We start from the raw sequence: 461373 nt of genomic DNA, 5'->3' as shown, positions 1-461373 counted from the left end.
CGATATATTTCGGCAGCGGGTCGGGATTGTCAGGCTGCTTGATATCGATGACGTCGTGTTCGCCGAGCTTCGGCAGAGCGAGACCAAGCGAGGCAATGTCGATCGTCAGGCCCGGGTCTTCCGGGGATGGCAGGACCATCGGCCAGTAGGCTGTCGACAGCGACAGGTGGATGCGATGCCCCTTACGGAAACGATAGCCGCAGGCATCCAGCGTCAGCGTCACCGTGGTGGGCTCACCCTTCTGCAGGGGTTTCGGTTCGGCATTGCCGTCGCGATGGGCAAGATTGAGCACGCCGAAGGAGACACGCGTCGCTGTGCCGTCCGGATGCACGTCGACAAGCCGTGCGCAGAGATTGGCGATCTCCGCATCACAGCGCAGCGAGAGGGTGATGACCGGACGCCCGAGATAGTCATGATCGACGGTCAGCGGCGCAGTCTGGAACGTCAGCGAGCCGGCATCGTCACTTCGCTGATCGATCGCCATTTCGGCGTCCGGCTTCAGCGTGAACCATTCGCCGGAAGCCGTGCCGGTGTCGAGCGGCGAGCGCAGATAGACGGGATGCTCCGGCGCATGCGGGATCGGCATGCCTTCCATCAGCGCGCCGAATTGTTCGACATAGAAGCATTGCATCTCCGGCTGTTGCCATTCGCGCTTGGCGATCCAGAAGCCCGGATCGAAATCGCGGCGCGGTGCCGGCTTGATGGCGTCGAGAATATAGGCGCGCACCGGTGGGATGCTCTCCGCGCCATTCTGCTCTCCGCGCAGCCAGCGGTTCCACCAGGTGATCGCCTCGCCGTGAAAATCGGTGCGCGGCTTCGGCCAGGCAAAATGCGGATATTTATGCACCCACGGACCGATGAGCGCCTTCGCCTTGTCGCCAAGGCCTTCGACCGCCTTGAGCGGCGTGTTGCGATAGCCATCCGCCCAGCCGGCAATGACGAGGGAAGGCACATCGAATTCGGCGAAATTCTCGCAGATCGAGCCATGCCGCCAATAGTCGTCACGACGCTGGTGCTGCAGCCATTCCTCCATGAAGAAAGGCTCGTTCTCCAGTCGCTCCAGCCACATCTCCTTCCAGCGGTCGCCGACGATCTCGGGATCGGGCGAGCGGGACTGATATGCGAGCATGGTAGCGGCCCATGAAAGCTGCGCCGAGAGATGGCAGCCGTCCTTGTAGTGGATGTCGTCGTTATAGCGATCGACCGTGGAGGCGATCGATATGACAGCCTTCAGCGCCGGCGGCTTCAGGGCCGCGACCTGCAGGCAATTGAAGCCGCCCCATGAGATGCCCATCATGCCGACGGAGCCATTCGACCAGGGCTGTGCGGCGATCCAGGCGATCAGCTCGCAGGCATTAGCAAGCTCGAGCTCGGTATATTCGCCATCGATGATGCCGTCAGATTCGCCGGAGCCTCTTATGTCGACACGCACGCCGGCAATGCCGGCAGCTGCGAAGACCGGGTAGGTCGATTCATCCCGAGGGCTCGTTCCGTCCCGTTTGCGATAGGGCAGGAACTCGAAGACGGCGGGAACGGGATCGCTCTCCGCATTGTCCGGCATCCAGATGCGCGCTGCCAGCTGCGTGCCGTCCTTGAGGGTGATCCATTGGTTTTCGATGGTGGTAAAGCTGCGCTCAGCCATGATCATTTATCCCGAAGACGTTTAAGCATCAAACCATACACGGCTGCCGATGTAGCCGTTGGACATATCATTGCCGATGTCATCGACATATCCCTTCACCGTCTTCGAGGCGGCCATGATGTAATCGTTGAAGACCGGCAGGATCAGGCCTCCGTCATCTCGCACCATCAGAGCCAGTTGCCGATAAAGCGCTTTGCGTTTTGTCTCATCGAGTTCCGACCTTGCCTGCAGCACCATCTTGTCGAAGTCGGGGCGCTTGAAACGCGTGTCGTTCCACTCGGCGGTCGATAGATAGGAGGTGGAATAGCGCGAATCCTGTGTCGGACGGCCGCCCCAGAAAGAGGCACAGAAAGGCTGCTTGTTCCAGACGTTGGTCCAGTAGCCGTCTTCCGGTTCGCGCTTTACATCAAGTGTGATGCCGGCCTTGCGTGCACTGTCCTGGAACAGGATCGCCGCATCCACGGCGCCCGGAAAGGCTGCATCGGATGTGAGCAACTGAATTGGGCGATCGAGGCCCGATTTCTTGAAGTGGAAGGCGGCTTTGTCGGGATCATAGGGACGCTGCTCGATGTCGGTCGGCGCCAGGGCGTAGTTGGAATTGACCGGATAGTCATTGCCGATCGTTCCGTAGCCGCCCAGCACCTTATCCAGGATCGACTGTCGGTCGATGGCATATTTCAGCGCAAGCCGAAGATCGCTGTTGTCGAAAGGCGCCGTGTCGCAGTGCATCAGAAAGGAATAGAAACCCTTGCCGGCATTTCGGACAATATCGACATTCGGTGCTCGCTTCAGCATCGGGACCGTCTTCGGATCGACATTGTTGACGAAATGAACCTGACCGGAGGCAAGGGCGGCGATGCGAGCGGTGTTATCGTTGATGACGAGTATTTCCACGCTGTCGACAAAGCCGCGGTCGGAGCGCCAATCCTTCGAATTCTTCTCAAAGCTGGCGCGAACGCCGGGTTCGAAGCTTTTCAAAACGTAAGGGCCGGTGCCGACAGCTGCCGCTGGCTTTTCAACGCCACCCTTCGGCTGGATGATCAGGTGGTAGTCGGTCAGAAGGAGAGGCAGGTCCGCATTGCCCTCCGAGAGCGTCAGGACAAGGTCACCAGCCTTTTCCTCAATGCCGGTGATAGAGGCCATCAGCCCGAGAGCGCCCGACTGAGAATTTTTGTCCGCATGCCGCTTCAGAGTCGCGATGATGTCGGCGACGGTCATCTTGCTGCCGTCGTGAAACTGCACATCGTCCCGGATCTTGAAAGTCCAGACGGATGCGTCCGCCGATGGCGTCCAGGATGATGCCAGTGACGGCAAGGGCGCGCCGGTCTTGGGATCGGACTCGACAAGCGTATCGCCCCAGAGCCGACCAATGACGAACAACACGGATGCGCTGTAAGTCGCCGGATCGAGTGCGTCGCTGGTGGCACCACCCTTGAGGCCGAGCTTCAGATGGCCACCACGTTTTGTTTCCTGAGCGCGAGCGTCACGCGGCATCAAGAAGCCTGAGGTGAGGCCCGGCAAAGCGCCGAGGGCGACGGCACCGCCGAGAAAGCGACGGCGGCCGATTTTCAGATCCGAAAGTTGATCTTTTTGATGCGTCATTGCAGTTCCCTTTTTTCAATTTTGTAAGAGGGAACGTAGAGGTCGGCCACGCTCACGCAATTTCGCGACTTGACGCATTTTTACGCGAGTTTACGCTAGCGTAATCAAGACGGAGCTACCGATGCCTCACCTGGTCGAAAACCTGAAGATTGCATGTGCCACGCAGCGTTCCATTTCGCATGTATGCCGTGCAATTGATATCAATCGGCAGCAGTTCAATCGATACATCAACGGCGAAACGAGGCCGTCTGCGCATAACCTGGCGCGTATTGCCGCCTATTTTGATCTCGATGCAGCGGATTTCCTTCTCGCTCCCAAGCTTTTTCGCGTGCGGCTTCGCGGCCCGTCCGTCGGGCTCAATGAAGGTTCCGAACTTTTCAAGGCGTTTCCGGGAAATCTTCATGCCTTGAGGCGCCATATCGGCTATTTCCAGACCTATCATCGTTCGCCGTCTTGGCCGGGCATGGTCGTATGTTCGTGCAGTCGCCTTAGCGAGCAGGGTGGGTTGGTGCGCGTCAAGTCAATGGAGCGGCTTCGGGATCCTGGAAACGGCATCCAACAGTTTTCAAAATATGTGGGTTTGGCGGCGTTCTACAGGAACCGAATCTTCATTACGGAGCGTGTTATCGGTCCGAATTCCATGTTGTCGCAGACGATCCTCCTGCCATTCGACGAGCACCAGCGGGTTTATTTGCGCGGAACGACCATGGGCGTCTCCTGGCGAAAGGAAAACCTCCCCTATGCTTCACGGATGATCTGGCGGCATGTCGGCGTCGAGCCTGATCTGCGCGAACTTCTGTCGCGCTGCGGGCCGCTGCCGCTATCGTCACGGCAGCTGCCGCCGACGGTACGCTCGTTCCTCGCGGACCCATCCGCCGAAGTATATGCGGTGCCGACAGAGTATTGACGACACCGATTATCGAAACGAGGCCCTCGATCCGGACCAGCATTTGAGCTCCGAATGAAATCAGCGCACGCCTGATGCGCTGAGTCTTCTATCGGCATGAAAGCGAGCAGATACTGAACCACCGAGCCTTGAGATGCCGAGCCATCAATTTCCGGCGCTCTCCATCTTCCGCGTCGTCAGCACGCGCTCCAGCCAGCCGATCTCCATTTCCGGGACCGATTTCAAAAGCAGATCCGTGTAGTCATCGAAAGGCGGGGACAGCACCTTCGATTTTGGCCCGAAGCGCACGAGCTTGCCGCGATGCATGACCGCGACGCTGTCTGCGATGGCACGGACGATGGCAATGTCATGGGTGATGAAGATATAGGAGAGCTGGGCCTCCGCCTGCAGCCGCATAAGCAGCTTCAGGATGCCTTCGGCGACGAGCGGATCGAGCGCCGAGGTGGGCTCGTCGCAGAGGATGAGCTCCGGCTTGGCGGCAAGCGCCCGGGCGATGGCGACACGCTGCTTCTGGCCGCCCGAAAGCTCGGCCGGATAACGGTCGATGAAGCCGTTGCTCATCTCGATCTGCTCGAGCAGTTCCTTCACCCGCGCCGTCTTCGCCACGCCGCGCAGGCCATAATAAAAGGAGAGGGGACGGCCGATGATATCGCGCACGGTCTGGCGCGGGTTCATGGCGGTATCGGCCATCTGGTAGATCAGCTGGATACGCCGCAGCTCGTCACGCGAGCGGTTTTTCAGCGCAGGCGTCAGCGGTTTGCCGTCGAAGGAAATTCCGCCGTCGGTGGGCGGCAGCAAGCCGGTAATGACGCGGGCAAGCGTCGACTTGCCGGAACCGGATTCTCCGACGATCGCCAGTGTTTGGCCTTTCGGCACATGGAGAGAGACGTCGTGCAACACCTTGAAGCCATTCGAGTATTGCGCACTGACATTTTCGACCTTCAGAAGCGTGTCGGACTGATCTTTCGCCTCTTCGCGCGCCGTCTGGCGGACATTGACAAGCGCGCGGGTATAGTCTTCCCGCGGTGCCTCGATGATCTGCTGGACAGTGCCGTATTCGACCGTCTTGCCATAGCGCAGCACCATGATGTCGTCGGAGATCTGCGCGACGACGGCAAGGTCGTGGGTGATGTAGAGCGCCGCCGTATGCGTTTCCTCTATGGCATGCTTGATCGCTGCCAGCACATCGATCTGCGTCGTCACGTCGAGCGCTGTCGTCGGCTCGTCGAAGACGATCAGCTCCGGGTTGGAACAGAGCGCCATCGCCGTCATGGCGCGCTGAAGCTGGCCGCCTGAGACCTGATGCGGGAAACGGTCGCCGAAGGTCTCCGGATTGGGCAGGCCAAGCACTTGGAACAGGTAGAGTGCGCGCTTCTTCGCTTCGTCCTTCGTCATCAGTCCATGCTTGACGGAGGCTTCGATCACCTGTTCGCCGAGCTTGTGGGCGGGGTTGAAGGCAGCCGCAGCCGACTGCGCGACGTAGCAGACGCGGGCGCCGCGGATCTTGCGGATGCCCGATTTCCCCAAGGGGAGAATATCAACGCCGTCGAGCAGTACTTGGCCGCCGGTGATCTCGGCGCCGCCACGGCCATAGGCGAGTGCCGAAAGGCCGATGGTGGATTTGCCGGCGCCGGACTCGCCGATCAGGCCGAGCACCTTGCCCTTTTTCAGGTCGAAGGAGACGCGGTCGACGATGGTAACGCGCTTCGGCGGCTCGCCGGGTGGGTAGCTGGTTGCTTCGATCTTGAGATCGCGAACGGAAAGTAGCTCAGGCATCGCCACGCCCTCCCTTGAGGCTGGAGGTGCGCTTCAAGAGCCAGTCGACCACCAGATTGACACAGACTGCCAGCGCCGCAATCGCGGAGCCCGGCACGAGAGCGGCGGAAATGCCGAAGATGATGCCGTCCTTGTTATCTTTGACCATGCCGCCCCAGTCGGCCGACGGCGGCTGGATGCCGAGCCCGAGGAAGGAGAGCGTCGACAGGAAGAGGATCGAAAAGGCAAAGCGCAGGCCGAATTCCGCCAGCAAGGGCGAAAGCGTGTTCGGCAGGATCTCGCGGAAGATGATCCAGATCTTGCCTTCGCCGCGCAGCTTGGCAGCTTCGACGAATTCCATCACCGCCACATCCAGCGCCACGGCGCGGCCGAGGCGATAGACGCGGGTGGAATCGAGGATCGCCATGACCAGGATGAGCACGATCAGGTTCTGCGGCAGCACCGCCAGCACCACGAGCGCGAAGATCAGCGTCGGGATCGACATCATCAGATCGTTGAACCGCGAGAAGACCGCGTCGATCAATCCGCGCGAAACAGCGGCGGTGAAGCTAAGGATAATGCCGAGCGAGAACGAGATGATCGTTGCGGCGAGCGCTACGAACAGCGTTGTGCGGGCGCCATAGATCAGCCGCGAGAGGATGTCGCGACCGAGATTGTCGAGGCCGAAGAAATACTGCGCGTCGGCCACCTGCCAGACATTGCCGACGACTTCTGTCTCGCCATAAGGCGCGATCCAGGGAGCGAAGATGGCACAGATGAAGGCGAGCAGGATGCCTGCCATGCCGACCCAGGCGGTGATGGGGATGTCTCTCAATCTCATCGCGGATGCCTCAGTCGTGGGTTGGCAACGATCGCCAGGATATCGGCGATCATGTTGAGCAGGATGTAGACGGCGGCGAAGATCAGCCCGCAGGCCTGAACCACCGGCATGTCGCGAACGGTGACTGCATCGACCATGTACTGGCCCATGCCGGGATAGACGAAGACCACCTCGACCACGACGACGCCGACGATGAGATAGGCAAGGTTCAGTGCGACGACGTTGATGATCGGCGCCAGCGCATTGGGGGCGGCATGCTTGACGATCGAACGGAAGGCGCTGAGACCCTTCAGTTCCGCCGTTTCCATATAGGCTGACGACATCACCGAGAGGATCGCGGCCCGCGTCATACGCATCATGTGGGCGAGAACGACGAGGACTAGCGTCGCCGTCGGCAATGCGATGGCCTTCAGCCGATCGAGGAAATCCATGCCGTCATAGACGGTCGCGGGAAAGGTCGCGATTCCGAATTTCACACCGAAAAACAGAATGAGCAGATAGCCGATGAAGAACTCCGGCAACGAAATCGCCGCCAGCGAGATCACGTTGATGATCTTGTCGGGCAATCGATTTCGGAAATGCACGGCCAGCATGCCGAGCCCAACGGCGAGCGGCACGGAAATCAACGCCGCGAAGGCGGCCAGGAAGAGCGAATTGCCGAGACGCTTGCCGATCTGCTCGCTGACGGAATTTTTGCTGGCCCAGGAGGTGCCAAAATCGCCATGAACGGCGTTGCCGAGCCATTCGACATAGCGTGTCGTGATCGGCCGGTTGAGACCGAGATCGGCGCGGATGTTGGCGACCGCCTGTGGCGTCGCCGACTGGCCGAGATAGGTCGTCGCGAAATCGCCCGGCAAAGCTTCAAGGCCGCCGAAGATCAGGATCGAGACGGCAAAAAGCAGGACGAGGCTGAGCACGCAGCGCTCGACGATAAGGGACAATAGCGGGAAACGCTGTTTGAACCTCAAGCCGGGCAGCACCGTGCTGGGTGGTGGATTGGACATGATGGGTGCCTCGCGCAGAAACGTCAGGAGGACCGCGGAGGGGTTCCGCGATCCCGGTTCCGTTAGAGATGAGGGCGTTTCCGCCCAGCTTCGAGCATCAGGCGTCCAGCCAGACGCGGGTCGCGACGTAGCCGTTCGACATATCGTTGCCGATATCGTGGACGTAGCCCTTCACCTGCTTGGTGGAGGCGTTCACGAAGTCGTTGAACATCGGCAGGATAACGCCGCCTTCGTCGCGCACCATCATCGCCATGGAGCGATACATCTCCTTGCGCTTGGTCTCGTCCAGTTCCGAGCGGGCTTGCAGAAGAAGCTTGTCGAAGTCCGGGCGCAGGAAGCGGGTGTCGTTCCAGTCGGCGGTCGAGATATAGGCGGTGGAATACATCTGGTCCTGTGTCGGGCGGCCGCCCCAATAGGAGGTGGAGAAGGGCTGGACGTTCCAGACATTGGTCCAGTAGCCGTCGCCCGGCTCGCGCTTGACCTCGATGTTGATACCGGCCTTCTTGCAGCTTTCCTGGTAAAGGACAGCGGCGTCGACGGCGCCCGGGAAGGCGACTTCCGAGGTACGCAGCAGGACGGAGCCGCTGTGGCCGGACTTCTTGTAGTGGAAGGAAGCCTTGGCGGGATCGTAAGCGCGCTGCTCGATGCCTTCCGGGAAGAGAGCGTAAGTGCTGTTGATCGGGAAGTCGTTGCCGACCTTGCCGTAGCCGCCAAGGATCTTCTTGACCATGGTCTCGCGGTCCATGGCGTATTTCAGCGCCAGACGCAGGTCGTTATTGTCGAACGGCGCCGTGTTGCAATGCATGATGAACACGTAATGCCCGCGGCCGGCGGTCGCCAGGATTTCGACATTCGGCGCGCGCTTCAGCAGGTCGACGGTCTTCGGGTCGACGCGGTTGATGTAATGCACCTGGCCCGACGACAGCGCGGCGATACGTGCCGTCGCATCGTTCATGCCAATGATTTCGATAGAGTCGACATAGCCGCGATCCTTGCGCCAGTCGTCCTTGTTCTTCTCCAGTGTGGCGCGCACGCCGGCCTCAAAGGTGACGAGCTTGTAGGGGCCGGTGCCGATCGAGGCGAAGGGGTCGTCGTTGCCGCCGTTCGGCTGGATGACGAGATGATAGTCAGTCAGGAGCAACGGCATGTCGGCGTTGCCTTCGGTCAGCGTCAGGACGAGGTTGTCGCCATCGGCCTTGATTTCCTTGATCGACTTCATGACGCCGAGGGCGCCCGATTCCGACTTGCTGTCGGTATGGCGCTTCAGGGTAGCGACGACGTCGTCGATCGTCAGGTCCTTGCCATTGTGGAATTTCACGCCCTTGCGGATCTTGAAGGTCCAGGTGACGGCGTCCTTCGATGGCTCCCAGGATTCGGCAAGCGACGGCACGGCGGCGCCGGTGAGCGGGTCGGATTCGACCAGCATGTCGCCCCAGCAACGGCCGATACAGAACATGAACTGCGACAGGAATTTTGCCGGATCCTTGCTGTCGGTGGCGGCACCGCCTTCAAGGCCGAGTTTCAGATGGCCGCCATGCTTCGGCTCTGCCGCCATCGCGCTTTCGGTGAAAAGCGCGTCGGCAAGGGCCAATGTCATGCCGGCTGCCATGGCGCGTCCCATGAATTCGCGGCGGCTGAGCCCACCCGAGGTCACGCGGCTTGCGAGGTGTTTCGTATAATCGCTCATTCCCCAGTTCCTTCTTTTTGATGTGTTGATAGAATTCTCGGGCTGGGCTTCGAGAAGCGGTTTCCTCTTCCGCTTGAAGCTTGGTTGCCCGCGATCATGCAGGAAAATCACACGGTTGCTACCGTTTTCTCATTTTCCTTTCCAGATTGGGGCTCGCTTTTCCGCGAAAGCCCTTGCGCCTTCCAACTGGTCCTCGCTCGAATAGAGGGCATCGACGGTCGCAAACTGCCTTTTGGTGATTTTGTTCATGGCAGTTTGAAAGGTCGTTCCCTCGGCTTCGCGGACGATTTCCTTGATGGCGGCGTAGACGAGCGGCGGGCCGCTTTCTAAAAGGCGGGCGAGCTCCCATGCCCGATCCATCAACTTGTCCGCAGCGACGATCTCGTTGACGAAGCCCCAGCGATGCGCCTCGACGACATCGAGCCAGCGGCCGGTCAGGAGCATGTCCATTGCAATGTGATAGGGGATGCGCTTCGGCAATTTGATTGATGCGGCATCCGCGACCGTTCCCGAGCGGATTTCCGGAAGGGCGAAGGTTGCGTGTTCGACGGCGATGATCAGGTCGGTGGAAAGGGCGATCTCCAGACCGCCGCCGAAACAGATGCCATTGACGGCGCAGATCACCGGCTTGTTGAGATCGCGAAGTTCCTGCAGGCCGCCGAAACCGCCGACGCCATAGTCACCATCGACCGCATCGCCGGCAGCGGCGGCCTTCAAATCCCAACCGGCCGAAAAGAATTTTTCGCCCGCACCGGATATGATCGCCACGCGCAGTTCGGGGTCGTCGCGAAAGTCGCGGAAGATTACGCCCATCTCACGGCTGGTCGCAAGGTCGATGGCGTTCGCCTTCGGCCGGTCGATAATGACCTCCAGAATACCGTTGTCGCGTCGAACACGAATGGGGCTGTGCAACTTCCGCTACCTCCTTCGCCGGATGAGGGCGTCTGCGGCAACGACGCCACGATTGCCTGGCAAAACCATCAACGGATTAATGTCTAGTTCTTCGAGCCGCGCGGCGTGTTTTACGACATATTCTGCCGTTGATACGACGGCATCGACAACTAAATCGAGGTTGCCTCTCGCGCCGCCGCGATACCCTTCGATCAGTTTTCTGACTTTCAGTCGTGAAATGGCCTCCAGAACGTCCATTCTCGTCACTGGAAGAGCCAAAATGACGGAATCTTCAAGCAATTCAACCAGGATTCCCCCCGCACCGACCGTCAAAGCCAGTCCGAGGGCGGGGTCACGCACGGCTCCGACGATCAGCTCGACGACGGGACGTTCAATCATCCGCTCGATCAGGTAACCGGAGGCGACATGCGCCATTCCGTGAGCAGCGTTTCGTACAGCCTCCATATCCCTAAGGTTGAGAACGACAGCGCCGGCCTCCGACTTATGTTCGACGCCCAACGCTTTCAGGGCGACGGGAAAGCCGAGGCGTTCTGCCTGTTCTGCGGCCTCACCCGGACTGGCTGCTGTCGCTCCGACGGGAACGGTAAGTCCAAAGGCGGCTAGCTCCGCCTTGGCGACCGCCTCGTTCAAGGTTTCGATCTCGCCTCCGGCCAAGGCAGCATCGAGCAGTGGCAGCGGTGGCGGAGCGCGCCATGCCGCCTCGATCCGGCTCGCAATTTCGGCCGCTGCAATGGTTTCGCTGATGCCGCAAAGGGGCACGATGCCGTCTTCGATCAGCTGCAAGGCAACGGTTTCGGGCATGTTTTCCGGTAGTGTCGCGAGAACCCCGGCGCGGGCACCAGTCTGTTTCGCGGCCGCAGAGATGGCGGCAACCGTCGTCATCCAGTCCGCGCCATCGCAGCGATCGTTCCGCGGGAAATCGAGGACAATGAGATTGAGCGCGTAGCCGCCTTCGAACATGGCGGTGAAGGCTTCCGTCTGACGATCGAGATCGCCCCAGACGAAGGTGTGATAGTCGAGCGGATTCGAGAGGGTGACCATCTCGCCGAGGCTGCGCCGCAAGGCGGGCAGTTGCTCCGGCTTCAGGGCGCGGAAATCCACGGCCCGGCCGGTGGCGGCATCGGCCATCAGCGAAGCCTCGCCGCCGGAGCAGCTCATGGACGAGATCGCATTGCTTGTCAGTGGGCCGGTGACATGCAGTAGCTTCAGCGTTTCGATCATTTCCGGCAGCGTAGCGACGCGGCCGATGCCGAGACGGGCGAGAACCGCATCGGCGACGGCGTCGCTGCCGGCAAGCGAGGCCGTATGGGAAACGGCGGCGCGCTGTGCCTGTTCGGACTTGCCGACTTTCAGCGCGACAACGGGCTTGCGCAATTCACCGGCGCGCGTGGCAAGTTTTTGCAGGGCCTGGACGCTGCCGAAGCCTTCGATGTGCAGGCCGATCGCCGTGACGCGCGGGTCCTCGAGGACGGCGAGAGCCAAATCCGATAGTCCGATCTGTGCCTGATTGCCGGCCGTCATCAGATAGGCGAGCGGCAGGCCGCGCTGTTGCATGCTGAGATTGATGGCGATGTTGGAGGATTGCGTGAGAATGGCGACGCCGCTTTCCACACGTACCATTCCATGCTGGTCGGGCCAGAGCAGGGCGCCGTCCAGCCCATTGATCACGCCATAGCAGTTCGGCCCGACAATCGGCGTGTCACCGGCCGCGTTGACCAAGGCTTCCTGCAGCTTGATACCATCAGCCAGTTCGGCAACTGCTTCGCTGAAGCCCGAGGCATAGCAGACGGCACCACCGGCGCCTCTGGCGGAAAGCGCGCGGACGATATCGACGGTCAGCAGCCGGTTGACGCCGACGAAGGCGGCATCCGGGGCTAACGGCAGTTCTTCCACCGATCGATAGCAACGGCGGCCGAGCACGCTTTCCAGCGTCGGGTGCACCGGCCAGATGTCGCCGGAAAATCCCATCCGGTCGCATTGTTCGATGACCCGGCGCGCCTCGCGACCACCGAAGACGGCGATTGTTTGCGGTCTGATCAGGCGGTCGAGCGAGCGCTGTGTCATCCGGTCAGGCCCCGAATGGCCGCAGCAGATCGCGGCTGATGATATGCCGCTGGATTTCCGAGGTTCCGTCCCAGATGCGCTCGACGCGCGCATCGCGCCAGAAGCGGGCAAGCGGCAGATCGTCCATCAGTCCCATGCCGCCGAAGATCTGGATCGCTTCGTCGGTGACGCGGGCCAGCATTTCCGAGGCATAAAGTTTGGCCGAGGCAACCTCGCGATTGGCGGAAAGGCCCGCGTCGAGTCGCCAGGCGGCAGACAACGTCAACAGGTCGGCGGCGTCGATCTCGGTGATCATTTCGGCAAGCTTGAATGATACGCCCTGATTAGCGCCGATCGGCCGGCCGAACTGCTTGCGCTCCGCCGCATAGGGCAGGGCCAGATCGAAGACACGACGAGCCCGTCCGACGCAGGTGGCCGCGACCGTCAGGCGCGTGCCGTACAACCATTCATTGGCGATATCGAAGCCGCGATGCACGTCGCCGAGCACTTGGGATTTGGGAAGGCGGCAATCCGTGAAATTCAGAACGGAGTTGTGGTAGCCGCGATGGGATAGTGATTCATAGCCTTTGAGGATCTCGAAGCCTGGCGTGCCGCGATCGACCAGAAAGGCCGTGATCTTCTTCTTGATGCCCTTCGGCGTCTCTTCCTCGCCGGTGGCCGCAAAGACAATAACGAAATCAGCGACATCGGCGTGCGAGATGAAGTGCTTGGTGCCGTTGAGAACGAAATCGCTGCCATCCTGCCGCGCAGCACATTTCATGCCGCGCATGTCCGAGCCGGCATCGGGCTCGGTAATGGCCAGCGCGTCGACCTTTTCGCCGCGCACGGCCGGCAGCAGATATTTCTCGCGCTGCTCGCCTTCGCAGGCCATCAGAATTCCGGAGGGGCGGCCGAAGAAGACGGTCAGCGCCATCGAACCGCGGCCGAGTTCGCGCTCGACGAGGGTAAAGGTAGTGTGGTCGAGCCCTGCGCCGCCGACCTCTTCGGGAAAATTGCAGGCATAGAAGCCGAGATCGATGCATTTGCGCCGGATTTCCTCTCCGAGCTCCGGCGGCACGATGCCGGTGCGATCAACCTCGTTCTCATGCGGATAGATTTCCGTCTCGACGAAGTCACGGACTGTCTTGACGATCATTTCCTGTTCTTCGTTGAGCCCGAAATTCATTTTCGCTTCCTCCTAGCGCTTTTGTCCGACATGGCGCCCAATACCGTCCGGCAGGGGCAGTTTCGCATGCGCCTCGGCGATCAGCCTTATTTTGCTCAGCACCTCCTCCGGCGCGGGAGCGGCTTTGCCTGCCTTGGCATCGACATGCAGCAGCATGTGTTCGGCGGTGGCAACAACGTCGCCCGTCGCCGTGTCGTGGACCGTGTGGAACAGATGCAGCCGCTTCTCATCGGCGGACAGGAGCTGGCAGGTCGAATGGATTGCCTGGCCGAGCTTGGCTTCGCCGATGTGACGGATATGGGTTTCGACCGTGTAGTAGCTGTGGCCACGCTCGACATAGTCAAAGTCGACGCCGATGAGGCGCAGCAGCGCATCGGAGGTATCGCCGAACACCTGCAGATAGCGATGCTCAGTCATGTGGCCGTTGTAGTCGACCCAGGCGGGGCTGACCTTGGTTTCGATGAGACGCAGCGGTCTTGCGAGGTCGTAGAGTTTTCTTTCGCCCCCGCCGGTTGCCCAAAGATTTTGCTCGAAATCCTTGAGGAGCTTGCCGGCGCCCCAGCCCTTGCCGCCATGGCTGCCCTTCAATGTCTGGAGGATGCCAACGAGATTTTCATCGCGAATACGCTCCAGTTCACGGATCGACAGGCCGGCGGCCTGCTCGTCTGACTGCTGGCCGATCTTTTCGACCAGCGCGTCGTCGAGGTCGACGACATCCATCAGCTTCGTCCAGTTCCATTGCAGTGCCGGGCCGAACTGCGCCAGGAAGTGCCGCATACCCGCTTCGCCGCCGGCGATACGGTAGGTCTGGAATAGGCCCATTTGCGCCCATCGCAGGCCGAAGGAATAGCGGATGACATCATCCAGCGTTTCGACGGTGCAGATGTCGTCCTTGATCAGCCATAGCGCCTCGCGCCACAGGGCTTCCAGCAGACGATCGCCGACGAAAGCTTCGATCTCCTTGGCGATATGGACGCCCTTCATGCCGATCGGCGGCAGCCGGTCCATGGCCGCCTGGATTGTTTCCTTCGATGTCTTCTCTCCGCCGACGATTTCGACCAGCGGCAGCAGATAGACCGGATTATAGGGATGGGCCACGAAGAGGCGTTCGGGATGACGCATGTCGCGCTGTAGATCGGTCGGCAAGAGGCCGGAGGTGGAGGAGCCGATCAGCGCGTCGGGCCTTGCCGCCGTGTCGATCTGCGTCAGCACCTTGCGCTTGAGGTCAAGCCGCTCGGGAACGCTCTCCTGGATCCAGTCTGCGCCGGCGACGGCTTCTTCCAGCGTCTCGCGGAAGGTGAGCTTGCCGCGGGCGGGAAGCGGCGCGCCGGTCAGCATCGCATAGGCGTTTTCGGCATTCGCCAGCACTTCCCCGACGATGCGTGTCGCTTCGGGATGCGGGTCGAAGACATCGACATCGATGCCGGCCAAAAGAAAGCGGGCGATCCATCCGCCGCCGATGACGCCGCCGCCGATACAGGCTGCCTTGTTGATCTTGGTCATTTCGGCCTCAGCGCTTCGTCAGTTTCAGTTTCTTGCGGACATCTTCAGGGCCGATGATGCGCGCGCCCATGCCTTCGATGACCTGCACAGCCTTTTCGACGAGCTGGGCATTGGTCGCAAGTAGGCCCTTTCCGGCATAAAGATTGTCTTCAAGGCCAACGCGGACATTGCCACCGGCAAGGACGGCAGCGGCCGGATAGGCCATGGCATTGCGACCGATGGAAAAGGCCGAGAAGGTCCAGCTCGATGGAACGTTATTGACCATCGCCATAAAGGTGTTGAGGTCATCGGGCGCCCCCCAGGGGATGCCCATGCAGAGCTGGATGAGGACCGGATCCTCAATAAGACCCTCCTCGGCAAGCTGTTTGGCAAACCAGAGATGACCGGTATCGAAGGCTTCGATTTCGGGGCGGACACCGAGATCGGTCATTTTCTTCGCCATGGCCCGCAACATCGAGGGCGTGTTGGTCATCACATAGTCGCCGAGACTAAAGTTCATCGTGCCGCAATCGAGCGTGCAGATTTCCGGCAGGCATTCGGCGACATGGCTGACGCGCTCCGTTGCGCCAGCCATGTCGGTGCCCCTGGCGTTCAACGGCAGGGGGCTTTCTACATCCCCGAAGATCAGATCGCCGCCCATGCCGGCGGTCAGGTTGAGCACCACATCGACATCGGCCGAACGGATGCGGTCGGTCACTTCCCTGTAGAGATCGTTGCGGCGGCTGGCCGCACCTGTCTCGGGATCGCGGACATGGCAATGGACGACGGCGGCGCCGGCTTTGGCGGCATCGATCGCGGATTCCGCGATCTGCTTGGGAGTGATCGGAACGTGGCTGGATTTCGAAACGGTGTCGCCGGAACCGGTGACGGCGCAGGTGATGAAGACATCGCGGTTCATCGCAAGAGGCATTTTTGTTCTCCCTCGTATTGAGGGCATTACGCTGCAAGCGATGGCTTCATGCTTTGCATTTTCAGAAGCAAACGATACATTATCAGAAACACGAGAAATGCCCATGTTCACGCCATCCGATACGCCGCTCGACATCGACCTGCTGATCCTGCCGGAAACGAACCTGATCCTGATCGCCTCGGTGATCGAACCCTTGCGCGGTGCTAACCGCATCTCCGGCAGCGAACTCTATCGCTGGCGGCTGTTTACGTTGGGCGGTTCGCCGGTCGAGACGACCAGCCTCATCCCGATACCGGCATCGGGCAGCTTCCGGCCGTCAAGCGACACTGCGCCGCTCTTTGTGCTGGCGAGCTACAATTGGCGGCGCAGCGCCACGCAGGCGCTGAAGATGCAATTGTCGCAGACGGCACGTTATCGCTCGATGATCGCCGGCATTGAGTCCGGTAGTTGGCTGCTGGCCGAGGCGAGCCTTCTCGACAATGTGTCGGCGGCTGTCCATTGGGAGGATTCGGAGGATTTCGCGCTGGCCTATCCGCAGGTGCGCGCCGTCAAGGACCGTTTCGTCATCGACGGCAAGCGCATCACCACGGCCGGCTCGATGCCGACGATCGACCTGATGCTGGAAATCATCAGGCGGCGGCAAGGCTATTCGCTGGCGCTCGAAGTCAGCCGCCTTTTCATCTACGAGCCATCGAGCGTCTATGGCGCGGTTGAGCTTTCGCCGTCGACCGCCGGCTTGCGTCTGCGCGATCCGCGCGTCGCCCAGGCCGTGCGGCTGATGGAGGATAATATCGAGCAGCCGCTGGTCCTGACGCGCCTGGCGCGGCGCATCGGGGTTAGCGCCCGTCATCTCCAGGCTCTGTTTCAGGACGACTTCGGCGCGCCGCCGCATGTGCATTACCTGGCTCTCCGGCTCAACGCGGCGCGGCGCAAGGTGATCGAGACGAAGGAGTCGTTTGCGGAGATCGCCGCGGCGACCGGCTTCAATTCGGCTTCGGCCTTTTCCCGCAGCTATCGTGCCAGTTTCTCGGAAAGTCCGTCGGGTACGCGGCGGCGCTTGCGCGGGCGCTCTACGGCTGCAATAGCGCCGACATAGGCTGGAAAGCTTCGCGCACCATCTCCGCCAGCTCCCGGATCGCCTCGCTCGAATGATAGGGGTTGCGGCGAAGCACGACGCGAGAGGAATCGACCGGCGGAAATCCATCGTCGCTGGTCAGTTCCCGGCAGCCATGCGGAATGTTGCTTCGCGAGAGCGTCGTGACGGCAAGGCCGGCGGAAACGGCATTCTTCAGGCCGGAACTTGTATCGGCGACGAAGGCGATGCGGTAGCGCCGCCCCTGCTGCTCCAAGGACCGCAAGGCAAAGTCACGGCACCACGTCGAGTCGCGATAGATCGCGATGGGCAGCGGCACCGCCTCGTGCAGCCGGTGCACCAGCGATGTCACCCAGACCGTCGGGTCGATGCAGAGCACCTCGCCGGTGGTCTGATCGCTCCAGTCGAAGACGACGGCGAGATCGAGCTCGTCCTTCTCCAGAGCGGCGAGATTGTGTTTAGTATAGTCGCAGGTAACGGTGACTTCGACGGCAGGGTGCCGAATAGCGAAGGCAGCAAGCGCTGCCGGTAGCACGGTCTGGCTGTATTCCTCCGGAATGCCGATCCGGACGGGGCCGTCCAGTGGCTTGGTGCGGATGGTGGCTGCCGCCTCGGTCAGCAGGTCGATCACGCGTTGTGCATAGGGAAGCAACTGATTGCCGGCCCGGGTCAGTGCAACGCCACGCGCGCTTCTGTCGAACAATGCTTTACCAACGATTTCCTCAAGGCGCTTGATCTGCGCACTGACGGCCGATTGCGTGCGGCCGATACGCTGGGCGGCAGCGGAAAAATTCGACGTCTCGGTGATGACGAGAAACGTCCGGAGCAAATCGCTTTCGATGGGTTCGCGCATGATGGCTCACAAATTTTTCTGATGGCTGCTATCTCTACTATTCGTTTGTCTGATGTCAAATATCGGCGCAGACAGGGTCACCAATTCAGGTGCTGCATTTCCGAGATTCGATAGATGACCATTCAGATTCCTGCCCGAACCTTCTCCTCAAGCGAGTATGAGAAGGGTATCGTTCTTGTGGCCGTGGCAACGCTTGCGTGGAGCTGCAGCGGCATCTATGCGCGGCTTCTGACGACCGACATATGGACGGCGATCGCTTGGCGGTCGCTGTTTGGCGGCATATTCTTGCTGATCCCGAGCTTCTTCCTTGAGGGCGGGTTTTCGCGGCGCCAATGGAGTTCGATCTTTCATCCCGCCGGATTGGCGATGATTGCCTGCCAGACCATCAGTCAGGCCTGCTTTATCGGTGCGCTCTACATGACCACGGTCGCAAACGTGACCATGATCTATGCAACGGCGCCGTTCATCGCCGCCTTTCTCAGCTGGACGATGCTGAAGGAGCGGGTGGCGAAGCGGACGTTGATTGCCGGCGGCGTCTGTCTCGTCGGGGTGGCGGTTATCGTCGCTTCCTCGATTGGGGGCGGCACCGGCGTCGGCGATCTCCTGGCACTCGGCATGACGGTCACCTTCGCTCTCATCATCGTCATCCCACGCATCGACCGTAGCGTGCCGATCCTGCCGTCCAGCGTCGTGAGCGGGTTCCTCACATTCGTGCTCTTCCTGCCCTTCGCTTCGACGGCCTCGCTCGATGCTTATAATTGGCTGCTGCTGGCTGCCTTTGGAGCGACGAATTTCGCGCTCGCGTTCGTCCTTTTCCTTTTCGGGTCAAGGCGAATGCCGGCGGCCGATGCGGCTCTCGTCGGCTCGATGGAGATCGTGCTTACCCCCTTCTGGGTCTGGCTCTTCTTTTCCGAGAGGCCGCCGATGGCAACGTTCATGGGCGGTGCGATCATCCTTGCGACGATCGTGTGGCATACCGCCGTCGATCTTCGGCATGCCCGCGGTGTCCGCGCGCAGGACTAGAACGTCGTAACTGTCCGTTTCTGGTTCCGAGACGATGACAGGCTTTCGCCTCAAGTCGCAGTCGATCGTGGTGCCGCCACCGAGCCGCGCTGGATCAGGCTCGTCTTGATCATCGTGCGCTCCACTGGCAGCTCTTTGCCGTTCAGCCGCGAAATGAGCCTTTCGGCTGCCTTTTTCCCCATCTCATAAACCGGCTGATCGACGACGGTGATCGGCGGAGCGGTAACTGTGGTCCAGTCCGCATCGAGGAAGGAAATCATCGATATGTCCCTGGGGATGGAAAGGTTCAGGGACTGTAGAGAACGGAATACCCTGAGCCCGACGAGGCTATCGGACGCCACCAAAGCCGTCGACGGATTTTTTTCCGCAAGCAAGCGCTTCACGACGGCATCTGTCCGCAGCTGATCGGTGGCGCCAAGCCGGACGTAGTGCTCCGGGTTCTTCAACCCGGCGTCGATCTGTGCGCTCAAGAAGCCCTCCACGCGCTCGCGCACGGCGGAGTTGGATATCTGCCGGCTGTCCGTGAACGGATCAACTCCGGTGTCCATGGCGGATATATAGGCGATGCGGCGATGTCCTGCCTCCAGCAGATAGCGCGTTGCGTTCATGGCGGCGTCGCGGTCGTCGCCGGTCACGGAGTCGACCCCAAGCTCCGGAATGCTTCTATCGAACAGGACGAGCGGAACGCCGACGCGGCGAATATCCTGCAGATGCTCCATCCGGTCGCATCTGGCCGGCGTGACGATCAGGCCGTCGACGCGCTTGCCGATAAGCAGGTCTACCGCCGATTTCTCGGCATCGAGTTCTTCGCCTGAATTGGCGATGATGACGTTGAAGCCCGCCACGCGCGCAGCGTCACTGAGGCCCCGGACCGCGAGGCTGAAGAAAGCGTTCTCGATATCGCCGACGATGACACCGATGATGCCGGATTTCCCCGTCGTCATGCTGCGTGCGAGTTCGTTCGGTCGGTATTCCAGTTCTGTTGCCGCAGCCATTACTTGAGCGCGAACCTTGTCGCTGACCACGCCATAGCCGCCGAGAACACGGGCCGCCGTGGCCTTCGAAACCTTGGCCGCTTTTGCGACGTCGGCGACGGTGACGGAACGTTTGACAGGGCTAAGGTTTTCCATAGGGCGAGGGTTACAAGAGTTGTTGACGGAAGGTCAATCTCAAGTTAACAAATATCCATTGAGACCGGTCTCTTTGTAAGAGATACCGGTCTCTTGTGCAAATCCTTCCTTCGGCGATACGCGACGAAGGAGCGGATGGTCACGCATAAAAATGCCGATAAGAGCACCCTTCAGAGCGGAGAATGAACATGAGCAAATCTGGCATATTCGCAGCCGCCATCGCTCCCTTGCGAGCTGGCGTCCTGGCCTATCTTCTTGCAGCCGGCATCGGGTCCGCATCCGCAGCCGACAATCCCTATAATCTGATCGATCCGCAGACCATCAGCGTCGGCACGATGGGCGATGCAAAGCCCTACACCTTTGCTACCGCCGACGGCCAATTCACCGGCTTCGATATCGAACTCTTCCTGAATGTCGTATCGCGCATGGGTTTTGCGAAGGACAAGGTGACCTTCACCGGTCAGGAATTCTCGGCCTTGATGCCGTCCGTCGCCAATGAGCGCTTCGACGTGGCGGTCGCCGCAATCGGAACGACCGAGGCACGCAAGAAGACGGTCGACTTCTCCGACGGTTATCTCGCCGGCTATCTCTCCGTCCTGACGCCGGAAGCGAGCATCAAGGATGCCGATACGCTGAAGGGCAAGCGCCTCGGCGTGGTGCAGGGCACCTTGCAGGAAATCTACGCCACCAAGAATTTTGCTGGAGCCGATCTCGTAAAATTCCCCGACAATAATTCGGCGGTGGCAGCGCTCAACAATGGCACGATCGATGCTCATTTCCTCGACTACGAAGCGGCCAAGCAATATGGCGAGCGTTATCCGTCGCTGAAGATTGCGGTCAATATTCCGTCCTTCGATGCGCCGGCTGGTTTCGTGATCAGAAAGGGCAATGATGCCTTCCGCACCGCGCTGAACAAAGCGCTTCATGAGGCGATGCAGGACGGCACCTGGAAGACGCTTTATGAGAAGTGGTTTCCGGGCTCGCCAATGCCGGACCAATATCTACCCAAGAAGTGAAGCTTCGAGCCGCCCGCGCTTGCCGGGCGGCTCCTTCATGGCATTGCTGATGTTTATCCGAACGGATGCGTCGGTATGGCCCGCAAGAATTCATGGGGAATGGAATGGATTGGCTTGAAAATCTCCGCCGCAGCTTCCTGGACTGGGATGCTATGGCGGAAGTGCTGCCGAGCATGATCACCGTCGGCCTGAAGAACACGCTGATCCTGGCTGCCGCCTCGACGGTGCTCGGCGTCATCATCGGGATGGTGCTGGCCGTCATGGGCATCTCGCAGTCACGCTGGCTGCGCCTGCCGGCGCGGATCTACACCGATATTTTCCGGGGCCTCCCGGCCATCGTGACGATCCTGATCATCGGTCAGGGCTTTGCCCGTATCGGCCGCGAACTGTTCGGGCCCTCGCCATTTCCGCTCGGCATCATCGCGCTCAGCCTGATCGCTGGCGCCTATATCGGCGAAATCTTCCGTTCCGGCATCCAAAGCGTTGAACGCGGCCAGATGGAGGCCTGTCGCGCGCTCAGCATGAGCTACGGGCAGGGGATGCGGCTGATCGTTATCCCGCAAGGCGTACGGCGTGTTCTGCCGGCACTCGTTAATCAGTTCATCGGCAACGTGAAGGATTCGAGTCTCGTCTATTTCCTGGGACTGCTCGCGTCCGAGCGCGAGATCTTCCGCGTCGGCCAGGATCAGGCCGTGGTGACGGGCAACCTGTCGCCATTGCTGCTGGCCGGTGTGTTCTATCTCCTCATTACCGTGCCGCTCACCCATTTCGTCAACTACATCGATGCGCGGCTGCGGCTTGGAAGACAGGGGCGGGGTTCCGGCGCTGCCAGCGGTCTCGTCGAGGTCGGAGAATTACGAGCTGCTTCCAGCACGGCCGTTGGCAACGAACCACGCTTCAAGGCAGGGGCGCTCAGGGTCCGCGATCTCAGCATGGCCTATGGTGATCTCGATGTGCTGAAGGGTGTCGATCTCGATATCGCGCCAGGCACGGTGACCTGTATCATCGGCCCATCGGGTTCGGGTAAGTCGACGCTCCTGCGTTGCCTGAACCGGCTGGTCGAGCCGAAGCGTGGCGACATCCTGCTCGATGGCGAAAGCATTCTGGCGATGAAGCCGGAGAGCCTGCGTCGTCGCGTCGGCATGGTGTTCCAGCACTTCAATCTGTTTCCGGACCATACCGCGCTCGAAAACGTCATGCTGTCGTTGACGAAGATCAAGAAGATGCCGAGGAGCGAGGCGCGTGGGATTGCTGAAGCACGCCTTACCGAGGTTGGTCTCGCTGAACGCAAGGATCATCGCCCGGCTGGCCTGTCGGGTGGACAACAGCAGCGCGTTGCGATTGCCCGTGCTCTGGCAATGGATCCAGAGGTCATCCTGTTCGATGAGGTGACGAGCGCGCTCGATCCCGAGTTGGTCAAGGGCGTTCTCGACCTGATGGCAAACCTTGGCCGCCAGGGCATGACGATGGCTGTCGTGACCCACGAGATGGGGTTTGCCCGCAGGGTTGCCGATCAGGTCGTGTTCATGGACGAAGGCCGCATCATTGAAGCGGGTTCGCCGCAGCAAATTTTCGACAATCCGCAAAGTGAGCGGTTGAAGCGTTTCCTCGCGGAAGTTCTTTGATGCCGCTCGACCATTACGGATTTTCACAACCAGACAACGTCAATAGATAAGGTTATCCAACATGCATGCTTCCACTCAGCCTTCGAAGGTCATCGTCGTTGGCGGCGGGATTTTCGGAGTTTCGACCGCACTTCATCTCGCGCGGCTCGGCGTTCGCACGGTGATCATCAATGACGGCCCGCTGGCGAACGGCGCCTCTGGCCGGTCGCTCGCCTGGCTCAATTCAGCGCGCAAGCGCTCAAACGCCTATCATCGGCTGCGCATGGCCGGCATCGACCGCTATCGGACACTCGCCGCCAAATATCCGGATGCGCGGTGGCTGCGTTTCGATGGCGGGCTGACCTGGGATGCGGATGGCCGGGGCAATGAGATCGGGGAAGTTTTCGAATACGAACGCAACCTCGGCTATCACGCTCTGCTGCTCGCCCCGTCGAAGGTTGCGGAGACGACGCCGGGCGTCGATGCCAGCATGGTGACGCCGCAGGGTGCCAAGTTCAATCCGGGCGAGGGTTGGGTCGATCTGCCGTCGCTGATCGGTGTTCTCGCCGAAGAGTTCAAGGCGCGGGGTGGTGAGATCGTTACCGACGCCGGACGCGCGACTGTCAATGTCGAAGAGGGCCGTGCTCGCGGTGTGACGACATCGAACGGTATTCGTTGGGATGCCGACGCTGTGTTGCTAGCGGCCGGTGGAGCCGTTCCCGCAACCGTCGCTGAGGCTGGTCAGCACATTGCCGACGGAACGCCGATTGCGCTTCTTGTCAGAACAAAGCCGATCAAGCATCCATTGAAAGCGGTCCTGAACACACCACGCGTCGCCATTCGGCCGACGCCTGATGGTGGCTTTGCACTTGATTCCGCTTGGTCCGAGGAGGAAGTGGGCGTGAATGCGGACGGGAGCTACGAGATCAAGCCTTCCACGGTCGAAGGCCTGCTTCGCGAGGCGTCGAAAGTGCTCGAGGGCAATCCGACGCTCGAACTGGCGGACTATGGCGTCGGACCGAAGCCCATTCCCGGCGACGGCGACCCGGTGTTCGGAGAATTGCAGTCCATCCCCGGCTACTTCGTCGCCTTTAGTCACAGCGGCGCCACGCTCGGCTTGATCGCCGGTGAACTGCTTGCCGATGAGATCGCCACAGGAAAGCGCCATCCGCTGCTGGCCAATTTCCGGCCAGAGCGTTTTTCCAAGTAGCTCGCACAGGGCGTTCAGGCCCCCTGCTGTTTCGGCGGGGGGCTTTGCTCAGTGGATCGAGCCGAGTAGCACGGGGCTTGAGGCGAGGTTGTCGACGAGCACCGTCATTGCATAGCAGGCGACAAGCAATTGAGCCGAAAAGGTCAGCACCGGCCTCCAGTCCTTGGCGGCCGGTGATCGATTGTAAGGCAAGGCGGAGCCGTTCCCGGTTTCAAGGGGGATGATCTCGAAGGTCTTTGCTCCGAACGCCAGCAAGCAGAGAATGTTGAAAATGATGAACTGTCGCGCGCCCGCGCCGATGGTGCAAAACATCGCGTTGCAGCCAAGACAGCTGGCCCAAAGATAGACGCGCCCCTGCTTGCCGAGATAGCGCCTGACACTTGTCAGCCCATTCAGCAATTGTTCCGGATCGCCTGATCCTGCATTGCGGGGTTGTTTCACATCCGGTCTCCTTGCCCGAATCCGGGCGGATACAAGGAAACCAGTTTTCGCCTGCCACATGTGTTGCATTGTATTGCGGCGTGTTTTTTTAGTTTGCTGCGGGTGCACTGCGGCGGCGGATAGTCAAGCGATCCGAGCGCATCTGCAACCCTCGCCACATGAGCGATCCCGTCGCAACAAATTGTAACAACATATAACACTGCATTACATCGGAATCGCTATGGTAAGTCCGTATTCGAATATGAGGTCGCAAATGCTAGCTGAGTCCCTGCCATCCGATCGTCCGACGGACGTGCTGATCTGTCTCGACAATCCGCAGGCCGCCACGAGTATCGGGTCGGTCCTGTCGGCGCGCGGCCTCTCGGTTGCGGCAATCTCGATGTCGGGAATGCAGAGCGAGTTCGAGCCGAATGGCTGCCGGGTGGTGATAACGCATACGGCGATGATCGGACGAGTGCGGAACCGATTGAAGCTGCCGATCGTCAATGTCGAGGCTTTCATCTTCGAGCGTCAGGACGGTTCTGATGCCAGCTCGCCAAAGCAGTTTGACGGCGCCGCCTTCGTGAAGCGTGTTCTGACGGTGATGAGCGACGCCGAAAGACGCGCACCACGCTAATGCGTACCGGGCGTGAGAATCTGGGGGCATCCGAAGGCATTTCCGGTCAACCTCTTACGGAACTGCGAAATGCCCTGGTCTGGTTTCTGGAAGCCTCCATCGCCGTGGTCTTCGGCCTGTCGGGGTTTTTGAAGATATCGAAACCGATCGAATATCTCGGCAGTCTGGGTATGGATTCCGTGACGGTTCTTCCCGAATGGGCCGTTCGTATCGTGGGCACCGTCGAATTGCTGTCGGCAAGCGCCTTGTTGGTGCCGGCCATGCTTGGCGTGCTTGTCAGCCTCGCACCATCTGCCATCATCGTCCTTCTGGCCGTTGAAGGTTTTGCCATCATCCTTGAACTTGCGGTTGTTCACGGCGATTACGCGCTGACCATGAATATCGCCCTGCTCGGCTGTCTGGCGGTTGTCGCCTGGCACCGTCTCCAAGCCATCCGATAATGGCTTGGGTTTTTACAAGCGCTGCTGGGTGACCTTGTCGAAGAAGTGAACATTCGACGATTTGAAGGAAAGCTGCACCTTCTGGTTTGGCGCCAGCTCGGCGCGCTCCCGCATGACCCATGTCAGTTCCTTGCCCTCGACATCCAGCGCCACATGCGTCTCGGACCCCGTGGGCTCGATGACAGTAACGGTTGCCGGCACGCCGCAGTCGGCCGCAAAGGAGATGTCTTCGGGTCGAATGCCGATGAGGACATCCTTGCCCTCCGCCTGAGCCGGCGCATCGAGGAGTTCGACCGGCGTGCCGCTCGGCAACAACAGGGTCGGCTTTGGGCCGCCGGTTAGCCTGCCTTCGAGGAAATTCATCGCGGGGGAACCGAGGAAGCCGGCGACGAAGACATTTCGAGGCCGGTCGTAAAGCTCGAGCGGTGTTCCGATCTGCTCGACTTTGCCGCCCTGCAACACCACGATCTTGTCGGCCATCGTCATCGCCTCGATCTGGTCATGGGTGACATAGACGATGGTCGTTTTCAGCCGCTGATGCAGCGCCTTGATCTCGGCCCGCATCTTGACGCGCAATTTTGCGTCGAGATTGGACAGCGGTTCATCGAAAAGGAAGACCTTCGGATCGCGCACGATAGCGCGGCCCATGGCGACGCGCTGGCGCTGGCCGCCGGAAAGCTGTGCGGGCTTGCGGCCGAGCAATGGCTGAAGCCCGAGGATCTGCGCGGCCTCGCCGACCTTCCGTTCGATCTCGGGACGCTTCGCGCCGGCAAGCTCCAGCGCAAAGCCCATGTTCTGGGCGACGGTCATCTGCGGATAGAGCGCATAGTTCTGGAAGACCATCGCGATGTCGCGATCCTTCGGCTGCAGATTGTTGACGACGCGCCCGCCGATCGAGATCTCGCCGCCGGTGATTTCCTCCAGCCCCGCGATCATCCGCAGAAGCGTCGACTTGCCGCAGCCGGACGGCCCGACGAGAATGACGAATTCGCCGTCCGATATGTCGACATCGACGCCATGGATGATATCCACCGCTCCATAGGACTTCTTGACGTTCTTGATGGTCAGTCCGGACATGAAATTCCTCCCTGTGAGGCCCGATCAGTTCTTTTTACGGATGCGAAGGGCCTGGTATGGCTTGCCCGGCAATTCGATGCCAAAGGCGGCGTCCGGCTGGCCGCCGCGCACGATCGCACCGTGCCGTGTGGGGTGCGGGATCGGAGCGTCCACCTTCCTTGCGGGGGTAATGGTCATCTCCCAGGTATCGATGATGTCGACGTCGTAGTCGGTGCCATCCTTGGGCAGACCCGTCGACCAGATGACGGGCTGGTGTTCGCCGAGATAGATGTAGCTGAGATCACCGTCGCGGGCGCCGGAAACGCGCGTCCAGGGCCACTCGCCGGCTCCTGCCATCGGCTCTAAGCCGTTGACGACGTCCTGCTCCAGCAGCTCGCGCAGAAAGCCGATGCGCTTCCATGCCTCGCCGCGCAGTTCGCCACCCTTGGCCCACCAGATGAGGTCTTCCGGATGCGAATAGGTCTCCCCATGCCCGGCATAGCCGCCGCGAACCATGGTGATCCAGAAGCGATGCACTAGTTCCTGCGCGGTCAGATTGCCCCAGGACTGGATGATATTGCCTTCATATTCCGGCTCGTCATTGACGACAGGCTTGCCATAGGCATCGCGCCATTCCTGCGTCCGCTTGACGTCCCAGTTCTGGATGCAGGTATGCGTGACCCAGGGCTTGCGATGATCGAAGTTCATCGTCTGCTCGCCATTGTGGATCGATTTCAGATGGCCGTAGGGATCGTTCTCCTCGAGGATATGGAAATAGCGGTCCCATTGCGCCATCGGCTTGGTGTCGAGGAGGAAGTCATATTCGTTGGCGAGCGCCCACCAGACGTTCCGATAGGCGGCAAGCCGTGCCGCGAGATATTCGACATAGCGGAAGTCCTGCTCGGCCGACATGTCGGCATAGCCCCAACGGTCATAGGGATGGAACATGATGATATCGGCTTCGATGCCAAGCGCGCAAAGGGCCGCAACCTGCTTTTCGAAATGCTGGAAGAGGACCGGGTTCGGACGGTCGACGTCCTCCTTGCCGTCTGCTCCCTTCTCGAAGCAGGGATAAAGCGGTTCGTTGACATTATAAGGGTAGTCCTTCGGAAACACCCCCATGCGGATCTTGTTGAAGCGTGCGTTCTTTAGCGTCTCGAGCGTTTGCGCCTGCATCTCCAGCGGCTGATGCGTCCAGGCATAGCAAGTCGTCCCGAAGGAGAGGAATGGCCTGCCGTCGGCATAGGCGAAATGGAATTTGTTGCGCACGCGCACCGGCCCGTGATTGCCCTCGGACGGCTTGGTGGCGACGAGCGAGCCGGACTTGCCGTCAAGTTCCACGGTCTTGGAACGCGTCCTGAAGGACCATTCGCCTTCGTTGTCGGGCATGAAGCGAACGCGATAGATGCCGTCGCCATCGTAAAAGCCAGGCACGCGGACCTCGCGGCTGTTCTGGCTGAAAACGGCATCGAATGCCACGTCGAGATAGGGATTGCCGCCCGAAGGGCCGTTGAAGGCTGCCTCGAAGACGCCCCATTTTTCGACGGTTGCATTGGACATGATATTCTCCTCGAAAGACTTTGGAATTAGGGGCTCAGCCTTTGACGGCGCCAGAAGTGAGGCCGGAGACGAAGTATCGCTGGAAGATGAGGTAGACGAGCGTTGCCGGCAGCACGGTCATGACGATCGCGGCATTGAGCTGACCGTAATCGTTGGAAAACTGCCCCTGGAAGGACATCAGCCCCAGCGGCAGCGTCCACATATGCTGATCCTGGAGCAACACGAGCGCCATGGCGAACTCGTTCCAGGTGGAGACGAAATCCAGGATCAGGAGTGCGGCGAGCACCGGCAGGCAGACCGGCAGAAAGATCCGGCGAAAGATGGTGAAATGGCTCGCACCATCGATCAGGGCGGCTTCGGAGAGTTCCTTCGGAATCCCCTTGAAGAAGCCGTGCAGGATGAAGACCTGGTACGGCACGCCGAAGGCGATATAGGGCAGGATGATGCCGGGATAGGTGTCGATCAGCCCCAGCGAATTGACGAGCGTAAACAGCGGCGCCAGCATGACCTGAAACGGGATCATCGTGCCGAAGACGACGAGAAGCAGCAATGCCTTGCCGGTCTTCAAGGGGATCTTGGCGAGCGCATAGGCCGCCATCGCCGAAAGCGCCAGCCCCAACGGAACCTTGATGACCGTGATGATGGCGCTGTTGAAGAATGCGTTGGCGAAGTTTCCGCGGCTCCAGGCGTTGCTATAATTCTCGAGGGCCAGATGGACGGGCGGCATGAAGGCGCCAGTGCTGGTAACATCGGCCTTCGTCTTCAGTGATGTGAAGACGATGAACACGAAGGGCGCGACCCAGATCAGTGCGACGACGATAAGTGCGATCCAGAGCCGGATCAGGATCGGATCCCGCCTTGGTTTTCCGACGGTGGCCGTATCGAAGGTGATGGCTATGGATTCGGGTGACGTCGCGGTCATTGCTCGGCCTCCTCATGCTTCTGCGTCCACCGCAGGTAGGGGACGACAATGGCGATGGTGATCAGCAGCAGGACGACCGAGATTGCCGCGCCACGGCCGAAATCGAAGATCTGCATCGCCTGAGTGAAGGCCCAGAGCGCCAGCATTTGCGTGGATTGCGCCGGTCCGCCGCCGGTGAGGCCGTAGACGATGTCGAAGGCCTTGAGCGACGAAATGATCGACAGCACGAGTACGATCGTGATGGTCGTGCGAAGGGCAGGGAAGGTGACGTGTTTGAAGACGGCCCAGCGTCCCGCGCCGTCGATGCGAGCGGCTTCGACCAGAGACTGCGAAACATTCTGCAGACCGGCCAGGAAGAGAACCATGGAAAAGCCGACCGACTGCCAGAGATAGGCGACGAAGACCGAATAAAGCGCGATGTTTCTATCGCCAAGCCAGTCCTTTATCCAGGTCTGGAGGCCCATGGATGTCAGTATCTCACTGAAGAGGCCGAAGAACGGATCGTACATCCATTTCCACATCGTCGCGACGGCGATGGGGGCGATGATGACCGGAAGGTAGAAAATGGCGCGGAACGTGTTGCGGCCGAAGAGCTTCTGATTGAGGCTCAATGCCAGGAGCAGCCCCACCATTGGCGGGAACACCAAACACATGATGGTCCAGATGACCGTATTCTTGAAGGCGACCCAGAAGACGGGATCGCGCGTAAAGATGTATTGATAGTTCGCAAGGCCGACAAAGGGGCGCTGAGGATCGAGCCCGTTCCACTTCTGGAAGCTCAATATCGCGACATTGACCATCGGATACAGCGCGAAGATCGCGTAGATCGCCATCGCCGGGGCGAGCAACAGGAATGCCTGCACGCGGGGATCATGTGTTCGGTTTCGCAATGACATTCTCATCTGCTCCGGGCGACAGGCGGCTAGCGCGTGGGCTTTTGGGGCTCGGGCAATAGCCGGCCCCGATGGATGATCGGGACCGGTCAGCGTCCTGGGAGGACTTAGGTCCGGCCTGCGATGAAGGTCTGCAGCTGCTTGGCGGCATCCGCCGGTTCAATGTTTCCGGACGCAACGTCATTGATCACGCGGAAATATTCGGTCGTAACATCAAGCGGAAACGCCTGGTCGCCGTTCATGTAGACCTTGCCGTAGGTCTTGAAGATTTCCAGCCATTTGGCTTCAAGCGGCTTCTGGTCGGTGTATTGGACGTTCTTGTTGACCGAGATCGAGCTGATCTGCCCGACCAGATCCTGCTGGACCTTGGTCGACAGGAAATAATCCAGGAATTTCGCAGCAAGATCAGGATCTTTGCTCTTGGTGCTCACGTAGTTGTATTCGGCAAAGCCGTAGAGGCGGTTGGTGTTCGTCGGGAACGGGAAGATCCCGTAGTCGTCGAGGTTTGCGCCGCTGCCGCTCAGCTGGCCGACAAGCCAATCCCCTTCCAGCATCATTGCCGCGCGGCCCGCAACGAACAGGCTGTAGGATTGCTGATTGCTGATCCCCATGAAGGGCTGAAGCGTGTAGTTCTTGGTCCACTTTGCGAACTCGGTGAAGGCATCCGTCGCGCAAGGCTCTTTCGTCCAGTCAAGCTTCATCGCCATCAGCGCGTCGTGCTTGTCGGCGCCGCATTTGGTCTCAAGGATGACGTCCATCAACCGCATGACGTGCCAATTGACGGAGCCGCCAAAGGTGAAGGCCGGAATTCCGGCAGTCTTCAGCTTTTCGGCATCCGCAAGCAGATCCTCGTAGGTTTTCGGCTCCTCGGTGATCCCGGCCTGCTGGAACAGTTTCTTGTTGTAGTAAACGGCCTCACCCTTGAAGGTGAAGGGGACGCCATGCTTGCCGCCCGAATAAAGGTCGGCGAAGGCGGCCGCCGAGGGGAGGAGTTCATCGCTCCATTTGTATTGCGTGTAATATTTGTCCAGCGGCAGCGACAGGCCGGCTTTGACATATTCGCCACCGAGACCAAGCCCGGCCCAGCTGAAATAGATATCGGGACCCTTGCTGGAACCCGCCGCCACGCGAAGAGCGGTCTTGTGTTCATCAACACCACGCTGAACGATTTCGATATGCGTTCCCGGGTTTGCGGCCTCGAAATCGGTCGCCACCTTCTTCAGCGCAGTATTGGCGCCGCCATTATCGAAATTGAGCGTCCACAGCGTCAGGTCCTGCGCTTTCGCACCGGTTGCCGCCAGGGCAGCCGCAGCAATCGCGACCGCGCCAAAACCTCTCGCATATTTGGAGTTGATCCGCATTTTTCCGTCCTCCTCTGAAGAATGCTGAGGGCGGTTTTGTCAAATCACCAGATACATGTCAACTGGTATGATGAGCTCATCATCATTGAGGTGAGAAGAAGGCGTGGAAGCATGCGACGACGACGGCTGCCGAGGCGGCGCCAGGATCGATGTGACCCAAAGCGCGCTCGCCAAGCCTAGAGGAGCGCCCCTTCGTGGCGATCATATCCTTCGTTGCGTCCATGCCGGTTTGCGCCGCGACCAGCGCTGCGGAAAAGCATTCTTCGAGCGGCATTCCCTGGTCCCGCGCAGCCTGGCAGGCGGCGGCAGCCGGTGCCCAAGCGTCGATCATGGTCTTCTCACCGACTTCGGCCTTGCCGCGATCTTGGATCCCCTTGGCAATCGCCGCGAACGCACCGACCATATCGTCGTCGGTGAGCGACGGCTTGCCTTTGACCGAGGCACCGGCGCGCATCAGGCCGGTCGCGTAGAGCGGACCTGAGGAGGCGCCGACCGCATTCAGGAAAGCCTTGGCTGCCGTGTTGAAGACGAGGGTGGGATCGGCCGTTGCCGGATCGAGTTCGGCCGTCGCCTTGGCGGCTGCCGAAAAGCCCAGCTCCATGGCGATGCCGTGATCGGCATCGCCGATCACGCCGTCAAGCTCGCAAAGCCGGTCCCTTTCGCGCGTCATCGCCTCCGCGATGAGAGCGATGAGAGATTTCAGATCGTCGGCCGTGATCGTCGTCATCAGAGCGCCTCGCCGGAACGGAACATCGCGCAATCGCAGGGGTGATCGATCAGCCGCTGCAATTCATCGTCCAGATGCATCAGCGTGATGGAGGCGCCGGCCATTTCCAGCGACGTGCAGTAGTTGCCCACCAGCGACAGGTGGATCTCCACGCCCAGCGCATCGAGCGTCATCTTGACCTTGCGCATGATGATGTAGAGTTCCATCAGCGGCGTTGAGCCGAGCGAATTGATGAGCACGGCCACGCGGTCACCCCGCTTCGGCTTCATCTCGCCGAGGATCCTGTCGAGCAGTTCTGTGGTCACGTCATCGGCTGGCTTGAGCGGACCGCGGGCAACGCCGGGCTCACCGTGAATGCCCATGCCGATCTCCATCTCGTCGTCGCCGAGCTGGAAGTTCGGCTTCAGCGTCTGCGGTAGAGAGCAGGGCGAGAGCGCGACGCCCATCGTGTAGGTGCGGTCATTCGCCCATCGCGCGACCCGCTCCACTTCGTCCAGGCTGTACATCAGATCGCAGGCAGCACCGGCGGCCTTGAAGACAAAGACGTTGCCGGCGACGCCGCGTCGGCGGTCTCGCTGGTCGATGGGGGCGGAGGCGACGTCGTCGGTCGTCAATACGGTGCGGACCTCGATATCATCCATGGTGAGCATCTCGGCAGCCATGTCGAAATTCATGACATCGCCGGCATAATTGCCATAGGCGAACAGGACGCCTGCACCATTGTTGACGGCCTTGGCGCATTCGATGATCGGGTCCGGCGGCGGCGAGGCAAAGACATTTCCGACTGCCGCCGCATCCGCGAGCCCCTTGCCGACGAACCCCAGGAAGCTCGGCTCATGTCCGGAACCACCGCCGATGACCAAGCCGACCTTGCCCGCGCGCGGGCCATGCTTTGCCACGATCGACCGCGGCGATCCGTCAATGGCGCGAAGGTGGTTGGGATGGGCGGCCAGTACGCCGGCCAGCATTTCGTCCACGGCGGCCGCGCCGTCATTGATAAGCTTCTTCGTCTTCACGCCAGTCCTCCCGGTCATTGCGATTCTGAAGACTAAGATGCGCGTCTCGCGAGCTAGGTCAATCCGCCAAAGCGATCGAACCGACGGCATAGGGTTCAAGAGTGAGAACCCCGTTCGCAAATTCATCGGCTTGGCCCAAGGTGCCGAGTTCGATCTTCTGCGAGGCGGGTGTCACGTTCACCAACAGCAATTGCGGTGCCTTGTGCGCTGGCACGGCGATAAAAGCGATGACAGAAGCTGGATTGGATGAGACGCATTCACGCCATGGACTGCTGGCGAGACGGGTCAGCATGGCGACCGTGTTGAAGATCGGGCGTTTGCCACCGTCTAGGGACGGCTCGCCTTCACCGGCGATCACGCCGAATGGTCCCGTCAGCGCCGAAAGCGTCAGGCATTCCAAGCCGGCGTCAAGCATCTTGGCGGTATAGCCGAGCGCGAATGCTTCGGCGAAACGGCCATTATGCCGGGGATCCGTATTGGCCATCGCAATCCGGCGTCCATCGGGATTATCCATCGTGCGGCTGCCATAGGGGTTTTGCCGCATCGGAATGGTGGAGGGACCGATGCGATAGGGCTTGTCGCCGTAGATTGCGCGAACGGAGCGGGTGATGAACGGCAGCGCTTCCAGCGTCTGCATGACGCTGAGATCGTCGGCGGCATGCACGATCGGGTTTGTGCAGTGGGTAATGAAGTCGAGCTGTTCGGGCGGAACGCGCTTGCGGTTGAGTTCGGTGAAATAGCTCAGCATGCCGCCGCCGAGGCGCATGCCCGGGAAAGCGGCGCGGGCCGCTGCATAGACCTCGTCAAGCGGCGGGCATTCAGGCCATTGGCTGCCGGGAGGGGTCGATTGTTGATCCACTGAGGGGGAGATGACAATCGCGTCCGGTCTAAAGCCGGCTGCCTGCATCCAGGCGGCAATCTCCATCGTCTCCGCGAGCGGCGATTGCTTGCACGGCAGGGCTATTTCCAGCGTCGACGTTCCGTCATTGAGTTCGGCAGTAGCGTCGAACGCTCTGAACGCATCCGCGCCATGGCCGGCGTTCGGATCGAAGTGAAAAAGCAGTTCCTGTGGCCCGATCTCCGCTAGAATATCGCGAGCCTCAAGTGTCGCCAGGGCCTCCTCGGGGGTGATTACAAGGCCGATCGCCGGCATTGTCCCGCTCTTCGTCCCCTCCGTGATCGTGATGACTTGGCTGCTCAGCGAGCCGGATGCTGGAGCGTTCAGTGCCTCCCTCTTGTCGTCAACACTGAGAACGACCCTTTGCCGCACAGATTGGCCCGCCGGGATTTGATAGGGCCAGGGCAAAGCGAGAGGACGCACATAAGTCTTGTAGGAGGCATCCGACCAGTTGCGCTGGTCTTCCATCTCGAAGGTGTCGCCTTCCATCCGGCATTCCGCTGCGACGTGCGGCATGACGCTATGCGTGATCGCGCGCATATCCTTGAAGGGCTGCCATGGTTCAATGAGATCGGGAAAATGGGTATCTTCGCGATGGCCGTCGACATGTTCCACCGAGACCATTGTGCCGGCAACGCCGACAATCGGATGGAGGATGCAGAAGCCGCAGCGATTGGTCTCGAAGCCGGTTTCGGATACCGCTTCCGCATCGAAGATCACGGTGCCTCCGGCGTCAGCGGAGATCTGCACGCGGATTTCAAGCGTTGTGCCGTCTGGTCCGGCGCAATGCGCGACGTAACCAACGGAAAACGCATCATTGCCCTGATTGATCTTCAGGTCCGATATTTGGGGAGCATAAGTGCCCCAATCGCGGTCGCGCACCAGATAGGAGACGCCGCGCAGCACTTCGGTTCCGTCATAGGTGATCGTGCGGAGATTGCCGTCCTTGAAATCAATTGCGAGCTGGCCAGCCGTAAGTCGCACCGGCGGAGCCTCGGTTTCATGCGTGCCATAAAGCTCAAAAGGGTCGATCTCAGTCGTCATTACAACATCGCTCCGATGTCGACAGTCCTCCCATTGGCGGCGCTCTCATAGGCGGCTTCGACAAGGGCGAAGGTCTTCAGATTATCCGCGCCCGATGTCGAGGTTTCACCACCGGACGAGAGACGGTCTGTCCAGTGCTGCTGGATGGCCAGCACGCTTTCCTGGATGTTGTGCCATGGGCGGGATGCCCAGGAGAGCAACTGCGGCGAGGCATCGGAGATAGTCATGCCGTTCGGGCCGGTCACCTCGAGACGATAGCCTTGTGAGAGCCGGATGGTTCCTTGCGTCCCGTCGATGTCGATCAGTGTCTCGGGGAAGGGCTCCGTTCCGAGCTTGGTCGCATAGCTGACGTCGACGATCGATGTCGCGCCGTTCTGGTGGTCGAGCAGGATAGTTGCGACATCCTCCCCCTTGATCTTCGGATTGACCCGTTTGGTGCGCGCGGTGAGCGTCGCAACGTCGCCGAGAATGAAGCGGGCGATGTCGAGTGTGTGGATGCCGAGATCCTCGATGATGAAGCGCTCGCCTTCGGCAAGATAGGGCTGGCCGGAGAAGACATCGAAGCCGGAGCGGAAGGAGAATCGGCCCCAGAAGGGTTCACCGATGGCGCCCGATTCCAAAACGGCCTTTACGGCCTGTATCGGTGTCTGCCAGCGGAAATTCTCATGCACCATCAGGGGGATGTCGGCGTTTTCGCAAGTACGGACCATGGCCTTGGCATCGCTCAAGGACTTTGCAAACGGCTTCTGGCAGATGGCCGGGACTTTGTGGGCCGCCGCCATTTCCACCAATGCACGATGGCTCTGCACGGTCGTCGCGATATCGACGAAATCGAAGCCGCCGTCGGCAAAGAGAGCCGCCGCATCGCCGTAACGGCGCTCAATGCCGAACTGATCGCCGACCAGCTTCAGGCGCTTCGGGTCACGATCGCAGATTGCGGCAATCCCAGCGCCTTTGACGTCTTTCCACGCATGCATCTGGTTGACCGCAAAGAAACCGCAGCCGATGAGCGCGCCCTTGAGTTCCGTCATGTTCAGCCTGCCTTTGCCATTTGCATGAGCGTCACGCGCTGTTGCAGACGGCGCTGCGCCTGGTCGACGACCACGGCGATGATGATGACCAGCCCCTTGATGACCATCTGCCAGAAGGACGAGACGCCCATCATCACCAGGCCATCGGAGAGGATACCGATGACGAAGGCGCCAATGATCGTACCGCCGATCGTTCCGCGTCCGCCCGACATCGAGGTGCCGCCGAGGACGGCCGCTGCGATGGCGTTGAGCTCGAAGCTCTCGCCGGTCGCCGGGTGTGCGGCCATCAACTCCGACGAAATGATGATGCCGACGATGGCCGCGCAGAGGCCCGAGAACATATAGACGAAGATCTTCACAACATCGACGCGGATACCCGACATGCGTGCCGCGCGCTCATTGCCGCCGACGGCGAAGATGTGGCGGCCGATCGGCGTCGAGCGGGAGACATAGGCGGCGATCAGCGCGAGAAAGATGAGGATCCAGATGGAAACGGGAAGGCCGAGCAGCCTGCCGGCGCCGAAGACGTCGAAGCCGGTCGTGTCGAATTCCGGCCTGCCGACCAGGTTCGGAAAGGTCTGGCCGTCCGAGGACAACAGCGCGAGGCCGCGAGCAACGTAGAGCGTTCCGAGCGTTGCGATGAAGGGCGCGACGTTGAGCTTGGTGATGAGCAGTCCGTTGATGAGCCCGATCAGCAGCCCGACGGCGAGGGTGATCAGGATGATCTCGTATATGTTGAAATAGACGGTGTATCCGATCGGCAATGCGACGCCGTTGAGAATGAGGGCACCCGCCACCATACCGCATAGGCCGACGATGGAGCCGACCGAGAGGTCGATGCCGCCGGTGATGATGACGAAGGTCATGCCCATCGCCAGGAAGGCGTTGAGCGCGACGTGCTTCGACATCAGGATCATGTTTGCCGTCGATGTGAAGTTCGGCGCGAAGATGGCGAAGAAGATGATGACGGCAAAGAGCGCGATGAAGGTTCTAAGCTTCATCAGCGTCAGCAGTGCAGAGCCGTTCGAGCGTTTGGCCGCAAAAGAAGTGGAAGTATCTGCCGTCATGACGCGAGTTCCCTTGTATGTCCGTGTCCCTTGGCCGACGCGGCGATGATGGCTTCTTCCGTGGCTTCGTTCCTGTCGAAGACTGCGACCAGCTTGCCGTTGCTCAAGACGGCGATGCGGTCGGAAAGCGCCATGACCTCTTCAAGGTCCGAGGTTGAAAACAGGATTGCCAGACCCTTGCCGGCAAGCCTGCGCATGGTGCGGAAGACATCGGCCTTGGCGCCGACGTCGATGCCCCGGCTCGGCTCGTCCATCAGAAGAACCTTGGGGTCGGTCATCAGCGCCTTGCCGATGACGACTTTCTGCTGGTTGCCGCCGGACATCGATGTCACCTCGAAATCCGGGTTGGGCGCCTTGATGGAGAGATCACGGATCATGTCGTGCGTGGCCTGCTTTTCGGCGCCGGCATCAATGTGAAAGAAGCGGGCAAAGCGCCCAAGGCTTGCGAGCGTCAGGTTGCTGGCGATGGACAGCACCTGCACCAGCCCCTCTCGCTGCCGGTCCTCCGGTATCAGCGCCAGGCCGCGCCGGATCCGCCGGGTGGTGTCGCGTTCGCGAACCTCCACGCCGTCGATGAAGATCTTGCCGGTCGAATGCATATGCCGGCCCATCACGCATTCGAAGAATTCGCTGCGGCCGGCCCCCATCAAGCCGTAGATGCCGAGAATCTCGCCGGCGCGAACGGAGAGCGAGACATGGTCGACGGCAAGGCCGCCGGTCGAGCGCGGCAGGCTGATCTCTTCTGCGCGGAAGGCTTCCTTGCCGATCGCGTGCCCACCGTCCTTGGCAAAGTCCTTGGCGTCCGATCCGATCATCGACCGGACGATCCATTTCGTATCGATATCGCGAACCATCGCCTGGCCAGTGATCTGCCCGTCGCGCAGCACGGTGATGTAATCGCCGATCCGCATCAGCTCTTCCAGCCGGTGCGAGATGTAGACGATGGCGACACCTTGCGCCTTCAGCTCGGCGATCACCTTGAACAGAATGTCCACTTCCGCCGCAGACAACGCAGATGTCGGCTCGTCCATGATCAGGATGCGGGCGTTGAGCGAGATCGCCTTTGCGATTTCGACAAGCTGCTGCTGTCCGATCGGCAGATCCTCGATCATGGTCTCGGCATTGATGCCCGCGTCCAACCTCTTCAGGAATTCATTGGCCTTGGTAATTTGCGCCTTGTGGTCGATGCCGAAGATGCCGCGCTTGATTTCGCGCGTCGCAAAAATGTTTTCGGCAACCGACATGTTGGCGAACAGGTTGAGCTCCTGGAAAATCATGCCGATGCCGCGTGCTTGTGCGGCCGCCGGGCTGTCGAAATGAACGGCTTCGCCTTTGAGGACGATGCGGCCGAGGGTGGGACGCTCGACGCCGGCGATGATCTTCATCAGCGTCGATTTGCCGGCGCCGTTTTCACCGACGAGCACGTTGACCGCGCCGCGCCGCAGCTCGAGATTGGCGCGCTTGACCGCGACGATGCCCGAATAGACCTTCGATACGTCTTCCAGGCGAAGGATGATGTCGTCCTCTGTCGTGTCGCTCATGCTCATTGCCCCAACGCCAGCGCCGAGGGGGTAATCAGAGGAAGCTGGCCGGATGCGGGCAGCGGATAAGCACCGGTCACCGTTACCGTCTTGCCCACGAGGCCATCGCGTGGCAAGGCTGCGAGGAAGGACGTATTTGCCTTCTCGTTGAACGCCTTGCCGAACTGCGCCCATTCGATCTGGTTTCTGAATTCGTTGAAGTCGAGGAAACCCAGCGCGTCGCGTAAGGCTGTGCCGCGGATGGCAGGGCCGATCTGCACTTTTGCGTCCGCCTTGCCGTCGCCATCCACATCGACGTCGAGGGTCCCGGCGCGAGAGGCCGTATCTGCGGCGACGATCTTGCCGCTGAGCTTGACCGCATAGGTCCAGGGCGATGAAGTCTGCTTGCGAGGATTTCCATATTTTGCGCCGGCTTCGTCCGGATTGGATGCGACTGCCTGCAGCACCGTCTTGAAGTCGCCCGCGCGCTTCTCAAGGTCGGGAAGCACTTGCGACTGCCAGATCGCGTCGACCTTGGTCGCGGGATCGAAAGCGGTCTTTGCCGCCTCCGCCGCCTTTTCCTCGGCCGTCGGTGTTTTAATGATCTTGCAGCCAGGCAGCGCTGCGACCAGCATGACGGCCACGACCGCGCCTCTGATCCTCAACATGCAATGCACCTCTATCTCACAGGAAACATATCCGGAGAGCGTGGGTTTTCCACGCTCTCCGCGGTGCTCGGTCCGCCATCAGTTCTTCAGCGCGAAGGTCTCAAGCTTGTCGGCATTATCAGCATTGATGAGGACGCAATCCATCAATTGCTTCTCGTCCTTTGGCACGGTCTTGTTCTTGATGTAGGCGTCTGCCTGCTGGACCGCGATCTGGGCCTGGGCATAGGCCGGCTGCATCACCGTGGCCTTGATGCCACCGGCCTTGATCGAGTCGCGCACATCGTTGGAGCCGTCGAAACCGACGACGATCACGTCCTTGCGGCCGGCAGCCTGAAGGGCAGCGATTGCGCCCATCGCCATGGTGTCGTTGCCGGAAATCACGCCCTTAATATCCGGGTTTGCCTGCAGGATGGTTTCCATCTTCGCATAGGCTTCGGTCTGGCTCCAGTTCGCCGATTGCTTGGCGACCAGCTTCAGATCCGGATAGTCGTCGATGACGTCGTGATAGCCCTGCGAGCGGATACCGGCATTGGTATCGGCTTCGCGACCGACGAGCTCGGCATAATTGCCCTTCTCGCCCATCAGCTTGACGAATTCCTGCGCGCCGAGCTGAGCGCCCTGGTAGTTGTTGGAAACGATCTGCGCGACGGCGATACCGGTGACGTTGATTTCGCGGTCGATGAGGAAGGAGGGGATGCCGGCATCCTTGGCCTTCTTGATGGCGGCAACCGTGGCATCGGCGCCGGCATTGTCGAGAATGATCGCCTTGGCACCACGGCCGATGGCCGTGTCGATCACTTCGGACTGCTTGTTGGCATCATCGTCATGCGACATGACGAGCGTGTCGTAACCCAGCTCCTTCGCCTTGGCTTCGGCGCCGACGGCTTCGGCCTTGAAGAACGGGTTGTCGTGCGCGGGGGTGATGATGGCGATCAGATCCGCCGAGAAGGCAGGTGCGGCCGTGCCCAGGGCAAGAACGCTTGCAAAGGCCGCAAGTGTCAGTCTGCGTGTCAGTTTCATGGTTTCCTCCCAGTTATGAAACAAGCCCTGTTCCCAGCAGGGCAGAAAGGGGAGGGCAAGCCCTCCCCAGGATCTCCTCAGGTAATGCGCTGGATGCTGGCTGCGATTTCCTTCGGTTCGAAAACATTCTTCCAATCGTCGCGCATCAGCGCGGGAATGCCGAATTCGATCGCCTTGTTGCAAGCGTCCGAAAACACGCCATCGACTTCCTTGAAGATGACGGCGCCGAGAACGTTCATGTGGCCGAGCAGGAAGTCGCGGGCGGCGTCTTCCGGAACGCCACGCGCAACGCATTCGTCCATGGCTTGGCGCATCACGACCAGCAGCGACGCGCAGACGGTTTCCGACAGGCCCGGCTCAAGCATCGCCATCTGCTCGACGGTGACCCGGTGCGACCGCATGACCGGCGCCCAGATGACCTTGGCGATCTCCTCGCCGAGCGCATAGGCGCTTTCCGGTCCCTGCATCAGTGCCGAAACGATATGCTGCTTGGCGAACAGACCACCGAAGTGATCCTTCTTCGCCTGCATGTCGGTTTCGTCATTAAAAATAGGCGGATGGCAGGGATGGGTAACAAAATAGGTGAGCTCATCGCGCTTCGGCAGATGGCCTGCGAAGGGGGCGGCCGCGTCGAGCGCAACGACCATCGTTCCCGGCTTCAGCTTGTCGACGATGCCGGCCGCCACCTTGCCGATGGCAGTGTCCGGAACCGCAAGAATAACGACTTCGGCGCCGTTGAGTGCCTCATCCACCGGCACGCAGGACAGATCGAGATCGTTCTTCAACCGCGCCTTGCCGGCGTCGCTGACCTCGACATGACGGACATCGAAGCGTGAACCTTTCAGGTTCTTGGCAAGCCGATATCCCATTTTTCCGCCAGCGCCGAAAAGAGCAATTACAGTCATGTTTTCTACCTCGTCCATTTTCAAATCGTGGTATCGTAAGTGGTATGATGAGTCAATGATCATCCCAATCGGTGGGCGGCGATATCCAGTGTTTTGCTAGGCTTTTCGTCCGTCTCGAATTTGGGAGAAATAATCGTCGGTACCGACCTGCCCGCCCTTCAGCGCGATCTGCAACCCGTTGGTCGGCGTATAGCCGCCATGGGCAAGGCAAAGCGGTGACCCCGGCGTTTGCGGCAGGGGGAGCAGCGTCGTCAGTGCCTCCACGCGCAGCTCCTTCAATGCGTGGCTCGACGTGTCGCCGCCGGCGATGACCGCACGAGGAAGCCTTTCTTCCTCGACGATACGGCGCAGGATGATTCCGAGAGCCTGTCCGAGCCGATGTCGGGCACCAGGAACGCGGTCGATATCGCCGCCACGATCGGCCGAGGGGCCGAGCGCCGTATGCAGGATGACGCTGCGGCCCGCCTTCAGGCTGGCGATGCCGGCGTTGGTCGCATCTTCGATCGCGCGATCGGCGCTTTCGCCAACCAGCGCCAGGGGATCGACATCAACGCCGTCAAAACCATCGGCCGTCGCTTGGCGGATCTGCCGTTCGGTTGTCGGGGAAACGCTGCCGGATACCACAGCGAGGCGTCCGACCTTTCCCGGCAAGGCAAATTCGGCCCGTTCGTCGATCAGACCTTTGTCGCGCCATGCGCCGAGCAGCGCATATTCCACGCCGGAGGAGCCGGCGATGAAGAAGCCGTTATTGGTCTTCAGGCGCCAAAGCTGCTTGCCCACCGCCGCCTGTGTTTCCGGACTGTCGACATCCATGAGCAGGATGCCTTCGGCCCCGGCGAGTGCGTCAAGCTGCTGGTCAGCACTATCAGCCGATAGCGTCACCAGATCGGCAAGGCTGACGGGCAGGGATGTCTGTTTGCGGAGGTGTAGCGCCAGATCAGCTTCATCCATCGGCGTGACCGGATGGCGGCTCATCACCGGATGGCGGTCGATGCGGAACACCTGGCCCTGATAGGCGGCAAAGAGATGGCCGAAGGCAGTGTAACGCTTGAGCTGCGGCGCGCCCACCGCGACCGGCACGAAGGACTGGGCAAACAGCTCTTTGCCGATCTCGATCGCCTTGCCGATATTGCCGATCCGCGGGCTGGAATCGAAGGTGGAGCAGACCTTGTAATGGCATATCGCTGCCCCGAGGCCCTTCAGCCACTCGAATGTCGGCACGAGATACTGCTGCATCCATTCCGGGGTCTCGCTGCGGCTTGTTCCGGCAATGCCGATCGCCCGGCATTCCTTGAAGCGATCCAGCATCTCCGCGCTGGGAATGCCCAGGAAGAGCACGGTCGGAACGCCATTCGATGCCAAGGCTTCCATTACGTCGGTGGAGCCGGTGAAATCGTCGCCGTAATAGCTGAGAAGAAGATCGTCCATCGCCACTATGCGCCCTTACCGTCGCTGAATTTTGCGATTGAAGCGGCAAGCTCCGGATGGTCCTTGGCATAGTTTGCAAGCGGGATATCGGCGACTGCCGCCTCCCAAGCCTGCTGGACCGCGCGAACACCGGCGGCCGGCCCGGAGGGATGGCTGACGATACCGCCGCCGCAAAGATAGAGCAGATCCGTGGTCCTGCCGGTCCGTTGATAGGTTTCCGGCGCCTGACCGCCCCACTGGCCGGAGCCGGCGACGGGAAGGGGGCAATCGGATGGATCGAACAACGGCGTGCTGACAGCCTTGAAGGATTCGATGAAGCTTTCGTCCGGTTCCCAGTATTTGACGCGGATGCCGTTGATCTGGAACTGATCGACGCCGAGCAGCCGCCAGAATTGCTGGTAAACCTTGAAGTCCATGCCGGCGCCAGGGTCGCGCGTCAGCACGTCCCAGCCGTTGCGATGGGCGTGCAGGACCAGGCCAGAGCGCTTGCGAAGGAAGCTCATGCCGCCGAAGCCGATGGAGTTGATGTTGACGACGGCGCAATTGCCGCCGGCCTCCAGCACGAGATCATGGTTGCGCATCATCTCATCCGGATCGGCATGCGAAATGCCGAAGGCATACATGACCTTCTTGCCGGTCTTCTGCTCATGATCGAGGATTCTCGGCATGATCGCCGCGACACGCTCCTTGAGGGGCGAATAGGCGGGGCTCATGAGCTTTTCGTCGTCCTTGATGAAGTCGACGCCGGAGTTGATGAGTTCGCCGACCAGTTCGGCCGTCTCGACGGGGCGAAGACCCAGCGCTGGCTTGACGATCGTGCCGATGATCGGGCGTCCCTCGACCCCGGTCAGGCGCTTGCTGCCGGCAACACCGAATTGCGGGCCGGGATGCGCGCCGCGAAAGGCGTTGGGCAGCTTCATGTCGACGATGCGGATGCCGGTCATGCCCTTGATCGAAAAGACGCCACCGATGGCGATCGTCATCAGCGCCGAGAGATCGGTCCCGATCGCATCGAGCGGAAAGGCGATGTCGACGTCGGCACGACGAAGCGGGCCATGGCCCTCGGCGACTTCCGGCCAGGTCGGCCGCTTCGCATCCTCAAGCTGGCGGATGCCCAGAACCCTTGCCGCCACCCGCGACTTCAGCTCTTCCGTCTCGCCGGGAACCGGCACGAAAGTGCCCGTCGACTGGTCGCTGGCGATCTTGTCGGCCATGGCCTCGATGCTGCCCGGCGTTTCGATGCGATAGGTGATGGTTATGCTCATGAAGTGCCGGCTGCTCCTCTCGCCAACGATTTTGTCGTGGCGTCAACTTGTGATCTGGTATAATGAGTATTCCAACTTGTGCAACGATTTTTTTGTTTAGGAGCGGTCAACCGTTCTGAACGGGCTTCCTCGACTCCATTTGACACGGCATAAGGGAGGAAAGCTTTGAGCCAGCGAGATGTCATGAGCCAACCAATCGAACAGATCGTCCGTCGGAAGCTGTCTGACGAGGTATTCGACCGGCTAGAGCGGTTGATTACATCGGGAGAACTCAAGCCCGGCGATGAAATGCCATCCGAGCGGGTGCTGATGGAACGCTTCGGCGTCGGTCGCCCAGCGATCCGCGAGGCGATGCAGTCTCTCGCCAATATGGGATTGGTGAACATCTCGCATGGTGAACGGGCGAAGGTGCTTCAGCTCACCGCGAAATCGATTTTCCGGCAGGTGGATCTGACCGCGAAGATCATGCTGTCACAGTCTTCGGACTCTCTCGAGCACCTGAAAAGTGCGCGTATATTCTTCGAACGCGGCATGGCCCGTGAGGCCGCGCAGCGCGCGACCGAAAAAGACATCGCCGATCTCGGAGATATCATCGAACGGCAGCGCCAGTCCCTAGGGCGTGCCGAGGAGTTTATTTCGGCCGACATGCAGTTTCACACGCGCATCGCGCAGATTTCCGGAAACCCGATCTTCGCTGCCGTCAGCGAGGCAATGCTGGCCTGGCTCAAGACCTATCATACGGATCTGCTCATCTGGACGGGCAAGGAAAAGTTCACGCTCGCCGAACATGAAGAGATACTGGAACAGCTTTCCGTCCATGATGCCGATGGCGCCGAAGCGGCCGTGATGAAGCACCTGGAAAGGTCGCGGGCGCTCTACAGCAAATAGCGGATGCTTCTTCCCTTCGCGTTGCGCCCTGTCCGACGCTCGTTTTTCAGCGCCGGTTCATTTTCATATCATACCTCGTGAGTCCGGCTGCCCCAGCCTGTCCAAATTCGTCTGCAATTTGGCGGCTGCCCAGACATCGGAGAAAGAGGTGCGTGATGGTTAAATTCATTCATCGGAACATGGCGCTCGTCGTGGCGCCGATCATGACGGCAATTGCCATAGTATCGTACAATGTGCTGAACCTTTTGGTGCGGCATCACCACACAGCTAGGCACGACGTCTACCACGTTGTCGGCGCGCTCCTTGTCTTCGGCGCCTTCTATGGCGTGATTCGTTACATGCAGGCTTTGCCTGACGAAGACGAATAGAATTCAAAAGATCACCGGAGTGCGGCCTCATCACGAACGGATATATATTGCGCCGTTCAGGCCGCACGGTTCGAACGAATAACCGAGGATGTTGATACGTGGCTGATGTTTGTACGCAGGGTGTGGATACGGGGTTCGTTGCCCTGGGTTATGCCAAAATCGCACTGCTTGGCGTGGTGCAAGGTCTGACCGAGCTACTGCCGGTTTCCTCCACTGCCCACATGCGGCTTGTGCCGGCTCTGCTCGGTTGGCAGGATCCGGGTTCGGCATTCTCGGCGGCGATGCAGCTTGCAGCACTCGCCGCGATTATCTCCTATTTCTGGAGTGACGTTCGCTATGTCGCTTTCGGATCGGTCGATGCGATCCGACAGAGGGATTGGCGGTCGCCCGCGATACGGCTCGCGATTGCTATTGTCATCGCGACGATCCCGATCGGCATCGCCGGCTTGCTGTTATCGTCGTCCCTGAATGCCTGCGGTACCTCCCTTCGCAGCCTCTGGGTCATCGGCATCGCCTGCCTCGTCATGGGTCTCCTTTTGGCGGCGGCCGAACTTTACAGCCGGCACAGGAAAGACATGGAGCAAATGACCTTGCTCGATGCGCTGTTTGTCGGCATCACACAGGTCGGCGCCCTTATCCCCGGCGTATCGCGGTCCGGCTCGACGCTGACCGGAGCGTTGTTTCTCGGCTTGAAGCGCGACGAGGCCGCCCGATTCTCCTTTCTGCTCGGACTGCCGGCGATCGCCTTGGCCGGACTGAAAGAGCTGTTGACGCTTTATAAGGCGCATATTCCGATGGAGGCATGGTCGGTGCTGATCGTCGGGCTGATCGTCGGCTGTATCTCGTCCTTCGTGGCGATCTGGGGCCTGATGCGCTTCCTGGAGCGGTTCTCCACCTGGCCCTTCGTGATCTATCGCGTCGTGCTGGGCGTCGTCATTCTCTTTGGCGTGTTCGCCTTGGGCTGGAGCTAATCGGTCTTTTTGCGCTATTCGACCGGTTCGCCGCCTGCTATGTGGCCCAGCAGTCAAGACATAGCGACGGGAGCAAGACGATGGATGTAAGAGACAGCAACGGAACAGTGCTCGCCGACGGCGACAACGTAACCCTGATCAAGGATCTGAAGGTCAAGGGGACATCCGTAACTCTGAAGCGCGGGACGCTGATCAAGGGCATCCGGTTGACCGGTAACGAAGACGAGATCGAATGCCGGGCTGAAAAAATTAAGGATCTGGTTCTCAGAACCGAGTTTCTGAAGAAGGCCTGATGTGGTGGCATTGTCATTTTCGTAAAAATGGCAATGACTTGCAGATGACGGCTACAGCAAAACTTTCATGAAAATGCCGGCTTGCAGCCGGCATTTTTTTTTGACGTTATCCGAAGACCAGCCCGCCATCTACAATGAGGTTCTGACCGGTCACCGCCCGCGCCCAGGGGCTTGCGAAGAAGAGGACGGCGTCCGCCGCTTCTTCCGGTGTCGTCACGCGACGAAGCGGCGTGTTTGCGGCAATGAGATCGAACACGGCTTCCGGCGTGGCGCTGCTGGCATCCGTGGTGCGGAGCAGGCCACCGGACACCATGTTGACCGTTATCCCCTGCGGCCCGAGTTCCGCGGCCGCCGTTCGCGTTAGCGAGAGCAGAGCGGCCTTGGCGGCCGTGTAATCATGGTAGGGCACGACCGGATTCTGAAAGAGGTTCGTGCCGATGGTCACGATCCGACCGAAGCCGGCTTTTGCCATCGAGGGCTGTGCCGCCTGAATGAGATTGAGCGCACCTAGCAGGGCAGTGTCGAGTTGCACGGCGATTGCCTTCCAGCTCAGCTCATCCAATTTCGGGCGGGCATCGCCGTTGAAGCTGAAATCGGCAAGCGCATTATGCACGATCGTCGTGGGTGCTCCGAAATGCGCCGTGACCTCCTCAACGAGCCTTTCTGTTTCGTCCTGGCTGCGGATATCGGCCTGGAACGCTTGGGCATGGTCCCCGAGCCGGGCGGCCAGCGCCTCGGCAGGCTCGCGGCTGGCGCGATAATTGATGGCGACCTTCGCACCTTCGCGGACAAAGGCGCCCGCGATCGCCGCGCCGAAGCCACGGCCGGCACCGGAGGCGATGACGATTTGCTGGTTAAGAGGCAGGCTCATTTCGGTTGTCCTTCTGTGGCTGGCCATAGCGCGTGAAAATGCTGAACCGGCCCATGGCCGCTACCGACGGAAAGCGTTCCGGCTGCGGCAACCGCGCCGGCGAGATAATGCTTGGCGGTGGCGACGGCTTCCGCCAGCGTCGCGCCCTTGGCGATTTCGGCGGCGAGGGCACTGGACAGGGTGCAGCCGGTCCCATGCGTGTTCTTGGTCGGCACGCGGCTGGCTTCGAACCAGATAAGGCCCTCTGGGCTGGCAAGCACGTCGGGGCTCTCATCACTATCAAGGTGACCGCCCTTGATCAGGACAGCCAATGGTCCGAGTTTCGCCAATGCTTGTGCCTGCCGCGCCATCGTCTCGCGATTTTCGGCGACTGGTTCGTGCAGAAGGGCTGCTGCCTCCGGTAGGTTGGGCGTCAGCAGCGTGGCGAGCGGTAGAAGCCGTCTAGTCAGGACATCAACGGCGTCAGCTGCGAGCAGCGCGGCACCGCCCTTGGCGATCATCACCGGATCGAGGACGATCGGAATGTCTCGATGTGGGGCGAGCGCGTCGGCGACGGCCTCGGCGATGGCTGCATTTGCGATCATGCCGATCTTGATGGCGTCGACACGGACATCGGCAAAGATCGCCTCGGTCTGATCGGCAACGAATTGCGGCGGGACGGGGTGGACGCCGGAAACACCTTGCGTGTTCTGTGCCGTCAGCGCAGTCAGCGCCGCCATTCCATAGACGCCGCGCGCTGAAAACGCTTTCAGGTCAGCCTGGATGCCGGCGCCGCCGGATGGGTCGGAGCCGGCGATGGAGAGTACGTTTCGGATCATGATCTCGCTTCTCTGATGGTTTTGGCGATCTCGGCTGCTGCAGTCCGTGGGTCCGGCGTGCCGCATATGGCCGAAACGACGGCGATACCATCGGCACCGGCCAAGAGGGCCTCGGCTGCATGTTCGGCTTTCAAGCCGCCAATCGCAACCGATGGAACGGGGCAGAGATCGATCATACGGGCAAGGCCGGCGAAGCCGATCGGTCGTTTGTGGTCAGGCTTCGTCGGTGTCGCGAAAACTGGGCCGATCCCGGCGTAGTCAACGACGGCAGGGTCAATGGCGGCAGCAAGTGTTTCGGTCTCCACCGAGAGGCCGAGGATCATGTCGGGACCGATCAGTCGGCGAGCAGTGAGGGCATCCATGTCATCCTGGCCGATATGCAATCCGTCGGCCCCGATCGCGATTGCTGCTTCGACATCGTCGTTGACGATAAGGCGTGCGCTCGTGTCCGCCAGCGCCTGCTTCAGCGCCAGACCGGTTTCGATCATGCTTGCGGTCGAGGCATGCTTGTCGCGCAGCTGCACGATGGTGGCGCCGCCAGCGACAGCAGCGCGTGTGGTTTCCACCATGCCGATACCGGCGCAGAGCACAGGATCGAGGACTAGGTAAAGGGAGAGATCGAAGTGCTTCATAGCGAGATGACCCTTGCTTCGCTGTCGATCGCCTTTTCATCGAGCGCGGCCAGCGCATCGAGGAAGCGCCATGAAAACGAACCGGGTCCGTCGACTTGACGGCCTGCCCGTTCGCCTGCCACGGCGAAAGCGGCCAGCGCCGCGACCGTCGCATCGAGCGGATGATCCGGTCTTGTCGCCGCGAAGGCGCCGACGAGGCAGGTGAGAGAGCAACCGAGCGCGGTCACCTGCGGCATGAGCGGCGAGCCACCCTCTATGCGGCTGGCTTTGTTTCCGTCGGTGACGAAATCCGTGGCGCCGGTGACCGCAACGATCGTGCGATGCTTTTGGGCAAGCTGGACGGCGGCTTCCTCTGCCAGTTCGACCGGATCGCGGCTATCGACGCCCTGGCCACGACTGGTGCCTCCGGCAAGCGCAATGATTTCCGAGGCATTGCCGCGGATTATCGTCGGCTGCAGTTCCAGCAACTGCGCGACCGATCGGCGCCTGAAGGATGTGGCGTAATGTGCCACGGGGTCCAGAACCCAGGGCTTGCCCGCCTTGTTTGCCGCCTGTGCCGCTGATGTCATGCCGGCCAGCCAGCCTGTGGAAAGCGTGCCGATATTGATCGTCAACGCGCCGGAGATCGCGGCGAACTCGCCGGCCTCCTCCTCGGCATGCACCATGGCGGGCGATGCGCCGGCGGCGAGCATCACATTGGCGGCGATGTTCATTGCGACGAAGTTGGTGATGCATTGTACCAGCGGCGGGTTTGCCCGCATTGCGGTCAACAGGCTGCCTGGAGTGGTGGTCGGGTTTTGCATAACGCGCCTTTCGGGCGGGGCGAGACGCAAAGGGGAGGCGACGCAACATGCCGAGACCCCGAGCGACTCCCTCCGCCAGCATGATCTGGTTCAGGTTCAAAGGGTGCTTCTCAGCCCGTCATCGACGGACGCCCCTGTCTCTCAATCGGTATCTTTTTCGCAGAGAAAGATTGTCCTGTCATCAGCAAATCGCAGATCGATCCGCGGTCGAGGGGAGGCGGAGCGGACGGACCGTCTGTCGTATGCTGTATGACCCATGCGTCATTCGCATGGGTGCACTGAAGTCTTGTCTATACAATCAACGAGGGTTTCGCACTATATCTCTCTCATCGAAGCGGATGGAGCGCCAAGCACGGCAGCTCAGCTTCGAATACCCTAGGAAAGGGGATCATCATGAACGTAGCACGCTCTTTTAATAACTGGCTCAAGTATCGTCAGACGGTCGCCGAACTGGGCCGTATGTCCACGCGCGAACTGCATGACCTCGGCATCGGCCGCAGCGAAATCCGCAACGTCGCCCGTGCGGCCGTTGTTCGCTAACAGCGTAAAACGCTGATCTACAGTCAAAATTCTGCTGGCGCCTGCTTCTTCCCGAGCGGGCGCTTTTGTTTTGCGTGCATGCCAGGCGAAACTCGACCTTTCGGTTGAGGGATCTGTCGCCCAGAAGCCTCCTGCTTTTCGCATAACGCATAGCTGCCCTGCAAATAAATGCCTATGAAGTAAGCAGGTCTAGTGTATAGTCATATTTATCGAAGCGATGCACCTCCTCCCGCGTCCCTTCGATGATGCAGGCGCTCTTATCCTCCTCCCAAGGTCGCCTGCGGGAACAGCAGCACTCCTCCTCCCAGCTGCTGTTCGGTTCTTTTCGAAAAGCCTGCCGCACCTCCTCCCGCGGCAGGCTTTTTCGTTTTGGGCTGAGGCGAATTCCTCTAGCGGCCCGGCTGCGAAGCCAGTCAGGTCCTCACGCGCAATTCCTGACGCCAATGTGATCCTGCCCTCTCGTAAAAATTGATCGTGCCCCCTATGTGCGTAATGGAGAACGCGCTAGATCGGTCGATACATCGCAATTGTATCCGCCGAAAATCAGGAGTTTGAGCATGACCGATTCTGCCGAATACACGCCGCCGAAGATCTGGGTCTGGAACAAGGCGAACGGAGGCCAATTCGCCAACATCAACCGTCCGATCGCCGGACCGACGCATGAGAAGGAATTGCCGGTCGGCCGCCATCCCCTCCAGCTCTATTCGCTGGGAACGCCGAACGGCGTGAAGGTCACGATCATGCTCGAGGAGCTGCTGGCTCTCGGCCATAGCGGCGCTGAATACGACGCCTGGCTGATCAAGATCGGCGAAGGTGATCAGTTCGGAAGCGGTTTCGTCGATGTCAATCCGAACTCCAAGATCCCGGCGCTGCTGGATCGCAGCGGCCCGACCCCGATCCGGGTCTTCGAATCCGGCTCGATCCTGACCTATCTCGCTGAGAAGTTCGGCGCCTTCCTGCCGACCGAGCAACCGGCTCGCGCCGAATGCCTGTCCTGGCTGTTCTGGCAGATGGGAAGCGCCCCATATCTCGGCGGCGGTTTCGGCCATTTCTATGCCTATGCGCCGACAAAGATCGAATATGCGATCGACCGCTTCGCCATGGAGGTGAAGCGCGAGCTTGACGTGCTCGATCGCCGTCTCGCCGAAAGCGAATATCTTGGAGGTAAGGACTATACGATTGCCGATATCGCCGTTTGGCCCTGGTATGGTGCTCTTGCGAAGGGTTGGCAGTATGGTGCGGCTGAGTTCCTTCAGGTGCAGGATTATAAGAACGTCCAACGCTGGGCTGAGCAGATCTTCGCACGGCCGGCCGTGAAGCGTGGGCGCAAGGTCAATCGCCTGCACGGCGATCCCGCCGACCAATTGCATGAGCGCCATGACGCCAGCGATTTCGACACCAAGACCCAGGACAAGCTTACGGCCGCCGGCTAAGCAACCTGCCAAATCGTCGTTGAGCCCGTCGCCACCATGGCGGCGGGTTTTTCATATCTGCGATTGCCTGGACCTATCCGATCGGCACGTCAGCCTCGCTCCATCTTGCTTGGCCTAATGTCTCATAGACATCGATGCGCGCATTCGAAGTGCGTCGATAAAGGACAGCAACAGGAATGCCGCGCATGCAAAAGAGCTTTGACGACCGTGTCTCTGGCCTCACTTCGAGCAGCCAGTTGGATAACGATTGTGACACGCTCCTTGCTTGCCTAGTTTCCGGCGGAGACGAAAGGCTGGATTGCGAACCGGTGACGGGCCTCAACATGTATGGCCACGGTCCATCGCCTCGGCCGCTCGACCTTGCCTTCGGCTCCTCCACCGCATCGACCATTTCTACGCCCGCCTTCGCGGCAGTCGGTGCCTATCATTCGAAACTTCTGCGGGAGATGGAAACGCATCCCGCCGCTGACATCTACGCGCAGGAGATCGCGAAGGTCCGGACGGAACTGCTGCACCTGCTCGGCCTTGATGGCAGCTCGGAGCAAGTGGATGCTGTCGTGGCGACATCGGGCACCGATCTCCATCTTTTCGTCGCCGCGCTGCTGGCGCGCGAGGATGACCGGACATTGATGACCATAACGCTGATGGGCAACGAGACCGGGAGCGGGGTCATGGCCGCCGCTGCCGGCCGGCACTTCATGAGCCGCGTCAGCAGCGATCGCCCCGTTGCCAAGGGCGAGGAGCTCAGCCCCGGACAGATGACGCGCAATACCGCAATCGCGGTGCGGAACGCCGATGGTACCTTGCGCAGCGACGAAGAAATCGAGAGCGAGCTGAGGGGGCTGATCGAACTCGCCCGCGCCGCCGGTCTCAGATGCCTTCTGATCGTGACGGACGTCTCCAAGACCAGCTTGCTGGCGCCGAGCCTCGTGACGGTTTTCCGCCTGAAGGCGCGTTTCGGCGCCATGCTCGACATCATGATCGATGCCTGCCAGTTCCGCGTTTCCGCCGCAACGATCCGCGCCTATCTCGCCCATGACTTCCTGGTGGCGCTGACGGGGTCGAAGTTCCTGGCCGGGCCGATCTTCAGCGGGGCGCTATTGTGCCCGCCGCGATTGTCGGCTCGCCTGAAGCTGCAGGCTTTGCCGGCAGCGCTTGCCGATTATTGCGCGCGAGCGGATTGGCCGGAGGACTGGGCGGCGGCGGATGGGTTGCCGCATCGCGCCAATTTCGGGCTCCTATTGCGATGGAAGGCGGCTCTGTTTGAGCTGGAACGTTTCCTTAAATTGCCCGAAGAAAAGGTAACCGCTGTCCTGTCCGCTTTTGCCGGGGCAGTGCAGCATCGGCTGGAGCGCGACAACGCCTTCGAACCGCTCGATACGCGCGCCATAGATCGAAAACGCTTGGGGGACCGTCCCCGCGGATCGCGTTGGGACGAAATCCCGTCGATCTTTTCATTCTACCTCAGGAATCCCTATCACGGAGGCCTCCTGCCGGCGGCGGAGACCGCTGCAGTTTATAAGGAACTGGCAATCGAAAAGGGTGGCCTTGCGCCGGTGCGTCTTGGGCAGCCGGTTCGCTGCGCCGATTTCGGCGATATGCCGGCGAGTGCCTTGAGAATCTGCCTGAGCGCGCCGTTGATCGTGCAGGCATGCGAGAGCGCGCAGGCGCTGGAAGGCCTGGTTGAGCAAGCCATGGCAGTGCTGGACCGCACGGCCTTCGTGGCGGCGCAATTGGCACCCCAAACAGACGCAATTCGCGCGTCGGGCGCTTAAGCGGCTGCCCTTTGTTCGTCTCTTGCCGTCATCCAGACCTCGCGCGCCGCATCGGCATTCATCACAGCGATGGCTATGCCGACAATAAGATCCGGCCAGGCGGAATGCCACAGGAACGCCGTCACGATACCGGCCGCGACGATAGCGATATTGGCAAGTGCATCATTGCGGGCAGATAGAAAGGCAGCGCGGGTCAAGCTGCCGCTATGGTCGCGAAAGCGAACCAGCATCATGGCGCAGGAGAGATTAACAACCAGCGCTCCAAAGCCTGTCAGGGACAACGGCAGCGGCTCCGGGGCCACCGGAACCATGAATTTATGCCAGGCGGTCCAGATGGTTGCCAGTCCGGGGATGAGCAAGATCCCCGCCAGCGCCATGCCGACACGGGCACGATTGCGTATGCTCCAGCTGAGCGCCATCAGGATCAGAAGACTGACTGAGGCGTCTTCAAGGAAATCGATGCTGTCGGCGAAAAGCGATACCGAGCCGATGGATAGGGCTACGGCAAATTCGACACCGAAATAGCCAAGATTCAACAGCGCAACACGTTTGACCGCGTTGCGGAGACCAATGTCCGTCATATCTCCTCTATTCTCCTCACCGCCCGGCCGGCAAGAACAGCCGGGCGTCCCTTACGTCTATCTAATGCCCGATATCCGCATGAACAGATGGGCATGTCGAAGATTATTGCCGGCTATCTTTTAGTCTGGTGTTGCTAGTCCTCGCCATCAAAACCCGCAAATTCGCTACGGACAATGCCATGGCGCTGAAGCTTGTCGTAAAAGGTCTTGCGCGGGATGCCGAGCGCCTCGATCGTCCGGCGGACATCGCCGCCATTTTGGGCAAGCGTTTCGCGGATCAGGTCCGCCTCATAGCGCTCGACGCGGGCGGGCAGGGGCAACACTGTGTCGGTGGAAGGGGTTTCGCCCGGCTTCGAGCCTGCCGCAGATTCCAGGCCCAGGACGAAACGTTCGGCGAAGTGCGACAGCTCGCGAACATTGCCCGGCCAGTCATGGTGCTGCAAGTGGCGGCGAATGGCGGTGGACATGGTCGGCACGTCGCGCTTGAAGCGGCTGGCGGCACGCTCCGCGAAGTAGCCGAAGAGAAGCGGAATATCGTCACGCCGGTCGCGCAGCGGCGGGATGGAGATGGTGACGACGTTGAGGCGGTAATAAAGGTCCTCGCGAAAATCGCCGCGCTGGCGCGGATCGCCAAGATCGACCTTGGCGGCCGCCACGACACGAAGGTCGACGGGGCGTACCTCGTTGGTGCCGAGCGGCGTGACTTCCCGCATTTCCAGCACACGCAGCAGCTGCACCTGCACAGCGGGCGGCATGCTCTCGATTTCGTCGAGAAACAGCGTGCCGGCGCTTGCATGTTCGATGCGGCCGATGCGCTTCTTCTGCGCGCCGGTGAAAGCGCCGGGCTCGTGGCCGAAGAGCTCGCTTTCGATGACGGTTTCCGGCAGGGCGCCGCAATTGAGCGCGACAAAATTGCCCTTTGCCCGCCGGCTCCAGCGATGCAGCAGGCTTGCGACCACTTCCTTGCCGCTGCCGGTTTCGCCGGTCACCAGCACGTCGACGTCGGTATCGGCGATCTGCCGCAATGTGTGGCGCAGCCGCTCCATCGCCGCCGTCTGGCCGATCAGCGGCAGATCGCCTTGCGCCTGCTCAGCGGCAATGCGCAGCGCACGGTTTTCCAGAACGAGCCGGCGCTTTTCGGCCGCGCGCCGTACGCTTTGCACCAGCCGGTCGGTGGCGAAGGGTTTGGCGATGAAGTCATAGGCGCCGTCCTGGATCGCCTTCACCGCCATCGGGATATCGCCGTGACCGGTGACCAGGATGACCGGAAGATCCGCGTCCCGCGCCTTGACGTGATCGAACAGCTGCTGCCCATCCATCTGTGGCATGCAGATGTCGGAAACGACGACGCCGGGGAAATCCGCTTCCAATGCACCGAGCGCATCCGCCGCAGCCGAAAAGGCGGAGACAGAAAAGCCGGCGAGTTCAAGCGTCTGCTTCGTCGCCTTCAACAGATCCTTGTCGTCGTCGATGAGAAAGACCGGGGATGCGTCGTTCATGAACTTGCCTTGCGCAGATGAATGATGAAACGGGTGCCGCTCCCACTGCTTTCAACCTCGATGCGACCGCCATAGTCGGTGACGATGTCCTTGGAGATGACGAGGCCAAGGCCAAGGCCCTGTTCTTTCGAGGTGTTGAACGGCGTGAACAGTGAATCAAGGATCGCTGAGGGAATGCCGGGGCCATTGTCGGAGACCGTGACCTCGACGCCATCGGCTGTTTCCCGGGCAGAGACCTCGACCCTGGGCCGGTCTCGCCCTTCCAGCGCTTCAAGCGCGTTCTGAAAGAGGTTGATCAGAACCTGCTCGAGCCGGATGCGCGTGCCGACGACGGTAAGACCAGCCGGAGGGAGGTCGATCTCCAGAGCGTCGAGCCGGCCGGCAAAGCGGCTTCTGAGCAGGACCACGGCACCTTCGATAACGCTTCTGAGTTCCACCGGTTTCGGCGCGCTCCGCCCCTTGCGGGCAAATGCCTTCAGCTCCTCGGTGATCGTGCCGATCCGCTCGGTGAGGGCTGCGATGGAGGTCAGGTTTTCCTTTACCGGCGCGATCTGCTTTCGATCCAGGAAAATATGGGCATTGTCCGCATAGGCGCGGATGGTGGCGACCGGCTGGTTGATCTCGTGGGCGACGCCGGCGGCGACCTGGCCGAGAATGGCGAGACGGTTGGCCTGCACGAGTTCCTGCTGCACGATCTGCAGCTTGGTTTCCGTTGTCCGATGATCGGAAATTTCCGCCTCCAGACGGTCTCGCGCTTGGCTCAGATCTTCCGTGCGCTCCAGCACGCGCCGTTCCAGCTCTTCGCGCGCCACTCTTCCGACCGCGATCTGCATTGCCGAGACGTGACGGCGCCTTAGCAGAAAGGCGGCGATCGCCAGGATCGGCACCAGCACGGTCAACGCCAGGAAGCGCGTCTCTCGGACGGCGGATGCAATCGCCTGATCCGTCGGGATGAGATAGTCCAGCCTCCAGGGCGTTGAGGGGACCGGTATCGTCAGCCGCAGATATTCCGCGGCACTGCTGCCCGGCAGGACTGCGCGGACGATCGAAGCCTCTGGGCCAATGGGTTCCGGGCGGGAAATCGGCAGGGGTGCCAGGGGGGCGCCGCCGAACTGGAGGCTCTTGCGAATGGCGGCGAGACTGTCGGGCGGCAGCGGCGACGTCGTCATGAACCGCCAGGAGGGAATGCTGGTGATCAGCACGACGCCATGTTCGTCGGTGACATAGGCCGGGCGGACGGCTTCGCGCCAATCTTCTTCGAGTTGGTCGAACTCCATCTTGACGACCACGACGCCCAACGCCGCACCCTCTTCGCCGACGCGACGGGATATATAGAGGCCGGGGCGATTGCTGACTGTGCCGAGCGCGAAATGTTCGGCCGTCCCCGTCTCCATCGCCCGGCGGAAGTAGTCACGGAAGGAATAGTCGTTTCCGACGAAGCTCAGCGGCTCGCGCCAGTTGCTCGAAGCAATCGCTATGCCGTCCTTGCCGGTGACATAAAGCACCGCGGCACTGGTGCCGGACACGAGGGTTTCCAGTTTGCGGTCAAGCGTGATGACGGCGTCGTCCTTGCCACTCGCGAGCGCATCGCGCACCTGCTGATCTTCCGCCAGGAGAAGCGGCAGGGCGCGTGGCCGTTCGAGCACCGCGCGCAACAGCGCGACCTTCAGATTGGCATCGGTGTGGCCCTGGCCCTGCAGTGCCTCGATCGCGGTCATACGACCGTAGAAGCTTGCGCCGTAGAGGGCAGCCGCAATGACGGCTGCGCAGAACACCACAAAGACCATCCAGACACGACGGGAACGTCTTCCGAGTTGTTCCGGCGTTGAAAATCGTTCCGTGGTTGGTCGCTGTAACATCCGCATATTGTGCATGATTTCGCGCGCCCTGCAAATCATCTTGTGCGGATTTTCGCACATTTCCGAAAGTTCGTATGGAGTTGCCCAGGAAAAGCCATCTTTAAATCAAGGCGTTGCCCAGTTTCCTGCCATTTGGCACGCTCGTTGCTACTGAATACGAAACAGTCGGAGGCTGTTGAGTTTTAGTCTTTGCCCGGAGGGCCGAGGGATCGGTTGGGCACAACGGAGGACATCATGATTGCTCCCATCGCTGCCGACGCCGAAACGCGCGTCAAACTACCCTTCTACCGGCACCTCTACGTGCAGGTTCTCACTGCCATCGCCGCCGGCATCCTGCTCGGCCATTACTATCCGCAGCTTGGCACGTCGCTGCAGCCGCTCGGCGACGCTTTCATCAAGCTGGTCCGCATGGTCATCGCGCCGGTTATCTTCCTGACGGTGACGACCGGTATCGCCGGCATGTCGGACCTGAAGAAATTCGGTCGCGTCGTCGGCAAGGCGTTTATCTACTTCCTGACCTTCTCGACGCTGGCGCTGATCGTCGGTCTCATCGTCTCGAACGTCGTGCAGCCGGGCGCCGGCATGCACATCAATCCGGCAACGCTGGACACGAAGGCGGTCAGTAACTATGCCGCGCAGGCGCATGACGCCTCGGTTGTCGGCTTCCTGATGAACATCATTCCGGACACCATCGTCGGCGCCTTCGCCAAGGGCGATATTCTCCAGGTGCTGTTCTTCTCGGTGGTCTTCGGCATCGCACTTGGCGCCGTCGGCGACCGCGGTCGCCCGGTTGTTGACTTCCTGCAGGCGTTGACCACCCCGATCTTCCGCATGGTCTCGATCCTGATGAAGTTCGCACCGATCGGTGCCTTCGGCGCCATGGCCTTCACCATCGGCAAATACGGTATCGGCACGATCGCCAACCTGGCGTTCCTGATCGGCACCTTCTATCTGACGTCCATCTTCTTCGTGCTCGTCGTCCTCGGCGCCGTCGCCCGCTACAACGGCTTCTCGATCCTGGCGCTGATCCGCTATATCAAGGAAGAGCTGCTGCTGGTCCTCGGCACCTCGTCTTCGGAAGCCGCACTGCCCGGCCTGATGAACAAGATGGAACGTGCCGGCTGCAAGCGTTCCGTCGTCGGCCTCGTCACTCCGACGGGTTATTCCTTCAACCTCGACGGCACCAACATCTACATGACGCTGGCGGCTCTCTTCATCGCCCAGGCGACTGATACGTCGCTGTCCTTCGGCGATCAAATCCTCTTGCTGCTCGTGGCCATGTTGAGCTCCAAGGGTGCTGCTGGCATCACGGGCGCCGGCTTCATCACACTGGCCGCAACGCTCGCCGTCGTGCCTTCGGTTCCGATTGCCGGCATGGCGCTGATCCTCGGCATCGACCGCTTCATGTCGGAATGCCGCGCGCTCACCAACTTCGTCGGCAACGCTGTTGCCACTATCGTTGTTGCACGCTGGGAAAACGAACTCGACCAGACGAAGTTCGCGGCCGCCATGGCCGGGAAATTGACCGGAGATCTCGAGACGCCTGCACTGCAGGCCGCTGAATAACGGCATCGTCGACAATCTGCGAAAACGCGAAACGGCCTCCCATCGGGAGGCCGTTTCAGTTTCGGGATATGCCGTCATCTGCTCGCCGGGAGGACGACGAGTTCGAGATGTGATTGCAAATATCCGCAATAAGGCCGGAACCGATCGCCCCTTCATCTGTTGTGGTAGCAGGCCCTTGGGAGAGGGCGCTGCGATCAGCAGGGAAGCGGCCGCCGCCCGATGCTGATCCCGTCAACGACCAGAACACGGCGTCCGATGATGGAGGAACCGATGAAAGTCCGTGACGCGATGACGCACGATGTACGCATCACCAACCTTGATGAGACGATTCTGAGCGCCGCGCAGACGATGGCGGATCTCGATGCCGGCGTTCTGCCGGTTGCCGATCATGATCGTTTGGTCGGCATGATCACCGATCGCGACATCGCCATCCGTGGCATTGCCATGGGCATGGGTCCGGATGCGAAGGTCCGCGATGTGATGACGTCAGACGTCAAATATTGCTTCGACGATCAGGAGATCGACGACGTCTGCCGCAACATGGGCGATATTCAGGTGCGCCGCCTGCCGGTGCTGGATCACAACAAGCGGCTGGTCGGTATCCTTTCGCTTGGCGATATAGCCGTGGCCCACAAGAACGGTTTCGCCGCCGAGGCCTTAAGCGGCATTTCGCGCCGTGGCGGGGAACATAGTCAGACGGCGTGAACGAGGCGCATGTTCCGGTTGTTCGACAACCGCTCATGTGCAGACGTCATTGTCCGATGAATAGGCAGATCGCCGGGCGCGGCTTATGCGGCCCGGCGATAAGATCATCACGAGCCTGTTCCGAACTCGTACTTTCCCAATTTGCACGCGCGCAATCGCCGCATGAATCTGCTTGCTCGTCAGCCGGCCTGCGCTCGCCCGTTCATTGCCAGTCTGAGCGGGATACGTGTGGCGGCCACCGCCGGCAATGCGCCGCCGATGGCACCGATAATCAAGGACAGCCAGACCGCCTTAATCACCAGCGGAAGAGACAGCACCAGCTGAAATCCGATCTGTGTGCGGTCGGGGCTCACGGTCGACGCCGTCCAGCCGTTGAGGACGAGATAGGAAAAGCCGACGCCGGCCAGGCAGCCGAGGCAGGTCAGAGCCATCGCCTCGATCCATGTACCGGCAAAGGCCGCCCGCCGGCTGAAGCCGATGGCTCGGACCGTGGCGATCTCGGTGCTGCGATCCGACACGGAACTGAACATGGTCGTCATGGCGCCAACCACGGCGCCGGCAGCCATGGTGATCGCCAGCGGCCAGCCGAGGAGAAGGATCAGCTTCGACGTCCGTTCGGCAAGTCCCGCGAAATAATCCTGTTCCGATCGCAGCGTCAGCCCGATCTGCGGCGTAGCGGCAGCCATGAATTGCAGGGCCGGCAGCGCCTCCGGTGTGGTCAGTTTGATTCTGACGCTCTGGATCAGGTTTGGTCGGTTAAACAGCGTCCGCACCACGCCGATATCCGCCAGCATCTCGGATTCGAAGACGGAGCCGCCAGCATCGAAGATACCGACGATGGTCCATTTCGATGTGCCGAACGTCAGCTGTTCGCCGATCTCCAGCCCCTTGTAATCAAGGCTCAGCCGGCGACCGACGACGATTTCGCTGGCGCCTGGATTGAACATCCGGCCGCGAGTGATCCTGACATTCGGACGCACGCTGAGGCCGAAGGGACCAATGCCGCGTAGCGACAGCGTAGAAAGCAGTTCGTCGGTCTTTTCCGGAACTTCTACCGGCACGACCATTTCGGGCGACAAGACGGAAGCGCCGGCCGCGTCGACAGCGATGCCGGTGATACCATCGAGATAATGAAGCTGGGAGGGTTCGATCCGGCTGCCGAGTTCCGTCCCGGCTCCCTTGCCAAGGGCAATGGCGATGTCCTTGGAACCAGCTTGTAGCAGCGATGTCTGGAAGCCGTTCGACATCGCCAGAAAGCCGAGCAGAACCGTGACGACCATCGCCACGGAAAATATCAGCGACAGGGAAATCCATATCCGGCGGCGGAGGGACTTCAGATTGGATAGGGTGAGGGCCAGGGATTGGCGGACAATCGTGCTCATGGTCTCATCTTTCTCTCAAAGCGGCACTGGGCGGCACGCGCATGGCGTTGAAGGCTGGCGCGACGCCGGTTGCCAGCGCCAGCAAGGCGGCGAGGACGATCGCCTCGGCAATGATCGAAGGCGTGAGCGTCAGGTCCGGCACGATGGTGCGCAGCGGTTCTCGCAGCAGCAGGATGGCGGTAAAGGCAAGGCCGAGAGCAAGGCCGAGTCCCGTGGCAAACAGGGCAGATGTCTCTGCCAGAACATTGCCGAGAGCGAAGAGCCGGGAGAAGCCGAGGACCTTCAGTACGCCGATTTCCTTCGTCCGCTCGCGGATGGCGAAGAACATGGTATTGGCGACGATCATCTGGATGGTGATGAAGGCGACGCCAACCACCAGACGGACGATGGTTGCGATATCGGCGAATTGCGCGATGAAGGCCTTCATGAACTCTGCCTCCGTGCGTGTCCGGGTCTCGTAGGCGGAATTGGCAAAGAGGGTGTCGACCGACTTGATGACGTCATCGGTGCGAACATCCTTCTTCGGCACAATGCCGAAACCGGTCACGGTGTCGCGGTCCATGCCGCGCTCCGCATTGATGTAGTCGTATCGCGCCATCACGAAATGCGTGTCGGCGGATTTCTTGCCGTCCAATATGCCGACGATCTCGAATTGGAAGTCCGAGTTGCCATCGGTCTTGACGAAACTCGACGTGTTCAGCGTGATCGTCTGCCCGAGCATCCAGCCCTCCTGGGAAGCAATGCTGCGGCCGACAATGGCACCGTTGCGAACCTCTCCGAAACGGGCAAGGGCGTCCGTGGGAATATCGTATTGATCACCGATGAAGGTGGCGAAGCTTAACGGCTCCACCGCCGTCAGGCCCAGGAAATTCGCCGGTGTCCGGTAGGTCGCGCGACTGCGCGCCATGTAGGTCGCTCCGGCAATATCGGGCAGCACATGGATCTTGTCGTAATAGCTGATCGGCAAGGGCAGGGTATCGCCGACCTTGTTGGTCACAATCAGCCGCTCCGAATCCACCGCTCCGCCGAGAAAGCCATGTTCGAAGCTGGTCAGGACGAGATAGATGAAGAAGGCGATCGCGATGCTTGTGATCAGAAGCAGGCTGCGCGTTGGTTTGCGTGCCATGGTGCGGCGAAGGAGAGTGAAGCGGTTCATGGTGCTCACGCGGCCTCCCGTTCGACGAACTGGCCCTTGTCCAGGCGCAGCACGCGCTTGGCGGAGCGTGCTGCCATATCGTCGTGCGTAACCATGACGATGGTCTTGCCGAGCTCCGCATTGAGGATGCGCAGCATGGCGAGCACCTCTTCGGCGGAAGAACGATCGAGATCGCCTGTCGGCTCGTCGCAGAGCAACAGCTTTGGATCGCTCGCCAGCGCCCTGGCAATCCCCACGCGTTGCTGCTGGCCACCCGAAAGCTCCGACGGCAGATGCTTGCGCCGGTCGGTAAGACCGACGAGCGACAGGATCGTCTCGACGCGCTCCCGACGCTGCCGCGCGGTTAGGCTGGTCAGCAGTAGTGGAAGCTCGATATTCTGCTCTGCCGTCAGCATCGGCATCAGATTGTAAAACTGGAACACGAAGCCGACATTGGCGCCGCGCCATTTGGTGAGCGCGCTTTCGCTCATTCGGCTGATGCGGGCGTGTCCGAAATTGATGTCGCCGTCATCGGGGCGGTCGATGCCGCCGATGAGGTTCAGAAGCGTCGACTTGCCGGAGCCGGAAGGGCCGACGATCGCGACGAAATCGCCGGCGCCGATGGTCATGGTCAGATCCGAAAAGATCGTCACGGCGTTCTTGCCGATCCGGTAGTCCTTGCGCACATTGTCGATCACAATCCCGTCGTCTGGCGCAGATGTGCTGTTGTCCATCTCAAAATCCTCTTTCATTTGTGTTTGCTTGAAGTTCCGGAGCATCCAGGGTGACCTTCGCCGCCATGTTCGGCAGTACGCGCGCGGGCGGCGTCAGGAATTCCAGCCGGGCGGTCACCGTGCCCTTCTGCAACGACGCTGCCGGCACGATTGTCCGCACCCGCATTTTGAACGTTCGGTCGGGAAAAGCGTCGAGAACCGCGACAGCCGTCTGGCCGGGCTCTATGCGTGCTGCATTGGACTGGGCAATATCGACGTCGATGGTGAGCGAGTTTGGGTCGAGAAGGATTGCGATCCCGTCTCGCGGCCCACCGCCATCCGTGCCGGAGGCGACAATATCACCAAGGCCGGCCAGCCGGGTGACGATCACGCCATCGAATGGAGCGACAATCCGGTGGAGCACCAGGTTTCTGTCCTGTTTCTCTACCTGTAGTCGAGCGGTTTCCGCTGCCTGCCGCGCCACATCGAGGTCGCTGGTCAATTGCACGACGGAGAGGCTGTCTTCATCAAGGCTGCTCAGCGCCTTGACACCGCGCTCGACAAGCAATTTGGTGCGCTCCAGGGTCCTGCGCGCCTGCGCCAGCGAGACCTCGACCCGGTGTACCGCCGCATCCGCACTTGCGGCTTGGGATCTGGCGATCCTCAACTCGATCTCGTCCGTTGTCGTATCCAGCCGCACAATAATTTGCCCGGCGGCAAAGTGGTCGCCGATATCCAGCGGCAGTTCGGCGACCTTGCCGCTGATTTCCGGTCGCAAGGTAATCATCTTTTCGGCGACGACATAGCCGGAGCCGATCACGGATTGAGGTGGCGGCGTTTGCGGCAATCGAGCGGGCAGCTTGTCTTGCACTATCGCGTCAGTTTCGTTTGTCGGCTGGGAGATGGCTTCCGCTACCGGATGTCTCCACAAACTCTCTGCAAGCGGAAGCGATATGTAAGCCGCTGCCGCGAGCGCTGTGGCCAAGCCGGTTAGAGCCACGCCACGCATTGGGAATCGACGGCTCGCGGCTGCATCAGCGGGCGGTGTTCCTTCGCGTTCGATCGACAGCGATCGAAGTCGGTTCGCGATATTCGCTTCTGCATTCATTAGGGGTCTCCAGACGTTGACGGCATGATTTTCCGCCGCCGGCACGTCTGGTGCGACCTCGATCGCGATTTAGGACGTTGCAGAACGCGATCTAGATCGCCGGAAGCTGCGAGTCAGGCCATAGTGGCGACAAATATTCTTACCCCGGGGAAGGGTCTTATGCTGTTCGTGCCGCTACCGTTCGTCGTTGCTCTCCTGCTGCTTCTGCTGTTTCTGGCGGTGGTGCGGCGGGACGACGAGCTTGCTGCGAACCGGCCCTTTCTCCTCCTGCTATTGCTCTGTGCCGTGCAATCGGTTCTGGTCGGACTGCGCTTGGGCTACGGCCTGCAGTGGGTCGGCTATCTGGCGATGGTGCTCCCAACGGTTATGCCGCCGCTGGTTTATGCCGGCGTGCGCAGGCTGGGTGTGGATAGTCCCAGAAGCGGACCTGTCCTCCTGGGATTCTACAGTTTTCCCGCTGTCATTATCGCCGTGCTGGCCATTCTCCGGCCTGAGGCCATCGATATCGCGATGATCCTCATTCAAATCGCCTATGCCTTGGCCTTGCTCTGGCTTGTCCGGCCGGGTCCCGACGCGCTGCGTCTGGCGTCATTCGAGGCGGCACGGCCGGCCCATCGCGCACTTGTCTTTGCCGCCACTGCTTTGTGTTTCTCGGCCCTGATCGACGCGCTGGTACTGTTTGATTTCGGGTGGACCCATGGCGCGCATGTCGGTCTGATCGTCAGCATCGCCAATCTTGTCGGCCTGCTTGTTCTCGGCGCCGCGGCAGCCGCCGCCAGCCGGAATTCCACGGACGCCGAGATGGTGGAAATCCTGCCAATATCGGATGCCGCCGAAGACAAAGACACTGTCGACCGGGTTCATGCGTTGATGCAGGAGAAGAAGCTTTACCGCGACGCCAATCTCAATCTCGAACGGTTGGCCCGCAAGGCCGGGATACCGTCGCGCCGCATCTCGGGGGCCATCAACCGGACCACGGCAAAGAATGTCTCGCAATATGTCAACGACTACCGGATTGCCGAAGCCTGCCGGCTACTGGCCGAGACGGATCAATCAGTGACCGAAATCATGCTTGAAGCCGGTTTCCAGACCAAATCGAATTTCAATCGCGAGTTTCGCCGGGTCACCGACATGACGCCCGTCGCCTGGCGCGAGAAATGTGCCTATTCTGCAAATCCGGCCTAACGCGACGGCGCTTAAGGTTTCGCCCTGTATCCAAGGCTGCGACTGATATCGTCGGCCGTTTTCCGCAGCATCGATAGAAGCGCCTCGTGCCGCTCGAAGTAGCGGCTGGTCAGCGTGCCCAGATTGAGCGCGGCGACGACATTGCCGGTGGCGTCGAAAACGGGCATGGCAATGCCGGTCGAACCTGTGACGAATTCCTGGTCGTTGATCGCGTATCCATCCTGCCGCACTTTTATGAGAATATTGCGGATCTCCTGCACGTTGGTGATCGTATAGGGCGTGTAGGACAGGAACTGAACGCGGGAGAGATAATCTTCCAACGTCTGCTGCGGCGCGTGGGCGAGAAGGACGCGGCCCATAGCCGTGCAATAGGCGACGATGGCCGCGTCCAGGTTGACGTCATAGCGTATGGGTTGGCGGCTCACGCTTTTTGCCAGTCGGCGGATGTCGCAATGAGCGTTCATGGCGCTGAGCAGCACGGTCTCGCCGGATTCGTCCCGCAGGCGCTCCATGAACGGCATGGCCTTGACCACCAGCGGCTCTTCGTGGCGACGGAAGGGGAAACCATGCCGGCCTGCCTCGATCAGCATGTAGCGCCCGGCGGAATCCTGTACGAGATGACCGCGCGCGGCGAGGGTTTGGAGCAACCCATGCGCGCTGCTTTTCGGCAAGGTCAGATCCCGGACAATCTGCGACAAGGCAACGGCTTCCCGCCGCCCCGCCATATATTCAAGAATATCGAGGACACGTCCGGCGCTCTTCACTTCCGAGTTCATATATGTGAACGACCTTCCCGTTGTTGGCCTAGCGATCGGCCTGTAACAGTTGTGCCGAGAAAAGCGACAACCGGCAAGGCGGGTGTGACGATGAGCGGGACGCAAAAGCAGGCGGAGATTGCCGAACCCTGGCTCTGGCCGGACGAAACCTGGCGGAGCCGCGTCGACAAGGTGCGCGCCGGGCGGTCGTTGCGGCCCGCCAAGTGGAAGAATGGCGCCCGCATGGCGGTCGCCTTGTCCTTCGACGCCGACCATGAGACGTTTGAATTGCGCAATGGCGGTGTTTCGATCGGCCGGATGAGCCAGGGGCAGTATGGGCCTCGTTCGGGCATGCCGCGCATTCTCAAGCTGCTGGAGAAATACGCCGTCCCGGCCTCGGTCTTCATGCCGGCGGTGTCGGCGATGATCAATGCTGATGAAGCGCGCGCTGTCGTAGCCTCGGGCCATGAACTTGGCATGCATAGTTGGATACACGAATTCAACTCGCGCCTGGACGAGGCGAGCGAGCGCGACCTTGCCCTGCGCGCCGCCGATGTGCTGGAGCGCATTTCCGGTGTTCGACCGGTCGGCATGCGAACTGCTTCCTGGGATTTCAGTCCGCACACGCTGAAGATCGCCCGCGAGATGAAGCTGCTTTACGATTCATCGCTGATGGCGGACGACGAGCCCTATGAGCTGCTCGAAGACGGAGAGCCGACGGGCATCGTCGAAATCCCCGTGGAGTGGATCCGCGATGACGCTCCCTATGTAGCGATGGACCGCATGACCGGCGCGCGGCCCTATGGCGGCCCGTCGATGGTTCTCGATATTTTCCAACGCGAGCTCGAGGTGGCCTATGAGGAGGGTGGGCTTTTCCAGCTTACGCTTCATCCTCATCACATCGGCCATCGCTCGCGTATCTTCATTCTGGAAGAGATCATTCGCCAGGCGCAGGCCAAGAGGGACGTATGGTTTGCCACCCATGCGGAGCTTGCTGCCTATTGCGCTTCCGAAGCCGGCCTGAAGACATTGCACCAATAAATAATGAGCGTCCGGCGGGGCGCAACGGCGTTTTTGAATTTCAAAGGGGGTAGTAGACTATGCATTTCAAGTTCTTATCCGCAGCGGCCCTTGCCGTGAGCCTTCTGGCGTCGGCAGCCTATGCGCAATCGGCCAAGGATACGCTGACGATCGACCTGCCGAATGATGCGGCCACGCTCGATCCGCATCTTCAATGGGACACGGACAGCTATAGCGTCTATCGCAATATCTTCGACAATCTCATCACCCGCGATACAGCCGGCGCGATCGTGCCGCAGATCGCGACGTCCTGGAAATATCTCGACGACAAGACCCTCGAATTCCAGATCCGCGATGATGTGACCTTCCAGGATGGCAGCAAGCTGACTGCCGACGATGTTGCCTATAGCGTCAACCGTATCATCGATCCGGCTCTGAAGAGCCCGCAATTGTCGCAGTTCAACCAGATCATCAAGGCCGAGGCCACCAGTCCGACCGTGGTGAAGATGATGACGAAGTCGCCCTATCCTGCGCTGATTGCCCAACTCGTCAAACTGTCGATCGTGCCGAAGGCCTATGTCGAGAAGGTGGGCGCCCAGGAGTTCAATCTGAAGCCGATGGGCAGCGGTCCTTACAGGCTGGTGCAGTGGCAGAAGGGCGTACAGACCGAGCTTCAAGCGAACGACCATTACTGGCGCGCAAAGCCGCCCTTCGAACATGTTGTCTTCCGCGCCGTGCCCGACGTCTCCACCCGCATCGCCGACCTGAAGACCGGTAAGGCCGATCTCGTTCGCGATCTTCCGTCCGATCAGGCGATTGCGCTGAAGAGCGGCGAGGAGGTGCAGGTGCTCTCGGTTCCGACCGAGCGCGTCGGCTATATCTATATCAACGCCCAGGCTGGCGCGACGCAGGATGTCCGCGTGCGCCAGGCGATCGCCTACGCCATCGATAGGCAGACCTTGGTCGATGCGCTATTGCAGGGCTTCGGCTCCCCGGTCAACGTCGTCGGCGCCAAACCGATCTTTGGTTACACCGAGAGGGTCGAAGGCTACCCCTTCGATCCGGACAAAGCGCGCGCCTTGATAAAGGACGCGGGCGCGGAAGGGGCGAAAATCGAGTTTCTGACCTCGCCCTCCTATGATCGTTCGATGGTGGAAGCCATCCAGCAGATGCTGAATGATGTGGGTCTCGATACGACGATCACCTCGCTCGATCAGGCGACCTTCCTGAAACGTCGTCAGGGCGATGCCAGGGACGCCGGCAGCATGGCTTTCGGTCGTTGGTCCTGCGCCTGCCAGGATGCCGACGGCATCATCTTTCCGCTGTTTCGCACCGGCAGCAGTTGGGCGAAATACAGCAACCCGCAGTTCGACGGTCTCGTCGACGATGCCAGGTCGACGCTCGACAACGACAAGCGGCTGGAGGACTATCGGAAGGCCTATGAAATCCTGAAGCAGGATGTGCCGGGCATCGGGCTCTACCAGGGCGATGCCGTCTATGGCGCCAGCAAGAAGCTCAAGTGGCAGCCGAGCCCCAACGAAGCCATGTTCGTCATGGACATGAGTTGGCAGCACTAGACCGGGCAGATTGTGGATTTGGCCGGTGACTGGGGCCTGCCTTTCTGTATCAATAGGTTAGACGTGTCCGGCGATTCTGATCCGCCGGACACCATATCCTCCCGCCTTTGCCCTTTGTTCGGATGGCTTTCATGACCCTTGCTATTTCCCCCGATGATATCGACCAAGCCGCACTGCTTTCTGAATTGCGGCGCTGGGTGGAGATCGAAACCCATACGCCGGATGCTGATGCCGTGAACCGGCTGGCCGATCGCGTCGAGGCGATAGCCAAGCAAGCCGGTCTCGTGGCCGAGCGGACGCCTGGAACGATGGGCTTCGGCGATATTCTGGCGGTGCGTTCGCCTCGTCCCGCTGGCAGCAACCAGAAGAGCGTGCTCATCCTTGCTCATCTGGATACGGTTCATGCAGCCGGCACGATCAAGAACCAGCTGCCCTGGCGACAGGAGGGCGATCGTCTCTATGGACCGGGCATCTACGATATGAAGTCCGGTGCCCTGATGGCGCTGGAGGCAATGAAGATTGCGGTCCGCCATGGCCCCGGCCCGAAGCTTCCCGTCGATCTGCTGTTCATGCCAGATGAGGAGATGGGCAGCCTTAGTTCTCGCGCGTTGATCGAGGCCTATAGTCGCAATGCCGGCTATGCTCTGGTGGTCGAGCCTGCCCGTGATGGCGGCAAGATTGTCGTCGCGCGCAAGGGTGTGGCCATGTACGACATCGTCGTTCGCGGCCGCGCCTCTCATGCCGGCACCCGTCCGCAGGATGGCCGTAGCGCCGTCCGCGCGGCCGCACGGCTGGTGCTCGAACTCGAATCCCTTAACGACCCCGCACGCGGCGTCACGGTGACCGTCGGCACCATTCACGGCGGAACCGGACGCAACACCGTGCCGGCAGAATGCCAGATGCAGGTCGACGTGCGTGTGCCCGACGAAGGGACAGCTACGGAAATCCTCGGCAGGATCGAGGCCCTGAAGCCGGTCGACCCGGATATCGCGCTCGAAATCAGTGGCGGTCTCAACAGGCCGCCATTCCCGCAATCCGAAGGCGGCAAGCGGCTTTTCGCTCATACAGCGGGGATTGCCGCCGAACTCGGAATCACGCTGGAAGGCGTCAGCACCGGCGGCGGTTCGGACGGCAATTTCACCGCGGCCCTCGGCGTCGCCACGCTTGACGGGTTAGGCGCGGACGGCGCCGGTGCCCATACGTTCGACGAGTACATCTTCGTCAGCAGCGTCGCGCCGAGGACGGCCTTGCTTGCCAATCTCATGCTGACGCTTGACGGCAAGGAATGATGCCGGACGGCGGGTGAGGTTTGCTTTGCCAGCAGGAGCCGTCATTGCTGACCAGGCGAAGCCTGATGGAGTGAGGAAGCGGGCGTCCGCGACCCGCCCGTCAAACCCAGGATCACGGGTCGAAACGGCTGACCTCGATCCCCATGCCGACGGGCAGCAGCACGCTCGTAATTCCCGCCTTGGCGCGGACGGCTTGGCCATAGGCTTGCACATCCTCGTTTCCGGGGCGGATCATATTGTCGGCGATGATGATAGCGCCCGGGTTGAGCTTGGGGTAGAAAGCCTCCAGGCAGGGCACGTAGAGATCCTTCCAGAGATCGACCAGCACGAGATCCACGCCGATCGTCAGCTCGGAGATCATCTGCACGGCGTCACCGACCTTGAAGTCGATATGGTCGGCAAGTCCGGCCTTCGTCGCCCTGTCGCGGGCATAGGCCGACTTGTAGTCATGCAATTCCATCGTGATCAGCCGGCCGCCGGTCGCACGGGCGGCTTCCGCTAGCCAGATGCCGGAATAGCCGAAGGAAGTGCCGAGCTCGAGAATGTTCGGCGTCTTCAAGCTCTTGGCGACGATGTTGAGCAGACGGCCGGTTTCCGGCCCGACTGCGCGCATCCGGCGATCCTGGCCGCCATCGCGGCCGCCCGGCGGCATGTCGCGCGGCTTGCTCTGCTCTTCCCGGATGAGCTCGTGATATTCATCGAGCACTGCCAAGATTCTGTCGTCCATATCCGATCCTCTATCCAACTGCGGACTTGTGGCGCGCACGATAGGAGCGAATTTTGCGGTCGTCGAGGCTGCCGGGCCGAGTGCGTGGCTTGTGTCACTCTAACGTGATCGGGCATCCCTGGGCGAAAATCCGTGTTGCCGTTTGAAGGCGGTCGCGAAGTTCGCCGGGCTGGTATAGCCGGCGAGGTAAGCGGCTTGGGCAATCGTCACCCCTTCATTCTCAAGCGCTGTCCTTGCCTGTTCGAGTTTCAGCTTCCGTATGTAGTGGAAGACAGTCGTGCGGTGTGCCGTATGAAATAGTCGCTGCAACGTATTGACGCTGACGCCGATTTCGGTCGCCAGCTCCTCGACGGATGGAGCAACACGGCTATTGTTCAGCAATTCCTCGGCGCGGCGGAGGCGCTTATTCTCGGCGGCGCTCAGTCTTGCGCTGTGTGCGGGCGGGGGCGTGCCTGCCAGCAGCGAAAAGGCTTCGGCGACGATGCCAAGCGTGCGGCTCTCCATGTATAGGCGCGCCAGATAGGGTTCGAAGCCAGACGGCTTGATCGCCTGCGTGGCCAATGCCACCAGCGACGCGCTCGGGCTCCAGGATCGTGCCGCAAGCCGTGTCGCGGTGAAGCGCTTCAGGCCCTGCGCGCTTGCATCCGCAAAGACATCGCCCGACTCCAGCCATTCCGGGAATATCTTGATCGTCAGCTTACGCACGCGGTCCCCAACGGCCGCGCGGCGGCGGAAGAGTTCCCGTTCCTGCTGGTGGAACAGTGTGGCTGACGGGATCCAGCGGTCGGAATTTTCAGCCCGATGCGGCATCGGAATGTCCTGGTCGCCGATGCTGGCGCTCACACCGCCCTGGAAGAACAGCTTGACCCCCAGGTGTGGCGCAGATTCGGCTTCCGTATGGAGATCGCAGAGGTTGGTCACATCGGAATAATGGACCGTAAGACCGCTTCTCACGGTCGTCTTGCTGAACGTGCCGCGCAAGACCGTGTCGTCCGCGCCGATATTGGAGTTGAGCAGGCGGAAGGTGCAATCTTCCCTCTGCATTTGACCGAAGAATTCGTGTGCTTTGACCAGAGAACTCATTCGGCAACTATTCCTATCGCGTGTCGCTGGCGAGGTGCAATTGCGCAAACAAGAATGGCGTTTTCTCAAACAAGTTCGCAATGGCCTTCCGCTCGCAAACGCGTATAACGCCAAAACATGAGAAATTCCATCATATTTTAGTCGACGAGCCGCTCGATCACGGTAGGCACCGACACAAAAATTAGCACCCGGTGCGATCAAGGGGGAAGAATGCTTTATAGGCAGGCCTTTACAGGATTATTGGCGGGAACGGCGAGCCTGCTTGCGACGACGGCGATCGTGGTGGCTGACGATCAGACCCCGACAACCCTGGAAAAAATCACGATCACCTCCAATGGCATGCAGGACAAGGGACCGGTTGCCAAGCGCGCCCGTGCCGGCACCAAGACCGATACGCCCATTGTGGAAACACCGCAGTCGGTATCGGTCGTGACAAGCGATCAGATCAAGAAGCAGGGCTCCACCAGCGTTTCTTCTGCGCTACGCTACGAGCCCGGCATCACCACCGGTTCGCGGCCGGGCGAACGCTTTGATAGCATCTACATCCGAGGTTTCGGCGGTTTCGGCGCGAACGCCAACTACATCCATTACTGGAACGGATTGAAGCTGCCGACCGGCATCAACTACAACATACCCTCCGTGGATCCGTTTTTCATCGATCGTATCGAAATCACACGCGGCCCGGCCTCCGTCCTCTATGGCGCCGGCAATCCCGGTGGCTTGGTCAATCTTGTCAGTAAGAAGCCGGAGGCAGAAGCAAGCCACGACGTATTCACGCGCTTCGGCAACAATGGGCGTGCCGAGACCGGTTTCGATTTCACCGGCCCGTTCGATGAAGAAGGACAGCTCCTCTATCGCCTGACCGGCGTCGGTCGTCTTTATGATCTCGGCGTCGACAACTCCGACAGCCAACGCGTCGCGATCGCCCCTTCCGTCACCTGGTCACCGGATGCCGATACGACATTGACGGTGAACGCGAGCTATACGCGTGACCCGAATGCCGCCATCTCCAACTGGCTGCCTGCCGTCGGGACCCTGCAGAAAAACCCGAATGGCCAGTTTTCGAGCAGCTTTTTCAGCGGCAATCCGAACTACAATTCCTTCTCGCGCAAGCAAGCCACGGCGGGCTATGTTCGAACACCATTTGGACGACGTCTGGACGGTGCGGCAGAATTTGCGGTTCATGCACAGCAGTACCGATTTCAAGGGCTACTCCGTGACGGGATGGGCCTCCGCCTCAAGCTGCGGTGGCGTATCCTATCTATGCCTCGGCCGGCGAGCGACACACTACATCGAGCAGTTCAATGCCCTTCAGGTGGACAATCAAGCCGAGGCCGATTTCAACACGGGTCAGCTCGAACACAAGCTGCTGATGGGGCTGGACTACCAGCAGGTCGATGCCACCTCGACCTACGGCAACGGCTCGGTCAGCTATATCAACTATCTCCACCCATCCTACGAAAGCTCAACGAATGTGGCCTTGACCGGGCGTCAGAACCAGGTGCGCCATCAGACGGGTGTTTATGTTCAGGATCAGATGAAGCTGGACAATTGGGCATTCGTCCTCGCCGGTCGTCACGACTGGTCATCGATCGACAGCACGACGACGACCCTCTCTTCGGGTTCGTCCACCAGTTACAGCACGCAGGATAGCGCCTTCACTTGGAAGGCAGGGCTTCTCTACCAATTCGACAATGGCGTCGCGCCCTATGCAAGTTACAGCACGTCCTTCGATCCGAACATGGGCACTGGCTATGGTGGCAAGACCTTCAAGCCGACGACGGGTCAGCAATATGAAGTCGGCGTGAAGTATCAGCCGACAAATTACGACGCGTTTTTCACCGTCGCTCTCTACAATCTTACGCAGCAGAATGTCCTGACGACTGACACGGAGCACACAAGCACGAACACGACGGTGACCGGCTGCAGCTCATCCACCTGCCAGACGCAGGCCGGCGAGGTTCGTTCGCGGGGCGTCGAGCTCGGCGCCAAATTCGCGATTACCGACAATTTCAGCATGAACGCCGCCTATACCTTTGCCGATGTCGAAGTGACCGAGAGCACGGTGGCCAGCACGGTTGGGAAGACACCGGTCGGGGCGCCCAGACACATGGTAAGCCTCTGGGGCGACTATACTTTGGACTCCGAGCAATTTGCGGGGCTCGGTTTTGGAGCAGGCGTCCGCTACATGGGCTCGACCTATGGTGATGCCACCAACACGAAGGCCATGAAGGTGCCAGACTATACGCTCGTCGATGCCGCTATCCACTACGACTTCGGCGCCCGCAATCCCAAGCTCAAGGGTCTCGACTTGGCCGTCAACGCCACAAACCTGTTCAACAAGAAATATGTCGCGGCCTGCGCATCGGAAACCCAATGCTTCCTCGGAACGGGCCGGACAATCATGGCGACCGTGTCCTACAAATGGTGACGATGGGCGCGGAACGTAGGGATCGGACATGCGATACGTAACGGACACCCGGAAACGGCTATATGCTCTCGAATGCGGCAAGCGCCGGACGACGCATCCTGTCGCACTTAAGCTGATTGCCGTGATCGCAGCGCTCCTGATCGCCTTGATGATGCCGGCGCTCGCTCGCGCCGACATCATTCTCAGCGATCTCAGGGGCAGGACGGTTACGCTGGCAAAGCCGGCGAGCCGCGTGCTGGTGGATGACGGCCGTTCGATCCTGGCGCTTTCATTTCTCACCGATGATCCGGTCAGCCTCATCGCGGCCTGGCCGCACGATATCGACCGCTTTGGGCGCGAGCTCTATGCCGCCTATCGGCAGAGGTTTCCGGCAATCGACACTCTACCGAAATCGACGAGCAGCGCCCAGGACATGGTCGCTGAGCAGGTCATCGCCGCAAAACCCGATCTCGTGGTGTTGTCTCTCTATTCGCATCCCGCCGAGTGGCAGCTTGAACAGCTCCGCCAAGTCGGAATTCCGGTTATTTTCATCGATTTCGTCGCCGATCCCTTCGCCAATTCAGACCGAAGCCTCGAAGTTTTGGGGAAGGCCATCGGCCACGAGGCGGAGGCCGACAGAGTTATCGCCTTCCGCAAACAGCAGAAGGCTCTGATTGCCGAGCGGATCGCCAAAGAGGATCCGTCCGAGAGGCCCTTAGTCTTCATGGAGACGCATGCCTCGACGCAAGAGGCGTGTTGCAATTCGCCGGGCACCGGCAATGTCGGCAAATTCATCGACTTTGTGGGTGCGCGCAATATCGGCGATATCCTCGCCGGCAAGCCGTTCGGGCAGATCAGCCTCGAATATGCGCTTGCCTCGAAGCCCGACATCTATATCGCCAGCGGCGGTGAATATATGGAAAAGCGTGGTGGGCTTCTGATCGGTCCACATTACAGCGCAGAAGAAACGCGAGATGCAATGGCACGGCTTCTCGCCCGCCCGGGCTTTGCCGCCATCCCTGCCGTCGCGACAGGAGCAGTGCACGGCCTGTCGCAGCAAATCTTCAACTCGCCTCTCGATGTGCTGGCGCTGGAGCTCATCGCCAAGTGGACCCAGCCGAAGCTGTTTGAGGATCTCGACGTCGAGGCGACGCGGCGGACGCTGAATGGCTTCATGGCCGTACCGCTTACAGGGGTCTACTGGACCGACTGACGGGCGGAGCACATCACGATGACCGATATACATATAGACGGAGGCGCGGCGCTACATGCGTGACAAAGCCATAGGGAAGACGCTACTGAGCTCTCAAATGCGCAGCAGCATGCCGCGGGACATTGCGGGCATGTCGCCTCAGCAGCCGCTCGTCATGCCGGGCTGCGGACGGTTTACGCTGCGCTCGTCGGAAACGGATCTGGATTACGAGATCTTCGTCTATGTGCCGGAGGCCGAGCCGCCAGCTTCGGGCTTTCCGGTCATCTATGTTCTCGACGCCAATTCGGATTTTATCACCGTTGCCGAGACGGTACGCCGCGTCTCTCGCCGCCCGAAGGTGACCGGCATCGCTCCTGCGATCGTGGTCGGGATCGGTTATCCCAATACGAACGGATACAACATCGACCGCCGCCACCTGGACTTTACACGCGGTCCCGCGGATACAAGCGTATTTCCCGACAAGGCAGGGGACGGCTGTGGCGGGCAGGCGGCCTATATCCGCTTCCTTGGCAATCAATTGCTGCCTTATATCCAATCATGGCTTGGCAGCGATCCGGACAGTCGCATTCTGCTCGGCCATTCGCTTGCCGGTTATTTCGTGCTTGATTTGCTGGCCCAGCATCCGGACATGTTCAGCGGCTATGTCAGCTTCAGTCCCTCGGTCTGGTGGGACCGGCCAGGCTTGTCGCGAGCTTTGGCGGCGGTGTGTCCCATCACGCGGCCGATCCGCCTCTATACGGCGGTCGGACGCTGGGAGCAGGAGCTTGCGCGCTGGCAAGCCAGGGAGAGTTTCAGCGATCAATATCACCGGATTCGCAAGGTTCGCCGCATGATCGACAATGCGCGCGAGATCTCGTGCGAGGTCGGCGCGAGCTATGGGGAGAAGGCGACCGTTCAGTTCGAACTCGGCGATGACGAGGACCATGCGACGGTCGTCACGGCGTTGCTCTGCCGAGCGCTACGCTTCATGGGCGCTGGATTTTCTGCCTGACACGAATCTCGTAGATCCGCGTTCAGATGTTTCTAAGTGACCGATCAGATCGCTCCGTCGACGATCACCATGGGGCTGCCACGGGAACATGTCTCGACGCGGGCATCGATCTTGTAGATATCGCGCAGCATCCCGGTAGTGATGACGTCGGGTGTCGCGCCGCTGGCCGCCATCTTGCCGTGCGCGATGACGATGGTGTTTTCGCAGTAGCGGAGCGCGTGGTTGAGGTCGTGGAGCGCGATCAGGACGATCATGCCGTCTCGCTTGGCGAGATCGGTAATGAAGCTCAGCACCTCGATCTGCCGGTGAAGGTCGAGTGCCGATGTCGGTTCGTCCATCAACAGGATTTCGGGGCGGCGAATAAGCGCTTGTGCCAGCGAAACGAGCTGGCGCTGGCCGCCGGAAAGCTCCCCGAGGCCGCGAAACGCCAGATTTTCGATATGCAACGCCTTCAGGATGGCATCGATTTCGGCCAGTTCGTCGTCGGCAACCCGCCAGCCGCTGCCTTGCTTTGCCGAAAGCAGGACCGACTCGTAGACGGTGAGGACCGCATTGGCGCCTGTGTCCTGCGGCATGTAGCAGATCGAGCGTGGTCCTCGCGCCGTATCGGAGAGTTCGACCAGCCCCGGCCCCTTGATCAGGCCGGCGATCCGCTTGAACAGAGTCGACTTGCCGGCGGCGTTCGGGCCGATGATCGCCGTGACGCTGCCGCCCTTGAGGTCGCTGAGGGTGACATCGGACAGCACTTTTACCTTGCCGTAAGAGGCGCCGACCTGATCGAGTGCCAAACCTACCATGAACGCCTCCTGCTGCCGAAAATCAGGATGAAGAAGAAGGGAACGCCCACCAGCGCGGTGATCACCCCGATCGGCAGGATCGCGCCGGGAATGATGATCTTGCTGAGGACGGAGGTTGCCGACAGGAGAAGAGCGCCGCAGACGACCGATGCGGGCAGGAAGAAGCGCTGGTCCTCGCCGACGATCATGCGCGCCATATGCGGCCCGACGAGACCGACGAAGCCGATCGTGCCGACGAAGGATACCGGGATGGCGGCGAGCAGGCTGACGAGCATCATCGTCCGCAGGCGCAGCGCCCGCACGTTGACACCCATGCTCGCGGCCTTGTCGTCGCCGAGGCGAAGCGCCGTCAGTGCCCATGCGTCCCGCATGAACAACGGCAGGATGACGACTAGCATGCCGGCGATGATCGCAACCTTGGGCCAGGTTGCCTTGGTGAAGCTACCCATTGTCCAGAACACGATTGCCGAAAGCGCCTGTTCGGATGCCAGATATTCGAGCAGCGACAGAGCAGCATTAAAGGTGAAGACCAGGGCGATGCCGAGCAGGACGATGGTCTCGACGCTGACGCCGCGCATGGTCGAGGCAAAGTGGATGAACATTGCTGCCGCCATCGCCATGATGAAGGCATTGATCGGCACCATGTAGGCGACCGCGCCGGGATAGAGCGCGACGCCACCAACAAGGGCGAGGGCCGCGCCGAAGCTTGCCGCCGCCGAAATTCCGAGCGTGAACGGGCTTGCCAGCGGATTGGCGAGGATCGTCTGCATCTCCGCGCCGGAAACCGATAGAGAGGCGCCGACGACGACCGCCATCAGCGCGATCGGCATGCGGATATCCCAGATGACGACGCGCAATTGAATAGCTGCATTGGCAGGATCGAAGATCGCGGAGAGAACCTGCTGCAGGGTATAGTTGGCCGGCCCAAGCGCCATGTCGAGCGCTATGCTCATACAGAGCGCGACGCCGAGAAGCGCCAGGATGATCAGGCGGCGGAAGACCCGGAAGCGATATTGCTCGCCTCCGGTCACAGTGGCTTGAAGCGTCCCAACGGACATGGCGGCTTGTCCTTCGGCAAAATGCGAGAGGCCGGTTTAAGTTCGAAGATCGACCGTAAGCCGGCACCAGGCTCGAGCCATCGCTCGACGAAAACTGAGACCCTCTATGCTTTTATGAGGAAAGCAGTCAAGTTCAATTTGGCAACGAGCAGGCGAAGGGTCAGAAATCAGCAACCTTGCCCCAAACCGAGCCGTTCAACCGGTCCGGATAGTAGGGTTTCGGATCGACGATCGGCTCTGCGCCCGTGACGAGATCAGCGACGAGATGGCCAGCTCCGGGACCGATCCCGAATCCGTGGCCGCTGAAGCCTGCCGCCAGAATCAGTCCCGGTAGGGTTGATATCTCACCGATCGCCGGAACGCCGTCGGGTGTGCTGTCGATGAAGCCGGCCCATGCCGCGGACACCGGCGTGTGGGCAAGTGCTGGAAGCAATGCTCGCGCACGCTCCAGCGTCTGATCGATCTGCGCACGATCCGGGCGGGGGTCGAGAATGCGGTTGCGCTCCATCGGCGTCGGCCGATCGAGCCGCCAGCGCGACAGGGTTTCATGGCCGCCCTTCATACCTTCCAATCCTCCGGGAGCGAGGCTGCGTCGGCGCTTGATGAACATCGGCACGAAATGGCGCGCGAAGCGGAGCTGCTGCAGGGTCGGATCGACGCGGGCACGGCCGCTGATGGCGAGCGTATAGCCGCCATCCCTCCGGCGCGTGGCGGAGACTGCGGCGGTGTGCAGTGCCGCCGGCAAGCCTTCGGCACCGGGGCCGACGGAGAGGATCGAGGAGCGGATCGCGGCTTGCGGGAAGCGGATGCCGAGCTGCCGGCAAAAGGACGATGCCCAGGCGCCGCCGGCCATGACAACCGTTCGAGTGCGGATCGTGCCGGCCTCGGTGACGACGCCGCTGACATGGCCGCCTTCGACCTCGAGACCGCGCGCCGCACACATCTGATGGACACTCCCGCCGAGCGCCAGGATGGCGCGGGCAACCACCGGGGCTGCCCGGGACGGATCGGCGGTGCCGTCGGTTGGCGAAAAGACCCCGCCCTTCCATTGCCGACCGGTCGCCACCCCGAATTCGCTCGCCTTTTTGCTGTCGAGCATGTGGGTGGTGACGCCGACGCCGTGGGCAAATTCGCCCCAGCGCGCCCAGCCGGCGAGCTCAGCGTCGTCATTGCTCAGATAGAGCAGACCGCAGCGCCGAAAGCCGGTATCCTCGCCGCTATCCTTGCCGAAATCCTCCCAAAGAGACAGGCTCTTGGTGGAGATCGGCAGTTCGCGGGCATCCCTGTTCTGCTGCCGGCACCATCCCCAGTTCCGACTGGACTGCTCGGCACCGATCCGGCCTTTTTCGATAAGGGCGACCTTCAGGCCGCGCCGCGCAAGATAATAGGCGGTAAAGACGCCGACGATGCCGCCGCCGATCACCACCGCATCCGCCTCATTAGGGATAACAGGCGTGGTTTCGATGTGCAGAAGGGGCGCGGGCATAGCTTTCTCCGGGTTTCAGACACGTATTCTAGCCGAGCTTTCGCCACGCAAATGCTGCAGATCGCCGCCAGACAGCATTTCCTTTGGTGGCGCCTGTCTATCACGAATGCTTGTGCTAAGATCCGGATTCTACGAGGTTATATAGGCACAAACGGGGTTGATTCCGCTTGCTAACCGAGGCTTTCCGCCTAAAATGACGAAAGATTATTCCGTATGGCGGCGTGCCGCTGCCGATAAGAGGGGAGCACGCCGATGAAGCTCGACCGGATCGACATCAAGATTCTCTACGAATTGCAGAAGAACGGCCGCATCACCAATGTCGAGCTGGCCGAACTCGTCAATCTCTCGCCCAGCCCCTGCCTGATGCGGGTGAAGAAGCTGCAATCGGAAGGCTATATCGTCGGCTACTCGGCGCAAATCAACATCGCCAAGCTCGGGCAGACGCTGACCGTCTTCACCGAAGTCACGCTCAAGAACCACCGCCAGATCGATTTCGCCCGCTTCCTCGCGGCGGTCGAGAAGGTGGATTCGGTCGTGGAATGCCATCTGGTCTCCGGCGGCTACGACTATCTGGTGAAGTTCGTGACTGCCGGCATTGCCGAATACCAGACGACAATGGAGCGGCTGATCGACATGGAGATCGGCATCGACAAGTATTTCAGCTTCGTCGTGCTGAAATCGCCGATCGTCAAGGCGCATATGCCACTGACCAGCCTGTTTCCAGTCTGACGTTTTTCCTGATTGCAATGTGCGAAACGCCTGTCAGCGTTTCGCGAAAGCCCGCATCAGTTCGGGATCTTGCTCCAGCCCGTCCAGCCAGCCGGTGTTAAGCTTCGGCACGGAGGAGAAGAGCAGCTTGGAATAGGGATGCTTGGCCCCACCGGCGAGATCGGCGGATGCAAGCTGCTCGATCTTCTCGCCGGCATACATGACGATGATCTCGTCGCAGATCGCCTGCACCGTCGAAAGGTCATGGCTGATGAAGACATAGGAGAGGCTAAGCTCGCGCTGCAATTCCTTGAGAAGGTCGATGATGGCAGCGGCAACGACTGTGTCGAGGGCCGAGGTGATTTCGTCGCACAGAATGAGCTTCGGCTCGGCCGCGAGTGCGCGGGCAAGGTTGATGCGCTGCTTTTGGCCACCGGACAGTTCCGGCGGACGCCGGTGCTTGATGGCTCTCGGCAGGTGAACCATGTCGAGGAGCTGGTCGATACGAGCCTCGCGCTGCTTGCCGCCGATATTGCGATAGAAGGAGAGTGGCCGGCCGAGGATATCGCCGATCGACTTGGCCGGATTGAGTGCGGTATCGGCGAATTGGAAGACGATCTGCAGCTTGCGCAGTTCTTCGCGCTGGCGCTGCTTGGCGTCAGCTGCGAGCTGCTTGCCGTCGAAGATGATATCGCCGGAAACCGGCGGCAGGATCCCCGCAATGGCGCGCGCAAGCGTCGATTTTCCACAGCCGGACTCGCCGATGACGCCGAGATTGCGGCCCGCCTCGAGCTTGAGGCTCACCGATTTGAGCGCCGTTGCCAGAGGCAGGCCGTCGGGCTGAATCTGCCCGTAGCCCGCAACGATGTTCGTGACCTCCAAAAGAGCGGGCGTCTTTTGTGGATCGGTCGGCGCGGGGGAGGCGTAGAGCTTGGGTTCGAAAGCGCCGAGCAATTGGCGGGTATAGGGATGGGCGGGGGCAGAAAGGATCTGCTCGGTCTTGCCGATTTCCTGGATCTCTCCGCCCTTCAGCACGACGATCCGGTCGGCGACCTGCGCAACGACGGCGAGGTCGTGGGAGACGTAAACGCCGGCGATGCCGCCCTTCTTCATCACCGATTTGAAGGCCCGGAGAACCTCGATCTGCGTCGTCACGTCGAGCGCCGTCGTCGGCTCGTCGAAAATCACCAGCTTCGGATCGCCGATCAGCGCCATTGCTGCTGAAAGGCGCTGCAGCTGACCGCCGGACACCTGATGCGGGTAGCGCGAACCGATCGTCTCCGGGTTCGGCAGGCTCAATGCCTTGAAGAGCTCGACAGCGCGCGCCTTTGCTTCCTCGGCCGGCATGAGATCGTGGATGCGGGTGATTTCGATCACCTGCTCCATGATGGTCTGCGCCGGGTTGAAGGCGGCAGCGGCACTCTGCGGGATATAGGCGACTTCGGTACCGCGAATGCGGGCTCTCGCCTTTTCCGGCAGGCTTGCCATGTCCTTGCCGGCGAGCAGGACCTCGCCGCCGCTGATCCGGCATCCCGGCCGCGCGTGACCCATCAGGGTGAGCGCGATCGTCGTCTTGCCCGAGCCGCTTTCGCCGATCAGGGCAACGATCTGGCCTTCTTCGATATCGAAGCTGACGCCACGGATGATCTCGACCAGGCGACCGGAATCGGTCTTGGCCTCGACCTTCAGGTCACGAATTTCAACGAGCTTGGCCATCAATTGCTCCGGTCTCGGATTTTCTGGGGCAGGTTGTCGATCAGCAGATTGACGCTGATCGTCAGGCTGGCGATCGCAATGCTTGGGAAGATCACCGCCGGTGCGCCAAAGGGCAGGCCGCCGATATTTTCGCGCACCAGAGCGCCCCAATCCGCGTTCGGAGGCTGCACGCCGAGGCCGAGAAAGGAGAGGCCCGACAGAAGCAGCACGATGAAGACGAAGCGCAAGCCCAGGTCCGCCATCACAGGCCCGAGGATATTGGGCAGGATCTCGGAGCGGATGAGGTAAAGCGCGCCTTCGCCGCGAGCGCGGGCGACCGTGATGAAATCCATCGTATTGATGTTGACGGCGAGCGCACGCGAGAAGCGGTAGGCACCCGGCGTATAGATGACGGCAAGCGTCATGATCAGTACCGGGATCGATGAGCCGACGCCGGCCACAACCACGAGGCCGAACAGCTTGCTGGGAATCGAGTTCAGCGCATCGAGAAAGCGACTGAGTGCGCTGTCGAACCAACCGCCTGTCACCGCCGCGATCATGCCGAGCGCGACGCCGGTGAAACAGGAGATGTAGACGGCGGCAAGCGAGATGCCGACGGTATAGCGTGCGCCCATCAGGATGCGGGAGAAAATGTCCCGGCCGAGATAGTCGGTCCCCAGCCAGAACTTCGCTGAGATTGGCCCGAAGTAGTCGAAGTCGACGATATCGCCGATCGGGTAGGGGATCAGCAGCGGCGCGAAGATGGCGATCAGTGCCCAGGCGAGGATGACGCCAAGGCCGATCATGCCGACGATGTTGAAGCGGAAGCCGAGCTTGCGGGGAGTGAACGCGGTAAGGGCCATGGTCAGCGCAACCTCGGATTGGACATGATGGCGATGATGTCGGCGATGGTGATCAGAAGCAGATAGACCAGACAGAAGATCATCGCGCAGGTCTGGATCAGCGGCAGATCGCGGGTGGCGACGGCATCCACCATCAGCTTGGCGATGCCTGGATAGTTGAAGATGGTTTCGACGATGATCACGCCGCCGAGCAGGTAGGAAAGCGAGAGTGCTACCGCGTTGACGATCGGGCCAAGCGCATTCGGCAGCGCATGCTTCAGCACCATGCGTCGGCGCGAAGCACCTTTGAGCAGGGCCATTTCCACATAGGGCGTGTTCAGCGTCTCGATCACGGCCGCGCGGGTCATGCGGATCATCTGTGCCGAGATCACGAAGCTCAGCGTGATGACCGGCATCGCGAAGACGCGCAGCATCTGCGAGAAGGAGTGGATCTCATTGGCGAAGGCAAGTGCCGGCAACCATTTGAGATAGACGGCGAAAATCAGCACCGCCGAGGTGGCTACCATGAATTCGGGTACGGAGATGACGCCGATCGAGACCACCGTGACGATGCGGTCGTAGAGCGAGCCGCGCAGCATGGCCGCGGTAATGCCGAGCGTGAGCGCGATCGGAACCGAAAACAGCGCAGTTGCGGCCGCAAGCTTCAGCGAGTTTCCGAGCCGGGAACCGATCAGGTCAGCGATCGGCATGTTGTTGGCATAGGAAATACCGAGATCCCCGGTGGCAAGGCCGGCGAGCCAGCGCAAGAAACGCAGGATTGCCGGGTCGTTGAGGTGCATCGCGGCGCGCAGGCCCGCGACCGCCTCGGGCGTCGCTGCCTGACCCAGTAGGATCTGAGCGATGTCGCCCGGCAGCATTTCGGTCGCTGCAAACACCGTGAAGGACACGATGAGAAGCGTGATCAGGGCCACGATCACACGGCCGAACACGAGAGAAAGAATGTGGCGGTTCATATCAGATCCCCTTCGCGAGAACGAATGCGCCGAGCATACGGCAATGTACCCGACAAGTGGCGCCGAAACACCACCGGTCGGGTACGAAGGCAGGGATCAAGCATCAAGCCAGACATATTCCGCGAAGGCATAGCCCATCATGCCGCCGAGCGGGTTGGCTTCCAAGCCGTGCAGCTTCGAGGAGATCGCGTCGACGTTGGAGATATAGGCCGGGATGGCAGTGCCGGCATCTTCAGCGATCATCGTCTGCATGTCGCCGTAGATTGCCTTGCGCTTGGCCTGGTCGAGCGAACCGCGCGCTTCCAGCATCATGCTGTCGAACTTCGCGGACTTGAACTGGCTTTCGTTCCAGGGAGCGTCGGAAGAATAGAGCAGCGAGAAGAGAATGTCCGGCGTCGGACGCGGGTTGATATTGCCGAAATGCATCGGCGCCTTCAGCCAGTAGTTCGACCAGTAGCCGTCGGACGGCACACGCTGGACATCGAACTTCATGCCGATTTCAGCGCCGGCCTGCTGGAGCACCATTGCCATGTCGATGGAAGAGCCTGCCGCTTCCGACGCCACCACCGGAATGGACTGGCCGAGAAGACCCGATTTCTGGAAGTGGAACTTGGCCTTTTCCGGATCGAAAGGTTTCGGCTTCAGATCGGCATTGTGGTAGATGCTGGCCGGTGGCACAGGCTGGTCGTTGCCGATTTCGGCAAGGCCGCGCAATGCCGATTTCTGGATGATCTCGCGGTTCAGCAGATACTTGACGCCGGTCACGAAGTCCTTGCTGCTGCCCGGGTTCATGTCGAGACGCATGTTGAGGTCGGTGTAGTTGCCGGAGGTGGTCTTCGACATTGCCACGCCCGGCTGGCCGTCCAGAAGTCGCATGGAGCGCGGGTTGACGGCGGCGGCGAGATGGATGTCGCCGGATAGCAGTGCGTTGACGCGCGCAGAATCGTCCGCGATCGCGAAGAACTCGAAGGAGTCGAGGTGAGGGCCACCCTGCTTCCAGTAGTTCTTGTTCTTGGTGGCGAGAGAGCGAACGCCTGGTTCGAAGACTTCGCAGACGAAGGCGCCCGTGCCGTTGGCTTTGCTGAAATCCGTCGTGCCGTCGGCAAGGATCATGAAATGATGCATGGCCAGGATCGTCGGGAGGTCGGCGTTCGGATTGGCAAGGGTGATCTCCACGGTCAGCGGATCGACAGCCTTGATGCCGGTCATCTGCTTGGCGATCGCATTGACCTTCGAGCCGACGGCCGGGTCGAGATGGCGGTTCAGCGAATAGACGACGTCGGCCGAGGAAAGGCTCTTTCCGTTATGGAAGGTCACGCCCTTGCGCAGTTTCACAGTCCAGACCTTGGCATCGGTGCTTTCGATGCTTTCGGCGAGTTCCATTTGTGTGACGCCGGCCGTGTCGAGGAAGGAGAGGCGATTGTAGAAGGCACAGCAGCGGACGTAGTCCGTCGACAGCGACGCCTTGGCCGGATCGAGCGTGTCGGCGGTCGACGACGACCAACCGGCCGCCTTCAGCGCGCCGCCGGAGACCGGGGTGGCCGCAAAAGCTGACGAGGCACGTCCGAAGATCGCGCCGCCTGCAACGGCTGCGACACCGCCGGCGAGCAGCATTTGCAGGAGATCGCGGCGGGTCGCGCCACGGCGAATGGCATTCTCGACCATGGCATCGTCTGCGCTGGTCCAATTCGTGATCTTGTCGTTCATTGCGTTCCCCTTGTTGTTAAGGTCGATTTGGCGTCCCGTCTTTTCCTGCGGGATCAATTCCGGGTATCACTGCGTCAGGCGGCCTTCACTGCCTCCACTGCATCCGCAAGCCCTGCCATGGAGGTGAAATGGTAGTCGGGCTTGGTGAACTCCTTCGGCTCGATCGTGCCGCCATAGCCGTTCTGGGCGTGGCGCCGCTGGATCCAGCAATTGGTCATGCCGAGTTGCCGCGAGATGCCGATATCGTGATACTGGCTCTGGGCGACATGCAGGATGTCGTCCTTCGAAGCGCCTTCCTTGCCGACAAAGGCAAAGACCTGTTCGAAGAAGGCCGGATCGGGCTTTTCCGTGCCGGTATCGTCAGCGGTGAATGCGGCATAAAACGGGTTGCCGAGTTCCCTGGAGAAATGTTCGAAGGCCCAGCGGCGTGCGTTCGTCATGGCGATCAGCTTATAGCGCTTCGATAGACGCTTGAGGGCTTCGGCGCTATCGGGAAAGCCTTTCCAATCCCGGCAGGAATCGCGCAGGCGTTCGCCATATTTCTGCTCTGCCGGCAGGCCGAGCTTCGGCGCGATAGCAAGATAGACGCGAAGCAGATCGTCGGGAAACAGTCCGGCGTCGCCGGAGTAGCGTTCAGCGCGATAAAGTGCGAGCGCTTCTTCTCCGTCCACGGAGACGCCCTTTTCCGCTGCGATTGCGGCGAGGCAGTCTTTGATGCCGCCTTCAAAGTCGATCAGCGTCCCGACGACGTCGAAGGTGAAATATTTGAAATCCGCTAAGCTCTTAACCAAGTGTCTGTCCTCGATGGAATGCGACCAATTCTGGTCGCCTCGGCTGAATGCAGAAGAATATGCTGTTCCCATACTGCCGAGGATTTTCTTGTATCTCCCGAAAACCTAGGCTTTTCGGGCTTTGGGTACCTTCAGCCATTTCAGTTTCGCAGTTAAGGCTCGCCGGATTCTCTGAATGGGAGAGCTGTGGCGGCACAAAATTGCGAATATGGCGGCAAAGCGGTATTTCGCTCATCCCACCCATCGGCCGATGCGAAGCGTGCTGGCCGATGGCGAAATGTTCCGCGTGCGCTCAGACGAGGGCCGCGCGAACATCAGGATCTTCGAGCGTCTGGTCGAGCGTCTTGGCGGTGCGCTCAACGATTGCGTCGATCTCGGCCTCTGTGCAGCAGAGCGGCGGCGCATAGCCGAGAACACCATTGCCGAAGGCGCGGATCACGAGCCCATTGTTCCAGGCGCGATCGAAGATCCGTCGCGAGGGGTCGGCCGCTGCGGGCAGGGGCGTCTTGCGCTCCTTGTCGACCACCAGTTCGATCGCGGCAAGCATGCCGCGCCCGCGCACGTCACCGACCAGCGGATGCGAGGAGAGCGATTGAAGGCCGGCCATCAGCCGCGCACCCGCCTTGACACCGTTTTCCAAGAGGCCGTTCTCATAAAGGCGCAGCACCTCGAGGCCGACCGCGGCACTGACAGGATGGGCGGAATAGGTGTAGCCGTGGCCGATTGCGGCCGCGCCGGCACCGTCGGCGATTGTCTGGTAGACCTTCTCCGACAGGAAGACAGCGCCCATCGGCACGTAGCCGGAGGTCAGGCCCTTGGCGGTCGTCATCAGGTCGGGGACGATACCTTCGTCCGAGCAGGCGAACAGCGGGCCGGTGCGCCCGAAACCGGTGATGACTTCGTCGGCGACGAACAGAATATCGAGTTCGGTACAGACATCGCGCATCGCCTTCATCCAGCCGGCCGGCGGAACCAGCACGCCCCCTGAGCCCTGGATCGGCTCCACATAGAAAGCGGCCACGCGCTCGACGCCGATTTCCTCGACCTTGGCGCGCAGCGCCTTGACCGAAGCGGCGATGATCGCCTGCGGATCGGTGCCAACAGGGTTGCGATAGGCGTAGTGCGTCGGAATCTTATGCTGCCAGTCGAGCGGCATGCCGAAGCCGGCGTGGAAGACGGGAAGCGCCGTCAGGCCCGCGCCGACGGTGGACGAGCCGTGGTACCCCTGTTCGAGTGAGATGAACTGGTCCTTCGTCGGCTTGCCCAGCGAGTGATAGTAGTAGCGGATGAAGCGGACCGTGCTGTCGACAGCGTCGGAGCCGCCAAGCGTGAAGTAGACGTGGTTGAGATCGCCGGGCGTCCGCTCGGCAAGTTCGGCCGCAAGCCGGATGGCCGGTTCGGAGCCAAGGCTGAAATAGCCGGTGGCATAGGGCAGTTCGCGCATCTGGCGGGCTGCGGCTTCGACGATGCTTTCATGGCCATATCCGGCATTGACGCACCAGAGACCGGCAAAGCCGTCGAGCATCTGGTGGCCCGACGCATCGGTGACGGTTGCGCCTTTGGCGGATTTCAGCACGCGGACGCCGGCCTGCTCATGGCCGCGATAGGAGGCGACCGGGTGAACGAGGTGGGCGCGGTCGAGTTCGACGAGGGAATTGCTCAGCATGATATCTCTCTTCAGCCTAAAGCCTGGCTGGCCAGGGCAAATGTGTGAACGCTTGGAACGGGTGATGAAGCGGACGAGGGTGTCCGGCGCATCGAAATGCCGCCGCCGACATGGGTAAGGCCGTGCTCAGTCAGGAACGAAGCAAGGCCGGTTTCGACCCCGGTATCGACGCGCATGAAGACACCGGGCCGGGCCGCGAACAGGAAGCGGAGGAGGTCTTCCGCAGCCTGGGCAGTCTCCGCGATCACCGGACCGCAGAGCTCGCCGCGACCGAAAGGCCGCCAGGCAGCATAACCGTGAATCACTCCCGATTCGCGCAGAACTGCCAGTCGGCCCGCCCGAAATAAGCTCTGGATGAGCCCACTGCGATCCGCAGGATAGGCGACGCGATCGAGAGCTACGACCTCATCGAGATCGGCCCCAGTCGCCCATTCGACCGTCTCCGGTGCGGTGCAGGCGGCAAGCATTCCCTGGTGCTGGACGATTGTGCCTGTCTTCCGGAAGCCGAGGCTCTCGTAAAGCGGCAGACCGTCGGCGGTCGCCACCAGCCGGCATTCGCGCTCGCCGACGATATCGAGAGCCGCCTGCATGATGCGCCGGCCAATGCCGCGTCCACGCATCGATTCATCGACGATCACCATGTTGATCGTCGCAATCTCGTCGCCATAGGGGGTGGCGAAGATCGTCCCGACGACTTTTTCGTTCTCGATAGCCACGAGGCCGTTGCTGAGCTCCAGCAGCATCTGCCATTCCTCCAAACGGTGCGGCCAGCCGGCTTGGCGTGACAGTGCCAGCGCCGATTGAAGGTGAGAGTGGTCGAGGGGGCGAAGGTCGATCGCGGTTGCCTGCACAGGCTGTGTCTCCCGTTCGTTGCTTTCCTTTTTGATAGACCCGCAATGGAAGAAGATCGTCCCGACGAAAGCATTCCGGCAATATCTTTCACCGTTCGCCGGCATGCCCGCCGCATCTTATGCTGGTCATTTAAGCCGATGGGGTGCTTTTGAGCCTCTTATTGCCCGGTTATCGGCAATACCGGAGGGTCAGGTGCGCAACTCTCTGCCAAAGCGGAGCGCGGATACAAAACATTCTGCTTCGCGGCGGCGCAAATGCGGTGAACCGATGGAGAAAGGCTGCCTATGATGTCTTCATATCATCAAGCGCCTGCGCGGCACCCTGCAAGGATCCAAGACATGACGACGTTCCGGCCGAAATACATCACCTTCGATTGCTACGGCACTCTGACGAATTTCCAGATGGCCGAGGCCGCCCAGAAGATTTACGGCGAACAGCTCGACCAGCCACGCATGGCCCAGTTCATCAAGAATTTCGCTGCCTACCGGCTCGACGAGATTCTCGGAGACTGGAAACCCTATAATGAAGTGCTTCACAACGCCGTCGAACGCACCTGCCGCAAGAATGGCGTCACCTTCCGCGACGAGGATGCCCGCTCCATCTATGAGACAGTGCCGAGCTGGGGACCGCATGCCGACGTTCCGGCCGGACTTGCCAAGGTCGCCAAGGAAATTCCGCTGGTGATCCTCTCGAACGCGATGAACGAGCAGATCATGCACAATGTCGAAAAGCTCGGCGCACCGTTCCATGCCGTCTTTACCGCGCAGCAGGCTAATGCCTACAAGCCGCGCTTCAAGGCGTTCGAATATATGTTCGACATGCTGGGCTGCAATCCGGAAGACGTGATGCATTGCTCCTCGTCCTTCCGCTACGACCTGATGTCGGCCTACGATCTCGGCATCAAGCACAAGGTCTGGGTCAACCGCGGTCACGAGCCCGCCAACCCCTACTATGAATATACCGAGATCAAGGATATCTCCGGCCTGCCCGGCGTTGTCGGGCTCTGACGAGGAGGCCGTCATGCAATTCAAGTCCTACTGGCACGACACCGCCCCGCGCTTCGAGAAGCAGAGCACGGCGCCGCTTGAAGGTCACTACGACGTCGCGGTGATCGGCGGCGGCTTTACCGGGTTGGGGGCAGCACTCCAGCTCGCCAAGGCTGGCGCGAAGGTGGTCGTGCTGGAGGCAGGCACGGTCGGTTCCGGCGCGTCCGGCCGCAATGGCGGCCATCTCAACAACGGCCTCGCCCACAGCTTCATCTCCGCCAAGGCCGAGCTCGGAGTCGAGCGCGCGAAGGCGCTTTATCGCGCCTTTGACGATGCCGTCGATACGGTCGAGCGGATCGTTACCGAGGAGGCGATCGACTGCAATTTCCGCCGTGCTGGAAAGCTGAAGCTCGCATCCAAGCCGGCGCATTTCGAGGGGATCGCCAAGAATTTCGAAGCGGTCAATCGCGAAATTGATCCGGATACCGCGCTGCTGACGGCTGATGATCTTAAAAGGGAAGTCGGATCTACCGCGTTTCACGGGGCGATGCTCTCCAAGAAGAGTGCCATGATGCATATGGGGCGCTATGTGGTCGGCCTTGCCGAGGCTGCGGTTCGTCATGGGGCCACGATCTTCGAGAACGCCGCTGTGACCGACAGGAAGGTCAATGGCGGCCGGCATGAATTGACGACCGCCCGCGGCAAGGTTTCGGCCGATAACGTCTTCCTGGCGACGGGCGCCTATACTCCCAGCGTTTTCAGCTATTTCCGCCGACGTATCATCTCCGTTGGCAGCTTCATCATCGCCACGCGTCCACTGACCGAGGCTGAGGTCGCCGCCACCATGCCCGGCAACCGCACCTGCGTCACCTCGCTCAATATCGGCAATTATTTCCGGCTTGCGCCGGACAATCGTCTGATATTCGGCGGCCGGGCACGCTTTTCCGCGACGTCGGATCAGCGCTCTGACGGCAAGAGTGGCGAAATCCTGCGAGCCGGCCTTGCCGAGATCTTTCCGCATCTGGCCAAAGTCGAGATCGATTATTGCTGGGGCGGTCTGGTCGACATGACCAAGGACCGTTTCCCACGCGCCGGTCATGTCGATGGGTTGTGGTACGCGATGGGCTACTCCGGCCACGGCGCGCAGATGGCAACGCATATGGGCATGATGATAGCCGATGCCATCCTGGGCAAGACGGATCGCAATCCGCTCAAGGATCTCGCCTGGCCTGCCGTCCCGGGCCATTTCGGCAAGCCCTGGTTCCTGCCGCTGGTCGGCGCCTATTACAAGACGCTCGACCGATTCCAATAGCCGGGGATTTTCAGAATCACGCCTTTGCTGGGATGCGGGCAATGATCTTGATTTCGAAGTCGAAGCCGGCGAGCCAGTTTACGCCGATCGCGGTCCAGTTCGGATAAGGAGGCTCACTGAAAACCGTCTGTTTCACGGCCATGATTGTCGGAAACTGGTTTTCTGGATCGGTGTGAAATGTCGTTACATCAACGATATCATCAAGCGTGCAGCCCGCCGCATCCAGCGTTGCTTTGAGGTTTTCGAAGGCCAACCGGACCTGGTGTTCGAAATCGGGTTCGGGCGTCCCATCGGAACGACTGCCGACTTGCCCCGACACGAACAGAAGATCACCGGACCGAATAGCGGCGGAATACCCATGTTCCTCGTAAAGGGCATGCTGGTTGGCGGGGAAGATTGCTTCGCGTTTGGTCATTCCTGATCTTTCTTCATCGACGTTGACGGCCGACAGACAAGCGCAGCGAGAACTGTGAGCTTCACAGGCTGCTGCATCATCTGATATACGGTGCGTATGTGAAATAACCATATACGGCTCGTATGTCAAATTGATATACGCGGCGTATATGAAATTGAGGGCAAGATGGCCAAACGACGTGTTGAGACGATGGAGGAGAACCGTGCCAAACTGATCGCGGCCGCACGAAAGGCCTTCGCCGAAAAAGGATATTCGGCCGCCTCGATGGACGAGTTGACCGCCGAAGTCGGTCTGACACGGGGCGCGCTCTACCATAATTTCGGTGACAAGCGCGGGCTTCTGGCGGCGGTTGTCGATCAGATCGACTCGGAAATGGCGTCGCGCGCCCAAGAGATCGGCGTTCTCGCGGGCGATGATTGGAAGGGGCTGCTTGCCGAAGGGGCGGCCTATATCGAGATGGCGCTTGTTCCGGAGGTCCAACGCATTGTTCTGCTCGACGGACCTGCCGTGTTGGGGGATCCGTCAAAATGGCCCAGTCAAAGCAGCTGTCTTCAAGCAACCAAGCAGACAGTGGAGCGTCTTATCGCTCAGGAGACCCTCAAGCCGGTTGACGCTGAGGCCGCCGCCCGGCTTCTCAGTGGCGCTGCGCTCAATGCCGCTCTCTGGGTCGCTGCCAGCGATGATCCGCAGCATGTACTGCCTAGGGCTGTCGAGACCTTCCAAGCCTTAGCTTCGGGTCTTCTTATGAAGGCGTGAACTTCTGCTGGCAAAGAAGTTGCTACGATGTCCGTTCTGCAAGTCAGTTTAGGGCGCGGCTTCCGCCGCCGCCCTTTTTTGCTGATATGTCAGGCAAGCCCGCCAATGTGGAAGGTCTTCATCTCGAGATATTCCTCGATGCCGTATTGCGAGCCTTCGCGTCCAAGTCCGGATTGCTTAACGCCACCGAACGGGGCGACTTCGGTGGAAATGGCGCCGGTGTTGAGGCCAACCATGCCGAATTCCAGTGCTTCGCCGACCGCCCAGGAGCGCTTGAGGCTTTCGGTGTAAAAATAGGCGGCCAATCCGAACGGCGTGCCGTTGGCGATCGCAATCGCCTCGTCGTCGGTCTTGAAGCGGAAGAGCGGTGCGACCGGTCCGAAGGTCTCTTCGCTGGCAAGCAGCATGTCGGTGGTTGCGCCCGAGAGCACGACCGGGGCGGCATATTGACGGCCTTCCGGCAGGTTTGAAGCCTTGGCGATGATCGTCGCGCCCTTTTCGACGGCGTCGCTGACGTGGCGCTCAATCTTGTCGATGGCGGCCGCGTTGATCATCGGACCGATATCGACGCCAGCCTGCGTGCCCGGGCCGACCTTCATGGCTGAAACGCGAGCCGCAAGCTTGTCGGCAAAGGCGTCATAGACGCCGTCCTGCACCAGGATGCGGTTGGAGCAGACGCAGGTCTGGCCGCCATTGCGGAATTTGGAGGCAATGGCGCCTTCGACGGCGAGATCGAGATCCGCATCATCGAAAACGATAAAGGGTGCGTTGCCGCCGAGTTCGAGGCTCAGCCGCTTGATGCTATCGGCCGCGCCGCGCATGAGGAGCGCGCCGACGCGGGTCGAGCCGGTGAACGAGATCTTGCGCACCGTTTCGTTGTGCATCAACTCGTTGCCGATTTCGGTAGGCATGCCGGTGACGATGTTGATGACGCCGGCCGGAATGCCGGCGCGTTCGGCCAGAACGCCAAGCGCCAGCGCCGAATAGGGCGTGAAGTCGGAGGGCTTGATGACAACGGTACAGCCGGCGGCCAGTGCCGGCGCCACCTTGCGGGTGATCATCGCATTCGGGAAGTTCCAGGGCGTGATGATGCCGCAGACGCCGACCGGTTGCTTGAGGACGACGATGCGCCGGTCGCGGGTCGGCGAGGGGATAGTCGTGCCGTTGATGCGGCGTGCTTCCTCGGCGAACCACTTGACGAAGGAAGCGCCGTAGCGAATTTCGCCACATGCTTCGGCGAGCGGCTTGCCCTGCTCGGTCGTCAGGATCAAGCCGAGATCGTCGCAATTCTCGATCATCAGATCGAACCAGGCTTCGAGCAGCAAGGCGCGCTCGGCATGGGTCTTTTCGCGCCAGGCCGGGAAGGCGGCATTGGCGGCGTCGATGGCGGCGCGGGTTTCAGCTCCGTCCATATCGGGAACGGTGCCCATCACGGCCTGCGAGGCAGGATCGATAACGTCGACAGTCTTGCCGGAGGCGGCGTCGCGCCAGCTTCCATCGATCAGGCCTTGCTGGCGAAACAGGCTCTTGTCCTTGAGGTCCATTAGTGTCGCTTCCTTGTCGTTCAGGCGAGTGCGTTCAGCACAGCATAGGTGATTGCGTCGGTCTTGTCCTTGCCGGGAACCGTGCCGATACCGGCCTCTGTCACAGCGGAGATGGCATGCATGATCTCGGCCGAGGCTGCCTTTTCACCGAGATGATCGAGCATCATCGCGGCCGACCAGATCGCGGCGATCGGATTGGCGATGCCGAGATGAGCGATATCGGGGGCGGAGCCGTGCACCGGCTCGAACATCGACGGCGCGCTGCGGTCAGGGTTGAGGTTGGCGGAAGCCGCGAAGCCGAGGCCGCCCTGGATCGCGGCGCCAAGGTCGGTCAGGATATCGCCGAACAGATTGGAGGCGACGATGACGTCGAGGCTTTCCGGCGCCATCACCATGCGCGCCGCCATGGCGTCGATATGGTAGTTCGTGACGCTGACATCGGGATATTCGGCAGCCAGCCGCGCGGTCATCTCGTCCCAGAACACCATGGAATATTTCTGCGCATTCGACTTGGTGACGGAAGCGAGCTTTCCGCGCCGCGCGCGGGCCTGCTCGAAACCGAAACGCAGGATGCGCTCGACGCCCACCCTGGTGAAGATCGAGGTCTCGACGGCGACTTCGTTGGCCGTTCCCTGATGCACGCGCCCGCCGGCGCCGGAATATTCGCCCTCGGTGTTCTCGCGAATGCAGACGATGTCGAAATCGCGGGCCTTCAGCGGTCCTTCTACGCCCGGCAACAGACGATGTGGCCGGATATTGGCATATTGCTCGAAGGCCTTGCGGATCGGCAGCAGCAGGCCGTGCAGGGAGACGGAATCGGGGACTTCGGCTGGCCAGCCGACGGCGCCGAGCAGGATGGCGTCGAAACCGCGCAACGTCGCAATGCCATCGGCCGGCATCATCACGCCGGTTTCCTTGTAATAGGCGCAGGACCATGGGAAGCTGGTTGGCTGAAGCCCGAAGCCCGCCTTGGCCGCTACTTTCTCCAAGACTTGCCATGCGGCGGCTATGACGTCCGTGCCAATGCCGTCTCCGGGGATGAGCGCAATTTTATAGGTCTTCATGTCAGGTCCTCAAATGTTGATCAGCACGGACTTGCTGCGACGATTGGCGAGATAGGCGTCGCGGCCGAGGTCCTTGCCGATGCCGGAGTTCTTATAGCCGCCGGTCGGCAGAATATGATCGCGCGAACGGCCGTAGCGGTTGACCCAGATGGTTCCCGCCTGGAGCTGGCGTGTGACGCGAACGGCGCGAGAAAGATCGCGCGTGAACAGCCCTGCCGCAAGCCCATAGGTCGGATGATCGGCAAGCAAAAGCGCTTCCTCTTCTGTCTCGAAGGTCTGCAATGTCAGGACTGGCCCGAAAATCTCCTCAGTGACGGCGGGCGAAGTCTGGTCGACGCCGGCAAGCAGCGTCGGGGCATAGAAATAGCCCTGATGGTCCAGCCGCGAGCCGCCGGTCAGGCACTCCGCTCCGGCGTCGATGGCAGCCTGCACAAGACTGTCGATCCGCCCGATCTGGCGCTCCGAAATGATCGGCGAATATTGGCTGCTCTCGTCCCAGGTTGGGCCGGGCTTGATATTGCGCATATGTGTCAGGATCGCTTTCGCCAGAGGCTCGGCAATCGAGCGCTCAGCAATTAGGCGCGAGCCCGCGACGCAGGCTTGCCCGGCATTGGAGAGAATGTTGCGAGCAATCGCCTCGGCGGCCAGATCGAGATCGGCATCGGCGAAGACGACCTGCGGGCTCTTGCCACCCAATTCCAGCGTCATCGGCTTTACGCCGGTGCGGGCGATATTCTCCATGATCGCCGACCCGGCGCCGGTGGAGCCGGTGAAGCTGATCTTGCCGATGCCGGGATGGCCGGTGATCGCGGCACCCGTCGTCGGGCCGTCGCCGAGGACGATGTTGATCAGGCCGGCGGGAATGCCGGCGCGCACCGACAGCTCCGCCATATAAAGCGTCGAGAATGGCGTCATCTCGGAAGGTTTGAGCACGATGGCGTTGCCGGCTGCCAGAGCAGGACCGATCTTCCAGCCCGCCATGGAAATCGGGAAGTTCCAGGGTGTGATCGCGCCGACGACGCCATAGGGTTCGGTCATGATCATGCCGAGGCTGTTGCCGTCGGTCGGCACCAGATCGCTGCCCTCTTTGTCGGCGAATTCGGCAAAGAAGCGGATCTGCTCGGCGGTGATCGCGACGTCGCCGGCGATGAGTTGGCCGATCGGGCGGGTCGAGGACACCGCCTCCAGGCGCGCGAGTTTCACCAATTCCTCTTCCATGAGGTCGGCCCACCGCACCAGGGCCTTGGTCCGCTCGCGCGGCCGAAGGGTCGCCCAGCCGCTCGTCTTCAGCGCCTTGCTTGCCGCTGCGACGGCCTGGTCAACGATATCCTTTCCGGCGATAGGACAATCGGCAAAGACCGCTCCGTCCGAAGGGCGACGCATGGCCATTTCGCCGCGTGCCTCCACATAGCGGCCATCGATGAAGTGTCCGCTTGGAAGTTCGAGCGAATCTGGGTCGAAACTGAGGGTCATGGCTGTTCCTTGCCGCAGGGTCACTCAAGTCTATCGGCTGCGTCCTGGCAGTTTCCATCGAGTCCTTGCAATGTCGCGATGGAATATCCCGTTTGCCCTTGGCGTTTCAGTGCAAGATTCGGCGCCTCGAAGACCGGAAGGTCCGCGAGGCTCGTCATCAGCTCACCGTTACGTAGATCTTGCGAACAGTCTCTATCGTCCGCCATACGCCCTTGTAGCCCGGCTTCATGACGAAGCTGTCGCCTGCGCGATAGGTTACCGGTGCGCAGCCTTCCTCGGTCAATTCGATGACGCCCTGAAGGATATGGCAGAATTCGAAGGTCTCACCTTTGATAGAATGGTTCTCGCCCGGGGTCGCTTCCCAGACGCCCGTATTGATCATCCCGTCGCGGGCGCTGTCCTGGGCCCAGGTCTTGAAGGATGGATCTCCCGAAATCAGCCGCTCCGGCAGGGCCTTGGACTGCTTGGGCTCGAAGGACGGCGTGGGATCGATGGTTTTCAGCAGGGACATGGGATTCCTTTCGCGATGATGATCAGTAGCCGCGGCTGCGGTCGACGAGACCGATCGGGTCAAGTCCGGCCTCGTGGCGGCGAATATTGGTGATGACTGTCTGTGCCGCCGTTTCCGGCTGGGTGGCGCTGGCAATATGAGGTGTCAGGATGATCCTGGGGTGGCGCCAGAGTGCATGTTCGGCCGGCAGCGGTTCCGGGTCGGTGACATCCAGCACCGCACCGCTGAGATGGCCACTGTCGAGCGCATCGATAAGCGCTGTCGCGTCGAGTTGCTGGCCGCGGCCGGCATGCACGAGGCCAGCGCCTTGCGGCAAGGCCCTGAACAGATCGGCATTCAGGATGCTGCGTGTTTCCGACGTCAATGGCAGGAGGCAGACGAGAATATCGACCGCCGCCAGAAATTCCGGCAGCTGGTCTATGCCGTTATGGCAGGTAACGCCCTCGACAATACGCGGCGAGCGGCTCCATCCGGAAAGCGGAAAGCCAAATGGGCGCAAGCGATCGAGGACGGCAAGGCCGAGATTGCCGAGGCCGAGCACGCCGACGCGACGATCGGGTGCCTGGCGGACCGGCCGAACGGTCCATTTCTCTGTCCGTTGCTGCTCGATATAACCTGGCAGGTCGCGATGCAGCGCGAGCACGCCGAGCGTCACATATTCCTGCATCATTCTGGCAATGCCGTCCTCCACCATGCGGACGAGCCTCACTGTCTCAGGCAGCGTGGCAAGCGGGAATTGGTCGACACCTGCGCCGATCGAGAACAGGATTTCGAGGTTGCGATAGCGGGCGAGATCGGCCGGCGCCGTCCAGGTGATCAGATATTTGACCGTTTCCGGGTCGACGCTGGCGGCATCGGCGATGAAGGGGAGGGAGGGCAGTTCACGCGCAAAGGCGGCTGCGAAGATCTTCGCCCGTTCCGCATCGGAATTGAATAGAAAAGCCATGGATTCTCTCGCGCTTGCTCTTGGTATTCTGCCGCCTTTGCAGCCGCAGGATATGTCGAAGTGGGGCTGATCGACCGCATGTCGATCCGATTTTCTCTGGTTATTGGATGAGGCGATCCCCCAGCGCCTCGATCATCTTAACGCAGGCGGACAACTCGTCGTCCTCGATAAATTCATTGGCTTTGTGAGCTCGCCCGATATCGCCCGGACCGCAGATGATCGCGTCCATTCCGGCGGCCTGATAGAGGCCCGCTTCCGTGCCGTAGCTGACGGCGGCAAGCGGTGTCTGCCCTGTCAACTCCTCCATCAGCAGCGCAAGCGGAGCATCGGCGGCAAGGGAAAGCGCCGGATAGCTGCTCATGGCCTCCCAACGCGCTGCAAAGCCGCGTTCCTTCAGAGCCTCTAGGCGCTTTTCAATGCTTGTAAGCAGTCCTGCCGGATCGACACCCGCGATGGCGCGGGCTTCCAGCTCGATCGCGCAATGTTCGGGAATGACGTTGAGGGCTTGCCCGCCCTGGATGGTACCGATCTGCAGAGAGGAATAGGGTGGCTCGAAGTTGTTGTCGAACGGTCCCCTTGCAAGGCGCTCGGCTGCCCTGACTGCTTCGTCCAGAATATCCGCCATCGCGTGGATGGCGTTCAGCCCGAGGTCTGGGCGCGACGAATGACCGCCACGGCCGCCAAGCTCGATTTTCACGGCAGCCTTTCCCTTATGGGCGCGAATGGCGCGCAGCCCGCTTGGCTCGCCGATGATGCATCCTTCCGGTGTCGCGCAGAGATCGGGAAGCCGCACGATCAGATGCCGGACACCGCGGCACCCGGCCTCCTCGTCGTAGGAGAAGGCAAGATGCAGCGGCTTGGCAAGCGGTCGCCCGGTGATGCTTGGCAGTGCGGCGAGCGCACAGGCAAGAAAGCCCTTCATGTCGCTCGTGCCGCGACCTACAAGCTGCGTGCCATCGCGCCGCAAGTGGAAAGGATCGCTTTCCCATCCCGGTTCGTTCGCTGCGACGACATCCATGTGGCCGGAGAGCAGGTAGCCGGGACGATCGGCTGGGCCGATGGTGGCGAAGAGATTGGAGCGGTCGCCTTCCGGTCCGGGCAAGACGGTGACCTTTGCGCCGGCTTGATCGAGATAATCGGCGATCCAGGCGACGATCTCATGGTTGGGCGTACCGACCACGGACGGAAATCCGATGAGTCTCTCGAGTATCTGCTCCACGGTCATCGTAATCATCACAGCATTCCCGGCTTTCCAAGATCGGTTCCGTCGATCATGCGTTCATAGCGAAAGGGCGTCGGATCGACCGAGGGCGTTTCACCGCGAATGAGATCGGCGGCGAGCATGCCAGCCCCGGGCCCGATTCCGAAACCGTGACCGCTATAGCCCGCCGAAACGAACAGGCCGGGCTGCGATGCGACCGAGGAAATTACCGGTATGGCATCTGGCGTGGAATCCACGATGCCACCCCAGCTTTGCGCCGGGCGAATGCCAGCAAGCGCCGGATAGGTCGCCACCAGCCGGTCGATGCCGCGCTTGACGAGATGGGCGTCCGGCCGCGGATCGAGTATGCGGATTCGTTCGAAGGGCGAGATACCATCCGCCTTCCAGCGGGCGATCGCTTCCGGACCTTCGAAAAACGAACGTCCGAAAGCATACGTAAGGCCCTTTCGCCTGATCTGAAAGGTACGCCAGAATTCGCGAGCCTGCAGCAGGCCGTAGGGTGTGATCTGCAACTGGCCGAGACCGCTCAGGCCGACAGTATAGCCGCCATCGAGCCGGCGGCGCATCGTTACCTCCTCCATCGCAATACCGCCTTCCGTGACGGCTGGCGCAGCGGTGGTGTAGAACGAGGTGGATTTGACGCTTGCCTGCAGGAAGCGGATGCCATGATGCCGGAGGAACATGCCGCTCCAGGCGCCGCCGGCAACGAGGACGGCCGAGGTGCGGATACTGCCCTTTTCCGTGACGACGCCGCTGATGCGCCCGGCTTCCGTTTCCAGCTCGCGAGCGGCGCAATTCTGGAGAATGACGACGCCAAGCCGCTGGGCGGCGCGTGCCAAGGCAGGTACCGCAAGCTCCGGTTCGGCTCGCCCATCGGTTGGGGAATAGACGCCACCATTCCAGCGACGGCTGTTACCGGGAAGCATCTTGGCGCATTCGCTTCCCGTCAGCATCCGCGTGTCGACGCCGAAGCCCCTGGCGATGACACCCCATCGCTCCCAGGTGTCGATGCTGGCCTTCTGTGTTGAAGCATAGATGAGACCCGTACGGCGAAAGCCTGTCTCTTCACCGAGCTCCGAATTGAGGTTTTCCCACCGACGCAGGGCAAGCTGCGCGAGCGGCAGCTCTCTCGGATCGCGGTTTTGCTGACGGCACCAGCCCCAGTTACGGCTCGATTGTTCGCCGGCAATCACGCCCTTTTCGATGAGGACGACCGACGTACCACGTCTGGCAAGCTCATAGGCCGCCGCGACGCCGGCCATGCCGCCGCCAAGCACGACGACATCGGCCGAGTTCGGAAGGTCGTGATTGCTGGCGACGCGGCCGACGGGAGGAGACATCGATGAATCTCTGGAGCAATTGGGAGGAGTGTATTCTCGGGAGAAGGAAACTTTCCTAAGAATAAGGCAGGGCCTGTCTCCTGTCTGCCGAAAGCTTGGCGGCTTTGGTGGAATCTTCTGATTTTACCGGGATTTCAAGTGCATTCTGTTGCGCGGCCGCCGCTACAACCGAAGAGGGGCATCATTGCCTGAGGAAATTCAAAAGCCTATTCATCCAAACGCCCGGCAGGCGTTCGGGCTCATCGGAGAACGCGGTTGGCGGGAGGGGAGACAGTCATGGCGAAATCCAGCTCGATCCAACTGGATTCCTTCGAATTGACCATCGGTGAGATCAAGGACGCCGATCTCGATGCGCTGCACGCACTGTCCCTCTCAGTCGGCTGGCCGCATCGCGCCAAGGACTGGCAGATCGTTCTCGACATGGGACGGGGTATCGTAGCGCGTGATGCCATCGGCCGAGTGCTCGGCTCGGCCATGTGGTTCGATTTCGCACCCGATTTTACCACATTCGGCATGGTGATCACGTCACCGAGATTGCAGACGCTGGGAACCGGCCGCTGGATGATGGAACATATCATCGCCGAGACAGGTTCGCGGGCGCTCGGCCTCAGTGCGACCCGCTCCGCCAAGCGGCTCTACGACTCGTTCGGATTTCGCACCGAGGGGATTGTCTATCAATGCAACGGCGAGGCGGTCGCTCCGCCCGCGGAGCCCTTGCCATCCGGCACACTGCTGCGATCGGTCGATGAAACCGACCTTGCCGAAATCGCGGCTTTGGACCTGGCGGCCTATGGCGCGGATCGCACGCCCATTCTCGAGCGCCTTCTGAGCGTCTCGAAGGGCGTGGCGCTCGTCCGGAGTGGCCGAATAATCGCCTTTTCTCTGTGTCGCCGTTTCGGACGCGGTCATGTGATCGGCCCCGTCGTGGCGGCAAGCGACGAGGAGGCGATCGCCGTAACCAGGCCGCATGTCGTGGATCATGCCGGCAGCTTCCTGCGAATTGACACTCGGCAGCAGACCGGCGCCTTTCCACGTTTCATCATGCAATCGGGACTGCCGATCTACGATACCGTGACCAGCATGTCGCTGCGGCGCTCCTGGCTGCGCGGTGACGGCGCTCCGCCCGGCGACGGGTTGCCGCTGACCTATGGTTTGGCCAGCCAGGCGCTCGGATAACAATTGCGCGCTGGAGCCTTGGTACAGGAAAATCCTCCCCGGTTCGAACGAACTCCTCTTCGGCGCGTTGAATGGGGTGCGAATGCCCAAGGAGGAAACCTCATGAAAAACTTTGCTCTCATCGTCGCAGCTGCCTCGCTGGCTCTCGGTGTCCCCATCGCCGATGCCCAAACGATGCATCGGTCACACAAGCAAGCCCATAAGGAGCAGGCAGCCGCCGGGCCGAAAGAACGTCTCGGCACGTTATCCTGCCAGATTGCAGGGGGTGTCGGAATGGTGATCGGCTCCAACAAATCGGTCGACTGCCTGTTCAAACGGCGATCTGGACCGGCTGAACGCTATGTCGGATCCATCGGCAAGCTCGGCCTCGATATCGGCATTACGGGCAAGTCTTATCTGAGCTGGGTGGTTTACAGCACCCAGGCGACTCGTGCCGGAGAGGGCGCTTTGGCCGGCAGTTATGTCGGTGCGTCGGCAGGCGCCTCAGTCGGTCTTGGTCTCGGCGCGAATGCGCTTGTCGGCGGAAGTTCGAAAAACTTCGGTCTGCAGCCGTTGAGCGGCGAAGCGGGAACGGGGCTTAACGTTGCCGCCGGCGTATCGAGGCTGCAATTGCGGACCGCCACGAGATAAGGTCGGTAAATCCCCTTCGCCGCGCGCCATGGGAGTGCGTGCGGCGAAGGCAAGGAGGGCGGAATGGCCGCCGTCTCGGCATGCCGATGAATCGGAAAATCAGGCCCTCGAACCAGGTGAATTATCCCGACAAACTTCGGCACTTGTTTGCTAAGGATCTATGACTATATTGGCCGGGCGCTCGATCGTGTCTGTTTAGGTCGAGATTGCTCATGGCTGCATAGCTGCCTTCACCCGGCAATTTGGCTTGCCGGTGGACTTTGGAAGGAGAAATTCATGTCCATTACTCCCAGCAACCTCAATAGTTCGAAAGCTTCCGTGGTTCCCCATTCTGAAATCGGCACCGCCGTCAGGCGTTCCCGCGAGGCCATCGGCTATACGATCGCCGATCTCTCAGAGACCTGTGGCCTTACCCAAGACGAGATTTCCGAGATCGAGCTTGGTGCTGATGCAGATCCGGCAAAACTTCGGCGGCTCGCGGCTGCATTGCAGGTTGCGCCATCGACCTTTCTGGTCATGTGAAAACGGGGCGCACCCATTCGGGTGCGCCACCCCCCGATCGTTCAACGATCGTCTTTGATACCGTTCCGAGCTTTTAAAGCGTCCCCATATGCTTCGAGCGTCCATAGTCGATGGTCGAAGGCAGGGTCAGATAGCATTTCCCCGCCGCGTCAGTTCCGACTTCATATGATCGAGAAGATTGCCGATCATCTGTTTGAGTTCATCCGCTGCCATGCTTTCGGGATAGGAGATGGCGACGCCGATGATCTCGCCGCTTTCGGGATCGCGCAACGCGATGCCCTGAGAAGAGACGCCGTGCTGTGTTTCGTTGGAGGCGGAAGAACGCCCTGTCGTTCGGATTCTCTGTATGCGTTCCAGAAGGGCGTCATGGTCGAGTGGACTGTTCGGCGAAACGAAGGGCAGGGGATCCGGTACACGGTGGCGCCACTCCCGGTCGCTCAGCAATGCCAGCATGGCGCGACCGCTTGATGTCGCGTGCAACGGCACACGGTGGCCAGGCACCGCCGCGATCGCTAGAGGGCTGGAGCCGCGAACGATCCTGAGAGCAACCATCTGTGTGCCGTCGAATACGGAGATGTACCCCGTGTGCCCGCCAATTCTGCAAATGTCTTCCAGCCGCTTTTGGACGGTTTCCAGGAAGTTGTGATTGGAGCGGCAGATCTGTCCAAGTTCGAAGAGCCGGAGGCCGGGAGAATAGAGCCTGCGTGTCGGTTCGAACTCCAGGATTCCGCTCTCGCGTAAGCTGCGCATGACACGGGAGATCGTTGCCTTCGGGCGTCCAACTCTCCGCGTCAGTTCGGCCTGCGTCATTGCCGGTTCTTCCAGCGAGAAGCAAGCCAGAATAGAGACCGCATCCTCAAGGGAACTCATTTCAATACTCTTCAACGGCGTTAATTTATAGTTCCACTATTGGAACTCGATGTCAAATATGAGACTGGCGCTGGACTTCACAACCAGAAACACGTATAAATATGACAATCTGGAGATAAGCCTAACAATTCGGCACATACCAATCGATGACTTTTATTGGTATTATGTCTGTCAAGAAATGCCGGCTGGCCCTAATTGGGCCATGGGAATTGTTTTAGTGCGACTGGACTTATTACGAAGCACTGTATCGCGGCTGTGCAGGTCCGCTAGCAAGGCGGGTTTGATACGCAATTGTTAGGAAATATTGGCATGTGGCAGAATAATAAGAGCCTTCGCGCCGACATCGATCACGGCGGCACTTTTACAGATTCCATCCCAGTCGACATCTCCCAATCCGCAGCCCATATGCAACTATGTCTGGCGACAACAAAGGACCCCTTGCTTGGTGGCTCCGGAGAGTTTGTCGAGGACGTAAGAATTACAACCTCCGGCCGTAGTGACGTTGCTCGTGATACGGGGAGTGAACGAAAGATAGAGAAGATCGGCCGGGTTACCGCCAAACGTTTTCGAGAAATGCTCGAAAACGGCAACGATCCGGCAAATGCCAGTCTTCCAGGTTTTGCGCCAGTCCAAATTGAGATCCGCAGCAGTGGCGGATATTATGTCGTAGATACCGTCGGAAAAGCCGTCGAATATCTCACAGACCACTGGCACGATCTTAAGGGGGAAGCCTTCGAAGCGGCGCTTCAGGCCTGCATCGATGGGATCAATCATCGGGTTTCGCCGGAAGAGGTCCGCCAAGCCTTTATCAAGGCCGTCAACGAGGCAGGCATTCGCATCATCCTCTGACATTTCGGAATTCCGCCGGTCCCTGACGGGTCGCGCAGATAGCCAATGCCGTCACATTCACCAGTCGCCCGATATGCATCTGCGCAAGTATGGCGTGGGCACAGTCGTCTTTACTGGAGGTGGAGGTCCGACCATCGCTCCGAGCCATTAGCCGGACCTCCCGCCATCGCAATTTGGCGGTTGCGACAGCGGTCCAGATGTGTACCGCTTATGGCGGACAGTCCATGCGGGAAACGACAGCAAAAGTCTGATTGCGCACGGTGGATCAAATCCGTGCCGGGATGAAAGGTCGGATGCGCGCGGCCGGCACCGAGGAACAGCTTATCCGTCTTATCCGATATCCCGTCGAGCCGGGCTTATGCGATTGCCGATCTGTATCGACATTCGCGCCACGGACCGGCTTTTCGGTCGGATCATCCGCAAACGGAAAAACCGTGAAGTTCAGCGAGCTTGTTCGTTGGAAGGTGCGGCTGGCTGAGTGAGCGAGGGGAGGCTCAACGACCCAATTGAGTGGTCCGCCCCGTTGAGCCTCCAGCTGCCACGAATCTCAATCTGCAGCAGCAAGACAAACCTGACGATTGCTGCAAAACCGGTCTATTTGAAAAGCGACAGAACGAGCCCAATGACGCCAGTACTTGGGGTCAGGACAAGAGCAGTTCAGAATCCTGCGCTAAGTTCGGACGAGTTGTGAACATCGTACGGCCCGGAAGAATCTTCCGGCAGTTCGCAAAGGGCTGTCCGGCCCTGTACTCCTCACCATGGCAGGTATGCCAGTTCGTCGGAACGTCGGAATCGCATCTCCTCGGCTACGAGGTACGCGAACAAGGGGCCATGAAAGCCCTCTATCGTGAAACGAAATACGTCACCGCCGTTGTTGTCGAAGAAGCGCTTGCGCGTATCGTCCGGGAGTGTCTCGGGCGAGGACCTAGAGAAGACCTCCGAGCCGGTATCGGACTTCCAGCTGATCGGACAGTCGATGAAGCCCACACCAATGAACTCGATCTGCAGCTGATAGCCGTAACTCATGTCCAGCGTGCCCCTGACCACCGCATGGGTTTCATCGAGGCTCACGAGATAAAAGTCCATCCACGGGTGTTCCATAATGGCCGCGTTCAACGCCTGCTCACCAGTTTCGTATTGGGCCTTGTCATCAGGAAGGTTCATTCAGCACTCGGCGATGGTCAGCAGTAAAGCTATCACGAAAGGCAGGGGTTTTTACGGACATCAAGTGGTTCTCAGACCCATCTGCTTGGCAAGTTGCGGATGATCGTCGCGGACCCGCATGATGGTCTGCCGACTGGTCGCAAATTTTCTGTACTCGGGCTTATAACTGCAGGCAACCGATCTGGTGATGAATTCTGTGTCGGTCGAAGACCTAAGCCTGCTTTGTGTTGCGAGGACACCGCTTGGCGGCCCTTCAGAATCGGCAACGTCATATCAGCGATATCGCATCTGCGAAGGACGTCGCGCGTCGTCAGCTCTAAACCGATGGTCTGCGATATTTTTCAATACGGATTACGACATGCTTATACACGTAAAGCTTCCATATTGGAAATATATATGAGTACCTTCGTATTTACACATATAATCAAGTCTATATTATGGCTGCGACGTCAACTTGCTGAAGTTGCATGTTATTCCTGAAATTGCCTGAGGAGAATCTAGAATGCATAAGGTGCTTGGATCTGCTGCTTTCCTTTTCGCGTTTGGTATGGCGAGTGCGGCTTACACCGCGGACCTCTCGGTCTCAACCCCGCCAGCCGCACCGATAGAGCAGCCGGTATTTACCTGGACAGGCTTCTATGTCGGCTTGAATGGCGGCGGCGCTTTCGGTGGCGATGACAAATTCGGTTTGCACTCCGGCGATACGTTTCTTGGCAAATTCGGCAAGTTCGAAGGCTCCGGTTTCTTCGGTGGCGGCCAGATCGGCTACAATTATCAAGTGGATCCGAACTGGGTGATCGGTCTCGAAGCCGATTTCCAGGGCGCCAATATTCATGACTCGGTTACCAACGATGGAGCGCATGGCTCCTCGAAAATCAATTGGTTCGGCACGCTCCGTCCGCGTGTCGGCTATGCCTATGACAACACCTTGTTCTACGGCACCGGCGGTCTTGCCTATGGGCATATCGACTACAAGGGATCGCTGGATGGCGTCGGCAGCTTCAGCGAAGACAAAACCAAAGCCGGTTGGGTACTCGGCGCCGGCGTGGAACACGCCTTCACGGATAATGTGACCGCGAAGCTGGAGTACCAGTATGTGGACTTTGGAAGCTTTACAGCGGGGGGAGACGCTCTTTCAAGCAAAGCAACTGCCGACTTCCACAGCATTCGCGTGGGGGTGAATTACAAGTTCTGACAAGTGGCTCGTCTTAGTATCAGAGAGAGGACAGTAACATGGCTTTGATTAACATTGGTCTACTCAATAACGGTACAACTACCATTGACAGCAGTAATGCTGGCACCAGTGCTGACACAATTTCGCTGGGACTTGTCTCCAACGGCACGGTGATTGTCGATGGCGTCGATGTTACCATCAGTAACATTGTTGGCGGAGGTATACTCTCCAACACGGTGGTTCAGGCCATCAACGGTGCAAATGTAACGTTTACCGGTGGTCTTGCGGGGGTAGGGGCCGGCTCGACCTTTGTATACCAGCCCGGAGCGAACTCCAGCATCGAAGTCCAAACAGGCTTGCTCAATGTCGGTCTGCTGAACGGCGTTACCGTCGACTTCGCCAATGCCAACGGCACCGGTACCTTCATTTATAATAGCGGCGGCATCAATTTGAACCTTTCGACGCCGCCGAATGTCATCAATGTTCAGACCGGTGACAAGATCGAGGTCGTCGGAACGACCGCTGTCTCGCAATCGGGCAACACGATCACCTTCACGACGCCGGGCCTCCTGGGTATCCCTACCACAGTCGCTTCTTACACGATCCCCGCTGGTGTTACATACACCTACGACGACGCGTCGGATACGCTGACCTTCACAAGCTGCTTCCTGCGCGGCACTCTCATCAGAACGCCGGAAGGAGACTTGCCGGTCGAGGATCTGCGGGTCGGCGACTTGGTGGTCACCCATAAGGGCGTGGCGGAAATCAGGTGGGTTGGTCGTCGCAGGCTTGATCCGAAGGCAATCGACAAGCCGCGCGATACGCTGCCGGTCCGCATGAAGGCAGGCTCGATCGCGGAGAATGTTCCGGAACGTGACCTGCTGATTTCTCCGGATCATTGCATGTTCATGGAGGAGTCGCTCATTCCGGCGAAGTTCCTCGTTAACGGAACGACGATCACCCAGGAAACGGTGCTTGAGCCGTTCGAATATTACCACATCGAGTTGGAGCAACACAGCATCATCCTCGCGGAAGGCGCACAGACCGAGACCTATCTCGATCTCGGCGGGCGTTTGTCCTTCCTTGAGCCTGGCGTTCTGCGGTTCGGCTCGTATGCCGGTACACGGAACTGGAACGACTGGTGCTATCCGCCGGTCTACGCCGGTGCGGTGCTCGAAAAAGCCCGTCACGTCCTCAGCACCCGTGCGCAGGAACTGGGTTACGTCGTCGAAGACGCCAAGGCTTCCTAAGCCGATTGAACCACAGGGCGGACGGCTTCGGCCGTCCGCCTCAAAAAAGAACCGGGAGGCGGTGGTTCCAGTATTCAATCCTTCGTCTGTAACGAAGCCTTGTTAGTACGGCATCCCGCCTGTTTCCTTTGTAGCAGGGGCTTGGGAGTGGTGAATGCGTTATGAAGGTGTCGTGTCGCCCTATTCGCTCGATGCTGGGGGCATCGACGAAAAATCGTTGATTGAAAAATTTTCCGGCAAAACCGTTTTTTTTGACGGTGTGTTCAAGGGCGACTATAGCCTTGCGATCGTCAATCGCCATCTGGCCCGCGCGCTAATCGATCTCGGTGTCAATCTCATATGCCATACGGCTGAAGAGGATTGGCAGACCGACGCCCGCCTCGTTGCCGCGCCGGATATCATGCGCCACATGCGCGAGGATTATCCAGCCAACGAGCGCTTCGACATTCATCTCAGAAACACATGGCCGCCGAAGACCCACGACATGATCGGGCAGGTCAATGCCTATGTCGGATTTGCGTGGGAAGAGCTTGAATTTCCACAATATCTGGTAGACAGGTTCAATCAGGATCTCGATCTCATCATGGTGACCGCGAACTTTGTTCGCGACGCCTTCCAGCGCTCCGGCGTGACAATTCCGATCGAGGTCATCGGCAATGGCTGTGATCATGCATCGATCCCCAGCGGCAATACGATCTCGCCCTTGCCGGAAAACGGGCGCAAACGGATCCTCCATGTCTCTTCCTGCTTCCCGCGCAAGGGCATCGATGTCCTGATCGACGCATATCTGCGCAGCTTCCGGTCAGACGATGCGGTGGAGCTGGTGATCAAGACCTTTCCAAACCCGGACAGCATATTGGCGTCGGTGCTGGCGGAAAAACGCGGGCAGCTTTCCGACGCGCCTCCGATCGTCGTCGTCGACCAATATTATGACGATGAACAGCTTCTAGCTCTTTATCGCTCCGCCGCCATGGTGGTGGCGCCCAGCCGCGGCGAGGGTTTCGCTCTACCCCTGGCCGAAGCCATGCGGCTCGATGTGCCGGTGGTGACGACAGCTTACAGCGGGCAACTCGACTTTTGCCGTTCCGACACCGCCTGGCTGGTCGATTACCATATGTCGGCGTCCCGAGCTCATGTGGCAGGCTCCTTCAGCCTTTGGGCCGAACCGTCCGTGGAACATCTGGGCGTACAGATGCGTGCGGTGCTGGATCACCCCGGCGAGGCCCGGGCCCGCAGCGAACAGGCACAAAAGCTGCTCGCAGCGCATTTCACCTGGCATGCCGTGGCGCGCCGTGTCCTTGCCGCCTTGGCCAGGCCGCCCCGTGTCGCTGCCGAAGCCAAGCTCGATTGGACCATCGATCTGATCTCCTCATGGGAGCAGCAGTGCGGCATTGCCACCTATTCACAGCACCTCTATTCGCAACCTGCCTTTTCGGAGAAGATTGATCATATCTTTGCCCGGCGGATCATGAACGACGCTTTGCCGGAGCAATCGCCGGAAGAGACGGATGCGGCATCGCAAAGCCTGTCTCGGCTCTGGGGTTACGACCTCGCCTCGCTAAAGCGTTTTGCCGCCAGACTCGAACACGGACGGGCGGATGTGCTGTGGATGCAGCATCATCCGGGTCATTTCTCCACGCCCGACATGGAAATGCTTGCCCAAGTACTGCCGTCAACAAGACATCGGTTGCGGGCCCTCACGATGCACAGCGTGAAGGAGGCTCTTCGTGGCGGCCCGTTGCGATGGACGAAAGCCTTCGATGTCGTTTTCGTGCACTCGGCGGAAGACGCAGCAACCCTGTCGGCGGCCGGACATTCGAATGCGATCGTCATTCCGCATGGCGTCCTTGTCGAACCGGAGAATGCGCCCAAGCCTGATCCATCGCAATTCACCATCGGCTCTTTCGGCTTTTTGATGCCGCACAAGAATATCGATCGTCTCGTGCTCGCTTTCGCGGAGGCTCGAACCTACGATCCAAGATTACGGCTGAAACTCCTGAACTGCATGGTTCTGAATGATGAGTCGCGCGCCGCGCGGGCCGCCATCGAGAACCTGATCGAATATCTGGATCTGTCGGAACATGTAACCGCGCGCTTCGATTTCGTGCCCGAGGAGGAGTTGCGTCGCGAACTTATGACCTGCGACCTGCTTTCCTTCCTTTACGGTCACTCGACGGAGACGGCGACAGGGGCCGCGCGCATTGCAATGAGCGTGAATCGCCCGCTGCTATGTTCCCGCTCGCCGGTTCTGCGCGACATGTGGCCGATCAGCCATGTGGTCAAAAGCACGGAAATCGAATGCATTGCCGAGGCGCTCCTCAGTCTCGCCCAAAACCCGCTATTGCTGAAAATGCACGATAACGAACGCATTCAGGCGGCTCATTGGTATTCCTATCCGCGCACTGCTGCGCGGCACGTCATAGCGATCGAACAAATGTTAGGGGGCAATATTGACCGTCGCCGAGTTGCATAGAAAACAGCCCGTGGATGTCGTTCCGAAGGACATATTCACCTTGCCGGCAGAATCCTTTGTCGATGCCTGGGCAGCGGCATTGGATCTGACGGAGATCGATCTGACTCAGGATGACAGGCTCGCCCTGGCAAACGCCATTCGCGGTGGAACCAACCGGTTGCGCGTCGTCGACGCGATCAAGGCGCGACGCCCCATCCCGCAGGCGCTCAGCGAACGATCCGGCGTTCAAGCGATCCGGCGTGAGCCGGACCACTATGCCATCCTGGAAAACTTCACCCGCTTCGCACCGGGCGACGATCCGACGTTCCTCCGCTATGCTTTCTCGCGGATTTGCGGCCGCGATCCGACATCGGCAGAACGACTTGGACTGGAGTTCGACCTTAGACGCGACGTGACTACCCGGACAGCGGTCGTGAAGAAGATCGTTGCCATTGCGCGCCGGGATGGTCAGACGGCTTTCTGGGACACCCTGCTGCCCGGAAGCGAAAGCGAGGTTCAAGCAGACTCCGATCCGTCCAATGCCCGCGTCTCACCGGCGAGTCTGCTCGTCGATATGGAGGGCCAAGCCACGGCTGTCTTTGTGCGCGAAGTCGAGAATGTCGGCTGGATGATTGCCCCCGACCATCTGTGCCAACCACTGCAGATCAACGAAGGGAACTGGAAAGTTCAGCCCGGTTGGCTGCTGACTGGCCCCAAGCGCAGTTTTGCAGAGGGAACCTGGCTGCTCGATCTCGACCTGATCCAGCCGCCGAACGCCAGGCTGGATGTTGAAATCGTCGCAAACTCGGGCCTGGACTTTCTTCAAAGCATAACATTGACCGGCTCGTTTTCTGGAACCTTGTGCATCGCCATCCGGCGCGACCATCGCTTCGTCGAATTGCGCATACGCGTCCATGAGCGCAGCCCGGAAGATTCCTGGCTGCGTCCTCGCAACATTTCCATGCGGCAGGTACCATGAGACGAGAGCTTCGCATCGCATCCACATTTCTGCGCGCCGGCCACGCGGCAGATGACAAGGCAGAGGCCGGGACATCAGTCAATCCATTGGCGGAGGCTGATATCGCCCGCGACCGGCACGACTGGGCAAACGCGGCATTCCACTATCACGAGGCGCTGCAGCGGAACCCGACGCGGATAGACCTATTCGTTCAGCTCGGCCATGCCTACAAGGAACTCGGGGACTTTGATGCTGCACTGGAAGCCTATCGCCGATTCCTCGACAAGGAGCCGCACGATGCCGACATTCATCTGCAGCTCGGCCATCTCCACAACCGGATGAACGATCCGGAAACGGCGCTCGAATGGTATAGTCGCGCGAGCGCCCTGGCTCCAAATGATCCCGAAATCGCGCGGCATGTCGATACGGCAGGTCTGCGACTGTCTCGTTCCGGTATAGAGCGCAGACGCCAGAAGGCTCTGGATCTTGTGCAATCGGGGCAATGGCAGCAGGCGCGCGAGCAGTTGCGGAGCCTGGTCACGGTCGACGGGGAGGTCGATCTGATCGCCGTCTATGCGAATGTGACCAAGGAGGCCGGTGATTTCGAGCACGCGCTACAGCTTTATGAAGCGTATCGCGAGTATGCGAAGACCAACCAGCCGACCGCGCTAAGCGACGTCGAGATCCAGCTCGGGCACCTCAACAAGGCCAAGCGTGACATAGGCGCTGCCTTGCAACACTATATTCGTGCTCGTGATGCCGAATTTCGCCTGTATGGTCACGTTGCCCCCAATTCCATCTGCGAGCGCGAAATCCGTTCGTGCATGGGAGAAATCTATACCTGCTTCTGGCAGGCGGACTGACATGGCCGGCCTCGGCCGGCCATGTTGCATCATGCTCAGCCGCTGTCGTGATCCCGGATCGCGGTCAGCAGGAGCCAGCCGAGCAAGTAGGCGAGGCTTGTGGTCAGGAACACGATCAGAATGTTCTTGAGGGCCAGCGGCAACTCGGCCTCATCAGGCAGATGCGGCGGGACCACCACTTCCAGATAGAGTTGCTGTCGGCGCGCGTCGGCTCTTGCCGCTTCGAGTGCATCGAGAGCTGTGACCATGGCCTTGTTGGCGAATTCCCGCATCAGGACCAGGCTCTCATAATCCGCGATTTTAGGAGCAAGGGAGCTATCATTGCCGACCATCTTGCCGCGCTCTGTTTCGATCTGTTTTTCGAGCGCTGCGATCTGGCTCGTCACGAACGGCACAGCGTTGCTGTCCGGCGCTGTCTTGCGCATCTCGGCGAGGCGGGCTCGCGCGTTGGCCAACTGGACGGAGAGTTGACCGATGAGTTCGACCATGGAGGTGGAGCTGGCATTCGGGTCGATCATCAGCTCCTTGTTGCGGAAGATCGTGATGTTTTTCTGCGCGTCGATAACCTGCTGCTCCGCCTCCTTCACTTCATTATCGGCGAAGCGGACGGCGTCACCCCGCGCACGATCGTTCATGCGCAGCAGCAGCTTGCCGCCAAGCGCGAGCAGAGTGTTGTTCAAGTCGTAGGCGTCGTGCGCGTGAAAGGCGGTGGTGCGCAACACCGTAATGCCGGTCGTATCATTGTGGATGACTTCGACGCGATCCGAGTAATACTGATAGAGTTCCTCCTCACTATTGTTCTCCCAGAAGCGTGGATAACGCATCAGCCAGTCGGCCTGCGGACTTCCGAAGATTGCGCGCACGGGCATTTCCTGCCCAAGTTCTTTCAGGGCTTCGCGCGAGCGTATGTATTCCTGAACGGAGAAAGTGTCGTCCTGCGAGCGTGTTATGCCGCTGTTCTGCAGCAGGTTGCCGAAGGCGCTGGAGGATGGCGGTGCAGCCATACGCACGACAAACGAAGCTTCCGACACGAAGATCGGCGCCGCAAAGAAGGCGTAGTAGACGCTGACGGCCAGCGTGGGAATGAGGACGACAAGCAGGAATATATACTGCCGCTTGGACCTCTTTCGACGTTTGCTGGCTTTCGCCGGCCTGAAAGCCGGAGACGGAGCCCTGTAATCGAATGGCTGCGGGCGTTGCTTCTCGTCAGGCAGCTTGTCCTTAGCCTCGGAGGTTATGAGAACCATGGCAGCACCTTTCCAATTGATTGTTTGCGGACATATCGAGACATCCGCGCGTCACGTACCGTAATTGTCCAAAGCTGACGCAAAGAACATTGAGCGGGGAGCCTTCGCCGGTATCGTGGGACGACCCATCGACAACGCATGGGCGAGGAAAAGGAGACGCCCGCATGGACCCGACATATGGTGAAGCTCACAGTCGCGGGCAGTTCATCAGAGGATTGAAAATTCAGGCCCGTGTTCTCGGCGCCATGATCATGCGTGAAGTGGTGTCCCGCTACGGTCGCGAAAACATCGGCTTTCTCTGGCTGATGCTGGAACCGATGATCCTCACGGGTGGTGTGATGATCATGTGGACGCTCTTGAGGCACGAGGCGCATGGACTTGCGGTCGTCGCCTTCGTTCTCAGCGGCTACATGCCGTTGACCCTCTGGCGTCATGTGACGGGTCATGCCGTCTCGTGTCTGCGCCAGAACCTGCCATTGATGTATCACCGCCAGATCCGCCTGCCGGATGCCCTTCTTTCCAGGGGGCTTCTGGAAATCGCGGGCACAACGACGGCGCTGGTCGTTGTCTATACCGTGGTTCGGCTGGCTGGGTTCATGCCACCCTACGAGAACCTCGGATTGCTCCTGGCGGGTTGGCTGTTCATGGCGTGGTTTGCATTTGCCGTCGGGTTGATTTTCGCTGCCGCATCGGAAAGATTCGAGTTCGTGGAAAAGTTCGTCCAGCCGATGCAATATCTTACGCTGCCGATTTCCGGCATGTTTTTCATGGTCGCCTGGCTGCCGAGTGGGGTGCAGAAGCTTGCACTCTATGTTCCGCTCGTCCATTGCTTCGAGATGTTTCGCGCCGGCGTGTTCGGCGATACCGTGAAATCCTTTTATGATGTCGGCTACATTTTCAAATGCTGCCTGTTCACCACCGCCGTTGGCCTCTTTCTCGTCAACTGGGCGCGCCATCATGTGAAGTTCGAATAGAACGTCGTTGGTCACATGCCCGATGGCTTCACTGCTTGGCATAGTATTTTACCTGGTTCTGGAACTCGAACGAACGTAGCAGCGTGTCTCGCAGCTCCTTGCGATTGGCGAGGGCGTAGTGATTGAGGAAGGTCAGGGCCGATTCCGGCTCACGCCCCAGGATCCAGCGAAAAGCTGCGACGACGTCGTGCGATTCGATAGGCTCGACAAAATGGCTGGGAGCGGGGCTTTGGATTTTCGCAAACAGGTAGGGCAGTGCGCCGTGCAGGATATCGAGACCGAACCTTTGCAGGTCCGGCTTCGATAAGGCGGTTTTGGAGAAGGCGTCCATCAAACCGGAATAGTTGGTGAGCGTCGACACCAGGTCGCACGAACGCCCCAGCCCGCTAAAGCCACCATTGGCGTGATAGATTTCAGCTGTCTCCATCCAGACTTCCGCCGCGTAATGCATCGGCGCTGGTCCATAAAGCGCGGCGTCGTCGGAGTAGAGCGGGACCGGCGGCGTCAGGACGCGGCTGTTCTTGATCCGCGCCAGGCAGAAGTCGATCAGCATGCGGCAGATCGGATAACGCATCTGCCACCGGCAGAAATCCGTCATGTAGGTGTTGCTGTCGGTCAGTGTCCCGCGGTAGTCGGCCGTGGGCGGGACGTCGAGAAAGATGACCTCCGTCTCCGGCAGTTCGGCGGTCAGGAAGTCGCAGAATTTCTGCATTGCGCCGGTCACGAGCGTCCAGAATTCACGACTGCCAAAAGGCATGATCTTGAAAAGGCTGAACGCTTCGAGTTGTTGATGAGGGCCGGCTTCGAGCAGTTCGTAGGGAACTGTCAGAACGCTATTTTTGTAACGCATGATCGAGGCCCGCGATGCGCGGGAAAAATCCACGATAAGCGTTTGCGGAGCGGCCTCCTTCAGCCTGTCGCGAAAGCCCTTCTTTGCCTCGTACAGCAGCTTCTTCTTGATTTGCTCAGGCCATTCCTCAATGCCCTTGATGCTGGCTTTCCTGTCATCCATGAAGCTGGCAACGTTTATTCCGTAGCAGAAGAAACCAAGCCTGCTTTCCGGAAAGGCATATTTTACAAATTCCTCGCTGGGACATGAGCCATAATAGGCGATGACGCTCATGCGATTGACCCGTTCATTGTATTTCCCCCATATCAAGCACCGACGATCCGGCATCCCCGACGAACCCGGACGCGGCAGCTGGTTAGAGCGCAGCCTCCTTTACGCGGCTTCGCTTGGCCTTCGGCTTCATCGCCTTCACTGAATTGTCAGCCGTCCTAGGCTCTGTCGGCACTCCTGGTTTCACAGCCAGGTCCACGCCGAAAGGCAGAAGGCGTTCACGCACCTGGTCCATACGATCCTCGTGAATGGCCAGAATATTCCCCACCTTGCCGATCGAGAACTCCAGGTCGAGTTCAGTGGCTGTCTCTACCTGCGTCACCTGCTCCCGGGCACTGCTCCAGATGCTGTAGCCCAGTTCAGACAGGCGCCGGTGAATCGAGCCCGGCGTTGTTTTCGACAAGACTGCGAGCATGTCGCGATTGATCTCCATCAACAGCGTCGGCTTATGCGCGGTGAGCGTGCGTTTTGCGCCATCGAGGAAAAGGCCTTCGGCTCCCTCGATGTCCACTTTCATAGCGTCTGGTCGCATACCGCCGATCACCCGGTCGAGCGTCTCCACTTCGACCGACCGGTTGGTTTTCGCGGTGTCGCTGTCGGCAACCAACCTCGTCGCACCGGCGTTACTTGTATCCTCGGCATTGCTGAGCCGCATTTCTCCCGGCCCGTCGGCAAGAGCCTGCTGACGGACGCTGACTCGGTCGGCGAATCCATTCTCCCGGATAGAGCGATTGAAGAGCTCCCACAGCTTCGGCAGCGGCTCGAAGGCAAGTATTTTGCCTCTGAACCCCGGGCGTGCGGCCACGGAGAGCGAATAATAACCGACATTGCCGCCGACATCGACGAAGTGTCCATCATCTGGCACGATCGCCTTGATCAGGTCGACGTCGAATTTCTCATACTCGCCGCTCATGATCCCGAAGGAAATATGGTACTGCCGGAGGTCGAGATACAATTTGAAATTGTACTTCGTCTCGAAGAGCACGAAGATCGATTTCGGAATGAAATTGTTGAAAAGCAACTCGCCATGCCGATGGTGAAACTCGCCCGAGGACAAAAAGCGTTTGCGATGCTCCTCCAGCGGAATATCGGTGAGCTGTAGGAGATTTTTGGCTATGGCATCCCTTTCGTCTTCGTTGAGCGGACGACCGAGGATGAATTTGTAGCAGTTTTCAATATCGTAGTAGCTGGTCACAGTGCTGGCCCTTCCTCCTGCTGGCGACGTGAAAATGTCCCGTTCCTTTTTGATGCGGCTATCGCCCCTTGCTGAATTCATCTTGATGTTCATGACAACGCTCCAAATGACATCGCGGGCGAACGCTGCGGCGCGCGCTGTGCGGAATAGCGGCGCGCCGCGACGTCACTTTCGATGAGGGTTTCTAGGTCGGCGAAATGCATATCCCATCGATTCGCGGCGCTTGCTCTCGTCCGGCGCAGCGGCGAGGCTGCGATCGCATCCACCGCCGCGCGCCAATTGAGACCGTCGAGCGGGTTCAGGAAGATCGCCTCGTCGATGCCGGCGGCCTCGCGATGCGATGCAATATTGGAAGCGATGACCGGTGTGCGCAGTGCCAGCGCTTCGGTGATCGGCATGCCGTATCCTTCCGCGAAGGATGGCGCGAGTAGCGCGGCGGCGCCGGAAACGAGCCGTGCCAATGCGGCGTCTTCCAGTCCCGGCACCTCGATCACGAGGCCTGGCAAGGCAGGGCAACGTTCGAGCATTGCGAGGATGTGGCTGTTCTCCCACCCTCTTTTCCCAACGATCACCAGGCGCGGCGCTTTGGGACCGTCGCGCTCGGCAAGGTACTGCCAGAGGCTGAGCAACAACATATGGTTCTTGCGCGGTTCGATTGTTCCAAGCGTGACGAAATAGGGATTTTGAGGGCGCTCGATATCTTGCGGCGGCTTCAGGAAGCACTGTTCGACGCCCGGCGGCAGAACGGCGATCGAGGGCAATTTCCGATTGCTTTCCTGAGCATAGGTGCGTAGCGCGCGGGCAGTGACCTGTGAGTTGCAGAGGACGAGCGCGGCATGCTGCAATACCGTGTCCATCCTGCGGCGATGCCGTTCCGGTTCTTCTGGCCGGACAAACTCAGGATGGGACAAGGGAATGAGGTCATGCACATAGAATATGCCATTGCGGCCCGTTTCCCTGAGCCAGGAAAAAGCGGAGGTTCGCTCGAGGCGACTGTGGGAGACATGCATGAATGAGGCGTCGCGGGGCACCGGCAGGCCATGGGAGAAATGGGTGGTGACCATGCGCGCAAGCTTGCGCAATTTGCGGGAAGGGGCGTCGATCCCCTTCGGCGCAGTCGCCGGTTGCCAGGAAATCTTGCCGTCGATCGCGGCGAAGATTTTCTCCAAAAGAGCAGTCTGGGAGGATGAGAGCTCGGTGGTGGCCCAGCGGTCGTTGAGGGTGGAGATCAGGCTATCCGCCCGCCCGGCTCCAACGGATATTGCCCCATGATAACCGGTTTCGATGAATGATGGTGCCTGCGAAAGCTGGATGTCATTCGATGGCGCAGCTTGTTTGCGGCGCTCGTTAAGCCAGAGCGCATAGTGGAGTTCGTAACGATCAATACCGGTCGGCGTCGGGCAATGCGCCCGCTCAATGAGCCGGGAAATATCCATGACGACAGATTTCATCGCAGCCTTCTTACTCCGGATATGTGGATCATATGGGCCAGCCATCGGCGCCTTGAGGGGTCAGGCGCGGTGCCCTGGCGGGCGCGGTACAATTCGGCAATGACATCTTCCACCTCGCAAGGCAGGTCGGCGATATTCGACCAATAGTGCGGGTAGAGGATAAGCGTACCGGCCACGAGCGCATCGAGGCTCAAGGTCCGCTTGCGTCGAAGCGAGACGACGGCATCGTTGGTCAGACCCCAGCCGGCGTAGAAAGGCAGGCCGTAGCACCATACCGACCGTTCCCGCAGAAGCGCTTCGAAGCCGATCTGCGAAGTCGCGGCATGGACTTCAGCGGCCGCGTGCAGCAGGCCGTTCAGATCGACATTGCCGACGACCAGGTCGGCGATGTCGTGCGGCGGCCGGCTTCGGCCCGGATGCATGAACGGTTCAGCGAGGAGATCCGGATGCTGTTTGTAAACGATGAATGCATCGGGGCGTGCGCGCCGGACGGCTCTCAGAAGCTCGGTATCGGAATCATGGCTTGCCATGCCGAGCTGCAGCGAGGCGTCGTTCGGTACCTGTCCGGCCACGAGAACGATAGATCGTCCCTTGGCTTGCTCCCGGTAGTCGGGGGAGGGCTGCGCCGGTAAGTTATACTTGGTGATCCCTGTCGAAACGATGGCGCAACGAAGCCTTCTCGCGCGCTCGAGGAGAGCGTTGTCGAAGTCCGCGGTGCTCAGAATGGTTTCGAGCCTGCTCGGCTTGGACGCATCGAAATAAATGCCCTCGGCATCGAAGCAGAGCGAGGAGGGCGGGACGAGCGATGTTCCGAGCCCGGCGGAGCGGATAAAGCCGTCTTCCACCCGAATAATCGGCCGCCGTCTTCCCTGCGTCCATAAGGTGCTTTCCTCAGGCGGAGCGCTGTTGCCCCACAATACGATCTTGTCCGCCGCCTGGATCTGGGCAACCGTAGGCCGGTTCGTGAACTGCACCTGCGACGATGGGCTCGTCAGGTAACGGCGCAGGACCGAGCGCTTATGCAGCGCGAAATTGAGGCAGAGATAGCGACCGGACAGCGAAGACGCGCGCCGGCGCCATTCCAGCAGCCGCTCGACAGCGTGTTCTGCTTGGACTGGCTGGCGCGTTACCGGGTCGACATACAGACTATATTGAAGAAGCATCGCATGGGCGAGCTCGTCGATACCGACGCGGCGGGTCCGGCGGGCACGCGCAGCGGTCGCGACAATGCTGTCGGCACGGTCCTGTGTCAGGCCCCATCCGGCATAGGCCGGCATGCCGAATGTTACGACGGTCATGCCGCGCAGCAGCGCATCCAGACCGAGCTGGCTGGAGACCGTCCAGACTTCATCGACGATATCAAGGATCGAATGGGGAGAAATGGCGCTGTCGATGAGCTGGATACGGCTATCTCGCGTATGCGACGCCAGATAGCCGCGCGCACGGCCGGCCACGACATCGGGGTGGCTCTTGACGATGATGTCCGCGTTGCTCTCGGCGCGCGCGGCATTCCACATCCTCAGGAATGTTTTGGCATCGGCACCTGAGCCGGCGATGGAACGGTCACCGACGACCTGGTCCACCAGCAGGATGCGCTTGCGGCGCGTGGGCCGCAGCGAGATGTTCCCTTCGGGCAGATGGTTGTATTTGGAAAGCCGCTCATGGACGATCCATTCACGCAGTTTTTTTGCCCGTGCCAGATCGGTGCCGGGCGTCCCGTTCTGCAGCAATGTCTCCAGCCGGGACGCCGTGTGAGCCGAGAAATGAATGCCAAGATCATCCGCGATCAGGGAGACCGAGGGGGCTCCAGCCTTGCCGAGACCCACGGAGCGCAGGAAGCCGTCTTCCAAGGTCCAGTAGGGAAGCTTGCGCATGTGCGCGTAGCGGCGGGCGATGCGTGCAAGCGGCTTGTCGCCCCAGCCAACCACGCCGTCGGCTGTTCCTCTCGCAAGTTCGATCGGCTGAAGCGATGCGCCGAGCGTGGAGCCGATCAACGGGAAACGCCAGCGCGTTGGAAGGAAGGCGAGAAGTCGCGCATCCGTCGGCGGCAGCCAGAACGCACGCTCGTTCTGTTCCGCCCGCGCCGGCCGCTCCTCATTGGGAAAAAGTGTGTAATCTGAAAACATCCGCAATCTCCCGATCCCACATCACGTTCCGCTGCGACCGCCGAAATCCGGCTGTTCCAGCAGAGTTATGTTGTCCGGGTGCAGGAAAGCGACCGTCTTCGCGCCGGCAGCGGACGGAAGCTGCGCGCGAATGCGCTGTACGACGCGTTCGGCGGTATCTTCGATATAGGTGCGGAGATAGAAGCTGCCGTTGATGAGGCTTTGACGATACATGTGGCGTACGAATTGCTGCACACGCTCCTTTTGTGGAGCGATCGGGTTTTGCCAGAAGTCGTCTATGGCCGCAGCAGATAGCGCATCATTCCTGGGCAGGCTCGCAAGCCCTTCGGCGCCATAGAAGGTATCGCCGAGGGCGAGAAGCGGCTTTCCGTGGTTGAGCGCGAGAAGACCGGACGTGCTGTTGACGGTGATGAGGCCGAGAGAATGGCGGATGAGTAGGCCGATCGATCCGTCGTCGAGCACCTGCACGCGGTCCTCGCATTTGCAGAGCATGGCCAGTTGCTTCACGAAGGGCCGATAGCTCTTGTGTCCGCGGTCCATGGGATGAATCTTGAAGACCAGTTGATGCGCCGGGTCCGCGCGGCGGGCGAAGGATCTGATCGTCTCGGTGATCAGCCGTTCCATCGTCCATCCACGGCCATGGCTGAGAAGCTGTTGATCGTCATGGACCTGCAGTGCGACGACGAAGTAACGGCCTTCCTGGTTCTCGATCAGATCGACCGTCAGATTGTTGTTCCTGGGGTAGTAGCGCAGTTTGCGATAGAAATTGCGCGTCCAAAGGATCACTTCCGACAATATCGCCCGGTTGCGGTGATGCTCATTGCCAAAAAAGAATGGAGCACCCAGCGCCTTCACCACATAATAGGCGATCCCCTCCATCGCCATCGACCGGAATAGGTTGCCGCGCATCATTTCCGCCGGCTCCAAAGGTGTTTCCGCATCGCCTGCCGGGGGCGCGTCGATGCGTAGTGGCGATCGGGCATTGTTGCCGCCCCACTCGCAGGAAATGAAATGGGGGCGGGCATAGCCCTCTTCGAAACAAAGCACAGGCACGCCCAGCTGCTTCGCGACATCAATGGCCGTCCGGTGGTACGGGCGGCAGTCGCCGAAGAGCACAATGACCAGCGGCGCGTCTCTTTTGATGAAGGCCGTCAGCCAATTCGCCCAGGCATCGGTCGTGCCGCAGAAGTTCACGGCGCCTTTACCGTGGGAAAACAGCCAGTCGCCGCCGTTGAAATTGACCTTCAGCGTATCGTAGCCGCCGGCGGCGAGAGCCCTGGCCAAAGTGTTGAAGAACGGGCCTACCGGCCCCTGCAGGAGGAGAACGATGGACTTCGATGCGGACGTGTTGCCCGTGGGCGATCGGGAGTGATTGATCGCTCTGAAGTTCATGTGATCGCGCAGGTTTACGAAATTGCTGCCGCGATCAGAGACTCCTCCGAACTTTCCCATTCCGAATTCCTTGAACAGCAATGAAGGATCAGCGGCTAAGTGGCTGACATTTATTGCTGCGACATTTTACCCACGCCATACGGATCACGCCGCCAAAGTATTAATTGCGACAGGACGCCATCTATTTGAAATTATAAAGAGAAAATCTCTATTGATCGCGAAATATATTTGACTTTAAAAGGATATATGGGAACCTATCGCCAAAATTCGCGTCTCTTTCCGTATTGTACAGGCGAGAGACATGATGATTTGGCATGAGCGAGATGGGAGGCTTTCTGACGTCTTGAAGATGACCCCGGAAAACTACAGATATCCCCCCATTATTCTCCGTGAGAGAGATTTGACGGCCCTCATATGACGCGCATTGAGAACAACAGGGAGTTCGCCGATTTCGTAACGCTGGTAACCGTGCGCTCGTCCGCCACGGCTTCCGGCGGAAATGTGAGTTGGTGGAGCGCACGCGCACGCTGGCTACGATCGCATCTGCTGCTGCTTTTTATGCTGGTGATCCCCGGAATGCTCGGCGCGATCTACTACGCCTTCATCAGTGCGGAGCAGTATGTTTCCGAGACGCAGTTCGTGGTTCGCAGTCCCAACCGGAACGCGGCGGGCCTGCTCAGCGGCTTCCTGCAAAGCACGGGCTTCGTGCGGGCGCAGGACGACAGTTATATTGTCAGCGAGTTCATGATGTCGCGTGCGGCTGTGGACGAGCTCGCCACAAAGAACGGTTTGAAGGATATCATGTCCCGCCCCGAGGCGGACTTCCTCAACCGGTATCCGTTGCCATGGACCGTGGCGAATAATGAGGAGCTGTTTCAGCACTACAAGAATTTCGTCAAGGTCGATACCAACAGCAGCAGCGGCGTGACAACACTGGAGGTATATGCCTTCCGGGCAGAAGACTCCTTTAGTCTCGCCAATGCCCTGCTTCAGCATGCCGAAGAGCTCATCAACCAACTTAACGACCGCGCGCGAGGGGATGCCATCCGCTACGCGCAGGTCGAGCTGACCGACAGCGAGGGCAGGCTACAATCCACGCAAAAGAACCTGACGGATTTCCGTAACCGCGAAACGCTCATCGATCCGACCAAGCAGTCGGCGGCCGCGCTCGACTTGATTGCGCGGCTTTCGGACGATGTTGCCGATAGCAAGGCTCGACTGGCGGCTCTTGACGATCAGGCGCCCCAGAGCCCGCAAGGAGATGCATTGCGGGCGCGGGTGACCGCGATGGAGCGCCAGGTCAGCGACGAACGGGCGCGGGTCGTGGGTAGCGACAGTTCGATGGCGCCGCGCATCGCGCAGTACGAGCAACTTCTTCTGGAAAGGGAAATGGCGGCCAAGATGTTGGCTTCAGCGACCACCTCGCTGGAAAATGCCAAGATCGATGCGCAACGTCAGCAGCTTTATCTTGAGCGCATTTCCAATCCGAACCTGCCTGATCATCCCCTCTATCCTAAGCGCATCAAGTCGTTTCTGATGTTCCTGGCGATATGCGGCGCCTTCTACATGATCGTGCAGTTCTTTGTCTCCCAAGTTCTGGAACACGCGGCATCGGAATGAACAACATCCCCACCAGCCTCGCAGAGTTTACCGCACCGAAGGAGCCGCCGCAGAACGATGCTTCGGCGCTGCCGGAAGGGATCGTCGGCGTGTTCGACATCGTCAAGGAATACGAGGTTCATGGTCGCATGCGGCGCGTGCTTGATGGTATCAATTTCAAGATCTCGCGCGGGGAGAAGATCGCTGTCCTCGGCCACAACGGCGCCGGTAAATCCACCCTTGTGCGTCTGATCGCCGGGATAGAGGAACCTACCTCGGGCAAGATCGTGCGCAGCATGTCCATGTCCTGGCCCATCGCGCTCAGCGGCGGCTTCGGCGGATCGATGACGGGCTACGACTGCATGCGGTTTCTGTCGCGCGTCTATGACAAGCCTTTCGATGAAATCCGCGACATGGTGGAGGATTTCAGCGACCTCGGCAAATATCTGCGCATGCCGCTCAAGACCTATTCGTCCGGCATGCGCGCGCGACTGGCCTTCGGCATGTCGCTTGCCATCGACTTTGACTGCTATCTCATCGACGAGGTGATGGCGGTCGGCGACAAACGGTTTCAGACCCGTTCTTTCGAGGAACTTTTCGTCAAGCGGAAGGACCGCTCGATGATCGTCGTCGGCCATAACTTAAATGTGATCGCCGATATCTGCACCTCTGCACTGGTCCTGAAGAATGGTCGCGGCCGCGTTTTCGACGATGTCGAGTATGCTTTCCGTATCTATTCGACACTCTGATCGAATCACGATCAGGGATCACCGGTCTCGAACTTCCGAATTCTGCGCGCAAATCGTTTCAAAATGACACAGTATTCTTAGGCGATGGCCGTTTAGCCGTCTCCGATTGAAGCTTGCCATACAGGTGCATTTGAGATGGTGCATGGTCTGTCACGAATTTAGTCAAGTAAATTATACTAAATTAGCAAAATTGAAATTAATTCATTTTATAAGTGGTTGCTCATGATGACCGCTCTTGCAAGGAGCGAATCTATCGATGCTTTTACCCCTTTCGGCGGGCAACTGTTCTCGCCCGGATTTGACCTTGCATTTTAGCGATTCATTCTGCAACCTGTGACGGTTATTCGCAATATGAGCAAATACTTCAGTGGTCGTTTTTTGTCCGATGTCGTCTTAACGAAAAGTTCACGTCCTGCGGGAGAAGCCCAACGGCGCGAATGTGTATAACATTGTCATTATCTGTACTGTTCGGAAGAAATCTACTATGCTAATTTAACAGCGCTTAATGTAATTTAAGCTGAATGATTATGCCGTGTTAGGACGATTGAAGGAGTGCGCCTATGGTCTCACCCTTAAATGGAATCCGCGAAATCTGGCCTAAGTGAAAATCGAGTGCTTGCAATTGTTGGGATGCAACTTTAGATTTTGAGTAGGGTGGCAGATGACTATGTTGGGAAGAGTTGTCGAGCAATGCGTGGGCACCTTTGAGGTGTATTCTCGTGATGCGATTGTTCGCAATCTCGATGTTTTAGAGCCGAACTGGAAATGGACTGTGCCGTCGGATCCCGGCGGAGATTATTCCTTCAAGTTCAGCAAGCAGCCCCTCCAATCAGCGTCTATCATCAGCGCTGAGCATTCGGGCAGCCTAGAGGGGGTTGCCAAGCATGACATGCCTCGCGTCAGCATTGTCTTCGTCCTCGCGGGGGAGGTAGAGGCGCATGACAGGCGAACACGCAGGTCCGTGCGTATTTCCGCTAATAATGTCGCAAGTATCAGCGACCGGATGGGCAAGCGCCTGGAGATCAAGCCGAGGAGCTCCTGGCTGATGTTCCAGGTTCCGGAAGCCGTGCTGCGTCAGCATTTCGAGGAACTCACCGGCAGGCCCTATGTGCAGGAATTTGTTCTGTCTTCGGTCAGTTTTCGTCAGGGAGGGGCACAGGGATTGTATCAGACCCTGAGGCAGGCTGAGAAGGATCTCATGTCAGCCCGTCCGGCGGAAAGGGTCATGCTCGCCAAAGCTTATAACGAACTGGTGCTGGTCAAGCTTTTCGCAAAGCTGCCGCACAACCTGTCCGATGCATTCACCCGCGGGGCTTTGGAAACGGCGCCCCGTCAGCTTCTGAGGGCGGAAGCGTTCATGCGTGACAATTTGCACAATTCGATCATGCTGGAGGACCTCGCCAATGCCGCCAGCTGCAGCCCACGCGCGCTCCAGCGAATGTTCCGAACCTACCGGGGCGACACTCCGATGGGGATATTGTGCAATTACCGGCTTGCCGCCGCCCATGGCGCTATTAAAGGTGGTCATGCCGAGAGTATAACTGATCTTGCAATGAGTCTTCAGTTCTCGAATCCGGGCCGCTTTTCTGTCCTATACAAGCATGCGTATGGTTTCAGCCCTTCGTCGATCCTCCGTTTTACCCGGGAACGGAGTGACGAGGCCGGGATGGCATGATGCGCGTGCAGGTTAGGATAAGTCACAACTGTCTCTCTGCCGCTCGGGATTGGTAATGCAACTAAAAATTGGGATTTTCTGTGTTCTTGCCTGCCTTTTGACGGGTTGTGCGTTACCTGATTCTGGTCCGAAGACCTCACGGATATTGGAAGAAGCGGCCGGGCGAGCCTCGCCACCGTTTGCCTTGGTCGATGTCAATTCGCAGTCACTGATAAGAAATGTGGAACGCCCGCGCCTGAGCCTTGCTGCCAGATTTGGCGAGGGACCGCGCGATCCCGGCTTGCGCATCGCTGTGGGAGACGTGATTTCGGTCAATCTCTGGGAGGCGCCGCCCGGCAGCCTGTTCGGCACGGCTGCCAGCAGCACTGGCCAGCAACAGGCTTCCGGCAGCTCGGTGACCATTCCGCCCCAGGTGGTAAGCAGCGACCGGACTATCGGTATTCCCTATGTGGGCCGCATCAATGCTGCCGGACGCACGCCGGCGCAAGTCGAGAGCATGGTGGTAGCGGCGCTCGCCGGTAAGGCGGTGCAACCACAGGCGCTGGTGACAGTGCAGCAAAGCACGGCCAATACCGTGACCGTTACCGGTGAAGTTGCCGGCGGTGCGCGCGTAACACTATCGCCGGCGGGAGACCGCATACTGGATGTGATTGCCGCTGCGGGCGGATTGCGCGCTGGGGTCAGCGAGAGCGTGGTCTATTTGACGAGAAGGGGAGCAACCATGGCTCTCCCCTTCGAGACGATCGTCCAGTCGCCGCGAGAGAACATACGGCTGCGCCCGGAGGACGTGGTGACGGTGGTGCGTGAACCGAGGACCTTTACGATTCTTGGCGCGACCGGACAAAATGGGGAAGTGCCTTTCAGTTCGCAGCGCGTCACCATGGCAAATGCCGTGGCGCGCGCAGGCGGGCTGCAGGACAATCGAGCTGACGTGACGGGCGTATTCCTGCTCCGCTACGAACCACTTGATGTCGCGCGCAGGGTCGTTCCGCCGAATAATCCGCTTCTGCGCAGAGGGACCGCAGTTCCGATCGTCTACAGGTTCAATCTGAAGAACGCGGCGACGTTGCTGGCAATGCAGAGTTTCGAAATCCAGCCGCGTGACATCGTTTACGTGTCCAACGCGAGCTCGGTCGATGTGCAGAAGTTCATGGGCTTGTTCCAGGGCCTTACTTCACAGGCACTATCCGCCACATCCGTCGGCATATCCGCGGCAGCGGCGAATTGATGAATATCTCGTAATTCTAGTTTGCGTTTGAAGGGTATCGAGATGCGTGTACGAGCAGAATGGGGCCATCACCATGATGTCAGGCTTACGGACTGCTCTGCGTACCGGCTGGTCACGGAGAGTTGACATGAGTACGTCACCGCTGCTTCACCTTCACGAACTCATGGCGTTTGATCGGCGCCAGGCCGAGACAGCCATCCTGCAGCGTGTGACCAGCACCTATCTCGGTGACCACACGGCTCTGGTGCGCGTTCTCGGGCGCTACAAGCTTTATGTGGACACGCGCGACAGAGGCTTCGGCTCCCACATTCTGCTCGATGGTTTTTGGGAAATCTGGCTTACGCTCTTCTGTGCCCGCAACGTCAAACCCGGCATGACCGTCGTCGATGTCGGTGCGAATTTTGGATATTATTCCGTGCTTCTGGCCGAACTTGTCGGCGAGGAGGGCCAGCTTATAGCTGTCGAGCCCAATCCCCATGCGGCGGATTTCCTGAACCGTAGCGTCGACCTCAATGGCCTGTCCAGGCGAACGAAGATCGAGACTGCCGCTCTCGGCAATGTCAACGACGAATGGGCGCCGCTTTATATTCCCCGAAGCGAGCCGAAGAATGCATTGATCGTTTCCGATCGCTTTGTTCCGAACGCTGAAAGCGGCGCAGTGGTCCAGGTTCCAGTCACGACGCTGGATCGGCTTTGTGCCGCTTCCGCCCGGATCGATTTCATCAAGATCGATGCCGAGGGAGCGGAGGAGGCCATATTCGAGGGAATGAGCGAGACGATCGCTCGCCACAAGCCGATCATCGTCGTCGAATTCAACGCCGGGCGCTATGTCGACGCGGGCGGCTTTCTTGACCAATTGACCGCGGTCTACGGATCGCTCCGACGTCTCGATTTCAGCGGCGAAGCCGTGTTGGTCACGCGTGAGCAGCTTTTGACCGAGTATGGGGGCGACGATTCGCTTCTCGTCCTTTCCCGCGACAAGCCGACCTGAGGCCGCTGTCCAAATAGGCAATGATGGTGGGAGAGGTAAGAGTGGGTCAGACGATTCTTTACGACGGTCTCAACCTTTCACTCAAGAAAGGCACAGGTGTCGCCACCTATACCCGAAGCCTGATGTCCACGGCGCAGGCCCTCGGCTACAAGACCGGCGTCGTCCATGGCATTCAGGGAAATATTCCGCGCGATCCAATGTTGCGCGAAGTCATCCTGTTCGATGACAGCAGCGAGCGCCCGACAGGGCCACTTTTCACTGCCCGACGCTGGCTGCGACGGCGCATTGCCGCTCCGTTCGGCGTGAAGCCCGTACCCATTCCTCTGAACGGCACGGTCATCCTGAAGTCGCTTCAGGCACAACTTGGCGATTCCGGATTGCTCTACGCCTCGAACGACCTGTTCAATCTCGCACGTCATCATTTCAAGCGCTATGGCAACAATCTCGCCTTGAGCTTCGAGCAGCAGCCGGATCTGCTGCATTGTACCTATCCAATGCCGATTGCCGCGAAGAAAGCGTTGAATGTCTATACGATCCACGATCTCGTGCCGTTGCGGCTGCCTTATCTGACCGAGGACGACAAACGCTATCACTACAGGATGCTGCGGTCACTGGTGAAGCGGGCCGATCATATCATCACGGTTTCCGAGACATCCCGAGACGACATCATCAAAGTGCTGGGTGTAGACGAAAAGCGCGTCAGCAATACCTACCAGGCCGTCCAAGTGCCGGATGCGCTTCGCGCGAAGCCTGACGACGTGGTGGCCGACGAGATCGCCGGCATCTTCCATCTGGACTGGAAGGGATACTTCCTGTTTTTCGGCGCGTTCGAACCGAAGAAGAATATTGCGCGCCTGATTGAAGCTTACCTCGCCAGCAAGACGGATCTGCCGCTGATCATCGTCGGCGCCCCTGGCTGGAAAGGTGATGCAACGCAAGAGCTGATCGACGACGAGCGTTTTCGTTTCTTTCGGCGCGCCGATGATCGGATCATACCGCAGCGCCAGATCCAGCGCTTCGATTTCGTCTCCTATCCTTTGCTCATCAGCCTGATCAGGGGGGCGCGAGCGGTGCTTTTCCCCTCGCTTTACGAGGGCTTCGGATTGCCGGTGCTTGAATCCATGCAGTTGGGAACCCCGGTGCTCAGTTCGACGGAAGGATCCATTCCCGAGATTGCCGGCAAGGCCGCTTTGCTCGTCGACCCGTACAATACAGATGACATGCGCAAGGCCATATCCAGCCTCGCACAGGACGACGGACTTTGCTCGCATTTCGCCGAGGTTGGTCCGAAGCAGGCTGCTCGTTTTTCCGCGGACCGATACAATCAGCGGGTGGGCGAACTCTATGACACTCTCTTCCATGGATAGATCGGGGAGGATGCTTACATGACGATCCTCTTTGCTTTTGGCATGCCAGGTGTGATGTCATCCTGGGGCGCTGCAGCGCTTCATGCGATGGCGCGCGAGGCATATGGCGACTATGCGGTCATTTCGACCGATAAGGTCGAGGATCTCAGGCAGCATGTGCAGAATCGGACGAAGGCACATGCCGTCCTTGTGTCTCAGTTTCCCGAGGCGAAGCTGTCGGAACTGATCCTGCGCGTAAATCTGCCCTATATACTGTTCCTCGAAAATCCGGTTGACGCCGTTTCCTATCTCGCGCGCTCCACCGAACAACGGGATCTCGGGCTGGTCAGGGCCGTCTCGGCAAGCCTTGCCTGCCTCGAACCTATCGCGCACGCTCCCACGGCGCTTATCATGCGCCGGAACGATGTTGTCGGGCGAAGCGGTATCGACATGCTGCTGAAAAGAATAGACGAACATTTCAGCATCGATCTCACCGCCAATCAGATTGCCAATGCCTTGCTGCACCTTGGCATGACGGCGCCTGGTAAAAAATTGCTGGTAACACCACCGAAGTTGGAGGAAGCAGCGGCGACGGTTATTGCCGGCTATGCACCACCGCAGAAAGACGGATCCGAACTCAGCGAACCTCTGCAACAGGCGATCGAGAAGGTTCTCCTTCCGCTGGAGATCGGGCATGGCGATATTTCCGGGCAGCCTATTTCCTGGCCGCGAGAGACGTTCTTTTCCGGCGACAGACCTAACGAGAGCATCGAGGATTCGATCGATCTCACCGGCGGTGCACGCTGCATCATCTACGGCCCTTACTTTCATCTGCCTCCCGGCCGCTGGGACGCCAAGCTGGCCTTCAATATCGATGAGGACTGCTATGGTCAGATCTTCACCATAGAGGTCCATTCCGGGGAAACGCTCGGCAAGCTTCGGGTTTGTCCGGAAGGGACAGGGTCATTTGAGACGACCATGCACGTCGACATCGTCGAGCCGCAAATCCCCATTGAAATCCGGTTCATGATGGACAGCGGCGCCATCGAGGGTCGCCTTTCCGGCTGGACCGTTGAATGGCAGCGCGCAGCATAGCTTATTTGCACCCGGCGCCACCCCGTTCCATTGCCCAACATTTCCCTCAACGATATTTTTGTAAACCAATGTTTCCTGCAGGATTTTTTGCGCGTCTTGCCTGTGAAAAGTCTTCTTTTGAATGGGAGTTGGTATAAAACTTAGCAAAAAATGGAACTGTGCCCATGACACTGACTACCGCGCCTGATGTCCTTATCGTCGACGACGACCACGAGATTCGCGCGCTCCTCAGCCGCTATCTCGAGGAGCAGGGTTTCCGCGTCTCGACGGCAAGCGATTTGCGCGGCTGCAACGACGCTCTCAACCGGCGTGCCCCGGATCTGCTGGTGCTTGATGTCATGCTGCCCGATGGATCAGGCCTCGATCTTTGCCGCGACCTCAGAAACCGCCGCCCCCGCGTGCCCGTCATTCTCCTGACTGCCTTGAAAGAGGATATCGATCGCATCCTTGGGCTTGAGATCGGTGCCGACGACTATCTCGGCAAGCCATTCAATCCACGAGAGCTGGCAGCGCGCATTCGGGCCGTTCTTCGCCGGGTGAACGAGGACTTGACCCCGGAGCCGGAGCAGCGGCGTTATCAGTTCGCCGATATGACCCTGGACCCGCAGCTTCGTCGTGTCACCAGGGACAACGGCGAGGTCATTGGACTGACGGGCGCCGAATTCGATCTGCTCAAGGCCTTTCTCGAACGATCCGGCCGGCTGTTGTCGCGTGACCAGTTGCTGGACCTGACGCAGGGACGCGATCGCGATCCAGCGGATCGCTCGATCGACGTCCTGATGAGCCGGTTGCGCCGCAAGCTGGGCGAGACGGCAGAAGATCCGGTCTTCAGAACGATCCGGAATAGCGGATACCAGCTCGTCGTTCCGGTAACCGCCGTCAAGGGCGATCCATGAAATCCCTTGGTGCTCGTCTGGCGCTTCTTCTGCTGACGGCCATTGTATTGGTTGTCATTACCTCCTCCTTTGTCGCAAGCTTGGTGATGCGGGGGCCGCGTCCGGACATGACGATGGAACCGGTAGCACACCAGCTGTCGATCCTTGCGACATTTGCGGAGAACGATCGGAGCGCTGCGGTCTCTTCCGGTCTGGTGATTGCCGCCCTTCCGGCGGACGGGCCTCGCGATGAGCACCTTTCCAGAGTCCTTATGGAGGCGCTAAGTCGCATAGCGACAGCGCGATACGCAACCATAACACGTCAGATGCGTGGGGAGACGACTGCATCGATCAAGCTTTCCGATGGTAATTGGATGATGATGCCGATGCCGGAATTCGGGCCACCGCCCGACGGTTGGACGATACTGGTGGGATGGCTCGGCCTGATCATCACAGGAAGCGTGCTGGTATCCATTTTCGCCGCCTCGAAGATCATGAAGCCGCTGCGCCTGCTGGAGCGAGCCGTGGCTGAGATGGGTCCGGATGGAACGTTGCCGCACGTGCCGGAAACCGGCCCAGGAGAAATCCGGGTTACCGCACAGGCTCTGAACGGACTATCGGCACGCGTGAAGGCAGCGACGGAAAGCCGGATGCGGCTGGTTGCGGCCGCCGGACATGATCTTAGAACCCCTATGACAAGGATGCGGTTGCGCGCTGAATTCATCAAGGATGATGAAGACCGGCGCAAATGGCTCTCTGATCTGGAAGAACTCGATACGATCGCTGACAGCGCCATTGGACTGGTTCGCGAGGAAATCTCCAGCGACGGCCTGCAATGCGTGAGACTCGATACGATCGTCGGGGATATTGTCGAGGAACTTGCCGCGATCGGCATGAATATCGAGAGCGGAGAACTGCAGCCAGCGTCGATCTCCGCAGGCGTCCTGGCACTCACCAGGGCTTTGCGCAATCTCCTCATCAACGCTGCCACGCATGGCGAATCGGCAGTCGTCACGGTCGCTCATTTTGGTGACAGGGCTATCGTCAGAATCCTCGATACCGGCCCCGGCATTCCCGAAGAGCGCTTGAACCAGGTGTTCGAACCTTTCTTCCGCATCGATATTGCGCGGCAAAGATCCTTTCCGGGGGCGGGTCTCGGAATGGCCATCGCCAAGGAGATCATCTCCAGGTTCGAAGGCGATATCGTCGTGCGCAATCGGCATCCTCGGGGTCTGGAGCAGTTGATTACTTTCAAGACTCCCAACCAGACCACCAGCGGCAGGCTTGTATCCTGACGGGTTAGTGGTTGCTGGAATTCCAACACGCCACGGTCGGCGAGGGCGCAGGAGCTGCCGCTATGGCGGAATCTCGACCATAATTTAGCGGTGCGACAAATAATATGCTTGCCAGACCTATGAAAAACTGGCTGATTGCGACCGACGAATAACTTCGTTTGGCTTATTAAATAAAGGCCCGCAGAAGGGCAATGTCGGGACAATAAATTTCCCGAAAACTCCTTGTTTCAGCAATGTTCAGAAATGTTGTTGCCGCCGGTTCATGTAGAATTGGTGCTGGTCGTAAGCTTTGCTCGAGCAAGCTTTTGACCGCCCCCGCATACCGGCTTCGCCATGACGCCCCCCAACACGGATGGCGAAGCCGGATTACCCTCAAGTCTCTACTGGTCGTTTCGACAACGTCAGTCTCTTGATAGCGCCGCGACCGGATCGAGCCTGGAAGCATTGCGCGCCGGCAGATAGCCGAAGGTGAGGCCGATCATGCATGAGCATGTGAAGGCAAGCACGATGGAACTTACCGAATAGACCAGCGTGAAATTGGAGCCGAGCCGGTTGAAGGCAAAGCCGAAGCCAAGTGCTACGGCGATACCGAGCCCGCCGCCCAGCAGGCAGACGAGGACAGCCTCGATCAGGAACTGCTGCAAGATGTCCTGCCGCCGCGCGCCGACCGCCATGCGAACCCCGATCTCCGCGATACGCTCGGAGACCGAGACCAGCATGATGTTCATGACGCCGATGCCGCCGACGAGCAGCGAAATGACCGCAATCGCGGAGACCAGCAGGGTCATCGTCCGGATCGTGCTGGTGATCGCCTGGCGGATATCGTCGGTGTTGAGAATGAAGAAGTCCCGGGCCTTGTGACGGTGCTCCAGGAATTGCGTTACCGCCGCTTCGGCGGTCGCACTTTCGGTGTCGTCGCTGACGCGCACGGTAATGCTGCGCAACGACATGTCGCCGAGAAACCGAGCTTGCACGCTGGTATAGGGAAGATAGACCGAGAGATTGTCGCTGGAGCCAAACCCGCCTTGCTGGGAGGCGATGACGCCGATGACCCGCACGGGCACCTTGGCGATGAAGATCGTCTGTCCTAAGGGATCGAGACCTTTGTCTTCAAAGAGTGTCGTGGCCGTATTCTGGTCGATGACAGCATCCTGCGCCATTCGCTGTACACTGTCGTTGTCGAACAGGCGACCGGTGACCAGCTTCGAACCCTTGACCGAGAAATAGGCGTCGCCGACGCCATTGATCAGCGCATTGGCCTCCGTCGAACCAAAACGCACGGTGCTGCTGGTCGAGACCGTCGGCGTGACGGCGGCGACATAGGTGAGCTTGGCCAAGGCATCGGCATCGCTGACCATCAAGGTCTTGATGCGCCCGGAGCGCATGTCCCCGAAGCTCTTGCCGGGAAAGATTTCCAGCGTGTTGGTGCCAAGATTATTGATGTTCGACAATACCTTGCGCTGGGATCCTTCACCAAGCGCGATAACGCAGACCACCGAGGCAATGCCGATGATGATGCCGAGCATGGTGAGAAACGTGCGCAGCCGATGGGCTTTCAGCGCAAGCACCGCCATGAGGAAGGCTTCGGTCAGGCGGCCGCCCAGCTCGCGCCAGCCGGCCTTGCCTGCAACGGTTTTGGCAGAGGAGTTGCGACCGCGCAGGCTCTCGCCGGCCGAGCGCCTATCTGCAACGATCTCACCGTCGGAGATTTCGATAATACGATCTGCGCGGGCGGCAACCGTCATGTCATGGGTGACGATGATGACCGTATGGCCTTCGGCATGCAGCTCGGCAAGGATACGCAGCACTTCTTCGCCGCTCTCCCGATCGAGCGCGCCGGTCGGCTCGTCGGCCAGAATGACCTGGCCATTGTTCATCAGGGCGCGTGCAATGGAAACACGCTGCTGCTGGCCGCCGGAAAGCTGACCCGGTCGATGTCCGGACCTTTCGGCCATGCCGAGGCGCTGAAGAAGAGCAGTTGCGCGCTCGCTGCGCGCATGGCCGGGTTGTCCAGCATAGATCGCCGGCACCTCGACATTGCCAAGCGCCGTCAGCTCGGAGAGCAGATGATAGCGTTGGAAGATGAAGCCAAAGTGTTCGCGGCGTAGCTGTGATAGTGCATCGCTGTCGAGCAGATGGGTTTCGGAACCGGCGATGGCATAGGTGCCGTTGGTCGGGCGGTCGAGCAGGCCGATGATGTTCATCAGCGTCGACTTGCCGGAGCCGGAGGGGCCGACGATGGCAACCATCTCGCCTTCGGCAATCGACAGATCGACGTCCTTCAGCACGGCGATGGTGCGATCGCCGGACTGATATTCGCGGCGGACGCCTTTCAGTTCTATGAGAGGAGAGGACACGGCTTAGAACCCCATCGGCGGCGGGCCGCCACCCACGCTGCTTTTCGTTACCGTCGCACTTGCCTCGCCGATCACGACGCGATCGCCCTCGGAAAGACCGGATAGAACCTCGGCGGTGACATTGTTGTTGAGCCCGATGATGACCGTCCTGGCTATCTGCTTGCCATCGGCGCCAACGACCAGCACGCCATAGGAGCCGTCGGCAGTCTTCGCGCCGAGCGCCGAGGATGGAATGGTCAGTGCATCCTTGGCCGCACCAAGCACGATATGAACTTCGGCAGACATATAGGTGCGGAAATGATTGTCCTGGTTCGGCACGGCGAAGACGCCGTTGTAATAGATCGCGGAGGACGAGGAAGACGACGTCGAACTGCTGCTAGAGGAGGAGGTGGTGGTGCTGGAAGACGTGACGCTGCTGTCGCTGGTGATCGATTCAGGTGCAGGCTCGATCGATTGCAACACGGCATCGTAGCGGGTGGCGGGATCGCCGAGGATGGTGAAGTAGACCGGCTGGCCCACCTTGACCTTGACGACGTCGGCTTCCGAAATCTCGGTGCGGACGATCATCGTGTCGAGTTCGCCGAGAATGACGATCGTCGGTGCCGATTGGGCCGCATTGACCGTCTGGCCCTGCTGGTTGACGATGGCAAGCACGGTGCCGTCCATCGGCGCGGTGATCCGGGTGTAGGATAGATTGGCCCGAGCCGTCTCCACCGCAACTTCCGCCGCAATGATCTGCGCGTCGAGGGCCGCGATCTGGGCGGTGATCTTCTTGACGCTGGCTGTCGCCGTATCGAGGTCGGCCTTGGAGCCGGCCTGGCTGCGAAAAATGGTCTGCTGCCGCGTCAGCGTCAGTTGCGCATTTTCGAGATCGGCTTCGCTTTCTTGGCGCTGCGCCTTGACGTTGGCAAGCGAGGCCTGTGCGGTTTTCAGGTCATTGCTTTGCGTGGTGGAGTCGATCTGGGCAATCAACGTGTCCTTCTGGACCTTGTCGCCAAGTTTGACATTGAGTGCAGTGATCCGTCCGGAGACCTGCGCGCCGACAGCGACGAGCTTGATCGGCTTGAACGTACCCGATGCGAGCACCGCTTCCTCGACATTGCCGCGGATAACCGGTGCCGTGATGGCGGATGAGGTCTGCTCGGGGAAGATAGCATCACGAAACAGAAATGCGCCGGCGCAGAGCAGCAACGCCGTTGCCGCCAGAACCAGGCCAGGACGTCGAAACCGCTTGTTTCGCGACGGGCTCGTCGGCGTGGCACGCAGCACGGTTTCGCGCGGTTGCTCCGGTTCGGTTCGTATCGGGATCCGGTTTGGGGAATTCAGCATGTCATCATCTGCTTGCGGTCAAGTTGGGAGTTGTCGATCCGGCGGATCCATTCTCCGGGGAGGTACTGGTTATCTCCGGTAGGAGATAGCCCCGCACGAATTGGTCCGAGGACGCCGGGCGGGGCGTCCTCGGACCTGTCGACCCTTTGCGGAGGGCCGCTCCTTCCATCCGACAAGGATCTGATAACCGCGTCCGGCTGGGGGCGATCCTTGGCGGATGGAGGGGGAGATGGATCGATTTGATCGAGATCTGTTTTCGTCCTAGTGGAAGCCGTGGGGGCCAGGTTCCAGCGACCGTTCAGCATCCTCGAGCTTGGCGAATTGGTCCGGGGTCAGAACGTTGTGAAGCGCCGTTGCCTTGTCCTTCAGCACACGCGCCTTGGCGGCGCGATCCAGCGCGCGATCGGCAGCCTGTTCGCCAAACAGTTCGTTCGACTTCCCGGCGCCACTATCGGCATTTGCCGGCTTTGCGCCGTCAACCGGCGGCGGCCCCATCGGCTCATGTCTCGGCGGAGCGAAGAAATCCGTCAGAGCGCTGGTGTAATCCCTCCAGGCATCCAGCTGGGCGGAATGGATGCCGATCAGTGTCTCCAGCGCCGACAGCTTGGCTGCCAGCTCAAGCGCAGGGTCGGGCCGATGAAAGTCGCCGGGCATTCCATGCGGTGGCGGGAAGGGCATGCCTTTCCCGAATGCCATCATGTGCTCATCCATCTCGGGACCACCGCAAGGGCCAGGGCACGGCGGCCCTTGCGGGGCCATGGCTTCCGGCATGGGATGCGTCATCTCGGTACCGGGGAGGGCCTGGTCAGTGGGCGTGATTGCGGGTTCTGCGGCAAGAACAGTGGTGCTCATGCCGCCGATGGCGGTCATCAATACAGTCGCGACGATACGCAGTTGCCTCATAATCAGTGCCTTTAGTCAGGTTCAATTCACTGGAGCTAATCTAGTGAGGCTAGATGAATGCAATGCGTCTCTATATTTCTGAATGTTTCTACGGACGGGGACTATTGCGAACAAAGTTTGCAGGGAGCCCTCCTGCCACAATTGATTACAAATTTTTTCCGGAGCTCACTCGCGCTACTCAAGCCTCCGCCACAGTGATCATCGGGAACCCTCAAATGATTCCCGACAAGAAAATGTTGCTGGAGGCGGCAGGAGCACGAAACAGGCTTGAACATCACCGCCGATGCGGACGAAGATCGGCTGAAAAGCCTACCGGCAGTAGACAGAGATAACGATCATTAAACCGGGGTACTGAAATGACATTCGATGAGGAAAAGCTCAGCGCGCTGCGCAAGAAGTATGGCGACAACCACGGCGGCGAACTGTTCGACGCCAAGTTCCGCAAGGTCGCAGACAAGATCTTTTCGAAAAGCGGAACCCGGCTTGCTCCCTATGCGGGCGTCCCGACCTTCCTTTCGGCGCCTTACATGCCGGTCGATGCTGAAAATCCCGACTTCGGTAACCTGCAGGTGGCGATCCTGGGCGTACCGATGGACCTCGGTGTCACCAACCGGCCCGGCTCGCGCTTCGGACCGCGCGCGCTGCGCACGATCGAGCGTATCGGTCCCTATAATCACGTCCTCGGCTGCGCGCCCGTTTTCGATCTCCGTGCCGCCGATATCGGCGACGTTCCGTTCCAGAGCCGCTATCGCCTTGAACTCAGCCATGACGATATCGAAAAGCGCGTCAATCAGATCGTTGATGCGGGCGTGATCCCGCTTTCCGTCGGCGGGGATCATTCCATCACCCATCCGATCATGAAAGCCGTCGGCAAGAAGACGCCGGTCGGCATGATCCATATCGATGCCCATTGCGACACCGGCGGATCGTTCGACCAGACGAAATTCCATCATGGCGGCCCTTTCAGAAACGCGGTTCTCGACGGCGTGCTCGATCCGACACGGACGATCCAGATCGGGATCAGAGGCTCAGCGGAATATCTTTGGGAATTCTCCTACGAGTCCGGTATGACGGTCATCCATGCCGAGGAAGTGACCGGCCTCGGCATCCCGGCGATCATCGAGAAGGCGAAGTCTATCGTCGGCGACGGGCCGACCTATCTCTCCTTCGACGTCGACAGCCTCGATCCGAGCTTTGCGCCCGGCACGGGAACGCCCGAGATCGGTGGGCTCACGACCCGCGAAGTGCTGGAGCTCATTCGCGGCTTGAAGGGAATCAATCTCGTCGGCGGGGATGTTGTCGAAGTGGCACCGCAATACGATGCGACGACCAACACCGCCCATGCCGGCGCGCAAGTGCTATTCGAGATTCTGAGCCTGATGGTCTTCAGCCCTTCGGTGAGATAGGGCAGGCGGCCGATCGTTTCATGTCGAGCGGAGTAACGACGTGGCAGCGGGAGAAATTCCGCTGCTTATTCTATTCGCGCTTCCCGACAAAGCGGTTGAGAAGGCGATCGTTATCGGTGTAGCAATCGGTTTCAAAAGGATCGTCGATATGCCCGCCGCAGAACCCAATTCGCTCATTGCCCGTCTCTCCCCACCACCGATTCCTTCCGTCGTTGCCTGGAGCCGCGAATATTCCGGCGGTAGGGGACCATTGATTGACCTGTCGCAAGCCGTGCCTGGATATCCCGCGCATCCCGAGATGTTGCGACTCCTCGGCGAAGCCGCCTCGTCGCAGGCGATGACCGGATATGGGCCGATCGAGGGAGAAGCAGTGCTGCGGGATGCCTACGCCCGGCATGTGAGCGAGGTTTATCGCGCACCGATCCAGGCGGAAAATGTCCACATTACCTCCGGCTGCAATCAGGCGTTCATGTCCACGGCGATCGCGCTTGCCGGGGCTGGGGATACCGTGGCGCTGACGAACCCCTTCTATTTCAATCACGAGACGACCCTGGCAATGCTCGGCATCAAGCGCGCATTGGTAGAGTGCGACGCGACGAACGGCTTCCTTCCGGATATCGGCTCGGCAGAACAGGCGCTTGCCGCCGGCGCACGCGTGCTAGCGGTCGTCACGCCAAACAATCCGACCGGGGCCGTCTATCCGTCGGCGTTGCTGCGCGAGCTTTTCCTGCTCTGCCGGAAATACGGCGCATGGCTGATCATCGACGAAACCTATCGTGACTTCCTTGCCGAGGGTTACGGACCGCCGCATGCGCTTCTGTCTGAACCAGGCTGGGAAGACACGCTCGTCTTGCTCTACAGCTTCTCGAAATCCTTCTGCATTCCGGGCCATAGGCTTGGCGCGGTCACGGCGGGGCCGAAGCTTCTCGCCGAAATCACCAAGGTTATGGACAACATGCAGATCTGCGCGCCGCGTTCCGCGCAGCATGCCGTGGCTGCGGCGCTACCCATACTCGCCGACTGGCGGGCCGGCAACCGGCTGGAGATCGCGCGCCGCGCTGATGCGCTGAAGAGCACGATGTCGGAACTGCCCGGCTGGGACATCGCTGCGATCGGCGCCTATTTCGCCTTCATCCATCATCCTTTCGCCGACCAGTTGTCCACGACGGTCGCCGAAAGGCTGGCAAAACAGGCGGGTATCATCTCGATCCCCGGAAGCTATTTTGGCGAAGGGCAGGAGCGCTATCTGCGCCTTGCCTTTGCCAATGCCGATGTGGCCTCGATCGGTCTGTTGGGCGAACGCCTGCGGTGATGCAGGCTACGTCTTCACAAACCGGTTGACAGGCATCGAGAGCCCGAGATTTTCGCGAAGGGTCGAGCCCTCATATTCCTCGCGGAAAAGCCCGCGCCGGCGCAGTTCCGGCAGGACGAGCGTCACGAAGTCGTCAAGGCTCGCCGGCAAGGTCGGGAACATCAGGATGAAGCCGTCTGCGGCGCGCGTCTCAAACCATTCCTCCATGAAGTCGGCGATCTGCGTCGGCGTGCCGGTAATGCCGTTGCCCGTATGCTTTTCCGCATAGTGGCGGATGAGCTCACCGACCGTATGGCCGCTTTTGACGAAATCAACGAGCTCATCGAAGAGCGCCCGGGAACCTTTCGGTGCGTCCGGCAGCCGGTCCATCGGAAAGGGCTGGTCCAGCGGCACGCCGCGTAGATCCGCCTCGAGGAATTCGGACAGCATCAACCGGCCGACATCCGGGTGCATCTTGTCGATCAGATAGTTGACCTTCGCTTGCGCCTCGGCCTCAGTCTCGCCGACATTGATGACGACGCCCGGCATGATTTTCAGGTCGTCCGGATCGCGCCCATAGGCCGGCATGCGCTTTTTCACATTGTCGTAGAAGGCGCGGTTGCGATCGATGTTGGAGGCGAGGCTGAAGACAATCTCGGCGGTGCGGGCCGCCATGTCCATGCCGGGCTCCGATCCGCCGGCTTGGGCGATGATCGGACGGCCTTGCGGCGAGCGGGCGATGTTGAGCGGGCCACGCACCTGGAAATGCTTGCCCTTGTGGTTCAGCGTGTGATGCTTCGTCTTGTCGTAATAAATACCGTTTTCCCGGTCGAGAAGCAGCGCGCCCTCCTCGAAACTATCCCAGAGGCCGAAGACGACGTCGACGAATTCATTGCCGCGCTCATAGCGCAGCGCATGCGGATCCAGTCCTTCGCGGTTGAAGTTATAGCCGGTCTCATCATGATCGGAGGTCACTACGTTCCAGCACGCGCGGCCGCCGCTGAGGTGATCGATCGAAGCGAAGAGGCGGGCGACGTTGTAGGGCTCGTAGTAGCTCGTCGAGACGGTGGCGACGAGACCAAGATTCTGGGTGGTGACCGACAGCGCCGAAAGCAGCGAAAGCGGTTCGAAGCGGTTCATCTTCGTTGGAATGCGCGCAAGGGCATCAGGATCGCCAACGGCTGCGGCCGGCGAATCTGCCATGAATATGAAGTCGAATTTCGCTGCCTCCGAGCGCTCAGCGACATTAAGAAGATGGCGGAAGTCATTGGCGCCGTTGACATCGCTCTCCGGATGAAGCCAGGACGCCGGGTGAAAACCGAACGTATAAACAAAGGTGCCGAGCTTCATCTTGTCGGTGCGCGCCATGAAATGCTTCCAATCTCGATCGTTGATGCCTGCGCAAATTATCGCCACGCTCGTTTTTTCATCAATATCGCTGAAGCTATCTTTCGTTTTAGTTTTTCTAAAATGTTACGACGGGGCGGAGATCCGCGCCTGCTGGCGGGACATGGCGACGACCCAGTCGCGAAACGCCCCACCATAGGGTTTTTGAAGGGCTGATCTGTCCCAGGCAAGGAAATAGCTTTCGCGCAGCGGGATCCTGATGTCGACGGGAACGACGAGGGTCTGGGCTTCCAGTTCATCGGCGATCATCGACATCTGCGCGAGAACGACACCCCGCTTGTTGACGGCGGCGTCTATTGCGCTGCTCGACAGGGTGAAGGACAGTCCGGGTGCCGTTTCCTTGAGCGATACGCCCACTTTCGCGGCGAATTCCGACCAACTAGGGTAGGGCGTAAAATGCCGCTCCCATTCGACGTGCAGCAACGGATGCGAGAGAAGCTCGGAAACCGAGGGCTCCTGACCCTGTATCAGTGCCGGCGAGCAGGCGGGGACAACCCAATCACGGAACAGTTCGGCATAATGTTCGTGCTGCAGCACGTCCGACCCGTAGCTGATGCGGAAGTCGATCTCGTCGAAGCCCATGCGGGGCTCCTTGTCGCGACCGATGATCCTGACATGTGCGTCCGGATGAAGAGCCTGCCAATCGAAAATCCGCCGGCCGATCCATTTATTGACCACGGAAGACAGCGCGCTGAGCACCAGCGCATTCTCGTTGCGTGCCCGCTCCAGCTTTTGTTCGGCGATGGCGAATTGTTCGAAGCCCTTCGATATCTCCTGATGGTAGAGCCTGCCCCATAGGGTCAGTTCGGCAGTGCGGCCGTTGCGTTCTAAAAGCGTGACGCCGAGAAAGCTTTCGATCTTGCGGACCTGCTGGCTGATCGCGCCGGGGGAGACCTTCAATTCCAGGGCCGCGGCCGTGACGCTGCCACAGCGTCCCACAGCTTCGAAGGCCTGAAGTCCCTTGAGCGGAATGGTCTTGAAGGGGCGTTTGTCGGTCACGTCGCGCTTCTCCGGACCATGTGGTCAGACGCGTTCTTCTCGGCGGGCTGAAAGTCGCCGGCGAATTGAAAGCGGTCGCCGGGATGCGTGATCTCGACATAGGTGACGGTACCGCCATTCTGCCATGTCTGGCGGATGAGTGTGAGACAGGCCTCGCCGCGTTCGGTCTCAAGCAGCCGCGCTGTCGCCGCATCAGCCGAAACCGCGCGAATAATATGCCTGGCCTTCGACCAGGGAACCTGCTCCAGCAACCATTTGGCCGGCGGCACGGAGGCAAAGGTCTCGTCTCTCGCAAGCGGCACCGCATCGAGCATGATGATCCGCCGTTCGATGGCATTTGGCTTGCCGTCGACCAGATGCAGGCATTGAAGTCGCAGGATTTCCGCACCCGCCGGCTCGCGCAATAGCACGGCGTCGGAGGCATCCAGCCTCTCAACTCTGCGCATCAGCATGCGATAGTCGTGTTCATACCCGGCAAGCTCCGCTTCGGTGCTGATGTCCTGGATATCCATCACCGTGCGGTCGATCTGCTGCGCGGCGACGAAGGAGCCGGCCTTGCGCCGACGCACGATCATGCCGCGCTCGGCCAGGGCCGACAGAGCCTTGTTGACCGTCATCCGCGAGCATCGATATTCCGCAGCCAGTTCGTGCTCGACGGGGATGCGCTGGCCGGGTTGCCAGTCGCCGCTCATGATCCTCGTCTCGATATCCCGGTAGATTCTCTGATGAATTGAGACCAACACTTAACCTCGATCCAGCGACGTGCTCAAATCCGGAAGCCAGCATCCGCCGTCTCCAACCTGGCCGTCCGGCACAATTTTTGCGTTCCCTGAGTTTTACATTGACAGTGTAGGCCTGCCTATATCTATTTGTATAGACAAAAGCGGGTCATAGAAGCCCGTTCGGCGGGAATACGCTGGGGAACTTGAACTCTTCCGCTGGAAGGGCAAAAAACTGGAGAGAAGACCATGAAGAGAAATTCATTGCTCAAGGGGCTGGTCGGCGCCGCGTTCCTGTTCGGGGCGACCCTTTCCGCACATGCGGCCGACACGCTCGCAGCCGTCAAGGCGGCCGGCACTCTGAAGGTGGGGACCGAAACGGCGTTCGCGCCATTCGACTTTATCGATGCCGGCGAGCATGCCGGATTGAACGTCGACCTCTTCGCCGAGATCGGCAAGGAACTCGGCGTGAAGATCGAGTGGGTGGCGCTTCCCTGGGACGGCGTTTTCCCCGCTCTCGAGGCCGGCAAGTTTGATATCGTCGCGGGTCCTGCGACCATCACCAAGAAGCGCATGGAGCGCTATCGCTTCACGCCGCCGATCGCCGAAGCCACCATCGCTATCCTGAAGAAGGCCGGCGACACGACGATCAACAAGCCGGAAGATATTGCCGGCAAGAAGATCGGCGTCGGCAAGGCGACCTCGCAGCTCGACCAGCTGAAGGAGTTCTCCGATACGCTGCCGACAAAGGCGGAGATCCGTGAATATCCGGCCTTCACGGAATCCTACGCCGATCTCGCTGCCGGCCGCATCGCCGGCGTCGCCAACTCGCTGCCGAACATCGCTTTCGTTGCCAAGCAGCGGGAAGGCACGTTCGAAGTTGTGCTGCCACCTTTCGGCAAAAAGTCCTATTTCGGCTTCATCGGCCTGAAGGATGCCGACCACGCACCGTTGATGGACGCGGTCGACGCAGCACTCCTGAAGATCAAGGCAGATGGTCGCATGGCTACGCTGCAAAAGAAGTGGTTCGGTGCGAGCTTCGACACGCCGGATTCGATCAAAGACCCGGCATTCTGATAGGCCTGTCAGCAATCGATCATGCCTCGGGGTTTGCCGGGGCATGATCCGCGACTATCAAGTGGACGACATCCGAACATATGTCCTTCAAACTCTTTGAATTGCTGCTGCAGGCGTCGATCTACACGGTGACGATCAGCGTCGTGTCGATCCTGATCGGCTTTGCGATCGCGATCCTGCTGTCGGGAATGCTCCTGTCGCAGCGGCGCCACCTTATGCTGCCTGCCCAGATTTTCATCAGCTTTTTCCGAGGCGTGCCGCTGCTCGTGCAACTGCTGCTGATCTATAATCTGCTGCCGGTCATCGGCATCAATGTGCCGAGCATCGTGGCGGCCATTATCGGCCTGTCGCTTTGCACGGCGGCCTATCAGGCGGAGAACCTGCGCGGCGGCTTCGCCAGCGTTCCCACCGGCCTGGTCGAATCCGCTGAGATGGTCGGCCTTTCGCCCAGACAGATCTTCCGTCGCATCAAGGTTCCGATCGCCCTGCGTCTGACCTTTCCGGCTCTCGTCAATGAAGCGATCCTCATTCTCAAGGCGTCTTCTCTGGTCTCGGTCGTCGGCATCGTCGAATTGACGCGCATGGCGCAGGACCTTGCCGGCAGCACCTTCCTGCCGCTGCAACTCTTTGCTTCCGCCGGTCTCATCTATCTGGCGATCAACTGGATCGTCGCGCTTGCCGGTAGCCTGATCGAGCGCCGTCTTCCGGGAGTGCCGCGATGAGCTTCGACATCAATGTCCTCCTCGACCAATGGCCGGCGATCGTCAGCGGTGCCGGCGTCACGATCATGATCTGGATCCTCGGCACGATCGCCGCCGCCATCATCGGCTTTCTGGTGGCTGTGGGACGGCAATATGGCGGGTTGTTGCTCGACAAGACGCTCGGCTTCGTCGTCGCGATCCTGCGTGGCACGCCCTTCCTGATCCAGATATTCCTGGTTTACTATGGCGGTCCCTTCGTCGGCCTGTCGCTCGATCCGCTGCCGGCCGGGCTGATCGGCATCTCGATCTATGGCGCCGCCTATTTCAGCGAAATCTTCCGTTCCGGTTTCCAGGCTGTGCCCCGGGGGCATATCGAGGCCGGCGAATGCGTTGGCCTCACCCAGGGCCAGATCGTCCGGCGCATCCTGCTGCCCGAAATGACCATGCTGGTGCTGCCGCCATCGCTCAACATGGCAATCATCCTGATGAAGGAAACGGCGGTGTTGTCGATCATCACCGTGCCGGAACTGACGGCGACGCTGAGCGCCATCGGATCGCAGCAATATGCCTTCGTCGAGGCGCTCTCCATGCTCGCGCTCTTCTACTGGGTGCTCGTCGAACTCACCGGTTGGCTTGGCAATCTCGCCGAAACGAAACTCTCCAGATTCAGGTTTTTCAACGCATGAGCGTCCCCGCAATCGCAGTCAAGAATCTCGTCAAGAAGTTCGGGGACTCCACCGTCCTGCACGGAATCGATGTCGAGATCGCGCAAGGCCAAGTCTCTTGCCTGATCGGCCCGTCCGGTTCCGGCAAGAGCACGCTTCTGCGCTGCATGGCCTTTCTCGAGGAGGCGACCCGCGGCACGATTGCGATCAATGGCGAGGTGCTCGGCTTCACCGAAAACGCTCAAGGCGTGCGCGAGCGCATTTCGGCCGCCACCAACAGGTCGATCCGCGCGCAGATCGGCATGGTCTTCCAGCAGTTCAATCTCTGGCCGCATATGACGGCGCTCGGCAATGTCAGCGAGGCGTTAAAGACGGTGCACAAGATGAGCCGCAAGGCTGCCGAGGACGTGGCCATGGCGCAGCTCGTCAAGGTTGGGCTGGAAGCACGGGCAGGGCACTATCCCTCGCAGCTTTCCGGCGGACAGCAGCAACGTGTTGCTATTGCGCGTGCGCTGGCGCTGAAACCGAAGATCATGCTGTTCGACGAGCCGACCTCGTCGCTCGACCCGGAGCTGACGGGTGAAGTGCTGAACGTTATGCGTGATCTGGCGGCCGAGGGGATGACCATGGTGGTCGTCTCCCACGAGATCGGCTTTGCCGCGACCGTGGGCCAGCAGATCATCTTTCTCGATCACGGCAAGGTGCTGTTTACCGGCGAACCGAAAGAGGTTTTCAAAAAGCCGAGAAATCCGCGTCTCGAACAATTCCTGGACACCTATCTCGACCGCGGAGCATCGATGCTTCTTTAGGCACGCGGCTCGCCCTGCGCGCTGGCTTCCAGCTATGGAGACACGCCTCTCTGCCGGCCTTCTTCGCTCGACGAGGGCTGAAGCCGTTGCGGATGTCTCCTGGGCAAGGATGGGCCTCCGCCACGCGACGCCGAAGGACAGCGCTCCAACTCAGTTGCAAGAAGCGCCACGGCCTCTGCCAGCGCCTTCTCCGCCTCGGTAAACGGCAGCGCCAAGCCTTCCTCCCTTGCCTGGCTATATATTTCGGCCGAGGCGAGGACGCGCTCGGCAAGGTATAGGCATTCGGGCGTCGGTTCGACAAGCTTCAAGGCGAGCCGGAGGTTAAAGGCAACCTGAAGGACGAAGGCCGAGGCTGAAAAGTCCGCGACGGCGCCGGGCGGTTTCGCGTGATCGAGATACGTCTTCCAATACCTGTTCATTTTGGAGCCTTCCGCGAGACAGCCGTCCTGCAATGCCATCCGGCGCCCTGGATGCTCAGCATCGTTCTCCTGACCATCGCGCCTAAGGCGGATGGATCGCTCATGGTGTTCATGACAAATTGCCCCGTTTCCATCCGCGAAAAGGCGTGATGACGGACGTTCATCCGTATCATCCGTTATCCGGCTCATCCGCTACCCTGTGGTAGTAGTAACCGGGCGGCAGACGCTCTTTCAATCTTGGTCTTCGCCATCGGGGCTTCAGTCGAGTTGATATTAGGACCTTAGTCTGACGGCGGATGGGGCGAAGGTCCCGATAGGGCTTGCAAAAAGCCCGACATTAGCGTTTTAGCACGGACCAGTGTTGACGCTTGCGTCGCAGAAGCGATCTGATGTCGTTGTGGAGACACTGTCTCAAACACAATGGCTGGCGAATCTCTCCCGGCTCTTTAGTTCATGCATCCGAAAGCCTGTGAAAAGCCCATGTCTTTACGCGGAAAGTCGATCTCTGTTTCTCTCTGCACTCTGTTTGCGCTGGTGCTTGCCGCAACTCCCTATCGCGTCGAGATTCACGGATCATCGGTAGGGCTTGTTGTACAAACCGCCGACGCTAAAGGCGGGGGGAATGGCAATGGAGGAGGCAACGGCGGCGGCAACGGTAATGGCGGCGGCAATAGCGGGAACGGCGGCGGAAATGGGGGCAGCAATGGCAATGGCAATAGTAATGGGAACGGGAACGGTAGTGGCAAAAGCTCCAGCGGAAAAAGTGCCAAGCAAAGCCAGGACAACACCGATGCTGCGACCAGTTCAGACGATGCGCCGATGGAGGTTGAGCACACCGACGGCATGAGTGAATCCATCCAGAACGGACGCTATGTCATGAAGGATTCAAAAGGGCGCACCATCATCAATCGTAGCGCGACGACGGGCGACCAGAAGCGACTGAAATCCTTCCTGCACTAGACGCAGGATCCGATTGATCTGTCGCGGCAGCTTTGAACTCCAGGGCCGTCATTCGATAACGGATTCGTGGCGGTCCGCAATGGAAGCGGTCACTGATCAGTCAACCAACGAAATGCACGATGCAGGAAATCCCGACCACCGTCGGTGATCGGCTCTCCATGGGCCATCAGCACGTTCACGACTGGCCAATCCAGGATACGCCTGATCGAGGCGCGCGCGGTGGGCCGATCTGTAAAAGCAATGCGAAACTTCCGAGGCACAGACGGTTCAGCCGCTACCATCAAATCCAGTCTTGCGACGATTGCCCGCCAGCCCTTGAACCATTCAGGCTGAAAATGCTGAATGAGATCGGTGAAGAGCACTGTGGCACTCTTGCGGTGAAAAAAGACCGCCTCGGTTGTGATCAGGCTGCCCCGCATCACGACCAGATCGATGTCTTCGGCCCAATCCGCAATCGGGGCATCGCCAAGATCGCCGTCAAATTTAAGATCCTTACGCTTTTGCCGCAGACCCGGTGGGGCATAGGCCTTGGCATTTGGATAGGCCTGCTGCCAATCGCCAACGAAGAGATGGTGAAGCGAATTGGGGGCGATCAGGTAGCGCACGTCGCCCAAGCTCTCCACTTCTGCTCGAAGGTCCTCCGTGACAGCCGTCGGCGACCATAGGAAGAGGCCACCATCGGACAATCTGATAATCGCCATGCGCGTGGGGTAGTGAAAGCCAGCGGCGGCCGTGACGGTTGGACCGTCCGCAATCCATATCTCGGGGCCGAATTCTTGAAGAGCGCCTGCCATGTCACACAAGCCTGGTCTTGATTTTAGCCGTTTCTTTCCAGTGCATCGCGAAACACCATCGCTGCTTCCGTGCGGTTTGCAACGCCCAGCTTCGTGAAGATCTGGGTCATATGATGCTTCACCGTCTTCTCGTGGAGATCGAGCTTGAGACCGATCTGTTTGTTGCTCAAGCCGGTTGCGACAAGCTGAAGCACTTCGCTTTCCCGGTCCGTCAGTTCGCGGATAAGATCCGCCTTCGCCGGCGCAGCGCCCTGGCCGGAGATCAGGCGGGCGGAAAGGGTCGGCGCAACATAGGTTTCACCTGAAGCCACGGTGCGGAGAATCTCGGCCAGCGTTCTCGATCCGACACCCTTGAGCACATATCCCTTCGCACCGCTTCTCAGCGCCGTCGTTACATCGTCACTTGCTTCGGAGACAGTCAGCATCACGATTTTCTGGTCTGGCACATGCTCGAGGATCAGCGGGATCGCTTCCAGTCCGCCGCCGGGCATGGAGATATCCATCAACAGAACATCCGGGCGCGATTCTGCAACTATGCGAACGGCGTCGTCTTTCGTGCTGCCTTCGCCCACGATCGAAAAACCGCCGATCTCGACGAGGCTGCGAACGACGCCTTCACGAAACAGCGGATGATCGTCGATGACCGCCAGGCTGATTGCTGTCGTCATGTCTGTTCCATTTCCATCGCGCTGAGCGACATCCGAACGATGGTTCCATCCTTGGAGGAACTGAGCTCGAAGACGCCACCAACACTTTCTACTCTTTCCCTGAGGCCCGCCAAACCGAGGCTGCTCTCAGGAATACGTGCCGGATCGAAACCTGGCCCATCATCTGATACCGCAATCGTGACGTGTTTGCCATCGGTACTCTGGTCAACCTGCTGCGCTGCGCCGTCGCCGTGACGATAACCATTGTTCAGCGCTTCCTGGACGAAGCGATATATGCAGATCTTGGCGGAGGTCGATAGTTCCTGCGCGGTGTCGGAAAAGGACAGGCCGACCACGGTTCCCGTTCGCTGCTCGTGGGCGCGAACCGCGCGTTGCAGCAGCTCCGGGAGGTTCGCCGCCTCGATCTGCGGCAGGACGAGCCCACTGCAGATGCTTCTGATCTCCGCCATGGCGTCGTCGAGGCTCGATTTGATTGCGGCAAGCGACAGCTCCCGTTCTCGCACCGGCGCCGCCGGATTTGCCAAGGCCTCACTGTCGAGTCTTAACGATGCATATGCGACGAGCTGCGCGGGGCCGTCATGCAGATCAGCGCCGATGCGCCTGAGGTAGCTTTCGTTGAGGGCGGCAGCGCGTTGCGAGGCTCTTTGAACGCGGGTGCGCAGGATCTCGTTCTGCTGCAGAAGAGCCGACAATTCGCCGATACGTGCATTGAGTGCGCCGCGCTGGCTTTCGATCGTTCGGCTGCCACGAAGGACGATCATCGAGAGGATAAGAAAGAAGGCGAGGGTGAACACGCCGACGGCCAGCCAGCTTCGGAAGCGTGCCTGGTTCAAGCTGCGCTGAAAATCATACGCTACTTCGTGGAATTCCGAGACCGCGACGACATCGCCCGACCAGGGCTGGAGGACCGGATTGTAAATCTCCAGGAGCGGCTTGCCGCTCTCGCGCTCTGCAACGCTTTCGACGCCGTCGAGCTGATTGAACTGCGCCATCATCGTGCCGGAAAATGCCGCCTTCAGATCATCGCTCAGCGGGAACTGCTTTCCCATCAGGTTCTTGTCATTGGAGTAGAGAACAGTGCCGTCGCTGCGCCAGAGGCGAAAGGACATCAGGCGGCTGCCAAGCGCGCCTTCGCCGAGCGTCTCATCCAATGCACGCGTTACCGTATCGTCCAGCATCTTGGTTGTCTGCATGTCCGGCAGAAGCGGCGCGATGACGCTGTCGACATAAAGAGCAGTACTGGCGGCAGAGTTGCGCGTGACGGCATCTTCGATGAGGCTGGTGACGACGGCACCGACGACAAGCATGGCGCAGGCGGCAACGAGGCCTCCGATCAGCAGGAATTGTCGTGCCAGGGATTGGGAGTTCCAGCCGGCGATCAAGCGAACCGGCGACAGCAGTGATTTGAGGTTTGTCTGCATGTCTGGCTACTTTCAGCGATGATCATTCAAATGCCGGCAGATCTCAGGATTGATGTAAATTCCCATCGATCGTGCCCCTGGACTTTCGGCCATCGGTAATCAGGCTAAGGTCTGATCCCCTGAGGCATAGGTCCGTTCCCCGTGGAAACTTCTATTTCCAGCAATATTATGACGAGCAGCATGATTGCTCATCCCGCGTGGCAGTTGCAACGCGTGACGGAAGCATAATCTGGAATAAGAGGAATATGCAGATGAAATTCAGTTCAGCCTTTGGAACGACTGTTGTTGCCTTGGCATTGGCTGTCGCTCCGGTAACCAGCGGCGGCTTCGGTTTTGCAAACATGGCCTACGCCAAGGGCGGCAACGGCAATGGAGGAGGCAATGGCGGTGGCAATGGAAATGGCGGAAGTCACGGCAGCAGCAATTCCAGCGATGGAAAATCCAGCGCGGCACAATCGGACGATAGTGATGGAAGCGTCGGGAGCCTGAAACATGCGACACATTCCTCAAAGTCCGCGGCTACAAACAGGAAACTCGAAAAGACGAGCTCCACGAAAGTGAAGACGGCGGCGGCGGGGCTTGGCAGCCTCAATTCCCTGAAGCGGAATTATCATGCCTATATGAATTCGAAGGATCCGAAGATGGCGGCCATCAGGGCCTATGTCATGGATTATGCCGAGTTCGAGCTTAAGAACGGCACCAATGCCGTGCCGACCGACCCGGCGCTTGGTGACGAGGCGTTGCGCTCGGCTTTGGCGCAGGCGTCGAAGACAGGTGTCGTGACCGACAAGACGCTGGCGGAAGCCAAGAGTATCCTGGGTGTTGGCCCTGCTGTCGGGAAAATAGATCAGGTGCGCGACGCGCTGGAGCAATCCACAGCCACAACGACATCTGCGAACTGAACGTCTTTATGGAAAAGCAGAGCCGGCAATCGCTGATCCGCGATTGCCGGCTTTTCTGTATCAGGCGGCCTGGCGCACCTTGGAGGGGCGGGTGGCGGCGGCCCTTTCGACCATGGCGGTGACTTCGGCGCGGCGGGCGCCGGACAGCGGCAGACGCGGCATGCGGACACGCTCGGAGCCACGGCCCATGATCTGCTCGGCAAGCTTGATCGACTGCACGAGGTCATGCTCGGCATCGAGATGCAGAAGCGGCATAAACCAGCGATAGATCTTGCGGGCCTCCTCCCAATCGCCACGTTCAGCGGCGGCGACGAGCTGCACCGATTCCTGCGGGAAGGCGCTGGTCAGACCGGAGACCCAACCCTTGGCGCCAAGCATCAGACCTTCGAGCGCGACATCGTCGAGACCGGCGAAAATATCGAAACGATCACCGAAGGCATTGATGAGATCGGTGAAGCGACGTGGATCCGGCGCACTTTCCTTGACGGCCTTGATGTTCGGCACATCGGCGAGCGCCTGCAGCACGTCGGCGCCGATATTGACGCGGTAGGCCGGCGGGTTGTTGTAGAGCATGATCGGCAGCGAGGTCGCTTCGGCGACCGTGCGGAAATGCGCGATCAGCTCCTCCGGCTTCGGCACATAGACCATGGCCGGCAGGAGCATCAGGCCATCCGCGCCAAGTTTCTCGGCATCACGGGCATAGGCGACGGCGCGACGCGTATCGAGCTCGGAGACGCCGGTGACGACGGGAATGCGGCCGTTGACCACCTCGACGGCGGCCTTCAGGATCGTGCGCTTTTCCTCAGGGTCGAGCGAGTTGTTCTCGCCGCAAGTACCCATGACGATCAGCCCGTTGACACCGTCATTGACCAGCGCATCCTGAACGCCCTGCGTGGCCGGGAGGTCCACGGACAAATCTTCCTTGAACTGTGTCGTTACGGCGGGAAATACGCCCTTCCATCCAGTCGTCATCGCTTGATCCTCATTAAAAGCTGATGGCGTTATATACAAACTGTCGACAAAGCTCAAGAAGGGGGCTAGAAAAGTTTCGGGAAGGGCAGGCGGTCTTGCAGAGAACTGCCAAAACGACATACGAAGATGTGGGTCGCGAGGGACATCCGAATGCAGAATGATGCGGAAAATGTGCGCGTGCGCGGATCGGGCACGCAAAGCGTCTATGCCGCGCTGCGCCGGGAAATCCTGTCTATGGCGCTCGAACCCGGTAGCCCGCTTGACGAGGTGCGACTGTCGGAGCGCTTCAAGATGTCGAGAACGCCGATCCGCGAGGCGCTGTTGCGACTTGTTGCCGAGGGGCTGGTCACGACCCTACCAAACAGGAACACGATCGTGGCGACGATCGATTTCGCCAGCCTGCCCACCTATTTCGAGGCCCTGACGCTGATGTATCGCGTCACCACGCGGGGCGCAACCCAGCGGCGGGATGCCGGGATCATGAAGACCATCCGCGCCCATCAGCAGGATTTCGCCGACGCCGTCCTTGCTCGCGATGCCTATGCGATGATCGAAGCGAACCGCGAGTTCCACGTCGCGATCGCCGAGCTTGCCGGCAATGCCTACTACACGACGTTTTTCGCCCGCCTGCTCGACGAAGGCCGGCGCATCCTTCGCCTCTATTATTCGACATTCGATGATCGCCTGCCGCGCCAGTATGTCGATGAGCATGAGGAGATGATCGCCGCGATCGAAGCGGGTGATGTCGACCGTGCCGATCGGCTAGCGATCGATCACGCTGCGCAGATTGTTCGGCAGATCCAGGACTATGTTGCCCGCAACTTGGACCGGCCGGTGGCGATCCCGTTGTCCTGAAACCTCGCGACGAAAAAACTCTCATCTCCGCCTCTCGATCGAATGGATTGGAAAACCGCATGTCCTGGCAGCATCCCGTACCCCGTATAACTCAGGACGAGAGGCAGCTTCGTCTCTCGAAACTCCGCCAGTCCATCGAGGCCGAGGGCTTGTCCGGCGTGCTGCTCGGGCCGACCGAGAGCCTGCGCTATTTCACGGGGCTGGTCTGGCATCTGAGCGAACGGTTTCTCGGCGCGCTCGTTACCCCGACGGAGCTTTACTACATCGTTCCGGGCTTTGAGCGCAGCCGCGTCGAGACGCTCCCGCATCTGCCCGGAGATATCCTGGTCTGGCAGGAGGAGGAAAGCAGCGTCGCCCTGATCGCTCGCCTTGTCGGCGGCTCCGGCAAGCTTGCTCTCGACGATGATCTGCCGCTTTTCTTCTACCACGCGCTGGCGGCAGAAATCGGCGTTGAAAGGCTGACGGATGGTGGGCGGCTGACCCGCGATCTCCGGCGAATCAAATCGCCGGCGGAAATCGCGCTCATTCAATATGCGATGGACCTGACGCTCGATGTCCACAAGCAGGCACATGCGCTTATGAAGCCCGGGATAAAGGCGTCCGAGGTGGTGGATTTCATCGACCGGCGGCATCGCGATGCCGGGGCCGATGGCGGCTCGACCTTCTGCATCGTTTCCTTCGGTGCGGCGACGTCGCTTCCGCATGGGGCGGATGGCGACCAAACCCTTGCCGATGGCGACGTCATTCTGGTGGACACCGGTTGCCGGCTCGACGGCTACCATTCGGATATCACCCGAACCTACACCCTGGAGCGCGGCCACAAGGAATTCGAGCAGGCTTGGGCGATCGAACGCGAGGCACAACAGGCCGTCTTCGACGCGGCCAAGTTAGGAGCTGCATGCTCGAGCCTTGATGACGCGGCTCGCGCGGTGCTTGCCAAGCATTCTCTCGGCCCGGACTATCGCTTGCCGGGATTGCCGCACCGCGCCGGCCATGGGCTCGGCCTCGAAATCCATGAAGAGCCCTATATCGTCCGTGGCAATGTGACACCGCTTGCCGCCGGCATGGTTTTCTCCAACGAGCCGATGATCGTCTTTCCGGAAAAATTCGGTATCCGGCTGGAGGACCACATCTACATGACAGAAGATGGCGCGCGCTGGTTCACCAAGCCGGCGAAAGGGCCGACTGAACCCTTTGCCGATTAAGAAAAGCCGTCATTGCGGGCGCGCTGAGCAAGGTAACCCCTAGCTCAGACCGCCCGTTTGCCGTCTTCGTCGAACACATGCAGATGCTGCGCCGGGAACGATACGTTCACTTGCGGACCCGCGCTCAGCGCCTCGCGATTGAGCGTGAAGACCTTGAATGGCAGGCCATGCAGCGACAGGTGCAGGATGATGCCGAAGCCGGTTGGTTCGATCAGCTCCACATCGGCGCTGAGATCGGTACCATCCGTTGACAGAACCACATGCTCGGGCCGAATTCCAACCGTCGCCTTGGCGCCGGCGGGCAGGTTCAGCGGTGCCGGTAGCGGGACAATGGTTCCGTCCTTCAGCTTCATGCCGCCGGTTTCATAGGTCGCGTCGAGGAAATTCATCCCCGGCGAGCCGATGAAGCCGGCAACGAAGAGGTTGGCGGGGCGGTCGTAAAGTTCGAGCGGACTGCCGACTTGCTGCACCACCCCGCCATGCATGGCGACGATCCGGTCCGCCAGCGTCATTGCCTCGATCTGGTCGTGCGTCACGTAGATCGAGGTTGCTTTCAGGTCGCCATGCAATTTCTTGATTTCAGCGCGCATTTGTTCACGCAGGCGCGCGTCGAGGTTCGACAGGGGCTCGTCGAAGAGGAAGGCCTTCGGCTGGCGAACGATGGCGCGGCCCATGGCAACGCGCTGACGCTGGCCACCCGAAAGCGCTTTCGGGCGACGCTCGAGCAACGGGTCGAGGCCGAGCTTCGATGCGGCGGCTGCGACGATGCTCACAATCTTGTCTTTCGCGACTTTCCGAAGCTTGAGGCTGTAGCTCATATTGCCGGCGACATTCATGTGCGGATAGAGCGCGTAGGACTGGAACACCATGGCGATGTCGCGGTCCTTCGGATGCAGTTCGTTGACGCGCTTGCCTGCGATGCGAACCTCGCCGCCACTGATGTCCTCGAGACCGGCGATCATCCGGAGCAGCGTTGACTTGCCGCAGCCCGACGGCCCGACGAGAACGACGAATTCGCCATCCTTGATCTGGAGATCGATGTCGTGCAGCACCTGCACATGGCCATAGGCTTTTCTGACGTTTTGAATATCGATCGATGCCATTTGACTAACCCTTGACCGCGCCGGCCGTCAGGCCCTGCACGAGATAACGCTGAATAAGCAGGAAGAAGAGGCAGGCCGGAATGAGCGCCATGACGCCCGCCGCCATCATCTGTCCGAAATCCACGGAGAATTTCGAAACGAAGGTGAGAAGCCCGACGGGGAAAGTCGCGGCCTGATTGCCGTTGATGAGCATCAGGGCGAACAGTAGCTCGCTCCAGGCCGCCGTGAAGACGAAACCGAGCGTCGCGGCGATGCCGGGCAGCGTCAGCGGCAGGATGATCTGCCGGAACGCCGTGAACTGTGTCGCGCCGTCGATCATCGCCGCCTCTTCCAGATCCTTCGGAATGCCGTCGAAGAAGGACTGCATCAGGAAGGTGGCGAAGGGCACGTTGAACGCCGTGTAGACGATAACGAGGCCGGTCAGGCTGTTGGTCAGATGCAGCGGCGTCAGGATCTTGAAGATCGGTGCCACCAACATGACCAGCGGGAACATCTGCGTCAGCAGCATCAGCGCCACGATCCAGTATTTGGCGCGGAAATTGAAGCGCGAGAGAGCATAGCCGGAGAGCGATGCGCAAATCGTCACGGCAATCGCAGTCGATCCGGAGACGATCAGGCTGTTCTTGAAGAATGTCGGAAAGTCGCTGTGTTGCAGCACGAAAGCATAGTGCTCCCATGTCGTGCGCGACGGCCACATGCGGACACCTTCCGTATAAAGCAGGTCGTTCGGCGTGAGGGAGACCTTGAACAGCCAGAAGAGCGGGAAGAGCGCAAAGACGACGTAGCAGAGGATCGCCAGGCGATGCGCGATGGTGGGGAGGATGGATCGTCTCATGGCTCAATCCTTGTTCAGCAGGGTCTGCCGCAGCAGGATGATCAGCATGGAATAGGCAAGCAGCAGCACGAGCAGCACCAGCGCGATGGCCGAGGCATAGCCGAAATCCAGTCGTTTGAAGGCCTGGGTGAAGATGTAGCTCGCAACGATCTGAGTACGATCGGCTGGTCCGCCCCCGGTCATGACGACGATCAGATCGGCGAAGTTCGAGACCCAGACTGTGCGTAGCAACACCGTGATGGCGATGGTTGGAGCGAGGAAAGGAAGCGTGATCGAACCGAAACGCTGGAACCAGCCGGCGCCGTCGATGGAAGCTGCCTCATAGAGATCGCGCGGGATCGCCTGGAGGGCAGCCAGCAGCGTGATCGCAAAGAAGGGAATGCCCCACCAGACATTGGCGACGATCGGTCCCCACATCGCATATTGCGGATCGGAGAGGATGTTGCGGGGCTCGCTCATCAAGCCGAGATCGAAGAGCCAATGGGGGATTGGCCCGATCACCGGATTGAACAGCCAGGCCCAGTTGAGGCCGGCCAGGAAGGATGGGACCGCCCAGGGCAGAAACACCAAAGCCTGCACCAGTGCCCGGCCGAAAAACGGCTTATCCAACAGCAGCGCCAGGATCAGCCCGAAGACGAATTGCAGGAGAACCGAGGCGCCGGTCCACCAGAGCGTATTCTTCAGCGCGCCATAAAAGGCGGCATCTTTCGAGAGATCGCGAAAATGCTCCAGGCCGATAAAGCCGCCGGAAAAGGGGTTGAGCAGCTGGATATCGCGAAATGCATAGGAAATGCCGATCGTCAGCGGCACCAGCATGACGGCGATAATGAGGATGAGGGCAGGGGCGCTGTAAAGATAAGGCTCCGCGGCATCGGCAAGACGCTTCAGCCACGGCCTGCGGTCGCGACGCCTGTCGGCGGTCATGGTCATAAATCAGTTCCCATTCGCGGCGTTCGGGCGCCGTCTGTGTCGTGTGCGAAAAAACGGCGGCGGATTGCTCCGCCGCCGGGGATGGTCTTACTTCTTGGCGAGGAACTTCTGCTGCGCCTTGGTCAGGTAGTCGGCCCATTGATCGGCCAGATCCTTCGCGGAGATATCGCCGATCAGTGCCTGCTGCGATGTCTTGATGGCGAGCGAATCCTTGAAGAAGGCGAATTCCTCGAGATAGGTCGGCATGACGGTCGGCACCGTGTTCTTGTCAGCCAGTTCCTCGAACCAGCCCTTGAACTGATCGGTCGCATAGAAGGGATCCTTCTCGGCCGATGTATAGGCCGGCAGGGCGCCGATCTTCTTGTTCCATTCGAGGTTGCCCTCCTTGCCTTCAAGTGTTGCTATCAATTTCCAGGACAAATCTTTGTTCTGACTGGTAGAAAACATCGACCAACCGGCATAACCGATGGTCGGGAAGGACTTGCCGTCCGGTCCCTTCGGGAGTGGCATGACGCCGAAATCGTCCTTGCTCATGCGCTCGGCGATCGCGATCAAGGCATCTGGATCCTGGTCGAGGAAGGCGCAGGTGCCGGAATAGAAGCCGGCGACGACTTCGTTGAAGCCCCAGTTGACGCTATCCTTCGGCGCCAATCCCTTCTTGTAGAGATCGACCATCCATTCGATGCCCTTCGCCCAGCCGGCGCTGTTCATCGTGGAGGTGCCATCGGCGGTGAAATACTTGTTGTCGCCGGCCATGGAGGCGGCGAAGATCATCCAGCCGTTCAGGCCGCCCGGGCCGCCGCGCATGCAGTAGCCGTATTTTCCGGGGAGCTTGGCGACCGCCTCGGATGCCTTGACGAACTCGTCCATCGTCTTTGGTGGTTCGCTGACGCCGGCTTCCTTCAGCAGTTTCTTGTTGTAGAACATGGCGCGAAGATAGAAGCCGTAGGGCAGCATATAGGCCGTGTTCTTCACGTCGCGGCCAAGCTCGAGGGCACGCGGCGTCAGTTCTTTCGTGTTGTCCCACTTGGCGAGGTAAGGCTCGAGGCTTTCGAGCATGCCGTTATTGCCATAGAGCGACAGCCAGGTATCCGGCATTTCCATCACATCCGGCGTATCGCCGGCCGAGACCATGGTCGCGAACTTCTGGAACGCTTCGTTCCAGGGCAGCGAGATGATGTCGACCTTCGTGCCCGGATTGGCCGCCTCGAACTTGCCGACGATCGACTTCAGTGTCTCGGTGCGTTCAGGGCTGGTGATGACTTCGACGAGTTTGAGCGTCGTATCGGCAAAGGCCGTTCCGGCCATCATTGCGGTAAAGAGTGCTGCTGTTATCAGTCTTTTCATGCTCGGTTCCCCCTTTTTAGGTTTTTCTCTGAAGGTTGCAGGTTTTACGAGGCAGCGGCGATCGCTTGCTCGATATCTCTCCACAGCGCCTCGGTTCCCTCGAGACCGACATGGAGACGTACGGACCTCGGGTTGATACCAAAGGTGTGCGCGGAATTCGGTTGTGCCTTTTGCTGAAGCACGACTTCGCCCGGTACGATCAGGCTTTCGTGCCCACCCCAGCTCACGCCCAGTTTGAAGAGCTTGAGATTGTCGGCAAAGGCCCTGACATCGACGCCTTCGCGGAAGATGAAGGAGAAGAGGCCGGAGGTGCCGTTGAGGCCGGCGGGGAGGCGGTTGGCAAGGCCCGGATGGCAGACCTGCTCGACGGCATCGAGCTCCTGCAATCGTCGGGCGATCGTGATGGCGGCGGCTTCATGGGCCTGCATGCGGATCGGCAAGGTGCGCAGGCCGCGGATCAACAGCCAGGCATCGAAAGGCGACAGCTTGCCGCCGAGATAGGGATAGGCTTCGGCCTTGAGCCGCGCGATCATCTCCTTGGAGCCGGCAACTACGCCAGCGACGACATCGCTATGGCCGCCCAGATATTTGGAAGCGGAGTGGATGACGAGATCGACGCCGAGCGTCAGCGGCCGCTGGAAATAGGGTGTGGCCCAGCTGTTGTCGATCATCGAGACGACGCCGTGCCGCTTGGCGAGCGCTGCGAGCGCGCCGACGTCATGGGCTTCCATCACCCAGCTTGTCGGGCTTTCCATATAAAAGACCTTGGCGCCCGGAAGCGCCTTGGCGACGGCTTCGTCGTCGCGACCGTCCACATAGGTCACCTCTACCTTCATCCGCTTGAGGATGGTGCCGAAGAGGCGGAAGGCGTCGGGGTAGATATGCTTGACCGCGACAATCCGGTCGCCCGGTTCGACGAAGCTCAATACGGCCGAAGAAATCGCGGCCATTCCGCTCGCAAAGCCGAGCGCATCCTCGCCGCCTTCAAGTTTCGCCAGCATTTCCTCGAACATACGCACGGTCGGATTGAGGCCGCGCGTATAGATCGGCCGTACCTTCTCGCCACGATAGCAGGAGATCATCTCGTCGTAGCTGGAAAAGGTGAAAAGCGATGTCTGGAAGATCGGCGGCACCACAGCCTCGGCAAAATTGCCGTCGTCATGAGCGGTAATCAGAGAAGCGAGTTCGAACGGCTCTAGCCCGTCAGTCATTTGGACATTTCCTTGATGTCTTCCTCGACGACGTCGAGAATTTTCAGTGTTTCGGCGCGTGCCGCCTCGGGATCCTGGGCGACGATCGCGTTGAACAGCGTGCGGTGAAAGGGGAAGGACCGGCGGGCAAAATCCTGCCGGTCGAAGGGATGCGTCCAGAAGCGCTCGAAGGTTCCGCGCATCTGTTCGAGAAGCTGCTTGAACAACGGATTGTGGCTGGCGTCATAGACGGCAAGATGAAACGCAAGATCTTCCGGGCCGGAAGTGCCCTTGGCGATATGGACGCGCTCCATCTCGTTGAGTTTCTCCTCAATGATAGCGATATCCGCGGTTGAGCGCTTCCTGGCGGCGACCATTCCGGCCTCGCATTCAATGCCGCGACGAACCTCAAGGGTCTGCAGCAGGACATCACGCAGATGCGTGGTGTCAAGCGACAGGGGCATATGGATCGTTGCCTTGGAAACAGGCTTCAGCAGATAGGTGCCGCTGCCTTTGCGGGTTTCCATCACGCCCAAAGCCTGGAAATGCGTAAGTACCTCACGGATCGTCGAGCGACCCACCGAGAGAGCGGCCATCAATTCACGCTCGGTCGGCAACCGTTGGCCCGCCTGAAGCTCCGACGACTCGATGAAGTCGGACAGCGCGTCGATCACTTGCTGCGTCCGATCGATCGAGGGGAGTGGTGTGAGCATCGCCTTGGTCATCATGACGGCTAAATTGGTCTGACATCTGCTATCAGGTCAATCTCTTTTCCTGTCCATCACCCTCTTTTTTAGGGGTGTTTCGATCAAAGCGATGACGTCAGCTCTCTTCAAGAGCGGGAAAAGCACTGATAGAAGGAGGCTGACTTGAGTCCCGGATTGGAAAAGAATGGCTGCGCGAGATCGATATTCACGAAAGCTGGAATGCTCGAAGTGCGGCCATGCTGGCTTCGCGGAAGTTTCCGAAAGCGATGATCGCTCTGGATCCAGCCGGGATTTTAGGATCGACGAGATGCCGCGCGGCTTTTCCACGGAACGGCCATCGGCCGATCCGCGCAAGCACATGATTCGTTGCGGCTGCGGAACGGTATTCCGCTTCGAGCAGAATACCGTCTATGCGCCCGGCGGCGAACCCCGGCGATAAAGCAGGGAACGAGCCGCGTTTCGGCTAGCGCAATTTTCATAAAAGAAAAAAGGCCCCGCGGAAGCGAGGCCAAGCTTATGCCGCTCCGGGGAAATCGGAAGCAGCGCGGCGTGATGTAGCGCTGCTGTTCCGTGGCGACTAGGTCATATTACGTCATATCGGTACGGCTGACAGAAAAAGGACGCCAGGGAGGCGGTTTTTTCGAAATCGACACTTTTTTTCGCAGACGCAGTCATCTCTAACAGGCGAAGAGAGCTGATCGCCTCGCCTTTTCCGGCAAGGTTTGAGTGTGACAACAAACATGATATCTCTCTTATAAAGTGCATCCATGTTCAGCTAGCGTTCATTTAGCGGAAGGCAAATAGGTAATGGCCGCAACGCCTTGCGGCTGGTTGAGGCTCGACTACTGATAACGCTCACGAGGCCGGTGGTCGGGCCTCTCACGTTCCAAAAGAACATGGATACTCGCATGCGGCTCTTTTACGCTTTGATGGACTGGATATTGAGGCGGCGCCGGGAGCGGACGGATCGTGAGGCGATTCAGTATTCCGCCGATGACCCCTGGGTCATCCAGCAGATCGAGAAATTTGAGCGGGAACTGAAAAAATAAAGCGCCGTCTGCCGATCACTTATGGTGTCGAAAAGCCGATTCGCTTCCGGGGCTGAGGACAGGCTATCATGACGCCTGGGCCACTCTGATGGCGAAAAACCTTACCGAGGACGCGCAATGCTGACACGCCGATCGATGCTGGCAGGAATGAGTGCCGCAGCATTCTCCCGCAAGGTGCAGGCCGCCCCCGTTGCCGCTACGCTTCCGCTTTGGCCGGCAAAGCCACCTGGCAGTGGCGGCCCATCCGATCCGATGACCATTAATGCCTGGGGTGCGATCACCAACATCGCGATACCGTCGATTACCGTCTATACGCCGGCACATCCCAACGGTGATGCCATGCTCGTTGCGGCGGGTGGCGGTTACAAGCGGATTGAAGAGGGCCAGGAAGCGCTTCCGGCGGCCTCATGGCTGAACGATCGCGGTATAACGGCTTTCGTTTTGCGGTATCGGCTTCCGGGGGAAGGGTGGACCAACGGTCCACTCGCCCCGCTGCAGGATGCCCAGCGCGCCATCCGCCTCATTCGAGCCAATGTGAAGAGCTTTCGCATCGATCCGAAACGGCTGGGTGTGCTCGGCTTCTCGGCGGGAGGTCACCTGCTCGGTCTTGCTTCGGCGCGTTCGGCCTTTGCCTCCTATCCTGCCATGGACACGATCGATGCGCTTTCGGCGCGTCCGGATTTCGCGGCGTTGATCTATCCGGTGATCACGCTGCGGCCGCCTTATGATCACACGTCGACCCGGCGCATCTTTGTCGGCGATCACCCCAGCCCCGAGATGAGCGCCATGTGGTCGGTCGACACATATGTCGGCAGCGATTGCCCGCCTATGTTTCTCGTTCAGGCTGAGAATGATCCGATTTCCAATCCGGCCAACACGCTGATCATGCAGGCCGCCTGCGAACGGGCCGGTGTTCCTGTCGAACTGGATCGTCTCGCGAGCGGCGGGCATGGGTTCGCCATGGGTAAGAAAGGCATGCCTTCCGGTGAATGGCCCGACCTCTTTGCGACCTGGCTGCACAAGACTGTCCGAACCTAGCGGGCGAACGGCTACTCCTCAGTCCGCTGGACGAAGCAGCTGTGCCCTTGGGCGGCTGAACGTTTGTCGGCCGCTCTTCCATCCGGCGATCGGAAGGCGGATTTCGCGGATGGCGGAAAGCGGATCGGCGGCGTCGAGTATGACGATGTCGGCCGGCGCTCCCGTTTGGAGAGCATAGTCGCGCCGCATGAGGCGGGCGGCATTGGTGGTCACCATGTCGAATGCAGTGGCGATGTCTTCATCGCGGGAAAGCTGCGCCGCATTGGCAAAGAGATTGGCGATCCGGCCAAGCGAGGCATCGCCATAAGGCGTAAACGGATTGAGCACGTTATTGGTCGCGGCCGTAACCGTGACGCCATGTGTGGCGAGGAGCAGAGCAGGGGCTATGCCGCGCGGCACGAGATGATCCCGATCGCGACCGAGCAGGAACATGTCAGTCGCCGGCAGCACAGTAACGGCAATACCGGCGTCGGCCAGCCGCACGGCGACCTCGACGACTTCCTGCTTCGGCATGGCGGAAAGCTTGGTGGCGTGGCCGATAGAAACATGCCTGCCATAGCCGCGCCGCTGCGTCTCGGCGATGACGGCCGGAATGGCCGAGTTCGCCGGATTGAGATCGAAATCGAGATGGAAATCGACGTCGACGCCATGGCGCTCGGCGAGATCGAAAATCCAGCGGATGTGCGCCTGAGGCTCGGGATCGGTATAGGGGCAGCCACCGATCAGGTCGGCGCCGTCACCAAGCGCTTTGTCCAGCATCGAGGCTGTCTCAGGTTCGTTGGTCAAACCCTCCTGCGCGAAGACACAGATTTGGATATCGAGAGCCCAGCGATAATCATGCCTGATTTGCCGCATCGCCTCGAACGATCGGAAGCCGGCACGCGGATCGACCTCCACGAACGTCCGCATCGCCGTCGTGCCGTTGACAATGGCGCTCTCCACCACGCGCGCGGCTCGGGCATAGACATCTTCAACCGTGAAGGCCGACTTCGCCTTCGCCGTTTCGCGCACGGCCTCTTCCAGCGTGCCTTCGCAGATCAGGCAGCGGTCGAGAATACATGCCTTGTCGAGATGGATATGGCTGTCGATGAAGCCGCCGAATGCAAAGCAGCCGCACATATCCTGACGCGGCGCATCGGAAACCAGACCGGTTTCGAGCGCGGCGACCCTGCCATCCTTGATGCCGATATCGTGCGGCTGATCGCGGCCGGCGATACGCACGTTCGAAATGACCAGATCAAGCATTATGACGCCTTTTCAATAGACCATAAGAAAATCCGAATGCAATATCTGATGTAAATCACGCCCGAATGACGGCACCGTTCCTGGCGACGAGCCGGCCGGCCTTATAGACCGAACGCTCCCTAGGAATTGCGACGACCGCTTCGGGTACATGCTCCGCCTTCAGCGTCACAAAATCCGCCTTCGCGCCGATCTTCAATCCATAGCCGTCGAGACGCAACGCCTTCGCGCCGCTATCGGTGACGACATCGAAGGCGGCCTTCAATTCGTCGTCGGTATAGAAGCCCGAGCGATAGCCGATCATCATCGCACGACCCAACATATCGCCATCGCCATAGGGCCACCAGGAATCGCGGATATTATCGCTGCCGCTGAAGACTGTGACGCCCGCCGTGCGAAGCAAGGCGACCGGCGGGAAAGCATGGTTGCCAGGCGCGTTGGTCATGATGGAAACGCCGCTGGCTGCGATCGTTTCGGCGGCACGCTTGACGGCTTCTACCGGGAGATCGCCGAGCCCGTAGGCGTGACTGATGGCGACATGTCCCTGCATGGAAAGGGCGCGCGTGCGAGAACATATCTGCTCGATGGTGAAAAGGCCGAGCGTGCCGCCGTCGTGAAGGTGGATATCAACATCGACGCCATGCTTTTCGGCGACGCCGAAGACGACGTTTAGATGTCCCTCGACATCACGGTCGAAGCTGGCCGGGTCCAGGCCGCCGACGAGATCGGCGCCCATGGAAATGGCTTCGTCCATCAGTTGCGGAGTGCCCGAGCTCTTCAGGATGCCGCTCTGGGGGAAGGCGACGAGCTGGATATCGATATAGTCGCGATAGTCCTCGCGGACGGCGAGAACGGTTCCCAGCGATTTCAGCCCGACCGATCCGTCGACCATGACATGGCTGCGCATCTGCGTGCTGCCATTGGCGATGCAGAGATCCAGCTGATTGCGGGCACGCTCATCCATGGGGGCGGCCTGCGCCATATTCTGCGCCTGGAATGCGACGCGTTCATGCACATCAAAGCCGTTGGTGCAGGGCTTGTGCGGTATCCAGGCATCGCCGAAAAAGCTGGTGTCGAGGTGGATGTGACCTTCGACGAAGCCGGGTACCACGAGTGCGCCGCCGAGATCGACGCTCTCGGCAAGCGGGGCTTCAGCACTTGAGGGGTCGATCGAAATGATGCGTCCGCCTGACACGCCGATATCCTTGAGAGAGCCATCAGCGAGCTTTGCGCGGGTGAAAAGGGTTTCGATCGGGCTCAAATCTATCTCCGTTGGATGTAATGAGGAGGAAGCCCCGAGACAGCCGTTGCGCCGGTCTATTGCTCGAAGGCTTCTCTCAGGCCGACGCTCTTGCGCTCGCGCAGATCGAGATCGGCTTCGATATGGGAAATATGGTGAAGCATGAGATGGCACGCCGTCTCGATATCCTTGCGCTCGATGGCGGCGATGACATCGCCATGTTCCGCATGACCGCAGCTCGACACGCTAGACTGGCCATAAAGCGCGATCACCAGGGATGAGCGGGCGACCAATTCTTCCATGAAACGCTGCATAATCAGATTGCCGGAGATAGAGGCGAGCATGAGATGGAAATCGCCAGAGGCCTTGATTTCGGCGCGGCGCGCGGACTGACCGCGCTCCGCCATCAGCCGGCCCTCTTCGAGCAGAAGCTGCTTTAGGTGCTGGATCTGCGGGGGCGTAATCCTCGCCGCCGCTTCCTTGAGAATGCCCGGCTCCACCAGACGGCGAGCAGCGAAGATCTGCCGGGCTTCCTCGGGCGAGGGATAGGCAACGAATGCGCCACGATTCTTCTCGACGCTGACAAGCCCCTCGTAGGATAGGGCCTGCAGAGCGGCGCGCGCCAGCGTGCGGCTAACATTGAACAGATTGCCGACGTCGCTCTCGGAGAGTTTCGTGCCTGGGGAAAGCCTGCGCTCGACGATCGCCTCGCGAATGGCATCGCGGATCTGCTGGGCGCCGGTTTCTGTGGAATCGCTGGTCGTCTGGAGCGCGTCGGCTGTGGAGTTCATAAGAGCGGATACCTGATAATCGACGGAATGATATCCGCGTTCGCCGCAAAAGTTAAACGGAATTTGTAACAAAAGGAAAGCATAATCGTATACGATCTAGTGCACATATTGCAGACGAAAGCCTATTTCATGTGCAAACATATGTTTGTCTTATATAAGGAACCTCGTTCGCGCTGCGCTGAAACTCCATGATTCACAATAGCTTAGTGCAGCGCAACAGACTTGGCACGCCAGATGCATCGTCCTTCCCAAACAGAAGGAGATACGATGTCGAAAGCGGCAGAGATCGATATAGCGTCCGTTTCGAAGGTCTATGGCACGACGACCGCCGTCCACGCCATCAGCCTGAAGATACCGGCTGGCTCCTATTGCTGCTTTCTCGGCCCCTCCGGCTGCGGCAAGACCTCCACGCTTCGCATGATCGCGGGTCATGAAAGCATTTCGTCGGGCGATATCCGGCTCGGAAATGTCGTCGTCACCGATTTTCCACCGGCCAAGCGCGGCACGGCAATGATGTTCCAGTCCTATGCGCTCTTTCCGCATCTCGACCTCATCGACAACGTCGCCTTCAGCCTGAAGATGAAGGGCGTGGATAAGGACGAGCGTCGGGCAAAGGCGCTCGAGATGCTGAAGCTGATGCAGATGGAGGCTTACGCTACGCGACGACCGGCGCAGCTTTCTGGCGGGCAGCAGCAGCGCGTGGCGCTCGCCCGCGCGCTGATCACCGATCCCGAGGCGTTGTTGCTCGACGAGCCGCTGTCGGCGCTCGATCCATTCCTGAAAATCCGCATGCGCGCCGAGTTGAAGAAGCTGCAAAAGACGCTCGGCATCACTTTCGTGCACGTCACGCACAGTCAGGAAGAAGCGATGGCCCTCGCCGATATCATGGTGATCATGAACGACGGCAAGATCGAGCAGGCGGCGTCACCACGCGAAGTCTTCGAGCGTCCGGCAACCGCCTTCGTCGCCCGCTTCATGGGCGATCATAACGTGCTCTCGGGCCGGGTGACGTCCAGCGAGGACGGTGTACTGACATTGACCGCGCCGGAGGGCCAGAGCTTTTCCGTGCGCGGCACCGGCAGGGACGTGGGCGAGCTTATCGATATCGGCATTCGCACCGATCGCGTCCGGCTGGCGTCTGGCTCCGACAAGGGCGTCGGCTTGAACGGTGTCGTTTCCAATATCGAATATCGCGGCGCCTCGGTGAAGATCACCGTCATTGGTGCGGGCAGCGACGACTTTACCGTCATCGCAAGCGACGGCGATTATTTCTCCAAACCCGTATCGGTCGGCGATGCGGTGTCTTTGAGTTGGGCCTTGGAGGACGCGGTCCTCCTCGGTCGTGTTTCCGCATGAATTCCAAGCATCACAAAAAGGGGAACTGACATGACGACTGAGAAGAAGACAACCAAGGCAGCAAAGGGCATCTCCCGCCGCTCGCTGCTGAAGACCGGCGCAGCAGCAGCCGGCGCCATCGCCGGCTCCGGCCTGATCACCGGCTTTCCGACCGTTTGGGCGCAGACGAAGATCACGCTCCGCCAGTTCGGCACCGGCGTTTCGAACATCAATGCCATCGCCGAGAAGTGCAAGGCCGATCTCGGCATCACGCTGGAGATGACGGCGACCGATTCCGACGCCGCCGCCCAGCGCGCCGTCACCCAGCCGAACAGCTACGACATCGCCGACATCGAATACTGGATCGCCAAGAAGGTGTTCCCGGCCGGCGTGCTGCAGCCGATGGACGTCAAGAAGCTGAAATATTACGACAAGATCGTGCCGCTGTTCATCAACGGCAAGCTGAAGTCCGACAGCGTCATTGCCCAGGGAACGGCGCCGCATACGGTCGGCTTCGTCGAAGCGCAGGGTTCGAAGAAATTCGCCAAGGAGCCGACGCAGTGGATGACGATGGTTCCGACCATCTACAATGCCGACACGCTCGGCATTCGTCCCGATCTTACCGGTCGCCCGATCACCAGCTGGGCCGACATTCTCGATCCGGCCTTCAAGGGCAAGACTGCGATCCTCAACATCCCGTCGATCGGCATCATGGATGCCGCGATGATCATGGAAGCCGCAGGCAAGATCAAATATGCCAACAAGGGCAACATGACGAAGGCGGAAATCGACAAGACGATCGACTTCCTGATCAAGACCAAGGGCGAGGGCCAGTTCCGCGCCTTCTGGAAGTCCTTCGACGAAAGCGTCAACCTGATGGCGTCGGGCGAAGTCGTCATCCAGTCGATGTGGTCGCCGGCCGTTGCCGCCGTCCGCTCGAAGGGCATCGCCTGCACCTTCCAGCCGCTCAAGGAAGGCTATCGCGCCTGGGGCGGTGGTCTCGGGCTCGCCGCGCACCTCAAGGGCGCAGAACTCGACGCCGCCTATGAATATATCAACTGGTACACCTCCGGCTGGGTCGGCGGCTATCTCAACCGCCAGGGCTACTATTCCGCCTGCATGGAAACCGCCAAGGGCTTCATGTCGGCCGACGAATGGGGCTACTGGATCGAAGGCAAGCCGGCGCAGGGCGATATCCTGTCTCCGGAAGGCAAGGTCATGGAGAAGGCCGGCGCCGTTCGCGACGGTGGCTCCTTCGAAGCCCGTATGGGTGCGGTCGCTTGCTGGAACTCGGTGATGGACGAAGACCGCTACATGGTCCGTCGCTGGAACGAGTTCATCGCTGCCTAATCGGTATCGCCTCTGCCCATCAAATCCTCTCCCCGCGCAGGCGGGGGGAGGAAGCCGCTAACGGAGAAACCGGACCATGGCGACGATCGCTTCATCAGAAACGGACCAGGCAACAGCAAAACCAAGGCGCAGCTTTCGCGTGCCCCTGGGGCTCGTTTCCTATCTCCAGGCGGCGCCGCTGTTTCTGATCCTCGGCTTCTTTTTCCTTCTGCCGATCGCGATGATCGGTGTCGTCAGCTTCTGGGACTATGATTTCGCCAGCCTCTATCCCGCCTTCCTGACCACGAACTATACCGACACGCTGGGTTCATGGGTTACCTGGAAAACCTATCTCAACACATTGAAATTCACTGTCATTGTTTGGTCTCTGACCCTGTTCATCGGCTTCTGGGTCGCCTATTTCCTCGCCTTCCATATTCGCCGCACGTCGACGCAGATGATTCTCTTTCTCGTCTGCACCGTGCCGTTCATGACATCGAACATCATCCGCATGATCTCCTGGATCCCGGTGCTCGGACGCAACGGTCTCGTCAATTCGACGCTGATTGAGATAGGGCTCATTCCAAAACCGATCGAATGGCTGCTCTACTCCGATTTCGCCGTCGTTCTGGCGATGGTGCATCTCTATACGCTGTTCATGGTGACGCCGATCTTCAATACGCTGATGCGTATCGACCGCTCACTGTTCGAAGCGGCGCGCGATGCCGGCGCCAACGGCTGGCAGGTTCTGTGGAATGTAGTGATCCCGCTTGCCAAGCCCGGCATGGCGATTGGCTCGATCTTTGTCGTTACCCTGGTCATGGCGGATTTCTCCACCGTGCAGGTCATGTCCGGCGGCCAGAGCGCCTCCATCGCGCTGATGATGAAAAACCAGATGTCGCTGCTGCAATATCCGGCAGCGGCCGCCAATGCCGTCGTGCTCCTGATCGTCGTCCTTATGATGGTCGCGGCCATCCTGCGCGTCGTCGATATCCGTAAGGAGCTTTGAGATGAACCACGAAAAGCGCACCTTCGAATTCTACGTTCTGGCGATCTTTTTCATTGTCTTCGTGCTGTTTCTCTATGGCCCGCTTTCAGCGATCGTCATCCTCTCCTTCCAGGGGCCTGACGGCGGCCTGACCTTCCCGTTGAATGGCGTCTCCTTGCATTGGTTCGCCAACCTGTTCGAGAAACAGGCAGTCGGCGATTTCGGCGCCTCGTTCCAGCGGTCCTTTATCCTGGGCCTGATGGTCATGGTCGTTACCGTCGTCGTCTCGCTGCTGGCGGGCCTGGCCTTTCGCCGCCGCTTCCGCGGATCGTCGCTGCTGTTTTACGCGACTGTCGCCAGTCTCGTAGTGCCGTCCATCATCATTTCCCTCGGCATCGGCGTCGTCTTCCAACAAGGTGGCTTGCCTCCGGCCTGGTATTCCTCGGCCTTCGGCGCGCATCTGACCTGGACGCTGCCCTTCGGCGTGCTGATCATGTTCGCCGTCTTCAACCGTTTCTCACCGGCTTACGAGGAGGCAGCGCGCGATCTGGGCGCGAGTTCGTGGCAGACCTTTCGCCACGTCGTGCTGCCGATGATCGCGCCGAGCCTGATCGGTGTCGGCCTGTTCGGCTTTACGCTGTCTTATGACGAATTCGCGCGCACCCTGATGACCTCAGGCACCTACAACACGCTTCCCCTGGAAATCTACGGAATGACGACCAACGTCACCACGCCTGTGCTCTATGCGCTGGGAACGGTGACGACACTCTTCTCCTTCACTATCATTCTCGTCGCGCTCGGTATCATGACCATGCTCGGTCGCCGGCAGGCCAAGAAAAGCTGAGAACATGCGCTTATTGCTGATCAATCCAAACACCACCACGTCGATGACGGAAAAGGCGGCCGTCGCCGCACGCGCTGTCGCTGCAACCGGCACGGAGATCATCGCCGCGACATCGCGCATGGGACCGCCTTCCATCGAGGGATATTATGACGGGGCTCTTGCCGTTCCTGGCTTGCTCAGCGAACTCAAGGAACAACGCGCGTCGGGTTACGACGCGGCGATCATTTCCTGTTTCGACGATACCGGCCTCGAGGCGGCGCGTGCCTTTTCGGATGTGCCGGTTCTTGGGCTCTGCGAATCCGCCGTCGTGACGGCCGGTTTCCTGGCGCAGCGCTTTACGATCGTCACGACGCTGGAGCGCTCCCGCGTGCTGATCGACAATCTCGTCCGACACTATGGCATGGGTGGACGGGCGAAGGTCAGGGCCTCCGATATCGCGGTACTGGAGCTCGAGGATGGCGCGCCAGAAGCAATCGGCAAATTGCGGGCCGAGATCGAGCGAGCGCTTGACGAAGACGGGGCGGAGGCGATCGTGCTCGGCTGTGCCGGCATGGCCGACCTTACCCGCGAGCTGCAGGAAATATACGGTGTGCCCGTGATCGACGGCGTCGCGGCGGCGGTCAAGCAGGCCGAGGCGCTGGTCTCGCTGGGCCTTACAACCAGCAAACGCAGCTCCTACGCGGCGCCACTGCCCAAATCCTTTACCGGTACGATGAGCGATTTCTCGCCCGTTTGATCCCTATTTGACACGGCAGCACCTCACTCCTGTCGACGCACCACGCCGACCCTCGCGAGCACCTCGCTGGGGATCGCGTAACGTTGGATAAGATCACGACCATTTTTCAGCCCGCAGATTTCACGCTGGATGAAAAAGGACCAGACGGCATCGGCAGCTTTGTTCACAAGGCTTTCGCGCTCTGTTGCACTGTGACGTGCCGCGCTCCATGCCTGCAATTCCGCCAGCGCGGTTTCCACCTTTAGCCCGTGGCGCCCAAGGGAACTGGCGCGCTCGGCCATGAGTTCATATTCGAGAACGTTGAAACCGCTATCGGTTGAATGAAACTGCCTGAGAGATTGCGGTGGGCGAACGCTCATCGGATTTATCCTCAGCCTTACCGGGCCGGCGTACCAACGATCTGAAAATATCCCCAGGCGGCGGCAAACACCGCAAGCACGACAATGACGACGAGCAGTTTGCGCAGCCCGGGACGCGGTGCCTTGGGCGGCGGTTTCGGCTTTCGAAACTTGATGACGTTGTCGTTCATGTGTCCTCGGCTATCGAATATCTTCCACTGCCTAGTTCACCCGAATCCTTCCGGGGATCAAGAGAGTTTCGCGTCATTTCGGCACAGGACATCGCGGAACCGGGATACGCTTTTGCTGGCAATCCAACACGGATCGAGCATGCCGCCGATTGGCGACTTCTGAGCGAGATGCTCACGCCGAGCGTGCATGCATGCTTTGCAACTTATTTCCTCACTTGGCCGCGCGAAGAGAACGTCGTTTCTTATAATATATGCAGTCTACGTATTTTATAGACTATTGAAGCGGTGCCGCGGCACCGGTGCGATAATCGGATGACCCCACATGTCCTATCTCTTGAGCCTTCTCGACAAAAGCCCCATCGAAGCCGGTAAGAATGCCACGGATGCGCTGCGGGCAACCGCCAAGCTGGCCATCCGCGCTGAGGAGCTTGGCTATCACCGTTTCTGGGTGGCCGAGCATCATAATATGGCGAACCTGGCGAGTTCCGCGCCCGAGGCACTGATTGCCTATCTGCTTGCCAAAACATCGAAAATCCGCATCGGCTCCGGTGGCGTGATGCTGCAGCATTACAGCGCTTACAAGGTGGCGGAGACCTTCAATCTCCTGTCGTCGCTGGCCCCCGGCCGCGTCGACCTCGGCGTCGGCAAGGCGCCGGGCGGTTTTCCACTCTCGACGCGAGCTTTGCAGATAGCGGTCGATCCCCAGCGCAAACCGAGCTTTGCCGACCAGCTTACCGACATCAACACCTATCTTTCGGCGGAACCCCAGGCGAATGCCGCCATCGCCACGCCGCTTCCCTCGATTGCGCCCGATCGCTTTTTGCTGGGCGCTTCCGTTGAAAGTGCCGAACTGGCGGCAGCGAAGGGCTGGGAGCTGGTCTTCGCCGGCCATCTGAACGGGGACCCTGAGAACCTGCGTAAGACCTTTGAAGCCTATGAGAAGGCAAGCGGTGGCAAGAGCCCGATCCTGGCGCTGGCGGCCTTTGCCGCTGAGAGCGAGGAGCAGGCGCGCGAGCGTGTCGGCGATCTGCGCATCGTCAAGCTTTTCCTTCCGAACGGCCAGACCGTCAATGTCGGCAACGAGGAGCAGGCGGCCGAATTCGCCCGCCAGGCCGGCGTCAGCGACTACAGAACCGAAGAGAAGGTGCCGAGCGTGCTGCACGGCACGGCTCAACAGATCCGCAAGGAGCTTGACGAGCTTCACCGCCGCTACGGCGTCAAGGAATTCATTCTCGACACCCCGGCGCTACCGGCCGCCGAGCGTCTTGCCTCTATCGAGCTGCTCGCCAAGGAGCGGCTATCGCTCGCCGCCTGACATTCGCTTTGAAAAGGACTGATCCCATGGCTCAGAAACACGTCACATTCGGCATCATGCTGCAGGGTCCCGGCGGCCATATGAACGCCTGGAAGCATCCGAGCGGACCGGCCGACGCCAGCATCAATTTCGACTTCTTCGTCAAGACGGCGCGCAAGGCGGAGGAGGCGGGCATCGCCTTCGCCTTCGTTGCCGACGGCCTCTATATCAATGAGCAATCGATCCCGCATTTCCTCAATCGCTTCGAACCGATCACGATCCTGTCGGCGCTGGCCGCCTCGACCTCGAAGATCGGGTTGGTCGGCACGCTGTCGACCTCCTACAGCGATCCCTTCACCGTCGCCCGGCAATTTGCCTCGATCGACCTGATCAGCGGCGGCAGGGCCGGCTGGAATGCGGTGACGTCGCCGCTTGAAGGGTCCGGCCGCAACTACAGCCGCGAGCATCCCGAGCACGAACTGCGCTACGAGATCGCCGAGGAATATATCGACGCGATCAAGGGGCTCTGGGACTCCTGGGATGATGACGCCTTTGTCCGCGACCGCGAGACCGGCGTTTATGCCGACAAGACCAAGATGCATCGCCTCGATCATAAGGGCCGCTTCTTCCGCATCGAAGGGCCGCTGAATATCGGCCGCTCCAAACAGGGCCAGCCGGTCGTCTTCCAGGCGGGGGCCTCGGATTCGGGCATCCGGCTTGCCGGCAAGCATGCCGACGCTGTCTTCACCAATGGCGGGCCGATCGAGGATGCGCAGGTCTTCTATCGCCAGCTCAAGGACAGCGTGATCGCACAGGGCCGCAGTGCGGCGGAAGTCGGCATCTATCCGGGGATCGGGCCGATCGTCGGCGCGACGAAGGAGGAGGCGGAAGCGAAATATCAGGCGATCCGCAATCTCGTCACCATCGAGGAGGCGCTGCTCTATCTCGGTCGCTTCTTCGATCATCACGATTTCAGCGCCTATCCGCTGGATGAGCCGTTCCCCGATCTTGGCGATATCGGCCGCAATAATTTCCGCGCCACTACTGATCGCATCAAGAAGACCGCGCGGGAGAAGGGACTGACGCTGCGCCAGGTCGCACTCGATTCCGCAACGCCGCGCACGGCCTTCATCGGCACGGCGGAGCATATTGCCGATGAGATCATCCGCTGGGTGGATCAGGATGCCGCCGATGGCTTCATCCTCGGCTTCCCCGTGATCGCCGAAGGCTTTGACGACTTCGCCAAGCATGTCCTGCCGATCCTCACCGAACGCGATTACTTCGACCCGGTACTGAAGGGCTCGACGCTGCGAGATCATCTCGGGCTGCCCTATCGCGAAAGCCGCTATGCGGGCGCGAAGGACGAAGCCGAACAGGGAAGGGCGATCCGTGCCTGAGGCGCGGACGATCAAGCCATGAACGTCATTTCCCAGCATCATCGACCGGCGGACGACATCGAAAAGGGGATCGCCTCCTTCATCGACGAGATCATCGAGCTTCGCCATGATCTGCACCGCTATCCGGAGCTTGCCTTCCAGGAACTACGGACCAGCAAGATCGTCGCCTCTCTCCTTTCCTCCTGGGGTTATGAGGTGACGACTGGTGTCGGCGGCACCGGCGTCGTCGCTACCCTTCGGGGCGGCGACGGCGAAAAGCGCATCGGTATCCGGGCGGATATGGACGCCCTGCCGATCGAGGAGGCGACGGATCTTCCCTATGCCAGCGACAACCCCGGTGTCATGCATGCCTGCGGCCATGACGGGCATACGTCGATCCTGCTGGCTGCGGCGCGCTATCTCGCCGAGACCTGCCGTTTCTCCGGCGTGCTAACGCTGATCTTCCAGCCGGCCGAAGAGATCGGTGCCGGTGCTCGGAAGATGATCGCCGACGGGCTTTTCGAACGGTTTCCGGTCGATGCAGTCTTCGGCCTGCACAATTGGCCGGGCGTACCCACAGGGCAATTCGGTTTCGTCGCCGGCCCGGCTATGGCCTCGGTCGACCAGGCGGTGATCCGCATTATCGGCAAGGGCGGCCATGGGGCCGAACCGCACAAGTCGGTCGATCCGATCTTGGCGTCGGCTTCCTTCATCACGGCGTTGCAAAGCGTCGTGTCGCGCAATGTCGATCCCCAGGATATGGCGGTCGCCACCGTCGGTTCGATCCATGCCGGCTCCGCCTCGAACGTCATCCCGGAAAGCGTCGAGCTGAAGCTGACCATGCGCGCCTTCAGCGAGACGGTTCGCCAGCAATTGCAACAGCGTATTCCCGCACTCGCCCGCGCCCAGGCCGAAAGCTTTGGCGCACAGGCGGACGTGCATTATCGCCTCGGCTTTCCGGCCCTCATCAACCATCGAGATAAGACGGATTTCGCTCGCGCGGTCGCACTGGAGGCCTTCGGTGAGGCGCAGGTCGCCAAGGATTTCCGGCCGCGTACCGCAAGCGAGGATTTCGCCTTCATGCTGCTGGAGCAACCGGGCAGCTACCTCTTCGTCGGTAACGGCGACAGCGCTCCTCTGCACAGCGCCCACTACAATTTCGACGACACGATCATAGCGCCCGCCGCCCGCTACTGGGTGCGGCTGGTCGAGACCTTTCTTTCATAGTGACCACAACAGGACGGCTGATGAGATGAGTGACAGCTTTCTCTACACGACCCCTCTCGACCCGCGCGCCAAGCCGCTGATCGACGAGCTGATCCACGAATATGACAGCCGCTACGGCAACTATTTCAGTGCCGAGGGCGCGGCGGCCGAACTCAATCGCTATCCGCCCGAGTATTTTGCACCACCGGACGGCAATTTCCTGCTTCTCATCCGCGACGGCGAAACCATCGGCGGCGGTGCGTTCAAGCGCTACGACGAGCGCACTGCCGAATTCAAGCGCATCTGGACCCGTCACGATCTGCGCCGGCAGGGGTTGGCACGCAAGGTTCTTGTCGAGCTGGAATCACAGGCGGCCCGCCAGGGCTATTCCCGCATCTATCTCACCACCGGCTTTCGCCAGCCGGAGGCCGTCGGTCTCTACCTTGGCTACGGCTACACCGCGCTGTTCGATCAGACCGTCGATCCGGAAATCCACAAGACGCTGCCCTTCGAAAAGGATGTCAGCCATCTGATTGAGCCGGAGCTGCGGGTGGCCGGTGGCAACAGGTGAAAGCGGCAACAGACCGATAATCCATAAAAGGGAAATATCATGGCACTGACGACAGATTTCGCCGGGATCGATCCCGGTAGCCGGATCGCCGATCAAAAGCAGGATCATTCCCGCTACCGGATCGTGCCGGCGCGTCATCCCGCCCGGCTGGCGGGCACCGTTTTCGCCGCTGTCGTCATCGCCGCCGTACTCTATTCCACCTTCACCAATCCGCGCTGGGGTTGGGGCGTCTTTGCCGAATGGTTCTTCGCCGAACCCGTTCTCGTCGGCCTCGGCAGAACGCTGCTTCTGACCGTACTGGCCGCCATTTCCGGCTCGATCCTCGGTACGGCGCTGGCGCTTGCCCGCGTTTCCAAGTCGCCGCTGCTGTCTGGTCTCTCCTGGGGCTATATCTGGCTGTTGCGCTCGATCCCGATGATCGTGCTGTTGCTGGTGCTGAACAATCTCGGCTATCTCTACGAGACCATCAAGATCGGCATCCCCTTCACGGACACGGTCTTTATCGACTATCCGACAGTGCAGCTGTTGACGCCCTTCGCCGCCGCCTTTCTGGGACTGACGCTCAATCAGTCGGCCTTCTTTGCCGAGATCGTGCGTGGTGGCATCCTCTCGGTCGATCAGGGGCAGTTGGAGGCGGCGTCCGCCCTTGGCCTGTCGCGCCGCCGCCAGGCCTTCCGTATCGTCTTGCCGCAGGCCATGCGCTCGATCCTGCCGACCGGCTTCAACGAGATCATCGGACTAGCGAAGAGCACGTCCATGGTCTACGTGCTCGCACTGCCGGAACTGTTCTATACGGTCCAGGTCATTTATCGCCGCAACCTCGAAGTCATCCCGCTGCTGATGGTAGCGACCGTCTGGTATCTGATCATCATGACGGTGCTGTCGATCGCGCAGTACTATATCGAGCGCTATTTCTCCAAGGGTGCCGTGCGCAACCCGACGCCGCTCCCGTTCCAGGCCTTCTTCACCAGCTTCCGGCGCCCTCTGCCATTGCTTGGGGCAACGACAGATGTCGTGCGCAAAACCGGCTTCAGCGATGTAGCAAGCCTCAGGGCGTCCGGCGGTGCCGTGCGTATTCACGGCATTTCGAAGAGTTTCGGCGCTCTGAAGGTGCTCGACAATGTCGAACTCAATCTTCCGTCCGGCAGCGTCACCGCCATCCTCGGCCCCTCCGGCTCCGGCAAGTCGACCTTGCTGCGCGCCATCAATCATCTGGAGCGAGTCGACAGCGGCTTCATCTCGATCGACGGCGATTTTATCGGCTATCGGCAGAAGGGCGACACGCTCTATGAGCTGAAGGAGAAGGACATTCTCAAAAGCCGCGCCGATATCGGCATGGTCTTTCAGAGCTTCAATCTCTTCCCGCATCTGACGGTGCTGGAAAACCTCATCGAGGCTCCAATCCAGGTGCGCGGTATCAGCCGCGAGGAAGCCGTGCAACTGGCGCAGGAACTGCTCGCCCGCGTCGGTCTCAGCGACAAGATCAACGCCTATCCGCGCCAATTGTCCGGCGGCCAGCAACAGCGTGTCGCCATCGCCCGCGCACTGGCGCTGCGCCCCAAGGTGCTGCTCTTCGACGAACCGACCTCGGCGCTCGATCCGGAACTGGTCGGCGAAGTGCTCGACGTCATCAAGGAACTCGCCCGTACCGGCACGACGCTCGTCATCGTCACCCATGAGGTCGGTTTTGCCCGCGAGGTTGCTGACACGGTGGTCTTCATCGAAGGCGGCCACATTCTCGAGGTCGGCCCACCATCCAGAATCTTCAATGACGCCGAACATCCGCGCACGCGCGAGTTCCTGGCAAAAGTTCTCTAGCGAAAACCGGCCCCACTTCGCGAAAGGAAGAAAGCATGCGCAACCACAACCCTAGAATGAAAAGAAGGTAAGCTACATGACTGTCTTCAAGAAAACGACATCCCTGGTGGCCGGCGTGATTGCCGTGGCCGTGTTCGGGCTCAGCTCCGCCTATGCAGCGGAAAAGTTCAATCTCAGCCCTGATACGTCAAATCGGATTCGTGCCGAAAAAGACGAAGCTGCGATCAAGGCGATCGCGCCGGACTTCAAATTCGTCAACCCTGGCAAGTTCACGGTGGCGATCAACCCCTGGGATCCGCCGGTCGCAACCTATGCCACCGACGCCAAGACGGTGGTCGGTACCGATCCCGAGATCGCACAGCTGCTCGCGGATTCGCTCGGCCTGCAGCTGGACCTTGTATCAGTTGCCTGGGAGGATTGGCCGCTGGGTGTCTCCTCCGGCAAATATGATGCCGTCGTCAGCAATGTGACCGTCACCGAGGAGCGCAAGCAGAAGTTCGATTTCTCCACCTATCGCAAGGATGTGCTCGGCTTCTACGTCAAGGCCGACAGCAAGATCACCGCGATCAAGGAGCCGAAGGATGTCGCCGGCCTCAAGGTCATTACCGGCGCCGGCACGAACCAGGAGAAGATCATCCTGGAGTGGGACCGCGAGAATGTCGCTGCTGGCCTGAAGCCGGTCGAGGTGCAGTATTACGACGACCGCGCCGCCGCCGATCTGGCGATCCAGTCGGGCCGCGCCGACGTCGAGTTCAACCCGAACGCCACGCTCGCCTATAGCGCCTCCATCAAGGGCAACACCAAGCTGGTCGGTACTCTCAGCGGCGGCTGGCCGCTGACGGCCGAGATCGCGGTCACGACGCGCAAGGGCGCTGGTCTTGCGGATGCGGTCACCATCGCGCTCAACGACCTGATCAAGGACGGCAAATACGGTGAGGTGCTGAAGCGCTGGAGCCTCACTTCAGAGGCCATCGACAAGTCGCGAACCAATCCGCCCGGCCTGCCGAAGAGCGGTTCGTAATCAGTTCGGAAGTGACAGACGGCCGGCTCCGCGAAAGCGTGAGCCGGCCTTCATGAAGATAGAATATGGAGACTATTATGACAGGCATACCGGCCATCCGGGCATGTTCATTCGTTTTGATGATGACGGCGCTGACGTCTTTCGGCACGGCCCGCGCCGATGATCTGAGTTTCGACCTGAGCCCGGAGCAGCCGGGCCGCATTCATGTCGAGCGGGACGAAAAAGCCATCGCCGCCATCCCGAAAGGTTTCACGTTCGTGACGCCCGGCACGCTCACGGTTGCCGTCGCGCCAGGCGGCCCGCCGCTTGCCACCTACGCGACAGACGCCAGGACCGTGGTTGGTGCCGATCCGGACATCGCCACTGTCATCGCCGACAGCCTCGGGCTGAAGCTGGAACTGGTGCCGGTTGCCTGGATCGATTGGCCGCTAGGCCTCACCTCAGGCAAATATGATGCCGTGATCTCCAATGTCGGCGTCACCGAGCAGCGCAAGGAGAAATTCGATTTCTCCACCTATCGCCAGGGCCTGCACGGCATTTACGTCAAGTCGGACAGCAAGATCGGCTCGATCAAGGAGCCGAAGGATGCGGCGGGCCTCAAGTTCATCGTCGGTGCCGGCACCAATCAGGAACGCATCCTGCTAGAATGGAGCAAAGAGAATGTCGCCGCAGGGCTGAAGCCGCTGGAGCTGCAATATTATGACGACGATGCTGCGAGCTTGCTGGCACTGGCGTCCGGTCGCGCCGATGTGATCGTCCAGCCGCATGCGCAGCTCGTCTACATCGCCGCGCGCGACAAGAACATCAGGAGCGTCGGCACACTGAGCGCCGGCTGGCCGGATCGTTCCGATGTCGCTGTGACCACGCGCAAGGGGAGTGGCCTGGCCGACGCCTTGACCGTCGCCACCAACGACCTGATCGCCAACGGCACCTACGGCAAGGTCCTCGACCAATGGCATCTGGCGGAGGAAGCCCTCCCGAAGTCGGAAACCAATCCGCCCGGCCTGCCGAAATATTGATCGCCAGAACGCGTAAATGGGAGTGATGACATGAGCGGCCGCAAGATCTCAATCAACCATATCGGCTTCCTGACCCCTGGAAACTATCCCGACGACGATCCGCTGGCGGGATTGGAACAGACGCTGCAGCAACTGCGATATGGCGAGGAGCTGGGCTTTGACAGCGCCTGGGTCCGGCAGCGGCATCTGGAGCCCGGCATTTCGTCGGGTAGTGCCTTCCTAGCGGCTGCAACCCAGCGAACCAGCCGCATCCAGCTGGGCACGGCGGTGATCCCGATCGGCTATGAAAGCCCTTACCGGCTGGCCGAGGACCTCGCCACCGTCGATGTCCTGTCGCGCGGGCGGTTGAACATTGGCGTCAGCGCCGGCCGGCCGCTGCATGCCGACCTAATCGCGCCGCTGGTCTTCGACGGTGACTGGGAGAGCAATGATTTCTCCCATGATCGCGTCTTGCGCTTTGCCGACAATCTGCGCGGCGCGCCTCTCGGCGACGAGCAGACCTTCATCAAGACGCCCTTCGGCCCGATCCGGCCGCGCCTGCAGCCCTATGCCAAGGGGCTGATCGATCGGATCTGGTATGGCGGTGGATCGCAGCGCTCGGCCGAATGGGCCGGGCGCAACGGCTTCAACCTATTGACCGGCAATGTGATCACAGGCGAGGGAACCGACGACTTCCTCGTTGCTCAGTCCCGGTTGATCGAGACTTATCGTGCCGCCGCCGGAAGCCGGGGTCGTGTCGCGCTAGGGCGCGTCATCGTGCCGTTCGACAGTGCCGATGCCGCCACCCGTCGCCGGTATCAGGACTATGCCGCCGGCCGCCATGAGCGGACGCTGACGCCACAAGGCGAGCGGCGCACCCTGTTTGCCCGAGATATCATCGGTACCTCGGAGGAAATCTTGGAGCAGCTTTTCGCCGATCCTGTCTTACCCAAGGTCAGCGAGCTGCGGCTGGAACTGCCTTATGAGTTCGAGCACGAGCAATACCGCCAGATCCTCCATGACTTCGTCACGCGGATTGCGCCGGAGCTAGGCTGGTCAGGCGCGGGCTCGACTGCATCCGGCAAAGACGAAAAACGCTACGCCTGAGCCCGACGCCCGGTTGATCGGTGTCCATTCATGGCGTTTTGAGGCCATTGCCATTCAAAAGCCACAAAGCTGCCAAGTCTGGCAACAGTACAGACAAGTTCAGACTTCGTCTTCGCCACCCGTCGGGCAGCACGTCCGTGACAACAGCTTCTCCATGTTGAGGAGCTGTGCTTCCCGAAACGGGTTTTTCCAAGGACCTGAATGAGAAGGTTCGCCGCGACCAAAGCAGAATTGCGAGGTTCAATGCGATGCACTCCATCCCAGACCGTGCTTCCGTTTCCATCATCATCTCGAACTACAATTACGCACGCTTCCTTCGCCGCGCTGTCGGCAGCGCGTTGGAGCAGGACTACGACAATGTGGAGGTCATCGTCGTCGACGATGCCTCTACCGATAACTCCGCCGAGGTCATTGCTTCCTACGGATCAAGCATCAAGGCGTGCCTGAAAGAAGCCAATGGCGGGCACGGCGGCGCGTTCAATACCGGTTTTGCCGCAAGTAGCGGTGAGATCGTCCTCTTTCTTGACGCCGACGATTATCTCTACCCGAATGCGGTGTCCGAAATCGTCAATGCTTGGGAAGACGACACAGTCCAGGTGCAATTCCGATTGCACCTCGTCGACGAGGACCAACAGGTCAAAGATATCTTTCCGCCTTCCGAGCTGCCGTTCGATTCCGGCGACGTCACCTCGAAACTGTTGCAGAGAGGACGTTACCAGACCACCGTCACCAGCGGCCTCGCTTTCAAGCGCACGGTTTTGGAAGCGGTCATGCCGGTTCCGGAAACAGATTTCCGACAGGGCGCCGATGGTTATCTCGTCACGGTGGCGCCTCTCCATGGAAAGGTAACGTCGATCGAGACCTGTCTCGGCGCCTACCGCATTCATGGCGCCAATCATTCGGTCTTCGCGGAGAAGCTCGGCCAACGCGCACGCTGGCGCATGGAGCATGATTTTCACCGTATGGACGCCTTGTCCGATCAGGCCGCCGAAGTCGGCCTGACAGTGCCGCAGGACGTCAACCTCCATGATCCCGTCCATCTGGAAGAGCGTCTGGCGTCGCTCTGCATGGATAGCTCGAAGCATCCGATGACCAGCGATTCCAGATTTACCCTCGGCACCGCCGGCGCCGTGGCCAGTATGGAAATGAATGCATCCCTACGCCGCCGCGCGGTGCTCGCGGCGTGGTTTCTGTCCGTCGGCGTCCTTCCCCGGCGCATGGCGAAAGCAGTGCTGTCGTGGAAGCTCGTCGCCTCGTCGAGGCCCGCCTTCCTGCTGCGCATTTCGAAGACCATCCGCCATGCGGTTGGGTAGGCCAAGAGATAGCGGTGCGGTTGCGCCGCTATCTCGCCACGGCCCTTGCGATCCGCTCCTCGTTCAAGTTCCGATAGCAGGCGCCCGGATGCGGCGCCTGCAGCCGTGGCCCCTTGCCGCCCAGCTTTTCCCGCAGCGTTCCCTGGCGATAGTCGGTCTTGTAGACGCCGCGCTTCTGCAGCTCCGGCACGAGCAGGTTGACGGCATCCTCAAAGCTTTCCGGCGTCACGGCATAGGCGAGGTTGAAGCCATCCACATCTGTATCCTCGACCCATTCCTGCAGAAGATCAGCGACCGTTTCCGGCGAGCCGACGAAGACCGGGCCGAAGCCACCGATACCAACCCAGTCCGCCATTTCGCGCACGGTCCAGACCTTGTCAGGATCGATGGTGGTGAAGGTTTCGACGGCTGATTGCACGGCGTTGGTATAGCGGTGCCTCAGCGGTTCGTCGGGCGCGAACTGGCCGAAATCGATGCCTGTCCAGCCGGAAATCAGCGTCTGCGCGCCTTCATAGGAGACATATTTGCGATATTCGTCGAACTTCTTTTTTGCCTCCGCATCCGTCTCGCCGAGGATGACGGTCTGTAGGTTAAAGGCGAGGATTTCGCGCGGATTGCGGCCTACCCGTTCCGCCGCCTCGCGGACATTGGCGACGTAGCGCTTCAACACTGGCTTCGACGGTGCGGCAACGAAGATGCATTCGGCATGTGCGCCGGCGAAATCCTTGCCGCGGCTTGAGGCACCGGCCTGGTAGAGGACAGGCGTGCGCTGCGGCGACGGCTCGCTCAGATGAATGCCCGGCACGGTGAATTGCCTGCCGACATGATGGATCGGATGAACCTTTTCCGGATGGGTGAAGATACCAGCCTCGCGGTCGCGCACCACGGCATCGTCCTCCCAGCTTCCTTCCCAGAGCTTGTAGCAGACCTCGAGATATTCCTCGGCAAGGTCGTAGCGATCGTCATGCTTCGTTTGCGCCGCCTGGCCGACATTCAGCGCGCCGCTGTTCAAATAGGAGGTGACGATATTCCAGCCGACGCGGCCTTTGGTCAGATGGTCGAGCGTCGAGATGCGGCGGGCGAAAGTATAGGGATGCTCGAAAGAGAGCGATGCCGTCAGCCCGAAGCCGAGATGCTCTGTGACATAGGCCATGGTGGGAATGAGCTGCAGCGGATCGTTGACCGGCACCTGCGCCGAATGGCGAAGAGCTGCATCGACATTGCCATTCAGCACGTCGTAGACCCCGAGCACGTCAGCGATGAACAGGCCGTCGAACTTGCCGCGCTCCAGCGTCTTGGCGAGGTGGACCCAGTAATCCAGATCCTTGTACTTCCACGACTGATCGCGCGGATGCCGCCAGAGGCCGGGGGACTGGTGACCGACACAGTTCATGTCAAAGGCGTTCAGCCTGATTTCGCGGCTCATTTTCTGCTCCTTGTGGGGTCGGAGGTAGGGCGGGATGTCAGGGATTGGCGCGGCCGAGGCCGTAGGTCAGGGCGAGCGCTCCGACGAGCACGGCGCCCTTGACAAAATCCTGGGTGTAATAGGGGGCGTTCAGCATGGTCAGTCCGTTGAGCAACACGCCGACGAAGACTGCCCCGACGAGCGTGCCGAGCACGTTTGGCCGGCGCAGGCCCAACACAGCAAAGCCGATCAGCGAGGCGGCGACAGCATCCATCAGCAGCGAACCGCCGGAGGAGACATCGCCGCGGCCAACACGCGCGGCAATGACGATACCGCCGAGCGAGGCGAGCGTGCCGGATATAACATAGGCCAGCGTCTTCAGCCGCGTCGTGGAGGCACCCGCCAGCCGCGTCGCCACCTCGTTGCCGCCGGTGGCGAAAAGCAGGCGGCCGATACGGGTCCGCTCGGTCAGCACGAAGAGGACCAGGGCAACCAGGATCATCAGCACGACGGAAACCGGCACGACGCCGAACAGGCTATAGCGGCCGATCAGCAGGAAGCTTGGATCATAGCTGCCGGCGGCCTTGGAACCGTTGGGCAAGATCAGCCCGGAGGAGATCGAGCGTCCGGCGGTCGGGATCAGCTGCAGGCCGGAGAGCAGGAACATCATCGACAGCGTCGCCAGCAGGTCCGGCACTCTCAGTCGGACAATGATGAAGGCGTTGATCAGGCCGATCGCGGCACCGAAGGACAGCACCAGTGGCACGGTGGCGTAGACATCAAGTTGCCAGACAATCATCGCGTAGCTTGCGGCCATGACGCTCGAGGCGGCGACTGCGCCAATTGAGAGATCGAACCCGCCGACGGCAAGCGTCACGGTGACGCCGGCGCCAAGGATGGCGACGACGGAGACCGCTTGCAGGATGCTCATGAGATTGTTGAGGTTGATGAAGGCGGGCTGGGCGGCCGTGAAGCCGATGATAAGTGCCGCGAGCAGGATGAAGACCGCCCCGGAGCGCAGGACGGCGCTGATGTTGGCAAGCCAGTCGATTATCGGATTGACGGCGGCTGCCGTCTCGGCCCGTTCCGCCGGCTGCGGGAAGCTGTCATTGTCAACGGATGTCATGCGGGGATGTCCTCAAGGGTGTCTGGGGTCGTAGCGCTGGCGACAGGGCTCAGGCTATGCCGGTCGATCACGAGAATGCGGTCGGCCACCTCGTAGGCCTCCTCCGGGTCCGAGGTGGCAATCAGCGTGGCGCGATCGCTGCGGCTGCGTATGGCTTGGATGATGTCATGCCGGGCGCCGACATCGACGCCCTGAAAGGGTTCGTCGAGCAGCAGAAGCCGGCTTTGTTCGGGCTCCCAACGCGCCAGCACCACCTTCTGCTGGTTGCCGCCCGAGAGCGTCCAGACGGAGGCGAGGGGACCCGGAGCCTTGATCCGCAAACGGTCGATCGCCTTTTCCGCCTCCTGCCGCTCGCGATTGCCGAAGAGGAAACCATTCGGGTACCAGCGGCTGAGATGCGGCAGGCTGATGGTAGCGGCGACCGAATTGCCGGGCCAGGCGACTGGCATCAGCGAAGAGCGGTGCCGGTCTTCAGCGGCCATGGCGACACCGGCGGCAATTGCCTGTGCCGGATTTCTCGGCCGATAGGGCTTACCGTCCAAGTGCATGTCGCCCCCGACGAGCGGGTTGAGGCCGAAGATCGCGGAGAGCAGGCGGCTCTTTCCCGCGCCGAGCACGCCGGTAATGGCGACGACTTCCCCTTCGCGAAGCGAGAGATCGAATGGGATGGCGTTCGGCACCAGCCGTGCATTGCGCATGTCGAAGACCGGCTTGCCACCGATATCGCGCGCACCTGGTCGTGCCGACTCCAGCTTGCGGCCGATCATCGTCTCGATGGCGGCCGGGAAATCGATCGGGCGCGTGAAGGAGCCGACAACGCGCCCGCCGCGCATGACCAGCGCGCGATCCGCGATCGCATCCAGATCTGCCGTACGATGGGAGATATAGAGGATCGCCAGCCCCTGGCTTTTCAACCGCAGGAGAATATCGAACAGACGGCGGCTTTCCTGCCCCGACAGGCTTGCTGTGGGTTCGTCGAGGATCAGCAAGTCCGCCTGATCGGCAAGTGCACGCGCAACCGCCACCAATTGCCGGTCTGCCGCCGGCAGATCGCCGAAGTCCCGATCGAGCGGCAGGGAAAAGCCCGCGACATCCAATATGGCTTGTGCCTCTGTGCGGATGCCCGCGCGCGAAACGAAGAACGGTATCCGGCGATCCGCGTAGCGCGGCAGCAGCAATGCGTCCGCGACCGTCAAACCAGGAGCGCCGACAAGGTCGGTCGACTGATGGACGGTGACGACTCCGGCTTTGGTCGCTTCAGCCGGGGTCGCCGGCGCGAAACTATGCCCCTTGAACCTGATATTGCCGTCGTCGGCGGCCAGCGAGCCAGCCAGAATCTTCACCAGCGTCGATTTGCCGGCGCCGTTTGCGCCCATCAAGGCGACGATCTCACCCCGCTCGATAGACAGCGTCGCATCGGCAAGCGCACGCGTCGAACCAAAGTTGCGCGTCAGATTTTCGACTTGGAGCAGGGGCATGCAGTCTTTTCCGGTTTCACCCGATAATGCCCCGGGGCGCCGCCGAACTTCCAGGCACGCCATTTCCGGGACAAAGCCGGAGATGGAACAAAGAATCTCCGGAAGCGGCAAAATTCAGATCATTTACTCTACTAAAAACATAGAGATTATTTCTAATAGATTGACGCGTCGCCGGGAACCCGTTGCCCATCAGACGACGCTCTCGATTGACTAAAAGGAACGCGACGATGAAATCTCTCGTACGGCTCGCACTGTCGGCTGCCGTCATTCCATTCGTCTTCTTGCAGCCGGCCCATGCCGATGGCATTGCGGGCGCACCGGCCCCCTTCGACAAGGGCGGCGTCAAGCTGGCGCTGATCAGCTACATCTCCGCCGGCGATTTCTTCCAGGCCTATCAGGCAGGCGCTGAAGCGCAGGCCAAGGCGCTCGGCATCGATCTTCGCGTATTCCCCGGTCGCCAGGACGCAGCCGAACAGCGCGAGCAGATCCTGCAGGCCGTCAATCTCGGCGTCAGCGGCATCGTCATCGATCACGGTCTGCCGGAATCGCTGGGTGACGTCGTGCAGCAGGCGCTCGACAAGGGCATCAAGGTCGTCGCTTTCGACGTCAATCTCAACAATCCGAAGATCCCCCAGGTCGAGCAGAGCGACCATGAACTGGCGCAACAGGCGCTCGACCAGGTGGTGAAGGACAACGGCAAGAGCTTTGCCGCCGGTTACGTCTATGTCGCGGGCTTCGCCCCGCTCGATCGCCGCAACGAAGTCTGGGACAAGTTCAAGGCCGCCAATCCCGGCGTCGTCGAAAAGGCGCGCTTCGGCAATGTCAGCGACACGACCGCCACCAGCACCGCCGATCAGGCCAAGGCGGTCTTGACCGCCAATCCGGATATCAAGGTGGTGTTCGCGCCCTATGACGAATTCGCTCGCGGTGTGAAACTCGCAGCCGGCGACCTTGGCATCTCCGACAAGATCAAGATCTATTCCGCCGACGTCTCAACGGCCGATATCCAGGAGATCGTCGAGCCGGGAAGCCCCTGGGTCGCGACGGCCGCCACCAATCCCGCCGTCGTCGGCGCGGTTTCCATCCGTGCGGCGGCGCTGCAGATCGCCGAACAGGACGTTCCGCACCAGATCACCGTCAAGCCGACGCTTCTGACCCAGGAGAGCCTGCGTGCAGCCGGCGTCAAGACTATCGAGGATCTGGCAGCCAAGATCCCAGCGTTCAGCACCAGCGACGCGGTAACGGCAAGCTGGATTCCAGCCAAGCTGTTCTGAACAGGCAACAGGACTTATGCGGCGGGCCATTTTGGGGCACGCCGCATCATCACTTCAAGCGATCGATGGATCGGGAGTTCGGACATGAGCAAATCCAATGTCGTCTTCGCCGCCAGCCATGGCACCGGACGGGACGCACTATTTTCAACCGCGACGGAGATTTCCGCCGATTTCGCCAAGCGTGCGGCCGAACTCGATCGCGAAGGGTTGCCGCCGCTGAAGGAGATCATTCGGCTCAAGAACTCCGGCCTCCTCAACGCGCTGCATGCGCCGCAGATCGGCGGTGGTGGTTTGAACTGGGTCGATGCGTTGAAGCTGGTGCGTATCATCTCGCGTGGCGAGAGCTCGCTCGGTCAGCTTCTCGGCTACCACTTCGTCAATAGCCAATATATCTATTGGGCGCTCGACGATGCCGCACGCGCCCATGCGCTCGGTGCCGAGACGGTGGCAAAGAACTACTATTGGGGTGCCGCCGTCAATCCGCGCGATCCGGGCCTGGAGCTTACGCGGCGCGGCAGCGCCTACGTACTCAACGGCCGCAAATCCTTCTCTACGGCCGCCCATGTCTCCGACTACATCAACGCCAACGCCGCGCTGGATGGCAAGGTCGCCAGCTTCGCCGTACCGACCAACCGGCCGGGCTACGTCGCCAATGACGATTGGGACAATATCGGCCAACGGCTCTCCGACAGCGGCACCGTCGAGTTCCGCGATTTCCCGGTCTACGAGGAAGATTTCATCGCGCCGCCCTCCGAACCGGATGCACCACCACCGGTGCTTTCTACTTTCAACACTCCGCTGATCCAGCTCGTCTTCGTCAACTTCTACCTCGGCACGGCCGAAGGTGCGCTCGAAGCCGCGCTCGACTATGTGCGAACGACAACGCGGCCCTGGGTTACGTCCGGTGTCGAGAAGGCTTCCGATGACCCCTATATTCTTGAGCGTGTCGGAGAGTTCACCGCTGCATTGAAAGCCTCGGCAGCCCTTGCCGACAGCGCTGCCGAAGCCGTCCAGGCCGCCCTTTCGCGGGGCAAGGATGTTACGGCGCGGGAACGTGGTGAAGCGGCGGCGGAAGCCTATGCGGCAAAGGTGCACGCCACCAATGTTTCGCTCGACATCACCTCGCGCGTCTTTGAGCTGACCGGCGCTCGCTCCACCGCGTCGAGCTACCGGTTCGACCGCTTCTGGCGCAACGTCCGCACGCACACGCTGCACGATCCGGTGTTCTACAAGGCCAAGGAAGTTGGTGAATTCGTCTTGAACGGCAAGATCCCGACCGTCAGCCTTTATAGCTGATCAGCATCCTCCCAAGATGCATGAAGAAAGGCCCATTCCGGTTTCCGGAACGGGCCTTTTCGTTGAGATCTTACAGCGCGCCGTTTTTCGGCGGCGTCACGTCGTTCAGATAATAGTTGCCGACGACATGATATTTCCAGCGCACGGGATCGTGCAGCGTGTGGGTGCGCGCATTGCGCCAATGGCGGTCCAGATTGAGCCCAACGCGGACGGACGACGTACCGGCCAGTTCGAACAGCGTGTTCGACGCCTCCAGCGCGATCTCAGTCGTCAACACCTTGGCCGCCGCAACAGCAAGCGTCGCCGCGACCACATTCGTTTCGCTTGGGTCGATCTGGGCGATATCGACCTTCCGTCCGGCGCGTTCGACGACAGCCGTGGCCGCCTCGAGACGAATGGCGATCTGCCCGACCTTCGCGATGGTCAGTGGATCGTCGGAGGCACGCTCGACGCCGCTATTCATCCAGGGGCGGGCATTTGTCTTCACGAACGCGACCGTCTCCGCAAAGGCGGCCCGGGCGATGCCGAGATCGACACCGGCATGGATGATCTGCCCGACGGAGCCGATCGTTGTAGGGCGTTCGAAACCCTTTTGATGGGAAACGACCGCGTCCGCCCGCACATAGACATTGTTGAGGATGGTGGTGCCGCTTCCGGTCGTTCGCTGGCCGAACCCGTCCCAATCGTCGACGATCTCGATACCCTCGGTGCCGCGTGGCACGAAGGACATGGTCAGTCGCTCCTCATCGTCCAGCGCGAACACCGTGATCCAATCCGCGAAAATGACGCCGGTGGAATAATATTTGCGGCCGTTAATCCGATAACCGAGCCCCTCACGAGTAATGAGCGTATTGTAGTGACCGACAGTCTTGGTGCCCTTTTCCGACAGCGCATTGCCGAACCGGTCGCCCGCCAATGCCCGGCCAAAGAAGAACCGCTTCTGCTCTTCGCTGCCGTCGTTTCGCAAGGCTTCCAGAATGTAGAAATGGTTCTGTGGTATCTGTCCGATCGAACCATCGGCCTCAGCGAGAATGGCGGTCACCTCGGCCAGGACCGCGTTGGAGACATCAAGCCCGCCATATTCGGAGGGAACGGTGATCGAGAGCAGGCCCGATTGCGAGAGCGCGTCGAGTTCGGCATGCGGCAGCAGCCGGTCGATATCGCGGCTGGAGGCAGATTCAGCGAATTGCTTCGCCAGCACGCGCGCCGTCGCGATTGCCTCTTCCTCGCTCGCCAGTCGGACTGCCACCGGGCGAATTCGATCCGTCTGTTGCACCGCTAGATCCATCTGAGCTCTCCTAATTTCAGCGGCTTATGGGTGCAGGATGTCGGCGCCGAAGATAAGGGCGTAAATTCTATAGATATACTGCATTATGAAAAGTTTTTCGGCCGGCAGCGCCGGGAGTCATCTGCACGCATTGACGGCGGTGGATTGCTGAAAAATGGCTCGTAGCCGTGGCAGCTGGAGAGCAACGACGTTTGCTCTCCACTTCCGATTCAAGGCAGCCGATAGGCGATGACATAGTCGCCGGGCTTGGTGCCGACCGAACCATGGCCACCAGCCACCATGAGGACATATTGCTTGTCGCCAGCCGTGTAGGTCATCGGCGTCGACTGGCCGCCCGCCGGCAGGCGGGCTTCCCAGAGCTGCCGCCCGGTCGTGACGTCATAGGCGCGCAGATAGTTGTCGACCGCAGCACCCAGGAACGCGACGCCACCCTTGGTGACGATCGGGCCGCCGATGCCGGGCACACCGACCTTGAAGGGCAGGGGCAGCGGCGTCATGTCATGCACCGTGCCGTTCTTGTGCTTGTAGGCGATCTTGCCGGTCGTGAGATCGGCGCCGGCGACATAGCCCCATGGCGGCGCCTGGCAGGGGATGCCGAGCGGTCCGAGGAACGGCCCCATAAAGACCCCGTATGGCGCGCCATCGTTTCGGTTCAGGCCCTGTTCGCTGCCTTTCTGATCCTGGCCTCTCGGCGGGATATCCGCGCGGGGGACGAGCCTCGAGGTGAAGGCGAGATAGGTCGGCATGCCGAACATGATCTGGCGCTCGGGATCGACGGCGACGCTGCCCCAGTTGAAGGTCCCGAAATTGCCGGGGTAGATGATCGAGCCTTCAAGCGACGGCGGCGTATAGCGGCCCTCATACTTGTACCGATGGAAGGCGATGCGGCAGGCAAGCTGATCGAACAGCGAGACCCCCCACATGTCCTTTTCCTGCAGCGGAGGCGGTGAGAAGGTTAGGTCCGAGATGGGTTGCGTCGGCGCCGTGTGATCCTCGGGAATAGCACCGCCGGGAGCCGGGATCTCCTTGAACGGAATGAGCGGCTCGCCGGTGCGCCGGTCAAGCACATAGATGTCGCCCTGCTTGGTCGAGGCGACAAGCGCCGGCACGACGGACCCGTCGGATTTCTTCATGTCGAAGAGCACGGGCTGGGCCGGCACGTCCATGTCCCAAAGATCGTGGTGTACGAACTGCTGCACCCATTTGAGCTGGCCGGTGTTGATATCAAGCGCTACCACGGAAGAGGAGAAGCGCTCGACATTGGCGCTGCGGCCCATGCCGAGCTGGTCGGGAACCTGGTTGCCGAGCGGGATATAGATCAAGCCCAGCGTCTCATCGACGCTCGATACCGACCAGCTGTTCGGCGAATTGGTAGTGTATGTCTGCCCAACCGGCAAGGGCGTGGTCTGATCCGGATTGCCGGAGTCCCAGTTCCAGACAAGCGCACCGGTCTTGATATCGAAGGCACGGATAACACCGGATTGTTCCTGGGTGGAGTAATTGTCGTTGACCGCCCCGCCGACGATGATCTTGCCCGCCACGGCGACGGGCGGCGAGGTTGAGTAGTAATAGCCGGCAGGGTTATATTTCATCCCGGTTTCGAGATGGAGCACACCCTGATCGGCAAAACTCGTGCAGACCTTGCCGTTGGCCGCGTCGAGCGCGATCAACCGCGCATCGGAGGTCGGCAGATAGACGCGCTCGGCGCAGGGTGCACCGGCGGCGGCTGCCTGATCGTGATAGTAGGTGACACCACGGCATGTCTGATGCTGGCGGTCCGGGTTCATTCCGGAATTGGAGTCGAACCGCCATTTCTCCTTGCCGCTGACCGCATCGAGAGCGATCGCCAGATTGTGCGGCGTGCACAGGTAGAGCGTATCGCCCACCTTGAGTGGTGTCACCTGATAGGTCGTCTCGCCGATATCATCAGGACGCTTCACGTCACCGGTCTGATATCGCCAGACCTCTTGGAGATTGGCGACATTCTGGACATTGATCTGGTCGAGCGGCGAATAGCGCTGGCCATAAGGCGTGCGGCCATATTGATGCCATTCGCCATTCGGCACATCGCCGCCCATCGGCGCGCTGGCCGCAACAGCTGTCGGAAGATCGCCGGAAAGATCGTGCGGATCGGTGGTCATCGAGTAGCCGGCAACGATGATTGCCACGAGCAACGGCAGGCCAAGCGGCCAGGGACTGGCGGCATATTGCACGCCGTCGAGGCTGCGGAAGCCGAGCGGGCGCCGTATCCACGGCGTCAGCAACCAAAGGCCGATCAGGATGATCAGGCCGCCGCGCGGCCCGAGCTGCCACCAATCAAAACCGACCTCCCAGATCGCCCAGCCAAGTGCCGCGAGTACGAAGATCGCATAGAGCCAAAGGGCGGCCGCCTTGCGTAGGAACAGCAATATCGCAGTCGCAAGAAGTGCCAGGCCAGCAAGGACATAAAAGAAACTGCCGCCAAGCAGGACGAGCCATAGCCCGCCGCCGCCGAGCGCCAGCCCGATAAGCGCCAGAACGAACGATGTGATTCCAATGGCCATGATCTACTCCAGTCTATTCGCCGAATTGACAGTGATTGATCGAGGATAAGCGGCAACGATTGGCCACGATCCTTGTTGGGGTCAGATGCCCGATGGCGCCGAAATTGGGGAAAGGAATGATTCGGGTGTGATGGCCCTCAGTGATTTCGTAGCGATCCATAGAGTCCCCCAAAACGAAATCGACTTTTCATCGTTGCAATGGCAGAAATGTTCCATTCCAGCGAGCATTTCAAGCGCGATGAGACGCAATCGAATTTATTAACGGACGTCGTTAATTTTTTAACAACTTTTGCGAATACTAATGGAAGCCGACGCAGGATCAAGGGGTTCTGCGTCACCGCTGGAGGAAACGCGATGAATTTGAAGATCGTCACCGCTCAGTCGGAAGTGGAAACCGATGATACCGGAACCTATCCGGACGGTCTGGTGGAGCAAAGTCGAGTCGACCTGTCCTTGAGCCGAGAACTGCAGCACCAAAGGTCCCACGAGCGTGACTACGGCGCCGGCAAACGAATCGCTCCGCTTCCGGTCGGCCTGGTATAAAAGGCTACGCGGGGAAACCCGCACGCATGAGCGCGGGCGAGGATCTTTCGTCATATGTACAGCGGCGTCATCTCGCGCCAAGCGCCCGCCCGATGGGCGCGTCCACCCCAGATATGCAGGTGATGATCGATCCGTTTGTCGGCCAGAAGCCGGCTGAGATGGCGATTGTTGTCGAGAAAAGGATCGGCGTCGCCAATGACCAGCACGATGTCGATCTCACGAAGCCTCTGCAGCCGCCGTTCGCAGGTAAGGCCCGGTAGAAAATGCGTCGGAGTGTGGAAATAGACCGTGTCGTCATAATAGCCGTCGAACAGATCTCCAAAGGATTCAACCTTCATCGTCAGATCATAGCGACCTGAAAAGGCGACGAGCTTGCGGAAGAGGTGAGGGTGCCGGAAAACGAGGCTTGCAGCCTGGAATGCGCCGAGGCTGCAGCCGTGCACGATAATGCAGTCATGGGGGTTTTTCTCCGCCATCAGCGGTAGAACTTCGTTCAGGATATAATCCTCGAAGGCGGCATGGCGGCGAATGCGTTCGGATGGGTGGTGCTGCAATCCGTAAAAACTCTCGGTCGCCAGACCCTCTATACAATAGAGTTGCAGCTCTCCGGCTTCCAATTTGCCGGCCAGGCTAGCGACAATGCCCAGCTGTTCATACTCCCAGAACCGTCCATCCCGCGTCGGAAACATCAGCACCTTGGCCCCGGCATGACCGAACACCAGCAACTCCATGTCTCGATGCAGTCGCTGGCTGTGCCAGCGCAGATATTCGCGGTTCATGGCACCTCGAAAAATCGTCTGACCTTTTCGTTGAGTAGTATATTTTGTTCCATGCAACCAGGATAGTCGAAATGGCCGGCGTCGAGGATGAATATTTCATTAAATTTCGGCGACGCGTTTGCTACAGCGAACTGGCATGGCGGCGCCACCGCCGGATCGAAAAGGGCGGGAGCAATGAGCATCGGCACCTTGATGCGGGCCGCCGCGCTTGCCGCATCGAACAGGCGCAAGCTCTCAAGCATGCTTCCGTGCTCTTTTTGGTAGGCCTGGACGGAATCGGCGCTGCCAACTGTCGGCAAACTCAGCCATAGTGACCGGTTCCCGAAGGTCGGCACCACCAGGTGTCCGCGATCGATCCGGGCATCGAAGGGGATCGCCAGAGCCCCGATGCCGCCGCCGAAGCTGATGCCGCTATAACCGATATGCCCTTCGAGCCACGGATAGAGATCGACAAGCGTCGAGACGGCGATCCACAGATCATCGACGCAGCCACCGATGATATAGCGATCGGGCTTGCCGATATCGTAGAGCACATGACCAGCCGCATCCGACGGAATTGGCGAACGGGCGCTGCGGGACAGACCGCGACAGCAAGGAAACAATATCGCCGTCTCTTTCACCGGCAGGTCCAAGTCGGGCAGATCCCTCCCGCCATAGCCATGGCCGACGACAAGGCCGCGCCGTACCTGTCCTTCACGAGGAAGCAGCAGCCAGCCGCCGATCGGAAACGAACCGGTCGACAAATAGGTGATGTCGAAAACATGCCAATCAGGATGATGCGTCTTGCTGCGGCGAAGCTTCGACTGCGGGTCGACGGCGATCGCACGTTGATATCGCTCCTTCCAGAAATCATCGAAGCCCGGCGGTGCGTCCGGTGGCTTGATGGCGAGGAGCTGTTCAAGCTCCATGCCGTAGGTGGGATCGAAGACAAAAGGGTGGCTTGTCGGAACGCTCATATGCCGGTTGTCTCGTGAAAGGGCGGGCGGCGCAAGACCGGAGTAGCGCTCTACGCGGCCGACGTCGTGCCCAGCGCCTCCGTGCTTCCCGTCGTGCCGCCAGATGTCTCGAAGTCGAAGAACTTCTGCGTGACGAGAGCCGCCGCTCCCCGAGCCCATGAATTGTCCTCCCAGTCCGGAAGCAGAGGCGGCGACGCGCGAAAGGTATGAGCGGCCAGGGTTGATCTCAACGGCTCGAAAAACGCCTCGCCGAACGATACGGCTTCGCCGCCGACGACGATCACTTCCGGGTCGGTGACATTGACAAGGTTTGCCAAGGCTTTTCCAATCCCGATACCCGCTTCTCTGAGGATATCGCCAACGGCTGCCTCTCCCTCTTCAACTGCATTAAGCATTTCCGGCAAACCATCGCTATTGCTACGATTTGTCGTCTCTCGCCAAGTCCGCAGCATCGAGGTCTGGGAATGATAGGCCATGAGACAACCGCGCTTGCCGCATTCGCAAAGACGGCCGTTTTCCTCATGCAGCGTATGCCCGAACTTGCCGGCGGCGCCATTGGCGCCACGATAGAGCTTGCCCTCGATGATCAGTGCGCAGCTGATGCCGACGCCGATGGCGAGTACTGCCATGTTGCGATGCTGCCGCCCGACGCCGAAGAGCTGTTGAGCGATTGCATAGGCGTTCGTGTCATCCTCCAGCCAGACAGGCACCTTGACCTTCTGCGCCAATATCGAGGCGAGGGGAACGTTATTCCAGTTGAAGCGATGGCTGCGCACGCAGGTCGCCTGGTCATTGTCGATGACGCCGGGCATGGAAATTCCAATGCCGGCGAGCTGTGCATTCGGCCGGGCGGCATATTGCACGAGCAAGGGAACCGCCGCGGCAAGTGTCTTGGCGACGTTTTCCGGATCGTGATCCGCAAGCGTCAGCCGCATGGATGCGAGGGGGCTGGTGGCGAGGTCGGTGACAACGCACTCCACGGAACCAACCATCAGTTTAAAGCCGATCGCCAAACCATTGGTATAATTGATTTCTACAGGAATCGGGCGGCGCCCCGAGAACCCCGCCACGGCCTTGCCTTCGGTCACATGACCTTCCTCGATCAGGTCCGCGATGACGAAGGTAACGGCGGCCGGGCTGAGGCCGGTAATCGTCGCGATCTCGGCACGGCTCTTTGGTCCCTCCTGCCTCAGCAGGTTGAGAATAAGCCGCCGGTTCATGGCGCGCGAGGTACTCTGGTCGCCTTTCAGCTTCACGATTTCTCTTTCTTAATTTTGTAAATTAATTATTGCGTCTGTTTCAGACTTATGCATAACTTCACCCGTCGATCAACATCCAGCCGTGTGCAAGCACGAAGAAGTCTGAATTAAGGGACTCACAGCTTCACGAACCCAAATATCCGGGCAGCACATTCGCTGCCTCGGCGGGTTTATTGCGGCCATGCGTCCGGAGGCAAACGGAAAACGCTCGGAGGGCGTCCCGCTGGCTCATCGGCTGAGGGTGGAGACAGGCGTTAAAACGGGAGGAATTCAAATGACTTTCAATTTGCTTGGAAAGCCGTCGAGTCGGCGTACCTTTTTGAAGGGGGCAGGGGCGGTTTCCGCCACTGCACTCGCGGGTTTTCCGATGCCGGCGATTGCGCAGGCACAGGACATCAATATCATTTCCGACGAGAGCAACGCCGATGGCTTGGCGATTCTGCGCAAGATCGGCGATGACTTCGGCAAGCAGGCCGGCGTCAAGGTCGTCATCAACAATATGGACCATGAGGCCCATAAGACCGCGATCCGCAATTATCTCGTCGCCGGCGCGCCGGATGTCTGCTTCTGGTTTTCCGGAAACCGCATGCGCGCTTTCGTCAAGCGTGGCCTTTTCGATGACATCTCCGATCTCTTCGAAAAAGAGAAATACAAGGACGTCCTTGGCGCGACGGCAGGCTCCGTCACCGTCGACGGCAAGCAATATGGCCTGCCGACCGGAGGAACCCTCTGGGGCATGTTCTATCGCAAGGATGTCTTTGCCCAACTCGGCGCTACGGCGCCGGCGAACTGGGACGATTTCCTGGCCTTCGGCACCAAGTGCAAGAGCGCGAACCTGACTCCCATCGCCATGGGTACCAAGGAATTATGGCCGGCGGCCGGATGGTTCGACCAGATGAACCTGCGCATCAACGGCCTCGACAAGCACATGGCGCTGATGAACGGCGAGATGAGCTATCTCGATCCGGCGCTGAAGCCGGTCTTCGATCAGTGGGAAACACTCATCAAGCAGGGCTTCTTCACGCCGGACAATACCTCCTTCGGCTGGCAGGAGGCGGGTGCGCTTCTGGCGCAGAAGAAGGCGGGGATGATGAACCTCGGCGCCTTCGTCCGTTATGCCTTCCCGAAAGAGGATCTCGACCAGCTCGCTTTCGCGCCATTCCCGTCGATCGACCCGAAGGTCGGCCGTTTTGAGGAATTTTCGCTGAATTCGGTCCATATCCCGGCGAATGCGAAGAACAAGCAGGGTGCCCGCGAGTTTCTGGCTTACTTCTACCGCCCGGAAAATCTCGGCCCCTATCTGGAGCCCGGTGGCAATATCCCGCCGCGCAACGACCTGCCGCCGAGCAAGGATCCGCTGGTCAACGCCGCCGTCGACGTACTGAAGACGCTACAGGGCACGTCGCAATATTACGACCGCGACAGCGATCCCGACATGGCGCAGGCCGGCCTCGTCGGCTTCCAGGAGTTCATGGCGAAGCCCGAACGGCGCAACGCCATCCTGCAGCGGCTCGAGGGTACGCGCAAGCGTATCTACAAGCTCTAGCTTTCCTCCCAGCGACCGAGAGGCGGGGCCGCGGCTCCGCCTCCCCATATCGATAGAGGATAAAATGATGACCTTTTGGCGCTACCATCGCTGGTGGCTCACCCCGGCTTTGCTGATTTTACCGGCCGCTATTCTCTTTTCCGTCGTGATCCTGTGGTCGGCGGTCGAGAGCGTCTGGATCAGCCTGCACGAATGGGATGGCTTCAGCCCGATGGTCTGGATCGGCCTCGGCAATTACGTCGAGCTGTTCAACGATCCACAATTCTACGTTTCCCTGAAGAACAACGTCATCTGGCTGGTCATGTTCATGGCAGCACCACCCTTGGGGCTGGCGATCGCCCTGCTGGTCAACCAGAAAATCCGCGGCATGCGGCTGATGAAATCTCTGTTCTTCATCCCGCTGGTGCTTGCCTCGGTCGCCGTCGGCGTCGTTTTCACCTGGGTCTACACGCCGCAACTGGGGCTGCTCGCCCTGATCTTCGGTTTCTTCGGCGCGACCGCACCGGCGCTGCTCTCCAATGAGCATCTAGTGACCTTTGCCATCGTCATCGCCGCCCTCTGGCCGCAGATCGCCTTCTGCATGGTTCTCTACCTAGCCGGGCTCAATAACCTCAGCGAGGAGCTGATCGGCGCGGGCAGGGTAGATGGGGCGAGGGGCTGGAACATGTTGCGCCATATCGTTCTGCCGCAACTGACACAGGTCACCTTCATCGCCATTGCCGTAACCGTCGTGGGTGCACTCCGATCCTTCGACATGGTGTCGGTCATGACTCAGGGCGGGCCGTTCGGCTCCTCCGAGGTGCTTGCCTATCAGATGTTCGAGCAGTCGATCTTCTCCTACCGCTTCGGCTATGGCGCGGCGATCGCCTCGGTTCTGTTCGTGATCATGGCGGTGTTCATCGTCTGGTACCTCACGCGGATCATCCGCATCGAAGAAAGAGGGGCCTGATGTATCCGCGCCCGATCCCCGAAGACGCCATCTGGCAGCGTCGCTTCTATTTCACCGCCGTTCTCGCCATCCTGATCCTGTGGCTATGCCCACTGTTTGCCGTCATCCTCACGTCGTTCCGGTCTACGCAGGATGTGATGGGTGGGAACCTCTGGGGCTGGCCGACGCAGTTCGGCCTGATCGACAACTATACCTCCGTCTTCACCCAGACGCCGATGGCGCGCTATTTCCTCAACAGCCTGATGATCACCATACCCTCCGTCATCGGGGTGCTGGTCATGAGCACACTCGCCGGCTTCGTTCTGGCGCGCTACCGCTTTCGCGGCAATATGCTGGTCTTCGCGCTCTTCGTCGGCGGCAATTTCCTGCCCTATCAGATCATGATGATACCGGTGCGCGACCTGATGGTGCGGATCGGTCTCTATGACACACCGGCGGCGCTGATTATCTTCCATATCGCCTTCCAGACCGGCTTTGCGACGCTATTCATGCGCAACTTCATCGCAGCCCTGCCGGATGAATTGTTCCAGGCGGCAAGGGCAGAGGGAGCATCGCCGTTCCAGACGCTCGTGCATGTGGTGATCCCGCTGGTTCGTCCGGCACTGGCCGCGCTCGCGATCCTGATCTTCACCTTCGTCTGGAACGACTATTTCTGGGCCGTGGTGCTGACGGTGAGCGATACGGTCAAGCCGGTGACTGCCGGGCTTGCCAATCTGCGCGGCGAATGGGTATCCGCCTGGAACCTGATCTCGGCCGGCACGATCATCGTCGCCGTGCCGCCCGTCATCATGTTCTTCCTGATGCAGCGGCACTTCATCGCCGGGCTCACCATGGGGGCGGTGAAAGGATGATGACCTTATCCGATTTGATCACCAATCCCGCCCTTTGTGCCAATCCTTCCTTTGCGAGCCGAAAAGCATGACCAGTCTCGAACTTCGACACGTCAACAAGAATTACGGCGCCTATCATGCCTTGCGCGGTATCGATCTTTCCGTAGAACAGGGCGAGTTCATCGTCATGGTCGGGCCGTCCGGCTGCGGCAAATCCACGCTGCTGAAGTCGATCGCCGGTCTTGAAACCATCTCCTCGGGCCAGATCATGATCAATGGTCGCGATGTCAGCACGGCGGAGCCGGGGGATCGCGGCATCGCCATGGTGTTCCAGTCCTACGCGCTCTATCCGCATATGACTGTCGCCGAAAACATGGGTTTCGGCCTGCGCATGGCCAAACGGCCAAAGGCGGAGATCGATGCGGCGGTGGCGCGTGCCGCCAAGATCCTGCGGATCACCGATCAGCTTGACAAACGCCCGAAGCAGCTTTCCGGCGGCCAGCGCCAGCGCGTCGCCATCGGCCGCGCCATTACTCGCTCGCCGGAGGTCTTCCTGTTCGATGAACCGTTGTCGAACCTCGATGCCGCACTACGCACCCAGATGCGCGTCGAGCTGAGCGGCCTGCATGCCGAACTCGGCGCGACGATGGTCTATGTCACGCACGACCAGGTCGAGGCGATGACGATGGCGAGCCGGATCGTGGTTCTCAATCGCGGCATCATCGAGCAGGTCGGGTCGCCGCTGGAGCTCTACCGCAACCCGGACAATCTCTTCGTGGCCGGTTTTCTCGGCGCGCCGCGAATGAACTTCTTTCCTGTGACCGTCGATCAGGTTTCCGGAAGCAGCGTCACCGTTTCCGCCCCGGGCCTTGCTCCGATCACGGTGGAACTGGCAGCCGGCGCCTCGGTCCAGAAGGGAACGACCCTTACCCTCGGCATCCGGCCGGAAAACATCGCCGTTTCCGACGTTACATCCGCAGGTGCCGCGATCTCGGGCCAGGTTCGGCTTGTCGAGCATCTCGGACGAGAGACCATCCTCTATGTCGATGCCGGAGAGCTGCAATGCGTTAGCTCCGAAAGCGGCACCGGCAACATCACCGTGCAAATCGGCCATGTCACCGGCGTTGCCGCCGACGCGCCGATCAGCCTCCGCATCGATCCGCGCGAGGTCTATCTGTTTTCCGCCAATGACGAGCGGACCATCACGGTCCGCAAGCCAATTCTCGACAAATGATCCTTCAGGAGCCTGATACCGTGTCAGTCAATACCAGCACCAAAGACCTTTCCGTATGGCGCACCATCAAGACCGACAGGTTTCTCGTCGGCACGCCGCATTATCCGGAACATGTCGATGAAAGCTATTGGGAGCGCGATGCCGAGCGCATGGCCGAAGCCGGCTTCAATGTCGTCCGTCTCGGCGAGTTCGCCTGGCATATCTTCGAGCCGAAGCTCGGAACCTTCGATTTCGATCTCTTCGATCGCGCCATCGCGGTCCTTGCGCGCCACGGCATCAGCACCATCATGTGCACGCCGACCGCAACACCGCCACGCTGGCTGACGGCGGCCCATCCGGAAGTCCTTCGCGTCGATGGCAACGGCCGGACGATGAGCCATGGCTCGCGCCAGCATGCCGATACGGCAAGCCCTGTCTTCCGCGAGCACAGCAAGCGCATCACCAAGGCAATGGCCGAGCACTATCGCGACAACCCTGATGTCATCGGCTGGCAGACGGACAACGAACTCAACACCAGCATGCCGGAATCCTTTTCTGCCGCCACGCTGAAGGAATTCCAAGCCTATCTCGCCGACAAATACGGCACGATCGACAAGCTCAATTTCGCCTGGGGCGGCGATTTCTGGGCGACTGCTTATGATGATTTCGGCCAGGTGGTTCTTCCCATCGATTTCGGACCGACTTTCCCGAGCCCGGGGCATCTGCAGGATTACCACCGCTTCCTGGCTTTCTCGACGGCGCGTTTCCAGCACGATCAGGTGGAAATCCTGCGTGCAACCAAGGCCGATTGGTTCATCTTCCACAATCTTGGCGGCCTGCGCGATATCGACTTTCGCGGCCAGTTCTCCACCGACCTCGATTTCGTCGGCTACGATATTTATCCGATGCTCTATGACGAGTTTCAGCGCATCGGCAACCACGCCAAGGTGCAGGCCCTGCATCTCGACATCTGCCGCGGCTTTTCGGGCAACTACATCATCCCGGAACAACAATCCGGCTTCGGCAGCCAGCCCGGCTTCTGCACGCTGACACCGGAGCCCGGTGAGATGCGCCGCATGGCGATGTCCTCGGTTGCGCGCGGCGCCGATGGCCTGATGTTCTTTCGCTGGCGGCCGGCGCATTTCGGTGCTGAAATCTACTGGATGGGCATCATCGACCATGACGACGTGCCGCGTCACCGCTATGACGAGGCAAAGCGCTTCGCCACCGAGATGACGGCACTGAAGGACAAGCTCCTCGGCACCCATGTCCGCATGGACGTCGGCATTGCCGGTTCCGACTTCGACAATCAGGAGGCACACAAGACCTACTCGATCGGCCTGCCGAGTCCGCAGGACGACGCCGTGCTGTTGCACCAATATTGCTACGATCGCGGTATCGCCTGCGGCTTCATCCATCCGGAAGACGATCTTTCGCGGTTGAAGCTGCTCTATGTTCCGCATTGGGTAATGTGGAAGGATGGCTGGACCGAGCGGCTGGAAGCATTTGCGCGGGGTGGGGGCACTGTGATTATCGGCGCGCGCACCGGCACGCGCGATGAAAACAACCACGTCATCCGCGAAGCGGCGCCGGGTTCGTCGCTGACGCGACTGACCGGCGTCACCGTCGAGGATTTCGGCCGGCTGGCAGCACCCGGCGCCAATGGTCTTTTCGATGTTATGTCGCGCTCAGGCGGGCTGATGATCCCGCCCAATCGTCCGGCCGAATCCCATCGCCGCGTTCGCCGTTTCACCATCGGCAACCGCGAGCTGGAAGGCGCTCATTTCTATGAGAACCTGGCGGTCGCCGACGATGTCGAGGTGGTGGCGACCTGGTCGAACCGCTATGCCGAAGGCGTGCCGATGGCAACGTCGCGCAAGGTCGGCAAGGGCAGGGTGCTCTATCTCGGCACGTACCTGACCGCCGATCTGACGGCAGCGCTGGCCGACCGCACCTTCACGGATGCAGGCGTCGAACCGCTGATCGCCGATCTGCCGGATGGCGTCGAAGTGACGATGCGCCAGAACGATGAAAGGCATCTTCTGTTCGTCCAGAACTACACAGACCAGCACGCGGAACTGACCAACGTCCCGCACGGCGTCAATCTCCTCGACGGCGGCAAATCGGTGTCCGGAGCATTGTTGCTCGAAGCCTATGGCTGCGCGATCGTCGAGTTGGGGTGACGATCAACCGGAACGAGGCGATCGGCTGTATTATGGAGCCTGCCGATCGCCTCGTATTAACGTCGCTTTTCAGCTATCGGCAAAGGCCTTCAGTGCGTCGCCGGCCAGCCGGTAGCGTATCCATTCGTCCTGCGGCTCTGCGCCAATCGAACGATAGACGCGGATGGCCGGCTCGTTCCAGTCGAGCACGCTCCATTCGAACCGGCCGCAGCCTTTCTCGACCGCGAGCTTCGCCAGATATTTCAACAGCGCCTTGCCGGCGCCCGATCCGCGCTTCTGTGGGGTGACGTAAAGATCCTCGAGATAGAGACCATTGCGGGCAAGCCAGGTGGAATAGGTGTAGAACCAGACCGCGAAACCCACCGGTTCGCCATCGATCTCGCAAATGACCGCATGGGTGACGGATTGCGGGCCGAACAAGGATTGCTCTATGGAAGCCGTCGTCGCCTCGACCTCGTGAGCCGCCTTTTCATATTCCGCCAGTTCGCGAATAAATCGCAGGATGAGTTCTGAATCGGATAGCTGCGCCGGGCGTATCGTTATCGTCATTTTCGTTCATCTGTCGCTTCGGCATTTGCCTTGCGCATGGCGCAGTCGGCAAGTGCGCAGTTCATGACTATAGCGGATTGCGTGTAAGGGTTACGATCGATGAAGGCAAGCTATGCCGGTAGCGTCGCGACGAGATTTCGGCAGAGAATTCCTCGCAGTCGAATGTCAAATATTCCTTCAGATTCACCCGGTTGAGTAATCCGTACCGCGCCATATACTTAACTGGAAAGAGCGGTTGGAAATCGCCCCATTCGCTTCAAAAGCCGAATGATCACAAGGGAAACATCGAGAGGGAAAGTCCCATATGCTGCCTCCGCAATCCGTTTTGAGAAGCAACCCATGAAAATACCCGCGCAATATGAGGAACTTGACCTTCTCCGATACGATAGCCGATGCAGAGGGGAAGTTAGGACCGCCAACCAAAGTCGGCCGGTATGATATCCATGCCTGGGAACTGCCTGATTTCAAATTGACCATACACTGGAAGAGCCCGAACAGCATTCGGGTGATTTCGTACTGGATGAAACAAAGGGACTGATGGAGTGGTGCTCCCTTCGGCGAAAATAGAAGGGACGTGATATGACACAGCGTGGGTACGCGCGTCGCCAAAGTTCTCGAAGCCGTCGATTGAAAACCATAGGAAGCCCGAATGAATTCAGTGCGTCGTGGCGTTCTCGCATTTTTGGGCGGTCTTATCCTGGGAAAGCCATCTCTTGGTAGAGCGTCGAGCAAACAGCCGGCCTTTACCGCGTCCCGTTCCAGCTACACGCCGCGCCATGTGCTTTGCTTTCTCGGCAAGGAGAATGGCCTTGCAGCGCTCCAGCAGAGTGCACGCGCCGCTATCGACCTGTTTGCCGATGACTTTACCGTGGACAAAGAATTTTCGCAGGACGAGCCGGATGATCGGATGGAGCGATCCTTCAATGTCTGCTGGGATCGCGTTGATCCCAACGCCTATCAGGAGATGGATGAAGACGCGGTCGCCGGGCACGGGTCGGTGCTCTACGTGCTTGGTCCGTCCATGACGGCGGACATAGCCGTAACCACATCCGCAAAAGCCTTGATGTTTGTGCAATACATGCTCGATCATGGTGCGATCGCCGCAAAGGGCGAGAGTGCGGGCGTCGCTCATGGAGTGCGGCGATGGAAGGAGCTTTTCGAACAGGCGCGCGACGCGGCAGCATCGCATGATTTGCTGATACTTGCGAGAACTTGCCGTCTCGCCCTTGCGCGCCGCCCCATCGGCGATGATGCTGAGGGGATGGCAAGCGTCGGGTTTCATCTGGTCGGATTGCCTGATGTGCTGGTCACCTTTGCCCGAAAAGATAATCACCAGCCGTCCACCAATGCCGAACAACTCAAGATCGCGGCCCTGATTGATGACATCGCCGATGAAATGACACGGGAAGGCGTTGAGACAGCCTTGGCGGATCGTAAGGCCACTCTAGCGGACGACACCCGGTACGAAGAGGATGGATACAAATTCAATCCGTTTGGAGTGACGAGCATTCAAGAGAAAAAGCTTTGACGAAGAAATTGTTGAAACTCGCTCTCGTCCTGATGGTTACGGTCATCGGCGCTTCCTTTCTTGTTCCGAACTACCCTGATGCTCCCGTGGAAACGAACGAACCTGTCGTTGCGCTCAACGTCAGCAGTTCGGGTGAACGCCTGCTCCTGCGGACACTTGTTCACGATTACGATTTTCTAATGCCGCCAAACCGTTTGAACGAGCTGTCGTCGACACGATATGATCAGCTCAGCTCGCTCGGTGGAACGAGAGCCTATCTCGGCACGATAAGGGTGCAGTCGACGGGCATGGCAACGAGCAAGATCAGCATCATGCTCGGCGGCTATGATTCCAGTCTGAGCGAAACAAAGAAAGGCGTCTTGCCTGACGATCTCAGAGCTGACCTGGCAGCGCTTGGCTTCGTGCCTTCCAATGGAAATGTCGCCGGCGATTTCGACACGCCGCTTTACATGGTCTGGAGCACCGAATTGTCAGGGCGGCAATACCCCGTAAACAGTCGCGAGGCGTATACCGGAATAGATCTGACGGCACCAACGGCATCTGAAGTCTTGGTCACCTCTGACGATCAGCCGGCATTGGAACGGAACCGCCGGCTCAATGCCATGTTGCGACCGTTGACGGCTCTGAGAGAGGGGATGGAGACCGCAGCTCTCGTGCTTTTCATGATCGTCATCGGAGCAAATCCTACGCCCGGCGGTTAAGGTTGCCGGGATCGTGTTGGGGCTAGCTCAATGAGTGTGTGGAGGATAGCTTCGTCAGTGCTGACCGAATAACAACCTGTATGCACCGAGACCTCTGGGGATTTGGATATGATCTGGCTGGATGTGGCACCTGAACAACCAATGGACGCCACACTCATAAAAAATGCGCTGGCTGCGGTGCTGCGTGTGGACACAAGCGCCATCGAAGTGGTGAACGACCTGTCACAGGCGCAAGACAAGGCGGTATTATGCGTCATCCATGAAGGCGACGGATCCGACTTCTCTCAGGTCGTCTCGATCTACGTGACGGAAGAGCTGACACCACCAAGCCTACTGGAGCGCGGCTCACAGATCGCCAAGTTCGTCCAGACGGCGGTGCTGTTGCCTAACGATGAAAGTGCAAATCCCTATTCATTCGTACTTGCATCTCCCTCAGGCTCGCTGGTCAATGTTCTGGTGGATGCAGACCAGCTCGATCAACACGACCGCTATGTGATCGTGGCCTATGACGGAGCTCCGGGATGTGCTGAAGGAGGCAACACTTGATGCAGCCTCTGACAAAGCCCGATGCGATCCGGATTCAATTCGAAGCAGGAATTGTGAGATCACGCGACGATCTTTTCGCGGCCTGCTCCAATGAGGAGGAGCGCTTCGACTGCTTCGCCCGCCTTTGCGGGTATCGGGCCGGAGAAAGTCAGCGCCGACAAGGCGACAAAGTGGCCTTCAATGGTGCGCCGCAGCCGAACCGGCTTGGGCAATCAAGCTGCCGGTCGTGCAATGCCCCGGAATTTGATCGTTCGGCCCGATAAAACGAACCTCCAGATAGAGATGCAACCGCGCCTGCAAACGCTCGAGCAGCCTCTTGCAGGCGGAAGCATTGACATCGTCCTCTCCGGTCAATCTGCCCACCAGACGCATGAACCAGCTGTCATAGGCCTGTACATACAGGAACCACCGGGGCGGGCTTGCCGTATCCGGCGGCGTGTCGCGGCAAAGCCATATGGCGCGCGCATGCTGGAAAAGCGGCTGAAGCGTGCCTTGCAGCAAGGCGAGTTCGGACGCATCCATCCCGTGGGGGAAAAGACCTTTGGATACCGATTGACCTACATCTTCGCCAGCCCACAATTGATCGGCGATCTGTCGATGGTGCTCCGCCGCTGGCTTGTCGCCCAGCCGCAGGTAGAGTTCGCAAAGATGGCGATGAGCCTGATATTCGGAAGAGGAGGAGTTCTGGCTGATGCGATGCCATATGGAAATCGCGCTTTGGATATCGCCGCTTTGCTGTAGATCACCGGCTTTAAGCTGAAGAAGTGCCGGATCTTCGGGGGAATGCTGCAATCCTTGTGCGACGGCCTCGGCGCGAAGCGTGCCTGCCGGATCAAATGTCTCTGCCAGTCGCGCCAATTCCAACCAGTCCTGCTCGTCAAACACCTGCTGTTCGCGACGCTGCAGGAGATTTGAGAATTCGCGCTGTTGATGCGCTCGCCACTCCTTTGCATCCCGCCAGCCTTGTTCCGCGGTTTCGCGCCAATCGGCATCAAGCTGCGCGGCGATACCAGAGGCTTCCGCCCCCAGCCAATCTGCGGCCGCCGAAGTCTCGTCGAGGTGCCAGGGCAGATGATCGGGAAGCGGGTCTGCCGGATCAAATCCTGTTGCCGCGATGCGCTCGAAAAAGACAGGATGCGTGCTGTGACTATCTGGCTCCTGGCAGAGGCTTTCGTGCAGCCAGACGGCTGCCTGCGCGCCGTCGCGCGGATGACTGTTCGCTGGTTCCGTCAAAAGCTGCGTAAATGGCCGCGTCCGAGCGATGTCATCACTACCCGCTAGCGCAAATATATCCGGCCAAAACCGGGTAGACATAGCTCTTTGCCGCAATGCCAGGGCGGCTTCTGCGTCGAATGCGATATCGTTGCCGCAAACCGCAATCGCCTGCGCATCGGCAACCATCTCGCAACGGCGTGAAAACTCCAGTGTCTCGCGCATCATGCGGGGCACGTACCAGGAGAGAAATAGTCTGAGCGGCGCGGTGATCAGACGATGATTGCGCTCATGCAAGTCGCCAAGCGCCGCCCAGCGTTGACGCGTCACATAGGCCCAACGCGCAAAATGGCCATGCTGCCGGGAAATATGCGCGTATTCATGCGCGATGACGACTGCGGCTTGCTTTCTTGTCAGCAAGGCAAGAAGCGGCAAGCCAAGCACCAGAATATGCTTCGGCTGACCGGCACGGGACCCTGTCTGATAGATGGAGGCATTGAGCTCGGCGTTGATATAGACGGCCGTGAAGGCGGGCGCATCGCAGACAAGCCGCAATCGTTCAAGCTCGCCAGCCAGAGCGGGAACCTTGCCGAGATCCAGCGATATGCCATTCGATACCGGTGGCGCCGGCACTGCCGCATAGGCACGCAGAACCATCAGCCCGTAAAACACCCATGACAACGACGGCAAGGCAAGAAGCACCAGCAGAAGCCGCGAAGGCAGCCACAATGCAAGCAGGAGAGGGGACAGGACCAGCACGGCTCCGCAGACGAGCAAAGATACATCGCCAAAGGCGAGCCAGATCAAGGCTCGCCATCTGCCTTCTTGCGGTGATGGAAGGGGAGTGGCCATGGTGACGCTTATTTTGGCGGGAGATGCTCGCTTGAAAGTTTCTTGCCGAGGAAGAAGGCTTTCAACGCTCGGCCTGCCATTTGCATTCCCGTCGATCCGTAGACCTGCGTTTCCATCCATTCCATTGTCGAATGGTCGGGAAAAAGTTCCTTGTAACGGTCGAACCACTGCATGGCGACAAACTCGCTTTTGGGAACACCGTCGCCGTATTTATATGCCAGGACGACCTGGCCATAGGCCTCACCGGCAATGTGGTCGTCATGGTGGGTAACAAGGGATTTCATCGCTGCGACGGCCTGCTCCTTTTCCTCCGTAGTTCCGTGACGCCGCTCGACGCTTGCGACCCTGATCATTGCCATTTCCACGCCGCCATGCATCGCCCCGACATAAAAATTGCGGACGCGTTCGAAATTTTCCCGGGCCGTCAGATCAATATCGTCAACATTTTCAAGGCGCCATGCATAATTGTGCAGCGCGACCGCTTCACCGTCCTCGACGGCGAGCTCGAGCCAGTGATCGGCTTCCTCGCCGTCAAGCAACTCCGGATCGGTATCAGGCCGGATCCCTCTTGTGATGTCGTACATGCTTGCTGCGGCGGAGTAGACGCGTCGCTCGGCAAATGCGCGGGTAAGATAGGTCGCCTCCTTTTGAAACCCTCCGTCCCACATCATCCGGCAAGCATGCATCGGCGAAAATTCATCCGGTTCATAGAGCGGCTCGAGCTGCGCTGCCCGGTCGATCAGCCGTGTGGCAATCGCCGGATCGGCCTTGATCCCCCACATGCCGAACTGCCACGCGAATGCTGCGACAGTGAGCATCGTTGGTTCATCAAAACGGCGAACGGCGGTTTGCAGGACGCTGGCATAGGCACCCTCATGATCCTCGAAATGCTTGATCAGCATCACATTGGTGAAGTCGCGAAACGGGCCATCAATGGCAGGGTAGGTTCCGGGCGGCTTGCAATAGCGAACGGATTCGACATGTCGCTGATGCGCGAGTTCCCCATCGGCGAGCGAGTAGTTGGTAAAATTGGCGTACTTGCCGAGTGAAATGAACCGCAAGCGATCGGAGAGATCCCGGGCCAGCCAGTTCTTGAAAATCTTCTGTCTGGCCGCGATCTCGCGAGCGTCGCCCGGTTGCGGATATTCAGGGAGCGTCAATGCATCCTGAATTCCCGGCCAACGGACGGAATTGCGTTCCTGTTCGCTCAGTGCGGAACACAAAGGACCTGTGGCGAATTTTTCGACCTCTCCATCACGACCACCCCATCTGGGGCTCAGGTACTGCGCGTAATCAACCAGGATCTCCGGCCATCGCGGTCTGAGAGAAAGGCAGTAGCGCAGCCAGTAAAAGCCGGAGTTCTCGAGATCATCCTCTTTCGCGGGCGGAAGAGAGGAGGGAAGCCTCGCCGTTACAACGCCGGGCGGCTCTAATCGATGTCTGGCAAGCTGAGCACATGCCGCCTCATAAAGGTCCGGCTCAAACTCCTCGCGCTGCATGGTTTTTTCAGCAGGCAAGCCACGGAACAACGCATCGACGAAGTCTGGCTGACCTAGATACTGGCTGATCTGCATCATCGTTTCCCCGGCAAGCGCCGGTCGCTCCGAGAGCGCCATCGCCTTCAGCAAATGCTCGGCTGCGGTTACGCAAGCCATGTGGGCGGCGACCCATTGGTCCTCACCAACCTCGGATGCCCAGGCTGCCGTGCGGATGTCGCAGGCCCGGCGAAAATAATAGTGACCGAGAATTTGCCTTGCATGATAGGAGCCTGGATAGGCTTGGATCCAGCCATTCAGCAATTCAAGCCTGAGGGCCGCGTCGACGCTGGCATTGTCAAAAAGGCCGGAGCTGGTTGCGAGGAACGTGTAGCGGTCATCGGGCAAATCACCAGGCTGCCACCACGCCGCTTCGAGCGCTGCCATGATGTGCTCGACCTCGTCGAAACGCCGCTCAAGCGTCGCCTTTCGCAGGTCTTCCTGCTGGCGCAGCCGAGCCCATTCAGGACCATCCAACGGCAGGGGAGGCGAGCTTGTGATTGTCTGCATGCGTGGCTCCTCAACATGTTTAGCGGACCATGATCGTCATGGTAGATCGTTGCCTGGGACGAAGCCGGGCCGCCGCGCGTCCGATGTGTAACGTGAATGCGTCGCCAATTTCAACCACTGGCCGTACTATCCAAAGGCGACGCCGAGCAACACCGTCCCGTCGTGCGATGTCAAATCGTTCACGCTGGATGGCCAAGGCCAGGTGAATGGCCTAGATACATCGTTGAAATCGGATGACATTGATCGCGGGTGTATGGAAATAGATACTCGAATTATCATCCTGATCGCAGCGACCTTGCTTGGCAGTTCCGCTGTGGCGCAGGACCGGCAGATCACTGACCTGAAAATCGTGGCCTTTCGCTCCGAGGCTCCCGATCGGTGCCGCAAGTCCGATGTCGCCTTAACTGCTGCGAAGGCCCGGGCGTTCTTCAAGCGCGCAAAACAGATCGACGCTAGAATCCTGCACGACGATTATGATCTTGCGCCCTGTTACATGGAAGGAACGCTAAAATGGGGTGGGGAAATGTGTGACTGGAAGATCCGGGCAGGTGCCACAGGCCATGTTCAATGCAGCAAGCAGGAAATCTACTTCGCTTGCGAGGCCTGCGGCGATCTGTTCGATCAAAAATAACGCTTTTTGCTCCACGCGGCTCATCATCCGGGAGCAAGTTTAACTCCGTGGGAACCCTTAAATGGGGCGACCCGAAATCGCGGGTGTGCCTCCGAGACCATGAAAGGGGCAGATCGGCGGATGCGTTCTTCGCTCTACTTGTTCTTCAGAAGCCAGATCTTACCGGCCATGGTTATAGCGTACGCGTCCTTTCCGGCATCATCGTCGACGTGGAGACGTTCAAGAAAGCCGGGCTCTCTCAATTCTTCCAATGTCTTGTCGCTGATGAATTTGATTTTCTGCGGCCGTTCTTTCCAACGGTCGGTTTTTGCATAGGTCACGGTTGCGTTCTGGTGCGTCCACTTCTTCGCCGACTGCGGATAAAGATCTCCTTGCTGCGCAAGTTTCAGTCCTGCGATCTGTGACGGTGTTAGTTCAATCATTGGCGCGAAAAATCTCCATCGCTGTTTCTATCGAGCGCACTTAACACAAAAGACGGTCGAGTGTTTCGCAAAAACACTTGTTTCCGGAGAATCTCTGCCAAGTGTGGCATGGCCGTTTTCTAGGGAGGGGATCAACCTCCGTCCTATTTGCAAGATCAGGACGTTTCAACTTAGCTGCCACATATGTGAAGTTACATAAGGTTTATTATGGAACCATAACTGGCATCCTTGGTCACGATCGCCCCGTATCAGAATCAAATGGGCAAAGATCGGATATCATTCGCGTACATTGCCTGATCAGCTGCGTTTCACGGGCATCCGTATTGTTTTAGCCCATCGCGGCTCCAACGGAAGCGAAGCCCACTTCGCGATCATTCTCCATTTGTTATCTATATGCAAACATTATAATATTATGTGCATTAAAAATTCGCGCACCCGTGAGATAGTCGGGGTCGCACCTTTGCATGATATTCCGGGTAAAAATTCTGCATCATATGAGGAGACGCCATTGCTTTGGTACGATAGCCGCGCAAAGCATTTACGCTTGAAATTTTCAAAATGGGATCTGCTCAAGGGCAAAGATGTCGGCACGCAGGCTCTTGAAATCACCGATGCAAAGAGCTTGCAGGATGCTATCGTCGGTCAAGTCGTCCTTCCCGGCGACCCTGACTATAACAAGGCCCGAATGCTGTCCAATCCAAGGTTCTCGGCCTTTCCAGCAATCATTGTCTATTGTGAGGTCGAGTCAGATGTATCGACCTGCCTGCTTTGGGCTCGCCAGCGGCATTTGCCCGTCGTTGTCCGTTCTGGCGGGCATAGCACTGGCGGATTTTCGGCCCAGGACGGATTTCTGATCGATGTAAGCAGGCTCAACGACGTTGTTGTTGATCCCTTGTCCCGAACAAGCTGGGCCGGCCCAGGAACCGATTTCCGCAAGTTCAATGCCAAGATCGAGGCATTTGATTTGCATACGCCAGGAGGTGCCTGCCCTGACGTATGCATTGGCGGCTATATGCAGGGCGGCGGCTATGGCTTTACCGCGCGCATATTCGGAATGAACTGCGACCAGGTGGAAGCCGTGCGTGTCATGCTGGCGGACGGCCGAATGGTTTACGCGGATGCCACGCAGAACCGGGATTTATTCTGGGCCATTCGCGGTGGAACAGGAAGCAATTTCGGCGTTTTGCTCGGGGTAAAATATCGCCTTTATGAGGGTAAGGATTTTTCGGGGTTCTCGGTATGCTGGTCCATCTCGTCCGATGACGGCGCGCAATACGCAGCTCAGGCGCTGGCATGGCTGCAAAAGAACTTCATGCGCGAAAACGCACCTGCCGACTTAGGTTACCAAATGATTTGGGCCTTCGAAGGCCCCGAAACGGGTGGTAAGCAGCCTTATCTGCTGATGCGTGGCATGTATCGTGGATCCAAGGAGGATCTGGCGAAGATCCTCGAGCCTGTTCTGGGTCTGCCGGGGGCAAGCCTCCAAGCCCTCTATGACCGCCAGCCTTATTCGGCGCTCAACAAGACGCTCTTGAGCAAGCCGTATGACGTGCCGGACTTTCCGCCAGATATGACGCCCATGCCGCCACCGGAAGCGAAGCTCAGCCGCTATCTATCGAGAGAGCTCGGTTCGGAGGATTGGCTCAAGCTCATCCAGTATTTTCTGCACAGCCCAAGCCCTTACACGACCGTCGCCATGGAGATCTATGGAGGCGCGATCGAGCGCTTTGGTACATCGGGCAACGCTTTTATTCACCGCCATGTCTATTGCGACCTTTTCTTTGATGTCTTCTGGCTGAACGCCCGCGAACAAAAAGTCATGGGAGGGTACATCGAGGGATGGCGCGCACTGATCGAGCCATATTGGAGCGGTTTTGTCTACCAAAACTATCCAAGTCCAGTCGATCCAGATTTCGGCGCACACTACTGGGGCGATCTCTATCCCCTCTTGCGTGGCATCAAGACCAAATATGATCCGGCCGATGTCTTTTCTTATCCTCAAAGTATCAAGCTGCTCGAAGAGCCGGAGCAAATCGTCAGCTCTCTTGGAATGGACGACCCGATTGTCTACGAGATGCCATGGTGAACCGGAAGCGAGAAAGTGGCAATTTTTCAACGATTAATGCCTGGCTCGCGAACATAGATCTGGGACACTACGCCCAATGCTTCGAAGCGGCTAATATCGACCTGGAGATATTGGCTCATTTGAATGAGTCGGATCTCAAGGAGATTGGGGTTTACTCACTTGGTCACAGGCGAAAAATCCTCACGCACCTTTCTGAGCGCGTAAGTCACAACCCAGCCAATCCTCGGGCCGAGCTGCGATATATAACAGTATTGTTTTGTGATCTGGTGGGTTCTACCCAATGGGCAGAGCTTCTGGGCGCAGAAGCGTTTTGGGATTTGCTGGCGAGCTATTATGCTGCTGTAAGGGAGGCCGTCATACCGCTCGGTGGATATGTTGCGCAATACCACGGTGATGGGGTCCTAGTATATTTCGGCTACCCCAACACTTTGGAAGACGCAGCCTTGCGCGGCGTACTCGGCGCTTCCCACGCGGTAGAACAAGTGGATAAGCTCCCAAATACCGCCGGAATCCGTCTAGCGGCAAGAGCGGGTGTCACGAGCGGGCCTGTCTTGATGGACGGATTGAGCGAGGCCGGGCACCAGGGCGAGATTGGGCAAGCCTTCGGCGCGACCGTCAATATGGCCGCGCGGCTTCAGTCTGTGGCACAGCCCGGGAAAGTAGTTGTATCAGAATCGACCGCTGCGCTTGTGAAACACCACGTTCAACTGCATCCGCTCGGAATCCACTCATTGAAGGGTGTGGAAAAACCATGCGCCGTCTTCGAAATACGCGGCGAGCAGACAGGCGATCTCGCAGTAGCAGTAACGGCTCAACAGGTTCGCGCTCCCTTTGTTGGGCGGACCGAAGAAATAGCCAGCCTTTCACACATCTGGCTGCAGGTCGAAAGCGGAGCCTTCGAAAGGGTCCTGCTAACCGGTGAACCGGGCATCGGAAAATCCCGTTTGGCATCGCATTTTATGAATTCGCTCGAGAATCGCGGCCTTACCGTACGGCGGATTTTTTTCCAACCTCATAGTCGGGATATTCCTTTCCATGCGTTTGTGGACGCGTTGAAACTGGAGGCTCATCAACACGAGCCTGGAGCCGCCAGTCTTCTCGAGCTGCTCAAAACGATTGGTAGTGGCAGTCAGATGGAACGGCGCGAGAGGCGAGCAGAGTTCATCGATGCTTTGGTGAGCCATTTTTCCGACGGCAAGCCTCCGCGGATTATCTGGTGCGATGACATACATTGGGCGGACCTGTCGAGCGCGGAAGTGATTTCCAGGTTAGTGAAGGTGCGATCGAAAGGTGTCCTGATCGTCATCAGCGGGCGTCATTGGCCGATCGGTATGGAGCAAGGTGCCGAACTCCGGGAGGGGTTCACCGTATTCCAGCTGGAACCACTGGCAACGAACGAAACGAAGCAGATTATCGCGCATCTGATGTCGAACATCGACGCAGACCGAACGCTTTTTGAAATGTTGGCCGACCGGTCGGAGGGGGTGCCGTTGTTTGCGGAAGAACTGGCGCTGGGTGTCCGCGAGAGCACTGACTCCGGCCAGAGAATGGATCCGCTCAAGGGCATTCCGTCGAGCCTGCAGCAGAGTTTACAGGCACGTATCGGCCGCCTTACCGTCGCCAACCAACTTATGCGGTTGCAATCCTGCTTTGGGCGCAGGGTTTCTCTGTCACTCCTCAGAAGCCTATGGCTCTCCGAGGAACAGATTGAAGTTGCGTTGGAAGAAATAACCTCCGCCGGCCTTGCCGAACTACAACTAGCCCAAGGGAGCGAGCAGGAAAACATGCTCGTTTGCCGCCATCAACTTATCTTGGAATGCGCCTACGAAATGATCCTGAAACGGGATCGGATCGCCATGCATGGCAGGATTGCTGATGTACTTGAACAGCGTGTAGTGGATGGCATTGCCGTCCCTCCCCTCATGCGTGCCGAGCACTCTGAGCGAGCTGAGCGTTTGCGAGAGGCCGCAGATCTTTATGCGCAGGCAGGCCATCTTGCCTCGGCGCAGTCCGCGGATGCCGAGGCTGTCTCCCTCTATAGTAGAGCCCTGACGCTGGCACATCGCTTGGAAAACACAAGCGCCGAATGGAACCTCCAATTCGAGGCGGATACTTTGCTCGCTCTCTATCCCGCCTTGGTTGGCGTCAATGGCTACGTGGCTGCAAACGCGGATGTGACGACGCGCCTCGAAGAGCTTATCCCACGTCTTGGGGGGCCTGAGCGCCTCCTCTCCTCCTTTTTCCTTCGTTGGCTCGAGATGCTGGCACAAGGCGACATCGACACGGCGCACGGCTTTACCTTCGGTGTAGCCGGTGCTTTCGGCCCAGAGGGCGAGAGCTCACATGAACTAATGATCCACCGAATGCTGGGATCGACCCATATGTTTCGTGGTGAGCTTGAAGCGGCCAAAATCCATCTTCACAGCTTTCTCAACAAATACAGGCCGGAGGAGCATCTCGATGCGCTGCGTCGTTTCGGTGCGACGGACAACTATGTTACTGTCTTGTGCTGCATCGCCGCTATAGCGGCTTTCGATGATGACAACGACTATGCCCAGCAGGCGCGGCGTCGCGCTATCGCCGCAGCCGACGCTAGCCGCCACGTCCATACACTATGCCATACTCTGTGCTTTGGAGCCGCTCTACCCACTGGGCTACGGGGAGAATGGGAAGAACTCGCTGTTCTACATGACAGATTGTCGACAATTGCCCAGGAACGACAACTGGTCTTTTGGCAATGTTTCGCACGTATGATTGAGGGTATTCTCATCGCGTCACGCGGTGATGCGGCTGGTGGCCTCTTGATCTTTAACAAAGGGCACGATGATCTACAGGCCCGAGGATTTCAGTTTATGTGCCCGACATTCCGCCTTGTTTTGGCTTTTGCCTGCAACGGCGCCCTTCCCGAGGATGAGTTGGCGAAACTGAAGGTACAGCTGGAAGCCGGCGAGCGCTGGGGGCTACCCCTGCTATCAGCATTGAAGGCTAGAATGGAGTCCACACCTAGTAGGCTTGAGTAACTTTAAAGGTGCCATCAGCATTATAGGTGACGTTACATGTCGTGTATCCCGTCGTAAAATCACACTTCGCGGCTGTCGCAATCACTTTACTGTAGGTGTCGTAAGTCATTGCACTCCCCACTGAATACTGCGCTGCGGTAATATAATAGATCTGCAACACACCAATCTGCACGTTGACGTTAGGCGGTGCCGAGATAAAACTCGAAAGGATGACAGATCCATCCTCATTGATAATTGAGTTGCCGACGGTATAGGACGGAACAGGCGGGGTATATGGTGGTACGCTAATGCAGAAAGCGCCGGATGGCACACCCGCATTGAAAATGGCAGGCGTCAGCCCGACCGGGTCTACCAGCATATTGGTATAATTGTTGACGTTGCCGCCGTTTTTAGGCGTGAGCGTTACCTTCTGGACTGACGATGTTTGCGATTTTGCCAATGCCGCCAGCGACGGCGCGAGCAACGTAGTGTCCATTGCGATCTTACCGGTTTTCGACGGCATGATTTCCTGGGCGCCTGCGTAGATCTGTTGGTCCAAAGGAATAGACAAGGTTGTACCAGCTTCGCTGTACCGCCGTAGGAATTGGCAATCAAGGCAGCTGGAAAAGACCGCGGCTGCGCCGCTGAACGTTGAAACGACCTGGACCAACGAAAAATAGTTGTCTTGCGAGCCATCATTTTTAATGATTATTTTAAATGCCTGCGCCATTGTTGCGTCCAATCAGACCTTGACGTGAGAAGTTCGGATTTTCTATTGCGTCTTTCCCTTAATTAAGCTTGCGGCATCAATATTGAAAGCGACGAGACCGGGCGCGTTTGAAATGCTCTTGCGTCCCGCTCGCGGGTAATCCTGGCGAAAGCCTCGTCAGGATTATTGTCAACAGCCGAGCAACCTATTCTCTTTCCGAGAAACGGAAGCCATAATCGGGGCTAAGGGGAAGGCAGATGTCCGGCCGGTGGAGGTGGCCATGGTTCGGAAACCATGGCCACCTCCAGTCGATGCGGTCAAATGCTACCTTTAAACACTGGGCATACTCTCAGCCGTCTCCAGACCAGCCTTTTGGGGCGTAAGTTCATCTCCTGGCGCGACCCATAGGCATTGGAGAGTTCCACCACCATTCATATTCTGAACGTATGTTGCATTGCCGTTCGCGGGATAAGAGTCCGTGTATCCTACTGGAGTATTAACATTTGGCCAGTAGTTGACGCCAACTATCGTCAGATTGTAGGTCGCTGCATTTGGACCCCGATTGTATATGTGCAAAGTTCCGGGCACTTGTCCCAGCCCATATATTTGTCCATCTGGTGGTATATTGACAACTGTCATTTTTAGCTCCTGTTGTTGAACATTGTACTCATCATTTGCGGGAAGAGACGAAACCCAAGCAGGGCTTGGCAACCGATATTCCCGCGTGAAATTGATTGGCTCCGGGCGTAGGCTCATTGATGATCAGGATAGCCCTTCGCTCTCATGGACATTTGCCATGTTTGCTTGGTCACCACCCTACCGTTGAATCCTCAATGACGAAGCAATCCGGATATCCGACACTGCGGTCTGGACCCGAAGCCCGTCCCAGGAGCCAATCGCTTTAGCTCATGGTGACGGTCCAGCTTCCGTCCGAATTATAGGCGACGTTCGCGACCGAGTAGCCTCCGGTGAAATCGCATAGAGCCGACTGCCCCGACGATTGGGTGAAGTTCATGTTCACGCCCGCTGTATAGGTGCCGGTGCCGACATAGAATTTCAGAACCGGTTGGCAATCGATATTCTGCTGTGGCTGGGCAAGAACGAAGTTCGACAGGATAACTTGGCCGTTCGCCTTCACGGCTGAGCCTGCATAAAACTGCTGCGCCGGCGGCTGGTAGAGACCGGTCGCGATACGGAATGCACCCTGCTGCACGCCGGAGGTAGGACTTGCCGGCGTCAGACTAAGCGGCACCGGAGCCATGATCGTCGAATTGTTGGCAGAGCCGTTGATCGGCGTTAGATCAATAGGCTGAATGGCAGAGGCAAAACCATTGAGCTGGCCGGGAATAGGCACTGCGTTGTTGGTTTGCTGAACGCCGGCGTAATATTGGACATTCGACTGGAATGTCAGCGACGATCCGCTACTCGACGGGGCAAGGAGTTGACTGAAAAGGCTGTTGGAGTAGACAGTTGCACCGCCGGTATAGACTGCCGGCTGCTGGAAAAAGAAGAAGGAGTTGTTGACCGCTTGATTGTTGACAACGTTGATGGTCAGAAGAGTTGACATGACGGATTTCCTCGCTTTTCTGTTGAGGGCTAACTGTCTTTCGCGAGGGAGAGATGAGCGATCCTCCCCCTGAAGACAGCCTCACGGTAGAGATCGCGACCTCTTCACGATGTGCGAAATGCCACAGACCAAACGGGAGATCATGGCACTGAAAACGCAGGGGCACCGCACGATGGATTCACGCGATAGATTCAATTGTGTTGAAATCTTTCATCGTCCGCCGAAGCCAATGATCGGCACGATGATTAACCCTGCAATGCTTTGTCGAGGGTTTGCTGGAGACGGTTCCGATCCTGCAACGAGATTGCCCCGCGATGACGGGTAATCAGCCCGAGCCGTGTGAGGCTGTTGAGTTCTCGTGTGACTGCCTCTCTGTGACTTCCTATTCGGGCAGCAAGTTCGGCATGGGTTGGCGGAGGCGAGATGATATATGATTCCGTGGCGCCGCTCACTGATCGCGAGAGGCGCAGTAATTCTGCCAAGAGCCTGTGCTTCATGCTGAGTGCTGAGGTTTCGTTGACGCGGTCTGTCAACGAACGAATGAGGGCAGCAAGCGAGACGAGTACCTGCCTGCCGACCTCCGGATACTGTTGAATTGCCTGCCAGAACACGTGAGCCGGCATCTGTGCAACAATAGAATCAGTGAGGCAGCGGATGTGGGCGGAGCGGGGACGATTGTCGATGGCGGCAATTTCTCCAAAATATTCGCCGGCGCGAATATCGCGCATGATAGTCTCTTGTCCGGCTATGCAAACGCTGGCGCGAAGTTGTCCCCGGACAACAAGAAAGAGATCGTTGCCCTCATCTTGGTCATCTATAATCGCCTCATTGGCGCGGTAGCGCCGCCATCTGCACTGGCATTCAAGCGCCCGCCGAGCTTGCTTGTCCAGAGCTTTGAATAAAGTGATTTCGGCGAAGCCAAGAGGATAGACGTCCATCGCTGACCCTGTCGCTGCAATCCTGATAACTCTCGTTGCGGCTATACACGCTTCACATCACCACCGTGCGGCCGGTCCAGTTTGGACCACTCGTATCCGTGTCTTTTCATAAGTTTCCGTCGGGACCGACCACGATAGAATTCTCCGGAGGCCCGAATACGGAAGGCAGTCAATTAATTAGAATAACAAAATATTTAAAGCTTATCGCCAGTAGGTTGTCAAATGGTATCGTACTTAAGCGTCACCAGACAAAAGCGGATGACGGGTTTCTGCGGTCTGTCATGCCCGGGCGATTTTAACCCATAGGTCCATTGCAGCGGCGCGCAGCTCGCGATAATGGCTGGAGGGGCGATGTCACGTTGTTCGCTTAATCCCCGTCAAGGTGTTTGTCGATGAACTTACGCAGTTGCGCCGGTCACGGCTTTCCAATGCGCCATTGCGCGGATGCGATGAATGTGGATGGCGAGGGCTGAGCGTTTCTGGTGCGCCGGGACGAAAAGATTTCTGATTGCTGAAAAGATCGATACGAAGCGTTGCAAGCCGCCGACTGATCGAAATCTCAGCGTCATCCGTTCTCGTTTTCGAAATGGTACGTGAGAATTCTCCGCCCGGTTGTTGAGCCCCTTATGAGATCGATGTTCGACATCTGGCATGACTTCCCGCTTTGCCGCGCCGTATAAACGCAGTTTGTCGGTGACGATGCGCTTCGGCACGAGACCTTGCTTCCTTAGCAGCCTGATCAGCAATCGCTTGGCCGCCTTGGTATCGCGGCGAGCCTGGACGATCTCGTCGAGAACGTAGCCGTCCTGATCGACGGCGCGCCAAAGCCAATGTTTTCGGCCACCGATGGAAATCAGGAGGCGAGTGGCGCGGGGGAGTTCCACCCCCACGCTCTCTTAGAACCGGACGTGATACTCTCGCATCATCCGGCTCCCATTGTTCGACCGTATCCATGAAGCAGAGGCCAATGGGCGAACAGCCGAGGTTGGCGCTGCGCGATGCGCAAAAGCCAATGCCGGGATCGCCGTTTATGCCTACGCAAGGACTTGTACTTTCCCGATGCCCATCGAGCCAAGTATCGCTCGACACTCCAAAGCGTAGGTTGGAGAGCTGAAGGACAGAACCGACCATAGTAATTGATCCAGCCGCGGATGTACGAGTTGAACATCCGTGCCAGATCATCGAGAGCTTTGTCACTGCGAAGGTGCAAGGACCAACTACGGATCGTGCCCCGTATCGCCTTGAGCGCCGTCGGACTGGCCGCAGGACCGAATGAAACACCCATGCCCCCGGCCTTCTTACTCACAAGTCTCGGCCGGAAAGTGTAGCCGAGAAAGTCGAACTTGTAGACCGGATGAGTACCTCGCCGACTTTCATCCCTGCAGTAGACGATTTTAGTCTTGTCAGGATGAAGCGTCAGCCCACAGTCAGTAAAACGCGCGTCCAGAGCGTTCTGAAGCGCCATCGCCTGATCCTCGCTCCGACAATGACAGATCGCGTCGTCAGCATACCGTTCAAACGGAATGTCCGGGAAATTCCGACACATCCACATGTCAAACGCGTAGTGAAGAAACAGGCTTGCCAAGAGGGGGCTGATCACCCCGCCCTGTGGCGTTCCTCGTTCTCTGGCGACGAGATTTCCGTCCGGCATCTGCACTGGCGCTTTCAGCCATCGTTCAATGTATAAAAGCACCCACGGGCAATCGGTGTGCTTGCGCACAGCCCGCATCAGCAGGTCCGGTTCAATGCTATCAAAGAAAGCCTTGATATCGAGATCAAGAACCCAGTTGTAACGCCAGCATCGCTGCCGTGCCACGCTGATCGCATCAAGTGCCGATTTGCCGGGCCGATACCCATAGGAATCCGGATGGAATTCAGGCTCCACCACCGGTTCCAGATGGCGTTTGACCACCATCTGCGCAACGCGATCGGCGACCGTAGGTATGCCCAGCGGGCGCGTCTTCCCATCGCTCTTGGGTATGTCGACCCGCCGCACCGGCGGCGGAAAGTAGCTGCCCGACGCCAGCCGATTCCAGAGCTTGTACAGGTTGTTCCTAAGATCAGCCTCGAAGTCCGCAATCGTCTGGCCATCTATACCAGCCGCTCCTTGGTTGGCTCTAACCCTCTTATATGCTTCCCACACCTCCCTTTTCGGGATCGTATACGGCTTTGCTCTATCCACGAGGATCCTCCCGTCGCCGGTTGTCCACGCTCCAGAGCTGAACAACGCAACCCCTTCGCTCCAGCCCCATTACAGGACCTTCAGCACTACTACGGGCTGCTCCGCCCCTGTGCCCCGCTTCGGTAATCTCACCCTCGCAGGGACCGCCTGCTTGGGTTTCTCCCTTAACATCGGAGCGACAGGTTCCCGCGTTCCACACGAAAGCCTGGTGAAGAGTCACGCCGCCTTCATGCCGGATGCCGTCTGGGCAGAAATCAGGTCGCCCCCCAGACTCGTCCCGGGCTAACGAATTCCTCCCGGTTTCGACATCATCTTGCACTTTTCGACACGTCATCAGCGGTTCGCTTGCGCTCGTCTCTCTGAACCTTACCTGACGGACTAACATCCGCCTTTTCTGCAACGCTCACCACCACGGCTCTTTACCGTCGCAGCTTGCAGTGGTTTGAAACCTACCCCTGACGGTCGGCTTCGAGGGACCTACCCTCATCTTTCGTGCAGCTCGGCTCCCACACTGCTGCGGGTGCCTCGCCGCACACCCTCGTCCAAATGCCACACATGGTTCCCGCTGGGCTTCTTGCGGTGAAGGCGACACGCATAATCCGGGCCGAACTTCTTTCCCCAGCAGCGGATCGTTTCATAGGAGACGGCAATGCCGCGCTCCAGCAACAATTCCTCGACAAGGCGCAGGCTCAGCGGAAACCGAAAGTAGAGCCAGACCGCGTGGGCGATGATCTGGGGTGGGAAGCGATGGCGCTTGTAGCTGACTGGCGAAGTGTTCATGCACGCGCGTCTATCGCAGCCGCTCCTCACAAGGAATTACCGTGACATCGCCGGAGGCATTGTTCGCTGCGAATTCACAGTTGCAAAAGGCCGAGCAACAGCGCGGCCGATTGGTCACCCGTGGTTCGAGGCCACAAATGGATAGTCGGTATAGCCTTCGGCGCCGCCGCCGTAGATGGTGGTCGGGTTCACCTCTGCCAGCGGAACGGCTGTCTTCAGCCGCTTCACGAGATCCGGATTGGCGATAAATGGCCGGCCGAACGAAAAGAGATCAGCCTCGCCCTTCGTAAAGCGCGACGTCGCGAGTTCCAGGTTGTAGCCGTTGTTGGCAATGTAGGTGTTAGCGAATTTGGCCCTAAGCTCTGCGTAATTGAAGACAGCAGCCTCATGCGGCCCACCTCGCCCACCTTCGACGACATGGAGATAGGCAATACCAATCTCGCCCAATTTCTCGGCGATGTAGTTGAATTGCGCCTGCGGATCGGTCGAGGTGACACTGTTGATCGGCGAAATCCGGACCCCCGTCCGCTGCGCGCCGACCTCCGCGGCCACGGCGGCAGCGACTTCCAATATCATCCGTGCGCGACCTTCGACGGAGCCACCATAGGCGTCGGTGCGGGTGTTGGAGCCATCCTTGACAAACTGATCCAGCAGATAGCCGTTGGCGCCATGGACTTCGACACCATCAAAGCCCGCGGCAATCGCGTTGGCGGCGGCGCGACGGAAATCGGCGATGGTGGCCTGGATCTCATCCCGTTTGAGCGCGCGAGGTTCGGACACATCGACGAAGGCATTGTTCACGAAAACCTTAGTGTCAGCCTTGAGGGCGGAGGGCGCGACCGGGGCTTGCGCATTCGGCTGCAGATCGACATGCGAAACACGACCTACATGCCAAAGCTGCAGAAAGATGTGCCCGCCTTTGGCATGCACCGCGTCGGTCACTTTCCGCCACCCGTCGATCTGAGCTTGCGTATAAATGCCCGGCGTATCCTGATAACCCTGCCCTTCCTGCGAAATCTGCGCCCCTTCGGATATGATCAGGCCAGCAGTCGCGCGCTGAGAATAGTATTCCACCGCGAGTTCGCTCGCCACAAAGCCAGCGCCAGCTCTGTTGCGGGTCAAAGGAGCCATGACGATACGGTTCGCCAGCGTCAGGGCGCCGAGTGTGTAGGGTTCGAAGAGTGTGTTGTCAGTCATTTCGTTTCTTTTCTTTCGTCCGGATTTCGGGGTTCTCTGTCACGCCTCGGAGTTTCGCGCCGAAGCTCGGCACAGGCCGGCCAGCCTTTGCGGCGCGGCCTGTGCCGGCGACGGCGCGTTTCTGCGGGAGGCGCTAGGCGGCGGAGCGATAACGCTCTGCTGCGTGGACCTGTGCAAAGCCCGGGAGCATCACCTGACGTGCGGCCTGATAGGCATCCCATTGGGCGGCATCGTGAAGCGGCGGGATGGTGACGGGTTCGCGCTTGTCGAAGCCTGCCAGGGCGGCGTCCACGAGTTCACCCACTTCCATCACGCCCGGAAGCGTGTTGACGTCGATGCCGACAAGCTCCCAGAGCTCCGTCCGCGTCGCAGCCGGCAGCACTGCCTGCACGTAGATCCCCTTGGGGCCGAGTTCGAGGCTGAGCCCCTGCGAGAGAAACGTCACGAACGCCTTGGTGGCGCCATAGACGGACATTCCAAATTCCGGGGCAAGCCCGACGACCGAGGAGACGTTGATGATCGCACCCGAGCCCGCCTCGATGAACCGCGGTGTGACGGCACTGGTGAGACGGGCAACCGCCGTCACATTGAGCGCAATCAATTGGGTGATATCATTCGTAGCCTGATTGGGGAATGCCCCTTCCAGGCTCGCACCGGCATTGTTGACGAGAATTCCGATCTGACGATCGTCGCTCAGACGCGTTTCCACCGCCGCTAGTTCATCGGAATTGGTGACATCGGCCGGCAGAATGTCGATTGTTACGCCGGTTTCCTCGCGAAGTCGCGCCGAGAGAGCCTCCAGTCTTGCCTTATTGCGCGCAACCAGTACGAGATTGTGCCCACGCCGGGCGAAACGTTCTGCATATGTCGCTCCAATACCCGAGGACGCGCCGGTGATAAGGACGGTGGGAGTGTCAGCCATTGTCTTGTTCTCTTTCGAATGAGTGTTATATAATTATGATGATGAACCTAATTACGACTTTAAAGTGATGGCTATCATAAAAAAGTCAATGGCAGCGATGGAGAAATCTCGAAATGAAAATCAGTCGCGAACAGATGGCCGAAAATCGCCAAAGGATCCTGGAGGTCGCAAGCCGGCTGTTTCGGGAGAAAGGATTTGAGGCAGTCGGCGTTGCCGAAGTCATGAAGGCTGCGGGACTGACGCATGGCAGCTTCTACGGTCATTTCAGCTCGAAGGACGACCTGATCGTCCAGGCGCTTGCGCACGCGCTTGGCCAGCGCAATGGAGCGACACTTCCTCTAGGCGCCTACATGGAGGAGTATCTTTCGCCGCGCCATTGCGACAACAGGGCCGGTGGCTGCCCGATTTCCGGACTTGCCGCCGACACGCTGCGCCAGACCCCGGAGGCCCGTGCGGCGGTGACGGATGGCGTGCGGGCACAGCTCGACTGGATGAGCGAGAAGTTCGAAGGGCCGGCCGAAGCCGACCGCCGCCGTCGGGCAATAGCAAGCTGGTCGGCGATGGTCGGGGCAACGATCCTGGCGCGGGCTGTGGTCGATCCCGCCTTGTCGAAGGAGATATTGACGGAGACGCTCGCCTGGATCGATGACGAACACGACCGACCTGCTTCCACACTTTCAGAATCTCACTGAGGAACAGTGGCGGCTGGTTTCTGCGTCTCGCCGCCCCGCAGGGCTGTCATGGCCGGTTTCGAAATCATCAGCGTCGGCGTGCACGCGCGAGCAGGCATCCCCTTCGAACGCGGCACTGCCGTTTCTTATGAGACGGAACATCACACCAGGCTTGTGGTCACCGCAGCAAGCACAATATACCGCCCGACCTTCGCGACGGTTACCAATAACAGGAATGTCGGTAGCGGCTCTCGCAGAACGCCCGCGGCAACTGTGATCGGATCACCAACGATCGGCAGCCAACTTGCCAGCAACGACCATCGTCCATAGCGTCGATACCAAATCTGCGCCCGGTCCATCGCCTGTTCGCTAACAGGAAACCATCGCCGCGAGCGGAAACGTTCCATGCCGCGACCGAATATCCAGTTGAGCAACGAGCCGAGGACATTGCCGACGCTTGCGACGGCCACGAGTACCGGGACTGCATATTCTCCCGTCAGGAGCAAGCCGACCAAGGCAGCCTCGGACTGCATCGGCAGAATGGTGGCCGCTGCGAAGGCAGCCATGAACAATCCAAGATAGATAGCAAGCTCGGCCATCGGTCAAAGATGCGCGATGATTGTGTTGAATTCGTTGGTCCAACGATGTCGATCTTTCGGAAACATACCGATAGCTTTCCCTATACGACGACCACGGCAGTCTCGGTGCAACACATGCTTGATAGGTGTATGATAGTAGCGACCGACAAGGCCGAGCAAGTGCTTGTGTGACAATTAACAAGCTTTGAGATTGCCCTTCGCCTTGCAAGAATGGCCAATCGCCGACGATCGGTCAGCGCTTTCTCATCCGCAGCCACTTCATCGCGTAGTAGGTCGGGACCATGCAGAGGCCTGCGATTGCGATGCAGTGGATAAAGAATCCCGCCACAGACTCCTCGAAATTCCACCAGTCCAGAGTGACCTGCATTGCGAGCTTGGTGCCGAGGCCCAGCTCGAACGAACTCCAGACTCCATGAATGGCGATGACAATGGCGATCGCCCGAAGCACCAAGCTTCGCGCCGCGCTCAGGTTGGAGATGCCGAACAGATTGCGTGCCACGCTCATGATCATCGGCCAACGCAGGCCCAGATGGATAGAAATGATGACCAGAGCCCAGTAGGCGGCAAGTGTATGGATCTGACGAACCGTGAATCCGCCATAGGGTGACATGGCGGGTGACAAGGTGTTGGAGATCAGCACACTGGTCACCAGCAGCACCAGCATGGCGACGAGCAGCAGCGCGGTGATCACGATATTGATCAAGCCCCTCGCCTCGCGCCCTCCTCTGGGGATCGTGCCGTACCAGCGCCTGTTGAAAACGTTGTGCACGATCACCAGCAGAAACATGGCGGTGCCGACGATTTCATGGACGGTGTTGCCCAGCCACCAGTAGGAAAGGCCGATCAGCAGCAGGCCAGCGGCTATGACGTCGAACGCCAGCCGCAGGAGAAATACGGAATTCAAGGCGTTGGCCCTCAACCTATTCGACCAGCGTGCCGTTGAACCTGGGAATGCGATAACCGGTATAAAGATAATCGCTGTCTGCTTGTCCTTGATGGCAGGACTGGCAGCGGGCGGTATTCTCGCTCATGTTGACCGTCTTGTCGGGCCAGAACCACTGGAATTGCCAATCGCCAGTGCGGCGACGTTCGTCGTAATCGGCGCCCCAACCGCTGCCCTTTTCCATGACGAAATATCGGTAGAGCTTGCCATCCCGATAATCGACGAGCACGAAATGCGTGCCGCTCGGGATCGGCTGTCCCTTTTTGACGGCCTCCATCGCTTCGGGTGTGGTCATGATGTGCTCGGTCACGTTGCCGCGCCGGACGGTCGTGTAGTGCACCAGCTGGTCGAGGTTTTCGGGGAATTTCACGCGGTTGGTTTCCGCGTCCACCTGCCATCCGACAAGCGACACAACGCCGGCGACCATGGCGATCTTAAAGAACCGGTCTGTAAATATCCTCATGAGGAACCTCATCCAAGCTTATGAATAAATTGAAAAACGTGTGGATCCAACCTAGCGCTGATACTGCTTGTCCGAAACCTGTTCCATCCAGTCCACCGACTTGCCATCAAGCGCTTCAGCAATCGCGATATGGGTCATGCCGGTGATGGCGGTGGCGCCATGCCAATGCTTGACATCAGGCGGAATCCAGACGACGTCGCCGGGTCTGATGTCCTGGATGGGACCGCCCCAATGCTGTACCAGGCCGACCCCAGCCGTGACGATCAGCGTCTGGCCAAGCGGGTGCGAGTGCCAGGCGCTACGCGCACCCGGCTCGAACGTCACGATCCCGCCGCCAATCCGCGCTGGCACCTCTCGCTGAAACCGGGAATCGACACGCACTGAGCCGGTGAAATTGTCCGCGGGTCCTGAGGTGAAGGGTTGCGAACCGGCGCGGGTGACGACGACCGCCCGCTCAGGCTCGCCCAGAGCCGCCGAAGCAAGGAGGATTAGCGAGAAGATAGTCAGCACAATTGCCTTCATTTGAATTCCTTTGTTCCGGTGCAAAAACGTCGACCCCGACGGCGGATCAATCGAGGTTCTTCTCGTCGAGGAACTTCGACACCTGATCCGCAATCTCGACGTTGTTCAGGTCCGAAAAGGGAAAGTGCGTGTTGCCCTTGATGCCGATCTCCGGCAGGTGCACTACTGTCACATCGCCGCCATGCTTGCTGACCGCATCCCGCCATAGCCGGGCCATCTGAAGTCGGGCACGCCAGCTATCCTGCGCCGGCAGGTCCACCGGGTGATCGGGAATATTGTCGCCGTAGAAGACGAGGATCGGGATCCGCGTCAGCGCCATAAACTGCTCCATCGGGACCGTCGCACCTTGAACTGTGTCAAAGGCGCTCGGGATCGGAGCGGGCACCTCGCCTTCGGGGAAAACGAAGCTGCTGCCGGGCTCGAAGGAGACGATCGCCTTGACATTCTGATTCTTGATGGCCGCGAGCCAGCCGGGGCCGCCGCCTTGCGAATGGGTGAAGAGGATCCCAGGACCGATCCGGTTGAAGAGCGCCGAGACACCGTCGGAAGTCACGTTCATGTCGAACGGCCCGGTATTGGGCGTCATCGATCGGAAAAACTGGTTGAGCGTCTCCGGGCTGCGGTCGAACTGGACGCCCTCAAAATAGTTCGGCCAGAGGCCGACGCGGAACTGGTTGAACCAGAGCTGCTCGTCCGGTGTCGGCTTGATTGTCGTCTCGACCATGCTGCGGCCCGCATCACCCCGACGCGGCTGATCAATCAGGTAGGTGGAGAAATGCCGGCGCAGAAAGATGGTCTGGAAGCCCTCGCGACCATCGGCCGTTGTCTCCCATGTCTTGGAGAACTGGCCGGCACCATGCCACATGACGATCGGAAACTTCCGTGGATTAACCGGGACCTGATAAAAGGCGTAGAGATGATCGCCGTGATAGGTCTGCCCCGCAGGTTCCAGCGGCTTCCGCGCATCGAAAGTGCCGGGGGCCATTGCAACCCTCCCCCCGACCGCAAAGCTGCCCTGCTCCTGAATGACGAGAGGCTCGGGCTTGCTCGCCTGCTGAGCCATTGCCGTAGGCGATATCAGGATGCCGGCTGACATCAATAATGGTGCGAATAGATACTTACAGGCGCTCACAGTCGGGTCCTTCTATCAAATCAAGACGACCCCAACGCTAGACACAATGTCACTTTTTGATTAGACAGCTAAGTCTGATAGGCTCTAGAAGTTGAGCTAATCAATCCGCGACTTGCCCATGGCGTTTCTTCGCAATTGGTGGCTGCTATTTTTCATGTGACGTTCCCAGAACCGGATAGCGTCCGCGATCCATCCTTCGGCGCTGGTGCCGATGCCGGGTCCAAAGCCGTGACCAAGACCCTTGTATTTATGATACTCGACCTCAGCACCGGCTTGGCGCAGGGCCGCAATGCGTCTTTTCATGAGGGATGGAGGCGCAATTCTGTCTTGCTCGCCAACGACACCAAAGGTGGGAGGCTCCGTGGACGAATGGTCTGAATGGCCAGTGTAAGCCGTCACGACCGCCGATGGTCTGGGAAGGTCGTCGGCCCCGAAAGCGGCGCCGCCATGCGAACCGATCGCCGCCGCCATCCGTGCTCCGGCCGAACTGCCCCACAGGGAATAGTCCCTGATGCCGACACCGAGAGCGCCGGCATTCTTGAAGATGTAGGAGATGGCCCCCGCAAGGTCCTCGGTCGCGACTCTGGCGCCATATCCGGCCCGATATCTCAGCACAAAGACATTGTATCCGCGGCTGCTGATCTCCGAGGCATAAGGAAAGCCCTCGTGAACCGAACCAACATAGGCAAACCCGCCGCCAGGAGAGACAACGGCGAAGGGCGCCCCCGGCTTGCCACGAAAGAAGAACAAGCTAGTGTTCTCTTTGGTTGGATCTTCCCGTTTCTGCGCCTCAGTGTAAAAATCGTAGAATATCGTTTCGCCCTTATTCACGTCATCAATCATGCGATTGAGCGCGGAGACGACATTCATGGGATCCACATGACTGTGATAGGGCAGAAGCGAGCCGATATCGCCAAGGCGCATCGTCTCGTCGTAGGCACGATTGTCCCACGGCAACAGCAATCGACCGAAACCCGCAAATGCCGGAGTGCCCAGCATGTCGGCTATCCGGCTGTCAGGGCGCAAATGTGCGGATGCTCTTTCGTTTGAGTGACGCTCCACATGCATGGCGGCGTCTCCATTGGATTGCGTACCGCGGCTCTCGTCAGCTTCGATAGAAGCTGACGAGAGCAACATCGACAGAGCCATGCAGGCAGAGTGCAGCCCGGAGGTGCCCATTTGCCATCAACCTTTACCGACCAGTCATCTTCAGCGCGGCCTCGGGAAGACGCTCGCCCTGAACTTCGATCTTCGACACCGCCATGTTGATCTCGGCGAGATCGTCCGTGCTCAGTTCGAGATCGACCGCTCCAAGGTTCTCCTCAAGGCGATGCAGCTTGGTGGTGCCGGGGATCGGCACGATCCAGGGCTTTTGGGCGAGCAGCCAGGCAAGCGCGACCTGCGCCGGCGTTGCGCCCTTGCGTTCGCCGACGGCTCTGACGAGATCGACCAGGGCGAAGTTCGCCTTGCGGGCCTCGGGTGAAAAGCGGGGCACATTGTTGCGGAAATCGGTCGGATCGAACTTGGTGTTCTCGTCAATCTTGCCGGTCAGGAAGCCGGCACCCAACGGGCTGAATGGCACAAAGCCAATGCCGAACTCCTCGAGCACCGGCAAAAGCTCCACCTCCGGCCCGCGCCAGAACAGCGAATATTCGCTCTGAACCGCCGTGATCGACTGGACGGCGTGCGCCCGGCGGATCGTCTGGACGCCCGCTTCGGAAAGACCGAAATGCTTGACCTTGCCCGCGGAAATCAGATCCTTGACGGCGCCAGCCACATCCTCGATCGGCACCTGTGGATCGACGCGATGCTGGTATAGGAGATCGATGCGATCGGTCCGCAAGCGCTTGAGGCAGGCATCGACAGCGGCCTTGATATGCTCAGGCTGGCTGTTGGTACCCCCACGGCGCTCGCCGGTTTCCAGGTCGATATCGAAGCCGAATTTGGTGGCGATAACCACCTTGTCGCGGATCGGGGCGAGCGCGTCACCGACAAGCTCCTCGTTGGCGAAGGGGCCATAGGATTCGGCGGTGTCGAAGAGCGTCACGCCACGATCATGGGCGGCCCGGATGAGCTTGATCATCTCGGCCTTGTCGGCCGGCGGTCCGTAGAGGGCGCTCATGCTCATGCAGCCGAGGCCGAGAGCGGATACTTCGAGATTTCCAATCTGTCTCTTTTTCATCGTCGTTCTCCTTGATGTCTGAAGGCGCTACCCATCAGCAACAACCATGCGCCGCAACGCCATTCGTTTCGTCATTTTGCGGATTGGCCTGAATTTAACGTGTCTGGTGCCATGCGATTAGATGTTATAATCTGCATGTTCCTATAAGATGGACTAATCAATGCCGCATGAAAACTTCAACGATCTCGCTGCTTTCGCCACCGTTGCAAAGGAGCGTAGCTTCACAAAGGCGGCAGCAAAGCTTGGGGTTTCGCAATCCGCCCTGAGCCAGACCATCAAAGCATTGGAGGAGCGGCTTGGGCTCCGCCTGCTCACGCGTACGACGCGCAGCGTGGCTCCAACCGACGCCGGTGAACGCCTGCTGCAAACTGTCGCGCCGAGGTTCGATGAAATAGAAGCAGAGCTCGCGGCGTTGAGTGAGTTGCGCGAGAAGCCGGCCGGCACAATACGCATCACGGCTGGCGAGCACCCGACCATCTCCGTGCTTCAGCCCGTTCTCAAGCGGTTTCTGCCGAACTATCCCGACATCAACGTCGAGATCATCGTCGACTACGGCCTGACCGACATTGTCGCCGAAGGCTTTGATGCCGGCGTCCGCATGGGCGAACAGGTGGCAAAGGACATGATCGCGGTGTGCATCGGTCCCGAGATGCGGATGGCGGTCGTCGGATCACCGGCCTATTTCGAGAAGCGGCCTGCTCCGCAAACGCCACAGGACCTCACCGCGCATAGCTGCATCAATATGCGGCTTCCGACCTATGGCGGGCTCTTTCCCTGGGGTCTCGAGAAGGACGGACGAGAGGTGAAGGTGCGTGGCGAAGGGCAGCTCGTCTTCAACAACCTCGGTATGAGGCTGCATTCGGCCCTGGACGGGCTGGGGGTGGCCTACATGCCGGAAGATCAGGTGCTCCCCTACGTTGCTGAGGGGCGACTTACCCGGGTTCTTGAGGACTGGTGTCCCTATTTTCCCGGCTATCACCTTTACTATCCGAGCCGGAGGCACTCTTCACCTGCCCTGACCTTGCTTGTCGACATCCTCCGCTATCGTGGGTAGCTGACGCAAACAAAGGCTCTCACCGACCGGGGCGGTGGTCGCACTATTCTCGATTATTCTCGGCCTTGGCCAGTCAGTGCGGTCTTTCGGCCAACAGCGCCCAGAAGGCGAGGAACGTTGTCTCGACCGATCTCATCGCGTGTTTGATTCCGGGCTCATTATAAAACGACCCGCCGATACCGGGAGAAAACCAGTCCCCCTCCCCTTGCTGGAACTCCCCCTTAGACAAGACGAGGTAGACTTCCTCGGGCGCGTGATCGTGATCCGGATAACGCACATGGGGCACCATTAAAGTGACGCCAATCCATAGGTCGCTTCGCTCCTCCAGTCCGCCAGGACCGATGATCATTGCGTTGGCGTGGCCATCGGCAAAATTTGGGCTTTCCGTACCGTCACGCTTGGTCCGCTGGCGCCATTCAAGGTTCGACTCGATCCCCTTGAAACATTCGACCAACCGCCGAAGCGCAGGTTCTGAAGTATCGATGGAAAGCGCCTCGTCAAGGTTTTTGCAGACAGGGAGACGGCGCCCCGGCCCTTCCCGTCCAAGGCCTGGGTGCTTGAGGAGCGTAAAAATCTGGGGGATGGAGCGGCGGGCCTCCGGTGCCTTGGCGAATTGGTCGAACGCCGCAAATGCCGCATCCACGAAAAATTGCAGGTTCTCGCTGCGTTCGATCATATCATTGCCTCCAGAAACGTGGACCGACGAACCGGTCCGCCCTCACCATCAAATGTCTTTCGCGATACGCAGCCCGTCATAGATGGCGGCATGCGTGTTTCGCGCGGCGACGGCATCGCCGATGCGGAATAACTGGAATTTTCCATTGGTATTGCGAACCACAGACTGAGGCCGGCCATCTAGAAGCTCGTCGTGCGAGATTTCGCCAAGGTTGCTCGAAAGAGGCTTCAGTTCGAAATAGAGTTCATCAAGCGGGATGGTCCCGTGATTGATGACGATCTGATCAAAGCTGCGCTGCTTGGAAACCCCGCCGTAATCGCTGCCGACATGGGCCACCAGCTGGTTGCCGCTCTTCTCGACCGCTTCCAGCCGGTAGGTGACGGTGAAGGTCACATCCTGCTTCTGTAAGGAGCGCATATACGGCACCAGGTTCATCGCCATGACTTCCGGAGCAAAGGAGCGATCCGGCGTCATGATCTCGACCTTCGCGCCGGCTTTGGCGAGAAATTCCGCGGCCTGAAGACCGGCATGATCGCCGGCGTCGTCGAAGACCAGGACATTGCTTCCCGGCTTCACGTCGCCTGAGATGATGTCCCAGGAGGAAACGACGAATTCGTCGCCCTTCGACAGCACCTCGGTATGCGGCAGGCCGCCGGTGGCGACAATGACGACGTCAGCATTTTCGGCCGCAATCGTTTCGGCATCCGCCCAGGTATTGAAGCGAAAGACGACGCCATGCTTTTCGCATTGGCTCATCCGCCAATCGATGATGCCGATCATTTCGCGGCGGCGCTCGCTCTGAGCCGTCAACCGGATCTGCCCGCCAGCGTTGTTGGCGGCCTCCAATACGACGACCTCATGGCCGCGCTCGGCGGAAACGCGAGCGGCCTCCAGACCTGCCGGACCGGCGCCCACGATGACGACCTTCTTGCGAATCTCAGCCTTCGCAATGACATGCGGCATGGTCTCTTCGCGACCGGTCGCCGCATTATGAATGCAGAACGCCAGACCGCCCTGGTAGATGCGGTCAAGACAGTAGTTGGCGCCGACGCAGGGGCGGATGTCGTCTTCCCGCTTTTCCATGATCTTTCGGATAATATGCGGGTCCGTCATATGGGCGCGGGTCATGCCGACCATGTCGACCTTGCCCGCCGCGATGGCATGACGGGCCGTTGCCACATCCTGGATCTTGGCGGCATGGAAGGTTGGGAAATTCGTTGCCGCGCGGATTTCACCGGCGAAATCGAGATGCGGAGCGCTGGCCATGCCCTGGATCGGAATGACATCGGTCAGGCCGGGATCCGTATCGATATGGCCGCGAATGACGTTCAGGTAGTCGATCAGGCCGCTTTCCTTCAGGCGCCTAGAGATTTCGATGCCTTCGGCCTTATCCGTTCCGCCGGGAAGACATTCGTCGGCGGTGTAGCGAACACCGAGAATGAAATCGTCCCCTACCCGTTTTCGTATCGCCGAGAAGACGTCGAGACAGAAACGCATACGGTTTTCGAGCGAGCCGCCATAGGGGCCGTCGAGCTCGTTGGTGACCGGAGACATGAACTGATCGATCAGGTGGCCATAGGCTTCCAGTTCCACACCGTCCATGCCGCCCGCCTTCATCCGCTCCGCCGCATCGGCAAAGTCCTTGATGATGCGCTCGATGTCCCAATCCTCCAATTTTTTCGGGAAGGCACGGTGCGCTGCCTCGCGATGATGGGAGGGCGCCAGAACAGGAAGCCAGTCGCCCTTGTCCCAGCGCGTACGCCGGCCGAGGTGGGTGAGCTGGATCATGATCGCGGCGCCCTGTTCGTGGACGGCATCCGTCATTTCCCTGATCCACGGAACGATCTCGTCCTTGTAGGCAAGGAGGTTGTTGAAGACCGGAGGACTGTCTCGCGAGACTGCAGCCGATCCCGCTGTCATCGTCAGCGCCACGCCGCCCTTTGCCCGCTCGACGGTGTAGGCGCGATAACGTCCCTTCGGCATGCCGTCCTCCGGATAGGCCGGCTCGTGGGAGGTCACGATAATGCGGTTCCGCAGGGTCAGATGCTTGAGTTTATAGGGCTGAAGGAGGGGATCGTTCGACATGGCCATGCTCCGGAATAAAAAACGCCGGAGCCGACGCTAGGTGCAATGTACACATGTGTCAACGACGAAAACAGATACGTCATTCCTATAGACACTTCTGTACATTCGCGTTGTGCGACCGCTGACAATTTGTTACGAAGTCAGCTATGGATCAGACGTTGAACGACACCGGTTGGCGAGGATCGCAGGAAGGGTGGCTTGAGGCCGCCTACCACTCCATGCTCGATTCCGGCATAGATTCGGTAAAAATCCTCCCTCTCGCGAAAAAGCTCAATCTCTCACGAACAAGCTTCTACTGGTTCTTCAAGGATCGCGAGGAACTACTGGCCGCGCTCGTTACGCGGTGGCGCGACAAGAATACCGGCGGTATCGTCAAGCAGACGGAGGCCTATGCGGAATCGCTGGCCGAGGCGATGCTCAATGTCTTCGATTGCTGGCTCAACAACGAGCTGTTTGATGCGAAATTCGAATTTGCAGTCCGCAGCTGGGCGCTGCAATCAGGCGAAATCCTCGAACAGGTCCGCGAGGCCGATCAGACCCGCATCGAAGCCCTGAAGCGCATGTTCATTCGCTTCGGCAACTCCGAGATCAACGCCGATGTGAGGGCGCGAACGACCTACCTAGTGCAGATCGGCTATATCTCCATGCAGACGCAGGAGGACCTCGCCGTCCGCATGAAGCGGATTCACGAATATATCGCGATTTTCACCGGTCAGGAGCCGCAGCAGAGGGAGCTCGATCGCTTCTTTTCCCGGCACGGCTATAGGCCTGACTAGAAGGGGCGCAGATATGGTCGGCTCCTTGGGAATTGGCATAATTGGCGGTGGCGGCTGGCTTGGCGGAGCCATCGCCGGCTCGCTTCTAGATGCGGGCCTGGTTGAGCCGCACAGGCTCTCGCTCTCCTATCGCATAGAGCAGCCGCAACGTTTTGCAGATGCTTTCTGGACGACCGACAGCCAAGCCCTTGCCGACCGATCGGATGTGATCATTCTCTCCGTCCGGCCGGCCGACTGGAGTGGCCTGACGGTCGACGTCCGGGGTAAGCTCGTCATCTCCGTCATGGCGGGTATCCGCCTGGGCGCGCTGTCCGACCGGCACAATACGGGCCGCGTGATCCGTTCTCTTCCGAACGCCGGCGCCGAAGTCGGCAAATCCTATACGCCCTGGATCGCCTCAAATGAGGTCGGTGACGATGACCGCGCCACCGTCCGAGCCATCTTCGACACATGCGGATCGCAGGACGAGGTCACAAGCGAGGCGGATATCGATTATCTGACCGGCCTTTCCGGGTCCGGGCCTGCCTTTCCCGCCTTGCTGGCATCAGCGATGATGCGCGACGCGATTGCCTATGGGTTGTCCGAAAAGATCGCCCGGCGGGCGGTCACGACGGTGCTGGCAGGCGCCGGCCGTCTGATCGAGCACCGCGAGGACTGTCCCGACGACATTGTTAAAGCCTTTCTCGACTACCGTGGCACCACCGCGGCGGCCATTGAAGGCATGCGTGCCGCAGGATTCGACGCTTCCGTCGCGAACGGGCTATCGGCAGCATTCAAGAAATCGGTAAGTATGGGAGATGCTTCCTGACAACCGTTGAGTGGGTGTTCTGCGGCGCCCCACTCAGTTCTAAGGGCCGCACAATAAAGGGAACGAGAATGAAAAAATTGCTTGCGTCCACAATCTTGATATCCGGCCTCCTCGGAGGAGCTTCCTTTGCCAGCGCCGCCGAATGCGGCAGCGTCACTATCGCCAGCATGAATTGGCAGAGCGCCGAGGTCCTTTCCAATCTCGACAAGATCATTCTGAACGAAGGTTACGGCTGCCAGGCAGAGATCACTGTCGGCGACACCGTTCCGACAATCACCTCCATGGCGGAAAAGGGTCAGCCGGACATCGCGCCGGAAGCATGGGTCGACCTGCTCCCAGACGTCGTGAAGAAGGGAACGGAAGAAGGCAAGATCGTTGCGGTCGGCTCCCCACTACCGGACGGCGGCAATCAGGGCTGGTGGATCCCGAAGTACCTCGCGGACGCCCATCCCGACATCAAGACCATCCCCGACCTCCTGAAGCATCCGGAGCTCTTCCCGGATCCCGAAGATCCGTCAAAGGGTGCTATCTTCAACGGCCCTCAAGGTTGGGGCGGAACTGTCGTCACCTCGCAGCTCTATAAAGCCTTCGGCGCGGAAAAAGCCGGCTTCACGCTGGTGGACACAGGGTCGGCCGCCGGTCTCGACGGCTCCATCGCCAAGGCTTATGAAAGCAAAAAGGCATGGGTAGGCTACTACTGGGCGCCCACCGCTCTGCTCGGCAAGTATCCCATGGTGAAGCTGGAGGCAGGCGTTCCTGCTGACGCCGCGGAGTGGAAGCGCTGCAACACGGTTGCCGATTGCCCGGACCCGAAGCCGAATGCATGGCCGATCGACAAGATCGTGACCCTCACGGCCAAGCCCTTTTCTGAAAAGGCCGGCCCCGAAGTCATGGACTACCTCGCGAAGCGCTCCTGGAGTAACGAGACCGTCAACAAGCTGATGGCCTGGATGACCGACAATCAGGCAAGCGGCGAAGATGGTGCCAAGCACTTCCTGAAGGAAAACAAGGACGTATGGACGAAATGGGTTTCGCCAGAAGCAGCCAAGAAGATCGAAGCTGCCCTGTAAACTCCTATCCTGCGGTGCGCGAAAGCGCACCGCCTCTCAGCAGCCGACAAAATCAAAAAGACTTGAGCCACGGCTTCTTGCACGAAGAAGGGGAACCGAATGGAATGGTTTTATAAATTTCCTCACATGGACGATGACGCGCTGCGGAATCTAAAGAAGGCGATAGACGACGGTTTCCGCGGCTTCACACGCGCTTATGGCGACACGATCGAAAGCCTGTTTTCACCGCTGCAACGCTTTCTCATCGCCGCCGATCGCTTCATGACGCAGACGCCGTGGCCAATCATTACTCTCATCATTCTTGTGATCGCCTGGTTTGCGACCCGCAGCCTGAAGATCGTATTCAGCTGTCTCGTCATTCTGCTGCTGATCGGCTATTTCGACATGTGGGACGACACCATGCGGACGGTCTCGATGATCTTCGTCTGCACCATCCTGTCGATTGCCATCGGCATTCCGATCGGAATCCTGATGGCACGCTCCAACACGGTTCAAAGGATCATCAATCCTATCCTCGACGTGATGCAGACCATGCCGAGCTTCGTTTACTTGATCCCGGTCGTCATGCTGCTCGGGATCGGCAAGGTCCCGGGCCTGATCGCCGTCGTCATCTATGCCATCCCGCCCATGATCAGATTGACCGACCTCGGCATCCGGCTTGTCGACAAGGACGTGCTGGAGGCCGCGGACGCATTTGGAACCTCGAACGCTCAAAAGCTCTTCAAGGTCCAGCTGCCGCTCGCGCTACCAACCATCATGGCCGGCATCAACCAGACCATCATGATGGCCCTTGCCATGGTCGTCGTCGCCTCGATGATCGGCGTGCAGGGCCTCGGCCAGCCCGTCCTGAAGGCGATCGCCAACCAGTACTTCACCTTGGGAATGTTCAACGGCCTTGCCATCGTCGGCATCGCCGTCATCTTCGACCGAGTCAGCCAAGCCTATGGCAAGAGGCTCCAGAAGCATCGGGAGATCGTCCATGGCTGATCAACATTTCGGCGGGATCAAGATCCGCCACCTGTACAAGATTTTCGGCCCTAACCCAATGGCTCACGTCGATGCCGTTCAGAAAGGGCTGACGAAAGCCGAGCTGAACGAAAAGCATGGCCATGTGCTCGGTCTGAGAGACATCAATATCGAGATCTCGTCCGGCTGCATCCAGGTCATCATGGGTCTTTCCGGTTCGGGCAAGTCCACCCTCATCCGGCACATCAACCGGCTGATCGACCCGACCGCCGGCGAGGTGCTGGTGGACGGCGTGGATGTCGTCAGGATGAACGAAGCCGAGCTTCGCACCTTTCGCCGCCATCAGACGGCGATGGTCTTCCAGAAATTTGCGCTGCTGCCGCATCGCAACGTCCTCGATAACACGATGTTCGGCCTCGAAGTCCAGGGTATCGAACGCTCAAAGGCTCGCGATGTTGCCATGCGCTGGCTGGAACGGGTTGGATTACGGGGCTTTGAGCAGAAATATCCCAACCAGCTTTCCGGCGGCATGCAGCAGCGTGTCGGCCTGGCGCGCGCCCTTTCCAACGACGCTCCGGTCTTGCTGATGGACGAGGCCTTCTCGGCGCTCGATCCGCTGATCCGCATGGATATGCAGACGGTTCTCCTCGACATCCAGAAGGAGATAAAGAAAACCATCGTCTTCATTACCCATGACCTCGACGAAGCGCTTCGCCTGGGTGACCAGATCGCCATTCTGCGCGATGGCGAAATCATTCAGCAAGGCACCAATCAGGACATCGTCCTGCACCCTGCCGACGAATACGTCGCTAACTTCGTCAAGGAGGTCAATCGCGGGCGTGTTGTCCATGTCGAGGCTGTCATGCGGCCTTTGCGGGCTGGCATGGCTTCGACTGGAACTACGATCGCCGCCGGCTCAACCGTCGAAGAAGCCATGCGATTGCTGACTTCGGCGCCGGATGGCGATGTCGTCGTGACCTCGGCTGCAGGAGACCCGGTGGGGCTGGTCAATTTGCGCGAGCTCGCTGGCGCAATGGTCAATTCGCACACCTCGGCTCCGCACGCGACCGCAGCGCAATAAACCGGCTGTACGCGCAAGCCAAGCGTACGCCTTCCCTTCGGCGGGAGAAGACCAGCGCTCTGGTCATCGAGCGTCGAGTGTACGGGGCGGAAAATCTGTGCCGGCTCGCCGCCGAGCCGTGAGTCGTTTCAGAGATCCGCCGCCCGGCGCGCGACGGACGGCACCTTTTGTGACCGGATTATGGACATCGTTGAGCTGATCGTCAGGGCTATTGTGGCGAAAATGGCCGCGACTACTGTGATTTTTCACCCCAAGCCGAAACCTGAGACTGCATCTGCCTTGGGAAAAGCTTGCTTACTTGTAGCCGCCCGAGTGTATGCGCTATAAGGTTGACGCGCGCGCTAAATGGCCGTGGAAGTTAAGAGGAAGTGTTATGCCGACTGGTACTGTTAAGTTTTTCAATGAAGACAAGGGATTTGGCTTCATTACCCCCGAAAATGGTGGAACGGATGTGTTCGTTCATGTTTCCGCTCTGCAGCGGGGCGGTTCGCTCAGAGAAGGTGAGAAGGTAAGCTACGAACTGGGCCAAGATCGCAAGACTGGCAAGTCGAAGGCCGAGAATGTCAGCGTGCTCTGATCACACGTATTAAATGATCGACCACGGATTTAGCCTGTTTCACTATTGGAACAGGCTAAATCCGACCTGGGTGCAAACCATCCTTCAGGGCAAAACTACCCTGACGGGCAAATTGGGTTTTGCTCGTCAACGGATCATCATTGTCATAAGGCGGCACCGGGGGAAAAGTGCTGCTGTTCGCTTCTTGGTTTGCTTCGTTGCAGGCGTCAACCAGTACTCGGTCTACGGGAAATCACATTTTCAATCTTACGTATATTGCGTCGACAACGTTGCCATTCAGCAACATATTCGGCGTGTGGGATGCAGGGGCTTGTGGTTCGAACACAGAAAGGTGGTTTGGCCTGCTTCCCCGGAACTCCTACCTGGGGCTCAGGGCCGCAACGCGATCGAGAGCGGCCGAGAAGCCCTGCAGCGACACCGGAAAGCTCAGTGGCTTGTCCGCATCAGCGATAACCTTGAGATTCAGGCGCGAGCCGGTCCGCAGCTTTGTGACTGTCGCCGCATCGATTGGAAGCAAGGCTATGCATCCTGTCGGCAAGCACGTGCGGAAGCGCACCGGCTTCAAAGGCGGCTGATCATCGACATTCGGCGTCACGCCTGAGTCGAGGACGATGCCGAACGGGAGGAGAAGCGTTGCGACGGCGCTGCCATCGGGACGCATCTGCATCTCGACGGCCAGCAGCCGTTGACCATTCTGCTGGGTCTGATCCTGGGAAAGCGCGCATGCCGGCGCCTTGTTGCGCTGGCCGCACGCAACCCGCCAGTCCTGATAAGTCTCCTGCAGGGTGGTTGCGCCGTTTGGCAGAGCGGACTGGGCAACGGCCGCGGGAGCAAGGCCGAACGCGATGCTCGAACAAAGAAGAGCAACCTTCGCACGAGACATGCGGGCAATTATCTTATTAAGAGAAATCAATATCGAGATGGACAAAGGGATACGTCTTTCCATTTAGAGGAGGACAGATCTTCGGTTGTGCCGCAAGATGCTGACAAACGGGAAATCGAGGTCCGCGATGACCGCCAGAAGCTTGGCCCCTATGGCTTCCGTCCTGGCGGTCCAAAAGATTATGAGCCGGTCACGTACACACCCACTCACGGACCTTGCATTGTGTCCCCGAAAGCTCGCATGCCTTGAGGGCAAGGTCTTCGGCTTCGCGGCGCGTCGGTGCCGAATTAGCGCCCCACGGCGTCACGCGCTTGTTTTCTTCCTTGCTGATGGCGAGCGCGCCGCAATGATTGTAGGGAAAACCGGTGTTATCGTCGTCATCCCAATGCCGGTGATTGCGGAAGACGGTAACCACGGTGCATTTGCTGCCCCCGTCCCGCTCGCAATGCTTGAGCGCGATATCCATTGCTTCCTGCCGCTTGTCGGCACCCCAGAAGAAACCGTGCTTTTCATCAGGCGTGGAATAGGCGATCGCCGCCCAGATGCCGCGCTCTTCCTGAGGCGGAGGAACCGGCGCCTCCTCGGCCGTAAAGAGATCAGCCGCACCCAGCTGTCCCGCGGAGACAAACAACATGCCGATTGCAGCGATGACGAATCTCGATCTCATTTTGCGTTCCCTTGTTTTCCTGCTGCCGAGGCCACGGAAATGACGACGCAGCCGTTTCCGGTTGGCAGAAGCATCGCGTCGCCTCCATCATTGGCCAGTTCGTAGACGCCGACCTGCCCGAGAGTATTGACGAGCTTGCTTCCGTTCGGAAACTTGGCCGAAATATCAGGGCAAGAGGCGGTAAACGGTGCGACACGAACCATTGAGCCCTCGCAGCCGGATGCGACGGGTGCCGCGAATACGACGCCGGCCGCCGGGCCGCTATAGCCTTGCGTGGCATAATTCATGCCCACAAGTGCCTGTACTGCATGCTTGTCGGCTGCCTTGTTGTTCCACACCGACTGGACGTTATATTGGGTGCCGCTCGTCAGCAGCTCTCCGAGAACCGGAAAGACGGTGGAGCAGGATTGCAGGCCTGCCTGCTTGGTATGCTGCAGAAACGGTGTATCTGCCAGCGCCGGGTTGGCGTCATTCGTCGCGGCAATTGCCGGCTGCGATATGAGGTCCCCGACAACATGGTATCGCACGGCGGCGTAGCCGGCAGCACCGACAACGGCAATTGCCAGCAACGAAAGAACCGTCGTTTTCCACCAGTTTCGCTTCGGCTTTGCCTGGTCGTCGTCGGCGCTCTGAACAGCAATGCCGCCCTGGCTCCGGGACATGATTCGATCATGGATTGATTGCTGGTTCATGGAAAATCTATCCGTCACTTGATCGCCTTAACGGCGGTGGAAAGGCCCTTGAGGGGTGCGGTTACGCTGATCGTCTGCCCATCCATCGTCGGATAGGAGATTGTGGGTGCCGAGCTTTTTGAAATCTGTTCACGCAGGATGGGACCCACCGGCAACATGCCGACGCAAACCGTCTTGCTGCATCCGTCGAGCCGAACCTGTATCGGTTCCTTCCGCCCCTCGAACCTCAGCGAGATCCGGCCATCGCTCTTGGCAACCGGCGCCGTGCGCAGGATCATATAGGGATCGCCCCCTTTTGTGGCCGCAAGCGACCAACTGAAAGCAACCTGTCCTGCCCCATTCTCGATAATCTGGGTAGCGTTGCAAACCCGCTGGCGAACCTTCAGGTTTTCGTCGCAGATCAGCGTCCAGTTTTCAAACGGACGAATGATCCTCTGGTAATCGCCAAGTTTCAGCTCCGAAGGCACGATGACTTCGGAGGGTTTTATTCGATAGTTGGAAGAGGCTACTTCCTGTCCGGCCGCATGCGGACCGGACAGGAGCAGGCAAGCCATGAAAACCGCGGTGCGGGAAAGCGCTCCCTTGAACATGGCTGGCTCAATTCAGAGTGAAGCTGAGACCGGCGCCGATACCCACCTGCCCACCGGCTGCCGTACCCGACAAGTTCCCGCGAACCCGGCCGTTTTCGCTGGTGTAGCCGGCGCCGAAGGCCAGAGCGCCCTCGCCCCGCCACAGGCCACCGCCGACCGACACGCTGAGCTTGCCGGGGCGATCGTCGTAACGAAGCGATGCCGCAGCAAGCCCGATTGCGGCCGCCTGTCTCGCCTCCGACCGTACGTCGCCAATCTCCCGGTTCAATTGACCGAATTTCTGGTCCGTATAGTTGTTAGCCGCAGTCAAGCCACCGGCAACAGCCGTGTCCGTGTAGGAGTTGGCCTGGGTGATACTGTCGCCCAATTGAGCGACATTGACGGCATCGGTGGGGGCTACACCCTTGCCGACATTGGAGATGACCACCGGCGCGTTGACGTCGCCGCCCTGCAGGGTGATGCTGTTCTTCTTGCTGCCGTCGGAATTGAGATCATACGTGACGGCGTTTTTGGTGATGGTCCCAACGCCGGTCTGCAGATCATTGATCGCCGAATTAGTCGCGTTGAGCTGCGATCCGTTGATCGCGTCGGTGCTATCGGCGGAAATACGGCCGGCGGCGACGTTCGTAATGGTCCTTTCCGCCCCCTGAGAGCCTACACTCACGGTTCCGACGGGCGCGGTGCCGGCAAAATCATAGGTCTTGCCCTGAATGACCGTGCTGGAGGTGCCAACAGCCGCCTGTGTTACGGAACCGGAGCCCAATGCCACATCATTGGCATTGTTGGCCTGCGCGCCCTGACCGAGAGCAACGCCACCCTGCCCAGCAGCCGTGGCTCCATGACCGGCAGCCAGGCTGTCCGTGCCGCTGGCAACACTTTCCGGACCAATCGCAACACTGTTGGCGCCCGAAGCTGCGGAATCCGCCAGTGTCGAGTTGGCGTGGAAATACTTGATGCCGCCGCCACTGGTGATGTTGGTCAGCGTGTTGTCGACCGCGCCGAAGGCATCATAGACCGTCGAATAATTGTTGCCCTGAATGTTGTAGGTGGGACCGGTGATTGATCCATCCGGGTTTACCGTCGTGTTGCCACCGATCAGGCTGGTAATGTTGGTGCCGAGACCCTTAAGCTGGCTGACATTGACGGCATCGGTGTCCGCCGACCCTGCCGCGAGATTGGTCAGCTTGCGTTCCGATCCGGCCGAGCCGATCGACACTTCGCCGACCGAGGTTTGCGGGCTCGTAAGGGCAAAACCAGTATAGTTCGTCTGCGCCCCCACAGAGGTTATGGATTGCGCGCCAAGCGCAACGCTATTGATGTTGTTGCTTTGCGCACCCGCGCCGAGCGCCACCGATTGGATGCCCGCCGCCGTCGAGTTCGTGCCGATTGCAACGCCGTCCGCCAGCATGACATGGGCATTCTGACCGATGGCCGTGCCGCCAGGTGCAACCTGATCGACGATCGCACCGTTGCCGATACCGATGCCATTGTCGCCGTTGACCACCGTTGTTGGGCCAACTGCCACCGACTCGGCGCCAACGGCAAGAGAATCGCCGGCGGCAGAGTTGGCGTGGAAGTATTTGCTCGGCGTCGCCGCAACCGACGCAATGGCGCCCTGCAGCTGGCGAACCGTGACGGCATCCTGAGCGCTGGTGCCGTCGGCAACATTGGTGATTTGCCGGTAAGACGTGTCCGAGCCGACCGATACCGCGCCCAGCAACGTTTTATCGGTCGTATTGTATTGAATGAAGTTCGTCGGACCGGCCGCGATCTGGCCGGTGGCCGGCGCCAGGGCACGGTCGGAGATCGAGCCGGAACCAAGCGCTACGCCGCCATCGATGGTGGCCTGGCTTTCTCTTCCAAGCGCGAGCGAACTGTCGGCGACCGCGGTTGCGTTATATCCGACCGCGGTAGAACCGATACCTTGAGCGGAGGAGTCGCTGACGGCAAGCGTCCGGTCATTGGTCCGCACATACCGGATGCCATCACCATTGGCGTCGGTATAGGTCGTCGACGTGTCGCCGGCGATGTTGCTGATCGTATTGCCGAGATTGCTGATGTCTGTCGTGTTCTGCGTGACCTGGCTTCCGAGACTGTCGACCGCCTGGTTCGTGGCAAAGAGCTGCGAGCCGTTGATCGCATCCGTCGAGGACCCGTTGATCCGCCCCGCCGCAACGTTGGTGATGGTACGCTCGGCGCCGACCGCACCGATGCTGACCGTCGAGGCCGGCGTCGTGCCGGCGAAGTTGTAGGTCGTGCCGTTGACCACGGCACTCGCCGTGCCGACGGCGACATCGGTGACACTGCCCGAGCCGAGCGCCACGGCGCCTGCATTGCTGGCGGTGGCGTTGGGGCCTAACGCCACCGCATCCGCGGCGCTGGCATTCGCTTGTTTGCCGAGTGCGGTCGCTTGCGCGTCGGTAGCAAACGCGTTCTGGCCGATCGCGGTGCTGGACAAGCCTGTTGCGTTGGCATTCGGTCCGACGGCGGTGCCGTAGTCGCCCGAGGCCTTGGATATGTAGCCGAACGCCGTTCCGTTGAGGCCAGATGCAACCGCGCCGTTGCCGATGGCCGAGGCGGCGGAGCCGGAGGCGCTCGCATTTGTGCCGGCCGCGATGGCGCTCGCCCCGGCCGCGGTTGCGACGGGTCCGATCGCGATCGAATCCGTCCCCGTTGCCGACGAGTCCACCAGCGTCGAGTTGGCATGGAAATACTTGATGCCAGCGCCAGCGCTGATGTTGGCGATGTCGGTGGTGTTCTGGGTGACCTGCTGGTTGGTCGCAAAGAGCTGCGAGCCGTTGACGGCATCCGTCGAACCATTGTTAAGCCGACCTGCCGCGACATTCGTAATGGTGCGCTCGGCACCCGCCGCACCGACGCTCACCGTCGAGGTCGGAGTGGTGCCGGCAAAATTGTAGGTGGTGCCACCGATAACAGCGCTCGGCGTCCCTACGGCTGTCACGGTTGTCGAGCCGGAACCCAGCGCCACGTCGCCGGAACTCGCCGTCGCCGTTGCACCATTACCCAAGGCCACATTGCCGACGAAACCACTTGTCCCTGCGGTGGAACCGTTACCGAGCGCCACGGAACCCTGGCCGATCGCCTTGTTGTTGTTACCGATAGCAACCGCGCCGCTCGCCTGGTTGGCGGCGGTGGCAGTCGCCGTGCCATCGCTATTGGCGATATTGTTGGCGCCGCCGGTGAAGGCGCCGGTGCCGCTGGCATAGCTCGGATCGCCGATGGCGACCGCACCGTCGCCGTAGGCGGTGTTGCCCGCGCCGATCGCGACAGCCTTGCCACCGGTTGCGGTCGCGGTCGTGCCGATGGCAACGGCGTCGGCAGAATCAGCCTTGGCGTTGTTGCCCACGGCGATCGCCGATTCGGCACTGGCTACGGTGCCGATGCCGAGTGCGGTGCTGCCGGCCCCGCTGGCGTTGGCGCTAACGCCGGCAGCGAGAGAATTGTCTCCTGTCGCCTGCGTCCCAGATCCATACGAAGAGGCGTTTGTTCCGCTGGCGACAGCTTGGCGTCCAGTGGCAGTGGAATTGTCGCCACTGGCGTTGGCACCGGCGCCCGTGGCAACCGATAGAACACCGCCGGCATTTGCATTGTTGCCGAGAGCGACGCCGGAGGTCGCGGTGTTGGCAACGATTGCGCCCGATCCTATCGCCACAGCACCACCGGCAGCAAGCGTCTGTGCCTGATTGCCTAAGGCAACACCAAAGGCTCCCGACGCTACCGTGCTGGGGCCGGCGGCGAGCGAGTTAACGCCCGATGCGGCTGCTGACTTTCCGATGGCAATGGCGCCCGTGCCCGTCGCCTGGCTTTGGCGGCCGATCGCGGTGGCATCGACTTGAGAGGCCAATACGTCCGTGCCGATGGCGATGGCGCTCTCTTGAAGGGCGCCCATTCCCGCAACAGTTCGGTTGCCAAGATTGATGGAGTTGATCGCGGTCGAGGTCGCCTGGAAACCGATGGCGATGGCATTCTGGTTGCTTGCGGTAGCGCTATTACCTTGGGCAATCGAATCCAGCCCGGACGCTGTCGCCCCAAACCCGAGCGCGGTGGCGCGCAGCCCGGTCGCCCGGGTAACATAGCCGATCGCTGTCGACTCTGTTCCGTCGGCACGCGCGTTCAAGCCAAAGGCGGACGCACCTGCGGCTGCGACCGAGTTGACGCCAATTGAGCTTGCTGCGTCTCCAGTGGCCTGGGCGTTCCCGCCGATGGCGAGAGCGTTGGTGCCGGTCGCGCCCGCGAAAACACCAATGCCTATGGCATTGAGGCCATTGACACCCATCGAATAGCCGATGGCGATCGAAGCAGCGCCCGTTGCACTGTTAGAGGTGCCCAACGCTACGCTGTTCGTGCCATTCGCTTGGGCACCGTTACCGATGGCGACGGCGTTGCCAGCGGACGCCGTGCCGCCGCCCGCAGCATACTGCGCCATCGCCGGGCTGGCGATGCCGCCGAATGCGATCGCACCCAGCGCCACCGCCCCGCCGAATCCCAGCGACCCGAGCCCCAACCCCTTACGCTTCGTGCCAAGCGTGCGGTGCGCCAGGCGCAATACCGCCATCAGCCGCCGACGAAGCGAACGACTGTCGCTTCTCCCCGAAATCCAATTTCCGACAAAACCGGCATGAGACTTAGACTGCAGACGTTCCCCAACGCACTTCATCATGCTGCTTTCTCCTCGCTGTTGTCTGAACGACCGAGCGCGCTTGTGTCCGCTTCGGCGGCTGTGTCGTCGTTGAAATTATGTAGTTCCAGAAGCGTGTGCCCCATCCTGACGGCTTGGCTTTCTATCTGCTCACGCGCGCTCAAGACCCATGACTCCGTCGGTTCCGGAACCGCATGCAATGCTGCATCCGCCCGATCGGGGGGAAGTTTCATCGCCACCAACGCGCGGCAGATATCGAAATGAAGGGCCGGCTCCCGCTCGGCATAGGCCGGAGAGGTTAATCCGAAGACGAGGCAGGCAAATAGATGATCAAACTCCGCGCCGGTGAGGCGGCTGGCGTATTGCCGTTGCAAGGCAGTCCAAGCTACCTCGACTTTCGGAGCAAAGATTTCAAAACCAGAGAATTGAGTGTCCATAGCGCACCGAATGGTTACGGTGACGAGGATGGCTTCATTCGCGGCGGCGGTATTTTAGAAAATTACGGACTATTTTTAGAAAATTACGGTTTTTTGCTTAGCCAGCGACAAGTGTATCAGCTTTGCCACACTGACTTCAGGCAGCTAATATTTCAATGATATGGCGAGGGTAGCACCAGCCTCAACTCTCGAATCGGATGGAATAGCGTTGCCGTCACGCGTGGCCCTCCCTGGGCAGGCGTTTTCGGCGACAAGTCTGGAAAATCGGCCCTTGGCCGGATCTGTTCGAGGCTCTAGCGCTGAAGCTCGTGACGATTATCCCATAAATCGCAGCTCTGTCGGCGTCTTTCCCCTGTATCTCTTCATCGTGGTGGCCAAATGGCTTTGATCCGCAAATCCGGTCATATAGGCGATTTCGGCAATCGCGATCTCGCCGTCGATCAGCAGCTTTTCGGCGAAGTCCAGGCGCAGGTTGATGAGATAACGATGCGGTGGCATGCCGAATGTCCTGGCGAACCGCAAGATGAAATGGTTCGGTGAAATACCGGCGACCGCCGCGAGCTCGGCGACATGTACCTTTTGGGTAAAATGCTCGCGAAGGTACTCTTCCACGCGTCGAGCGCTTTTCGCGGAGAGCCCACCCTTGGGCAATGGGAGCTGTTTCATGGGGCTTGCGTAGGTACGAAGCAGATGAACACCGAATAGGGTAACCAACGAATCGAGATAGAGTTCATTCGGAGTTGCCTTCCCAGTTAACTCGACGGAAATCCTCCGGGCCATATCGAGGGCGCGGAGGTCGACGGTGCCGAAAGCGGGCGGCTGAAGCTCCACGTTGGCGAGATCGAGCTCCTGAAGAGCCAATTCGGACAACGTTTCCGGAGGTATCGCTACGACGAGATTTTTTCTGGTTTCCGTCCAGGCAAGACTACTGTCCACGCCGGCGGGATTAACGGCGATGCAGCCAACCGGTGCATCATATTCCGTGATCCTGTCGCTGCCGAGCGAGGCTCTCAACTTCTGTGTGGGGTTCAACACAATTCCAACGGCATGCTCCCTGGCCAGGAACGTCTGCGACCCAGGACTGCGGATGGAGTGTATCACGCTTCCGCGCGCGGTGGCCTTTCTCGGGCCAGCGCTTTGAGGAATTATATCGAAGACATATCGATCTGTCCGCCCGGGATCGACGGCGCGGTAGCCGCCTCGTTCCCGAGCCACTTCCGAATCATTCATTCTGTACCGCCCCGCCGAACGAAATACTGCATGCACGAACAAACAGGTAGAATCTCAATCAAAGATTGAAATCCCTTGTTTTCCCAACCCTGTTTACGCAACGCCGCCCGCAAAGTCGGCGTATCGCGCGAATTGCAAATAGGGCAAAACATTCAGTTGTGAAGGAGGAATCGTGCGCAAGGCGAAAGAAAGAAATAACCGATGCAATCAAACGACAGTAGCGTTCTTCATCGATAAGCGCCGAGGCCTCTGGGGCGAATCGGTCGATTTCTGGTCGCTCATCATATTGGTGGCCAAGCTGTCGACCCCACTGCACGCAACCACACTTTATAGTAGTTATTTCTGCAATAAATACAGCGCAAAGAGACGTATCGCGAACATGCCGGACGGCGCTATTTGTTACAGATCTCCGCGACGTTTCTCATACAGATCCCATGCGAGATCCACCAGCGCCAGAAGAACATCCTTCTGATTCCATCCAGCTACAACCGCCGACTCGACCATCTCTTGGACGACAGGCAGCAATTGGCGCTGGCACTCGCTCGAGATGTCGGCAGCGGCATCACCCGCTGGAGGCTCAGTGAAGTTGAACTCGACCATTAGTACTCCTGTGTGATCAATATATATCCGTTATGATATTCCTAATATAAAATTAATCGAGAATGAAACACAGATTCTTCTCAGGACAATGCCAAATCACGCCAACTCTATGCTTCACTGCGCCCGCGCAGGTCAGGGTGGCTTTGTTCGAGACTTGGTACTTAATGGAGCGACCTATTCTAAATACTATACATTGCAATATGCCTATTCGATAATCTAAGCATCCATGAGCTCGACATTGATCAGGATGGCGACATATAAGGCGCGACCCGCATTGGCGTTATACGTGCTCGAAAGCGACTATGCACCAAGACTGACGCACAGGAAGTCAGCCCTAATCGCCTTTAAAAATGTCGGCTTCAAGATCACCCCATTTCAGACCAGAGCATCAGCTACGAGCAGCCATCACAAGGAACGTGGCGGATTGCAGCGACTTCAGACAAGCAGATACATGCTATTGCGCTCAATCCGAATAGCTATGCCGACGCCGGCCGTCTCGGCGACGACGGTTCGCTCCATATGTACGCCTGGGATTGCGTGGCCGGTATTGCCTCGTGGAAAAGGCCGGCGGCTGGCATCACCTTTTCCCATCAAAGATGAAGAAAGGTCTTCTCGCAGATCATTCGCCGCTCATGCGTAGCGGACTTCCACGCCTAGTTTTTCCACGCGATTACGGATGCTGTGCGGCATGTTGCTGTCCGTGATGATCAGATCGACCCGCGATACGGAAAAGGCCTTGGATGAGGCCCCGATATCCCATTTGCTGGAATCCGCCACGAGAACCACGCGGCGGGCCATGCGAACCAGATTGCGCTTGGTGCGGGCAATATCCTCCGAAACATCGACGACGTCGAAGGACTGGTCGATCGCGTGGGCGCTGACGAAGGCCTGATGCGCGACGAGGCCGCCGAGCGCCTTGTCGGAATCCGAGACGATCGTGCTGACGGTGCTCGGAAAGACCCGGCCGCCGATCATGTGCACATCAAGTCCGGGCCGGTACATCAGATGCTGCGCGATGTTCATGGCGGTCGTCGCCACCACCACGTTGGAGACTGGCGGCATCTGCATGGCCACCTGCAACAGGGTGGAGCCGCTGTCGAAGACGATCGATTGGTTATCGATGATCTGACGCGCCGCCAACTGGGCAATCCGCCGCTTGGCGTCGAAATTGCGCTGCATGCGTTCTTCGAAAGCGGCAGCCGGGGAATCGGCGGGAAGAGCGATCGCCCCTCCATGGGTTTTGATCAACTGCTTCTTGGCGTCCATGATTTCGAGATCGGACCGGATCGTCACTTCCGAAACCTCGAAAAACTCCGCGAGTTGACTGGTACGCGCCTGACCGACCCGCTGAAGCTCCAACAAGATCTGATGCCGTCGTTGTTCTGCAAGCATATGCGACCCCAAAACTGCCTTTGCCGATGATCGGTCTACTCTTTCGAAAACCGAAAGACTACCTATCGCACTATCTGACTTCCAAAAAGCAAAAAGTCGATACTACCAGGTGATAGAGTGGCAAAAAATCCAGAATTGGATCAAAACGAAAGAAATCGAAATATTGAACATTGTTTTATTTTCGAGTTAGGGTCCACGCAACATCAGCAACCGCAACCGTAAAGGGATTTTTCGAAATGGGTCTCGGAACAAAAATTCGCCTCTCCCGTCTGTTCTCAAATCCGTCAGGCAATCTTTTCGGAGGCGCGGTCGATCATTTCGTCGGCTATGGCAACGTGCGTGAAGGTGGGCTTGCCGACCTACCGGGTGCGCTGAGGCGCGTCATGAGCGGCCGCCCCGACTACATCAGCATTCAGCCGGGCGCGGCGCGTCATCTGTGGTCGGAATATGCTGGCAAGGCGGCACTGGTCATCCAGGCCGGCTGCTTCACCGCTGACGACCGCATTCGCCAGCTCATCGCAACGCCTGAGGACGCGGTGCGTTACGGCGCCGATGCCCTGGCAGTCGCCATTCCGGTGCGCGGCGATACCGAGGGCGAATATATCCGCTGGCTGACCGATACCGTGAATGCCGCCGCCCGTTTCGAAATGCCCGTTGTCGCCCATGTCTATCCGCGCGACTTCGCCAATGGCGGTAAGATCGTCTTCACGCCGGATGAAATCGCCTATGCGGTGCGCATCGGCTACGAAACCGGCGTTGATGTCATCAAGGTCGGCTACACCGGCGATTTCGACAGCTTCCGCGAAACAGTGGCGACCTGCCCGGTCCCCGTCGTCATCGCCGGCGGCCCGAAGACGGATACACTGCTGGGCGCCCTGAAGCAGACGTCCGACGCCCTGCGGGCCGGCGCCAAAGGTGCCGTGGTTGGCCGCAATCTCTGGGGTCACGGCGACACCACCAAGGCCGCGCGGGCCTTCAGGCTCGTCATCCATGATGGAATGACACCGGAAGAGGCGCTGACCGCTGCCGGTGCGTGAGACATGCCCCACCCTTTCCATGTTCTGGGCTTCGGCGCTCTAGCAATCGACGACATTATCTATGTCGACCGGGAGCTGACGGCCGGCAAGGGGAAAGTGACGAAGCGTGCCACCGAGCATGGCGGCAACGTGGCGACGGCCCTGGTGGCCGTTGCCCGGCTCGGCGGACGCGCCGCATTCATCGGCTGGCTGAACGATCAGCCGTCAACCGATGTCGGCGGCAAAGAGCTTGAACGGGATGGCGTGGACATATCCCTGGCACCGCGCCATCCCTCCGCTCAGCCGATCCGATCGGTGATCACGGTCGGCCCCGACGGCGACCGGTTCATTGCCTACGACGACGATGTGCTGCATGGCACTTCGGAAGCACTGCCGGATGATGTGCTGACGCAGGCGCCGGTACTCCTGATCGACGGCTATTCCGTACACTCGCAGTCAGTGGTTGCGCGTGCGCGCTCGCTTGGCCTCTCCGTTGTCGCCGATATCGAATGGACTGCCGGTCCGGCGACCGACCGGATCGTGGCCCTGGCCGATCATCTGGTGTTGCCGATCTCCTTCGCCAAGTCCCATACGGGCGAGAGCAATCCTGCCGCGATCCTCGAAAAGCTCTGGTCCGCTGAGCGCTCTGCGGTCGTGCTCACCGACGGCGATTGCGGTTCTTACGTCCGGCAGAAGAATGATGCCAACCTCTGGCACGTTCCGACCTATGCGGTGCAGGCGGTCGATACGACCGGCGCAGGCGACTGTTTTCATGGTGCCTATGCTTTCTCCCTGGCGGAAGGGAAGGTGCCTCTCGATTGCGTGGTCTACGCCACGGCTGCTGCCGCCATTTCGGTAACGGCACATGGTGGGCGCAGGGGATTGCCCGATAGCCGGACGTGCCAGGCCTGGATGACGGGTGAAAATGCGCCCGTCCCTCGTGTCTTCGACGTCCGAGTGCCATCTGCGTCTGCATGATTGGGCGCAGTCGATGCCCGTGCCAATAGCATTGCAATGCCCGCCGGTCGCAATCCCGCAGAAAAAGAGGATTGGAAGGTGGTGAACTAGGGCCGTCGCTAGATGCGGTCGAGCATAAAACCTGGGAGGAAATGGCGTGGCTACGGTTGTATTGGACAAAATCTACAAGACCTTTGGAAATAACTTCCATGCGATCAAGGATTTGAGCTTGACGGTCCATGATGGCGAGTTCCTGATTTTGGTTGGCCCTTCAGGCTGCGGAAAATCGACGGCGCTGCGCATGATCGCCGGGCTTGAGGAGATCAGCAGCGGAGCGCTGAGTATCGGTGGGCAAGATGTCGTCGATCTCTCGCCCAAGGACCGAGATATCGCCATGGTCTTTCAGAGCTACGCGCTCTATCCGCACATGACCGTCTTCGATAACATCGCCTTCTCGATGAAGCTGGCGCGCAAGAGCAAGGCAGAGCGCACCAAGCGCGTTCACGAAGTCGCCAAGATCCTCCAGCTGGAGAGTTTGCTGGGCAGCAAGCCCGCCCAGCTCTCCGGCGGTCAGCGCCAGCGCGTGGCGATGGGACGCGCAATGGTGCGTGAGCCCGCGGCCTTCCTGATGGACGAGCCGCTCTCGAACCTTGATGCGAAGCTTCGCGTGCAGATGCGGGCGGAAATCGTCAGCCTCCAACGGCAGCTGGGCGTGACGACGATCTACGTCACCCATGATCAGACCGAGGCCCTGACGATGGGCGATCGCGTCGCGGTCCTGAAAGGCGGCGTTTTGCAGCAGGTGGATACGCCGAAGGCGCTTTACCACCGTCCGGTCAATGCCTTCGTCGCCGGTTTCATTGGCTCGCCATCCATGAACCTTTTCGAGGGGCGACTGCAGGGCAACCAAATCCAGATGGCGACGTTCTCCATCCCCTTGCCCGCGAACGCCTTCGAGCGCGCTTCCAGCCTTTCCTCCTTCGAAGGAAAGACCGTCGTCTTCGGCATCCGGCCGGAAGATCTCCATGACAAAGGCATGCCTTCGGGTGCGGCTCATCCGACGATCCCGGCGCTTGTCAAATCGATCGAGGAGCTTGGTTCCGAACTGATCGTACACCTCAGCATCGAGGCGGTGCGCGTCGATTCCGGCGACCCCGATACCGTCGCGGACCTGAGCGGTGCCGCCAACGCCGTCGCGAAATTCGAAGCCGTCAGTACGGTCGAGGTGGGCAAACGCATCGATCTGGCCATCGATCCGGCAAAGCTGCACTTCTTTCATCCGCAGACGCATATGGCGCTGTGATAGCGGCGTTTCCCGCTTTACCGACGGCCTCCCGATCCCACTGTCGGGCGCTCGCCATCCCCGGCCGCATTTCTTGCGAAAATCGAAAACTTGTTTGCGACGCTGTATTCTCGATGCTGCGTCGCAATAATCCTTTATCCGTTGATAGAATAGCGAAAGATCATCTCCCGCCAGGCGCGATAGATTGAATTTCGATTTATTGTTTAAACTTTCATTTGTTTACGAAAATTGAGGAAAGCACCTCGCAAACAGCGTAAACGAGGCAGAAAAATCTGGGCGACGGAGTTCTATTTTATCGTTTTTTATCAATGGTTTGTGAGGAGGCCGTTTTTGACTCGATATCCGCGCCTGTTGCCGATTGCAGTTCTTAATTGACAGCCAGGTGCCTCAAGAACCTACCTTGGCTGCGATCTGTGGGAGGATCGATCGACAAAAAGTTCAAAGGGAGGGAAACATGAATATCAGAAAATTTAGCAAGACGCTGAGGGTCGCCGCAGCCGCGTGGGCGCTCTGTGCCACAGCGGCATTTGCCGACACCACCATCGAGTTCATCCAGTGGTGGGAGCCCGAAATGCCGGCGGGCGCCTTGCGTCACATCATGGACGATTTCGAGGCCAAGAACCCCGGTATCAAGGTCACGCTTGTCAGCGGCCCCTATGCCACCACACACGATCAGATCGTTGTCGGCGCGGCTTCGGGAACCCTGAGCGACGTGGTTGGCCTCGATGGGGCGTGGGTCAACGGCCTTGCCAAGCAGGGTGCCATCGCATCGATGGACGAACTGATGACAAAAGCGAACTACGACAAGAGCCAGATCGCCGACATCATCAAGGTCGACGGCAAGAGCGTGATGTTCCCGCTGGCGTCCTTCGTCTACCCGGTCTTCGTCAATCTGGATCTGGCCAAAGCCGCCGGCGTCGACACGATGCCGACCACCCGCTCCGAATTTGCGGCCGCTGCGAAGAAGATGACCGACCCCGCCAAGAACGAGTATGGCTGGGTATTGCCGCTATCACTGCAGTCGCCGAGCGGCGTACAGAACGACGTCATGTCGTGGGTCTGGGCTTCGGGTGCATCGATGCTCAAGGATGGCAAGCCCGATCTGGAAAATCCGGCTGTCGTCGGCACGCTCGAATATATCGAGGCGCTGCACAAGGATGGCGTCATTTCACCGGGCATCTTCGCCAAGAAGGAGCAGGACAAGGTCGAGGAGTTCGTCAATGGCCGCGTCGGCATGATGATCGACTCCCTGGCGCATGTGAACCTGATCCGACAGCGTAATCCGAAGCTGAACTTCGGCATTTCCGCAATGCCGGCTACTGACGGTTATACCGGGAAGCGCGGCCTTCCCTATGCGTCCTGGGGAATAGGCATCAGCGATTCCAGCCAGCACAAGGAAGAGGCCTGGAAGCTGGTCGAATATCTGATGAGCCCCGATGTGAACGGTCGTCTCGTCTCGATCGCCAATGCCTTTCCCGGCAACGTCAAGGCAAAGCCTGACTTCGTGGCCTCCGATCCTATTTTCGCGGAAGCCTTCAAGATCTTCCAGAGCGGTTATCCGGCCAACGAGTTCGTCGGCCTTCCCGTCGCCGAGGAACTGATGCGTGACATGAATATCCAGATCCAGAAGGAGCTCGACGGCGGGCAGACGGCCAAGGAAGCCGCAGCCAATACGCAGAAGGCATGGCTCGCCAAATTCTAAGCTACGGCGCATTGACGAATGCTTGGCGGCGCGATCCGCGTCGCCAAGCGGGTCGTTGTCATTTTCTGTAGAGTGGAAAGTCACACCTCATGAACCGTCCCGTCCTGGCTCTGGTCGCTGCGCAACCAAAAGTGCGCAGGAAAAGGAAGTTTCGCTACAAGGCGCTGCGGCGCCTGGTGCCGTATCTCTACGTCTCGCCAGCAACGCTTCTTCTCGTTCTGCTCATGCTGTTTCCAATGATGATGGTCTTCCGCTATTCCTTGATGGATGGCGCCATCATGAAGAAGAACGCCGCCTTTGTCGGGTTGCAGAACTACCTGACCATCTTCGATGATCCGGTTTTCTGGCAGTCGGTCGTTCAGACGCTGTATTTCACAGTCATGAGCGTGGTCTTCCACTTCATCATCGGTCTCGCCTTCGCACTCCTGCTGAACACGAACCGGGTCGATCCGCTCATCCGCAGTATTCTGCGGGTTCTCTATATTTTGCCGTGGCTGTTCACCGCCGTCATCATCGCCATCATCTGGCGCCTGCTGCTGGACCCGAACGGCGTCGTCAACAGCATCCTGATGGCGCTCCATATCGTGAACTTCAAGGTGGAGTGGTTTTCCTCGACCAGCACCGCACTCCACGCCCTGACATTTGCGAACATATGGGCCGGTTATCCGCTCTATATGGTCAGCCTTCTCGCCGGTCTTCAGGGCATTCCAAAAGAACTCTATGAAGCGGCGGGTATCGACGGCGCCAACAGCTTTGAAAAATTCTGGCACATCACCATCCCGCAGCTAATGCCGATCATCATCAGTATCGCGCTGCTCGATTTCATCTGGACGATGCAGGTCTTCCCGCTGGTATGGATGACAACCGGTGGCGGCCCGATCTATTCGACCGAGGTTCTGAGCACCTTCACCTACAAGCTCGCCTTCTCCCAATATGAATTTTCGCTGGCTTCGGCGAGCGCGGTCATCATTCTCATCATGTCGATGAGCGTCACTTATTTCTACATCAAGCATCAGCGGCAGAGGTGAAGGCCATGGCAAAGCGTTCCTTCAAAAACTCGGTCTTGCCGACTATCCTGACGTATATCGGACTGGCAGCCGGCCTGGTCTTCGCCACCTTTCCAATCGTGTGGATGTTCTTCAGTTCGCTGAAATCGAACACCGAAATCTTCGCCCTTCCACCGAGGTTGCTGCCGGAAAATTTCACGATCGAGGCTTATCTAACGATCTTCAACGACCCGGTGAAGGTGCGGCTTTTCATCAACAGCTACTTCGTCGCCGGCGTTGTCACCCTTCTGACGCTCTTCATCGCCATTTTGGCCGCCTATGGCTTCAGCCGCTATTCGTTCCGGTTCAAGAATACGCTGAATGTCTTCATCATCAGCACTCAGACCGTTCCGCCGATCACCCTTCTCATTCCCTATTTCGGAATGGTGGTGGCCTTCAGGATCTTCGACACCTACCTGGCGCTGATCCTGACCTACATGGTCTTCACCCTGCCCTATGCCATCCTGTTGATGACCGGCTACCTCAACACTCTGCCGAAGGAACTGGACGAAGCCGTGCTGGTGGACGGTGGCTCGAGCTGGACGGCCCTCTGGCGGGTGATCGTTCCCATTTCCATCCCCGGCATCGTCGCCACGGCCGTCTACACCTTTCTGCTCGCCTGGAACGAATTCCTCTTCGCCCTGACGCTGACGAAGTCCATGAATCTTCGAACCGTCCCGATCGGAATCCAGCTTCTGATGGGCCAGCATGCCTTCGAATGGAACGAGATGATGGCGATGAGCGTGCTTGGATCTCTTCCGCTTCTGGTGCTTTACCTGGTCGCCCAGCGCTACTTCCTGGCCGGCATGACGGCCGGCTCGGTCAAGAGCTGAAGTGCGGACGATGTTGTCCTGTCACCCGCCATGTCAGCCACGGCTCCTGAAGGCCGCCCCGTCGATGCCATGGCGCTGCAGCCGGGCGTAAAGGCTTCGCCGCGGCAGCTTGAGGGCTTCGGCGGCCTGGCCCACATCCCCCTGAGCGCGGTTGAGCGCCGCCTGAATGATACCGATCTCGAAACGATCCATCTGCTCGGATAGCGAAAGCCGGTCGCCATCGTCGTCGTTGGCAAGCCCGAGACCGAGCACGGTCTGCGTCGCGAAGTTTCGCAACTCGCGAACGTTGCCGGTCCAGTTGTCCGAGATCAGCCGCGCTTCGATCGCGGCGTTGATGACCGGGCGCGGCCGCCCGAATTGCTTGGCGGCCTCGCCGATGAAGTAGGCAAAGAGCAGCCCGACATCCGCCCGCCGTTCGCGCAAGGGCGGAATTCGCAACCGCACCGTCTCGAGCCGATAGAGAAGGTCTGAACGAAAGCGCCCGTTGGCGACGGCGCCGGCAAGATGATCCTTGGCGGCAGCAATGATCCGCAAATCGACGGCGCGGGGCTCACCCGAAACCGAGGGCAATTCGCGCTCTTCGACCACCCGCAACAGTTTCCCCTGCAATGCGGACGACATGCTGTCGATCTCGTCCAGGAAAAGCGTGCCGCGGTCCGCATCGGCGATCCGCCCGCGCTGGAGCCGATTGCCGAACAGCGCCTCGTCGGCGATGGCGTCAGGCAGAGCCGCGCAGTCCACTGCCACGAAGCGCCGGGCGCGACGTGCGCTCCAACGATGCAGCAGCTGCGCGACGAGCTCCTTGCCGGTGCCGGTCTCGCCTTCGATCAGCACGTCGACGTTGACGCTCGCCAGCTGGCGGATGGTCTCGCGCAGCCGAACCATGACGGGTGTCTCGCCGAGCAGCGGCAAGCTCTCTTCGGCCTCGGCGGCGGCCAGGCGCAGGCGACGATTTTCCAGGACCAGGCGCCGCATCTCGAGCGCGCGGCGCACGCTGGCGATCATGTGATCGGTGGCAAATGGCTTTGCGATGAAATCGAACGCGCCCTGCTTCAGTGCAGCCACTGCCATGGCGATATCGCCATGACCCGTCATCAGGATCACAGGGAGTTCCGGATCGCGGGCCAGAGCGGCATCCAGCACGCCATGCCCATCCACGCGAGGCATGCGGATATCGGTGACGAGGACGCCCGGAAAGTCGGCGTTCAGGCTCGCCAACGCGGAGTGCCCGTCACTATAAGTTTCGATATCCAGCCCGGCGATTGCAAACGAATCCGCCAGCGCGACACGAAAAGCATCATCGTCATCGACAAGCATTACGCGTAACGTTTCGACCTGTGTCATGCTCGTCTTACCTTGACAACAAAAGCCGCGCCCCCGAGGGACGACGGCATGATTTTCAGCGTGCCGCCCAGTTCGGCAACGATGTCGCGCGCGATGCCGAGCCCAAGACCCAAACCGTCGGGTTTGCTGGTCACGAACGGGCTGAAGATCTTTTCACCCAACTCGGGATCGATACCGGGGCCGTTGTCGGCAACGACGAGCATGGCCGACGTCTCATCTCCGTCAATGCTCAGGACAACGCGTGGATCGGGACGGCCCGCCACTGCGTCCAGTGCATTCTGCAGCAGGTTGACGAGCACCTGCTCCAGCTGAACCCTATTGGCAAGCACGTCCGGCTGGCCGGGCTCCGGCAGATCAAGCCGCACCTGCGCATTGCGGAAGCGATCGCCGATCAGAAGCAACGCGCCCTCTATCATCCCATCGAGGGGCACCCGGCCGGTCTCTCCCTTCCCGCGTCGCGCGAAACGCCGCATTTCCTGCGTGATCGCGCCGATCCTGGCCGTCAGTTCAACCGTTGTGGCCAGATTGGCGGCAACACGATCCATGCGGGCGTTTGCTAGATGATGCTGCGCGTTTTCGGCGAGCGTACGGATGGTGGCCACCGGCTGATTGATCTCATGGATCAGGCCGGCAGTGATCGAACCAAGAGAGGCCAGCCGGTTTGCCTGTGCGAGCTCTTCCCGCGCTTCGCGAAAGCGGCGGTCCGCGCGTTCGCGTTCCGCCATCTCCGAGCTCAGTTCGGCTGTGCGCGTGGTGACGGCGGCTTCAAGCGCCGCCCGGTCCGCGGCGATCCGCGCCGCGCGCGTCATGCGCCAGTAGATCGTGACGGCGATGGCAACCAGAACAATGGTCGCGGCAATGGAGGTCAGCCAAGCAAGATCGCGCGCGCCGCGCAACGCTGGCGCGGCCTTCACCACATGGATCAGCCTCAGTTTTGTCTCGGCGATCGGCTCGTCAACCGGCATCAACAAGGCGCCTGATGGGTCACGCATCATGCCGTCCGCTTCGAAGCTGTGGCGGCTAGGCTCCAGCGGCACGTTGCTGAACTGACCGCTTTTGGCAATCTGCGCACGATCCACGGCAGAAATCGGCCGGAATGTCCGCAGCTCCTCTCCCGGATCGGTCGAGGCAAGGACAATGCCGCGCGGATCTATCACGAAGGTCTGACCCGGATCCTCGGCCCAGACATGCAGCAGTGCCTGAAACTCATACTTGACGACCACCACCCCGAGTACGCCCTTTGCGTTGCCGACCCGCCGCGAAAGAAACAAACCCGGGCGCCCGCTGAGATCGCCGACGGCATAATATTCTGCGGAGCCGCTGGACAACGCATCGGTAAAATAGGGACGAAACCCGTAGTTACGGCCGACGAAGCTCTCCGGGGTATCGGCGTTCGAGGCGGAAATGACCCGCCCATTGCCGTCGATGATGTAAATGACGGGCGCACCGGTCTGCGAGGCCAGGAATGCAAGCTTTTCGTTAAGACGCGAGGCTACCGCAGGCGATCCGCTGGCCAACGCATCTTCCAGGTCGCTGTACTCCCCGAGCGCCACGGGAAGCAGCCGATATTTGGCGAGTTCGCTATCCATGAACCGGGTTTGCTGACGGGCAACAAGCTCTGCACTCGCCCCTAGCCGCGCAAGCGCGTCCTTCTCCATCCAGAACGTCGCCAATCCCCATAGTCCTGCCATCAGCAGCAGGATTGCGATCGGCGCGGCGATTTTGGCTTTTAACGGCAAATGCTTCATTAGTGCAGGATACTGCAATCCCCTCATATTCGCTATGCAAGATTTTGCACAAAATCACATTGCGCCGCAGCAAAAATAGAAAATTATATGATCTAAAACAGTAATTTAGGTCAAACTTTCTTTAGCTACTGGTAGCATACGGAGATCTCTTGCATCATGCGCGGAGCGTCGAAGTATTGGGCCTAGTCGGAGAGGAAAGGGTCATGTCGTCGGACAATCACAGCAATTTCCGCGCACTGACGGTGCCGGCAAAAAGGGGAGCACAGCTCACCTTGTTTGCGTTGCTCGATCGGACCCTGCTGCAAAATTCGTCGCTTGCTGACTTTGATCACCATTATCGACCGCGGAGCTTTTGATGCGCGATTTCAAGCCGGGCAAGGCCCTTGCCGGGCCGAAGGATTGCGGAAAGCCACTGACCATCGATACCGGCAGACGACACTCCTCGGCGAGGCAGTCGAGGAGGATCATGGCAAGCTCAAGCGGGCGATCGGACCCGCTGTGGGCTGCCCGTCGATGAAGACGATCTACTCCACGCTGAAAGGTTTCAAGGTGACTAGTGCGTTGAGCAAAGACCGGACCGTAATCCGGCAATATGGCGACTGCGCCATGGGAGAAGACTGTCCGATCAACGGGCCGTTCGGCATTTAAGCGGTCTGAAGCAGCAACCCAAAAACCCGTTCTGCATCCGCCGCCGTTCTCTACTGCAGGGTTTTCAAAAGAGATATGGATTTAAGGATTTAAGAATGACTAGGAAGGAGAGACGTCTCCCGATTTCTCCGGCGCAAGCCGGCATGTGGATCGGCGAGAAGGTTGGGGCGGCCGGCCTTATCTTCAATCTTGCGGAATCAGTCGAAATCCACGGGCCGGTTAATCCGGAGAATTTTCGGCGGGCGCTACGTCAATTGACGGAAGAGATCGACGCCACCCGGCTTCGTATTCACGAGATCGAAGGTCAGCCTCACCAGATCGTGCTGGAGGAATTCGAGGGCGAATTCAGCGTGATCGATTTTTCCACCACCGAGGAACCGCGAAAGACAGCGGAAGCCTGGATGGCAGCGGAAGTATTGGCTCCCCTTGATCTTGCGCATGACAGGTTGTGGGACAGCGCGCTCATCAAGCTTGCCGACGATCACTGGCTATGGTTCCAGCGGTCGCATCACATCGCCTTTGATGGCTTCACGGCCGGGTTGTCATCGCGGCGCGTCGCGGAAATCTATACGGCGCTGGAAGAAGGGCGGGAGCCCGCACCGGTCGATTACGGCACGCTGGAAGAGATGCTGGAAGCCGATCGGGCCTACCGCACCTCACAGCATTTCGAACGAGACCGCGCCTATTGGACAGATCAGCTCCAGCAAACCCCTCCGCCCCCGACGCTGGCCAAACGGCGTTCGACGCAGACAGGCGGCATGCTCCGCCACAGCACCTATCTGACCGCCGAAAATGCCCATACCCTCGGCAAGGTTGCAAAAGAGCTGGGTGCTTCCGTTCCGCAGATGCTGATTGCACTCGTCGCAGCCTACTACGCCCGGGCGACCGACTGCGAAGATCTGGTCATACTGACGATGCTGACCGCGCGCATCAACCCGGCCATGCGTCGCATCCCCTGCATGATGGCCAATGCCGTTCCGCTGCGTTTCAAGCTCTCGCCCGACCTGACGCTGCAAGAACTCGTCAAGCAGGTGTCGCAGCAGATGATGCGGGCGCTGCGCTACCAGCGCTATCGCTATGAAGACATGCGCCGAGATTTCGGTCTTCTGCGCCACGACGAACAGATCGCCTGGCTCGGCGTCAATATCGAGCCGTTCGACTACGATCTTCGCTTCGCCGGCCATCCGACAACCGTTCACAACTTATCCAACGGTTCGATGAACGACATGACGATCTTTGCCTATGATCGCGGCGACGGCAGCGAGATTCGCGTCGACTTCGATGCCAATCCCGGTCTCTACAGCATGGAGGAACTCCAATCGCACGAGGCGCGCTTCACGCAGATGATGAATACGCTGCTGACGGAGCCCGGGCAGAAATTGAGCTCCTTCAGCCTGCTCTCGGATGACGAGAGGCAAAAGGTCCTGGTGGAGTGGAACGATACGGCCCGTGCGGTCCCCGATCTCACATGGCCGGAACTTTTCCGCCAGCAGGCGGCCAACAATCCCGATGCCATTGCCGTTGCCTTCGGGGACAAACAGTTGACCTATGCCGAGCTGGATGCTGCGTCGGACAACTGGGCCGGACTTCTGAGCAAGCGCGGTGTCTTGCGTGGCGATCTGGTGGCTGTGGCGGTTCCTCGCTCGGAGCAGATGCTCGTCGGTCTGCTCGCCGTACTCAAGGCAGGTGCCGCCTATCTGCCGCTCGATCCTTCCGATCCGCCAAGCCGTATCGGCATCATTCTCGAGGATGCCAAGCCGAGCGCGATCATCACCACGGGCGAAGCTGCATCGAAGCTTCCGGTTGAGGGCATCCCGACGGTGCTCCTCGATCATCCGGAGGATTGCTCGCCGCATCTGGTGACCGGCACGCCTTCCCCCGACGACAGGGCCTATGTCATTTTCACCTCCGGTTCTACCGGACGGCCGAAGGGCGTGGAGATCCCGCATCGCGCGCTGACGAACTTCCTGTTTGCCATGCAGGACCTTTTGAAGATGAAGGCAGAGGATCGTCTTCTGGCCGTCACCACCATCGCCTTCGATATTGCGGCACTTGAGCTTTATCTGCCCCTCCTGGCGGGCGCACGCACCATCATCGCCCCTCGCGAAACCGTGCGGGATCCGGCGGCTCTTGCACAGCTTCTCAAGCAGTCGAAGGCCACCATCATGCAGGCGACGCCATCGCTGTGGCGCGCCTTGCTCGATGATCACGGCAATGGCGTGCGCGGCCTGCGCCCGGTGGTTGGTGGGGAAGCACTTCCGGCTGATCTTGCCCATAAGATGGCAAGGTTCGATCATGCGGTGCTGAACGTCTATGGCCCGACGGAGACCACGATTTGGTCCACCGCGATGCCGCTGAAGGGCAAGGATCTCGACATGCCCCCGATCGGTCGCCCAATCTGGAACACCAGGCTTTACGTTCTGGACCGCAACGGCGCACCCCTGCCGCCCGGTTTCGCCGGAGAGCTTTACATTGGCGGCGCGGGGGTCGCGAAAGGCTACCTTAACCGGCCCGATCTGACGCAGGAACGTTTTCTGCCCGACCCGTTCGCGGGCGATGGCAGCCGCATGTATCGCACCGGCGATATGGCCTGCTGGCGCGGTGACGGCGTGATGGAATATCTCGGCCGGAACGACCATCAGATCAAGATCCGCGGCTTCCGCGTCGAGCCCGGCGAGATCGAGGCTGCTCTGGTTTCGCAGCCTGAAATCCGTCAGGCGGTTGTCATTCTTCGCGAGGATCCCGGCCAGGGCAAACGGCTTGTCGCCTATCTGGTCTCAGCGCATGGCGATGCGGTTGGCGAAACCGATCTCTCCGCCAGACTGGCCCACAGCCTGCAGAGCCATATGATTCCCTCTGCCTTTGTGATGCTGGATGCCATACCGCTCAACGTGAACGGCAAGATTGATCGGCATGCGCTGCCGGCGCCCCAATGGCAGATCCAGGAAGGCTTTGTTGCGCCTCGCACCGAGGCGGAAAAGATGATCGCCGGCATATGGTGCGAAACGCTCGGACTCAATGAGGTCGGCGTCCACGACAGCTTCTTCAAGCTCGGCGGCGATTCACTCGCCGCCGCCAGAATGATCGCCGCCGTACGCTCGAAAATCAACACGGCCATTCCGCTGGGTGCGATTTTTGAATTGCCGACAATTGCCAGCCTCGCCGTGCTGATCGGCAATCCCACTGCGAAGAACGAGTATCTCGATCCGGTGCTGCCCATCCGTAAAAACGGGAATTCGGCGCCACTGTTCTGCATCCATCCGGTTCTCGGCATGAGCTGGGCCTTTCATTCGCTTGCCGAGCATATCGCACAGGACATGCCGATCTACGCTCTGCAATCGGAAGGCTTGAGCGGCCCTTCCGCCTTGCCGAATTCCGTCGAGGAAATGGCCGAGCGCTATGTCGACCGCATACGCAAGATACAGCCCAATGGTCCCTACCATATCCTGGGATGGTCCTTTGGCGGCCTCGTCGCTCACGAGATGGCCAGACAATTGCGGGAGGAGGATGAGACGGTGGCCTTCCTCGGCCTGCTGGATTCCTATCCCTATCTCCAGAAGGTCCGTGATGCGTCATCGGATGACGTCATTCTGGTTCAGGCGGCACTCGGCTTCCTCGGCGTCGATGTCGATATAGGCGCACTCGATCCCAGCCGGCCCGCCTTCTCCATCCTGTATGACTATCTGATTGCCCAGTATGATAGGGGCAATCATCCGCTGATCCATGAAATCCAGACATATGAACCCGACATTCTGGAAAAGGCGCGCGCGATCATCATCCATCACCTCGGTCTTGCCCGAAAATTCAAGCCGGGATTTACCGATCTGGACATGCATTTCTTCTCAGCCAATCGCGGCAAGGGAAAAGCCATCGATGACGTGATGAATTATCGCGCCGAAGCGTGGCTCCCGCATGTCGGCGGGCGGGTTTATCGCCGTCATCTCAATTGCCATCACGAGGAGATGCTCGATGCCGCCCCGGCGGCGGAAATTGGTGCTGTCGTTCAGGCAGAGGTGCTTCGCGAATTCCTGGTTTTGCGGGCACCCGACTATTCCGAAAATGCCATGACGGCATAGAGGATCGCAAGCTCATGAGAATTGCCATTTTCACCATTGGGACGGAAGGCGATGTCCGTCCCCTGGTTGCCCTTGCCTTGGGGTTGCAGCAGGCGGGCCATCAGGTCCGCATTGCCACCGACCCGAGTTGCGCCGATCTGGTAAGGGAAAACGACATAGAATATGCTTGCCTGAACGGTGATTTTCTCGCCTGGATGCGAAGCGACCAGAGAACGATGGAGCGCGGACTTGCCTCGTTCGCGATCATGGCGGAAGCCCGCCGCAGATTGCTGGCTATGGCCGTCGACTGGGCTGAACAGGGTCGCGCGGCCGCGCAAGGGGCTGATCTGCTGATCGGCAACGGCATGGTTTATTATCTGACCGCATCGCTCGGGGAGCGCCTTGGGGTGCCGGTCGTGGAAAGCCAGTTGATGCCGACGCTGCCGTCTCACACATCTCCGCCATTGCCCCTGCCGCAATGGATGTACCGCCTTCCGAGTTTTGCCAACAAGGCGCTCGGCCATGCGGCCCGTCTTCTGGTCTGGAAGACCCTGAAGCCCGCCTATAACGAGATCGTCAGGCCTGCTCTGGGGTTACCGCCCTATCCGCGCTTTGCGCCTTTTCAGGCGCAGTTTCTCAACCATCCGCGCCTTTTCGGCTTCAGCCCGACACTGATCGAACCTTCCGCAAGCTGGCCTGAGCAAACCCGCGTGACTGGGCCATGGTATCTGGAAAGCAGGGACACATGGCAGCCGTCCGAAGCTCTGATGCAGTTTCTGGAGAGTGGTCCGCCACCCATTTACGTCGGCTTCGGCAGCATGATGCATCATGATGCGGCGGGATTTACCGATACGATACTCGGTGCGGTCAAGATGACCGGCAAGCGCGCCGTCCTGGCGACAGGATGGGGAGGTCTAAGCGAAAAGACGGACTTCGATGCCAGCACGATTTTCGCCCTCGAGCGCGCGCCGCATGACTGGCTCCTGCCGCGCATGGCCCTGGCCGTGCATCATGGCGGCGCGGGAACAACAGCCGCCGCCACCAGAGCCGGCATTCCCTCGGTCGTCACGCCTGTTTTTGGCGATCAGCCCTTCTGGGCTGCAAGGCTCGAACATCTGGGTGTCGCTCCCAGAGCGTTGCCGAGAGAAAAATTGATCGCCACTTCGCTCGCTTCGGCAATTTTGGGCGCCGACGCGCCACAGATGCGGGCGGCGGCGAGAAAGCTCGGCGAGGAACTGAGGGCGGAGCAAGGCGTTGGAAGCGCAATAGATGCGCTGCGAACCTGGGGCCTGCTGCCATCTTCCACCACAATCCCCCAAAGCAGCAGCAGGCTCAAGTCTGCCTGAGTGAACCTTTTCTGTTTGATGCATTGCGATCGGCCGCCATGGAGCTTTCGGCTCCATGGCGGCCGAGGCTCAACCGTGATTGCACCGCACAATCAAAAAATCTTGAGAAAAGCTTTTCTCATCTTGACTCTCGACATGAGAAAAGCTTTTCTCACTACAAATAATTCGGGAGCGGACATCTGGAAAATCAGCGTGGCAGAAGCGGGCGGACGACGATTCACGATGTTGCCGCCGCCGCGGGTGTGAGCATTTCGACGGCATCGAAGGCATTGAACAATACCGGCCGAATGGGCGACGAGACGCGTGAGCGGGTCAAGCGGGTCGCCACCGAGATCGGCTTTCGGCCGAATGCCTTGGCCAAGGGTCTGCTCAGCAACCGCAGCTTCACCATCGGTCTTCTGACCAACGATACCTATGGACGATTCACCCTCCCGGTGATGGCCGGCATTACGGAAGCGCTCGTGGATCACGGTGTCTCGGTGTTTCTCTGCACGATCGAAGACGATCCTGCGCTCGGAAAGGTTCATGTGGACGCCATGCTCGACAAACACGTCGATGGCATCATCGCCTCGGGAAAGAGGATCGATCGCCGGCTGCCGGTGGATCTGTCCAACCTGCCGGTGCCGGTCGTCTACGCCTTCACGGAGGGGACGCCAGACAGCGTCACCTTTTGCGCTGACGATTTTCAGGGGGCGACGCTCGCCGTCGAACGGCTGATAGGCCTCGGCCGCAAACGGATCGCCCATATCACCGGGCCGGACAGTTTCGTCTCGGTGCGCGAGCGCGCCAAGGCCTATTGCGATCTCGCCGGCGATACCTTGCCGGTGATGTATGGCGAATGGTCCGAAGCCTGGGGGCACGAGGCCATTGCCAGACTGTGGAGCGCGTCCGGACCAAAGCCGGACGGCATCTTCTGCGGCAACGACCAGATCGCGCGGGCGGTCGTGGATGCGTTGCGCGAGCGTGGCGTACGGGTACCGGAGGATGTGTCCGTGGTCGGTTTCGACAATTGGGAGATTGTCGCCGCCCAAACCCGGCCGCCGTTGACGACGGTGGATATGAATCTCAAGGCGCTCGGGCGGGAAGCCGGGCTGACGGTTCTGGCGCTGGCGGAGGGACGCGCCGTTGAACCGGGGATCAGGACATTGCCGTGCGAGCTGATCGTGCGGCAGTCGTGAGGGCAAACCTCGAGAATTGACTGGTTGAGGAAAAGGGCGGGAGAAACGCCCATGGGAGGAGAGAAACATGATGAAGCGACTTCTGGCCGCGACAGGCCTCGTATCCTTATGCTTGATGACAAGTGTGTCTGCCGCCGAAAATATCTCGATGTGGGTGCGGTCCGGCATCGGCGATTCCTTCAAGAAGGTCGTCGAGGCGTATAATGCCGGCCATGACGACAAAGTCACCCTCACCGAGGTGCCCTTCTCCGAGCTCGTGCAGAAATATGCGACCGCGATCGCCGGCGGCCAGGCCCCGGACGCGCTGTCGATGGACCTGATCTACACCCCGGCCTTTGCCGCGGCGGGCCAGCTCGAAGACCTGACGGACTGGGCGAAGGCCCTGCCCTATTTCAACTCGCTCTCACCATCGCATGTGAAGCTCGGCACCTATGACGGCCATGTTTACGGCCTGCCTCTTTCCGTCGAGACCTCGGTCTTTGCCTGGAACAAGGATCTCTACAAGAAGGCCGGCCTCGACCCGGACAAGGCGCCGACGACCTGGGACGAAATCGAGAAGAATGCCGAAAAGATCCGCGCGCTCGGCGGTGACACCTACGGCTTCTACTTCTCCGGCGGTGGCTGTGGCGGCTGCATGATCTTCACCTTTACACCGCTCGTCTGGGGCGCCGGCGCCGATATTCTCTCGGCTGATGGCAAGAAGGCGACGCTGGATACGCCGCAGATGCGCAAGGCGGTCGATATCTACCGCAGCATGGTCAAGAAGGATCTGGTTCCCGCAGGTGCCGCCAGCGATACCGGCGCCAACTTCCTCAGCATCAGCAACGGCAGGATCGGCCAGCAAACCATCGGTGCTTTCTCGATCGGCACGCTGATCACGCAATATCCGGATATCCATTTCGGCGTGACCCTGATCCCCGGCGTCGACGGTAACCCGTCCTCCTTTGCCGGCGGCGATAATTTCGTCATCTCCAAGGGCACGAAAAAGCTCGATGCGGTGAAGAAATTCCTCGAATACACCTATTCGCTGGAAGGTCAGAAGATCATGGCGAAATATGGCAGCTTGCCGACGCGCGGCGATATTGCCGATCAGGTGCTTCAGGGCCTCGATCCGCGCATGCAGGTTGGCCTGAAAGCCATCTCCGTTGCCAAGACGCCCTATACGCTGCAGTTCAACGATCTGATCAACAGCGCCAACGGGCCATGGGCCGGCTTCACCAATGCCGCGATCTTCGGCAACGATGTCGACACTGCCTTCTCCAATGCGCAGTCGGAAATGCAGTCGATCATCGACAACGCCCAGTAACAAAAATCGCTCGACCAACCGGGAGGCTTAAAGTCTCCCGGTCCTTCCCATCGGAACATCAGGAGCATTCCATGGCGAGCCCTGGAGCTATTGGAGCAGTGCGGCGGCGCACACGGCGGCGAAGTGCCAACTGGCACGGATTTCTTTACATCGCGCCGGCCATGGCGCTCGTGATCGTCTTCTTCGTCGTACCCGTTCTCTTCACCGGCTGGATGAGCCTGCACAACTGGCCGCTGCTGGGCAATCCGCGCTGGATCGGCTTCAGCAACTACACGAGGATGCTATCGGATATCCGCTTCATGGCGGCCTTGCGTTTCACCGCCTATTACACGGTGATCGTCACCATCGCGATCTTCGCTGTCGCCTTTCCCCTGGCACTCTACGTCGAAAAGCAGCGGCCTTTCGTCGGCTTCTATCGCACCATCATTTTCCTGCCCGTCGTCGTCGGTCTGGCGACCGCTTCGTTGCTCTGGGTATGGCTTGCCAATGTCGATAGCGGCTTTTTCTCACCAGTGGCGCAGGCGCTCGGCCTCGTCGACAAGAAGCCGAACCTGCTTGCCGATTTCGACATGGCCTTTGCCACCATCGTCGTCATGGTGGTCTGGAAGATCGCCGGCTTCACCATGATCATCCTGCTGACCGGCCTGCAGGCCATCCCATCCGAATTGACGGAAGCGGCTCGGATCGATGGCGCCAGGCGCTGGCAGCGCTTTCGCTTTCTGACCCTGCCGCTGATGCGCAAGACCATTGCGCTTGCCCTGATCATCTCGGTCACCGGCTCGGTGCTCGCCTTCGACCAGTTCTACATCATGACCAGCGGCGGACCGCAGAACCGGATGATCTCGGTGGTCTATTATATCTTCAACCAGTCCTTCGTGTCCTTCAATCTCGGCTATGGCGCGGCGCTGTCGATCGTTCTCCTCGTCATTCTCGTACTGATCAGCATCGTCCAGCTCTGGCTGCTGCGCGTCGGGGAGGACCGTCCATGACCATCGCAAACGTCACACCCGCAAAAGAGCGCCGCGCACGACGGAAACTATTAGATGGCATCGGCTATCACGGCGTCGGCGTCATCATCGTCATCTTCTTCTTCGCGCCTTTTGCAATCGCCCTGCTCTCGTCATTTCGGCACGGCACGGAGGCAAGCCTGCCGCCATTGCCGCCCTGGCCGACAACCGGCTTCAGCCTCGACGCCTATCGTTCCCTCGATGGCTTCGGCGCTGGCGTCCTGCAGCACACGCTGAACTCGCTCTTCGTCTCGGTGGCGACGGTCGTCCTCACCGTCACAGTCAGCCTGCTCGCTGGCTACGGCTTCTCGCGCTACCAGTTTCCGTTCAAGAACGTCTTCTTCGTCCTGATCATCGCGACACTGATGATCCCCTTCCAGTCGATCCTGACGCCGCTTTTCATCATGCTGGCGAAGCTCGGGCTCAACAATTCGCTCATCGGGCTGACGCTCGTCTATGTCACCCTTCAGCTGCCCTTCTCGGTCTTCATGATGCGCAACGCCTTCGATGCCGTGCCGAAGGAAATCGAAGAGGCCGCGCGCATCGACGGGGCGCGGGACCTGAAGCTGCTCTTCCGTGTGCTGCTACCTCTGGTGCTGCCGGGCGTGGCGACCGTTGCGATCTTCGCCTTTCTCAACGCCTGGAACGAATTCCTGGCGGCGCTGATCCTGCTTTCCAGCAGTGAGAAATTCACCCTACCGGTGCTGATGATCGCCGTCCGGACCGGGCGGCTCGGCGCCGTCAATTGGGGCGCGGTCCAGGCCGGTATCGCCGTCATGACCATTCCCTGCGTCATCGTCTTCCTGCTTCTGCAACGCTACTACATGCGCGGCCTGATGGCCGGCGCGGTGAAATAAATACTCTAACGAAACGGATTAACGCTATGTCAAACAAGCAAAATCGCCAATTCCGTCCGCTGCCCGTTCCGAATGTCGAACTACACGGCCTTTTCGGCGCCCGTCAGGACGCGATCTGCAATACGACGGCTGCCACCCTGCTCGACCGCTGTGTCGAGGCCGGCATGATCCAGGCGATCGATGTCGAGCAGCCAAGCCCCGGCATCGTCATTCCGCTCCAGACCTGGTCGGGCTCGACGCAGATGTTCTGGGACAGCGACCTTGGCAAATCGATCGAGACCATCGCCTATTCGCTCTATCGCCAGCCCAACCCAGAGCTTGAGGCCCGCGCCGATGCCATCATCGATATGTATGGCAAAATGCAGGACAAGGACGGCTATCTGAACGCCTGGTTCCAGCGCGTCCAGCCCGGCCGTCGCTGGACCAATCTTCGCGACCATCATGAGCTTTACTGCGCCGGCCATCTGATCGAGGCTGCCGTCGCCTATTATCAGGCAACGGGAAAGCGCAAGCTGCTCGACATCATGAGCCGCTTCGCCGATTACATGATCACGGTTTTCGGCCATGGCGAGGGCCAACTGCCGGGCTATTGCGGCCATGAGGAAGTGGAGCTGGCGCTGGTCAAGCTTGCCCGTGTGACGGGCGAGAAGAAATATCTCGATCTTGCCAAATACTTCGTCGACGAGCGCGGGCAAGAGCCGCATTTCTTCACCGACGAGGCGCTGCGCGATGGCCGCGACCCGTCGAAATTCGTGCAGAAGACCTATGAATACAATCAGGCGCATCAGCCGGTGCGTGAGCAGACCAAGGTTGTGGGACATGCGGTGCGTGCCATGTATCTCTATTCCGGCATGGCCGATATCGCGACCGAATATAACGACGACAGCCTGACCTCGGCGCTGGAAACACTGTGGGACGACCTGACCACCAAGCAGATGTATGTCACCGGCGGCATCGGGCCAGCGGCTTCCAACGAAGGGTTCACTGACTATTACGACCTGCCGAACGAAAGCGCCTATGCCGAGACCTGCGCCTCCGTCGGCCTGGTCTTCTGGGCGAACCGCATGCTCGGCCGTGGCCCGAACCGGCGTTATGCCGACATCATGGAGCAGGCGCTTTATAACGGCGCCATGGCCGGGTTGTCGCTCGACGGCAAAACGTTCTTCTACGAAAACCCGCTGGAAAGCGGCGGCAAGCATCATCGCTGGACTTGGCATCATTGCCCCTGCTGCCCGCCGAACATCGCCCGCCTGCTCGCTTCGATCGGCTCCTACATGTATGCTGCGGCCGACAATGAAATTGCCGTGCATCTCTACGGCGAAAGCAAAGCCCGCGTTCCGCTTGCAAGCGGCGTGACGGTCGAGCTCGCTCAGGAGACGCGGTACCCTTGGGACGGCGCTATCCGTTTCGAGGTCAAGCCCGACCGCAACGCCCGCTTCGCTCTGTCGCTGCGCATACCAGAATGGGCTGATGGCGCGACGCTTGCCGTCAATGGAGCATCCATCGACCTCTCCGCCGTCACCATCGACGGTTATGCACGCATCGAGCGCGACTGGCAGGCTGGCGACAGGGTCGACCTCAACATTCCGCTGATCCCGCGCACCCTGTTTGCCAATCCCAAGGTGCGCCAGGATGCCGGCCGCGCGGCACTGATGCGCGGACCACTGGTCTATTGCGTCGAGACCACCGATAACGGCGCGGACCTCAATGGCATCTCGCTTGCCGGCGATCCGGCGGCTGCGCAGACAGCGGAGATTGCTGCGCTGGAAGGCGCTATTGCGCTCGACATTCCGGTAAAGCGCGACGATGTGGACTGGGGATCTGACCTCTATCGGACAGCACCGCCACAAAGCCGTGCCGCGACAGCGCGTTTCGTTCCCTATCATCTCTGGGACAACCGCCAACCGGGCGAGATGCTGGTCTGGATCCGTGCCGACCAGTTGCAGCGCGGAGCCTGACATGGCGAAAAACAGCATGAGGCTGACCGGAGTCCGCAAGAGTTACGGCGGACTGGAGGTTATTCACGGCATCGATCTCGAGGTCGAGGAGGGGCAATTCGTCGTCTTTGTCGGTCCCTCGGGCTGCGGCAAGTCGACCTTGCTCAGGATGATCGCCGGGTTGGAAGAAGTGACGGATGGCGAGATCGCCATCAAGGGTCGGGATGTGACCGATCTCGACCCCTCCGAGCGCGGCATCGCCATGGTCTTCCAGTCCTATGCGCTCTATCCGCATATGAGTGTGCGTGACAATCTCGGTTTCGGGCTGAAGATGGCCCGAACCGAGACCGCCGAGATCGAGACGCGCGTCAAGGCGGCCTCCGCGATCCTCAAGATCGACCATCTGCTGGATCGGCGGCCGGGCCAGCTTTCCGGTGGCCAGCGCCAACGCGTCGCCATCGGCCGGGCGATCGTGCGCAAGCCGGACGTCTTCCTGTTCGACGAGCCGCTGTCCAACCTCGACGCGGAGCTGCGCGTTTCCATGCGTATCGAAATTGCCCGACTGCACCGCGAGCTCGGCAACACGATGATCTATGTGACGCACGATCAGACAGAGGCGATGACGCTTGCCGACAAGATCGTCGTGCTCAAGGACGGCAAGATCGAGCAGGTCGGCAACCCGCGCGAGATCTATGAAGACCCCGCCAACATCTTCGTTGCCGGCTTCATCGGTTCGCCGCGGATGAACATGATCGAGGCTGAATGGGGCTCCGATGGCCTTGTCAAAATCCCGGGCGGCTCCGTCAAGGCCGATATAGGGCAGGCCAATCTCGCAGCTGGCGAAAAACTGATGCTGGGCATGCGTCCGGAGCATCTGGTTGTCGTATCGGACGGCAATGATGCGGTTCGGGTAAAGGTCGATTTCGACGAATATCTCGGGGGCACCCGCTATCTTTATTGCCAGACGGAGGACGGTCAGAGCCTGATCGCCGAGTATCGCGAGGGTCCGGATATTCAGCGCGGCGACACGCTTCATCTGCGCTGTGCGCCCGAGAGACGCCGCTATTTCGACGGACAGGGAAACCGGCTGCGCTGATGCATTGCTCTGTCAAAGTGACGCGGCCTAATCGTTTGACCAATAATGAAAATTATGGCGATGTTTGCGCCGTCAGACCGGATCAAGGGGGGAGTTTTGGTGGCGAAGACGTATGATTTCATTATCGCCGGCGGTGGCTCGGCGGCGTGCGTTGCGGCCATGCGGCTGGTGCGGGATTTCGGCTTTTCAGTGCTGATCATCGAGCGCGGGCCGCGCAAGACCGCCAAGCTGATGGCCTTTCCCGCCGGCTATATGAAATATCTCGCTCGCGACGACTTTCTCGAAATGCACCATACGGTTTCGCAGCCGCAGCTTGGTGGTCGCGGCCCCATTGTTCCGGTCGCCAAGGCCCTCGGCGGCGGCAGCGCCGTCAACGCCATGGTCTATATGCGCGGCCAGAGAGAGGATTACGACGGCTGGGCCGCCCATCTCGGCAACGGTAGGGAATGGTCCTACGAGGACATGCTGCCGCACTTCAAGGGCATTGAAGCCAATACGCGCTTCAACAATGAGTACCACGGCATCTCCGGCAATCTGCGCATCTCGGAGCCACAATATACCTGCGACACGACACAGGATTTCCTGCTGGCAGCTCAAGGGCTCGGCCATGCCTACAATCCGGACTTCAACGGCGTCCGACAAAACGGCGTCGGCATCATGCAGCACACCTACGGCCAATGGAACGGCAAGACCGAGCGTTCCGACGCCAAGAAGGCCTTCCTCGATCCGCTCGATGGAGATCCACGCCTGGATATCATCACCGACGCCCGCGTCGATCGCATCGTCCTCGAAAACGGCCGCGCGACAGGTGTCACCTACATCCTTAATGGCGAAAGCCACACGGCTCGGGCGGAGCGCGAAATCCTTGTCGCCTCGGGCACCTATAACAGCGCCAAGCTGATGATGCTGTCCGGCATAGGCCCGGCCGACCATCTGCGAGAGCACGGCATTACCGTCGCCCTCGATCTCCCCGGCGTCGGCGCCAATCTGCAGGATCATCACGAAGTCCCGCTGATCGCCACGACGAAGGGGAAGTCTGGCTATTTCGGCGAGGACAAGGGCTGGCCGATGTTGCGCAACGGGCTGCAATATCTGCTCTTCAACTCCGGCCCGGTGACGACCACCGGTATCGAATCCTGCCTGTTCTACGACCCGGATGGCAGCGATCGACCATCGATCCAGCTCTATTGCGCCCCGATCGTCTATCTCGACCGCGATGTCTCTTCCGCCAAACCGACCCACGGCGTCACTTTTACGTCTTGCCTGCTACGCCCAAAGGCGCGCGGCAGCGTCAAGCTACGCTCGGCTAATCCGGCGGATCAGCCCTTGGTCGACTGCAACTTCTTCGGCGACCCAGACGATCTGCGCCTGACGCTCGCCTCGCTGAAGGTCGCGCGGCAATTGCTGGAAACGGAACCCTTCAAATCGAAGATTGCGGACGAAATCCTCCCCGGCCCGGCCCTGCAGGATGACGAGGCTCTCGCCAAATTCGCCGGCCAAACCGTCAAGACCAATTACCATCCATCCGGCAGCCTGCGCATGGGACCGGACAGCGATCCGATGTCCGTGGTTGACGGGACGCTTCGCGTACGCGGCATCGACGGCCTCAGAGTCATCGATTGCTCGATCATCCCGTTCATCCCTTCGGGCAATACCAATGCCCCGGCCATGGCGATCGGCTCGAAGGCGGCTGAGATGATCGGGAAGGGTTTCTAAAAGCGGTAAAGACGCCCGGCGATGAGACCGGGCTCCCCTGTTATCAAGCTGGCTCGAACAATGGCGCGATCGTCATCTCCGGCACAAGCACCAGGCCCTTATCGGTGATGCGGATTTCCGGAATGACGGAGAGAGGGATCAGGTTGAAGCCCATATAGGGAATGGTGCAGCCGGCCTTTTCCCATTCGACCTTCAATGCCTTCACCTCTTCGGCAACCTCGTGCACACGCTTGTCGGAGAGCAACCCCGCGATCGGCAATGGCACCATGGCCGTCACCTTGCCATCCATGACGACGCAGGCGCCGCCTTGCTTGGCCTCGATCGCGTCCAAGGCGACCTGCATGTCCGCCTGGTTGGTGCCGGCAACGATGATGTTGTGGCTGTCGTGCCCGACGGAGGAGGCGACCGCTCCCTTCTTCAAACCAAAGTTGCTCAGAAGACCATGTGCGACGTTACCAGCCGACTTGCCGTGGCGCTCGACCACCGTGACGAAGCAGAGGCCGTGGCGGTCGAAATGCGTCTGCCAGTCATTGGCCGGTTCGAGTTCGACCGTGACATGACCGAGCACGATGCCCGGCAATTCGGTCTTGATCGTATGCGCGATCACCGGCTCGGTTGGCAATTCCGGTGTCAGTTTCAGGTTCTTCGGCAGTTTCACCGTGTGGTAGGCGGCCTCCGGATAACGGTAGGGATTGGACAGGGCGGCATCGAGAACCGGCGTGACCTTGCGGTCGTCGACCACCAGTTCGCCGCCATACCATGTGCTCACCGGCTTTAGCTCGTCCGTCAGCAGCACAAGATCGGCACGGCGCCCGCCGCCGAGACCGCCGATCTCGTTTTCCATGCCGAAGCGGGTCGCGCCATGCAGCGAGCCCATGGCCCAGGCCTGTTCCGGCGTCATGCCGGCCACGACCGCCTGGCGTGTGACCCAATCGAGACCGAAGAGCAGAAGATCGTCTGCATCGCGGTCGTCGGTGCACACCGCAATGCGCTTGTGGGACGCACCGAGTTCCGTGATGGTCTTGATCGCATGCGGCAGACTATGCCACGCCGTCGTCGGCGGACCGCCACGCAGGAAGAGCCAGATACCGGCCTCCAGCAGATCATCAGCGATTTCACGGTCGATCGCCTCATGCGTGTCGGTCACGCCGGACGCGGCATAGGCAGCCACGAATTCCCGGCCGTAGACATGGCCCGAAACCGGGCGACCGCGCTCCAGTGCTGCTGCCAAGATGGCATGGCTGCGCTCGTCGCCCATCGCGACGGGCACGAAGTCCATCTTCTCGCCGAGCGCCACGGCTTCCGGCCACTTGTCGAACAGAGCCGCTATCTTTGCGGGCGTCAGGTCGCCGCCGGCGGTCTCAAGCTCAGGCGACGTGGCCGGCACAGTGCTCGGCACGGTCAGGAAGATCGACAGCGGCGCCTGGCGCGCATCTTCCAGCATTGCCTCGACACCGGCAACATCCATGACATTGCCGATCTCGTGACTATCGCAGAAGATCGTCGTCGTACCATTCAGAAGAGCCGCCTCGGCATACGCGCAGGCAGTCACCATACTGGATTCGATATGAATATGCGGATCGACGAGGCCGGGCGCGATGATCCCGCCCCTGGCGTCGTAAAGTTTGGCGCCGCCGCCACGGTAGCTGCCGGCCGGTTTGACTGCCGCAATGCGGCCACCGGAGATCCAGATTTCCTTGTCGGCAAGGATGCGCTCCGAATAGGTCGAGAGCACCCGCGCGCCCTGAATGACCAGATCGGGATCCCGGCGGGCGGAGGCGACATCGGCGAGCGTGCGCGTCATGGTCGAGAGCGGCTTGACGGAAAAACGGGTGAGCGTCATCGGATATCCAGTTCAAAATCAATGATAATCGGGAATGCCGGGCATGGTTCGAAAGCCGTCGATGGCGCGGAAACGACGCAGCCACCGGCGCAGTGCCGGATAGTCGTCGTGACCGACGCCGTGGTCGCGGCTGAGGGCAAAGGACGGGAACAGCGTCAGGTCCGCAAGCGTCGGCCGATCGCCGACGAACCACTCGAAGCCGTCGAAGTGGCGGAGCGTCATATGGTCGTCCATAACGCGGAAAGCCTTGCGAGCGGCGGCGCTGAGGAACGCTTCGTCGCCCGGCGTATCAAAGAGCGATTGCAGGCGCGCGGCAACGGCAGGCGCAAGCGCCGTCGCGGAGAAATGCAGCCACATCGTCGTCAAACCAAAATCCGCGGCATCTTCCGGTAGCCAGCGCCGCGCCGGATCGTAAGCCTTAGCCAGATAGGCGAGGATCGCTTCCGTGCCGTGAAGCACGAGGTCTCCGTCGGTGAGCACCGGCATGGTGCCGAGCGGATTGAGCGCCAGCATGGCCAACTTGCTTTCTTCCTTGCCCGGAAACATGTCGACGGCGATGGTCTTGTATGGGAGGCCGAGCATAGAGAGCAGCAGGCGAACGCGATAGCTCCCCTCGTCCATCTCGTAATTATAGAGCGTGATCTCCGCCATCAGGCGACCTCCGCTATATGCTCAAGATCGAAACGAAGACCCTCGGCCCATTGCGCATAATGCTTCTGCTTGGCTCCGGCATTCACCGCCGGTGATCCAAGAATGACGATGTGAACGGCGGTCTTTTCCGGCGAGACGACCTGAACCGCAACCAGCAACCTGTCGTCGCCAAGCTCCACTGTACCGGCATTCCCGGCGAAATTGCCCACGCCAGCTTTCTCCAGCGCCGCCAAAATATCGTCCGCCCCGCGCTCGACATAGAGGCTGCGTACCGGGGTAACGCCCATCGCCGCGTCGATCTCCGGCAACAAGGCTTCCCGCGCCGTTGTCGCCCAGATGGTCCCGTATCTTTCCTCGGCAAGGTAAGTTGGCACCTTGATCGTCTGCGGCACCTCGAGGCTCGGATGCGCGGGAATGTAGCGACATTGCCCGGCGGTATCGTACTGCCAGCCGTGATAGAGACAGGCGATGTGATCGCCGCGGACGAAGCCAAAACTGAGGCGCATGCCGCGATGCGGACAGCGATCCTCCCAGACATGTGCCTTGCCGCTATTGTCGCGCCAGACGACGATCTCGCTGCCCTCGACGACGGCACCCGCCGAGGTCCCCGGCTCGATCGATGCCGACAGGGCGACAGGCACCCATCCCGCTTCCAGTTTCATATGTCACTCCGCTCGATATCGAGAATGATACAGTCATACGGCCCGAGACTGCAGGCCATTTCAAAGGCGTCGACCAGATCTTCCTGCCCTTTGACGGCGAGCGTCGCCGACATTGCATCACAGGCTTCCATCTCGATGTCCAGATCCAGCCGCCGGGCGCGATGCTGCGCAAACTCGATGAAACTGTCGCAGACCATCTGCCCTCGAAAGATAAATCGCGCCCGATCGGTCATGTCGCGGAATGTCCGTTCGCCCTAGCCATGCCTCACCTTGCGCATCAAAAATACTCAGTATGCATAAAAAATATACATGCTTCACTTTTGGGCATTCTAGCCGCCCTCCCCCTAAAAATTCAAGAGACTTCCGAAACGGCCCAACAGATGGCATCGCTCTCGCACGCCGCAACTGGCATAATTGTTGCGTCGATTTCCTCCGGACGCGGTTGGCGTGCCAAACCAAAAGAGGATTTCATGATTGACTTGCGTTCGCTGTCCCGTCGCGGATTTTTGAATATGAGCGCCGCCGGTGCGGCCGCCTTGACGCTGCCTGCCGGCCTTGCCAGCCAGGCGCTCGCGGCGGCATCCTTTCCGGCGATTAAGGAAGAGGATGCGGTCGTCGGCTTCGGCCATGTCGGGCCGATTTCGGATGAAGGCTGGACCTGGGCGCATCACCAGGGCCTGCTCGCGGTCAAGGCCGCTTATCCGAAGCTGAAAAAGATTCTTGAAGTCGAGAATATCCCCTATTCGGCCGACGCGACGCGCACCTATCGCCAGTTTGTCAGCCAGGGCGCCAACATCATCTTCGACACGTCCTCGAACGGCGACTTCCTGCATGCCGTGGTCAAGCAGGCTCCGGAGGTCGCATTCCTCGAATGCGGCGGCCTCGTCAACATGGACAATCTCGGCTGGTATTACCTGGCGCACTGGTATCCGACCTATGTCATCGGCGTTGCCGCCGGCCACCTGTCGAAGACCGGCAAGCTCGGCTATGTCGCCTCCTTCCCGGTCTCGTCGGTCTTTGCCTCCACCAACGCCTTCCTGATGGGCGCCCGCTCCGTCAATCCGAATGCGACGCTGCAAACCATCGCCATCAATTCCTGGTTCGACCCGCAGGCCGCAACCCAGGCCGGCACGGCGCTCATCGACAATGGCTGTGACTTCCTGTTCGGCATCATGGACGAAGCCGGCTACCTGCAGGTCGCCGAAAAGCGTGGCGTCTGGGCCGCCATGTGGAACACCGACGTCCGCCGCTATGGCCCGAATTCCTACGTCTCGTCAGTCCTCATCGATTTCAACAAGTTCTACGTCGATCAGGTCGCCAAGCGCCTCGCCGGCACCTGGGCACCGAGCGACACGCTCTTTGCCATGGGCGCCGGCGTCGATCGCGACAAATGGGGCGAAAAGGTTCCGGCCGATGTCGCCGCCGCAGCCGACGCGGTGCGCGAGAAGATCATCGGCGGCTGGTCGCCGTTTGCCGGTGAGATCAAGGATTCGACCGGCAAGGTTCGCGTCGCCGCCGGCCAAGCGATGACCGACAATGAGCTCTATAATTGGGATTGGTCGGTCGAAGGCGTCACCGGCCTCAGCGCCTGACCGATATCATCGCCCAACAAGAACCTGGCCGGCGCGTCCGGCCAGAGTTACTCTTCATGACACTCTGGTGCCCTTCCGATGACTGAGACCGCGACCCCCTTCTCCGCGCCCCCGGGCACACCGCCTCTGGTGCAGCTCAACGGCATCGCCAAATATTTTCCGGGTGTCATCGCCAACGAGGACGTCGATCTCGACGTCTTGCCAGGTGAAATTCATGCGCTGCTCGGCGAAAACGGCGCCGGAAAGTCAACCTTGATGAATATCCTGACCGGCATCTATCAGCCCGATGCCGGCGAGATCATCATCGACGGTTATGCCAAGCAGTTCGCCACGCCGCTTCAGGCGATCGCTGCCGGCATCGGCATGGTGCATCAGCATTTCAAGCTGGTGCAGGCCTTCACTGTGGCCGAAAACATTCACCTCGGCTGGTCGGAAACGCCGCGCCGCGCCTCGGCCCAGGTGCTGGAAGCACGCACGGCGGCATTGGCTGCGAAATTCAATCTGCAAACCCGCCCCGGCGCCCGCGTCAGCGATCTCTCCACCGGCGAGCAGCAGCGCGTGGAGATCCTACGTGTCCTGGCGCGGCAGGCCCGCGTGCTGATCCTGGACGAACCGACTGCCGTGTTGACGCCGGCCGAGGCCCGCGAACTGTTCAAGGCACTGCGGGATTTCGTGGCGCAGGGCAACGCCGTTATCTTCATCAGCCACAAGCTCGATGAAGTTCTGGAGATTTCTGATCGCATCAGCATCCTGCGCGGCGGTCGCAAGATCGTCACGCAGAACACAGCCGACTGCAATCCGCGCATGCTGGCAAAATTGATGGTGGGACGCGACATCGTGCTTGCCGATATGCGGCATCGGGCGGCAGGGGCCGCACCGATCTCGCCCGAGCCGGTGCTCAGCCTCGACAATGTATCCGCCCTGAACGATGCCGGGAATGAAGCCTTGCATGGCGTCTCGCTACAGGTCCATGCGGGTGAGATCCTCGGGATCGCGGGCGTGGCGGGCAATGGCCAGCGCGAACTCAGCCAGGTGCTGGCAGGCATGCGGCCGATCAGCGATGGGCGCATCCTAGTCCAGGGCACACCTGTCGGTCGCAGCAACGCCGCCGCCTTCGTCGAGCGCGGCATCGGTCATATTCCGGAAGACCGTCTGCATAGCGGCTTGGCGCCTGCGCTCAGTATCACTGTCAACGCTGTGATGCGTGAGTATAAGCACCCCCCTGTCTCATCCGGCGGTGCCTTTCGCCCAAGTGCTGCAACGGCACTTGCTAAGGAAATCGCAGCGGTCGCAGATGTCGCTATCCCGGATTTCGGCATGCCCATCCGCAACCTCTCGGGCGGAAACCAGCAGCGCCTCGTCGCCCGCCGCGAGATGCGTATCGCGAACAAGGTCCTCATCGCCGCCTATCCAAGCCGCGGCCTCGATGTCGGCGCCATCAACACCATGCTGCGCTATATCGTCGAATTGCGCGACGCAGGCACAGGCATCGTGCTGATTTCCGAAGAACTGGAAGAGCTCTTGAACCTCTCGGACCGCATCGCCGTCCTCTACGAAGGCAAGGTCATGGGAATTGTGGAAAACGATAAGGCCGATATCGACCAGATCGGCCTCATGATGGGCGGCCGCGCCCAAGTGCGCGAGGTTGCCTGACATGGCCGCATCCTGGCGTTTCCAGCGCATGCCTTCCGCCTCGCCCGTCATTGCCTTTGGTGCCCGCATCGCCGCCATTCTTCTGGCTTTGGTCTTCGCCGGCCTCATTCTGGCCGCCACCGGAGCAAACCCACTGGAGCTTGCCTCGGAGGTGATTGATGCGAGCTTCGGCTCCAGCTTTGGCCTTCAGGATCTCGGCGTTCTTATCGTCCCCCTTATTTTGACCGGGCTATCGGTTGCGGTCGGCCAGCAGATCGGTGTCTGGAATATCGGCGCCGAAGGGCAATTCTACGCGGGTGCCTTTGGCGCCGCCACGGTTGGCCTCTTCGTGCCAGGGCCGCCGGTCGTGATCCTGCCGCTGATGTTCGCCGCTGGTCTCCTCGGCGGCGCTGTTTGGATCCTCATCCCGACGCTTGCTCGCGCCTATGGCAACGTCAACGAGCTGATCACCACGCTGCTTCTCAACTTCGTCGCCATTCTCCTGGTCTTCTACGTCTCCACCGGCGCCTGGCGCGACCGGATGTCAAACTCAGCGACACGGAGACTGTCAGCCGAAATCCCGGAGCTGTGGGGATCGGTCCATTGGGGGTTCCCGATTGCCATTCTTGCCGCCCTCCTCGTTACGGGCGTGCTGGCCTTTTCGCGTTGGGGTTATGAGGTGCGGCTCGTCGGCTCCAATCCGTCGGCCGCCCACTATGCCGGCATGCCGGCCCGTCGCCATCTCATCACCGTCATGCTGCTCTCTGGTGCGATCGCGGGGCTTGCCGGCATGCTGGAGATCGCCGGAACAGTGCACCGGCTGCAGGGCGGCATATCCAACAATTACGGCTATCTCGGCATCATGGTCGCGGTGCTGGCGCGCAACTCCGCCATCGGCGTCATCTTTTCCGCCGCATTGATGGCCTTCATCCTGAATTCGGGCATCATTCTGCAAACTCAGGGTCTGACGACATCGGCGGTGCTGGCAATCACCGGCCTGATCCTATTTCTGACGGCGATCGGCGACGAACTCGCCCATTACCGCATTGCCCGCGACAAGGCCTGAAGGAAAAAGAGACCATGGAACTTCTGACCGGCCTCCTCACCACAGCCTTTCTCGCCGGCGGCGTGCTGGCGCTTGCCGCTCTCGGCGAAGTGCTTGCCGAACGCGTTGGTGTCGTCAATCTCGGCGTCGAGGGCCTGATGGCGATGGGAGCGATAACGGCGATTGCTACGGTCGCAACCTTCCCGTCGCCGGCAATAGGCTTCATCGCCGCGCTGGTAGTCGGCGCGGTCTTCGGCATGCTGTTTGCCGCCGCCACCGTTTTGCTGCGCGCCAATCAGGTGCTCTGTGGCCTGGCGCTGACGCTGATGGGCAACGGCATCGCTTCCAGCATCGGCCGCGCCTATTCCGGCATGCCCGCCCGCGCCACCTTTTCCGGGATCGAGATCCCGTTGCTGAGCGATATCCCCATTCTCGGCAAGGCCTTCTTTTCGCAGAACATCCTCGTCTATCTGATCTACATCATCCTGCCGGTGGCTCTGAGCTACGTCATGTTCCGCACCCGCCACGGTCTCAACCTGCGTGCCGTCGGTGAAAATCCGGCAGCAGCCGACGCCGCAGGCATTCCGGTCAATCTCATTCGCTTTGCCTATGTCACCGCCGGTTCGGCGCTTGCAGCCGGGGCCGGCGCCTACCTGACGCTCGCCTTCGTACCCTCCTGGTCCGACGGCGTCATTGCCGGGCGCGGCTGGATTGCGGTGGCTTTGGTGATTTTTGCCGGCTATCGGCCGATCCCCGCCGTTCTCTCCGGCCTCCTCTTCGGCCTTATCACCGCGCTCGGCTTCGTCGGCCAGGCGCGCGGTTGGCCGATCGCACCCGCCTTCCTGTCCATGCTGCCCTATCTCGGCACCATGGCCTTCATCATCGTGCCGGTTCTTGCCTGGCAGCGCATGCGCCGTATCATGGCCGCACCCGCCGCAATCGGCCTGCCCTATTATCGCGATGTCCGCTAAAGTAGATTGATGGACAAGGAAAAGGAGCGCCGCATGAGCCAATGTTCCGACAAGGCAGCCCTCGACCAGTGGTACGCACTTGAGACCGAAAAGGAGATTCCATTCGGAACATCCGCCAACCGTCTTCTCGGCACCAATCTTACGGTCACGCGCAGCAGCGACGACACGATTGACATCAAAGCCGACGGTCGAGAAGAACCCCTACCGCTGATCAAGCGCTTCGGCCTCGTCTGGACCACGCTCGGCACACCGTCCGGCGGGCTTTTCGATTTGCCGGAAGCCGATGAGCCGGACCGGCGCGTCGTTAATTGCGGTACGGTCTCGGTGCGCGCCTCCGGGCTCAGGATCGTCGAAAACTTCCTCGATCTGGCACATTTCCCCTTCGTCCACACCGATATCCTCGGCGCCGAGCCGCATACCGAGGTGACACAGTACAATGTCGAGATCCGCCGTGATGTCGATGAGGTCTGGGCGACCAATTGCCAATTCTTCCAGCCGCATGCAGCCCTTTCGGCCAACGAAGGCATCATGACCGACTACATCTATCGCGTCATGACCCCATTCACGACCCTGCTCTACAAGACCTGCCCGAATGCGGCCAACCGCTGGGACGTGATCTGCCTGTTCGTACAACCGCTCGATCCGGACCGCTGCCGCGCCCATCCGGTGATGTTCCTGATCGACGACGTCTCGACGACGACGGAGTTGGTGCATTTCCAGCAGCTCATTTTCCTGCAGGACCGCATCATTCTTGAGAACCAGCGCCCCGTGCTGCTACCACTGGAGCCACGCGCCGAAATCCCGACGCGGGCTGACGCCACCTCGATTGCCTATCGCCGTTGGCTGAAGGAGAAGGGTATCACCTACGGCACGACGATCATGGCCGCCTGAAAGAGAGTGCAATGGATTTACGCGGCAAGACGCTGAGCGCATCGGGTTTTCACTCGCCAGAGCGCGGTACCATCGATGTTCTGGACGACGTGCTGATCGAGATCGATGCCGACGGCGCAATCACCGCCGTTCATCGCTATGGCGATCCAAATTACCGGACCATTCGCGATGCCCGCGAAGCATCCGGCGAGCTCGTGACACTGCCGGCTGGTTCTTATATCCTGCCCGGCTTCGTCGATCTGCATGTGCACGCGCCGCAATATCCGCAGCTTGGCGATGCGCTCGACGTGCCGCTGGAAGTCTGGCTGCAAAAATACACCTTCCCGCTGGAGGCTCGTTATCAGGACGCCGCCTTCGCACGCCAAGTCTATGGCCTTCTGGTCGAAGACCTGCTTGCCAACGGCACCACAACCGCCCTCTATTTCGCCACCATCCATCAGGAAGCGACGCGGGTGCTGGTCGATACCTGCCTCGAAAAAGGCCAACGCGCCTTGATCGGCAAGGTGGCGATGGACAATGCCGAGGAATGCCCGGACTATTATCGCGACCTGTCGCCGGAAGAGGCAGTCGACGGCACGCGGGCGTTGATCGATTACGTACGTGGCCATCCGGACAATCATGAAGGGCGCGTGCTCCCCGTCGTCACGCCGCGCTTCATCCCCTCCTGCACCAATGCGACGCTCGAAGGTCTCGGTGCCATCGCCAAAGAATGCGGCTGCCATGTGCAGACCCATTGTTCGGAGAGCGATTGGGCGCATGGCTATGTGCTCGCCCGCCACGGCATGACGGATACGGACAGCCTCGATCGCTTCGGCCTGCTCGGCCGAAAGACCGTGCTGGCGCATGCGAATTTCCTGACGGCTAAGGACATGGAGACTGTCAAGGCGCGAGAGGCGGCGATTGCCCATTGCCCGCTGTCGAATGCCTATTTCGCCAATGCCGTCTTTCCCTTGCGCGCCGCGCTCGAAAAGGGACTGCATGTCGGTCTCGGTACGGATATTTCCGGCGGCCCGAGCGCGTCGATGCTCGAAAACGCGCGCGGCGCGATCCTCGTCTCGCGGATGCTGCAAAGCGGCGTCGACCCGAACCTGCCTCCTGCCGCGCGCTCGACCTTCGGTCCGGCACAGATCGATTTCCGCGACGCCTTCTATATCACCACATCAGGTGGCGGCATCGCGCTTGATCTGCCCGTCGGACAGTTCGCACCCGGCTATCAGTTCGACGCCGTGCTCATCGATACCGAAGCCGATAAAGGCACCGTCCGGCTATTCGAAGACCGCGATCAGGGTGAAGGCATCCTGCAAAAGATCATCTACACCGCATCGAAGCCAAACCTTGCCGCCACCTGGGTCGGCGGCCGCAAGGTTTAGAGAGACACTAAAGTTATGCGGCCTTGGTGATACGCACCGGCAACGATTTATAGGATGGTGTGCCGCTTTGCTTGTCCTGATAGTCGATCGGGATTAGGCAATTCGCCTCCGGATAATAGGCGGCGACAGAGCCACGGGCGATATCGTAGGAAATCGCGGTCAGCTTCATCTGCCGCTTGCCGCCGGAGGGCAATGCCGTCGAGATCTCGACGAGGTCGCCATGCTCCAGGCCGTTCGCCGCCAGATCCCCATCATTCATGAACAGCACGTCGCGGCGGCCGAAGACGCCGCGATAGCGATCGTCGAGGCCATAGATCGTGGTATTGTACTGGTCATGACTGCGAATGGTCGCGAGCTTCAGAACACTCGCGTCGGCAAGTTCCTTGTCCTCGTTGAGACCCGGAAACAACAGGAACTCGGCCTTGCCCGATGGCGTCTTCCAGATGCGTTCGGTCGGCCCGATGGGCAGGCGGAAGCCACCGGGTACGCGAATGCGCTCGTTGTAGCGCTCAAAATCGGGAAAGACGATTTCGATCTTGTCGCGGATGCGGTCGTAGTCATCGACCAGATGCATCCACTCGACCTTGCTGTTGGGCAATGTCGCCTGCGCCATGGCGGCAACGATCGCCGGCTCGGACCGCAACTGATCCGAGGCCGGCTTCAGCTTGCCGCGCGAGGCATGCACCATCGACATGGAATCTTCGATCGTCACCGATTGCGGGCCGGACGCCTGGATATCCACCTCCGTACGGCCGAGCACCGGCAGGATGATCGATTCCTTGCCGATCAGCAGGTTCGAGCGGTTGAGCTTGGTGTTCATGTGGACCGCGAGATCGAGCTTGCGCATGGCTTCGGCGCAAAGCTCGGGATCGGGAAGCGCGATGGCGAGATTGCCGCCGAGGCTGAGCAGCACCTTCGAGCGCCCCTCTGCCATCGCCTGCATGCCGGCAACCGCGTCATGCCCGTGATGTTCCGGCGGCTTGAAGCCGAAAGCGCGCTCGATGCCGGCCAGCAATGCTGCATTGGGCTTTTCAGTGATCCCGACCGTCCGGTCACCCTGAACGTTGGAATGGCCACGCAGCGGGCATATGCCGGCGCCGGGCTTGCCGAAATTGCCGCGTAGCAGCAATAGATTGGCGATCTGCTGTACATTGTAAGTGCCCTTGGCGTGCTGGGTAATGCCCATGCCGTAGGGAATGATCGTCGCCTTGGATTTGACGTAAGCCTCGGCAACTCGTTCGAGATCGGCGCGCGTCAGGCCGGAGACCCGCTCGATATCGGCCCATTCCGTCTGCTGGAGATCGGCGGCGAGCGCTTCGAAGCCGTTGGTGTGCTGGTCGATGAAGGCACGATCGATCGCATCCGGCTGCGTCTCCGCCAACACCAGCACCGCCTTCATGATGCCCTTGAGGGCTGCCGCGTCGCCGCCGATCTTCACCTGATAATAGGAGGAAGCGATCCGCGTCGAACTGAAGGTCCCCATCTCGACCGGGCTCTGCGGATCGGCGAAGCGCTCGAGCGCCCGTTCCTTCAGCGGATTGAAGACGATGATCGGCACGCCGCGCTTCGAACACTCATGCAGCGTCCCCATCATGCGTGGATGGTTGGTGCCGGGATTGTGGCCCATCGAGATGATCAGGTCGCAATGGTCGAAATCGTCGAGCGATACCGTGCCCTTGCCGATGCCGATCGCATGCGGCAGGCCGGTGCTCGTCGCCTCGTGGCACATGTTGGAGCAATCGGGGAAGTTGTTGGTGCCGTATTCGCGCGCGTAGAGCTGGAACAGGAAGGCGGCTTCGTTGGAAGCGCGGCCGGAGGTGTAGAATTCCACCATGTCCGGATCGGGCATGCTGCGCATGACTTCGCCGATCCGGGCAAAGGCGGCCTCCCATTCGATCGGCTTGTAGGTGTCCGTCGCGCTGTCGTAGACCAGCGGGTGCGTCAAACGACCGGCGTTCTCCAGATCATAGTCGCTCCACTGGAGCAGCTCGCTCACTGTATGCTCGGCAAAGAATTCGGGCGTCACGCGCTTGTTCGTCGCTTCCCAGGTCACGGCCTTGGCGCCGTTTTCGCAGAACTGGAAGGTCGATGTATGCTCTTTATCGGGCCAGGCGCAGCCGGGGCAATCGAAGCCATCCGGCTTGTTGGTGCGAAACAGCAGCAGCGGCGCTTCGGTTACATCCATCTGCTCGCGAACGGCTTTCGCAGTGGCTTTCAGCGCACCCCAGCCACCGGCGGGGCCGCTGTAAGGACGGATACCCGGGACTTCACGTTTCTGCACCATAGCTCGCTCCTTCAACTGTCTTCCAAGACTCCCTCCCCGAGCTCGGATGATTGACGAATATTCTTCGGACGTTAGCGAGTAAAGTGCAATAGATCGATCTCTCGCCGGAACGACAAAAAAGCGACTCGAGCGGTTGAATCTCAGTTCTTGAAAACCAGACAGCTGCCGCCCTGTTGGCGGATTTGGGCGCAAACCTGTTCCGCTTCGGCGCGCGTTTCCCGGCCGATGCGGGCGGCGTAGCGGACGCGAAAACCGAAGCTGCCATTGCGCTGGCGCACGATGAGCGGCTTCTCCTTGTTGAGCGGCGCGGAAAGCTTGCTGATATCCTGCGAAAAGAGGCGGCGGGCGGCGGCGGGCTGAAAATGCTCGGCAAGCTGTACGCCCCAGGGCGCCCAGGGGCGTTCCTGCTGCAATGCAACCTGCTTCAGCCGGCGCGTGCCGGCGAGCGCCATGCAGGCCTCCAGAAAGGGTTTGCCCTTGTCGAGTTCCGGTGCTGCGATCTCAGGCGGATCATCCTTCCATTGCTCGACCGTATAGGCGGTGATCGCCGCCACGTAGCTGCGCGTCTCGTAGGGAAGGCTGCCGGAATTGAGAAAATTCGCCAGACCATTTTCGCCGGCATTATAGGCAGCGGCCGCAAACCCCAGATTGCCGAAACGGCCACGCAATTCATCGAGATAGACGGCCGCTTTGCCCAGCGCTTCCAAGAGATCGTAGCTGTCGCGAACGCCGCGCAATCTCGCCGTTCCCGGCATGAACTGAGCAATGCCCTGTGCGCCCTTCGGGCTGATGGCGTCGGGCCGAAACATACTCTCGCGCCAGATCAGCCGGGCAAGATAGTCTGGCGGAAGCTTATTGGCCTGGGCGAAATAGTCGATCGCCTCACAGAGATCGCGATTGTAGCTTTCCTTGCGGACGCAGAGCGTTTCGCCGGTATCGGTGATGAACGGTCCGGAGATGCAGGATGGCGGCGCCACGCTCCATTCAGGCTGAGCCCTTGCGGGAACAACGGCAGACATCAGGACGCCGAACGCAGCAACGAAGCCTATGATCTTTCCGGCAAAGCCGGGCCGAAGCTGTCTGCCTGCCATTCGTGCGAAACCCATTGGAAACCGTCAAATCGCTAGGTGTGCTTTCAATAGCATCGATCCGCGATGACGAAAACCGTAAAGGCTGCAATGGCGACGGCGATACAATCTATTCGGCGAGACGGCCGCCGCGCATCGGCGCGGGCGCACCCGTCGTGCCAGGGAAGCTGATCGGAAGGCCCCGAAGTACGCGCACGGCCAGGAACGCAAAGCATTCGGCTTCGACGGCATCGCCGCGCCAACCAAACATTTCGGCACCGATCGGCGTTACACCGGCATGCGTCTCGAGCATCGACATGATCGTCGGATTGTGGCGGCCACCACCGCTCACCACCAGCTTTTTCGGGCGGCGTGGCAGCAGATCCAGCGCTTTACCGACGGCGGAGGCTGTAAAAGCGGAGAGCGTTGCCGCTCCATCCTCGACACTGAGCCCATCGGCCATGGAGGCACCGAAGTCGAAGCGATCCAGCGATTTCGGATAGGGAGCGCTGAGATAGGGATGCTCCAGCAGCTTGGCGAGCCGGGTTTCGTCCACCGTACCCGCCCGGCCGAGTGCACCATCCCTGTCCATCTCACCAAGTCCATGGGATTTGATGAAGTCATTGAGCGGCGCATTGGCCGGCCCGGTGTCGAAGGCGACGAAATTGCCCTCACCGTCCGACCAGGTGATGTTGGCGACGCCGCCGAGATTGAGGATGGCGGTATCGTCGCCGGTGCCCGCACTGCGCAGCAAAGCGGTGTGATAGGCGGCGGCCAGCGGAGCACCTTGTCCGCCTGCTCGCACATCGGCGGAGCGGAAATCATAGGCGACCTTCGTGCCAAGGATGGAATGCATCAACTCACCATCGCCGAGCTGGCGTGTATCGCCGAGGCGACCTTTCTGCGGGGCGCGATGCAGCACGGTCTGGCCATGGAAGCCGACGACGCCGATATCGGCCATGGTCAGACCAAAGCCTTCGACAAGTTCCTTGACCGCCGCCGATTGGGCGCGCGTCAATGCCTCCTCGGCCTCCTTGAAGATGGCCGGCTCTGGCCCGTTGAAATTCCACACCCTTGCCTGCGCCAAGGTCTCTTCCAGCAGCCGCCTGATCCAATCCGGATAGGGCGCCAGCGCATAGGGGCCGAATTCGGCGATCCGCTCGCCGTCCGTCTTGATCAAGGCGACATCGATATTGCCGTCGAGAACGGTTCCGGTCATCAGACCCACTGCCCAGATTGGTTCCATGATCAAGCTCCTAAACTCTATTGACGAGATCGCCGACGCTCTGTCGAAGCATCAGTATCCCGCTGTCGAAATGGCGTGTCGGATGAATGCGGTTGGTGAGCAGGGTCCAGGCCCTGCCCTTGTCGAAATCGATCCAGAGGCCGGTGCCGGTAAAGCCGGTATGGCCGATCGTACCCGGCGAGCATAGCTTGCCGCCGGACCAGTCATCATAGGGACGCTCCCAGCCATGGGTGCGCGTCGCCGACAGAGGCGTCTGCATCAGGGCGATCGAGTGCTTGGCGGCACCGGTGCCAGTCAGCAATCCCTCGGCAAAATCGAGAACCGAGGCGACCGTTCCGAACAGGCCGGCATGCCCGGCGCCTTCCAGCGCCGAGCAATTGTCGTCATGGACTTCACCCGAGAGCACGCGATGTCGCCAGGTGCAGTCTTCCGTGGCGGCGGCCTGATCGGGCAGGGCTGAAAAGGCAAAGCCGGGACCGGCGTCCATAGCGCGGATCGTCTGCCCGGTCAGGCGCTCCAATGCGAAGCCGAGCAGAATGAAGTTGATGTCGGAATAGACAGGCGGACCGGACCGCCACTCGCGCTGCAGGATGAAGGCACGCAGCAGATCGGGGCTTTGGCCATAGGTATAGAGCGGCGCGACGGCGGGAAACGGCGTCTGGTGGCCGAGGCACTCGCGGAAAGTCACCTTCCGCTCCCAGGCGTTCGCATCATATTGGCGCAGGTCCGGCAACAGCGAGGTCAGCGGCGCATCGAGATCGATCGTGCCTGCCTCCGCCAAAGCCAGAATGCGCGGTGTGGTGAAGATGACCTTGGTCAGCGAGGCCAGATCGAACCATGTGTCGGTCAGCATCGGCCGCGTGACCGGAACCTTCTGCGCGGAGCCGACAGCACGGACCATACGGCCGCCACCGAGATCGACAATGCCGAGCACGCCGCCGGGAATACGTCCGGCCGCAACGGCGGCTTCGACAGGGGCGAATGCCCGGTCGAAACGTTGTGCGAAGTCCGCTTTCCCCGCTGCCGTCATGTCCCCTCCTCGCCGCATCTTTCTCAAGCTTCCGCCTGGGCCATATGATCCGCAGCGAACCGGTGCCATTCGGGCGCGGCCGGCTCGAAACCGAGCGGGCGGACCAGAGACGGAACCTGGCGCGTATCCAGCGCGAAATTCTCCCGCCGGCGCTCAACCGTCGGAACAGCCGAGATCAGCCGCCTGGTATAGGAATGCTTCGGCTCAGACAGCACCGAAGCGGCATCGCCGATCTCGACGATCTCTCCGGCATAGATCACGGCGATCCTGTGCGCAATCCGCTCGACGACCGCCATGTCATGCGAGATGAACAGGTAAGCGAGACGATACTCGCGCTGCAATTCAATCAACAGGTCGAGGACCTGCGCCTGAACAGAGACATCCAGCGCCGAAACGGCTTCGTCCAGCACCAGAACGGACGGATTGAGCATCAGCGCCCGCGCGATGCACAGCCTCTGGCGTTGCCCGCCCGAGAACTCATGCGGATAGCGCTCAAGACTGTTTTCGGGCAGGCCGACGCGTTTCAACAGCATGGCCATCCTGTCGCGCGCCTCCCCGGAAGCCCGGCCAACGGCCGCGATCACGGGCTCCGCCAGGATACTGTCGACACGAAGCCGGGGATTGAGCGAGGCATAGGGGTTCTGGAACACCATCTGCACGGCGCTCGTCCGATCCGCCGTCTTTCCACCCTTCGCCGTAAACGTACCGCGTGTCGATTTCACCAATCCGAGGATCGCTCGCGCCGTCGTGGATTTGCCCGAGCCACTTTCACCGACGATCGCCAGCGTTTCGCCGGGTAGCAGATCGAAATCGACACCTTCGACCGCATGCACTGCGCCGGTCGGACGGCGAAAGAAACTGCCCGATACAGGAAAACGAACGGTCAGTCCCTCGACCTTTAATGCCGGCGTAGGCGCAGCCACCACGTCGCGACTAAAATCCGAGCGCGCCGCACGGCCAGCCGAAAAGTGCGGGACGGAATGAAGGAGGTGCTGCGTATAGGGATGCGTGGGCCTGTCGAGGATCTGGTTCAGCTCACCCCGCTCGACCGCCTGACCGGCCTGCATCACCATGACCTTGTCGGCAATGCCGGCAACGAGGCCGATATCGTGGGTGATGAAGATCATCGACATGCCGGTCTCGCGCTTCAGTTCAGCCAGAAGCGCCATGATCTGCGCCTGCACGGTCACATCGAGCGCCGTCGTCGGTTCGTCGGCAATCAGCAGGCGCGGATTGCAGGCAAGTACGGTCGCGATCATCACCCGCTGCAGCATGCCGCCGGAGAGTTGGTTCGGGCAATATTTCAGACGCCGCGCGGCGTCAGGGATACGAACGCGATCCAGTGCGTCCTTTGCAGCCGCTCTCGCCTGCCGGCCGGTCAACCCGCGATGCAGGCGGAAGGACTCCTCGATCTGTGTGCCGATGGTCAGCACCGGATTGAGCGAGGTCATCGGCTCCTGAAAGATCATGCCAATCTCGGCACCACGGATCTTCGTCAGCTCCGCTTCCGACGCCGTCGTCAGGTCGAGAATGCTGTTGTCGGCACGCTTCAGCCTGATCGAACCGCCGACAATGCGACCACCACCGAAGTCGACGAGGCGATTGATCGACAGTGCGGTGACCGATTTGCCCGAACCGCTCTCGCCGACGATGGCCAGCGTCTCGCCGGCGGCAAGATCGAAGCTGACACTGCGAACGATCTTGTTGGCTTCCGGATTACGTCCGAAACCGACATCCAGATTGGAGACGGAAAGCAAAAGGCTCACGGACTTGTCCTCCGCATTTTCGGATCGAGAATATCGCGCAACGCGTCGCCGAGCAGATTGAAGCCGAGGATGCTGATCATGATGGTGATGGCGGGGAAGATCAGCAACCAGGGTGCTGTTTCCATCAGGTTGCGGCTGTCGCTCAGCATCAGCCCGAGCGAAGACGCCGGCGGCTGCGTGCCAAGGCCGAGGAAGCTCAAGCCGGCCTCGGTCAGAAGCGACCAGGCCAGCGCCAGCGTGATCTGCACCGTCAGCGGCGCGACGAGATTGAGCAGCAAGTGCCACGTCAGGATATAGCGCTTGCTGCTGCCGAAGGTGCGGGCGGCATCGACGAAATCGCGCGCTTTCAACGATAGCGCCGGCCCGCGCACGACGCGGGTGAAGATCGGGGTATAGACGATGGCGATGGCCGCGACGCTGGTCCAGGTGCCGGGGCCGACGATGGCGATGATCAGGAGGGCGAGGAGGATGGCCGGAAATGCCAGAAGCACATCCATCATCCGCATGATCACCCCATCCCAGCGCTTTCCGAACCAGGCGGCGGTCAAACCCAGCACTGTGCCGATCAGGCTCGCGAGCGCAACCGAGAGGAAGGCGACGGTGAAGGATTCGCCGATGCCGTTCATCAACCGGCTTGCGACATCGCGACCGAAGAGATCGGTGCCCATCCAGTAGACGGTGCTCGGCGAATGCAGGCGGTCGATCCGATTCTGGATCAGCGGATTGTGCGGCGTCAGCCCCAGCATGCCGAGCACGGCAAGCGCGAAAAAGATCAGGACGATGACGCCGCCGATGCGGCCGCTCGTGTGCCCGAAAATGGCCCTGACGATACGCATCAACCCTCCCCCAGACGAACGCGCGGATCGAGCGCGACATAGGCGAGGTCAACGAGAAGATTGACGACCATGAAGTTGAAGGCAATGAACAAGACGCTGCCCTGCACCAGCGCGTAGTCGCGCTGCAGGATGGCATCGAGCACCATGCGTCCAAGGCCTGGAAGCGCGTAGATCTGCTCGACCAGAACAGCTCCGCCGAGCAGATAGCCGAACTCGACACCGCTCAGCGTCACCACCGGAATGAGCGCGTTCGGCAGCGCATGCCGCCAGATGACGCCGCGCGCCGGCACGCCGCGGCTGCGGGCGGTGCGGACATAATCATCGCTCAGAACATCGAGCATGGCCGAGCGCACGACGCGCGTAACCGAGGCCGCGAAGGCAAAGCCGAGCGTCAGCGCCGGCAGGATCATCTGGCCGAGATTGCCGAGCGGATCCTGCCAGATCGGCGTGAACGCGCCCATGGTCGGCAGCACGCCGAAGCCCGCCGAGAGCGCATAGATGATAAGAAGGCCAAGCACGAAATTCGGCGTGGACTGTCCGACCATGGCGGCGATACGCACCAGAAGATCGGACAGTTTCCCATTTCGCGTCGCGGCGAAGACGCCCGCCGGCAGGCCGATCAGGAGCGCAATGACCATGGAGAGCAGGGCAAGCTCAAGGGTCAGCGGAAACCGCTCGAGAATGATATCGAGCACCGGCTTGCCGTAGGTGACAGAGAGGCCGAGATTTCCCTGCAGCAAGCCGAACAGCCAGCGCCAGTACTGGACGAACCATGATTGGTCGATGCCGAAATAGGCGGAAAGCGCCTGCCGCTGCTCCGGCGTCAGCAGGCCCGCATTGGTTCCCAGCATCGCGGTGATCGCGTCGCCCGGCACCAGCCGGATGGCGATGAATACGAGGACGGACACACCCAACATGATCAGCGGGAATGTCATCAGCCGGCGCGCCAGATACCCCATGAAACGTCCTCTAGGTCAGGCTTTCCATCACTGGATGGAGACTTTGCTGAGACCGAAGAGAGAGCCCGTCGGCGTCGGCACGAAGCCCTGAACGTTTTTCTGCTCGGCCGTGTAGCCATAGGCGGTATAGAGCCAGATCCACGGCGACACCTCGGCGATGTGCTTTTCGAAATCGGCAAAGATCGCCTTGCGTTTGGCCGGATCGGTCTCGACGCGACCCTTCTGCATCAGGCTATCAAGCGTGTCGTCGATATAGTTCGCCACTTTCTGCAGGTTGCCGGTCTTCGTCCAGTAGCGGTTATACATCGTATAGGGGTCGGCGCTGCCGCCATTGAGCGCGACGGCCATGTCGAAATTGCCCTTCAGCCACGCGTCGACATAGACGTTGAGCTCCATCACCTTGATGTCGAGCTTGATGCCGATCTCGGCGAGCTGCGACTGGATAACCTGGGCTTCGGCCGTTGCGGTCGGCGGCTCGCCGGTCGCGGCGATCACGGTTGCCGAAAAGCCATCCGCAAAACCGGCGTCGGCCATCAGCTTCTTGGCTTTTTCGATATCGCGCTTGTAGCAGAAGAGCTGGCTCGGATCGGTCGCGTAGAGCGGCATGGTCAGCGGTCCCGTCACCTTGCCCTCGCCGAGCGCCGCCGTATCCATCACATCCTGCCGACCGATGGCGCAGGAGATCGCCTGCCGTACGGCGAGCTGGTCCATCGGCTTGTGCGAAGGGTTGAGCTGCAGGACGTTGTAGGAGAGCCCGGGCGTCCGGGTTAGCTGCAGCTTCGGCTCCTTGGGAACGAGCGTCGCCACCAGCGGGTCGTTCAGCAGCGCGAAATCGATCTGGCCCGTACGCAGCGACGCCAGGATCGCCGTCTCGTCTGGAAGGACGCTGATATCGATCCCGTCGACACCGACCGCGCCACCGGCCCAGGCTTTGTTGGCGCTCAGGACTTCCTTGGAATTGGGAACCCAGCTGTCGAGCTTGAAGGGACCGGAGCCGATCGCCTTCGTGCCGATCGAGCCGGCGGTGATTTCGCTGGCCGGAACGATAGAGGCGTTGAGGCTGGTCATCGCCGTGAGGATCGGAACGTCTGGCTGCGACAGATGGAAGACGACGGTCGTCGTGTCAGGCGTATCGATGCTGGCGATCGAGAGGAAATTAGCGCGAGCGACAGCGGCGGTCACCTGATCGAGAATGCGCTGGAACGACGCTTTCACGTCGGCCGAAGTGACCGCAGCGCCGTTCTGAAACTTGGCATTCGCGTTGAGCTTGAAGGTCAGCTCCTTGCCGTCGGGCGAAAACTGCCAGCTGTCGGCAATGGCCGGTACGATCTGCAGATTGCCGTCGAGCCGGACGAGCGGCTCATAGATCAGCTCCAGCAAACGGATCGAGGAAAAGGCAGTCTGCTTGTGCGGATCGAGCCCGGTTGCATCTTGCGACCATGCCATGCGCAGCGTCGCTGCATGTGCTTGCGCCGATATGGCCGCGATGCCGAGACCGGCCGCCAGTGCGACGCAGGACATCAGCCTGCCTGGAAAATACCTTTTCATTCTTTTTGCCCCCTGAGCTTGTTACCCCAGCCGATTTTGGCCATTTCTTTATGATCGCGATATCACTTCATGCAGTCTTCGCACTGATCGCCTTGCGCAGAAAGCCACCAGCGTTTTGCAACGCCGCGCGGGCTTCTTCAATGCCCATTCCGGTAATTTCCATGAGAATGGCGAGTTTGACGTCATTGCCCGTCTGGTCGAGCACGCGGCGCGCATCCGCCTGTGTGCAACCCGTCGCCTGCATGACGATCCTGATGGCGCGGGCGACCAGCTTCTTGTTGCTCGCATGCACGTCGACCATCAGGTTCTGATAGCTCTTGCCGATGCGGATCATGCTCGCCGTCGTCAGCATATTGAGAATGAGCTTCTGCGCCGTACCCGACTTCAGCCGTGTCGATCCCGTCAGGATTTCCGGTCCAACGACGGGAGAAATCGCCAGGTCGGCAATGCCGGCAATGATGGAATTGGGATTGCAGGAGAGCGCGATGGTGACAGCGCCAATGCTCTTCGCATAGTTCAGTCCGCCGATGACGTAGGGCGTGCGGCCGCTGACAGCGATGCCGACCACGACATCGGTGGAGGTCAGTTTGATATCCTGCAAAGCCTGACGGCCCTGTTCCGGATCATCTTCTGCGCCCTCGATCGAGTTCTGCAATGCCTCTGGGCCACCAGCAATCAGGCCGATCACCATGTCGGACGGCACGCTGAAGGTCGGCGGGCATTCGGATGCATCGAGAACGCCAAGCCGGCCACTGGTGCCGGCACCCATATAGATCAACCGGCCACCCTTCTGGAAGGCAGCGACGATCTGGTTCACGGCAGCGGCGATCGCTGGAATGACCTTTTCGACCGCCGTCGGAACGGTCTGGTCCTCGTAGTTGATTTCGCGCAGGATATCGAAGGTCGGCAGCAGATCGATATGCATCGTGTTCGGATTGCGACCCTCGGAAACCAACTGCTCCAGTTCGGATATCAATCTCTGTTCTGTCATGAGCCTGTTCTCGAAACTATGCGTCGATATCAATGGATCAGGGATGGCGAGCTCGATCGATAGCGATCGGACCAACCGCAGCAGCCGTCAAATTTTCAACGCAACAAAACGCTCGACATCAGCTCAGGCGGCCGGCCTCTTCGGCTTCGTTTTCCGCCCATTCCCTGTTTACCTTCGTTAAGATTATGTCCATTTATTCCTTTCGTCAATTGCAAAAGGAATAAAATATTCCAAATCTAATGTGAGAAATCCGGCGAGAAACGTACCGTTCTTTCAATGGCTGGAGGACGACTTCCTGGCGAGAATGATGGCGCCCGAGACGGCATCGCCATCGATGGGCTTGAGGCGGCGGCGGACATCCGGCGCCAACCACGGCTCGAGCGGGCTGGAGAGACCACCGAGTAGGGAGACGCGCGGAGCGCCCTTGTCGAAGAGCGTACGGATCAGCGTATCGATATGCTCGGCCGCATTCTGGACGATCCGTCGCCCGGCGGCATCTCCCTGATCGGCGTGGCGCATGACCATGGGCGCCAGCGCCGCATAGTCTGTAGCGGAAGCGCGATCCATCCAGGCAACCGCTTCCATCGGATCGTGCTGGAACCGCTGCATAATCTCGGCCAACAGCGCCGTCTTTTCGTAACGGCCATCATGGGCACGCAGCGCGAGCTGTACGGCCTTCAGCCCGAGATAGGCGCCACTGCCCTCGTCCGAGATCGGAAAGCCGTAGCCACCGACCCGTAGTTGCCGCCCCTTGACGAGACCGAGACCAATCGACCCCGTTCCGGCAATGACGATTGCACCATCACGCCCTAAATGGGCGCCAAGGCAGGCACCCTCGCCGTCGCTGACGAAATCGATGCTGGCAAAGGGATGTTTTATGGCCCGCAGCGCCTCAAGCGCGCCCTTGCGCCCGATCCCGGCAAGTCCGACGCCGGCATGAATCCGCCTGATCTCGTCCGGCCCCAGACCCGCTTCCTCGATCGCCGCACCAAAGGCCCTTGCGATCGATGCCCAGGCCTCCTCAATGCCGAGCCGCGTGGTTGCGGGGCCGGATAGCCCCTGCCCCAACACGCTTCCTTCCGCATCCTCGATCCTTGCGCGACAACCGGTGCCACCGCCGTCGATGCCGAGGAAATAGTACGTGCCATCAGTCTCGGCGCTCATGACGTCAGCCGCTCGATGTCTGCGCCACAAAGGCGAAGCTTGCGATCCAGTTGCTCATAGCCGCGGTCGAGATGGTAGACGCGGTTGACGATGGTTTCGCCTTCCGACACCAGCGCCGCCAGCACCAGCGAGACGGAGGCACGCAGATCGGTCGCCATCACCTGAGCGCCTCGCAAAGGCGTTCCGCCGCGCACCAATGCCGTCGTGCCCTGCAATTTGATATTCGCGCCAAGGCGGATCAACTCCGGCACATGCATGAAGCGGTTTTCGAAGACCGTCTCGCGGAACAACGACGCGCCCTCGGCGCAGCAGGCGAGCGCCATGAACTGCGCCTGCAGGTCTGTCGGAAAGCCCGGATAGGGTTCTGTGGTGATATCGGCGCCCCTGAGCGGGCCATCCCTAGACACCACAAGGCCGCGGTCGCTCGGCCAGATGCTGACGCCCATGGCTTCCAGCATCTGCACGACGGAGGCCAGGTTCTCGAGCCGGGCATGGATCAGTTCGAGCTGTCCGCCGGTAATGGCCGCGGCAACGGCATAGGTGCCGGCTTCGATCCGGTCGGGTATGCTGTGATGCTTTGCAGGACGCCAGCTCGTGTCGCCGTCGATCAGGATGCGATGCGTACCGGCGCCCTCGATCTTTGCCCCCATGGCACTGAGACAGGCAGCGAGGTCGGCCACCTCCGGCTCGCGCGCCGCATTCAGGATCTCCGTCTCGCCCTTGGCGGCGCAAGCGGCCATCATCGCAGTTTCGGTCGCGCCGACGGAAGGGGAACTAAGAACGATCCGCGCACCCTTCAGCCCCTTTGGAGCAGACGCGACGATCAGCCCGTTCTCGATGGCGATATCGGCTCCCAACGTCGCCAGCGCCTTGATATGCATGTCGACCGGCCGCGCACCGATGGCGCAGCCACCGGGCAGGGACACGCGGGCGTGGCCGAAGCGCGCCAGCAGCGGCGCAAGCACCAGCACCGTCGCCCGCATTCGCCTCACTGTGTCGTAGGAGGTTTCCTTCGAAACAATGGCGCTCGCATCGATCGTGGTGCCGTGTGCTGAACGGGTCACGATAGCCCCATGAAGCGAGATGACGCCGAGCATGTTCTCGACATCGGTCACGGCCGGCAGGTTCGTCAATTCCAGTGGATGCGGGCTCAGCAGCGCCGCCGCGATCTGCGGCAAGGCGGCATTCTTGGCGCCGGCAATCGTCACCGCGCCCTGCAGCCGTCGTCCACCCGATATCCGCAATCTGTCCATGATATGAAACCCGCCGAAGAAAGGGGCGAAGGAGCCGACGATAGTGCGTCCGACTCTCATTTAAGACTATTCGGTCATTCCATCATGTCAATGTTGTTTGGAATTTTTTATTCCAACCGTTTTATGATAACCTCGGCGGACAGTTGATCGAAAGCGTGGTTGTCCGCTCTCGGCAAATCCTATCTTTGTGTCTCAACCGTATCGACGCATGAACCGGCCTCCATGGCCTGAAGGGGCGGATGTCTATCTTAAAGAAAATCAGCGCGAAGCTTGAGGTCATGGCGCCGGCAGATCGCCAGATTGGGCAGTTCATCGTCGAAAATCCCGACCAGATGCTGCGCCTGTCATCCGCAGCCCTTGCCGCCGAGACCGGCCGCAGCCAGTCGAGCGTCGTCAAATTCAGCCAGAAGCTCGGCTATGCCGGTTATCAGGAGCTGAAGCTTGCCGTCAGCGAGGCCAAGGCGCAGGAATGGCAGGCCCCGGCCGGCATGATCCACGGCACGATCGAAGTGGACGACGGCTATCTGACGATCCTGCAGAAATTGCTCGGCAGCAAACTGCAGGCAATGCAGCAGACCATCGCTGTCAACAACGAGCTGGATATCGGGAGAGCGCTGAAGGCACTGCACGAGGCCCGGCGCATTCATCTCGCCGGCGTCGGCGCATCCTCGCTGGTCGCCCGCGACTTTTCCTACAAGCTGATGAAACTCGGGCGCATCGTCCTGCATGACAGCGACAGTCATGTGCAGATGGCCAATGCCTCGACGCTCGGCCCAGACGACCTGCTTTTCGCCCTCTCCTATTCCGGCGCCAGCATCGAGACCTTGCGAATTGCCGAACTCGCCAGCCAGCGCGATGCGACCGTCATCGCCGTCACCGGCCTCCAGGATAATCCCCTGACCCGCGTCGCCGATATCCGCCTTTACACCGTCGGCGACGAAGATCGCGTCCGCTCCTCGGCGATCACGGCGCGCGATGCGCAGTTGATGCTGACCGACCTACTGTTCATCCTGCTGGTGCAAAGGCAGCCTGACGCCCATGACTATGTCCACAACAGCGAAGCGGCCGTCTCGGTGCTAAAGGCTAAGCACCTGTCCTAGCCGCGACGGACTCCGGTAAACAGGTCGTGACGAAAGCGATACGATCTGTACTCCGCTGTCGCCAAGACATAGCTTCCTGCTCCCATTGCAATCCATGCGGAGAGAATCAAATGGACCTCGGTCTCGCCAATAAAGTCGCCCTGGTTACCGGTGGCTCGAAGGGTATCGGCTATGCCTGCGCCCACCTGTTTTTGTCCGAGGGTGCGCGGGTCGGCATCTGCTCGCGAGCACAAGCCAATATCGACAAGGCGCTGTCCGGCCTGCCCGGCGCCCATGGCTATGCCGCTGATCTGACCTCCGACATACAAGCCCTTGATGTCGTCGACAGGATCGAGAACGAAATCGGCCCCATCGATATTCTCGTCAACAGCGCCGGCGCCGCGACGCGAACACCGGCTTCTGACCTCACGCCTGCAGCCTGGCGTGCCGCGATGGATGCGAAGTATTTTTCCTATATCAACGTACTCGATCCCGTCATCAAGCGCATGGCCGCGCGCGGTTCCGGCACCATCGTCAACATCATCGGCAATGGCGGCAAGATCGCCTCCCCGGTCCATCTTGCCGGTGGCGCCGCCAACGCGGCACTGATGCTCGCAAGCGTCGGGCTTGCCAATGCCTATGCCAGCCAGGGCGTGCGTGTCGTCGGCCTCAATCCGGGCCTGACGGAGACGGACCGGGTTGCTGAGGGTTTGAAGGCATCCGCGAAACTTGCAGGCTCGACCGAGGAAGAGGCGCTGGCCGATGCGCTGAAGCGCATCCCGATCGGCCGCATGGCAAGACCGGACGACATCGCCAATGTCGTCGCCTTCCTGAGTTCATCCAAGGCGAGCTACGTCACTGGCGTCGTCATCAGCATGGATGGAGCGCAGGTTCCGACCATAGTCTAACGGCACAGACAGTCGGCCAAGTCTATGCGACCGATTGCCAATCGAGGCCGATATCGAGCGTCGGGGCGCTATGCGTCAACCAGCCGACGGAGATGAGATCGACGCCGGATGCGGCGATGGCGGCAGCGGTTGCCGGCGTGATGCGGCCCGATGCCTCCGTGATCGCCCGGCCGGCAACGATGCCCACTGCGTCGCGAAGCTGATCGGGCGTCATATTGTCGAGCAGCACGGCGTCGACACCCTCCTCCATGGCGTCGCGAAGCTGGTCGAGCGTGTCCACCTCAACCTCGATCTTGACCATATGGCCGACACCGGCCTTGGCCCGGCGGATCGCCTCGGCGACACCGCCCGCTATCGCCACATGATTGTCCTTGATCAGCACGGCATCATGGAGCGCAAAGCGATGGTTCATGCCACCGCCGGCCCGCACTGCATATTTCTCCAACGCCCGCAGCCCCGGCGTCGTCTTGCGGGTACAGACGATCGACGCCTTCGTGCCATTGATCGCCTCGACAATACCGGCCGTGACCGAAGCAATGCCGGAGAGATGACCCAGGAAATTCAGCGCCGTCCGCTCGGCCGTCAGCAGGCCACGAGATGGACCTTCGATCGTTGCGATCACGTCGCCAGCCGCGACCTTGGCGCCGTCGTGAACATGGCGGGTCATGACGATGCTGGGGTCGACGAGCTGAAACGCCAACTCCGAGGCATCCAGACCGGCAACTACGCCTGGCTGACGCGCCACCATGGCAACAGTGGAGCAATGATCCTCGGGAATGACGGCTGCAGAGGTAATATCGCCGGCAAGGCCAAGATCTTCCAGGAGGGCGTTGCGGACCAGCGGCTCGACAATGAGGCGCGGAAGAGAAACGAGGGGCATGTCAGGCGCTCCTGGCGAAGGAATAGGGAATAACGGATCGGGCGATGTCCACAGCATCGGTGAGGCGCATCATCCGACGCTGCGCCTGTTGCTGCTTCAAGGGGAAATCCGTGCGCGCATGGGCGCCGCGCGATTCCGTGCGCAGGCTGGCGAAGACGGCGATCAGCAATGCCACGATAGCCGGATCGGCTGCCGCACTGTCGCTTTCGGCAAGCGGCAGCAGGGTGGCGATCGCCCCATGGATGGCACCGGCGTTGCGAAGCACGCCGAGATGCCGCGACACAATCGGACGAACGAGGGAAGCATCTGGAGCCGCCAGGCGCGAATCCTCCGAGAGCGGGGCTGTCGGGCGCGTCGGCACGCTGCCAATGTCTTGCGCTGTGCGCATGCCCATGACGGCAGCCTCCAGCAATGAATTGCTGGCGAGCCGATTGGCACCATGCAGGCCCGTCGAGGCTGCCTCTCCCGCCACCCAGAGACCGGGGACGGAGCTGCGGCCATTTCCATCCGTCGCGACACCGCCCATGTGATAGTGAACCGCCGGACGCACGGGAATGAGCTCACAGGATGGATCGATACCCGCCTCCCGGCAGAGCGCATCAATCACCGGAAAGCGGGCGGTGAAACGGGGGCCGAGCACTTCGCGGGCGTCGAGAAAGACGCCGCCGCCCCGGGCGATTTCCGCGCTGATGGCGCGGGCAACGACATCGCGTGAGGCCAGTTCCGCGCCGGCAACCTGCGCCATGAAGCGCTCGCCCTTCTCATTGACAAGCAAGGCCCCCTCGCCCCGCACGGCCTCGCTGACCAGCGCCAGCGGCCTGCGGCGGGAATCGAGCGCGGTCGGGTGGAACTGAACGAATTCCATATCGGCCAGAAGCACCCCGGCTCTTGCGGCAAGTGCAATGCCTTGGCCGAAGTTGCCTATCGGATTGGTCGTTGCATCGAAGAGACCGCCGATGCCGCCCGTCGCCAGAAGCACCCTGGATGTCGGCAGGATCACCAACCCTTTTGGCGTTGCGCAGAGCAGGCCGCTGATCTGCCCTCCGTCCAGAAGCAACCGGCGAGCCTCGTATCCCTCCAACACGGTGATCGACGGTGTGCGGGCGACAGCCTCAACCAGCGCGCGGACAATCGCAGCACCCGAACCATCGCCCTCGGCATGAACGATGCGGCGGCGCGAATGCGCGGCCTCAAGGCCGAGCGACAGGCTGCCTTCGCTATTCCGATCGAAGCGGACGCCCGACCGTTCCAGCGACGCAATCGCCGCCGCTGCTTCGGCGATAATACTCGCGGCGACGATCGGATCGCAAAGCCCGTCGCCGGCAGCAAGTGTGTCGGCAAGATGCAGCTCCACGCTATCGTCGGCTCCCATGGCGGCGGCGATGCCGCCCTGCGCCCAGGCACTCGATGTCTCCCCGCCGAGAGCCGCGCGGGTGACAATGACCGTGGGCTGCGGCGCCAAGGTCAGCGCCGCCATCAGCCCGGCAAGACCGCTGCCGACGATAACGACGCGGCCCGAAAGATTGTGAAGAATCTCGGTCATATCGCCAACATCCTTTCCACCGAGCGGCGTGCGGCAACGGCAATCGCCGGGTCGACCGTGACTTCGTGCCGGTTTTCCTCAAGCGCCTTGCGGATATTGCCGAGCGTGATGCGCTTCATATGCGGGCAGAGATTACAGGGCCGGATAAACTCGACATTCGGGTGATGCACGGCAACATTATCGCTCATCGAACATTCGGTGAGGAGCACCACGCGCGCCGGCTGCCTGTTGCCGACATAATCCGACATGACGGCGGTGGAGCCGGCAAAGTCTGCTTCTTTCACGACATCAGGCGGACATTCCGGATGGGCAAGCACCGTTACGCCGGGATAGTTTTCGCGAAGCTGGCGTATGTCGTCGGCGGTGAAAAGCTCGTGCACCTCGCAATGCCCATGCCAGGCGATGATCTCGACATTGGTCTCGCGCGCCACGTTCTGCGCCAGATATTCGTCGGGTATCATCAGCACCTTGGGAACGCCGAGTGATTCCACGACCTGCTTGGCGTTGCCCGACGTGCAGCAGATGTCGGAGGCCGCCTTCACCGCAGCGGATGTGTTGACGTAAGTGATGATGGGAACGCCGGGATGGGCCTGGCGCAGTAGTGCAATGTCTTCCGGCGTGATCGAGTCCGCAAGAGAACAGCCGGCAGCCATGTCCGGGATCAGCACGGTCTTTTCCGGATTGAGCAGCTTGGCGGTCTCAGCCATGAAATGCACGCCGGCGAGCACGATGATATCGGCATCCACATCGATCGCCTTGCGGGCAAGCGCCAAGCTGTCTCCGACAATATCGGCAACGCCGTGGAAGATCTCCGGCGTCTGGTAGTTATGCGCGAGGATGACAGCGTTGCGGCGGCGCTTCAGCTCGAGGATAGCCTCGACATCGTCCTGAAACGTCATCCATTCGGCTTTGGGAATGACGCGGCTGACGCGATCATAGAGGGAGGATGCGGATACGGAGGAATTCATGACCGGCTCCTTATTATACTCACCTTGAGCATATTATGCGCAAATAGATATTCTCGATATGAGCATATGTCAATTGCGGGAGAGCGGTAATTTCGTTCCGGCGAGTTCGCGTTCTTCGAGGATGGCATGCCGGAAGCGAAAAAGCTTGGCCGGACGGCCGCCCGTCTCGCTTTCGGTTCCGCCCGTTTCCTCCACCAGATCCTGCTGCTCGATGAGGCGACGAAAATTCTGCTTGTGCAGCGTCAGCCCCGCCAGCGCCTCGACGGTGCGTTGTAGTTGCAGGAGGGTAAAACTCTCCGGCATGAGCTCGAAGACGACGGGGCGATATTTGATCTTGACCCTCAGCCGCGCCATGCCGGTTGCGAGGATGCGCCGATGATCGGCAAACATCGGGCGGCCAAACCGGGCCGGCGGCGCGCATCCCGCCTCCTGAACCAGGCCAGCCTCATAAAGAAGCTCGTAGCGCTGCAGGACGAGGTCTTCATTCCAGGCTGCACCATTAAGCCCGAAGGCATAGTCGGCGCGGCGGCGCCGCGGATCGCATTTGCCGCCATCGCTGTCGATCCAATCACTCAGTCGAGCGGCAATATCGTCAATGATGGCCGGACGGCCGTTGCGGTGATCTTCCCATGGGAAATATTCGTACCAGCCATGCCAACCCGACAGGCCGGTACCCGAAGCGGCCTGCTCACGCACGAGGCCGAGATAGCTGATCGAGATTGTTCGCCCGCCCAGGATCTCGTTGTTCCGGTCGCGGTCGGCAAAGGTATAGAGTTGCTCGAGATAGCCGACCGGATGCGCCGTCTGTTCCTGCACCCATTCGCGAAGCCCGCTTTGCAGCGTCCGGTGCCCGAGCTCGAATGGTCCGGATGGCAGGGTTTCGCCGGAGCGCACTGTCATAACCCGCGGCTCGTGGCCGGTGACAGCCGTCAAAACCGCGATCAATTCAGCGTGCGCAAGCCCTATGGTCAAGGAATCTCCATATATTGTTTCAACCTGCACTTTTGTCGCATGAAGAATGGCTGATGCCAATGCAGCCTGCGCGACGAGAACGTCCGTCGATGATTTTCATGGCGCGAATGGACAGTTCGGCATTGAGGCTTCGCATTATCATGCCTACAATTTTGAACGACAAAAGCTGGTATTGCCACCGTTCCAACCAGATTAACATCGGTGCACGCGCGCAATCCCCAATCCAGCCAGTGAGGATCGAGAAAAATGACGCAACCATTCGAAGATTTCGATCTCTCGGGCTTTTGGGACGACAGTGAATTCGCCCGTAAAGAATATCTTGATGAGCCGTTGACCGACAATCTTGTTTCCTCCGTTGAGATGCAATTGGGTTACAAGCTTCCATCCGCCTACGTCGCGCTGATGCGTCAGAAGAATGGGGGCATGCCTGTTCGCAGAGAACACAGGACTTCATCACCCACATCCTGGGCAACTGATCACATCGCGGTCACCGGAATTTTCGGTATTGGACACGCAAAGGGGTCTTTGGCCAGCAGCATGGGAAGTCAGTTCTGGATAGACGACTGGGATTATCCACCCATAGGGGTATATTTTTGCGATAGCCCATCTGCCGGACATGACATGTTATGCCTTGACTATCGGGAGTGCGGACCGGCAGGTGAGCCAAAGGTTGTGCATGTGGATGAGGCATTCGATTATCGTATTACAATGGTCGCCCAGAACTTTGAGACCTTCATCAAAGGTCTAACACTAGAATTTTCGTCCGCCAAATCCGACGAGTAGCCGCCCAGCTGCCTGTTTGATTGCCACCACCCTATCGGCGGACATAGTCCGGATATTGTTCGCAAATCAGATCAATGATCGACAGCGTGCCAGAGAGATGTTTGCGCAGGGCCGCAACCGCCAATTCCGCATCGCCCGACCGCACGGCATCGACAACGGCGCGATGGTCGGCCATGACCTGTTGCAGCTTGCCCGGCATCGGCAGGTTCAGTCGGCGCAGCCGGTCGAGATGAACGCTCTGGCGGCGAACGGTTGCCCAAAGCCCCAATATGCCAACCCTCTCGAAGAGAACGCGGTGAAAATCCTTGTCGAGCGAATCGAAGAAATCGTAGGTCTCGGGCGACATGACATGCTCTTGCCGGGCCAGAACATGCTCCAGTTCTGCAGCCGTCTCCGCCGGCGTTTCGGCTGTCAGACGGCGGATAGCCTCGAGTTCGATCGACAATCTCAGGAAATGCGCCTCCCGGGCGTTGCCGATATCGATCCTGGAGACGACGGTGGCATATTGCGGATAGACCTCGACTAACCCCTCCTCTTCCAGCCGGATCAAGGCGTCGCGAACCGGCGTCTGGCTGACGTTGAATTCGCTCTGCAGCGAGATCCGCGACAATACCGTCGTCGGCGGCAGGCTCATCGAAAGAATACGCGACCTCAGGATTTCCAGGATCTGCGGCGCGACCTGGCGCGAACGGTCCAGGGCGAATTCTTTCGGGTTCACTTTCACGCGGCCACCTTCCTCATCGAAAAACTCAGCCCATTAAACACAATTTGGGGCTTGATGCACTGATACATTAGTGCTTTAGTCTGTCCATGCCAACGCAATCTCATGCGTTTGGATCATTTTTGGGAGGAAATGATGAGAGCTTTTCTTCGCGGCCTGACCGCGACCTGTCTCGTGCTTGCCAGCGCCTTGTCCGCCGGCGCCGCCGAAAAGACGGATATTTCCATCACCCGCCAACCGGGCATCCTTTATCTCGTCAGTCACGTCATGGAGACGCAGAAGCTGATCGAGAAGCGAGCTGAGGCCGACGGTCTGGTTGGCGTCAAAGTCGACTGGCGCACCTTCAGCGGCGGCGGCGCGCAGACCGACGCGCTGCTTGCCGGCAATGTCGATATCGTCAATACCGGCACCGGCAACCTGCTGCTGCTCTGGGACCGCACCAGAGGTAAGGTCAAGGGCATCGTCACCAACTCCGCCCAGCCGGTCATCATGGTGTCGCGCGACCCGCGCATCAAATCCCTGAAAGACATCCAGCCGGGCGACAGGATCGCCGTGCCGACCGTCGGCGTTTCGACGCAGGCAATCCTGCTGCAGATGGCCGCCGCCCAGATGTATGGCGATGATCAGGTGCACAAGTTCGACTCAAACACGGTACAGCTCGGCCATCCCGATGCGATGGCGGCGCTTGCCAACCAGAACCATGAGGTAAAGAGCCATTTCTCGGCGCCACCTTTCCAATATCTGGAACTGAAGCAGCCGGACCTTCATGAGGTCGTCAACTCACGCGACATCATCGGCGGCGAGCTGACCCAGGGCACCTTCTTCACAACGACGCAATTCGCCGAGGCCAATCCGACGATCATCAAGGCTGTACGCCAGGCGACAGCCGACGCTATCGAGGTGATCAAGAAGGATCCGAAGACCGCCGTCGAAGCCTATAAGACTGTCAGCGGCGACAAGACCAGCGTCGACGATCTGCTCGCGATCCTGAACCAGCCGCACATGATGGAATTCCGCATGGACCCACAGGGAACCATGAAGTTCGCGGCGCATCTCCACAAGGTCGGAACCTTGAAGACGATGCCGAAGGCCTGGACGGATTACTATCTGCCCGAAGCCGCCGATCTCAACGGCAATTGATCCAGGAAGGCGGCGCGAATGCCGCCTCCTGATCCAATTCTTGGAGGAGCCTTCATGCTTCAGGCAAAAATCGCAGCCGATCCGACAACGACCCAAACGGCCATCGCCGGTACGCCGCTCTTGAACGTCGACAAGGTGACGCTTCGCTACAAGACGCCCAACCTTTTGATCACCGCCACCGAGGACGTCAGCTTTTCCGTCGAGACATCCGATCGTTTCGTGCTGCTCGGACCCTCCGGTTGCGGAAAATCGACCTTGCTGAAGGCGATCGGCGGTTATCTGACGCCGACGAGCGGCCGCATCGAGATCAAGGGGCAGCTGGTCAAGAAGCCGGGCGCCGACCGGATGATGGTGTTTCAGGAGTTCGACCAGCTGTTGCCCTGGAAGACCGTCCTCGAAAACGTCATGTTTCCGCTGACGACCGCGCGCCGCCTGCCTCGCGCCGAGGCCGAAGCGATCGCTCGCGACTATATCGACAAGGTGAAGCTCACCCGCGCCGTAGACACCTATCCGCACATGCTTTCAGGCGGCATGAAGCAGCGCGTGGCGATTGCGCGCGGCATGGCCATGCAGCCCGATATCCTGCTGATGGACGAGCCCTTTGCCGCACTCGACGCCCTGACCCGCCGGCAGATGCAGGACGAGCTTCTCCAACTTTGGGAAGATACGCGCTTCACCGTCATCTTCGTCACGCATTCGATCGCCGAGGCGATCAAGATCTCCAACCGCGTCCTGTTACTGTCGCCGCATCCCGGCCGCGTGAAGGCCGAGGTTCGCAATGTCGAATCCGTCCGCAACGATACGGCAGCGGCCGCCAAGCTGGAGCAGGAAATTCATCACATGCTGTTTGCCGAAGCCGGACATAGGGAATAGGTCATGAGCGCACCGCAGATCATTCTTGCAGCCGATGCGGCCGATTCCGCCAACCACATCGCCGCCGTCGAACAAAAGCTCGGCGCCCTTGAGCTCCTTTGGCAGTCGAGTTTCTTCCGCAAATCGCTGCTGATCGTAATTCTCGCCATCATCTGGGAAGTCTACGCGCAGCACCTCGACAATCCGCTGCTGTTTCCGACGCTCAGCGACACACTGAGCGCGCTCTATGATCGCTTCGCGGACGGCGTTCTGCCCGAGCGCATTTGGACGACGCTGAAAGTGCTGATAACCGGCTATGTGACGGGGACCGTGCTGGCTGCCATTTTGACCGTCGTGGCGATCAACACCCGCATCGGCACCGATTTTCTCGAAACCATGACGGCGATGTTCAATCCGCTGCCGGCGATCTCGCTGCTGCCGCTTGCCCTCATCTGGTTCGGACTGGGGCCGGCAAGCCTCGTCTTCGTGCTGGTGCATTCCGTGCTCTGGGCAGTTGCGCTGAACACTCATGCCGGCTTTCTCGGCGTGTCGCGCACGCTGCGCATGGTCGGCGCGAATTATGGGCTGACCGGGCTTTCCTATGTGTTCCGCATCCTGATCCCCGCCGCCTTTCCGTCGATCCTGACGGGGTTGAAGATCGGCTGGGCCTTCTCCTGGCGCACACTGATCGCCGCCGAACTCGTCTTCGGCGTCTCCTCCGGCCAGGGCGGACTTGGATGGTTCATCTTTGAAAACCGCAACCTTCTCGACATACCCGCGGTTTTCGCAGGCCTGCTGACGGTTATCGTTATTGGGCTTATTGTCGAGAACCTGGTGTTCCAGACAATCGAGCGCCGGACCCTGCTGAAGTGGGGCATGAAAGAATGACCCGACGCGCGGATTTATCTCTTCGACCAACCGTTGAATACAAGGCTGGACTACAATGAGCAGCAAGAAGAAACCGGCAGAACTGCGCAGCGCCAGATGGTTTGCCCCCGACGACCTCAGAAGCTCGGGGCATCGCTCGCGCACCATGCAGATGGGCTATGCCCCGGAAGAATGGGCCGGAAAGCCCGTCATCGCCATTCTCAACACCTGGTCCGACGCCAACCCCTGTCACGCGCACTTCAAGCACCGCGTCGAAGACGTGAAGCGCGGCGTCTTTCAGGCCGGTGGCTTCCCGCTCGAACTGCCGGCGCTGTCGCTATCGGAAAGCTATGTTAAGCCGACGACCATGCTCTATCGCAACATGCTGGCGATGGAGACGGAGGAGCTGCTGCGCTCGCATCCGATCGACGGGGCCGTCCTGATGGGCGGATGCGACAAGACCACGCCGGGCCTCGTCATGGGCGCGCTCTCCATGGGCCTGCCGATGATCTACCTGCCGGCCGGGCCGATGCTGCGCGGCAACTATCGCGGCGAATATCTGGGGTCGGGCTCGGATGGCTGGAAATTCTGGGACGAACGTCGCGCCGGCACGATTACCGAGAAGGAATGGGTCGATGTCGAAGCCGGCATCGCCCGCTCCTATGGCCATTGCATGACCATGGGCACGGCGAGCACGATGACGGCGATCGCCGAGGCATTGGGCCTTACCCTGCCGGGCGCAAGCTCGATCCCGGCGCCGGATGCTAACCACATCCGCATGTCATCGGCCGTTGGCCGCCGCATCGTCGATATGGTCTGGGAGGATCTCGTTCCATCGAAGATCGTCACGGCAGCCGCCTTCAATAATGCTGTCGCGGTCGCCATGGCGACGGGCTGTTCCACCAATGCCGTCGTGCACCTGATCGCGATGGCGCGCCGAGCCGGCGTCGACCTGACGCTGGACGATCTCGACAAGGCCGGCCGCACAACGCCGGTGCTTGCCAATATCCGGCCGACCGGTAAGACCTACCTCATGGAGGATTTCTATTATGCCGGCGGCCTCAGGGCCTTGATGGTGAAGCTGTCCTCGAAGCTCGACCTCTCCGCCCTCACGGTGTCGGGCGTCACCCTCGGCGAAACGCTCGAAGGCGCCAAATGCTACAATGACGATGTCATCCGTTCGCTCGACAATCCGGTCTATCACGAAGGCTCGCTCGCCGTCGTGAAGGGCAATCTCGCGCCGACGGGCGCGGTCATCAAGCCCGCCGCCTGCGATCCACGCTTCCACAAACATCAGGGACCGGCATTGGTGTTCGACAGCTATCCGGAGATGAAGGCGGCAGTGGACGACGAAAATCTCGACATCACGCCCGATCACGTCATGGTGCTGCGCGGCGCCGGACCGCAGGGTGGCCCGGGCATGCCGGAATGGGGCATGCTGCCGATCCCGAAAGCACTGCTGAAGCAAGGCCATCGCGACATGCTGCGTCTGTCCGATGCCCGCATGAGCGGAACAAGCTACGGCGCTTGCATCCTGCATGTCTCGCCGGAATCCCACGTCGGCGGTCCATTGGCGCTATTGAAGAACGGAGACATTATTCGGCTTGATCTCGAAGCACGCCGCATCGACATGCTTGTGGACGAGGACGAATTGCAGCGGCGACGCGACGCTTGGGTGAAGCCGGCTGAAAAATTCGGGCGCGGCTACGGCTGGATGTTCAACCGCCATGTCGCCCAGGCCGATACCGGCTGCGACTTCGATTTCCTGGAACCCGGTTTCGGCCCGACGCCGGGCGAACCCGACATTTATTGATCGCAAAGGATATATCTCATGAGCAATTACGTGCTGAGCAGCGAGACACGCAACAAGCTGTTGGGCGTCGCCACACCGACGATCGCCACCGCGCTCTTCAAGCGGGGCTTGCGCAACCAGTTCATCCAGGATGTGCATCCTTTATCGACGAAGAAGGCGAACATGGTCGGCCAGGCCTTCACGCTGCGCTATATTCCGGCGCGTGAAGACCTGAACACGCTGGAAGTTTTCCGCAATCCCGAGCACCCGCAGCGCGCCGCTGTCGAGAAATGCCCGCCGGGCGCGATCCTCGTCATGGACAGCCGTAAGGATGCCCGCGCCGCCTCGGCCGGCTCGATCCTGATCTCGCGGCTGCAGGTGCGCGGCGTCGCCGGTGTCGTTACCGATGGCGGCTTTCGCGACAGCCCGGAAATCGCCGCTCTCGATATCCCCGCCTATCATCACCGCCCCTCCGCGCCAACAAACCTGACGCTGCATCAGGCGATCGAAATCAACGGCCCGATCGGCTGCGGCGATGTCGCGGTCTTTCCCGGCGATGTCCTCGTCGGCGACAATGAGGGCGTCATCGTCATCCCTGCCCATCTGGCCGACGAGATTGCCGACGAGACGGTCGAAATGACCGCCTACGAGGATTTCGTCACCGAGGAAGTGCTGAACGGCGCGACCATCATCGGTCTCTATCCGGCAACCAGCGACGCCCCCAAGGCCAAATTCGCCGAGTGGCGAAAGCAGAAGGGCCGCTGATCGGGCGATAAATCGAAACCCCGCCGGTGATCGCACCGGCGGGGTTCTGCATAAAATAATAGATACTTATCCGGCCCAGCTCATTCGATTCAGGAAGAAGCTTTCATTCGGCGTCGGTTGGAAGTTCAGCGGCTTTGCAGCGCCGTAGATCGCAATCATCTGGTAGAGCGGTACGGCAAGCACGTCATCCACGATGGATTGGCTGATCTTTTCATAATCCGCCAACCGCTTCTGCTGATCGAGCGACGAGCCTGCATCGTCCAGCAGTGTATCGATCTCCGGCTTGGCGACGATCGCCCAGGTGCTGCCGGTGTGGAAGAGGTAGTTCATAACGCCATCGGCATCCTGGCAGGCGCATGAATTGGTGCTGATCGCCAAGGTCGGAGCATCGACCGGGCCTTTCTGAACCAGCTGCAGGAAGGTCGGCGTGTCGACCTGCGAAATCTCGACCTCGAAGCCGACTTCCTGCAATTCCTGCAATATGGCTTCGGCCACGCGCTGGTCGAAGAAGGTGCCGACGGTTAGCTGAAATTTCGGCGGCTTGCCGGCGCTGGCAATCAGGGCCTTTGCCTTATCCGGATCATAGGGAAGCCCGGTAATCTTGTCGCTCCAGCCGAAATGCGCCGGTGTCATCATCTGGGCCACCGGCTTGTCGAAGCCGCCGAGAATACCCTGTGTGATGCCGGCTTTGTCTATGGCGTAGGCCACCGCCTGGCGGAGCTTCAGATTGTCGAAGGGCGGCTTGTTCGGATTGATACGGATGAAGGACATTCTCTCCGTCAGTATCGGCAGGGCCTTGACCGTCTCCGAGCCCGACAATTGCGCTGCCTGGTCGGACGTCAGGGCACGGGCAAAATCGGCCACACCGGCCTGCAAGTCCGCAACTCTGGTCGAAGCGTCAGGCACAGCACGGAAGACTGCCTGCTCGAACGGGCCTTTGCTGCCCCAATAGCTGTCGTTGCGAACCAGCGTCACGGCAACGCCGCGATCCCATTTGGCGAACTTATAGGGGCCGCTGCCGACAGGTGCCAGATTGAACGCCTGGTCACCGACCTTTTGCACCACATGCTCCGGGACGATGGAAAGCTTTGTGAGCTGCGCAAGCAGTGGCGGATAGGGGCTCTGTAGCGTCAGCGTCACCTCATGCTCGCCGGAGGCCTCAGCCTTCGCGATCTTGGCGAACTGGCTGCGCTGCGGGCTCGCCAATTTCGGGTCGATGATGCGGTTGACGCTGAAGGCGACATCTTCCGCCGTCAGCGGCGTGCCGTCGTGAAAGGTGACGTCGGCGCGCAGGGTGAAGACGATCTTCGTGTCCGACAGGGTCTTCCAGGAGGTGGCAATTTCCGGAACGATCTTGCCGCTATTGTCGCGCGTGACGAGATTGTCGAAAATATTGCGGTAGACGAAATAGCTGTCCGGATTCCATTGCCGCTGCGGATCGAGCGTCGACGGCTCGTTGACGAGATCCACGACGATCTGCTGCTTTTCAGCAGCCTGGGCCAACATGGTGGACGGAAGAAGAGCGAGTCCGAAGACCGCCGTTAAAACAAGAAGTTTGCGAAACATCATCATCTACTCCTTTAGGAAATCAGGCGCTCTCACATGGCATGCTGCGGAATGGCCACCCGGCTGAAGCGCTTCGAGTTCAGGCGAGACCGTTCGGCAGATGGGCACGGCAATGGGGCATCGGGTCGAAAAGCGGCAACCCGCTGGGGGATTGGCCGGGCTCGGCAGATCCCCTTGCAGAATGATGCGCTGCCGGCGACGCTGTGCCTTTGGATCGGGCAGCGGCACGGCGCTGAGCAGCGCTTCCGTATAGGGGTGAACCGGCTTTGCAAAAACCTCCGCCGTCGATCCAGTCTCCGCGATCCGGCCAAGATACATCACCGCGACGCGATCGGCGAAGTGGCGCACCACGGAAAGATCATGCGAGATGAAGAGATAGGACAGGCCCAGGCGCTGTTGCAATTCGAGGAGCAGGTTCAGTATCTGCGAACGGATCGATACATCAAGCGCCGAGACCGGTTCGTCGAGAATGAGGAGCTTGGGCTGTAGCGCAATGGCGCGGGCGATGACGATGCGCTGACGCTGGCCGCCGGAAAAGGCATTGGGCTTGCGGTCGGCATGGCCAGGATTGAGCCCGACGAGTTCGAGCAACTCCCCTACCCGTTGCCGGCGCTCCTCCCGTGTGCCGATGCCATGGATGATCAGCGGCTCGGCAATGCTTTCGCCGATGGTCAGCTTCGGATTGAGGGCAGACACCGGATCCTGGAACACGATCTGGATGTCCCGCGAAAGATCGGCACGACGCACCGAGGCGTCGCTCGTCACATCCTCGCCCTCGAAGATGATCCTGCCCGATGTTGCGCTCTGCATCCCGAGGATCGTGGCGCCGAGCGTCGACTTGCCACAGCCTGATTCACCGACCAGTGCCAGGCTTTCCCCCGGTGCGATATCGAGATCGACGCCATCGACCGCCTTCAGCCAGCCGACCGGACGACCGAGAAAGCCGCCACGGATCGGGAAATGCACGCGAAGGTCGCGCACCGAAAGAAGCGGCCCGGTCATGCGAGCCCTCCCGTCAGATCCTGATGCCAGCAGGCGGCGCGACGGTCCACGCCTGCGGCCACAAGCGGTGGCGTCTGCCGACAGTCCTCATCAGCCAAGGGACAGCGCGTCGAGAACCGACAGCCTTCCGGCCAGGCGCCGATATCCGGGACCATGCCGCTGATGGTCGGCAACAGCGCCTTCGCCTTGCCATCCAGCCTGGGAATGGTCGATAGCAGCATCCGCGTATAGGGATGTCTCTGTTCCTCAAAAATAGCATCGACCGATGCTTCCTCAACAATCCGGCCGGCATACATCACCGCCACGCGGTCGGCTATATCGGCGACAACGCCCATGTCGTGGGTGATCAGCAGGATCGCCGTGCCGGTTTCGGCGCGCAGCCGCTTCATGAGCTCCAGGATCTGCGCCTGGATCGTCACGTCGAGCGCCGTCGTCGGTTCGTCCGCGATCAGCAGGCGCGGCCGGGTGATCAGCGCCATGGCGATCATGGCGCGCTGGCACATGCCGCCCGAGAGTTCGAAGGGAAACTGATGGAAGCGCATGGCCGGCTCGGGAATGCCGACCTCTTCGAGCATGGCGATCGCCTGCCACTGTGCCTCCCTGCCCTTGACCCCGCGATGAACGATCAGGCTCTCGGCAATCTGCTTGCCGATCGGCATCAGCGGATTGAGCGAGGCGACCGGCTCCTGAAAGATCATCGCCATCTCGTCGCCGCGCAACCGCTTCATCGCGGCATTATCCAGACCAGCCAGCTCCTTGCCGTTCAGCCGGATCGACCCTTTGTTTCGCGCGGCGACACGCGGCAACAGGCCCATGACCGAAAAGGCCGTCATCGACTTGCCGCAACCGGATTCGCCGACCAGCGTGACAATCTCGCCAGCGGAAACCGAAAAGCCGACGCCATCGACGACAGTCTTGCCACCGATCGAGATATGCAGGTCTTCGACGATCAGGACCGGAGCGGTCATCTGGGATCAGCCTCGCGAACGGCAGCCCATGGGTTCTTTGGGTGAACCATGCCGGTATTGATGCCGCTACGCCGGAGAACCGCCGAAGGAACAGCGAAATTGACGGGGTAGAGCGTGTCATCGATGACTTCGACGTTGAACTCGGATGCGACGGTCGGTGCCACATCGGATGCTGCTGTGCGATTGACACGAATGGTCGTGCCGCTGGCGTCAATGCGCGAGCTGAGGAAGGCATCCTCCAGCGACAGGCCATAAGCTGCGACATAGCTGAGGATCTGCGTTACGGCCGGTACGATCTGCCGTCCGCCGGCCGCACCCAGCGCCAGCTCCGGCACGCCGTCACGCGTCGCGACGATCGGCGACATATTAGCGAGCGGCTTGCTGGCGGGCGCGATGGAGTTGGGCTGGCCCGGACGTGGGTCAAACCACATCATGCCGTTATTGAAGGCGAAGCCCGTCTCCGGCACCAAGACTTTCGAACCGAAGCGCGACAGCAGCGTGTTCGTGAGTGAAACCATGGTGCCATCGGCATCGACAACGCTGAGATGGCTGGTACAGCTTTCGCCGGCCGCATGACCGAGATTCTTGAGCCGATATTCGCTGGCGCGCCTGATTGCGCGGGCAAAGGCCAGAGCCGCAGTCCCGCCGAAAGGATCATTCTCCGGCAGGCTAGTCTCCAGTTCGGACAATGCCGCGCAGAGCGTCGGGCCGCCCGAAAGCTCCGGTACGGCATGGACGACAAGGCCCCTGAATTCCTGCGTCAACGGCGCCAGCCAACGTGGTGCGTAACCGGAAAAATCCTTTTCCGAAAGCACCGAACCGCCGTCTGCAAGTCCCTTGATCAGTTGATCGGCAAGCTCACCCTCATAGAAATCGCGCGGGCCGGCTGCAGCCAGCCTCTCCAGCGTCCTCGCCTTCGCCTTCATCGGCAGGAAGGCCGTACGTCCGCCCTCCGGCACCCGTGGCGCGCGACCATTGTGCAGGAACAGTTCCGAGGCCGCCGGAAATTGCGCCAGATTGGCGCCGTCGATCGCCAGCGCCAGCGCTGCATACCAATCAAGCTGCAGGCCGCGATGCGCCTGCTCGATGGCCGGAGCGAGAGCATCGGCCCAGGAGATCGTGCCGAAGCGTACGAGCGCTTCGGCAAAGCCGGCAATGGCGCCCGGCACACAGATCGAGCTGTAGCCGATCAGATTGCGATCGCCCTCGACCGATGGCCAATCGAACCAGTCGCCATCGCGGCCGGGAACCAACGGATAATCGGCGGGATTGATCGCGGCGGGCGAGATCACGTTGAAATCGAGAGCGTCGACCGCGCCACCGGCGTCGGCACGCACCATGAAGCCGCCGCCGCCGATACCTGAAAGCCAGGGCTCGACGACGCTGAGAACGAGCGCCGTCGTCACTGCCGCATCGACGGCGTTGCCCCCCGCCGACAGCACGGCGGCCCCTGCTTTCGCCGCTCGCCAATTCTGGCAGGCGACCATACCGTGTCTGCTGCGCGTTTCATGCTTTCCGATGTGCCAGGTCTCGCTCATGCGTGCGCTCCAGACTGTGATGGCCCAAATCGGGAGGGACCAATGGCAGCGGGAATGTCCGCCTCGACCACGAAGCGGCCCCGGTTATTCGACGACGCATGATGACGGGCGATATCGGCAGCGGTGGCGACCCAACTCGTCGGCTCGGCAGTGATGGCGTCGAGCAGCTTTTCCAGCATGGCGATGCGCTGTGCCCGGCCGGAGATCCAGTCGTGGACGGTCAGCGTGAACAATCCGCCGAAGCGATGTTGCGCGCGCCATTCCGTCAGCCAATCGTCCAGCACCTGGGCGCCGGCGGACGGTGCCCAACGTTCGTTGCCGCTATTCTCGAACTTGAAGAAGATCGCGTCATCTATCGCCCATTGCACGGGAATCTCGACTACTCCGTCGATTTCATAAGGGTGGTCAAAGCCCATGAGGGAGGAGTCGTAGGCAAGGCCGTTGCGGCGGATCTCGGCCAGCATATGCGGTGTCATTTCCCAGGCTGGCGAGCGGAAGCCTACCGGCCTTTGTCCCGTCTGGGCAACAAAGAGCGCCAGGCTTGCATCGAGCGCGGCGCTGAACTCCTCGTCACCGATGTCGCCGACGAGTTCGTGAAAATATCCGTGCAGCCCAATTTCGTGCCCCGCGTCAACCAGCGCCGGCAAAAGCCCAGGATTGGATTTTGCAACGACGGCAGGCACATAGAAGCTTGCTTTAACGTCGTAGCGAGCAAAGAGATCGAGGATACGGGTCATGCCCGTGCGCAGGCCAAAGCGGCGGACTTCCAATCGCGACAGACGATTGGACAGTCCCTCCCGCTGCTCCCAGAGAAAGGGCGAGGTCGCGTCGACATCGACGCTCAGAAGAACAGCACTCTTCTTGCCTTCCGGCCATTCATAGGCGGGAAAGGGTGAGAAGCTGCTAGGAGGTTCGACCGTATCCTGGGCCATGTCCTTTTCCTCCCGACTTACAGTGGCTTCTTCTTCGCCTGATAGACGGCAAGCGACCCAATGGAGTTGCCGCCGTCGGCCGCCAGCGTCGAGCCGGTGATATAGGCAGCGGCATCGGACGCAAGAAAAAGGACGGCATTGGCCGCATCAGTCGGCTGCGAAGGACGGCCGAGCGGGATATTGCCGAGCACGCTGTCGATATGCTCCTGCGTCAGGTGGCTGACTTCGCTGCCGGGCGCAAAGCCGGGCTCGACAATGTTGACCCGAATGCCGAACTCGGCAAGCTCGATGGCAAGGCCCTTGTTCAACCGGTCCAGTGCCGTCTTGGACACGCAATAAGGCACAACACTGCGCCGCATCTTGCGTGCGGCACCGGAAGAGATGTTGATGATCGAACCCTTGACGCCCTGATCGATCATTTGACGTGCAACACCTTGCGACACCAGGAAGGGCGCGCGCAGATTGATGCCGAAAATCTGGTCCCAGTCGTCGGCGTTGATATCTAAGAGAAAGCCGGATGGATAAATGCCGGCGTTGTTGACCAGAACATCCGCCGCGCCCCAATTTTCAGCGATATAGGCAAGCAATGCCTTGATATCGGTATCCGATGTCAGATCGGCCGCGAACTCCAGATGCCCACTGCCTGCGAGACTTTCGGTAGCGGCGCTGAGGCGGGCCGGATCTTTGTCCGTCAGAAGGACGTGTGCACCGGCATTTGCAAAAGCCTGGGCAATCCAGCCGCCGAAGATGCCCGCAGCACCTGTAACGACAACGCGTTTCCCTTTGAAGTCCTCTGAAAAATCAACCATGTAACTCAACTGCTCCGTGGGTCGAGGCGATCACGCAGATGATCGCCGATGAAATTGACGGAAAGAACGAGAAGAAAGAGCGCAGCACCGGGCATGACGGAAAGCCACCAGGCCGTTGCGACATAATTGCGCCCGGTCGAAAGCATCGCGCCCCAGCTGGCCGTCGGCGGCTGCACGCCGAGGCCAAGGAAGGAAAGGCCGGCCTCGAACAGGACCATCAGCCCGAATTCAAGCGTTGCGACGACGATCAGCCCGCCAGCAATATTGGGCAAGACATGCCGCCAAAGGACACGAAACCAGCCCGCCCCCATGAACTGCGACAGTCGCAAATAGGGCATATTGGCGACCGTCAGCGTCTGACCATAGGCGACGCGCGCATAGCGCGGCCAGCGCGTCAGCGCCAGGATCAGCACGACATTCAAAAGACCGGGACCGAGTACCGCAACCGTGATGATCGCCAGAAGAATAGCGGGCACGGAGAGAACGATATCGACCAGCCGCATGATGAGCGTCTCGGTCCAGCCGCGGTAGAAAGCGGCGAGCATACCGATGACGGAGCCGAAAATTCCCGACAGCAGTACGGAGGCGACCGCGACGAACAGCGAGACCCGCGCGCCATAAATCAGGCGGCTGAGCGTATCGCGCCCCAATTCATCCGAACCGATCAGATAGAGCGTGTTGCGCGCCACCGTTCCCGGCGGCTTCAACCGGCCAAGGAGATTTTGCGTATTCGGATCGTGCGGCGCGATCAGCGGAGCAAAGATCGCCATCAGTACGATCAGGGTCAAGACGACGACCGAGATCACGACGCCTGTGGGTGTGCGGCGAATAAGTCTTGCGGATCCGGCGGCCGAAACACTCATGCTTGCCTCCCGGAGAGACGAATGCGCGGATCGATGACGCTGTAGAGAACATCAGCGAGGAGATTGAGAAGAATGGCGGCGGCCGCGCCAATCAGCACGACACCCTGCACGATGGGGAAATCCCGCGCACTGATTGCCTGTATCGTCAACTGGCCAAGGCCTGGCCAGGCAAACACGGTCTCGATAATGATGGCGCCGGTCAGCAGGTTGGCGATTTCGAGCGCCGATATCGTCACCAGCGGCACGGCTGCGTTGCGCAACAAATGGCGTATGACGATGCGCGCCATCGACAAGCCCTTGGCATGGCCGGTGCGGACATAGTCCTTTTCCAATTCATCCAGAACGGCGGTGCGGGCGACACGGGCGAAGGTCGCCATCGACAGGAAGCCCAGGGCGAAAGCGGGCATCAGCAGGCTCACCATGCCGCTTGCACCCGATGTCGGGAGCCATCGCAGCACCACACCGAACAGCATGATGAGCAGAATGGACGTCCAGAAGGTCGGCATCGACTGGCCGATCAGCACGAAGCTCATCAGCCAGCGCGATTCCCAGGAATGGCGGCGGACGGCGATGAGAACGCCGATCGGCACACCAAGACCGAGCGCCACCACCAAGGCGCCCGATGCGAGCGACAAGGTATAGGGAACACGGCTGCCGATGATATCCAAGACGGGCAGATGCTGGACATAGGACTGGCCAAGATCGAAGCGCAGCAAGCCTGTCAGGAAACGAAGATATTGAAGATAAAGCGGCTGATCGAAGCCGAGGGCCGCCCGCATGATATCAATATCGGCCTTGCTCGCATCCGGCGGCACGAGCAGCAGCACGGGATCACCGGTCAGGCGCTGCAGAAAGAAGACGAGCGTCACCACGCCGAACAACGCGGCGAAGGCCTGCAACAGACGCTTGGCGATGAATGCAGGCACGTCTTGCTCCCATTATTGGAGACCGCAGGAAACTGAAGGGCGCGCTAACTCGCCCGCTTCGGATTGATTTCGCTCTTGGATAAGACGGTTACGGGCAAATCCGCCGCCGATGCCTTCGCCTTCTTCGAAGTTGGCTCGACGGCGACAACGTCGGCTTCCAGAAACCGCGCCTGGGTGAATCGCGCAAATGTCTCGCAGATTTCCGCCAGACATTCGCGTGCCGCTTGCGCACGACCCGAGCGCTTGGCATCGACAAAGACATTCCAATCGGCCAGCGGCAATTTCTGACCGCCCCTCGCCTCGAGGAAACCGACATAACGCTCTGATTTATCCCAGAGATTTTCGAGCCAGCCGGCAATCAACGGCGCTCTCAAATGCGTCACCAGCAAATGCTTCAATTGACGCTCGTAGCGTCGCGCCAAAGCGATCTGCTCGTCCAGGCCGGCAGCGTGCGCGGCAACCAAAGCCGCATGCATATCGCACAGCGTCTCCAGACGCCTGAATTCTTCCGGCGGCAGATCGACATCGGCCAACAACGGTTCAAGCTGGCGACGGCCGAGCATCACCTCCCGCAGACCGATGGCGGTGATCGGCGTTACCTTCCAGCCGCTGCGCGGCTGGGACGAAACGAAGCCGGAATGCGCCAACCGGGCAAGAGCCGCACGCACGATGCCGCGCCCTACGCCATAGTCCTTGCAAATCCCAACCTCGGACAGCCGCTCACCGGGCGCAAGCGCGCCGGAAATGATCGCGTGCCTCAGCCTGTCCTCGGCAATCGAGACAGCATCCGGCATGCCGGTCGGCAGGAAGGGGCTTTGAGTATCGAACATGAACGCAAAACTAACATCTCAGTTTTGGAAATTGAAGTGTCAGTTTTGCGCGGACGAGCGATATTGCGGACTATTTTGCTGAGCCAGGGATCGGTTCAGGAAAAAATCGGCAATGAGATCGACCGCGCCATCCTCTGATCGGCGGATGACACGGTCATAGCCGGAAAAAAGCCGGTTCAGCCTTCGAGTTCAGCGGCACTTCTGCTCAGCATGCAAAGGAAATCCACATCGTCGCCGATCAGGCCGTCAATCAGCCTGTCCTTGACGCAACGCCGGATTATCGGGAGCGGGTCCCGGCCGCTCTGCCAGTACTTCGCAATCCGTTCCGGCAGCGGCAGGCTCAGGCGCACCGCGATCCCGGCTTCCTGCAAGGCCTCCGCGTCGGCGCGATGAAAGTAGTTCAACTCCAGCGAGACACCATCGATACCGCCTGAACGCATGGAGTTGATCATATCCACCGGACGATGATGCAGGATCGCCTCCGTCTGCAGTCGTGGCTCGATTTCCTTTACGCGGCGCAGATCGATATGATCGAAAGAGGAGATGGCGACGTGTTCGAACGCGTCCATATCCCGCAGTGTTTCGATCATGACATCCGCGAGCCGGTCGGCGCGTTCGCGCTCTTTCATCTCGATGGCAAGGCGCGTGTCTGTCTGTTTGGCCCAGGCGACCGCTTCGGCAAGCGTCGGCGCCCGGGTGCCGGCAAAGCGGGGATCGAATTTCGCGCCGGCGTCCAGCGCCAGAATATCGTCGAGATCCTGGTCTCCAACGAAACCCCAGCCGTCGGTGGTGCGGTCCAGCGTGCGGTCATGCATAACGACGATCTTGTCGTCGCGGGTCAGCATCAGATCGATCTCGCTCTCATTGGCACCAGCATCTACGCCCTTCTGAAAAGCGAGAATGGTGTTCTCCGGAAAGTGCCGGCTGAAACCGCGATGGGCGGCTATGCGAAGCGATCCGTGACGGGCGGCGTGAAGAGACAAAGGCACGGGAATTCTCCTTGGATATGAAACGGTTATTGCTGAAAGCTCAGTGCAGCGTCGGATCGAAAGCGTCGCGCAAATAGTCGCCGATCAGGCTGATCGACAGCGACAGCAGGAAGATCACGAGCCCCGGCAGCATCGAAATCCACCATTCGGTCATCATGTAGTCGCGGCCCGCTCCCACCATGCTGCCGAGGCTGACCAGCGGCGGCTGGATGCCAAGGCCAAGGAAGCTTAGCACCGATTCCTGCAGCAAGATTTCCGGTAGCACCACCGTCAAGTTGACCAGCACGACCGAGAGAATGTTCGGCAGCACATGCATGAATGCGGTGCGCGCGGTGCTCGCGCCATTGCGCTTCAGCGCCGCGACATAGCCGCGCTCCAACTCCAGCCCGGCCATGGTGCGGACGAGCCGGGCATAGCGCTCCCAGCCATAAAGGCCGAGCAGCCCCATGAAGAGCCAGAGGTTGTCGCCGAAGAAAGCAAGTACGGCGAGCGCGATGATCAGGAAGGGCATCGACGCCTGGAAATCCACGGCAACCCGGATCAGCATGTCGGCAAATCCACGGCGAAAGGCGGCGAGCAGGCCGAGCATCGTGCCAAGCGTGACACTGATCGCCGATGCGCCGAGCGCGATCAGCAGGCTGGTGCGAAGCCCGTAGAAAACGCGGCTCAAAATATCGCGGCCAAGCTCATCCGTGCCGAGAACATGCCGAAAGGTGCCGCCGAACAACAGCGGTGGCGCCTTGCGAGCATGAAGATCGATCTGCGCGAAGCCATAGGGCGCAAGCACATTGGCGAAGACGGCAGCCAGGATGAAGGTGACGAGGACGAGCACGCAGATCGCAGTCATCAGATCCAGCCTGGCGCTGCGAGGCGACCTCCCGGCCTTGGCCTTGGTCAGATCCTCCACGCCGGTTGCGGCATTCGCCATGGTGATACCTTTCGAAAAGACGGCTCAGGCCGCCGCCCGATGCCGCAGGCGCGGATCGGCGAGGATGTAGAGAAAATCGATGAGCAGGTTGGCGCTCACCATGGTGGCGGTGACGAGAATGACGATGGTCTGCACAATGTTGAGATCGCGCTGCGCCACCGAGGAGACGAGAAAGCGGCCGACGCCGGGCCAGGCGTAGACGGTCTCGACCACGGCCGCTCCGCCAATCATGCCGCCGATCAGAAAGCCGAGCATCGTCAGGAGCGGCAAAGCCGCATTGGGCATGACATGCTGCCACAGCACAGCGCGCTCGCCGATCCGCTTGGCGCGTGCCGCCAGGATATAGCGCTGTCCCAACACTTCCAGCGTGCTGGAACGCACGAAACGGGCGATGATGCCGGCATTGTAGAGGCCGATGACGAGAACCGGCATGACCAGATGCGCCGCCGTCGATCCGCCGCCGCTCGGCAGCAGCCGCAGCGACACGGCAAAAAGCTGGATCAGCAGGATGGCGATAAGGAAATTCGGGAGGGAGTGCATCAGTACCGCCAGCGCCATGACGAAGCGGTCGATCAGGCTACCACGGTTCTGCGCGGCGAGGATGCCGAGCGGCACGCCGGCACCGAATGCCACCACCAGCGCGGCTCCCATCAGCTCCAATGTGGCGGGAACCTTGGAGAAGACCAGCGTCAGTGCATTCTGCCCATTCACCAGCGACGTGCCGAAATCGCCGCGCAGAAGATGGCCGAGATAGGAGAAATATTGGATATAAAGCGGCTGATCGAGGCCCCATTGCTGACGCATCAACGCCACGACTTCCGGCGGCGTCTCGATCGGCAACAGCGAATGCAGGGGATCACCGCTGACGCGCAGGATGATGAAGGTAAAGGTCACCGCAAGAAAAAGCGTGACGGCGGCCCTAAGAAGGGCGCGGATGACGGCCTGGAACATCGCGGGTCTCCCTAGAGTGTTTCGAGAACGGTATTTGTCTGGCGCAGCCGCTGCCGGCGCCCGCGCGGGACGGCGGCCAGAAGCTTCGCGGTGTAGGGATGCGCGGGATTCGAGAAAACCTCTTCCGTGCGGCCGGTCTCGACGATCTCACCCGCCTCCATGATCGCCACGCGATGCGAGACATGGCGCACGACCCGTACGTCATGGCTGATGAACAGCAATGACAGGCCACGGGCGCGCTGAAGTTCGAGCAAGAGATTGAGCACCTGGGCCTGCACAGACACGTCGAGGGCCGACACCGGCTCATCGCAGAGAAGGATTTGCGGCTCGACGATCAGGGCGCGGGCGATGGCGACACGCTGGCGTTGGCCACCGGAAAGCTGGTGCGGAAACTTCTGCAACGCCGAGGCTGGAAGGCTGACGGCCTTGAACGTCTCGGCGGCGCGGTCGTGGCGACCGGCGGGCTCGCCGATTTTATGAATCGCCAGCGTTTCCAGCATCTGATGTCCCACGGTGCGGCGCGGATCGAGCGCGCCAAGCGTATCCTGAGAGATCACCTGCAGGTGCTTTGCCAGCCCTCGCCTATTCGGCTTCATCAGACTGCCGAAAGACTGGCCGAACAGCTCAATCTCTCCCGAGGTCGGCAACCGGTCGCCGCAAAGAAGGGAAGCGAGTGTGGACTTGCCACAGCCGGATTCTCCGACCAGACCCAGCGTCTCGCCGGGCTTCAGCTCCAGGCTCACATCCTTGATCGCGTGAAAGCCCTTGGTTCGTCGCGGCAACAGGGAAAAACCGGACGAGTAGGAGAATTGCAGGTTGCGGGCGGCGAGCGCGAGAGCCGCTCCATTCCCATTCAACTGCGACCTTGTCTCAGACATCGTGGGCACTCCATGGATTGAAGCAGGCAAGCGACGCCGCGCCCGCGATCAGGGGCGGAACCGCGGTCGCGCAATGCGCCTCGACGCGCGGGCAGCGCGGGGCGAACGCGCAAGCCGACGGCATGGCGTCATGCAGTTTCAGCTCGCCGGGAATATCCGCCAGCTTTTCCAGCGGCGTGCCCCGCCCGGGCATCGCCTCCAGCAGCAGTCGCGTATAGGGATGGCGCGGATTGTCGTAGATGTTGTCAGTGGTATTCAGCTCGACCAGCGATCCCGCATACATCACCGCGATACGGTCGCAGACCTCGGAGACGAGATCGAGATCGTGGCTGATGAAGATCATCGGAATGCCGCGCTCGCGCACCGCCTTGACCAGCAAGGCCACCACCTGCGCCTGAACGGTGACGTCGAGCGCCGTCGTCGGTTCGTCGGCAATGATCAGCCGTGGCTGCATGGCAAGCGCGGTTGCGATCATCACGCGCTGGCACATGCCGCCGGAAAACTGCGCCGGATAGGCGTTGTAGCGCGTCTCCGGCTGCGGAATGGCCACTTCCGCCAGAAGCCGCAGCGCCTCGGCCTTCGCCTCGCTCGCTGACATGCCGGCGCTCATCGCCGCCTCGGCGATCTGCGAGCCGATCGTCCGCACCGGATCGAGACAGGAGACCGGCTCCTGAAAGATCAGGCCGATAGACGGCAGTTTCGACCGCGCCATCGCCCCGAGTTCCGCCGCGTCATACATGGCGTCCTCAAAGGAGATGAACCCGGTGGCGCTCGCCGTCGGTCCAAGCAGGCCGGCAAGGGCGAGACAGGTCACGCTCTTGCCCGAACCGCTTTCCCCGACGATGCCAAGGATTTCACCCTCGGCAAGGTCAAAGGAAACATTGTTGACCGGATGGGACCGGCCGGTCTTGGTCCGAAACGTCACGCTCAGATTGTCGACCGAAAGAACAGGAGTGGCCATTGAGAACGGCTCAGCTCTTCTGCTCTTCGAAGGAAAGGCTGCCTGCGCCCAGATCCATCTGGAAGGCCGGCAGTGGTTGCCACTTTATGCCGTTGCGGATGCCAAAGAAAACAGCGTTCTGATGCAGAACCGTTTCGGCCGGGTCTTCCCATTCGGCCAGATGCAGCATGTCGCGGAATATCTTGGCGCGTTCGGCTGGATCGACCGCCGTCTCCATCTTCGCGCCGAGAGCGTCAAAATCGGCATTCTGCCAGATCTTGAACGAGTTCAGGTTGCCGGCTGCTCCGAACTGGGTATAGAAGGAAATGAAGGGATCCGGGATCTGCGCCGTGCTCGACCAGTTGCCGGTTGCGCGGCTGGACGTGCCTTCGAACAGCTTGCCGCCTTCGACGAATTTCATCTTGGCATTGACGCCGATGGCCTGCCACATGGCGACCACGGCCTGCGTGACCGGATTTTCCGCCGCGTAGTAGTTGTTCTGCGACCGAACTTCGATTTCCTCACCGTTGTAGCCAGCATCCTTCAGAAGCTGCATGGCCTGATCCGGGTCATATTTATAGGCCGGATAATCCTTGAGATAGACGGGGCCATAGAGCTCGAATTGCAGACCGTTCGGAACCCGCGTGCGGCCGTTCCAGATCGTATCGACGATGGCCTGGCGGTCGATGGCGAGGATCAGGGCCTGGCGGACGCGCGGGTCCTTCAATGCCGGATTGGTCTTGTCGAAAAAGAGAATGCGATGGTTCGGAACCGGGCCGCCGACGATCGCGTGGCCGGGGCTATCGGAGACGGAGGAGAGCTGATCGGGCGGTAGGTCGGTGACGATGTCATAGTCACCGGCGAGAAGACCGGCGATGCGCGAGGAGACTTCCGGCACGATGCGCAAGGTCACGCGCTTGGCGGCCGGCTTGCCGCGGAGCGCCTGGTCGTGGGACACAAGGATCACGCTTTCGTTGGCAGTGTAGCTCTCAACCTTGTAGGGACCGGCGCCGACCGGCTTCTGACGCCAGGTCGTCCAGTTCCCACCATTCTTCTGCCAGGCGTCCTTGCTGATGACCGAGGCGGCATAGCATGCCAGGCGCTGCAGGAAGATCGGATCCTGAAACTTGGTGACGAAGCGCACCGTCAGCGGGTCGACCACCTCGACATGATCGAGGCTGGTGAAGCTGGTGCGATAGGTGGGATAACCCGGCGCATCCTTGTTGAGCAGTCGCTCGGGACCGAAGGAGAAGGCCACGTCTTCGGCGGTCATTTCGCGGCCATCATGGAAGATCACGCCGGGACGCAGCTTCATTTCCAGAACGGTCGGCGAGATCCAGGTCCACGACGTTCCGAGATTGGGCTTCACCGAGAAGTCCCCCCGCATGTCGAGGGCAAGAACCGTTTCGTGGATCGAGTAATTGTTGCGGAAAGCGACGTTGCTGGCCGCGTCTACAGTCTCCTGCGAGACCGGATTTAGCTGAACGGCGATACGAAGCTCGGGCCGGTTGTCGCCGGCATCGTCCGCAAAGGCGGGCAGCACCGGCATCAGGGTCGAGAGGCTGGCAGCCGCTCCCATCAACAAGGTCGTGCGGCGGGTAATGACCGTATTCAGGCCATTGAAAGTGTTCTCGGACATCGGCAGACTCTCCGGTTCAAGCTTGCACAAACGTTTGCGCAAAAGAAAAAAGGCCACCCCGCCGTGAAAACTACTCTTTCGAACTAGGCAGGAGGAATTTGCCGCAAACTAGGGACGTCCGATGACGCACGTATGACAAGCTCCGGCGGAACGAGCCGCATGGGCCGCGTGGCGGCGCGAGCCTCCGGAGAAAGGCCCACCAGCTCAACGAGCAGATCGAGCGAGGCTTCGCACAGGCGGTCGGTCGGCTGCGCCACCGTCGTCAGCGGCGGCGACCAGTAGGCCGTATCGGGGACATTGTCATAGCCGACGACAGATACATCATCAGGAATTGTCAGCCCCATATCCCGCAATGCCGCCACGACCTCAATCGCGAGCCCGTCGCTTCCGCAAATCAAAGCGGTTGGCCCTGTCAAAGGCGACGCCAATAGCTGACGAAACGTCTGCCGAGCCGCCTCATCTCTTTCAAAGGAAATGACACCGCCCTCGATCGCGCCCGCGCTTTCGCTGATCATCTCCCCGAAAATTGACCGCCGATCGCGAAGAGCGCTCCGGCTTTCACGATAGACAAAGGAGATACGACGATGTCCAAGCGCTACCAGATGATCGAACAGCAAACGCATGCCGAGCCATTCATCGGTCAGCACCGCCGGTTTCGAGCCGGTAAGACCGCCGCAAAGCGTCACATGCGCCTTGCCCATGCGGTCGAGATGATCACATAGCGCCTCATGGCCGGGCAGATCGGTGACCATGACCACGCCGTCGAAAAAATCATCCTGAAACAAATGCAACTGCCCCGCGACCTCGCCGGCATCGGCTTTTGCCTGCGCGACAAGCAATTCCATCCCTCGCCTCTGCGCAGCCGCCTGCAGGCAGCCGGTCAGATGCGGCTGGTAGTGACCCGAGAGGCTGCCGACGATGGCGCCGAAGACGCCGGTACGATGAGTTCTGAGCGAAGTTGCCAGCCGGTTGACGACATAGCCGACCTCGCGCGCCGTCGCCCTGACCCGCTCCTGCGTCTCCTGGCTGATGCGCGCATCCGTGCGGTCGTTCAGGACGCGCGACACCGTCGCCGCCGAAACCCCGGCCAGCCGCGCCACTTCCATGATTCCTATTCTCGCCGGTGTCTTCACATTTCCCCCAAAGGGCTCAGCCGCTGCCCGGCGACAATGGCGAAACGTCATCGTTGGAGCAAGCCGCCTGCTCCGATATCAAACTACACATGCGTTCAACTGATGCGCTTATGCCGTTCTGGAACATCAGTTTCACCGGATTTCCCTCGCACGACTACGCTTCTTCGCATTGCCAATCGGGAGAACCCCGGTCTAGCTAGGGCGGATCGATGCAGTGCGATAAGCATTTGTTATTACAGGAGCGACCAATCCATGTCCGTCATGCGCGAAACTTTGACCCTATCCCACTCCGGCGCGGTGCAGGCGCTGGTGGCCGCGATTGCACATGCCGAGAAGATCGGCGTACCGCAATGCATCTTCATCGTCGACGCAAGCGGCGAGACCATCGCCAGCATCCGGATGGACGGCGCGAAGTATCTGAGCATGCATACGGCGCGTGCCAAAGCCCGGACAGCGGCATCAAGCAACGCTCCGACAGGCACGATGTCCTTCGAATTCGGCACGGCCGCCGGCATCGCTTCGCAGGGTGGCGTTACGCATCTGCCGGGCGGCTTGCCCATCCGCTTCGGTAGCCGATTTGCCGGCGCCATTGGCGTGGGGTCCGGCACCGGGGATCAGGATTTCGAAGTCGCTCGCGCCGCCCTTGCCGCCATCGGAGCCGATGCGGTTTAAAAGGCGCCGCCTCACGGGATCCTGCGTTGGGCGTCCAGCGCAGGCACTCCCGTCTTCATAGCGGCGACGGCTTCTACTGCTCTCTCACCAGTTTCAGCACGAGCTGCTGGAGATTGCCGCCGTCGCTGAACTCGACCTTGTCGAAGTCGCTGTTTCGCTGCCGCTCGCTTTTGGAAATTTCGCCGAGTCGCTTTGTCAATTCGACGCGGATCGTGCTGCATTTCGGGTCATTGGGTACGGAGAAACCGACGCTCATCGCTTCAATTTCCTTGACCATGTCCTTGATGAACCCACCATGCACGCGCTCATGCGCTTCGACGCCGGCAATGAAATGCTGCCAGCTCCTGCGGGTCGCGCCAGTCAGTTGCGCAGAGGGTTTCGGCAATGTGTAGGTGATGATCAGCTTCGGTATGTTGACGGTGATCATACAGGCGCCGTCCGGCTGCGGCTCGTATTTCCGCGTCCAGGTCAGCTTGAAATCGGTATGGGCAATTGCCCTCGTTTTACCGCCAAGGAACGGACCGCGCTCGCCAATCGAATCATAGAGTTCTGCGCCGGATTTACCCGCGATAGCATAGGCCTGCACCTTTTCGATCGCTTGCCATTCCGCCTGTGCGACCATTGGCAATAAGGCAAAGCCGATCGCCAACACACAAAATCGAATGCTTGTTGTCACACAAATCCCCACGGAACCGATACGTCAAGGCGGCGACCCTAACCGGCATGGGCGTCACCTTCAATGAGTTGCCGCACTCAAAAAACGGACGAGGAACTCAGCAGCTCTTCCGCCTCCTCCAAGCTCATATCGAAAACCGTCTTGCCAATCCCGAAGCTGAATCCGTTGCGGGCGAAGGCCGATAATTCCTTCGCCTTCCGCTTCTCATCGAGATCACCACGACGGAATGGCCCAAAGCCGCGCTTTCGGGCGAAGATGACGGCCGCGCGCGCATCGTCCGCTCCGTCCAGCGCTGCGACTACGGTTTCGCTGTCGATCCCCTTCGAGGCGAGCTTGAAGGCAATCGCCTTCTTCGATTTGCCGGAGCGCACGGCCGAGCGCGTGCTGATCTCGGCATAGGAGACGTCGTTGAGCGCATTCTGGTCGTAGGCGAACTTGACCGCGAAATCGGCAACGGCCTTGATCTGCTCATCGCTGATGTCTTCGAACTTCTGCTTCGCCTTTTTGGTGATCGCATCAAACAACTGTTTTTCGGTCATCATCTTGCGTTCAAGACGATAGATCGTCGAGTTGCGTGCCCAGCTGAGCATTCGCGGTGTCGGTGTCGGAGTTTCGTCCATGGCGGAGAGATATTCGCGGATCGATGAGGCGAAGATTCGAAGTCCATCGATTGTTACGTCACGCTCTTCACTTGCGCAACGCGCCGCTACTCAGCGAAGAAATCCGCATTCTCGGCGGCGATGCGCTCGATGGCGGCGAAAGCGGTGCGCAGATGCGCCTGCATCACCTTGGTCGCACCTTCCGGATCGCCCGCAACCACGCGATTGACCAGATCCTCGTGCTGGCGAAAGATCATCTCCAGCCAATCGATCCTTTCCAGCGAAAGATAGCGAAGACGGTCCAGCGAAACCTTTGCCGAGGCGATCATGCCCCAGACGTGGGGATGGCCGGCGATCTCCATCAACGCCCGATGCATCGCCTCGTCCGACAGGAAAAAGCCGATATGATCGCCCTTGCCGATCAGCCGGCGTTGGTCCTCCAGAAACCGATGGAGCCGTGCTTCCTTGTCTGTAACCGACGATGTGGCGGCTTCGGCAACGGCACTGCACTCCAGCATTTCGCGCACGAACTGCGCGTCACGAACCGCACTGATCTCGATGGGCGCGACATAGGTGCCGACCTGCGGCACCACCAGAAGGAAACCCGCATCGGCAAGCCTTTGAAACACCTGCCGAACCGGCGTTCGGCTCAACCCCACCTCGTCGGCAATTTTCGTCTCCGAAATCGCCGCGCCCGGTCTGAGTTCCCCGGTCAGGATCCGCATATAGAGGACGTCGTAGAGGTCCTTGATGCTCATGCGGGGGCGGATTGGGGATACGGTCATCGGTTCAATGCGCCTCTGCTGTAATGGTGCTGAGGAAGCGCCGCGCCCGCTCGCTGCCCGGATTAGCGATCAGCGCGCGAGGCTCCCGGTCTTCCACGATCTTGCCTTCATCCATGAAGATCATTCGCGTACCGACATCCGCAGCAAAGCGGATTTCGTGCGTGACGACTAGCATTGTGCGGCCCTCGCGAGCAAGATCGCGCATCACGCCGAGCACTTCGCCCACGGTTTCCGGGTCAAGCGCCGAGGTCGGCTCATCGAACAGCAGGATGTGCGGCTCGGCGCAGAGTGCACGCGCGATGGCGACGCGCTGCTGCTCGCCGCCCGACATCTGCGCCGGATAGGCATTCATCCGGTGGGACAGACGCACCCGCTCGAACAGCGCTTTTGCCCGCGCTTCGACCGTCTTTCGATCCTGCTTGTGCACGACGACCGAGGCGAGCACGACATTTTCCAACGCCGTCAGATGCGGATAGAGATTGAAATGCTGGAAGATCATGCCGATCCGGCGACGAACAGCCGTTATCGCCCCGCGCTCATGCGCGAGCACCGGCCTGCCCTCGAAACGGAGCTCTCCGCCCTGGATATCTTCAAGCCCGTTGACACAGCGCAGCAGCGTCGATTTGCCCGTGCCGGAGGGGCCGATGAAGCAGACGATTTCGCCCGTCTGCACCTGCATGGAAATACCGTCGAGAATGGTGCGCTTTCCGAAGCGCTTCACCACGCCGTCAAATTCGAGAACTGCCTGCGTCATTGTCCGCCTCCCGCGAGCATGGGCTTCGTTCCGACGTTGTAGCGCCGCTCAAGCGCGCCTCCCGCCAGCGAGATTCCATAGTTGATAAGGAAATAAAGGACGCCGAGCATCAGCAGCGGCGCGAAGCCGCCGCCTGTGCTTTCGCGCACCAGAAGACCGGTCTTGGTCAATTCGACATAGCCGATGATCGAGGCAAGCGACGATTCCTTCAGGGTCGTCACATAGACACCGACCGAGGGTGGCAGGACGACCCGCAGCGCCTGCGGTCCGACGACATGCTGCATCGTCTGGCCAAAGGTCATGCCGGACGACTGCGCCGCCTCCCTTTGGCCACGCCCGACGCTTTCGATGCCGGCTCGCATGACCTCCGACATCGTGGCGGTCGCGTGAAGCGCCAGTGCAAGGGTCGCGGCCGTGAAGGTCGAGATATCGATGCCGAACATTACTGGTAGCCCGAAATAGGCAAAGAACAGCACGATCAGGATAGGGATGGATCGGAAGAATTCGACGAAGAGCAGCGCCAGCACGCGCAGCGGCAGCCAGCGGGACGTTCGCGCCAGCGCCACGAGGCCACCCGCGATAGCGCCGATCATCAGAGCCAGCCATGACAGCCAGATCGTCAGTACCGCTGCCTTCAGGAACAATGGCAGATAGGAAAGCAGGTCGTGGTTCATCGGCGCGCACCATTATCCCTGAAAAGCATCCAGCCGATCGCGAGGCGAATGAGGTTTACCGTCTGGCAGAGAACGAGGTAGACGGCCGCGGCCACCAGGAAGGTCTCGAAGAAGCGGAAAGAGGTGGAGCCGACAGTCTGCATCCACGAGGCCACATCCTCGACAGCAACCGCCGAAGCAAGCGACGACGCGAGGATGACTGCTATGACCTGATTGCCGAGCGGTGCGTAGATGACGCGGAACACCTGCGGCAGGATGATATGCCGATAGGTCTGGATAGGGTTGAACCCTTGCGCCCGCGCCGCTTCGAACTGGCCGTGGGCGATGGCGACAAGCCCGGCGCGGATGATCTCGGCCATATAGCCGGCGCTGTTCAGCGTCAGTCCGATCAAGGCGGCGGCGAAGGAGGAAAAGCGCAGCCCCATGGCGGGAAGCGCGAAGTAGACGATGTAGAGAATGACGAGAAGCGGCGTATTCCGCATGACCTCGATATAGGCGACCGCGACAAAGCGCGCGAAACGGCTCTGGCTCCGGCGCATGATCGCCAGTCCGCAGCCGACGGCAACGCTAAGGATGATCGCCAGGACCGACAGGTACAGCGTCGTGTAAGCGGCATCCCAGAGCAGCGGCAGATATTCGCGAATGCTGCGAAACTGGAGTGTATAATGCATGAACCTCTCCGCCGGTTCTTTCCGCGGGATGGCAGGAGCGGCTTACGCCGCTCCCATTGGATCAGTACTGCGCCTGTAGCGACGGCTGTTCGAAGCCGAACCACTTATTGAACAGAGCCTTGTTGTCGCCGGAAGCGTTGAACTGGTCGACGAACAGATTGATGACCCGCAACCAGTCGGCATCGCCTGCCGGAACGCCGATTGCAATCTCTGCTCGCGCGAGCGATCCGTCGACCTGGCGAAGCTTGCCCTGGTTGTCGCTGATAGCCTTGCGATTGTAGAAATCGTCTTCCGCCATGGCATCCACCTGCCCGGACAGCAGGGCGCTGAGCTCGTCAGCCTGTGTATTGAAGCGGACGATCTGGGCGTTGGGCAGATGGGCCGGCACGGCACGCTCCGCCGTACCGCCGCGCGAAATGGCGACGCGGATCTTGGCGGCATTGGCCTCCTCGATCGTCTTGTAGGGCGCGCTTTCCGGCACCAGCAGCCGCATGTTGGTCACGACATAGGGGTTCGAGAAGGCAACCGATGTGGAGCGCTCGACGTTGCGGGTGAAGTCGGCGATGGTCACGTCGACCTTGCCTGTCTGCAGCGAGGTTACGCGGCTCGGAATGTCGGTGACGACGAATTCCGGCTCGACCTTCAGGGCCGCCGCCAGCTTTTTCGCGATGTCGATGTCATAGCCAACCGGCACGCCATCTGCGCCGACCGTCGAATAGGGCGGCAGGCTGCCGAGCACGGCAATGCGAAGCTTGCCGTTGGACAGAACCGACTGAAGAACGCTGCCGGATTCGGCAGAAGCCGGCATAGAGACGGATGCGACGATGGCAAGACCGCCGAGAAGACCGAGAAATGCGCGTTTCAAGAACATGGATATACCCTCCCAAGGTAACAAGAATGAATGCTTCCGCCGCACGAATGCGGTGACGGTCATGCGTCGAAGGCGAGCTGGACTTTGAGCGTCTTCTCTGGGTGCCGTTCGATAAGGTCAAAGGCAGCTGCGGCATCAGCGGCGGCGAAAGTCTGTGTGATCATGGCGGCCGGCTTGAGGGCACCGCTTTCCAGCCAGCCAACCACCTCCGGAATGAAACGGCGGTTGAGGCGGGAGCCGACGAGGCTCAGTTCCTTGCGAACGATTTCCTGCTGGCTGACATTGCAAGGAGCAGCCGAAAACCCGAGCAGCCCGATCCTGCCCGCCGGCGCCGCCACGCGGCAGGCTTCCTCCAGCAAAGCGGGGATACCGGCACCGTCGATAACCACCGAGGGACCGAGCCCATCGAGCTCGCCGGCAACCATGTCCGAAACGGACGTTTCCAGAGAGTTGAACGCGACGTCAGCGCCGAATTCGCGAGCACGCTGAAGGCGCTGATTGTCAATGTCGGCGACGATGCAACGCGCGCCCTTCATCTTGGCGACCTGCAGCACGGTCAAACCCACCGTGCCAGCGCCATAGATCAAGACCACGTCCTCCGGGCCGCAGCCGGTGCGCGACAGCACGTTGGCGGCAACCGCCAGCGGCTCGGCAAGGGCGGCGATATCCAATCCGAGAGCCGGCGAAACCTTTACCGCATTCGCCTCGGGCACCACGGCGACCGACCGAAAGCCGCCGTCGCGGTGAACGCCGACCACCTGCAGATTGGCGCATACGTTCGAGCGGCCGATACGGCAGGGATGGCACTTTCCGCAGGAGATGACCGGATCGGCAACGACGCGGTCGCCAATCGCCAGGTGCGAAACGCCAGCACCGATCGCCTCCACTATGCCGGCAAACTCATGACCGATGATGCGGGGATAGACGACGAAGGGATTCGAACCGTGCAGGATGTGGATGTCGGACCCACAGATGCCGGCTCTGACAACCCGAATCGACACGTCGCCCGGCGCCAACTCGGCAGAAGAACTCCCATCCTCCAGCGCCAGCCGATGAGGCGCGCGCACTGCTATCGCAACCATGTATCCTCCCTGCCCCAACCAACAGTTCCCCCTCCAAAAGAGGCGACCAAAGTGAAGCTTGCATACTTGTATCCAAGAATACAGGAAGGCGCAAGATCAATTTTGCGAGGGACAGCCGACCGGCGAATTAGCCGTCGCTAAAGAGACCTCAGCAATGAATTGACCTGATTTCTCCAAGCTCTGTTTGCTTGAAGTTCGCTGGGGAAAAGTCCCGCTATGGCGAAGAAGGAGGCCGTTTCGTCCGCAAGCATTGCGTCTGCGACTGCCTTCTGCAGTTCCTGGGCGCGCGGATCGTCGATGGTCTCAGCCTGCTTGAGATAAGCGATCCAAACCGCTGTCACAAAAGCGAATTCGGCTGCATCGCTCCCCGAGGAAATAGCATCGACCGCAGGCTGGAAGAGACGCTGCGGCAGTTTCTGGGATCCATCCATGGCGATCTGCTGCGTGCGATGGGCGATGGCCGGGTTGGCGAAACGCTCCACCAGCTGATCCATATAGTGGGTGAGATCGATACCCGGCACCGGATCGAGGGTGCGAACCGCCGCCTGCATGTGCCGACGGACAAGCACAACATTCTCCGGTACAGCCATGACGTCGCGGACGAATTCAAGCTTCTGCAATTGCCCGAGATAGGCGATTAACGAGTGCGAGCCGTTCAGCAGCCGCAGCTTCATCTTCTCGTAGGGCTCGACATTCTCAACGAAGAGCGCGCCGCCCGCGTCCCATGTCGGACGATCTCCAACGAAATCATCCTCGATCACCCATTGCGAGAAAGTTTCGGCCTCAATCGACAGTCTGTCTTCCACGCCCAGCAGTTTTTCGGCTCGAGCGCGCGTTTCCGCCGTTGCTGCCGGTACGATGCGATCTACCATGCTGCATGGGAAGGACACGGTCTCGGATATCCATTCCGCCAGAGCCGGATCGCGCGTCGCCGCCATCTCGATCACGAGACGCCGGACGATGCGGCCATTGCTCGGCAGGTTATCGCAGCAAAGCACTGTGAAGGGCGGTAAGCCGGCAGCCTTCCGGCGAGCGAGCCCTTCCGTCAGATAACCGATGACACCTGTCGGGCGGGTCGGAGATTTCAGATCCTCGGCGATGGCAGGATGGGCATAGTCGAGCCCACCGCTGATGGGATCGATGCCGTAGGCTTTTTCGCTGACGGTCAGCGTGACGATCTGGATCGCCGGATCGGCGAGCCTTCCGAGAACCGCCTCACCATCGTCGTTTGCCGCAAGCGCCTCGACAATCGAGCCGACCACCCGGACGCTGTCGCCCGATCGATCGCGTGCAACCACACTATAAAGGCAATCCTGTGCCCGCATATCCTGCGCAATCTCCGTTGAGCGCAGACTGACACCGACAATGCCCCAGTTTCCAAACGCATGCGCCAGCGCCGCATCGGTATAGATAGCCTGGTGCGCGCGGTGAAAAGCACCGAGGCCAATGTGAACGATCCCCGGCTTCAGTGCCTGCCTGTCGTAGACAGGAGATTCAATTAGATCATGCAGTTGTGTCCGGGCGCTCAAGCGTTCCATCAGCGTGCCAACCCGTATTGGGGATGAGACAGGGCGCGCTCGATGCCGCGCAACTCGGCAAGGCCCTTCAATCGACCGATGGCAGGATAGCCCGGCTGCGCGCCGCGTGCCACGTCATCCATAATTTCCTGTCCGTGGTCGGGCCGCATGAATATCGTATGATCTGCGCGTCCTTCGGTCTTGCGCCGCCGCTCCTCCGAAAGGATCGCGGCAATCACCGCGACCATATCGGCATTGCCCTCGAGATGTTCGTCCTCGAAGAAGGAACCGGGCTGCGATGCCGTCTCGCGGCGAACATTGCGCAGATGGACGAAGTGAATGCGCGAGGCCAGCCGCGAGATCATTGCCGGCAAATCATTGTCCCCACGGGCGCCAAGCGAGCCGGTGCAGAAGGTGACGCCGTTCGCGGGACTGTCGACCGCCTTCAATATGTGGGTGTAATCCGCCTCGGTCGAGAGAATACGCGGCAGGCCGAGAAGCGGCCACGGCGGATCGTCTCCATGGGCGCAAAGCCGCATGCCCAGCTTTTCGGCAACCGGCACGACCTCGGACAGGAAATCGACCAGATGACCACGAAGGCGTTTGGCATCGATAGCACCGTAACGCGCAAGTTCCGTGCGCAGCTCCGACAACGTGTAGGCTTCCGCCTGTCCCGGAAGGCCTGCGCCGATGCTGCGGGAAAGAACAAGACGCCGTTCCTCCGGCATCTCGGCAAAGCGTCGCGCAGCCGCCTCGACCAATTCCGGAGAATAATCGCCGGCTGCATCCGGCCGCTGCAGGAGATGCAGATCGAAGGCGATGAAATCGATGAGATCGAAGCGCATCGCTTTGGCGCCGCTCGGCGTCGTCCAGTGCAGATCCGTGCGGGTCCAGTCGAGCACAGGCATGAAGTTATAGCAGACCGTCGAGATCCCGGCCTCTGCCAGACGGTGCAGCGTCTCTGCCCACGCCGTCACATGCGCCTTCCAGTCGCCGGACATGGTCTTGATGCTTTCGGAGATGGGGATGCTCTCGACCAGCTCCCATTCCAATCCACCCTGGCGGACCTCTTCCTGCCGCTTGCGGATTTCCTCCAGCGGCCAGGCTATACCGGTCGGGATATGATGGAGAGAGCTGACGATACCGTCAGCGCCGGCCTGAACCGCGTCCTTGACGCTGACCTTGTCGATCGGCCCAAACCATCTCCACGTATGTCTCATCCCGACTTCCTTTGAAAACCAACGCCACCAGATCCGGCGATATTCGCTCTCGATTCAAATACACTACCATGGTAATATGTCAATTAAGCAGGGAGTGAGCGTATCCGTGCACATGTGATAGAAGCGCTCTGCCCGTATCGGAGAACAGCCTTGGCCCAGACCGAAAAACAATCGACAACCCTGCTTGCGATCGATCCGAAGCTGCCGATGGCGCCGCAGATCTATGGCAGCATTCGCCAGTCGATCCTCGATCTCCGCCTCACGCCCAAGCAGGCATTGAGCGAGAAGGAACTGGCCCTCATGCTCGGCGTCAGCCGCACGCCGGTTCGCGAAGCGCTGATCAAGCTCTCCGAGGACGGTCTGGTCGATATCTTTCCCCAACGCGGCACGTTCGTCGCGCCGATCCGCGTTGCGGAAGTTCTGGAAGCGCAATTCATCCGCGAGGCGCTGGAGGTCTCCGTCGTAGCGCGTGTTGCCGAGATATCCGATCCCACCATCATCGCTCGCCTGCACGAGAGCCTGGCGCGGCAGAAGCGGGCGGTCGACAATGGCGATCTCGACGGGTTCCTGACGGAAGATGAGAACTTCCATTTCATCCTGTCGGCTTCCGTCAATCTGACGCGGGCCTGGAAGGTCATCCAGAACGTCAAAGGCCAGCTCGACCGCGTGCGCGTACTGAGCCTGCCGGAGCCCGGCCACCTGGCCGAACTCTACGATCAGCACCTGGCGATCGTCGTCGCCATCGAATCCGGCAACTCGACAGCAGCTAAAAAGCATATGACCAAGCATCTTCAACAGGTTTTCCGCACCATTGATAAGCTGCTGGCACAGAGGCCCGAGATCTTCTTCGATTGATCGATGGCGCGACAAAACGACACCGCCCAAGCGCGAAATCCGCTTGGTCGTGGCCGCATGATTGGCTATGGTTGCCGTACGGCCCTCACGCGGAGGCGTTGAGCGCCGTACATCATTCGACGGCGGAGGCCGTCTCAAGCACGACAGCGCTATAGATCACGGAGCTCCGGCTCTGCCGACCGCTTTGCGGATCGGATGCGGGCGCTCCATCAGAGGAGGCAGGAATGGATTATCGCAAGCTCGGCCCCAGCGGGGCTGTCGTCACGGCCTATTGCCTTGGCACCATGACCTTCGGCGCGGAGGCGGACGAAGCGGCATCCCACAGATTGCTGGACGACTATTTCGCCTGGGGCGGCAATTTCATCGACACCGCCGACGTCTACAGCGCCGGAAAATCGGAGGAGATCATCGGGCGTTGGCTGAAGGCCCGGCCAAACGAGGCCCGGCAGGCCGTCATCGCCACCAAGGGGCGCTTTCCGATGGGCAACGGCCCGAACGATATCGGCCTGTCGCGCCGGCATCTCAATCAGGCATTGAACGACTCGCTGCGTCGCCTCGACGTCGAGCATATCGACCTCTACCAGATGCATGCCTGGGATGCGCTGACCCCGATCGAGGAGACGCTGCGCTTTCTCGACGACGCCGTTTCCGCCGGCAAGATCGGCTATTACGGCTTTTCCAACTATGTCGGCTGGCACATCGCCAAGGCCGTCGAAGTCGCCAAGGCGCGTGGCTATACCCGGCCGGTCACGCTACAGCCGCAATACAATCTGCTCGTCCGCGATATCGAACTTGAGATCGTTGGGGCCTGCCAGGATGCGGGCATGGGCCTGCTGCCGTGGTCGCCGCTTGGTGGCGGTTGGCTAACCGGCAAATACAAGCGCGACAACACCCCGACCGGCGCGACCCGTCTCGGTGAAAACCCCAATCGGGGCAGCGAATCCTATGCCGCGCGCAATGCGCAGGAGCGGACCTGGGCAATCATCACCGCAGTCGAGGAGATCGCCAAGGCGCGCGGCGTCAGCATGGCACAGGTGGCGCTTGCCTGGACGGCAGCGCGGCCGGCCGTGACCTCCGTCATCCTCGGCGCCCGCACGCCGGAACAGCTCGCCGACAATCTCGGCGCGTCGAAATTGGCGCTGTCGGAAGCCGAAATGGACAGGCTGAACGAGATCAGCGCGCCACATCCGGCGGAATATCCCTACGGCACGGGCGGCATCAACCAGCGTCACCGCAAGATCGAAGGCGGCCGGTAAGACAGGATCTGGCGGCGGCAGGGATCGCCCTTCCGCCGCTAGCCACTCGTGGGCGTAGCGAAGCAAGCTTGCTTTGCGGTGATATTTTTCAGTTCGAAGAGGTCGGACCCCAGGACTGACGGATATGAAACACCGTCAGTCGCTTCAGTTCCTCAACATCACCCTTCTCGATAGCATCGATCATCAGATGATGCTCCCGGCCGGATTGGTCGACGCGCGCGCGGGTGCGCCATTGCGAGACCGGGGCTGAAGAGGTTCGCTGCCGGATTTCCGCGACGAGATCGACCAATTCATTGTTGCCGCCGAGTGTCAGCAACTCGCGATGAAATGCGAGATTGGCTTCATAGAGTTCCAGCATGGTGCCGAGAAGGATCATCTCGTCGAAGCGCTTGGCAAGTGTACGCAATTTCAGGATACTATCGGGTGATGCATTCGCAACGATCTGGTCGGCGATCGCCGTCTCCAGGATCACTCGGATATCGCTGACTTCGACCGCACGCCGTCCGTCCTGCTCATAGACATGATAGCCCCGGTTGGGCACATGTTCGACAAGCCGCTTCTGTGCCAGCCGGTCCAGTGCGCGACGCACTTCCGGCCTGGTGCATCCATAGCGCCGTTCGAGATCGATCTGCTTGAGCCAGGTGCCGGGAGGAAGCAATCCGCCGAGAATATCCTGGAGAATCTGATCGGTGACATCGCGGGACGCCTCGCTTTCGGTATCCGCCACGTCACTCTTCAAATCGACATCGCTCATCGCAACTCCCCTGCCATTGCGTGATCGATATCACGTTGCCACAGATTTCTGTAGCCGGCTGCGTCTAATGCAGCGGGGACCTTCTGATGAAAATTTATCCATGCCGATATATTGCGCAGAATTTTTTTGTATCCTAAATTGGCGCCAATTTTGGTAACTCTATAATCCGGGCTCGGTCGAAACGCCATGAAAAATTCATCAGAAATCTGGGATGTGGTCGAAGCAAAGCGCCAGGCATTCTTCGATCTCAGCGATCGCATCTGGGGTATTCCCGAGACCAATTATGAGGAATTTCGCTCCGCGGCCGAGCACGAGCGGCTACTCGAGCAGGAAGGCTTTCGTGTTCACCGCAATATCGCCGGCCTGCCGACGGCCGTCATGGGTGAGGCCGGCGAAGACGGCCCGGTGATTGCTATTCTCGGCGAATTCGACGCCCTGCCCGGCCTCAGCCAGGAAGCGGGAGTTGCCGAAGAGCGCCCGGTTGTCGCCGGTGGCAATGGCCACGGTTGCGGCCACAATCTGCTCGGCTCGGGATCGATGCTGGCCGCCGCTGCCGTCAAGGATTATCTGGCCGCCAACGGCCTGAAAGGACGGGTGCGCTACTATGGCTGCCCGGCGGAGGAAGGCGGCTCGTCCAAGGGCTTCATGGTGCGTGCCGGCGTCTTCGACGACGTCGACATCGCCATTTCCTGGCATCCGGCTGCCTTTGCCGGCGTCAACAATCCGATTTCGCTCGCCTGCAACGAGATCAATTTCCATTTTTCCGGCCGTGCGTCGCATGCCTCCGCAACGCCGCATCTCGGCCGCAGCGCGCTCGACGCGGTGGAACTGATGAATGTCGGCGTCAACTATATGCGCGAACACATGCCCTCGACGGCGCGCATCCACTATGCCGTCACCGACACCGGCGGCAACGCACCGAACGTGGTGCAGGCGCGCGCAACCGTTCGCTATCTGGTGCGGGCACGGACACTTCCGGAATTGCTGACCCTTGTCGCACGGGTCAAGAAGGTCGCCGAGGGCGCGGCCCTGATGACGGAGACCACCGTGCGCAGTGAGATTATCAGCGGCGACGCCAATCTGGTCGGCAATACGCCGCTGGAAGAGCTGATGTTTGCCAATCTCGAAAGGCTCGGACCACCAGCCTACGACGACGCGGACGAGAAAACCGCCCGCAAATTCCAGGAGACCTTCAGCACCGAGGATATCGCCGCTTCCTATGGTCGCTTCGGCCTGAAACCGAAGAAAGACCAGGGCCTTTGCGATACCGTCTTCCCTCTCGGCGCCGGCGACGGGACGCTGGTCGGCTCCACGGATGTCGGTACGGTCAGCTGGGTCGTGCCCACCGTACAGATGCGCGGCGCCACCTATGCCATCGGCACGCCCGGTCATTCCTGGCAACTGGTCGCGCAAGGAAAACTTCCCGCCGCCCACAAGGGCATGGAGCATGCAGCCAAGATCATGGCGAGCACGGCTCTCGATCTCATCCTTGACCCCACCCGCATCGAGGCGGCCAAGGCCGATCACAAGGCCCGCCTCGAGGACACGCCCTTCGTCAACCCGATCCCTGACGATGTAGATCCGCCTTTGCCGGAGAACAGCCATGGTTGATGCCATGGCCCCGTCGACAAACGAGATCCTGAGCATCTCGTTTCCCATTTCCAAGCCGACCCATCGTGATCGGCTGGCCCGACAATGACCCAGCCGGGCTTCTTCGACATCTTAAGCTTTGGACCCGACGGCTGGGCGAAGGCATTGCTGGCCGGCGCGTGGATGACTGTTCTCATTGCCATCTCCGGCTATGCCATCGGCATTGTCATCGGCGGGTTTGGCTCCTGGGCCAAGGTCTCGGGTGGCCGCACCACCCGCATTGTCGCCGATACCTATACGACCGTGTTGCGCGGCATTCCGGATCTGCTGGTCATCTACCTCCTCTATTTCGGCGGGAGCGCCGCAGTCACGGCAATGGGCCGCCTGTTCGGAGCAGAAGGCTTTGTCGGCTTTCCTGGCTTTCTGGCTGGCTCGCTGGCCGTCGGCATCACGTCGGGCGCGCAGCAGACGGAAGTCTTTCGCGGCGCCTTCAAGGCCGTGCACCGCGGCGAGATCGAGGCCGCTATCGCCTGCGGCATGTCGCGCTGGCTGCGCTTCCGGCGCATTGTCGCGCCACTCACCCTGCGCCATGCGCTACCCGGCCTTGGCAATGTCTGGCAGGTGGTGCTGAAGGAATCCGCCTTGGTCTCGATCACCGGCGTTGCCGAGCTGCTGCGTCAGGCCGAGGTCGGCGCCGGCTCCACTGGCCTGCCCTTCGATTTCTATCTGATTGCCGGGCTGCTTTATCTGGCAATCTCGACGGTGTCGGGCGTGTTGATGCGGCAGGCGGAACGCTACTTCAACCGCGGCGTCAGGAGGGTCTGATGGACTGGAATTTCCTCAGCGAAACCTTCGTCAGCCTGATCTCCGCGATTCCGTTGACGCTCTCGCTCGCCGGCCTGTCGATCCTCTTCGGCGCGGTGCTCGCGCTAGGCCTCGCCATGGCGCGTCTATCGGGCATTACGGCGCTCGACGGGTTCGCCCGCTTCTATGTCTTCGTCTTCCGAGGCACGCCGCTGCTCGTGCAGATCTTCCTGATCTACTACGGCCTCGGTCAATTTCCGGCTGTTCGCCACAGTATTCTATGGCCGATCCTACGCCAGCCCTATTGGTGCGCCGTCCTGGCGCTCACGCTGAACACCGCTGCTTACGCTAGCGAGATCATTCGCGGTGGCCTGCTGTCGGTGCCGCATGGTCAGATCGAAGCGGCGCGCGCCTGCGGCATGGGACGCTTCATGCAGTTTCGCCGCATCATCTGGCCACTCGCCATCCGCCAGGCGCTGCCAGGCTACGGCAACGAGATGATCTCTATGGTCAAGGCAACGTCGCTTGCCTCCATCATCACTTTGATGGAAGTGACCGGCGTTGCCGCCAAGCTCATCTCGGAGACCTACCGGGCCATCGAGGTCTTCATCGTCGCCGGCGCGATCTATCTCGCCATCAACTTCCTGCTGACCCGCCTCATTCAGCTGCTCGAATATTGGCTGAGCCCGCATCTGCGTCAGCCGCGACCCATACTCATACCGACCACCGAAGGAGATACGCCATGACCGACACGGCTCCCGCGCTCAGCGTCCGGAATCTGCACAAGAGCTTCGGTCCGGTCGAAGTCCTGAAGGGTATATCCCTCGACGCCCAGCAGGGCGATGTCATCTCCATTCTCGGCTCCTCCGGCTCGGGAAAATCGACCTTCCTTCGCTGCATCAACATGCTGGAGACACCGGATTCCGGAGATATCACGGTCGCCGGCGAGACCATCCACATGCAGTCCGGCCGCAAGGGCGCCCGCCCCGCCGATCGCCGGCAGGTGGATCGCATCCGCTCCAAGCTCGGCATGGTTTTCCAGAGCTTTAATCTGTGGAGCCACAAGACGGTTCTGGAAAACATCATCGAAGCCCCCATTCATGTGCAGCGCCGTCCCAAGGCCGAATGCATCGAGGAGGCCGAAGCACTGCTTGCCAAGGTCGGCATTGCCGACAAGCGCAACCATTATCCCTCCCATCTTTCCGGCGGACAGCAGCAGCGCGCCGCCATTGCCCGGGCGCTTGCCATGCAGCCCAAGGTGATGCTGTTCGACGAACCGACATCGGCGCTCGATCCGGAGCTGGTCGGCGAAGTCCTGCGCGTGATGCGCAGTCTGGCTGAAGAGGGCCGTACCATGCTGGTCGTCACCCACGAGATGGGTTTTGCCCGCGACGTCTCCAGCCGCGCGATCTTCGTCCATCAGGGACTGATCGAGGAGGACGGGAAACCGCACGAGGTTTTCGCCAATTCGAAATCGGAGCGATTCCGCCAGTTCATTTCCAAATAAACCACCTATACGACCACAAAAAGGGGAACGACTACAATGAAATATCTAATTTCTCTCATGAAGGCCTTCAGCCTTCTGACACTTATCTTCGCGTCGACCGTCGCGCATGCGGAGGAAAAGAAATGGACGCATGTGACGATCGCTACCGAAGGTGAATTCCGTCCCTGGAACTTCACCAAGTCGGACGGCACTTTGGACGGCTATGAGATCGACCTGATCAAATATCTATGCGCCCACATGAAGGTCGAATGCACGACCGTCGTTCAGTCCTTCGACGGCATGATTCCGGCTCTGCAGGCCGGCAAGTTCGACGCCATCATCTCCGGCATGTCGGCGACGCCGAAGCGCGAGGAAGTCATTGCCTTCAGCGATTCCTACGGCACGACCGGCCAGACCTTCGCCACGCTGAAATCCGATCCGCTGGCGCAAATGCCGCTGAAAGACCAGGTCTTCTCGCTCGGTTCGAACGAGCAGGGTGCGATCGACGCGCTCAAGCAACTCGAACCCTTGCTGAAGGGCAAGACCATCGGCGTTCAGACGGCCTCGATCGCCGAAAATTTCCTCCAGAAATACCTGAAGGACGTCGTCACCATCCAGGAATACAAGACGACCGAGCAGCACGATCTTGACCTCAAGGCTGGCCGCGTCGATCTGATCATGGCTTCCACCGCCTATCTCTCGACGGCGGCTTCCAAGCCCGGCAACGAGGATTTCGCGCTGACCGGCCCACGCTTCCAGGGCGGCCTGCTCGGACGCGGCAGCTCCGTCGGCCTGCGCAAGACCGATCCGGAACTGAAGGCGCTGTTCAACGACGCCATCGCCGCCGCCAAGGCTGACGGAACCATCGCAAAACTCTCGCAGAAATGGTTCGGCTTCGACGTGACGCCGCGTTGAGATTTTTCTCCTAAAAACGGCCGCCTTCGTGGTGGCCGTTCACCCGGTTGCACCGGCAAGTGGCACGATAACTCTTGCGCCCTCATTCTCGCAGGAGGTATCCATTATGGTGAGAGAGACCGTCGAGACCCGCCGCCGGCATTGCCATTTGAAGGTGAGATCAGAGAATGACGAGACCCGTAATCGGCGTCATCGGGAACGCCCGGATTGTTGAGAGCCGCTTCGCCGCGCAGATCGTCGGAGACAACAATCTCCGGGCTATAACCGAAGTCGCCGGCTCACTACCGTTAATGTTTGCCGGCAGTCCGAGCCTCACCGACATTCAGGATCTGTTGGACACGGTCGACGGCGTGCTGCTGACGGGCGCCAGGGCCAATGTTCATCCGAGCCACTTCAATACCGAACCCCATCCCAAGCATGAGCCGTATGACGAGGACCGCGACGCCGTCGCGCTGCCACTGATCCGGGCCTGCGTCGAACGCGGCTTGCCCATCTTCGGCATATGCCGCGGCTTCCAAGAGATGAATGTGGCCGCCGGAGGCTCGCTGCATCCGGAAATCCGCGAATTGCCCGGACGCATGAACCATCGGATGCCGCGTCTGGAGAACGGAGAAATTCACCCCGATCTGGAGGTGGTTTTCGCCGATCGCCACGATGTCCGGCTCGTGCCGGGCGGGACATTTGCCCGCATTTTCGGCCGGGATGTGATCCGGGTGAATTCCCTGCATGGTCAGGGCGTTCTTGAACTAGGCGAACAGGTGATCGCGGAGGGCATTGCCGAGGATGGTACGATCGAGGCGATCCGCTTCAAGGACGCTCGGGAATTTGCCCTCGGCGTGCAATGGCACGCCGAGCATGATCCGCAAACCAATCCCGTGAACCGTGCTTTGTTCCAGGCGTTCGGTGACGCAGTGAGACGGCACAAGAGCAGCCGTTAGCCACGCTGCGAAAGCAGATCATATAAGTCAGGTAAGTGGCGGATTTAACTTAGCAAACCCTTCCTGGCTCCGGTATGGGAAGTATGGATAGGGCGCCACCACCACGCTTACCTTATCAAGCTTGTCAATCTGCTCCCTCGATAGCGACCAGCCGACGGCTCCGAGGTTCTGGCGAAGCTGCTCCTCGTTCCGCGCACCGATAATGACGCTTGAAACGGTGGGGCGGCCTATGAGCCAGTTGATAGCGATCTGCGGGACGGTTTTGCCGGTTTCGGCGGCGATTTCGTCAAGCACGTCAACGATATCGAAGAGCTTTTCGTCATCTACCGGCGGGCCATAGGCAGCCGTCTCGTGCAGGCGGCTCTTCTCGGGAAGAGGCTGGCCACGGCGGATCTTGCCGGTCAGCCGGCCCCAAGCAAGCGGGCTCCAGACGAGCGCGCCGACATTTTGATCGGCGGCAAGCGGCATCAACTCCCATTCATAATCACGACCCGCAAGCGAGTAGTAGACCTGGTGGGCGACATAACGGGGATAGGCATACCTCTCCGATACGGCCAACGACTTCATCAGTTCCCACCCCGCGAAATTGGAGGCGCCGACATAACGGAGCTTTCCTGCAGTCACCAGACCATCGAGTGTGGAAAGCACCTCCTCGATCGGGGTCGAGGCATCGAACGCGTGCAATTGCAGCAGGTCGATATAATCCGTGCCGAGACGGCGCAGGGCATCGTCAACGGACCTGATTAGCCGGGAGCGCGACGCGCCCCAATCGGCAGGCCCGTCACCGGTCGGAAGCGCCGTCTTGGTGGAGATCAGAACGGCATCGCGCCTCCCCCGGATCGCCTGGCCGAGCACATCCTCCGATGCGCCGGCGGAGTAGACATCCGCGGTATCGAAGAGATTGACACCTGCCTCCAGGCAGATATCGACGAGACGCCGCGCTTCCACCGCATCGGTCGTCCCCCAGGCGCCGAACAGCGGGCCACTGCCGCCGAAGGTACCCGCTCCAAAGCTCAAGACCGGCACCCTCAGGCCGGATGCACCGAGATTTCTATATTCCATCGATCTGTCTCCTGTCGTTTCAACTGAGATAGACGCTCCACCCAACGTGATATAGATTGCCCATAAGAAACTCATTTGTGATTTGAATTCATCATGAGCCGTCAGGACATTAATCGCTCCGGCGAAATGGAAGTCTTCGTGCGTGCAGTCGAACTTGGTGGCTTCACTGCTGCGGCCACAGCCTGCCGCATGACGCCATCGGCCGTCAGCAAGCTGGTTTCCCGCCTCGAAGCCCGACTGGGGGCGCGCCTCATCAACCGCTCGACACGACGGCTGCAACTGACGCCGGAAGGATGTGTCTTTTATGAGCGCAGCATAGCGATTCTAGCCGACATTGCCGAGGCCGAACGCTATGCCTCGGCGGGCGAAGAGGCTGCCGGACCCATCCGCATCAATACCAGCGGCTCTTTCGGCAACCATGTGCTGGCGCCGCTCATTCCATCCTTCATGGCGCTATACCCTGCCGTCTCGCTTGAGATCGTTCATACCGACAAGGTCGTGGACTTGATGGAGGAGCGCGCCGACGTCGCGATCCGCACCGGTCCACTCAAGAATTCCAGCCTGACCGCCCGCAAGCTCGGCACGACCTGCAAGATCATCGTCGCCTCACCGGACTATCTCAGACGGCGCGGTACACCGAGATCAATCGATGAACTCCAAAAGCACGGCCGCATCGGCTTTGCCTACGCACGCGCCGTGGAGGGATGGCCGCTGCTAAGCGCTGGCAAGACGATGGAAGTTCCCGTTACGCCAGGCCTGCAGGTCAGCGATGGCGAAGCCATGCGCCATCTGGCGCTCGCAGGGGCCGGCCTGGCGCGGCTTCCCGCTTTCACAGTCAAGGTGGATATCGAGGCCGGCCGCCTGGCACCCGTGCTCGAAGACATAAATCCGGGCGACGGCGAGGAATTCTATGCCGTCCATATCGGCCAGGGCGGACCGCTTCCAGCGCGTGTCCGGGCGCTGCTGGATTTCCTGCACGATAATGTCAGGCTGTGAAGAACCTGCTTGGCTAACGGCGCGTTCAGAGCGCCGGCTGCCTGGTCTTACGCAGATAGGGCAGCACGGTATCGAACGAGCCGAAGCGGCTGATGGCGTCCTCGTTGGACACCGCGGCGGTGATGATGACATCCTCGCCCTGCTGCCAGTTGGCCGGCGTGGCAACCTGGTGCTTGGCGGTCAGCTGGATGGAGTCGATAGCGCGGAGGATTTCATTGAAGTTTCGGCCCGTCGTCATCGGATAGGTGAGGATCAGCTTTATCTTCTTGTCGGCGCCGATGACGAAGACAGAACGCACGGTGGCATTGTCAGCGGGCGTGCGGCCTTCGGAACTTTCGCCGGCGCCAGCCGGCAGCATGTCGTAGAGCTTGGCGACCTTGAGATCCTTGTCGCCTATCAACGGATATTCGACATTGAAACCGGTGGCGGTCTTGATGTCGCCCTTCCATTTGGCATGACTTTCGACCGGATCGACGGAGATGCCGATGACCTTGACGCCGCGCCTTGCGAATTCCTGCTCCAGTCCCGCCATAGCTCCGAGTTCGGTCGTGCAGACCGGCGTGAAATTCTTGGGGTGCGAGAACAGCACCGCCCAGCCGTTGCCTATCCAGTCATGGAACTGGATCGGTCCCTGTGACGTGTCTGCGGTAAAATCGGGTGCAATATCGTTGATGCGCAGGCTCATGATCGGTCCTCCAAATATAGGGCTGTCGCTGTCAGATGACCGACGACACATGTTGGGCAAAAGAAATCCGCCGCAGAATGACGATGAATAAAAGTCTCCTCAAGCGGGCGCGGTCGCTGCCGACGCAGAAACATACGGCCTTCGGTGCCTGCAACGCGCCTTCAGCGTCTCCAGCAGAGCATACCCGCTGGGCCACCGCCCGAAACCGCTTGCGACATTGATATGGCCCGCAAGGCCGATATTCCTGATCTCGGAATTCCACAGACGCCCGAACATCGTAAGGCGGTCGAGCGTCATATAGACGTCGTTCAGGCTGCCGATCGTCATGCTGGGAAATGGCAGTGTTTCGGTGGGCATGGTGCCGAAGGAAACCTGCCCCGCATGCAGCGTTTCCGTCGCGGGGAGATCACATGGCGCGACAAGCAGTGCCCCCTTGACGCGGCGAGCAGCCGGCCGGCTAGCCAATTGGGCAGCTAGCAGGCAGCCGAGACTATGGGCAACGATATAGGCGTCGCCCGCCTCCTCCAGCGCCGCTTCAAGTTTCTCCATCCAATCACGAAGGTTCGGATGATCCCAGTCGTCCTGATCCACCACATGGCCGTCCGGCTGATCCTGCAGCCAATAGCGCTGCCAATGCCCTTCCCCCGATCCGAATAGGCCCGGCAATATCAGCACCCTGCTCATCCCACCTCCGCTCTTTCGATCAAGGGCAATTGATGCTCAGGAGCGGTCATCAGAATGCCCCCGCCACGAGTGCGAACAGAAAGATGAAGGAGAAAACGACGGAGCAGACTTCGACACCGCGAACGAGACGGGATCGAATGTCACTCGGGATGCGCCTTGCAACCGGTCGCCGGAGATCGAAAGCCAGAGCCATCGCGCGTTCCTCTCAATACCAGGCAACGGGCGTGGAGCACCAGAAATAGAGCTCGTAATCGCGCGCTGACGGCTCTCGATCATCGTCGGCAGCAGCCGTTCTATCGATCAGATGAAGAGGCTCATCCTTCCAGTGAATCCATAGCTGGCCAAAGGCAGTCTTCAAGCGGGTGATGACATCGAATTTCATGCTATCCTCCATCTCGTTGATCCAATTTGCTTAAGTAAAAGATGTTGCCGTGGGACGATCGGTCACTCGGCTGCGGCAAGCAGTGCCGTCGCGCCGGGAAAGAAGGCGGCGAGTTCGCCGACCACCTCATCGATGCGCTTGGAGAGCGGTTCGGATGAAATCTTGTAATCCGTGAAATCACGATCCGAGGCATAGACCGCCGTCGGCAGCGTATGGGCCATGAAGAAGCCGAAGAGCGGTCGCAGCTGATGTTCGACCATCAGCGCATGGCGATCGCCGCCACCCGTTGCCGTGATGATGATCGGCTTGGCGCGTAACTCATGCGGGTCGATGAGATCGATGAGGTGCTTGAAGAGGCCGGGATAGGATCCCTTGTAGGTGGGCGAACCGATGACGAGCACATCAGAGGCAACGATATCGTCGATCACCCGCTTCGCCTGGTCGTCCAGATCCTTGCGCCATTGAGCCGCACCAAGCGATGGGCCGACATCCTGCAGATCATAGACGCTGCTCGCGAAACCATACTGATTGGTCGCCAGATCGGCCACGTTCTGCACAAGCGCATATGTCTTCGACGGGCGATTGAAACTACCGGCGATGCCGACGAGTTTGCGGGCAACCATTCTCATTCCTTTCCGAGCTTCGAACGAGCTTTCCAATGAGCAAATATTGTCTATGAAAATGATAGATTAAAAGGAACGACCATCTCTCCTTGCCCGGAAAACGGGAAATCTGTTCCGTTCAAAAGAGGTCGGCGTGGGCCGACGTCGCCCGCAGCCCGCGCATATGGCCACTATCTCTACTTTTGAATGTAAAAAATTTTTCCGAGGGGCTGGGCAAGAATGCCCGCGGCCCTATCTCGCTAGACAAGGCGCGAAAAAATGTTGGCTTTGTGGAGGAGACAACCTAACGCAACGGAAGAGGTTGCCGATGACCACGAGTGTTCTCAATGCCCTGGGCCAGCCGCTCTATTACAGCGGAACGTCGACAGGTTTTTTCTCCGCCACGGGCTCCGGCCCGACGCTTTACGGCACCGATGGAAACGATTCCATGTGGGGTGACGCCTCCGTCAACGTGACGATGCATGGCGGCACCGGCGACGATATCTACTATCTCTATTCGAGCATCAACCACGCCTACGAAGCGCCCGATGGCGGGATCGATACCATCAGTACCTGGATGGACTATACCCTTCCGGACAATTTCGAAAACCTGACGGTAACCGGCAATAACCGGCACGCCTACGGCAACAGCGCCGACAATATCATTACCGGCGGCTCGGGAAGCCAGACCATCGACGGCGGCGCCGGCAACGACGTTCTGACCGGCGGCGGCGGCGCTGATACCTTTATCATCTCCAAGGGCAATGGTAGCGACCTGATCACCGATTTCAGCGACGACGACAAGGTGCGGTTGAACCAATACGGGCTGACCTCCTTCGATCAGGTCGCCAGCCATACCACCCAGGAAGGCGCCAATCTGCGGCTGGATCTGGGAAATGGCGAGAGCCTGGTGTTCGCCAACAAGACCGTGGCCGATCTTCATGAAGATCAGTTTCAGCTTGGCCTCGACCGTTCCTCGCTGACACAAACCTTCTCGGACGAGTTCAACTCGCTTTCCCTCATCGACGGGACGCAGGGCACCTGGGAAGCGAAGTTTCATTGGGCGCCGGACAAGGGCAGCAGCCTGAACGATGAGTTGCAGTGGTACATCAACCCGTCCTATGCGCCGACCTCATCAGTCAATCCGTTTTCCGTTTCCGACGGTGTTTTGACGATCAGCGCCAAAGCGACACCTGATGCGCTGAAATCGGTCGTGGAAGACCATGACTATACCTCCGGCATCCTGACCAGCTACTCTTCGTTCTCCCAGACCTACGGATATTTCGAAATGCGGGCAGAGATGCCGCATGATCAGGGCGCATGGCCGGCCTTCTGGTTGCTGCCGGAAGACGGATCCTGGCCGCCGGAACTCGACGTGGTGGAAATGCGCGGCCAGGACCCGAACACGGTCCATGTGACGGCACATTCGAACGCGACGGGCGAACACACGATGGAATCCATCCCCGTGTCGGTTCCCAGCACCGACGGCTTCCACACCTACGGCGTTCTATGGGATCAGGACCAGATCGTCTGGTATTTCGACGATGTTGCCGTGGCTCATGCCGACACGCCCGCCGATATGCACGGCCCCATGTATATGCTGGTCAATCTGGCCGTCGGCGGTATTGCGGGCACGCCGGGAGACACGTTGAAGAACGACGGGTCGGAAATGAAGATCGACTATATCAAGGCCTATTCGCTGGATGATCACACAACGCAGACGGCCTCGGCGGTTCAGTCCACCCATACCACCGACTGGCACATATAATCTGATGCCCAGGGTGTCTTGGGCGCCTGACGCGGCCGTTTAAATCACGGCCGCGCTTTTAGTTCCCTTTGAATGCCCGTTTGATCTGATCGGTCATCGGTTTCGTCAAATAGGCAAGAACGCTTCTCGAGCCGGTCTGCATGAAGGCTTCCACCGGCATGCCGGCAAGCGGCGTAAGCTCGCCCAGCCGGTCCCACTCCTCCTTCGAAGCTTTAGCGCGAACCACATAGTAGCTCTGGCCAGAATGCTGATCTGTCGTCAGATCCGCCGAGATGGTCTCGACGCGACCGTTCAGCTCGGGCGTGATACGCTGGTTGAAAGCAGAAAATCGCAAAGCGACGACCTGCCCGACGGCGACCTGGGCGATGTCCTGCGGCGCGAGCTTCAGCTCGGCGACAAGCGCGTCCTTGTCCGGCACGATCTGCATGATCGTCTCCGCCGGCCCGATTACCGCACCCGCCGCATGCACGTTCAACTGATCGACGATCCCGGCTTGCGGTGCCCTGATGTCTATCCGCTTCAGATCGTCCTCGACGGCGATTAATCGCTCCGAGAACTGGCCGGTATCGCTCTCGGCCTGTCGTAGCTGATCGGAAACCTCGGAACTGCGATCATTGTCGATCTGAATGATCTGAAGCTCGGTCTCGGTGATCTTGCCGTTGGTCTGCGCAATCGACGATACGAGATTGCCGAGCTCACCGGTCAGCCGGGCGCTGTCCCTCTGCAACGAATAGACCTTCGTCGCCGAAATGATGCCCTGATCCAACAATTGCTGGAGGCTGCCGAGCTCCTTGTCGACAAGTTGGATCTCGACCCGCTTGCCCTTCTCCTGCGCGACCAGGCCCTCGACTTCCTGTTTCAGCTGCTGAACTCTCTCGCGCAACTGGGACTTCTGACCCTGTCGCGATGCCAAGCGGTCGTTGAAGAGGCGCTGCTCGCCGGCCAGTATATTCTTCACATCATCATTGCCGGCATTGGCCAGCAGATCCGCCGGGAAGGCGATCGCATCCTTGCCGTCGCGCTCCGCAGCCAGCCGTGCCGTTCGGGCGGCAAGTTCATTCAGGCGCTTCCTGAAAATGGCGAGACTGGCTCGGGTCTGCGTATCATCCAGACGAATCAAGACCTGACCGGCATCGACGCGGTCGCCGTTCTTCACGTTGATCGCGCTGACAATGCCGCCCTTGAGGTGCTGAACAGGCTTTACATGGCTGTCGACGACGAGCGAACCGGATGAGATGACCGCTCCCGAGATCTTCGTCGCCGCCGCAAGGCCGCCCATGATGCCGAACAGCAGGAGGATCGTCGCCAGCACGAATATGGACAGGCGGCGGATGGCGCGGTCGGTGGGGGAGAGCTTCGTGTTCTTCATCCGCTCACATCCTCGCCGGCGATCATCAATCGGACAGGTCCGGTCCCTGAAGGTTTCGGGGACGTCCCCAATATCTCGTCCTTGGGTCCGAATGCCTGCATTTGTCCGTTGGCAATGATCATGACCTTATCGGCGGCCGCAAGCGCGCTCGGCCTATGCGCCACGACGATGGCAATGCCGCCCCGCGCCCGTACGCCAATCAAGGCTTTGGTCAGAGACGCCTCCCCTTCGGCATCCAGATTCGAGTTCGGCTCGTCCAGAACCACAAGGAAGGGGTCGCCATAAAGCGCCCGCGCCAAGGCGATGCGCTGCCTTTGACCGGCCGACAGCCGCGAACCGCTCTCGCCGATGACCGTGTCGAATCCATCCGGCAGCTTGACGATCATGTCGTATACGCCGGCCGCCTTCGCAGCCGCGATGATCGGTTCAGGCTGCATGTCCTTCGCGAAGCGCGAAATGTTTTCAGCTATCGATCCGTCGAACAGGCCGACATCCTGCGGAAGATATCCGACATGTTGCCCGAGTTCGCTTGGTTCCCATTGCGACAGCGCCGCCTGATCGAGCCTGATCGCGCCGATGGTGACCGGCCACAGCCCGGTGATCGCCCTGGCGAGCGACGATTTTCCCGAGGCACTTGGACCAACGACGCCAAGCACCGTTCCCGCCGTTATCTTGAACGAGATATTGCGCAGGATGAAATCGCGGCTTCCCGGAGAGGTCAGGCCAATATTTTCGACACTGAGATCCTTCTGCGGTGCCGGCAGAGCAACGGCCCATTGTTCACTCGGGATCAGATTCAGAAGCTTGTTGAGACGCGCCCAGCTTTGCCGGGCGGCAACGAAGCCCTTCCATTGCCCGATGGCAAGCTCGACCGGGGCCAGAGCACGGGTGACCATGATCGAGCTTGCTATGATGATCCCGCCCGTTGCCTGCTGGTCGATGACAAGAATGGCACCGACAGCCAGAACGCCGGACTGAAGCATCATCCGCGATATCTTGGCTATCGTGGTCAGCGTGCCGGCAATGTTGCTCGCAGCCAGCTGATTTGCGAGATAATCCTCATTCATCGCCGCCCATTTTTCGGTGAGGCGACCGCTGAAACCCATGGCGACCACCGCTTCCCAGTTCCTCCGCGCGGCCTGCGCGAAGCTGAGGCGTGCCGCCGAGGATTTGGCAGCTTCCAGCGCTGGGCGATGCGACAGCACCTCGGCAAGCACGGTCAGAATGACAAGTAGAATCGCGCCGCAAAGCGCGGTAACGCCGATCCAGAAATGAAACAAAAAGCACAGGACCAAGTAAAACGGCATCCAGGGCAGATCGAACAGCGCCGCGCATCCGGCTCCGGACAGGAACGAGCGGACCTGCTCCAGATCGCGAACAGACTGGAGCCCATCGTCGGACGTTTGCATTCTGGTCGGCAGATGAACGAGCGAGCTGAAAACCTTCCGGTTCATCCGTTCATCGAGAGACGCCCCGACACGCGCAAGCAGCATCGAGCGCAACAGCTCCAACGCGCCCTGGAATATGAAAAGGGTGGCGGCAATAATCGCGAGACCCGCCAGCGTCGGAAGACTGCGGCCCGGAATGACCCGATCGTAAACCTGCAGCATGAAGAACGAACCGGTGAGCGCCAGCACATTGATCGCCGCGCTAGCGATGGCGATGCTGAAGAACGCCTTTCGAAGCGACGACAGCATCAGGAAAATGAACGTCTGTGGTGGTTCTTTCGGAACAGCAAGCACGTTGCTTCAATCCTTAACTTAGCCCTTGGACGGCAGCAGAGTATCCACAGTATTGCCCCGCATCGTCCCCCTCAAATGAGGAAACCGAAATGACGCAAAGAGCCAACCACATTGCGATGGCGGCGATGAAAGCTGCTGACGGCCCCTTACCTGATCCACAGCCTGAAAGCCGGCGGCTCCGTGCACAAGTATCGAATATTCTTTGCATTTTATGAAGTCGAAATTTACGTAGCTTCCAATTTCAGTGAACCCGATCTTAGGATTTCGAGCGATGTTCCATCGTGACACATTGTCTGGTTGCGACACGTAATCCGGCGATCATGTCATGGTGGAAATCACTGCGGCCGGGTTGCTTCCGCTCTATCGGAGGCGCCATGCAAAAAATCCCCCGGCCAATGGCCGGAGGATTGCACAATAGAATATGCTATCTTTAGTCGAGAGGCCTCAAGCGGCCCGCACGGTTGCGTTCAACGGAATTTCGACGTCGATTTCCAGCGTCGAGACGTGCTCGTTACAATCCATCTTCACCTGAACCTTGTCCCTGTCGAGCTGCACATGCTTTTCGATCACGGCAAGGATTTCCTCGCGCAGCAGAAACACCAGGTCCGATCCCACTGACGAGCGCTCGTGGGCCAGAAGCAGCTGCAAGCGTTCGCGCGCGGCCGGCGCGGTCCTTTGCTTTCCAAAAAGACGAAAAATGTTCATGCGGCCCTCCGTCCGAAGATCTTGCCGAAAATGTTCCGCTTTTCACCGGGGATCGTGATCGGCAGAACCTCGCCAGCCAGTCGGCGAGCAGCGTCGAAATACGCCATCGCAGGCGCACTGCGGCTGTCAGCCAGCGTGACGGGAGCGCCGATATTGGAGGCGCGCAGAACATCGCTGCTTTCCGGGATAATGCCGAGGAGCGGAATGGAAAGGATTTCCAGGACGTCGTCGACCTTGAGCATATCGCCACGCTCGGCGCGATTGGCGTCGTAGCGGGTGAGCAGCAGGTGCTTCTCCATGCGCTCGCCGCGCTCAGCCTTGAGGGTCTTCGAGTCGAGCAGGCCGATGATGCGATCCGAATCGCGCACCGAGGAAACTTCCGGATTGGTCACGACCACCGCCGTATCCGCATGGCGCATTGCCAGGGTCGCTCCGCGCTCGATCCCGGCCGGGCTGTCGCAGATGATCCAGTCGAAATGCTGCCTCAGCTCGTTGATAACGCGCTCGACACCTTCGGGCGTCAGATTGTCCTTGTCGCGGGTCTGCGATGCCGGCAGCAGAAACAGCGTTTCCAGCCGCTTGTCACGGATCAGCGCCTGCGGCAGCTTGGCATCGCCCTGGATGACGTTGACCAGATCGTAGACGACCCTGCGCTCAGCGCCCATCACCAGATCGAGATTGCGCAGCCCGACGTCGAAATCGACAACGACCACCTTCTCGTTCCTTTGCGCCAGAGCCGCTCCGAGCGCGGCAGTCGAGGTCGTCTTGCCAACCCCGCCCTTGCCTGACGTCACTACGATGACTTTCCCCATCTTGCTCTCCTGTTTCCTGGCCGGTTTCCGGCTCAGATAAGTTTCTCTGCTTTGATGGCATCGCCTTCCAGCCAGAGCTGGACGGCCTGCCCGCGAAGGTTGGCGGGCATGTCTTCCGCCATCTTGTAGATACCGTCGATGGCAACGAGTTCTGCCTCGAGCTTGCGGCAGAAGATGTGCGCTGACGCCTTGCCCAACGACCCCGCCATGGCCCGGCCGCGCAAGGTTCCATAGATATGGATCGAACCGCCCGCGACGATCTCCGCTCCCGAGGCAACAGACCCGACGACCGTCACATCACCTTCCGGAAAGATCACCGACTGCCCTGAACGCACCGGCTCCCTGATGGTGATGGACTGAACCGATGGACGGGCTTCAGGCACCGTGGCTGGCTGGCTTCGCAGCTCGATGGTCGGCTCCTTCTCTGGAACCTCGAAGTCGGAAACCGCGCGGCCACCCTTGAGAGCGGCAGGCATGCCCGGCCCAAGGATCGACGGGCGCGCACCCTCGATTCCCATGATGCTCACATTGCGCTGGCCAAGCTCCGCGATGAGCTCCTTCAGCTGCGAACGGTCGATCGGCAGATCCGTCACGTCGAGCACAACTGGTCGTCCAAGGAAGAATCCAGCCGAGCGTGCAGCAAGATCATCCAGTCTTATCAACCAGTTATCGAACGGAAGATCCGGAGAAAGCATGACCGCCAGAAAGGAGCGGCCCTTGATGCGAATGGAGCGAGGGTCTGTTATCACTTTGGTCATCTATGTAAATAAATCGTTGATATTGTGTACCAACGCCATGGTTAACAAATGGTTAATTTCACCCCATAAACCGTAAATCGCCGCCGCCTCAAAACCCCAAAATGGCGTCTCGCCTACAGTCCTTATTTCGGGTGATCTGGCGACCTCCGCCATTGCATTTACCATCGTGGAAGGGCACCAAAGCGGAACCAGTTCGGCTTCGGAGGGTTCCTTGGCCGTAACCGTCAATGGCCTGGAAGGTATGTGCAGAATGGAAAATCAAGCCACCAACGCAATCGTCGCCACGCAGACAGCACTCAGTCAGGCAAGCGCCCTGATCGTTCACTACGGCTTTTCGACTGTAGGAGCGATCGTCCTGCTGGCCGGCGGCTGGGTTCTTGCCAGCGTCATCAGTCGGTGGGCCTATAAAGGCATCTCGAAAATTCACGGCATAGACGAAACGCTGGCCCGATTCTTCGAGAAGGCACTTCACTACGGGCTGCTGATTCTCGTCTTCGTCACCGTCCTCGGGCAATTCGGCGTCCAGACAACGTCGATCGTCGCAACATTGGGCGCTGCCGGTCTCGCCATCGGGCTTGCTCTTCAAGGTACGCTACAAAACATAGCGGCCGGAATCATGCTGCTCGCCCTGCGTCCGTTTCGCGTCGGTGAGTACATAGAAGCCTCCACCGTTGCCGGCAAAATCGTCGAGGTCGGGTTGTTTGCTACCCAACTGCGCACCGCTGACGGTCTTTATCTGCTCGCACCAAACTCGACGCTGTGGAACACGCCAATCATCAATCACAGCCGCGAACCCAATCGCCGCCAGGAGCTGTCGGTGGCCGTCGGCGACGACGCCGATCTGAAGCTCGCCTCGAAAACCCTTCTCGACGTCGTCACCGATGATCGCCGCGTGAGGAGCAGCCCTGCTGTTCGTGTTTATTCCGACGAGCTGACCGCCGAAAAGACGACGTTGAAGATCGAATACTGGGTGAAGACCAGCGACTGGACGGAGACCCGTCACGATCTGGTCGACCGGATGAGAATCGCGCTTGCGGATAAGGGAATCGTCATCAAGTAAACGCGCGGGCTTCCACCTGTCACAACAGGAAAATTTCGCTTAGATGCTTGGACTTGGCTGAGTCGGGAGAGGCAGCCGGAATGCAGGGAAAGGGACGGGAAAATGTCACCAGCCAGATCAGTCTATCGCTTCAACTCCGCCATCGTCCGCGAGCCATCACGCTCGGTGGTTGACGGCCTGCGCGCCGAGGAGCGTGGCAGCCCGACCTATGAAGCCGTGAAGGCCGAGCATGATGCCTATGTCGCCGGCCTGCGCGATGCCGGCGTCGAGGTGACCGTCCTGCCGGCGCTCGAAGCCTTCCCCGATTCGATCTTCGTCGAAGACCCCGCGCTCGTCTTTACCGAAGGCGCGATCCTGCTTCGCCCAGGTGCTGCAAGCCGTTCCGGCGAAGCGGCTGAAATTGCGCCCGCCTTGCGCGGCATGTTCGAAACCGTGCTCGATTTGCCGGCGGGTATCGCGGATGGCGGTGATATTCTGGCGACGCCGAAGGGCATCATGATCGGCCTTTCGGCGCGAACCGACAGGGCCGGCGCCGAAGCACTTATCGGCTGCCTCGACAGGTTTGGCCACAAGGCCGGGCTGGTCGCGACGCCGGAAGGCGTGCTTCATTTCAAGACCGCCTGCTCGCTGCTCGACGAGGAAACGGTGCTTTCGACTGCCCGCCTCGCACGTTCCGGCGTCTTCGAGGATTACAAGCAGATCATCATCCCGGACGGCGAAGAGCCGGCGGCAAACGCGCTGCGGATCAACGACATCCTGATGGTGCCTTCCGCATACCCACGCAGCCTCGAGCTTCTCGACAAGCATGGCTACAAGATCGTGCCGGTGCCGACGACGCAGATCGAAATGATCGACGCGGGTCTTTCCTGCATGTCGCTGCGCTGGTATCGCGACGGCAAATAAAGCTAACCGAGAATGCTAGCGGCAGTCGCCGAAGGCCCGGGAGATTTGTCCAGCCGGGCTTCGTGCGGCGATCAGCGCCGCAAGCAGGATGCGCGCCTGGCTCGGCCGGAGCGTGTGTGAGTGGACTGCCCCGGCGACAGCAAGATCATGCCCGCCGCCGCCACCGCCGTAACTCGCGACGAGAAGTCCGTCGGGCACCTTGCTGGAGACGATTACGGGGATGCAGCTGTCTGTGCAGCGTCTTACCGTGTCGATGATATCGGGATTGGCATTGCCGGAGCCGAGGGCGGCAAGCACGATTCCGTTGGCGCCGGCATCAAGACTTGCCTGGATATGAGTGGCGTCACAGCCGGGATAAATCGCGACTATATCGACACGGACGCCTGCGACTGGTGTGGGCAGACGCGGGCTCTCGACATGCCCGATCGGCCGCGCCGAGCGGAATGCGTCAGGCTTATCCGTGCTGCGCTTGTAGACGCCCCACGCGGGCAGAATCCTGCCACCAAAGGATACGAGAACGCCTCGACCGGCATTGCCTTGGTCCATGGCGGTTTCGATCGCCAACGCGAGATTGGCCGGCCCATCGGCATGCGGATGATCGGCGGTAAATTGCGCGCCGGTGAAAACGACGGGTTTGGAAGTTGCGTGCTGCAGGTGAACGAGCAGCGCGGTCTCCTCCATTGCATCGGTGCCATGCAGGACGACGACGCCGGAAATCGCCGGATCATCGAGCTGCTGTCTTACGGCATCGCTGATCCGCTGCATATCGGCCAGCGTCAGGCTGGCCGAGTCTTTCGACATCAGATCAATGGGTCGCAGCCGAGCGCTGACCTGCGGCACCAGCACGAGAAGATCCTCGCCCGTCAGGCTTGGCGTGCTGGCGCCATCAGCGCCGCGCTTGCTCGCGATAGTGCCGCCGGTGGCGATGATTGCCACCAGCGGATGGATTTTTTGCGCGTTCAATGCGGCGCTTCCGCACTGACGATACGTTCATCGGCCAGACGATGAATACGCTCGCGCAGCAGATACCATCCGGCGACCAACGCCGGAATGATAATCACCAGCGAAGCGATGGTCCAAGTGCCAATTGGATAGTCGAAGGCCATGAGCACCAATACGCCGAAGAGGAAGACAAGCGTGAGGATACCGGTATAGGGCGCGCCGAACATGCGGAAATCAGGCCGGACTAGCTCGCCGCGGCGCGACAGGTGCCACAGCTTGAGCTGGCAAAGCACGATGACGCCCCATGCGCAGATGATACCGAGAGCGGACAGGCTAAGCGCGATCTCAAAGGCCGCGGCAGGAACGACCGCATTCAGCGCCACGCCGAGAACCGTCACGGCGGCAGTCACCGCAATGCCGCCATAGGGCACGCCAGCCTTGTTCATCTTCGCAAGAGCCGCGGGGGCAGAGCCCGATACAGCCATCGAGTGAAGGATACGGCCGGTCGAATAGAGACCTGCATTGAGCGAGGAGAGCACAGCGGTCAAGACCACCAGGTTCATGATGACATCGGCACCCTCGACGCCGATGGAGCCGAAGAAGGTCACGAAGGGGCTCTCGCCAGCCTTGTAGGCCGTGTAAGGGAGGAGGAGCGAGAGCAGGAACACCGAGCCGACATAGAAGATCAAGAGACGAGCGACAACGGTCCGGATCGCGCCGGGAATGACCTTGCGGGGATCGGCGGTTTCACCCGCCGTGGTGCCGATCAGTTCGACCGAGGCGTATGCAAACACGACGCCCTGAATGATGACGAAGGCAGGCAGGATGCCGTTGGGGAAGAAGCCGCCATTGTCAGTGATGATGCTGAGACCGACGGTATGCCCCTCCAAGGGGGTGCCGAACACGACGAAGTAGATGCCGACGACCAGGAAGGTCGCGAGCGCCATAACCTTGATCAGGCTGAACCAGAATTCAAGCTCGCCGAATACCTTCACGGACAGCATGTTCATCACCAGGACGACCAGGAGCGCCGTCAGGGCGAACACCCACTGGTCGATTCCCGCCAGCCATGGAACATAATGCTTAAAGAAATTCATGTAGAGCGCGACGGCGGTCACGTCGGCAACCGACGTCATTGCCCAGTTCAGCCAGTACATCCAGCCGGCCGCAAACGCCATCTTCTCGCCGTAGAACTCGCGGGCATAGGAGACGAAGGAGCCGGAGCTCGGGCGATGCATGATCAACTCGCCAAGCGCACGCAGCACCAGGAACGCGAAGAAGCCGCAGAGCGCGTAGACGAAGACCAGCGCGGGGCCAGCTTGGGCAAGCCGCCCGCCTGCGCCGAGGAACAATCCGGTGCCGATCGCGCCGCCGATGGCGATCATCTGGATCTGCCTCGGCTTGAGCGCCTTATGGTATCCGAGCTCTTCCTCGACGAATACCTCGCGGTCAGCCGATGTGGTTTTCACTGATTCCATTGATATCTCTCCTCCCAATGAATTCGTTTTCAGTTGGCTGCCTCGCGCTGCGTCAGGAACTCAAGCGCATCCGGCTTAACCGTTCGCCGCCCAATGGGTGCGGGGACAGACCAACAATTTCAGGACAGCCCTGTAAAGCTGCATGACAGATTTTATTTCCTCATAGTCTTATAGAAAGTCTGACGTCAAGTGGCATCTGCCCTTATTGACCGCAGTTCCTCGATTGATTACGGTCTGAATATCTGTCAGACAGCTTGACAGATATTAGCGTCGTCTCGAGCCATTGGAGGATAATGTGGTCATGACTCGCAGGGAGCACGATCTGCTGGGAACGAAAGAGATTCCGGCGGATGTTTATTGGGGCGTGCATACGGCACGGGCGGTGGAAAACTTCCAGGTCACAGGCATGACGATCGGGCGCAATCCCTATCTCGTCCGGGGTCTGACCTTCGTGAAAGAGGCCGCGGCAATCGCAAACCACGAGCTCGGGCTGCTCGATCAAGTGCGGATGGATGCGATCGTGCGGGCCTGCCGCGAGATTCGCGCCGGCGCGCTTCACGACCAGTTCGTGGTGGACGAAATCCAGGGCGGGGCCGGCACCTCAACGAACATGAACGCGAACGAGGTCATCGCCAATCGTGCCCTCGAACTGCTCGGCCATAGCAAGGGCGACTATGCCCATCTTCACCCGAACGACCACGTCAACCTCAGCCAATCGACCAACGACGCTTACCCCACGGCGATCAACATCGCGCTGATCGAGGCGATCGATGACCTCGCGGCCTCGATGACCGTGCTGAAGAGCGCCTTCGACCGCAAGGCGCAGGAATTCGCCCGGTTCATCAAGCTTGGGCGAACGCAGCTGCAGGATGCCGTTCCGATGACGCTCGGACAGGAATTCCGGACCTTCGTCGTGATGCTCGGCGAGGACAAGGCTCGCCTTATCGAGTCCGCCGCGCTGCTGCACGAGATCAATCTCGGCGCCACCGCCATCGGCACCGGGCTGAACGCCCCTCGCGGATATGCAGCGCTGGCTTGTGAACATCTGTCGCGGCTGACGGGACGTCCGCTGGTCACGGCGGATGACCTGATCGAAGCGACCCAGGATCCAGGTGCATTCGTGCATCTTTCAGGTGTGCTCAAGCGTGTTGCTGTGAAATTGTCGAAGACGTGCAATGACCTTCGCCTGCTGTCTTCCGGTCCGCGCGCGGGGATCGGTGAAATTACCCTGCCCGCCGTTCAGGCGGGATCGAGCATCATGCCGGGGAAGATCAATCCGGTTATTCCGGAGATGGTCAATCAGGTCGCCTATGCGGTGATCGGCAACGACATTACCATCACCATGGCCGCCGAAGCCGGCCAGCTTCAGCTCAACGCCTTCGAGCCCATCATGGTGCGCGCGCTTTCCCAGAGCATCAGCCAGCTGAGCGCCGCCTGCCGCATCCTGGCGGAACGCTGCGTCGATGGCATCCAGCCCAATCCTGCTATCATGGCCGCACGGGTGGAGGAGTCGATCGGGCTTGCCACCGCACTCAATCCGCTGATCGGCTACTACGCCGCCACAGAAGTCGCGCAGGAAGCGCTCGCCAGCGGCCGCACGGTGCCCGAGGTCGTCCTCGCACGCGGACACCTGACCGTCGAACAACTGCAAAAGGCGCTCAGCCCCGAGCACCTCGCCAACCTGCCCGCTATCGTCATCGCTGAGCCTGATCTTCTCCAATGATGGTGGCGACCACCTGCTTCACCTGACCCAGGTGGAGCTCCATTGCCTCTCGCGCCTCCTGCCCTGAACCCGCCTTGATCGCGTCCACGATCCGGCGGTGCTCAAGGTTCGATGCCGAACGCCGGCCCGCCATCATGTTTACCATCTCCGATTGCAGGGACAGCGCTTCGCGGGCATCGGCCACGATCTTTGCAAACAGCGCGTTGCCCGACGCCTCCGCGATCAGGCCATGAAACTGCGAGTCAAGCAGCACCCACGGATGCGGCTGCTCTTCCGTTTCCATCTTGTCGCAAAGCTCCAGCAAGACGGTCAGCTGATGTTCCGTACGGCGCAGCGCCGCCCAGCCGGCAGCGGGAACCTCGATGAAGGGACGCGCCTCGATCAAGTCGCGCGCCGAGTAGGCGCCATAATTGAGCTCCGGGCTAGGCGTTGCGATCAAGACATAGGTGCCGCTGCCGGTGCGGGTTTGCGTCAGCCCGAGCGTTTGAAGAGAGCGCAAAGCCTCACGAATAATGGGCCGGCTCACGCCATACCTCTCTGCCAGTTGAGCCTCCGATGGCAACCGAGTGCCGACAGTCAGCTGTCCCGAGCCGATGGCCGAGCGCAAATCGTCAAAGACCGCCTCGGCGGCGTTCTTCCGACTGATCGGCCTTGTCTCGGATAACCAGTCAGCCAATTCGCTCATACTCCCGTTTGATAGACACCTCGGATCTGTCAAACAGCTAAGCTGAATCTCGGCCGGCATCAAGCGCAGACACGCGAGAGTTGCCTTCTGCGCCCAGATTTGCGGAAGCCTATCGGTGCGTTCGCGGATAAGGATTGCGCTCCGGGAAGCTCCAGCCGACGATGATCTCGGGATCGGCCTGCCACACTTCCACCTTCAGCAGATAGCATGCAGCCTCGTCGCTCGAATGACCAGTGCCGCAATCACCGCCTGGGCATGCGGAGAGAGCGCCCAGAAGATCGATCTCGGCGAAGAACTCGATGAAATCGCCTGGCCGCACGGGGCTGGCCTTCATGAAATACTGGTGGGTGTCGCGCGTGAAGCCGGTGCACATGAAGACGTTCAAGACGTCATGCACATGAGTTTCGGCCTCCTCGAGCGATATGTTCCGCTCAGCAGCAAGCGCCCGCGTCAGGTTCGAATGGCAGCAGTGATGATAGTCGTTCCCCTTCAGCAGCCGGTTGGTATAGGGGTCGCAGCGGGTGCCAATGACGTCATGGACGCCGGCGCCGTCATCGTCCCAGCCATACCAGCCGAGCGTATCGTGGGTGATCGTCGCCATTGGCCGCAGAGACGGCAAGCTGCTCCACAATCGATCGCCGACGCCGACATGCGTGGCATGCAGGGCGCGGGTCTTGCCGCTGAAGAATCGTTCGGAGAGGTCATTCGCATTCCAGAGATTGAGATCGCCGACCTGCGAGCCCTCTACGCTGACGATACGGAAAAAATGTCCTTTGGGAACGTGAAAGCTGCGCGCCTCCCTCGGCGGGACGATGGTCTCGCTCACCTTCGTCAGCTTCTGCCGCGCTCTATTCAGAAGGCCAAGATCGGCAGATGGAAGCGTCTCGACCGGATAGACGACGACCGGCGGTTTGCTGCGACGGTCGTTTGCATCGGAAGGGATCAGCGGCATGGATAAATTCTGCATTACGATCACTATCCCTTATATGCTTGCGTGATGATAGCCTAGCGCTTGCCGAACGCCTGTCAGAAGCACCAGATTCGGCGGCACTCTAGCGAAATAGCACCGCCAAACAACACAGTTTGTTCTTGCCCTTTGACCAAGCCTGACTTAGTCATTATCCATGAGCAACCTTCCCCTCGCCTCCCTGCGCGCCTTCGAGGCAGCTGCGCGTCACGAGAGTTTCGTCAAGGCAGCCGCCGAGCTCAATCTGACGGCGGCCGGCGTCAGCCAACATGTGCGAACGGTGGAAAACTGGTTGAACGTCCCGCTTTTCGTGCGGCAGACGCGTGGTGTCACGCTCACCGCTGCCGGCCGCGAGTTCGGGGCAGCGGTGACACACGGGCTCGGACATATCGAAATCGCCGCCCAGCAATTGCGGCTCGAAATTCACAGCCGCCCGATCAGCATTGCCTGCATCGCATCGATGGCAACGCGATGGCTCATTCCGCAATTGCCGAGATTTAGGGCGGCCTATCCGGACCTTCGCATCAACATCGTCTATGCACTGGAAGCGAAGACGCCAGAAGCGGCTGGTGTCGATCTGTTGATACGTCACGGGCTACGGCCTGGCCCAAGCGCGATCGAGCTTCTAAGCGCCGAAACGCGCCCGACCTGTTCGGCGGAATTTCGCGCCCGTTACGGCAAGCTTGAAGCACTCCACGATATGGCCAGCGCCGAACTCCTTCATGACGAGACCATCGATGCGTGGGCACGCTGGTTCGCTATCGCCGGCCTTCGCGACACACCCAGGGCCGGCCCGATCTTTGCCGATTTCAACCTGATGATCGGCTCGGTCATCGGCGGCCAGGGTGTCGGCCTTTGTCCCACGGCGCTGATTGCCGATGAATTGGCGCAAGGGTCGTTGGTGACGCTGTTCGACACAGCTTCGGATATGGACAAGGCCTATTGGCTGATCGAGGCAAAGAGCCTTTCTCATGAGGCCAGAACGTTTCGAGACTGGCTGGTTGTGGCAGGCCAGGAACGTTGGAGTACCTGACGGCACGGAGCTTGTATCCTGCCAGCGATTTCTGCTCACTCACTTGGGATACTCAAACAGCGTCTGCAGCCAAATCGGAACCGGCCCTCGTTTGGGCCACTCTCTGGCGTTCGGCCGCCTTTAGCATATCCACGAAGGCACGAACCCTGGCAGGCCGAAACCGCGCCGACGGAAAGACGGCATGGATGCCGCCGGCAGGCAGGCTCCAGTCGGGCAGGATGCGAACCAGCCTTCCCGCCTCGATGTCCTTCGCCGCCATGTAGTCCGGGAACACCGAGACCCCTACCCCGGCAAGAACGCAGGCATAGGCCGCAGGTGTCTTGTCGGCGGTCACCGGGCAATTGACGTCAATTGTGACTGTCTCCCGCTCGGCATGCGAAAAAATCCAGCGAAGCGGGTTTCGCAGTGCAGCGTTGGCGACCCATGGCAGATTGATCGCATCGGCCGGTGATGACATGGAAGGCATCGCGCCGATCAGGGAGGGCGCGGCGACGAGATATTGATCAAAGGTGCCAAGACGCCGCGCCTGATTGCTGGAATCCGCAAGCCAGCCAACGCGAATGGCGAGGTCTACCTGACCGGCAGCCAAGTCCATGACATCGTCATCGAAGATGACGTTGACCTGCATCTGGGGGAAACGCTGGCGATAGGCCGCGATTGTCGGCGCCACGACGGCTGCGCCATAATCAAGCGATGCGGTCAGCGTCAGCATGCCCGAAGGCTCGCTCGCCTTTTGCGACATCTCGGCATAAGCCGCCTCCGCCTCGCGCAGAATGATGACACAGCGGCCATAGAAAAGACGGCCTTCATCCGTCGCGTGAAGTCGCCGCGTAGTGCGAGTCAGCAGCGTGACGCCCAATTCCTGCTCCAGCCGCGCGACCTGATGGCTGACGACAGCCTTTGCCACACCAAGCCGTTCGGCCGCCAGCGTAAAGGAACCGGTGTCGACGACCGTTGTGTAGAAGATCAGCCGATTCAGATTGAGAAGATCGCTCACGGTACTTTGTCAAATTAAATCATACAGTCTGTATGATTGAGCGATATTTATCTCCTAATCAATGCCTGTGATAGAATTTGCTCAATCTTTGGCTACCTCGCACTCCACCAGATCGGGAAAATTGGCATGATCACACGACGCGACACCTTCAAGCTTGCAATCGCTGCCGGCCTAGTCGTTTCTCCCCTCACCCTGGCGCGTGCCGCGAACGGCAAGCTCGAATGGACATATTTTCAGGCGGGTGAAACGGGCTTTCGCCGCACGCCGGTCCTCCTGACGGGCAAAAAGAACGCCATCCTGCTCGACGGCGGCTTTACGCTCTCCGACGGACACGCCGTTGCGGATGCCATCAAGGCTACGGGCAAGCGGCTGACGACCATTTTCGTTAGCTGCAACGATCCCGATTACTACTTCGGCCTCCGACCCATCGTAGAGGCCTTCCCCAAGGCGAAGGTCATCGCCAAGCCGGTCACCGTCGAGGCGATCAAGGCCAACGTTCAGGCCAAGCTGGATGCCTGGGGGCCTCAACTCAAGGAAAACGGCCCGCAGAAACTGGCCGACGTCGTCATTCCCGAACCGTCCGACGTGACCTCTCTCGATCTCGAAGGGGCTCGCATCGAGATTATCGAAGTGCCCGGGATGCACGACCGGCGCTACATCTGGGTGTCATCGCTCAAAGCCGTCTTCGGCGGCGTTCTCATCAGTTCCGGCATCCACGTCTGGGTCGCCGACACGGCAACACCGGAGCTGCGTGCCGCTTGGATCAAGGCGCTCGATACGATCATTGCGCGTAAACCGAGGATCGTCATTCCAGGCCATCAGGCAGAGGGAGCCGAACAGGGGATCGCGGCAATCACCTTCACGCGCGACTATCTTCTCGCCTTCGAGGAAGAAATGGGACGAACGAAGGACAGCGCCGAACTGATCGCTGCAATGACCAAGCGCTATCCCGACCTCAAGGACGTCGGCTCACTCCAGCTCGGCGCCAAGGTCGCCAAGGGCGAGATGAAGTGGGGTTGACTATCGTTAGCCCGCTTCCCGATCATTCTTTCCTGACGCTGCCAGGGAAGTTGCCGATCTAGAAGCCCATGAAGCCCGGTTGCTTCGCGAGCGCCGGGGCCTTTTCCAACGCGGTCAAATCAACCTTCGGGACACCGAACTCGGCGTCCCCGGCGAGAATTTCCTCGATTTCCGCTGCCACCTGCAAGACGCCGGCGTCATCATGGCGCCGGCCGACGATCTGCAGGCCGAAGGGCATGCCGAGCGTGTCGCGGCCGACCGGAATGGTGATCGAGGGATGGCCGGCAAGGGTCGAGGCATAGGCCATCGCAAGCCAGTGGTAGTAGCTTTTGGTCGGCTTGCCGTCGATCTCTTCCGGATAAAGTTCGTGCCAGTCGCGCGGGCTGATCGTCACCGCCGGGCAAAGCACGTAGTCATGTATTTCGAAGAACGTCTGCCAATCGTGATAGAAGCGACCCTGCTTGACGAGCGCATCGGCGATGTCGAGCGGACCATAGCCCAGGCCCTCTTCGACATTGGCGCGGACGAGAGTGCCGACCTTATCTGGATGGGACAGCATCAGCTTGTGATGCGTGCCCAAGAACATCACGCCGCGCAGGACCGAAAAAATGCGATCGGCATCGGCGCAATCCGGGTGCGTTTCCTCGACCACGCCAAAATGGCTCGACAGCCGCTTCGTCACCCGCCGGAAACTATCGCGTATGACCCGTTCAGTCGGCGCAAAGCCGAAATCCTCGGTAACGGCAATGCGCAGGGAAGCGAGGTCCGGGCGACGACCGGCTCCAAACCGGTCCGTCTGCCAGGCGGTCTTTCCATCGATGACGACCGTATAGGGATCGAGCCTGTCCGGCCGTGCCAATACGGACAGCATCAGCGCCACGTCGGCGACATCGCGGCCCATCGGCCCGCTCGTCGGCAGAGGCATCAGCGCCATGGCGCGCGTATCGCCGGGCACGACACCCGGCGAGGGGCGAAAGCCGACAACGCCACAAAAAGCGGCCGGATTGCGAAGGCTGCCCCCCGTATCCGACCCCGTGGCCAGCGGCGCCATTCGGGAGGCAAGAAGCACAGCCGAGCCGCCGGAAGAGCCGGCAGAACTCTTCGTCGTGTCATGCGGATTGGCGGTGGCGCCATAGACGGCATTGCGGGTATTGCCGCCGGCGCTCCATTCCGGATTATTGGTCTTGCCGAACGGGATCGCCCCTGCCCCGCGCATGACAGCAACGATTGCATCGTCCTTGATGGCGATATTGTCGCGATAGATTTCCGAACCGAAGGTGGTCGGCAAGCCGGCAACGTCGATCATATCCTTGACGCCGAAAGGCAGGCCATGCAGCGGACCGAGCGCTTCGTTGCGCGACACCTTCTCTTCGGCCAACCGCGCCTCGTCCAGAACCCTGTCGAAATTATAGGCCACCAGGGCGTTCACCGCCGGGTTGAGCATCTCGACCCGCTTGATACAAGCCTCTGCCAGTTCAACCGGCGAAAGGCTCTTGCGTCCGATCAGCTGGCGCGCCTCCAGCGCACCGAGATCCGCGGGATTGGATTTGCTCATGGCGACACCTTTCTGAAGGATAGGATGGAATGTCATCAGCAAGCCGTTAGGCGTTTGCCTTCAGGCTGGCTGCGTTCTCGGCGATATCGAGGAACAGAGCCGTCATCACCTGCATGCCTTCGCGCGCGATCGGGATCAGAACGTGCTCATTCGGTCCGTGCTGGCCACATTCGGCATAGGAATGCGGAATCCAGATCGTCGGCAGCCCGAGAATCTCGGTGAAGGCATCGTTCGGCAGCGACCCAGCGAGATTGGGCAGGACATGCGGACGGCGACCGGCGCTGCGCGTCAGCGACTGCTCAACGAACCGCACCCATGGGTGGTCCGATGAAAAGCGCGTCGCCTGAAAGGCTTCGCCGCGCGAGGCGCGGACGTCGACCATTGGAAAACCATTGGCGTCGAGATGGCGGCGCAGGGCCGGGATGATATTGTCGATGTCCGTGCCGACCACGAAGCGCAGCTGACAGGCGGCCCGGGCCGAACCCGATATGGCGTTCTGCGGCGCATCGATATTGCCGGAGGACAGGGCGAGAACGGCGAAGGAATTCCAGCCGAAGACCCGTTCGCTCGGCGTCAGATCACTCTCGCCCCAATCAGCATCATGCTGTCGTGGCGGCAGGTCACGCAGAACGGCGCGGATATCGGGCGTGAGGCTCGTCGGGCGCCATTCGGCGATCTTGATCTGGCCGCGCGCATCGGTGATCGTGGCGATTGCTTGGGCGAGAATAATGGCCGGATCGGCAAGCAGGCCGCCGAAATTGCCGGAATGATGATCCTCGTCGCGCAGGTTGACGATGAGATTGAAGGACATGCCGCCACGCGACCCCATGAACATGGTCGGCGTATCGATGGCCAGACGCGGACCATCGGACGCGATCAGCACATCCGCCGAAAGCCGGTCGCGGTTGGCGGTGAAGAATTCCCGCAGGCCGAAGGAGCCGGTTTCCTCGGCCATCTCCAGAATGATCTTCGCATTGAAGCCGAGGCGACCGTTCTTGCGGATCAGCAGTTCGAGCGCCTTGATGTTGATAAGATGCTGGATCTTGTTGTCAGCCGTGCCGCGGCCGTAGAGCCTGTCATCCTCGCGGGTGAGCCTGAACGGCTCGAGACCCTCCCGCCAGCGATGCGCTTCGCCGTTGCAGACATCGCCATGGCCATAGACCAGCACGGTCGGCAACTCATCCCCTTCGATGCGGTCAGCAATCAGGAGCGGCGCTCCTCCTTCCCGTGGATTATCGAAGATCTCGACGGAAAAACCCATGGAGAGCAGCAGCGGCTGCATCTCCTTTTCCAGATAGGCCTGAAGCTCCTCCCACCGGCCCTCGGACTGGCTGACAGAACGCCGCGCCACAAGCCTTGCGAGGTCCACTTCGAGCCCGCCGCTGTCGACATAATCGCGGGCGGCCTCGATCACTTGCACTCTGTCCATGGAACTGCCTACCTCGTTGCGTCGGCAGCCGACAACGCTGCCATATTGGGCGCCTCCCAGCCGCGGCCGGGCATGGCGGCGAGCAGTTGGCGCGTATAGGAATGTTGGGGATTACCGAAGATGTCGTCAACGGCGCCGTACTCGACCACCTCCCCTTTCGACATGACAAGAATATGGTCCGAAATCTCGGCGGCAACCCTAAGATCATGGGTGATGAAAATCACCGTCAGGCCGACGCTCTTCCTGATGTCGTCGAGGAGTTTCAGCACATCTTTCTGCACTGAAACATCGAGGGCCGAGACCGCCTCGTCGGCGATCAGGATCTTCGGCTCGACCATGAGCGCGCGAGCAATCGAAATGCGCTGGCGCTGCCCTCCGGAAAACTGCACCGGATAACGATCCAGCGCATCCTCCTCAAGGCGGACGATCCGCATCAGTTCGCGCGCCTTTTCTATAGCCTGCTTGCGCGGCACGCCGAAATTGACAGGCCCCTCGACAAGAAGATCGCCGATGGTCCGGCGCGGATTGAGCGAGCCGTAGGGGTCCTGGAAGACGATCTGGATATGCTTGCGGAAATTGCGCCGTCCGGCCACCGTTCTCGTGTCCAGCCGGTCATTGCCGATCCAGATGGAGCCCTCATCCGGCTCGACCAGACCCATGAGGCAGCGCACGAGCGTCGTCTTGCCGGACCCAGATTCCCCGACGATGCCGAGCGTCTGACCTTCGAGTACGGTGAAATCCGTCGGCTTGACGGCTTGAACCTTGCGGGCCGGCTTGAAGAAGGTACGGGCGGTCGAGAAGGTCTTCTCGATGCCGGCGACACGCAGCGCGATCGGCGCGGACATCTTCGGATCCCCCTTGCCGCCATGCCGCTTGGGGACAGCATCGATCAGCATGCGCGTATAGGGATGGCGGGGATTGTTGAGCACCTGTTCCACAGACCCCTGCTCGACCACCACGCCCTTCTGCATGACCACGACGCGGTCGGCGATCTCCGCCACCACGTCGAAGTCGTGGGTGACGAACAGGATGCCGGCCTTGCGGCTTTCCTTCAGCGCCTTGAACATGTCGAGGATCTGCGCCTGTGTCGTCACGTCGAGCGCCGTGGTCGGTTCATCGGCGATCAGCAGGCGTGGCTCCATGGCAAGCGCGATGGCGATGACGATCCGCTGGCGCTGGCCGCCGGACAATTGGTGCGGATAGGCGTGGTAGAGCCGCTCCGGTTCCGGAAGCCGCACCTCCTTGAGGAGCGCCATCGTCCGCTCGCGCCGCTCGGTCTTCGAGAGCGTAGTGTGAGCCTTGAAAACCTCTTCGATCTGATCGCCGACCGTGTAGCACGGGTTGAGCGCGCTCATCGGCTCCTGAAAGATCATGCCCATGTGGTTGCCGCGCAGGCCGGAATGTTCGGCCTCGGAGAGCTTGAGCACATCACGCCCCTCGAACAGGATCTCGCCGGCGGAAGGCTTCAGCACCTTCGGCAGGAGACCCATCGCGGCAAAGGAGGTGATCGACTTGCCGGAGCCGGACTCCCCGACGATGCAAAGGATTTCCTTCTCGCGGATCTCGAGGGACAGATTGCTGACGGCGTGTGGTCGATCGCCGCCGCGTGGGAGATCGATGGTGAGGTTGCGGATCGAAAGGACGGGTTCGGCAACGTTCGTCATCAGTTTCTGCCCTCCGGCGCGGTGATGTCGCGAATGCCGTCGCCCAGCATGTTGATCGCAAAGACCAGTACGAACAGCGCGATGCCTGGAATGGTGATCAGCCAGCTCTCGAACAGCAGCATTTCCTTGCCCTCGGAAATCATCAGGCCCCAGGACGGGGTCGGCGGCTGCACGCCAAGGCCGAGGAAGGAGAGTGCGGCCTCCAGAATGATCGCATGCGCCATTTCCAGCGTGACGATAACGATCAGTGCGTTCATGACGTTTGGCAACACATCCTTGAAGAGGATGCGCGGCAGGCTTGCCCCGAGCACTTCCGCAGCCGCGATATAATCCGTCTGGCGTACCTGCATGGTCGCGCTTCGCAGCACCACCGCGAACCGATCCCAGAGCAGCAGGCCCAATATCGAGACCACGACCGTCAGCGAGCCGCCGAAAAGCGCAACGACGGCGAGCGAGACCAGCGTCGCTGGCAAGGCAAGCCGCACCGAAACGATGAACATCACGACTGCATCCACCTTGCCGCCGAAATAGCCGCCGAGAATACCGAGCGTGGTGCCGATCACGGCGGAGATCATCGCCGCGGTAAAGCCGATCATCAGGGAGACGCGGGCGCCGTAGATCAGTCGCGAGAGATAATCGCGGCCAAGCGCGTCCGTTCCGAGCACATGCTTCCAGTCGCCGCCGAGGAAGACAGGTGGGGCGAGCCGTGCCAGCAGATCCTGCTTGTATGGATTATGCGGCGCGATCAGCGGTGCGAAAAGCGCGATCAGAGCGATCACCAGCAGGATGACAAATCCCGCCATGAAACCGCGATGCTTCAGCGCCCTGCGCGTCAGCGGCCGAGACGGTGCCCGCATGGTTGTGGTCTGGATCACGGTTGCGGTTTGGGACATGTCGTTCATCTCATGCGGCCCTCAAACGGGGATCGAGCCAGGCGTTCAAGACGTCGGCCAGAAAGGTGAAGACGATGTAGAACATCGCAAAGATGAGAATCAGCGCCTGCATGGTCGGCAGGTCGTTGCGCGAGATCGATTCCCAGGCGAGGAAGCCGGCGCCGTGTAGCGCGAAGATCGTTTCCACCACGACCGAGCCGCTGAACATGAAGCCCAGCTGCACGGCGCTGAGGCTGACGACCGGGATAATCGCGTTGCGCAAAGCGTGCTTGAACAGCACCTGGCGTGGCTTCAGGCCCTTGGCCCGGGCGGTGCGGATATAGTCGGACGACAGGACTTCCAGCATGCCGGCGCGGGTGAGCCGCATGATGGCTGGCGTCGCGTAATAGCCAAGAACGATCGTGGGCAGAATATAGCCCGTCCAGCTCCCGGTTCCGGACGCCGGCACCAGACCGAGATTGACCGAGAAGATCACGATCAGGATCAGGCCGAACCAGAAGCTCGGGATTGCCTGTCCAACGACGGCGATACCGAGTGCCAACCGGTCTATGATGGTGTTCGGAAAGGCGGCCGCGAGAACACCCATCGGGATCGCCAACAGCAGCGCGAAGCTCATGCCGAGAAAACCGATCATCATGGTCACCGGCAGCCGATCGGCAATCATTCCGGAAACCGGCTGCTTGAAATAATAGCTCATGCCGAAATCGCCGGAGAGCGCCCGCATCAGCCACTCGACATATTGGAGCATCAAAGGCTGATCGAAGCCGTACTGGCTGCGGATTGCGGTGATCACCTCCGCTGGAGCACCCTCGCCGGCAATGGCGATGGCCGGATCGCCCGCCATAAACAGAAGAATAAAGCTGATGAAGGACACAGTCAGCGCCACCAGCGCCGCCATACCGAGTTTGGTCAGGACAAATTTCAGCATCGTGTACCCTTAAACGGGAGGCGCGACTGGGCTAGTCGCTCCTGTCACTCTGAAACACGTCGTTCGGCGCCCCCATGGACGCGCCGAACGACGGATGCAAATGTCATTTCCAGCCGATCTCATTGAAACGGACCAGTTCATCGGGCGTAGGCGTGAAAGAGACGTCCTTGCTCATGATGTAGTTGGTCGAATAGTTCCACAGCGGCACCCAATAGGCCTTGTCGGCAATCGTCGAGAGTGCCTGTTTGTAGAGTGTCTTGCGCTCGGCCGGATCGACGGAGGAATCGGCTTTTTCCAGAAGATCCGACAGGCTCTTGTCGCGCGCATCGTCTTCGCCGCCCATGGTGAAGAACTCGCTGGTGATGGCCGAGGCGTCGGCGATCGAGTTGGAGCCCCATGTCAGAAAGGACATGGGCACGCCTTCCTTGATGCGCTTTTCGCGCAGCGCCGCATATTGCAGGTATTTGAGATTTGCCTTGATCCCGACCTCGGCCAGCATGCCGATCATGGCTTCCGCCAGCGGACGATCGCGATAGGCGTAGAAATCGATCTCGAAGCCATTGGGATAGCCGGCCTCCGCCAGCAGCGCCTTGGCCTTGTCCGGATCGTAGGAATAGGACGCGACATCGGTGGCGCAACCGAACTGGCTGGGCGAGCAAGCACTGTTGATCACCTCCGTCGTGCCCTTCATCAGCGCCTTGACGATGCCGTCGCGGTTGATCGCGTGGTAGACCGCCTCGCGGACCCGCACGTCCGTCATCGGATTCTTCGCGCCGCTTCGGCCGGCCGCATCGAGGGAGAGATAACCGACGCGCATCGTCGGCGCGTTGAGGACTTGGAAATTGCCGCGACCGGCCATCTTGTCGGCCTGGTCGGAAGGCACCTGCCAGACGAGATCGATCGTCCCGTTGAAAAGCTCCGCCATCTGCGTGTTGATGTCGGGGATGGTGCGGATATCGATCGTTTCGACCTTGGCCTTCGGCTTGGCGGCAGCGAAATAATCATCATTGCGCTTCAGCACATAATGCTTGCCGGGCTCGACGCTCACGACCTTGTACGGGCCGGTTCCGATCGGCTTGGTTGCCACCCCGGCCGGCCCGACGGCGGCGTAATATTCATGCGGATGGATGATCACCGGCCCGGCGAGATATTCGAGCGCCGCCGGAAAAGGCCCGTTGGTGATGATGCGGACCTTGAACTGATCGATCTTCTCGGCCCGCTTGATCCAGCTGGTCGCCACTGTGTTCTTGGCGCCATTCTTGGGATCGACCATATAGTTTAGCGTAAAAACGACATCATCCGCATCGAAGGACGCGCCATTGTGAAACTTGACCCCTTGGCGCAGCGTCAGTTCCAGCGTCGTCGGATCCACCCACGACCAGCTGGTGGCAAGATTGCCGACATACTGGCCCGACTTCGGATCGCGATAGAGAAGGCCGTCCCAGACCGCATTTCCGAGCAGAACGCCCTCGCGCGCCGTATTGAAATAGGGATCGATATGCTCGAGTTCCTTCGCAAAGGCGATCGAAATGGTGTCGTTCGCTTTCCCTGCATTGGCAACCGGCGCCAGCAGGAGCGGCAAAAGCAGGGCGGCGGCAATAACAGCTAGTCTCATTGAAGTCCCCCTTAGTGCCCATTATATGAGCATTTTTATTTGATGCCTATACTATACCCAATTCCCATTTTCTGTATACAAAAATTAAAGATTGAACGCATAATTTCTATTTTGCGTACAACGTCTTGTTATCGTAGGCTTTAGGCAGCACAACTTCGGCAGGAGAGATCATCGTGGCTCAAAACAGACCGCCAGCGTCGGACGCGCTCTACGAGCGCATCGAGACCCTGATTGCCGAAGGGGTTTTCAAGGATGGAGAACGCCTGGACGAGGTGCGCCTCGCCGGCGATTTCGGCGTGTCGCGCACGCCGCTTCGCGAGGCCTTGCGTCTGCTCTCCTCGACCGGACTGGTTGAACTCATTCCCAACCGCGGCGCCTTCGTGCGGCAGCCGAGCTTCACGCGTCTCGTGGAGATGTTCGAGGTGATGGCGGAAGTCGAGGCCTGGTGCGCGCGGCTTGCGGCCGGCCGCATCACCAAGGCGCAGGTGCTGCTGCTGCGCCAGACGGCATCCGCCTGCGAAGCAGCCTTGCAGGTACAGGACTATCATCGCTACTACGCCGAAAATGCCGCGTTTCACAACATGATCTACGAGGCCTCCGGCAACGGCTTTCTCGCCGAGGAGGCGCGCAATCTGCAAAGGCGTCTGAAGCCATTTCGCAGAGCCCAGCTTTCTTTTGGCGATCGGCTTTCTCAATCGATGAGCGAACACCGTGAGATCCTGATCGCCCTCGAGGCCGGTGATGTCGCGCGCGCCGAAACAGTGATGCGCGAGCATATTCGGGTGCAAAGCAGCACCTACGAGGAATACCGCCTGTCGATGACCGAGCGTTCCGCCTCCTAGATAAACGAGAACCAACGCGAAGAAAGCAGTAGCTCGGACATCACCGCCCTCTCGCGAGGCCAAGAGCCGTTTTGACGATGCTCGTTCTGTTGATCCCATGATGCCCATACGGGTCCTGAACCATCCTTGCCCGGTTGCGTGATCCGGCCGGTATCTTCCCGGCCGGATCGCCTGTCTCAACAATCAGCCGTTACGGAACGTATAGGCGTAGCCGTTGATCGCCGGGGCTCCACCGAGATGGGCGTAGAGAACCTTCGAGCCCTCCGGGAAATAACCCTTCTTCACGAGGTCGATCATGCCCTGCATGGATTTGCCTTCGTAGACCGGGTCGGTGATCATGCCCTCCAGCCGCGCGCAGAGCCGAATGGCCTCCTTGGTCTCGTCCGACGGCACGCCGTAGACCGGATAGGCATAGTCCTCGATCAAAACGATATCGTCCGACGAGAGTTCGCGGCCGAGCTCAACGAGTTCGGCGGTGCGCCGTGCAATTTCCAGCACCTGTGCCTTGGTCTGCGCAGGCGTGAAGGAGGCGTCGATGCCGATGACCTGGCGCTCGCGACCATCCTTGGCAAAGCCGACGGTCATGCCGGCATGGGTGGAGCCCGTCACCGTGCAGACGACGATGTAGTCGAACTTGAAGCCGAGTTCCTCTTCCTGGACTCGAACCTCCTCGGCAAAGCCGACATAGCCAAGCCCACCATATTTGTGCACGGAGGCACCGGCCGGGATCGGATAGGGCTTGCCGCCCTTGGCCTTGACGTCCTCGATCGCCTCTTCCCAGCTCTGCCGAATGCCGATATCGAAGCCTTCATCGACCATCTGCACATCTGCGCCCATGATGCGGCTCAAGAGAATATTGCCGACGCGGTCATAGACGGCATCTTCATGCGGGACCCAGCTTTCCTGTACAAGCCGGCACTTGAAGCCGATCTTGGCGGCGACGGCGGCGATCATGCGCGTGTGGTTGGACTGAACCCCGCCGATCGACACCAGCGTATCCGCGTTCGAGGCAATCGCATCGGGAATGATATATTCCAGCTTGCGCAGCTTGTTGCCCCCGAATGCCAGCCCGGAATTGCAGTCTTCCCGCTTGGCGTAGAGCTGCACCTTGCCGCCGAGATGTTCAGAGAGCCGTTCCAGCTTCTCGATATGGGTCGGACCGAATGTGAGCGGATAGCGCTCGAATTTCTCCAGCATGAATTCCCCTTCAGCTTGTCGTGATACGGGGAAGACGCTAGCATCACTTCAATGAAAGGTGCTCTCGAAGATAGGCTTCATATTTCTTCTATGAGATGCAGAGCTTTCTAGGTAATCTTAAATTATCCAAAATATCCATAGTTTTCGGAAGATTCTTTCATGACCTCTGAACTGGACCGCATCGACCTGAAGATACTCCGTCTGCTGCAGAAGAACGGGCGGCTCAGCAATGCCGAACTGGCGCAATTGGTCGATGTCAGTCCGGCGACCTGCCATCGCCGCACCCAGCGTCTGTTCGAAGAAGGCTATATCAAGACCGTGCGGGCGATGATCGAACCGCAGAAGGTCGGCCGCGGCGCCCTGGTGATGGTCGGCGTCGTTCTTGACCGGTCGACGCCCGAGAGCTTCGGCGCATTCGAAAAGGCCGTCGCCAAGCTGAGCTTCGTTCTCGACTGCAATCTCGTCGCCGGCGATTTCGATTATTTCCTGAAGATCCGCGTCGGCGACATGGCGGATTTCAACCGCATTCACGGCACGCAGTTGATCGCCCTGCCCGGCGTGCGCCAGACCCGCACCTTCTTCGTCATGAAGGAAGTCGTCGACAATGCTTTGCTGGAATTCTAGCTGGCCGCGCATCGCACGCGACCAGCAGACACCTCAGAAAGACCCTCGCCTTACACGAGGCCCGGCACAATCAGGACAAGCCAGGCGACGATCGGGCCGATAATGGCGATCAGGGCGCTGTAGATCAGCAAGGTTTTCAGCACGCTCTCCCGCTCGCTCTCCTGCGCATTGGCGACGACCAGTGCGCCATTGGTCGAGAACGGGCTGGTATCGACGATGGTGGTCGAGATCGCAATGGCCGCAACCACACCCACGGCGCTGATATGCCCTTGCAGCAGGAAAGGCACGGCAAGCGGGATGATCGCGCCAAGGAGAGCGGTCGAGGAGGCGAAAGCGGAGACGATGGCTCCCGTGAAGCACAGAAGCAACGCCACCAGCAACGGCATCCCCAGGCTGGAAATGCCATGCGCCACATAGTCGATCGTACCGATCTTCTCCATGACGCCGACATAGGTGATGATGCCGGCGATGAGGAGCACAGTCGACCAGCTGACCTTGTCGATTGCCGCCTTCTGGGTCTTCGGCGACAAGAGAGCGAGCACAACGGCGACAGTGATCGCCACCAGACCGACATTGAATTTGAAGACCAGCGCACCGAGCGCCAGTGCCGTCAGGCCGACCAGCGTCGTCAGCCGCTCCGCCGTCAGACCGGCAAGCGCCGCCTCTTCTTTCGTTTCCACCTCAAAGACATGATGACTGATGGGTGCTGCGCGCGTGCCGCCATGGCCGACAATGGCTCGCGTGACGCCTTGAGGGTGCAGGTCCGGCAGCGGACCGGACGCCGCCGGCTGCTTGCGCAAAATCTTCGGGCCACCGAAGATAAAGAAGACCAGAACCGCAATCGCGAGGTTGAAGAAGAAGCTCGACAGGAACAGCGATGTCGGCGCGAAAGGCAGCCCCGCCTTCTGAACGATCTGGTTGGTGATGCCGCCATAGACGCTGATGGGCGAGAAGCCGCCCGCCTGCGCGCCGTGGATCACCATCAGCCCCATCATCACAGGACTGATGCGATATTGGAATGCGAACCCAAGCGCCACCGGCGCAAGGATCGCGACGGCCGCCGGGCCAAGCGCGCCAAAGCCGGTGATGATCGCGGCAACGAGGAACATGACCCATGGAATCCAGGCAACATGTCCGCGCATCAGCTTGACCGCGCCCTCGATCAGCCAATCGATGGTGCCATTGATCTGCGCGATCGCGAAGAGATAGGTGACCCCGACCAGCGTCAGGAACAAGTCGCTCGGAAAGCCCGCGAAGATATCGGCGGCCTTCATGCTCATGACGAGAGAACCGATCAGAAAGGCGCAAGCAAAGGCGAGCGCACCCATATTGATCGGCTGGATCGTGGCAATGACGAACATGCCGGCTAGCAGCACGATCGACAGGATCTGGATATTCATAACTTCCTCCCTCCGGCAACCTCCTCAGGTGCCGGTCCCCATTTTGATGAATGCATGATCAACTCCGCGCCGGTGCTACTCCCAAGCACCAAGGCAGGCGCAAGCGCCTCTCAGGAGGCCTTCTCGTAAAGATCCTTGAATTGGTCGCGCAGCAGGTTCTTCTGGACCTTGCCCATGGTGTTGCGCGGCAATTCCTCGGTAAAGATGACCCGCTTCGGCTGCTTGTAGCGCGCAAGGCGATCCTGTAGCGCCGCAAGCACCGCCTTTTCGTCCAGTATCACGCCGCGCTGAAGCACCACGACCGCCGTCACACCCTCGCCGAAATCCGGATGGGCGACACCGATTACCGCGCTTTCGACGACGCCGTCGAGCTGGTCGATCTCGTTCTCGACCTCTTTCGGATAGATGTTATAGCCGCCGGAAATCACCAGATCCTTGCCACGACCGACGATATGGACATAGCCGTCCTCGTCGATCTTGCCGAGGTCGCCGCTGATGAAATAGCCGTCCTCTGTGAATTCAGCCGCCGTCTTTTCCGGCATGCGCCAATAGCCCTTGAAAACATTCGGACCCTTGATCTCGATCATGCCGGTCTTGCTAGGCGACAGCGTCGCGCCTGTGGCCGGATCAGTGATCCGCACGGTGACACCCGGCAGCGGAAAGCCAACCGTCCCGGCCCTACGCTCGCCATCATAGGGATTGGAGGTGTTCATATTGGTCTCGGTCATGCCGTAGCGTTCGAGAATGGCGTGACCGGTGCGCTGCTGGAATGAGATATGCGTTTCCGTCAAAAGCGGCGCCGAGCCGGAGATAAACAGCCGCATGTTGGCGACAGTGTCCCGGTTCAATCCTTCATGCTGAAGCAATCTCACATAGAATGTCGGCACGCCCATCATCAGCGTAGCCTTCGGCATCAGCGACAGGATTTCACTCGGCTCAAACTTCGGCAGCAGAAACATCGATGCGCCGGCAACCAGCGTCACATTGGTGGCGACGAAGAGGCCGTGCGTGTGAAAGATCGGCAGTGCGTGGATCAGCCGGTCGGCTGCGGTGACGCGCCAGTATTCCCGCAAAGCAAGTGCATTGGAGAGCAGATTGTCATGCGTGAGCATGGCGCCCTTGGAGCGGCCGGTGGTGCCGGATGTGTAGAGGATCGCGGCGAGATCATCGGGAGCACGGGCGGCATCGATGAAGTCGGCAGGCTCCTCCCGAGCGAGATCCGTCAGCGATCCCACGCCATCCGCATCCAGCGTCTCGACGATCGCGCCATAACGCTGCGCCAGCTTCTGGACCTCGGCCCGAGCCTTCGGGGAGACGACGACGAGCCTTGGCTCTGCATCGCCGATGAAATAGTCGAGTTCGGCAAGCGTATAGGCCGTGTTTAGCGGCAGATACACTGCCCCGCAGCGCACGGAGGCGAGATAAAGCATCAAAGCCGTCGGGCTCTTTTCCACCTGCACCGCGACACGGTCACCGGGCCGGACGCCGAGTGCGTCAATGGCGCTGGCAAGCTGCCCCGAAATGCGCAGCGCATCCCCATAGGTCCAACGCTCGCCGCTGACGGTTTCGATAAAAATGGCATCGTCAGACGTTGCGGACGCCCTGATGGCGTCGAACAGATGATTGCCCATAACTCCCCTCCTAAATCTGCTGCTCAGGTCTTTTGCATTTCGCCATGGCGTCGACGGATCGGACTGCCGAGACCAGCATCCGTCACACCGGCCTCCGCCAGCTTCTTGACCTCCGGCGAGGCCGCGACTTCACCGTGCTGCGCAAGAGCTTCGTGGTTTTTCTCGATATCATCCAGCTTGTAAAGATAGTTGACCATCAGTCCATGAGACTGGCGCATCGCCTTCTGGGACCGGTCGGCGAGGAAATTCAGCCGCTCCAAACGCGCGCCGTTGCCGAGATGAAAACGGGCGACCGGATCGATCGGCCGTCGGCCGTTGCCCTGTTCCTTGACAAAATAGCGTGCGGCAAGCGGCAACAGCACAGCCTCGACCGCCTGCGACCGCTCGGGGTCATCCGCCCAGTCCGGCTCATCAAGCAGGGCAAGGGTTTTCAGCGTCTGCTCGCTAAGGCCCGCATCGGCTGCCTTGCGCAATCTCGCCAGCCAGCCGGCAAAGCCCGGAACGGGCGATAAAGTCACGAAGGTCTTCAGGCCCGGCAGATCTCGACGCAGATCTCCCACGACCTGCTTGATCAGGAAATTGCCGAACGAGATGCCGCGCAGCCCCTCTTGGCAATTGGAAATGGAATAAAAGACCGCCGTCGTCGCGTTCTGGGCGGCGATCGGAGACCGACTTTCATCCAGAACATCCGTGATGGCGGCTGGGATCGCCGTGGTCAGCGCTACCTCGACAAAAATCAACGGATCATCGGCGAGACGGGGATGGAAGAAGGCGAAGCAGCGGCGGTCTGGCGGAACCAGCCTTCGCCGCAATTCATCCCAGCCGGCAATCTCGTGCACGGCCTCGTATCTGATGATCTTCTCCAGAAGATCGGCCGGCGTCGACCAATCGATCGGGCGCAGCGTCAGGAAGCCGCGATTGAACCAGGATCCGAAGAGATGGGCGAAATCGGCGTCGACAGCGCGGAACTGCTCCGTTGCGTCCTTCATGCCCAGCAGGCGCTCGCGCATCTCCACCAGTTTCGCCGTGCCCTTGGGCGCGAGATTGAGCCTGCGCACCAGCTCCTGCCGGCGCGGCTCGGCTGCCTGATGTAGCTCAATGAGCGTGTTCGAATTCCTGTCGCTGCGGTAGCGGTCGATCGCCTTGTCCAGTTTGCCGACATCGGGGCCGAATTGATCGTGCAGCATCAGCATGAAATCTCGCTGACCGGCTGGATCGAGTTCAGCCCAGCGCTGAAGGATCTCGGCGGCCAAGGCCATGCCAGAGGCTTCGCCCCGGCTCGACAGGAGCATGTTGCACAGGGTTTCGAGCGTCGTCTCGGCTTGAACCGGCTCGGCGCGCGTGCCCACCGCGAGCAGCCTGCGTCCGCGATCCGTGATGCTCTGCATCATGTCGCTGAAGAAGGAGATGCCTGCCATGTCAGTATCCTCCTGGCGAAGCGGGATTGGGGTGGAAACAGCCCTCCCAAGCGTTTCCGGTACGTCATAGCGGCTCCGACGAGCGCGCTCATTTGTGTGCGGCATATCTGTTGTGGTATCGTTCTTAAGTTATCTTGTGCGCAAAGTAAATAATCTTGCATACAAGAATTTGATTTTTGCATTGGAGAACGTGGCAAACATGTCCGAGAATGTCGTTCAACGCCTGCGCGACGAGATCGAAAACGGCATCATTTCAAACGATTTCGCCCCAGGCGAACGGTTGGACGAAGTGCAATTGGCCACGCGCTTCGGTGTGTCGAGAACGCCGATACGCGAGGCTCTGATGCAGCTGAATGCGATCGGACTGGTGGAGATTCGTCCGCGCCGCGGCGCAATCGTCATCGATCCGGGACCGCATCGCATTTTCGAGATGTTCGAGGTGATGGCCGAAATCGAAGGCATGGCCGGTTCGCTGGCAGCGCGGCGGCTGACGGACGACGATCGCACGGCAATCCTGGCGGCTCACGCCGACTGCAAGCGCTCGTCCTCCGCCGGCGACAGCGACGCCTACTATTACGACAATGAGCGTTTTCACAGGGCGATCTATGCCGCCAGCCACAACGATTTCCTCTCGGAGCAATGCGTGGCGCTGCACCGCCGCCTGCAACCCTATCGGCGTCTTCAACTGCGGGTCCGCAATCGTGTCGCCACGTCCTTTTCCGAGCATGACGCCGTTGTGGAAGCGCTCTTTGCCGGTGATGCGGAGCGTGCGCGCACGCTTCTGCGCCAGCATGTCAGCATCCAGGGCGAGCGCTTCAGCGATCTCGTGTCGACCTTGTCGCGCAGGTAATCACTTGGCGGGAATGTATCACTTCTTTGGCAGCGACACGGTGCCGGCTGTATCCCGCGCCGGAACTATGCCATGAAACGCAAACCATACATGCAACATCTCTGAGTGGTACGGTCATGAAGAAAATCGGTTTCCTGTCGTTCGGGCACTGGACGCCCTCGCCGCAATCACAGACCCGCTCGGCCTCCGACGCGCTTCTGCAATCCATCGACCTTGCCGTCGCGGCTGAGGAGCTGGGTGCGGACGGCGCCTATTTTCGCGTCCATCATTTCGCGCGGCAGCTCGCCTCGCCTTTCCCGCTGCTGGCGGCTGTCGGCGCGAAGACCAGTCGTATCGAGATCGGCACGGCCGTCATCGACATGCGCTATGAAAACCCGCTCTACATGGCAGAAGATGCAGGCGCGGCCGATCTCATCGCCGGCGGGCGTCTGCAGCTCGGCATCAGCCGTGGTTCACCCGAACAGGTCATCGATGGATGGCGTCACTTCGGCTATGCACCGCCCGAAGGCGAGAGCGAAGCCGACATGGCCCGGCGCCATGCGGAAGTCCTGCTCGATGTGCTGCAAGGCGAAGGCTTTGCCCAGCCGAACCCACGACCGATGTTCCCCAACCCTCCAGGCCTGCTGCGGCTCGAGCCACACTCCGAAGGCCTGCGCGATCGGATCTGGTGGGGCGCCAGCTCGAACGCCACGGCACTCTGGGCAGCCAAGCTCGGGATGAACCTGCAAAGCTCCACCCTCAAGGACGATGAGAGCGGACTTCCGTTCCACGTCCAGCAGGCCGACCAGATCAGGGTATACCGTGAGGCGTGGAAAGCGGCCGGCCACAAACGCGAGCCGCGCGTGTCGGTCAGCCGCAGCATCTTTGCGCTGGTGACTGATCGAGATCGCGCCTACTTCGGAAACGGCAATCAGGGTGAAGACAAGATCGGCTTCATCGACGATAAGACCCGGGCGATCTTCGGCCGTAGTTATGCTGCCGAGCCCGACGCTCTGATCAAGGAACTGGCCCAGGACGAAGCAATCGCGGAAGCCGATACGCTGCTTCTCACCGTCCCGAACCAGCTCGGCGTGGAATACAACGCCCACGTGATCGAGGCGACCCTGACCCACGTCGCCCCGGCCCTCGGCTGGCGCTAACGCCAGCCACCGACTGAGGCTCGTCTGTCGGCGGGTCTCATTGGTCGAGATACCGCTCCGTCAGGCGTGCCCACATGGCAGCCCCAACCGTCAGGCTTTCATCAGCGAAATCATATTTGGCGCTGTGCAGGATCGCCGAATTGACGCCGTTGCCGAGGCGGAGAAAGCTGCCCGGTCTGTGTTCGAGATAATGCGAGAAATCCTCGCTGCCGGGAATGAGCGCGCAAGTGCCGACCTTATCGGCACCGACGAGTTCCTCGGCGACAACGCGGGCAAATTCCGTTTCCTTTTCGGAGTTCACGACGACGGGGTGGCCATGCGCGTAGTCGATAGCAGCCTGCGCTCCATATCCGTCCGCCACCGCTTCCGACAACTTCCTGATCCGCGCCTCAAGGAGCTCACGCACCTTCGGATCGAACGAGCGGATGCTGAGCAGCATCTTCGCGCTTTCTGGAATGACGTTTGCGGCTTCGCCCGCATGGATCGAACCCACGGTGATTACGGCCGTCTGCGTCGGGTCGATGCTGCGGGAAACGACGGATTGCAGCGCAACGACGAGATTGCAGGCGACGACGACCGGATCGATGGTCAGATGCGGACGCGAGGCATGGCCGCCCTTGCCGGTGATGATAATTTCCGCCGTGTCGGCCGCGGCCATCAGCGGGCCGGAGCGCATCAGCCAGGTACCCTCGGGCGCGCCGGGGTGATTGTGCAGACCGAAGATCGCGTCACACGGAAAACGTTCGAAAAGGCCGTCATCGATCATCGCCTGGGCGCCGCTCTTCGCACCGGCCTCTTCGGCGGGCTGGAAGATCAGGTTCACGGTGCCGTTGAAGCGACGGGTGCGCGCCAGATATTCGGCCGCGCCGAGCAACATCGTCGTGTGGCCATCATGACCGCAAGCATGCATCTTTCCCGGAACGCGACTGGCATAGGGCTTGCCGGTCTGCTCGTTGATCGGCAGCGCATCCATGTCGGCGCGAATGGCGATGCTCTTCGTCCCGGCACCGGCCTTCAGGCGAGCGACGACACCATGTCCGCCAACATTGCGGTGAACATCATAGCCCCAGGCTTCCAGCTTTTCGGCAACGAAACGCGCGGTCTCGGCCTCCTCGAAAGATAGCTCCGGATTGGCGTGAAGGTGCTGCCGGATACCGGTGAGCTCGGCTCTCATCGGTTCGAAATCCGAGAGGCGGGCGAAGTCGTTGTCGAGGGTCATGACTGTTCCAATGGTTGGCATGAGCGACGCCAGGCCCGCATGAGGCCGGCGGTCCCGCATCTGACGGGGGCCGTCGCGCTAGATGAAGCGCGACAGGAAGCTTCTGGTTCGGGGATGCTGAGGATTGCCGAGCACATCTTCCGGCTTGCCCTGCTCGACCACCTTGCCGCCATCCATGAAGACGACGCGATCGGCCGCTTCGCGGGCAAAGCCGATCTCATGGGTGACGACGATCATCGTCAGGCCCTGCTTGGCCAGATCCTTCATGGTGGCGAGCACTTCGCCGACGAGTTCCGGATCGAGCGCGGATGTCGGCTCGTCGAAGAGCATCAGCGTCGGCTTAATCGCCAGTGCCCGGGCAATCGCCACGCGCTGCTGTTGGCCGCCGGAGAGCTGCTGCGGATAATTGTCGGCCTTTGCCGAAAGCCCGACACGGTCCAGAAGGATGCGCGCATTCTCGATCGCCTTGGCGCGGCTTTCGCCGTGGATACCGACCGGCGCTTCGATGATGTTCTGCAGTGCCGTCATGTGCGGATAGAGATTGAACTGCTGGAACACCATGCCGATCTTGCGCCGCTGCAGGGTAATCGCATGGTTGGACAGGCGCTCCAGCCGGCCCTTGCGAAAACGATAGCCGATCTGCTCCCCATCCACCTCGATCGATCCACGGTCGATGGCTTCCAGGTGATTGATGCAACGCAGAAAGGTCGATTTTCCGGATCCGGATGGTCCGAGAATAACGACCACTTCCCCCGGCGCGACATCGAGATCGATGCCTTTCAGGACTTCGAGATGGTCGAAGGACTTGTGGACGTTGCGGGCGCGAACAAGCGGCGCCACGGTCGCGATCGCGTTCATTGGCCTGCCTCCTGCGCTACGATCTGGGACGGAGTCGCCGCAGCCAGTGCGATTTCCTTTACAGGCTTGGCCCCGCCGGAGCGGCGGTCGCCACGACCGTAATAACGCTCGATATAGCTCTGGCCGACATTGAGCACCGAGGTAATCAACAGGTACCAGATGACTGCCACCAGCAGCATCGGTACGACTTCGAAGGTGCGATTATAGATCGACTGGACCGAATAGAGCAGGTCCGCCATGGCGATGACGCTGACGAGCGAGGTCGCCTTGATCATGCTGATCAACTGATTGCCGGTCGGCGGCACGATCGAGCGCATGGCCTGCGGAATGATGATGCGGCTGAGCGCCCGGGCGCGCGTCATGCCGAAGGCCTCGGCCGTCTCGAATTGGCCCTTGTCGACGGACAGCAGGCCGCCGCGGATGATTTCCGCCATATAGGCCGCCTCGTTCAGCGCCAGGCCGGCGATTGCCGCTGTCATCGGGCTGATGACCGAATTCGTATCCCAGCTCACGAAGGTCGGGCCGAAGGGAATGCCGATCGAAAGCGTCGGAAACAGGGTCGAAAGATTGTACCAGAAGATCAGCTGCACAAGCAGCGGCGTACCCCGAAAGAACCAGATGAACAGGGACGCCAGCGAATTCGCCAGCCGATCCTTCGACAGTCTGGCGACTGCCAGCAGCAGGCCGAGCACGATGCCGAACGCCATGGCAACGACCGTCAGGCCGAGCGACACATAGAGGCCGCTGATGACGGTCGGGTCGAAGAAATAATGCGCCACGACCGGCCAGCCGAAATTCTCGTTGCCGGCAACTGACCAGGCGAAATAGGCCGCAATCGCCAGCGTGACGACCCAGGCCGCCAGGCGGCCCGCAGGAAAAGGACTGTGGGCGTTGGCCACATCCCGGGTATTCGCATCGCCGTCCGGCGATGCGATCTTGTCGGTCGCGGTACTCATTTCGGCAACGTCCCGCCGAGGTTGATGCCTGGCTCCTTGATCATGTTGTTCTCAAGGCCCCACTTCTTCATGATCGCGGCATAGGCGCCGTTATCCATCAGGATCTTGACGGCATCCCGCAGCACCGGACCGAGCGGCGATCCCTTCGGCACCACGGCACCCTGATAGAGATCCTCGAAACCATTCTTCTGGCCGACGCCCGTCAGTTCAAGCTGACCGTTTGCCTGCGTAACGAAATAGGTGAGCGGCGCCTGGGAGGAGAAGAAGGCATCCGATCGCTTGGAACGCACGGCAAGGATGGAGCTCGGCTGATCGGTAAAGGACTGAACCTCGATTGCGCCCTTGCCGTCGGTCTTGCACTTCTCGGCCTGGACCTGGATCACCTTCTCGGCGGAACCGCCGGCCATGACGGCGATGCGCTTGCCGCAGGCCGTGTCAAGCGAGGTGATACCTTTCGGATTGCCCTTCTGGACGGAGAAGACGACGAATTCCTGAACCCAGTCGACGAAATCATTCGCCTCTTCGCGGCTCTTGAAATCGCCCACCGGGCCGAAGGCGAACTGATAGCGGCCGGAATTGACACCGGCGAGCAGAGCGGGAAGGCCGCCGACCGTCTCATGCGCGATCTTCACGCCGAGCACCTCGCCGATGGCATCGGTCAGATCGGCGCTTGCGCCGGTCAGTTCGGTGCCGGTGACGATCTCATAGGGAGGAAACGAACCATTGTTGACGGAAATCATCTTGCCGGCCGTGCGGATATTCTCGGGCAGCTTGGCCCGCAGCTCCTCGTTCACCGACAGCTTTGGAAGGCCGGCATCCTGCGCGAATGCGGAACCCGAGATCATCAGGCTTGCCAGGGCAAGGTAGGTTACTTTCTTCAACGACATGCTCGTTCCCCTTTTTGGTTTGTATTCCTTAAGCGTCAGCCGGCAACCTTGGCGTCGATGCGGCTGCCATCGGTGTCGAACTGAAAGAGCTCCTCCGGCGTCAACAGCCGGGGCAGGATACCCTGCACATGCAGCTCATTGGCGAAATCATGGATCATGGTGCGATTGACCGCAAAGCCACTCGCATCCCAGCCCTGCGGCAGCTCGACTGATGACTTTAGAAGTTCATCGAACATCCAGGGCGTGGTCTCGGCATATTTACGCCGTTTGCTCAGCCACATACGCTGGGATTCGTCGATCAGCGCACTGAGTTCGGCGATCACCCAGGGATGCTCGGCAACGAAATCGGCCTTCAGGCCGATCAGATGCATGCCAGGGACATAGCCGACCTCATCGAAATATCGGCGCTCGGCACCACGAAAATCGGAAAGAACCTGCCGGAAGGGCGAACCCTCCGCGAAATAGCCGTCCGGCATGAACGGCGTAAAGATCGCGTCCAGTCCGCCATCCCTCAGAAGGTCGACCATGGGCCGCTCGCCAGGAGCGGCCTCGATGCGGCCGGGGCGGCCGAAGCCATCCAGACGATCGACGATCGGATGCACCTCGGTCAGGCGTCCCGCATACCACATGGCATCCTCGACGCCGACGCCCTCGCGGCGGAGCGCAGCCCGGGTCCAGGTATTGCCGGAATCGCGCCAGCCGGTGACGCCGATGCGCTTGCCCGCCAGATGCCCCAGCTCGGTGATGGGGCTGTCCTTGGTCGTGATGATGCAGCGGTGGCGAAAGCCGCGCATGATGAAATTCGGGATGCCCACGACGCTTTCGTCGCCATCGATGCGAAGCTGCGTATAGCGGCTGAACGACATTTCCGCCGCATCATAGGCGCCGCTCTTGCCGACGTGCGAAACCAGGGTGCCGATCCTGTCCACCTTGATGTCGAGCTTTGGAGAGGAGACGTCGCCGAGGACGAGCGGCGTCATGTAGTCCCAGTCACGAAGGGCAAGGCGGAGAGTCAGAGGCATGGACATTCACTCGCTGAAATCTTGTTTTCGAAATGAATAAATGTTCAAATATAACCGATCAAATGTTATTACGTTATTGAACATTAAATATGGCGCGGAAATGAGCGAAGACAAAAACGCGGGATGGTTTGCCGAAAAATTGAGCGACAGGACCATTCGGGGAATTGCCATTGGAACCAGCGCGTTGATCCGCGCCGGCGCCCTGCCGGTCGGCACCAAGCTGCCGCCCATCCGCGATCTCGCCTTCGCACTCGGCATCAGCCCCGCCACCATCTCGGAAGCCTGGAGCGAACTCAGGCGCCAGAAGATCATCAGCGGGCGTGGCCGCAACGGCACTTGGGTCAGCGGCGATCGCTTCGTTGCCAAACCGGCGCGACTGGCAAGCAACGGACATTACGGCGAGGACGTCCTCGACCTCACCGCTGCCGTACCGGACGTCAGCCTGCTCCCGAAACTGGCGGAAGCAATGGCCTACGGCGCATCGGCCGAAAACCTCAATAGCTATGAACGCAACCGCATCCTGCCAGAACTTGAGGCCGCGATGCGCAAGACCTGGCCTTACGAGCCGGAAGCATTTCTCGCGACGAATGGCGGCTACAACGCCGTCTATACGCTGGCGCATGCCCTGATCGCGCCGGGAGAAACCGTCGCAATCGAAGACCCGACAGGCATGCGTCTTCTGGATATTTTCGAAGATCGCGGCACGCGCATCATCCCCGTGCAGTGCGATTCCGAAGGCCCCCTGCCTTCATCATTACAAGCGGCGATGGAACATCGACCGGTAGCCTTCATCTTCCAGCCGCGCCTGCATTCGGTCACCGGCCAGACCATCAGCCGCCAGCGCATGGACGCTCTGGAGCGCATCCTCAGAGATACCGATACGCTGATCGTCGAGGATGATGGCATGGGCGATATCTCCGCCGCGCCGCGCCATTCACTCGGGCACCGTTTTCCCGATCGGGTGATCCACATTTTCTCCTTTTCGAAGACGCATGGGCCGGATCTGCGTCTCGCCGTGCTGTCAAGCTCGCGGGCAATTATCGAGCAGATCCAGTCCTACCGGAGCTTCAGCGCCGGCTGGACAAGCCGCATTCTGCAAGCCGCGACCGCCTGGCTGCTGCGCGACGAGGCAACGCAGGATACGCTGCATCAAGCACGCGCCATCTATCAGACCCGACGCGACAACCTTATCGGCGCCTTGCGAGACAGAGGCGTCGACGCGGCACAGGGCCACGGCCTTTGTGCCTGGATTCCCGTTTCGTCCGAACCCTTCGCGATGGTTACCTTGGCTGCGCGCGGCATCGCCGTTCATCCCGGTGCGAAATTCTCCAACCTGCCGAGCAATCACCTGCGCATTGCAACTGCCACCCTCACGGACCGCTGCGAGGAGGTTGCAAGCTCGATTGCGCTGTCCGCTGTTTATGACTGAGGCCGTCTGCAACAAAGTACGAAACGCCGATAAAGCAGGGTGCGCAACCGGTTCCTCAGATCAGCGGTCTGCCGCTGGGCCGTCGCGATCGGCTGGTGGGAGCCGATCTCTATGCCCTCGAAGCCTGCCGCTTCGATCAGCGGCGTAAGTCTTTCCGCGGTAAGGCCGGCACCAAACGGCAGCCGTTCCATGATGCTCTGATGCCGGTCGCTCATCGCGCCGTCGTAGTGGGGATCGATCCCGGCGATGCGGTCGATCAGGCCGATGGCGAAGGAGGCGAACCGTCCGACAAGCGTCGGCTTTGCCCAATCGCCGTCAAAGATCAGCAGTTTCCCGCCCGGCTTCAGAACCCGATACCAGTCCGCAAATGCTTGCTCCGGCTCCGTCAGCGTCCAGACAAGATGACGGCAGACGACGGCATCATAACGCGCATCCGGTTCCATCGTCCGTTCCGCGTCAGCGAGGATAAAGCGCACACCTTCCCGCTCGGCATGTTTATGGCGGGCAACCGCAAGCATCGCTTCGGAGAAATCGAGCGCCGTCACCTGATGCCCGCGAGAAAGCAGCACGTTTGTCACTTCGCCAGTGCCGCAGGCAAGCTCGAGCACCTTTTGCGGTTCGCGACCAAGACCGCGCTGAACCGCAGCGGCCCATGCATTCAGCTCCGGCCCAGGGGGAATGCGATGACCGAAAGCAAGATCAAACGTCTTAGATCGCTCCGACCAGTATTCGCGGATGTCTTCCTTCAGATGATGATTGCGGCCCTGCATGTTTACGACGCCCTAACCTTGGCGCTTTCAAGCTGAGCCTCATCGATGACCCGCAATGGCCGGCGTGGAACTGCCGACGCCCGGTAGCGGATGAAGCAGCCGCCATCACTATCATGCTCCACCTCCACCTCCACGCCGAACACATCGCGGATGCATTCGGCCGTCAGCACCTCACGCGGCGTACCAAACGCCACTAGCCGTCCGTCGTTCATGACGGCAAGGCGATCGCAGAACATGGCGGCGTGATTGAGGTCGTGCAGGGCCGCGACCACGGTCAGATCCTGCCGGCGCACGAGATCCAGAAGGCCGATCTGATGACCGATGTCGAGATGGTTCGTCGGCTCATCGAGAAGCAGGATCTTCGGCTGCTGCGCGAGCGCGCGGCCGATATGCAGCCGCTGGCGCTCGCCGCCCGAAAGGGTGTGCCACAGCCGGCCGGAAAGATGGAGCATGTCGACATTGACAAGGGCCGCTTCGACGATCGCGTCATCCGTCGCCGACCAGGGCGACAACGCTCCGAGATAGGGCGTGCGGCCGAGTTCTACGGCCTGTCTGGCGGTAATCCGCTCCCCGGTGTCTGCCTGTTGCTCCACCAAGGCCAGACGCCGAGAGAGCTCGCGCCGGCCGAGAGAGCGGATTGGCGTGCCGTCCACAAAAATCTCGCCGGTCTTCGGCTTGCGGATGCCGGACAGCATCATCATCAGGCTGGTCTTGCCCGAGCCGTTCGGCCCGATGACGCCGAGAAACTCGCCTACGCGGACATCCAGCGATATGTCCCGCACGATGGCTTGCCCACCGGCATTCCACGAAACATTCCTTGCCGACAGGGTCATGCGCGCGCCCTCTTCTGGCTCAAAATCAAGGCGAAGGCGGGCGCGCCGACAAGAGCGGTGATCACCCCGATCGGCAGGACTTGGCCGTGGATCAGCGTGCGCGACAGGATGTCGGCCGCGATCATGAAGATGGCGCCGATCAGAGCAGCTGCCGGCAGAAGCACGCCATGACGGACGCCGACCAACATCCGCGCCGCGTGCGGTATGACCAGCCCGACAAAGCCGATGGAGCCGACGATGGACACCATGACAGCCGTCATCATCGCGGATGTGCCGACGAGCACCAGATAGGTACGGCGCACCGAAATACCGAGCGAAGCTGCCGATTCTGCCCCAAAGGTAAACGCGTCGAGCGACCGGGCATGCCAGAGGCAAACGACAAGCCCCAATAGCGCAGCCGGGATTGCCAGCCAGGCGTCGGGCCAACGCACACCGGAGAGATTGCCGAGCAGCCAGAACATGATGCCGCGCGCCTGTTCGGCCGTCGCCGCCTTGGTGACGATGAAGGAGGTGAGCGCGTTGAAGAGTTGCGAGCCCACGACCCCTGCCAGGATGATCGCGGCCGTTCCGCGCCCCGCCCTGACAGCCAGCAATGCGACGAGAGCGAAGGCGACGAGCGCACCGAGGAAAGCCCCCATCGGCATCGTCAGGAAACCCGCGCCCAGACCGAGGATCGCGACACCGACGGCGCCGGTAGAGGCGCCGGCAGAAATGCCGAGGATGTAAGGATCGGCCAGCGGATTGCGCAGCAGCGATTGCAGCACGACACCGGACAGGGCAAGCGCGGTGCCGCAACAGGCGGCCACCACCGCGCGGCTCAGCCGATAGCTCCAGACGATACCCTCATCGATCGGCTCGAGCGGATAGCCAGCACCCCAAAGCCGATTGGCCACGGTCTTGGCGACGGTCACAAGCGGGATCGAGGTCTCGCCGATCGCCGCACCCAGCCAGAGCGCGGCAACAAGAATGGCGAGCGCCAAGGCGACGGCACCCGTTCGTCCGATCGATGAAAGGGCGCGGTTCACTGCGTCAGGCCGGCCGCGGCGATAGCATCAGCAAGTGCCTCGATGCCTTCGATCGTACGGATGGTCGGGTTCATCGCCTGCGCATCCATCTCGAAGACATGGCCATTTTTGACGGCGGGCATCAGGCTCGCGACAGGGTCCTTTTCCAGGAATTTGCGCTTGGCCTCCGTGCTGTCCAGCGGATAGCGGCGACGCTCCATCGCAGCCGCCACGATCATGCTTGGATTGGCCTTGGCAATCGTCTCCCAGCCGACCGTCGGCCACTCATCATCGGTCTCGATGATATTCTTAATGCCGAGCGCCGACATGATGTAGCCCGGCGCGCCATTGCGGCCCGCCACGTAGGGATCGGCATCCTTGGCGCTGGAGAACCAGAAGACGGCAGAAAGCTTGCCCTGTGCGGAAGAAACCTTGGCGCGGGCTGCCGCTTCGCGCTGCTTGAGATCGGCGACCACTTCCTCGCCTTTGTCCTGCACATTGTAGATCTTCGCGAGATCGCGGATCTCCTGATAGACGAGATCCATAGTGAAGACCTGATGGCGGACGCCATCGCTGGAGCCGGAGTTCTCCTTGCCGACGCAATCGGACGGCGATGTATAGACCGGGATGCCCAGCTCCTCGAACTGTTCCGGCTTGGCGACCACGCCTTCCGGTCCCACCTGCCACTGGAACTGAACCGTGACGATATCCGGCTTCTTTCCGACGACGCTTTCGAAGCTCGGATCGTTGTCGGCAAGGCGCTCGATCTTGGCGTTGACGTCCTCATAGCCCTTGAGGACCGGTCCGACCCAGAGTGCGGTGCCGACCACCTTGTCGGCAACACCGAGGCTATAGAGGATTTCCGTTGTGCTCTGGCCGATAGAGACCGTGCGCGACGGCGCCTTCTGGATGGTGATCTGCCGGCCGCAGTTCTGGAGCGTAAGAGGGTAGCTGGTTTCCGCAGCTCCCGCCTGCCCCGGCAAGCCGGCGACGATCAACGACATCGCGAATAGGCCGGCGCGCAATGGCCGCTTGAAAATGGTCTTCATCATAATTCCCCGAAGTGATGTGAACGCCGCCCGAAAAGGGCGGTGATGAAAGTCAGAATGCCCAACAGGCATTCCGAGCGGTCGAATGATCGTCAAAATTCGGGGAAGGCAGCGTATCAAGGCGCTGCGAAGCGTGAAGGATGGTCATGTCCTGCTCCTGTTTCGGGCATCCCCGCCCGTGACAATGGATAGATCTTCGACGGCAGGTCTCCTGGCTCACGGATATCAGTCGTCCATCTGCCTTCCCGCGCCTGATCGGCGCAGTGGCACGGCGCCTTTCGGCACCACGAGGATGGACGGCAATCCGCTTACAGTTGCGGGGGCAGCCACGGTCTTGGTCCCTTTTGGGTCGTCCGCACCGTGTTCCCTATTAATCCCCTCGGAGTCATCGTCGGGGAACCGTCGCTTCCAGTTATGCCAAGCACGGTGGCTGCGTCAAGCCGCGAAACCCGCGCCATCAAAATACCCCTCGCAGCAACGTCGCCAGCCGTCGTTGATCTAAACATCATGGCTAATTCCATTAGTAACGTAATAACATTACGCTCGCTATCAAACTTTTTGGAACCTGTCCAGCTTGCACGATCCGATCCATGAAACGCTGTGGAATATTTGCCGAGACCGACACCATCAAGCAGCACGATAGGTAACGGCTGCCTGCCGGTTTGGCGCAGACATGATGATCCGGCTACGGGTATCTCGGGCTTGATTTCATACGAAATCCGGACTGGGGCACAGTGATACCAAGTTCACTCCCTTGGAAGGCCTTCCGGCCGGAGATGCTTCTTGAGCGCAGCGATGCGGAAGATGGCGTTCGGAGCGCCATATCCTCGGTAGTCATTGCGCTGAACGATCTCGAAGAAGAAGCCCTCACCGAAGGTGCCGCTATAGAGCTGAAAGAATTCGCCATGCTCGTCGCGGTCGTAGAGAATGTTCTTCACCTTCAGCCGCTCGGTCAGCTCTGGATCGAGACCGAAGCGGGCTTCGACGTCACCGTAATAATTCGGCGAGATGGGCAGAGGCTGAAAACCGTTCTTCCTCAGCGCTTCGGCCGTCTTAAAGATGTCGTCGGTCTGGAAAGCGAGGTGCTGTACGCCAGAGCCGAATTTTTCTGCGATGAAGTGACCGGCCAGCGTGCGGCGGTTCTCTGCCCCGTTCAAAGTAATCCGCAACGTGCCGGCGTCATTCTCCACCACCTGGCTGCGCACCACGCCGGCCGGATCGATGATGTCGACCATCGGCGTCTTGTGGGTCTCGAAGATCGAACTGTAGAAGAGAAGCCAGGTCAGCATCTCGTCATAGGCAACCGTCTGGGCGATATGATCGACATGCAGGAGATGGGCCGGCGCGACCTCCACGTCGTCCTCGACGGCCAGAAAATCGATTTCGGCGAAATGGCCGAGATCGCCCTTGTCGTCGATGAGATAGATCAATCCGCCGCCCACGCCGCGGATCGCCGGCATCTCCACTTCGCCCGAGGCAACCGGCTGGCCGAAGGGCTCGGCGCCGAGAGCGACCGCCCGGGCAAGCGCAGCCTGGGCATCGTCTACGATGAGCGCCATCGCATAGGCCGAAGTGCCATGTACGGCGAAGGAAGAATTGGCAAATCCGGCGCTGTCGGTATTGACGAGAATACGGATATCGCCCTGCTGAAAGAGGCTCACCGTCTTCGTCCTATGCACCGCCACCTCGCGGAAGCCGAGCGTGCGCAGGAGACCGATGAGATCGCCCGCATCTTCCTCGTCGGCGGAAAATTCCACGAAACCCACACCTTTGACAGAAGCCCGGTCAGGCATGGCCGCGACACTCAGGCCGCGGGCATTGGGATTGCGGCGTACCTGGTCGCCAAGATAGATCAGCGAGCGATATCCATCAGCCGCGATCGAGCGCGACGAGCCGCCACGGAACTGGTCGTTGAAGATCTCCAGCGAGAAATAGCCGTCATAGCCGGTCTCGGCAACAGCGGTCGCGAAGGCCGTCACCGGCAGATCGCCCTCGCCCGGCATGTTGCGGAAGTGCCGGCTCCAATAGAGCAGGTCCATGTCGATGAGCGGCGCATCCGCCAGCTGGACGATGAAGATCTTGTCCTTCGGAATGGAGCGGATCGAGTTGATGTCGATCTTCCTCGACAGCGTGTGAAAGCTGTCAAGGATCAGGCCGATATTGGGATGGTCGGCGCGGCGCACGATCTCCCAGGCGTCGCGATGGTCGTTGATGTGCCGCCCCCAGGCCAGCGCCTCGTAGCCGACCTTCAGGCCGCGTTTGGCGGCGCGCTCGCCAAGTTCATGGAAATCGGCGGTCGCCCGGTCGATGCCGCCGAGCGAAGCCGGCGAGACATTGGAACAGACCAGCACGAGATCGGTGCCAAGTTCCTGCATGACATCGAACTTGCGTTCAGCCCGGTCGAAGGTCCGCGACCGCAGCGGCTCCTGCATGCCCTCGAAATCGCGGAAGGGCTGGAAGAGCGTGATCTCCAGCCCGTGGTCGCGCACCATCCGCCCGACATCCGCCGGACTGCCGTCGAAGGCCAGGAAATCGTTCTCGAAGATTTCCACCCCGTTGAATCCCGCCCGCGCAATCGCCTCAAGCTTTTCCGGTAATTCGCCGCTGATCGATACAGTCGCAATCGACGTCTTCATTGTGGTCAAACCTCCTTGTCGGGGTTGAGTCCCCAGAATGATATCTGCGCTTCGAGCTGCGCGAGCGTCATTTGCGCACCGGGCTGTATGCGGATGCCGCGCGCCTCGGCCGCCCGCAGCCAGTCGGTTACCTCAGGCTTGGTCACCGCTTCCGCGACCATCTGCAAATCGGGAAGAGAATCGAGCGGGAAAGGATGAGGATCGGTCACCGACATGCCGGTCGGCGACGCGTTGATCGCGATATCCACCTTCAGATCGTCCGGAAGATGATCGAACACGGCAATCGCCGGATGATCTGTCCGTATCCGGTCGACGACGGCTAGGCTCTTGGCCGGATCCCTCTCGATAACGACGATGGCGGCCGCACCGGCTTCCGCCAGCGCATGGTTGATCGCTGAACCCGCGCCGCCGGCACCGACCACCAGAACGGTTTTGCCGCTGACGGCCGTGCCATTCTGCTCCAGGGCGCGCACCATGGCCACCCCATCGAGCATGTCCCCACTCAAGCTGCCATCGCCATTGCGCCGGATGGTATTGACCGCCCCGGCCTTTCGGGCTCGCGGGGTCAGCTCGTCCACAGCGGAAAAAGCGACAAGCTTATGCGGCATGGTGACGGACAATCCGGCGCAATTGCCGGCACCGCGCAGGCTCTCGATAAAGGCACGCACGCGCTCCGGCTCGATATCGACCGGAACCATGACCGCATCGACATGATGCGCGGCAAACCACTCGTTCATCGGAACCGGTGACTTCACCTGCCGCACCGGATGTCCGATCAGAGGAACGAAGCGGGTGTTGCCCGTTATCGAGGGAACCGCGGACATTCAGGCCTCCTCGAGATGGGCACCAAGGAAAAGCTGCCCCACGCGCGGGTCGGAAAGCAGCTTGTCGGCCTTGTCATGCATTCTCGTTCGCCCCTGCTCCAGCACGAGACCATAGTCCGACATGGCAAGTGCCGCCTTGGCGTTCTGCTCGACCATCAGGATGGTGACGCCCTGGTCGCGCAGTCTGATCAGCGTCCTGAAGGTCTCGCTCACCATCTGCGGCGACAGCCCGATCGAGGGCTCGTCGATAAGGATGAGCTTCGGATCGAGCAACAGGGCGCGAGCGATCTCCAGCTGCTTCTGCTGGCCGCCCGACAGGGTGATCGCCTGATCCTTCTGCTTTTCCTTCAGGATCGGGAACTGCTCCATCACCTCTTCGATGCGGCGGTTGATCTTCGCCTGATCGGACGATGAAATCCCCCCGATTTCGAGGTTGTGGCGCACCGACAGCATCGGAAACAGGTTACGCCCCTGAGGGACATAGGTCACGCCCCGTTGCAGCATCGTGGCTGGCAGGCTGCCGGTGACATCGCCGCCATCCAGCATCACCTTGCCGGAGCGGATCTTCAGCAGACCGAAAATCGCCTTGAACACCGTTGATTTGCCGGCCCCGTTCGGGCCGATCACCGTCGTGATGGTCCCTTTCTCGATCTTGAACGATGTACCGTTCAGGATCGTCATTTTGCCGTAACCGCCATAGACATCCTTCAATTCCAGCATGGTTCAACCTCCGAGATACGCTTCGATGACCGCTGGGTCATTGCGGACGGTTTCGGGATCGCCCTCGGCAATGATCTTGCCGTTGGCCAGAACGATGATGCGGGTGCAGAGCGACATGACGAATTCCATGTTGTGCTCAATCACCACGAAGGTGGCGCCCCGCTCCCGATTGAAGGCCTTGAGGCGCTCTTTGAGATCGGCCAGCATGGTGAGGTTCACGCCACCGGCTGGCTCGTCCAGCATGACGAGCTTCGGTCCGGCCATGAAGGCCATCGCGGCATCGAGCAGCTTCTGTTGCCCATAGGAGAGTGAACCCGCCTTTTCATGCGTCTGGTGTCCGAGCCGGAAGAACTCGATCATCTTCTTCGCTTCCTCGGTGAGGCCGGCATCTGGCTTGCCGATAAGGCGCGAGAACATGGTTCCGTGATGCTCCTGTCCCGCCAGGATGATGTTGTCGAGCACCGTCATGTCGGGGAAGACCTGCAGCATCTGGAAGGTACGCCCGACGCCGAGCTTGTTGAGATCGCACGGGCGCTTGCCCGCAACGTTCTTGCCATCGACCAGCACTTCGCCCTTCGTAGCCAGCAACTGGCCGAGAATGCAGTTGAAGAGTGTCGACTTACCGCTGCCGTTGGGACCGATAAGGCCGAGGATTTCACCTTGGTGAACGTCGAAGGAGACGTCTTCGACCGCTTTGACGCCGCCGAAATGTTTGCTGACGCCTCGGACAGAGAGAACAGGGTTCATCGTGCTGCCTCCCAGGTGGTCTTGTCGGGCTGCTGGCGAAGCTTCCACCGGGTTTTCATCCGCTCGACGAGACCGAACAAGCCGGACGGGCAGAAGATCATCAGCGCGATCACGAGGATCGCGTAGAGCATGAGATAATAGCCTTCGGTGAAGCGGAAGAACTCCGGCGCCAGGATGATCAGCAAGGCACCGAGGATGGGGCCGAAGAAGAAACCGGCACCGCCGACGATGACCATCAGAAGCACGCGCAGCGAAATCGCCAGGCCGAAGGATTGGGGATCGATATATTGTGTCAGTTGGGCCAGAAGCGCGCCGGCAAGACCGCCGAACGCGGAACCGATGGCAAAGGCCAGAAGGGTGATCCTGCGGATGTCCACGCCGAGACTGTTGGCGCGCACCGGATTTTCGCGCAGCGCCTTGAAAGCCCTGCCCCACGGCGAACGGATGATCCCGTAAAGGGCGAACGCGGTCAGAACGAACAGCGCCAGCACGAAGAAATAGAACGGGATCGGACGCTGTGTCGCAAACCCGAAAACGACGGGCCGCGCGATGCCGGCAATACCGTAGGTGCCGTTGGTCAGCCATTCCTCATTGCGCAGCACCAGCACGACCAGAGCATTGAACGCCAGAGTGATGAAAGCCAGAAAATGGTGCTGGACGCGAAGGGCCGGATAGCCGAGCAGCAGGCCGATCATGAAGCAGGCCAGCATCGAGGCGAGCATGGCGAGAGGCCAGGGGACGCCGGCCATGGTGGTCAGCGCTGTGATGTAGGCGCCGATTGCCATGAAGCCCGCCTGGGCCAGCGAGACCTGCCCCGCATAGCCGAGTGTCAGGTTGAGCCCCATGGCGGCGATGGAAAATACCAACCACGAGCAGAGCACGAGGATGCCGTAATTGCTTTGCGTAAAAGGCAAGGCAACGAGGATCAGAATGCCGATGGCGATCAATATGAGCTTGCGAGCAGCGGTCATATCGTACGTCCCTCCGCCTTGCCGAGCAGGCCCTGCGGCCGCACGAGGATGATGACGATGAGAAGGATCAGCGGGATGGCCGAGCGATAGGATGCCGAGACATAGGCTGCCGACAGATTATCGATCACGCCGATCAGCAGGCCGCCGGCAATCGCACCCTTGATCTGATTGAAGCCACCCACAATCGCGGCGATAAAGGCGATCAGGCCGAGGGTCTCACCGTTCGAAAACTTCGCAAGATAGATGGGCGAGATCAAGATCGAAGCCAGAAGGGCCAGCGCCGCGTTGATGAGGAAGGTGTAGAGGATCATGCGCTTGATCGGCACGCCGAGGATTTCGGCCACCTGTGGGTTCTGCGCCGTCGCCTGCATCGCCCGCCCGGTCTTGGTGCCGTTCATGAAGAACTGCAGGAGCAATACGGCGCCGAGCGCGATGACGAGAACCGCAATATCCTGGACCGAGACCGCCGCGCCGAAGACATTCAGCGTCGTGTCGGGGAATAGCGCCGGAAACGGCTGGGCTTCGGCGGAATAGAACTGCTTGACGCCCTCCTTCATCAAGATCCCGAGAGCGATCGTCGCGATGACGATGGGCAGGACGCCGTGTGAAAGGAGCGGGTCAACGACGATCCGCTTGAAGCCGAAGCCGAGCAACAGCAGCGTCAAGGCGAGCGCCACGACGATGGCAATGGGGAAGCTCAAACCGAAGACGTGCGTGGCCGCCAGAACGAAGAAGGCGGGCAGCATGATGAATTCGCCCTGGGCGAAATTAATGGTCTGAGAGGCCTGCCACAGAAGCGTGAAGCCGATGGCCGCGAGCGCGTAGATCGAGCCCGTCGCCAGCCCAGACACCAACAACTGAAAAAAAGTGGTCATGTGCGGAGTTCCGGATTAGGCGGCATCCGGCCTTCAGCGCCGGATGCCGGAAACAACGGTTCAGAGCTTGGGGATGGTCGCCACGACGACCTGCTTGCCACCCTCGACTTCGACGAGGAAGCTGTCGCGGTTGACTTCACCCTTGTCGTCCCAGGAGGTCTCGATCAGGATGCCGGGCTCGTCCTTCGGCGTGATCGTCAGGCCGTGCAGCGTATCAGCAAGCGCCTGGCGGTCGACCTTGCCGTTCTTTGTCGTGACATATTTGACCGCATAGGCGCCGAGATAGGCCTTGATGGCATTGTGATCGGGCTTGTAATTGTATTTGGCTTGGAATTTCTTGGCGAACTCCTGAATTCCAGGCACCGGCGCATCAGCCATCAGGCCGACGTGACCGCGAACGCCATTGACGGCATCGCCGGCAAGATCGACGACCTTCTGGTTCATCAGCGTTGTTTCGCCGAAGATCGGCAATTTGACACCCTGCTTTTGCAGCTCCTTGAGCAGCCGGGCGCTTTCTTCCTCGTGCAGATAGGCGAAGATCGTGTCAGCACCGCTCGACTTAAGCTTGACCACGTCGGCGGCGAAATCCGCCTGGCCCACTTCGCTGGAAACGTCAGTCGCGACCGTGATGCCACGGCTCTTCAGTTCCTTGACGAAGGAATCCCGACCGCCCTTGCCGAAATCGTCATTGACCCAGGCAACCGCAACCGACTTCGCCTTGACCTCCTCGGCTAGATATTTGACGAGCTTCGGCATCGATTGCTGCGCGCCGAACGAGGTCCGGAAGATATAGGGGTTGTTCATGCGGGTGATGTCGGGCGCTTCGGCGCCGCTTATCTGCGGGACGCCATTCTGCATCGCCACCATCATGTTGACCTTGACGGATCCGGAATAGATCGGCCCCATGATGACGTAGGCTCCGTCATCGATGGCCTTCTGCACCATGGCGCGCGACGTGGTCGGGTCGGTCTGGGTATCGTAATCCGTGACTTCGACCTTTTGGCCGAGAAGGCCTCCAGCGGCATTGATCTCCTCGACAGCAAGCTTCAGGCCGTCGCGCCAATTGGTGCCGACAGCAGCACCGGCGCCTGAGAGCTCGATGACGTCGGCAAACTTGATCACATCCTGCGCCATCGAGGCTTGCGGCACCGCAACCCACATGGCGGCGGCCGTCGCCAGCCACAACATACTTCTCCGGTTCATTCTTATCTCCTCCTCATATTATCGTGTCGACCCCGGCAGAAACATCTCCCCTTGCCGGATTCGTTCAGCGATTTTGGCCGATGCCAATGATAACTGCAAATACCAAAGCATACGACATGCATAACATGATGTTAATTTCGCGCGGCCGCTTCCATCTCGATGCGCAGCAGTTCGATGAACTCTTCGGCGAAGACCGAAAGCACCACATCGTTGCGATATGCGGCATAGGTGTGAAAGGTAGTATCGGCTTCGATCTCAAGACATTTGACACCACGTATACCACCGCCGGCAACCGTGAACTGATCGATAATGGCAATGCCCAGCTCTGCTGCCACGAGTGCGCAGACGGTCGTGCCGAACCTGGCCCTGATCTTCATCCGGTAGTTCAGGTCGTGGCGTCGGAAGATTTCGGTCATCACACGCCCGTACGGATCGTTCGGATCGATCCCGATCAGCGTGTGCTTGACGATTTCCTCTGGAGAAATGCTCTTCTTCTCGGCGAGCTCGCTATGTTCCGGCACAATACAAAGCAGTCGCCCGGTCGCCAGCGGCGCAAAATGAACAATCGCATGTTCGAGAAACGAGCTGATCGCCACCACCTCGCCGCGCCCGACAAGGAGGTAGTCGATGGCTTCCTCGATCTTCAGGATGTTGATGTCGACATCGAGCTCCGGGTACCGATCCCTGATCCCGGCGATTGATTTCGGCACCATGACGTTGGCGATGCTCGGAACCGAACCGACGCTGAGAAGCCGGCTATCTCCCTTCCCGAGGCGATCGACCGCGAACTGGAGATCCTCGACCTGGCGATAGACGGTGTCGAGAAGGCCGAAAACATGCCGCGCCTCGGGCGTCGGCACATAGCGCCCATGGCTGCGGTTGAAGAGGCGCACATTCAGCGAATCCTCGGTGTATTTCATCAACCGGCTGATGCCGGGAGCCGAGACGCCAAGCAGATTGGCCGCGCCGGCAATGGTGCCGGTAATCATGATCGCGCGGATCACTTCGATCTGGCGGAGCGTCAACATCGTCGCGGCCCTCTCCCGAGTCAGACACTGAGAATTTCGGCACGATCCTATGGGCATTCCGTTAAATCAATGGGTTCGCGGGCTCAAACAGCCTCGCCCGCCAAATCACGCACCGTGCCTATCCGAAACGGACGGCACCGAGGGCACCGGGCGAAAGGAGGACTTTCAGGCCGCCGGCCAGGTCCTGCAATTTCTCGGCCGTATAGAGATCATAATAGGGCTGGTTCTTGCGGCCGATCGCATGTTCGGCACTGAAGCTGCCACCGAAATCCTCGACGGCGACCTTGAAGACGAAGTCGCGCAAGCGGCGCTCGAAATCCGGATCACTCGCGATTTCGATGTCCTTTGGCACCACGAGATTGAAGTGAACACCGCCATCGCCGATATGTCCGAAATCGCAGATCCTGATCTCGGGGAAGAGCGCCGGCATCTCGGCCCGCATATGAGTGCAGAAGGTCATGATGTCGCCGCGACGGAAGGAAAGGTCGAAGGCAATCAGCTTGCCGGAATGCTTGACGCCTTCCGAAAGCGCGTGTCGAAGCGCCCACATCTCGTGGGCCGGGCCGACGAAGGCGTCGGCAAGCGGTGCCGCCTCGCTTTCCCATATCTCGGCAAGCACCGTCTCAAGCACTTGGTCGAGCGACTGCTCGCCCTCGCGTGGCGCCCAGCTTCGGCTCACCTCCGCCAGAATGACATAAGCCGGCACCTCGCCGCGCTCGAACGGATTGCGCAGGGACGGGACATGATCGAGAGCGGCAGATACCGCATTTGCCGACATGCCCTCGAAGGCGGAGAGATAGCTGCCGAGCCGTTCTTCCATGGCACGCAGGAGCGGCATGACATCGGCATCGCTCTTCGGCACCAGATAGGCAGTCGCCGTCTGGCGTGGCAGCGGCTCAAGATTGAGCACGCATTCGGTAATGATGCCGAAGGCGCCCGATGTGCCGATGAATATCTGTTTCCAGTCGACGCCGGTATTGTTCTTGCGAAGATCGCTCGCCAGATCGAGCACGGTTCCGCTCTCGTCGGCCAGCACGACCGTCAGGCCGAGCGTGTTGCGGCGCACGTCCCCGTATTTCAGAAAGCGGGATCCGCCGGTATTGGTCGCGAGCATCCCGCCGAGCCGGGGATCGGCGCCGAGATCGATCGGGAAGAACAGGCCATGCTCCTCCAGCTTGCGATTGACATCGGAAAGCCGCCAGCCCGCGCCGGCGCGCAGCGAGCGGTTGTCGATATCGATTGCGAAGGCCCCCGTCAGCCGATCGAGGCTCAACACAATCTCGCGACCTGAACTGTCCGGTGTGGAACCGGAAACAAGGCCGGTATTTCCGGATTGCGGGATGATGGGAATGCTGTGACGGACACAATAGGCGACCGCGGCGGAGACCTCTTCAGTCGAACATGGGCGCAGAACCGCTGCCGTCCGACCCTTGTCGTAACGCGCACCGGTCTCGTAGGCTGCGACATCCCCGGCCTCGATCAGAATGCCCTTGTCGCCAAGAAGCTGTCTCAGCTCATCGACGTGCTTACTCTCGAGCATCCGTTTTCCCCTATTCCGCGGCCTCCGTCCAATTCAGCGCCCGGCGGCACGCTTCGATAGAGGCCTGTTCGATGCCGGCATAATGATCGAATTCGTTGAGCACGCTCGCCCCAAGATCCGCCTCAAAATGCAGCTGATTGGGGCTGGCAGCAAATTCATGCTGCGCGTCGTCGCCGAGATTCGACTGGAAGATACCCGCTGCGCTCACCGGCAGGAAGTCCTCGTAGACGATAGGATCGAACTGCACCAGACCATCGGCGATCCATTGTGCGAGATCACCATCGATGCGGCCGCCCGCCTTGCGGCCCTTTTCCGTCAGCGAATAGCTGAAATAGCCGAGCTCTTCGGCGCGGATCTCCTCCCAATTGTCAGGGAAAGTTTCGAAGGCCTTGGCAAGTGCCGCCTCATATTCCCTTGCGTTCGAACCATCGGCAGCCGGCCGAACGATCCTGCGGGAATCGGTGAGGAGTGCGTCATAGAGCGCGCGGCCCTTGGGGGTCAGCGCGATGCCGCGCTGTTCGATCTCGCCGAAGCGGGCGGTGTGCGAACCGGCCTGCCAGGAACCATCCTCCGCACGAAAGGACACCGGCTCTTCGAGGGCCTTGAACGAGGTCTGACGCAACAGGATCGGGCATTGGCGGGTCGGCGGCCCCTCGACCACGGCTTTCGGCACGATGCCATGCGCCGGCATGCGGGCCTGGACGAGATCGATGTCGAGCGTGCGCGGCGTCAGGTGATTGATATGCGGCCCCTTGAAGGAGACGACGTCGGCGATCAGACGGTGAGCATCGTGCAGGCGATGATAGAGCTCGGCACTGACATTGGCGCGATCATGCCAACGGAAAGTTTCGAGGACTTCGGAAACGAAACGGTCGGCATCGCCCTGCCCGAGTCCCCCGTCCTTCTCAGCCTTTTCTGCGAGCGCGATCGCGCCTTCCGTGAAGATCCGCCGGCCGGCGAGAACAGCTTCCGCCTCAGCGCGCAGCGTCTCGTCCACGATCAGATCGAGCCGGAGAAGCGATGTGAAGACGCGAAAAGGATTGCGCTTGAGCGCGGCCTCCCCCACGGGGCGAAAGGCGGTCGAATGAACCGGCACGCCCGCAGTCGAAAGATCATAGTAACCGACCGGATACATGCCCATCACAGCAAAAATCCGCCGCATCATGGCAAGTTCGCCGGCAGTGCCGAGGCGGATGGCGCCATGCCGCTCCTCGGAGATCCGCGCCAGCGAATCCGTTTCGTCAAGGCGCTCCTGAAACTTCGGGTTCGCGGCCAGCGTTTCCGCATTGACCTCCGACACCAGCTCCATCAGCGTGCCATAGGCCGGCACTTCCTTGCGATACATGTCCGACATAGCGGCGGAGAATGCATGGCGAATTTCATCGGGGGAAATATGCAACGTGGTCACAGGCATTCTTTCTTGCGAGCGAGTTCATTCCTTTTCCGCACAATATTGCTTGTTGCAATCATTGTCTCATGACATTCTGAGCTAAGTTGATGCGTTTTGAGAATGAATATGCGCCGCAGCCTGGTTCCGGACATCGCCAATCTTCAGGCTTTCGAGTGTGCCGCACGGCATGGCAATTTCACCCGGGCGGCTGAGGAGCTGAACCTCACCCAAAGTGCCGTGAGCCGGCAGATCCATACGCTTGAAGAACAAACCGGGCTGCTGCTGTTCGAGCGTGTGCGCCGGCGGGTCATCCTCTCCGAGCCGGGAAAACGCCTGCTATCCGAGGTGCAGCGCCTGCTTGCTCAATCGGAACAACTGATGATGCGGGCGGTCGCTTCGGCTGACAAGGATGAGTCGCTCACCATCGCGACGCTTCCGACCTTCGGTGCGCGCTGGCTGATGCCGCGCCTGCCGGATTTTCTGGCCAGTCATCCCTCGCTGGCATTGACGGTGGGCTCGCGTTCAGAACCCTTCGATTTCGATCAGGAGGATTTCGACCTCGCCATCCATTATGGTCAGCCGAGCTGGGCTAAGGCGACATCGACCTTCCTCTACAGCGAGCTCGTGCTGCCGGTCGCGAGCCGGAAGGTCGTCGAAAAACTGCGGGCACAAACCCCGGCGAATCTTGCCGATGCGCCGCTCCTCCATCTTACCACCCGTCCACGTCTCTGGTCGCAATGGCTTGAAGCCAACGGGGTGACGTCAGACAACGGCTTTCGCGGAAACCGCTTCGATCAGTTTTCGATGATCATCGGCGCGGCCCTCGCCGACATGGGGGTCGCATTACTGCCTTCCCACCTGATCGAGGAGGAGATTCGTGCGGATGCGCTGGTGCCGGTCTTCGATCTGCCGATGGCCACCGAATTTAGCTATTATGTCGTGCTGCCCGAAGGGCGCCAGAGCAATGGGGTGGCGAACGCCTTCAAGGCCTGGCTGATCAGCCAGGCCAGCATGGATCAAGTGCCTGCCCTGCCAAGGGAAAGCTAGCATCAGGTCAAACAGCCTTGCGGCGTGGCGAACGGGCCATCAGCCGGGCATAGGCGATTGCCGAAAGCATGTTCACATGATTGGCTTTGCCGGTTCCGGCGATGTCAAAAGCCGTGCCGTGGTCGACGGATACGCGATCGATCGGCAGTCCCAAGGACACGTTGACTGCGGTCTCGAAGGCGACGAGCTTGATTGGGATATGGCCCTGATCGTGATACTGCGCGATGACAAGGTCGAAAGCGCCATTATAGGCGCGCGCAAACACGGTATCGGCCGAAATCGGACCGACGACATCGATCCCCTTCGCTTGCGCCTGCTCGACAGCCGGCGCCAAGAACTCCATGTCCTCGGTGCCGAACAGGCCGTTTTCGCCGCAATGCGGATTGAGCCCGGCAACGGCGATGCGCGCCGTCTTGCCGAGCCGCAGGAAATGATTGTGTCCAGCCTCGATGGTCGCCAGCACGCGCTCCGTTCTTGCCCGTTCGATTGCGCCCTTGAGAGAGACATGGGTCGAGACGTGAATGGTGTTCAACCGCTCCGAAGCGAGCAACATGAACGAGCTCTTCGAACCCGTTAGATGCGCCAGCAAGCCGGTATGACCATCGAAATGATGGCCGGCGAGGTTCATCGCTTCCTTGTTGATCGGCGCCGTGACGATGACGTCGGCAGCGCCCGACATGGCGAGATCGACGGCGCGGCGGATATAGCGGACCGAGGCGTCACCGGCGACCGGACTGACCTTGCCGATCTCGGGCAAAGGCGCGCCGAGCGCCACTTCGTCGACCGCAATCCTGCCGGGGCCAGCGATATCCGCGGGTGCAAACACCAGCCCGGTCGCAGCAACCCGATCGGCGCGCTCAAGCGCTTCGATATTGCCGACGACTATGAAATCCCGGCGTTCTTCCTCCGGCATCGCCGCCAGCGCCTTGACGATCACCTCCGGACCGACGCCTGCGGGATCGCCCAGGGTCACAGCGACTTTCGCATTCCTGTCCATCAGTCCCATTCCCTTTCGGCGGCGCGCTCAGAAGGCGGCTTCGTAGATCGAGCGAATATCGGCGCGCGACAGATCACGCGGATTATTATCGAGCAGCCGACGGATGGCAAAGGCATCGTCCGCCATGGCGTCAAGATCATCCTTCGGGACGCCGAGGCCGGAGAGCGTCATTTCGATGCCAAGCTCCGCGCAGAAGGCATAGGCGGCATCGAAGACCGACTGGATACTATCCGATGCCCCGCGACCGAGCGCATCCATGACGGCCCTCGTCTTCTCTGGAACGGACGGCGTATTGAAGGCGAGCACATGCGGAAAGATCAGTGCATTCGCCGCCCCATGGGCGACATGCCAGCGCGTGCCGAGCGGATAGGCCAGCGCGTGGCCGCCGGCGGTATTGACCGGGCCAAGACAGAAGCCGCCATAGAGAGACGCGAGCGACAGGCCGGCGCGCGCCTCGGCATCGGAACCGTCCTTGACTGCCCGCGCCAGATATTTGCCGACAAGCCGGGCTCCCTCGATCGCGTAGAGATCGACCATCGGATGCGCCTTGCGATTGGTGAAGGCCTCGACGCAATGGGCCATGGCGTCGACACCAGTTGCCGCCGTTATACGCGCCGGAACCGTAAAGGTCAGCGCCGGATCGATGACGGCGATGTCAGCCAGCATATGCAAGCTCTCGACAGCGAGCTTGGCTTTCGTGCCGGGGTCGGTGACGAGCGCGCGAATGCCGGCCTCGCTGCCGGTGCCGGAGGTCGTCGGCACCTGCGCCAGCGCGACACGGCGGGGGCCTTTGACCTTGTTCGGACCGACAACCTCATGCAGGGTCTGCGACGACCCGACGAGAACCGCGGCGAGCTTGGCAAGATCCATGGCGCTTCCGCCGCCGAAACCCACCACGAGATCGGCATCTGCCGCATTTGCCGCCGCAAGAACCTTGTCGAGATTGGCGGTGTCCGGCTCCGGTGTCACATCTGCAAAGACCGTGATACTGCCTTTCAGCGCGAGAGCATCAACGCGCTTCGCGTTGAACGCATCGGAGATCACGAGAATGCGGCCATAGCCTTTTTCACTCGCCCATTTGCCGAGACGCTCCGCCGTGCCGACACCGAACTCAATCAGATGCGGCCGGACGATTGTAATAGGCGAATCCAAGCTGACCACCGGACTACTCCTCCCTGCGGATGCCGCAGCATCCAGCTGTCACGCAGATGTAAATTTGTTATACAATACGGCTTTGCTTGGCAAGCGCCAGCTCCCGGCAAGCCGATCGGCATTCATCCGATCGCCTCCGGCGACAGCCGCACATATTTGATGGCCCGGCGATAATAGGTGTAGGCGATATGCACCACACCATCCGCCCCCTGCACGATCGACGGATAGGAAAATTCACGGTTGAGCGAATCCTTCGAATTGTTGCTGAGGCAATAGCCGTCGCCGGTATCGAGATCGATCCGGCGCGGGAAGCTCGCGCCGCCATCACTGGAGAAGGCAAGGCTGAGCGGTGCACGCGGTACACCCCAGACCGCCTTTCGCCGCTCAAGCGTCTGCAATGGTGCAGCGTCGATCGCCTCTCCGCCCTCGATTTCATCATACAGAGACTGCCGCCTGGCATCCGACATCAGCGCGTTGGAATGATTGTAAACAATTGCGATTACACCACTTTTAAATTTTACAGCCTGGATAGAAGAATTGTTGTTCGGCAGGTCCATCGGCTGCGGCGCGCTCCAACTCTCACCGCCATCCGTTGAGCGGCTGGCAAGCACGGACTGTGCAAAGCGGTTGCGATAGAAAGCGACAAGATCGTCGCCCTCGAGCGCAACGATGTTCATGTGAACCGCGCCAAGACTGTCCGGCACCGCCGTCATCACCCAGCTCTTGCCCTGGTCACGTGAGATCAGCACGCAGGCCGTATCGGCATCGCCGGTCCAGCGCTCGCCAGGCAATCCGACGCAACGAAAGACCGGGAGCAGCCAAGCGCCGCGGCTGTTCACGATAATAGGCTGGCGAACAAATGTGCCCGGGAGATCGCAGAGCACGCGAACCTCGCCGAAGGTCTTGCCGCCATCTGCCGAGATCCGGCATTTGACAACAGACCCATCCTGATTTCCGGAGGTCTGTGAGGTATAGAGAAGCCAGACATCTCCGCCCGGAGCATTGAAAATCAACGGATTCTGCTCAGACTTGGCCGGATCGTCGGACATTCTCTCTGATGTCGACCAACGCGTTGCTCCGGGGGAAAGGCGCGACATGTAAATAGAAATGTCGCCCATGCCCTCCATCGTGCCGCCAAACCACACGCAGGTGAGTGTCCCATCGGGAAGAAAGGCGAGATTTGCAGCGTGATTTTGAATGCAGGGAGACGGGAGATAGGCATCCGCACGTCCCTTCTCCGTAGGGTTGACAAGGATCTCGCCCGTCATCAGCGCCGGCACAGCGTCCGGCTGCAAGCCCGAGAAAGTCATCATCGCTCTCCTTATGGCAGCTCGGCGTAGGCGTCGGAAAGTGCCGCATGATCCGCATCGCTGAGCGGCATCAATGGCGCCCGCGTTCGCCTCCATGCCGCATTGCCGGTCTTCAGCCCGACCATCGCCTTGATCGTTGGGATCTGCACATAGGAATTGGACAGCGTGCGATAGGCGTTGATGCGCGCCTGAGCCGCGTCGACGTCAGCGGCACGCTTTTCATCATGGACATGGTCATAAACCGTGCGCAGCGAATCCGCGACGAGATTGGACGTGGCGGTGATGCAGCCGGCACCACCGGCTTTCAGCAGTGGTAGCAGCAAGGGATCGGCGCCGGCGAGGACGGAGAAGCCGGGATAGGCGGCGATGATCGCCTGCATATTATTGAAATCGCCTGCAGATTCCTTGATGCCGACGACGATGTCGCGAAACGCTTCGATCAGCCGGCCGATCAACGGCACGGAGAGCGGCACGCCCGATACCTGGGGAATATGATAGAGGATAACCTGCAAGCGGGGATCAGCGACCGTTTCAAGCACCTGCGAATAGGCGGCAAAGAGCCCGTCGTCGGAAACGCCCTTGTAGTAGAAGGGCGGCAGCATCACCACCTTGGCGACGCCAAAAGAAAGCGCATGCCTGGTGAGTTCCACCGTTTCCGGGATGGCCACAACACCGGTGCCTGGAAGCAGCCGATCGGCTGGAATTCCCGCCTTCAGCGCCGCCTCGAGGATTGCGCGGCGCTCGCGTGAAGAGAATGAATTCGCTTCGCCGGTCGTGCCGAGAAGCGCCACGCCATGACAGCCCTCATCAAGGAGGCGTTGGCAATGTTCGGTGAACAATCCCAGATCCGGACTGCCATCGGCATTCAGCGGCGTTGCAGCCGCGCTGAATACGCCTGTAATCTTGTGATTGCTCATATCGTCCTCCCCGGATGAGCACGGCAGGCGGCAAAGCAGCCCGCAGAATGATGTTTTCATCAGCCCAGCTCGCAATGTTGTCAATATGACAATACGTGCAATAGCTATTTGCGTTTTTCAACTAGCTGAAAATAAAACATAAATTATTTTCCTCAACCAAAGACGCTTATTTCAAATTATTTTTTATTGACATATTTACATTGTCGGTTGAGTGTTCACTGCTATCATGACGCCCTTCGGGAGAGAGAAATTGGAGGCGTCTCGGATTCTGTTTTTGGGAGGAACGGATGACTGAGCGGAATACTGCGCCAAAGACGCAGGTGTCGCGCCGCGGCGCATTGAAGCTGGGCCTTGCAGCCGGCGTCGGGCTGACGATTTTCGGGATGAGCGCGCGCATCGTGCTTGCCGATGAGGGCCAGGTGCTGAAGGTCGCTAATCCTGCTTTCGACCAGGACTGGTCGCCGCTGCGCGGTGGCGGCAGAACCTTCCGCTGGAATTCGATCTGGTGGGCCTCGCCGATGTATTTCGACAGCGACGGCAAGATCCAACCCTACGTCTTCACCAGTTGGGAAACTTCCGACAACAAGGTTTGGACCTTCAAGATCGATCCCAAGGCCGTCTTTTCCGATGGCAGCAAGATCACCTCGGCCGATATCAAGGGCTCCTGGGAAGTGGCTTCCATGCCGAACACCAAGAGCCAGCGCGCCGATCAGGTGCTGAACAAGGTTCAGGGCTACAAGGACATCAGCAATGGCGCGGGTACGGAACTGACGGGCGTCGCGACGCCTGACGAGAGCACCGTGGTCGTCACATTGACCGAGGTGGATCCGATCTTCTTCATGCGCCTTGCCAACCATATTGCGCCGATCACCAAGGCGGCGCAGTCGCGCGGCAGTGATGGCGAAGAAATCATCGATTGGTACAAGCCCGAAAACAAGCCGGTCTTCTCCGGTCCGTTCAGGCTCACCAGTATCGATATCGATGCCGGCAAGCTCGCCTTCGAGCCGAACGAGAATTTCTTCGGCCCGAAGCCGAAACTGGCGCGTATTGAGATCACCTCGATCGAGGATAACGTCACAGCGACCTCGCTGATCAAATCGGGCGAATTCAATGCCCATACCGAGCTGATCACCTCGACGATCATCCAGGATCTCGGCCCCGAATTCTCCGCCGGCCCGCTCATCCCGACCAGCCAGCATTTCTGGTTCAATACGTCCCGCGCGCCGATGGACGATCCGAAGGTTCGCCAGGCACTGATCATGGCGGTCGATCGTGATGGGCTGTTCAAGGCGTCCTATCCGGATGGCCCGCATAAGAAGGCCGATCAGATCCTGAACGCTGTGCCCGGCGCCGAGAATTCCGGCTTCGAGCCCTACCCCTATGATCCGGCAGCGGCCAAAAAGCTGCTCTCCGAGTCGAGCTATGGCGGCCCGGAGCGCCTACCCAAGATTCTGTTCGTCGGCATTTCTGCGCCGGCCATCCAGGCGGCAGCCCAATTCATCGCAGAGCAGTGGCGCCAGAACCTTGGCATCACCGCCGTCGACATGAAGCCGCAGCAGGATTTCTATGCCGGCCCGGACCAGAATTCGGTTCAAATCTTCCGCGACGATGTCGGCACCCGTGTTCCGGACGCCGTTTCCTATCTCGCCGGCTGCATCGCCTCGACCTCATCGAATGCGCAGAACAAGCTCGGCGGATACAAGAACGACAAGGTCGATGCGGCCCTTGCCGAAGCGGCAACCAAGGCCGTCGACGATCCGCAGCGCGTCAAGCTTGCGCAGGATGCCCAGAAGGCTTTCCGCGACGATTGGGCCTTCATTCCATGGTATTCTCAGGCGATGTCGCGCTGGGCCACCAAGGAGGTCAAGGGCATGGATAAGAACCTCGACTGGCAGGTCGTCGCGCCCTGGGACATTTCGATCGGCTAGTCCGCGCTGATCGCGGACCTCTTCGACCAACAACTGGGAGGTGACCTTGCTACGCTACGTGCTGACCCGGTTTGCCATCTGGATTCCGTCGGTGCTGATCGTGATGCTGGCCGTCTATGCGCTAGCCTTCTACGGCGCCGGCGATCCGATCAAGCTGATCTTTCTGCGCGCACCCGGCGATGTCGCCTATAATCCGCAGCGCATCGAGGCCATCCGCGAAAGCGCCGGCCTCAACAAGCCGTTCATCGCCCAGTTCGGTCTTTACATCTGGAACCTGTTGCACGGCCAGTTCGGCAATTCGCTAAGCTCGGGTCGCTCCGTCTGGGCTATGGTCTCGGCGGCAGCGCCGGTATCCTTCCAGCTTGCGCTCTGTTCGATCGTGCTGACGACGATCGTGGCCATCCCGCTCGGCATGATCGCTGCCCTCAACCAGAATACGCGCATCGACTACACGATCCTCGGCTCCGCTCTCTTCCTCTGGGCAATCCCGGCCTATGTTGCCGGCCCGCTCCTGATGGTCGGGCTGATCGTCCTTCTGCCCGGCGTAAAGGTGCCCTATGGCTGGGGCGGCGTCTTCGATCTGCGCATCCTTCTGCCGCTCATCGTGCTCTCCTTCCAACCGATTGCCCTGATCGTGCGCCAGACACGCGCCGCCGTCATCGAGGTCCTGTCGGAGGATTTTGTCCGCACGGCTCGCGCCAAGGGCGTGCCGGAGATCATTGTCGCGCTTCGCCATATCCTGCGGCCGGTGCTGACACCCGTCGTCACCCAACTCGGGTTGATCATGATCACCATCGTCAACGGCGCGATCTTCGTCGAACTGGTCTTCGGCCTGCCCGGCCTCGGTCGGCTGACGGTGCAGGCGCTGATCAATTCGGATTATCCCGTCATCCTGGCGATCACGCTTATCGGCTCCTTCCTGGTGATGCTCTCGAACCTTCTGGTCGACGTGCTCTATCCGTTGCTTGATCCGCGCGCCAACGATGCAAGAGGGAGCCGCTGACCGTGTCCGCCGTCCCCCTTTCCCCAATCGCCAGCGAAGAAGAGCCGCCGGTCTGCCTGTGGCGCGACGCGTGGTATCGCCTGAAGCGCAACAAGCTCGCCATCTTCGGTCTGATCGTCGTCACCATCCTCGCCTTTGCCGCAATCTTCGGCCCATATCTCACACCCTATGATTATCTAAGCCAGGATCTCCAGGCACGAAACGCAGCCCCTTCGCTCCACCATCTCTTCGGCACCGACGATCTCGGCCGCGATGTCTTCAGCCGCGTCGTCTTCGGCACGCGCACGGCCTTTCTGGTTGCGATCGTCGTTACCTTCATCGCCGTGCTGATCGGCCTGGTGATGGGCGCCATCGCCGGCTTCTTCGGCAATCCGTTCGACCGCGCCATCATGTGGCTGACGGACATGACCATGTCGGTTCCGAACCTGCTGCTCGTCGTCGTCATCAACGCATCGCTGAAATCGCCGATTTCGAAATGGATGGAAGCGCGCTACATGGCGACGCTCAATCCCTTCTATCGCGAGACCATATGGGTCGATTTCATGCTGGTCTTCGGCTCGATGGCGCTGATTTCCTGGCCGCCTTACGCACGCCTCGTTCGCGCCCAGGTGCTGTCGATCCGCAGCCGGCCCTATATCACCGCAGCGCAGGCGCTCGGCCTTTCCAACTGGATCATCATGAAGCGCTATGTCGTTCCGAATGCGCTCGGCCCGCTGATTGTCTCCGTCAGCGCCGGACTCGGAACCGCCATGGTGCTCGAAAGCGCCTTCAGCTTCCTCGGCATCGGCGTCAATCCGCCGACGCCAAGCTGGGGCAACATGATTTCGGACGGCCTGCGCGTCTGGCAGCACTATCCCCATCTGCTTGCCGCTCCGGCGGCCGTCCTCGGCCTTGCCTCGGTCGCCTTCAGCTTCCTCGGCGACGGCCTCAACGATGCGCTCAATCCGCGGGGCAGCAAGTGATGGATACGACCCAGCCTACCGAACGCCTGCTCGATGTCCGCGGCCTGACCGTCGAAATAGCCGGTCGCAACGGCCCAGCTATCGTGGTCGACGGCATCGATCTTCACGTCAACAGGGGCGAAACGCTCGGTGTCGTCGGTGAATCCGGCTGCGGCAAGAGCCTGACGATGCTGAGCCTGATGCGGCTCCTGCCGAACAAGATTAGGGTGACGAAAGGGTCTGCTCACTTCGATGGTCGCGACCTGCAAACCATGTCGAACCGCGAATTGCGCAAGGTGCGGGGCGGCGACATCGGTTTCGTCTTCCAGGACCCGATGACCTCGCTGAACCCGGTGATGCACGTCGGTGACCAGATCTGCGAGCCGTTGATCTATCATCGCGGACTGCGCAAGGCTGAGGCTCGCGAACGTGCCGTCGAACTGCTGCGCCTCGTCGGCATTCCCGGTCCGGAAGAACGGCTGCAGGCCTATCCACACGAGCTCTCCGGCGGCATGCGCCAGAGGGTGATGATGGCGATCGGCCTTGCCTGCAATCCGAAACTGCTGATCGCCGATGAACCGACGACGGCGCTCGACGTGACGATCCAGGCACAGATCATCGATCTCGTGAAGGAGCTGCGCCGCAAGCTCGGCATGTCCGTCGTCTGGATTACCCATGATCTGGCGCTGATCGCCGGCCTCGTCGACCGCGTCGCCGTGCTCTATGCCGGCACCGTCGTCGAGGATGCGCCGGTCGACGAACTCTACGCCCATCCGAGCCACCCCTATACGCGCGGTCTGCTGGCCTCGATCCCGAAGCTTTCGGATGCACCGTCAAGCCGGCTGAGTTCGATCGGCGGGACGCCGCCGGAACCCGGCCGTCGTCCCAAGGGATGCCCGTTCGCGCCGCGCTGTCCACTGGCGGAATCCATCTGTCACGAACGCGTGCCGAAGCTCGAGCCATTGAATGGCGCCGGAAACCATCGTACCGCCTGTTTCGTCGTCCAGAAAATGCGGGAGGCTGCATGATGAGCGCCCAACCGCTGCTCAAGATCGAAAACCTGGTCAAGCATTTCCATGTCCGGCTCGGCGCCTTCGGCGAACGCGCAGCCACTGTCTACGCGCTCGACAATGTCGACCTGGAGATCATGGAGGGCGAGACGCTGAGCCTTGTCGGCGAATCCGGCTGCGGCAAGTCGACCACCGGCTTCACCATTCTCAACCTCTACAAGGCGACCAACGGCCGGGTCATCTACAAGGGACAGGATCTAGCGACACTCAGCGAAAAGCAGATGCGGCCGTTCCGCCGCGATCTGCAGATCGTCTTCCAGGATCCCTATTCGACACTCAACCCTCGCATGACGGTCGGCGAGGCAATCGGCGAACCGATGCTCTTCCACAAGCTCTGCACCAAGGCCGAGCTGAAAGACAAGGTTGCAACGCTTCTCACCGACTCCGGCCTGCCGACGCGCTTCGCGCAACGCTATCCGCACGAACTCTCCGGAGGCCAGCGCCAGCGCGTCGTCATCGCCCGCGCACTCGCCTGCCAGCCGAAATTCATCGTCTGCGACGAGGCGATTTCGGCGCTCGATGTGTCGATCCAGGCGCAGATCATCAATCTCCTGCTCGACCTGCAGGAAAAATACGGCCTGACCTATCTCTTCATCGCGCACGATTTGGCTGTCGTCCGCCACATCAGCACCCGCGTCGGCGTCATGTATCTAGGCCGTCTGGCAGAGCTCGCGCCCCGTGACGCGCTCTTCGGCAACCCGCTGCACCCCTATACCAAGGCGCTGCTCTCGGCGGTTCCGGAAACCAATCCAGCACTGGAGCGGACCCGCACCCGCCAGATCCTGCAGGGTGACGTGCCGAGCCCGCTCAACCCGCCGAGCGGCTGCCGTTTCCATACGCGCTGCCCGATCGCAATGGATGTCTGCGCCAGGGCCGTTCCGGAATGGAAGGAAGCCAAGCCCGGTCATCTCGTCGCCTGTCATGCGGTCAACACGGGAGCAGACGCATGACGCCGAAGGTTGCGATCATAGCCGACGACCTGACCGGCGCGCTCGACACGGGCACCCCCTTTGTCGAGGCCGGTCTCTCCGTCACCATCGCGATCGATATCGACGCCATATCAGAAGCGCTTGCAAGCGGCTCCGAAGTCGTCGTGGTCAACACGGACTCACGAGCGCTGCCGGAGGAGAAAGCCGTGGAGAGGGTGAAGCTTGCAGCCAGCGCTCTTCTCGCCGCCTCACCGGAAATCCTCCTGAAGAAGATCGACTCCCGCCTGAAGGGCCATGTGGCGGCGGAAAGTGCTGCTCTTGCCGCCGCCTTCGGTCACCGCGAAATCGTCATTGCGCCCGCTATTCCCGATCAGGAGCGCGTCACCCGAGACGGCAAGGTCGTCGGCCGGGGCGTGGACCACCCCCTGCCGATTGCCGAACTCTTCGAGGCACGTCCAGAGACGGTCCTCATCATCGACGCCGAGACTGACGGCGATCTAGACCGTCTTGTGACGACACATGACTGGAAGACGAGCCTTGCCGTTGGCGCGCGCGGCATCGGCAGCGCACTTGCCCGCCATATCGGCCAAGGAGGCACGGACAGCCGGGCATTCGTGCCGACCGGCAGGACGCTTTTTGCCTTCGGCTCCCGCGATCCGATCACTGCGGCGCAAATGGCCACGCTCGAAGCATCGGGCCGCCTGCGGGCGACAATCGACGCGCCGATGGGCCTGGTGCAGTTCGGCAAGGGGCAGACGCTTCCGCTTCTGCTCCGTTGCACCGGCGACATCACCGAGGAGGCGACGGCTGTCGCCGATCGTTTTGCCAAAAGTGTGACATCGGTGATGGAGGATACCCATCCGGATATGCTGATGATGGGCGGCGGCGACATCGCCGTCGCTGTTTTCCGCGCGCTCGGAATTCACCTTCTGGCACCGAAGGGCGAAATCGAGCCGGGCATTCCGTGGTTCGATGTGACGATGGCCAATGGCACTCGGCTCCGCTGCGCGGTGAAATCCGGAGGCTTCGGGAACTCTGATAGTTTGCTAAGACTGATCCCTGAGAATCAGGCGGCCTGAGACAATGCCGGCGGGAGAATGAACGTGGACGAAGCAAATAGTGCATCGGCAAATGCGCAGGCGGCTCCGGCAGCCAAGCCCGAGCGTGGCAAAGCCGTGAAGCTTGTCGATCGCGTTTTCGACCAGCTGCTGGAGCGCATCCGCTCCGGAAACTACCCGCCGGACTCGCGCCTGCCGGGCGAACACGAGCTTGCCGCGATGTTGGGTGTTTCCCGCCCCGTTATCCGCGATGCGCTGGCGCGGTTGCGCGACCAGGGCATGGTCTATGCGCGCCAGGGCGCCGGCACCTTCGTCAGCGCCCACGGTTCACCGATCACCCAGCTCGCCTATGCGCCGGTCAAGACGATCGCCGATATCCAGCGCTGCTACGAATTCCGCCTGACGATCGAGCCGGCAGCCGCCTATTTCGCCGCCAAGAGACGCGATGAGGCCGCCATCCAGAAAATAGCCGCGGCACTGGCTGATCTTCGCGAGGCCACCAGCCATCAGCTTCACCGCACGGATGCCGATTTCAACTTCCACCGCTCGGTGACGGAAGCCGCCAACAACCATTATTACACCGCATCCATGGACGCCTTGAAAGCCCATATCGCCGTCGGTATGCATCTGCACGGCCTGTCGCTGCTCGGCCCGAGACAGGGTCTCGAACAGGTATTCCAGGAGCACAGCGCAATCTACAAGGCGATTGCCGAAGGCCGGGCGGAAGATGCCCGCAACCTGATGCAGGCCCACCTTGAAGGCTCCAGGGACCGCCTCTTCGAAGGACGAGCGCTCGATCTGTCGTTTTGACGGCTCCAAGCCATCTGACTCTGCAATCCCCTTAACCGTCCGCTTGCCTGCCAAGCCTTGTGGATATAAGAGCGATACGTAATAACGTATCCTCTTGAGTTCGAGGCCCGATGTTCCAAACATCGCTATCGAAGCTTCTCACCCGGATCGGTCACCTAACCTCATCGCGGCGCTATCGAGGAGGGCATGAAGCCTCCTTTAACCGGGCGCGAAAGAGCGCAATCGAACACGGCAATGCAGGATACGATTTCCAAGGATACGCAGCAGCCCCCCGATATCAAAGACCGAGCAAACTTCCAGCTTGCGGCGGTTCAAGCCCATGACCTTGCGAGCCAGAACTTCAGCGTGGCGATTTTCGCGGCCCTGCTTCTGCTCTGCGCGCTGATTGCAAACACGTTCAGCCTCAGCGCTATCTGGATTGCTTTCTTCTGCAACAACGCGGCCGCACTTATCCTCTTTGGAACAGGGCTTCGATCTGCCTACGATGTCGCGCGGTGGCGCCGCGCGCAGGCTGGTCTTGCCAGCGTCCCATTCGGAAGGTCCACGCAATGGCTTATTGCGATCGCCACATCGCCGTGGTCGCCGCAGGACACGGAAGAGTCAGAGCCACCTAGACGCGGGACCAGTAGCGCATTCCTCGCGGGGCAGTCACTCCTGTCACGCATCGGCGCCCGCCCCCTCTCGGTCTTCGGTCCTGCCCTCTTCGCATGTTTGATCGTCTATGCCGGCTGGAGCCTGAAGGCGGACGACATAGCCATCGGGACGACGAGCTTTCTCATCATCGCGGTCTGTCTGGCTTTCGCCTTTCTTCTGCTGGTGACGGAAAGGCGGCTTGCCGCGATCGATACGGAGGAATGGCCGGAGGCAAAAGCGATTTCGCAATTGGCGCGCTTGCCTATTTTCGTGCTCGTCCTGTCTTGCTTCTGCCTGTTTCTCAGCACACGCGGATCCGGGCTCTCAATCAAACTCCTGGCAACGCTGGGAGGCTTTGTCGGGCTTGTCGGGCTTGAGTTTTTGCTGCGCGCGGTCGCCTCTATGTTCCGCCCGCAAAGCGACAGCCGCGAGCCGGCACAGATCGCCACAAGCTTTGTCGCCGGCATTCTTCAGTGGCCGCCCCAGCCATTGGTCAGCATTCAATCGGAATTGCGGACCAGGCATGGCATCGATCTTCGGCAGATCTGGGCTTTTTCGTTCATTCGAAAGGCCGCTCCAGCCATCATACTCGGAACGCTCCTTCTGGGCTGGCTGCTGAGCGGCGTGCGCGAAATTCCGATGACCGGCCGGGGCGTATACGAACGGTTCGGCAAGGCTGAGGGCATCCTGCATTCCGGCCTGCACATCGGCCTTCCTTGGCCGTTTGGCCGTGTCATTCCCATCGAGAACGGCAGCGTGCACGAGCTGGCAACCTCCGTCAGCACGAGCGGTGATGGCGAAAAGCTGGCCGATGCCGAGGGGCCAGCGCCAGAAAGCGCGAACCGGCTGTGGGACGCCTCACATATCAGCGAGAAATCGCAGCTTATCGCCAGCGGCACCGGCGGCGCGCAGAGCTTTCAGATCGTCAACATGGATGTACGTTTCGTCTACCGCATCGGCCTTTCGGACCAGGCGGCGATAAAGGCGGCCTATCGGGTCGCCGATCTCCCAGCCTTGATCGAAAGCACCGCAAACCGCGTATTGGTCCATGACTTTGCCAGAAGAACACTCAACGACGTCTTGAGCGAAGGCCGATTGTCGCTCGCAAACGATATCGCCTCGGCAGTCCAGAAAAACATGGATGAGCTGAACAGCGGGGTCGAAATCCTGGCGGTCGTCGTCGAGGCCATCCACCCGCCCGCCGGCGCGGCCAACGCCTTTCACGGGGTTCAGGCGGCACAGATCAGCGCGGAGGCGATGGTTGCGCGCGAACGGGGAACGGCGGCCGAACGGACGAATGAGGCGCAATTGAATGCCAGCCTCCAGCAGGACAATGCGACGGCAACGGCAAGGGAAGGTGTCGCGGCTTCGGAGGTCGCAAAACTCCGCTTCCAGGCAGAACAATCGGCTTTCCACGAGGCTGGACAGGCGTTCTTGACAGAAGAATACTTCAACCGACTGACGATGGGGCTATCCCACTCGAAGGCTCTCGTCCTTGACCACCGCATCGGCGGAAGCATCGCTCCGACCCTCGATCTCCGGAGCATGACGATGCCGGCCGATCCCGACACAAGTGCCGAACCTAGCACCCCATACCAAAGCGAAGAAACCGGCCCATGACTGACGCGCACACCCATCCGGGCTCAAACCATCACGAGCACGATCATCATCATGATCACGGCGATGATCACAAGGAAGCAATGCCCTTTCGGTGGTCCCGCCTGGTCGTCGCGATGATCGTCGTCGCCATCATTCTGGTCGCCGCCTGCCTCGTCCAGGTAAGGTCGGGGGCCGCGACCATCATCACCAGGTTTGGCAATCCGGCACGCGTTCTGATTGATCCCGGCCTTGCCTTCCGGCTGCCCATTCCCCTGGAGAAGACCATCGACGTCGATCTGCGCGCCAAATCGACGTCCAGCGGCCTGCAGGATGTCGGAACCAAGGATGGGCTGCGAATCATCGCGCAGGCCTATGCGATCTGGCAGGTGCCGCCCGATCCGGATGCCATCAAGCGCTTCGTACGGTCGGTTCAGAACCAGCCGGACCAGGCGGCCGCGCAAATCCGCACATTCCTCGGCTCGTCGCTGGAGACCACAGCCAGCAATTTCGACCTGTCGTCGTTGATCAATCCCGATCCGGACAAGCTGCGGATCGACGCCCTGGAAGCACAGCTCAAGGCCCAGATCGCACAGCAATTGCTCGACACTTACGGCTTGCAGGTTGTCGATGTCGGTATCGAACGCCTGACCCTGCCTTCGGTGACGTTGAGCGCCACCGTCGACCGCATGCGGGCCGAGCGTGAAACCATCGCCACCGAACGTGCGGCAGTCGGCAAGCGCCAGGCCGCAGAAATCCGCTCCGCAGCCGAGCGCGATGCGAGAGTGCTGCAGGCGGACGCGACCGTGAAGGCCGCCGATATAGAAGCGAAATCCCGCGTCGAAGCCGCGCAGATCTATGGAGCAGCCTATAAAAGCGCGCCGGAGCTTTACGAACTGCTCCGCTCCCTCGACACGCTCGGCACCATCGTCAATTCCAACACGCGTCTTGTCCTGCGCACCGATGCAGCACCTTTCCGGGCTTTGGTCGATGGACCGCCCAGCGCCGCATCAGCTGGCGGAGCACATTAGAGATGGGTGCGGTCGGGGACAGGAATTCGATGGCGCAGCATCAGGCCGTTCGCCTGGTGTCCATGCTGCTGTCCGCGATCACGGTGCTTGCGGCCGTCGGCTGGGCAACCTCCAATATCCGGGAGATCGCACCGCAAAACCGGGCCGTCGTCTTTCGCCTGGGCGCCTTGAACCGGGTGCAGGAATCCGGCCTGTTATGGGCCTTGCCCGCGCCTTTCGAAAAGGTCTTGCTGCTGCCCGACGGCGCAACGGTTCTGGAACGCCGGATCGATGGATTGCTTCGTTCGCCGGCCGCGCAGACCGGAGAGACCGGGGCTGAGACAGAAAGCGATACGCTTGCGGGATCGGGATATCTGCTGACCGCCGACGCCAGTGTCGTGCAGCTCGACATCCGCGTCTTTTATCGGGTGACCGACCCCTTCGCCTACGCCCTGCAGCAGGACCATGTCCTGCCGGCACTCGACCGCCTCGTGACCCGCAGCGCCGTCGTGATCTGCGCTTCCCGCGATCTGGACAGTATTCTGGTCGCCCGCCCCGAGCTGGTCTCCGCTGACAGCGATGTCGCCGAGCGCCGCGAGCGCTTGCGCGCCGACCTGGTGGACAGCATCAACGCCAGCCTAGGCGCACTGAAATCGAAGGGCATGGGTCTCGGGATCGAGATCGACCGGGCCGATGTTCAATCCGCACTCCCGGCATCCGCCGTGAGTGCGTTCGACGGGGTGCTGACCGCAAGCCAGCAGGCAGAGCAGGCGATCGCGTCGGCACAGAACGATGCGGAAAAGGACAGACAGGCCGCCGATCAGGAAGCCGATCGGATCGTGCAGGTGGCGGAAGCCCAATCCAGCGAACGTCTGGCAAAGGCGCGCGCCGATACGGCCACCGTCACCGGCTTTGCAAGCGCGCAAGGGTCCGATAGCGACCCCGGCCTTCTCTGGCGCCTCTATCGCGATCGCGTTGCCAAAATCCTGTCGAAGGCAGGCTCGGTGGTCACGGTCGACCCCAGGGACGACGCACGCCTCATCCTGCAGGGAGCCGACAAATGAGTGTCGCGACCGATCATTCCCACGGCTCCCATGGCCACGCGCATCATCATGGCCATATGCTCAGTGCCGGCCTTCTGACCGCCAACGAAAAGCAGGCGGCGGCCATTCAGCTGACCCTCGCCATGGTCGCCTTGAACCTGCTTGCGCTCGGCATCGCATGGCGCTGGCTTGCGCCGGACGAAGAGGGCGTGAGCCAGCTTCTGCTGGCAGCTGCCTCGCTGATCGTCGCGGTTCCGGTCATCCGGTCCGGTTGGCATAGCCTGCGCCATCCAAGCCTGCATGGCATCACCGACCAATTGATCGCTCTTGCAATGCTGGCCGCCTGGGCGACGGGCGACCTCCTGACCGCGGCCCTCCTCCCGATCATCATGATATTCGGCCATGTGCTCGAGGAGCGCAGCGTCATCGGATCGAAGGAAGCGATGGAGGCGTTGGCGCGTCTGACCCGTAGCCACGCACGGCTGATCACGCCGGACGGCTCGACGCGTGAAATCGACAATGTCACGCTGAAGCCAGGCGATCTGGTGGAGGTGAGAGCAGGAGACCGCGTTCCCGCCGACGGTCGCGTCAGGCAGGGACAGGCGAGCCTCGACACTGCCCCGATTACCGGCGAATCCGTGCCTCTCGAAGTCACAGCCGGCATGGAGGTCTTCGGCGGTGCGATCAATCTGGACGGTCGTCTCGAGATAGAGGTGACCCGAACCGGCGAGGATTCGACGCTTGGAAAAGTCATCGCACTGATGCAGCGCGCGGAAAATTCAAAGCCGCCGATCACCCGGCTCTTGGAGCGCTACGCCCAGCAATATCTGGGCTTCGTGCTGACGATAGCGGCCATTGCCTGGTTCCTCACCTATAATGACCAGATCATGCTGGCGATCCTGGTCGCGGCCTGCCCCTGCGCCCTGGTTCTGTCAGCACCGGCAACGGCAATTGCAGGTATCGCGGTCGCCGCGCGCCATGGGATCCTCATCCGCAGCTCGGCATTTCTCGAAGAACTGGCAGATTTGACTTCCCTGGTCATCGACAAAACCGGCACCCTCACCTTCGGCCGGCTTCGGCTGCAAGATATTAGACTGACGGGCAATACGGACCGGGAAGCCGTTCTGGCCTTGGCCGCCTCTCTGGGCGCTGCCAGCAGCCACCCGGTCAGCCGGGCGTTAGCCTCGCTTGTTTCCCATGACGCCTACCATCCGCTGACCAACGTCCGCGAACTTCAAGGACTGGGTGTCGTTGCCGGCACGGCAAAGGGCGAAGTGGCGCTCGGACGTCCCGAATTGTTCGAACGCCTGTCGGTCGTCGTTCCCCCGGTTCCCTCGCACGACGGCCCGCTCGCGGGCCTTTCCATCGGCGACGAGTTTGTTGCCTGGCTTCTCCTGTCGGACACGGTCAAGCCGGAGGCTGCGGTTGCGATGACGGAGTTGCGGGCACTCGGACTCAACCGGCAGCTTCTGCTCACCGGCGACCGTCAATCGGTCGCACATGCCCTGGCGCGAGAGATCGGCATAACCGATGTCGCGGCTCAGGCCCTGCCCGCCGACAAGCTGAAACGCGTGTTGAGCGAGACGAAAAGCGGCTTCAAACCTCTGGTCGTCGGCGACGGGATCAACGACTCGCTTGCCCTCAAGGCCGGTGCCGTCGGGATTGCCATGGGCGCGGGCGGCGCCGATATCGCGCTCGCCTCTTCGGACATCATCCTGATCGGCAGCGATTTGCGACGGCTCGGCACATGCATTCGCCTGAGCAGGCTTTGCCGCCGGACATTGAAAACCAACGTCATCATCGGTCTCGGCTGGACCGTGGCGATCGTAGCACTAGCGGGATTCGGTTTTCTTGGGGCGGCGGGAGCCGTCGTCGCCGCCCTCCTCCACAATTTCAGTACCCTACTGGTGCTGGCAAACGCCGGACGGCTGATGCGATATGACGAGCCGCTTATTGCCCAATGAGCTCGCTATTCTGCGCCATCATCCGCTTCAGGCGTATCTTCCTCCAGGCTCTCCAGGACGCATTCCGTGCGCCGAACGATACGAGCAGCGCGCGCAAGCCTTGCCCCGCATTGGTCGGCAGCCTCCTTCACATCAAGGCGCTCCTCTTCCAGGGAGCGTTGACGCCGACGAAGCTGCTCGAGTTCCGCCTTCACCATGGCCGCTTGCCGTATTGATGTATGCAGTTCCTGCCCGCTGACTTGCTGGCCTGGCTGCAACAGCCGCGTCGGCGACGCAGCATCCACTCGCTCGGCTGTGGAACGAAGGTCCAGCGCAAGGGCCTCTGCCTCCGCTTCCATATCAACCAATCGATGACGCAGCGCCGCGAGTTGTCTGGCAAGGCCGTCCGCGCGGATATTTCTGATCAGCAAGAGTTCCGCAAATATGTTCGCGTCATCCATCTGGTCACCATTTGCCAAGACTGATCAGTTCGCCGCGGCAGGAGGCGTGATCATTTCCACATGGCCACTCTTGATCACCTGCACCGTTTCCACGGTTGATCGGTTCAACACCGTCTCGACCGCGGAGACGAAAGCGGTAGGGCCTCGCACGATAACAAGATCGCTGGCCGGATCATATCGGATGGCGTCGTCTGGGTAGAGCGGAAAGAGCGCGTCGATCGCGCTCCGCGTCACCTTCCAGCCTCGTCTCTTCTGTTCCAGGATCACGGTGGAAACCTCGCTCTTGGGCGCGATGATGACCCGGCTTCCGTCAAAGGCGACGAACAGATTGCTGACGCGGCCGAGCGCCTCAAATGCGGCCACGCCCTCTTCCTTCACCGACCAGTTCTCCACCTGACCGGTTAGCTTTCCGGTGGTCGTGACCGGTATTCCGGACATGAAGGACAAGGTATCCACCACGTCGGCCACCGGCTGGGACACGACATTGAGGCGTATGTCCTGCCCGCTGGCCACCGCCTGCACCGTCAACGGCGCCAGCAGGATGAGAAGGGCAATCGAGGATACGCGCAACTTCATCACGATGATCTCCAATCTTTTTCGGCTTACCCCTAGCATCCTGCCCGCAAGTATCACAGATCGCCATTGCCATTTTTTAATATAAAGTTAAAGTTATTTTGGAATTTAATCGATTAACTCGAATAATATTTCAGTTATTCAACAATATCTAAATATCCGTATTGCGATATCCATATCCAAAATACGAATTAACCGAAATTTAACAACGATATCTTGATTATTACTATCACTTAGGCAATGTTGTGCCTGCTTAATCGCAAAGGAGACAAGCAATGGCTACAACCCCTACCAGCAGCACCTCCACTCTGGATGCTGGCATCAACTCCGCCATCTCGAGCTTCAAGTCCGCTCAGAACGAAGCAACGGCTCAGAGCTTGCAGGTCGCAACCGAGATCACCAAGATCAACGGCGTTGCCAACGCCATCAAGAAAATCGGCCCGGGCTGATGCTTTCGGCGAAGCCGACCATGGTCGGCTTCGCCCCCTTTTTCGTTACCAAGCCCGTTTATGGCACCGCGCCTTTCCCTCATCACAGTGATTGTCTGACGGCTCGGATTGGCCGGAAAGGCGTCCGAAACAGAAACCGCCGTTGAAGATCATGCGTACGGTTCCATCTCCATCTTCCGCCACTTTCAGCAAGACAACGGACGGCAACAGCGCGCCGACCTTGCACATCGCGCGTGCCGGGCGGGTATCCGCCCATCACCTTGGACCGGGGACCTACACCGTCGGCGGCGGCCAGACCTGTGACTTCGTCATTCTAGGCTGCGATCCGGAGCCCGCATTTCGCCTGCATGTTTCCGATGTGACAAAGCGAATGACTGCCACCATCGAAGCACTGCGCGACGGCGTGGCCATTAACGATTCTGTCCTGGATCGCGGCGAGCGCATTTCCATCGGCTCCAGCGAAACCATCCGCTTTGCAGACATTGAGTGCCGTATCGAGAACCTCTCTTCGTATCCGCCTGCCCGACAGCCCCTGACCTTCCGCAGAATGGTGGCCGCTTGCCTTCTGATGCTCGCAGCTCCCCTCCTGTACATCGGCTTCGGGCCGAACCGGGAGCCGGCGCCACCCGTCCAGACGGCACAAATCAAAACGGTCGCCCCGCAGCCGACCGCCGGTTCGATCACGGAAGAGCTAGGCGAGGCGATGCGACTGGCCGGCCTGCAGCTCGGTGCGAAACTGGCGGACAATGGAACCGCGATCCGCATCGGCGAAGGGTCCAAGCCGCTCGACATGGCCAGCAAGACACGATTGGATAGCATTCTCGCCGCCATTTCGCGCCGCAGCCCCGTTCCTGTCGTCGACATGACGACGCTCTCGTCTGGCCTGGCCGGCTTCGTCGCCGCCGCCGGCTATGCACCTGTCAAATTCATCATCGGCAATGACGGCCGGCGCTACCGCGAGGGGGAAACGGTTTCCGGCGACTGGCGTATCAAGGAGATACGCCCCGGGGAAATGGTGGTCGCGCGCGGCAAGGAAACCGACACGATCAGCTTCGATCCCGCGCCAGACAAGAAACTCCGGCTGGCGCGCACCGCAGGCGACGGAGGAGCATAATCCATGATCCGCATCCTGCCGCCATTCGCAGCCATCGCCAAACGAACCGATATCCTGTTTGCAGGATTTTTCGCCGTTATCGTCGTCATGATGGTGCTGCCGATGCCGACGGTGCTGATCGATGCGATGATTGCCTTCAATCTCGCCTTTGCCTTCGTAGTCCTGGTAACGACGATCTACCTGCGCAACGTGCTCGATATCTCAACCTTTCCCGCCGTCATCCTGATCGGGACCCTGTTTCGTCTCGCTTTGACGATTTCCACGACACGGCTTGTGCTCGCAGAGGGCGATGCAGGCGAGATCATTTCCGCGTTCGGTTCCTTCGTCGTTGCCGGCAATGTGGTCGTCGGTTTGATCATGTTCCTGATCGTGGCGCTGGTTCAGTTCATCGTCGTGACCAAAGGCGCTGAAAGAATTGCCGAAGTCGGCGCCCGCTTCACGCTCGACGCCATGCCCGGCAAGCAGCTTGCCATCGACAGCGATCTGCGCAGCGGCCACATCTCCGGCGAGGCCGCCCAGAAGCGGCGCTCGCAGCTCGAACGGGAAAGCCAGTTCTTCGGCGCCATGGACGGCGCCATGCGTTTCGTCAAGGGCGACGCTATTGCCGGACTGGTGATCGTCGCGGTCAATCTCCTCGGCGGCCTGGCGATCGGCATCTTCCAGCGTGGATTGAGCTTCTCCGAAGCCGCCCAGCTCTATTCGCTGCTGTCCATCGGCGATGGCCTCGTGTCGCAGATCCCGTCGATGCTGATGGCCGTTGCCGCCGGCACGGTCGTTACCCGCGTCAGCGCCGATGAAAGCACTAATCTCGGCAGTGAAATAGGCCGTCAGTTGATCAAGGAGCCCCGCGCCCTCGGCATCGCCGCTGCAATCACGCTGGGAGCCGGCCTCATCCCTGGCTTTCCAACCACCGTCCTCTGGCCGATCGGCATCGGCCTTGCCACGCTGGCGCTTGTCCTGGTCCGCAAGCGCAGATCCCAGTCCCCGGCGCTCGACGCCGCAAAGGGAGTGGCTCATCAGCAGAACGGCACAGCCACCGCCGCCCTTGATCGCGCAAAATATGGAGATCCCATCGTCGCGACGCTCTCGGCCGCCACCATGTCCCGGCTCGAGGCCAACAATCTCGGCGGCCATCTCGATGCGCGCATCCGCGTCGCCGCCCGCGCAGTGGGCGTCGCCATTACCGTGCCGACATTCAACGCTGATCCCCGCATGGGGGAGGATATGATCCATATCCAGGTCGAGAACGTGCCGGCCGGGCTTATCTCCTGCAAGGCCGATCGCCCGGCGGAGCTGATCGCACAAGATATCGTTCGCATCGTCCGGCGTCATACCGGTTCGATTTTCAGCGTCGATGACGCAACGCAATGGCTTGCGAGCCTTGAGCCTCGGCTGGGCAAACTCGCCATCGACGTTCGCACCCAGGTTTCACCGATGCTGCTGGTCGCCGTCATTCGACGCCTGCTCGATTCCGGCGTCACGCTGTCGCAACCGCGTGGCCTTCTGGAGACAATGCTCAAGATCGAACCGCACGAGCAGGATCCGGACAAATTGGCTGAGAAGGCGCGATGGGCTCTGTCGCGGCAGATTGCCTTCGGTCTTCTTGATCAGCGGGGACTGCTGCCCGTGCTGTCGCTTTCGCCGGAATGGGAACGCTTCGTCCGATCCTACAGCGACGCCTCAGACAAGACGGAGAAGGAAGGGATCAGCGAAAAGCTGCGCCGGTTGGCGAACGAAACCAAGGATGCCCTGGTGGATGCTAACGAGCGCGGCTTCGATCCGGTCGTCGTCATGCCGGGCGAACTGCGCTTCCTGACACAAGCATTGATGATCCGGCACAATTGCCGCGTGCCGGTCGTCGCAATCGAAGAAATAGACCACGACATCACCTCCGATGTCGTGGGCATGGTCGGAGTGCAGCAAGAAAACACTGCGTAACAACAAGCCCGATCAGGCGTGAAACTGAACACAGTCGCGACACTTATCCAAGGGAAACAGACACATGGTGGATTCCGTCAATAACTCGACCTATCCGGACTTCCTGCAACAGGACATGTCGAAAACCGGCGATCTCCAGAACGAGGCGACGAAGCGCCTTGTCGAGGAATACAAGAATGCGGACCGCAGCTTCGAAAGCGTCGACGTCGCGAAGAACCCATCGAAATATACGGCCGAGCAGAAGTTGATCATGTTCCTTGATCTCCTGCAGTCGAAGGCCAACTACAACGGTTATACGGATGCCGTCGGCCAGCACTATTCCTGGTATGGAGCCGACGCCAACACGACGGCCGGCGTCGTCCTGCGCACGCACAAGGAAATCAAAGCCGATTACGACCGGGCAATTTCCTCGCTGGAAGCCGATACCGATGTTCAGACGCTTCTCAACAAGCGCCTGTTCCAGGAAATCAGGGAGATGTTCGCGGAAGGCAAGAATCCCGAGGCCTATGCCGCCTTCAAGGATCATTTCGCGGCGAATGTCGTCAGCGGCAAAATGCTGACGGACGGGCTGGCCGCCGGCGAACCGCTGCAGGAGGTTCTCAACAACTACTCGTCGGCCCTTTATTTCTATTCCCAGGTTCTGTCCGATGCGGACTTCAAGAGCATGGCTCCGGAAGCAGACAAGAATTACTCGGATTTCCTCCAAACAAACCTTCTGGACGGTTCGGCACCTATGGACGCACTCGACGGCCTGGCGGGGAGCACGAATGGCGATAGCAGCGCACTCGACAAGCTCCCCGGTTTCGGCAGCGTCTTGCCGGTGGTGCCCGATAGCGAGCTGGCAACCACGGTCTTCGGCGACGGCCTCTACGACAAGAACCTGATGCAGGCGCTGTCGGGGCAGACCGAGCTGTTCCGACCGACGGTAGAGCTGCTCGCCAAGCAGATGTATGGCGACAACAAGGTGGCAGCGGACGCGTTCACTGCCAAGGTGATGGAGCTTCTCCCCACGGTTTGGGACCAGATGGCCAATGGCGGTTCGGCGCTCGATTTCTACGGGCTTTTTGATCGACTTTTCCAGAAAATCGAGGCTCCTGCCGGCGTCAATGTCACGGACTACAAGACCAGCATCCGGGAAGCGATGGGCGCCCTTGTTCAGGGCGGCGCGCTCGTTTCCCAGGCTCAGCCGACAGACATCGCGCAGCCACTCGTGGTTCGGGACGCCGATGGCAATTTCGTTCGCCAGTCTGGCCTCAACACCTATAGCAAGGACGAGATTTCCGCGATGATCGCGGCCGCCACCGGCCTTGCCGGTCGATCGCGTGCCGACAGCAGCTCGCGCAGCGGCGAAAGCCGATATGATTCCGATCCGGCCAATACGGCAACGCTCGAGCGAAAGATGTTCGGCACGGAAAACCACGCCTGGGATAGCGCGGTGAGCGGTGCGTTTGCCTTTAAGGACGTGGAGACCGCCGCCTCCAAGCTGACGGATCTGGTCGGCGACCGCGCCCCGGACCTGACGATCACGGCGCCGATACCGGTCAGAAACGGCTATGGTTTCGACAGCGTGTTGCCGACGATGGCCGATAGCGGGCTCGCCACCACCGTCTTCGGAGACGGACTCTACAACAGCGACCAGATGAAATATCTGTCGGGCAAGAGCGAGTTGTTCAGACCGACGGCGGAAATGCTCGCCAATCAGTTTTTCGGCGACAACAAGGTAGCTGCCGACGCCTTCACCGCCAAGGTGATGGAGATCCTGCCTTCGCTTTGGGACAAGATGACCAGTGGCGAGATGTCCGCGGCCGACTTCCAGGGACATTTCGACCGGCTTCTTCAGAACGTATCGGTCCCCGACGGCGTAAACGCCGCCGACTACAAGGCCGCGATCGAGGATGCCGTCACCGCGCTGATCCAGGGCGGAGCCGTTGTCGCGCAAACGGAACCCTCGGATATTTCGCAGCCGCTTGTCGTTCGCGACGCCAACGGCAATTTCGTTCGGCAATCGGGTCTTAATACCTATAGCGACAGTGAGATCTCGGCGATGATCGCCGCCGCAACCGGTCTTGCCGGCCGGTCGATCACGGATACACATATCCGCCAGCCGGAAGGACGTGGCGGCACAGACGAGAGCTACAGATCGACCGTCGACAACAAGATGTTCGGCATCGAAGGCAAAGCCTGGGACAAGGCCATGCTGGAAGCCTTCGCGACCAAGGATGTGGAAACGGCGTCGACGAAACTCTCCGATTTCGTCGGCAACTATTCCGGGGACTATGAGGTGACGCAGCCAAAAGCCGTTACCACCCTGGATTCGACACAACGAGCCGAGAACCTCGCCACCGTGCTCCAGCCGACCATTTCGACGATGGCTCAGGACCTGTTCGCGAACAATCTGCCGGCGCAGCAACAGTTTTCCATCAACATCATGTCGATCGTCACCTCCGTTTGGGGCATGGCCAAGCCCGGCGGCGATGTCGCCACCCTCATGAAGCAATTGCGGGAAAAACTCGAGGTCGAGGTCACACCGCCGCCGGGCGTGGAAAAGAACAAATACTTCAACGCATTGATGGATGGCGCCAATGCGCTCGTCTACGGCAGCGTCATCGCATATCGCGCGACGACCGGGCGCGTCAGCACGCCGGATGCCATTGCGGCGACCGTTCTCTACGGCACCTCCTTTGCGTCCAAGATTCTGAGCGGAACCGGGCATTTCCTCTCCACTGTCGAGGACGTCGGCAAGCTGTTCGGCAACGGAGCTTCCTGGAATGCGAAGGCATCCACCATGTTTGCCGCCGATACGCTCAAGATGGCGTCCAGCGCCTTGGGCGCCGTCATCGGCGTGGGTTGGATCGGGCTCGACATATTCTGGACGATCGGCGCCAAGAGAAGCGGCGCCGACGCGCTCGAACTCTCGATGTATTCGATCGCGACGATCGCCGACAGCGTCGTCGGCTTTGGTTCCGTCATCGGTGCGGCAGCCAAGGGGCTTCAGTACGGCATTCCCGAGCTTGCCGGCGCGCTTTCCTTTACAAAGACCTTCAGCACGGTCATGGGCGTCGCCAGCCTCATTTCCAACGCGATCTGGCTCGGCATAACGGCCTATGCCGACATCAAGGAAGCCCGCGAGTTCGACAAGCTGACGCACCGGATGAATAACGAGACCGAAAAACTTCTCGACGATCCGATCCTCTTCAACGGCCCCCGCATACCGGCGGGCGGTTGGCCGGACTGGTCTCCCTGGTGAGACAAATTCGGCCACCTATTGGTCAACGAGAGAATTTCAACCGAAAGCCGGGAATGGGCACAGCCTATTTTCCCGGCTTTTCCCTGCGCGGCGGCGCATTGCGCATTTCCGCGCCGACACGGCGGCGTGCCGATTTCAGATGTGGATCGCCTTGCGTATCCTTGTGTTCCCGCCGGGCTTCCGTCTTGGTCATGCGATGTTCGCGGCGAAACAACAGGCGCGAGATGGACAGGTCGAAGAACGCCGCGGCAAGCATGATCGCAGCTGCGACGACGACGATGGTGCCGATCAGATGGGCGGCAACGGATAGCGAGCAGGCCTCGCCGCAAAGCGGCGCCCAGAAAATGCCGTTCAGAAAATAGAGGACGGCGCCGCCACCCGCGACGGAAAGGAGAATGACCTTGACGATGCCTTTGAGAAACTCCACCAGGTTCGTCACGGAAAAGAGCTTCATGATCCCACTTGCCGGATTGAGCCGGTTGAGATCGAAATTCATGTGCTTCATCGACACCGGGAACCCCTGGCCGTCGAGGATCGAAACGGCAATGGTGATCGCAAGACCGAGCAGCATGGGCATCCACAATATGCCGAACAGTATTTCGGCCATATCTGTGACAGCCGTCAAAGGAAAGCCGGGATCTGCCTGCGGACTTCCGGTAAGGCCTGCAGCTTCAAAACCGACACCGAAAATCCTGGCGAAATCCCGCAGGATATCGCCGAGTGCCCAGGCGAGATAAGCGGCGATCGCCAGCACGGAGATGGCAACCGGGATTTCCTTGGAACGGGCAACCTGGCCTTCCCGCCGCAACCGGTCGAGCTTGACCCGGCTCGGCGGCAGGCTCTTTTCTTCCGTATCGTCATTTTTGGACATCGGCAGTCTCGAAGATCGACTTCACCTCGGCAAAGCCCCGGATCCATATTTCGTTGAAATAACTGCCCGCGAACATGGCATAGAGCACCAGCACGGCAGCCACCGCCAGGTTCTTGAACGTCGCCACGCTGTCGTTCAGCGGAAACTGCTTGGCAGAACGGCCAACAAAGCCGAGCGACAACTCGATCGCGCCAATGATGATGACAAAGGGCGCTGCCAGCAGCGTACCCATCCGGAAGAGCTGGATGAAGATATCAAGGATGATCTTAAGCGCATCCCCGTCGAAGGCGGGTTTCAACGCAAACAACGGCCAGAATTCGAAGGATTTGTAGAAGATGGCGACGAGGTCGGTAATCCCTCCGGTTGCGACAAAGATGGCCAGCGCGATCGACATCAGCACCGAACCGAGCGTCGTCGTCTCAAGCGCATTGACCTGATCGAAGAGATTGGCCGCATTGGCCCCACGATAGACATCCGTCATGTCGCCCGCCGATTGCGCGGCCCAGAAAGGAATGCCGAGCCCCATGCTGATCAACCCGCCGAACACGAATTCCTTCAGGAACAGGACACCGAGGATGAGATAGCTCGTCTGGCCCTCCGCCAGCACCGCATGGGCAAAGGCGACGGCCGGCGCGGAGAGACCGATAGCAAGCCCGATCCGCAGCAGGCCGGTGATGCTGAAAAGAGAGAATAGCGGAAAGATGGAGAGAATGCCGAGCGCCCTCGCCGCCCCCAGCGCCATCGCCGCCGGGATCGCGGTCTGTAAATTGACGACGGGGAACTGGGCAAGGCTCGTTTCCATCCGGCCTATTGCACCATGGTCGGAAAGTCATTGAATATGTGGATCGAGTGCTCCAGCAAGGGCGTTGCCAGCGCGCGCCCGAAAACGAGCAGCACGAAGGACAGGACGAATATCTTGACGATCTGCGCAATCGTCTGTTCCTGGATCTGCGTTGCCGCCTGGAATATGGCGATCACCAACCCCAGGATTGCCGCGAGGCCAAGCATCGGGCCGGCGAGCGCGAATGTCGCTAGGATCGACGCACCGATTTCCGCCGAGATCTGCTCCTGTCCCATCACTTAGCTCGCATAGGAAAGCACAAGCCCTTCAAGCAGCCGGCGCCAGCCGTCGACGCCGACGAAGAGAAGCAGCTTGAAAGGTGTGGAGACGACCGTCGGCGACATCATCTGCATGCCCAAGGCCACGAGAATGGCCGAGACCGCAAAATCGATCATCAGGAAGGGCAGATACAGCAGAAAACCGATCTCGAAAGCGCGGGTCAGCTCAGAGACGAGAAAGCTCGGCGTCAGGACGGTGATATCGTCGGGGCTGGCAGGCAGGGTCGCGGTATCGCCCCAGATGCGCTGCGACGAGTTGACGAAAAACTGACGAACCTCCTCATCGGAGAATTTCATCATGAAGGCCTTCAACGGCGCACCGACCTCCGAAAGACCGGCCGCCAGACCATTGATCGTATCGAAGTGGACATCAGCGCGCAGAAGGACTTGCCAGCACTGCTGAAGGATCGGGTTCATCACAAAGGCCGACAGCACGATCGCGATGGCAAAGACCAGCAGGTTCGGCGGCGTCTGCTGGATGCCGATAGCATTGCGGACGATCAGAAGCACGACGGCGATCTTGGTAAAGGAGGTGGCCACGACCGCGATGACGGGCAAGATCGAGATGGCGGCCATCGCCGCCAGCCCCTGGGTCAAGGGAAAGGCGGTTTCCATCAGACGTGCAACGCGGTGACGCGGACGGCCGTGAGGCCGTCGAGTGTGACGATCTCGCCGCGGCCGATGATCCGTCCCTGGGTGACGATCTCCACCGCGTCCTGTTTCGGACGGTCGAGCGGGAAGACATGGCCTTCCGCAATGCTCTCCAGTTCCGATAGCGGCAGCTCGATCCGGGCTATATCGAAGACAAGCTTGACGGGAATGTCGCCGATAGACGCGATCGTCGGCGCCCCTTGTAAATCCTGGTCGATTGTTTCATTGCTCATGAAGTGCCTCATTGGTCCATTTGGCCGTGTCAGCAACGGTCCGCACAGCGTCGCGCCCTCGTTCGGCAGCGTGCAGGCCGCCAGAAAATGCTCGCCGGTGACGGCTATTGCGGTCTCGGCCGCCATAGGATCGATCACGATCCCGTCGCCGACCGAAAGCTGCTTGAGTTCGCGCGCGGAGATAACCGCATAGCCGCGCCGGATGGCAACCTCAGCCGTCAGCGCGGCAAGGCGGCGGCGCGGAAGGCGATTGGCCCATCGCCTCAGACCCATCAGCATCGGCTCGGGAAAATAGCCACATAGCGGCAAGGAACGCCCTTGCCATGTGACTTCAAAACCGAAATTGCCAGGTAGTACTTGGGGTGCCGAAGGGCCGACTTCCGCCAAGGCGATCTGCTTGCCGGTCTGCGTTTCGACCCTCTCCAGAACATCCGACAGCAGATATTCCAGCACGGCTACACAGGCAGGTGGCGAAAGACGGTCCCATTGCGCCAGCGGCTCCAACCGGTCGACAAGCAATTTGAGGGTGGCGCCCGGCGCCAGGAGTTCGACCAGCTCTCCCGCAATGGTCAAGCTGAGACGCGCCGGATCGCCCATCCTGTCCATCGCGATATCAGGAGCAAGCGGCCGGATCGCCAGCATGCTGTCGCGGAAGGGGATTTGCCACGGTTCGCGCGCCTGCGGGATTATATGTCCGGAAGATAGGTCCGCGGGCGAGAGGTGATCAAAGGCCGCGTTCATCGGGCCAGCTCCTGCAGCCTGGCGACGGTTTCTTCGAAGGACGGCGCTTTCGCATGTCCGTTGAAAAGAAAATTCCCGATCAGAGTTCGCTTGCGCACGGCTTCATCGATCGCAGCATCGCGCCCCTCCTGATATTCGCCGACGCGAATGAGAAGCTCGACTTCCTTGTAAAGCGCCAGCATCGAGCGCAATCGATCAGACGCTCGCCGGTGCGTTTCCGTCACCACCGCATTCATCGTTCGGCTTCTGCTTGCCAATATGTCGATCGCCGGAAATTGCCCCGCCTGGGCGATCCTGTCGGAAAGAACGATATGGCCGTCGAGAAGCGCGCGGGTTTCTTCGGCGATAGGGTCCGTCCGTTCCTCGCCCTCGACCAGAACGGTGTAAAAAGCCGTCATCGTACCCTCAGCGCTATTGCCGGCGCGCTCGAAGATCTGCGGCAGGAGCGCGAAAACCGAGGGCGGAAAACCGCGCCGCACCGGTGGCTCGCCCGCCGCCAGTCCGATCTCCCGCAGTGCCCGCGCCAGACGTGTGACACTATCGACCACGAGGACGACGCGCTTGCCCCGGCCCCGAAAATGCTCGGCAATTGCCGTGGCGGTCAGCACGGCTTTGAACCGTTCAAGCGCCGGCCGCTCGGACGTCGCCGTGACCAGCACGGCGTTTGATCGCGCCCCGGCAGGCATGACGAATTCGACGAACTCTCCGATTTCGCGGCCGCGCTCGCCGACCAGCGCACAGACGACGACATCGGCGTCGACATTCTTGACGATGTCGGAAACCAGCGTCGATTTGCCGGCGCCAGGCGGTCCGAAAATGCCGATCCGCTGGCCCTCGCCGCAGGTCAAAAGCCCATCTATGGCCGGAATCCCGACGGGCAGATGCCGCGCAACCGGGCGGCGCGCAAGAGGAGCCGGTGGCGACGCATAGAGAGGCTGGCTGGTTTCATCCGCCCGGCCCGCCTCTCCCTCGGCCTTGCGGATGATATTGCCATGCGCGTCGATGACGGCACCGAGCAGGAAGTCTCCGACCGCGATCACCGGCTCGCGCCCTGTCGGGATGACTTCGGTGCGGACCGATATGCCGCGGGTCGCCCCATGCAGCGACAACAGCGCCGTCTCCCCCTCGATGCCGACGACATCGGCAAAGCCGACCTCATCCATTCCCGGCTCGCGCAGCTCGCAGAGTTCGCCGATACGCACGGCTGGAACATTCGCGCGCACCAGCAGACCGGAGACGCTCGTGACCCTGCCGCTCGCGCGGCGCGTTCGCGTCTGGTCGATCGCTTTTTCCAGTCTCGCCAGCGCTTCAACCACGGCCTGCGGCCTCCACGAGCGCGATGATCTGTTCGCGCATGCCGATATGGGCTCGGCTCATCGATGTCTCCATTACCATCTCCTGTCCGGACAACAGGGGGTCGACGAGGATATCGAACGAATGGTTCAACCCTTCGGCGGCACGGCGCACCAGCGCCTCATCTTCCGGCGCCACATAAAGACTGACCGTCTGCGTGGCGGCCGTATCGGCAATTGCCCGGGCGATGATCCGGCGAATGCGATCATCCATGTCCATGGAGCCGACGATCTGTGCTACAGCCTTCAGCACGACCGGGCCGATCCAATGGTCCAGGTCACCCAGCTCCCTCTCGGCCTTGCCGGTGGCTTCGGCAAGAGCCTCGGAAGCCTTGCGCAAACCGTCTGCAAATCCGTCCTGATAGCCGGATTTCCGTGCTTCCTGCCGCTCGTCTTCCGCCTTTACATGCATGTCCGCTGCGGACTGAAGGGCGGCAGCGACAAGATCCGCGGCATCGCGGATCTGCCCGAACTCGGCCGCTGGTATGATCCGCCGTTGGTTAAAGGGGGCTGGTGTCACTGCCGGCTCTCCCACTGAACGATCGCAACGGCCTTGCCGATGGCAAGTGCGGCGGAGCGGATCAGCGATATCGAGCCGCCGTCCCGCCTGCTTTCCCAATCACCAAGCCAGATCGGCGCCAACCCACTGTCGGCCAGCCAAAGACCGAGTATCGCCCAGCCATCCGCTTCGACAAGCCGCCGGACCTCCTCGTCCTCGAAACCGAGCAAGACAGGCGCCGGCGCAGACAGATGAGCGTGGCCGAAGGCGAATGCCAGAACATCGTCACCGAAGATGGCGGTCAGCGCCGCCACTTTGTCCTTGCTCAGCACAGGACCGGCGGCGGCGAGGTGATAGGTCAGGCCTGCTGACAGCGCCGCCTTCCGCTGCATTTGCGGTAAAAGCGTCAGCAGATGACCGGCCTCCACCGGCAGACAGGCGGGATCGCCACCGATCTCGGCGCGTGCATGGAACAGGCGTGACTGCAGCCTCGGTGTCGCATCCAGACGGCGCAGAAGGTCGGCATCGATTTCGCTCAACCACCTTGCTCCACAGCCAGCTCCTGCGAGTGCTGCCCGGCGAACCGCCACATCCCTAAGCGCTGCCTGTTCGCCATGGCTTCCCGCCCGCGTCATCAGCTTTCCTTCCGTCGCGGGAGGAGAAGAATGAGACTGGCGGCAATCGCCAGCAAGGCTGAGCCTGCGATCGAAAGAGTGCGATAATCCAGAAAGGAGGCCAGCCCGTGCGTCGCAGTTGCGATCGCGACCTGCGCGGCCGCCTCCTTGGGTTCGGCACCGGCCGGCGCGGCTCCAGCGAGGGAGCCGATCTCCGACCAGGGGCTGACCACCACCGATACATCTTCGTAGGCGAGACCCCGAACGCTGTTGAGCAGCAAGGACCGGCTCTTCATCTCAATATCAACCAGATTGGCACCGGGTCGGTATTGCAACAGCGCCGAGGCACGCGCCTTTTCCTTGATGAGACCCCGCCCATTGTCTTCCGGAAGCACGATATGCACCCGGGCGGAGGCGACGCCATCCAATGCCGATAGCGTCTCGCCAAGCTGCTGCTCGACCGCATAGGTCATCCTGGCCTTCTGCTCGAGCGGCGTGACCAGAAATCCGTCGCCGGGAAACAGCTCCGCCATCGTGCGATGCGGCAGGCGCGGCAGACCCGCGTCGGAGAGCAGCTCGATTGCCCGCGCATGATCGGTTTCATCAACTGCGATCTTGAAAACATCGCCCTTCTCGCCCGTCACCGTAGCACGGATGCCGGCACGCTCCAGCAGCACTTGCGCATCGCGCGCGTCCCGCTGATCAAGGCCGGTCAGGACATCCTCACTGCAGGCCGACAGAAAGGCAGCACAGACGAGAACGGAGAGGATTCCCGCCGCGCGGCGCAGGAATGACGATGAGAGCGGAAAGGGCATCACCACGGTCGAATCACTCATTGGCCTTGCGTCAGCCGCTTAGAGGACGACATGACAGATTGCGTGAGAGAGGAGATGAGCGTCGTGCCGGTGGCGAATTGCTGAGACTTTTCCAGCCTGTCGATGGCGCTCTCCAGGTTCTCCGTCTTCGCCGGGTGGCCATTGGCCTCACCCGGTTTCTCGACGAACCGCACCAGCGGCGTTTCGGGCACCGTACCCTTCGGCATGATGAAAGAAGTAATGCGATCGAGGAAACTCGAAGTCTTCGTCTCGATCGGCGTGGGATCGAATGCCGGGGCCGCCTCGCTGCCCGGCATGATCTTGCGCAACTGTATGCCAGGCGAGACCGACTGTTCGACTTGAAGGCTCTCCCGATCAGCTCCGATCCGGAGCGAAACGGTCTCCACCGTCTGCAAGGGCGCTCCGGATCCGATCGCATCGGCAGGAGGAACCAAGGCACCTCTGGGAAGGGCATCACCACTCATCGGAAACTCCTTGTACGCAATACGATCCGCTTGGTCAGTGAAAGCGAGGCCGGAGGACTATTCCTGATCGCCCTCGTCGATGGCGTCCTTCGCAAAGTTGAAAAGCGTGTTGTTGAGCATCAGCGTGTTGGAAACCATGCTCGGCAAAAACGCTTCAACCGCAGCATTCAGGACCTCTTTCTCGCTATTGGGATCAACCTTCTTCGTCGTGTCGCTGGTGCTTAACGACGTGGAGCCGGGAGCATCCGCAGGCGTGGCTGGAACCGTCGCCGGACTTGAGGTTACCGCTTCAATCGCCATGCACGTTCTCCATCTGGAAGAGCTGATCAATGCTGCATCAGGTAATATTTCGCCAAAATCATGGTGTCAATTCATTAATTATAATAGATAATTAAAAACCATGGCAAATTATGGAGCATCAATGATGCATCTTTTCGCCAAGCCTGTGCCAAAATTGGATTCTTGTTTAAAAACTACAACAATAAGACACATATAATCCAAAAAGCGAAGATTATATCCGTAAAACGCGCAAATATTTGCTTTATTATTCTTTGTTGATGATATCGAATTCTTGTTTCGAAATGCCAGACTGGGCTGCCGAACAATCCGTTTACCCATATTCCAATTGAATATGCGTCCGCGGGCGCCATTTACGCAGCGTTTACAGGGCGCACCCTAGGCATGAGGGGCATCAATGAACCCTATCGCCATTGATGGGCGCTCCGGCATACGAGGCAAGGCATGAAGTTACCATTGAAACCGGCGATGACCGAAGGAAGCCTTCGCTACAGCGGGAAAGATCCGGATGGATTATCAGAGGCGCTTTCAACGCCGGCATCGACGATAAGGGTCAAAACCACCGCAAAGAAGACCATCTCCTACCGATGCGAATTCGCATCCGCCGGTTCAATCTCTTTCGGCCTGTGCACCTATGACGGCGATTTTCGACTGACGCGTGAGACAGATAGCGGCAAGTTCCTGATGTTCATTCCCTTGAGCGGAGAGGCAAGTTTCAACACCAGCAAGGAGACGTTTGGCTCAAGGCCGGGGCGCGGCTTCATTACCAATGGAATACCGTATGGCGACATGCACATCATGGGGCCGCGACAGCATCTGATCGTGATCCATGATCGAAATGAGATGATCAACCGGCTCAGCGGACTGCTGGAAACACCTGTCGGCGGCAATCTTAACTTCCATCCCGATATCGATCTGGCCGCCGGTCCGGGGCGGATATTGCAGGATCTGGCTGAAGCAACCTTTAGCGGGTTGGCGCAGGATACAGCCTTGCGCCAATCGCCTCTCGCATTGTCAAACCTGACAGGCGCCATAACCAACCTCATTCTGGAGACCGTGCCGCATCGCTTTTCAGAGGCACTTGCCAGGATAGCCCCGGCGCCGGCGCCACGCCATGTCAGGCGTGCCATCGACTTCATGCAGGCCAACCTTATGCGGCCGCTCTCGATTGCCGACATGGCGGCGGTATGCAACGTCAGTGTGCGGTCGCTTCAGAAGGGTTTCCGGGACTTCAAAATGACGACGCCCATGGCATACCTCCAGCATCTTCGACTGGAAGCCGCCCATAGGGAACTTCAGGAAGCAACGCCGGGACTGACTGTCGCGGCAATCGCCCTGAAATGGGGCTTCACCCATTTCGGTCGTTTTGCCGTCGACTACAGGCTTCGATTCGGCCAATTGCCGTCGCAGACCCTGCGACGATAATCCATGCCGGTTTCAGCGGCCATCGGCGCCCACTGAATGCCCGGATCGCAATGTATGCGACGGCAGACAGCCATAACTCTTCCTGTAATCGCCCGAGAAGCGGCCCAGATGGGTGAAACCCCACTTCTGCGCTATGGCAGCGACGGATGTCGCGGGATTTGCCATGATGAGATCCCGATGCGCAGCCTCCATGCGCAGATTGGTCAGATAGGCCATGGGGGACATCCCCTTGAAACGCTTGAAGCCTTCCTGCAGCGATCGAATGCCAACCTGGGAAGCCTGCGCTATGTCGCCGATCGAGATCGGCTGCGAGAGATTGGCCTGCATGAAATCGATGGCACGTCGGATATGCCGGGGAGATGGCAACGCCGGCTGCCGGGCCAACGCGCCTGAAAAACGATGCGGCACGTTTTCAAGCAGCAGGTGGATCAATCCCGTGGACAGACAGGAAAGGGCGGCCGGCGATTGCAGCAGGGAGGCGTCGTCATTCAATCCGGTCGCCAGAATTGTTGTCACGCGGGAAAAGGCCAGTCCGGCCTCAAGGCGCAGGTCGAATTCGGGCGCAAGATCGATCGAGCCAGAGATGGGTTGCTCCAGCATGGCGGACAGTAGCCGGACAACCTCGTTCTGATTGATAATCAGCGAAAGATGCTCGCGGTCCCCCTCGATCACGACATCAGACAGGCTGGTCATATCGATGATCGTGCCTTTGCCGGGTTCGGAAACATGGTGCCGATTGGACGACGATATCATTGCCGCGCCCGAGAGTGGGACGTAGATCAGAAACTTGCTGTCCTCAGCCTTCTGGTGAAACCTCAGCCCCCCCTGATATGCTGCGCGACCAACGCCAAGTGCCTCGGCGGCAACGAAATCATATTCGGCGGAAAATCCCGCATCGCGCAGGGCCTCGACCCTTGCTGGAGCCTTGCAACGGCTCAGTATCTCAGAAAATTCATCCGCGTCGTTGCCCCTGAAGGTTAAGGACGAACCAGGTTTCTCGCGCTGCATTCCGGTGTTCCCGAACTAGAATGAGATGAAAGCGCTGGGCAATATTGCCGTCGCGCTTATCCAGAGACGCCCCACCGTCCACTTCCTTGCCAACATTATCACACTAAATGTGTAGTTTTTATTTTTTGTTTATTTAAGAACATAAAATTTTCGTTTTACAACAAAAAAATCCGGCGCAGAGATTTTCCGCGCTGGATCAACCGCTCGCTCAGTCAGTTCAAATGATTTCAGGCGATATGCAGCCGGACGCCCGAAGCTCCGATCACTCGCTCCAGAGCCCCGTCCGGGGGCAAGTCCGTGACAAAATCCGAAACTTCCGTGATCGATCCCAGCGACACGAGTGCTGCTCGATGGAATTTGCTGGAATCGGCAACGAGCATGACGGAGCGAGCCTGGCCAATCGCGACACGCACGATATCGACTTCGTTTTGATCGTCGTCCCCGATACTGCCGTCTTCTTCGATACCGCTGACGGCAATGACCGCGACATCGAACCGGAACCGCCGCACGAACTCGACCATCGCATCGCCGATAACGCTACCATCCACATGGCGGACGAAACCGCCCGGAACGGCAATGGTGAAATCCGTTCGATCCATCAGGATCATCGCGGCGCGCAGACTGTAGGTGACAACCTTCAATCCTTTACGCTCGGCAAGCGCCTCCGCGACCGCCTCGCAGGTCGAGCCTGCGTCGAGAAAAAGCGTCGCGCCATTCGGCACGAGCTCCGCCGCGCGGCGGGCAATCCGGCGCTTCACGTCAACCTTGTCGACACGCCGCTGACGATAGGTGCCAGGATCGATCGGACTCGCAAGGGCGGCCCCGCCATGGTAGCGGCGCACCTTCCCACTATCCGACAGATCAGCAATGTCGCGCCGGATCGTCTGCGGCGTGACGGAAAGTGCAGCCGTCAACTCCTCGACCGAGGCATAGCCCGTTTTTTCGAGGAGGCGCAGTAAAGCCCGTTGGCGGATCGCCCTTTTCTTCAGATTATAGTCCATTGGCGTCACGTAATTCCAAGTCCAGCACCTCGAATCCCAACATCATGCGCCGTCCGAGACACCCTTATTTGTCGTCAGACCAAAGATGAAAGCAAGATGTTCCTGTCGATGCCGAGTAGACTTTTTATGGAATCGGATCGCTGCACTATTCCACTACAACGAGCACTCTCTTCCGGCTCACGCTTGTGGAGAGCCGTCGAAAGCAAACGCAACAGAATTGGGAGCGACGTCTCATTGCCCGGAATTGAACGCGGGTGCGCTCATTCCTGAGCTGAGGCTCTCCACTTCGTAGGTCCAGACCCGGAATGCCTTCAGCACATGCGGTCCGAAGGAATTGATGAGCGGGATATCGGCGGCATCGCGGCCCCGCGCCACGACGATACGGCCGATCCGCGGCTTGTTGTTGCGCGGATCGAACGTATGCCATGTTCCATCGAGAAAGACTTCCATCCAGGCACTGAAATCCATCGGATCGACGACGGGAACGCCGATGTCACCGAGATGGCCGTTGACATATCGGGTGGGAATGTTGAGGCAGCGGCAGAGCGTGACGGCCAGATGTGCGTAGTCACGGCAAACGCCGACACGCTCGTGGAACGCCTCGAATGCCGTCCGCGTCGATCGCGCCTGCATATAGTCAAAGCGGATGTGGCCGTGAACGAAATCGCAAATGGCCTGCACGCGCGCCCAGCCGGGCGGTGTCGCGCCAAACGTATCCCAGGCAAATTGGCTCAGCCGATCGGTTTCGCAATAGCGGCTGCCCATGAGATAGACGAGACAATCATCCGGTAAATCGGAAACCGGGACCTCCCGAGCATCGGGCAGTATCCTGTCCGTCTTGCCGTCATCCTCGATCGTGGCGTCGCCCCAGATCGTCAGGTCACCCACCGGTGCGACAAGCCGGAGGCACCGGTTGCCAAAGAGATCATGGTACGTCGATGTCGGGACGTCGGGGGTGGTAAATACAGTTTCCGGCGCTCTGATATCCGCAGCGCGATCGTCGTGGACCGACAGCAGGCAAACCAGGGCCGTCGGCTGCTGGCAGGTCAGGGTCATTTCGTAACCGTAGCGGATCAGCATAAAGAGGGCTCCTGTGCAGCAAGGCTAACAAGCATGTGGACGTTCAGATTTCGGCGGCACTTTTCGTGTTTGGCTTTCTCGTTTCACGAGAGCCATGGTTTCGCTCCCTGAGCATGACCGAAAGTCTTCTCCATGAGGGTCTCTCTGCCACCGGATGAAGCGCGCGCCGATTCCAGCTGGTCCTCCATCATTACCCGTTCATGAGGCTCGTCCTCATTGCGGATGCGGTATTGCAGCACATTGCCTCTCGGCGGCAGCGTACCGGTGATACGGTAGGTGCTTCTGAATTTGGGCGCGGCCATGCCGGGGGCCTTTCTTATCCAGACGGCCTGTCCCACGGCAAAAAGATGCATGGCGGGATCGCGTCGGATCGGATGGGCACCGCTTTTTGTATCGGTCATGATTATTTATGGTCCTTTTCGAGTGCGATTTCGAGATCCGCTGGATTGATCGATACCATTTGGTGCTTTGCTCCCTGCGTGGCCATTGCCGGCAGATGAATGAAGGTGCCGACGCCTCGCCAGGCAAGCCACGAGATTCCCTCGATGACTTCCTCGTCGTGATCGACGCGGTATTCGCCGGCCGGTTGCGGCGCGTCGAACCCAGGCAACAGGAATGGGAACGAAAAGCTAACGACGGTTTGCGTGGTGCGGTTGGTCATGGCGCGGCTCTCCGCTGGAAGACGCCGATGCATCTCCCTGCACTATTCTCATCGGAACTGGAACGATCCGGACTCGGCCGGTACATCCAAGGTCCGTGCGAGGGATCATCGAAGGTTCGGACAGTGCGACGGGCGCTGGAACGGCGCTATGCGTTCGCTATCGAGAACTCGGTGACGCAGGCGGGTCGTTAAGTCTCAGACACCGCGAAAGCCGGAAAAGCTCAAATAATTGAACCCTACACATACGACTTCATTGGGGCTCAATCAAGGATAATTCAGATTTCATTGCGAATATTCATCAATAAAATTCAAAAATCTCAAAATAAAATACTGAATTAATATCCATATAATTGGCGCCAATCATCTAATGTAGGTTATAATCGGGAGCAGAATATCAAATTTATATTTCATAATAATTTCCACATGTGCGCAATATTTCTTGGCACTCCTATCTATCGAGTGCCACAAGTGCTATTTAGGAACATCAGCCGCCATAAGCACCGGCTGCAGAAAGAACCCCTATGAAATTCCGTCCACTCCACGATCGCGTCGTCATTCGGCGCGCGGAAGGCGATCTCAAATCCAAGGGCGGGATCATCATTCCAGACACCGCCAAGGAAAAGCCGCAGGAAGGCGAAGTCATCGCCGTTGGTCCGGGCGTCCGCAATGAAGGCGGCGCGTTGATCCCACTCGACGTCAAGACCGGCGACACGATCCTGTTCGGCAAATGGTCCGGAACCGAGATCAAGATCGATGGCGAGGAACTCCTCATCATGAAGGAGGCCGACATCATGGGTATCGTCGGAAACACCGATGCGGCCGCCCAAAAAGTCGCCTGACGGCCGATCTCCGACCCTACAATTTCAAGACTGAACTGGATAAACGCCATGACCGCCAAACAAATCAGATTCTCCGCCGATGCGCGCGATCGCATGCTCCGCGGCGTCGAGCTGCTCAACAATGCCGTCAAGGTGACGCTTGGCCCCAAGGGCCGCAATGTCGTAATCGCCAGCGCCTATGGTGCGCCGCGCATCACCAAGGACGGCGTCACCGTCGCCAAGGAAATCGAGCTGGAAGACAAGTTCGAGAACATGGGCGCGCAAATGGTGCGCGAAGTGGCCTCGAAGACCAATGACCTCGCCGGCGACGGCACGACGACTGCGACGGTGCTCGCCGCCTCCATCCTGCGCGAGGGCATCAAGCTCGTTGCCGTCGGCATGAACCCGATGGACCTCAAGCGCGGCATCGACATTGCCGTTGCCGCCGTCGTCAAGGAAATCCAGGCGCGCGCCAAGAAGGTCCAGTCCTCCGGCGAGATCGCCCAGGTCGGCACCATCGCCGCCAATGGCGACGCGAGCGTCGGCGAGATGATCGCCAAGGCAATGGACAAGGTCGGCAACGAGGGCGTCATCACGGTCGAGGAGGCGAGAACCGCCGACACGGAACTCGACGTCGTCGAGGGCATGCAGTTCGATCGCGGTTACCTGTCGCCCTATTTCGTCACCAATGCCGAGAAGATGCGCGTCGAGCTTGAGGATCCCTACATTCTCCTTCATGAGAAGAAGCTCGGCAATCTGCAGGCGATGCTGCCGATCCTTGAAGCCGTGGTGCAGAGCGGCCAGCCGCTGTTGATCATCTCGGAAGATGTGGAAGGCGAAGCGCTGGCGACATTGGTCGTCAACAAGCTGCGTGGCGGCCTGAAGGTCGCGGCCGTCAAGGCTCCGGGCTTCGGTGATCGCCGCAAGGCGATGCTGGAGGATATTGCCGTCCTCACCGCCGGTCAGGTGATCTCCGAAGATCTTGGCATCAAGCTCGAGAATATCACCATCGACATGCTGGGACGCGCCAAGCGCGTGCTGATCGAGAAGGACACGACCACCATCATCGACGGTTCCGGTGAGAAGGTAGCTATCCAGGCGCGCGTCCAGCAGATCAAGGCGCAGATCGAGGATACGACCAGCGACTACGACAAGGAAAAGCTGCAGGAGCGGCTGGCAAAGCTTGCCGGTGGCGTCGCGGTGATCCGTGTCGGCGGCGTGACCGAGATCGAAGTCAAGGAAAAGAAGGACCGCATCGATGATGCTCTGAACGCCACCCGTGCGGCGGTCGAAGAAGGCATCGTGCCCGGCGGCGGCGTGGCACTGCTGCGCGCAAAGTCGGCTCTGACAGGTCTGACGGGCGAAAATGCCGACATGACGGCCGGCATCTCGATCGTGTTGCGCGCGCTTGAAGCTCCGATCCGGCAGATCGCCGACAATGCCGGCGTCGAGGGCTCGATCGTTGTCGGAAAGCTCATCGACAGCACCGATCACAATCAGGGTTTCGACGCACAGACGGAAACCTATGTCGACATGGTCAAGGCCGGTATCGTCGATCCCGCCAAGGTCGTGCGGACCGCTCTGCAGGACGCGGGCTCGATCGCAGCACTTCTGATCACAGCCGAGGCGATGATCGCGGACATTCCGGCAAGAGAATCCGCCCAGACGGCCGGAAATGGCGACATGGGTGGCATGGGATACTGACACCAGCGCCTGCACCGCTCGGCCAGCCTAGTCGGCGGCGGAACTTGAACAACCCTAGACAAGGAAAATTGCCATGGCCGTGCAAAGCGCATCGATCGCGCAGCGTTTCGAAAGCTATCAGCCATCCAAAACGTTGCTCGTATGGGCCTGCATCGTCGCCGCGGTCGCCACCATGATCGTCGGCTTCAGCTGGGGCGGCTGGGTTACGGGCGGCACGTCGCGCACCGCAGCGGCGACAGCCGGCGTCGTTGCGCGCGGGGAACTGGCATCCGCCATATGCGTTCAGCGCTTCAACGCAGCACCGGATGCGGCCTCGAAACTCATCGATTTCAAGGCCATTCCCGATAGCTACAAGAAGCGCCAGTTCGTCGAAACCGGCGGTTGGGCAATGATGCCCGGCGAGACCACACCCGAGAGCCGCAATGTCGAGGGCTGCGCTATCGCCCTCGCCATGTAAGACTTTCGTTTCAGAAGCGCCCCCACATTTGTGGGGAGCGCTTTTTCAATCTGTCAGCGCAGGAGAACGACAATGATCCGTTTCGAGAAAAAGGCCGACCCGAAGCCCTTGCCGAAGGACGTCGAGGACAAGCGCCCCGACAAAATCCACGAAACAGCAGTCGAAGAGCCCAAGAAATCCGGCGCGGACGGCGCACGGTCCCGTGCACGGCAACCGACTGAAGACGACCGCCTTCTCTGACAGCGTCTTTCAGAAACTCGCTTGCTCTTGGAATGCGTCCGGATTGCAGGAGGTAAGCCATCCGATATGTCCGTGGTTACGCGGTGGCGAGGTGTCGGCGCCGCTGGGATGCTGTGCCTATCGTCTCTGCGAGGCGAGTTTCGTCGATCGCCCCTTCCCATCTGGCAATGACGATCGTCGCCAGGCAATTGCCGATCAGGTTCACGAAGGTCAGCCCCTCGGCCAGAATGCGGTGAATGCCCAGGATAAGCGCGATGCTTGCGACGGGGATGATGCCCGTGGTGTTCAGCGTCGCCGCCAGCACGACGAACGCGGCACCCGCCACGCCGGCCGCACCCTTGGACGTCAGCAACAGCACCGCGATCAGACCAAGCTCGTGCCAAAGGGTCAGATGCGTGTTCGTTGCCTGGGCCAGAAACACCACCACCGTCGTCAGGTAAAGGCAGGTACCGTCGAGATTAAAAGAGTAACCGGCGGGCACGACGAAGCCGACGACGCTCTCCTCGCAGCCCACGTCCCGCATCTTCTGTATGACGCGCGGCAACACCGTCTCGGTGGAGGTCGTCGCGGCGACGATCACGATCTCCTCACGCATATAGACCAGCAGCTTCCAGAGGCTGACGCCCACCCAGTGCGCGACCAGCCCGAGCACGATCGCCGTGAAAAGCGCACAGACGATAAAGAACTCGACAATCAATTCGCCAAGCGCCAGCAACGACCCCGATCCGAATCGGCCGACCGTAAAAGCGATCGCACCGAAGGCGCCGATCGGCGCAAAATACATGACGTAGCCAACGATCTTGAAGAAGGCACTCGACAGGCTTTCGATCAGTGCAAAAGCCGGCTTTCCACGCTCGCCGATCGCAGCCAGCGCAATCCCAAACAGCACCGAGACGAACAGAACCTGGAGTACTTCGCCCTCGGTGAAGGCAGAGGCGTAGGTCTTGGGGATGATATGAAGCAGGTAGCCGGAGATGCTTTGCTCATGGGCGGTCGCGATGTAGCTGGCGATCGCCTTGGTATCGAGCATTGCCGGGTCGATGTTCATGTCTGCGCCCGGCCGCCACAGATCGGCCGCCACGAGTGCAAAGACGAGGGCAAAAATGGTGATTGCCTCGAAATAAATGATCGATTTCAACGCGAGCCGGCCGACGCGCTTCATGTCCGTCATGCTGGCAATGCCATGCACCACCGTGCAGAAGATCACCGGCCCGATCATGATGCGGATGAGCGAGATGAAGGCATCGCCGAACGGCTTCATCGAGGCTCCGAATTCCGGCCAGAAATGGCCGACAATCACGCCCGCCGCCGTGCCGATCAGCACCTGGAACCAAAGCTGGCCCGCAATACCGAAACGCCTCGACTTGGGCGTCAAAGGCGGCGTCTTCACGTCACTCTGCTTCTCGCTTACGAGACCGTCCATCATCTCTCCTCCCCCATTTCATGTTTCCTCGAGCGAAGGCACCGGTGATCGAACAGCCCGCCATTCGCACCATCCTCCGCTCCCGTCGCCTCGCCCCGAGCGGATATTCGCAAAATCCTCACCGCCGCCGGAGAAACCTTCAGCGATCAATCCTCCTATAGCTGCCTGCCATTGCCCCGGGACGCCACACGGAATCTTGTCCTGGATATAAGCTGCTGCTATAGATGCTCACATGGTTTCCACCTTCGATTTGAGTTTGCGCCACCTCGATGCGGCATTGGCGGTGCTGCGCCAAGGGAGCATCAGCGGCGCTTCCGCTGCCGTGAACCTCTCTCAACCGGCATTGACGCAGGCGCTGGCCAAACTGGAAGCGCTGCTCGGCCATCGCCTCTTCGATCGCCAGCCGAGCGGCGCGTCTCCCACGCAGGCAGGCCATCTCTTCCTTGCCCGCGTCGAACGGGGGCTGGAGCGCATCATCGACAGTGGGCGCAGGCTGCGCCGTTCGGCGCGGCTGAAGCCGATCGCCTATCTGGAGCGCCTGGTGTCCATGGGGCAGTTTCATGCACTTGCTGCGGTCGAGAAGGCCGGCAGTTATTCTCTGGCTGCCCGTGAAATTGGCCTCTCCCAGCCATCCGTGCATCGGGCTGTCAAGGAACTGGAGGCAATCCTGGGCCTGCCCCTGGTGTTCCGGGCGGGTCGGTCCATGCGGCCGACCCCGGCGGGTATGCGGCTGGTTTCGGCGATCCGGTTGATGGCAGCTGAGCTCCAGGCTGGTTTCGACGAGTTGGCCGCGCTGGAACAGGCGGGTGCTGGTACCATCAGGATCGGCGCCCTGCCCCTCCCGCGGGCTGGATTGCTGCCTGAGGCGCTCGCCGGTTTCACACGCAATCATCCCTACACTGCCATCACGATCATCGAAGGACCTTATTCCGATCTGCTGGCGGCGCTGCGCAATGGAGAAATCGACATGGTGGTCGGCGCACTTCGCGATCCCGCGCCGACGCGCGATATCCTCCAGCGGCCGCTGTTTGAGGACGACCTGTTCATCGTCGCGCGATCTCGCCACCCGCTTGCTGGCTCCAGCGATCCCGATCCCGCAGATCTGGCGAATTATCCCTGGGTGATCGGCGCACAGGGCTCGCCCATGCGCGCGCGGTGGGAGGCACTGTTCATCGACCCCGCGCTGCCGGCAAGGCGGATCGAATGCAGCTCCATCCTGATGGCGCGCTGGCTCCTGCTGGATGGAGACTGGCTTGCCCTGATGTCCACCGACCAGTTCCGGATCGAGCAGGCATCGGGACTGCTCGCGCCGATCGGAGGCCCCGTTCAAGGCTCCCGCCGCCAGATCGGCGTAACCACCCGCGCCGACTGGCTGCCGACGGCTGCACAGGCTGATCTGCTAAGCGAATTGACCATCGCCGGCGCAAAGCGATCTTCAGGAATTTGAATAGCCCCTGACCGCTTCCGATACGCCCATACGCTGGCATTATGGGTAAAAACGGCGCGGGAGAGACGATGACGATAGCTCTTGTCAGATTCGGCGAAGCCGCGAAACAGGTTGGGGAACTCCCGGCCGAACATCGTCCGCGCCCTCGATATCGCATCTCTTCCCGAAGTCTCGACACCATTCTCCACGCGACAGGAACATCTCGCGCATGATCATCGATTGTCACGACCATCACGCCGCCGCCGCACCTTTCGACGCGAGGAGCGCGGAAAACAATATCATGGATGCCGACGCCCAAGCTGAGGTGCGCAGCCTATGAGTGCCTTCACGATGGACGCCGACTGGCTCAGCTTCGATCCCACGCCTTCCAGGCCGGCCTTCCAACTGCCGGCGGGTGCGGTGGACGCGCATTGCCACGTCTTCGGGCCTGGCGATGTCTTCCCCTATGCACCGGAACGCAAATACACCCCCTGCGATGCCGGCAAGGACAAGCTGTTCACGCTCAGGGATTTCCTCGGCTTCGAGCGCAATGTGATCGTGCAGGCGACGTGCCATGGTGCCGACAACCGTGCGCTGGTCGACGCGCTTCGCACCGCCAATGGACGAGCTCGTGGCGTTGCGACGGTTCGCCCCGACGTGACCGAGGAGGCACTTGCCGAGATGGATGCGGCCGGCGTGCGTGGTGTGCGCTTCAACTTCGTTCGCCGGCTCGTGGATCCGAAGCCGGACGCCTATTATCGCGGCATCATCGAGCGTATCGCGCCGCTCGGCTGGCACATCGTCATCTATTTCGAGGCGGCAGATCTTGAAGAGCGCTGGGATTTCTTCACCAGCCTGCCCACCACGGTCGTCGTCGATCATATGGGCCGGCCCGACGTTACGAAACCAGTCGATGGTCCGGAATTCGGTCGCTTCGTGGCTCTGATGGAGCGCGACAACATCTGGTCCAAGGTCAGCTGCCCCGAGCGTCTCTCCAAGAGCGGCCCGCCGGACTATGACGATGTCGTCCCTTTCGCGCGCACTCTGGTCGAGCGCTTCCCAGACCGCGTGCTGTGGGGGACGGACTGGCCGCATCCCAATATGAAGAATCACATGCCCGATGACGGAGCATTGGTCGACTTCATCCCCCGCATCGCGCCGACCGAGACGCTGCAGCGCAAGCTGCTCGTCGACAATCCGATGCGGCTCTATTGGCAGCTCTAGGGTCCCGCTCGTGTTTGTTCGGGCGACTTCCCCATGATTCCCATCCGTCGTGAACAAGGCCGGCATAAAAGCGGGCAGATGTCGAAGTCGCATAGACGCGAATCTCAGCGGTGGCCGCGCCGCTACTATCACATGCACCGGCGGAACGGGCCAAGATGGCGGGATTGGTCTTGCAGGAGCTTGAAAACGTCTGTCGTTGGGCAAGATACGAGACTCCGCCGGCTTGCAACCCAAAAAATGTGCGCGGCATGCGACAGTCGGCCGGTGGTACGACATAAGCAATATTGTCAATAAAATAATCGACGCTATGACTATAATGTGGGGCTTCGGTCAGGGGGGCGCTTGGACGTTAGTTTTAGTGGAGAATTAGATGAGGCGCACAAAGGAGGAGGCGGCGGAAACGCGACGTGTAATATTGCATTCGGCGGAAACGTTGTTTCTCGACAACGGATATGAAAATGTCACGCTGGAAGAAATAGCCGTCGCCGCTGGCGTCACACGCGGAGCAGTTCACTGGCATTTCAGAAACAAGCAGGGCCTTTTGCTTGCGATCCGCGATGAGGCACGGCAGCCGTTTCGGGATCTAGCGGAGCGGGTATCCGAAGAGCACCCCCCCAATCCGCTCGAACTGGTCGTCGATACAATTTCGGCGATCTTCGCAGAGCTTCAACAGGATCCACGCAAACGCGGGATGCTGAAAGTCATCATGTATCTCGACATGTCGTTCGCTGACTGTGACAGCGGCACGTCTTTTCGGCATGAAATGCAGGAACACTTTGCGAGGATCTTCTGTTCCATGAGCACGGCTAACGCCTTGCCCTGTCCATGGACGCCGGAGACCGCTGCTTCCACGTTGACTGCGGCAATTGGCGGACTGGTCTACGAATGGGCTCTCGACAAGGGCGACTTTGACTTGGCGCCTTGTGGGCAAGCCCTCATCAACATGATCCTCACCGCCTGGTTTCCGAAACATGAAGTGCAGAACATGGCGGCAACGACTTGAGATCGAATTGAGCTGATCGAAATCCAGGCTAGCCCGGCTGCAAGTGCTTAATTGAGAAGGATCCGGTAGGGAAAACCGGATCCTTCCTTCTTTGATCGGAGGTCAACCGATCAATGTGAGAAGCCTGGCGGATTGGAAACGACAGGCTTCTCTTATCCGGTACGAGTCCGGATAACTTTGGATTAGAAGCTGCGCTGGAAGCGCAGGATACCAGCCCACTGATCTGCATTGACGGAATCGAAGTTCGTGTAGGAAACTTCCGGTTCGATCAGCAGGTTCTTGACCGGGTTGAACTTGACGTTCGTGGTCGCGGCAAAGATCTTCGAGTCGGTGTAGGCGAGCTGCAGGTTCCACTTCAGCTTTTCGTTGATCGGAACGCCAACGCCGCCCCAAACTGCCCAGTCGCCCCAACCGCACTTCGACTCATCATTAACGGGGCAAGCAGAACGATCGAGGTTCGTGCCGGCATACTTGTTCAGCTTGTTGCCGTCGGTGTTGTAGCCACCCATCAAGAAGGCCGAGAACGCGCCGAAGTCGGCATCGACACGAGCCTTGACAGCACCTTCTTCGACGATGGAGTCATAACCACCGACGACCTTGAAGGCCCATGCACCGGTCTTGTAGCCAATACCGGCAACAGCGTCAGGCGCGTAATGGTTCGCCTTGTCGTCGGCCCACCAGCTCGATCCATAAGAGGCATCCGAGCCGCTGGAGTTGCTGTCTTCCAGCGAGATCACAGCCGTGAAGCCGTTGCCGGCATCGTAGTTGTAGGTCAACTGGTTGAGTTCGTACGGGCCGTCATAGATCACGTCGTCGTTGATGACGTCGCCAGCGTAACCCACAAAGAGGTTGTACTGCGAGTCGAGCTTACCAACGGTGAAGCCGCCGAGGCTGATATTGGCGAACAGCAGCTTCGTGCTGGTCGAATTGCCTTCTTCCCAGTCCCAACGGAAGACAGAATTGGTCTTCAGCGGACCGTATTCAGTGTCGGTAGCTGTATCGAGGCTCAATTCCGCACGGGTGTGCCAGAGCGTGCCGGTGCGGTTGGTCGGGCTGTACGCATCGTACCACTTGCCTTCGGTACGAACCATGCCGCCGATCTTGAGGCAGGTTTCCGTGCCCGGAATGAAGAAGTAGCCGGCGCCGTATGCGTCGCAAATGCGAACATATTCAAGCGGTTCCGGTTCAGCAGCAACGATAGCATCGGCCGCATGAGCCCCTGAAACTGCAGCAAGCGAAGCAGCAGAGCTGATCAGAAGACTTTTCAAATTCATAGTGAACTCCTGGTTGTATTATGCATTTCAGACGCTTCCGCGAGCATGGAGCTACATTCGCCGCTTACGAGAAGCGACGCCGTATAAATGCGATCAAGTAAGTCCGCGATACGCTCCCCAGTGCCGGAGTCAGGCCCGTCGGACCTTCCCCATTCCCCTCGTGGCAACAGCCTTGAAATGCCCCTACCGATCCGGCCGAATGTTCGACCGCAAGACAAATTATGTCCTAACCATGACTTACAAACGGACCGTATGTTTGTCAATTATATGAAGCGTGCTTTGACATCTACCTGCGCCGCCGTTGCCAAAATGCAACTATCTGCATCACCCTCGGCGCCGGCACTACCAATAATCAACGGGAATTGGCCCTGTCCGAACCGGGTGCGACAGTCCTCCGGCCGGCATGCCGCCCAGGGAATCGGAAAAGATGGTCACTGCGCCGCCCCATTTGATCGGAAATTGTTCCGATGCCGAATCGGGGACGACGCAGCCCATGACGGGGGGTCACCGGCATCCGATACACCCCTTAAGGTGCCAGAGCTCCACATTTCAGAAAGTAGTCCGGAGATACTCCGTTCTCTCTTTCCATTTGGCGAGCGAT

Annotated in this window: 417 protein-coding genes, 3 pseudogenes and 2 riboswitches (1 of these 422 only partly in view); of the genes and pseudogenes, 173 read left to right on the top strand and 247 right to left on the bottom strand. The window is 60.1% G+C overall.

Going from position 1 to position 461373, the window contains the following annotated elements; translation table 11 throughout:
- Together RRH01S_RS14065 and RRH01S_RS14060 are read right to left on the bottom strand one after the other, a co-directional pair.
- Positions 1-1642, bottom strand: partial view of a CocE/NonD family hydrolase gene (locus RRH01S_RS14065; protein WP_034516792.1) — the 5' portion only. It extends 362 nt beyond the left edge of the window; 1642 of the gene's 2004 nt are visible here — the first part of the coding sequence; the start codon lies at positions 1640-1642; the stop codon falls past the left edge of the window.
- Positions 1643-1663: 21 nt separating this feature from the next.
- On the bottom strand, positions 1664-3244 hold the full coding sequence (locus RRH01S_RS14060; protein WP_015917672.1) for an ABC transporter substrate-binding protein: 1581 nt from the start codon (positions 3242-3244) through the stop codon (positions 1664-1666).
- Positions 3245-3365: 121 nt separating this feature from the next.
- On the opposite strand from RRH01S_RS14060, the gene RRH01S_RS14055 reads away from it, so the two are divergent.
- Positions 3366-4151, top strand: a complete 786-nt coding sequence (locus tag RRH01S_RS14055) for a helix-turn-helix domain-containing protein (protein ID WP_015917671.1) — start codon at positions 3366-3368, stop codon at positions 4149-4151.
- Positions 4152-4295: 144 nt separating this feature from the next.
- On the opposite strand, the gene RRH01S_RS14050 is transcribed toward RRH01S_RS14055, so the two are convergent.
- From RRH01S_RS14050 to bcoG, 9 genes are all read right to left on the bottom strand, one after another.
- Positions 4296-5927, bottom strand: coding sequence for an ABC transporter ATP-binding protein (locus RRH01S_RS14050; protein ID WP_034516207.1), 1632 nt, complete (start codon positions 5925-5927; stop codon positions 4296-4298).
- Positions 5920-6747 carry an ABC transporter permease gene (locus RRH01S_RS14045; RefSeq protein ID WP_007694889.1) on the bottom strand — a complete coding sequence of 276 codons (828 nt, stop codon included), beginning with the start codon at positions 6745-6747 and terminating at the stop codon, positions 5920-5922. The genes RRH01S_RS14050 and RRH01S_RS14045 overlap by 8 nt, the downstream gene beginning before the upstream one ends.
- Positions 6744-7751, bottom strand: coding sequence for an ABC transporter permease (locus RRH01S_RS14040; protein WP_007694887.1), 1008 nt, complete (start codon positions 7749-7751; stop codon positions 6744-6746). The genes RRH01S_RS14045 and RRH01S_RS14040 overlap by 4 nt, the downstream gene beginning before the upstream one ends.
- 97 nt (positions 7752-7848) lie before the next feature.
- Positions 7849-9438: an ABC transporter substrate-binding protein gene (locus RRH01S_RS14035; protein ID WP_042472122.1), complete on the bottom strand. Its 1590-nt coding sequence runs from the start codon at positions 9436-9438 to the stop codon at positions 7849-7851.
- A gap of 129 nt (positions 9439-9567) precedes the next feature.
- Positions 9568-10350, bottom strand: coding sequence for a carnitinyl-CoA dehydratase (locus RRH01S_RS14030; protein WP_015917668.1), 783 nt, complete (start codon positions 10348-10350; stop codon positions 9568-9570).
- Positions 10351-10356: 6 nt separating this feature from the next.
- Positions 10357-12414 (bottom strand): acetate--CoA ligase family protein, encoded by a 2058-nt coding sequence (locus RRH01S_RS14025; protein ID WP_042472118.1) that lies wholly within the window; start codon positions 12412-12414, stop codon positions 10357-10359.
- A 4-nt stretch (positions 12415-12418) separates the two neighbouring features.
- Positions 12419-13579, bottom strand: coding sequence for an acyl-CoA dehydrogenase family protein (locus RRH01S_RS14020; protein ID WP_015917666.1), 1161 nt, complete (start codon positions 13577-13579; stop codon positions 12419-12421).
- Between the two features lie 12 nt (positions 13580-13591).
- Positions 13592-15082 (bottom strand): carnitine 3-dehydrogenase, encoded by a 1491-nt coding sequence (locus tag RRH01S_RS14015; protein WP_015917665.1) that lies wholly within the window; start codon positions 15080-15082, stop codon positions 13592-13594.
- Positions 15083-15089: 7 nt separating this feature from the next.
- Complete coding sequence (gene bcoG / locus RRH01S_RS14010) at positions 15090-15992, bottom strand: 3-dehydrocarnitine:acetyl-CoA trimethylamine transferase BcoG (protein WP_007694872.1); 903 nt, start codon at positions 15990-15992, stop codon at positions 15090-15092.
- 103 nt (positions 15993-16095) lie between these two features.
- Here bcoG and RRH01S_RS14005 point away from each other — a divergent pair, with 103 nt between their 5' ends.
- Positions 16096-17088 carry a GlxA family transcriptional regulator gene (locus RRH01S_RS14005; protein WP_034516210.1) on the top strand — a complete coding sequence of 331 codons (993 nt, stop codon included), beginning with the start codon at positions 16096-16098 and terminating at the stop codon, positions 17086-17088.
- On the opposite strand, the gene RRH01S_RS14000 is transcribed toward RRH01S_RS14005, so the two are convergent.
- The gene (locus RRH01S_RS14000) at positions 17063-17938 is read right to left on the bottom strand and encodes a LysR substrate-binding domain-containing protein (protein WP_015917663.1); all 876 of its coding nucleotides are present in this window, start codon (positions 17936-17938) and stop codon (positions 17063-17065) included. The two genes, RRH01S_RS14005 and RRH01S_RS14000, sit on opposite strands and share 26 nt — an antisense overlap.
- A 114-nt stretch (positions 17939-18052) precedes the next feature.
- On the opposite strand from RRH01S_RS14000, the gene RRH01S_RS13995 reads away from it, so the two are divergent.
- Positions 18053-18961 (top strand): DMT family transporter, encoded by a 909-nt coding sequence (locus tag RRH01S_RS13995; RefSeq protein WP_015917662.1) that lies wholly within the window; start codon positions 18053-18055, stop codon positions 18959-18961.
- Between the two features lie 50 nt (positions 18962-19011).
- On the opposite strand, the gene RRH01S_RS13990 is transcribed toward RRH01S_RS13995, so the two are convergent.
- Positions 19012-20091, bottom strand: a complete 1080-nt coding sequence (locus tag RRH01S_RS13990; protein WP_015917661.1) for a LacI family DNA-binding transcriptional regulator — start codon at positions 20089-20091, stop codon at positions 19012-19014.
- A gap of 188 nt (positions 20092-20279) precedes the next feature.
- On the opposite strand from RRH01S_RS13990, the gene RRH01S_RS13985 reads away from it, so the two are divergent.
- The 3 genes from RRH01S_RS13985 to RRH01S_RS13975 all read left to right on the top strand — a co-directional run bounded on the left by RRH01S_RS13985 (position 20280) and on the right by RRH01S_RS13975 (position 23921).
- Positions 20280-21107, top strand: coding sequence for an ABC transporter substrate-binding protein (locus RRH01S_RS13985; RefSeq protein ID WP_007694861.1), 828 nt, complete (start codon positions 20280-20282; stop codon positions 21105-21107).
- 104 nt (positions 21108-21211) lie between these two features.
- Positions 21212-22732 (top strand): amino acid ABC transporter permease/ATP-binding protein, encoded by a 1521-nt coding sequence (locus RRH01S_RS35145; protein WP_034516211.1) that lies wholly within the window; start codon positions 21212-21214, stop codon positions 22730-22732.
- Positions 22733-22793: 61 nt separating this feature from the next.
- Positions 22794-23921, top strand: a complete 1128-nt coding sequence (locus RRH01S_RS13975; RefSeq protein ID WP_034516213.1) for an NAD(P)/FAD-dependent oxidoreductase — start codon at positions 22794-22796, stop codon at positions 23919-23921.
- A 48-nt stretch (positions 23922-23969) separates the two neighbouring features.
- On the opposite strand, the gene RRH01S_RS13970 is transcribed toward RRH01S_RS13975, so the two are convergent.
- Complete coding sequence (locus RRH01S_RS13970) at positions 23970-24362, bottom strand: hypothetical protein (protein WP_034516214.1); 393 nt, start codon at positions 24360-24362, stop codon at positions 23970-23972.
- 253 nt (positions 24363-24615) lie between these two features.
- On the opposite strand from RRH01S_RS13970, the gene RRH01S_RS13965 reads away from it, so the two are divergent.
- Positions 24616-24978, top strand: a complete 363-nt coding sequence (locus tag RRH01S_RS13965; RefSeq protein WP_007697669.1) for a hypothetical protein — start codon at positions 24616-24618, stop codon at positions 24976-24978.
- Positions 24978-25418: a DoxX family protein gene (locus RRH01S_RS13960; protein WP_007697673.1), complete on the top strand. Its 441-nt coding sequence runs from the start codon at positions 24978-24980 to the stop codon at positions 25416-25418. Before RRH01S_RS13965 ends, RRH01S_RS13960 begins: the two co-directional genes overlap by 1 nt.
- Before the next feature lie 12 nt (positions 25419-25430).
- Here the strand turns inward: RRH01S_RS13960 and RRH01S_RS13955 are convergent, their stop codons facing one another.
- The 16 genes from RRH01S_RS13955 to oiaX all read right to left on the bottom strand — a co-directional run bounded on the left by RRH01S_RS13955 (position 25431) and on the right by oiaX (position 43799).
- Positions 25431-26495 (bottom strand): ABC transporter ATP-binding protein, encoded by a 1065-nt coding sequence (locus RRH01S_RS13955; RefSeq protein WP_015917657.1) that lies wholly within the window; start codon positions 26493-26495, stop codon positions 25431-25433.
- A 24-nt stretch (positions 26496-26519) separates the two neighbouring features.
- On the bottom strand, positions 26520-28034 hold the full coding sequence (locus RRH01S_RS13950) for a DUF5060 domain-containing protein (protein WP_015917656.1): 1515 nt from the start codon (positions 28032-28034) through the stop codon (positions 26520-26522).
- 34 nt (positions 28035-28068) lie between these two features.
- Positions 28069-28956 carry a carbohydrate ABC transporter permease gene (locus RRH01S_RS13945; protein WP_042472109.1) on the bottom strand — a complete coding sequence of 296 codons (888 nt, stop codon included), beginning with the start codon at positions 28954-28956 and terminating at the stop codon, positions 28069-28071.
- Positions 28953-29852, bottom strand: coding sequence for a carbohydrate ABC transporter permease (locus RRH01S_RS13940; RefSeq protein ID WP_015917654.1), 900 nt, complete (start codon positions 29850-29852; stop codon positions 28953-28955). The genes RRH01S_RS13945 and RRH01S_RS13940 overlap by 4 nt, the downstream gene beginning before the upstream one ends.
- A gap of 104 nt (positions 29853-29956) precedes the next feature.
- Positions 29957-31210 (bottom strand): ABC transporter substrate-binding protein, encoded by a 1254-nt coding sequence (locus RRH01S_RS13935; protein WP_015917653.1) that lies wholly within the window; start codon positions 31208-31210, stop codon positions 29957-29959.
- 82 nt (positions 31211-31292) lie between these two features.
- The gene (gene dhaL / locus RRH01S_RS13930; RefSeq protein ID WP_015917652.1) at positions 31293-31937 is read right to left on the bottom strand and encodes a dihydroxyacetone kinase subunit DhaL; all 645 of its coding nucleotides are present in this window, start codon (positions 31935-31937) and stop codon (positions 31293-31295) included.
- The gene (locus tag RRH01S_RS13925) at positions 31937-32953 is read right to left on the bottom strand and encodes a dihydroxyacetone kinase subunit DhaK (RefSeq protein ID WP_034516224.1); all 1017 of its coding nucleotides are present in this window, start codon (positions 32951-32953) and stop codon (positions 31937-31939) included. The genes dhaL and RRH01S_RS13925 overlap by 1 nt, the downstream gene beginning before the upstream one ends.
- A 58-nt stretch (positions 32954-33011) precedes the next feature.
- Positions 33012-34895: a D-apionate lactonase gene (gene apnL, locus RRH01S_RS13920; protein WP_042472104.1), complete on the bottom strand. Its 1884-nt coding sequence runs from the start codon at positions 34893-34895 to the stop codon at positions 33012-33014.
- Positions 34895-35926, bottom strand: a complete 1032-nt coding sequence (locus tag RRH01S_RS13915; RefSeq protein ID WP_034516227.1) for a Gfo/Idh/MocA family protein — start codon at positions 35924-35926, stop codon at positions 34895-34897. Before RRH01S_RS13915 ends, apnL begins: the two co-directional genes overlap by 1 nt.
- 2 nt (positions 35927-35928) lie before the next feature.
- Entirely contained in the window at positions 35929-36993 is a 1065-nt protein-coding gene (locus RRH01S_RS13910; protein ID WP_007697701.1) for an ABC transporter permease, read from the bottom strand.
- Positions 36990-38540 carry a sugar ABC transporter ATP-binding protein gene (locus tag RRH01S_RS13905; protein WP_015917648.1) on the bottom strand — a complete coding sequence of 517 codons (1551 nt, stop codon included), beginning with the start codon at positions 38538-38540 and terminating at the stop codon, positions 36990-36992. Before RRH01S_RS13905 ends, RRH01S_RS13910 begins: the two co-directional genes overlap by 4 nt.
- Positions 38537-39181: a DUF2291 family protein gene (locus RRH01S_RS13900; protein WP_034516232.1), complete on the bottom strand. Its 645-nt coding sequence runs from the start codon at positions 39179-39181 to the stop codon at positions 38537-38539. Before RRH01S_RS13900 ends, RRH01S_RS13905 begins: the two co-directional genes overlap by 4 nt.
- Before the next feature lie 78 nt (positions 39182-39259).
- Complete coding sequence (locus tag RRH01S_RS13895) at positions 39260-40201, bottom strand: D-ribose ABC transporter substrate-binding protein (protein WP_015917646.1); 942 nt, start codon at positions 40199-40201, stop codon at positions 39260-39262.
- A gap of 77 nt (positions 40202-40278) precedes the next feature.
- A complete protein-coding gene (locus RRH01S_RS13890; RefSeq protein WP_015917645.1) occupies positions 40279-41106 on the bottom strand; it encodes a phosphogluconate dehydrogenase C-terminal domain-containing protein in 828 nt (275 codons plus the stop codon).
- A gap of 96 nt (positions 41107-41202) precedes the next feature.
- Complete coding sequence (locus tag RRH01S_RS13885) at positions 41203-42534, bottom strand: four-carbon acid sugar kinase family protein (RefSeq protein WP_015917644.1); 1332 nt, start codon at positions 42532-42534, stop codon at positions 41203-41205.
- Positions 42535-42539: 5 nt separating this feature from the next.
- On the bottom strand, positions 42540-43799 hold the full coding sequence (gene oiaX, locus RRH01S_RS13880) for a 3-oxo-isoapionate-4-phosphate decarboxylase OiaX (protein ID WP_015917643.1): 1260 nt from the start codon (positions 43797-43799) through the stop codon (positions 42540-42542).
- A 183-nt stretch (positions 43800-43982) separates the two neighbouring features.
- Between oiaX and RRH01S_RS13875 the strand changes: the two genes are divergently transcribed.
- The 4 genes from RRH01S_RS13875 to RRH01S_RS13860 all read left to right on the top strand — a co-directional run bounded on the left by RRH01S_RS13875 (position 43983) and on the right by RRH01S_RS13860 (position 46319).
- A complete protein-coding gene (locus tag RRH01S_RS13875; protein WP_007697722.1) occupies positions 43983-44687 on the top strand; it encodes a transcriptional regulator NanR in 705 nt (234 codons plus the stop codon).
- A 155-nt stretch (positions 44688-44842) separates the two neighbouring features.
- A complete protein-coding gene (locus RRH01S_RS13870; RefSeq protein ID WP_007697724.1) occupies positions 44843-45055 on the top strand; it encodes a hypothetical protein in 213 nt (70 codons plus the stop codon).
- A 98-nt stretch (positions 45056-45153) separates the two neighbouring features.
- Positions 45154-46026, top strand: a complete 873-nt coding sequence (locus RRH01S_RS13865) for an undecaprenyl-diphosphate phosphatase (RefSeq protein ID WP_007697728.1) — start codon at positions 45154-45156, stop codon at positions 46024-46026.
- Positions 46027-46106: 80 nt separating this feature from the next.
- Positions 46107-46319: an alkylphosphonate utilization protein gene (locus RRH01S_RS13860; RefSeq protein WP_007697731.1), complete on the top strand. Its 213-nt coding sequence runs from the start codon at positions 46107-46109 to the stop codon at positions 46317-46319.
- 106 nt (positions 46320-46425) lie between these two features.
- Here RRH01S_RS13860 and RRH01S_RS13855 read toward each other — a convergent pair whose 3' ends face one another.
- The 4 genes from RRH01S_RS13855 to thiM are packed head-to-tail and all read right to left on the bottom strand — an operon-like array spanning position 46426 to position 49443.
- A complete protein-coding gene (locus tag RRH01S_RS13855; protein ID WP_015917641.1) occupies positions 46426-47190 on the bottom strand; it encodes a 3-oxoacyl-ACP reductase in 765 nt (254 codons plus the stop codon).
- A complete protein-coding gene (gene thiD / locus RRH01S_RS13850) occupies positions 47187-48008 on the bottom strand; it encodes a bifunctional hydroxymethylpyrimidine kinase/phosphomethylpyrimidine kinase (RefSeq protein WP_015917640.1) in 822 nt (273 codons plus the stop codon). The genes RRH01S_RS13855 and thiD overlap by 4 nt, the downstream gene beginning before the upstream one ends.
- Complete coding sequence (thiE, locus tag RRH01S_RS13845) at positions 48005-48640, bottom strand: thiamine phosphate synthase (protein WP_015917639.1); 636 nt, start codon at positions 48638-48640, stop codon at positions 48005-48007. Before thiE ends, thiD begins: the two co-directional genes overlap by 4 nt.
- Positions 48637-49443, bottom strand: coding sequence for a hydroxyethylthiazole kinase (gene thiM, locus RRH01S_RS13840; RefSeq protein ID WP_015917638.1), 807 nt, complete (start codon positions 49441-49443; stop codon positions 48637-48639). Before thiM ends, thiE begins: the two co-directional genes overlap by 4 nt.
- Before the next feature lie 50 nt (positions 49444-49493).
- Positions 49494-49589: riboswitch (TPP riboswitch) on the bottom strand.
- Between the two features lie 247 nt (positions 49590-49836).
- On the opposite strand from thiM, the gene RRH01S_RS33455 reads away from it, so the two are divergent.
- The 3 genes from RRH01S_RS33455 (at position 49837) to RRH01S_RS13830 (ending at position 53191) form a co-directional block, all read left to right on the top strand.
- On the top strand, positions 49837-49983 hold the full coding sequence (locus RRH01S_RS33455; protein WP_007697761.1) for a DUF1127 domain-containing protein: 147 nt from the start codon (positions 49837-49839) through the stop codon (positions 49981-49983).
- A 557-nt stretch (positions 49984-50540) separates the two neighbouring features.
- Complete coding sequence (gene yghU, locus RRH01S_RS13835) at positions 50541-51416, top strand: glutathione-dependent disulfide-bond oxidoreductase (protein WP_015917636.1); 876 nt, start codon at positions 50541-50543, stop codon at positions 51414-51416.
- A 185-nt stretch (positions 51417-51601) separates the two neighbouring features.
- Complete coding sequence (locus tag RRH01S_RS13830; protein WP_110924627.1) at positions 51602-53191, top strand: hypothetical protein; 1590 nt, start codon at positions 51602-51604, stop codon at positions 53189-53191.
- Here the strand turns inward: RRH01S_RS13830 and RRH01S_RS13825 are convergent.
- The 3 genes from RRH01S_RS13825 to RRH01S_RS13815 form a co-directional block, all read right to left on the bottom strand.
- Positions 53188-53772, bottom strand: a complete 585-nt coding sequence (locus tag RRH01S_RS13825) for a cation efflux transmembrane domain-containing protein (protein WP_015917634.1) — start codon at positions 53770-53772, stop codon at positions 53188-53190. The genes RRH01S_RS13830 and RRH01S_RS13825 overlap by 4 nt on opposite strands.
- Positions 53773-53906: 134 nt before the next feature.
- On the bottom strand, positions 53907-55271 hold the full coding sequence (locus RRH01S_RS13820) for a sigma-54-dependent transcriptional regulator (RefSeq protein ID WP_042472096.1): 1365 nt from the start codon (positions 55269-55271) through the stop codon (positions 53907-53909).
- The gene (locus RRH01S_RS13815) at positions 55268-57130 is read right to left on the bottom strand and encodes a sensor histidine kinase (RefSeq protein WP_085946467.1); all 1863 of its coding nucleotides are present in this window, start codon (positions 57128-57130) and stop codon (positions 55268-55270) included. The genes RRH01S_RS13820 and RRH01S_RS13815 overlap by 4 nt, the downstream gene beginning before the upstream one ends.
- 234 nt (positions 57131-57364) lie before the next feature.
- Here RRH01S_RS13815 and RRH01S_RS13810 point away from each other — a divergent pair, with 234 nt between their 5' ends.
- Both RRH01S_RS13810 and RRH01S_RS13805 read left to right on the top strand, forming a co-directional pair.
- Positions 57365-58696 (top strand): dicarboxylate/amino acid:cation symporter, encoded by a 1332-nt coding sequence (locus RRH01S_RS13810; RefSeq protein WP_042472094.1) that lies wholly within the window; start codon positions 57365-57367, stop codon positions 58694-58696.
- 270 nt (positions 58697-58966) lie between these two features.
- Positions 58967-59401: a CBS domain-containing protein gene (locus RRH01S_RS13805; RefSeq protein ID WP_034516251.1), complete on the top strand. Its 435-nt coding sequence runs from the start codon at positions 58967-58969 to the stop codon at positions 59399-59401.
- A gap of 179 nt (positions 59402-59580) precedes the next feature.
- On the opposite strand, the gene RRH01S_RS13800 is transcribed toward RRH01S_RS13805, so the two are convergent.
- Genes RRH01S_RS13800 through RRH01S_RS13785 form a run of 4 tightly spaced genes read right to left on the bottom strand, consistent with a single transcriptional unit; the run spans position 59581 to position 63502 of the window.
- A complete protein-coding gene (locus tag RRH01S_RS13800) occupies positions 59581-60783 on the bottom strand; it encodes an ABC transporter permease (protein WP_015917630.1) in 1203 nt (400 codons plus the stop codon).
- A gap of 4 nt (positions 60784-60787) precedes the next feature.
- Positions 60788-61939: an ABC transporter permease gene (locus RRH01S_RS13795; RefSeq protein WP_015917629.1), complete on the bottom strand. Its 1152-nt coding sequence runs from the start codon at positions 61937-61939 to the stop codon at positions 60788-60790.
- A gap of 5 nt (positions 61940-61944) precedes the next feature.
- Positions 61945-62652 carry an ABC transporter ATP-binding protein gene (locus RRH01S_RS13790; protein WP_015917628.1) on the bottom strand — a complete coding sequence of 236 codons (708 nt, stop codon included), beginning with the start codon at positions 62650-62652 and terminating at the stop codon, positions 61945-61947.
- A gap of 1 nt (position 62653) precedes the next feature.
- Positions 62654-63502, bottom strand: a complete 849-nt coding sequence (locus RRH01S_RS13785; protein ID WP_234711694.1) for an efflux RND transporter periplasmic adaptor subunit — start codon at positions 63500-63502, stop codon at positions 62654-62656.
- Between the two features lie 396 nt (positions 63503-63898).
- Between RRH01S_RS13785 and RRH01S_RS13780 the strand changes: the two genes are divergently transcribed.
- Positions 63899-64924 carry a helix-turn-helix domain-containing protein gene (locus tag RRH01S_RS13780; protein WP_042472090.1) on the top strand — a complete coding sequence of 342 codons (1026 nt, stop codon included), beginning with the start codon at positions 63899-63901 and terminating at the stop codon, positions 64922-64924.
- A gap of 11 nt (positions 64925-64935) precedes the next feature.
- Here the strand turns inward: RRH01S_RS13780 and RRH01S_RS13775 are convergent, their stop codons facing one another.
- Complete coding sequence (locus RRH01S_RS13775) at positions 64936-65700, bottom strand: IclR family transcriptional regulator (protein WP_034516258.1); 765 nt, start codon at positions 65698-65700, stop codon at positions 64936-64938.
- A gap of 90 nt (positions 65701-65790) precedes the next feature.
- Between RRH01S_RS13775 and RRH01S_RS13770 the strand changes: the two genes are divergently transcribed.
- From RRH01S_RS13770 to RRH01S_RS13760, 3 genes are all read left to right on the top strand, one after another.
- Positions 65791-66720: a polysaccharide deacetylase family protein gene (locus RRH01S_RS13770; protein WP_015917624.1), complete on the top strand. Its 930-nt coding sequence runs from the start codon at positions 65791-65793 to the stop codon at positions 66718-66720.
- 59 nt (positions 66721-66779) lie between these two features.
- On the top strand, positions 66780-68276 hold the full coding sequence (locus RRH01S_RS13765) for an ABC transporter substrate-binding protein (RefSeq protein ID WP_015917623.1): 1497 nt from the start codon (positions 66780-66782) through the stop codon (positions 68274-68276).
- Between the two features lie 131 nt (positions 68277-68407).
- Positions 68408-69565, top strand: a complete 1158-nt coding sequence (locus tag RRH01S_RS13760) for a M20 family metallopeptidase (protein WP_015917622.1) — start codon at positions 68408-68410, stop codon at positions 69563-69565.
- A gap of 112 nt (positions 69566-69677) precedes the next feature.
- Here RRH01S_RS13760 and RRH01S_RS13755 read toward each other — a convergent pair whose 3' ends face one another.
- Together RRH01S_RS13755 and RRH01S_RS13750 are read right to left on the bottom strand one after the other, a co-directional pair.
- The gene (locus RRH01S_RS13755; RefSeq protein WP_015917621.1) at positions 69678-70292 is read right to left on the bottom strand and encodes an O-methyltransferase; all 615 of its coding nucleotides are present in this window, start codon (positions 70290-70292) and stop codon (positions 69678-69680) included.
- A 99-nt stretch (positions 70293-70391) separates the two neighbouring features.
- Entirely contained in the window at positions 70392-71375 is a 984-nt protein-coding gene (locus RRH01S_RS13750) for a helix-turn-helix domain-containing protein (protein ID WP_110924626.1), read from the bottom strand.
- 210 nt (positions 71376-71585) lie between these two features.
- Here RRH01S_RS13750 and RRH01S_RS34815 point away from each other — a divergent pair.
- From RRH01S_RS34815 to RRH01S_RS13735, 4 genes and pseudogenes are all read left to right on the top strand, one after another.
- Positions 71586-72035 (top strand): annotated as a pseudogene (locus tag RRH01S_RS34815) (TonB-dependent receptor plug domain-containing protein); the annotation flags it as partial.
- A gap of 337 nt (positions 72036-72372) precedes the next feature.
- Positions 72373-73806 (top strand): TonB-dependent siderophore receptor, encoded by a 1434-nt coding sequence (locus RRH01S_RS34810; protein ID WP_306464983.1) that lies wholly within the window; start codon positions 72373-72375, stop codon positions 73804-73806.
- Positions 73807-73834: 28 nt separating this feature from the next.
- Entirely contained in the window at positions 73835-74998 is a 1164-nt protein-coding gene (locus tag RRH01S_RS13740) for an ABC transporter substrate-binding protein (RefSeq protein ID WP_015917618.1), read from the top strand.
- A 130-nt stretch (positions 74999-75128) separates the two neighbouring features.
- The gene (locus RRH01S_RS13735; RefSeq protein ID WP_234711692.1) at positions 75129-75989 is read left to right on the top strand and encodes an alpha/beta hydrolase; all 861 of its coding nucleotides are present in this window, start codon (positions 75129-75131) and stop codon (positions 75987-75989) included.
- 44 nt (positions 75990-76033) lie between these two features.
- Here RRH01S_RS13735 and RRH01S_RS13730 read toward each other — a convergent pair whose 3' ends face one another.
- The 3 genes from RRH01S_RS13730 to RRH01S_RS13720 all read right to left on the bottom strand — a co-directional run bounded on the left by RRH01S_RS13730 (position 76034) and on the right by RRH01S_RS13720 (position 79330).
- On the bottom strand, positions 76034-76786 hold the full coding sequence (locus RRH01S_RS13730; RefSeq protein ID WP_015917616.1) for an ABC transporter ATP-binding protein: 753 nt from the start codon (positions 76784-76786) through the stop codon (positions 76034-76036).
- Positions 76780-77844, bottom strand: a complete 1065-nt coding sequence (locus tag RRH01S_RS13725; RefSeq protein WP_007697822.1) for a FecCD family ABC transporter permease — start codon at positions 77842-77844, stop codon at positions 76780-76782. Before RRH01S_RS13725 ends, RRH01S_RS13730 begins: the two co-directional genes overlap by 7 nt.
- Before the next feature lie 160 nt (positions 77845-78004).
- A complete protein-coding gene (locus tag RRH01S_RS13720) occupies positions 78005-79330 on the bottom strand; it encodes an NAD(P)/FAD-dependent oxidoreductase (protein ID WP_034516263.1) in 1326 nt (441 codons plus the stop codon).
- Between the two features lie 252 nt (positions 79331-79582).
- Here RRH01S_RS13720 and RRH01S_RS13715 point away from each other — a divergent pair, with 252 nt between their 5' ends.
- The gene (locus RRH01S_RS13715) at positions 79583-80059 is read left to right on the top strand and encodes an Lrp/AsnC family transcriptional regulator (RefSeq protein ID WP_015917614.1); all 477 of its coding nucleotides are present in this window, start codon (positions 79583-79585) and stop codon (positions 80057-80059) included.
- Positions 80060-80092: 33 nt separating this feature from the next.
- Here RRH01S_RS13715 and RRH01S_RS13710 read toward each other — a convergent pair whose 3' ends face one another.
- The 7 genes from RRH01S_RS13710 to RRH01S_RS13680 form a co-directional block, all read right to left on the bottom strand.
- A complete protein-coding gene (locus tag RRH01S_RS13710; RefSeq protein ID WP_034516265.1) occupies positions 80093-81754 on the bottom strand; it encodes an ABC transporter ATP-binding protein in 1662 nt (553 codons plus the stop codon).
- A complete protein-coding gene (locus RRH01S_RS13705; RefSeq protein ID WP_012650472.1) occupies positions 81754-82596 on the bottom strand; it encodes an ABC transporter permease in 843 nt (280 codons plus the stop codon). Before RRH01S_RS13705 ends, RRH01S_RS13710 begins: the two co-directional genes overlap by 1 nt.
- 2 nt (positions 82597-82598) lie before the next feature.
- Positions 82599-83549, bottom strand: a complete 951-nt coding sequence (locus tag RRH01S_RS13700; protein ID WP_034516268.1) for an ABC transporter permease — start codon at positions 83547-83549, stop codon at positions 82599-82601.
- Between the two features lie 96 nt (positions 83550-83645).
- A complete protein-coding gene (locus RRH01S_RS13695) occupies positions 83646-85256 on the bottom strand; it encodes an ABC transporter substrate-binding protein (RefSeq protein ID WP_012650470.1) in 1611 nt (536 codons plus the stop codon).
- A gap of 74 nt (positions 85257-85330) precedes the next feature.
- On the bottom strand, positions 85331-86047 hold the full coding sequence (locus RRH01S_RS13690; RefSeq protein ID WP_037220287.1) for an HAD-IA family hydrolase: 717 nt from the start codon (positions 86045-86047) through the stop codon (positions 85331-85333).
- Positions 86048-86339: 292 nt separating this feature from the next.
- Positions 86340-87713 (bottom strand): aspartate aminotransferase family protein, encoded by a 1374-nt coding sequence (locus tag RRH01S_RS13685; protein WP_012650468.1) that lies wholly within the window; start codon positions 87711-87713, stop codon positions 86340-86342.
- An 11-nt stretch (positions 87714-87724) separates the two neighbouring features.
- Positions 87725-88564: a GNAT family N-acetyltransferase gene (locus tag RRH01S_RS13680; protein WP_012650467.1), complete on the bottom strand. Its 840-nt coding sequence runs from the start codon at positions 88562-88564 to the stop codon at positions 87725-87727.
- A gap of 339 nt (positions 88565-88903) precedes the next feature.
- On the opposite strand from RRH01S_RS13680, the gene RRH01S_RS13675 reads away from it, so the two are divergent.
- Positions 88904-89572 (top strand): haloacid dehalogenase type II, encoded by a 669-nt coding sequence (locus tag RRH01S_RS13675; protein WP_007697859.1) that lies wholly within the window; start codon positions 88904-88906, stop codon positions 89570-89572.
- A 13-nt stretch (positions 89573-89585) separates the two neighbouring features.
- The gene (locus RRH01S_RS13670) at positions 89586-90863 is read left to right on the top strand and encodes an NAD(P)/FAD-dependent oxidoreductase (RefSeq protein WP_012650466.1); all 1278 of its coding nucleotides are present in this window, start codon (positions 89586-89588) and stop codon (positions 90861-90863) included.
- A 16-nt stretch (positions 90864-90879) separates the two neighbouring features.
- Here the strand turns inward: RRH01S_RS13670 and RRH01S_RS13665 are convergent, their stop codons facing one another.
- Positions 90880-91278 carry a RidA family protein gene (locus tag RRH01S_RS13665; RefSeq protein WP_034516272.1) on the bottom strand — a complete coding sequence of 133 codons (399 nt, stop codon included), beginning with the start codon at positions 91276-91278 and terminating at the stop codon, positions 90880-90882.
- A gap of 165 nt (positions 91279-91443) precedes the next feature.
- Here RRH01S_RS13665 and RRH01S_RS13660 point away from each other — a divergent pair, with 165 nt between their 5' ends.
- Positions 91444-92034 carry a TetR/AcrR family transcriptional regulator gene (locus RRH01S_RS13660; RefSeq protein ID WP_012650464.1) on the top strand — a complete coding sequence of 197 codons (591 nt, stop codon included), beginning with the start codon at positions 91444-91446 and terminating at the stop codon, positions 92032-92034.
- An 89-nt stretch (positions 92035-92123) separates the two neighbouring features.
- On the opposite strand, the gene RRH01S_RS13655 is transcribed toward RRH01S_RS13660, so the two are convergent.
- From RRH01S_RS13655 to RRH01S_RS13625, 7 genes are all read right to left on the bottom strand, one after another.
- Positions 92124-93578: an NAD-dependent succinate-semialdehyde dehydrogenase gene (locus tag RRH01S_RS13655; RefSeq protein WP_034516275.1), complete on the bottom strand. Its 1455-nt coding sequence runs from the start codon at positions 93576-93578 to the stop codon at positions 92124-92126.
- Between the two features lie 20 nt (positions 93579-93598).
- Positions 93599-94642: a tartrate dehydrogenase gene (locus RRH01S_RS13650; protein WP_034516277.1), complete on the bottom strand. Its 1044-nt coding sequence runs from the start codon at positions 94640-94642 to the stop codon at positions 93599-93601.
- A 9-nt stretch (positions 94643-94651) separates the two neighbouring features.
- Positions 94652-96115 carry an aldehyde dehydrogenase family protein gene (locus RRH01S_RS13645; RefSeq protein WP_042472074.1) on the bottom strand — a complete coding sequence of 488 codons (1464 nt, stop codon included), beginning with the start codon at positions 96113-96115 and terminating at the stop codon, positions 94652-94654.
- 157 nt (positions 96116-96272) lie between these two features.
- Positions 96273-96626 carry a cupin domain-containing protein gene (locus RRH01S_RS13640; protein WP_007697878.1) on the bottom strand — a complete coding sequence of 118 codons (354 nt, stop codon included), beginning with the start codon at positions 96624-96626 and terminating at the stop codon, positions 96273-96275.
- A gap of 22 nt (positions 96627-96648) precedes the next feature.
- Complete coding sequence (locus RRH01S_RS13635) at positions 96649-97572, bottom strand: 2-hydroxyacid dehydrogenase (protein WP_034516281.1); 924 nt, start codon at positions 97570-97572, stop codon at positions 96649-96651.
- Positions 97573-97672: 100 nt separating this feature from the next.
- A complete protein-coding gene (argE, locus tag RRH01S_RS13630; RefSeq protein WP_174006994.1) occupies positions 97673-98797 on the bottom strand; it encodes an acetylornithine deacetylase in 1125 nt (374 codons plus the stop codon).
- 8 nt (positions 98798-98805) lie between these two features.
- Positions 98806-100134 (bottom strand): NAD(P)/FAD-dependent oxidoreductase, encoded by a 1329-nt coding sequence (locus RRH01S_RS13625; RefSeq protein ID WP_034516284.1) that lies wholly within the window; start codon positions 100132-100134, stop codon positions 98806-98808.
- 276 nt (positions 100135-100410) lie between these two features.
- On the opposite strand from RRH01S_RS13625, the gene RRH01S_RS13620 reads away from it, so the two are divergent.
- The 3 genes from RRH01S_RS13620 to RRH01S_RS13610 all read left to right on the top strand — a co-directional run bounded on the left by RRH01S_RS13620 (position 100411) and on the right by RRH01S_RS13610 (position 102462).
- Entirely contained in the window at positions 100411-101310 is a 900-nt protein-coding gene (locus tag RRH01S_RS13620) for a GNAT family N-acetyltransferase (RefSeq protein WP_012650457.1), read from the top strand.
- 102 nt (positions 101311-101412) lie between these two features.
- Positions 101413-101940 (top strand): DUF992 domain-containing protein, encoded by a 528-nt coding sequence (locus tag RRH01S_RS13615; protein ID WP_034516286.1) that lies wholly within the window; start codon positions 101413-101415, stop codon positions 101938-101940.
- 276 nt (positions 101941-102216) lie between these two features.
- Positions 102217-102462 (top strand): helix-turn-helix domain-containing protein, encoded by a 246-nt coding sequence (locus RRH01S_RS13610; protein WP_007697897.1) that lies wholly within the window; start codon positions 102217-102219, stop codon positions 102460-102462.
- Between the two features lie 126 nt (positions 102463-102588).
- On the opposite strand, the gene RRH01S_RS13605 is transcribed toward RRH01S_RS13610, so the two are convergent.
- Positions 102589-103332 (bottom strand): IclR family transcriptional regulator, encoded by a 744-nt coding sequence (locus RRH01S_RS13605; RefSeq protein ID WP_012650454.1) that lies wholly within the window; start codon positions 103330-103332, stop codon positions 102589-102591.
- A 309-nt stretch (positions 103333-103641) separates the two neighbouring features.
- Here RRH01S_RS13605 and RRH01S_RS13600 point away from each other — a divergent pair, with 309 nt between their 5' ends.
- Positions 103642-104181 carry a DUF982 domain-containing protein gene (locus RRH01S_RS13600; protein ID WP_012650452.1) on the top strand — a complete coding sequence of 180 codons (540 nt, stop codon included), beginning with the start codon at positions 103642-103644 and terminating at the stop codon, positions 104179-104181.
- Positions 104182-104934: 753 nt separating this feature from the next.
- Here RRH01S_RS13600 and RRH01S_RS13590 read toward each other — a convergent pair.
- On the bottom strand, positions 104935-105345 hold the full coding sequence (locus RRH01S_RS13590) for a BTB/POZ domain-containing protein (protein WP_007697907.1): 411 nt from the start codon (positions 105343-105345) through the stop codon (positions 104935-104937).
- 502 nt (positions 105346-105847) lie between these two features.
- On the opposite strand from RRH01S_RS13590, the gene RRH01S_RS13585 reads away from it, so the two are divergent.
- The 5 genes from RRH01S_RS13585 (at position 105848) to RRH01S_RS13565 (ending at position 112042) form a co-directional block, all read left to right on the top strand.
- Complete coding sequence (locus RRH01S_RS13585; protein ID WP_042472067.1) at positions 105848-106540, top strand: outer membrane protein; 693 nt, start codon at positions 105848-105850, stop codon at positions 106538-106540.
- A 38-nt stretch (positions 106541-106578) separates the two neighbouring features.
- Positions 106579-107769: a Hint domain-containing protein gene (locus RRH01S_RS13580; RefSeq protein ID WP_012650450.1), complete on the top strand. Its 1191-nt coding sequence runs from the start codon at positions 106579-106581 to the stop codon at positions 107767-107769.
- Between the two features lie 154 nt (positions 107770-107923).
- Entirely contained in the window at positions 107924-110242 is a 2319-nt protein-coding gene (locus RRH01S_RS13575; protein ID WP_012650449.1) for a glycosyltransferase family 4 protein, read from the top strand.
- Positions 110243-110252: 10 nt separating this feature from the next.
- Positions 110253-111200, top strand: coding sequence for a hypothetical protein (locus tag RRH01S_RS13570; protein ID WP_234711691.1), 948 nt, complete (start codon positions 110253-110255; stop codon positions 111198-111200).
- Positions 111197-112042, top strand: a complete 846-nt coding sequence (locus RRH01S_RS13565; RefSeq protein WP_012650447.1) for a tetratricopeptide repeat protein — start codon at positions 111197-111199, stop codon at positions 112040-112042. The genes RRH01S_RS13570 and RRH01S_RS13565 overlap by 4 nt, the downstream gene beginning before the upstream one ends.
- A gap of 35 nt (positions 112043-112077) precedes the next feature.
- Here RRH01S_RS13565 and RRH01S_RS13560 read toward each other — a convergent pair whose 3' ends face one another.
- Positions 112078-113289, bottom strand: coding sequence for a KpsE/RkpR family capsule polysaccharide export protein (locus RRH01S_RS13560; RefSeq protein ID WP_012650446.1), 1212 nt, complete (start codon positions 113287-113289; stop codon positions 112078-112080).
- Positions 113290-113453: 164 nt separating this feature from the next.
- On the opposite strand from RRH01S_RS13560, the gene RRH01S_RS13555 reads away from it, so the two are divergent.
- A complete protein-coding gene (locus RRH01S_RS13555; RefSeq protein WP_012650445.1) occupies positions 113454-114263 on the top strand; it encodes an ABC transporter permease in 810 nt (269 codons plus the stop codon).
- A gap of 28 nt (positions 114264-114291) precedes the next feature.
- Here RRH01S_RS13555 and RRH01S_RS13550 read toward each other — a convergent pair whose 3' ends face one another.
- The 5 genes from RRH01S_RS13550 to RRH01S_RS13530 all read right to left on the bottom strand — a co-directional run bounded on the left by RRH01S_RS13550 (position 114292) and on the right by RRH01S_RS13530 (position 121607).
- Positions 114292-115386 (bottom strand): DUF6270 domain-containing protein, encoded by a 1095-nt coding sequence (locus RRH01S_RS13550; RefSeq protein WP_037220128.1) that lies wholly within the window; start codon positions 115384-115386, stop codon positions 114292-114294.
- Between the two features lie 82 nt (positions 115387-115468).
- Entirely contained in the window at positions 115469-116671 is a 1203-nt protein-coding gene (locus RRH01S_RS13545) for an FkbM family methyltransferase (protein WP_012650443.1), read from the bottom strand.
- Positions 116668-118029 (bottom strand): glycosyltransferase family 4 protein, encoded by a 1362-nt coding sequence (locus RRH01S_RS13540; RefSeq protein WP_012650442.1) that lies wholly within the window; start codon positions 118027-118029, stop codon positions 116668-116670. The genes RRH01S_RS13545 and RRH01S_RS13540 overlap by 4 nt, the downstream gene beginning before the upstream one ends.
- Positions 118026-120155, bottom strand: coding sequence for a capsule polysaccharide biogenesis protein (locus RRH01S_RS13535; protein WP_042472063.1), 2130 nt, complete (start codon positions 120153-120155; stop codon positions 118026-118028). The genes RRH01S_RS13540 and RRH01S_RS13535 overlap by 4 nt, the downstream gene beginning before the upstream one ends.
- A 21-nt stretch (positions 120156-120176) precedes the next feature.
- A complete protein-coding gene (locus tag RRH01S_RS13530; protein WP_041723622.1) occupies positions 120177-121607 on the bottom strand; it encodes a capsular biosynthesis protein in 1431 nt (476 codons plus the stop codon).
- Positions 121608-121961: 354 nt separating this feature from the next.
- Here RRH01S_RS13530 and RRH01S_RS13525 point away from each other — a divergent pair, with 354 nt between their 5' ends.
- The 9 genes from RRH01S_RS13525 (at position 121962) to RRH01S_RS13485 (ending at position 132400) form a co-directional block, all read left to right on the top strand.
- A complete protein-coding gene (locus RRH01S_RS13525; protein WP_012650439.1) occupies positions 121962-123167 on the top strand; it encodes a KpsE/RkpR family capsule polysaccharide export protein in 1206 nt (401 codons plus the stop codon).
- The gene (locus tag RRH01S_RS13520) at positions 123164-123895 is read left to right on the top strand and encodes an ABC transporter ATP-binding protein (RefSeq protein ID WP_007697941.1); all 732 of its coding nucleotides are present in this window, start codon (positions 123164-123166) and stop codon (positions 123893-123895) included. The genes RRH01S_RS13525 and RRH01S_RS13520 overlap by 4 nt, the downstream gene beginning before the upstream one ends.
- 661 nt (positions 123896-124556) lie before the next feature.
- Positions 124557-125570 carry a helix-turn-helix transcriptional regulator gene (locus tag RRH01S_RS13515; protein WP_007697943.1) on the top strand — a complete coding sequence of 338 codons (1014 nt, stop codon included), beginning with the start codon at positions 124557-124559 and terminating at the stop codon, positions 125568-125570.
- Positions 125571-125790: 220 nt separating this feature from the next.
- Positions 125791-126798, top strand: coding sequence for a polysaccharide biosynthesis/export family protein (locus RRH01S_RS13510; RefSeq protein ID WP_229202641.1), 1008 nt, complete (start codon positions 125791-125793; stop codon positions 126796-126798).
- A gap of 127 nt (positions 126799-126925) precedes the next feature.
- Positions 126926-127789: an FkbM family methyltransferase gene (locus RRH01S_RS13505; protein WP_110924625.1), complete on the top strand. Its 864-nt coding sequence runs from the start codon at positions 126926-126928 to the stop codon at positions 127787-127789.
- A gap of 41 nt (positions 127790-127830) precedes the next feature.
- Positions 127831-129156, top strand: a complete 1326-nt coding sequence (locus RRH01S_RS13500) for a glycosyltransferase family 4 protein (RefSeq protein WP_229202642.1) — start codon at positions 127831-127833, stop codon at positions 129154-129156.
- A gap of 18 nt (positions 129157-129174) precedes the next feature.
- Positions 129175-130230, top strand: a complete 1056-nt coding sequence (locus tag RRH01S_RS13495; RefSeq protein WP_007697952.1) for a hypothetical protein — start codon at positions 129175-129177, stop codon at positions 130228-130230.
- Between the two features lie 164 nt (positions 130231-130394).
- Positions 130395-131126, top strand: a complete 732-nt coding sequence (locus RRH01S_RS13490) for a response regulator (RefSeq protein WP_007697955.1) — start codon at positions 130395-130397, stop codon at positions 131124-131126.
- Complete coding sequence (locus RRH01S_RS13485) at positions 131123-132400, top strand: ATP-binding protein (RefSeq protein ID WP_012650435.1); 1278 nt, start codon at positions 131123-131125, stop codon at positions 132398-132400. Before RRH01S_RS13490 ends, RRH01S_RS13485 begins: the two co-directional genes overlap by 4 nt.
- A gap of 401 nt (positions 132401-132801) precedes the next feature.
- On the opposite strand, the gene RRH01S_RS13480 is transcribed toward RRH01S_RS13485, so the two are convergent.
- The 3 genes from RRH01S_RS13480 to RRH01S_RS13470 form a co-directional block, all read right to left on the bottom strand.
- The gene (locus RRH01S_RS13480) at positions 132802-134757 is read right to left on the bottom strand and encodes a MacB family efflux pump subunit (protein ID WP_034516319.1); all 1956 of its coding nucleotides are present in this window, start codon (positions 134755-134757) and stop codon (positions 132802-132804) included.
- Positions 134758-134760: 3 nt separating this feature from the next.
- Positions 134761-136086, bottom strand: a complete 1326-nt coding sequence (locus RRH01S_RS13475; protein ID WP_012650433.1) for an efflux RND transporter periplasmic adaptor subunit — start codon at positions 136084-136086, stop codon at positions 134761-134763.
- 261 nt (positions 136087-136347) lie between these two features.
- A complete protein-coding gene (locus RRH01S_RS13470; protein ID WP_034516322.1) occupies positions 136348-136989 on the bottom strand; it encodes a hypothetical protein in 642 nt (213 codons plus the stop codon).
- Positions 136990-137345: 356 nt separating this feature from the next.
- Between RRH01S_RS13470 and speB the strand changes: the two genes are divergently transcribed.
- Both speB and RRH01S_RS13460 read left to right on the top strand, forming a co-directional pair.
- On the top strand, positions 137346-138395 hold the full coding sequence (gene speB / locus RRH01S_RS13465) for an agmatinase (protein WP_012650431.1): 1050 nt from the start codon (positions 137346-137348) through the stop codon (positions 138393-138395).
- A gap of 148 nt (positions 138396-138543) precedes the next feature.
- Complete coding sequence (locus RRH01S_RS13460; protein ID WP_012650430.1) at positions 138544-139707, top strand: aminotransferase; 1164 nt, start codon at positions 138544-138546, stop codon at positions 139705-139707.
- Between the two features lie 6 nt (positions 139708-139713).
- Here RRH01S_RS13460 and RRH01S_RS13455 read toward each other — a convergent pair whose 3' ends face one another.
- From RRH01S_RS13455 to hutC, 3 genes are all read right to left on the bottom strand, one after another.
- Positions 139714-141054, bottom strand: a complete 1341-nt coding sequence (locus RRH01S_RS13455) for an LLM class flavin-dependent oxidoreductase (RefSeq protein ID WP_012650429.1) — start codon at positions 141052-141054, stop codon at positions 139714-139716.
- Between the two features lie 105 nt (positions 141055-141159).
- Positions 141160-142092: a LysR substrate-binding domain-containing protein gene (locus tag RRH01S_RS13450; protein ID WP_012650428.1), complete on the bottom strand. Its 933-nt coding sequence runs from the start codon at positions 142090-142092 to the stop codon at positions 141160-141162.
- Positions 142089-142832: a histidine utilization transcriptional repressor HutC gene (gene hutC, locus RRH01S_RS13445; protein ID WP_041723620.1), complete on the bottom strand. Its 744-nt coding sequence runs from the start codon at positions 142830-142832 to the stop codon at positions 142089-142091. Before hutC ends, RRH01S_RS13450 begins: the two co-directional genes overlap by 4 nt.
- 228 nt (positions 142833-143060) lie before the next feature.
- On the opposite strand from hutC, the gene RRH01S_RS13440 reads away from it, so the two are divergent.
- The 4 genes from RRH01S_RS13440 to RRH01S_RS13425 all read left to right on the top strand — a co-directional run bounded on the left by RRH01S_RS13440 (position 143061) and on the right by RRH01S_RS13425 (position 146063).
- Positions 143061-143888: a transporter substrate-binding domain-containing protein gene (locus tag RRH01S_RS13440; protein ID WP_007697990.1), complete on the top strand. Its 828-nt coding sequence runs from the start codon at positions 143061-143063 to the stop codon at positions 143886-143888.
- 80 nt (positions 143889-143968) lie between these two features.
- Positions 143969-144610 (top strand): amino acid ABC transporter permease, encoded by a 642-nt coding sequence (locus RRH01S_RS13435; RefSeq protein ID WP_007697992.1) that lies wholly within the window; start codon positions 143969-143971, stop codon positions 144608-144610.
- Positions 144607-145275, top strand: coding sequence for an amino acid ABC transporter permease (locus RRH01S_RS13430; protein ID WP_007697993.1), 669 nt, complete (start codon positions 144607-144609; stop codon positions 145273-145275). Before RRH01S_RS13435 ends, RRH01S_RS13430 begins: the two co-directional genes overlap by 4 nt.
- On the top strand, positions 145272-146063 hold the full coding sequence (locus tag RRH01S_RS13425) for an amino acid ABC transporter ATP-binding protein (protein ID WP_007697995.1): 792 nt from the start codon (positions 145272-145274) through the stop codon (positions 146061-146063). The genes RRH01S_RS13430 and RRH01S_RS13425 overlap by 4 nt, the downstream gene beginning before the upstream one ends.
- A 32-nt stretch (positions 146064-146095) precedes the next feature.
- Here the strand turns inward: RRH01S_RS13425 and RRH01S_RS13420 are convergent, their stop codons facing one another.
- Entirely contained in the window at positions 146096-146482 is a 387-nt protein-coding gene (locus tag RRH01S_RS13420) for a hypothetical protein (protein WP_229202643.1), read from the bottom strand.
- Positions 146483-146962: 480 nt separating this feature from the next.
- On the opposite strand from RRH01S_RS13420, the gene RRH01S_RS13415 reads away from it, so the two are divergent.
- Positions 146963-147442, top strand: a complete 480-nt coding sequence (locus RRH01S_RS13415) for a hypothetical protein (RefSeq protein WP_042472058.1) — start codon at positions 146963-146965, stop codon at positions 147440-147442.
- A gap of 89 nt (positions 147443-147531) precedes the next feature.
- On the opposite strand, the gene RRH01S_RS13410 is transcribed toward RRH01S_RS13415, so the two are convergent.
- The 3 genes from RRH01S_RS13410 to RRH01S_RS13400 are packed head-to-tail and all read right to left on the bottom strand — an operon-like array spanning position 147532 to position 150325.
- Positions 147532-148236: a DUF4336 domain-containing protein gene (locus RRH01S_RS13410; protein WP_034516335.1), complete on the bottom strand. Its 705-nt coding sequence runs from the start codon at positions 148234-148236 to the stop codon at positions 147532-147534.
- Positions 148237-148259: 23 nt separating this feature from the next.
- The gene (locus RRH01S_RS13405) at positions 148260-148904 is read right to left on the bottom strand and encodes a LuxR C-terminal-related transcriptional regulator (RefSeq protein WP_007698003.1); all 645 of its coding nucleotides are present in this window, start codon (positions 148902-148904) and stop codon (positions 148260-148262) included.
- Positions 148901-150325 (bottom strand): sensor histidine kinase, encoded by a 1425-nt coding sequence (locus RRH01S_RS13400; protein WP_012650423.1) that lies wholly within the window; start codon positions 150323-150325, stop codon positions 148901-148903. Before RRH01S_RS13400 ends, RRH01S_RS13405 begins: the two co-directional genes overlap by 4 nt.
- 251 nt (positions 150326-150576) lie before the next feature.
- Between RRH01S_RS13400 and RRH01S_RS13395 the strand changes: the two genes are divergently transcribed.
- Positions 150577-151227, top strand: a complete 651-nt coding sequence (locus tag RRH01S_RS13395; RefSeq protein ID WP_041723720.1) for a hypothetical protein — start codon at positions 150577-150579, stop codon at positions 151225-151227.
- Between the two features lie 60 nt (positions 151228-151287).
- Here the strand turns inward: RRH01S_RS13395 and RRH01S_RS13390 are convergent, their stop codons facing one another.
- On the bottom strand, positions 151288-152199 hold the full coding sequence (locus tag RRH01S_RS13390; protein WP_012650421.1) for a dihydrodipicolinate synthase family protein: 912 nt from the start codon (positions 152197-152199) through the stop codon (positions 151288-151290).
- Positions 152200-152349: 150 nt separating this feature from the next.
- On the opposite strand from RRH01S_RS13390, the gene RRH01S_RS13385 reads away from it, so the two are divergent.
- Positions 152350-153054 carry a GntR family transcriptional regulator gene (locus tag RRH01S_RS13385; protein ID WP_012650420.1) on the top strand — a complete coding sequence of 235 codons (705 nt, stop codon included), beginning with the start codon at positions 152350-152352 and terminating at the stop codon, positions 153052-153054.
- Between the two features lie 59 nt (positions 153055-153113).
- Positions 153114-154259: a M24 family metallopeptidase gene (locus tag RRH01S_RS13380; protein ID WP_012650419.1), complete on the top strand. Its 1146-nt coding sequence runs from the start codon at positions 153114-153116 to the stop codon at positions 154257-154259.
- Positions 154260-154303: 44 nt separating this feature from the next.
- On the opposite strand, the gene RRH01S_RS13375 is transcribed toward RRH01S_RS13380, so the two are convergent.
- The 6 genes from RRH01S_RS13375 to RRH01S_RS13350 form a co-directional block, all read right to left on the bottom strand.
- The gene (locus tag RRH01S_RS13375) at positions 154304-155362 is read right to left on the bottom strand and encodes an ABC transporter ATP-binding protein (protein ID WP_037220179.1); all 1059 of its coding nucleotides are present in this window, start codon (positions 155360-155362) and stop codon (positions 154304-154306) included.
- A gap of 4 nt (positions 155363-155366) precedes the next feature.
- Positions 155367-156197, bottom strand: coding sequence for a carbohydrate ABC transporter permease (locus tag RRH01S_RS13370; RefSeq protein ID WP_007698012.1), 831 nt, complete (start codon positions 156195-156197; stop codon positions 155367-155369).
- A 3-nt stretch (positions 156198-156200) separates the two neighbouring features.
- The gene (locus RRH01S_RS13365; RefSeq protein ID WP_007698013.1) at positions 156201-157127 is read right to left on the bottom strand and encodes a carbohydrate ABC transporter permease; all 927 of its coding nucleotides are present in this window, start codon (positions 157125-157127) and stop codon (positions 156201-156203) included.
- A gap of 87 nt (positions 157128-157214) precedes the next feature.
- Positions 157215-158474: an ABC transporter substrate-binding protein gene (locus tag RRH01S_RS13360; RefSeq protein ID WP_007698014.1), complete on the bottom strand. Its 1260-nt coding sequence runs from the start codon at positions 158472-158474 to the stop codon at positions 157215-157217.
- Positions 158475-158518: 44 nt separating this feature from the next.
- On the bottom strand, positions 158519-159685 hold the full coding sequence (locus tag RRH01S_RS13355) for a PLP-dependent transferase (RefSeq protein ID WP_012650417.1): 1167 nt from the start codon (positions 159683-159685) through the stop codon (positions 158519-158521).
- The gene (locus RRH01S_RS13350; RefSeq protein ID WP_374188753.1) at positions 159682-160377 is read right to left on the bottom strand and encodes a FadR/GntR family transcriptional regulator; all 696 of its coding nucleotides are present in this window, start codon (positions 160375-160377) and stop codon (positions 159682-159684) included. Before RRH01S_RS13350 ends, RRH01S_RS13355 begins: the two co-directional genes overlap by 4 nt.
- A gap of 178 nt (positions 160378-160555) precedes the next feature.
- Here RRH01S_RS13350 and RRH01S_RS35230 point away from each other — a divergent pair, with 178 nt between their 5' ends.
- Positions 160556-160810, top strand: a complete 255-nt coding sequence (locus RRH01S_RS35230; protein WP_034516356.1) for a hypothetical protein — start codon at positions 160556-160558, stop codon at positions 160808-160810.
- 727 nt (positions 160811-161537) lie between these two features.
- Positions 161538-162458 carry an alpha/beta hydrolase gene (locus RRH01S_RS13335; RefSeq protein ID WP_012650414.1) on the top strand — a complete coding sequence of 307 codons (921 nt, stop codon included), beginning with the start codon at positions 161538-161540 and terminating at the stop codon, positions 162456-162458.
- Positions 162459-162476: 18 nt separating this feature from the next.
- On the opposite strand, the gene RRH01S_RS13330 is transcribed toward RRH01S_RS13335, so the two are convergent.
- The 3 genes from RRH01S_RS13330 to RRH01S_RS13320 are packed head-to-tail and all read right to left on the bottom strand — an operon-like array spanning position 162477 to position 165731.
- Positions 162477-163703, bottom strand: a complete 1227-nt coding sequence (locus tag RRH01S_RS13330) for an amidohydrolase family protein (protein ID WP_042472051.1) — start codon at positions 163701-163703, stop codon at positions 162477-162479.
- A 55-nt stretch (positions 163704-163758) separates the two neighbouring features.
- Positions 163759-164961, bottom strand: coding sequence for an amidohydrolase family protein (locus RRH01S_RS13325; protein WP_012650412.1), 1203 nt, complete (start codon positions 164959-164961; stop codon positions 163759-163761).
- Positions 164962-165017: 56 nt separating this feature from the next.
- Entirely contained in the window at positions 165018-165731 is a 714-nt protein-coding gene (locus RRH01S_RS13320) for a GntR family transcriptional regulator (protein ID WP_012650411.1), read from the bottom strand.
- Between the two features lie 267 nt (positions 165732-165998).
- On the opposite strand from RRH01S_RS13320, the gene RRH01S_RS13315 reads away from it, so the two are divergent.
- From RRH01S_RS13315 to RRH01S_RS13295, 5 genes are all read left to right on the top strand, one after another.
- Positions 165999-167087, top strand: a complete 1089-nt coding sequence (locus RRH01S_RS13315; RefSeq protein WP_007698043.1) for an ABC transporter ATP-binding protein — start codon at positions 165999-166001, stop codon at positions 167085-167087.
- A 30-nt stretch (positions 167088-167117) separates the two neighbouring features.
- The gene (locus RRH01S_RS13310) at positions 167118-168416 is read left to right on the top strand and encodes an ABC transporter substrate-binding protein (protein ID WP_007698046.1); all 1299 of its coding nucleotides are present in this window, start codon (positions 167118-167120) and stop codon (positions 168414-168416) included.
- Positions 168417-168492: 76 nt separating this feature from the next.
- A complete protein-coding gene (locus RRH01S_RS13305; RefSeq protein WP_012650409.1) occupies positions 168493-169404 on the top strand; it encodes an ABC transporter permease in 912 nt (303 codons plus the stop codon).
- 1 nt (position 169405) lies between these two features.
- Entirely contained in the window at positions 169406-170227 is an 822-nt protein-coding gene (locus tag RRH01S_RS13300; RefSeq protein WP_007698060.1) for an ABC transporter permease, read from the top strand.
- Between the two features lie 4 nt (positions 170228-170231).
- Positions 170232-170963 (top strand): aspartate/glutamate racemase family protein, encoded by a 732-nt coding sequence (locus RRH01S_RS13295; protein ID WP_012650408.1) that lies wholly within the window; start codon positions 170232-170234, stop codon positions 170961-170963.
- Positions 170964-170986: 23 nt separating this feature from the next.
- Here the strand turns inward: RRH01S_RS13295 and RRH01S_RS13290 are convergent, their stop codons facing one another.
- Both RRH01S_RS13290 and RRH01S_RS34410 read right to left on the bottom strand, forming a co-directional pair.
- Positions 170987-171322 carry a DUF6665 family protein gene (locus tag RRH01S_RS13290; RefSeq protein WP_012650407.1) on the bottom strand — a complete coding sequence of 112 codons (336 nt, stop codon included), beginning with the start codon at positions 171320-171322 and terminating at the stop codon, positions 170987-170989.
- 17 nt (positions 171323-171339) lie between these two features.
- Positions 171340-171492 carry a hypothetical protein gene (locus RRH01S_RS34410; protein ID WP_007698087.1) on the bottom strand — a complete coding sequence of 51 codons (153 nt, stop codon included), beginning with the start codon at positions 171490-171492 and terminating at the stop codon, positions 171340-171342.
- 322 nt (positions 171493-171814) lie between these two features.
- Between RRH01S_RS34410 and RRH01S_RS13285 the strand changes: the two genes are divergently transcribed.
- The 9 genes from RRH01S_RS13285 (at position 171815) to RRH01S_RS13240 (ending at position 182196) form a co-directional block, all read left to right on the top strand.
- On the top strand, positions 171815-172807 hold the full coding sequence (locus RRH01S_RS13285) for an MsnO8 family LLM class oxidoreductase (protein ID WP_012650406.1): 993 nt from the start codon (positions 171815-171817) through the stop codon (positions 172805-172807).
- Positions 172808-172833: 26 nt separating this feature from the next.
- Complete coding sequence (locus RRH01S_RS13280) at positions 172834-174183, top strand: LLM class flavin-dependent oxidoreductase (protein WP_012650405.1); 1350 nt, start codon at positions 172834-172836, stop codon at positions 174181-174183.
- Between the two features lie 18 nt (positions 174184-174201).
- Positions 174202-175389 (top strand): M20 aminoacylase family protein, encoded by a 1188-nt coding sequence (locus RRH01S_RS13275; RefSeq protein WP_012650404.1) that lies wholly within the window; start codon positions 174202-174204, stop codon positions 175387-175389.
- A 25-nt stretch (positions 175390-175414) separates the two neighbouring features.
- Positions 175415-175939 (top strand): GNAT family N-acetyltransferase, encoded by a 525-nt coding sequence (locus RRH01S_RS13270; RefSeq protein WP_012650403.1) that lies wholly within the window; start codon positions 175415-175417, stop codon positions 175937-175939.
- A 39-nt stretch (positions 175940-175978) separates the two neighbouring features.
- Entirely contained in the window at positions 175979-177757 is a 1779-nt protein-coding gene (locus tag RRH01S_RS35140; RefSeq protein ID WP_012650402.1) for an amino acid ABC transporter permease/ATP-binding protein, read from the top strand.
- 76 nt (positions 177758-177833) lie between these two features.
- On the top strand, positions 177834-178778 hold the full coding sequence (locus tag RRH01S_RS13255) for an ABC transporter substrate-binding protein (RefSeq protein ID WP_012650401.1): 945 nt from the start codon (positions 177834-177836) through the stop codon (positions 178776-178778).
- Positions 178779-178855: 77 nt separating this feature from the next.
- Complete coding sequence (locus RRH01S_RS13250; protein WP_034516375.1) at positions 178856-179797, top strand: ABC transporter substrate-binding protein; 942 nt, start codon at positions 178856-178858, stop codon at positions 179795-179797.
- A gap of 30 nt (positions 179798-179827) precedes the next feature.
- Complete coding sequence (locus RRH01S_RS13245; protein ID WP_012650399.1) at positions 179828-180883, top strand: LLM class flavin-dependent oxidoreductase; 1056 nt, start codon at positions 179828-179830, stop codon at positions 180881-180883.
- A 248-nt stretch (positions 180884-181131) separates the two neighbouring features.
- Complete coding sequence (locus RRH01S_RS13240; protein WP_012650398.1) at positions 181132-182196, top strand: glycosyltransferase family 2 protein; 1065 nt, start codon at positions 181132-181134, stop codon at positions 182194-182196.
- A gap of 28 nt (positions 182197-182224) precedes the next feature.
- On the opposite strand, the gene RRH01S_RS13235 is transcribed toward RRH01S_RS13240, so the two are convergent.
- The 3 genes from RRH01S_RS13235 to RRH01S_RS13225 are packed head-to-tail and all read right to left on the bottom strand — an operon-like array spanning position 182225 to position 186205.
- Positions 182225-183622, bottom strand: a complete 1398-nt coding sequence (locus RRH01S_RS13235; RefSeq protein ID WP_012650397.1) for an LLM class flavin-dependent oxidoreductase — start codon at positions 183620-183622, stop codon at positions 182225-182227.
- Positions 183623-183659: 37 nt separating this feature from the next.
- Positions 183660-184727: an ABC transporter permease gene (locus tag RRH01S_RS13230; RefSeq protein ID WP_012650396.1), complete on the bottom strand. Its 1068-nt coding sequence runs from the start codon at positions 184725-184727 to the stop codon at positions 183660-183662.
- Positions 184724-186205 (bottom strand): sugar ABC transporter ATP-binding protein, encoded by a 1482-nt coding sequence (locus RRH01S_RS13225; protein WP_012650395.1) that lies wholly within the window; start codon positions 186203-186205, stop codon positions 184724-184726. The genes RRH01S_RS13230 and RRH01S_RS13225 overlap by 4 nt, the downstream gene beginning before the upstream one ends.
- Positions 186206-186432: 227 nt before the next feature.
- Between RRH01S_RS13225 and RRH01S_RS13220 the strand changes: the two genes are divergently transcribed.
- Both RRH01S_RS13220 and RRH01S_RS13215 read left to right on the top strand, forming a co-directional pair.
- Positions 186433-187479, top strand: a complete 1047-nt coding sequence (locus RRH01S_RS13220) for a substrate-binding domain-containing protein (RefSeq protein ID WP_012650394.1) — start codon at positions 186433-186435, stop codon at positions 187477-187479.
- An 84-nt stretch (positions 187480-187563) separates the two neighbouring features.
- Positions 187564-188775 (top strand): acyl-CoA dehydrogenase family protein, encoded by a 1212-nt coding sequence (locus RRH01S_RS13215; RefSeq protein ID WP_012650393.1) that lies wholly within the window; start codon positions 187564-187566, stop codon positions 188773-188775.
- A 70-nt stretch (positions 188776-188845) separates the two neighbouring features.
- Here the strand turns inward: RRH01S_RS13215 and RRH01S_RS13210 are convergent, their stop codons facing one another.
- Both RRH01S_RS13210 and RRH01S_RS13205 read right to left on the bottom strand, forming a co-directional pair.
- Positions 188846-190063: an SfnB family sulfur acquisition oxidoreductase gene (locus RRH01S_RS13210; protein ID WP_012650392.1), complete on the bottom strand. Its 1218-nt coding sequence runs from the start codon at positions 190061-190063 to the stop codon at positions 188846-188848.
- A 209-nt stretch (positions 190064-190272) separates the two neighbouring features.
- Positions 190273-192606: a glucose/quinate/shikimate family membrane-bound PQQ-dependent dehydrogenase gene (locus RRH01S_RS13205; RefSeq protein WP_042472044.1), complete on the bottom strand. Its 2334-nt coding sequence runs from the start codon at positions 192604-192606 to the stop codon at positions 190273-190275.
- Positions 192607-192960: 354 nt separating this feature from the next.
- Between RRH01S_RS13205 and RRH01S_RS13200 the strand changes: the two genes are divergently transcribed.
- Complete coding sequence (locus tag RRH01S_RS13200; RefSeq protein ID WP_041723609.1) at positions 192961-193149, top strand: hypothetical protein; 189 nt, start codon at positions 192961-192963, stop codon at positions 193147-193149.
- 50 nt (positions 193150-193199) lie between these two features.
- On the opposite strand, the gene RRH01S_RS13195 is transcribed toward RRH01S_RS13200, so the two are convergent.
- The 3 genes from RRH01S_RS13195 to RRH01S_RS13185 are packed head-to-tail and all read right to left on the bottom strand — an operon-like array spanning position 193200 to position 196140.
- Positions 193200-193928, bottom strand: coding sequence for an esterase family protein (locus tag RRH01S_RS13195; RefSeq protein WP_012650390.1), 729 nt, complete (start codon positions 193926-193928; stop codon positions 193200-193202).
- The gene (locus RRH01S_RS13190) at positions 193925-194884 is read right to left on the bottom strand and encodes an acetylxylan esterase (protein ID WP_012650389.1); all 960 of its coding nucleotides are present in this window, start codon (positions 194882-194884) and stop codon (positions 193925-193927) included. The genes RRH01S_RS13195 and RRH01S_RS13190 overlap by 4 nt, the downstream gene beginning before the upstream one ends.
- Before the next feature lie 50 nt (positions 194885-194934).
- On the bottom strand, positions 194935-196140 hold the full coding sequence (locus RRH01S_RS13185) for an ROK family transcriptional regulator (RefSeq protein ID WP_007698130.1): 1206 nt from the start codon (positions 196138-196140) through the stop codon (positions 194935-194937).
- Between the two features lie 277 nt (positions 196141-196417).
- Here RRH01S_RS13185 and RRH01S_RS13180 point away from each other — a divergent pair, with 277 nt between their 5' ends.
- The 5 genes from RRH01S_RS13180 to RRH01S_RS13160 all read left to right on the top strand — a co-directional run bounded on the left by RRH01S_RS13180 (position 196418) and on the right by RRH01S_RS13160 (position 202864).
- Complete coding sequence (locus RRH01S_RS13180; RefSeq protein ID WP_012650388.1) at positions 196418-197689, top strand: ABC transporter substrate-binding protein; 1272 nt, start codon at positions 196418-196420, stop codon at positions 197687-197689.
- A gap of 64 nt (positions 197690-197753) precedes the next feature.
- The gene (locus RRH01S_RS13175) at positions 197754-198638 is read left to right on the top strand and encodes a carbohydrate ABC transporter permease (protein WP_012650387.1); all 885 of its coding nucleotides are present in this window, start codon (positions 197754-197756) and stop codon (positions 198636-198638) included.
- The gene (locus tag RRH01S_RS13170; protein WP_007698145.1) at positions 198638-199489 is read left to right on the top strand and encodes a carbohydrate ABC transporter permease; all 852 of its coding nucleotides are present in this window, start codon (positions 198638-198640) and stop codon (positions 199487-199489) included. Before RRH01S_RS13175 ends, RRH01S_RS13170 begins: the two co-directional genes overlap by 1 nt.
- 67 nt (positions 199490-199556) lie before the next feature.
- The gene (locus RRH01S_RS13165) at positions 199557-200702 is read left to right on the top strand and encodes an ABC transporter ATP-binding protein (RefSeq protein WP_012650386.1); all 1146 of its coding nucleotides are present in this window, start codon (positions 199557-199559) and stop codon (positions 200700-200702) included.
- Positions 200699-202864, top strand: a complete 2166-nt coding sequence (locus RRH01S_RS13160; RefSeq protein ID WP_012650385.1) for a beta-galactosidase — start codon at positions 200699-200701, stop codon at positions 202862-202864. The genes RRH01S_RS13165 and RRH01S_RS13160 overlap by 4 nt, the downstream gene beginning before the upstream one ends.
- A 69-nt stretch (positions 202865-202933) precedes the next feature.
- On the opposite strand, the gene RRH01S_RS13155 is transcribed toward RRH01S_RS13160, so the two are convergent.
- The gene (locus RRH01S_RS13155) at positions 202934-203413 is read right to left on the bottom strand and encodes a GNAT family N-acetyltransferase (protein WP_012650384.1); all 480 of its coding nucleotides are present in this window, start codon (positions 203411-203413) and stop codon (positions 202934-202936) included.
- A gap of 649 nt (positions 203414-204062) precedes the next feature.
- On the opposite strand from RRH01S_RS13155, the gene RRH01S_RS13145 reads away from it, so the two are divergent.
- The 3 genes from RRH01S_RS13145 (at position 204063) to RRH01S_RS13135 (ending at position 206188) form a co-directional block, all read left to right on the top strand.
- Positions 204063-204941, top strand: coding sequence for a hypothetical protein (locus RRH01S_RS13145; protein ID WP_042472039.1), 879 nt, complete (start codon positions 204063-204065; stop codon positions 204939-204941).
- A complete protein-coding gene (locus RRH01S_RS13140; protein WP_034516400.1) occupies positions 204938-205642 on the top strand; it encodes a hypothetical protein in 705 nt (234 codons plus the stop codon). The genes RRH01S_RS13145 and RRH01S_RS13140 overlap by 4 nt, the downstream gene beginning before the upstream one ends.
- Before the next feature lie 108 nt (positions 205643-205750).
- The gene (locus tag RRH01S_RS13135; RefSeq protein WP_234711690.1) at positions 205751-206188 is read left to right on the top strand and encodes a hypothetical protein; all 438 of its coding nucleotides are present in this window, start codon (positions 205751-205753) and stop codon (positions 206186-206188) included.
- Positions 206189-206365: 177 nt separating this feature from the next.
- On the opposite strand, the gene RRH01S_RS13130 is transcribed toward RRH01S_RS13135, so the two are convergent.
- Both RRH01S_RS13130 and RRH01S_RS13125 read right to left on the bottom strand, forming a co-directional pair.
- Complete coding sequence (locus RRH01S_RS13130; RefSeq protein ID WP_234904837.1) at positions 206366-208057, bottom strand: M48 family metalloprotease; 1692 nt, start codon at positions 208055-208057, stop codon at positions 206366-206368.
- A gap of 203 nt (positions 208058-208260) precedes the next feature.
- Positions 208261-210174: a DUF4034 domain-containing protein gene (locus RRH01S_RS13125; RefSeq protein WP_234711695.1), complete on the bottom strand. Its 1914-nt coding sequence runs from the start codon at positions 210172-210174 to the stop codon at positions 208261-208263.
- Positions 210175-210520: 346 nt separating this feature from the next.
- On the opposite strand from RRH01S_RS13125, the gene RRH01S_RS13120 reads away from it, so the two are divergent.
- Complete coding sequence (locus RRH01S_RS13120) at positions 210521-210928, top strand: hypothetical protein (protein WP_234711688.1); 408 nt, start codon at positions 210521-210523, stop codon at positions 210926-210928.
- A 134-nt stretch (positions 210929-211062) separates the two neighbouring features.
- Here RRH01S_RS13120 and RRH01S_RS13115 read toward each other — a convergent pair whose 3' ends face one another.
- The gene (locus RRH01S_RS13115) at positions 211063-211350 is read right to left on the bottom strand and encodes a hypothetical protein (protein ID WP_007698176.1); all 288 of its coding nucleotides are present in this window, start codon (positions 211348-211350) and stop codon (positions 211063-211065) included.
- A 289-nt stretch (positions 211351-211639) separates the two neighbouring features.
- Here RRH01S_RS13115 and RRH01S_RS13110 point away from each other — a divergent pair, with 289 nt between their 5' ends.
- Both RRH01S_RS13110 and RRH01S_RS13105 read left to right on the top strand, forming a co-directional pair.
- Complete coding sequence (locus RRH01S_RS13110; protein WP_198929718.1) at positions 211640-213436, top strand: FAD-binding oxidoreductase; 1797 nt, start codon at positions 211640-211642, stop codon at positions 213434-213436.
- The gene (locus tag RRH01S_RS13105; protein WP_012650377.1) at positions 213430-216456 is read left to right on the top strand and encodes an AAA family ATPase; all 3027 of its coding nucleotides are present in this window, start codon (positions 213430-213432) and stop codon (positions 216454-216456) included. Before RRH01S_RS13110 ends, RRH01S_RS13105 begins: the two co-directional genes overlap by 7 nt.
- On the opposite strand, the gene RRH01S_RS13100 is transcribed toward RRH01S_RS13105, so the two are convergent.
- The 8 genes and pseudogenes from RRH01S_RS13100 to RRH01S_RS13065 all read right to left on the bottom strand — a co-directional run bounded on the left by RRH01S_RS13100 (position 216440) and on the right by RRH01S_RS13065 (position 224730).
- On the bottom strand, positions 216440-217165 hold the full coding sequence (locus tag RRH01S_RS13100) for a hypothetical protein (protein ID WP_012650376.1): 726 nt from the start codon (positions 217163-217165) through the stop codon (positions 216440-216442). The genes RRH01S_RS13105 and RRH01S_RS13100 overlap by 17 nt on opposite strands.
- Before the next feature lie 880 nt (positions 217166-218045).
- The gene (locus RRH01S_RS13095) at positions 218046-218711 is read right to left on the bottom strand and encodes a hypothetical protein (RefSeq protein ID WP_012650375.1); all 666 of its coding nucleotides are present in this window, start codon (positions 218709-218711) and stop codon (positions 218046-218048) included.
- A gap of 245 nt (positions 218712-218956) precedes the next feature.
- Positions 218957-219649 carry a Crp/Fnr family transcriptional regulator gene (locus RRH01S_RS13090; protein WP_012650374.1) on the bottom strand — a complete coding sequence of 231 codons (693 nt, stop codon included), beginning with the start codon at positions 219647-219649 and terminating at the stop codon, positions 218957-218959.
- 398 nt (positions 219650-220047) lie between these two features.
- A pseudogene (locus tag RRH01S_RS13085) lies at positions 220048-220509 on the bottom strand (IS6 family transposase); the annotation flags it as partial.
- Positions 220510-220571: 62 nt separating this feature from the next.
- Positions 220572-221831 carry a group II intron reverse transcriptase/maturase gene (gene ltrA / locus RRH01S_RS13080; RefSeq protein WP_012650372.1) on the bottom strand — a complete coding sequence of 420 codons (1260 nt, stop codon included), beginning with the start codon at positions 221829-221831 and terminating at the stop codon, positions 220572-220574.
- A 531-nt stretch (positions 221832-222362) separates the two neighbouring features.
- A pseudogene (locus RRH01S_RS13075) lies at positions 222363-222611 on the bottom strand (IS6 family transposase); the annotation flags it as partial.
- A 114-nt stretch (positions 222612-222725) separates the two neighbouring features.
- Positions 222726-223808, bottom strand: coding sequence for an alkene reductase (locus RRH01S_RS13070; RefSeq protein WP_012650371.1), 1083 nt, complete (start codon positions 223806-223808; stop codon positions 222726-222728).
- A gap of 133 nt (positions 223809-223941) precedes the next feature.
- On the bottom strand, positions 223942-224730 hold the full coding sequence (locus tag RRH01S_RS13065) for an SDR family NAD(P)-dependent oxidoreductase (RefSeq protein WP_012650370.1): 789 nt from the start codon (positions 224728-224730) through the stop codon (positions 223942-223944).
- Positions 224731-224843: 113 nt separating this feature from the next.
- Between RRH01S_RS13065 and RRH01S_RS13060 the strand changes: the two genes are divergently transcribed.
- Entirely contained in the window at positions 224844-225422 is a 579-nt protein-coding gene (locus RRH01S_RS13060; protein ID WP_012650369.1) for a TetR/AcrR family transcriptional regulator, read from the top strand.
- Positions 225423-225562: 140 nt separating this feature from the next.
- Here RRH01S_RS13060 and RRH01S_RS13055 read toward each other — a convergent pair whose 3' ends face one another.
- The 7 genes from RRH01S_RS13055 to RRH01S_RS13025 form a co-directional block, all read right to left on the bottom strand.
- Entirely contained in the window at positions 225563-226000 is a 438-nt protein-coding gene (locus tag RRH01S_RS13055) for a YqaA family protein (RefSeq protein WP_012650368.1), read from the bottom strand.
- A 232-nt stretch (positions 226001-226232) separates the two neighbouring features.
- Positions 226233-226904, bottom strand: a complete 672-nt coding sequence (locus RRH01S_RS13050) for a DUF4405 domain-containing protein (protein WP_012650367.1) — start codon at positions 226902-226904, stop codon at positions 226233-226235.
- Between the two features lie 16 nt (positions 226905-226920).
- Positions 226921-227406 (bottom strand): cytochrome P460 family protein, encoded by a 486-nt coding sequence (locus RRH01S_RS13045; RefSeq protein WP_034516410.1) that lies wholly within the window; start codon positions 227404-227406, stop codon positions 226921-226923.
- 51 nt (positions 227407-227457) lie between these two features.
- A complete protein-coding gene (locus tag RRH01S_RS13040; RefSeq protein ID WP_034516412.1) occupies positions 227458-227928 on the bottom strand; it encodes a (R)-mandelonitrile lyase in 471 nt (156 codons plus the stop codon).
- 46 nt (positions 227929-227974) lie between these two features.
- Positions 227975-229024, bottom strand: a complete 1050-nt coding sequence (locus RRH01S_RS13035) for an alpha/beta hydrolase (protein WP_153510392.1) — start codon at positions 229022-229024, stop codon at positions 227975-227977.
- A 132-nt stretch (positions 229025-229156) separates the two neighbouring features.
- On the bottom strand, positions 229157-230239 hold the full coding sequence (locus RRH01S_RS13030; RefSeq protein ID WP_234711687.1) for an alpha/beta hydrolase: 1083 nt from the start codon (positions 230237-230239) through the stop codon (positions 229157-229159).
- A gap of 13 nt (positions 230240-230252) precedes the next feature.
- The gene (locus tag RRH01S_RS13025) at positions 230253-231242 is read right to left on the bottom strand and encodes an aldo/keto reductase (RefSeq protein ID WP_037222336.1); all 990 of its coding nucleotides are present in this window, start codon (positions 231240-231242) and stop codon (positions 230253-230255) included.
- 160 nt (positions 231243-231402) lie between these two features.
- On the opposite strand from RRH01S_RS13025, the gene RRH01S_RS13020 reads away from it, so the two are divergent.
- The gene (locus RRH01S_RS13020; RefSeq protein ID WP_034516418.1) at positions 231403-232296 is read left to right on the top strand and encodes a LysR family transcriptional regulator; all 894 of its coding nucleotides are present in this window, start codon (positions 231403-231405) and stop codon (positions 232294-232296) included.
- Between the two features lie 73 nt (positions 232297-232369).
- On the opposite strand, the gene RRH01S_RS13015 is transcribed toward RRH01S_RS13020, so the two are convergent.
- Both RRH01S_RS13015 and RRH01S_RS13010 read right to left on the bottom strand, forming a co-directional pair.
- Positions 232370-232972: a dimethylsulfoniopropionate lyase gene (locus RRH01S_RS13015; protein WP_034516420.1), complete on the bottom strand. Its 603-nt coding sequence runs from the start codon at positions 232970-232972 to the stop codon at positions 232370-232372.
- 48 nt (positions 232973-233020) lie between these two features.
- Complete coding sequence (locus tag RRH01S_RS13010) at positions 233021-235057, bottom strand: NADH:flavin oxidoreductase (RefSeq protein WP_034516421.1); 2037 nt, start codon at positions 235055-235057, stop codon at positions 233021-233023.
- Between the two features lie 146 nt (positions 235058-235203).
- Here RRH01S_RS13010 and RRH01S_RS13005 point away from each other — a divergent pair, with 146 nt between their 5' ends.
- From RRH01S_RS13005 to RRH01S_RS12980, 6 genes are all read left to right on the top strand, one after another.
- On the top strand, positions 235204-235833 hold the full coding sequence (locus RRH01S_RS13005; protein WP_012650358.1) for a TetR/AcrR family transcriptional regulator: 630 nt from the start codon (positions 235204-235206) through the stop codon (positions 235831-235833).
- Positions 235834-235846: 13 nt separating this feature from the next.
- Positions 235847-236641: a pyrroline-5-carboxylate reductase family protein gene (locus tag RRH01S_RS13000; RefSeq protein ID WP_007695244.1), complete on the top strand. Its 795-nt coding sequence runs from the start codon at positions 235847-235849 to the stop codon at positions 236639-236641.
- 68 nt (positions 236642-236709) lie between these two features.
- A complete protein-coding gene (locus RRH01S_RS12995) occupies positions 236710-237711 on the top strand; it encodes an ABC transporter substrate-binding protein (RefSeq protein WP_012650356.1) in 1002 nt (333 codons plus the stop codon).
- 99 nt (positions 237712-237810) lie between these two features.
- Entirely contained in the window at positions 237811-238698 is an 888-nt protein-coding gene (locus RRH01S_RS12990) for an ABC transporter permease (protein ID WP_012650355.1), read from the top strand.
- The gene (locus RRH01S_RS12985; RefSeq protein ID WP_012650354.1) at positions 238691-239758 is read left to right on the top strand and encodes a quaternary amine ABC transporter ATP-binding protein; all 1068 of its coding nucleotides are present in this window, start codon (positions 238691-238693) and stop codon (positions 239756-239758) included. Before RRH01S_RS12990 ends, RRH01S_RS12985 begins: the two co-directional genes overlap by 8 nt.
- Before the next feature lie 373 nt (positions 239759-240131).
- On the top strand, positions 240132-240335 hold the full coding sequence (locus RRH01S_RS12980) for a cold-shock protein (RefSeq protein WP_007693942.1): 204 nt from the start codon (positions 240132-240134) through the stop codon (positions 240333-240335).
- Between the two features lie 358 nt (positions 240336-240693).
- On the opposite strand, the gene RRH01S_RS12975 is transcribed toward RRH01S_RS12980, so the two are convergent.
- The 9 genes from RRH01S_RS12975 to RRH01S_RS12935 all read right to left on the bottom strand — a co-directional run bounded on the left by RRH01S_RS12975 (position 240694) and on the right by RRH01S_RS12935 (position 251486).
- A complete protein-coding gene (locus tag RRH01S_RS12975; RefSeq protein WP_042472027.1) occupies positions 240694-241218 on the bottom strand; it encodes an invasion associated locus B family protein in 525 nt (174 codons plus the stop codon).
- Positions 241219-241408: 190 nt separating this feature from the next.
- On the bottom strand, positions 241409-241885 hold the full coding sequence (locus tag RRH01S_RS12970; RefSeq protein WP_034516424.1) for a DUF4189 domain-containing protein: 477 nt from the start codon (positions 241883-241885) through the stop codon (positions 241409-241411).
- Positions 241882-242577, bottom strand: a complete 696-nt coding sequence (locus tag RRH01S_RS12965; protein WP_034516426.1) for a hypothetical protein — start codon at positions 242575-242577, stop codon at positions 241882-241884. Before RRH01S_RS12965 ends, RRH01S_RS12970 begins: the two co-directional genes overlap by 4 nt.
- A 14-nt stretch (positions 242578-242591) precedes the next feature.
- Entirely contained in the window at positions 242592-243167 is a 576-nt protein-coding gene (locus RRH01S_RS12960; RefSeq protein WP_012650350.1) for an invasion associated locus B family protein, read from the bottom strand.
- A gap of 7 nt (positions 243168-243174) precedes the next feature.
- Positions 243175-247848 (bottom strand): YadA-like family protein, encoded by a 4674-nt coding sequence (locus RRH01S_RS12955; RefSeq protein ID WP_034516427.1) that lies wholly within the window; start codon positions 247846-247848, stop codon positions 243175-243177.
- Positions 247845-248264 carry a hypothetical protein gene (locus tag RRH01S_RS12950; protein WP_034516428.1) on the bottom strand — a complete coding sequence of 140 codons (420 nt, stop codon included), beginning with the start codon at positions 248262-248264 and terminating at the stop codon, positions 247845-247847. The genes RRH01S_RS12955 and RRH01S_RS12950 overlap by 4 nt, the downstream gene beginning before the upstream one ends.
- A gap of 315 nt (positions 248265-248579) precedes the next feature.
- Positions 248580-249299, bottom strand: a complete 720-nt coding sequence (locus RRH01S_RS12945) for a helix-turn-helix domain-containing protein (RefSeq protein WP_229202713.1) — start codon at positions 249297-249299, stop codon at positions 248580-248582.
- 594 nt (positions 249300-249893) lie between these two features.
- Complete coding sequence (locus RRH01S_RS12940) at positions 249894-250094, bottom strand: hypothetical protein (protein ID WP_007695975.1); 201 nt, start codon at positions 250092-250094, stop codon at positions 249894-249896.
- A gap of 630 nt (positions 250095-250724) precedes the next feature.
- Positions 250725-251486, bottom strand: a complete 762-nt coding sequence (locus RRH01S_RS12935; RefSeq protein ID WP_012650347.1) for a DeoR/GlpR family DNA-binding transcription regulator — start codon at positions 251484-251486, stop codon at positions 250725-250727.
- 236 nt (positions 251487-251722) lie between these two features.
- On the opposite strand from RRH01S_RS12935, the gene RRH01S_RS12930 reads away from it, so the two are divergent.
- The 6 genes from RRH01S_RS12930 to RRH01S_RS12905 all read left to right on the top strand — a co-directional run bounded on the left by RRH01S_RS12930 (position 251723) and on the right by RRH01S_RS12905 (position 258343).
- The gene (locus tag RRH01S_RS12930; protein WP_034516430.1) at positions 251723-252523 is read left to right on the top strand and encodes a beta/alpha barrel domain-containing protein; all 801 of its coding nucleotides are present in this window, start codon (positions 251723-251725) and stop codon (positions 252521-252523) included.
- A 3-nt stretch (positions 252524-252526) separates the two neighbouring features.
- Complete coding sequence (locus RRH01S_RS12925; protein ID WP_034516431.1) at positions 252527-253480, top strand: PfkB family carbohydrate kinase; 954 nt, start codon at positions 252527-252529, stop codon at positions 253478-253480.
- A 136-nt stretch (positions 253481-253616) separates the two neighbouring features.
- The gene (locus tag RRH01S_RS12920) at positions 253617-254762 is read left to right on the top strand and encodes an ABC transporter ATP-binding protein (RefSeq protein WP_034516432.1); all 1146 of its coding nucleotides are present in this window, start codon (positions 253617-253619) and stop codon (positions 254760-254762) included.
- A 454-nt stretch (positions 254763-255216) separates the two neighbouring features.
- Positions 255217-256464, top strand: a complete 1248-nt coding sequence (locus tag RRH01S_RS12915; RefSeq protein ID WP_034516434.1) for an ABC transporter substrate-binding protein — start codon at positions 255217-255219, stop codon at positions 256462-256464.
- An 89-nt stretch (positions 256465-256553) separates the two neighbouring features.
- The gene (locus tag RRH01S_RS12910; RefSeq protein WP_012650343.1) at positions 256554-257492 is read left to right on the top strand and encodes a carbohydrate ABC transporter permease; all 939 of its coding nucleotides are present in this window, start codon (positions 256554-256556) and stop codon (positions 257490-257492) included.
- A 5-nt stretch (positions 257493-257497) separates the two neighbouring features.
- Positions 257498-258343, top strand: a complete 846-nt coding sequence (locus RRH01S_RS12905; RefSeq protein ID WP_034516436.1) for a carbohydrate ABC transporter permease — start codon at positions 257498-257500, stop codon at positions 258341-258343.
- Positions 258344-258376: 33 nt separating this feature from the next.
- Here the strand turns inward: RRH01S_RS12905 and RRH01S_RS12900 are convergent, their stop codons facing one another.
- Entirely contained in the window at positions 258377-259687 is a 1311-nt protein-coding gene (locus RRH01S_RS12900) for a sigma-54-dependent transcriptional regulator (protein ID WP_012650341.1), read from the bottom strand.
- Positions 259684-261435 (bottom strand): sensor histidine kinase, encoded by a 1752-nt coding sequence (locus tag RRH01S_RS12895; RefSeq protein ID WP_034516438.1) that lies wholly within the window; start codon positions 261433-261435, stop codon positions 259684-259686. The genes RRH01S_RS12900 and RRH01S_RS12895 overlap by 4 nt, the downstream gene beginning before the upstream one ends.
- Positions 261436-261638: 203 nt before the next feature.
- Here RRH01S_RS12895 and RRH01S_RS34405 point away from each other — a divergent pair, with 203 nt between their 5' ends.
- From RRH01S_RS34405 to RRH01S_RS12845, 11 genes are all read left to right on the top strand, one after another.
- Positions 261639-261791, top strand: coding sequence for a hypothetical protein (locus RRH01S_RS34405; protein ID WP_153510396.1), 153 nt, complete (start codon positions 261639-261641; stop codon positions 261789-261791).
- Positions 261792-261834: 43 nt separating this feature from the next.
- Positions 261835-262083: a hypothetical protein gene (locus RRH01S_RS12890; RefSeq protein WP_034516812.1), complete on the top strand. Its 249-nt coding sequence runs from the start codon at positions 261835-261837 to the stop codon at positions 262081-262083.
- Between the two features lie 95 nt (positions 262084-262178).
- A complete protein-coding gene (locus tag RRH01S_RS12885; RefSeq protein WP_042472023.1) occupies positions 262179-266159 on the top strand; it encodes a non-ribosomal peptide synthetase in 3981 nt (1326 codons plus the stop codon).
- Positions 266160-266173: 14 nt separating this feature from the next.
- Positions 266174-267484 (top strand): glycosyltransferase, encoded by a 1311-nt coding sequence (locus RRH01S_RS12880; RefSeq protein WP_042472019.1) that lies wholly within the window; start codon positions 266174-266176, stop codon positions 267482-267484.
- A gap of 242 nt (positions 267485-267726) precedes the next feature.
- A complete protein-coding gene (locus tag RRH01S_RS12875; protein ID WP_229202648.1) occupies positions 267727-268662 on the top strand; it encodes a LacI family DNA-binding transcriptional regulator in 936 nt (311 codons plus the stop codon).
- A 67-nt stretch (positions 268663-268729) separates the two neighbouring features.
- Positions 268730-269968, top strand: a complete 1239-nt coding sequence (locus RRH01S_RS12870) for an ABC transporter substrate-binding protein (RefSeq protein ID WP_037222312.1) — start codon at positions 268730-268732, stop codon at positions 269966-269968.
- Positions 269969-270039: 71 nt separating this feature from the next.
- Positions 270040-270957 carry a carbohydrate ABC transporter permease gene (locus RRH01S_RS12865; protein ID WP_007695944.1) on the top strand — a complete coding sequence of 306 codons (918 nt, stop codon included), beginning with the start codon at positions 270040-270042 and terminating at the stop codon, positions 270955-270957.
- Positions 270954-271832 (top strand): carbohydrate ABC transporter permease, encoded by an 879-nt coding sequence (locus tag RRH01S_RS12860; protein ID WP_034516445.1) that lies wholly within the window; start codon positions 270954-270956, stop codon positions 271830-271832. Before RRH01S_RS12865 ends, RRH01S_RS12860 begins: the two co-directional genes overlap by 4 nt.
- Before the next feature lie 26 nt (positions 271833-271858).
- Positions 271859-273790, top strand: coding sequence for a glycoside hydrolase family 127 protein (locus tag RRH01S_RS12855; RefSeq protein WP_042472012.1), 1932 nt, complete (start codon positions 271859-271861; stop codon positions 273788-273790).
- A 1-nt stretch (position 273791) separates the two neighbouring features.
- On the top strand, positions 273792-274865 hold the full coding sequence (locus RRH01S_RS12850) for an ABC transporter ATP-binding protein (RefSeq protein WP_034516447.1): 1074 nt from the start codon (positions 273792-273794) through the stop codon (positions 274863-274865).
- A 99-nt stretch (positions 274866-274964) separates the two neighbouring features.
- On the top strand, positions 274965-276581 hold the full coding sequence (locus RRH01S_RS12845) for a GMC family oxidoreductase (protein ID WP_034516813.1): 1617 nt from the start codon (positions 274965-274967) through the stop codon (positions 276579-276581).
- Positions 276582-276624: 43 nt separating this feature from the next.
- On the opposite strand, the gene RRH01S_RS12840 is transcribed toward RRH01S_RS12845, so the two are convergent.
- Genes RRH01S_RS12840 through RRH01S_RS12825 form a run of 4 tightly spaced genes read right to left on the bottom strand, consistent with a single transcriptional unit; the run spans position 276625 to position 279970 of the window.
- Positions 276625-278424 (bottom strand): adenine deaminase, encoded by a 1800-nt coding sequence (locus RRH01S_RS12840; protein ID WP_034516448.1) that lies wholly within the window; start codon positions 278422-278424, stop codon positions 276625-276627.
- Positions 278425-278442: 18 nt separating this feature from the next.
- Positions 278443-279075: a glutathione S-transferase family protein gene (locus RRH01S_RS12835; protein ID WP_042472007.1), complete on the bottom strand. Its 633-nt coding sequence runs from the start codon at positions 279073-279075 to the stop codon at positions 278443-278445.
- The gene (locus RRH01S_RS12830) at positions 279075-279737 is read right to left on the bottom strand and encodes a Rieske 2Fe-2S domain-containing protein (RefSeq protein WP_034516450.1); all 663 of its coding nucleotides are present in this window, start codon (positions 279735-279737) and stop codon (positions 279075-279077) included. Before RRH01S_RS12830 ends, RRH01S_RS12835 begins: the two co-directional genes overlap by 1 nt.
- Positions 279734-279970 carry a hypothetical protein gene (locus RRH01S_RS12825; protein ID WP_229202649.1) on the bottom strand — a complete coding sequence of 79 codons (237 nt, stop codon included), beginning with the start codon at positions 279968-279970 and terminating at the stop codon, positions 279734-279736. Before RRH01S_RS12825 ends, RRH01S_RS12830 begins: the two co-directional genes overlap by 4 nt.
- Before the next feature lie 237 nt (positions 279971-280207).
- On the opposite strand from RRH01S_RS12825, the gene RRH01S_RS12820 reads away from it, so the two are divergent.
- The 6 genes from RRH01S_RS12820 (at position 280208) to guaD (ending at position 287238) form a co-directional block, all read left to right on the top strand.
- Positions 280208-281329 carry a BMP family ABC transporter substrate-binding protein gene (locus RRH01S_RS12820; protein WP_034516816.1) on the top strand — a complete coding sequence of 374 codons (1122 nt, stop codon included), beginning with the start codon at positions 280208-280210 and terminating at the stop codon, positions 281327-281329.
- A 78-nt stretch (positions 281330-281407) separates the two neighbouring features.
- Complete coding sequence (locus tag RRH01S_RS12815; protein ID WP_042472004.1) at positions 281408-282982, top strand: ABC transporter ATP-binding protein; 1575 nt, start codon at positions 281408-281410, stop codon at positions 282980-282982.
- A gap of 1 nt (position 282983) precedes the next feature.
- Entirely contained in the window at positions 282984-284027 is a 1044-nt protein-coding gene (locus RRH01S_RS12810; RefSeq protein ID WP_034516452.1) for an ABC transporter permease, read from the top strand.
- Between the two features lie 14 nt (positions 284028-284041).
- Positions 284042-284977, top strand: a complete 936-nt coding sequence (locus RRH01S_RS12805; RefSeq protein WP_037222304.1) for an ABC transporter permease — start codon at positions 284042-284044, stop codon at positions 284975-284977.
- 33 nt (positions 284978-285010) lie between these two features.
- Positions 285011-285868, top strand: a complete 858-nt coding sequence (locus tag RRH01S_RS12800; RefSeq protein ID WP_042472182.1) for an aromatic ring-hydroxylating oxygenase subunit alpha — start codon at positions 285011-285013, stop codon at positions 285866-285868.
- An 11-nt stretch (positions 285869-285879) separates the two neighbouring features.
- The gene (guaD, locus tag RRH01S_RS12795; protein ID WP_034516454.1) at positions 285880-287238 is read left to right on the top strand and encodes a guanine deaminase; all 1359 of its coding nucleotides are present in this window, start codon (positions 285880-285882) and stop codon (positions 287236-287238) included.
- Positions 287239-287251: 13 nt separating this feature from the next.
- On the opposite strand, the gene RRH01S_RS12790 is transcribed toward guaD, so the two are convergent.
- The 11 genes from RRH01S_RS12790 to murA form a co-directional block, all read right to left on the bottom strand.
- Positions 287252-289522 (bottom strand): FdhF/YdeP family oxidoreductase, encoded by a 2271-nt coding sequence (locus tag RRH01S_RS12790; RefSeq protein WP_042472001.1) that lies wholly within the window; start codon positions 289520-289522, stop codon positions 287252-287254.
- A gap of 140 nt (positions 289523-289662) precedes the next feature.
- Entirely contained in the window at positions 289663-290613 is a 951-nt protein-coding gene (locus tag RRH01S_RS12785) for a lytic transglycosylase domain-containing protein (protein ID WP_034516818.1), read from the bottom strand.
- 106 nt (positions 290614-290719) lie between these two features.
- Complete coding sequence (locus tag RRH01S_RS12780) at positions 290720-291835, bottom strand: anhydro-N-acetylmuramic acid kinase (protein WP_034516458.1); 1116 nt, start codon at positions 291833-291835, stop codon at positions 290720-290722.
- A 10-nt stretch (positions 291836-291845) separates the two neighbouring features.
- On the bottom strand, positions 291846-292865 hold the full coding sequence (locus tag RRH01S_RS12775; protein ID WP_034516460.1) for a serine hydrolase domain-containing protein: 1020 nt from the start codon (positions 292863-292865) through the stop codon (positions 291846-291848).
- A gap of 23 nt (positions 292866-292888) precedes the next feature.
- A complete protein-coding gene (locus RRH01S_RS12770; protein WP_037222300.1) occupies positions 292889-294631 on the bottom strand; it encodes an ABC transporter ATP-binding protein in 1743 nt (580 codons plus the stop codon).
- On the bottom strand, positions 294628-295467 hold the full coding sequence (locus tag RRH01S_RS12765; protein WP_034516465.1) for an ABC transporter permease: 840 nt from the start codon (positions 295465-295467) through the stop codon (positions 294628-294630). The genes RRH01S_RS12770 and RRH01S_RS12765 overlap by 4 nt, the downstream gene beginning before the upstream one ends.
- Positions 295467-296426, bottom strand: coding sequence for an ABC transporter permease (locus RRH01S_RS12760; RefSeq protein WP_034516466.1), 960 nt, complete (start codon positions 296424-296426; stop codon positions 295467-295469). The genes RRH01S_RS12765 and RRH01S_RS12760 overlap by 1 nt, the downstream gene beginning before the upstream one ends.
- A 27-nt stretch (positions 296427-296453) precedes the next feature.
- Complete coding sequence (locus tag RRH01S_RS12755) at positions 296454-297974, bottom strand: ABC transporter substrate-binding protein (protein WP_034516468.1); 1521 nt, start codon at positions 297972-297974, stop codon at positions 296454-296456.
- Between the two features lie 67 nt (positions 297975-298041).
- Entirely contained in the window at positions 298042-298965 is a 924-nt protein-coding gene (murQ, locus tag RRH01S_RS12750) for an N-acetylmuramic acid 6-phosphate etherase (RefSeq protein ID WP_012650312.1), read from the bottom strand.
- 273 nt (positions 298966-299238) lie between these two features.
- On the bottom strand, positions 299239-300129 hold the full coding sequence (locus RRH01S_RS12740; protein WP_034516471.1) for a glucosamine kinase nucleotide-binding domain-containing protein: 891 nt from the start codon (positions 300127-300129) through the stop codon (positions 299239-299241).
- Positions 300126-301382, bottom strand: coding sequence for a UDP-N-acetylglucosamine 1-carboxyvinyltransferase (gene murA, locus RRH01S_RS12735; protein ID WP_034516821.1), 1257 nt, complete (start codon positions 301380-301382; stop codon positions 300126-300128). Before murA ends, RRH01S_RS12740 begins: the two co-directional genes overlap by 4 nt.
- Before the next feature lie 239 nt (positions 301383-301621).
- Here murA and RRH01S_RS12730 point away from each other — a divergent pair, with 239 nt between their 5' ends.
- Both RRH01S_RS12730 and RRH01S_RS12725 read left to right on the top strand, forming a co-directional pair.
- A complete protein-coding gene (locus tag RRH01S_RS12730; RefSeq protein WP_012650309.1) occupies positions 301622-302482 on the top strand; it encodes a MurR/RpiR family transcriptional regulator in 861 nt (286 codons plus the stop codon).
- Between the two features lie 110 nt (positions 302483-302592).
- Positions 302593-303369, top strand: coding sequence for an SDR family oxidoreductase (locus tag RRH01S_RS12725; RefSeq protein ID WP_034516473.1), 777 nt, complete (start codon positions 302593-302595; stop codon positions 303367-303369).
- Positions 303370-303391: 22 nt separating this feature from the next.
- On the opposite strand, the gene nadC is transcribed toward RRH01S_RS12725, so the two are convergent.
- The 4 genes from nadC to RRH01S_RS12705 all read right to left on the bottom strand — a co-directional run bounded on the left by nadC (position 303392) and on the right by RRH01S_RS12705 (position 307732).
- Positions 303392-304249: a carboxylating nicotinate-nucleotide diphosphorylase gene (nadC, locus tag RRH01S_RS12720; protein ID WP_034516475.1), complete on the bottom strand. Its 858-nt coding sequence runs from the start codon at positions 304247-304249 to the stop codon at positions 303392-303394.
- A 1-nt stretch (position 304250) separates the two neighbouring features.
- Complete coding sequence (locus RRH01S_RS12715; RefSeq protein ID WP_034516478.1) at positions 304251-305792, bottom strand: L-aspartate oxidase; 1542 nt, start codon at positions 305790-305792, stop codon at positions 304251-304253.
- On the bottom strand, positions 305789-306760 hold the full coding sequence (gene nadA, locus RRH01S_RS12710) for a quinolinate synthase NadA (RefSeq protein ID WP_034516480.1): 972 nt from the start codon (positions 306758-306760) through the stop codon (positions 305789-305791). The genes RRH01S_RS12715 and nadA overlap by 4 nt, the downstream gene beginning before the upstream one ends.
- A 69-nt stretch (positions 306761-306829) precedes the next feature.
- Complete coding sequence (locus RRH01S_RS12705) at positions 306830-307732, bottom strand: NUDIX hydrolase (protein ID WP_034516482.1); 903 nt, start codon at positions 307730-307732, stop codon at positions 306830-306832.
- A gap of 246 nt (positions 307733-307978) precedes the next feature.
- On the opposite strand from RRH01S_RS12705, the gene RRH01S_RS12700 reads away from it, so the two are divergent.
- On the top strand, positions 307979-308515 hold the full coding sequence (locus tag RRH01S_RS12700) for an SMI1/KNR4 family protein (RefSeq protein ID WP_034516485.1): 537 nt from the start codon (positions 307979-307981) through the stop codon (positions 308513-308515).
- Between the two features lie 31 nt (positions 308516-308546).
- Here the strand turns inward: RRH01S_RS12700 and RRH01S_RS12695 are convergent, their stop codons facing one another.
- Entirely contained in the window at positions 308547-309239 is a 693-nt protein-coding gene (locus RRH01S_RS12695) for a GntR family transcriptional regulator (RefSeq protein WP_034516486.1), read from the bottom strand.
- Positions 309240-309371: 132 nt separating this feature from the next.
- Between RRH01S_RS12695 and RRH01S_RS12690 the strand changes: the two genes are divergently transcribed.
- Genes RRH01S_RS12690 through RRH01S_RS12670 form a run of 5 tightly spaced genes read left to right on the top strand, consistent with a single transcriptional unit; the run spans position 309372 to position 314652 of the window.
- Positions 309372-310376 carry an ABC transporter substrate-binding protein gene (locus tag RRH01S_RS12690; RefSeq protein ID WP_080705430.1) on the top strand — a complete coding sequence of 335 codons (1005 nt, stop codon included), beginning with the start codon at positions 309372-309374 and terminating at the stop codon, positions 310374-310376.
- A 54-nt stretch (positions 310377-310430) separates the two neighbouring features.
- Entirely contained in the window at positions 310431-311249 is an 819-nt protein-coding gene (locus RRH01S_RS12685; protein WP_042471993.1) for an ABC transporter ATP-binding protein, read from the top strand.
- A 3-nt stretch (positions 311250-311252) separates the two neighbouring features.
- Positions 311253-312116, top strand: coding sequence for an ABC transporter permease (locus RRH01S_RS12680; protein ID WP_042471989.1), 864 nt, complete (start codon positions 311253-311255; stop codon positions 312114-312116).
- A gap of 55 nt (positions 312117-312171) precedes the next feature.
- A complete protein-coding gene (araD, locus tag RRH01S_RS12675) occupies positions 312172-313908 on the top strand; it encodes an L-arabinonate dehydratase (protein WP_012650298.1) in 1737 nt (578 codons plus the stop codon).
- An 18-nt stretch (positions 313909-313926) separates the two neighbouring features.
- Positions 313927-314652: a ribonuclease activity regulator RraA gene (locus RRH01S_RS12670; RefSeq protein ID WP_012650297.1), complete on the top strand. Its 726-nt coding sequence runs from the start codon at positions 313927-313929 to the stop codon at positions 314650-314652.
- Positions 314653-314718: 66 nt separating this feature from the next.
- Here RRH01S_RS12670 and RRH01S_RS12665 read toward each other — a convergent pair whose 3' ends face one another.
- From RRH01S_RS12665 to RRH01S_RS12625, 9 genes are read right to left on the bottom strand one after another with little or no spacing between them, the layout of a single operon-like run.
- Entirely contained in the window at positions 314719-316218 is a 1500-nt protein-coding gene (locus RRH01S_RS12665) for an ABC transporter substrate-binding protein (RefSeq protein ID WP_234711685.1), read from the bottom strand.
- Positions 316219-316224: 6 nt separating this feature from the next.
- On the bottom strand, positions 316225-317220 hold the full coding sequence (locus RRH01S_RS12660; RefSeq protein ID WP_007695868.1) for an ABC transporter ATP-binding protein: 996 nt from the start codon (positions 317218-317220) through the stop codon (positions 316225-316227).
- On the bottom strand, positions 317217-318188 hold the full coding sequence (locus RRH01S_RS12655) for an ABC transporter ATP-binding protein (RefSeq protein ID WP_034516492.1): 972 nt from the start codon (positions 318186-318188) through the stop codon (positions 317217-317219). The genes RRH01S_RS12660 and RRH01S_RS12655 overlap by 4 nt, the downstream gene beginning before the upstream one ends.
- Positions 318185-319726: a gamma-glutamyltransferase family protein gene (locus tag RRH01S_RS12650; protein ID WP_037222290.1), complete on the bottom strand. Its 1542-nt coding sequence runs from the start codon at positions 319724-319726 to the stop codon at positions 318185-318187. Before RRH01S_RS12650 ends, RRH01S_RS12655 begins: the two co-directional genes overlap by 4 nt.
- Positions 319723-320658, bottom strand: a complete 936-nt coding sequence (locus RRH01S_RS12645) for a polysaccharide deacetylase family protein (RefSeq protein ID WP_037222289.1) — start codon at positions 320656-320658, stop codon at positions 319723-319725. Before RRH01S_RS12645 ends, RRH01S_RS12650 begins: the two co-directional genes overlap by 4 nt.
- Positions 320659-320675: 17 nt before the next feature.
- A complete protein-coding gene (locus RRH01S_RS12640) occupies positions 320676-321467 on the bottom strand; it encodes an SDR family NAD(P)-dependent oxidoreductase (protein ID WP_034516499.1) in 792 nt (263 codons plus the stop codon).
- A gap of 5 nt (positions 321468-321472) precedes the next feature.
- Positions 321473-322330, bottom strand: a complete 858-nt coding sequence (locus RRH01S_RS12635) for an ABC transporter permease (RefSeq protein WP_037222288.1) — start codon at positions 322328-322330, stop codon at positions 321473-321475.
- Entirely contained in the window at positions 322327-323256 is a 930-nt protein-coding gene (locus RRH01S_RS12630; protein WP_034516502.1) for an ABC transporter permease, read from the bottom strand. The genes RRH01S_RS12635 and RRH01S_RS12630 overlap by 4 nt, the downstream gene beginning before the upstream one ends.
- Positions 323257-323300: 44 nt before the next feature.
- On the bottom strand, positions 323301-324086 hold the full coding sequence (locus tag RRH01S_RS12625) for a GntR family transcriptional regulator (RefSeq protein WP_034516504.1): 786 nt from the start codon (positions 324084-324086) through the stop codon (positions 323301-323303).
- Between RRH01S_RS12625 and RRH01S_RS34400 the strand changes: the two genes are divergently transcribed.
- Complete coding sequence (locus RRH01S_RS34400; RefSeq protein ID WP_153510398.1) at positions 324072-324224, top strand: hypothetical protein; 153 nt, start codon at positions 324072-324074, stop codon at positions 324222-324224. The genes RRH01S_RS12625 and RRH01S_RS34400 overlap by 15 nt on opposite strands.
- Positions 324225-324262: 38 nt before the next feature.
- Here the strand turns inward: RRH01S_RS34400 and RRH01S_RS12620 are convergent, their stop codons facing one another.
- From RRH01S_RS12620 to RRH01S_RS12590, 7 genes are all read right to left on the bottom strand, one after another.
- Positions 324263-325075 (bottom strand): glycerophosphodiester phosphodiesterase, encoded by an 813-nt coding sequence (locus RRH01S_RS12620; RefSeq protein ID WP_042471983.1) that lies wholly within the window; start codon positions 325073-325075, stop codon positions 324263-324265.
- Between the two features lie 40 nt (positions 325076-325115).
- Positions 325116-326003 carry an ABC transporter permease gene (locus tag RRH01S_RS12615; RefSeq protein WP_037222284.1) on the bottom strand — a complete coding sequence of 296 codons (888 nt, stop codon included), beginning with the start codon at positions 326001-326003 and terminating at the stop codon, positions 325116-325118.
- 24 nt (positions 326004-326027) lie between these two features.
- Complete coding sequence (locus tag RRH01S_RS12610; RefSeq protein WP_007695847.1) at positions 326028-326954, bottom strand: ABC transporter permease; 927 nt, start codon at positions 326952-326954, stop codon at positions 326028-326030.
- Between the two features lie 11 nt (positions 326955-326965).
- Positions 326966-327832 carry an ATP-binding cassette domain-containing protein gene (locus RRH01S_RS12605; RefSeq protein WP_007695845.1) on the bottom strand — a complete coding sequence of 289 codons (867 nt, stop codon included), beginning with the start codon at positions 327830-327832 and terminating at the stop codon, positions 326966-326968.
- Positions 327825-328793, bottom strand: coding sequence for an ABC transporter ATP-binding protein (locus tag RRH01S_RS12600; protein WP_034516509.1), 969 nt, complete (start codon positions 328791-328793; stop codon positions 327825-327827). Before RRH01S_RS12600 ends, RRH01S_RS12605 begins: the two co-directional genes overlap by 8 nt.
- 10 nt (positions 328794-328803) lie before the next feature.
- Complete coding sequence (locus RRH01S_RS12595) at positions 328804-330411, bottom strand: ABC transporter substrate-binding protein (RefSeq protein ID WP_037222279.1); 1608 nt, start codon at positions 330409-330411, stop codon at positions 328804-328806.
- An 83-nt stretch (positions 330412-330494) separates the two neighbouring features.
- Complete coding sequence (locus RRH01S_RS12590) at positions 330495-331517, bottom strand: LacI family DNA-binding transcriptional regulator (RefSeq protein WP_034516511.1); 1023 nt, start codon at positions 331515-331517, stop codon at positions 330495-330497.
- A gap of 279 nt (positions 331518-331796) precedes the next feature.
- Here RRH01S_RS12590 and RRH01S_RS12585 point away from each other — a divergent pair, with 279 nt between their 5' ends.
- The gene (locus tag RRH01S_RS12585; RefSeq protein WP_034516513.1) at positions 331797-332216 is read left to right on the top strand and encodes a GlcG/HbpS family heme-binding protein; all 420 of its coding nucleotides are present in this window, start codon (positions 331797-331799) and stop codon (positions 332214-332216) included.
- A gap of 73 nt (positions 332217-332289) precedes the next feature.
- Here the strand turns inward: RRH01S_RS12585 and RRH01S_RS12580 are convergent, their stop codons facing one another.
- The 10 genes from RRH01S_RS12580 to uxuA form a co-directional block, all read right to left on the bottom strand.
- Positions 332290-332838, bottom strand: coding sequence for a DUF922 domain-containing Zn-dependent protease (locus RRH01S_RS12580; protein ID WP_042471978.1), 549 nt, complete (start codon positions 332836-332838; stop codon positions 332290-332292).
- 131 nt (positions 332839-332969) lie between these two features.
- A complete protein-coding gene (gene recX / locus RRH01S_RS12575; RefSeq protein WP_034516516.1) occupies positions 332970-333512 on the bottom strand; it encodes a recombination regulator RecX in 543 nt (180 codons plus the stop codon).
- A gap of 86 nt (positions 333513-333598) precedes the next feature.
- Entirely contained in the window at positions 333599-334276 is a 678-nt protein-coding gene (locus tag RRH01S_RS12570) for a GntR family transcriptional regulator (protein WP_012650277.1), read from the bottom strand.
- A gap of 4 nt (positions 334277-334280) precedes the next feature.
- A complete protein-coding gene (locus RRH01S_RS12565; protein ID WP_007695805.1) occupies positions 334281-335030 on the bottom strand; it encodes an amino acid ABC transporter ATP-binding protein in 750 nt (249 codons plus the stop codon).
- Positions 335027-335704, bottom strand: a complete 678-nt coding sequence (locus tag RRH01S_RS12560) for an amino acid ABC transporter permease (RefSeq protein ID WP_042471975.1) — start codon at positions 335702-335704, stop codon at positions 335027-335029. Before RRH01S_RS12560 ends, RRH01S_RS12565 begins: the two co-directional genes overlap by 4 nt.
- On the bottom strand, positions 335701-336375 hold the full coding sequence (locus RRH01S_RS12555; RefSeq protein ID WP_034516520.1) for an amino acid ABC transporter permease: 675 nt from the start codon (positions 336373-336375) through the stop codon (positions 335701-335703). The genes RRH01S_RS12560 and RRH01S_RS12555 overlap by 4 nt, the downstream gene beginning before the upstream one ends.
- Before the next feature lie 61 nt (positions 336376-336436).
- Positions 336437-337246, bottom strand: a complete 810-nt coding sequence (locus RRH01S_RS12550) for a transporter substrate-binding domain-containing protein (RefSeq protein WP_007695800.1) — start codon at positions 337244-337246, stop codon at positions 336437-336439.
- A 59-nt stretch (positions 337247-337305) separates the two neighbouring features.
- Complete coding sequence (locus RRH01S_RS12545; RefSeq protein WP_037222278.1) at positions 337306-338328, bottom strand: Zn-dependent oxidoreductase; 1023 nt, start codon at positions 338326-338328, stop codon at positions 337306-337308.
- Between the two features lie 137 nt (positions 338329-338465).
- Positions 338466-339869, bottom strand: coding sequence for a mannitol dehydrogenase family protein (locus tag RRH01S_RS12540; RefSeq protein WP_042471968.1), 1404 nt, complete (start codon positions 339867-339869; stop codon positions 338466-338468).
- Positions 339866-341065, bottom strand: coding sequence for a mannonate dehydratase (gene uxuA / locus RRH01S_RS12535; protein WP_034516531.1), 1200 nt, complete (start codon positions 341063-341065; stop codon positions 339866-339868). The genes RRH01S_RS12540 and uxuA overlap by 4 nt, the downstream gene beginning before the upstream one ends.
- Positions 341066-341215: 150 nt before the next feature.
- On the opposite strand from uxuA, the gene RRH01S_RS12530 reads away from it, so the two are divergent.
- On the top strand, positions 341216-341920 hold the full coding sequence (locus RRH01S_RS12530) for a GntR family transcriptional regulator (RefSeq protein WP_034516533.1): 705 nt from the start codon (positions 341216-341218) through the stop codon (positions 341918-341920).
- 224 nt (positions 341921-342144) lie between these two features.
- A complete protein-coding gene (locus tag RRH01S_RS12525; RefSeq protein ID WP_034516534.1) occupies positions 342145-343176 on the top strand; it encodes an aldo/keto reductase in 1032 nt (343 codons plus the stop codon).
- Positions 343177-343264: 88 nt separating this feature from the next.
- On the opposite strand, the gene RRH01S_RS12520 is transcribed toward RRH01S_RS12525, so the two are convergent.
- Positions 343265-343930 carry a GntR family transcriptional regulator gene (locus RRH01S_RS12520; protein ID WP_034516536.1) on the bottom strand — a complete coding sequence of 222 codons (666 nt, stop codon included), beginning with the start codon at positions 343928-343930 and terminating at the stop codon, positions 343265-343267.
- Positions 343931-344116: 186 nt separating this feature from the next.
- Here RRH01S_RS12520 and RRH01S_RS12515 point away from each other — a divergent pair, with 186 nt between their 5' ends.
- From RRH01S_RS12515 to RRH01S_RS12490, 6 genes are all read left to right on the top strand, one after another.
- Positions 344117-345541, top strand: a complete 1425-nt coding sequence (locus tag RRH01S_RS12515; protein WP_034516538.1) for a M20 family metallopeptidase — start codon at positions 344117-344119, stop codon at positions 345539-345541.
- 84 nt (positions 345542-345625) lie between these two features.
- Entirely contained in the window at positions 345626-346345 is a 720-nt protein-coding gene (locus tag RRH01S_RS12510) for an ABC transporter permease (RefSeq protein ID WP_042471964.1), read from the top strand.
- Positions 346345-347070 carry an ABC transporter permease gene (locus RRH01S_RS12505; protein WP_034516540.1) on the top strand — a complete coding sequence of 242 codons (726 nt, stop codon included), beginning with the start codon at positions 346345-346347 and terminating at the stop codon, positions 347068-347070. The genes RRH01S_RS12510 and RRH01S_RS12505 overlap by 1 nt, the downstream gene beginning before the upstream one ends.
- Positions 347067-347831, top strand: a complete 765-nt coding sequence (locus RRH01S_RS12500; RefSeq protein ID WP_034516541.1) for an ABC transporter ATP-binding protein — start codon at positions 347067-347069, stop codon at positions 347829-347831. Before RRH01S_RS12505 ends, RRH01S_RS12500 begins: the two co-directional genes overlap by 4 nt.
- A gap of 36 nt (positions 347832-347867) precedes the next feature.
- Positions 347868-348725, top strand: a complete 858-nt coding sequence (locus RRH01S_RS12495) for a transporter substrate-binding domain-containing protein (protein WP_034516543.1) — start codon at positions 347868-347870, stop codon at positions 348723-348725.
- 167 nt (positions 348726-348892) lie between these two features.
- Positions 348893-349663, top strand: coding sequence for a gamma-glutamyl-gamma-aminobutyrate hydrolase family protein (locus RRH01S_RS12490; protein WP_034516544.1), 771 nt, complete (start codon positions 348893-348895; stop codon positions 349661-349663).
- Between the two features lie 27 nt (positions 349664-349690).
- Here RRH01S_RS12490 and RRH01S_RS12485 read toward each other — a convergent pair whose 3' ends face one another.
- Positions 349691-350725, bottom strand: a complete 1035-nt coding sequence (locus RRH01S_RS12485) for an aldo/keto reductase (protein WP_034516546.1) — start codon at positions 350723-350725, stop codon at positions 349691-349693.
- A gap of 93 nt (positions 350726-350818) precedes the next feature.
- Here RRH01S_RS12485 and RRH01S_RS12480 point away from each other — a divergent pair, with 93 nt between their 5' ends.
- Positions 350819-351721 (top strand): LysR family transcriptional regulator, encoded by a 903-nt coding sequence (locus RRH01S_RS12480; protein ID WP_034516548.1) that lies wholly within the window; start codon positions 350819-350821, stop codon positions 351719-351721.
- 25 nt (positions 351722-351746) lie between these two features.
- Here the strand turns inward: RRH01S_RS12480 and RRH01S_RS12475 are convergent, their stop codons facing one another.
- The 4 genes from RRH01S_RS12475 to msuE form a co-directional block, all read right to left on the bottom strand.
- Complete coding sequence (locus RRH01S_RS12475) at positions 351747-352406, bottom strand: peroxiredoxin (RefSeq protein ID WP_034516549.1); 660 nt, start codon at positions 352404-352406, stop codon at positions 351747-351749.
- 99 nt (positions 352407-352505) lie between these two features.
- Positions 352506-353090 (bottom strand): RBBP9/YdeN family alpha/beta hydrolase, encoded by a 585-nt coding sequence (locus RRH01S_RS12470; protein WP_007691216.1) that lies wholly within the window; start codon positions 353088-353090, stop codon positions 352506-352508.
- A 205-nt stretch (positions 353091-353295) separates the two neighbouring features.
- Positions 353296-353472 carry a hypothetical protein gene (locus RRH01S_RS34395; RefSeq protein WP_007691220.1) on the bottom strand — a complete coding sequence of 59 codons (177 nt, stop codon included), beginning with the start codon at positions 353470-353472 and terminating at the stop codon, positions 353296-353298.
- A 62-nt stretch (positions 353473-353534) separates the two neighbouring features.
- Positions 353535-354095 (bottom strand): FMN reductase, encoded by a 561-nt coding sequence (gene msuE / locus RRH01S_RS12460; RefSeq protein WP_034516553.1) that lies wholly within the window; start codon positions 354093-354095, stop codon positions 353535-353537.
- 307 nt (positions 354096-354402) lie between these two features.
- On the opposite strand from msuE, the gene eglC reads away from it, so the two are divergent.
- Entirely contained in the window at positions 354403-355842 is a 1440-nt protein-coding gene (gene eglC, locus RRH01S_RS12455) for an endo-1,3-1,4-beta-glycanase EglC (RefSeq protein ID WP_042471959.1), read from the top strand.
- A gap of 58 nt (positions 355843-355900) precedes the next feature.
- Here eglC and RRH01S_RS12450 read toward each other — a convergent pair whose 3' ends face one another.
- The 5 genes from RRH01S_RS12450 to minC all read right to left on the bottom strand — a co-directional run bounded on the left by RRH01S_RS12450 (position 355901) and on the right by minC (position 361228).
- Positions 355901-357211: an HlyD family type I secretion periplasmic adaptor subunit gene (locus RRH01S_RS12450; RefSeq protein WP_042471956.1), complete on the bottom strand. Its 1311-nt coding sequence runs from the start codon at positions 357209-357211 to the stop codon at positions 355901-355903.
- Positions 357208-358953: a type I secretion system permease/ATPase gene (locus RRH01S_RS12445; RefSeq protein ID WP_034516562.1), complete on the bottom strand. Its 1746-nt coding sequence runs from the start codon at positions 358951-358953 to the stop codon at positions 357208-357210. The genes RRH01S_RS12450 and RRH01S_RS12445 overlap by 4 nt, the downstream gene beginning before the upstream one ends.
- Positions 358954-359397: 444 nt before the next feature.
- Positions 359398-359658: a cell division topological specificity factor MinE gene (gene minE, locus RRH01S_RS12440; RefSeq protein WP_007691232.1), complete on the bottom strand. Its 261-nt coding sequence runs from the start codon at positions 359656-359658 to the stop codon at positions 359398-359400.
- Positions 359655-360470: a septum site-determining protein MinD gene (gene minD, locus RRH01S_RS12435; RefSeq protein WP_007691237.1), complete on the bottom strand. Its 816-nt coding sequence runs from the start codon at positions 360468-360470 to the stop codon at positions 359655-359657. The genes minE and minD overlap by 4 nt, the downstream gene beginning before the upstream one ends.
- 32 nt (positions 360471-360502) lie before the next feature.
- Positions 360503-361228, bottom strand: a complete 726-nt coding sequence (gene minC, locus RRH01S_RS12430) for a septum site-determining protein MinC (protein WP_007691238.1) — start codon at positions 361226-361228, stop codon at positions 360503-360505.
- Positions 361229-361478: 250 nt separating this feature from the next.
- Here minC and RRH01S_RS12425 point away from each other — a divergent pair, with 250 nt between their 5' ends.
- Positions 361479-362288: a mechanosensitive ion channel family protein gene (locus tag RRH01S_RS12425; RefSeq protein ID WP_012650253.1), complete on the top strand. Its 810-nt coding sequence runs from the start codon at positions 361479-361481 to the stop codon at positions 362286-362288.
- 102 nt (positions 362289-362390) lie between these two features.
- Positions 362391-363191, top strand: a complete 801-nt coding sequence (locus RRH01S_RS12420; protein WP_034516565.1) for an arginine deiminase-related protein — start codon at positions 362391-362393, stop codon at positions 363189-363191.
- A 15-nt stretch (positions 363192-363206) separates the two neighbouring features.
- Here the strand turns inward: RRH01S_RS12420 and RRH01S_RS12415 are convergent, their stop codons facing one another.
- Positions 363207-364154, bottom strand: coding sequence for an asparaginase (locus RRH01S_RS12415; RefSeq protein WP_034516566.1), 948 nt, complete (start codon positions 364152-364154; stop codon positions 363207-363209).
- On the bottom strand, positions 364151-365611 hold the full coding sequence (locus RRH01S_RS12410; protein ID WP_007691244.1) for an amino acid permease: 1461 nt from the start codon (positions 365609-365611) through the stop codon (positions 364151-364153). Before RRH01S_RS12410 ends, RRH01S_RS12415 begins: the two co-directional genes overlap by 4 nt.
- A gap of 301 nt (positions 365612-365912) precedes the next feature.
- Between RRH01S_RS12410 and RRH01S_RS12405 the strand changes: the two genes are divergently transcribed.
- The gene (locus RRH01S_RS12405) at positions 365913-367334 is read left to right on the top strand and encodes an aspartate ammonia-lyase (RefSeq protein ID WP_042471952.1); all 1422 of its coding nucleotides are present in this window, start codon (positions 365913-365915) and stop codon (positions 367332-367334) included.
- Here RRH01S_RS12405 and RRH01S_RS12400 read toward each other — a convergent pair.
- Together RRH01S_RS12400 and RRH01S_RS12395 are read right to left on the bottom strand one after the other, a co-directional pair.
- Positions 367306-368019 (bottom strand): FadR/GntR family transcriptional regulator, encoded by a 714-nt coding sequence (locus RRH01S_RS12400; RefSeq protein ID WP_034516568.1) that lies wholly within the window; start codon positions 368017-368019, stop codon positions 367306-367308. The genes RRH01S_RS12405 and RRH01S_RS12400 overlap by 29 nt on opposite strands.
- A gap of 109 nt (positions 368020-368128) precedes the next feature.
- A complete protein-coding gene (locus RRH01S_RS12395; protein ID WP_034516569.1) occupies positions 368129-368986 on the bottom strand; it encodes an urea carboxylase-associated family protein in 858 nt (285 codons plus the stop codon).
- A 157-nt stretch (positions 368987-369143) separates the two neighbouring features.
- Between RRH01S_RS12395 and RRH01S_RS12390 the strand changes: the two genes are divergently transcribed.
- The gene (locus RRH01S_RS12390) at positions 369144-370019 is read left to right on the top strand and encodes a LysR substrate-binding domain-containing protein (protein WP_034516570.1); all 876 of its coding nucleotides are present in this window, start codon (positions 369144-369146) and stop codon (positions 370017-370019) included.
- Positions 370020-370071: 52 nt separating this feature from the next.
- Here the strand turns inward: RRH01S_RS12390 and RRH01S_RS12385 are convergent, their stop codons facing one another.
- Positions 370072-371016 (bottom strand): LysR family transcriptional regulator, encoded by a 945-nt coding sequence (locus tag RRH01S_RS12385; RefSeq protein ID WP_012650246.1) that lies wholly within the window; start codon positions 371014-371016, stop codon positions 370072-370074.
- A gap of 126 nt (positions 371017-371142) precedes the next feature.
- On the opposite strand from RRH01S_RS12385, the gene RRH01S_RS12380 reads away from it, so the two are divergent.
- On the top strand, positions 371143-372036 hold the full coding sequence (locus RRH01S_RS12380) for an MBL fold metallo-hydrolase (RefSeq protein WP_034516571.1): 894 nt from the start codon (positions 371143-371145) through the stop codon (positions 372034-372036).
- A 58-nt stretch (positions 372037-372094) separates the two neighbouring features.
- Here the strand turns inward: RRH01S_RS12380 and RRH01S_RS12375 are convergent, their stop codons facing one another.
- The 6 genes from RRH01S_RS12375 to RRH01S_RS12350 form a co-directional block, all read right to left on the bottom strand.
- Positions 372095-373591, bottom strand: a complete 1497-nt coding sequence (locus RRH01S_RS12375) for an amidase (RefSeq protein WP_034516826.1) — start codon at positions 373589-373591, stop codon at positions 372095-372097.
- A gap of 46 nt (positions 373592-373637) precedes the next feature.
- A complete protein-coding gene (locus RRH01S_RS12370; RefSeq protein ID WP_037222271.1) occupies positions 373638-375020 on the bottom strand; it encodes a M20 family metallopeptidase in 1383 nt (460 codons plus the stop codon).
- A gap of 8 nt (positions 375021-375028) precedes the next feature.
- A complete protein-coding gene (locus RRH01S_RS12365; RefSeq protein WP_037222261.1) occupies positions 375029-376684 on the bottom strand; it encodes a dipeptide ABC transporter ATP-binding protein in 1656 nt (551 codons plus the stop codon).
- Complete coding sequence (locus tag RRH01S_RS12360) at positions 376684-377586, bottom strand: ABC transporter permease (protein WP_007691259.1); 903 nt, start codon at positions 377584-377586, stop codon at positions 376684-376686. Before RRH01S_RS12360 ends, RRH01S_RS12365 begins: the two co-directional genes overlap by 1 nt.
- Position 377587: 1 nt before the next feature.
- Entirely contained in the window at positions 377588-378505 is a 918-nt protein-coding gene (locus RRH01S_RS12355) for an ABC transporter permease (RefSeq protein WP_007691260.1), read from the bottom strand.
- A gap of 103 nt (positions 378506-378608) precedes the next feature.
- Positions 378609-380120 (bottom strand): ABC transporter substrate-binding protein, encoded by a 1512-nt coding sequence (locus RRH01S_RS12350; RefSeq protein WP_012650241.1) that lies wholly within the window; start codon positions 380118-380120, stop codon positions 378609-378611.
- A 173-nt stretch (positions 380121-380293) separates the two neighbouring features.
- Between RRH01S_RS12350 and RRH01S_RS12345 the strand changes: the two genes are divergently transcribed.
- Positions 380294-380962: a GntR family transcriptional regulator gene (locus RRH01S_RS12345; protein WP_007691270.1), complete on the top strand. Its 669-nt coding sequence runs from the start codon at positions 380294-380296 to the stop codon at positions 380960-380962.
- Between the two features lie 183 nt (positions 380963-381145).
- Here the strand turns inward: RRH01S_RS12345 and RRH01S_RS12340 are convergent, their stop codons facing one another.
- On the bottom strand, positions 381146-382159 hold the full coding sequence (locus RRH01S_RS12340) for a 1-aminocyclopropane-1-carboxylate deaminase (protein WP_012650240.1): 1014 nt from the start codon (positions 382157-382159) through the stop codon (positions 381146-381148).
- A 159-nt stretch (positions 382160-382318) separates the two neighbouring features.
- On the opposite strand from RRH01S_RS12340, the gene RRH01S_RS12335 reads away from it, so the two are divergent.
- The gene (locus RRH01S_RS12335; RefSeq protein WP_007691274.1) at positions 382319-382783 is read left to right on the top strand and encodes an Lrp/AsnC family transcriptional regulator; all 465 of its coding nucleotides are present in this window, start codon (positions 382319-382321) and stop codon (positions 382781-382783) included.
- Positions 382784-382833: 50 nt separating this feature from the next.
- Here the strand turns inward: RRH01S_RS12335 and RRH01S_RS12330 are convergent, their stop codons facing one another.
- The 3 genes from RRH01S_RS12330 to RRH01S_RS12320 form a co-directional block, all read right to left on the bottom strand.
- Positions 382834-384183: an SLC13 family permease gene (locus RRH01S_RS12330; RefSeq protein ID WP_042471947.1), complete on the bottom strand. Its 1350-nt coding sequence runs from the start codon at positions 384181-384183 to the stop codon at positions 382834-382836.
- A gap of 110 nt (positions 384184-384293) precedes the next feature.
- Positions 384294-385814 carry a malonate--CoA ligase gene (locus tag RRH01S_RS12325; protein ID WP_042471944.1) on the bottom strand — a complete coding sequence of 507 codons (1521 nt, stop codon included), beginning with the start codon at positions 385812-385814 and terminating at the stop codon, positions 384294-384296.
- A 23-nt stretch (positions 385815-385837) separates the two neighbouring features.
- Positions 385838-387232, bottom strand: coding sequence for a malonyl-CoA decarboxylase (locus RRH01S_RS12320; protein ID WP_034516574.1), 1395 nt, complete (start codon positions 387230-387232; stop codon positions 385838-385840).
- 199 nt (positions 387233-387431) lie between these two features.
- Here RRH01S_RS12320 and RRH01S_RS12315 point away from each other — a divergent pair, with 199 nt between their 5' ends.
- Both RRH01S_RS12315 and RRH01S_RS12310 read left to right on the top strand, forming a co-directional pair.
- A complete protein-coding gene (locus RRH01S_RS12315) occupies positions 387432-388082 on the top strand; it encodes a GntR family transcriptional regulator (protein ID WP_034516575.1) in 651 nt (216 codons plus the stop codon).
- 116 nt (positions 388083-388198) lie between these two features.
- A complete protein-coding gene (locus RRH01S_RS12310; protein WP_034516576.1) occupies positions 388199-389221 on the top strand; it encodes an LLM class flavin-dependent oxidoreductase in 1023 nt (340 codons plus the stop codon).
- A gap of 37 nt (positions 389222-389258) precedes the next feature.
- Here RRH01S_RS12310 and RRH01S_RS12305 read toward each other — a convergent pair whose 3' ends face one another.
- The 5 genes from RRH01S_RS12305 to RRH01S_RS12285 form a co-directional block, all read right to left on the bottom strand.
- The gene (locus RRH01S_RS12305) at positions 389259-390440 is read right to left on the bottom strand and encodes a M20 aminoacylase family protein (RefSeq protein WP_034516577.1); all 1182 of its coding nucleotides are present in this window, start codon (positions 390438-390440) and stop codon (positions 389259-389261) included.
- 78 nt (positions 390441-390518) lie between these two features.
- On the bottom strand, positions 390519-391298 hold the full coding sequence (locus RRH01S_RS12300; RefSeq protein ID WP_007691284.1) for an amino acid ABC transporter ATP-binding protein: 780 nt from the start codon (positions 391296-391298) through the stop codon (positions 390519-390521).
- Entirely contained in the window at positions 391295-392254 is a 960-nt protein-coding gene (locus RRH01S_RS12295) for an amino acid ABC transporter permease (protein ID WP_034516578.1), read from the bottom strand. The genes RRH01S_RS12300 and RRH01S_RS12295 overlap by 4 nt, the downstream gene beginning before the upstream one ends.
- Positions 392251-393141, bottom strand: coding sequence for an ABC transporter substrate-binding protein (locus tag RRH01S_RS12290; RefSeq protein ID WP_012650231.1), 891 nt, complete (start codon positions 393139-393141; stop codon positions 392251-392253). Before RRH01S_RS12290 ends, RRH01S_RS12295 begins: the two co-directional genes overlap by 4 nt.
- Positions 393142-393176: 35 nt before the next feature.
- Positions 393177-394163: a substrate-binding domain-containing protein gene (locus RRH01S_RS12285; RefSeq protein ID WP_037222342.1), complete on the bottom strand. Its 987-nt coding sequence runs from the start codon at positions 394161-394163 to the stop codon at positions 393177-393179.
- A 100-nt stretch (positions 394164-394263) separates the two neighbouring features.
- On the opposite strand from RRH01S_RS12285, the gene RRH01S_RS12280 reads away from it, so the two are divergent.
- Complete coding sequence (locus RRH01S_RS12280) at positions 394264-395592, top strand: aminotransferase-like domain-containing protein (protein ID WP_034516579.1); 1329 nt, start codon at positions 394264-394266, stop codon at positions 395590-395592.
- Here the strand turns inward: RRH01S_RS12280 and RRH01S_RS12275 are convergent.
- The 14 genes from RRH01S_RS12275 to hglS all read right to left on the bottom strand — a co-directional run bounded on the left by RRH01S_RS12275 (position 395583) and on the right by hglS (position 411206).
- Positions 395583-396362 carry a class I SAM-dependent methyltransferase gene (locus RRH01S_RS12275; protein WP_012650228.1) on the bottom strand — a complete coding sequence of 260 codons (780 nt, stop codon included), beginning with the start codon at positions 396360-396362 and terminating at the stop codon, positions 395583-395585. The two genes, RRH01S_RS12280 and RRH01S_RS12275, sit on opposite strands and share 10 nt — an antisense overlap.
- A gap of 2 nt (positions 396363-396364) precedes the next feature.
- Positions 396365-397195 carry an ABC transporter ATP-binding protein gene (locus RRH01S_RS12270; RefSeq protein WP_034516581.1) on the bottom strand — a complete coding sequence of 277 codons (831 nt, stop codon included), beginning with the start codon at positions 397193-397195 and terminating at the stop codon, positions 396365-396367.
- Positions 397192-398220 (bottom strand): FecCD family ABC transporter permease, encoded by a 1029-nt coding sequence (locus RRH01S_RS12265; protein WP_034516584.1) that lies wholly within the window; start codon positions 398218-398220, stop codon positions 397192-397194. Before RRH01S_RS12265 ends, RRH01S_RS12270 begins: the two co-directional genes overlap by 4 nt.
- Positions 398217-399248, bottom strand: coding sequence for an ABC transporter substrate-binding protein (locus RRH01S_RS12260; protein ID WP_034516587.1), 1032 nt, complete (start codon positions 399246-399248; stop codon positions 398217-398219). The genes RRH01S_RS12265 and RRH01S_RS12260 overlap by 4 nt, the downstream gene beginning before the upstream one ends.
- A gap of 184 nt (positions 399249-399432) precedes the next feature.
- A riboswitch (cobalamin riboswitch) is annotated at positions 399433-399667 on the bottom strand.
- A 327-nt stretch (positions 399668-399994) separates the two neighbouring features.
- Positions 399995-401884, bottom strand: a complete 1890-nt coding sequence (locus tag RRH01S_RS12255; protein WP_034516588.1) for a bifunctional sugar phosphate isomerase/epimerase/4-hydroxyphenylpyruvate dioxygenase family protein — start codon at positions 401882-401884, stop codon at positions 399995-399997.
- A 5-nt stretch (positions 401885-401889) separates the two neighbouring features.
- Complete coding sequence (locus tag RRH01S_RS12250) at positions 401890-402708, bottom strand: shikimate dehydrogenase family protein (RefSeq protein WP_034516590.1); 819 nt, start codon at positions 402706-402708, stop codon at positions 401890-401892.
- The gene (locus tag RRH01S_RS12245) at positions 402709-403428 is read right to left on the bottom strand and encodes an ABC transporter ATP-binding protein (protein ID WP_007691315.1); all 720 of its coding nucleotides are present in this window, start codon (positions 403426-403428) and stop codon (positions 402709-402711) included.
- A 3-nt stretch (positions 403429-403431) separates the two neighbouring features.
- A complete protein-coding gene (locus RRH01S_RS12240) occupies positions 403432-404175 on the bottom strand; it encodes an ABC transporter ATP-binding protein (protein ID WP_007691321.1) in 744 nt (247 codons plus the stop codon).
- The gene (locus tag RRH01S_RS12235) at positions 404172-405146 is read right to left on the bottom strand and encodes a branched-chain amino acid ABC transporter permease (RefSeq protein ID WP_034516592.1); all 975 of its coding nucleotides are present in this window, start codon (positions 405144-405146) and stop codon (positions 404172-404174) included. The genes RRH01S_RS12240 and RRH01S_RS12235 overlap by 4 nt, the downstream gene beginning before the upstream one ends.
- Positions 405143-406021 (bottom strand): branched-chain amino acid ABC transporter permease, encoded by an 879-nt coding sequence (locus RRH01S_RS12230; protein WP_012650221.1) that lies wholly within the window; start codon positions 406019-406021, stop codon positions 405143-405145. Before RRH01S_RS12230 ends, RRH01S_RS12235 begins: the two co-directional genes overlap by 4 nt.
- Positions 406022-406081: 60 nt before the next feature.
- A complete protein-coding gene (locus RRH01S_RS12225) occupies positions 406082-407224 on the bottom strand; it encodes an ABC transporter substrate-binding protein (RefSeq protein ID WP_042471937.1) in 1143 nt (380 codons plus the stop codon).
- A 131-nt stretch (positions 407225-407355) separates the two neighbouring features.
- On the bottom strand, positions 407356-408252 hold the full coding sequence (locus tag RRH01S_RS12220; RefSeq protein ID WP_034516593.1) for a LysR family transcriptional regulator: 897 nt from the start codon (positions 408250-408252) through the stop codon (positions 407356-407358).
- A gap of 118 nt (positions 408253-408370) precedes the next feature.
- The gene (locus RRH01S_RS12215) at positions 408371-409792 is read right to left on the bottom strand and encodes an FAD-binding oxidoreductase (protein ID WP_034516595.1); all 1422 of its coding nucleotides are present in this window, start codon (positions 409790-409792) and stop codon (positions 408371-408373) included.
- A gap of 10 nt (positions 409793-409802) precedes the next feature.
- On the bottom strand, positions 409803-411206 hold the full coding sequence (gene hglS / locus RRH01S_RS12210; protein WP_034516597.1) for a 2-oxoadipate dioxygenase/decarboxylase HglS: 1404 nt from the start codon (positions 411204-411206) through the stop codon (positions 409803-409805).
- Positions 411207-411302: 96 nt separating this feature from the next.
- Between hglS and RRH01S_RS12205 the strand changes: the two genes are divergently transcribed.
- Positions 411303-412229: a LysR family transcriptional regulator gene (locus tag RRH01S_RS12205; RefSeq protein WP_034516601.1), complete on the top strand. Its 927-nt coding sequence runs from the start codon at positions 411303-411305 to the stop codon at positions 412227-412229.
- A gap of 7 nt (positions 412230-412236) precedes the next feature.
- Here the strand turns inward: RRH01S_RS12205 and pdxA are convergent, their stop codons facing one another.
- From pdxA to RRH01S_RS12185, 4 genes are all read right to left on the bottom strand, one after another.
- Entirely contained in the window at positions 412237-413226 is a 990-nt protein-coding gene (gene pdxA / locus RRH01S_RS12200) for a 4-hydroxythreonine-4-phosphate dehydrogenase PdxA (protein WP_042472168.1), read from the bottom strand.
- Between the two features lie 27 nt (positions 413227-413253).
- Positions 413254-414387: an iron-containing alcohol dehydrogenase gene (locus RRH01S_RS12195; RefSeq protein WP_034516604.1), complete on the bottom strand. Its 1134-nt coding sequence runs from the start codon at positions 414385-414387 to the stop codon at positions 413254-413256.
- 113 nt (positions 414388-414500) lie between these two features.
- Positions 414501-415688, bottom strand: a complete 1188-nt coding sequence (locus RRH01S_RS12190) for a sialidase family protein (RefSeq protein ID WP_034516606.1) — start codon at positions 415686-415688, stop codon at positions 414501-414503.
- Positions 415689-415699: 11 nt separating this feature from the next.
- The gene (locus tag RRH01S_RS12185) at positions 415700-416605 is read right to left on the bottom strand and encodes a dihydrodipicolinate synthase family protein (protein WP_034516608.1); all 906 of its coding nucleotides are present in this window, start codon (positions 416603-416605) and stop codon (positions 415700-415702) included.
- A 287-nt stretch (positions 416606-416892) separates the two neighbouring features.
- Here RRH01S_RS12185 and RRH01S_RS12180 point away from each other — a divergent pair, with 287 nt between their 5' ends.
- The 11 genes from RRH01S_RS12180 to RRH01S_RS12130 all read left to right on the top strand — a co-directional run bounded on the left by RRH01S_RS12180 (position 416893) and on the right by RRH01S_RS12130 (position 430590).
- Positions 416893-418533 (top strand): ABC transporter substrate-binding protein, encoded by a 1641-nt coding sequence (locus tag RRH01S_RS12180; protein WP_034516610.1) that lies wholly within the window; start codon positions 416893-416895, stop codon positions 418531-418533.
- Between the two features lie 46 nt (positions 418534-418579).
- A complete protein-coding gene (locus RRH01S_RS12175; protein WP_034516611.1) occupies positions 418580-419536 on the top strand; it encodes an ABC transporter permease in 957 nt (318 codons plus the stop codon).
- Positions 419537-419538: 2 nt separating this feature from the next.
- Complete coding sequence (locus tag RRH01S_RS12170; protein ID WP_034516614.1) at positions 419539-420498, top strand: ABC transporter permease; 960 nt, start codon at positions 419539-419541, stop codon at positions 420496-420498.
- Positions 420498-421505: an ABC transporter ATP-binding protein gene (locus RRH01S_RS12165; RefSeq protein ID WP_042471934.1), complete on the top strand. Its 1008-nt coding sequence runs from the start codon at positions 420498-420500 to the stop codon at positions 421503-421505. The genes RRH01S_RS12170 and RRH01S_RS12165 overlap by 1 nt, the downstream gene beginning before the upstream one ends.
- Complete coding sequence (locus tag RRH01S_RS12160; RefSeq protein ID WP_034516618.1) at positions 421505-422497, top strand: ABC transporter ATP-binding protein; 993 nt, start codon at positions 421505-421507, stop codon at positions 422495-422497. The genes RRH01S_RS12165 and RRH01S_RS12160 overlap by 1 nt, the downstream gene beginning before the upstream one ends.
- The gene (locus RRH01S_RS12155) at positions 422494-423555 is read left to right on the top strand and encodes a four-carbon acid sugar kinase family protein (RefSeq protein ID WP_042471932.1); all 1062 of its coding nucleotides are present in this window, start codon (positions 422494-422496) and stop codon (positions 423553-423555) included. Before RRH01S_RS12160 ends, RRH01S_RS12155 begins: the two co-directional genes overlap by 4 nt.
- A gap of 18 nt (positions 423556-423573) precedes the next feature.
- Positions 423574-424344 carry a FadR/GntR family transcriptional regulator gene (locus RRH01S_RS12150; protein ID WP_007691356.1) on the top strand — a complete coding sequence of 257 codons (771 nt, stop codon included), beginning with the start codon at positions 423574-423576 and terminating at the stop codon, positions 424342-424344.
- Positions 424345-424530: 186 nt separating this feature from the next.
- Positions 424531-426597 (top strand): protease modulator HflK, encoded by a 2067-nt coding sequence (gene hflK, locus RRH01S_RS12145; RefSeq protein ID WP_037222242.1) that lies wholly within the window; start codon positions 424531-424533, stop codon positions 426595-426597.
- Positions 426594-427604, top strand: coding sequence for a protease modulator HflC (gene hflC / locus RRH01S_RS12140; protein ID WP_034516624.1), 1011 nt, complete (start codon positions 426594-426596; stop codon positions 427602-427604). The genes hflK (RRH01S_RS12145) and hflC overlap by 4 nt, the downstream gene beginning before the upstream one ends.
- 29 nt (positions 427605-427633) lie before the next feature.
- Positions 427634-428647, top strand: coding sequence for a protease modulator HflK (hflK, locus tag RRH01S_RS12135; RefSeq protein WP_234711684.1), 1014 nt, complete (start codon positions 427634-427636; stop codon positions 428645-428647).
- Positions 428644-430590, top strand: a complete 1947-nt coding sequence (locus tag RRH01S_RS12130) for a heavy metal translocating P-type ATPase (RefSeq protein ID WP_202034316.1) — start codon at positions 428644-428646, stop codon at positions 430588-430590. The genes hflK (RRH01S_RS12135) and RRH01S_RS12130 overlap by 4 nt, the downstream gene beginning before the upstream one ends.
- A 5-nt stretch (positions 430591-430595) precedes the next feature.
- Here RRH01S_RS12130 and RRH01S_RS34175 read toward each other — a convergent pair whose 3' ends face one another.
- Positions 430596-431030 carry a hypothetical protein gene (locus RRH01S_RS34175; protein WP_131596088.1) on the bottom strand — a complete coding sequence of 145 codons (435 nt, stop codon included), beginning with the start codon at positions 431028-431030 and terminating at the stop codon, positions 430596-430598.
- 24 nt (positions 431031-431054) lie between these two features.
- The gene (locus tag RRH01S_RS12115) at positions 431055-431606 is read right to left on the bottom strand and encodes a hypothetical protein (protein ID WP_042472159.1); all 552 of its coding nucleotides are present in this window, start codon (positions 431604-431606) and stop codon (positions 431055-431057) included.
- 272 nt (positions 431607-431878) lie between these two features.
- Between RRH01S_RS12115 and RRH01S_RS34390 the strand changes: the two genes are divergently transcribed.
- From RRH01S_RS34390 to RRH01S_RS12100, 4 genes are all read left to right on the top strand, one after another.
- Entirely contained in the window at positions 431879-432052 is a 174-nt protein-coding gene (locus tag RRH01S_RS34390) for a hypothetical protein (protein WP_007691372.1), read from the top strand.
- A gap of 151 nt (positions 432053-432203) precedes the next feature.
- Entirely contained in the window at positions 432204-433166 is a 963-nt protein-coding gene (locus RRH01S_RS12110; protein WP_042472156.1) for a hypothetical protein, read from the top strand.
- 3 nt (positions 433167-433169) lie between these two features.
- Entirely contained in the window at positions 433170-435104 is a 1935-nt protein-coding gene (locus tag RRH01S_RS12105; RefSeq protein ID WP_042471927.1) for a flagellar biosynthesis protein FlhA, read from the top strand.
- A gap of 64 nt (positions 435105-435168) precedes the next feature.
- A complete protein-coding gene (locus RRH01S_RS12100; RefSeq protein WP_042471924.1) occupies positions 435169-438351 on the top strand; it encodes a hypothetical protein in 3183 nt (1060 codons plus the stop codon).
- A 64-nt stretch (positions 438352-438415) separates the two neighbouring features.
- Here RRH01S_RS12100 and RRH01S_RS12095 read toward each other — a convergent pair whose 3' ends face one another.
- Genes RRH01S_RS12095 through RRH01S_RS12045 form a run of 11 tightly spaced genes read right to left on the bottom strand, consistent with a single transcriptional unit; the run spans position 438416 to position 446031 of the window.
- On the bottom strand, positions 438416-439222 hold the full coding sequence (locus RRH01S_RS12095) for an EscU/YscU/HrcU family type III secretion system export apparatus switch protein (protein WP_042471923.1): 807 nt from the start codon (positions 439220-439222) through the stop codon (positions 438416-438418).
- A complete protein-coding gene (locus tag RRH01S_RS12090) occupies positions 439209-440024 on the bottom strand; it encodes an EscT/YscT/HrcT family type III secretion system export apparatus protein (protein WP_042471920.1) in 816 nt (271 codons plus the stop codon). Before RRH01S_RS12090 ends, RRH01S_RS12095 begins: the two co-directional genes overlap by 14 nt.
- Positions 440025-440029: 5 nt before the next feature.
- Positions 440030-440299, bottom strand: a complete 270-nt coding sequence (locus tag RRH01S_RS12085; protein ID WP_007691384.1) for a flagellar biosynthetic protein FliQ — start codon at positions 440297-440299, stop codon at positions 440030-440032.
- 3 nt (positions 440300-440302) lie between these two features.
- Complete coding sequence (gene sctR / locus RRH01S_RS12080; protein ID WP_007691386.1) at positions 440303-440956, bottom strand: type III secretion system export apparatus subunit SctR; 654 nt, start codon at positions 440954-440956, stop codon at positions 440303-440305.
- Positions 440956-441966 (bottom strand): type III secretion system cytoplasmic ring protein SctQ, encoded by a 1011-nt coding sequence (gene sctQ / locus RRH01S_RS12075; protein ID WP_047525201.1) that lies wholly within the window; start codon positions 441964-441966, stop codon positions 440956-440958. Before sctQ ends, sctR begins: the two co-directional genes overlap by 1 nt.
- The gene (locus RRH01S_RS12070; RefSeq protein WP_042471917.1) at positions 441963-443282 is read right to left on the bottom strand and encodes a FliI/YscN family ATPase; all 1320 of its coding nucleotides are present in this window, start codon (positions 443280-443282) and stop codon (positions 441963-441965) included. The genes sctQ and RRH01S_RS12070 overlap by 4 nt, the downstream gene beginning before the upstream one ends.
- A complete protein-coding gene (sctL, locus tag RRH01S_RS12065; RefSeq protein WP_042471915.1) occupies positions 443275-443838 on the bottom strand; it encodes a type III secretion system stator protein SctL in 564 nt (187 codons plus the stop codon). Before sctL ends, RRH01S_RS12070 begins: the two co-directional genes overlap by 8 nt.
- On the bottom strand, positions 443835-444452 hold the full coding sequence (locus tag RRH01S_RS12060) for a hypothetical protein (protein WP_042471913.1): 618 nt from the start codon (positions 444450-444452) through the stop codon (positions 443835-443837). The genes sctL and RRH01S_RS12060 overlap by 4 nt, the downstream gene beginning before the upstream one ends.
- Positions 444452-445267 carry a type III secretion system inner membrane ring lipoprotein SctJ gene (sctJ, locus tag RRH01S_RS12055; protein ID WP_042471911.1) on the bottom strand — a complete coding sequence of 272 codons (816 nt, stop codon included), beginning with the start codon at positions 445265-445267 and terminating at the stop codon, positions 444452-444454. The genes RRH01S_RS12060 and sctJ overlap by 1 nt, the downstream gene beginning before the upstream one ends.
- Positions 445264-445731, bottom strand: coding sequence for a hypothetical protein (locus tag RRH01S_RS12050; RefSeq protein WP_042471909.1), 468 nt, complete (start codon positions 445729-445731; stop codon positions 445264-445266). Before RRH01S_RS12050 ends, sctJ begins: the two co-directional genes overlap by 4 nt.
- Positions 445732-445788: 57 nt before the next feature.
- On the bottom strand, positions 445789-446031 hold the full coding sequence (locus RRH01S_RS12045; protein ID WP_034516654.1) for a hypothetical protein: 243 nt from the start codon (positions 446029-446031) through the stop codon (positions 445789-445791).
- Between the two features lie 441 nt (positions 446032-446472).
- Between RRH01S_RS12045 and RRH01S_RS12040 the strand changes: the two genes are divergently transcribed.
- Complete coding sequence (locus RRH01S_RS12040) at positions 446473-447453, top strand: AraC family transcriptional regulator (protein WP_007691401.1); 981 nt, start codon at positions 446473-446475, stop codon at positions 447451-447453.
- A gap of 12 nt (positions 447454-447465) precedes the next feature.
- Here RRH01S_RS12040 and RRH01S_RS12035 read toward each other — a convergent pair whose 3' ends face one another.
- From RRH01S_RS12035 to RRH01S_RS12015, 5 genes are all read right to left on the bottom strand, one after another.
- The gene (locus tag RRH01S_RS12035) at positions 447466-448461 is read right to left on the bottom strand and encodes an AraC family transcriptional regulator (RefSeq protein WP_007691403.1); all 996 of its coding nucleotides are present in this window, start codon (positions 448459-448461) and stop codon (positions 447466-447468) included.
- A gap of 227 nt (positions 448462-448688) precedes the next feature.
- Positions 448689-449462, bottom strand: a complete 774-nt coding sequence (locus RRH01S_RS12030) for a DeoR/GlpR family DNA-binding transcription regulator (protein WP_012650193.1) — start codon at positions 449460-449462, stop codon at positions 448689-448691.
- Between the two features lie 231 nt (positions 449463-449693).
- The gene (locus tag RRH01S_RS12025; protein ID WP_042471905.1) at positions 449694-450542 is read right to left on the bottom strand and encodes a transglutaminase-like domain-containing protein; all 849 of its coding nucleotides are present in this window, start codon (positions 450540-450542) and stop codon (positions 449694-449696) included.
- 83 nt (positions 450543-450625) lie between these two features.
- Positions 450626-450943: a hypothetical protein gene (locus RRH01S_RS12020; protein WP_007691410.1), complete on the bottom strand. Its 318-nt coding sequence runs from the start codon at positions 450941-450943 to the stop codon at positions 450626-450628.
- 2 nt (positions 450944-450945) lie between these two features.
- A complete protein-coding gene (locus RRH01S_RS12015) occupies positions 450946-451203 on the bottom strand; it encodes a hypothetical protein (protein WP_042471901.1) in 258 nt (85 codons plus the stop codon).
- 521 nt (positions 451204-451724) lie between these two features.
- Between RRH01S_RS12015 and RRH01S_RS12010 the strand changes: the two genes are divergently transcribed.
- The 4 genes from RRH01S_RS12010 to RRH01S_RS34385 all read left to right on the top strand — a co-directional run bounded on the left by RRH01S_RS12010 (position 451725) and on the right by RRH01S_RS34385 (position 454422).
- Positions 451725-452042, top strand: a complete 318-nt coding sequence (locus RRH01S_RS12010) for a co-chaperone GroES (protein WP_042471895.1) — start codon at positions 451725-451727, stop codon at positions 452040-452042.
- A 48-nt stretch (positions 452043-452090) separates the two neighbouring features.
- Positions 452091-453725 (top strand): chaperonin GroEL, encoded by a 1635-nt coding sequence (gene groL, locus RRH01S_RS12005; RefSeq protein WP_007691415.1) that lies wholly within the window; start codon positions 452091-452093, stop codon positions 453723-453725.
- Positions 453726-453798: 73 nt separating this feature from the next.
- Entirely contained in the window at positions 453799-454182 is a 384-nt protein-coding gene (locus tag RRH01S_RS12000; protein ID WP_007691418.1) for a hypothetical protein, read from the top strand.
- Positions 454183-454254: 72 nt separating this feature from the next.
- Positions 454255-454422 carry a hypothetical protein gene (locus RRH01S_RS34385; RefSeq protein ID WP_007691420.1) on the top strand — a complete coding sequence of 56 codons (168 nt, stop codon included), beginning with the start codon at positions 454255-454257 and terminating at the stop codon, positions 454420-454422.
- A 76-nt stretch (positions 454423-454498) separates the two neighbouring features.
- On the opposite strand, the gene dctA is transcribed toward RRH01S_RS34385, so the two are convergent.
- A complete protein-coding gene (gene dctA, locus RRH01S_RS11995) occupies positions 454499-455848 on the bottom strand; it encodes a C4-dicarboxylate transporter DctA (protein WP_374188752.1) in 1350 nt (449 codons plus the stop codon).
- Between the two features lie 229 nt (positions 455849-456077).
- On the opposite strand from dctA, the gene RRH01S_RS11990 reads away from it, so the two are divergent.
- The 3 genes from RRH01S_RS11990 (at position 456078) to RRH01S_RS11980 (ending at position 459498) form a co-directional block, all read left to right on the top strand.
- The gene (locus RRH01S_RS11990; RefSeq protein ID WP_007691424.1) at positions 456078-457292 is read left to right on the top strand and encodes a LysR family transcriptional regulator; all 1215 of its coding nucleotides are present in this window, start codon (positions 456078-456080) and stop codon (positions 457290-457292) included.
- Between the two features lie 315 nt (positions 457293-457607).
- Positions 457608-458495, top strand: coding sequence for an amidohydrolase family protein (locus RRH01S_RS11985; protein ID WP_042471891.1), 888 nt, complete (start codon positions 457608-457610; stop codon positions 458493-458495).
- A 370-nt stretch (positions 458496-458865) separates the two neighbouring features.
- Positions 458866-459498, top strand: coding sequence for a TetR family transcriptional regulator (locus RRH01S_RS11980; RefSeq protein WP_007691433.1), 633 nt, complete (start codon positions 458866-458868; stop codon positions 459496-459498).
- Positions 459499-459680: 182 nt separating this feature from the next.
- On the opposite strand, the gene RRH01S_RS11975 is transcribed toward RRH01S_RS11980, so the two are convergent.
- On the bottom strand, positions 459681-460772 hold the full coding sequence (locus tag RRH01S_RS11975; RefSeq protein ID WP_007691436.1) for a porin: 1092 nt from the start codon (positions 460770-460772) through the stop codon (positions 459681-459683).
- Positions 460773-461373: the final 601 nt, after the last annotated feature.

Origin of the sequence: Rhizobium rhizogenes NBRC 13257, from assembly GCF_000696095.1 — a bacterium.
In the GTDB taxonomy this organism is placed as follows: Bacteria; Pseudomonadota; Alphaproteobacteria; order Rhizobiales; family Rhizobiaceae; genus Rhizobium; species Rhizobium rhizogenes.
The sequence above is the reverse complement of the archived record's forward strand: the minus strand, read 5'-3'. Positions and strand labels throughout refer to the sequence as shown.

What these genes read in the sequence shown, in the direction of transcription:
- RRH01S_RS12160 (WP_034516618.1), top strand. Translation starts at nt 421,505, where the DNA reads ATGAGCGCCCAACCGCTGCTCAAGATCGAAAACCTGGTCAAGCATTTC.
- RRH01S_RS12560 (WP_042471975.1), bottom strand. Translation starts at nt 335,704, where the DNA reads ATGAACCACGACCTGCTTTCCTATCTGCCATTGTTCCTGAAGGCAGCG.
- nadC (WP_034516475.1), bottom strand. Translation starts at nt 304,249, where the DNA reads ATGCCCCTCGTTTCTCTTCCGCGCCTCATTGTCGAGCCGCTGGTCCGC.
- RRH01S_RS13315 (WP_007698043.1), top strand. Translation starts at nt 165,999, where the DNA reads ATGTCGAAAGCGGCAGAGATCGATATAGCGTCCGTTTCGAAGGTCTAT.
- RRH01S_RS12150 (WP_007691356.1), top strand. Translation starts at nt 423,574, where the DNA reads ATGAACGTGGACGAAGCAAATAGTGCATCGGCAAATGCGCAGGCGGCT.
- RRH01S_RS12605 (WP_007695845.1), bottom strand. Translation starts at nt 327,832, where the DNA reads ATGTCTGAGACAAGGTCGCAGTTGAATGGGAATGGAGCGGCTCTCGCG.
- RRH01S_RS12645 (WP_037222289.1), bottom strand. Translation starts at nt 320,658, where the DNA reads ATGGCCCAGGATACGGTCGAACCTCCTAGCAGCTTCTCACCCTTTCCC.
- RRH01S_RS13660 (WP_012650464.1), top strand. Translation starts at nt 91,444, where the DNA reads ATGGCCAAACGACGTGTTGAGACGATGGAGGAGAACCGTGCCAAACTG.
- RRH01S_RS13180 (WP_012650388.1), top strand. Translation starts at nt 196,418, where the DNA reads ATGACTTTCAATTTGCTTGGAAAGCCGTCGAGTCGGCGTACCTTTTTG.
- RRH01S_RS12305 (WP_034516577.1), bottom strand. Translation starts at nt 390,440, where the DNA reads ATGACCCTCGACAACGACTTCGCCCGCCTCTCGGATTTCGAACCGATG.
- RRH01S_RS12165 (WP_042471934.1), top strand. Translation starts at nt 420,498, where the DNA reads ATGGATACGACCCAGCCTACCGAACGCCTGCTCGATGTCCGCGGCCTG.
- dhaL (WP_015917652.1), bottom strand. Translation starts at nt 31,937, where the DNA reads ATGACGACGATCACGGCCGACGATCTGAAATCTCTCATCGCTCTCATC.
- RRH01S_RS13395 (WP_041723720.1), top strand. Translation starts at nt 150,577, where the DNA reads ATGAAATTCAGTTCAGCCTTTGGAACGACTGTTGTTGCCTTGGCATTG.
- RRH01S_RS13950 (WP_015917656.1), bottom strand. Translation starts at nt 28,034, where the DNA reads ATGTCCAATGCAACCGTCGAAAAATGGGGCGTCTTCGAGGCAGCCTTC.
- RRH01S_RS12130 (WP_202034316.1), top strand. Translation starts at nt 428,644, where the DNA reads ATGAGTGTCGCGACCGATCATTCCCACGGCTCCCATGGCCACGCGCAT.
- RRH01S_RS13640 (WP_007697878.1), bottom strand. Translation starts at nt 96,626, where the DNA reads ATGTCCCTGCTGAAAACCATCGATCCCACGCCGTCCTTCGAGCCCAAG.
- RRH01S_RS12990 (WP_012650355.1), top strand. Translation starts at nt 237,811, where the DNA reads ATGGAATGGTTTTATAAATTTCCTCACATGGACGATGACGCGCTGCGG.
- RRH01S_RS14045 (WP_007694889.1), bottom strand. Translation starts at nt 6,747, where the DNA reads ATGAGATTGAGAGACATCCCCATCACCGCCTGGGTCGGCATGGCAGGC.
- RRH01S_RS13960 (WP_007697673.1), top strand. Translation starts at nt 24,978, where the DNA reads ATGCGTACCGGGCGTGAGAATCTGGGGGCATCCGAAGGCATTTCCGGT.
- RRH01S_RS12235 (WP_034516592.1), bottom strand. Translation starts at nt 405,146, where the DNA reads ATGACCGCTGCTCGCAAGCTCATATTGATCGCCATCGGCATTCTGATC.
- RRH01S_RS12640 (WP_034516499.1), bottom strand. Translation starts at nt 321,467, where the DNA reads ATGGTTGATTTTTCAGAGGACTTCAAAGGGAAACGCGTTGTCGTTACA.
- RRH01S_RS13590 (WP_007697907.1), bottom strand. Translation starts at nt 105,345, where the DNA reads ATGAACCTTCCTGATGACAAGGCCCAATACGAAACTGGTGAGCAGGCG.
- RRH01S_RS13615 (WP_034516286.1), top strand. Translation starts at nt 101,413, where the DNA reads ATGAAAAACTTTGCTCTCATCGTCGCAGCTGCCTCGCTGGCTCTCGGT.
- RRH01S_RS12035 (WP_007691403.1), bottom strand. Translation starts at nt 448,461, where the DNA reads ATGCAGCGCGAGAAACCTGGTTCGTCCTTAACCTTCAGGGGCAACGAC.
- RRH01S_RS13310 (WP_007698046.1), top strand. Translation starts at nt 167,118, where the DNA reads ATGACGACTGAGAAGAAGACAACCAAGGCAGCAAAGGGCATCTCCCGC.
- RRH01S_RS13390 (WP_012650421.1), bottom strand. Translation starts at nt 152,199, where the DNA reads ATGACGACTGGATGGAAGGGCGTATTTCCCGCCGTAACGACACAGTTC.
- RRH01S_RS13780 (WP_042472090.1), top strand. Translation starts at nt 63,899, where the DNA reads ATGCTGTTCGTGCCGCTACCGTTCGTCGTTGCTCTCCTGCTGCTTCTG.
- RRH01S_RS12995 (WP_012650356.1), top strand. Translation starts at nt 236,710, where the DNA reads ATGAAAAAATTGCTTGCGTCCACAATCTTGATATCCGGCCTCCTCGGA.
- RRH01S_RS12715 (WP_034516478.1), bottom strand. Translation starts at nt 305,792, where the DNA reads ATGACCGAGATTCTTCACAATCTTTCGGGCCGCGTCGTTATCGTCGGC.
- RRH01S_RS11990 (WP_007691424.1), top strand. Translation starts at nt 456,078, where the DNA reads ATGGTTTCCACCTTCGATTTGAGTTTGCGCCACCTCGATGCGGCATTG.
- RRH01S_RS34405 (WP_153510396.1), top strand. Translation starts at nt 261,639, where the DNA reads ATGTCGTCGGACAATCACAGCAATTTCCGCGCACTGACGGTGCCGGCA.
- RRH01S_RS12000 (WP_007691418.1), top strand. Translation starts at nt 453,799, where the DNA reads ATGGCCGTGCAAAGCGCATCGATCGCGCAGCGTTTCGAAAGCTATCAG.
- RRH01S_RS13675 (WP_007697859.1), top strand. Translation starts at nt 88,904, where the DNA reads ATGACGACGTTCCGGCCGAAATACATCACCTTCGATTGCTACGGCACT.
- RRH01S_RS13555 (WP_012650445.1), top strand. Translation starts at nt 113,454, where the DNA reads ATGGACCCGACATATGGTGAAGCTCACAGTCGCGGGCAGTTCATCAGA.
- RRH01S_RS14005 (WP_034516210.1), top strand. Translation starts at nt 16,096, where the DNA reads ATGTTCACGCCATCCGATACGCCGCTCGACATCGACCTGCTGATCCTG.
- RRH01S_RS13035 (WP_153510392.1), bottom strand. Translation starts at nt 229,024, where the DNA reads ATGTCAGCCGGCATCCTGATATCGCCTACGGCAATGGCTCAGCAGGCG.
- RRH01S_RS14055 (WP_015917671.1), top strand. Translation starts at nt 3,366, where the DNA reads ATGCCTCACCTGGTCGAAAACCTGAAGATTGCATGTGCCACGCAGCGT.
- RRH01S_RS12020 (WP_007691410.1), bottom strand. Translation starts at nt 450,943, where the DNA reads ATGACCGATACAAAAAGCGGTGCCCATCCGATCCGACGCGATCCCGCC.
- RRH01S_RS13990 (WP_015917661.1), bottom strand. Translation starts at nt 20,091, where the DNA reads ATGGAAAACCTTAGCCCTGTCAAACGTTCCGTCACCGTCGCCGACGTC.
- RRH01S_RS13825 (WP_015917634.1), bottom strand. Translation starts at nt 53,772, where the DNA reads ATGACGGACATTGGTCTCCGCAACGCGGTCAAACGTGTTGCGCTGTTG.
- RRH01S_RS12485 (WP_034516546.1), bottom strand. Translation starts at nt 350,725, where the DNA reads ATGGAATATAGAAATCTCGGTGCATCCGGCCTGAGGGTGCCGGTCTTG.
- RRH01S_RS13060 (WP_012650369.1), top strand. Translation starts at nt 224,844, where the DNA reads ATGAAAATCAGTCGCGAACAGATGGCCGAAAATCGCCAAAGGATCCTG.
- RRH01S_RS13365 (WP_007698013.1), bottom strand. Translation starts at nt 157,127, where the DNA reads ATGACCATGACCGCCGACAGGCGTCGCGACCGCAGGCCGTGGCTGAAG.
- hflC (WP_034516624.1), top strand. Translation starts at nt 426,594, where the DNA reads ATGACTGACGCGCACACCCATCCGGGCTCAAACCATCACGAGCACGAT.
- RRH01S_RS12085 (WP_007691384.1), bottom strand. Translation starts at nt 440,299, where the DNA reads ATGGGACAGGAGCAGATCTCGGCGGAAATCGGTGCGTCGATCCTAGCG.
- RRH01S_RS13070 (WP_012650371.1), bottom strand. Translation starts at nt 223,808, where the DNA reads ATGACTGACAACACACTCTTCGAACCCTACACACTCGGCGCCCTGACG.
- RRH01S_RS12315 (WP_034516575.1), top strand. Translation starts at nt 387,432, where the DNA reads ATGTCCGAGAATGTCGTTCAACGCCTGCGCGACGAGATCGAAAACGGC.
- RRH01S_RS13015 (WP_034516420.1), bottom strand. Translation starts at nt 232,972, where the DNA reads ATGATCGAACGCAGCGAGAACCTGCAATTTTTCGTGGATGCGGCATTT.
- RRH01S_RS13945 (WP_042472109.1), bottom strand. Translation starts at nt 28,956, where the DNA reads ATGACCGCGACGTCACCCGAATCCATAGCCATCACCTTCGATACGGCC.
- RRH01S_RS13255 (WP_012650401.1), top strand. Translation starts at nt 177,834, where the DNA reads ATGACTGTCTTCAAGAAAACGACATCCCTGGTGGCCGGCGTGATTGCC.
- RRH01S_RS12390 (WP_034516570.1), top strand. Translation starts at nt 369,144, where the DNA reads ATGAGCAACCTTCCCCTCGCCTCCCTGCGCGCCTTCGAGGCAGCTGCG.
- RRH01S_RS12775 (WP_034516460.1), bottom strand. Translation starts at nt 292,865, where the DNA reads ATGACGGCAGCGGGGAAAGCGGACTTCGCACAACGTTTCGACCGGGCA.
- RRH01S_RS13160 (WP_012650385.1), top strand. Translation starts at nt 200,699, where the DNA reads ATGATCCTTCAGGAGCCTGATACCGTGTCAGTCAATACCAGCACCAAA.
- RRH01S_RS13710 (WP_034516265.1), bottom strand. Translation starts at nt 81,754, where the DNA reads ATGGCCAAGCTCGTTGAAATTCGTGACCTGAAGGTCGAGGCCAAGACC.
- RRH01S_RS12490 (WP_034516544.1), top strand. Translation starts at nt 348,893, where the DNA reads ATGACGAGACCCGTAATCGGCGTCATCGGGAACGCCCGGATTGTTGAG.
- RRH01S_RS13145 (WP_042472039.1), top strand. Translation starts at nt 204,063, where the DNA reads ATGAATTCAGTGCGTCGTGGCGTTCTCGCATTTTTGGGCGGTCTTATC.
- RRH01S_RS12400 (WP_034516568.1), bottom strand. Translation starts at nt 368,019, where the DNA reads ATGAGCGAATTGGCTGACTGGTTATCCGAGACAAGGCCGATCAGTCGG.
- RRH01S_RS13415 (WP_042472058.1), top strand. Translation starts at nt 146,963, where the DNA reads ATGTCTTTACGCGGAAAGTCGATCTCTGTTTCTCTCTGCACTCTGTTT.
- RRH01S_RS12855 (WP_042472012.1), top strand. Translation starts at nt 271,859, where the DNA reads ATGTCAAACAAGCAAAATCGCCAATTCCGTCCGCTGCCCGTTCCGAAT.
- RRH01S_RS13300 (WP_007698060.1), top strand. Translation starts at nt 169,406, where the DNA reads ATGAACCACGAAAAGCGCACCTTCGAATTCTACGTTCTGGCGATCTTT.
- RRH01S_RS12290 (WP_012650231.1), bottom strand. Translation starts at nt 393,141, where the DNA reads ATGTCGTTGAAGAAAGTAACCTACCTTGCCCTGGCAAGCCTGATGATC.
- RRH01S_RS12935 (WP_012650347.1), bottom strand. Translation starts at nt 251,486, where the DNA reads ATGCTTGCAGAACAACGACGGCATCAGATCTTGTTGGAGCTTCAGCGG.
- thiD (WP_015917640.1), bottom strand. Translation starts at nt 48,008, where the DNA reads ATGATCCGAAACGTACTCTCCATCGCCGGCTCCGACCCATCCGGCGGC.
- RRH01S_RS12655 (WP_034516492.1), bottom strand. Translation starts at nt 318,188, where the DNA reads ATGACCGCTCCGGTCCTGATCGTCGAAGACCTGCATATCTCGATCGGT.
- RRH01S_RS12755 (WP_034516468.1), bottom strand. Translation starts at nt 297,974, where the DNA reads ATGAAAAGGTATTTTCCAGGCAGGCTGATGTCCTGCGTCGCACTGGCG.
- RRH01S_RS12895 (WP_034516438.1), bottom strand. Translation starts at nt 261,435, where the DNA reads ATGAAGCATTTGCCGTTAAAAGCCAAAATCGCCGCGCCGATCGCAATC.
- recX (WP_034516516.1), bottom strand. Translation starts at nt 333,512, where the DNA reads ATGGACGAAACTCCGACACCGACACCGCGAATGCTCAGCTGGGCACGC.
- RRH01S_RS13870 (WP_007697724.1), top strand. Translation starts at nt 44,843, where the DNA reads ATGGTTAAATTCATTCATCGGAACATGGCGCTCGTCGTGGCGCCGATC.
- RRH01S_RS12865 (WP_007695944.1), top strand. Translation starts at nt 270,040, where the DNA reads ATGGCGAGCCCTGGAGCTATTGGAGCAGTGCGGCGGCGCACACGGCGG.
- uxuA (WP_034516531.1), bottom strand. Translation starts at nt 341,065, where the DNA reads ATGAGACATACGTGGAGATGGTTTGGGCCGATCGACAAGGTCAGCGTC.
- RRH01S_RS13760 (WP_015917622.1), top strand. Translation starts at nt 68,408, where the DNA reads ATGACCCTTGCTATTTCCCCCGATGATATCGACCAAGCCGCACTGCTT.
- RRH01S_RS13380 (WP_012650419.1), top strand. Translation starts at nt 153,114, where the DNA reads ATGTCCTGGCAGCATCCCGTACCCCGTATAACTCAGGACGAGAGGCAG.
- RRH01S_RS12275 (WP_012650228.1), bottom strand. Translation starts at nt 396,362, where the DNA reads ATGCAGGGCCGCAATCATCATCTGAAGGAAGACATCCGCGAATACTGG.
- argE (WP_174006994.1), bottom strand. Translation starts at nt 98,797, where the DNA reads ATGACCGTGGAGCAGATACTCGAGAGACTCATCGGATTTCCGTCCGTG.
- RRH01S_RS13795 (WP_015917629.1), bottom strand. Translation starts at nt 61,939, where the DNA reads ATGAACCGCTTCACTCTCCTTCGCCGCACCATGGCACGCAAACCAACG.
- RRH01S_RS13900 (WP_034516232.1), bottom strand. Translation starts at nt 39,181, where the DNA reads ATGTTGAGGATCAGAGGCGCGGTCGTGGCCGTCATGCTGGTCGCAGCG.
- RRH01S_RS12395 (WP_034516569.1), bottom strand. Translation starts at nt 368,986, where the DNA reads ATGCAGAATTTATCCATGCCGCTGATCCCTTCCGATGCAAACGACCGT.
- RRH01S_RS13010 (WP_034516421.1), bottom strand. Translation starts at nt 235,057, where the DNA reads ATGTCGAACGATCCCCTCCTTCAGCCCTATAAACTCAAGCATCTGACC.
- RRH01S_RS12650 (WP_037222290.1), bottom strand. Translation starts at nt 319,726, where the DNA reads ATGAGCGAGACCTGGCACATCGGAAAGCATGAAACGCGCAGCAGACAC.
- RRH01S_RS12320 (WP_034516574.1), bottom strand. Translation starts at nt 387,232, where the DNA reads ATGGCAGGCATCTCCTTCTTCAGCGACATGATGCAGAGCATCACGGAT.
- RRH01S_RS13605 (WP_012650454.1), bottom strand. Translation starts at nt 103,332, where the DNA reads ATGAGTTCCCTTGAGGATGCGGTCTCTATTCTGGCTTGCTTCTCGCTG.
- RRH01S_RS13065 (WP_012650370.1), bottom strand. Translation starts at nt 224,730, where the DNA reads ATGGCTGACACTCCCACCGTCCTTATCACCGGCGCGTCCTCGGGTATT.
- RRH01S_RS13205 (WP_042472044.1), bottom strand. Translation starts at nt 192,606, where the DNA reads ATGGCCATTGGAATCACATCGTTCGTTCTGGCGCTTATCGGGCTGGCG.
- RRH01S_RS12220 (WP_034516593.1), bottom strand. Translation starts at nt 408,252, where the DNA reads ATGTTGACGCTCCGCCAGATCGAAGTGATCCGCGCGATCATGATTACC.
- RRH01S_RS13485 (WP_012650435.1), top strand. Translation starts at nt 131,123, where the DNA reads ATGAAATCCCTTGGTGCTCGTCTGGCGCTTCTTCTGCTGACGGCCATT.
- RRH01S_RS12910 (WP_012650343.1), top strand. Translation starts at nt 256,554, where the DNA reads ATGAACCGTCCCGTCCTGGCTCTGGTCGCTGCGCAACCAAAAGTGCGC.
- RRH01S_RS12300 (WP_007691284.1), bottom strand. Translation starts at nt 391,298, where the DNA reads ATGAACGCGATCGCGACCGTGGCGCCGCTTGTTCGCGCCCGCAACGTC.
- RRH01S_RS13810 (WP_042472094.1), top strand. Translation starts at nt 57,365, where the DNA reads ATGATTGCTCCCATCGCTGCCGACGCCGAAACGCGCGTCAAACTACCC.
- RRH01S_RS13435 (WP_007697992.1), top strand. Translation starts at nt 143,969, where the DNA reads ATGTCCTTCAAACTCTTTGAATTGCTGCTGCAGGCGTCGATCTACACG.
- RRH01S_RS13370 (WP_007698012.1), bottom strand. Translation starts at nt 156,197, where the DNA reads ATGAGACGATCCATCCTCCCCACCATCGCGCATCGCCTGGCGATCCTC.
- RRH01S_RS12470 (WP_007691216.1), bottom strand. Translation starts at nt 353,090, where the DNA reads ATGAGCAGGGTGCTGATATTGCCGGGCCTATTCGGATCGGGGGAAGGG.
- sctJ (WP_042471911.1), bottom strand. Translation starts at nt 445,267, where the DNA reads ATGAGTGATTCGACCGTGGTGATGCCCTTTCCGCTCTCATCGTCATTC.
- RRH01S_RS13815 (WP_085946467.1), bottom strand. Translation starts at nt 57,130, where the DNA reads ATGTTACAGCGACCAACCACGGAACGATTTTCAACGCCGGAACAACTC.
- RRH01S_RS13725 (WP_007697822.1), bottom strand. Translation starts at nt 77,844, where the DNA reads ATGTCCGTTGGGACGCTTCAAGCCACTGTGACCGGAGGCGAGCAATAT.
- RRH01S_RS12185 (WP_034516608.1), bottom strand. Translation starts at nt 416,605, where the DNA reads ATGAGCAATCACAAGATTACAGGCGTATTCAGCGCGGCTGCAACGCCG.
- RRH01S_RS12410 (WP_007691244.1), bottom strand. Translation starts at nt 365,611, where the DNA reads ATGGAATCAGTGAAAACCACATCGGCTGACCGCGAGGTATTCGTCGAG.
- RRH01S_RS13505 (WP_110924625.1), top strand. Translation starts at nt 126,926, where the DNA reads ATGAGTACGTCACCGCTGCTTCACCTTCACGAACTCATGGCGTTTGAT.
- RRH01S_RS13890 (WP_015917645.1), bottom strand. Translation starts at nt 41,106, where the DNA reads ATGACTGTAATTGCTCTTTTCGGCGCTGGCGGAAAAATGGGATATCGG.
- RRH01S_RS12820 (WP_034516816.1), top strand. Translation starts at nt 280,208, where the DNA reads ATGATTGACTTGCGTTCGCTGTCCCGTCGCGGATTTTTGAATATGAGC.
- RRH01S_RS13915 (WP_034516227.1), bottom strand. Translation starts at nt 35,926, where the DNA reads ATGACGGAACTCAAGGGCGCGCTCATCGGCTGCGGTTTCTTTGCGGTC.
- RRH01S_RS13005 (WP_012650358.1), top strand. Translation starts at nt 235,204, where the DNA reads ATGGATCAGACGTTGAACGACACCGGTTGGCGAGGATCGCAGGAAGGG.
- RRH01S_RS12830 (WP_034516450.1), bottom strand. Translation starts at nt 279,737, where the DNA reads ATGAAACTGGAAGCGGGATGGGTGCCTGTCGCCCTGTCGGCATCGATC.
- RRH01S_RS13820 (WP_042472096.1), bottom strand. Translation starts at nt 55,271, where the DNA reads ATGAACGACGCATCCCCGGTCTTTCTCATCGACGACGACAAGGATCTG.
- RRH01S_RS13305 (WP_012650409.1), top strand. Translation starts at nt 168,493, where the DNA reads ATGGCGACGATCGCTTCATCAGAAACGGACCAGGCAACAGCAAAACCA.
- RRH01S_RS13405 (WP_007698003.1), bottom strand. Translation starts at nt 148,904, where the DNA reads ATGACGACAGCAATCAGCCTGGCGGTCATCGACGATCATCCGCTGTTT.
- RRH01S_RS13995 (WP_015917662.1), top strand. Translation starts at nt 18,053, where the DNA reads ATGACCATTCAGATTCCTGCCCGAACCTTCTCCTCAAGCGAGTATGAG.
- RRH01S_RS13490 (WP_007697955.1), top strand. Translation starts at nt 130,395, where the DNA reads ATGACACTGACTACCGCGCCTGATGTCCTTATCGTCGACGACGACCAC.
- RRH01S_RS13455 (WP_012650429.1), bottom strand. Translation starts at nt 141,054, where the DNA reads ATGGCGCGCACCGACAAGATGAAGCTCGGCACCTTTGTTTATACGTTC.
- RRH01S_RS13535 (WP_042472063.1), bottom strand. Translation starts at nt 120,155, where the DNA reads ATGTTTTCAGATTACACACTTTTTCCCAATGAGGAGCGGCCGGCGCGG.
- RRH01S_RS13100 (WP_012650376.1), bottom strand. Translation starts at nt 217,165, where the DNA reads ATGGCGCAGGCATTTAAAATAATCATTAAAAATGATGGCTCGCAAGAC.
- speB (WP_012650431.1), top strand. Translation starts at nt 137,346, where the DNA reads ATGACATTCGATGAGGAAAAGCTCAGCGCGCTGCGCAAGAAGTATGGC.
- RRH01S_RS13165 (WP_012650386.1), top strand. Translation starts at nt 199,557, where the DNA reads ATGACCAGTCTCGAACTTCGACACGTCAACAAGAATTACGGCGCCTAT.
- RRH01S_RS13360 (WP_007698014.1), bottom strand. Translation starts at nt 158,474, where the DNA reads ATGAAAAGACTGATAACAGCAGCACTCTTTACCGCAATGATGGCCGGA.
- RRH01S_RS13965 (WP_007697669.1), top strand. Translation starts at nt 24,616, where the DNA reads ATGCTAGCTGAGTCCCTGCCATCCGATCGTCCGACGGACGTGCTGATC.
- RRH01S_RS12800 (WP_042472182.1), top strand. Translation starts at nt 285,011, where the DNA reads ATGAGCCAATGTTCCGACAAGGCAGCCCTCGACCAGTGGTACGCACTT.
- hflK (WP_037222242.1), top strand. Translation starts at nt 424,531, where the DNA reads ATGAAGCCTCCTTTAACCGGGCGCGAAAGAGCGCAATCGAACACGGCA.
- RRH01S_RS13200 (WP_041723609.1), top strand. Translation starts at nt 192,961, where the DNA reads ATGAATTTGAAGATCGTCACCGCTCAGTCGGAAGTGGAAACCGATGAT.
- RRH01S_RS13585 (WP_042472067.1), top strand. Translation starts at nt 105,848, where the DNA reads ATGCATAAGGTGCTTGGATCTGCTGCTTTCCTTTTCGCGTTTGGTATG.
- RRH01S_RS12700 (WP_034516485.1), top strand. Translation starts at nt 307,979, where the DNA reads ATGACGCAACCATTCGAAGATTTCGATCTCTCGGGCTTTTGGGACGAC.
- RRH01S_RS12680 (WP_042471989.1), top strand. Translation starts at nt 311,253, where the DNA reads ATGAGCGCACCGCAGATCATTCTTGCAGCCGATGCGGCCGATTCCGCC.
- RRH01S_RS13440 (WP_007697990.1), top strand. Translation starts at nt 143,061, where the DNA reads ATGAAGAGAAATTCATTGCTCAAGGGGCTGGTCGGCGCCGCGTTCCTG.
- RRH01S_RS12555 (WP_034516520.1), bottom strand. Translation starts at nt 336,375, where the DNA reads ATGCATTATACACTCCAGTTTCGCAGCATTCGCGAATATCTGCCGCTG.
- RRH01S_RS12380 (WP_034516571.1), top strand. Translation starts at nt 371,143, where the DNA reads ATGATCACACGACGCGACACCTTCAAGCTTGCAATCGCTGCCGGCCTA.
- RRH01S_RS12480 (WP_034516548.1), top strand. Translation starts at nt 350,819, where the DNA reads ATGAGCCGTCAGGACATTAATCGCTCCGGCGAAATGGAAGTCTTCGTG.
- RRH01S_RS14060 (WP_015917672.1), bottom strand. Translation starts at nt 3,244, where the DNA reads ATGACGCATCAAAAAGATCAACTTTCGGATCTGAAAATCGGCCGCCGT.
- RRH01S_RS12525 (WP_034516534.1), top strand. Translation starts at nt 342,145, where the DNA reads ATGGATTATCGCAAGCTCGGCCCCAGCGGGGCTGTCGTCACGGCCTAT.
- RRH01S_RS12475 (WP_034516549.1), bottom strand. Translation starts at nt 352,406, where the DNA reads ATGAGCCTGCGCATCAACGATATTGCACCCGATTTTACCGCAGACACG.
- RRH01S_RS13355 (WP_012650417.1), bottom strand. Translation starts at nt 159,685, where the DNA reads ATGACTGACGGGCTAGAGCCGTTCGAACTCGCTTCTCTGATTACCGCT.
- RRH01S_RS12580 (WP_042471978.1), bottom strand. Translation starts at nt 332,838, where the DNA reads ATGGTCGCACAGGCGGAATGGCAAGCGATCGAAAAGGTGCAGGCCTAT.
- RRH01S_RS13530 (WP_041723622.1), bottom strand. Translation starts at nt 121,607, where the DNA reads ATGGGAAAGTTCGGAGGAGTCTCTGATCGCGGCAGCAATTTCGTAAAC.
- RRH01S_RS13125 (WP_234711695.1), bottom strand. Translation starts at nt 210,174, where the DNA reads ATGGCAGCGCTCGAAGCGGCGTGGTGGCAGCCTGGTGATTTGCCCGAT.
- RRH01S_RS12960 (WP_012650350.1), bottom strand. Translation starts at nt 243,167, where the DNA reads ATGTTCAAGGGAGCGCTTTCCCGCACCGCGGTTTTCATGGCTTGCCTG.
- murQ (WP_012650312.1), bottom strand. Translation starts at nt 298,965, where the DNA reads ATGACAGAACAGAGATTGATATCCGAACTGGAGCAGTTGGTTTCCGAG.
- RRH01S_RS13275 (WP_012650404.1), top strand. Translation starts at nt 174,202, where the DNA reads ATGAACGTCATTTCCCAGCATCATCGACCGGCGGACGACATCGAAAAG.
- RRH01S_RS12610 (WP_007695847.1), bottom strand. Translation starts at nt 326,954, where the DNA reads ATGTTCCAGGCCGTCATCCGCGCCCTTCTTAGGGCCGCCGTCACGCTT.
- RRH01S_RS13515 (WP_007697943.1), top strand. Translation starts at nt 124,557, where the DNA reads ATGACTATGTTGGGAAGAGTTGTCGAGCAATGCGTGGGCACCTTTGAG.
- RRH01S_RS13135 (WP_234711690.1), top strand. Translation starts at nt 205,751, where the DNA reads ATGATCTGGCTGGATGTGGCACCTGAACAACCAATGGACGCCACACTC.
- RRH01S_RS13055 (WP_012650368.1), bottom strand. Translation starts at nt 226,000, where the DNA reads ATGGCCGAGCTTGCTATCTATCTTGGATTGTTCATGGCTGCCTTCGCA.
- RRH01S_RS13250 (WP_034516375.1), top strand. Translation starts at nt 178,856, where the DNA reads ATGACAGGCATACCGGCCATCCGGGCATGTTCATTCGTTTTGATGATG.
- RRH01S_RS13495 (WP_007697952.1), top strand. Translation starts at nt 129,175, where the DNA reads ATGACGATCCTCTTTGCTTTTGGCATGCCAGGTGTGATGTCATCCTGG.
- RRH01S_RS12870 (WP_037222312.1), top strand. Translation starts at nt 268,730, where the DNA reads ATGATGAAGCGACTTCTGGCCGCGACAGGCCTCGTATCCTTATGCTTG.
- RRH01S_RS13600 (WP_012650452.1), top strand. Translation starts at nt 103,642, where the DNA reads ATGTGGCAGAATAATAAGAGCCTTCGCGCCGACATCGATCACGGCGGC.
- RRH01S_RS13420 (WP_229202643.1), bottom strand. Translation starts at nt 146,482, where the DNA reads ATGAACAGGTATTGGAAGACGTATCTCGATCACGCGAAACCGCCCGGC.
- RRH01S_RS11980 (WP_007691433.1), top strand. Translation starts at nt 458,866, where the DNA reads ATGAGGCGCACAAAGGAGGAGGCGGCGGAAACGCGACGTGTAATATTG.
- RRH01S_RS34810 (WP_306464983.1), top strand. Translation starts at nt 72,373, where the DNA reads ATGCCGCCATCTCCAACTGGCTGCCTGCCGTCGGGACCCTGCAGAAAA.
- RRH01S_RS12690 (WP_080705430.1), top strand. Translation starts at nt 309,372, where the DNA reads ATGAGAGCTTTTCTTCGCGGCCTGACCGCGACCTGTCTCGTGCTTGCC.
- RRH01S_RS13385 (WP_012650420.1), top strand. Translation starts at nt 152,350, where the DNA reads ATGCAGAATGATGCGGAAAATGTGCGCGTGCGCGGATCGGGCACGCAA.
- RRH01S_RS12790 (WP_042472001.1), bottom strand. Translation starts at nt 289,522, where the DNA reads ATGGTGCAGAAACGTGAAGTCCCGGGTATCCGTCCTTACAGCGGCCCC.
- RRH01S_RS13025 (WP_037222336.1), bottom strand. Translation starts at nt 231,242, where the DNA reads ATGAAAAAGAGACAGATTGGAAATCTCGAAGTATCCGCTCTCGGCCTC.
- RRH01S_RS12365 (WP_037222261.1), bottom strand. Translation starts at nt 376,684, where the DNA reads ATGACGAACGTTGCCGAACCCGTCCTTTCGATCCGCAACCTCACCATC.
- RRH01S_RS35145 (WP_034516211.1), top strand. Translation starts at nt 21,212, where the DNA reads ATGGATTGGCTTGAAAATCTCCGCCGCAGCTTCCTGGACTGGGATGCT.
- RRH01S_RS13875 (WP_007697722.1), top strand. Translation starts at nt 43,983, where the DNA reads ATGAGCCAACCAATCGAACAGATCGTCCGTCGGAAGCTGTCTGACGAG.
- RRH01S_RS12030 (WP_012650193.1), bottom strand. Translation starts at nt 449,462, where the DNA reads ATGGACTATAATCTGAAGAAAAGGGCGATCCGCCAACGGGCTTTACTG.
- RRH01S_RS13000 (WP_007695244.1), top strand. Translation starts at nt 235,847, where the DNA reads ATGGTCGGCTCCTTGGGAATTGGCATAATTGGCGGTGGCGGCTGGCTT.
- RRH01S_RS12260 (WP_034516587.1), bottom strand. Translation starts at nt 399,248, where the DNA reads ATGAAGACCATTTTCAAGCGGCCATTGCGCGCCGGCCTATTCGCGATG.
- hglS (WP_034516597.1), bottom strand. Translation starts at nt 411,206, where the DNA reads ATGCCTGTGACCACGTTGCATATTTCCCCCGATGAAATTCGCCATGCA.
- RRH01S_RS13230 (WP_012650396.1), bottom strand. Translation starts at nt 184,727, where the DNA reads ATGACATCCGTTGACAATGACAGCTTCCCGCAGCCGGCGGAACGGGCC.
- RRH01S_RS11985 (WP_042471891.1), top strand. Translation starts at nt 457,608, where the DNA reads ATGAGTGCCTTCACGATGGACGCCGACTGGCTCAGCTTCGATCCCACG.
- RRH01S_RS13695 (WP_012650470.1), bottom strand. Translation starts at nt 85,256, where the DNA reads ATGAACGACAAGATCACGAATTGGACCAGCGCAGACGATGCCATGGTC.
- RRH01S_RS13190 (WP_012650389.1), bottom strand. Translation starts at nt 194,884, where the DNA reads ATGAGCGTTCCGACAAGCCACCCTTTTGTCTTCGATCCCACCTACGGC.
- RRH01S_RS12450 (WP_042471956.1), bottom strand. Translation starts at nt 357,211, where the DNA reads ATGAAGAACACGAAGCTCTCCCCCACCGACCGCGCCATCCGCCGCCTG.
- RRH01S_RS12180 (WP_034516610.1), top strand. Translation starts at nt 416,893, where the DNA reads ATGACTGAGCGGAATACTGCGCCAAAGACGCAGGTGTCGCGCCGCGGC.
- RRH01S_RS13460 (WP_012650430.1), top strand. Translation starts at nt 138,544, where the DNA reads ATGCCCGCCGCAGAACCCAATTCGCTCATTGCCCGTCTCTCCCCACCA.
- RRH01S_RS34410 (WP_007698087.1), bottom strand. Translation starts at nt 171,492, where the DNA reads ATGAACGACAACGTCATCAAGTTTCGAAAGCCGAAACCGCCGCCCAAG.
- RRH01S_RS13770 (WP_015917624.1), top strand. Translation starts at nt 65,791, where the DNA reads ATGAGCGGGACGCAAAAGCAGGCGGAGATTGCCGAACCCTGGCTCTGG.
- RRH01S_RS13955 (WP_015917657.1), bottom strand. Translation starts at nt 26,495, where the DNA reads ATGTCCGGACTGACCATCAAGAACGTCAAGAAGTCCTATGGAGCGGTG.
- RRH01S_RS13295 (WP_012650408.1), top strand. Translation starts at nt 170,232, where the DNA reads ATGCGCTTATTGCTGATCAATCCAAACACCACCACGTCGATGACGGAA.
- RRH01S_RS13525 (WP_012650439.1), top strand. Translation starts at nt 121,962, where the DNA reads ATGACGCGCATTGAGAACAACAGGGAGTTCGCCGATTTCGTAACGCTG.
- RRH01S_RS12905 (WP_034516436.1), top strand. Translation starts at nt 257,498, where the DNA reads ATGGCAAAGCGTTCCTTCAAAAACTCGGTCTTGCCGACTATCCTGACG.
- RRH01S_RS12940 (WP_007695975.1), bottom strand. Translation starts at nt 250,094, where the DNA reads ATGGTCGAGTTCAACTTCACTGAGCCTCCAGCGGGTGATGCCGCTGCC.
- guaD (WP_034516454.1), top strand. Translation starts at nt 285,880, where the DNA reads ATGGATTTACGCGGCAAGACGCTGAGCGCATCGGGTTTTCACTCGCCA.
- RRH01S_RS13860 (WP_007697731.1), top strand. Translation starts at nt 46,107, where the DNA reads ATGGATGTAAGAGACAGCAACGGAACAGTGCTCGCCGACGGCGACAAC.
- RRH01S_RS12825 (WP_229202649.1), bottom strand. Translation starts at nt 279,970, where the DNA reads ATGACCGATCGGGCGCGATTTATCTTTCGAGGGCAGATGGTCTGCGAC.
- RRH01S_RS12880 (WP_042472019.1), top strand. Translation starts at nt 266,174, where the DNA reads ATGAGAATTGCCATTTTCACCATTGGGACGGAAGGCGATGTCCGTCCC.
- RRH01S_RS12025 (WP_042471905.1), bottom strand. Translation starts at nt 450,542, where the DNA reads ATGCTGATCCGCTACGGTTACGAAATGACCCTGACCTGCCAGCAGCCG.
- RRH01S_RS13800 (WP_015917630.1), bottom strand. Translation starts at nt 60,783, where the DNA reads ATGAGCACGATTGTCCGCCAATCCCTGGCCCTCACCCTATCCAATCTG.
- RRH01S_RS12045 (WP_034516654.1), bottom strand. Translation starts at nt 446,031, where the DNA reads ATGGCGATTGAAGCGGTAACCTCAAGTCCGGCGACGGTTCCAGCCACG.
- RRH01S_RS12785 (WP_034516818.1), bottom strand. Translation starts at nt 290,613, where the DNA reads ATGGCAGGCAGACAGCTTCGGCCCGGCTTTGCCGGAAAGATCATAGGC.
- bcoG (WP_007694872.1), bottom strand. Translation starts at nt 15,992, where the DNA reads ATGCCTCTTGCGATGAACCGCGATGTCTTCATCACCTGCGCCGTCACC.
- RRH01S_RS13540 (WP_012650442.1), bottom strand. Translation starts at nt 118,029, where the DNA reads ATGAAATCTGTCGTCATGGATATTTCCCGGCTCATTGAGCGGGCGCAT.
- RRH01S_RS13765 (WP_015917623.1), top strand. Translation starts at nt 66,780, where the DNA reads ATGCATTTCAAGTTCTTATCCGCAGCGGCCCTTGCCGTGAGCCTTCTG.
- RRH01S_RS13220 (WP_012650394.1), top strand. Translation starts at nt 186,433, where the DNA reads ATGAAATCTCTCGTACGGCTCGCACTGTCGGCTGCCGTCATTCCATTC.
- RRH01S_RS12090 (WP_042471920.1), bottom strand. Translation starts at nt 440,024, where the DNA reads ATGGAAACGAGCCTTGCCCAGTTCCCCGTCGTCAATTTACAGACCGCG.
- RRH01S_RS13580 (WP_012650450.1), top strand. Translation starts at nt 106,579, where the DNA reads ATGGCTTTGATTAACATTGGTCTACTCAATAACGGTACAACTACCATT.
- RRH01S_RS13410 (WP_034516335.1), bottom strand. Translation starts at nt 148,236, where the DNA reads ATGGCAGGCGCTCTTCAAGAATTCGGCCCCGAGATATGGATTGCGGAC.
- RRH01S_RS12810 (WP_034516452.1), top strand. Translation starts at nt 282,984, where the DNA reads ATGGCCGCATCCTGGCGTTTCCAGCGCATGCCTTCCGCCTCGCCCGTC.
- RRH01S_RS35230 (WP_034516356.1), top strand. Translation starts at nt 160,556, where the DNA reads ATGGCTGCGCGAGATCGATATTCACGAAAGCTGGAATGCTCGAAGTGC.
- RRH01S_RS11975 (WP_007691436.1), bottom strand. Translation starts at nt 460,772, where the DNA reads ATGAATTTGAAAAGTCTTCTGATCAGCTCTGCTGCTTCGCTTGCTGCA.
- RRH01S_RS13625 (WP_034516284.1), bottom strand. Translation starts at nt 100,134, where the DNA reads ATGTCTCCTCCCGTCGGCCGCGTCGCCAGCAATCACGACCTTCCGAAC.
- RRH01S_RS12760 (WP_034516466.1), bottom strand. Translation starts at nt 296,426, where the DNA reads ATGGGGTATCTGGCGCGCCGGCTGATGACATTCCCGCTGATCATGTTG.
- RRH01S_RS12425 (WP_012650253.1), top strand. Translation starts at nt 361,479, where the DNA reads ATGGAAAATCAAGCCACCAACGCAATCGTCGCCACGCAGACAGCACTC.
- RRH01S_RS13665 (WP_034516272.1), bottom strand. Translation starts at nt 91,278, where the DNA reads ATGACCAAACGCGAAGCAATCTTCCCCGCCAACCAGCATGCCCTTTAC.
- RRH01S_RS12985 (WP_012650354.1), top strand. Translation starts at nt 238,691, where the DNA reads ATGGCTGATCAACATTTCGGCGGGATCAAGATCCGCCACCTGTACAAG.
- RRH01S_RS13400 (WP_012650423.1), bottom strand. Translation starts at nt 150,325, where the DNA reads ATGCAGACAAACCTCAAATCACTGCTGTCGCCGGTTCGCTTGATCGCC.
- RRH01S_RS12600 (WP_034516509.1), bottom strand. Translation starts at nt 328,793, where the DNA reads ATGGCCACTCCTGTTCTTTCGGTCGACAATCTGAGCGTGACGTTTCGG.
- RRH01S_RS13350 (WP_374188753.1), bottom strand. Translation starts at nt 160,377, where the DNA reads ATGCTCACACCACTCCCCTCGATCGATCGGACGCAGCAAGTGATCGAC.
- RRH01S_RS13805 (WP_034516251.1), top strand. Translation starts at nt 58,967, where the DNA reads ATGAAAGTCCGTGACGCGATGACGCACGATGTACGCATCACCAACCTT.
- RRH01S_RS13975 (WP_034516213.1), top strand. Translation starts at nt 22,794, where the DNA reads ATGCATGCTTCCACTCAGCCTTCGAAGGTCATCGTCGTTGGCGGCGGG.
- RRH01S_RS12545 (WP_037222278.1), bottom strand. Translation starts at nt 338,328, where the DNA reads ATGGTTGCGATAGCAGTGCGCGCGCCTCATCGGCTGGCGCTGGAGGAT.
- RRH01S_RS13550 (WP_037220128.1), bottom strand. Translation starts at nt 115,386, where the DNA reads ATGAGCGTCATCGCCTATTATGGCTCATGTCCCAGCGAGGAATTTGTA.
- apnL (WP_042472104.1), bottom strand. Translation starts at nt 34,895, where the DNA reads ATGACGACTGAGATCGACCCTTTTGAGCTTTATGGCACGCATGAAACC.
- RRH01S_RS13320 (WP_012650411.1), bottom strand. Translation starts at nt 165,731, where the DNA reads ATGAACTCCACAGCCGACGCGCTCCAGACGACCAGCGATTCCACAGAA.
- minD (WP_007691237.1), bottom strand. Translation starts at nt 360,470, where the DNA reads ATGGGGAAAGTCATCGTAGTGACGTCAGGCAAGGGCGGGGTTGGCAAG.
- RRH01S_RS13670 (WP_012650466.1), top strand. Translation starts at nt 89,586, where the DNA reads ATGCAATTCAAGTCCTACTGGCACGACACCGCCCCGCGCTTCGAGAAG.
- eglC (WP_042471959.1), top strand. Translation starts at nt 354,403, where the DNA reads ATGACCACGAGTGTTCTCAATGCCCTGGGCCAGCCGCTCTATTACAGC.
- RRH01S_RS13210 (WP_012650392.1), bottom strand. Translation starts at nt 190,063, where the DNA reads ATGGATCTAGCGGTGCAACAGACGGATCGAATTCGCCCGGTGGCAGTC.
- RRH01S_RS12665 (WP_234711685.1), bottom strand. Translation starts at nt 316,218, where the DNA reads ATGTTTCGCAAACTTCTTGTTTTAACGGCGGTCTTCGGACTCGCTCTT.
- minE (WP_007691232.1), bottom strand. Translation starts at nt 359,658, where the DNA reads ATGAACATTTTTCGTCTTTTTGGAAAGCAAAGGACCGCGCCGGCCGCG.
- RRH01S_RS13635 (WP_034516281.1), bottom strand. Translation starts at nt 97,572, where the DNA reads ATGGCTTTTCTATTCAATTCCGATGCGGAACGGGCGAAGATCTTCGCA.
- RRH01S_RS12095 (WP_042471923.1), bottom strand. Translation starts at nt 439,222, where the DNA reads ATGTCCAAAAATGACGATACGGAAGAAAAGAGCCTGCCGCCGAGCCGG.
- RRH01S_RS12635 (WP_037222288.1), bottom strand. Translation starts at nt 322,330, where the DNA reads ATGAGTGTTTCGGCCGCCGGATCCGCAAGACTTATTCGCCGCACACCC.
- RRH01S_RS13425 (WP_007697995.1), top strand. Translation starts at nt 145,272, where the DNA reads ATGAGCGTCCCCGCAATCGCAGTCAAGAATCTCGTCAAGAAGTTCGGG.
- RRH01S_RS14050 (WP_034516207.1), bottom strand. Translation starts at nt 5,927, where the DNA reads ATGCCTGAGCTACTTTCCGTTCGCGATCTCAAGATCGAAGCAACCAGC.
- RRH01S_RS12685 (WP_042471993.1), top strand. Translation starts at nt 310,431, where the DNA reads ATGCTTCAGGCAAAAATCGCAGCCGATCCGACAACGACCCAAACGGCC.
- RRH01S_RS12515 (WP_034516538.1), top strand. Translation starts at nt 344,117, where the DNA reads ATGAAAAATTCATCAGAAATCTGGGATGTGGTCGAAGCAAAGCGCCAG.
- murA (WP_034516821.1), bottom strand. Translation starts at nt 301,382, where the DNA reads ATGGACAGATTGCGGATATCGGGTGGACGACGGCTGCAGGGCGCGGTG.
- RRH01S_RS13685 (WP_012650468.1), bottom strand. Translation starts at nt 87,713, where the DNA reads ATGCTGAGCAATTCCCTCGTCGAACTCGACCGCGCCCACCTCGTTCAC.
- RRH01S_RS12505 (WP_034516540.1), top strand. Translation starts at nt 346,345, where the DNA reads ATGGACTGGAATTTCCTCAGCGAAACCTTCGTCAGCCTGATCTCCGCG.
- RRH01S_RS13040 (WP_034516412.1), bottom strand. Translation starts at nt 227,928, where the DNA reads ATGAAGGCAATTGTGCTGACTATCTTCTCGCTAATCCTCCTTGCTTCG.
- RRH01S_RS12805 (WP_037222304.1), top strand. Translation starts at nt 284,042, where the DNA reads ATGGAACTTCTGACCGGCCTCCTCACCACAGCCTTTCTCGCCGGCGGC.
- RRH01S_RS12950 (WP_034516428.1), bottom strand. Translation starts at nt 248,264, where the DNA reads ATGGACACTCAATTCTCTGGTTTTGAAATCTTTGCTCCGAAAGTCGAG.
- RRH01S_RS12660 (WP_007695868.1), bottom strand. Translation starts at nt 317,220, where the DNA reads ATGACCGGGCCGCTTCTTTCGGTGCGCGACCTTCGCGTGCATTTCCCG.
- RRH01S_RS12375 (WP_034516826.1), bottom strand. Translation starts at nt 373,591, where the DNA reads ATGAGCAAATCCAATCCCGCGGATCTCGGTGCGCTGGAGGCGCGCCAG.
- RRH01S_RS12725 (WP_034516473.1), top strand. Translation starts at nt 302,593, where the DNA reads ATGGACCTCGGTCTCGCCAATAAAGTCGCCCTGGTTACCGGTGGCTCG.
- msuE (WP_034516553.1), bottom strand. Translation starts at nt 354,095, where the DNA reads ATGGTTGCCCGCAAACTCGTCGGCATCGCCGGTAGTTTCAATCGCCCG.
- RRH01S_RS12295 (WP_034516578.1), bottom strand. Translation starts at nt 392,254, where the DNA reads ATGAGTACCGCGACCGACAAGATCGCATCGCCGGACGGCGATGCGAAT.
- RRH01S_RS12780 (WP_034516458.1), bottom strand. Translation starts at nt 291,835, where the DNA reads ATGGAACCAATCTGGGCAGTGGGTCTGATGACCGGAACCGTTCTCGAC.
- RRH01S_RS13290 (WP_012650407.1), bottom strand. Translation starts at nt 171,322, where the DNA reads ATGAGCGTTCGCCCACCGCAATCTCTCAGGCAGTTTCATTCAACCGAT.
- RRH01S_RS12765 (WP_034516465.1), bottom strand. Translation starts at nt 295,467, where the DNA reads ATGCGTATCGTCAGGGCCATTTTCGGGCACACGAGCGGCCGCATCGGC.
- RRH01S_RS12405 (WP_042471952.1), top strand. Translation starts at nt 365,913, where the DNA reads ATGACTCGCAGGGAGCACGATCTGCTGGGAACGAAAGAGATTCCGGCG.
- RRH01S_RS13750 (WP_110924626.1), bottom strand. Translation starts at nt 71,375, where the DNA reads ATGAGTTCTCTGGTCAAAGCACACGAATTCTTCGGTCAAATGCAGAGG.
- RRH01S_RS12215 (WP_034516595.1), bottom strand. Translation starts at nt 409,792, where the DNA reads ATGCTCGAGAGTAAGCACGTCGATGAGCTGAGACAGCTTCTTGGCGAC.
- RRH01S_RS12900 (WP_012650341.1), bottom strand. Translation starts at nt 259,687, where the DNA reads ATGACACAGGTCGAAACGTTACGCGTAATGCTTGTCGATGACGATGAT.
- RRH01S_RS12280 (WP_034516579.1), top strand. Translation starts at nt 394,264, where the DNA reads ATGAGCGAAGACAAAAACGCGGGATGGTTTGCCGAAAAATTGAGCGAC.
- oiaX (WP_015917643.1), bottom strand. Translation starts at nt 43,799, where the DNA reads ATGAGCATAACCATCACCTATCGCATCGAAACGCCGGGCAGCATCGAG.
- dctA (WP_374188752.1), bottom strand. Translation starts at nt 455,848, where the DNA reads ATGATGGACGGTCTCGTAAGCGAGAAGCAGAGTGACGTGAAGACGCCG.
- sctR (WP_007691386.1), bottom strand. Translation starts at nt 440,956, where the DNA reads ATGGAAACCGCCTTTCCCTTGACCCAGGGGCTGGCGGCGATGGCCGCC.
- RRH01S_RS13755 (WP_015917621.1), bottom strand. Translation starts at nt 70,292, where the DNA reads ATGGACGACAGAATCTTGGCAGTGCTCGATGAATATCACGAGCTCATC.
- RRH01S_RS12190 (WP_034516606.1), bottom strand. Translation starts at nt 415,688, where the DNA reads ATGACTTTCTCGGGCTTGCAGCCGGACGCTGTGCCGGCGCTGATGACG.
- RRH01S_RS13285 (WP_012650406.1), top strand. Translation starts at nt 171,815, where the DNA reads ATGTCCTATCTCTTGAGCCTTCTCGACAAAAGCCCCATCGAAGCCGGT.
- RRH01S_RS34390 (WP_007691372.1), top strand. Translation starts at nt 431,879, where the DNA reads ATGGCTACAACCCCTACCAGCAGCACCTCCACTCTGGATGCTGGCATC.
- RRH01S_RS12975 (WP_042472027.1), bottom strand. Translation starts at nt 241,218, where the DNA reads ATGTCTCGTGCGAAGGTTGCTCTTCTTTGTTCGAGCATCGCGTTCGGC.
- RRH01S_RS12255 (WP_034516588.1), bottom strand. Translation starts at nt 401,884, where the DNA reads ATGAAGACGTCGATTGCGACTGTATCGATCAGCGGCGAATTACCGGAA.
- RRH01S_RS13720 (WP_034516263.1), bottom strand. Translation starts at nt 79,330, where the DNA reads ATGCCCGCGCCCCTTCTGCACATCGAAACCACGCCTGTTATCCCTAAT.
- RRH01S_RS12565 (WP_007695805.1), bottom strand. Translation starts at nt 335,030, where the DNA reads ATGACGCAGGCAGTTCTCGAATTTGACGGCGTGGTGAAGCGCTTCGGA.
- pdxA (WP_042472168.1), bottom strand. Translation starts at nt 413,226, where the DNA reads ATGGACAGGAATGCGAAAGTCGCTGTGACCCTGGGCGATCCCGCAGGC.
- RRH01S_RS12500 (WP_034516541.1), top strand. Translation starts at nt 347,067, where the DNA reads ATGACCGACACGGCTCCCGCGCTCAGCGTCCGGAATCTGCACAAGAGC.
- RRH01S_RS12420 (WP_034516565.1), top strand. Translation starts at nt 362,391, where the DNA reads ATGTCACCAGCCAGATCAGTCTATCGCTTCAACTCCGCCATCGTCCGC.
- RRH01S_RS12740 (WP_034516471.1), bottom strand. Translation starts at nt 300,129, where the DNA reads ATGAGCGCCGAGACTGATGGCACGTACTATTTCCTCGGCATCGACGGC.
- RRH01S_RS12885 (WP_042472023.1), top strand. Translation starts at nt 262,179, where the DNA reads ATGACTAGGAAGGAGAGACGTCTCCCGATTTCTCCGGCGCAAGCCGGC.
- RRH01S_RS12930 (WP_034516430.1), top strand. Translation starts at nt 251,723, where the DNA reads ATGGGTCTCGGAACAAAAATTCGCCTCTCCCGTCTGTTCTCAAATCCG.
- RRH01S_RS34385 (WP_007691420.1), top strand. Translation starts at nt 454,255, where the DNA reads ATGATCCGTTTCGAGAAAAAGGCCGACCCGAAGCCCTTGCCGAAGGAC.
- RRH01S_RS13090 (WP_012650374.1), bottom strand. Translation starts at nt 219,649, where the DNA reads ATGGACGTCTATCCTCTTGGCTTCGCCGAAATCACTTTATTCAAAGCT.
- RRH01S_RS12270 (WP_034516581.1), bottom strand. Translation starts at nt 397,195, where the DNA reads ATGACCCTGTCGGCAAGGAATGTTTCGTGGAATGCCGGTGGGCAAGCC.
- RRH01S_RS12310 (WP_034516576.1), top strand. Translation starts at nt 388,199, where the DNA reads ATGAAGAAAATCGGTTTCCTGTCGTTCGGGCACTGGACGCCCTCGCCG.
- RRH01S_RS13045 (WP_034516410.1), bottom strand. Translation starts at nt 227,406, where the DNA reads ATGAGGATATTTACAGACCGGTTCTTTAAGATCGCCATGGTCGCCGGC.
- RRH01S_RS13735 (WP_234711692.1), top strand. Translation starts at nt 75,129, where the DNA reads ATGTCGCCTCAGCAGCCGCTCGTCATGCCGGGCTGCGGACGGTTTACG.
- RRH01S_RS12335 (WP_007691274.1), top strand. Translation starts at nt 382,319, where the DNA reads ATGACCTCTGAACTGGACCGCATCGACCTGAAGATACTCCGTCTGCTG.
- RRH01S_RS13235 (WP_012650397.1), bottom strand. Translation starts at nt 183,622, where the DNA reads ATGAGCCGCGAAATCAGGCTGAACGCCTTTGACATGAACTGTGTCGGT.
- RRH01S_RS13560 (WP_012650446.1), bottom strand. Translation starts at nt 113,289, where the DNA reads ATGGTTCTCATAACCTCCGAGGCTAAGGACAAGCTGCCTGACGAGAAG.
- RRH01S_RS12040 (WP_007691401.1), top strand. Translation starts at nt 446,473, where the DNA reads ATGAAGTTACCATTGAAACCGGCGATGACCGAAGGAAGCCTTCGCTAC.
- thiM (WP_015917638.1), bottom strand. Translation starts at nt 49,443, where the DNA reads ATGCAAAACCCGACCACCACTCCAGGCAGCCTGTTGACCGCAATGCGG.
- RRH01S_RS13730 (WP_015917616.1), bottom strand. Translation starts at nt 76,786, where the DNA reads ATGGTAGGTTTGGCACTCGATCAGGTCGGCGCCTCTTACGGCAAGGTA.
- RRH01S_RS12850 (WP_034516447.1), top strand. Translation starts at nt 273,792, where the DNA reads ATGGCGAAAAACAGCATGAGGCTGACCGGAGTCCGCAAGAGTTACGGC.
- RRH01S_RS12350 (WP_012650241.1), bottom strand. Translation starts at nt 380,120, where the DNA reads ATGAGACTAGCTGTTATTGCCGCCGCCCTGCTTTTGCCGCTCCTGCTG.
- RRH01S_RS13115 (WP_007698176.1), bottom strand. Translation starts at nt 211,350, where the DNA reads ATGATTGAACTAACACCGTCACAGATCGCAGGACTGAAACTTGCGCAG.
- RRH01S_RS12355 (WP_007691260.1), bottom strand. Translation starts at nt 378,505, where the DNA reads ATGCTGAAATTTGTCCTGACCAAACTCGGTATGGCGGCGCTGGTGGCG.
- RRH01S_RS12230 (WP_012650221.1), bottom strand. Translation starts at nt 406,021, where the DNA reads ATGACCACTTTTTTTCAGTTGTTGGTGTCTGGGCTGGCGACGGGCTCG.
- thiE (WP_015917639.1), bottom strand. Translation starts at nt 48,640, where the DNA reads ATGAAGCACTTCGATCTCTCCCTTTACCTAGTCCTCGATCCTGTGCTC.
- RRH01S_RS12585 (WP_034516513.1), top strand. Translation starts at nt 331,797, where the DNA reads ATGTCCGTCATGCGCGAAACTTTGACCCTATCCCACTCCGGCGCGGTG.
- RRH01S_RS13170 (WP_007698145.1), top strand. Translation starts at nt 198,638, where the DNA reads ATGTATCCGCGCCCGATCCCCGAAGACGCCATCTGGCAGCGTCGCTTC.
- araD (WP_012650298.1), top strand. Translation starts at nt 312,172, where the DNA reads ATGAGCAGCAAGAAGAAACCGGCAGAACTGCGCAGCGCCAGATGGTTT.
- RRH01S_RS13705 (WP_012650472.1), bottom strand. Translation starts at nt 82,596, where the DNA reads ATGGCCCTTACCGCGTTCACTCCCCGCAAGCTCGGCTTCCGCTTCAAC.
- RRH01S_RS12240 (WP_007691321.1), bottom strand. Translation starts at nt 404,175, where the DNA reads ATGAACCCTGTTCTCTCTGTCCGAGGCGTCAGCAAACATTTCGGCGGC.
- RRH01S_RS13215 (WP_012650393.1), top strand. Translation starts at nt 187,564, where the DNA reads ATGAGCAAATCCAATGTCGTCTTCGCCGCCAGCCATGGCACCGGACGG.
- RRH01S_RS13520 (WP_007697941.1), top strand. Translation starts at nt 123,164, where the DNA reads ATGAACAACATCCCCACCAGCCTCGCAGAGTTTACCGCACCGAAGGAG.
- RRH01S_RS12245 (WP_007691315.1), bottom strand. Translation starts at nt 403,428, where the DNA reads ATGCTGGAATTGAAGGATGTCTATGGCGGTTACGGCAAAATGACGATC.
- RRH01S_RS12840 (WP_034516448.1), bottom strand. Translation starts at nt 278,424, where the DNA reads ATGACGCTCACCCGTTTTTCCGTCAAGCCGCTCTCGACCATGACGCGC.
- RRH01S_RS13280 (WP_012650405.1), top strand. Translation starts at nt 172,834, where the DNA reads ATGGCTCAGAAACACGTCACATTCGGCATCATGCTGCAGGGTCCCGGC.
- RRH01S_RS13430 (WP_007697993.1), top strand. Translation starts at nt 144,607, where the DNA reads ATGAGCTTCGACATCAATGTCCTCCTCGACCAATGGCCGGCGATCGTC.
- RRH01S_RS12980 (WP_007693942.1), top strand. Translation starts at nt 240,132, where the DNA reads ATGCCGACTGGTACTGTTAAGTTTTTCAATGAAGACAAGGGATTTGGC.
- RRH01S_RS12330 (WP_042471947.1), bottom strand. Translation starts at nt 384,183, where the DNA reads ATGAATATCCAGATCCTGTCGATCGTGCTGCTAGCCGGCATGTTCGTC.
- RRH01S_RS14035 (WP_042472122.1), bottom strand. Translation starts at nt 9,438, where the DNA reads ATGAGCGATTATACGAAACACCTCGCAAGCCGCGTGACCTCGGGTGGG.
- RRH01S_RS12625 (WP_034516504.1), bottom strand. Translation starts at nt 324,086, where the DNA reads ATGTTCGATACTCAAAGCCCCTTCCTGCCGACCGGCATGCCGGATGCT.
- RRH01S_RS12595 (WP_037222279.1), bottom strand. Translation starts at nt 330,411, where the DNA reads ATGTCCGAGAACACTTTCAATGGCCTGAATACGGTCATTACCCGCCGC.
- RRH01S_RS12520 (WP_034516536.1), bottom strand. Translation starts at nt 343,930, where the DNA reads ATGAGCGATGTCGATTTGAAGAGTGACGTGGCGGATACCGAAAGCGAG.
- RRH01S_RS12325 (WP_042471944.1), bottom strand. Translation starts at nt 385,814, where the DNA reads ATGGGCAATCATCTGTTCGACGCCATCAGGGCGTCCGCAACGTCTGAC.
- RRH01S_RS12115 (WP_042472159.1), bottom strand. Translation starts at nt 431,606, where the DNA reads ATGAAGTTGCGCGTATCCTCGATTGCCCTTCTCATCCTGCTGGCGCCG.
- RRH01S_RS13620 (WP_012650457.1), top strand. Translation starts at nt 100,411, where the DNA reads ATGGCGAAATCCAGCTCGATCCAACTGGATTCCTTCGAATTGACCATC.
- RRH01S_RS13715 (WP_015917614.1), top strand. Translation starts at nt 79,583, where the DNA reads ATGAAGCTCGACCGGATCGACATCAAGATTCTCTACGAATTGCAGAAG.
- RRH01S_RS13855 (WP_015917641.1), bottom strand. Translation starts at nt 47,190, where the DNA reads ATGAGCCTGCCTCTTAACCAGCAAATCGTCATCGCCTCCGGTGCCGGC.
- RRH01S_RS12670 (WP_012650297.1), top strand. Translation starts at nt 313,927, where the DNA reads ATGAGCAATTACGTGCTGAGCAGCGAGACACGCAACAAGCTGTTGGGC.
- RRH01S_RS13910 (WP_007697701.1), bottom strand. Translation starts at nt 36,993, where the DNA reads ATGACGGCAGATACTTCCACTTCTTTTGCGGCCAAACGCTCGAACGGC.
- RRH01S_RS13470 (WP_034516322.1), bottom strand. Translation starts at nt 136,989, where the DNA reads ATGAGGCAACTGCGTATCGTCGCGACTGTATTGATGACCGCCATCGGC.
- RRH01S_RS12105 (WP_042471927.1), top strand. Translation starts at nt 433,170, where the DNA reads ATGATCCGCATCCTGCCGCCATTCGCAGCCATCGCCAAACGAACCGAT.
- RRH01S_RS13245 (WP_012650399.1), top strand. Translation starts at nt 179,828, where the DNA reads ATGAGCGGCCGCAAGATCTCAATCAACCATATCGGCTTCCTGACCCCT.
- RRH01S_RS13935 (WP_015917653.1), bottom strand. Translation starts at nt 31,210, where the DNA reads ATGCGGATCAACTCCAAATATGCGAGAGGTTTTGGCGCGGTCGCGATT.
- RRH01S_RS13155 (WP_012650384.1), bottom strand. Translation starts at nt 203,413, where the DNA reads ATGACGATAACGATACGCCCGGCGCAGCTATCCGATTCAGAACTCATC.
- RRH01S_RS13020 (WP_034516418.1), top strand. Translation starts at nt 231,403, where the DNA reads ATGCCGCATGAAAACTTCAACGATCTCGCTGCTTTCGCCACCGTTGCA.
- yghU (WP_015917636.1), top strand. Translation starts at nt 50,541, where the DNA reads ATGACCGATTCTGCCGAATACACGCCGCCGAAGATCTGGGTCTGGAAC.
- RRH01S_RS12225 (WP_042471937.1), bottom strand. Translation starts at nt 407,224, where the DNA reads ATGAACCGGAGAAGTATGTTGTGGCTGGCGACGGCCGCCGCCATGTGG.
- RRH01S_RS12205 (WP_034516601.1), top strand. Translation starts at nt 411,303, where the DNA reads ATGAATATGCGCCGCAGCCTGGTTCCGGACATCGCCAATCTTCAGGCT.
- RRH01S_RS13700 (WP_034516268.1), bottom strand. Translation starts at nt 83,549, where the DNA reads ATGAACCGCCACATTCTTTCTCTCGTGTTCGGCCGTGTGATCGTGGCC.
- RRH01S_RS35140 (WP_012650402.1), top strand. Translation starts at nt 175,979, where the DNA reads ATGGCACTGACGACAGATTTCGCCGGGATCGATCCCGGTAGCCGGATC.
- RRH01S_RS12915 (WP_034516434.1), top strand. Translation starts at nt 255,217, where the DNA reads ATGAATATCAGAAAATTTAGCAAGACGCTGAGGGTCGCCGCAGCCGCG.
- RRH01S_RS12860 (WP_034516445.1), top strand. Translation starts at nt 270,954, where the DNA reads ATGACCATCGCAAACGTCACACCCGCAAAAGAGCGCCGCGCACGACGG.
- RRH01S_RS34395 (WP_007691220.1), bottom strand. Translation starts at nt 353,472, where the DNA reads ATGAAATTCGATGTCATCACCCGCTTGAAGACTGCCTTTGGCCAGCTA.
- RRH01S_RS13565 (WP_012650447.1), top strand. Translation starts at nt 111,197, where the DNA reads ATGAGACGAGAGCTTCGCATCGCATCCACATTTCTGCGCGCCGGCCAC.
- RRH01S_RS12010 (WP_042471895.1), top strand. Translation starts at nt 451,725, where the DNA reads ATGAAATTCCGTCCACTCCACGATCGCGTCGTCATTCGGCGCGCGGAA.
- RRH01S_RS13905 (WP_015917648.1), bottom strand. Translation starts at nt 38,540, where the DNA reads ATGAGCATGAGCGACACGACAGAGGACGACATCATCCTTCGCCTGGAA.
- RRH01S_RS13940 (WP_015917654.1), bottom strand. Translation starts at nt 29,852, where the DNA reads ATGTCATTGCGAAACCGAACACATGATCCCCGCGTGCAGGCATTCCTG.
- RRH01S_RS13335 (WP_012650414.1), top strand. Translation starts at nt 161,538, where the DNA reads ATGCTGACACGCCGATCGATGCTGGCAGGAATGAGTGCCGCAGCATTC.
- RRH01S_RS12370 (WP_037222271.1), bottom strand. Translation starts at nt 375,020, where the DNA reads ATGGACAGAGTGCAAGTGATCGAGGCCGCCCGCGATTATGTCGACAGC.
- RRH01S_RS12100 (WP_042471924.1), top strand. Translation starts at nt 435,169, where the DNA reads ATGGTGGATTCCGTCAATAACTCGACCTATCCGGACTTCCTGCAACAG.
- RRH01S_RS12615 (WP_037222284.1), bottom strand. Translation starts at nt 326,003, where the DNA reads ATGGCGAATGCCGCAACCGGCGTGGAGGATCTGACCAAGGCCAAGGCC.
- RRH01S_RS12955 (WP_034516427.1), bottom strand. Translation starts at nt 247,848, where the DNA reads ATGATGAAGTGCGTTGGGGAACGTCTGCAGTCTAAGTCTCATGCCGGT.
- RRH01S_RS14020 (WP_015917666.1), bottom strand. Translation starts at nt 13,579, where the DNA reads ATGAATTTCGGGCTCAACGAAGAACAGGAAATGATCGTCAAGACAGTC.
- RRH01S_RS13475 (WP_012650433.1), bottom strand. Translation starts at nt 136,086, where the DNA reads ATGCTGAATTCCCCAAACCGGATCCCGATACGAACCGAACCGGAGCAA.
- RRH01S_RS13885 (WP_015917644.1), bottom strand. Translation starts at nt 42,534, where the DNA reads ATGGACGATCTTCTTCTCAGCTATTACGGCGACGATTTCACCGGCTCC.
- nadA (WP_034516480.1), bottom strand. Translation starts at nt 306,760, where the DNA reads ATGAATTCCTCCGTATCCGCATCCTCCCTCTATGATCGCGTCAGCCGC.
- RRH01S_RS13270 (WP_012650403.1), top strand. Translation starts at nt 175,415, where the DNA reads ATGAGTGACAGCTTTCTCTACACGACCCCTCTCGACCCGCGCGCCAAG.
- RRH01S_RS12285 (WP_037222342.1), bottom strand. Translation starts at nt 394,163, where the DNA reads ATGCCTCTGACTCTCCGCCTTGCCCTTCGTGACTGGGACTACATGACG.
- RRH01S_RS13175 (WP_012650387.1), top strand. Translation starts at nt 197,754, where the DNA reads ATGATGACCTTTTGGCGCTACCATCGCTGGTGGCTCACCCCGGCTTTG.
- RRH01S_RS12550 (WP_007695800.1), bottom strand. Translation starts at nt 337,246, where the DNA reads ATGTTCTTGAAACGCGCATTTCTCGGTCTTCTCGGCGGTCTTGCCATC.
- RRH01S_RS12060 (WP_042471913.1), bottom strand. Translation starts at nt 444,452, where the DNA reads ATGACGCGGGCGGGAAGCCATGGCGAACAGGCAGCGCTTAGGGATGTG.
- RRH01S_RS12015 (WP_042471901.1), bottom strand. Translation starts at nt 451,203, where the DNA reads ATGACCAACCGCACCACGCAAACCGTCGTTAGCTTTTCGTTCCCATTC.
- RRH01S_RS13130 (WP_234904837.1), bottom strand. Translation starts at nt 208,057, where the DNA reads ATGGTTCTGCGTGCCTATGCGGCAGTGCCGGCGCCACCGGTATCGAAT.
- RRH01S_RS12970 (WP_034516424.1), bottom strand. Translation starts at nt 241,885, where the DNA reads ATGAGATCGAGATTCGTCATCGCTGCAATCGGCATGTTGTTTGTCTCC.
- RRH01S_RS12250 (WP_034516590.1), bottom strand. Translation starts at nt 402,708, where the DNA reads ATGTCCGCGGTTCCCTCGATAACGGGCAACACCCGCTTCGTTCCTCTG.
- RRH01S_RS13375 (WP_037220179.1), bottom strand. Translation starts at nt 155,362, where the DNA reads ATGGCATCGATCGATATTCAAAACGTCAGAAAAGCCTATGGCCATGTG.
- RRH01S_RS13985 (WP_007694861.1), top strand. Translation starts at nt 20,280, where the DNA reads ATGAGCAAATCTGGCATATTCGCAGCCGCCATCGCTCCCTTGCGAGCT.
- hflK (WP_234711684.1), top strand. Translation starts at nt 427,634, where the DNA reads ATGGCGCAGCATCAGGCCGTTCGCCTGGTGTCCATGCTGCTGTCCGCG.
- RRH01S_RS13195 (WP_012650390.1), bottom strand. Translation starts at nt 193,928, where the DNA reads ATGAACCGCGAATATCTGCGCTGGCACAGCCAGCGACTGCATCGAGAC.
- sctQ (WP_047525201.1), bottom strand. Translation starts at nt 441,966, where the DNA reads ATGAACGCGGCCTTTGATCACCTCTCGCCCGCGGACCTATCTTCCGGA.
- RRH01S_RS12495 (WP_034516543.1), top strand. Translation starts at nt 347,868, where the DNA reads ATGAAATATCTAATTTCTCTCATGAAGGCCTTCAGCCTTCTGACACTT.
- RRH01S_RS12835 (WP_042472007.1), bottom strand. Translation starts at nt 279,075, where the DNA reads ATGGCGGAGATCACGCTCTATAATTACGAGATGGACGAGGGGAGCTAT.
- RRH01S_RS14025 (WP_042472118.1), bottom strand. Translation starts at nt 12,414, where the DNA reads ATGACACAGCGCTCGCTCGACCGCCTGATCAGACCGCAAACAATCGCC.
- RRH01S_RS34175 (WP_131596088.1), bottom strand. Translation starts at nt 431,030, where the DNA reads ATGGATGACGCGAACATATTTGCGGAACTCTTGCTGATCAGAAATATC.
- RRH01S_RS13225 (WP_012650395.1), bottom strand. Translation starts at nt 186,205, where the DNA reads ATGCCCCTGCTCCAAGTCGAAAATCTGACGCGCAACTTTGGTTCGACG.
- RRH01S_RS13895 (WP_015917646.1), bottom strand. Translation starts at nt 40,201, where the DNA reads ATGAAACTGACACGCAGACTGACACTTGCGGCCTTTGCAAGCGTTCTT.
- RRH01S_RS12730 (WP_012650309.1), top strand. Translation starts at nt 301,622, where the DNA reads ATGTCTATCTTAAAGAAAATCAGCGCGAAGCTTGAGGTCATGGCGCCG.
- RRH01S_RS12050 (WP_042471909.1), bottom strand. Translation starts at nt 445,731, where the DNA reads ATGAGTGGTGATGCCCTTCCCAGAGGTGCCTTGGTTCCTCCTGCCGAT.
- RRH01S_RS13650 (WP_034516277.1), bottom strand. Translation starts at nt 94,642, where the DNA reads ATGAAGACCTATAAAATTGCGCTCATCCCCGGAGACGGCATTGGCACG.
- RRH01S_RS13105 (WP_012650377.1), top strand. Translation starts at nt 213,430, where the DNA reads ATGGTGAACCGGAAGCGAGAAAGTGGCAATTTTTCAACGATTAATGCC.
- RRH01S_RS12590 (WP_034516511.1), bottom strand. Translation starts at nt 331,517, where the DNA reads ATGGAAGTGGCGCGGCTGGCCGGGGTTTCGGCGGCGACGGTGTCGCGC.
- RRH01S_RS13610 (WP_007697897.1), top strand. Translation starts at nt 102,217, where the DNA reads ATGTCCATTACTCCCAGCAACCTCAATAGTTCGAAAGCTTCCGTGGTT.
- RRH01S_RS12925 (WP_034516431.1), top strand. Translation starts at nt 252,527, where the DNA reads ATGCCCCACCCTTTCCATGTTCTGGGCTTCGGCGCTCTAGCAATCGAC.
- RRH01S_RS33455 (WP_007697761.1), top strand. Translation starts at nt 49,837, where the DNA reads ATGAACGTAGCACGCTCTTTTAATAACTGGCTCAAGTATCGTCAGACG.
- RRH01S_RS12340 (WP_012650240.1), bottom strand. Translation starts at nt 382,159, where the DNA reads ATGCTGGAGAAATTCGAGCGCTATCCGCTCACATTCGGTCCGACCCAT.
- RRH01S_RS12815 (WP_042472004.1), top strand. Translation starts at nt 281,408, where the DNA reads ATGACTGAGACCGCGACCCCCTTCTCCGCGCCCCCGGGCACACCGCCT.
- RRH01S_RS13030 (WP_234711687.1), bottom strand. Translation starts at nt 230,239, where the DNA reads ATGGGCACCTCCGGGCTGCACTCTGCCTGCATGGCTCTGTCGATGTTG.
- RRH01S_RS12510 (WP_042471964.1), top strand. Translation starts at nt 345,626, where the DNA reads ATGACCCAGCCGGGCTTCTTCGACATCTTAAGCTTTGGACCCGACGGC.
- RRH01S_RS12155 (WP_042471932.1), top strand. Translation starts at nt 422,494, where the DNA reads ATGACGCCGAAGGTTGCGATCATAGCCGACGACCTGACCGGCGCGCTC.
- RRH01S_RS13740 (WP_015917618.1), top strand. Translation starts at nt 73,835, where the DNA reads ATGCGATACGTAACGGACACCCGGAAACGGCTATATGCTCTCGAATGC.
- RRH01S_RS12360 (WP_007691259.1), bottom strand. Translation starts at nt 377,586, where the DNA reads ATGAACGACATGTCCCAAACCGCAACCGTGATCCAGACCACAACCATG.
- RRH01S_RS13095 (WP_012650375.1), bottom strand. Translation starts at nt 218,711, where the DNA reads ATGTCAACTCTTCTGACCATCAACGTTGTCAACAATCAAGCGGTCAAC.
- minC (WP_007691238.1), bottom strand. Translation starts at nt 361,228, where the DNA reads ATGACCAAAGTGATAACAGACCCTCGCTCCATTCGCATCAAGGGCCGC.
- RRH01S_RS12570 (WP_012650277.1), bottom strand. Translation starts at nt 334,276, where the DNA reads ATGACCGTATCCCCAATCCGCCCCCGCATGAGCATCAAGGACCTCTAC.
- RRH01S_RS14015 (WP_015917665.1), bottom strand. Translation starts at nt 15,082, where the DNA reads ATGACCAAGATCAACAAGGCAGCCTGTATCGGCGGCGGCGTCATCGGC.
- groL (WP_007691415.1), top strand. Translation starts at nt 452,091, where the DNA reads ATGACCGCCAAACAAATCAGATTCTCCGCCGATGCGCGCGATCGCATG.
- RRH01S_RS13775 (WP_034516258.1), bottom strand. Translation starts at nt 65,700, where the DNA reads ATGAACTCGGAAGTGAAGAGCGCCGGACGTGTCCTCGATATTCTTGAA.
- RRH01S_RS14000 (WP_015917663.1), bottom strand. Translation starts at nt 17,938, where the DNA reads ATGCGCGAACCCATCGAAAGCGATTTGCTCCGGACGTTTCTCGTCATC.
- RRH01S_RS13645 (WP_042472074.1), bottom strand. Translation starts at nt 96,115, where the DNA reads ATGACCCTCAGTTTCGACCCAGATTCGCTCGAACTTCCAAGCGGACAC.
- RRH01S_RS13830 (WP_110924627.1), top strand. Translation starts at nt 51,602, where the DNA reads ATGCAAAAGAGCTTTGACGACCGTGTCTCTGGCCTCACTTCGAGCAGC.
- RRH01S_RS13330 (WP_042472051.1), bottom strand. Translation starts at nt 163,703, where the DNA reads ATGCTTGATCTGGTCATTTCGAACGTGCGTATCGCCGGCCGCGATCAG.
- RRH01S_RS12965 (WP_034516426.1), bottom strand. Translation starts at nt 242,577, where the DNA reads ATGAACCAGCAATCAATCCATGATCGAATCATGTCCCGGAGCCAGGGC.
- RRH01S_RS13790 (WP_015917628.1), bottom strand. Translation starts at nt 62,652, where the DNA reads ATGGACAACAGCACATCTGCGCCAGACGACGGGATTGTGATCGACAAT.
- RRH01S_RS13575 (WP_012650449.1), top strand. Translation starts at nt 107,924, where the DNA reads ATGCGTTATGAAGGTGTCGTGTCGCCCTATTCGCTCGATGCTGGGGGC.
- RRH01S_RS13655 (WP_034516275.1), bottom strand. Translation starts at nt 93,578, where the DNA reads ATGGACCTCAAGGACAAGAGCCTGTTTCGCCAGCAAGGCCTGATCGAT.
- RRH01S_RS12110 (WP_042472156.1), top strand. Translation starts at nt 432,204, where the DNA reads ATGCGTACGGTTCCATCTCCATCTTCCGCCACTTTCAGCAAGACAACG.
- RRH01S_RS13545 (WP_012650443.1), bottom strand. Translation starts at nt 116,671, where the DNA reads ATGAACATCAAGATGAATTCAGCAAGGGGCGATAGCCGCATCAAAAAG.
- RRH01S_RS14040 (WP_007694887.1), bottom strand. Translation starts at nt 7,751, where the DNA reads ATGTCCAATCCACCACCCAGCACGGTGCTGCCCGGCTTGAGGTTCAAA.
- RRH01S_RS13240 (WP_012650398.1), top strand. Translation starts at nt 181,132, where the DNA reads ATGCACTCCATCCCAGACCGTGCTTCCGTTTCCATCATCATCTCGAAC.